Source organism: Streptomyces sp. cg36 (assembly GCF_041080675.1).
Taxonomy (GTDB): domain Bacteria; phylum Actinomycetota; class Actinomycetes; order Streptomycetales; family Streptomycetaceae; genus Streptomyces.
This window is the reverse complement of sequence record NZ_CP163520.1, coordinates 7,179,179-7,640,551: the sequence shown is the minus strand read 5'-3', so window position 1 is coordinate 7,640,551 and position 461,373 is coordinate 7,179,179. Positions and strand designations below refer to the sequence as shown.

Genomic DNA, 461,373 nt, shown 5'->3' with positions numbered 1-461,373 from the left:
GTCCGCTTGGCGAGGCCGGCCGCGGTGCTGGAGGAGGTGGCCGCGAAGTCGATGGCCGCGGGCGACAGGTTCGCCTTCGGCAGGGCGATGCCGGGAACTCCCCAGGTGCCGTAGTAGGGGTTCCAGGCGTAGTTGAACTTCGAGGAGATGTTCACGCCGCCGTAGGACAGCCTCGACGCCGACGGGCCGATGTTGTACAGCGAGATCAGCTTGTTGGGCATGTTGTCGCGCAGCGCCGAGACCAGGTACACGAACGAGCTGCTGTTGGGCTGGCCGGTGCCGTTGCGGCCGTACTCGGCGTACTCGTCGTCGAAGTCGATGCCGTCCAGGCCGTACGTGCTCACGGCGTCCGAGAGCTGTTTGGCGAACGCCGAAGCGGCGGCCTTGGAGGGGAAGTTGGCGAACCCGGCGCCCTCGTGGTTGCCGAGCACCGACAGCATCACCTTGATGCCCTTCGCCTGGAGCGGGCGGATCTGCGTGGCAACGTTGTCGAGGACGCGCTGCACGTTGGGGTTGAAGTACAGGTACGCCGACTTCTTGGCGGTGTCGTAGTTGATGTTGGCGGCGAACACCACGGCGATGTCGAAGACGTTGCCGCCGCCGTTGGCGAGGGTGTACTTGCCGACGTTGAGCATGCTGTTGCTGTTCACCTCGATGTAGGCCACCGAGGTCGGCCCCTGCTTCTTCACCGTGGGCGCCCCCTCGGCCGAGGTGGCCGCCGTGGCGCCGACCGCGAGTGCCGCGGCGGCCAGGAGTGCGAGTGCCGTCGTCCGTGCTGTGCTCCGGCGTGATGTGCGCATTGCGGATCAGCCTCCCGTCGCATGGCTCGTGCAGTTCGTCCACCAGCGGCAGCCCGCTCCGCCTGTGCCCCGCGGGAGCGGACGGCTGATGCCGTACCCGGCCGCCCACTCCGGCCGAACCGGAGCCTGCCATACCGTGGGCCGGACTGAACAGAGGGCCGACAGCCCCGGTCGGCGCCAACCCGAACCGCACGGCTGGTACTTGACGGTCGATCAGCACGATCCACCCGGCCCGGGCCGGGGGCCGCCCGGCGGAGATCCGCCGGGCGGCCCCCGCCCCGGAGACGGGGTCAGCGCTTGAGCGTGAAGGTGAAGTCGTCCGAGAGCCTGCCGCTCAGCCGGACCGCCGAGACGGCCTTGCCCTCCACGACCAGCCTCTCGACCTCGGACCGCGACAGGCCGCAGCCCTCGGCGATCAGCCGCACCGGGCGGACGGGGATCCGCGCCGCGAAGCGGACGCGGACGTCGATCACCTCTTGGCCCAGGTGATCCGATCCGCCGGTGTCCAGGCGCCAGGCGCCGTCCCAGTCGACGGCGACGCGGTTGCGACGGCGCACCAGGGGATCCTGGAGCAGCTCGGCCGCCAGAGCGGCGTCGTTGTCGTGCATCCGGTCCAGCGTCTCGGCAGGTACGGACCGGACGTTGGTCCGCTCCAGGACCGTGAGCTTCGCCGTGTCCCCGCACCCCGTGCAGAGCACCAGGAGCCAGGCGTCGAGCAGCCTGTGGTTGGCGTTGACGCGGAACTTGCCGTTCGCCCGGAAACGCTCGGAGCCGCACACATGGCAGCGCCGGACGACTCGCGGAAGGCAGGTGGGCATGACCACCCAGGTGTTGAGCACAGAAGTACACCGATTTCAGTGAGAAGACCGCAGCAAGAAGCAGCGCGGCGCAACTGCGCGACGCGCGACCAAACAGCGCTCGGGGTGTCTCACACGGTGTACAACGGCACGTCCTTGCCCAGACGACTCGGTTCGGCAGCACGGTAGCGGCACGCGGCGGCGCCGCTCCACTGGTTTTTCCCGCGCCCGGCGGCCGGGTCCCTGGGCCCCTCGGTGGGTCGTCAGCCCTGCGCGGTGGGCCGCACCACGATCTCGCTCACGTCCACGTACGCGGGCTGCTCGATCGCGTACGCGATGGCATGGGCGATCGCGGAGGGCGGGATGGCGATCCGGTCCCGCATGTCGGTGATGCGCGCCCGCACCTCCGGGTTGGTGGACGCCTCGGCGAATCCGGTGCCGATGGCGCCCGGCGACACGGTCGTCACCCGCAGGCCGTCCCCGGCCTCCTGGCGCAGCCCCTCGCAGATCGCGCGGACCGCGACCTTCGTTCCGGCGTAGACCGCCATCGCGGGCAGGACGCGGAAGGCGGCCGTGGAGGCGACGGTGACGAAGTGGCCCGAGCCCTGGGCGCGGAAGACGGGCAGGGCGGCGCCGATGCCGTGCAGCACCCCCTTGACGTTGACGTCGACCATCTCGTCCCACTCCTCGACCCGCAGGTCGTCCAGGGGCGAGATGGCGCCGGAGCCCGCGTTGGCGACCAGCACGTCCAGCCGCCCGAACCGCTCGCGGGCCAGCGCGACCAGCGCGTGCAGATCGTCGCGGCGGGTCACGTCGGTGCGCACGTACGCGGCCGTACCGCCCGCGGCCTCGATCCGCGCCGCCAGATCCGCGAGCCGCCCGGTGCGCCGCGCGCCCAGGACGAGCCGCGCGCCGCGCTCGGCGAGCAGCAGCGCGGTCGCCTCGCCGATGCCGCTGCCCGCTCCGGTGACGGCGACGACCTTGCCCGCCAGGCCCGCAGGGGCATCCGTCGTCGTTCCCGCCGTGGTTCCCGCCGCACTGTCCGCCATGGTGTGTTCCTCGTTCTTTCCCGGTACCGGTTGGTGTCGGCCCGAGTCTGCAAGGCTCTTAACCTGGTATCCAGAACGCGTTTATCGTGGAACCAGAGGTGCCATCCTGATGCAGACACCCCCGGCCCAGCGCCGTGAGCTGGGCGCCTTCCTGCGCGCCCGCCGGGAGCGGACCACCCCCGCCCAGGTGGGGCTGCCGCCGACGGGCCGACGGCGGACGCCGGGCCTGCGCCGCGAGGAACTGGCCGTGCTCGCCGGGATCAGCGCCACCTGGTACACGTATCTGGAGCAGGGCCGCGACATCCGCACCTCGGACCAGGTGCTGGATGCCCTGGCCTCGGCGCTGCTGCTCGACGGGCCCGAGCGCGCGCACCTCTTCCGGCTGGCCGGGCACGCCCCGGCCGGGCCCGCGCAGCCGGAGCCGCTGTCCGCCGAGGCGGCGGCGGTCCCGCTGCTGCTCCAGCCGAACCCGGCGTTCATCATCGGCGGCACCTACGACGTGCTGAGCCACAACCGGGCGGCCGAGGAGCTGTTCCCGCGGCTGGCCTCGATGGACGGCGGGCCGAACTTCGCCCGCTGGGTGTTCCTCGAACCCGCCGCCCGGCAGGTCGTGGTCGACTGGGAGGAGGAGGCGCGGGGGCTGCTGGCGCGGCTGCGCACGCTGGCCGGGCGCCACCCCGGCGACCTCCGGTACGCGCGGCTCATCGAGGAGTTGGGCGCGGCCAGCGCACAGGTGCGCGCGTGGTGGCCGCAGTACGACGTGCAGGCCCGTCGGGGCGGGCGCAAACGGCTGCGGCGCCCCGACGGCGCGGTGGCCGAGTTCGCGTACACCGCGTTCCATCTCGCCGGGGCGCCGGATCAGACGCTGGTGGTCTACTCCGGGACCGGCCCGGAGGCGGGCCGGTCCCGGGGCGGCGGTCAGTAGGCCGTGGTGACCGTGACGCCGCTGAACGCCGTCTGCGCGTACAGGCTGATGTAGCGGTAGCCGGCGGTGGTGTTGGTGACGGTGATGCTCTCGGTGTTGCCGGTGTTGGTCGAGCGGGCGGTGTACGCCGACGGCGTCGCCCAGTTGCCGGGGTTGTAGTAGAGGTCGGCGTTCCCGGTGCCTCCGGCGGTCGTGATGTGCAGGGTCACGGTGCCGGCGGGCAGATACAGGTACAGGTAGTCCAGGTCGCCCGCCCTGGCCGAGCGGCCGGAGCGCGAGCAGTTCTGGCCCATCACGCGGGTGTCGCCGGCGGTGCAGGCCGGCAGCGCGCCGCTGAGGGTCACGGACTTGGTGGCGGTGCTGGTCAGGCCCTTGGCGTCGGTCACGGTCAGGGTGATCGTGTACGTGCCGGGGGCGGTGTACGCCTTGGCCGGGTTGGTGGCCGTGGAGGTCGTGCCGTCGCCGAAGTTCCAGGCGTGGGCGGTGATGGTGCTCCCGGTGTCGGTGGACCTGTCGGTGAGGTTCACCGTGAGCCCGGAGACGGCCGCGTCGAAGGCGGCGGTGGGACCGTTGCCCGTGGTTCCGCAGGCTCCGGCCGCGCAGGCGTCGAGCCAGGTGTTGAAGTCGGCGTCGTAGCGGGTGCCGATCCCGGTGTTGTAGACCGCGTAGGCCCCGGTGTAGTCGCCGGAGCGGAACTTGGCCAGCATGTTCTGCACGTCGGCGGGGTGCTTCTCGACCATGTAGCGGGTGGCCAGATAGCCCCAGGGATAGGTGCGGGTGACGTCCGAGTTGGCGTAGCTGCTCTGCCACAGGGTGCTCAGCGCGTAGGTGTGCCGCGCGGCGTCGGCGATGGCCTCGGTGTCGGGCAGCCCCCGGTAGCTGTAGGAGACGTACTCGGCGAAGCCCTCGATCCACCAGATGTCCGGGACGACCTGTCCGGCGTCGAAGTCACCGGCCATGTCGTAGCGGCCGTCGAGGTAGTGGGTGTACTCGTGGTTGAGGTTCCAGATGTCGCCGGGGAAGCCGTCGCCCACGCTCTTGACGTAGGAGAGGAAGCGGGCCTGGTTGGCCGGGTCGGAGGGGTTGCCCTCCAGGTACTCCCCGCCGTTGTCGGTGCTGTTGCCGAAGATCCAGCCGGAGTAGGTCTGGTAGTCCTTGGGGCTGGCGAACGTGACGATCTCGATGTTGGTGTTGTGGTCGTCCGCGACCGGCCCGTTGTCCTTGACGATGTCGTGGAAGTACGCGTCCTGGCCCTGGAGGCTGGTGCAGGCCGCGGTGAGCGCCGCGTTGGTCAGCGACTGGGCGCGGAAGGTGTGCGCGGCGTCGCAGTGGTAGGTGATCGGCAGGGCGGCGGCGGTGAGCTGGCCGGTGAAGTCACAGGTGCCGTAGTACGAGCACTGCGCCTTGTCGTAGGTGTCGGTCATCGCCGCGACCCCGACCCACAGCGGGGCGGTCGCGCCGGTGATCGCCGAGTCGCCGAGCAGCCCCTTGGCGAGCGGGCGCACCTTGGCCTGCAGCGCGGGGGTGTCGAGGAAGCGCGCGGTCTCGGTGCCCGCGTTGGAGGCGAGGTAGAACCAGCTGTCGTTGAGCTTGTCGCGGTGGTTGTGCGCGAACGAGCTCAGCGTGTCGATGATGCCGGGGTCGGCGGTCACGGCCGAGAGGAAGGCCGGGTTCCAGTGGCCGCGGAAGATCGGGGTGAACACGTCGTTGACGGCGGTGTCCATGCTCCAGTACGCGTCGTAGGAGCTGTTGTAGCCGTTGAGCACCTTCTGATACGTCGTCAGATAGCGGGCCTGCTCATTGGCGCTGTCGGTGAGGATGACGACCTCGCCCATGACGTCGCCGCTGGCGGAGCTGACGTCCATGAAGTGCGGGGACGCGAAGAAGGTGTCCAGCGCCGCCTCGGTGGCCGAGGCGAGGGCCGTGCCGTACGGGCCGACGTCGGAGGCGTGGTTGTACTGGACGTAGTACCCGGCGCGCAGGAACAGCACGAGCTGCAGCACCTGGGTGGAGTTGTCGCCCGGGTAGGTGCGTGCCGTGTTCTGGAACGCGTTGGCCACGGTGACCATCTGCGCCTCGCGGAAGGCGTTGCGGGCGTCGGTGCCGGTCAGGGCGAAGAGCGTGTTGACGCAGTCCGTGGTCGACGCCTGGACGAAGGCGACCAGGGCCGCGCCGCTGCGGCTGCCGAAGTCGCCCGGGGTGCAGGAGGCCGCGGTCAGGCCCTGCGGACGGCTCGGCTTGGACGGGGTGGTGCGGGAGGGCACCGGGTTCTGCGGCGGCCGTTGGGTGGCGGCGACCGGGGTGCGGCGCTCGTCCGCGCGGTCGGACACGGCCGAGGCCGAACCGAGCGGCGGCGGGGCGGCGTGCGCCTGGGCGGCCCCGGACTTCGCGGGCTGCGGCGCGGGGCCCTGGCGCTGGGCGGCGGCGGCGCGGCCCGGCTGGGCGAGCATGGCTATCGACAGGCACAGGGCGAGCGCGAGGACGAGCAGGCCGCCCAGACTTCGTCTCGCCCTTGTGGGTGGGGTGTTCACGTACCGCCTCCCAGCGGAGTGGGGGCCGCGCGGCGGTGCGCGGCCCGTTGGGGGGATCCCGCGGGCCGCCGGGCCCGTCCGCGCCGCGCCTGTGCGGTGCGGGCGGCTCCGGACGGGCTCGGGCGGACCGCGGGCCGTACTGATCCGTTGGCCGGAACACGACTGGGTGTCGCAGCCAGAAAAATTGCACATGTCACATGGCTTGTGAAGGGAGCGCGGGCAAACCCCAGGCAATTCCTGGCAGTCGGGGGTCCCGCGAGCCCCCTCGGGGCGGCCGTGGCGAACGGGACGGGATGGGATGAAAAGGTGACGCACCATCAGATCGGGCAGCGCGTGCCATCGGCCCCCGAACCGCCCGCCCGGCAGTGACCGCCGGGGCACCGAAGAAACCGGATGGAAGGCCCGCGGCCTGCTCTGTTACGGTCTCCTGGCCGGCCGCGGGACTCCGGTGCGACTTCCGGAACCTGCCTCTGAAGCAATGATTCGCAGCTCGCGCCCCCATTCCCCGGCCGGCATCCGACTCACGGGGAAAGAACGTCATGGATTCGTACGGGGACCTCGTCGCGGCCGACGACGTACTGCTCTTCGTCAACGCGGCCATCACCTCCACCGCGCAGCGCGAGTTCCACGGCGACGCGGACGAACAACGGCTGTCCCTGGACTTCCTCCACGCCTACATGCTGGGGAACTACCGCGAGCTGTACGCCGGGGTCCTCGCGCTCGACATCAACGACCACAACGCGGCCCTCATCGTGCGGCGGCTGCTGGAGACCGCCCGCGAGGCCACCCCCGACCAGCGCCGCCGCGAGGGACGGCTGATCGCGGCCCGGCTGGCGAAGCTGCCGCCGCAGCGCGTGTACGGCCTGTTCGGCGCGCTGCGCCGGGCCGGCGTCAACAACCGCCGCAGCCGGGCGATCATGCGCGACTGGCTCGCCGCCCGCCCGGACCCTGCGTTCGACGCCGTGAAGTACCGGGGCGGCCTCAAGCAGGCGATGCGCCACGCGCATCTGACCCCCGCCACCGAGGAGCTGGGGGCGTTCGTCTTCGCGCCGCTCACGCGCCCCCGCTACGACACCCCCATCCTGGAGACCTGGCGCCGCGCGCACTACGAGCAGGCCGCCCTCTACGAACTCCCCTACACGGTCGCCGAGGGCTTCGCCGCCAAGCACGGCATCCGCCGGGACGCCTTCCTGGAACGCATCGCTCCGCGGATGACCCGGCTGGAGGCCCTGCGGCTGCAGGAGTCCGCGCACAAGCGCGGGAGCACCGGGGTGCTCGCGGACCTCACCACCATGCCGCTGACCCGGCTGGCGACCTACGTCCTTTCGCTGCCCGTCGAGGAGCGGCTGCGCCGCCGCGCCGAGCTGACCGGTGCCCTGGAGTCCGCCGCGGGCCGGGTGGCCGGTCCGCACCGGGGAAGCTGGGGCAAGGTCACCGCCGTGCTCGACGACAGCTTCTCCGCCTCCGGCTCGGCCCACAAGCGCCGTCGCCCCCTGGCCGTGGCCCTGGCCTGCCACCATCTGCTCGCCGCCCTGGCCGACGAGTACACCGGGCTGTGGACGTCCGGGCGGACCGACGCGCTGCTGGCCCGCCCGTACGGGCCGACGCCCGTGGGCCGGCGGATCCTCGACGCGCTGGACACCGACCCGGCCCGGCTCGTGATCGTCTCCGACGGCTGGGACAACGCGCCCCCGGGACTGGCCGCCGAGGTGCTGCGCGTCTGGCGGACCCGCCTCGACCCGGAGCGCCGCACCAGCGTCGTGCACCTCAACCCGGTGTACGACGCGGCCGACTTCGACGTACGACGGCTGTCCCCGTCGGTGCCCACCGCGGGCATCCGGGACGCCGAGGACCTTCCCGCGCTGGTCGAACTCGCCCAGTTCGCCGAGGGCCGCACCGGCCTGGGCGAACTGACCGCCCACATGGACACCATGGCGGCCCGGCTGACCGGCGACCACCCCCAGGAGCGGGCGCGATGACCACACTGGACCTGACCGGCCTGGCCACCCGCCCCTCCCAGGTCTGGGGCGCCGTGCGCCTGGTACCGCTCGTGCGCGAGGAGCCCTTCGAGGACCTGCGGCTCAGCGCGCGGCTGTACGGCGACGGGGAGGGCGAGGTCGAGGTCGGCCCGCGCCGCACCTACGTCTCCTACATCCCGCACGGTTTCGTCGCCACCTGGACGGGCGACGGCACTCCGGCCGCCGCCTACGGCACCCAGCTCGGCGCCGACGGCGCCCCGGCCACGATGGGCCTGCGCTTCCACCGCAGGACGGCCCGCCGCGAGGCCAAGGACCGGCTGCGCTTCCTCCCCCTGCACCTGGCGCTCGAAGGCTATCTCGCGCTGCACTTCGGCGGCCCCTCCCTCGCCTGGGAGGAGTGGTCGCAGCGCGCCCTGCGCCAGGGGCTCTCCCCGCGCGTCGAGGAGGCGTACGCGGGCGCCGAGGTGCGCGGACTGGCCGACGCGCTGCGGGTCTTCGAGATCCACCCCGGCCAGTGCGGTGCCATGGTCTACGTCGCCGACGCGCTCGCCGGCGCGTTCGTCGTCCCGCACCCCGACGACTACCGCGCCCTGCACCCCACCCTCCTCCAGGACCTGTACGGGGAGCTGATTCACCACTACGCGACGCTGATGCGGCCGGTGCCGGACTTCCGGGCCGCGATCGCCGACACCCGGATCCGCTCGCTCGCCGACCTGCGCGCGGCGGCCGACGAGCAGGAGCGCGCCTGGGCGGGCTTCCACGACACGACCATGGCGTCCGGCCTGCTGGACATCGACTGCACCTGGCGGTCGGTCCACCGGATGGGCCGCTTCACGCTCTCCCGTTTCCTGCCGCCGTTCCGCCCCAAGCAGGAGAACCACATCGGTGAGGCCATCACCGACGACAGCGGCCGGGTCGCCTACCTCAAGACGTTCCGGCTGACGGAGAGCCAGGTCCGCCGCGGCCATCTGCTCAGCACCCTCGCCGCCCACGACTGGCACCTGGCGAGCGCCGCGCCCGCCCTCGGGATCGACGAGGCGCAGCTCGGGCTGCGGCTGGAGGCCGCGGGCTTCGGCTTCCTGCTCCGCCAGGACGTCCTGGACCGCTACCGCAAGCAGCACCGCGACCGCACCGGATGAGGGTGGCGCGTTCGTCCGTTGCGGTTTGACGCTCCGTCAACTTTACTGCGGCACAAGCCCGTCGGGCCGCGGACACCGCTCGTTCCACCAGCGTTCCACGGGGCGACCCTGCCCGCGTCGTGCCGCCGCTCTACGGTCCTGTGGGGGTTCTCTCGGAAGAAGGGACTCATGGACACACCGCCGGCACTCCGGGCACGCGGGATCACCAAGTACTTCGGCGAAGTCGTCGCGCTCGACTCCGTCGATCTGGAGGTGGCGCAGGGCCGGATCCACGGTCTCGCCGGGCCCAACGGCGCGGGCAAGACCACGCTGCTCGGACTGCTGCTCGGGCTGGCCGTCGCCGACCGGGGCCGCCTGGAGGTCCTGGGAACGCCGGTCGGGCGCACGGCCGCCGCCCCCGACGGCGTCGCGGGGTTCGTGGACGAGCCCGGGCTCTACCCCTCCCTCACCGCCCGGCAGAACCTCTCCGCGCTCGCCGCCCTCCACGGGCGCGGCGCGCGCACGGCGGACGTCGCCGCCGTACTCGACGAGGTCGGGCTCACCGATGTCGCCGACGACCGGGCCCGCGGCTTCTCCCTCGGCATGCGCCAGCGCCTCGGGCTCGCCGCCGCCCTGCTGACCCGCCCCCGGCTGCTGGTCCTGGACGAGCCGGCCAACGGCCTGGACCCGGCGGGCAAGCGGCACGTCCACGACGTCCTGGCCCGCCTCGCGGCGAACGGGACCGCCGTCGTGCTCTCCAGCCACCGCATGGACGACCTCACCGCCCTGTGTTCGCACGTCACCATCCTCGCCACCGGGCGCGTCGCCCTCTCCGGCCCGCTGGAGGAACTGACCGCCGAGGACCGCGCGCTCGACTACCGGCTGCGGACCTCCGACCCGTCGCTCGCGCTGCGCCTGGCGGCCGAGACGGCCGGGATCCACCTCATCGAGGGCGAGGGCCGGCGGCACGGCTCCGGCGAACTCGTGGTGCGGGCCCGGGAGCCCGCCCTGGACGAGCTGGTGCGGCGCCTCGTGCACGCGGGCGCGGCGCTGCGCGGCCTCGCCCCCGTGGTCTCACCTCTCGAAGCGGCCTTCCTCGCCCTGACCGGTCAACCCGGCGAAGCGGGCGCCGAGTTGGCCGCCGGGGAACCCGGCCCATCCCGGTTCGCGCGCACTGGAGGCACGGGAAGCCCGCGCGCGGGATGGCGGCGGCGCGAGCGGCAGGGGGCCGGGCGATGACCGTGGCCGCCACCCGCGCGGCGCCCGTGGCAACCCCGGTCCCGGTGTCGCGCGCCTACCGCTTCGAACTGGTCAAGATCGTCTCCCAGTGGCGGGTGCGCCTGCTGGTCCTCGCCTGCTGGATCGCGCCCGCCGTCTTCGTCGCCGCGGTGGGCGAGCAGAGCACCCTGCCCACGGACACCCTCTTCGGACGCTGGATGCACGCCACGGGGTGGGCGGGCCCCCTGGTGATACTCGGCTTCTCGGGAACCTGGGCCCTGCCCCTGCTGACCTCGGTGATCGCCGGTGACGTGTTCGCGAGCGAGGACCGGCTCGGCACCTGGCGCCATCTCCTGGTGGCGGTGCGGTCGCCCCGGCGGATCTTCGCGGCCAAGGCGCTGGCCAGCCTCACCGTCATCGTGCTGATGGTGGCCGGACTGGCCCTCTCCAGCACCCTCGGCGGTCTCGCGGCGGTCGGCGGCCACCCGCTGACCGGCCTCGACGGGCACACGCTCACCCCGTCGGACGCCGCCGGGAAGGTCCTGCTCGCCTGGGTCTGCGTACTCGCGCCGACCCTGGCCCTCGCCGCGATCGGGCTGCTCGGCTCCGTCGCCCTCGGCCGCTCCCCGATGGGGCTGCTGCTGCCCGTACTCGCCGCGCTGACGATGCAGCTGGCGCAGTTGCTGACCCTGCCGGTCGCCGTACGCCTGGCCCTGCCCGGCTACGCCTTCATCGCCTGGAACGGGCTCTTCACCGACCCCGCCCAGCTCTCCCCGCTCCTGATCGGCATCGCCGTCAGCCTGGTGTGGGCCGTGAGCGCCACCGCGCTGGCCCACCACCTTTTCGTACGCCGCGACTTCACCAATCCGCGCTACGACGGCATCGGACGCCGCGCGCTCACCCGCGCGGCCCTCCCGCTGGCCGGACTGCTCACCGCGACCGCTGTGGTGGTCGGCGCGACGACCACGGCGAGCGGCTCGGGCATCGAGCAGGAGAAGGTGCAGCGCTCGGTCGCCACCGCCTTCGCCCACCTCTACCGCGTCCAGACCGCCCGGCTGCACCGCCCCGACGTCACCGAAGCGCGGCTCGGGGCCACGGCGGCGTGCACCAAGGGCGACGTGAGGGCGGGCGCCACCGGCCCGGGCAACGACTGGCGCTGTGTGGTGTCCTGGCGGCTCCCCGGGGTGGCGACCACCGGGCAGGCCGTGTACCAGCTCGACGTCCACGCCGACGGGCGCTATGTGGCCGACGGCGACGGACCCAAGGAAGTGAACGGCTACTTCCTGGTGCGGACTTCGACGGGGGACGCGCCGAACCCGCTCTGGCAGTTCGACGCGAACGTCGACCTGCTCTCCGCCACCCCGAAGGGATGAGCCCATGCAGGTAACACGCCGCCGTCGGCGTGTCGAGGAGGAGCGGGCGGGCTCGCTCGCCAGACGCCTCGGCCGCCGGGGCCCCCTCGCCACGGCCGGTGTCGCCGTTCTCGGCCTCGCCCTCGCCGGCACCGCCCTGGCCCAGACCCAGCAGTTCGGCACCGACCAGGTCGGCCAGGTCACCCCGCACGGCCGGGTGGTCTCCAGCGACCAGTACCTGGGCCCGTACGGCGAACGCCTCGTGATCGACAACGGCAAGCTCATGTCGTCCTCGGTCAGCCCGGACGGCACCCATCTCGCGGCCACGCTCACCGACGGCGGGATGGCGCTCGCCGTCGTCGACCTCAAGGCGTGGAAGGTCCAGCAGCGCGTCGGCGACAACGCGGCGGCGGACCTGCGCATCACCGGCAACGACGTCGGCCAGGAGGGCCCGGTCTACTCCCCCGACGGCAGACAGCTGTGGCTCGGCCGGACCGACGGCTACACCAGGTTCACCGTGCAGGCCGACGGTTCGCTCGCCCGGCCGACCTCCGTCACCATCCCCGCCGACGGGCCCCGGCACGCCCTGGTGGGCCAGGCCGTGTTCTCGCCCGACGGCACGACCGTGTACGCGGCGGTCAACGGCCAGAACCGGGTGGTCGCCCTCGACGCGGCCAGCGGAGCCGTCCAGCACAGCTGGGCCGTGGGCAACGCCCCACGCGGCCTGGTCGCGGTCGGCTCCAAGCTGTACGTCAGCAACGAGGGCGGGCGGCCGGCCAGGCCCGGCGACACCACCCTCAACTCGTACAACACCCAGGTGCCCGCCGACCCGGTGACCGCCGCCACCACCACGGGCACGGTCAGCGTCATCGACCTGGCCGCCCCGTCCGCGCCCGTCACCGCCATCGACGTCGGACTCCACCCGACCGCCCTGTACGCCAGGGGCCAGGCGCTGTTCGTCACCAACACCGCCAGCAACGACGTGTCGGTGATCGACACCACGAAGGACAAGGTCGTCCAGACCGTCTCGACCAAGCCGTGGCCCGAGGCGTCGGTGGGCTACGAGCCCGACGCGGTGACGCTCACCCAGGACGGCCGTCTGCTGGTGACGCTGGGCCGCGCCAACGCCGTCGCCGTCTACCGCTACACCGGCCCGCAGGACCCGGTCGGCTACATCGGGCTGCTGCCCACCGACTACTTCCCCGCGGAGGTCGCCACCGTCGGCAAGACCGTGGTGGTCTCCAACACCCGCGGCATCGACGCCCGTCGCCCCACCGTCCGCACCGGCCACGGCACCCACGACACGACGTCGAGCCTGCAGCGGTTCACCCTGCCGCGCGACCTGATCATCAGGGCCGCGACCGGCAAGGTCTTCCAGCAGAACGGCTGGACGCCCGGGTCGACCGCACGCGCCGACGGCCGGGGCAGCGTCGCACCGGTGCCCGTGCCGGCGCGGATCGGCGACCCGTCGACGATCAAGCACGTGTTCCTGATCGTCAAGGAGAACCGCACCTACGACCAGCTCTACGGCGACATGCCGCAGGGCAACGGCACCCCGGCGCTCGCCGAGTTCGGGGAGAACGTCACCCCGAACCAGCACGCGCTGGCCAGGCAGTTCGGGCTGTACGACAACACGTACGACATCGGCACCAACTCCGCCGAGGGGCACAACTGGCTGATGCAGGCCGACGACCCGGAGTACACCGAGTCCTCGGCGGGTGAGTACGCGCGCAGCTACGACACCGAGGACGACGCGCTCGGCCACCAGAAGTCCGGGTTCCTGTGGACCGGCGCGCAGGCGGCCGGCCAGTCCGTGCGGGACTTCGGGGAGTTCCACCAGTTCCTGGCCAAGCCGTCGGCCGCGAGCTGGCAGAACCTGTACTGCGACGCCAAGAACATGGCGTCGACCGGCCAGGACACCGCGTACCCGCTGGTCTCCTCCTCGCCCATCCCCTCGCTCAACGACGTGTCGGCCGCGGGCTTCCCGAAGTTCGACACCAGTGTTCCCGACGTCTACCGCAACCAGATCTGGCAGCGCGACTTCCAGCGCAACGGGCCCGCCGCCCTCAACATGCTCTGGCTCTCCAGCGACCACACCGGCGGCCCGCCCAGCGCCCCGGCCCAGGTCGCGGACAACGACCTCGCCACCGGCCGGATCGTCGACACGATCTCGCACAGCCCGTACTGGAAGGACTCCGCGATCTTCGTGGTCGAGGACGACTCCCAGGCCGGTCTCGACCACGTCGACGGCCACCGCGCCCCCATCCAGATCATCAGCCCCTGGGCCCGGCACGGCGTCGTCGACAGCCACTACTACTCGCAGATCACGATGATCCGCACCATCGAGCAGATCCTCGGGATCCACCCGATGAACCAGAAGGACAGCGCGGCCAGCCCGATGACGGCGGCGTTCACCGCCAAGGCCGACCCCACCCCCTTCACCGCGCTGCCCAACCGCACCTCGCTCACCGACGGCCTCGCGACCCCGCCCAGCTGCGGCACGGACACCCCGGCGGCGCAGAACCCGCGCGCGGCGGCCGTCCCGCCGGTGAAGGTCCCGCAGGCCGAACGGGCCGTCGCGGCGCAGTGGGACAAGTGGAAGGCGCAGCAGCGGCTCACCGGCGCCGACGCGAGGCCCGACTTCGCCAACCCCGAGCAGATGAACCACTTCACCTGGTACCAGACGCACGGCTGGACGAAGCCGTACCCCGGTGAGAACAGGATCTACCCGCCCGGCGGCGTACCCGGCGCCTACATCCCGTCCGCCGAGAACGACGGCTGAGCGGCGTCCCGGAGGCGGCCGGTCACCACCAGGTCGCCTTCCGGGGTGCGCCGCGCGCGGTGCGCGGTACGGAAGTAGCCGTCGGCGGTGAAGGACCGCTCGTGCGCGCGGTAGTGGCCGCGCGGGGTGTACGGGCCACGGGCGAGGAGCTCGCCGTGTTCCCCGTCGGCCACGTCCGCGCCGTCGGCGTCGACGACGCGGATCTCGTCGTCGGGCGAGAGCGGGCGGCCCTGGGTGGCGAGCACGGCCGCGTCCGGATCGGCGGGCCGGGTCGCCGTGAACACTCCCTCGGCCATCCCGAAGGCGTGCTGCACCCGGCAGCCGTACGCGGCACCGATCCGTTCGGCGCTCCCCCGGTCCGGGGGAGCGCCGATGATCTGCACGAGGCGCAGACCGCTCAAGTCGCCCTGGAATGCGGGTCGTACGTCGAGCCAGCGCCGGGCCGCGGCTTGGTCGACGGCGGTGACGGTGACCCGCTCCGCCTCGTTGGCCGCGAGGCACTGGGCGGGGTCCGTGCCCTCGGCCAGGACGACGGTTCCCCCGACGGACAGGGTGCCGACGATGCCCGGGCCGCCGAGCGCGAAGGGCGACTCGGCGGGCAGTGCGGCGAGGTACACGTCGTCCTGGGTGAGCGCCACCGACTCGGCGGCGGCCCTGGCCTGGTAGACGTAGTCGTTGTGGGTGCGCGGAACGAGCCCGGGCGCCCCGGCGGCATCGTCGCGGGGCAGGAGGAGGGCCACCTGCCCGGCGCTCTGCGCCGACACCGGCTCCGGCGGGGCGTCGACGGAGCCGAGCGGGAAGTGGTGGCACCCCGACGGGTCGGTGCGCAGCCCGCCGTACGGGGACGAGGTGCCGGGCGCCTCATAGGTGAACACCCGCCGCAGGAAGGGGCCTTGGGCCGCGATGTCCGCGGCCATCGCGCAGTGGTCGAAGCCGTCGTGCACCGAGGGGCCGACGTATCCGGTGGCCTCGGCGACCTCGACGAGCCGGGCCACCTGGCGGGCGCGGTGCGGGAGCGGGCACAGCACGGGGATCGCGCCGACGCGGATCAGCGCGAAGACGGTGACGACGAACTCGGGGACGTTGGGCAGCTGGACGACGACCCGCTGGCCGGGCCGCAGGCCCCGTAGCCGGAATCCGGCGGCGGTACGGTCCACCCGCCGGTTCAGGGCCGCGTAGGTGAGGCGGGTGCCGCCGTGCACGAGCGCGGTCCGGGGCCCGTGCTCCAGGGCCCCGCCGCGCAGCAGGGTGTCCAGGGTGCTGCCGCGCCAGTGACCGGCCAGCCAGTAGCGGTCGGCGAACTCCTCGGGCCATGGCGTACAGCCGTCGAGCATGGGTCTCCCCGCCTTCCCTTCGCGCCGATGCGTCCGCCGGACGCCGTGCCGGACGCCGTACGGGCCGTGCCGGGCCCGGCCGGGCGACCCCGGGGCGGCGCCTCCTGGCGATCCAATCCGGCGCCGGCCCACCACGCAATGCGAGGTCCCCACCACACGGGCCCCGCCCTGTCGGCGAATCGTCCAATGAGTCCCGCGGACCGCCGCCGTACACCCGGCGCCGGCCGACGCTCCCCACACTTGCAGGATGTTGAAAACCACACGATTCCTGGCGACTTGCTCTTACCCTTGCCAGGGTTTGCAAGATCATCTGGCCTGCACGCGACGGTCGACGGCACCACCCGCGCCGCCACCGTCCGTCCACGAGGGGGTAGACCAATGTTCGTCCTGAGAAAGCGCGCGAGACACGGCAGATCCGGCGCGGCGATCGCCATGGGGGTGCTCGCGCTCGCTTCCAGCGCGGTTCTGACCGCACCGACCGCCGCCCGCGCGGCCGACCCCGCCGGGGTGCTGATACCCGCGCCCGACGCCTACGCCGACCGCGCCGACACACTGCTCTCCACCAGCAACAACGGGGTGCTGCACCAGGAGGAGGGGGCCGCCGGCTACCTGTGGACCAACACGTACAACCGCAGGACCGTCCCGGTCACCGCCCTCGACGGCGTGCCCCGCGAGGCCGTCTTCACCCAGCACGACGAGTACGACCGGGCGGCGTACGCCACCACGGTGGACGGCACCACCACCATCACCCTGGTCAACGTCGAGCAGAACACCACGACGCGGCTGACCCTCCCGCAGGGCTACACCCACCCCCAGGTCTCCGTGGGCTTCGTCCTCGCCACCCGCGAGACGGCCGACGGCGGACACGAGCTGCGCGCGCTGCGGCCCAGCGGCAGCGGCACACCGTACGACGTCGCCGTGCGACTGCCCTCGGGAGCCACCGCCGAGGCCGAACCGGTGGTGTACGGCGGCGAGTCCACCTCCCTGGTCATCCGCTACCGACTCGGCTCCTCCTACGGATACGGCACCCTCAACGGCATCTCCGGCGCGGTCGCCGCGCTCCCGGTCACCGGGGACGCCACCGGCTTCCGCATCACGCGCGAGGTGATCACCTGGTTCACCCGCCAGGGCGGGCAGGGCGTGCGCGTACTCGCCCGCGCCACGCCCAACGCCGCGCCGAAGGTCCTCCCGCTGTCCCTCAAGTCCGCCGACAGCGAGGTCACCCCGTACGTCGTGGGCCGCAACGTGCTGTGGACCGAGGGGCGCGGGGGCGCCCTCAACCTGACGCCGATCGACGGGGCGGAGACCCCCCGGGTGCTCCTCACCGAGTTCGAACAGGGCCTGGAGCGCTCCGACAGCATGCTCACCGCGCTCGGCCGGACCTCCGACGGCACCCGCGCGATCCACCTGTTCACGGTGGACGGCAGCGGACTCGTCTTCGACCTGCCGCTGCGCGAGCTGAAGCCGGTCAAGAAGGCCGACGGCTCGGTGCGGGCGCTCGGCCTGGACCGGGGCACCGTCCGCTTCGCCGACGCGCTGCCCGGCTCGGTGCGCCTGCACGGCAAGGACGTCGGCACCGGCCTCGACCCGGTCGCCGGAGCGGATCTGCCGGTGTTCGACGCCGCCGCGCCGGGGCGGTTCGCCGACGGCGCCGACCAGGGCCTGGCCCGGCTGGTCGCGGACCCGGACTCCGGCAACGACGTCCTGCTCACCGGCGACGACCCCGCCGCGCCCGCCCACCGGCTGCCGCTGCCCGCCGCGGGCGGCCGGATCGTGGACGCCTCCCCCTCCCATGTGCTCTACCGGACGCCGGGCGCCGACGGCAGGAACTACGTCGTCGACACCGCCCGCGACACGATCGTCCAGGACCAGCCCGCATCGGCCGCGTCCCTGGACCACTCCACGCTGTGGACCGCCCAGCCGGACGGCTCCGGCACGCTGATCGCCACCGACCTGCGCACCGGCCGCCAGAGCGGCGCCGTCGCCCTCCGGGCGGGCTGCGTCCCCGACGACCTGCAGACCAACGGCAGGCTCATCTACTGGAGTTGCACGGGCCAGGACCGGGCCGGGGTGTACGACGCGACGGCCGACGTCGCCTACCCGGCCCCGGCCCACGACGTGCTGCTCGGCGACGGCTTCCTCGCCCAGCGCGTAACGGGCGACGACGGCGTCCGCCTGACCGGGCTCAACGAGGACGGCACCACCGCCGACCTGGGCTCCGTCAGCGGCGTCAAGGACTCGGCGGGCGACGGCCGCGGAGTGACCTGGGCGGTCGACCGGCACGCGGGCAAGATCGCCTTCGTCGACCGGGACGACACCGTCCACGTCACCGCGGTCCGCCGCACGCTCTCGCCGCTCGCGCTCGCCGACAGCTCCGTCCCGGGCGCCTTCCGGCCCGGCGGCGCCGCCTGGGACGCGCGGTGGTGGCTGTCCAAGCCCGCCGCGTCCTGGAAGCTGACCCTGCGCAGCCGCGACACCGGCGCCGTGGTGCGCACCTGGACCGGCTCCGCCACCCGCGGCACCGTTCCCGTGTCCTGGGACGGCACCGCCACGGACGGCACCACCGCTTCCGTCGGCGGCTACACCTGGGCCCTGACCGCCGCCCCGGCCGACGGCCAGGGCCCGTCCCTGCGCGCCTCCGGCACGCTCGACGTCACCGGCTCCTAGGGCGGGGCCGGCGGAGGGCGGCGGGGCAACCACCGCCGCCCTCCACGGTCTCCGCTGCCGCGCCGTGCCGACGGCACTGGTGTGGTGCCCGCCCGGCCGCGGCCCGGGCCGGCAGGATGGCGGCATGGAACGTGTACGGGGAATCGGTGGATACTTCCTGCGCGCCCAGGACCCGGCGGCCCTGGGCGCGTGGTACCGCGACTGCCTGGGCCTGGACACCGATCAGAACGGCCTGTGGCGCCAGGAGGCCGGTCCGACCGTCTTCGCGGCCTTCGAGTCCACGACGGACTACTTCGGCCCGCCCACCCAGCAGGCGATGCTCAACTTCCGGGTCCGCGACCTGGACGCCATGCTCGCCCAACTGCGGGCCAAGGGCGCGGACGTGGCCGAGGAGACACAGGCCATGGACGGCGTCGGCCGGTTCGGGTGGGTCACCGACCCGGAGGGCAACCGGATCGAACTCTGGCAGCCGGCCTGACCGGCAGCGCGAGGGTGACGCTCGGCGCGGCCCCAGAGCGGCGGGCGGCGGGCGGCGGGCGGCAGGCGGCAGGCGGCGGGCGGCGGGCGGCGGGGCACCATGCCTTGGCGCTCCCCATCCCGCAGCCCTCCGCCTCACGTCAAGGAGCCGTAGTAGGGCGTGAGCGCCGCTCGCGCGCCGTCTCCGATGGCCACCGCGATGCGCTGCATCCGGGCGCCCTTGAGGTCACCGGCCACCAGCACGCGCGGGTGCTGCATCTCCTGCGGGCAGTAGCCGTCGGCGTCGGCCGCCAGTCCCTTCGGCGCCGCCGGGCGGCTGCCCAGGTTGGTGAGGACGACGTCGGCGTCGAGCCGGCAACCGGTGCCGTCCCGGTGGAACGCGGTGACCCGGTGGGCGCCGCCGGGGAGTCGGGCGATCGCGGCCCGCTCCACGGGGTGGAGGCGGACCCGGTCGTCGTCCGCCACCTCCTCCGTCTTGTAGCCGTCGGACGCGGGGTGGAGCACATGGAACCGGGCCGTCGTGCTCGGGTGCGACCGCAGCCAGGTGCCCAGGGGCCGGTCGGCGCCCAGGACGGCCACCTCGCGGCCCGCCACCCGTTCGGGTGCGGCGCGCCACAGCGGCGCCGTGCGCGAGCCCTCCGCCGCCTCGACCCAGCTGACGTCGTCCGTGGTCAGCATCGTCACCCCGGTCGCCACCACGACGGCGGCGCCGACCAGCAACCGGCCGTCGGCGAGGGTGACTTCGGCGCGGTCGCCGTGGGCGGTCACCCCGGTCGCCCGGCCGTGGACCAGCGCGAGACGGCCGGAGCCGCGGTGCCGGTCGAGGTCCCCGGCGAGGGCCGCGGCGAGTTCGGGTCCCGTGGTCCAGCCGCCCGGCACGTTCTCCAGGGCTCCGATCGCCGCCACTTTCGAGCCGATCGCGTCCGCCTCCACCACCGTGACCCGCATGCGCAGTCCGGCCGCCATCATCGCGGCGGCCACACCCGCCGGGCCCGCGCCCACCACCAACAGATCGACCGGCCGCCCGGCGCCGCTCCCCGGGGTGCTCGTCATACGCGTCCACGCTTCCGCTCGCCGCATACGTTCCATAACTGACGGAATAGACGGTTCCGTAACAGGCTGTGGGTGAGTGGTCGTTTTCAGTCAGGATCCGGACCGTCACTCCATGTGCAGGGTACCCGCCGCCCTCCACACGTTCGTCCGGCGCTCACCGGGGTGCGGTCGTCCGGTGCCGCACACCGAGTGGCAGGCATTCATGCGGACTTACCGCGAGTTGGGCGAAAATTCTTATGCTCGTCCGACAACTAAAGACAAGAGTCGACCGAAACTGACCGCGATTCTTTGACGTTCGATCGGCCACTCGGTGAAGGTCGTTCACATGTCCGTCACATCCGGAGCCACGGCTGGCCCGATGCGCCGACGCGACTTCCGGATGCTGCTCGCGGGAGCGGCAGCCGGACAACTCGGCGCTCAGGTCACGCTCGTGGCCCTTCCCCTGGTGGCCGTCCTCGAACTCGACGCCTCCGCGTTCCAGGTCGGCCTGCTCACGGCCGCCGAGACCGCCGCCTTCCTGCTCGTCGGGCTGCCCGCGGGCGCCCTCACCGACCGCATGCGCAAACGTCCCCTGATGATCCGGGCGGACCTGGTGCGTGCCGTGGCGATGGGCAGCATTCCCGCCGCCGCGCTCGCCGACGCCCTGACCATGGCCCAGCTCTACGCCGTCGCGCTGATCACCGGTGTGGCGACCGTGTTCTTCGACGTCGCCCACCAGAGCTTCCTGCCGCAGATCCTGCCGCGCGAGGAGCTGATGGCGGGCAACGGCGGCCTGGAGACGGTGCGTTCGACCGCCCAGGTGGCCGGACCGGGCGCGGGCGGCGGGCTCGTCCAGCTCGTCGGCGCGCACCTCGCCATCGTCGCCGACGCCTGCGGCTATCTGCTCTCCGCCCTGTTCCTGCTCCGCATCAAGCAGCCCGAACAGCCGCCCCAGGTGCCCGCCGACGCCTCCTTGCGGAAGGACATCGCCGAAGGCGTCCGCTTCGTCACCGGCCATCCGCTGCTGCGCGTCATCGCCCTCACCACCGGCCTGGGCAACCTCTGCATGGCCGTCCTGATGGCGACGCAGACCGTCCACCTCGTACGCGTCGTCGGACTCGCGCCGGGCGCCCTGGGGCTCGTGCTGTCCGCCTCCGCCGTCGGCGGGCTCCTCGGCGCCCTCTGCTCCGGCCGGCTCGCCGCCCGCTGGGGCCAGGCGCGGCTCATCCTCTGGTCCGTCCTGCTCAGCGGGCCGTTCGCGGTGCTGTGGCCGCTGTCGGGACACGGCACCCTCGGCGCGGTCCTGTTCGCCGCCGGATCGGCGGGCATCTCCTTCGGCGCCGTCGTCTACAACATCGCGCAGGTCAGCTTCCGCCAGGGCCTGTGCCCGCCGCACCTGCTCGGCAGGATGAACGCCACCCTGCGCTTCCTCATGTGGGGCACCCTGCCGCTGGGCGCGCTCCTGGGCGGCACCCTCGCCGAGACCTTCGGGCCGCGCACCGCACTCGCGTGCTGCGCCGCCGGATTCCTCGCCGTACCGCTGCCGCTGCTCCTCTCCCCGCTGCGCCGCATGCGCGACCTGCCCGCACCCGAGCACGCCGCCGGGGCAACCCCGGGCGTGTCCCGGGACACCGCCCCGGACGACGACGAGCAGCCAGCGCCGAGCGCCTCCCGCTGAACCGGCTCCGGAACGCCCCCCGCCCGCGCCACCCCTCCAACACACCACGACAGAACGAGGATTCCGTGCCCAGCATCACGAGCCAGTACCTGGCCCGCTACCGGCGCGTCAGCGCGGGCGAAGGGTCCGGCGACCTGCTGCCCGTCACCGGGGCGCAGCGCCGCTTCGCACTGGTGCGTTCGCTGGACCCGGCCGGGCGCCCCGACGTGGTGCCGATGTTCTTCGCCTTCCCGCACGGCACGGTCGACCCCGAGCGCCTGCGCAAGGCGGCCCGCCGGCTGGCCGGGCGCCACACCGCGCTGCGCTCGCGGCCCGCCGTCGTACGCGGCACTCCCGTCCTGCGGGACGGGGAGCCGGACGTCCGGGTGGCCCGCCCCGCCCCCGCGCCCGGCGAGCACCCCGCCGACACACTGCGCCGCGCGCTCGCCGCCTGGGAGCCGCAGGGCCCGCCACTCAGGCTGTTCCTCGTCCGCGACGACGCGGGCCGCACCGAGGACCTCCTCGCCGTCGCCCTCGACCACGCCGTGTGCGACGGCCGTTCGCTGTCCCGGATCGCCGACGAACTCGGCGCCGCCTACGGCGAGGACCCCGCCGCGGGCGATGCGGCACCGGAGGAGACGGCGGCCGAACGCGCCGCCTACCACGAGGCGGTGCTGCTCCAACTGGCCGCCGAGGAACGGGCGGACACCCCCGAGGCGGCGGCCTACTGGGCGGACCGGCTGCGCACCGTGCGCGCGCACGCCCCGCTGCCCCGCCCGCAGCGCGTGGCCCCGGGCACCCTGCCCAGCGGCTCGGCCGAGGCGCAGCTGCCCGCGCACGACGGTGGAGTCCCCTTCCCCGGACTGCTGGACGCCTGCCGAGCGGCGGCGGGCGCGTTGTACGGCCCGGACCTCGCCGTCCCGCTCGGCTACCCGTGGGGCGGGCGCCCCGCGGGCGCCCAGGCGGTCGTCGGCTGCTTCCTCAACACCGTCGTCTTCCCGGCCGCCACCGGTCACGGGCCCGCGCCGGAGGCGACGGCCGACGCCTGGTGGGACGACCTCGACCGGGCCGACATGCCCTTCGACGCGGTCGTGGCCGCCGCGCGCTCCGCCGGTACGGGCTGGAGCGGCGCCCTGGACGGACTGCTGACCGTCGACGACGACAGCCGCCGTCCGCCGCTGCGGCTGGGCGGTGTCGAGGGCCGCGAGGTCCACGTCGACGGCAGACCCGTGCGCGGCCCCTTCGCCGTCTCCGTCACCCAGGGGGCCGCGATCCGCCTGCGGATGGTGTGGGACCGGGCGGTCCTCGACGACGCCGCCGCACACCGCGCCTTCGCGGCGCTCACCGAGTCGCTGCGCCCGACGGCACGCACCGCGCGCTGACCCGGCACGCCGCACGCGCCTGCCCACGGGACCGCCGCCGCCCGCCCCACAGACCCCACACGCGTTTCGACGCGGTCCCGCGCGACCCGCGGGGCCGCCCGCACGACCACGCCCGGCACGACCGTGACCGGGCCCGGAATCCGTCCGACAACCCCCAGGGACCGATCATGCTTCCGCTCTCCGCGTCGCAGGAGATCGTCTGGCTGCACGAACAGATGCAGCCCGGCAGCCGTGCCTACAACTTCACCGCCGCCCTCGACCTGTGGGGCACCCTCGACACCGAGGCCCTGCGCGAGGGCCTGGGGGCCACCCTGGCACGCCACGCCGGCCTGCGGCTCGAACTCGTGGACCGGCCCGGGTCCGTACCCGGGCAGCGGGTCGCACCGCGGTGCGCGCCGCGGCTGCACACCGTCGACCTCGGCGGCGAGACGGATCCGGAGGCGGCCTTCCAGGAGCTGCTGCGCCGCGAGGCCGAGACGCCGCTCGACACCTTCGAGGCGCCGCTGATCCGCTGGACGCTCGTACGGCTGGGCGAACGGCACCACCGGCTGGTGCACGTCGAGCACCATCTGATCCATGACGGGCACTCGTTCGCGATCCTGCTCGACGACGTCTTCCGCACCTACCGCGCCCGCGTCACCGGTGAGGCCCTGACGCTGCCGCCCGCCTCCTCGTACGCGGACCACGTCGAGGCCCAGGCCGGTGCCGCGTACGCGCCGGAGTCCCTGGAGTTCTGGCAGGCCGAACTGCGCGACCAGCCGCACGACCTGCCGCTGCCGGGCCTGACCCGCCCCGGCGCCCGGCGCCGCCACCACGGCGGCCAGCTGCGCCAGACGATCGGCGCCGATCTCGCCGAGCGGCTGCGCGCCCACGCCCGTGAGCGCGGCCTCACCCCCTTCGCCACCCTCCTCGGGCTCTTCGCCGAGCTCCTGCGCCGCCACAGCGGTCGCTCCCGGATGGTCATCGGCACCGCCGTCGGCAACCGGCCGCTGGGGTACGAGGACGCCGTCGGGATGTTCGTCAACACCATCCCGCTGCCGCTCGCCCTGGACCCCACCGTCCCGGCGCAGGACACCATGGACGAGGTCACCGACACCCTCATCCGCGCCCTGCCGCACCAGGACGTGCCCGTCCAGGAGCTCACCCGGGCGCTGGGACTGCACACCTCCGGCGCCGACAACCCGCTCTTCTCGGTCATGTTCAGCGCCCATGACGCCCCGCTCCCCGAACTCGACCTGCCGGGCCTGGACATCACCCTGTTCGAGGGGTTCAACACCGGCACCACCCGCTTCGACCTGGACGTGGTGCTGCTCCCCGACGACCGGCGCGGCGTCACCACGCGCCACGGCGCGCCCGGCATGACGCTGGTGTGGGACTACGACGCCGACCTGTTCGGCGAGGACGTGGCCCGGCTGCTCTCCGGCCGCTTCCTGGACCTGCTGCGCGCCTATCTCGACGCCCCCGGGGCCGCGTTGGCCGACCTGGCCCCGGCCGCGGTGGAGGCGGTCACCGAGGCCGCGCCGCTGCCCGCCGGACGCGATCCGCTGGACCCGGTGGCCGCACAGCACCCCTCGCTGCCCGCCCTGCTGTGCGGGGCGCGCCGGGTGACGTACGGCGAGCTCGACGAGCGGGTCGCCGCGCTCGCCGAGCGGCTGCGCACGGCCGGGGTGGCGCCGGGTCAGCCGGTGGCCGTCGTCCTGCCCCGGGGCGCCGACTCGGTCACCGCCCTGCTGGCCTGTCTGCGCACCGGCGCCGTCTACTGCCCGCTCTCCCCCAGCGACCCGCCCGCCCGGATCGCCCTGCTGCTCCAGCGCCTCGCCCCGGCGCTCGTCCTGACCGGCGAGGGCGGCCCGGACCTGCCGCGGGAGCTGCCCACCGCCCGGATCGACGCGCCCGTGCTGCCCCGCGCCCACCCGGCCGCCGTCCTGGAGCGCACCACGTACGTCATCCACACCTCCGGCTCCACCGGCACGCCCAAGCCGGTCGCGGTCGGGCGCGCGGCGCTCGCACACCATCTGACCGCGACCGCCGACCGGTTCGCCCTGACCACCTCCGACCGGGTCCTGATGTTCGCGCAGCCGTCCTTCGACGTGGCGCTGGAAGAGGTGCTGCCCACCCTGCACGCGGGTGCCTGCCTGGTGATCCCGGAGTACGAGGTGCCCACCGGGGCCGAGCTCGCCGGGCTGCTCGCCGCCGCCCGGGTCACCGTCGCCAACCTCCCCACCAGCTACTTCCTCGCCACCCGCGAGGAGCTGCGGCCCGCCCTGCGCGAGGAGAGCTGGGCGCCCCGGCTGCTGGTCCTGGGCGGTGAGCGGCTGCCCGCCGAGACCTTGCGCGGCGTTCTCGCCGACACCGACGCCACCGTCATGAACGCGTACGGCGTCACCGAGGCGGCCATCAGCTCGACCGTCCACGAGATCTCCCGCGAGGCCCTGGCCGAGGGCGCCGAGATCCCGCTGGGCACCGAGCTCCCGGGCGAGCGCGTCCACGTCCTGGACGACCACCACCGGCCGCTGCCCAGTGGCGCGGTCGGCGAACTGGCCATCGCCGGACCGGGGCTCGCCGAGGGCTACCCCGGCAACGCGGAGGTGACGGCCGCCCGCTTCATCACCGTGGACGCGCTCGGCGGCGAACGGGTCTACCTCACCGGCGACCTCGGCTTCCGCGGCCTGGACGGCCTGCTCTACTTCCTGGGCCGCCGCGACAACCAGGTCAAGCTGCGCGGGCACCGCATCGAGCTGGAGGAGATCGAGGCGGCGGCGTCCGCGGCGCTCGGCGGACGCTCCTGCGCCGTCGTCCTGGACCGCGAGAGCCCGGCCGCACCCCGGCTCGTCGGCTTCTTCGAGGACGGCGCCGACCTCGCCGACGTCGACGAGAAGGCCCTGCACGGCGAGTTGGCCCGCCGGCTGCCCGGCCCGCTGGTGCCCGCCCGCTGGGCCCGGCTGGAGACGATGCCCACCCTCGCGGGCGGCAAGCCGGACCGCACGGCCCTGACCCGTCGCGCGGTCGCGCTCGACCCGGTGGCCCCGGCCGCGCCCGAGGCCGTCTCCGAGGAGGCGCGGGACACCGCCGTACCGGACGACCCGATGACGGCCCTGCTGGTCACCGGCTGGCGCGAAGTCCTCGGCCACAGCCGCTTCGACGCCGGCTCCCACTTCTTCCGCATCGGGGGCCACTCGCTGCTGGCCGCCGAGCTCGCCGCCTGGCTGGAGCCCCACCTGGGCACGCGCCCGCCGCTCAAGGTGCTCTTCCGCAACCCCGTCCTCGCCGACCAGGCCGACGCCCTCGCCGCCACCGCCCCCCTCTCCACGGAGTCGTGATGATCCAGTCCCCCTCCCTTCCCGAGACCACCGTCGCGGCCGGCGCCGTCGACGCCCCGGCGAGCATCGCCCACGGCCCCGCCGCCGAACCGACCGCCGTCGTCGCCCGCTTCGAGGAGTGGGTCCGCACCGCCCCGCAGGCCCCCGCCGTCGTCGACGGCGAGCGGATCTGGACGTACGGGGAACTCGACGCCGCCGCCGAGCGGGTCGCCACCGCCCTGCGCGACCGCGTACGCCCCGGTGACCTGGTCGGCGTCTGCCTGGACCGGTCCACCGCGCTGGTGGTGAGCGCCGTCGCGCTCGCCCGGCTCGGCGCCGTGTACCTGCCGCTGGGGCCGCGCCCCGGCGAGCGCCGCATCCAGGCCGTCACCGAGGACCTCGACGTGGCCTGCCTGATCGGCGACCCCGGTGTGCTGCCCGGGGCCCACCAGGACGGCGAGCACCTGGCCCTGGGCCTGCCCGCCGACGGCGTGAACGCGCCGGCCGCGCCGGTGGCCGCGTTCGCCGCCCGCCGCGCGGACGCCCGGCGCGCACCCGAGGGCACGCTGTACGCGGTCCTCACCTCCGGGTCCACCGGCCGCCCCAAGGCCGTCGCGGTCGCCGAGGCGTCGCTGTCCGTCGCCCTGGACTGGTACCGCGCGGCCACCGGCCTGGCGCCCGGCGACCGGCAGTCCCTGCTGATCGGCGTGGCCTTCGACCCGCACCTGCTGGAGCTGTGGGCCGCACTGACCTCGGGCGCCGCCCTCGTCCCGGCCCCCGACGACACCCGCTGGGACGCGGCGCTGCTCACCGACTGGTGGCGCGATGCGGCCGTGACCGTGTGCGTGGCGGCGACACCGACCGTCGAGCCGCTCCTGGACCGGCCCTGGCCCCAGGATCTGACACTGCGTCACCTCGTCGTCGGCGGCGACCGCATGCGCCGCCGCCCCGGCCCGGACGTCACCGCCACCGTGCACAACGCCTACGGCCCGGCCGAGGCCACCGTCGTCACCACCACGTACGCGATGCGCGCCACGGACGCGCGGGCGGGCGAGGTGGCGCCGCCGCCGATCGGCACGCCGCTGCCGGGCACCACCGTCGTCGTCACCGACGCCGAGGGCCACCCCGTCGACCGGGGCCAGGACGGTGAACTGCGCGTCGGCGGCCACTGCCTGGCCCTCGGCTACCTCGATCCGGAGCTCACCGCGCGGCGCTTCACCGCCCCGGCCGACCACCCGGGACTCAAGGAGCTCGACCGGCTGTACCGCACGGGCGACCGGGTCCGCATGGACGCCGACGGCGGCCTGGAGTTCCTCGGCCGCCTCGACGACCAGGTCAAGATCAGCGGCGTGCGGATCGAACTCGCCGAGGTGGAGGCCGCGTTCGAGCAGGACCCCCGGGTGCGCACGGCGGTCGTCACCGTCGAGCGCGACGGCTCCGGCCTCGCCCGTCTCGTCGCCCACCTCAAGCCCGCGCTCGGCGCCCCCGCGGCGGCCGACCTGCTGGACGCGGTCCGCGCCTGGCTCCCCGAGCAGGCCGTCCCCGCCGCCGTGCGGCTCGTCGACGGCTTCCCGCTGGACGCCAACGGCAAGGTGGACCGGACCGCGCTGGCCGCCGCCGACACCTCGCCCGCGCCCGCCGCCCCGGCGGACGACCTGGCCGCCGCCACCCCCGGCGAGCGGCTGGTCCTGACCGCCGTACGGGAACTCCTGGGCCGTCCCGCGACCGTACTCGCCGACAACTTCACCGACATCGGCGGCACTTCCGTCGTCGCGGCGCGGCTGCTGGCGGTCGTCGAGCGGGAGAGCGGCATCCGACCGCGCGCCCACGAACTGCTGCGCAGCACCGACCTGGGCGCCTTCGCCGCCCTCCTCGACCAGCGCTGGACCCCGCGACCGGCAGGAGCCTGACATGACACCGACCGCTCAGCCCATGGCCACCGCGCCCGCCGTGCTCCCCACGCACGCCACGGCGCTGCCGGAGCTCGTGGCCCGGCACGCCGCCCGCACCCCGAACGCCCTGGCCGTCGTCGACGGCGACACCACCTTCACCTACGGGCAGCTCGACCGGGCCGGCCGCGCCCTCGCCGCGCATCTGCGCGAGCACGGGGTGGCGACCGGCGACCGGGTGGCGCTGCTGACCGCCCGCTCCGCGCGCACCGTCGTCGCCCAGCTCGCCCTGTGGGGGGCCGGAGCCGTGTGCGTGCCGCTGGACCCCGCGCAGCCCCGGCCGCGCACCGAGGCGATGATCGAGGACGCGGGGGTCACCCTCACCGTCGGCGACGCGAAGCTGCTGGACGCGTCCGGGCTCACCGGCCCCGTACTGGCCCTGCCGGAAGCGCCCCTGGGCGGCGGCGCCCCGGCGGCCGGGGCCGCGCCCGACAGCCCGGCCTTCATCATGTTCACCTCCGGCTCCACCGGCCGCCCCAAGGGCGTCACCGTCAGCCACCGGGCCATCGCCGAACTGGTCACCGCACCGCGCTATGTGACGGTCAACGCCCGTGACCGCGTGCTGTTCCACTCGCCCATGACCTTCGACGGCTCCACGTTCGAGGTGTGGGCCGCGCTCGCCAACGGCGCCGCCGTCGTGGTGTGCACCGTGCCCCGGCCCTCCCTGGAGGACCTGGCCCGGCACGTGGAGCGGCACGGCGTGACCGTCGCGTTCTTCACCACCGCGCTCTTCCACCAGCTCGCCGCCCGCCGCTCGCGCGTCTTCGCCCAGCTGCGCTCGGTCGTGGTGGGCGGCGAGGCCATGGCCGCCAGCCACGCCCGGGACGTGCTGACCGCCTTCCCCTGGCTGGAGCTGGTCAACGGCTACGGGCCGACCGAGACCACCACGTTCGCCACCGCCCACACCGTCACCGAGCGGGACTGCGACGCGCCGGTGCCGATCGGCCGCCCCATCGCGGGAGCCACGGTCCACGTCCTGGACGCCGACGGCGATCCGGTGCCCGAGGGCGACCGGGGCGAACTGTGGGTCGGCGGCACCCGGCTCGCCGACGGCTACGCGGGCCGGCCCGACCTCACGGCCGAGCGCTTCGTCGACCACCCCACCGCCGGGCGCCTCTACCGTACGGGCGACATCGTCTCCGTCCGCCACGACGGCGTCCTGGACTTCCACGGCCGCAACGACGACCAGGTCAAGGTGCGCGGCTTCCGCATCGAACCCGCCGAGGTCGAGCACGCCCTGCGCCGCAGGCCGGACGTGGACGACGCCGCCGTCGCGGTCGACGGCGCCGGTACGCCCGAGGCGCGCCTGGTGGCGTTCGTCGTCGCGGCGCCCGGCCCGGTGCCCGTCCCCTCGGCACTGCGCGAGCAGCTGACCACCGTCCTGCCCGCCCACCTGGTGCCGGACGCCCTCACCCTGGTGGAGCGCCTTCCGCTCACCCCGTCGGGCAAGGTCGACCGACGGGCGCTGGCCGACCGGGCCCAGGCCGGTTCCCCGGCCGCAGACGGGGCGCCCGCCCCGGCGATGGGCCCGCTGGAGCAGGCCGTCGCCGAGGTGTGGAGCCGGTCCCTGGGCAGCGAAGTCACCCGTGGCGACGCCGACTTCCTCGCCCTGGGCGGCCACTCGCTGCTCGCGCTCGCCGTCACCGACGACCTGCGCGAGGAGCTCGGCGTCGAGCTGTCGCTGGCCGACTTCTTCGCCGCGCCGACCGTCGCCGCCCAGGCCGCCCTGGTCGAACGCGCCCTGCTGGCCGCCCACAGCGACCTCCACCCCGAGAACCCGGAGCACCGCGATGCCCACTGACGCCGACTCCACGGCGCGCGCCGAACAGCGGCGGCTCCAGCTCGAACTGCTGCGCAGGGCCCGCGCCGGCGCCGCCGGGCGGGCCACCGCCGCCGCTCCGGACGACGGCGCACCGCACTCCGGCCGGCTGCCGCTTTCCCGCGCCCAGCGCCGCATGTGGCTGATGGAACGCCTCGGCGGCGCGGGCGACTCGTACCACGTTCCCTTCGTGACCCGGGTGCGCGGCCCGTTCGACCCGGCGGCCCTGGCCACCGCCCTGACCGCGCTGGTGGCCCGGCACACCGTCCTGCGCACCGGATACGGGGAGCGGGACGGCGAGCCCTTCCAGGAGGTGCTCCCGGCCCCGCGCGCGGTCGCCGTGCCCGTCGTCGACGCCTCCGTGCGCGGCGCCGGGGCGCTGCTGCGGGAAGAGGCGGCCCGGCCGTTCGACCTCGCGGCGGGCGATGCGGTACGCGCCCGTGTCCTGCGCCACGGGGAGCGGGACCACACCGTGTCGCTGACGTTCCATCACATCGCCATCGACGGCGGATCGCTGGAGGTCGTGGCCGGCGAACTGGCCGCGCTGTACACGGCCGCCGCCGGGGGATCCGGCCCCGCTCCCCTGGCCGAGGCCCCGCAGTACGGCGACTACGCGCGCCGCGAGCACGACGGGATACCCGGCCTCCAGGGGGACTTGGCGCGCTGGAGCGGGCAGCTCGCCGACGCAGCCCCGCCCCGGCTGCCCGCGCCGGACGCGTCCGGCGCCTCCGGGGCGGCCGTGCACACCGTGCCGCTGGCCCCCGCGCTGCCCGAGGCGCTGCGGGCGCTGGGCGCCGAGCAGCGGGCCACGCTCTTCGCGGTGTCGCTGACCGCGGCGTTCGCGGCACTGCGCCGCCTCACCGGTGAGGACGACCTCGTCATCGGTGTCGCGGGCACCCACCGCACCGGCATCGCCATGCGCGGCCTGGTCGGGCTGTGCGTCAACACCCTGCCTGTCCGCGTGGACGCCTCCGGCGACCCGTCGTTCGCCGAGCTGCTGCACCGCGTGCGCGACGGGCTCCTGGAGGCCCAGCGCCACCGGCACCTGCCGTTCGACCTCGTCCTGGAGCGCCTGGGCGCCGCCGCGCGCGGCGCCGACGGCACGGCCCTGCTGCGCGTCACCTCCGACGTGCTGGGCGAGCCCACGGTGCTCCGACTGCCCGGCACCACGGCCGAGTACGTGGACGTGCCCACCGGCGGCGCCAAGTTCACCCTCTCCTACGGCCTGTCGCTCGACGACGCCGAACGGCCCTCGGCGCTGGTCCAGTTCGACCGCGCCGCGCTGGACGACGACGCGGCCAGGGCGACCGTACGGGACTTCGCCGCCCTGCTGGACTCGGCGGCCACCCGTCCGGAGCTCGCCCTGAGCGAGGTGCCCGGCCTCGGCCCGCGCGGCCGGGCACGGCCGGAGGACGGCGACGACCGACCGGCCGCGCCGTCCCCGGACCATCCCCGGGAGGGCGGGGCCCACCCGGCGGTCCTGGCGCTGCGCGCCCATCCGCAGGTCGCCGACGCCATGGTCGTCCAGACCGGGCAGGGGCCGTCCGTGGCCTACGCCGTGCTGCGCGAGAGCGTCGGCCCCTCCAGCAACGAGCTCCTCGGGCTGCTGCGCCGCTCGCTGGCGCCCGAGTCCGTACCCGCCGCGGTCACGCTGCTCGACACGCTGCCCGCGACGGACGCCGGGGCCCCCGTCTCCGGCCGGCCTTCCGCCCCGGACGGCCTCTCCGGCGCCCGGGCCTCGGCCGTCGTGGACGCCTTCGCGTCGCTGCTCGGCGGCACGCCGCCGCCCGACGGCGACTTCTTCGCCCTGGGCGGCCACTCCCTGATCGCGGTGCAGCTCGCCGAACGCCTGCGCACCGGGCTCGGCCTGCCGGTCACCGGTCTCGACGTGCTCCAGGCCCGTACGCCCCGGGCGCTCGCCGCGCTCCTGGACGAGCGCGCGGCCCAGCAGGCCGCCGCCAAGCCCGTCGCCAGGCCCGCCCGGTCGCGCGCGGTGCGGCCGGGCACGGTGCTGGTCACCGGTGCGACGGGGGGCGTCGGCGCGTTCCTCCTGCGTGAACTGGCCGCACAGGGCCGCCCCGTACTGGCCCTGGCCCGGCCCGAGTCGGCTCATCTGGTCGCCGCCGACGGCGTCGACGTCGTCGCGGGCGACCTCACCGACCTGGACGGGCTGCGCCACGCCGTCGCGGGCGCCGACGCGGTCATCCACGCCGCGTCCACCTTCACCCGGCCCGAGGTGGACCTGGCGGCGACGCAGGCCATGGTCGACGCCTGGCGCGGCGGGCCGTTCGTCTTCGTCAGCAGCGTCGACGCCTACGGCCACCCCCACGGGGAGCGGGTCCTGGAGGAGTCGCCCTCCCACGCGCCCATCAGCCCGTACGGCCGGGCCAAGCTCGACTGCGAGGCCATGGTGCTGCGCGCGGCCGGTACCGGCGGGCGCGGCGGAGCGAGCGCGGTGCGGTCCCCGATCGTCTGGGGCGCGCACGAGCGGCTGCGCGAACAGCTGCGCTGGGGCGCCCTCGGCACGCTGTACCAGGCCGCCGACCGGGGCGAGCCGATCGAGCTGCCCCGGCCCGGCACCGCCGGTCACCCCTGGTACGGCGCCGCCTGGGTGCACGCGGCGGCCCTGGCCCGCGCGGTCACCGAGTGCCTGGAGCGCCCGGTGCACGGCGTCGCCAACGCCGTGAGCGGCCACGTCTCCTGGCACGACCTCGCCCGGGACCTCACGGAACTGCTCGGCACCCGCGCCGAGATCCGCGAGACGGACGGGGTCCCCCAGGACCTCGACCACCGCTGGCACTACGACAGCCACCGTCTGGCCCGGACGCTGCGCGCCAGGCCGGGCGAGGACCGGCGGAGCGTACTGGCGGAGATGATCGGCGGGACGCGGGAAGACAATTCCTGACGGTCCATCAATTGCCTGGCGCCAAGGGGTGTTTCCTCACCCCTTGGCGCCGGGACGGGCGGCGGGCGGGGCGGACAGGAGCGCGGGCCAGTCCTGGGCGGCGGCCCAGTCGGCGAAGGACTGCCAGCCGACCTCGGGGAACTCCCGGCGCAGCGCGGCCACGTCGACGTCGAGGCCCGCCGAGGCGAAGTACGCGAACATCGCGGCCAGGTCCTCGGAGTACCCGCGGACGACCTCCAGCGGCACCTCGTGGTGCGCGATGGGGCGCCCGGCCGCGTGCGTGAGGGCCGCCGCGATGGCGGCGGGGTCGAGCGCGTCGGCGGCGATGTCGACGCGGCGCCCGGCGAACGCGGCGCGCCGCCGCAGCGCGAGGGCCGCGAAGACGCCGATGTCGCGGGCACAGACCAGGGCCAGCGGCTGCCCGCCGGGCATGGGCCAGGCGAAGGAGCCCTCGCGGAGCCCTTCGAGGGTCCAGCCGCTCGCGTAGTTGTCCATGAAGGCGGCGGGGCCGATCACGGTCCAGGTCAGACCGGACGCGTACAGGTGCCGCTCGACGAGGAACTTGCTCTCGTAGTGCGGGATGCCCGTACCGCGGTCGGCGTGCGCGGCGGAGGTGAGCACGACGTGCCCGAGGCGCGCGGCCACGGCCGCGTCGACCAGGGCCCGGCCCTGGCGGACCTCTGCGTCGACGTCGGTGCCGAACGGCGTGGTGACGGCGAAGAGGGCGTCCGCTCCGGCGAGCGCGGCGTCGAGGGAGGCGCGGTCGTCGAAGTCGGCGCGGCGGACGTCGGCGCCGAGGGCGCGCAGCGCCTCGGCGGCGGGACCGGCGGGGTCCCGGGTGAGGGCCCGGACGCGGTGGCCGGAGGCGATCAGGGCGCGGGCGGCGGCCCCGCCCTGGGCGCCGGTGGCACCGGTGACGGCGATGGTGGACGTGGACACGGGAACTCCTGGAGCATGAGGTCATTCTTCTGCGTGACGCAGTAATTGCGATGAGAAGAAGAGTAGGCCAGACGTCTGCGCCGCGCAACCATCTGTGTCACGCAGGCATCTTCACCTCTCGCACCCGCCCCGTCGTTGGGCGAGAACGCCCAGCCCCGGGGGTGTGCGCGTACGGGCGTTCTGGACCGAGGACACCGACCCGGACGGGGTCGCCCTCGCCCGGGCGGAGAGCGCCGGGGCCGTGGACGCGTTCGGCGAGCGCTTCGGCCGCTATCCGTACGGGGAGCTGGACATCGTCCTCAGCCCGGACTTCGCGGTGTTCGGCAGCATGGAGTACCCGGGCTTCGTGCTGCTGTGGACGGACCGGGACGGCAGCGGCGCGGCCCATGAGATCGCCCACCAGTGGTGGTACGGGATCGTGGGCGACGACGAGTACGCCGACCCGTGGCTGGACGAGGCGTTCGCGACGTACGCGCAGGACCTCTTCCACGGCGAGAGCGGGCAGGGCTGCTGGTCCCAGGTGTACTGGCCGCGGCCCGACGCCGCGATCACCGACTCCATGGGGTACTGGGCCGAGCCGCCCGGCCCGGCGGGCTGGACCTCGGTCGTCTACCGGGCGGGCTCGTGCGCGCTGCACGACCTGGAGCGGGAGCTGGGCACGCCGGTGATGGAGCGGATGCTGCGGACCTATGCCGCCGACCACTGGTACGGCGTCTCGACCGACGCGGACTTCCTGCGGGCCGCGCGGACGGCGGCCGGCCGGGACCTCACCGCGTTCTGGGCGGCACACCGGATCGAGGCCGGCCCGGCCGGATCGAGGCGGTGAACCATGCGATCGGGGCGCCGGTCCGGCACCTGCGCCCGGCGGCGGGAGTGGTGCAGAACGACCGAGGTGTGCCGTTGTCTTCCGGGGGTCCTGCGGCGAAGCTGCCAGTGCCGCACAACTCACCAGCGGAGGAAGCCTCATGACCAATCGCGTGGACCAACCCCGCCCGCTCGACCTGGTGGGCGACCCGATCCAGGTCGGGGGTGTCGCGACCGGGTTCGAAGCGACCCTGGAGTACCGCGTCGGCGACGGCCACCACGAGGTGACCGGCACGTTCACCGCGGGCGGCGGCACAGGTGAGCACGGGCAGTTCCACCTCACCGTGGATGTGGGCGAGGTGGCGTTCCAGTCCGACCGGCTGCTGGTCCAGGTCTTCGAGGCCGGTGCCAGAGACGGCGGCGCGGTCAACGCCGTCACCGTTCCGGTCATCTACGGGCCGCGCATAGTCCCCGGCTACTACGGATACCGCGAGCACACCGTGGTGAAGGGCGACACCCTGTCGGCGCTGGCCAAGGCGTACTACGGCAACGCCGCACTCTATCCGCGCATCGTGCGCGCCAACCCGGCGCAGATCACCGACCCCGACAAGATCGCGCCGGGCCAGGTCCTGCGCGTACCGATCGGGACGTAGGCCGGGCGGGGCCCCGGTTGTACGGGGTCGACACCGGGGATCGTCAGGCGCTGACCACCTCCCGTACCGCCGCGAGGAACTCCTCCGTGCGCGGGTGCGTGGCGTGGGCGGGGCGGGCGAGGTAGACCGTGGTGGCGGGCGCGTCCTCGACGGTGACGAACCGCACCCCCGGGTGCCCGTGGCTCTCCGCCGTGCCCGCGGCGCCCACGCCGAACGCGCCGCCGGTGGCGATGAGGTTCAGCCACTCGTCGACGTTGCGGACGTCCACCGTGCGGTGCGGGCGCTGCTCCGGGGGCCACAGGTCGACCGACGCGGTGCCGGTGTCCGGCCACAGCGCCAGCGGCAGGGACGCGCCGGCGGTCAGCTCCGCCAGGCGCACCCGGTCGCGGTCCGCGAGCGGGTGGTCGTCGGGCAGGGCGGCCACCCGGTCCTCGGTGTAGAGGGCCTCGGTGCGGATGCGCGGGTCGGCCGGGACGGTGCGCAGGACGGCCACATCGGTGTCTCCGGTGGCCAGGCCCGCGGTGCTGTTGTCCTGGCGGACCACTTCGAGCGGCGCGTGCGGGTGCTCCTGGCGCCAGGTGCGCAGCAGCGGTACCGTCTGCTGCCCCAGCACCGCGCAGGTGTAGCCAAGACGCAGCGGCCGGTCCACGGCCCGGGTGTCGGCCAGCGCCGCGTCGAGGTGCGCGAGGATGGCCCGGCCGTGTCCCAGGAGGGTCTCCCCGGCCGGGGTGAGCCCCAGGTGGCGGGAGGAGCGGTCGACCAGGCCGACCCCCACCCGGGTCTCCAGCTGGGCGAGGGTGCGCGAGAGGGCCGGTTGCGTCATGTGCAGCCGAGTGGCCGCGGCGGTGACGGTGCCCGCTTCGGCGATGGCGGCCAGGGCCTTGAGATGGCGCAGTTCCACATCCATGCCTCACAAGCATAGTCGCTGCCCAGAAGGCATTTCCGGACGCGCTGCGGGGTGCGTAGGTTCAACGGTGTCGGGCCGCTGGCCCGGCCTCCCCGGGACAACGGCCCGGGGCCGCCCGGCGCACATGGCTCCGGGCGGTCGTGTGCGAGACATCGGACGGTGTGTTGTGAGGATTCTTCTGGTCGGCGCGGCCGGCACCCTGGGTTCCGCGGTGCGCGAGGCGCTCACCGCGCGCGGCCACGAGGTGGTCGGCGTGGGCCGCACGAGCGGGGACCTGGTCGCCGACGTCACCGACCCGCAGGCCGTGGCCCGGCTCTACGAGCAGGCCGGTCCGCTGGACGCGGTGGCCGTCGCGGCGGGCGACGCGGTCTTCAAGCCGCTGGCCGACCTGGCGGCGGACGACTTCGCGGCGACGTTCCGCGGCAAGGCCCTCAGCCAGCTGGAGCTGGTCCGCCAGGGCACCCGGCACGTGGCCCCGACCGGTTCGTTCACCCTGATCAGCGGGATCCTCACGGAGCAGCCGATCGTGGCGGGGTCCGCCGCGTCGGCGGCCAACGGCGCGGTCGAGGCGTTCGCGCGGGCCGCCGCGATAGAGATCGCGCCGCAGCGGATCAACACGGTGAGCCCGACGGTGGTCGAGGAGTCGATGCCCGCCTACGGTCCGTTCTTCGTGGGCATGGAGCCGGTCCCCGCCGCACGCGTCGCGACCGCGTACGTCCGGTCGATCGAAGGGGCGCAGACGGGCCAGACCTACCGCGTGCACTAGGCACAAGGCCGGACGGGACCCTGCCCCGTACAGCCGGACTGACTACGGGCGGTCGCCACAGGTGGCCGCCCGCAGCCATGTCCGGATGAACTCGGCGCGGGTCAGAGGTGGTTGGAGTTGGACCGGCCGAAGAACTCGATCTCCGCGATGGACACCTGCTTCTTGTCGGAGGCCCCGTACGACGACTCGACGGTGAAGCGGACCTTGACCACCTCACCGACCCGGAACGAGCGGCGCTGGCCGCCCGAGCCCTGGTCGAGGGTGATCTCGCGGGTCGAGGTCTTGCCGTCCTTCTTGGTGATCGTCGCCAGCAGGCGGTGCGGCAGGGCCGACTCGCCCGCCCGCTCGGGGCGGGCGGAGACACCCGGGGTGAGGATCACGTCGAGCAGCCGCGTCGGCTCGTCGAAGCTCGCCTCGATCCACTGGCCCTGGCCGGGCCCCGCGACGCCCGGCCCCCACCAGGTGTTGCTCTTCTTGTCGAAGGCGAGCTGGGGCGGGTGGTCGGGGAAGGAGCGGGACGCCCGCATCGAGTCCGGGGCGACCGGGGCGCGCTTGGCGAAGTGGTCGCGCCCGGCGTTGACGGCGTCCGGGATGTAGAGGATGCCCAGGACGATCAGCGTCACGGCGACCACCGCGCCGACCCAGGTGCCGATCCGGTCGAACACCCGGCGCAGCGGCGGCCGTTCACCCGCCCACGGCACCTCCCGGTCGCGCCGGAACAGCCGCCGCCACCAGGGCAGGCGCCCCGGCGGAAGCGGCGCGGCCTCGTCGGCCAGCGGCATCGCGCACCGGCCGCAGAAGTGCCGGTCGGGCCGGTTGGGCGTGGCGCACCACCGGCACGGCGGGCCGGTCACGGCCTCTGTGTACGGGCCCGGGCCACGGACCTGCGGCCGTTCGGCGTCGGGGCGGCCCGGCAGCACGGGGGCGACCGCCGGGGGCGGGGTGGCCGCCGGGGGCTCGGGGTCGGCGACGGGCACCAGGAGCTGACGCGCCCGGTCGCTGTCGCTCTCCGGCGGGGCGCCGGCGCCGTCCCGCGACGGCACGGGCTCCACCGGAACGGTGGGCGCGGTGTCGTCCGCCGCGCGCGGGGCGGGGACCGCCGGCGGGGCCTCGGCGGGGCGCCGCGGCGGGTCCGGGACCGCCGGGGGCCGGCCGGTCCCCGGCGCGGGGTCGCGCTCGGGCGCGCCCGTCGCGTCCGCCGGGCGCGGCGCGGGGGCCGCGGGCCCCGGGCGCTCCAGGGTGTCCCGCGCGGTGGCGCTGTCCGCGGCCGGACGGGCGGTGTGGGCCGCGGCCCGGTCCCAGCCGAGCACGGCACCGCAGGAGTCGCAGAAGGACTGTCCCGGCTCCGCGCGGGTGCCGCATTCGGCGCAGTGTGGGGTGGTCATCGCTGCGAGATCCTCTCGGCCGTGGTCACTTCGACGGTGTAGGGCATGTGGGCGGGGCGGGCCGCGGCGACGAGCGCGTCCAGGCGGTGGGTGTCGGCGGGCGTGGGGTCGGGCAGGGGCAGGGTCACGTGCAGATGGGGGCGCTTCGCCCCGGGGAACGCGCCCAGGGGGCGCGCGCTCCAGGCGGCGCCGCCGCTCTCGTCGATGTGGGGCGTCACGCCGAACGCGAGCCGCACGGACTCGGCCAGGCCCTGCCGGGTGCCGCGCACCCGGTGCAGCCGGGCGGCGGCGGCGACGGCGGCCCGCAGCCGGTCCTCGGGTTCGGTGCCGTCGGTCTCCGCGCCGACCCAGGTGCCCAGCCACCGCGCGAAGTCGACGGGGGTCAGGGCGGGGTCGAAGTAGGTGTCGAGGCAGTCCAGGACGTTGAGGATGGGGGCGATCACGTCGTCGAGGCCGCCGACGAACCGCTGGGCGAGGTCGTCGTCGGCGAACACGGCCGGGAGCATGGTGCCGATGGGCACGGACGAGCCCAGCCCGTCGACGGAGCCCCTGCCGCCGCTCACGCCGAATCCCCGATGACGCGGACCCGGTGGTCGTAGGAGAAGACGAGCGACGGCGCGTCGAGGTCGATGCGGTCGGTGGGATCGCCGCGTTTGCCGGTGAGCGGGTCGGCGGGGTGCAGGACGACCTGGTCGACCAGTTCGACGCCGGGGACGCGCTGGAGCACCGCGAAGACCTCGCCGGACTGCACCGGACGGCCGAACGGCCAGCCCCGCCCGTCGGCGCCGCCGGTGAGCGGGTCGAGATGGCGGTAGAGGGCGTCGTGGGCCTGGCGGCGCACCCGGTCGGTGTCGACGCCGCGGAAGGCGTGCACGGTGGCGACGACGGTGACGCCCTGGTAGTAGGGCGGGCCCACGGCGAGACGGGTGCCGATCAGGCGGCGCTCGTCGAGATGGCGGGTGATCCGGCCCAGCAGGTCGTCGCCGGGGACCAGTTGCTCGAAGCGGAGCCGGCCGCCGGGGTCGGGCACGGCCTGCGGGACGACCACGACCCGGACCGCGTAGGCGCCGTGTTCGCCCTCCTCGCCCTCCAGACAGGTGATCCGGGCGGTCTCGGGGGCGGCGCGGCGGGCGAGCTCCTCGTAGTCGCGCAGGGTGACGGCGCGCTCCTGGGCGCGCAGGGTGATCGGCGCCCTCAGCTTGGCCTCCTCGACCGTCTCGCCGTCGACACCGCCGCGCGCGGCCTCGCGGTTGACGACTTCGGAGACGTACGGGATGGAGGTGCGCAGCACCTGGACGGCGCCACGGGCCACGTTGCCGGCGCGTCCGCCGCCGGTGCGGTAGCGGCGGGCGCGGATCACGGCCCCCTTGGGGGCGACGGCGCCGTACTGGCGCAGGGTGCCGTCGGGTTCGCGGACGGCGGGGCCGAACGCGATCTCGCCGGTCGCCGCGTCCAGGGTCACATGGCGGTCGCCGGGGCCGGAGGCGGCGAAGTGGGAGACGACCTGCCAGTCCTGCCAGCCCTCGTGCGCGGCGGTCTGGAGCAGCAGCGGCGGGTCGTCCGCGACGACGGGGACGTTGACCAGGCGCAGCCGCTGGCCCGGCAGTCCGGTGGACTCGCCGAGCGCCTCGTCGTGGACGGTCTCGGCGTGCACCGCGCGGGTGGTGCCGCCGATGGTGAACGCCTCGGCGGAGCGGATGGTGGGGGTGGTGGTGTAGAAGGGCTGGCCGGTCAGGGGTTCGCTGACGCGGCAGCGCACCCAGCCCGCCTCGTGGCCGCCGTTGCGGGACAGGACGTGGCCGCCCGGGATGTGCAGCACGACGTCGCCGGGGCGGTTGAGGCCGCCGGTTCCGTCGCGGTCGACCTCGCAGGGCTGCCAGCCGTCCTCGGTCCACGCCTCCCACACCAGCGGCGGCTGGCGGGGGTCGACGCCGACGCCGTCGACCCGGCTGTCGAGTTCGAGCGCGAGCGCGCAGTGCGGGACGGCGGCGGTCAGGCCCAGCAGCATGCAGTCGCCGGGGCAGGGGGCCTCGGCGAAGCACGCCACGTCCCGGCCCTCGACGAGGTCGATGGTGCGGTCGGCGACCGGCCGGCCCTGGTGCTGGACCACCAGGTGCCCGAGCGAGCAGGGGACGACGGCCAGTTCGCGCTCGGTGGCGAAGACGACCGCCTCGTCTCCTTCGGTGCGCAGGGTGGAGACCTCGGTGCCCACCGGCACGGCGATGGCCTCCTCCTGCGGCGCGGACAGCCAGAACGTCACCTCGCTGCGGGCCGCCGCCGGCGGGAAGAGGGTGATGCCCACCAGGTCGAGGAAGGCGAGGTGGTTCTTCTCCGGAACCCGGTTGAGGCGGTAGACGATCTGGTCCGCCATGTGCGCGACCGTTTCGATCAGGGTGACGCCGGGATCGGAGACGTTGTGGTCGGTCCATTCCGGGGCGCGCTGCTGGATGTAGCGCTTGGCGTCGTCGACGAACTGCTGGAAGCGGCGGTCGTCGAGGTTGGGAGAGGGCAGGGACATCAGCGGTCGCTTTCGGGGTGGTTACCGGGGCCGGGCGGTCCGCCGGGACCGTCCGATGAGCCCGGCGGACCGGGCTCGTCGTGGGAGGGGATGACGTAGAAGGGGAAGACGAGGCTGCGCGGGTTGTTGGTGCCCCGGATCGAATAGCGGACGTCGATGTACAGCACGCTCTGGTCGCCGCCGGTGGTGACCTCGACGTCCTGGACCTCGATGCGCGGCTCCCAGCGGTCGAGGCTCATGTACACCTCGTGCTGGATGCGGCCCGCCGTCTGCTCGTTGACCGGAGCGAAGACCAGGTCGTGGATGGCGCAGCCGAACTCGGGGCGCATGGGCCGCTCCCCGGGCGCGGTGGCCAGTACGAGCCGGATCGCCTCCTCCACCTCCCGCTCGCCGCTCACCAGCGCGATCCCGCCGGTGGGCCCGATGCGCAGCGGGAACGCCCAGCCGGAACCGACGAACTGTTCGGCCATCAGCCGTACACCTGCCTTCCAGAACTCCTCGCCCGACGGCCGCTCACGGGGGCGGCACCACGACCGGGAAAGTGGTCACTTCGAACGTCGGGGAGACGATCATGGTGTTCATGGCCTTGATCGTCGTGTTGAGGGCGGCGCCGACCTGCACACTGGCGCCGCCCATGAGGTTCAGCAGGCCCCCGGCGTCCACGACCACGGCACCCGTCGCGTTCAGGGCCATCGCGCCCCCGGCACGCATGTTGACCGTGCTGCCGCCCTGGATGTTGAGCGGCCCGCCGCTCTTGATGGTCAGGCTGCGGGCGGCGCTGAGCGTCAGGTCGGTGCCCGCCCTGACCGACACCGAGCGCCCGCCCTTGATGCTGACGGCGCCCGCGCTGTCCACGGTGATCTCGGTCTTGGTGCGGTCGAGGTTGATGGTCAGCCGGTCGTTTCCGGTGGCGATCCGCACACCCTGTCTGCGCATGCCGGTCTGCTGGCTGAGCAGGTCCACGCGGTTGCCCTTGCGGTCGGACACGGTGTGCCTGCTGGCCTGCTTCTTCAGCCCGTAGTGCAAGGGGGCGTCGTTGGGGGTGGGTTCGTCGCGCCCGTTGTAGAGCCCGCCCAGTACGAAGGGGTGGTCCAGGGCTCCCCGGTCGAAGCCGACGAGCACCTCGTCGCCCACGTCCATGGGGAAGATGCCGCCGCCGCCCTTGCCGCCCCACTGCACCACGCGCGCCCAGTCGCTGACGTAGTTGTCGTCCAGCCAGGGGAACGTGAGCTTGACCCTGCCCTGCTCCAGGGGGTCCTGGACGTCGGTGACGAGGGCGTTGACCACACCGGGCAGCCGGGCGGCCTCCCCTCCCCCGCCGCCGGAGGCCAGTCCGTACATCGAGCGCCACTGGCGGCCGGTGACGGTCACCAGGGACTCGTAGTGCTTGTTGTCGCCGAAGATGTGCTGCACGGAGGTGACGGTGTACTTGCCCTCGAAGGGTTCGCCCACCTTGGCCAGCGCCACCGGCACTCCCGGGCGCAGCTTGGGGTTGCCGCGCACGACGACCTCCACCTCGGCGAAGGACGAGGTCACGTCGGCGGCCAGGGCCTTGGCGGCGTGCCGCACCTCGCTGACCGTGTCGTAGGGCGCTTCGGTCTGGACGAGCTTGGCGGACGCGAACTTCCGCGCGATCTTGCCGGGTTCGATGCCGATCCCGATGCTCGCGTCCGTACTGATCCGCTGGGTCTCCTTGATCTTCCTCTTGGTGGTGACGTTCCAGCCGCGCGACTCGACCTGGTTGACCTGGTCGGCGGCGGTGACGGCGGCGCGCAGCCGCAGGATGTCCCGGCGCGCCCGCAGCACGAACGGGTTCTGGTCGCTGTCGGCGTTGGGCGAGGGCGCCCCGGACGACGGCTTCGGCTTGACGAAGTTCAGCCGCCCCTTGGAGTCGAGCGACATCACCATCTGGTTCTCGTCGGCGAGCCGCGCCAGGAAGTCCCAGTCGCTGACGTTGGGCTGGCTGAGGAACTCGTACAGCGTCTGCGTCGTCTCGATGCGGCCGATGCGCACGCCGTTCTGGCCGGCGATCGTGCGGGCGATGTCGGAGGCGAGCTGGTTGCGGTACGCCATGACCCGGCGCTGGCGCATCAGCCGGTGCCCGTAGTCGTAGCCGCGGATCACGGTGAAGGTGCCGCCGCCGTCGTAGTCGGCCTCCATGGCGGTGACCTCGCCGGTCAGCAGGGGAACGCCGTTGCCCTGGCCGTCGGCGATCGGCGTGATGACCACTTCGGTGCCGAACTGCACGTTCATCTTGGCCAGGACCAGCCGGCCGGGGTCGCGGAAGGTGAGCCGGAAGGCGGCGGGCACGCCGGCGCCCTGGTCGACCGTGCCGCCCACCAGGAGCGGGGCGATGTCGGGCAGCAGCTGCTTGCCCCGGAAGGTGACGTCGAGGACGGTGGAGAAGGCGGTGGGCGACATCAGCGACGCACCTCCTCGGCCGCGGGCAGGATGAGTTCGGCCCCGGACCCCAGCCGCGACGGGTCGTCGATGCCGTTCGCCTCGGCGATCGCCCGCCAGGCGTTGGCGTCCCCGTACTGGCGCCACGCCAGCGACTGGAGCGTGTCACCGGCGACGACCCGGTGCACGCGCTGCACGGTGAGCGCGCCCGACGTCGGGTTCTGCCGCTTCACCTTCGAGGGGATCTCGTGCAGACGCATCTGGCACATGGCGCGGATGGGCACACCGGTGGTGCTGAACAGGGAGTACGCCGCCTCCACCGAGGAGACGTACGCGGTGAACCGGGCCGTCGAGAACGACCCCCACTCGAAGACCACCCAGGGCGGCGACGGCTGGTCCGCGTCGATGCTCAGGTCGGTGGTCTCGCAGCAGCTCAGCAGCGTGTCGACCTTCTTCAGGACCGTCTTCTCGGTCGGTTCCTCGGAGGTGTCGAGGAAGATCTCGACGGTCATCTCCCGGGGTTCGGGACCCATGAACTCCGGCTTGGAGCCGTCCCGCACGGCCGCCGTGGGCGTCACCTTCCACTGGGCGCGGCGGCTGATCGAGAGCTGCGCGGGGTTGAACTCGAAGCTGAACGTCTCGATCAGTCCACCGGGTGTGGTGCTGGTGCCGAGCGGGGGTTCGTGGATGGCCAGGGTGGCGCGTACCAGGCTCTTGCCCGCGCCCTTGCTCTTCGGCATGTGGTCTTCCTCTGCGGTCCTTCGTCCTGTGGGCCTGCGGGCCGCCGTCAGTCGGTGAAGCCGTGGTGGGCTATCTCCAGCACCTCCGTGGCGACGGCCGGGCTCGCCGGGTCGAGGGTCGGCCCCGTCCAGCTGACGGGCAGGACGTCGATCAGCCCCCAGCGGGCGACCTGCGAACCGTCCGCCCGCAGGGCCGCGATCTGAGCGGTGGGCCGTTTGACCCCGGTCTGCACGGACGAGATCCACTTGGCGACCTTGGTGGTGTCCGGGGTGAGCGGACGGGTCAGCCGGATGGTGGAGAAGGTGACGCGGGTGGGCAGCGCCCAGACGAACCCGTTGTTGCCGCCCTCCTGCCGGTGCTCGATCTCCACCTGGGAGGACAGCCCGTCACACCCGTTGAAGTAGCCCAGGCTCTCGCCGTCGATGGAGAGGCTGAACCAGATGGTGGAACCCGGGTCCTGACGGGACATCGGATGCGCCTTTCTGTCTTGTGGTGGTGCGTCGCCGCCGGTCAGCGGCGGGTGTCGCGGAGTCGGCCGATCCGCTCGCGGTCCAGGCGCAGCTCTGTACGGATGTGACGGGTGATGCGTCCGCTGATCCGGTGCACCAGCTCGTCGAGTTGGAATTCGGTGAGTTCACGGGGGTTGAACGCCCCCTTGGGCACTTCGGTGTATCCGGGCGGCGGTTCCGGCGTCCCCGACGCTTCTACGGGACGCGCCGGGTACCCCGGCGGGGCGCCGCCGGGCGGCAGCGGGCTGTAGGCCGGGAGCTGCTCGGCGGTGTCGTGCCTCGACCGCCCGCTCGCGGACTGGCCGTTCGACGGCCGGTGCAGATGCGCGAACGTGCTGCCGACGGTCGACGAAACGGCCGAGGCCAGAGCGCCGATGGTCTGTCCGAGCTGGCGCTGGACGGCGGGCGCGCCCGGGTTGCCGGGTGCCCTCGTCGGAGCCGTCGCAGGCGCGGCCGGGCCGGACGGGAGCAGCGCGGGCGTGCGCTGCGTCGGCGGAGTGAGAGCGGTGACGGCAAGAGGGGCCCGGCCGCCCGCGCCACTGCCGGAGGCGGCGGGGCGCAGGAGGGGCGCCGCCTTGGGCGGCACGGAAGGGGTGTGCGGGGCGCGCTGGACGGGACCCACGGGGGGAGCGGGAGGCATGGCCGGGGGCGGCGGGGGCGGGAACGAGCGCGCCGCACCGGGCGCGAAGGCGGGAGCCTGCGGCGACGGAGACCCACCCGGTCCTGTGGTGGCGGAGCCGAAGGACGGGGGCGCCGCGGACGTCGTGGAGGCGGCCCGCTGTACCGGCGCCGAGCCACGGCTGACGGGGGACGGCGCGCTCCGGGCACCGAGCGGGAGGCTGTCGGCGGGCGCGGCGGTGAGAGGCGCACCGAGCGGAGAGCGCCGGGCCTGGGCGGGAGCCGGAGCAGCGGGACCGGCCGGGGCCGGGGCGGCCGAAGTGCGGGCGGCCGGGGCCGGGTTGGCGTGCGGAACGGTCCGGGCGGGGCTCGCGCCGGTCGGCGCCGACGCGAGGGGAGCGCCCAGGCCCACCCGGGGCGCCGAGACGCTGCGCTGGACCGGGCGGGTGGCCACCGCGTCGCCGGCCGGGCGCGCAGCACCGGACCGCTCCCCCGCCGGAGCGGAAGGTGAGGCGGAGGCCGCCTGCGGGAGCGAGCTCTGGACCGGCGGTGCCACGGAGGCGACAAGAAGTTCCCTGCTCTCTGCGGCAGTCGGGGCACGGCCCATGCGCCCGGGGCTCATCGGCTCGGACACGGGGGCGACCGGCACGGCGGCCGGGCTCGCGGTGGAGCGCTGCACCGGCGCCGCGGTCGGACGGGGAGCCGTCGGCCGCGGTGCGGAGTGCTCCTGGTTCGCCGCAGCCGGGGAGGGCGGGGCGGCCGAGGTCCGCGCCGCCTGCGGTCGGCCGGGCGACGCGGTCTGCCGCTGGACGGCCTCCGCTGCCCTCGGCGCGTCGGCCGAGCGGCCGGGGGTGGGCGGGCGCGGCGCCGCGAGGGGTTTCCGCGGGGCGAGTTGACCGTCCCCGGTCTGCACAACGGGGGCGGGAGTGGTCGGGGGCGTGGCAGGGGTGGCCGACTCCGGGGCCGCGCCAGGGGCCCGGTCGGCACCGGACGTACGGGAGCCGCCGGACGTGCGCGGGGCAGCGGGCGACCGGGGGGCCTCGGGCGTACGGATGCTGCCGGACGGCCGGGGGGCGTCGGGATTCCGGGGCGCGCCGGGGGCACCACCACTGCTGGATGCGGCGGTGGACTTCCGCGGGGACACGGACCGCTGGACCGTCGCGGACGGCCTGGGCGTGCCGACTGCGGTACCGCCGTCACCGGCCCCACCGCTGACGGCCGCGCCACCAGCCTGGCCAACAGGACTGTCCAGAGCAGGAGTTGAACGCTCCACAGCCCGGGAAACAGTGGTGCTCGCGGGCTCGGGGCGGCTGCCGCTCGGAGTCGCGGTCCCCCTGCGGGAAGCGGGCGACGGGCGCTCGCCACCGACGCCGGGCGCGGGCACGCTCGCCGACGCGCTGTGCGGCGTCGGCGCAGACCGGGTGCCGGGCACAGCACCCGTGGACCCGACACCCTCCGTGGCCCCGGAACGTCCGGCGGGCCGGACGGCTTCGGTGGCACCGGCCCGTTCCACGGATCGGGGCTGCTCGGTGTGGCTCGGCCGCTCGACGGGCGCGGGCCGCTCGGGCCCGTGCGTCCGGGCCGCTCGACGCACCGGGGCGTCAGCGGGCCTCGCACCGGTCGGCGTGGCGGGCGCCGCAGTGGCGCCGGGCTGGGCCGAAGGGCCGGATCCACGCGTGGCGGGTGCCGAAGCGGGCGGCGGGGTCGTCGCCCGCTGCACCGGGGCGGCCGTACCGGGCGCGGGAGCTGGCGCGTTGGCGGGCGAGTCGGCGGCACCAGTCGCCGTCTGGGGCCGCGTCCGCGCCGGGGCGGCCGTACCGGGCGCGGGAGTTGACCCCGCGCCGCGCGAGTCGGCGGCGTCGGCGCTCGCCTGCGGGCGCACCGGGGTCGTTCCCGGCGCGGGGGTCGGCGCGGCACCGGCCGTCGTTTCGGGGCGCACCTGCGGGGGCTGCGGGGCGCGCGAAGACTGGGGGGCCGACGCAGGCTGTGGGGCCTGCGGGGGCCGGGGTGACGCGGAACGCTGCACCGGGTGCCCGGCAGCCGCGCCACGGTCCGGGGCAGCCGGGGAGACAGCAGTGGCAGGGACCGGCCGCTCGGCGGCGGAGGCCCGTGCGGCCGGAACGGACGCGGGCCCCCGGTCGCCGGACGGACCGGCCGAGGGCGCGTCGCCGGAGCCGGTCCGGCTCTCGCCGGACGACGGCGCGGCCACCGGGGAGGCCGGTGGCGCGTCCGTCGTCCGACGGGTGGCGGGCAGGGCGCGTCGCTGCACGGCCGTCGCCCCGGTCGGCGCCTGCGTCAGCGAGGGCCGGGGCCGGGACGGGGCGGACGACACGGGGGTCACCCGAACACCCCGGTCACCCCGGACCGGCGCGTTCACCTGCGCCCCTGACGGCTTCGCTCCCACCGCCGACGCGGCCGGTCGCGCGGCCCGCTGGACCGGTGCGGACGACGCCCTGGCCGGGGTTACGGGCGCGGCGCCCGCCCCGGCGGCCGTGGGCACGCCGGGGGGCGGCGGCGCCGGGGTCCCGGTCGCCGCCGGTATCGCGCGCAGCGGCGCGACCGGCATGCGCTGGGCCACGGGTGCCGCCTTGGAGCCCAACGACCCGGTACGGACGGGCTGTTCACCCGCCGCGCCGGGCTGCCGCTCGGGCGCGGTGAATCCGGCCGCGAGCAGACCGCCGCTCGCGGCCGGGTCCAGTACGGCCGGGGACGGCGCCCCCATGAACGACGGGTTCTGCCACGTCGGCAGACGGCCGCCGAACCCGGCGTCCGCGACCCCGGCGCGCGTCCCGCCCGTCACCCGCTGGATCGGCGGGAGCTGCGGCCAGGCGGCGACGGTGGCGGGCGCGGCCGTCACGGCGTCCGCCGCGCGCGGGCCGGGGCCCGTGGGCACGGCGGCGACCGGGCCGGCACCGGCCGTGCCGGTGCCCTCCCCCCGCTCGTCCCGACGGCCTCGCAGCCGGTCCAGGATTCCCACTGCTCAGCCCTCCCCCGCGCCGCGCGCCACCAGGGACGCGATCTGGTCCGTGTAGCGGCGGCGGTCGTGGTGCTCCATGTCCAGGATCGTTTCCAGGCTCCAGTGGAAGTGGTAGGCGACGTACGCGATTTCCTCGTGCAGCCGGTCGGTCGCGTACGTCACGATTCCCCCAGGCGGCTCCCGCCGAGTTCCACCTCGAAGGGCTCCGAGCAGTGCGGGCATCTGACGGCCGCGCGGGTGTGGCCCTCCGCGTTGATCTGCCGGTAGAAGTCCTGGAGGAACGCCAGGTCGGAGGCGAACATGTTCTCCACGATCCCGTCGTGCACCATCGACAGGGTGCCCAGCCGGGTGATGACCCGGCCGAGCAGCACCACCGACAGGTACGCCGGGTTCTCCTGGACGCGCACGTCGCGCAGCGGGACGAGTTCGTCCCGGGCGGTGGAGAGGCGCATCACGCCTTCCCGGTGCACCGTGCCGGAGTCGTCCACGTAGCCGCGCGGCAGCTCGAAGGGGAACTCGGTGCGCAACTCCTCCCGGACGGCGACCGGTTCCGGCGCGGGGGGTGCGACGACGGGAGTCGGCTGGGGGTCGCCGACTCCCGCCGCCGCGGCTCGGGGAGCGGCGCCCGACTGCGAGGCGGTGGAACGCCGCATTATTCGATGACCAGTTCTTCGAACACGATGGTGACGGTCTCGGTCAGTGCGGCGGCCTCGCCGGCCTTCACGGCGCTCGCGTCGATCTTGCTGCACCAGGCATTGCGCAGGTTGTAGCGCTTGACCGGGTTGTCCTCGTAGTCCATCAGGATGATCGAGGCGTTCTTGCGCGCCGTCGCCATCCGGCCGTTGATGGAGTCGTTGATCCACTGGGTGAAAGAGGAGGACTGGGTCATGCCGCGCACGACCGTGCACTGGCCGTCCTTCTGCGTACCCGGCAGCAGCGCGATCTCGTTCTTGCCGGTCGCGCCGTTGTTCTGCGGGTACTTGATGACGTCCTGTTCGAGGCTGAGGCCGCTGACCTCGGCGAGGTACTCGACCATCACCCCGTCGATCTGGAGCCCGAAATTGTGTGAGGTGAGGGAGTCACCCGGCTGGAGAGACATCTGTTCGCTGTCCTTCTACGGAAGAAGTGGGAGGGGTCGCTGCGGGAGGAGCACCGGAGCCGGTGCCGGGGCTACTCCTCCAGCTCGCCGCTGCCACTGGAGAACTGCGCCAGCCGGAAGATCACGAACTCGGCGGGCTTGACCGGCGCGATGCCGATCTCGCACACGACCCGGCCGACGTCGACCGACTCCGGCGGGTTCGTCTCCTCGTCGCACTTGACGTAGTACGCCTCGCTCGGGCTCTGGCCGAAGAGCGCGCCGCTGCGCCACTCGTTGACCAGGAACGCCGAGACGTTGCGCCGGATCCGGGCCCACAGGTTGTGGTCGTTCGGCTCGAACACCACCCACTGGGTGCCGATCAGGATCGACTCCTCCAGGTAGTTGAAGTACCGGCGGATGTTCAGGTAACGCCAGGCCGGGTCGGAGGAGAGGGTGCGGGCACCCCAGACGCGGATGCCGCGGCCGGGGAAGGCCCGGATGCAGTTGACGCCGATGGGGTTGAGGAGGTCCTGCTCGCCGCGGGTGATCTGGAGTTCGAGGTCGACGGCACCGCGCACGACCTCGTTGGCGGGAGCCTTGTGCACCCCGCGCTCCGAGTCGTTGCGGGCCCAGATGCCGGCGACGTGACCGCTCGGCGGAATCAGCCGGGACCGGCCCGACGCCGGGTCGAACGTCTTGATCCAGGGGTAGTACAGGGCCGCGTACTTGGAGTCGTAACCGGCCGTCTCCTGGCGCCACACGCGGATCTGGCGGGCGTTGAGCGAGGGCGGCGGGTCGATGATGGCGACCCGGTCGCCCATCAGCTCGCAGTGGGCGATGAGTCCGAGCTGGACGGCCTTGACGGCCTCCAGGTCGATCGCGCCGCGCTCGTAGGCCGCCATCAGGTCGGGGACCGCGACCATGGAGATCTCGTCGATGGCCTCCAGCCCGCCGAAGCCCGTACGGTCGGCGGAGTCGCCGAGGTAGTGGGCCGGGCCGGGGTGGGCGGCCTCGTCCGGGACGTTCTCCACGGGCGCGACGGGCTCGGGAGCGGGCGGCGCGGCCAGCGCCACGGTCTGGTTGTCCGGCCGGACCAGCTGCGCCGCGGGCGCCGCCTCCGTCACCGTGATCAGCTTGGACTGCTCCTTGACCTGCGTGACGACGTAGGCCCGGTTGCCCTTCTTGGCGCTGACGTCGAAGGTCTCGACGGGCTTGCCGCCGTCCTTGACGATCAGCTTGAACCGCTCGGCGGGGCCCTCGCCCTCGGGATCGGCGACCTCGACGCTCAGCGGACCGTTGGTGCCCGTGGCGGTGGCCGTCACGGCGAACGTGCCGAGCTGCGCGGGCTCGGCGGCGGGCAGCGCGGCCGGGGCGGCGGCGCCCCGCACGGCGGCCGGGCCGGACGCCTCGGCGCGGCTGTCGGCGGCGCCGTCGGCCGAGCCGCCGACACGGACCACGTAGGCGGCGGAACCGCCGTTGTTGAAGAACCCGTACACCGAGTGCGCGAGGTAGTAACCGTCGGCGAAGTCGCCGAAGGACGCCACGTACTGACTCCAGTTGGTCACCAGTGTCGGCTCGTTGAGCGGTCCGGTCGGGGCGAGCCCGACGAAGGCGGCGACCGACGTGCCCACACCCTCGATCGGGCGCGAACCGCTGGCCACCTCCTCGACGTAGACGCCGGGCGACAGATAGGACGGCATGCTCTGCTCTCCTCGGGGTACGAGACAGGACTCTCTTCACTCTGATGCGAGTGGTGCCCGTGTCGAAACGGCCCCAGGTGCCGGGACGGGGGCAGGGCCGTTGCCCCTTGCGGTGCCCATAAGGACACGTTCGGGCGGCGGCGTACGGGCGCGGGGCCGCGCGAGCGCACGGCCGCCGGGGATTCTGCCCCCGCCGCTGCCCCCGATGCCCTTACGGTGCCCGAGCTCCCGCGGCAGGGTGGACGGTCCACACGTCCACCCGGGAGGGAGCGCCGTGCACGCGTACGGAAGCCGCAGCCAGCAGGGCGACGAGCGGGCGCCGGGCCGCCCCGCGCGCCTGCCGCAGACACCGGGACGGTCGGCGCCGGAGATCCAGCGGCTGGCCGGGAACGCCGCGTTCGCCAAGGCCGTCGAGGCGCAGCGGCACGCGCACGGACCGGGCTGCGGCCACACCGACGCGGCGCAGGCGCCGGTCCAGCGGCGCATGGCGGTGCCCGAGAGCGCCCACGACCACGGCCATGATCACGACCACGACCACAAAGCCGAGGTGGAGCCCGGTATGGACTCGATAGCGGAGGCGACCTCCACCCCCGGCAAGCGGCTGCCTTCGCGGATCATCGAGACGGCCGAGGCGCACTACCCGATGAAGTTCGGCCATGTCCTGATGCACAACGAGCCCGTGGCGCAGCGGTCGGCCGAGGCGTTCGGCGCCCGGGCCTACACCACCGGCTCCCACATCGTCTCCAGCGAGACGCAGCTCGACGACGAGACCATGCTGCACGAGGTCGACCACGTCTACCAGCAGGCCATGGGGCAGGTGGCGGGCACCGCCAACAAGGCGGGGGCGAAGGTCTCCGACCCCAGGGACTCCTTCGAGCGCAGTGCCGCGGCGAACGGCAAGCGCATGGCCAACGGCCAGGCCCCCGATCTGAGTCTGCCCGGCGGTGGCGGCGCGTGAGACGGCCCCGGCCCCGCGCGTGCGCCGGGCCGCGAGGGCAGGCCGGCGGGTCGGACCGGGCAATTCACCGTGTCCGAACGGCTCCTGACAGCACGGCGGGTTCGGCCTAGCTTCGCCGTGTGAGCCTTTGGACTTCCCTGGAACCCGCGTCCGCGACCGTCGACCCCGGCAGCACCACCCGCGTGCGCCTGCGTGTCCGCAACACCGGTGACGTGGTGGACGAGTACCACTTCGAACCCGTCGGCGGACCCGCGCCCTGGACCACGGTGGAGCCACGTTCCCTGCGGCTCTACCCCGGCACGACGGGGACGGTGGAGCTGACGTTCGCGCCGCCGCGCACCCCGGACGCGACGGCCGGACCCACCCCGTACGCGGTACGGATCACTCCCACCGAGCATCCGCACGCGGTGACCGTTCCCGAGGGGAACCTCACCGTCACGCCGTTCAGCGAAGTGCGCGCGGAGCTGGTGCCGGTGACGGTCAAGGGGCGGTGGCGGGGACGGCCGCGCCTGGCCGTGGACAACCTCGGCAACACCAAGCTGACCGCGTCGGTCGGCGGCAGCGACACCGGGGAGCACCTGACGTACGAGGTCCGCCCCGCCTCGCTGCAGATCGAGCCGGGCCGGGCGGCGTTCGTGGACGCGGTGCTCAGGCCGCGGCGGATCATCTGGTTCGGCTCCAAGGAGGAGCGGCCGTTCACCCTGGCCGTCCGCCGCTCGGGCGCCGAGCCCACCCCGGTGAACGGCACCTATGTGCAGCGCGGTGTCCTGCCGCGCTGGCTGGCGACCTGCGTCGGCCTCTTCATGGCCCTGGCGATCACCTTCGTCATGCTGTGGATCGCCTACAAGCCGCAGGTGCGCAGCAGCGCCCTGGAGCAGACCCAGCAGGCGGGCAACACCCTCGCGCCCAGCCCCCCGCCCTCGGCGCCGCCCGCCCCCGCCAACCCGGCGCCGACCCCCGACAAGCCCCGCGAGAACGGGAGCGGAGGCGGGAACGGAGGTGGTGGAGGGGCACCGGCCAAGCCCAAGAAGCCCGCCCCAAAACCCATCGTGCCTGCCACCGACATCATGCTGCGCAACACCACCACCAAGATGTGCGCGGAGCTCCCCGGGCACGGCAAGGGCGAACTCAACGGTCCTGTCCAGCAGTCCACCTGCAATGAGACGGGCGACAACCAGATCTGGAACCTCGAAGTGTCGGACCCCAAGGGCGGTCCGGGCGGGGTGCCGCTCTTCGTGATCCGCAACGTCACGGACCAGCTGTGCATGGACCTGCCCTACAACGGCGCCGCACCGGTCACGACGCCCATCACCGAGTTCACCTGCAACACCACGACGGGCGACAACCAGCTGTGGTGGATCCAGAAGCAGGACAGCGGCGCCTACTGGATCCGCAACTTCGCCAGTGACAACAAGTGCCTGGACGTGGCGGGCATGAGCGACGGCGGGGTCGACGCCAAGCTGACGCTCTTCGACTGCACCAACACCGACGACCAGGAGTGGCAGGTCGTCCACCCCTCGAAGACGGGCTGAGTCCGCCCGGCCGAGGTCACCAGCCGCCTTCGCCCGGCACGAGTCGACCCGCCTTGCGGTACTCGCGCCGGGCGCCCTCCAGCAGATCGGCGGCGCTCACCCGGCCGTCACGGCCGGCGGCCAGATAGGCGGCGGTGACCACGGCGCTGCGGATCGCGCCGCCCGACATCTCGAAGTCGCGCGCCAGCGGGGCCGTGTCGATCCCCTCCTCGCGGGGGACGCGCACCAGCCCGTGCCGCCACAGCGCCGCCCGCTGCCCGGGGTCCGGGAAGGGGAAGTCGACCACCAGGTCCAGCCGCCGGGTGAACGCCTCGTCGATGTTGGCGCGCAGGTTGGTGGTGAGCAGCGCGATGCCGTCGAAGGACTCCAGGCGCTGGAGCAGATAGGCGCTCTCCATGTTGGCGTACCGGTCGTGCGCGTCCTTCACCTCCGAGCGCTTGCCGAAGACGGCGTCGGCCTCGTCGAAGAGGAGCACGGCATCGGTGCGGTCGGCCTCGGTGAAGATCCGCTCCAGGTTCTTCTCGGTCTCGCCGACGTACTTGTCGACGACCGACGACAGCTGGACGACATAGAGGTCCAGGCCCAGGTCGGCGGCGACGACCTCCGCCGACAGGGTCTTGCCGGTGCCCGACTCGCCCGCGAACAGGCCGAGGACGCCCCGGCCCCGCCCGCCGCCCGCGCTCAGCCGCCACTCGCCCAGTACGCGGTCGCGGTGGCGGGCGCGCAGCGCGAGTTCCCGCAGCTGGGTGAGGGGCCCGTCGGGCAGCACGAGGTCGCCCCAGTCCACGGCGGGCCGGATCCGGCGGGCGTGCTGCTCCAGGCCGGAGGCCGACTGGCGGCGGGCGGCGAGGCGGATGTGGGCCGCCGTGAGCTCGGTGCCGTCGAAGTGCGCGAGGTCGCGGGCGGCCCGCGCCGCACGCCGTACGCGGTCGCCGCCGAGGCGGTACGGGGCGACGGTGGCGGCCAGGTCGAAGCCCGCGCTCTCGTCGCCGAGCACGGCCTGCCAGGCGGCCGTGCCCCCGGCGGCGCGGCCCGGCGCGTCCAGGACGAGCGGGTCGTGCGGGGACCAGTGCGGGTCGTAGGGGCGGCGGTCGCTGAGCAGGACGGTGACGTCGGACGCCTCGGTGAGCGCCCGTACCAGCGGGCCGGGGCGCTCGGGCAGGGCCGAGACCACGACGGCCCGGCCGCTCAGGCGGGCCTCGCGCAGCAGCTCGGGGACGCGGTCGGTGGGGTCCGGGCAGTGCAGGGGTTCCACTCCCGCGGCGTGCAGTGCGGCGGCGAGGACGGCCGGTCCGTCGCCCTCCCTCGCCTCGCGCAGATAGGCGAGGAGCGGGCCGGTGCGCAGACGGGTGGCGAGCCGTTCGGTGAACTCCTCGGTGCCGGGGGCGGGCCGTGCGGTCTCCGGCATCGGCTGAAGGCGGCCGAGGAGCGCGGCGTCGGGGGTGTCGTCGCCGAGGAGGTGGCCGATCAGCCGGTCGGGCACGCGCAACGAGCGGCTGAGGAAGGGGCGTTCGGGCTCCTCGTCCTCCAGGAGCCCCAGGGCGCGCAGCGGCGCGGAGGCGTGCAGCCGGGCGCGGGCCCCGGTGGCGGTGGCGGGCAGCCCGCACAGCTCCAGGGCCAGCCCCGCGGTGGCGCGCCGCCGGCTGACGTCGTCGTTGAGATAGCCGTAGAGCGGCTCGAAGCCCCGGTCGACGTCCGGGGCGAGCGCGATGAGCAGGACGGCGGTGTCCCACTCGGTCAGCCCGGTCCGCCGGGCCAGCCGCGCCAGCCGGTCCCCCGGCTCGTGGTCCGCGCCCGCGAAGCCGCCGGGGGCGGTGTCCGCCGGGCCGGACGGACCGTCCGCTGCGGCCGTGGCGGGCGGCCAGGTGTGCACCAGGTGGTGCACCGCCTCGTCGGACAGGTAGAGGCCGCGCAGCGGGTCCTCGGCGGTCGGGTCGTGGGCGGAGCGGTGCTCGACCAGCGCGGTGACCCGCTTCTGCAGGTCCGTCAGGCGGGCGAGGAGCGCGCGGGCGGGGTCGCCGGCGACCGGGGCGCCGGGGGCGGCGGCCGGCGCCTGGGCGTACGGGGCGTTCACCGCGGGTCCGGGCGCTGCTGCGGGACCTTGGCCTCGCGGGCGGCCCGGGCGGCTCCCACCTGCCGCGGCCGGTGGGAGCGCTCGGACGTCTGCGGCGCCGCCTCTTCGGGGCCGCGCAGCCGGACCGTGGCGCCTTCGGTGACCGGCGGGCCCGCGTCGTACTCGGGATGGGCCGGGAAGGGCACGGTCACCACCAGGTCCAGGGACGGCTTGAGTTCGCCGCCCAGGGCGGACCAGATCTCGGCGAGGGAGCGGGACTCCGTCTGGGTGCCGGCCACCGACACCGGGATCGAGAGGCCCAGCGCCGCCAGCGGGCCGGGGAGTTCGGCGGACGGCACGAGCTCGCGCGACAGCAGGGTGGCCAGGGCGGCGGAGAGCAGCCGGTGTTCGTCCTGCGGGGTCTTGGTCCACGCCGTCACCAGGTACGACAGCCGGAACCAGCGCGGCGGCCGACGGCGCCGCACCACGACGTTCCGCTCGTCGTGCACCGGCATGCGACCGCGCTGGCGCCGCTCCACGTCCTCGCGGATGTCGTACAGATAGGTGTTGATCACCGGGGCGTTGCGGCGGGCCGCCCAGTCGCGGGTGGGCGCCTCGAAGGAGATGTCGATGCCGGAGCCCGCCAGCACTCCGCCCCCGAGGAGGCCCTTGAGTACCTCGTCCACCTCGTGGATCACGTTCGCGCTCCCCAGCTGTCGCCTGCTCCCTCCGATCGTGCCCCGCGCACGGCGCCGCCCGAAGGTCCGGCCGGACCGGCGGACGGGCAGAGGTCCTTGCCCGTACGGCCCGATCGGGCCACCGCTGACTGCCCGTTCGGTCAGATGTAGCCCTCGCGCAGGGCGTAGGCCACGGCGTGGGCGCGGTTGCGCAGGTGCAGCCGGGTGGTGAGGGCGTGGATCACGTTCTTGACGGTGCGTTCGGAGTAGGACAGCTTGCTGGCGACCTCGGCGGTGTCGAGGCCCTCGGCGATCAGCCGGAGCACGTCCACCTCGCGGGGCGTGAGGCCGAGGGAGGGGACGCCGGGCCGGCCCGAGGCGCCCCGGTGCAGGGTGCCGACCTGGCTGATGAGCCTGCCGAGCAGGTCCGCGGGCATGTCCCCCTCGCCGCGCGAGGCGGCCAGGACGGCCTGGACGAGCCGCTCGGCGGTGGCTTCGTGCCGCCACACGATGGCCCCGACGCCGCATCCCACGACATCGAGCAGCTCCACCTCGCGGATCGCGTCGACCACGACCACGGCCCGGGAGCCCTCGCTGCGTACGACCCGCCGTAACCGGGTGAGCGCGGCCTCGTCGAGCGCGTTCTCGATGAGCAGCGCGACCGCGCCGGGGCCGGCCTCCTCGCGCAGTTCGACTTCGGGGTGGCGGCGCAGCTGGCTTATCGCGCCCTCCCGGCTGATCGGGTCCGACGCGGTGACGGCCACCGGGATGCGCCGGGCGACGGCGTGGCCGCCTCCGACGTCGGCCGCGATGGCGGTCCTTGGTGAGTTGAGCAACCGTCTCCCCTGTTCACGAGCGGCCGTACGAGTCCGTCCGGCCGTGTGGATGGCTCCTTTTACCCTTCGTCGGCGACGGCACGATGCGCAATCGTGGAGCACCACGAGGCACACCACGAGACTGCTTCCAAGTCACCGGCGAGTAGCCACGTCCACCGACGTCCCCGCAGGTCGCCGCGGGCCCGTCCACGCCCGTGAACCCGGGGGTGCGGCCCTGTGGAGCCGGTCACCTCCACGAGCCCCCGCCGCCCCCCGCCACCGGCCTCGGAGTGATCGATCTCACCTTGACCATCACTGGTGTTCGAGCGTCTTAACCAAGGGGGAGCACCATCCACGTCAGGAGACACCGATGAGCGGAGCGCTCCGCGAACGCGACGACGGCCACGCGCTGATCGCGGCGGCCACCGAGCGGGCCCGGGCGGGCACGGGCGGGCTCCTCGTGCTGCGCGGCGCGACGGGCACCGGTCGCACCGCCCTGCTGGAGGCCGCCGCCGAGCACGCGGCGGCCCGCGGTCTGCGGGTGCTGCGCGTGCGCTGCTCCGCCGACGACGCTTCGGTTCCCCTGGCCTCGGTGGAGCATCTGCTGTCCGTGACACCGGAGTTCACGCACCTGGCGCCCGGCCGGGACCACTGCGCACGGGCGGCCGGACTGTGGCAGCTGCTGCGTTCGTACGCGGCCGAAAACCCTCTGTTCCTCGCGGTGGACGATCTGCACCTGGCCGACGACGCCACCCACCGCTGGCTGCGCGAGGCGGCCCGGCGCATCGACCGGCTGCCCGTCCTGGTGGTGGCCACCGAGCGCGGCCAGTACGACATCGACCCCCGGCCCGCCGGGCTGGCGCAGCCGCTGCCCCCGCCCCTGGTGCGCACCCACGCGCTGGCCCCGCTGGGCGAGGCGGCGGCGGCCGAGCTGGTCCAGGAAGCCTTTCCCTCGGCCGGGCCGGAGTGGGCCTCGGCCTGTGTGCGCGCCGCCGCCGGCAACCCGCTGCTGCTCCATGCCCTCCTGGACGACCTGGTAGGTGCCCCGCGGCCCGCTCCCGGTGCCCCGGACGGCTCCCCGCCCCTGCCCGAATCCTGCGCCGCCCTGTACCCCGGCTCGTATCCGGCGGCCGTGTCCTGGTGGCTGGAGAGCGCCGGTCCGGCCACCGCCGAGGTGGCCCGCTGCCTGGCGGCGCTGGAACAGGCGTGGCCGCCGGAGTCCGACGCCCCGGCCGCGCGGGCGGGCGGCTCCCGGCCGCACCCGGGCGCGCCGGTGGAAGGGGCCGGGAGCGACCCGGCGCTCCTGCTCGCCGAGGCGACCGGCGCCGACCCGGTGCGCGTCGACGGCTGGCTCGCCGCGATGACCCGGCTCGGCCTGCTGCGCCCCGACGCCGGCGGCCGGGCCCGGTACGCGCATCCGCTGCTGCGCGACGCGGTGCTCACCGGCTGGCCCGAGACGCGCCGCCGGGCGGCGCACCGCGCGGCGGCGCGGGCGATGCTGCGCCGGGGCGTGCGGGCCGAGCCGATCGCCCGGCACCTGCTGCTGGCGCCGGGCGACACCCCGTCCTGGGCGCTGCGGGTGCTGCGCGACGCGTCGGCGGTCGCCGTGCACGACGCCCGCCCCGACGACGCCGTCGCCTATCTGTGCCGCGCCCTGGACGAGCCGCTCCCCGACGGCCTGCGGCAGCGGCTGCTGACCGAACTGGGCTCCCTGCACTACACCGTGGGCGACGCCCCGGCGGCCATCGCCCGGCTGGCCGAGGCGCACCACCTGCCCGCCGAGCCCCGGTACCGGGTGCGGACCGTGGTCGCCCTGGGCACCGCGCTGGCGGGCCACGGGGAGATCCGTACGGCGATGGAGGTGCTGCACCGTACGCAGGGGCAGCTCTCCGACGATCCCGGCCTGGCCCGGACCGTGCAGACCGCCGCCGCGCTGCTGGCCCACGAGGACCCGGCGACCGGCAGGCGGATCCACCAGTGGCTGTACGAGGCGGCGCAGTACTCACCGGAGCTGGTGGGCACCGCCGGACAGGCCCTGCTCGTGCGGTACGCCGCGACCGGCGCGCTGATCTCGGCGCAGGAGGCGATGGCCCGGATCCGGGACCTGCTGGCCCGGCCCACCGACCCGCTGGCCGAGCCGTTCCTGGTGGGGACGGCCGCCGCGGTCGCCCAGTGGGCGGACGAACTCGACGAGGCGGACCGGCTCGTGGAGCACGGGCTGGCCAGGCAGCACCCGGCGCAGCTGCACCCGATGCACCAGGCGCTGCTCAACACCCGCGCCGACATCGCCGCTTCCCGCGGTGACGCCGCCGGACTGCTCGACGCGCACTTCGGCACCGACGCGCCGGACGCCCTCGCGGGCGGGCGCCCGGGGCCGTCCAACCGGGACGCCACCGCGTTGCTGGCGCTCGTGCACACCGGCCGCATCGACGAGGCCCAGAGCTTCGCCGCCGCCTTCGACCTGCGCGAGGCCACCGAGAACCTGGAGCTGAACCGCTTCCTGTACGCGCGCGGCGCCCTACGGGCCACGGCGGGCGACCCGACGGGCGCGCTCCACGACTTCCTGGAGTGCGGGCGCCGCCAGTCCGCCCGCGACGTGCTCAGCCCGATCGTCACGCCGTGGCGCACCGCGGCGGCGCAGTGCCGGCTGGCGCTGGGCGGCGGGCGGGACGCGCTCACCCTGGCCACGGAGGAGCTCCGGCTGGCCCGGGTGTGGAACACCCCGCGCACGGTGGGCCGCGCGCTGCGCGTACTGGCGACGGTCACCGGCGGCAGGCGCGGCCTCGAACTGGCCGAGGAAGCCGTGGTGACGCTGCGGCCCGCGCCCGCCGACACCGGTATGGAGCTGGTCCGGGCCCTGGTCGCCCAGGGCCGCCTCCTGCACGCCACCGGCGAACGCAGCCACGCCCGCGACTGCCTGCGCGAGGCGGTCGAGCTGGCCGAGGGCAAGGGCGCCGTGAGCATGGCCGCCATGGCCGGGCAGGCCCTGCGCCAGAGCGGGGCCCGCAGCCCCGTCGCCGAGCGCACCGGCCCCGGGGCGCTGACGGGCAGCGAGCGCCGCATCGCCGATCTGGCGGCCGACGGGCTCACCAACCCGGAGATCGCCGATCTGCTGCACCTGGCGCGCCGCACCGTGGAGACCCATCTCACCAGCGCCTACCGGAAGTTGCGGATCCGGCGCAGGGCGGAGCTGGCCGACGCCCTGGCGAAGTAGGCCCGGCCCGCCGCCGCCCGGCCCGTTACGCGCGGGCGGCGGCCAGTCGCCCTTCGAGCCTGCGCAGGGCGAGCCGGCCCCATTCGACGTTCTCGCGCTCGAAGGACATGCCGCGCAGCAGGGTGAGGTAGGGCCCGACCCGTTCGGCCCGCGCGAAGTACTCGTCCTCGGTGCGGCCGTCCAGCAGGCGTTCGCGGAGCCGTTCGTAGCGGGCGAGTTTGGCGGTGGCCCACTCCACCCGCTCGGTCACCGCCGCCATGACGGCCGCCATGTCACCGGCGTCGGCGCACTGCACTTTCACCAGGAGTTCGTCGCGGATCGCGGTGGGCTTGCCGGACGGCTCGGCCACGTACGCGCGCACCGCTTCGTGCCCCGCCGGGGTGAGCGAGAACAGGCGTTTGTTGGGGCGGCGTTCCTGCTCGACGACCCGCGCGGCGATGAGGCCCTCGCCCTGCATGCGCTCCAGCTCCTTGTAGAGCTGCTGGGGGGTGACCGTCCAGAAGTTCGCGACGGACGCGTCGAACGCCTTGGCCAGGTCGTAGCCGGACGCCTCGCCTTCGAGGAGAGCGGCCATCACCGCGTTGCGCAACGCCATGGTTCGACCCTATCTCCTCGGTGATCGGCCGCCTTCGGGCCCGCCCCTCGCCCGCACCGCGCGGGCGGCGCGCAGGAGGCGGGGTGGACAACCCCGGAACACCTGCCTAGTCTCCCACACACCTATTCAATTAATTGACTAGAGGTGGTTCCGTGCACCCGTTCCGCAAGGCCGTCGAGAACCGCGACGAGGCAGCCATCGAGGCACTCCTCGCCGACACCGTCCTCTTCACCAGTCCGGTCGCCTTCAAGCCCTACCCCGGCAAGGCGATCACCGCGGCGATCCTGCGCGGGGTGATGCGCGTCTTCGAGGACTTCACCTACGTACGCGAGATCGCCGACCCGGACGGCCGCGACCACGCGCTCGTCTTCACGGCCACCGTCGACGACAAGCAGATCCAGGGCTGCGACTTCCTCCACTTCGACGAGGAGGGCAAGATCGACGACTTCACCGTGATGGTCCGCCCGCTCTCCGCGGCGCAGGCGCTGTCCGAGGCGATGGGCGCCCAGTTCGACCGCATCGCCCGCGAGGCCCAGGAGGCGTCCGGGGCGTAGCCGCACCGGCGATCAGCCGCGTCCGCCCCCTCCGGCGATGCCCGCGAAGGCGCGGGAGAGCGCGGCCAGTTGGGACGCCTCCGCGTCCGTGCCCACCTCTCCCCCGCTCCCGTCGCCCTCCGGCGGCAGGGCGCGGCGGGCCCGATCCCCTGCCGGGGCGGGCCCGCCGGGCCCGGGCTCGTCCAGGGCCGCCCACACCGCCGCCGCCCACGCCTGGGCCGACGGCTGCCCCGGCGGACCGCCCGGCCCCATGCGCGGGCGCAGCAGGAGCAGCCCGTCGTGGATCTCGATGACCCGCCGGTACAGGGCGAAGCGCAGGGCGCGCGGGGTGCACCGGCGCAGGCCGCGCCGGTGCGTCAGCAGGGCGGTCTCCGGGAACGCGCGGTGCAGCGCGGACCAGAGCGGGGCCAGCGCCCGGTACGTGCGGTACGACCACCACCAGTGGCGCAGCGGGGTCCAGGCGGAGGTGCTGCCTCCGGCGATGACCAGGGTCGCGCAGACCAGGCCCAGGGCGGTGGACACGGCGTCGTCGCCGTCGCTCTGGTGGCCGGTGAGCAGGGCGAGCCGGATGTCGTCGAGGCCCCAGGCCGTCCACACCACCCCCACGGCCACCCCGCCGCAGAACAGCTGGAGCCCGATGCGCCGGACCCCGGGAGCGGCCCGCCGGGCCCTGCGCAGCGTCACCCGGACCAGGGCGGACAGATGCCAGGCCGGGAAGAGGGTGAGGACCGTGTCGTACGCGGCCAGGACGGGCCGCCGCGCGCCGTCGACGTAGAGCTCTCCCGAGGCGTGCTGGAGGTCGGCCGCGAAGAACAGCACCACCAGGAACAGCAGGATCGCGGCCGTCGTCACGGCTTGGCGGGGAACCGAGCGGGCGGCCAGCAGGCCGAGGCAGGAGACGGCCACCATCCGCAGCAGATCGCTCGTCAGCATCGGCAGCCCCGGCAGGGCCACGGTGTGTTCGACGGTCCGGGCGGTGGCGGGGGCGAGGACGACCAGGGCGATGCCCAGGCAGAAGACGGAACGGTGGACGTATCGCTGGGCGGCGGCCTGGTCCGCGCCGCGTACGGTGCTCCACCGGTAGAGCCCGAACACGCACAGGGCCACCCCGCCGAGGCACTGCAGGACGTCCCTCATGGCCGCCCCCGCCCCGGCGCGGGTCCGAGGAAGGGGTCCGGGGGCTGCTCGGGGCCGGTCCACACCGCGCGCTGGATGATCAGCGACGCCAGTAACTCGGCCTCCTGCTCCTGCGGTTCCGCGTACACCGTACGCCCGAGGACCCGGTGGACGAGGTCGCTCGCCAGATGGGGCGTCAGCTCGGCGGAGAGCGTGCCCTCGTGGCCGCACAGCAGGTGGGAGAGCTCGTGCACCAGGATGTGCTGGCGGTGGAGCACGGAGGTGTCGGCGGCGTAGGCGATGTAGTCGGCCTGGCCCGCCGACACCAGCAGGCCGCAGGGCACACCGGGCGCCCAGGGCATCGGCATGAGCTCGATCGGCCTGCCGCGCTGCTCGGCCGCGGCGGCGATCAGCTCGAACGCGTCGAAGGGCACGGGGAGTTCGAGCGAGGCGGCGATGGCCCGGCAGCGCCGCAGCCGGGCCCTGGCCCCGGTGGAGGGGCGCTCCGCCCGCTCACCGCCCCGGAGTCGGCGTCTCACCGCTCGGTCGACGGCCGGCGTTCGGTCTCCCGGCGGGCGATGGACTCGATCAGGTCGCGGACGATGCCCAGCCCGTCGGGCGAGAGGTTGACCGCGCGCAGGGCGACATCGCGCACGCCCGCGTCCCGCATGGCCGACAGGAGTGCGACCTCCTCGGCGACCTGGGTGCCTTCGGGGTCGTCGAAGAAGTAGGTGACCGGCACCTGGAAGAAGGCGGCCAGCGACTCCAGATGGCGCTTGGTGGGGTTGTCGCGGCGGCCCGTGCGCAGCTGCCACAGATAGGTGGCCGAGAACGACTCCCCGCTGGAGTCGCGACAGGCCCGCGCCACGTCCTCGTTGCTGTACGGAGTGCGGTCCGGGCGGCGTACCGCCTGGAAGAGGGCTTCGATCCGCTCCGCCAATGACTGGGCCCCGGCCTCCGGCACTGCCCCACCTCCGTTCCGTGACGGCACATCGTATCCGACCCCGACCAGGCGCGGTCCGACGGAGACCGTCGCAGCTGAGATGAATGAAACGCCCAATCGATTCACATCAGTTGACATGCCCGGGCTCCGTCGGCCAGGCTTCGAATCGCTTCGGGGCACGCATCGGATCAAGCACGGCCGAGTCCGACCAAACCCGGCCGTGCCCGGTCATGCCCGGCCGAAGTGCTCGTCCCACGCACTCCCGCGATCCAAGGAGCACCACATGAGACGCACCGCCGCCGCGTTAATCACGGCTCTGCTGGCAGTCTTCGCCACCGTCCTGCTGCCCGCCAACGCACAGGCGTCCAGCCCCGGTTCCTGTACCACCCGATACGAAGGCCCGTACGGCAGCGCCACGTGCTCGGGCGTCGACCCGAGCATCCAGTGGCGGGCCGTGGTCGGCTGCTTCTACCTCAGCGGCGGCCAGCCCGTGCCGTTCACGGTGCTCGGCAACGTGATCACCGGCAGCGGCACCTCGGTCGGCGGCTGCACCGGCGCCTCCTGGGCGACGAAGCACATCTCGGCCGAGGTCGTCGGCGTGGCCGGGCGCCAGGGCCGCCTGGTGGGCTACGGCGGCAAGTGCATGGACATCGCCAGCGGCAAGACGACGGTCGCCACCCCGGTGCAGATCTACGACTGCAACGGCACCAACGCGCAGTGGTGGACCCTGGGCAACGACCACAGCGTGCGCGGTCTCGGCATGTGCCTGAACGTCGTGTGGGGAACCGCCGACAGCCCGAACGGCACCAAGGTGGAGATCTACGACTGCGTGGGCTCCCCGGGCGAGCAGTGGATCCCCCAGCCGGACGGCTCGCTGAAGAACGTCCTCACCGGCAAGTGCCTCGACGACCTCGGCTTCGCCACCGCCAACCGTACGCAGCTGGGCATCTGGGACTGCAACGGCCTGGCCAACCAGAAGTGGACGCTCACCCCCTGAGCCCACGGTCTCCATGAACCCCTGAACAGTCGTCCGGCGACGGGCCGCCCCGATGGGCGGCCCGTCCGTCGTGTCCGCGCGCGCCGCTCCCCGTAGACGTACACGTACGCGTGCACGCACACCTACACGACCGCGCCACGGTCCTCGTCGCCCTCGTTCGGCACGAAGTGGCTGAGGCGGTGGGTGGTGGGGTTCACCAGACGTCCGCAGAGGACGTCCACCCGCGTCGCCGACCAGTCCAGGTCCGGCCGCGTCGCCCGCAGCCGCGCGACATACGCGAGCCACGCCGCCTCGTCCTGGGTCTCGAAGAGCACCTCCCAGTGCCCCGCCCCGGGGGCGAAGCGGTCGACGGCCCGCTCCCGTTCCCGTTCACGCTGTCGTTTCCTCTTCCGCTGCCCCGGCACCGGGCCAGCATCGCCGCACCGGGCCACCGGGGCAACCGAGTTGACGGGGTCGTCCCGCCGGGCCCGGCAACGCCACTCGCGCGAGCGCCCGTTGCCCGGGCCGTCCCAGCGGTCCCAGGGACGTGGAAGGGACGCCCGGGACGCCCGAAACCGCCGGTCACAGCGTTAGCGTGCGATGACCTCCGGTCCCGGCGGCGACCCACCGCCCACTCCCCGGACCGTCACGGCGGCCTACCGCGCCCCTCCCCCACACGTCCCCGGACACGCGTCCTCGGACGTCACGTCCCACCCCCATGCGCCGCACCGCGCCGCGTGGACCTACGGAAACACGAAACGGGAGCTCTCCTTGAGACCTCGCACAACCGCCCGCAGAGCACGGATACCCGTGCTCGCGTCGGCAGGACTGGCCGTGGTCGCCGGGCTGCTGCCCAGCAGCCTGGCGTGGGCCGGCCAGTCGGCCGCCGCCGCGGCGCCGCCGCCGGCCCCGGCCGCGCCCAACACGGTGGCGCCCGAGCAGCGCGGCGACGCCCTCGGCAAGGACTGGAAGAAGTCGACCGACCGCGCGTGGACGACGGCGGGCGACGCCACCGGCTTCCACGTGCTGGTCGCCGACGCCGGTACGGGCTACACCTGGCGCACCGTCGCCACGCTCTCCGAGCCCGGCCTGGAGACCGACCAGTGGATCGGCAACGCCTGTGTCACCGGCTCGGGCAAACGCGCCGTGGTGGTCTACGCGCCGCGCTCGTTCACCAACCGCGGCGACCTCTTCGACCGGGGCGCCTTCACCGCCGTCGTGGACCTGGGCTCCGGCAAGGTGACCAAGCTGCCGCTCAACGCCAGCCTGGCCTACTTCGACCCCGGCTGCGGCGCGGGCGAGACCGCCGTCGTCACCCAGGCCAGCGCCGACAGCACCGGCGAGCAGACCCAGTTGCAGACCGTCGACGCCGCCACCGGCAAGGTCGTCTCCACGGGATCGGTGGACGGCCAGGCGACCTCCGCGGTCCCGGTCGGCAAGGACGTGATGGCCGCGGCCGGGCCGCACCTCATCAAGGTGGACCCGGCGGGCAAGGCCGATGTGGTGGCCACCACGCACGGCACCGCGACCCGTCTGCACCCGGACGCCGACGGCAACGTCACCTTCCTGGAGCCCGCCAAGGGCGGCAAGGTCGACGTCCAGCACCTGCGCGGCCGTACGGTCAGGACGCTGGCGGTCGGCGCCCTCGGGCAGGTCGGCCTGGCCCAGGGCGCGGCCGGCAAGGTCTTCCTGACGGGCAGGTCCACGGCGGCCACCGCGCTGCCCGCCACCGTGCGCCGGGTCGCCGAGGCCCCCGCCCAGGCGGAGCTGTCGACCGACGGTGAACTCGCCGTCGTCCAGGCCACCGCGCAGCACCTCGCGGACAAGGTGGCCGCGCCCCTGCGGCGCGCCGCCCCGGTCGCCGAGGCCGTCGAGATCAAGGCGACGGCGACCGGCACCGCGAAGCCGCTGGCCTTCACCGTCCCCACCCAGCAGACCCCGGCCCAGGCCGAGACCGGAGCCAGGCCCTCGCCGCTGCTCCCGTTCATCGCGGGTGGCCGTCAGAGCGTGAAGAAGGCGCTCGCGGCGTCCGGCGCCAAGGCCGCTGCCTCCGGCGACCCGGCGAGCGACCCGGTGGACGCCGACCGCTACTGCTCGGTGCCGCGCAACGACGTGAACACCCAGGTCTACCAGCCCACCCCCAACCAGGTGGAGTGGGCGGCCGACATGGCGATCCGGGGCCAGCTGACCTCCGCCTACGTCAACCGGCCCGCGAACTGGCACAACTCGGGGCTGCCGGCCTGGACGCCGCAGGGCATGTTCCCGCCGCGCACCCTGAACACCGGCGGCCGGATCCCGTCCCAGGTCATGCTGGGCATCCTGACGCAGGAGTCCAACCTGTGGCAGGCGAGCAACCACGCCGAGCCCGGTGAGTACGGCAACCCGCTGATCGGCAACTTCTACGGCACCAACATCTACGCCGGGACCACGGGGTACGACCCCAGGCGGGTCTGGAAGATCGACTGGGACAAGGCGGACTGCGGCTACGGCATCGGGCAGGCCACCGACGGCATGCGCATCGCCGGGCACCCCAAGGACAAGGAAGTGCTCCTTCCGCCGGACCAGCAGCGCGCCGTCGCCGTGGACTACGCCACCGGCATCGCCTACTCGGTGCGCATCCTCCAGGACAAGTGGAACGAGCTGCACACCGCCGGGACGCAGATCAAGCTGAACGACGACGACCCGGCGCGCCCGGAGAACTGGTTCGCCGCCGTCTGGGACTACAACGCGGGCCTCAACACCCGGGGCAGCAACCCGGACCTGCCGTCGGCCTGGGGCCTGGGCTGGGCCAACAACCCCTCCAACCCCAAGTACCCGATCGACCGCGGCGCGTTCCTCGACAACAACCACTACGCGGACGCCGCGAAGCCGCAGAACTGGTCGTACGAGGAGAAGGTGATGGGCTGGGGCGCGTTCCCCATCGACACCGGCCACTCCTACGACGACAACGGCAACCTGAACAAGGGCAACACGCACGGCTTCTCCGCGGCCTGGTGGTCCAACACCACCGAACGCTCCTTCGCCATCAAGCCGCCGCCGACCACCTTCTGCGACACCACCAACGGCTGCGACCCGGTCAACCCGCCGGTCTGCCACACCGTGGCCTGCTACAACCAGCACTGGTTCAGCCACGACGTCACCTGGAAGAACTGCACCAGCAAGGCGGTGCCGCCCAGCCCGCTGATCAACGAGTGCGGCAACGAGTACCTCACGTACAAGACGCTGCGCGGCGAGCCCGGTGACGCCCATCCCAAGCTCGGGCCCTGTGACGCGGCGGCGCTGCCCAGCGGCACGGTGCTGGTCGACGACCTGCCCGACGGCGCGCCGCAGAACCGCTGCGGCACGCGCGCGTCCAGCAACGGCTCCTTCTCCTGGGAGTTCCGCACGGACGACGAGGGCAAGTACGAGGCCAAGGAGGACCTGCACCAGATCGGCGGCGGCTTCGGCGGCCACTACTGGTTCTCGCACGCCCGCCAGCCCAACAACTGGGACAACTACCTGACCACCAACGGCACGTGGAAGCCCAACCTGGCCGACCACGTCTACAAGGTGCAGGCGTTCGTCCCCTACCCCTCGCACACCACCAAGAGCGCGCACTACGAGATCACGACCAAGGACGGCCGGACCCGCGAGCGGATCGTCGACCAGTCCAAGGCCAACAACGACTGGGTGACCGTCGGCTACTTCCAGCTGGGCTCCAACGCCAAGGTCTCCCTGTCCAACGTCACCGGCGACTCCACCTCGGGCGACCTGGACGTGGCGTACGACGCCCTGGCGTTCGTCCCGGTGGACGGCTCCTACGAGCACCACACCTTCGACGCGGCGGCCATCTTCGAGAGCAACCAGAACCTGGACACCGACACCCCCTGGCTGATGAAGACGCCGATGCGGACGCGTCAGACCATCTACGACTGGGCGCACTCGCGCACGGCCGGCGGCCCCACCTTCGACAACAGCTCGCGGCTGGTCGGCCTGTCGAACTTCCAGGTCTGCAACGACGGCGCCTACAACGACCTGTGCCTGGGCGGCAGCACCTCCGCCGCGATCAAGTCCTGGCAGAAGGACGTGGACGCGGCCGGCACCGACCCGAACGCGCACCCCTCCGAGGCCGACTGGCTGGGCTTCGCGATCGCCGCCCCGCCGGCGACGATCAACGAGCACACCTTCGACGAGGACCGCTCGTACAAGATCCGCACGCACATCGACACCTCGTACATCGTCGGCCCGGACGGAAAGATCATTCCGGGGACCGAGGAGATGGTGGACTCGGGCCGCACCGGCAACACCGAGATCGCCCCGTTCGCCCGCAACTTCATCCAGGCGACGGTCAAGGACTACGGCTCGCTCGGCGTCACGCTGCCCGACCTGTCCTTCGACGCCAAGGACGGCAACGTCACCGGCCGCACCACCCATGTGGCCAACCCGCTGGAGACCGGCGTCACGCCCGGACAGGCATACCGTTCGGGCCAGCAGCCGACCACCATCGACTCCACCGGCAAGTGCGTGACGACCAAGTTCGTCAGCGGCGGCAGCATCGGCTACCGTCCGCTCGACGAGGCGCCCAGCACGGACGCCAACATCAGCGCCTGGGTGAGCAAGCTCAAGAGCCTCGCCGACCAGCAGAAGGTGCCGGCCGAGGTCGCGGACACGGCGGGCGACATCTACAGCCTGTTCTTCCGCGCGCCCACGCTCGACGGCGGCGGCAACCCGCAGGGCTCCCTGTTCAACATGGCGCCCCCGATCTGGCAGAACGTCAGCATGGCCTTCTGCGCGGGCGGTTCCGTCAAGTCGACGGCCGCGGCGAACATCGACGACAACCCGACGACGGGTCTCGTCTACCAGAGCTACATGCCCAACCTGTACCTCTACCTGGACGGCCACATGGTCGACCAGACCGGACAGCCGACCAACGGACCCGTGCAGCGCGGCGACTTCAAGTCGTTCTCCAACGTGCCGCCCGGCGACGACTACCACACCGGCTACGGCTCCTGCGGCACCGAGATCCGGGGCAACGGCGGAAACCCCTGGAGCCTGAAGGCCGTGCCTTCCGGGTTCCCCGGGGGCACCCCCACCATCCCGATGTTCTGTGACGACGGCAGCCACGCCGCCAGCTGATGCCCCGGCCCCGGCCGGGTCCGCACCCGCGGACCCGGCCGGGGCCTTCCCCCATGACCGCGAGGAGGTGCCCGCCGGTGGTACGACGGCTCAACGCGCCGCAGTCGCTGATGGCGCTGCCGCCCCTGCTCCTGCCGCCCGCCGTGACGCTGGCGTCCGGCCTCCCCGCCGGTCAAAGCGCCCTCGCCGCGACGATCGGCGTCTTCCCCGCCGTGCTCTCCCACTGGCTGACGGGCCGGATCCGCAGCGGGTCCGGCCGACTGCGTCCCGCGGCCCTCGTCGGCGCCCTGTCGACGTCCCTGTTCGCGTGTCTGGTCGTCGGCTCCGCCTACTACGGATTCGTCTTCGCCCCCTTCCTCGTGCTGCTCTTCGGGCTCCTCGGCCTGCTCAGCCTCCGGGGCACCTGGACGCTGGCCCGGGGCGGACGGCGGGGCGCGCTCGCCGTCTGCCTGCCGCTGTGCCTCGTCGCCGCCGTCGCCCTGCGCGTCTCCCCGGGCGGTCCGGCGGCGGCCCTGCTGCACCTGGTGGGGTGGGCGTGCGTGGCCCTGGCCGCGCTGAACTGCGCCCTCACCCTGTGCGCACCCGGCCGGCGGGACGGCTGAGACACCAGCCGCCCCGGCCCGGCGGCCGTCCCTACGGCTCGACCTTCGCGCTGGGCGAGCACTCCAGCTGCTTCTGGCTCGGTATCTCCCCGCACACCGCCACCGAGGCGGCCGGCGCTTCGTCGGTGACCGCGAGCATCCGGGTGTAGGTGTCCCGGTCGGTACGGATGGTGGCCTCCTGTTCCATGCCCGTACGGTCCCTGATCTTGACGACGTCCCCGACGGCGCCGTTCTCGATCCGCCCCCACACCGCGTGGCAGGCCGGGCTGTAGCGCAGCTCGATGTGCATGCCCCGCAGCCAGGTGTCGTGCGCGGTGCTCGCGTCCCACTGGCAGTCCATGGCCTGCGGATCCCGGCGCAGACAGGTGTCCCCGGAACACCGCACGTCGACCTTTCCGGCCGCGTGCACCACCTGGGCACCGCCCACACCCGACGCCTGGCCTCCGCCGTCACTGGCGGACACACCGTGCGCGGCGGACCCGGCGCCGGTGCCCATCGTCAGCACCGTCGCCACCGCGCCCATGGCAGCGCCGGACGCGAGGTAGCCGACGACCCCGAACCGGCGCCGCCACGACGACGCCCGCTCAACGGCCGGGCGCCGGCCGGGCGGCCCCGGTATCCACCGCGCCGCGCGCCGCAGCACACCGGGCGGCCCGGCCACCGGGTCCACCCCGGCCGCCACCGGCGCGGGAGTGGTCGCGGGAGCCGGACCGCCAAAGTGGCCCGGCTCCGGCTCCGGCTCCGGCACCGGCACCGGCACCTGCGCCTCGGCCGTGGCCGCCGTTTCTCCGGCCGGCGGGCGTTCCACCGCCGCCAGCAGGGCCAGCAGGGGGTCCGGGTCAGCCCCGGTGGCGGACGCGAACTGCTCGACGGCCACCTTCGAAGGGAGTTGCTTCCCGTTCAGGAACCGCTCCCAGGAGGAGCGGCTGTAGTGGGTCCGGTCGGCCAGCTGTCCATAGCTGAACCCGGACTCCTGTTTGATGCGGCGCAGTTCCGTGAAGAGCTGCTCCTTGGTACCCATCGCGGCATTGGTCTGGTCGGACACGTGCCTCCCCCGTCATCACTCTCGGCACTCTCGGCGGCGGCAACTCCTGGCCGTCGCGCGGACCACAGACTAACCGGACCACCGTCCGGTTTCCGGGCACCCACGGGGCTCTGCGGAGCGCGGCCCGGTGTGGGGATGACCACACCCGTACGAGCGCTCCGGGACGCGCGCCGCCGCGCGTCCCCCGCATCGGGGGACGTCCCCGGTCTTCCCGGCCCGGCGTCCCACTTCGCAGGTCAGCGCCTCGGGGACGGCCGGGACGGTCCGGGACGGCCACCGCGCCCACACCGGCCGTGCGAATCTCGCCCTACGGCGCCGGGGCGACCCCGTGGACCCGCGCCGCCACCCCACCCGCCATCGAGAATGTGAACTGGTGACCACCATGGCCCTCAACCACACCACCCGCCGGGCCGCGACCCTGGCCGCCGTCCTGGCCGGTCTGGCGGCCTCGGCCGTCCCCGCCCACGCCGCCACGGCCGCTCCCGCGTGCGCGCACCTCTGCGTCCTGGACGCGCGTACCGGAGCGCACCCGGACTACGACCGTCTGGTGCTGGACCTGACCGGCAACGGTGCGCCTCCCACCGTGCACGCGCGAGTCTCGTCCGACGGCGCCTACCACGTCGCCGCCCGCGACGAGGACAAGAAGCTCCAGATCACCGGCAAGTCGTACCTGTTCGTCGACGTCGACCCGGCCGACACCGCGGACAGCGGCCCCGACGCCTTCACCGGCCCGACCGTGCAGTCCGTCGCGCTGCCCTCCCTCAAGGGGTTCCAGATGACGGCGGGCGGAGGGTTCGAGATGGACCACACCACGACGTTCGGTCTGTCCCTCGGCGACTACTCCGGCTACAAGGTCTTCACCCTGACCGCGCCGAACCGGGTCGTCGTCGACCTCTACCACTGACCCCGTCCGCCGGGCCGCGTCCGGCACGATCCACCCGGATCACCCCGGACGCGGCCCGGGGCCGGGCACCGCCGCGGGGAAACCCCGGGCAAAGGGCGCCCCGAACCCTCCCGCACCGAACACCCGTTCAGTACCATGGGCTCGCCTCCCACCATGGCCCCGAGGGGACGAGTGACCGCCGTGATCACCCTGACCACCGCCGACCGACAGCCCACCGACGTCGTGGACGTCGACGTGGACTTCGACCTCGCCCTGGACGGCGACGAACCGTCGGCCCCGGCCGGTCCGCCACCGCAGATCTCCCAGATGGACTTCCGTCTCGACGCGAGCACGGTGGACCCCGCGCCGGTGAGCGAGCAGGGACACGTCCAGCTCGTCGCGCCCATCCTGATCGACCCGCTGCCGCCCCAGGTCACCCAACTGGTCATCGACTACGCCGACACCGCGGAAACCGTCTGAGGCCGAGGCCGGAACCGCCGCATGCGCACCGACCGCACCCCCGCACACCGCTACACACGGCCCTTCGACCGCTTTCCCACCCGGAGCGAGCACGAGGCCCGCTGGACCGCGCTGTCCCGCGCCATCGCCGCCGCGGCTCCGCCCACCGGTGACCCCGCCCACAAGGGCGAGTTGACCGTCCTCGGCTCCGGCATCGAGGCGGCCGGTTTCACCCGCGCCGACGAGCGGCTGATCCGCGAGGCCGACCACGTCTTCCACTGTGTGGCCGACCCCGCCACGGCCGTCCGCATCAACGCCTGGCGCCCGGACGCCTACGACCTCAGCGTGCTCTACGACGACGCCAAGGACCGCTATCTGACGTATGTTCAGATGTCGGAGGCGGTCCTGCACTTCGTCCGCGCCGGGCACCGCGTCGCGGCCGTCTTCTACGGCCACCCGGGCATCTTCGTCCTCTCCAGCCACCGCGCCGTCCGCATCGCCCGGCGCGAGGGGCACACCGCGGTGATGCGCCCCGGCATCAGCGCGCTGGACGTGCTCTGCGCGGACCTCGGGGTGGATCCGAGCAGCCCCGGCATGCAGACCTTCGAGGCGTCCGACCTGCTCATCCGGGACCGGCGCATCGACCCGGGCCTGCACCTGGTGCTGTGGCAGGTCGGCATCGTCGGTGAACTCGACTACCAGCGCGCCGGGTTCACCAACCGCCACATGCCGGTGCTCCTCGACCGCCTGGAGGAGGTGTACGGTCCCGACCACACCGTGGTCAACTACATCGGCGCTCGCTACCGCGGACTCGACCCCGTCACCGCCCACCACACCGTCGCGGCCCTGCGCGACCCTGCCGTACAGCGCACGGTCACCAGCGCCTCCACCTGGTACCTGCCGCCCGCCGTCGCCGCCCCGGCCGACCCCCGGGCGCTCGAACTCCTCGGGCTGCTCCGCCCCGGCCAGAGCGTGGTGCCGCCCGAGGGCCCCCTGCGCGTCATAGACGCGTACGGTCCGCGCGAGCGCGCCGCCCTCGACGGGTTCGCCGCGTTCCGCGTCCCGGCCGGATTCCACTGGCAGGAGGACACTCCGGGTGCCCGCTTCGTCCTCGCCCTGGGCGAGGACAGCGCCCTGCGCGAGCACTACGCGCGCGAGCCGGCGGCGGCCGTGGCCGACTGGGCCCCGCCCGAGCTCGGCACCGCCGAACGCGCCCTGCTGGCCCGGCGCGAGGACCTGGCCGTGCAGGCCGCCGCCAAGGGCGTCCACCAGCCCGCACCCGAGTCGGCCCGCCGCCTGCGCACCCTGCTCACCCGCAAGTCGCGGGCGCGCGAGCTGCTGCGGGACGGGGCCGCGGACTGGCCGACGCTCAGGCGCGACCTGGACGCCGTGCTCGCCGGCGCGCTCCACCCGTGGACCGGCCTGTACGGCACACCGGACGACGGCCTCTCGCTCTACGTCCTGGGCCGCGCGACCACCCCGCCCCGGCACCGGGTGTACGTCGACGGCTGGCGGATCACCGCCCCGCGCTACGAACACGGCGTGCTGCACTGGCGGGCGGCCGACGGCGGCGGCGAGCTGAGAACGGAGTTCGGCCGCGACGGCCGACGCCGGCTCATCGGCACGGTGGGGCGGCGCGAAGTGCGGCTGGCCGAGTACCTCCTGCCGGAACTGCCGCCCCTGGCCGACCTGGTCGGCGGCTACCGGTCCGGCGGCGTACGGGTGGACGTCGAGCCCGGCGCCCTCGGCTCGGCCCCGCGTGTGCGCGTCACGGTCGACGGCGAACCGGCCACCGCGGCGGTGGTGATCGGGCCGAGCGGATTCGACGTGGACGGCGTGACGGTCCCGTTCGCGCGGGCGGTGGAGGACGTGCCCGCGTGCCTGTACGGGGAGTACCGGCTGCGGCTGCCGTCGCGGCCGGGCGGCGGCGCGGAGCTGCGGGTGGCGAAGGACGGCGTCACCGTCGACGGAAAGCCCGTGGAACACGTCGAGTTGACGGGACGTCATCTCCGCTGGCAGCGCGGCCCGGACCTCCTCGCCCGCGCCGATCTGTCGCTGCTGCTCGACCCGATCACCCTGCACCCCATGCTCCACGGGACCGGGCGGGCGGCGGACGGCTCGGCGTTCCCGCTGCTCGGCATGGTTCCCGTGAGCGACGAGGCGGCCCAACACCTGGCCGAGCGACCCCGGTTCGGCATCCCCGCCGCTCCATGGGCCCAGTTGACCGCACTGGCGGCCGGGGCGAGCCACGACGGCGGCCTGTTCTGGTGGCACGGCTGGGAACAGTCCGCCGACGCCCTGCGCACGGTTCAGCGCGCCCTGTGGGAGGACGGCCGCTAGACCAGGGGCCCGCCGGGTCCTCGCGGTGCAGCGCTCAGGGCGACCGGGGCGTACGGAAGTACGCGCCGGGGGTCGTGCCCGTCTCGCGCCGGAAGGCGGCCACGAAGGCACTGGCCGTCTCGTAACCCACCTCCCGGGCCACGCGGTTGAGCGGCTGCCCCGCCGACAGCGCGGGCAGCGCCACATGGAGGCGGACCAGGGTGCGCCAACGGCCGAACGGCATCCCCGTCTCACTGAGGAACAGCCGGGCCAGGGTGCGGCCCGAGGTGCCGACCCGGCGGCCCCAGGCATCGATCGAGAGGTTGGCGGCCGGATCGGCCCAGAGCGCCTGGGCGACCTCGCGGGCCCGCGGGTCGACCGGCTGCGGCGCGTCGAGCGAGGTGACGGCCACGGGCCGCAGCAGGTCGAGGAGCAGCGCCTCGCCCCGCGCCCGGGGCCCGGCCGCCAGTCGCGGGTCGTCGAGGTAGCCGATGAGCTCGGCGAGCAGCGCGGGCACCTCGACGGGCTGTACGCGCGTCCAGGGATCCGGACCCGCCGGTGGTGCCGCGGGCAGATAGAGCGACGTCATGGTGGAGTTGCTCGCCGAGACCACCTCGTGCGGCACCTCGCGCGGGATCCACAGCGCCCGGGTGGTGGGCAGCACCCACCTCCTGGACTCCGCGTCGACGGTGAGCGTGCCCCGGGACGCCCAGGCGAGCTGGTGGATCTGGTGGGTGTGCCGGGTGAACCGGGTGCCCGCGGGCATCGGGAAGGTTCCGATGAGCACGAACCCCGTGCCGTGTCCGTTTCTCGACATGACGTGGAAGGTTACGCCCTGTGCGACACGGGCGCCGGTCCCTAGCGTTGACGTCATGAACAAGAACCACGCCGCGGTGTGCACGAGCCCGGAATGGGCCGCGCACCTCCACGAAGACGTCCTGCCGATCGCCGTCGCCCGTGCCGACCTGGGGAGGGAGCTGCTGGAGATCGGCCCCGGGCCCGGTGCGGCGACCGAGTGGCTGCGCACCAGGGTCGACCGGCTGGTGGCCGTGGAGATCGAGGCCGAGGCCGCCGCGCTCCTGGCCGAGCGCTATGCCGGGACCAACGTCGAGATCCACCACGGCAACGGCGGTGCGCTGGAGTTCGGCGACGACTCCTTCGACTCCGCCGCGTCGTTCACGATGCTCCACCACGTGCCGACGGCCGCCCTGCAGAACCGGCTGCTGGCGGAGGTCCTGCGGGTGCTGCGGCCGGGTGGTGTGCTGGTGGGCTCCGACAGTCTTGCCAGCCACACGCTGCACGAGTTCCACGAAGGCGACGTCTACAACCCGGTGGAGCCCGCCGCCTTCCTCGTACGGCTGCAGACGCTGGGGTACGTCGACATCACCCTCGGCGTCGGCGACCGCCTCACCTTCTCGGCCCACAAGCCGGTGGCGAGGGAGACGGGCGCGTGAGCGCGGGCCGCCCCGCCCGACCGGGGCACGCCGAGGCGCCACTGCGGGGTGCCTCGGCGCGGCAGAGTGGAGGACCAGCGCGCTCGCGCGGCCCCGTCGGCCCCGCGCGGCAGGACGGTCCCGGGCCCGCCCCTGCCGCCGCCTCACGGCCGGGCGGCACCTCGGCACGTCACCCCGGCCGCGCCCCTCAAGACGGGAGCCCGCGCACGAACTCCACGAGAATCCGGGTGAACTCCCCGGGCCGCTCCATCGTCGTGTAGTGGCCGACGCCGTCCAGCTCGACGACACGGCCATGGGGGACGGCGTCCATCAAGGCGGTGACGGTGTCGAGGCAACCGGGCATGTCCAGCGCGCCGTTGACGGCCAGGACCGGGACCGTGATGCCCTTGGCGCGGGCGGCGAGGTGCTCGACCGGTACGCGGTGGTCCGGCTCGCCCGGGGTGTGCTTCATCAGGGTGGTCAGCGCCATCCGGCGGACGTCCGCCACGATCGCGGGGTCGACCTCGTCGAGCCGACGGGACGGCCCCGCGATCCATTCGAGGAAGCCGTCGAGGTATCCGTCGAAGTCACCTGCGGCCAGCGCCGCCCCCTGGCGCCCGGCGACCGCCGCGGACCAGGGGTCGCTCAGGTCCGGCTCCCCCAGACCCCGGCCGCTGACGACGAGGGCACGCACCAGGTCGGGGTGTTCGACCACCGTCTCGACCCCGATCATCCCGCCCATCGACACGCCCGCGAGGACGACCTGACGCAAATTCAGGTGCCACAGCAGGTCCGCGAGGTCGTCCGCCTGACGGAACGGCCGGCTCGCGTTGGCGGATCGGCCGTGGCCGCGGGCGTCGGGGGCGATCACCCGGTGGCCGAGGGAGGCGAGGCCGGGGATCAGGTTGTCGAACTGGGTGCTGTCGGTGAACACGCTGTGCAGGAGCACGAGCACCTCACCGTCCCGGGGCCCCTCGTCGCGGTAGGAGAGCGGGCCGTCGGCCGAGTGGAACGTTGCGAACGCGGTCTCAGTCATGACAACCAAGGTGTCATGACTGTCGAGATATGGCAACCCAGTTGTCATGTGGTGTGAGAAAGTGGATCCATGACCCCGCCCGCATCCGAGCCCCTGTCCCCCGACGAGCTGCCGGGACGCCTCATGGACGTGTTCGCGCTCGTCGGCCCCCTCTACCGCCGCGTCCAGCGCCGCATCGAACTCGACGCGGACCGGGGGATCTCCGTGGGCGTGCGCGCCGTACTGGACCTGCTGCGCGAGAACGGCCCCATGACCGTGCCGCAGATGGGCCGGGCGCAGTCGCTGAGCCGCCAGTTCGTCCAGCGCATGGTCAACGACGGCGCGGAGCGCGGCCTCGTCGAGAGCATCCCCAACCCGGCGCACCAGCGCTCCTCGCTGATCCGCCTCACCGACGAGGGCCGCGCCGCGATCGGCGCCGTCACGGCCCGCGAACACGCGCTGCTGCGCCGGACCGGCGGCGACCTCACCGACGCGGACGTCGCCGCCTGCGTACGGGTACTGGGCCGGATGCTGGAACTCTTCGACGACGTCGACGTGCAGCACACCGATCCGCCCCGCTGACGACGGCTGCCGCGCGCCGCGCCCGATGGCACGCCCCCACCCGCCTGCCGCCAGGAATTCCGAAAGGACCGCGACACATCATCGCGTACGCGCATTGCCCGCTGTTAGCGTCCGGAACGGCCGAACCGAATACGACGGAGTTCGGCCCGCCCCCATGACACCCCGACGAAAGGGAGTGCAATGCGAAAGTCCGGAAAGATTGCCGCGCTCGTGATGGCGACCGCCGCGGCGGCGGGAGTGCAGGCCGTGTGCGGTCCGATGGCGCAGGCGGCTCCGACCGAGCACTCCGCACAGGTCAGCCGCCTGGGCGGCACGGACTGGTCGGCGACCGTGGGCTTCAGCGGGAAGATCATCTCGGTGACGGACGTGTCCCTCGTCCTGGCCACCGCCGAGGGAAACGTGACGCTGGACCTCTCCCGGCATCCCTATGGATCCGGCGCTCTGAATGCCGGTCGCAGCGCCTACGTTTCGGCTTACGACCAGAACGGCACATGGGTGGCGACCGCGATATTCACCTACCCGTAGACCGTGCGCCTCTTTTCGCGGGACGAGCTCCGCGAAAAGAGGCGTGCACGGCGCGGTTCAATGCCCGGACTTCACCAGCGCGATGAGCGCGACGACCAGCGCGAGGACACCGGCGACCTCCGCGGCCACCGTCAGGGCCGGACGGCGCGGGGGAACGGCCGGACCCGGCGGCGGAACGGGACCGGCGCCCGCGCCGTAGCCCTGGCCGTAGGACGAGTAGGGCGGTGCCTGCGGCCTCTGCGCGGCGCGGCGGCGGCGCGCCACCAGTGCGGCGACCGAGCGGATCAGGGTCAGGAGGAGCACCGCGAGCAATACGACGACCAGCAACGCCACCACGCTCATCGGCCCCCCGAACGTCACGCGCTCCCGCCCCCCGAGGCGGGCCTCCGGCACCGACTATCCCACGCCGGGCCGGTCGTCACGCCCCGATCGGTCTCTCCGCCGCCGAACCTCAACTCCCCTGTGCCACAAGGTCGTTCAGCTCGGCCTCGAAGAACAGCGCGGGGTCGAACCCCATGCCGGTGAAGTGCCCGGCGAGTTCCAGTGACAGGACTCCGTGCACGCGCGCCCAGAAGGCCAGCGCGCGATGGAGGGCCGCCGGCCCGGCGGGGTGGCCGTCCGCCCAGTCCCGGTGGTCGGCGAGGTGGGCGTCGAACGGTACGGGGCGGTCCACGGCGCCCGGGGCGTCGGCGCCGGTGAGCGCCGCGCTGGCGTCGAGCAGGCACGCCATGATCTCGCCCGCGACGACGGTCACGTCGTCGGGCGCATGGTAGCCGGGTACGGGAGTGCCGTAGATGAGGAAGTACCGCTGAGGGTCCGTCAGGGCCCAGCCGCGCACGGCATGCGCCAGGCCCACCAGGTCGGCCCCCTCGGCCGCTGCCGCGCGGACGGTGTCGGCGAGGCCGCGGTAGGCGTCCCTGATGAGGTCGGTGATCAGCTCGTCGCGGCCGGCGAAGTAGCGGTAGAGGGCGGGGCCGCTCATGCTCATCCGCTTGGCGATCGCGTTGAGGGAGAGTCCGGGCGCCCCGGCGGCGGCGATCTGCTCCCACGCGCGCTCCTTGATCTCCGCGCGCACCTGGGCGCGATAGCGCTCGCGCGGGCTCTCCGTACTGTTCTCCGCCATGACTGTCCGCCGTCCCCGTCCGTGGACTAGAGCATCAATCTTTCGTTACAAGCTATCACGCCCCCTGTTGACACCATCGCGAAGCATAGTTAGAACTTGTAACTATCGCTGGAGCCTCAAACCCAGCCGACCGCGCTCGCCGCACGGCGACCGACCGACAAGGGGAACGCCATGCCCGACGTCCACACCACCAGGGCCCGTACCGCGACCCTGCTCGCCGTCCCGCTGCTGCTGGCCGCGTCCGGCACCGTCGCCGCTCCCGCCGGGGCCGCCACCCGCCCCACCGGCGCCGTCACCTGCCAGGGGGCGGGCGTCGACCCCGGCGCCGCCGTCCGATACAGGAGCGAGAGGGTCATCCACGCGCCGCTGAGCACCATCTGGAAGCTGCAGACCGACGTGGAGCGCTACCCGTCCTGGCAGGCCGGGATCGAGACCATCGAGCGGCTCGACCACGGCCCCTTCGCCGCCGGTTCGGCGTTCCGGTGGACGACCCGGGCGCCCGCCACCCCCACGACCCCCGCCACCACCTTGACCATCACCTCGACCGTCCAGCAGCTCAAGCGCCACTCCTGCATCCGCTGGACCGGCCCCGCCACCGGCGGCGGGCTGCTCATCAACGGCACCCACGTCTGGGACTTCACCGCCGTCAAGGGCGGTGTCCGCGTACGCACCGAGGAGACCCACACCGGCCCCCAGGTCGACGCCGACGTTCCCGCCGCCACCAAGATCCTCGGCGAGGGCCTCGAAGCCTGGCTCAGCGCACTCAAGAGCACGGCCGACGCCCGCTCCGCCCGGGCCGGGCACCCCGGGACGAGCCGTATCTGATGGCCCCTCATCCAGCTTCCTGGAACGGGCAGTCGGCGATGCCGGAGCCGCCTCGGGCGCCGACCGTACGACGGTGGCCGAATATGCCAAAGCGACATGTTCGGGAGCCGGTCGGGGCGGGCATGGACACAGGGAGCACCGGCTGCACCGGATCCTCGGCCGACGCTCCCACACCAGCCCGGCACGTCTTCGAAGGTGATCCCCGATGGTCGCCCCTCCGCAGGTCTCCGCCCCGCCCCCGCGCGTCTACCGGACGCTCCGGCACACCGTCGTCGAGCTACGGGGCGAGATCGACATCGCCGTCCTCCCGCAATCGCTGCCGGTGGTGGACGAAGTAACGTCTCCGCAGGCCGCCCAGGTCGTGATCGACCTGACGCCCGTCACCTTCCTCGACTGCTCCGGACTGCGCCTGCTCAACAGGGCGCGCCTGCGCCTGGCGGCCCGGGGCGGGAGCCTCACCGTCGTGTGCCCGCACCCGTTCACCCTGCGGGTCATCGCCCTCTCCGGGCTCGGCCGGACCCTGCACGTGGTGCGCGGTCTGCGGGAGGCCATCGACCTCGACCAGTGCGCGTGAGCCGGAGCGACGGGCGGCGCGGCGCGGACGGCGGCAGGGGCCCGTGGCACGCCTTCGCGTGTCACGGGCCCCTGGGGTCCCGGGGTGGTCCGGCCCGCTCAGATCATGGATTGATCATCGGCAGGGCCGGCGTCTGCAGACCCGGGACCGAGAACCGCTGGGCCGGTGTGCCGTTGCAGTCGAAGAGCTCCGGACGGGCGCCGATCGAGGCGTCGCCCCAGGTGATGTCGAGGCAGCGGCCCGAGACGGGGTTGTAGACGCTGCCGTCGGCGCGGGGCAGCCACTGCTGGTTGCCGCCGTTGTTGCAGTACCACATCCCGACGGCGGTCCCGTTGGCCGTGCCCTGCCCGGAGGCGTCCAGGCAGCGCCCGCCCGCCGTGATGGTGCCGTCGGCGTTGACCGAGAACGCCTGGGCCGGGCTGCGGTTGCAGGTCCACAGCTGGACGCCCGCCGCCGCGTCGCCGTTCGGCAGGTCCAGACAGCGGTCCGCGTTCGTGGCGAAGCGGATCTCGCCCGCCGCGGTGGGGGCCACCGCGCCCTCGTAGATCGCCAGGTTGCTCACCCGGCCGGTCAGGGGAGCCCCGGCCTGGCCCTTGTTCTGGTAGCGGCCGATCACCACCCCTCCCTGGACGGGCGGGGTGCTGGCGGCGACGTGGTGACCGCTGCCCGCCAGCGTGCCGTTGACGTACAGGCTCATCTGGCCGGTGGCCGCGTTGTAGCTGGCGGTCAGCTGGGTCCACACGCCGGGCTGGAAGGTGACGGCCTGCCCCAGGGCGTACGTGTAGTCGTAGGGCCAGGCGTCGTTGTCGGCGTTGGCGATGGCGAACCGCCAGGCGCCGGGCTCGGCGTAGAGCATCCACGCGCTGGTGCGGCCGTTGTCCTGGCTGGCCACGACTCCGCCCTTGCCGGGGTTGGCCCAGACGCTGACGGTGAAGCTGCGGTGGGGGTCGGCCGCCGGCCTGCCCGTGGCGATCGCGCCCGAGCCGTCGAAGACCGCCACCTGGGTGCCCGCGTGCCCGTCGACGGTGTCGGCGGTGTAGCTGACCCCGGCCGCCGTCGCCGTGCCGTTCTGGTCGGCGGGAACGGCCGTGGCGTCGCCCGCGAGCGGCCAGTGGGCCGCGGGCGCCCGGGTGCTGCCGCGGTAGTGGTCCCCGGCGAAACCGTCGACTGCTCCACCGCTCGCCGTGGCGGGCCACACGTGGATCTTGCCGTCGTCGGTGACGGCCCAGAAGTCGGGCACGCCGTCGTCGGTGAGGTCGCCGTCGGCGCCGATGGGCCGGGTGGTGGTGATCCCGTAACCGATCTTCGTGGCGGGGCTCGCGGTCACCGCGCTGACCGTGGTGTACGAGTCGGCGCGTACGGCGGTGGTCAGCCGGTACTGGTAGATGTCTCCGGCCGTCCGGCCACCCGCGGTGGTGCGGGCGCGGATCCACAGGGCGGGCGCGGTGGCACCGGAGGCGCCGATGGCGAGGGTGTTGCCCGGCACCATCAGGTCCACGTCGCTCCAGCCGCCCGCGGCGACCAGGTTGGGCGCCGCCAGGGTGCCGTTGGTCTTGACCGGGTAGTACCAGAGGTTGTCGGACTCGACGGCGAGCACACCGGTGGCGCCGACGACGTCACGGCTGGGGGTGCGGGCGTCGACCGGCGAACCGATCGGGGTGATCTGGGTGGTGTACTGCCAGTTGTCACCGGTGCCCGGGTGGAATCCGGGGCACGCGGTGGCGCCGCCGGCGCAGTTGACGCGGGCCACGTTGGTCTTGGTGCCGAGCGTGAAGCGGCCGGGGTCGGAGAGGGTGTTGGCGTAGTAGTAGAGGGCCTTGCCGCCCTGGGCGCCGGCCTGGCCGTCGCGGTGGACGAACAGGTCGTCGGTGTTGAGGCCGGGGTCGACCGCGCCCCGGTGGCTGACCCGGTAGTCCTTCCAGGTGCGCTGGGTGGCGTCGTACTCGGGTGCCTGTGCGGCGCGGGCGGCCACGCCGCTGGCCGGGACGTTCGGGTTGCCGGGGTCGGTGGCCCGGCCGTGGGTGACGAGGTTGCCCGCGTCGTCCGGGACCAGCAGGTCGGGGCGGGCGTCGCCGGTGGTGTCGCCGAAGGCGACCGGACCGGGCGCCCACGGCACGTAGAACGCGTAGGAGGCGGTCTGCGAGCTGTTCCCGGCTTCGTCGTACGCCTTGGCGTAGAGGATGTTGGTGCCCCAGTGCCGCGGTGTGGTCCTGATCTCGCTCATGGTCAGCGGGGTGCCGCAGGTCTGGTCGTACGTGGCGAACTGGGCGTCGTAGCTCCAGCGCACGCAGGCCAGGCCCGAGGCCAGCTTGCCCGAGGGGTTGGGGTCGGCGGCCACGATCGGGATGCGGCCCTCCTGGCCGAGGCGCAGCTTGGTGGTCTGGCCGTCGCCGGAGGGCGGGAACTGGGTGGCGGGGTCGGTGAAGTCGCCGAACTTCAGGACGGGCGGGGTGAGGTCCACCGCGAAGTGGCACACGTCGCTGCCCGGCCCGCGCAGCAGCCCGTCGTCGCCCTGCGCCTGCCAGCCGTAGTAGTGGCCGTCCTGGAGGGTGCCGTACGGGAGGGTGTAGGAGGCGTCGTTGCCGTTGCCGACGAAGCCGGACCAGTTCTGGTGGACGGTGTTTCCGCCGGTCGCGTTGTCCCAGACGCTGACGAACTCGGTGAGCTGGCCCTGGTTGGGGCTGGTCACCTTGGAGGTGAGGGTGGTGCGGGTGTCGGTCACCCAGCCGTAGGAGCTCAGCGGGGCGTCCCAGCAGGCGTCGGTGTCGGCCGCGCTGACCCGGTGGGGGGCGGGGGTGGCGTGGGGGTTGCCGGGCTTGCCGGGGGTGAAGTCGTACTCGGTGGAGAGGGTGGCGTCGTAGGAGAAGCGCTTGAAGCCCATCTTGTCGCCGGTGCCTTCGGCGCCCACCAGCGCGAAGGCCAGCGGGGTGTTGGTGTCGCCGAGGGCGTTGCGCATGGGTGCGGTGATGTTGAAGTCGATCGGGATGTCCCCGTAGCACTCCTTCTGGGTGCCGTTGCCAGGGACGTACTTCCCGTCGACCCACTCGTAGGTGCGGTGGTTGCCCCAGTTGATGCCGCCGTCGAAGGCACCGGCGTGGTAGAGGTTCACCGGGTACGTGGCGGTGCAGGACCAGTCGGACGAGATGTACTGGGCGACGCGCAGATTGGCGTAGTTGACGGTGGCGCCCGCGTACCCGTTGAGGTTGAACTCGAACAGGGTGCGCTCGATGCCGGTCTTGGTCTCCCAGCCCTGGTAGCCCATGCCGGGGTGGTCGCGGTCGCCGCCGCCGGTGCGGTCGTAGTTGCCGGTGGTCGGCCACGCCTGCATCACCCAGGCGTGGTGGCTCTTGCCGCGCGAGTCGTTGGACCAGGACGGGTCGACGTAGACCGGGTAGACCGTCTTCTTGTCGTCGAGCAGGCCGCGGTCCGGGGTGAGGGTGACCGCGCCGCTCCGCCGTGCGGTGGCACCGCCCGCCGCGAGGGCGCGGGTGACGTCACCGGTGGTGCGTACGGCGATGTCGGCGGCCGGGGCGTTCCCGGCCGGTCCCTCGGTGCTGCTGCGCCCCACGGGGGCCGCCGAGGCGGACTTGGGGCGGGCGGCGGGCGCGGCGGGCGCGCTCGCGGCTGCCTTGCCCGAGGTGAGGGCGGCGCCGGCCGGGGCGCGGCGCTCGCCGGTGAACTGCTTGGCCGCGGCGGGGGCCGCGGCCGACCACATCCGGGGAGCCGGCGCGGCGAACACGGTCTCGCTGCCGTGGGTGGCGCGCAGGGTCCCGGTGCGGTCGGCGCTCAGACGTACGCCCTTGGTGCTGGTCGGGAACGTCAGCCGGCGCACGGCCGGATTGGCCGCCGCTAGGGGCGAGTTCAGGACGACGACGGTGGTGAAGCCGCCCTCCTTGGTGGCGGTCACCTTCAGGTCGGTGTCCTTGGCGACGGAGCGGAACAGCGCGCTGCCGCCTTCGATCACGGGCTTGGGCAGGGCGCCGGGGAACGGCGATCCCAGGGAGAGCTGCTTGCCGTCCTTGGCGGTCATCACCGCCAGGGGGCCGGTGCCGCCGCCGGAGATGACGAGGCTGTCCAGGGCCGCCACGGGGGCGAGGGTGCCGTCCGGGCGCGCGGCCAGCCGGTCGTCCGGGGCGCGCCAGCCGCCGTCGCGCCGTACCCGCTGGACGTCGGTGTGCTGCTCGGTCCGCAGCTTTCCGGCGGGGGTGGCGTACGTGGTGCTGAACTCGTCTGTCAGCGCGGCGACTTGCACGTCGTGGCGGGTGCGGCGGGCCTCGGCGACCGCCTTGGCCGCCGCGCTCCGCGGTCGCTTCGCCTCGTCGCCCGCGGTGCGGGCGGCCTCGGCGTTGCGGGCGTCGTTGGCCCGGATGGCCGCGGCCACGTCGGCCGGGCCGGTGCGGTCGACGGCCGCCGCGCCGGGCGCCGAGCCGAGTCCGGCGGTCAGGGCGAGCAGCGCGACCAGCGCGCCCGTCCGTGCGGTGCCGGTGCGACGCGATCCGGACCTTCGTCTTCCGATTCCGGGCAGCCCGGATGGAACAACAGACAACTGAACACCCCCGTGCGCACACGCCAGTTGGCGTGATGGTCTGTGTGAGAACTGTGGCCGATCTGTGTCGACGGGGGGCACAGTTCCAGCCATCTTCACGATCGGTCAATGCCCGGCACACCGCACCTGTCCGACTGGTCCTCAAAGATCCACACTTACCGGGGCAGTGAGGTGGATCACAGTCGTTCGTTCAGCGTAAAACGAATCGTGGTGTCCGGGCCGGGTGCTACGTTCCGGCGGACTTTCCCATGGCACACGGCAGTTGGCCGGGTGCCCCGCCCGTCTCTGACCCAACGGGGGTTACGTGTCTGTCAGACATGGGCCTGGTTCCGTGCGCCCGCGTGCGCCCAGAATCGGCTCTCTCCTGGTGCTGTCGCTGGCCGCGGCACTGCTGTCACCAGCGATTCCCCAGGCCGCCGCCGCGAGCGGCCCCGACTTCGACCGCGTGTGGTCGCCACCGGGCACCACCCTGCCCAAGACCCCGTCCACCGGCGCCACTTCCCCCACCAGACCCACCGCGCCGCGCCCGCACTACCCGGTTCCGGAACGCTCGGCCGCCCAACCCGCGCCCCGGTTGTCCGCCGCGGCGCTCAAGGCGAGCGCGGGCGGCCGTGCGGTGACCGTCACGCGCGCCGACGACAAGGCCGCCACCGCCGCCGGGGTGCACGGCACGCTGTTCGCCCTGCGCACGGCTCCGGCGCCGCACGGCACGGCGGCCGACGGCTCCACCGGACTGCGCCTCACCCTCGACCAGGCCGCGCTCAACGCCGCGACCGGCGGCGACTTCGCCTCCCGGGGCAGGCTCGTCGCCCTGCCCGGCTGCGCCCTCACCACCCCGCAGGTGGCCGCCTGCCGGGTGCGCACCCCCGTGGCGACCGGCCGTGACAGCGCCACCGGAGCGCTGACCGCGCGGCTCGACACGGCGAGGACCGCCGCCACCGGCGCCGGCCTCGCCGCCTCCGCGCCGGCCACCGTGGCACTGGCCGCCGAGACCACCCCCTCGGGCGGCGGCGGCAGCTACACCGCCACCTCCCTAGCCCCCTCCTCGGCCTGGGCGGCCGGAGGCGCCTCGGGCGCGTTCACCTACGCGTACAACCTCGCGGTGCCGCCCGCGCTCGGCGGGCCCGCGCCGCAGGTGTCCCTCGCCTACGACTCCGCCACCGTGGACGGACGGACCTCGGCGACCAACGCCCAGGCGTCCTGGATCGGGGACGGCTGGGACTTCAACCCCGGCTTCATCGAGCGCTCCTACCAGCCCTGCGACAAGGCGGGCATCAAGAACGCGGGCGACCTGTGCTGGGGCGGCTTCAACGCCGTGCTCTCGCTGGGCTCGCACGGCGGCCAGCTGGTGCGCGCCGACTCCGCCCCGGTCACCTCGGACGACGCCACCGGGGTGTGGCGCCTGAAGAACGACGACGGCACCAGGGTCGAGTTCGCCTCCGGCGCCCGCAACGGCACGGACAGCGGCAGCTACGCCAAGGTCACCGACAGCGGCGGCACCGTCTACTACTTCGGCCTCGGCCATCTGCCCGGCGGCGACCGCACCGACCCGGCCACCAACTCCGCCTCCACCGTGCCGGTCTACGCCCCCCACAGCGGCGCCCCCTGCTACGACGCCGCCAAGGGCAACCGCTCCTGGTGCCGGATGTGGCAGCGGCTCTCGCTCGACTACGTGGTGGACGCGCACGGCAACCTCACCACGTTCACCTGGGCTCCGGAGACCGGCTACTACGCGCGCGGGGCCGTGCAGGACAACGGGGCGGGCACCCCGACCGCGTACACCCGCGCCAACAACGTCGCCCAGATCGCCTACGGGCAGCGCCTGGACGACCAGATCGCCGCCAAGGGCGCCCTCCAGCCCGCCGCGCGGGTGACGTTCACCCCGCTGGAGCGCTGCGAGACACCGGCGACGGGCTGCGACCCGGCCACCCGTACGGTCGCCAACAAGGCGAACTGGCCGGACGTGCCGGTGGACCAGGAGTGCAAGGAGAGCGGCACCTGCACCACGTACTCCCCCACCTACTTCACCACCAAGCGCCTGTCCTCCGTCACCACCCAGGTGCGGGTGGGCAACGTCTGGCAGGACGTGGACGCGTACGCCTTCTCCCACTCCTTCCCCAACCCCTCGGACTCCACCAGCCAAAAGGCCCTGTGGCTGGACTCCGTGAAGCACACCGGGCGGACCGGCGCCGAACTGAGCACCCCCGCCGTCACGTTCACTCCGGTGATGCTGCCCAACCGGGTGGACGGCACCGACCTGGTCCCCGCGCCGCCCAGGATCAACCGGCCGCGCATCCAGCAGATCCGCAACGAGACCGGCGCGGTCGTCAACGTCGACTACAACCTCCCGGGCTGCTCACGGATCAACCACGTGATGCCGGCGGCCGAGGACGACGACGCCATGGCCTGCTATCCGGTCCGCTGGAACGTCCCCGGCCAGGTGGCGGGCGCCGATCCGGTGCTCGACTGGTTCAACCACTACAGCGTCAAGTCGCTCACCGAGAACGACCCGGTCACCGGCGCCCCGCAGAAGACCACCTCGTACGAGTACGGTCCGGCGGCCTGGCACCGCGACGACAGCGAGCTCACCGACGCCAAGGCGCGCACCTGGGGCGAGTTCCGCGGCTTCGCCTCCGTGACCGCCCGGACCGGCAGCGGCTCCGACGGGCCCCGGTCCCAGACCCGCACCACCTACCGGCAGGGCATGCACGGCGACGTCCGGGGAAACGGCACCGCCCGGGACGTGCGCTCCACCGATCCGCTCGGCCACGAGGTCGTGGACGTGGACTGGCTCTCCGGGCAGGTCCTCGCGACCGAGACGTACGACCGGGCGGACGGCACGGTCACCGCACGCACCGTCACCACCCCCAGCGACGACCACCCCACCGCCACCCATGTGCGCGGCGGCTCCCTGCCCGACCTGGTCGCGCGCTACCCGGCGACCACCGTCGTGGTCACCGGCCAGGAGAAGAAGGCCGACGACAGCTGGCGGACCACCTCCACCACCACCGTCACCGACCCGGCGCACAACAACCGGGTCAAGACCGCCCTGAGCCGGGCCGACGGCCTGCCCGACCTGTGCACCCGCTCCGCGTACGCGAGCGGACCGGACGCCCAGCGCACCGATCTGCCCACCGAGAAGCTGGTGGTCTCGGCCACCTCCTCCGACGCCTGCACCGACACCGCGGGCACGGCCAACACGGTGGAGCGCACCCGGACGTTCTACGACGGCAAGCCCTACGGCCAGAGCGGCGCCCCCGGCGACGTCACCCGCACCGAGACCGTCGACGGCTATGCCCCCGACGGCACCGCCGCCTTCGTCCCCACGGCCGTGAGCGGCTACGACGCCTACGGGCGGACCGTCTCGGCGACCGACCCCAACGCCAAGGACGCCCAGCACCCGGACGGCTCCACCACGACCACCGCCTACACCGCGGCGGCCACCGGCGAGCTGCCGAACAAGGTGACCGTCTCCAACCCCGTCCCGGGCGCCGCCGCGAGCGAGCACTGGGACGCCGTCACCGTCACCGACCCGCGCCGGGGCCTGCCGCTGAAGTCCACGGACGTCAACCTCAAGACGACGACCGAGACCTATGACGCGCTCGGCCGGCTCACCGGCGTATGGCTGCCCGGCCGCGCCCCGGACAGCGACCCCACCCCCAACGTCGGCTTCGACTACCAGGTCTCCAACCAGACGGGCGTGCCCTCGACGGTCACCACGTCCCGTCTCACCAAGGACGGCGACACCCCCGTCCTCACCCGCCAGATCCAGCTCCTGGACGGCTTCGGACGGGTCCGCCAGACCCAGGAGTCGCCCAAGAACCCGGCGTACAAGGGCCGTCTGGTCTCCGACACCGTCTACGACTCACAGGGCCGCGTCGCCCTGACCAACCCGCCCTGGTACAACAACACCACCGGCCCCGCGCAGAGCCTGGTCACCGCCGCCGACAGCACCCTGGCGGCCCAGACGCGCACCACCTACGACGGCCGGGGCCGCACCCTCACCACCGCCTCGTGGTCGCTGGGTGTGGAGCAGACCCGCACCACGACCAGCTACCGGGGCGCCGACCGCACCGACGTGGTGCCGCCCACCGGCGGCGCGCCCACCACCACGCTGTCCGACGCGCGCGGCCACACCACCGAGCTGTGGCAGTACACGACGCCGACGGCCACCGGATCGGCGCTGGACGCCACCATCAGCCGCTACACCTACTCCGCCGACGGCAAGCCGCTGACCCGCCAGGACGCGGCCGGCAACACCTGGTCCATCCGCTACGACCTGCACGGCCGCCAGACCGGCTACCAGGAGCCGGACAAGGGCGCCACCAGCCAGACCTGGGACGCGGCGGGCCACCTCGCCAGCGGCACCGACGCCCGGGGCAAGACCCTCAAGTACACCTACGACCTGCTCGGGCGGCGGACCGGGCTGTACGAGGAGAGCGCCGACCCGGCGCACCGGCTGGCGGCCTGGTCCTACGACACCGTCCCCGACGGCCGCGGCAAGCCCGCCGGCTCCACCCGCTACACGGGCGGTGAGGGCGGCAGCGCCTACACCACCACCGTCGACGGCTACGACGACGCCTACCGGCCCACCGGCAGCACCCTGACACTGCCCGGCGGCGACGTCGGCCAGGAGCCCGGCACCACCTTCAGCTACTCCACCACCACCTCCTACGACCCGCTCACCGGCACGGCCTCCGGCATGGTCCTGCCGGCCGTCGGCGGACTGCCGATGGACGACATCGCGTACGCGCTCAACGACTACGGCCAGATGTTCCGCTACATGGGCGCCACCACGTACGACGTGCAGAGCGAGTACGACGCGTTCGGGCGGACCGTCCGCTCGACCGTCAACCCGTGGGGCAAGCAGGTCGTCTCCACCACCGACTACGACCAGGCCACCGGGCGCGTCCGGGCACAGTACGTCGACCAGCAGACCTCGGGGACCGGAGCCCTCCAGCAGACCGGATACACCTACGACCCGTCCGGCCGGATCACCTCGATCACCAACGTGCCCGACAACAAACCGGCGCTGACGGACCGTCAGTGCTTCGCGTACGACGCGTTCAGCCGGCTCACCTCAGCCTGGACGGACACCAAGGGGCTGACCCTGCCCGCCGACAGCGAGCACCGGACGCCGGACCAGGGGCGCTGCACCACCGCCCAGCCCTCGGCGGCCACCGTGGGCGGCCCGGCCGCCTACTGGCAGGAGTACGGCTACGACGTCACCGGCAACCGCACCAAGCTGGTCAAGCACGACCCGGCGGGCGACACCGCCAAGGACGTGACGGTGACCCAGGCGTTCGGCACCCCCGGCACGCGCAACGCGCCCACCGCCGCGCCCGGCACCGGCGGCGGCACCGGCGGCCCGCACGCCCTGCTCTCGGCGGCGGCGAAGACCGGCCCGGCCACCACGACCGACCTCTACCAGTACGACGCGGGCGGCAACACCACCTCCTACCAGGACGGCCGCGCCGGGACCAGCGTCCTGACCTGGAACAGCGAGGGCAAACCGGCCTCGACGACCACCTCCGCCCCCATCCGCAGCGGCCTCGGCAAGTGCCTGGGCACGGACGGCGCGGCCACCGCCGACGACACCGCCCTGACCCTCGCCACGTGCGACGACTCGGCCGCCACCCAGAAGTACAGCGCCACCGGCGACCGGCTCACCACCGCCGGCAAGTGCGTCACCGCGATCGGCACCCTGCCGGGCGCGCCCGTGCGGCTGCGGCCCTGCGACGGGACGGCCGCGCAGACCTGGACGCGCCGCACCGACGGCACGCTCTACAACACGGTCGCCGCGCGCTGTCTGACGGTGCCCGGCGGCGCCACCGCCGACGGGACCAAGCTGGCCCTCGGCGACTGCCTCCTGGCGGTGCCCGCCGGCCAGAAGTGGACCGTCCCGGACACCACCACCACGTATCTCTACGACACGGAGGGCAAACTGCTCCTGCGGCGCGGCCCCGCCACCACCACCCTCAACCTGGGCGCCGACGAGCTCAACGTCGACCGGGCGACGGGTGCCAGGACCGGGGTGCGGTCCTACCCGGTGCCCGGCGGGATGACGGTGGTGCGGACCGGGGCGGGCACGGCGGCCGGCGCGTTCGCCGTGCAGATCGCCGACCACCACGGCAGCGCCAACCTCACCGTCGACCTGGCCGGTGGCGGGGTCACCCGGCAGGCGCTGGACCCGTTCGGCAACCCGCGCGGCGCGGCGCCCGCCTCCTGGCCCGGCGACAAGGGCTTCGTGGGCGGCCAGAAGGACACGGCGACCGGGCTCACGCTGCTCGGCGCCCGCCAGTACCAGCCGTCCACCGGCCGCTTCATCAGCGCCGACCCGCTGCTCGACCCCAACGCCCCGCAGCAGTGGAACGGGTACGCCTACAGCGACAACAACCCCGTCAACGGCAGCGACCCCGACGGCACCTTCTGCGACGGCTGCTCGGTCGACAACCCCGACTCGGTGTGGACGCACAGCGGCCCCGGCTGCACCAACAGCGCCTGCTACAGCGACGACGGCAAGACCGTCCTGTACAGCACGGTCCCGGTGAAGAAGGTGTTCGGGCCGTACAACCCGTGCCCGTACTGCAAGCCGAAGCCCAAACCCGACCCGTGCCCGTTCTGCGTCAAGAAGCCGTCCTCGGGGCCGCACGACCGGGGGCCGGGGCCGTGGGCGCCGGATCCCAGGCCCGCCACGGACGACGACCCGCCGCTGCCCAAGAGCAACAAGATCCTGCCGATCAAGCACGCCTACACCCATGTCGAGGAGGTCGGTTCGAGCAAGTGGGGCAGTCCCGAGAAGCTGATGTCGACCTTCCAGCAGAGTCCGCAGACGTTCTTCCCGTTCCCGGTCGAGGGCTGTTCCAGCTTCACCGAGGGCGCGGTCTGCCGGCTCTTCCCGGGTAAGGACACCCCCGGCGGGGTGGGCATGATCCTGGGCGGCAACGGGCTGGTCCGGGTGCACGTCGACAAGACGTCCACCAGCTTCACCGTCATCTCCGAGAACTACTTCGACGACCCGGGCTCGGTGATCACCTTCACGACGTCCGAGAAGAACGGCAAGCTCTACATGACCCAGCGCGGTGTCTCCGAGGGCTCCAACCTCGGCACGGTGTTCGCCGTGAAGGTGCTGGGACAGGCCGACAACACCTGGTGGCAGATGGGGCAGAACTTCCGCAACTACATCAGTCCGCCCATGACCCAGTCACGCCTGTACTGGCTCAACTTCCACATCCCCGGGCTGTTCTAGCCAACGGCACGAGGACGACCGGAACGCCGATGCCCGCCCCCATACGACTCGGGGGCGGGCATCGCGCGCGTGCGCCGGGCAGCCGCTCAGGAAGTCGGCGGGGTGGCCGGGGCTCCCACGAGCGCGGTGTCGGACTGGCCGGCGCCATCGGCACCGGACGTCCGCTGAGTCGGCAGAACCTTCGGTTCCGGATCCCGCACGGCCGCGGCTTCCGCGTCCCACCGCTTGGTGGTCCGTACGTATGCGTGGATCACCGAACCCATGGCGAGCAGGAGGAGCGGGCCGAACACCCACGGGTGGTCGGCCATTTCCACCGACAGATAGCGGTAGGCCAGCAGGAGCGCCGTGAAAACCGTGGCGCCGTGAAGGACGAGCCGCGTTCCCTGCCGGTTCCAGCCCCGGTCGAAGGAGCGCATGGCCGCCTCGATCGTGAGCACGAACACGACACCGGCGATGAGGTCCGCGCCGTAGTGGTAGCCGAATCCCAGCGTCGCGCTGAGCGTGGCGACCAGCCAGAACGTGCCCGCGTACCGCATGACCCGCGATCCCTTGCGGGAGTGGATGAACAGCGCGGTGGCCCACGCGGTGTGCAGGCTGGGCATGCAGTTGCGCGGGGTGATGTCGTCGTAGAGCATCGCGTGCGGGGTGCCGAGCGAGGGCACCGTGTCCGGCCAGATGTGGGCCAGCGCCCAGTGGCCGCCGCCGGTGCCGAAGGCGCCGTCACCGAAGGTGAAGATCGGGCCGACCACCGGGAAGATCATGTACACGGCGGGGCCGAGGAGGCCGATGACCAGGAAGGTGCGCACCAGGTGGTGGCCGGGGAAGCGCCGCTCGGCCGCCACGTTGCGCAGCTGGTACAGCGCGACGAGGGCCGCCGCCAGCGGCAGCTGACCGTAGACGACGTGCAGGATCTGGGCGCCGACCGGGCCGGTGGCCTCGACGGCCCGGCCCATCAGCCACGAGGGGTTGCCGAGCGCGTGGTCGGCGGTCGCCACGTACTGGTCGAGCACCTCCGGGCGGGTCTTCGAGGTGATCAGCAGCCAGGTGTCACCGGTCTTGTGCCCGGCCACCAGCAGCAGCCCGAGCGCCACGCCCTTCAGCAGCAGGGCGCGCTCCGAGCCGGTACGGCGTGTGACCGCGAGGACCGCGCAGCCAAGGATCACCCACAGGGCGCCGTTGCCGAGGTTCGGCCCGGCCCCGATGATCAGCCGCACCAGCAGGAACACGAGATCGATTCCGACCGCGGCCCCCAGGGCGATGAACCGTTCCCGCCAGGTGAGCACCACCATCATCAACGCCAGGCCGGCATAGAGCAGCGGTCCCGAACGCGGGGTGAGGACGATTTCCTGCGCCTGACTGGTGATCGGCCCCGGCATGTCGTAATGCCGTGCGGTGATTTCCAGAGCGATGAGAAATCCCAGGACGGCGACGCCCGCGGCGGTCCACAACAACGCCCGCGGCTGACGCCACGCGGCGAAAAGATTCCTCCAGCGCATTCGTGAAAATATTCTCGTCGATATGAAAGTCAATTTTGGGCCGATTTGTTAGGATTCAGTTGAATGGCTCACCTTTCACGCGAGTTGGCATGGCTTTCCAGTGAAGAACGGCCGACCACGTCTGCCACGGTGAGTCTGATGATGTTATCGGAGTGGCGCGAAGAGGGCCCTGGTACGGGTGGTACGGGGACCGGCCTGTCATGCACTCGACTCACACTCAAGGACTCCTGTACTCGGCGCCGGTGAGCTCCCGGACGCGCGACGACGGCGCCGCTCCCCGCCCGTTGGCGACGAGTTCCGTGGACGTAACGAATCCCGGCAACGGTAGGCACCCCACTCAGCGGACTGAGTATCCGGACTCAGGCCCCGGCCCGCGGCCCCCGCCCATCATGAGGACGGCCCCGCCCACCGCGGGCCCGCCGCCGAACCGCTCCTCCGAGAGGCCGTCATGCTGAGCCGTACCGCCGCGTCGCTCATCCCCCTGTTCGGACGTCTGACGATCACGACCGAACCCGACGCGGTCCCCGGCGGCAGCATCATCGCCGCCAACCACGACTCCCTGGCCGACCCCGCCGTGGTGCTCGCCGCCCTGCACCGCGTGGGCATCCGGCCCGTCGTGATGGCGACCGCCGGTCTGTGGCGCGTCCCCCTGCTGGCCCGCGCGCTGACGGCGGAGGAGTACATCCCCGTACACCGGGGCACGGCACGCGCGGCCGACGCGCTCACGCGGGCGGCCGAGGCCCTGGGCCGGGGCCGACACGTACTGATCTACGCGGAGGGCGGGCTCCCCCGCCGCAGGGACGCCGCACCGGCCGGCCCGCGCCCCTTCCGTACGGGTCTGGCGCGGCTCGCGGCGGCGGCCGACGCCCCGGTCGTCCCACTGGGCCAGGCCGGTGCCCGCAGGATCACCTCCGGCGGACGCGCCAAGCAGCTCGCCGGACTCATGAGCGCCCCGCTGCGCCGCCCCCGTCTCCATGTCCACATCGGGGCCCCGCTGCGGCTCCCGCTCGACGTTCCCGCCGCCACCGACCGGGCCCACCGGGCCGTCAGCGCCGCGTGGCGGACCGCGGCCCACGCCGTCACGGAACCGGCCCTCCCCCGGGCGGCCTGAACCCCTCGCCCCCGTCGCGGGGCACGCGCTCCGGGCCGGGCACGGCCGGAATCCGGCCCCGGGAGTCACGCCGTGCCGGACTCCGAGGCCAGCGGGACCTCCCCGGCGGTCTTGCGCCGAGATGCTGCGCCGCAGCACCGCCGAGGACGCGGAGCAGTACCGCGCGACCATGGCAGCGGCGGGCACCGATCCGCGCGCCCGGCTGCTCGCGGTGGTCGACCGGCTCGGCCGCACCGCGTCCGAGCCGGAGTTCCACGGCTGCCGCTACCTCGCCGCCGACCTCGCGCTCGCCGACCCGGACCACCCGGGACACGCGGTCACCCGGGACTACCGGCGCGTGGTCCACGGCCTGTTCGCCGACGAGTTCGGCGCGCTCGGGCACGCACGGCCGGAGTTCGCCGCCGATCAGCTGCTGATGGTCGTGGACGGGCTGCTCGCCGCCGGTGCGACCCGTCCCGACAGCCGGGCCGCCGCCGCGTCCCGCGAGCTCGCCGAGCACATCATCGACTCCGGACGCGGCGCCTGAGCGGTGCGGCGCACGGCTGTCCCCCCGACCGGCCGTCGGGCTGGTGGACCGGTGAGCCGTCCGGTCGTCCGGCGAAAAAGCGCATGCGGTCCCGCCCGCCCGCCCGTTAGCCTGGCGAACATGTCAACGCCCCGAATTTCCTAGCCGAGGACCCGCTTCCACGCCAGAAGTGTGTCCTTTTGCTTTTTCGGAGCGTCACCCCATGATCACTGTTCGCGATGTCGAGCTGCGCGCGGGCGCCCGCCTGCTGCTCTCCGGCATTTCCTTCACCGTCTCCCCCGGCGACCGCATCGGCCTGGTCGGCCGCAACGGCGCGGGCAAGACCACCCTGCTGTCCGCCCTCGCCGGACTGGACCGCCCGGCCGCCGGGACCATCACCCGTACCGGACCGGCGCACCTGCTCGCGCAGGACTCGCGCCCGGCCGATCCGGCGACGACCGTCACCGACCGGATCCTGTCGGCCCGCGCCCTCGACCGGGCGCTGCACCGGCTGCGCACCGCCGAAGCCGCCCTGGAGGGGGCCGATACGCCCGCCGCCCTGGAGCGGGCGCTCGACGCGTACGCACGCGCGGAGGCCGCGTTCCAGGCGGGCGGCGGCTATGCGGCCGAGGCCGAGGCGGCCCGGGTGGCGGCCGGGCTCGGCCTGCCCGACCGCGTCCTCGCGCAGCCGGTCGGCGCCCTGTCCGGCGGCCAGCGGCGCCGCGTCGAGCTGGCCCGCATCCTGTTCGCCGGGCACGGCGGAACGCTGCTGCTCGACGAGCCGACCAACCACCTCGACGCCGACTCGGTGACCTGGCTGCGGACCTTCCTCCGCGGCCACCGGGGCGGGCTCGTGCTGATCAGCCATGACACCGGGCTGCTCGCCGACGTGGTCAACCGGGTCTTCCACGTCGATCCGCAGCGCACCGCCCTCGATCAGCACAACACCGGCTGGAGCGCCTATCTGGACCGGCTCGGCTCGGACGAACGGCGCCGGGCCCGGGAGCGTGCCAACGCCGAGCGCAAGGCCGCGTCGCTGCACGCGCAGGCGGACCGGATGAAGTCTCGTTCGGCCACCGCCGTGACGGCCCGGAGCATGGCGCGGCGCGCCGACCGCATGCTCGCCGCGCTGGAACCGGCCCGCCGGGCGGAGAGGACCGCCAAGATCCGGCTGCCCGAGCCCGCCCCCTGCGGCCGGGTGCCGCTCGGCGCGGTCAGCCTGTCCAAGTCGTACGGCGGACGCCAGGTGCTCGCGGGCGTGGACCTGGCGGTGGACCGGGCGAGCCGGCTGGTGGTCCTGGGCCACAACGGCGCGGGCAAGACCACCCTGCTGCGGATGCTGGCGGGGCACGAGCGGCCGGACGGCGGACGGGTGGTGCGCGGACACGGGCTGCGGCTCGGCTACTTCGCCCAGGAGCACGACACCCTGGCCGGGGACCGTACGGTCCGGCAGAACCTGGCGGACGTGGCGCCGCACCTGACGGACGGCGAGGTCCGGCACGTACTCGGCGCCTTCCTGTTCGCCGGTGACGACGCCGACAAGCCGGCGGGGGTGCTCTCCGGCGGGGAGAAGACCCGGCTCGCGCTGGCCGGGCTGGTGCACTCCGGCGCCAACGTGCTGCTGCTCGACGAGCCGACCAACCACCTCGATCCCGCCTCCCGCGGCGAGGTCCTGACGGCGGTCGGCTCCTACCCCGGGGCGATCGTGATGGTCACCCACGACGTGGGGGCCATCGACGCCCTGCGTCCGGATCGCGTCCTGCTCCTGCCGGACGCGGACGAGGACCTGTGGCACGAGGACTACCGGGAGCTGGTCGCCCTCGACTGACGCCGTGGCGTGGGGCGGGCGTGCGGCCACCGGGTTCGGGCAGGTGGCCGCACGGCGGGCCGGGTGTTCAGACCGGGGACGGCAGCCACTGCTGGCTGGGGTCCCCGGTGTCGGTCTGCTCGACGAGCCGCGCGCCGTCGGCGGTGGAGTTGCCGCTCACGCCCAGCACCTTGCCGGTGCTGACGCTGACGAGCTTCACATAACCGGCGCCCGCGGGCACTTGGCGCCACTGCTGGTTGGCGCCGCCGTGGGCGGGCCACTGGATGACGGGGGTGCCGTCGGCGGAGGCGTTGCCCTGGATGTCGATCAGCTGGCCGGAGTTCACATTGGCGAGGATGCGGATCCCGTCCGCGACCGGCGTCGTGCGCCACTGCTGGTTGGCGCCGCCGTTGCGGGTCCACTGGACGAGTTGCGCACCGGCCGTGGTGGACCAGTCGGGCACGTCGGCCGCCTTTCCGCTGCGGCGGTTGAGCAGCAGACGGGCGGGTTCGGTGGGCGCCGCCTCCAACGGGACGGGCTGCGGCCGGAGTTGGTGCAGATCGAGTACGAGGATCTCGTTGCGCCCGACGGTGAGCCAAGGGGCCGGGCAGTACAGGCGCTGCTGCGGGCCGATGGACCAGTACCGGCCGAGGTTGTGGCCGTTGACCCAGACCACGCCCTTGGTCCAGCCGGACATGTCGAGGTAGGTGTCTCCGGTCCCGGCCAGGTCCACCGTCGCCCGGAAGAAGATCCCGGCCCGGCCCGGGTCGCTGATCACCGGGCGCAGCGAGGTGACGTACGCCTCGTCGACGGGCAGGGCGTAGGTCTGCCACTCGGTGAGCACTCCGGTCAGCGGGCCCGCGTCGGCGAGGGACACCTGCCCGGTGAGGCCCTTGCGGTCGACGAGTCCATGGCCGTAGTTGATGCGCCCCATGCCCTCGACCAGGATGTCCAGGGTGGGACGGCCGCCCGCCGCGCCGAGTGGCAGCCGGGTGCCGGTGGTCGCCTTGAGCGGCGTCGCGTAGGGCGCGGGAAGGGCCGGGCGGGACAGGGCGCCCCGGTAGGTCCCGTCGAGGAAGACCGTGGCGTAGTCGTGGACCGGCCCGGTGTCGAGGGTCGCCCCCGTGTATCCCGCGAGGGTCTTGCGGTGGAGCAGGAATCCGGAGTTCTGCCCGTGGTCCTCCATCGGCTGCGGGGTGACGGTCCGCGCGGCCGGGAGCGGGTCGGGCAGGTTGTCCCAGAGCGAGGCGTACGCGACGGGGGTCGGGGCGTCGCCTCCGGTGCGGGTCAGGGTGGGGACCGGATCGGGCACCGGGGGCAGCGTCACCCCCGGGTAGGAGCCGATGAGCGAGCGGTAGGCGGGATAGCGCGGGGCGGGCCGCCCCTGTTCGGTGATGGGCGCGCCGTAGTCGTACGAGGTGATGTGCGGGGTGTAGCCGGTGCCGTCGTCGTTGGCGTTCGCCCCGGCCCAGTAGCCGAAGTTGGTGCCGCCGTGCACCACGTACAGGTTGAACGACTGCCGGGCGTTCATCAACTCCCGCAGAGAGGTGGTGAGATCGGTGCCGAGCCCGGCGAAGGTGGCTTCGCCCCAGTGGGTGAGCCAGCCGGGGTAGAGCTCGCCCGACAGGGCCGGGACGCGCGGGAACGCGGTGCGGCAGCGCTTGATGTCCGCCGAGGTGCCGCCGCTGAGCCCGATGGCGCCGCCGGTGACGTTGGTGTGGTTGGCCGTGACCTGGCCGAGCCCGTCCTGGGTGTAGAACGGCCCCTCGATCCCCGCCGCCAGCCACAGTTGCCGCAGCGCCTCGAGATAGGCGCTGTCGCTCCCGTACGAGCCGTACTCGTTCTCGATCTGCACCATCAGGACGGGGCCGCCGTTGGCTGCCATCAGCGGGCGCACGACCGGCGCGATCGCGGCGATGTAGCGCGAGACGGCCGCCATGTAGTCCGGGTCCTGGGCCGCGTTGACGCGCAGCCTGGCGGACGGCTTGGCCAGCAGGTAGGACGGCAGACCGCCGAGGTCCCACTCGGCGCAGACGTACGGGCCGGGCCGCAGCAGTACGTACATGCCCTCCTGCCCGCACAGCCGGATGAAGGCGGCGAAGTCGCGCCGGTCGGTGGTCAGGTCGAAGGCGCCCGGGCGTTCCTCCAGGTAGTTCCACATGAGATAGAGCGCGATGGTGTTGAGGCCCAGCGCCTTCGCCATGCGGATGCGGTGCGTCCAGTACGGAACGGGGATACGGGCGGGGTGGAGCTCTCCGGCGCGGATCTGGAAGGCGGCGCCGTCGAGGACGAAGTCGGCGCCGTCCGGGCTGAAGCCGAAGGTGTGCCCGGCGGCGAACGCCCGTCCCCCGGAGACGGCGAACGCGGCGAGCGGGCTGAGCGCGGCGGCCCTCAGCAGTGTGCGTCGGTGCATGCGTACTCCCTGGGAAACGGCAGGCGGAGTGTGCGGTCATGCGGCGCTCGGCGGCGCATGAGGCGCACGGCATGTCACGCGTCGCTGCTGCGCAAGGTATTGACGGCTTCGATAAGCGTCAAGAGTCCACGTAATCAAACACAACACACCAGTGCGCGGCGCCGATCACCCGTCGCCCCTCACCCGGACGCCCCAACTCCCTTTTACCGTACGGTGATTGAAGGTGCTCGAAAGAGAGCGCTACAGTGCATCACCCATCATGGCCACCCGGCGCGCACCTTCCCCGGAGGTCATCGCGCACTCCGCTCCGCTCCACCTCGCACGTCCCCTTCTCACCACCGAGGAGACCACCGTGCCCCGCCCCCGACGCACCGCGCTCGCCGCACTCGCCGCCGCGCTGCTCTGTCTGCCGCTCACCGGCGCCGCGACCGCGCACGCCGCCCCCTCCCCCGCCCCGCCACCGGTCCGGCAGTCCGCCGCCACGCCCCCGATGGGCTGGAACGACTGGGCCCACTACCAGTGCGGCGTCACCGAGCAGACCGTCACGGCCAACGCCGACGCCCTCATCTCCAGCGGCCTCGCCGCCAAGGGCTACACCACGCTGACCGTGGACGACTGCTGGATGACCAAGTCCCGTGACAGTGGCGGGAAACTCGCCGCCGACCCCGTGAAGTTCCCGCACGGCATGGCCTGGCTCGGCACCTACCTCCACGACCGAGGACTGCGCTTCGGGATCTACGAGGACGCCGGGTCGACGACCTGCGGCGGCTACCCCGGCAGCGGCCGGCCCCAGGGCGGGGGCGCCGACCACTTCACCCAGGACGCGACCACGTTCGCCGCCTGGGGCGTGGACTACCTCAAACTGGACGGCTGCAACCTCTACACCGCTCCCGGCCAGACCAAGGAACAGGCGTACCGGCAGGCGTACGACGCCCAGGCCGCGGCCCTGCGGGCGAGCGGGCGCGACATCGTCTTCTCCGAATCCGCGCCCGCCTACTTCCAGACCGGCGAATGGGGCAACCCCACCTGGTTCGACGTGCTGTCCTGGGTCGGCCCGGACGGCCAGCTCTGGCGGGAGGGCTGGGACATCGCCACCTACGACCCCGCCCACCCCACCACCAGCCGCTGGGCCAGCGTGCTCTCCAACTACGGCTACAACCGGTGGATCGGCCGCTACGCCAGACCCGGCAACTGGAACGACCCGGACTTCCTCATCGCGGGCGCGGGCGGACTCACCGACGACGAGTCCCGCAGCCAGATGGCCCTGTGGTCGATGATGGCCGCGCCCCTCATCCTCTCCTCCGACGTCGCCCACCTCGCCCCGGCGGCCCGGTCCGCGCTCGGCAACACCGACCTGATCGCCGTCGACCAGGACAGCCTCGGACGGCAGGCGGGCGTGGCGTCGTCCAACAGCACCACCGACGTCCTCGTCCGGCCCCTGGCCGGAGCGGACCGGGCGGTCGCGGTACTCAACCGCGGCTCGGCGGCCCGCACCGTCACCACCGCGCTCGCCGACATCGGCCTGCCGGGCTGCGCGGTGACCGCCAAGGACCTCTGGACCGGCGCCACTTCGACGGTGAACGGCTCGCTCACGGCGACCGTGCCCGCGCACGGCACGGCGGTCTGGCGGCTGACGCCGGGCACCGGCTGCGCTCCCGCCGTACCCACCGGCCAGCTCACGGGCAACGGCGCCAAGTGCGTGGACGTCACCGGCAGTGGCATCGCCGACGGCACCCCCACCATCCTCTACACCTGCACCGGCAACCCCAACCAGCGCTGGACCATGAACGCCGACACCACCGTACGGTCGCTCGGCAAGTGCCTCACGGCGGCCGGGACGACCGCCGGAAGCCCCGCGACCCTGTCCACCTGCACGGGCGCGGCCACCCAGCACTGGACCGCGAAGCCCGACGGCACCCTGGTCAACGGCGCCTCGGCCCTGTGCCTCGACGTGTACGGCGGCGGCACCGCCGACAGCACCAAGCTGGACGTCTGGGCCTGCGGCCACCTCCAGGCCAACCAGGTGTGGGCGCTGCCCGCTTGACGCGGGCGAGCGGCACGAGGGGGCGGGCGGCGGGCGTCAGCAAGGCGTCAGGGTCCCGCCCCCGCGCGTCAGGAGGCCGCCAACACCCGGCGGTGGCGCGCATTTCGGCCCTACGGCCGGGCGAGAGTGGGGGAAACGCTCGGGCGAGGCGAGGAGTGGGGCCGGTATGACGGAGCAGGGTCGTGAGCGGCGCGTCGTGGTGGGGGTCAGCGGCAGCCTCGGCAGCCTGACCGCGCTGCACCGGGCAGCCGCCGAGGCGCGGCGCACCGGGGCGGTCCTGCGGGCCGTGCTCGCCTGGGCGCCGCCCGGCGGTGAACTCGGCCACCGCGCCCGGCCCGAGCCGTCCGTGGTCGAGGAGTGCCGCCGGGTGGCGGGCGAGCGTCTGCTGCAGGCGCTCGACGACGCGTTCGGGCCCGGCGGGCCGGACGTGGCGACCAAGGGGCTCATCATCTGGGGCACCCCGGGAGTGGCGCTGGTACGGGCCGCCGACGGTCCCGACGACCTCCTCGTCGTCGGCGCCGGGGCGCGCGGACGGCTGCACCGGCTGCTGCACCCCTCGGTCGCCCGCTACTGCCTGGCCCACGCCACCTGCCCGGTGCTCGCCGTGCCGCCGTCCCCGCTCCAGGACGAACTGGAGTCGGTGCGCCGCCGGATCACCTGGCGGGTGCCGGTGGACCTCGCGGAACTGGCCGAATAGGGCGGCGCCGCAGGGCTGGGAGGCCGAGTCCCGGGGCAGGTCCGAAGCCACCGGGCCGTACGGGGCACCGCCGCAGGGCGGGAAGGCGGGTCCCGGAGCACGGTCCGAGGCCGCCGCGGCCCGCGCAGAGCGATGCTCAGCGCGTCTTCGTCCGCACCGCTTCCACCAGCCCCGCGATGAGGTTCGCCCGCTCGGTCATGGCGTCGACCACCACGTACTCGTGGTCGGCGTGGGCGCCCGCGCCGACGGCCCCGAGACCGTCGAGGGTCGCCACCCCCAGCGCGGCCGTGAAGTTGCCGTCGCTGCCGCCGCCGACCGCGACGCCCTCCAGGTCCGGCAGCAGCCGCCGGGCCGCCGCGAAGAGTTCGGTCGACGCCGACTCGGGCATCGGCGGGCGGCCGATGCCTCCCCGTACCGCGATCCGCGCACCGTCGAGCCGCGGTGTCAGCGCCGCGAACGCCGCCTCGACCCGGTCCTCCTCCTCGCCCGACTCCACCCGGACGTCGACGGTGACGGTCGCCCGCGCCGGTACGACGTTGTCCAGGGTGCCCGCGGCAGCGACCGTGGGGGTGACCGTGGTGCCGCTGCCCGGCCGGGCGAGCCCGGCGATGGCCAGTACCTGGTGCGCGGCTTCCACCAGCGCGTTGATCCCGGCCTCGGGCTCGAGGCCGGCGTGCGCGGCCCGCCCGGTCACCGTCACCTCGAAAGTGCCGCAGCCCTTGCGGCCGGTCTTGAGGCCCCCGCCGTCGGCCGCGCCCTCGACCACGAGCACGGCGCCGCAGGCCAGGGCCCGCTCTTCGAGCAGGGCCCGGGAGGAGGCGGAGCCGACCTCTTCATCGGCCGTGATCAGGATCTCGACACCCGACCGGTCGTCGAGCGCGGCCACGCCGTGGATGGCCTGCACCACACCGCCCAGCATGTCGAAGACGCCGGGGCCGGTCGCGTGCCCGTCCTTGACCAGGAACGGGCGGCGCTCCAGCGTGCCCAGCGGGAACACGGTGTCGTGGTGGCCGAGGATCAGCACCCGGGGGTCGCCGCCGCCCGACCAGTGGACGTGCGGCAGCTGCTCGCGCTCGACGACGGCGGCCCGCCCGCCCAGGCGGTTCTCGATGACCGCCGCGACGGTTCGGGCCGAGGTCCGCAGGGCGTCCAGGTCGCGCGAGGGGGACTCGACTTCGACGAGCGTGCGGAGGTCGTCGATCATCGCGTCCACGTTCACGGGAACCGCCTGGTGCGTCGTCATGCGGCCAGGTTAGTGGGCGCGGCCCGGCGGCGGACGGCCGCTCCCGGTCACGGAAGGTAGCTGCGTCCAGCGAGATCGGGGTCTATGTCGAGGAACTGGTGCCGCTGCTCGGCCAGCGCGGGAAGGTGCTGCTGGCGGGCGCGCAATTCGTCGATCAGCAGCTCCAGCCTCCGGCCGTCCAGCTTCTCGGCCTGCGCCTGGTCGACGGCGGCCGGTGCGGGACCCCGGCCCCCCGAGTTCTCCGATGTCACGGAAGGACACATCTCGATCTCCGTTCTCCTGGGAGTTCCGTACACCCTCCCCTGCTGAACGTGCGTCTGGGGGAACGTCCCAAGTGAAACTCCCGCTCACCCGGGACGCAATACACCGCCGCCAGGAACTTCCAGGTGTTTCCGTCCCACGAAATACCATCCCGCAGTTCTGACCTGGAGTGATGACGCACATCCGGACCGTTCCGGGTGATTACGCGGACCATGCCGCCGCACACATTCCGTAATCACCGCGCACAGCCGGGCACGTTATGGTGATGGCGAAGTTTCGTTTCGGATGTACGTGCGCGGTGTGCGGGGAAGAAGAAGGTTCTGGCGGTGTCCGATCTGGGGCGGCTCATAGCCGGCCGTTACCGGCTGGTCGAGCGGGTGGGCCGTGGCGGCATGGGCACCGTGTGGCGGGCCGAGGACGTGACGCTGGGGCGCTACGTCGCCCTCAAGAAACTGCACGTCCCGCCGCATCTGCCCGACGACGAGGTCCGGCGCCTCCATGAGCGGACCCGGCGCGAGGCCCGCAGCGCGGCCCGGATCACCCACCCCAATGTGATCGTGGTGCACGACGTCCTCGACGACGAGGGGCTGCCGTGCATCGTCATGGAGTACATCCCTTCCGTCACGCTCGGCGACGTACTGAAGGAGCGGGGCACCCTGCCCGTCGGCGAGGCCGCCCGGATCGGTCTGATCATGGTCGCCGCGCTGCGCGCCGCGCACGCGGCGGGGGTCCTGCACCGGGACGTGAAGCCCGCCAACGTCCTGCTCGGGCACGACGGCCGCATCGTCCTGACCGACTTCGGGATCGCCGTCGAGTCGGGTGACACGTCACTGACGCGGACGGGCGAGCTGGTCGGATCCGTCCACTACCTCGCGCCCGAGCGGCTGCGCAGCGCGGACAGCGAGCCCGGACCCGCGTGCGACCTGTGGTCCCTCGGCGCGACGCTCTACCAGGCGGTCGAGGGACGCCCTCCCTACGACCGGGACACCGCCATCGAGACGGCGTACGCCATCGCCGCCGAGCCGCACCAACCCCCGCGCCAGGCCGGTCCGTTGACCTCCGTGATCGAGGGGCTGCTGGCCAAGGACCCGCAGCTGCGCATGGACGCCCACGAGGCCGAACGGCTCCTCGCCCGTGCGGCCTCGGCCGACACCGCACCGCTGCCCCGTCCCGCCGGTCCGGAGCCGGTGTCGGAGCCCGCCCCGGCACCGGCGCCGCGACGCCGGGGCGTTCGCCGCACCCTGCTGTGGGCGGTCTCGGCGGCGCTGGTCGCGGCGCTCGCCACGGGCGGCGCACTGCTGTGGCCCGAGGGGAGCGGCACCTCCGCCGCCGACCGTGGCGGCGGCGCCAGCTCCTCCCCCGCCCCGCCGCCGGTGCCCGCCGGCTACCGCCTCGAAGCCGCCGGACAGGGCTTCGCCGTGCCCGTACCGAACGGGTGGAAGGCGGCGAAGGTGCCCAGCGGTGAGCTCGCCTTCATCGACCCGACCGGCCTCGCCGGGCTGCGCGTGGACGTGGTCCAGTTCGCGGGCTCCGACCCGCTGCGGCACTGGCGCGACACCGGGGAGAGCCAGACGCGCCGCGACAGTCCCGGTTACGAGCGGGTCCGCATGGCCCCCACCACGTTCCGGGGACGGCCCGCGGGCTACTGGGAGTTCACGTTCCAGGGCAAGGTGCGCGAGTTCCGCGCGGTGGAGGTGGCGTTCACCGGCACGGACGGCACGCAGTACGTGGTCTACCTCTCCGCGCCGAACGCCCAGTGGGACCGGTACCGGCCGGTCTTCGACTCCGCCCTCAAGGGGATCCGCCTTCCCGGGTAGACGGGGAGAACCGCCGGGAAGCGCACGCCACTTGGCGGGCCCGCCGGTCCCGCTCCACAGGGAGATGCGGACAATCCCCTTGCCCCGAGGGCCGATTAATTTCGGAAGGAATGGCCGAATCGGTGCGGCTGATTCACCCGCCGCATACCCATCCGGAACATTTCATTCAGATCTCCCCATGTGAGTGACCGTGAGGTACGCTCGCCCAGAGCCCACCGCCGGGCCGGAGGGGGCTGCCTTGAGCGCGCACGAGAGCGTCGCGAACTTGGCTGGTTCTCCCCTTCGCGCATAGCGGGGATCCAGCGCCCCGCCCGACGGGAAATCAGCACGCAGATTGCCATTGGTGAAGGTCGCGAGCCGGAGAACCCGGCGCGAACCCTCCTTGCATTTCCTCGAATCCACTGTCCGCCGGTTCGGGATCGCATCGCACCGCCTCATGCCGCGAAGAAATGCGCCAGCCCGACGGCCCGCAATACCGATCCCGATCGCCGCATCCCCGATCGACCATCGGCGGACCCGGCACCGGGGCGGGCCGGCACCCGCTGACCTAATTCGATCTTGCGGTCGCATCCGGCGCCCGGCCTCCACAGAGGTCCCGGACGGCCGCACGGGGGAAGAGGACGCCGCTCATGCATCGGATACAGCTGCTGATCGCCGACGACCAGGTGGTGACCCGGTCCGGTCTGGTGGCCATGAGCAGGGAGGCACCGGAACTCGACGTGGTCGGCGTGGCCCAGGACGTGCCCGGTCTCCTCAACGCCATCGCCTGCGCGGGACCCGATGTCGTCCTGCTCAATCTGCGCCGACTGACCGGCGAGAGCCTGCGCCGGCTCGTCCAGCTCATCGGCACGCGCGCCTCGGTCATCGTGCTGTGGTGCCACGACTCCCTGGTCACGCTCCAGGACGCGTTACGGGCCAGGGTCGCCGGGTTCATGGCCCTGGACATCCTCCAGGAGGAGTTCGCCAGCGTGATCGCCCTGGTGGCGCGGGGCTGCGCGGCCTACCTCCTGCCCCGCGAACGCCTCTCCGACATCGACGGCTGCCCCGCACCGTCGGCCCCGGGAGCCATCTCCAGCCTCACCTCCCGCGAGAGCGACGTACTGCGGCTGCTGGCCGACGGCATGACGAACAAGCAGATCGGCTCCGTGCTGCACATCGCCGAGAACACGGTGAAGAAGCACGTCCACCGCGTCATGATCAAACTGTCGGCCTCCAGCCGGGTGGAGGCCGCGCTCCTCGTCTCCCGGCTCGGCTCCATGAAGCCGGCGGCGCCCGACCGGGAGCGGCACGCCCAGGGGCATCACGCCCAGTGGAGGAGCGAGGTGGGCAGCACCTCCTAGGTGCCTCAGCCGCATCTGCCGGGCACCTCGTCCGCATCCCCCGGGTGCCGCATCCGCTCCCAACTCCCCTCCGGGGCGCAGCAGTCGGCGGTCCGAACGGTGCTATGTTCCTGCGATGATGAATGTCGACGCCGCCCAGGCCGTCCTCGACAACAGCCCCTTCGGCCCCTGGTGGGGATTCCGCGTGGAAGCCGTGGGCAAGGGGCACGCCAAGGTCTCGCTGCCCCAGCGGCCCGAGCTCTTCCGTCCCGGTGGCGTCCTCCAGGGCGGGTGCGCCATGACGCTCGCCGACGTCACCTGCTGGATCGCCATCATGTCGCTGTTCGGCGAGGACGACCCCTCCGTCACCCAGCAGATGACGACGAGCTTCCTCGGCCCGGCCCGCACCGACCTGTTCTGCGAGTCCACGATCGTCCGGCCCGGCCGGCTCATCGTCTACGGCACCGCCGAGACGACCGACACCGCGGGCAAGATCGTCTCCCACCACACCCTCACCTACATCCGCCCGCCCGCGCGCACCGACGTCTGAGGGCCCCGGCCGCGGGGCCCTCGAAGTGCCATCGGAGTACTCCCAAAGAGCCATTCGGATACTCCCAAGGTGCCCCGCCCGTATGGGTCCATCGTGGCCTACCGACCCCGCGAACAGCCCGGTTAGTCTCGCCTTCTCGGCTACCCGGAGGAGATTCGTATGGCGGACGTCTTTTCGGAGAGCGTAAACCTGGAGAACGTCAGTGAACTCCCGGAGGAATACCGCGAGGTACTGACCCACCAAATGCTCGCCAACGGCGAGGGCGAGCTCAGCGCGGGCGACACCTATGTCGACTCGTTCTATCCGCTCGCCCCGAATGCCGACGAGCGCTACATGTGCCTCAAGTTCGGCATGGAAGAAGTGGACCACTTCCGGCGGTTCGCCAAATTGCTCACGCCGCTGGGCATCGAGACCGCGCACATGGTGAACCAGGCCGTGGCGGACCGGCGTTACTTCCCGGCCGAGAGCATGACCACCCGGTTCACCCAGTGGGAGGAGCGCGCCGCGTTCAGCTTCCTGTGCGAACTCGAAGGCCACTTCCAGATCAAGGAAATGACCACCAGCACCTATGCGCCACTGCGCGTGGAGGCCGACGCGATCCTCAAGGAAGAGGCCCGGCACTTCGGTTACGGCAAGCGGCTGATGCAGGAGTCGTACGACGCCGGAGGCGAGTCCCGCGACCGGGCGCAGAAGGCGCTGGACCGGTTCTACCCGATGGCGCTGGACATGTTCGGACGGCCCGACTCCCGACGCGGCAGGCTCGCCGTCCAATGGGGTCTGCGCAAGCACGACAACGGCGAGCTGCGCGAACTCTACAAGGAGGCGATCGCCGGCCACATCGAGAAGATCGGCTTCTCCGTGCCCAAGATCGACCCCTCCCAGCTCCAGTTCGCCTGAGCGGCCCGGCCGCTCCCGCCCCGCGCGATCCGCTTCCCCGGCACCATCAACCCCACCCTCACCGGAGTAGGAATCGATGACGACGACCGACACGCTGATCGACCGCATCAAGACGCACCGCGTCTTCGACCACCCGCTCTACGACCACTGGGCCGCGGGGCCCCCGTCCGCGGTGGTCTCGGGCGCACTCTTCCACCAGGTGCAGTCGTTCTGCGCCTCCACCCGTCCCGGCGGTGAGTTCCCGACGGCGCTGCGCCGCATCGGCTGGGACGAGCAGGCGGTCCTCATCGAGGAGATCGTCGACAGCGAGGCCGGGCACGGCCCCGAACTGGCCACGATGGCGGGCCACATCGTCAACCGCACCGGCGAGCAGGTCTTCGACGACGTGTACGACACGGAGCGGGTCGAGGCGTGGCTCAAGGACTGCTCGGACCGGCTGCTGGCCCAACTGCCCGGCTACGACCGCGAGACGGGGCTGACGGCCCAGGCGACGGCGGCCATCGAGGTGTTCCGGCGCCGGTTCTCCACCGACTCCGCGACCACCGTGCGCAACCTCGGCACCGCGCTCGCGCTGGAGATCATCTCCAACCAGTCCCTGATCCCCGCCGAGAAGCGCGCGCTCGTCGACTCCGGCCACTACAAGTCGGACCTCGACGAACCGGAGATGCACTACCTGGCGGAGCACTGGGGTGACGCCGGTGCCGAGCAGCAGCACGAGGCGAACGTGATCAGGGCGGTCTCGACCGTCATGGACTCCTCGAACAGCGACGACATAGCGCGGGGCGTGGAGGACTTCCTCGAATCACTGTGCGCGCTGTGGGACATCCTGGACGCGGCGCTGCTCACGTCCGGACTGCAGCGGGCCTGATCGACTTCTGCCCGATTTCCGCAGAATCGATTTCCGCCGGACGGACCGGCGGTTCGCGCCGCGTGGGCCTGTCTTCGCACCGCCGCTCGGGCGGGGGTCCGGAGGCGGGCTCCGGGGCGGAGCCGCCGGTCCGTCCGGCCCGGACGGGATGTTGAGGTGGGACATGAGTGTGTTCGACGAGATGGACGGGCACGAGCAGGTGCTGTTCAGCTCGGGCCCCGGTGGGCTCAAATGCGTCATCGCCATTCATTCGACCCTGCTGGGCCCGGCGCTCGGCGGCGTCCGCTTCCTTCCGTACCGCAGCGACGACCAGGCCGTCGGCGACGCGCTGCGCCTGTCCCGGGCCATGACGTACAAGGCGGCCTGCGCCGGTCTCGACATCGGCGGCGGCAAGGCCGTCATCTTCGGCGGCCCGGGCGTGGAGAAGTCGGAGACGCTGCTGCGCGCGTTCGGGCAGGCCGTCGAGAGTCTCTCCGGCCGGTTCATCGCCGCCTGCGACATGGGCATCACCACCGCCGACCTGCGGGTCATGCGCAAGGAGTCGCAGTGGATCCGGGGGCTCGACGTCGAGGAGGGCGGATCCGGTGAATCGGGCGCCATGACCGGGTACGGGGTGAGCCTCGGGATCCGGGCGTGTCTGCGCCATCTCGACGGCACCACGGACTTGACGGACCGTCATATCGCGATCGACGGCGTCGGAAAGGTCGGCTCCGGCCTGGCGGCCCTGCTGGCGGAGGGCGGGGCACGGCTGACCGTCGCCGACATCGACCAGGAGAAGGCGGAACGCGTGGCCGACGCCTGCGGGGCGGAGGTCGTGAGCCGCGAGAAGCTGTACCTGCTGGACGTGGACGTCCTGAGCCCCAACGCGATCGGCAACGTCATCGACACCGACCTCGTCGACAAGCTCCGCTGCCGCGTGATCGCGGGCGGGGCCAACAACCAGCTCGCCGCGCCCGCCGTCGCCGAACGGCTCGCCGCCCGCGGCATCCTGTACGCACCGGACTTCGTGATCAACGCGCTCGGCCTGATCCAGGTCGTCGACGAACTCCACCCGGCCGGGCACGACATGGACCGGGTCCGCAAGCGCGCCGAGCTGATCCCCGACCGGCTCGTGGAGATCTTCACCCGGGCCAAGCACCTCAACATCAGCACCGCGGCGGCGGCGACCGGCATGGCCCGCGACCGGCTCGCGGCGGTGCGCGGCGTGCGGTCGTTCTGGCTGCCGCCGCGGTGAGGGGCCACCGCTGATGGAACTGGAAGCCGCCATCCGCACCCGCCGCAGCGAGCACCGGCTGATCGAACCCGCCCCGAGCGACGAGGAGTTCGTCGACCTCCTCGCCTGGGCGGCGACCGCGCCCGACCACGGCCGGCTGCGCCCCTGGCGGTGGATCCTGGTGCGCGGGGACGGCCGTACGGCGCTGGGCGCGGCCTTCGCGTCCGACGCCACCGACGCCGAGTCCGTCCGGCGCGCGGCGCGCAAACCGCTGCGCGCCCCGCTGCTCGCCACCCTGGTCTTCGTCCCGCAGCGCAACCATCGCGTACCGGCCTGGGAACAGCTCGCCGCGAGCAGCACCATGGTCAACTCGCTGACGCTGCTCCTGCACGACCGGGGCTTCGGCAGCATCTGGCGCACCGGCACCGCCGTCGAATCGGCCGCCACCCGGCTGCTCCTCGGGCTGGCCCCGGGCGAGCGGCTCATCGGCTGGCTCTACATCGGCAGCCCGGACCCCACCCGGCGCGCCGTCGTGCGCGCCCCGGCCCCGGTCGGCCACCGGGTCTCGGCGTTCACACCCCCGGCCGCCGCACCCGCTGCCCCGCACACCGGTCCCGTCGCCGGGGCCCTGGCCCCGGCGCACAGCTGACCGGGCGGACCGCGACGGGTTCACGGGGCCAGGAGCCCGGTGAACCCGTCGGTCAGCGGCACAGGACGGCGGTCATGGCCCCCGCCGCCGCCCCGCTCTTGGGGACGGGAGGCTGGTGCTTCAGATCCGCCGCGAGGTCGAACAGGTTGGCCGCGAGCACCAGTTGGCGCCCGCCATCGGCGGTGATGAGGGACATGCTCGTATATCCCGGCCCGCCGCCGTCGGTCTGCCACACCACCGTGGGCGCGCCGCCCGGTGTGCCGCACGGCAGCTCCGCGCGCCGCACCCCGAGCGCGTACCCCGACGCCGCCGGGAGGTCCACCGTCCGCTGGAGTTCGCGCTGCTGCGCGGGGAGCAGCAGACGGCCGGTGAACAGCGCGCGGGCGAAGCGGGCCAGGTCGTCGACGGTGGAGATCATGGCGCCCGCCGTCCAGTCGTAGGAGGGGCTGAACCGCGTCACATCGCGCCGCTCGAAGTCGTATCCGTGCAGGTGCGGGCCGGGTACCCCGCTGTCCGTCACGGGGAACGAGGTGTGCGTCAGACCGAGCGGGGCGATGATGCGGCGGTGGATCTCCTCGGGTGCGCTCCGGTGGGTGACCGCCTCGATGACCAGCCCGGCGAGCAGGTAGTTGGTGTTGGAGTACGCCCACCCCCGGCCGGGCCGGAACAGGGGTGCGTGCCGCACGGCCATCCCGATCACCTGGCGCGGGGTGTACACGTGGTCCCAGTCGTGGTCCTCCAGATAGGGGGCGAAGAAGCCGGGCTCGGTGGTGGGGTCGTAGATCCCGGAGGTGTGGTTGAGCAGTTGGCGTACGGTCACGGCCGTGCCGTCGTTGCCGTGTCCGCGCACCACGCCCGGCAGCCACCGCTCGACGGGGTCGTCGAGCGAGAGCCGTCCCTCTCCCTCCAGCTGGAGCAGCACCGTGGACACGAACGCCTTCGTGTTGCTGGCGATGCGGAACCGCTGGCCGGGCCGGGCCGGCTCACCGGTCGCGAGGTCCGCGGACCCGGCCGCCGCCCTGGACTCCCCGCGCCCGTCGCGCGCGTACGCCACCACGCCCGGGAATCCGTCGGTGACCATCTGCCGGACGGCCGACCGCAGACCGTCGGACGGCGGCACCGGAGCGGCGGCGCCCGCCTCCGCCACGGGAACGGCCACCAGCAGCACGGCGGCGGACAGCAGGGTCCGCACCGCGGCCCTGCCCCCTCGCCTCTTCCTCGGCTCTCGCATCGCACTCATACGGCCATGACACCATCGCCGCACCGGCCCCGTCGCTCCGGCCGTCCCCCCGGTCCTGCGGGGGAAAACCCCAGGTGGCCCCGCTCGTCAGGGCGCGTCCGGCAAGGGCGGCAGTCGCCGCTCGTACAGCCATGAGTGGAAGAAGGCGGTCAGGTCCCGGCCGCCCGCGTGCCGCTGCGCCAGGGCGATGAACTCGGCCGTCCCGGCGCTGGCATGGCGGTAGGTGGTGGCCCACGCCCGCAGCGCCGCGAAGAACCGGTCGTCGCCGATGGTGGTGCGCAGCGCGTGCAGCGTGCACGCTCCCCTGGAGTAGACGCGCTCGTCGAAGAGCTTGGCCGGGCCCGGATCGCCGATCCGCACCCGCCCGGCGTCGTCGTCGAGGTCGGACCAGCTGTCCGCGGCGAGGGCGGCTGCGGTGGGCCCGCCGCCGTGTTCCGACCACAGCCACTCGCAGTAGGTGGCGAACCCCTCGTTCAGCCAGATGTGCCGCCAGTCCGCCAGGCCGACGCTGTTGCCGAACCAGTGGTGTGCCAGCTCGTGGGCGACCAGGTGTTCACTGCCGCGCCGCCCGTCCACGTGGTTGACGCCGAAGAGGGAGAACGTCTGGTTCTCCACCGGCTGGTCCAGCACCGCGTCCACCACGACCGCCCCGTACACCTCGAAGGGATACGGTCCGAAGAGCCGCTCGAACAGGCGCATCATCTGCGGCTGGCGCCCGAAGTCGTGCGCGAACGCCTCGGTCAGCCGGGCCGGATGGGCGTTGCGGATCGCCACCGGCCCGCCGCCCTGGGTGGTGAAGGCGAACCGGCCGATGTTGAGCGTCGCCAGATAGCTGGCCATCGGCCCGCGGTGGTCGTACGTCCAGGTGGTGGCGCCGCCCGGGGCCGGGGAGCGGTCGGCGAGGACCCCGTTGGCGACCACCTGGTGGCTCTCGGGGACCGTGACCGCGATGCGGTGGGCCGCCTTGCTGCCGGGGCGGTCGTTGCAGGGGAACCAGGAGGGCGCCCCCAGCGGCTGGCTCGCCACCAGCACCCCGCCCGGCGAGCCCTGCACGTAGTCCCAGCCGATGTCCCCGAAGGGGGTGCGCAGGGGCCGGGGCCGCCCCGCGTACCGCACCTCGGCGGTGAACGCCCGCCCCGGTGGCAGGCCGCGCGCCGCCTCGATCCACAGTTTGCCGCGCCGGTGCGTGAACCGGGCATCGGCGCCGTCCAGGCGCACGGCGCCGACGTCCAGGTCGGACGAGAGGTCGAGGCCGACGCGGCCGACGGCATCGCGGCCCGTCACCCCGCTCACCCGCGCCCGGGCGTCCAGCGCCTTCGCCTCCGGCCGGTAGGTCAGCCGCAGGTCGTAGGCGGTGGCGCGGAACGCGGGGTCGCCGTGGTCGGGGAAGTAGGGACCGGCCGCCGGGCCGCGGTTGCCGTCAGCCATGTCCCCGCCGTCCCCGTCGCTGTCCTGGTCCTTGTCGTCGGGGTCCGTCCGCGCCGCCCCCGTCGCCGCGCCGTACACGGGAAGTGCCAGCGCACCGGCGACGAACGCCCGCCGAGTCCAGCCACACACGCTCGGGTCTCCTTGTGGGGGTGGGGGTGTGGGGGCCCACGCCGTGCGCGCGGGCCCCCGGTCGCGGCCTCATGCCGGTACGGCCGCGGGTTCGGCGTGCGGTACCGGGTCCGGGGCGGTGCGCGCCGTCCAGGCGGACACCGGGTTGCCCAGCCAGCGCGTGTGCGCGGGCACTTGCTCACCCCGCATGACCAGCGACGACGGGCCGACCACCGAGGTCTCGCCGACGGCCGAGCCGGGCAGCACGATGGAGTGCGGCCCCAGGGTGGCGCCCTTTTCCAGCCGTACGCCGTCCACGCGCATGATCCGGTCGTGGAACAGGTGCGTCTGGAGCACACAGCCCCGGTTGACGCTCACCCCGTCGTCCAGGCGCACCAGATCCGTCTCGGGCAGCCAGTGGCTCTCGCACCACACCCCGCGCCCGATGCGCGCGCCCAGCGTCCGCAGCCAGGCGTTCAGGAACGGCGTGCCGGTCAGGGAGTTGCCGAGCCAGGGCATGGCCAGCTCCTCGACGAAGGTGTCGAACAGCTCGTTGCGCCAGACGAAGGAGCTCCACAGCGGGTGCTCCCCCTGGGCGAACCGGCCCACCAGCAGCCATTTGGCGAGCGTCGTGGTCAGACACGCCACCACTCCGGCCGTCGCGAGGAGCGCGCCCGCCACCGCCCCGGCCAGCGTCCAGCCGTCCAGGTCGACGACTTCCTGGAGGACGACGAACAGCACGTCCGCGAGGACGGCCGTGCACAACAGCGGTACGACACGGCACAGTTCGACGGCCGCCCGGGCGAGCACCACGCGCCGGGGCGGTGCGAACGTACGGCTGACATCGGCCCGTTGAGCCGCGCGGGCCACCGTGAAGCCGGGCCTGCCGAGCCAGGAGGAACCGGGTTCGGCGTGGCCGGGCGCGTCCGACAGCACGCCGACCAGGGCGCCGTCGGGCAGCTCGCGGCCGGGGCCGACGATGCCCGAGTTCCCCACGAACGCCCGGCGTCCGACCGCCGCCGTGCCCAGCCGCACCCAGCCGCCGCGCGTCTCGTACGGCGCCGCGAGGGCGTCGTCCGCGAGGAAGGCGCCCTCCCCGACCGTCAGCAGCGAGGGCAGGGTGAGCACGGTCGACAGTTCGGCGCCGCGTCCCACGCGCGCGCCCAGCAGCCGCAGCCAGACGGGGGTGAACAGGCTGGCGTAGAACGGGAAGAGGGAGCCCCGGGCCTGGTCCATCAGCCGGGCGGTCAGCCAGGCGCACCAAGCGGCCCGGCCGTACGCCGGATGGAAGCCGGGGCGCAGGGCGCGCCCGGCCAGCCGCACCGCCACCACCACGAGCGAGGCGTAGCAGGTGGCCGTCAGCACGGTCAGCGGCGCGGCCATCCACAGCAGATCGGCGAGCAGCACACCGAGGGACCTGTCCTGCCCGGCGAACTCGTACAGCAGGGCGAGGGCCGGGGCGAGCGCCAGCAGGGGCAGCAGGTTGAAGCCCAGCAGGGCGGCGCCGTACGCCCAGCGCCAGGTCCGCGCCCGGTGGTGTTCCGGGGCCGGCCAACCCTCACCGACGGGGGCGGCGTCGCGGCGGGCCGGCACGCCGGTCCAGCGCTCGTACGGCGGAACCGTCCCGTCCAGGGCGGCGCCGGGCGCGAGCTCGGCGCCCTCGCCCACCTCGGCGCCCGGGAACAGCATCGAACGGGCCGCCACCCGGGCACCGGCGCCGACGCGCACCTCACCCAGGTGCAGCACGTCGCCGTCCAGCCACCAGCCGGCGAGATCGGCCTCCGGCTCGATCGCGCACCCGTCACCGAGCCGGGCCAGTCCGGTGACGGGCGGCATGGTGTGCAGCACGACGTCACGGCCCACCCGGCAGCCGAGCGCGCGGGCGTAGAGCGCCGCCCACGGGGTGCCGAGGAGCGCGGGGACGCCGAACGCGGACACGGCCCGCTCGGCCGCCCACAGCCGCAGGTGCACGGCGCCGCCCCGGGGGTGGGTGCCCGGCCGCATGCCCCGGGTCAGCAGCCGGGCCAGTCCCGCGCCGACACCGAGGCGCGCGGGGGCGCTGTACAGCGCGGCCCACCCGGCGAGCACCACCCACCAGGAGGTGTGCGGCGCCCAGGGCAGCGGGCCCAGCAGGTTGTCGAGCGCCGCGAGCGCCACCAGCCAGCGCAGGCCCGTCACGGTGAACAGCGCGGCCAGCACGAGGCCCTGCACGGCGCCGGCCCGGCGGGGCGTCGGCCGCACCACTCGGCGGGTCCCGGCCGACCGGCCGAAGGAGTCCAGCCGTTCGGCGAGCGCGCGCAGCCCTGAGCAGTGGTAGACGTCCGCGACGGAGACCTCGGGGTGGCGCGCGCGCAGCGCGGAGACCAGTCGCGCGGCGGACAGGCTGGTGCCGCCGAGCACGAAGAAGTCCGCCCCGCCCGTCACCGGGACGCCGAGCAGGTCCTGCCAGAGCTCCGCCAGCCAGGCCGCCGTCCCGGTCAGGGGCTCCTCCCGCGCGGCGTCCTCCCCCGTGGGGCGGGCCCGGGGCAGCGGCCAGGGAAGGGCGTCGCGGTCGACCTTGCCGGAGGTGCGGGTGGGCAGGTCTTCGACGACCGCCAGGACCGGCACGAGTGCGGGCGGCAGCCGGTCGAGGAGCCGGGCCCGGGCGGCGTTCGGGTCCAGGCCGCCCCCGGCCGAGGTGTCGTCGGGGACGAGGTAGCCCGCCAGGACCTGGGCGCCGCTGGTGGTGGTGCGCACCGCCGCGGCAGCCGCCCGTACGCCGGGCAGCGCCCGCAGCGCGGCGTCGATCTCGCCGAGTTCGATGCGCCGGCCGCCGATCTTGACCTGTTCGTCGGCGCGGCCGAGGTAGACGAGCCCCTCGGGTTCGGCGCGGACCAGGTCGCCGCTGCGGTAGGCGCGCCGGTACGGCAGGGCGGGGTGGGCCGCGAACCGTTCGGCGTCCTTGGCCGGGTCGAGGTAGCGGGCGGTGCCGACGCCCGCGATGACGAGTTCACCGCTCTCGCCCCAGGACACGGGGTCCCCCTGGGCGTCCACGACGGCGATCCGCCAGCCGTCCAGCGGGGTGCCGATGCGCACCGGTTCGCCGGGCGCGCAGCGCGTCGCACAGGCGACCACGGTCGTCTCGGTCGGGCCGTAGGTGTTCCACATCTCGCGGTCCGCGCCGAGCCGGTCCACCAGCTCGGCCGGGCACGCCTCGCCGCCGACGATCAGCAGCCGCACCCGGTCCAGGGCGGCGGGCGGCCAGAGCGCGACGAGGGTGGGGACGGTCGACACCACGGTGATGCCCCGCTCGACCAGCCACGGGCCGAGGTCGACACCCGCCCTGACCAGCGAACGGGGTGCCGGAACCAGGCAGGCGCCGTGCCGCCACGCCAGCCACATCTCCTCGCAGGAGGCGTCGAAGGCGACGGAGAGTCCGGCGAGCACCCGGTCTCCGGGGCCCAGCGGCTCCTTCTGGAGGAACAGCCGGGCCTCGGCGTCGACGAAGGCGGCGGCGGAGCGGTGGGTGACCGCGACGCCCTTGGGCGTGCCGGTGGTGCCGGAGGTGAAGATGATCCAGGCGTCGTCGTCGAGCGAGGGCCCGCGCCGCTCCGCGCGGGGCGGCACCCCGGGCCGGGCGGCCACCGCGCGTCCGGCGCCGATCACCGCGCACACCTCGGCCTCGGCCCAGATCACCTCGGTGCGTGCGGCGCCGTCGTCGGCGTCGACCGGTACGTACGCCGCTCCGGTGTGCAGCACCGCGAGGATCGCCACGTACAGGTCCGCCGTTCCGGAGGGTACGCATATGCCGACCCGGTCCCCCGCGCCGATCCCCATGGCTCTCAACTCACCTGCCACCGAACGGACTTCGGCCATCAGCGTGCGGTAGTCGAGCACTCCGGTCCCGGCGTCCAGGGCGGGCGCGGTGGGGTGGGTCCGCTCGGTCGCCTCCAGGATGTCGAGGAGCGTTCTGGCGGACGGCGGCGGCACGGGACGCCAGAGCGTCGCGTCGTTCGGCCGACGGGTCGGCGGCTCCTGCGGTGGTGAGGTCATCCGGGGCGCCGAGGGTGCGTATCGCGGTTGCGGACTCAAGAAACTTCCTTCGGACGTGCGCTCCGCGCGTGACTGGGCGCGGATTGAACGTATAGACAGATGCGCGCGGAGTTGCGGCGGTTCGTACCGAAAGGACAAACACCGCACCAAGAGTCGGCCGACTGTTCGCCAAATCCGTTCGAATGCGGGAGCGGGGAACACCGCCTGCGCGCGGGTAGTTGACGGGCCGTCCGGCGCCGGGGAGTCCGGTCGGGCGGCCGGAATCAGGGCCGCGCGCCGACGCGCGTGACCGCGGATCCGGCGCGGCTCAGCCCCGTACGGCCGCGCCGGCCTTGTCCCAGTTGTCGCGCAGCTTTTCGAGGTACGACTGGGCCTGGGGTCCGGGCCTGACGCCCCGGGCGAAGGCCAGCATGTTGCCGCCGCCCGTGTTGTACCCGAGCGCGAGGAGCTCGTCCTTGGTGTAAGCGGCGGACTTCCGCGAGGGCAGCTGCGCCGCCAGGTCGTGCAGGTGCCAGGCCGCCGCCTCGATCGCCAGGTTCCGGTCGTCGGGCAGTTCGTCCCAGCGCCGGTCGGCGAAGTCCCGGCCCTTCTTGGTGTCGTCGAAGGCGGCCCGGTGCATGTTGGCGATGCCGAAGGCCGCGTCGGGCTTGTAGCGCTGCCAGGAGCGTTCGAGAGCGGGGTCGTGCGGCTTGTACGCCTCGTTGTAGAGGATCGCCATGAGCAGCTGCGCGCCGACACCGGCCTTCTTGGCGTACGTGCGGACCGGCGCCGCGTAGTCGGCCGGGTCGTAGGCGCCGCCGCGGCCGGGCTTGGCCGTCGGGCGGCTCGGTGAGGCGGCGGAGGCCGAGGGGTGCTTCTCGGGTCCGGCCGCGTTCCGCGCCTCCGGTCCGTCACCGCCGCGCGTCCAGGCCCAGAAGGCCAGCGCGACGACCGGGAGCACCAGCCACCACTTGCGTCCGCGCCGTACCGCCATCGCCGCCCTCTTCCCCGGAACCGACGGGCTCCAGTCTAGGCACGGCCGGCCGGAGTCCCGCCCCGCCCCATGCGCCCACCGCACGGGACCGGCCGCGTCGACGATTTTGCGTCACCTATTTGACCGGTGATGCGCTCTGTGCCACAGTCGATTCCATCGCGCACCGCCGGTACACGTGGATGGACGAACGAGGGGGCTTCACATGATCAACAGGCGTGGGTTCGGCAAGGCCCTGGGGCTGGGCACCGGGGCGGCGGCCGTGTCCCTGACCGGGCTCCCCACCGCGCGGGCCGCGTCCCCCGCCCCGGTGCGCACGGCCACGGCGCCGGGCATCTCGACGTCAGGTCCGGCACCGTCCAGCGCCGCGGCTGCCACCCCCGGCACCCGCCCGACATTTCCGCGGATCAAGCAGGTCAGGGCCGGTCTGCTGAACGTGGGCTACGCCGAACTCGGCCCCGCCCGCGGCCCGGCCGTCATCTGCCTGCACGGCTGGCCCTACGACATCCACAGCTACATCGACGTGGCGCCACTGCTGGCCGATGCGGGATACCGGGTGATCGTGCCGTACCTGCGCGGCCACGGCACGACGCGCTTCCTCTCCGGCCGGACGTTCCGCAACGGCCAGCAGGCCGCCGTGGCGCTCGACGTGATCGCCCTGATGGACGCCTTGAAGATCGAGAAGGCCGTGCTGGCCGGCTTCGACTGGGGTTCGCGCACCGCCGACATCATCGCGGCGCTCCGGCCCGACCGCTGCAAGGCCCTGGTGTCGGTGAGCGGTTACCTCGTCACCAACGTCGAGGCCAACCAGAAGCCGCTGTCACCGCGGGCCGAGCACACCTGGTGGTACCAGTACTACTTCGCCACCGAGCGCGGTCGCCTCGCCATGGAGGACGCGAAGCTGCGGCACGACCTGACCAGGTTCGTCTGGGAGACCGTCTCACCGACCTGGGACTTCGACGACGCCACCTTCGAGCGCACGGCGGCGGCCTTCGCCAACCCCGACTACGCGGCCGTCGTCATCCACAACTACCGGTGGCGGCTGGGTCTCGCGGACGGGGAGCGCCGCTACGACGCCCTGGAGAAGCGGCTGGCCGCGCGGCCTGTCATCGGGGTCCCCACCATCACCCTCGACCCCGAACGCGACCCGTTCACGGCCCCGGGCAACGGCGCCGCGTACCGCGACCGGTTCACCGGCGCGTACGAGCACCGCACCCTGACGGGGATCGGCCACAACCTGCCGCAGGAGGCGCCCGGCGCCTTCGCCCGGGCGGTCATCGACGTGGACGGTTTCTGACGGCATCGCACCTGCGCCACCCACCCAACAGGTGGTGCACGCACCGCATCACCACCCACCGCCCGAACGGAGTCCAGCCATGGAAAGCACCCACGTCACGGACGGCGCGGCGGCGGTACGCCGAGCACGGTTCGGCAATCTGCCCGCGCGCATCCGCCAGGAGGACATGGTCGAGGAGAAGGCGGCCACCCCGAGCGACCCGGCACGGCACGACTACAACCCCGAGGGCTCCTGGCGGTCCTTCTCGTGCCTGGCCGTCGACCTGGGACTGTGACCCGCGGGACCGTACGGGCGGGCCCGCTCCACCGCCCCGCCCGTCCACCGCTCCAGCCGGTGACGCGCACTTGCCGAGCCCATCGTCACCTGCCAAAATGGTGATGTGAACCTCGACCATGTCTTCGTCTGCGGAAGCCCGGCGCTCGACTTCGCCGCCACGCTCCGCGCGCGCCGCTCCCTGCGCTTCGAGATGTTCGCGACGCCCGACAGGCTGAACGCATGGTACGTGGAGTCCGGCATCGTGGACGCGGTGTCCCCCTGCGAGGAGGCCGACGTCGACCGGGCGGCGACCGTCCGGGAGGCCATGTACCGGCTGATCACCGCACGGCGTCTGGACGAGCCGTACGACGGTACGGACCTGACCGTCCTCAACAACGCGGCGCGCGAGCCCTCGGCCGTACCGCAGCTCACCCCGTCGGGCCGATGGACGCAGGCGACACCGGAGGAGGCCCTCTCGATGGTGGCCCGCCTCGCCATCGAGCTCCTGAGCGGACCGGACGTGCCCCTGCTCAAGGAGTGCGGCAACCCGGAGTGCACCCGCACCTACATCGACCGCTCACGCGGCATGCGCCGCCAGTGGTGCGGCATGGAGTCGTGCGGCAACAAGATCAAGGCAGCGGCATACCGCGCCCGCAAGAAGACGGAACCGACGCCGGCCCACTGACACCGCCGACCGGTTGGCGGCCCCGAGCCGATCCGGCGGGGCGAGGGCGGGGAACGGCAACTCAGGCTCGCCCCCTGCCCCCACCCGCACCCGCTACGCCAGCGTCGCCGGGGTGTCCCGCACCGTCACGTTGGCGTGGCTCTCCTGGAAGCTCTGGTCCGAGACCAGGGTCAGTCGGGCCGTGGACTGGAACTGCGGCAGCGTGGTGGAGCCGCAGGAGACCATCGTGGTCCTCAGTTTCGCCACCGTCAGGGCGAGCCCCTCGTTCAGGTCGCCCGCGTACGGGACGTAGCCGTCCACGCCCTCTTCGAAGAGCAGCCCCTGGCCGCCCTGGCCGTAACGCTGCCAGTTGCGGGCCCGGCTCGAGCCCTCGCCCCAGTACTCCTTCACGAACCCGTCGCGGGTGGGCACCTTCGCGCCCGCCGCCTGGTCGAAGCGGGCGAAGTAGCGGCCCATCATCACGAAGTCCGCGCCCATCGCCAGCGCGAGCGCCACGTGGTAGTCGTGCACCAGCCCGCCGTCGGAGCAGATCGGCACGTACTCACCGGTGCGCTCCAGGAACGCGTCCCGGGCCGCCGCGACGTCCAGCACCGCGCTGGCCTGACCGCGCCCGATGCCCTTCTGGTCCCGGGTGATGCAGATGGAGCCGCCGCCGACCCCGACCTTGACGAAGTCCGCCCCGGCCTCGGCGAGGAAGGTGAACGCCTCACCGTCGACCACGTTGCCGCCACCGACCGGGATCTCCGGGTAGTGCTTCTTCACCCAGGTCAGCGCCTGTGCCTGCCAGTCGCTGTAGCCGTCCGACGAGTCGAAGCACAGCGCGTCCGCGCCCGCCTCCAGCAGGGCCGGCACGCGCTCCTGGTAGTCGTGGGTGTTGATGCCCGCGCCCACGCGCAGCCGCTTGGCGCCGTCGACGAGCTGGTGCGGGAAACGCTTGTTGTCCGCGTAGTCGGACCGGAACACCAGGTGCTGCAACCGCCCCTCGCCGTCCAGCACCGGCAGGCAGTCGAGGCGTTCGTCCCACAGGCGCGCGTTGGCCTCGGAGAGCGTGATGTCGGGCCCGGCGTGCGGCAGATCGGCGATCGCGGTCATCCGGCCACCGACCGGGCCCGCCAGATCGTGCCGCTGGGGGTGGAAGTCCCGGGAGGTGACCAGGCCGAGCAACCGGCCCCCGGCGCTGCCGTCGTGGGTGACGGCGGCGGTGCTGTGCCCGGTGCGGCGCATCACGTCGACGAGGACGCCCAGGCTGTCGTCGGGGCGGACGTTGGTGTCGCTGGTGACGAATCCGGCCTTGAAGTTCTTCACCTGGCGGACCGCGGCGGCCTGGTCCTGGATCGACTGGTTGTGGTGCAGGAAGCTCAGTCCGCCGTTGCGCGCCAGCGCGATCGCGAGCTCCGGCGTGCTGACGGCCTGCATGATCGCGGAGGTGAAGGGCGACCGCAGCTCGATCGCCGCTGCCTCGCCCGCGATGTGCCGCACCAGGGGCGTACGCAGGTCGACGGTCGCGGCCGAGCAGTCGGTCCGGGTCCTGTTCGGCAAGAGCAGGAACTCGTTGAACGTCCGTGAGACCTCGGCGATGATCTGAGCCACTCGTTCCTCCTGACCGGTCGGCCGGGGCCGACTGCCCCGCCGTGCGGAACGCCCCCCGCATCCAGGGCCCGGGCAGGCAGAGTCCGGCACGGCAGCCGTGGAGGTGCCACCGACTGCGGCAGAGCCCTGACCGGCCCGTGATCGAACGGGGGGCGGTCGTGACCAGGCACCTTAGCGGTTGGACGGCCGTTGCACGAATCGTGATCTTGAGCGTGCCGGGAGTGCCGGGACCCGCCACCGACCGGCGGCCACAGGGCACTTGACGCGCTGCGGCGCATTCCGGACAGCGGTCGACCGCTCGACCCCGGACATGTCCGTTTCGGGAAGAGAGCCGGACTGATCTACGCTTGCGCGAAACGTCGCGAGACCAGGCCCGTGTCGTACCGGGAAGCGGTCGGCGCGCGGTACGGACACGGCGGCGTCCACCAGCACTGGCACGGACCGACCGGGAGCCCTCTTGATAGCCATCGCTGCGGTGATCGCCCAGATCGCGGTGATCCTGATCCACCGCAAGCGCGCGGGCGGACCCCTCCGGCTCAGCGGCCGGTGGCGGTACGTCCCCGCGGCCCTGGCCGCCGGCGCGGTGGGATGGCTGATCATCGGCCGGCCGGCCGTTCACAGCGGTGATGTGGGCCTCGCGCTGGTCTACGGAGTGGTTCTCGGCGCCATCGCGGCCACGGCGACGGTCTCGCTCACCCGTCGCGCCTGGTCCGGGTGGGCGGTCGCGGGCGCGGCGGGCGCCGCCGCGTCCACCTGGCTGCTCGACACCCCGGTGCCCTTCAGCTGACGGAGCATCACACCCGACGGGCCGGGGCCCCGGAATATCGCGTGCCGTCCCCCCGGTGAACGTGCAGACTCGCCCCCATGGCAGACATACGGGCGTTCCGGGACGAGGTCGAGCGCTGGGCGGCCGGGGGCGGGGGCGAGGCGGCCCGGGAACTGGCCGGACGGTCGGGCGTGCGTACGGCCCTGCTGCTGGAGGGGCTGAGCGATCTCGCGGCCGTGGAGGCACTGGCCGCCGGACAGGGGCGCGACCTGGCCGCCCAGGGGGTGTGCGCCCTGTCGATGGGCGGGGCGATGAGCGTGGCCCGTTACGCCGCCCTGCTCGGACCCCCCGGCCTCGGCCTGCGCCTCGTGGGCCTGTGCGACGTGGGCGAGGAGGGCTTCTACGCGCGCGGCCTGCGCCGGGCGGGGGTGGCGGACCCCAGCGTCTTCGTGTGCGCGGCCGACCTGGAGGACGAACTCATCCGGGCGCTCGGCACGGAAGGCGTCGAGGAGGCCGTACGGGCCGAGGGCGACCTCCGCGCCTGGCAGACCTTCCTGCACCAGCCCGCGCAGCACGCCCGCCCCCGGCAGCAGCAGCTGCGGCGCTTCCTCGGGACCAAGAAGGGCCGCAAGATCCGCTACGGCCGTCTCCTCACCGAGGCCCTGACGCCCGAGCGGGTACCCGCTCCCCTCAAGGACCTGCTCGCCGCGGTGTGAGCCCGGCGGCGGGGCCCGGCCCAGGACCGTGTGCCGCCGTGCCGGGGCCGCGTGCCGGCGAGCCCGGACCGTGTGCTGCCGAGCGGGGCCCGTGCCTTCCCGGCCCGGGGCCGGGTGTTCCGGCCCGGCTCAGGGCCGGGTGTTCCCGGCCAGGACCGGACCCGTACGCCGGTCCTTCCCGGACCCGTACGCCCACCACCCGCACCCGCCTCAGCGCGGCAGCCGGAGCGTGGCGACGGCGCCCTGCGGGGAGTCGGCGTTCGTCAGGGTGAGGTCGGCGCCGATCACCCCGGCCTGGCCGAGCGCGATGGTCAGACCGAGGCCGTGGCCGTGGCCCCGCTCGGCGGCCCCGGTGCGGAACCGCTGGGGGCCGTGGGCGAGGATCTCCGGCGGGAAGCCGGGCCCGTGGTCGCGTACGACGACGCTCGTGCCCTCGACCGTCACCTCCACCGGACCGGCGCCGTGGCGGTGGGCGTTGAGGACGAGGTTGGTCAGGATGCGGTCCAGGCGGCGCGGGTCGGTCTCGACGACCGGGTCGCCCCGCACCACCAGCTTCGTCGTCAGCCCCGTGCGCCGCACCGAATCCGCCACCAGCTCGCCGAGCGGCACCGGCTGGGTGTCGGCCTCCTCGACGCCCGCGTCGAGCCGGGAGATCTCCAGGAGGTCGTCGACGAGGGCGCGCAGCACCTGTACGCGGTCGCGGACCAGATCGGTCGCCTCGCTCTCCGGCAGGAGGGAGGCGGAGGTGACGAGCCCCGCGAGCGGGGTGCGCAGTTCATGGGCGACGTCGCCGGTGAAGCGCTGCTCGGTGTGGAGCCGGTCCCGCAGGGCGTCCGCCATGAGGTCGACGGCGGCGGAGATCTCGGTGATCTCGTCGTGACCGCCGCTGCGGGTCCGCGCGTCGAGGTCGCCGCGTCGGATGCGGCGGGCGGTGGCGGCGACGCGGCGCAGCCGCCGCAGGAGCAGCTCCGCCGCGAGCACGGTGAGGGGCACCACGACCGCGAGCGTGGCGAGGGCGGCGTAGCGGATGTGCCGGTCCAGGGCCTGGAGGCTGCGCTGTTCGCTGCCCATGTCCGCGGCGGCGGCCAGCGCGGTCCCGTCCACCCGTGCCGCCGCCCACATGCGCGGCCCTTGTGCGGGTCTGCTGGTGTCGTACCAGGTGATCGGCCAGTGGTCGGCGCGGGGTTCGGCGTCGAGGCGGCGCAGCAGGTCGTCGGGGATCTCCGCGTCGACCTTGTAGAAGCGCGGCTGCGAGGGGGCCGGGAGTCCGGCGCGCTCGTCCCTGAACTCCTTCTCGGCGGTGGCCAGTTCGCGGATCGCGTTGCCCCGGCCGATGTTCATGGAGCGCGCCTCGGTGGTGCGGTGGACGAGGACGCCGATGCCCAGGGCCATGGCGCAGGCCGCCGCCGCGACCCCGGCGGCGATCTTCCAGCGCAGGGACCGGGGGTCGGCGAGCCGCCCCAGCGCACGCAGCAGCCGCCCGGGCGAAACGGCGTGGGCGGCGGCGGGTCCGGGCCCGTCGCTCTCCGTCTTCGTCTCCGTCGCCGCCTTCCTCTTCTTCATCCGGTTCGCCTTCGTCTCCGTCATCCCGTACGCCCCTCAGCGCCGGAACTTGTAGCCGAAGCCGCGCACGGTCTCGATGTGGTCGGCGCCGATCTTCTTGCGCAGCCGCTGCACCGCCAGGTCGACGACCCGGATGTCGCCGTCCCAGCCGTAGTCCCACACCTTGCGCAGCAGCGACTGCCGCTGCTGGGCGATGCCGGGCGCGCCCACGAACTCCAGCAGGAGCCGCAGCTCGGTCGGGGTGAGCGCGAGCGGCCGGCCGTCCAGGCGGACCTCCAGTCCCCGGGTGTCCACGCTCAGATCGCGGAAGGTGAGCAGCCCGTCGGTGTCGGCGGGTGCGCCGCCCTCCGCGGTGGGGGCGGTGTAGGTGGCCCGGCGCAGCAGGGTGCGGATCCGCGCCACCAGTACGTTGGTGTCGACGGGCTTGACCACGTAGTCGTCGGCGCCCGCCTCCAGACCGGCCACCACGTCCAGGGCGTCGCCGCGCGCCGACATCATGAGGATGGGCGCCTGGCTCGTCTCGCGGATGCGGCGGCAGAGTCCGATGCCGTCGAGGTGGGGCAGCATCACATCGAGCAGCAGCAGGTCTTGGCGGCCCTCGCGGAACATCTCCAGGCCGGTCAGCCCGTCGGGCGCCGCCGACACCCGGTAGCCGTAGCGGCCCAGGGCCATCCCGACGGACTTGCGGATCGTTTCGTCGTCCTCGACCAGCAGGATGTGCACGTCGGCGGTCGGATCGCCGCCGTGCTGTCCCGCCGAGCCGTTGTCGTGCTGCTGCATCACGTCACCTGAAGGTCGAACTGGCATGTCCACCCATGATCGCGGGTCCGGCCCGTGCCGTGGCACGACACGCGTCCCGCGCGGGCCACCCGGGCGGCGTTCACAGCCGCAGCGCCGCCGCGACCGGCAGATGGTCGCTCCCGGTGCGCGGCAGCGTCCAGGCGGAGACCGGGGCGACCCCCTTGACGAGGATCTGGTCGATGCGGGCCAGCGGGAACGAGGCGGGCCAGCTGAAGCCGAACCCGTCGCCCGCCGCGTCCTGGGCCGAGCGGAGCCCGGAGGTGACCGGCCGCAGCGCGCGGTCGTCGGAGGTCCCGTTGAAGTCGCCCACCACCACGACCCGGGGCAGCTTCTCGGCCCGTACGGCGTCGGCGAGCTTCAGGGCCGCTTCGTTGCGCCCGCGCGTCGCGAAACCCGTGCTGGGGAGCACCCGTACGGAGGCGAGGTGGGCCACGTACACGGCGACGGGCCCCTTGGGGGTGTCGAGGGTGGCGCGCAGGGCGCGGGTCCACGGCATGATGTCGACCGGTGCCGCGTCCCTGAGCGGGTGGGTGCTCCACAGCCCGACGGTGCCCCGCACGAAGTGGTACGGATAGGTGCCGGCCAGCGCGCGCTCGTACACCGGCGCCGTCTTGTCGCTCAGCTCCTCCAGGGCCAGCAACTCCGGCTTGGAGGCGGCCAGTTGGCGGGCGGTGCGGAGCGGGTCCGGGTTGTGGTCGTTGACGTTGTGGCTCACCACGGTGAGATCGCCGCGCCCGGGCGCGCGCTTGTCCAGGAGGGTGCCGCCGAACAGGGAGCACCACACGACGGCCGGGAGCAGCACGGCGACCGCGGCGGTGGCCGACCGGCGCACGGCCGCCAGCACCGCCAGTACGGGCACGCTCAGCCCCAGCCAGGGCAGGAACGTCTCCAGCAGACTGCCCGGATTGCCGGTCACATTGGGCACCGCGCGGTGTGCGGCCATGACCAGCGCGAGGAGCACGGCGGTCGCCGCGACGAGCCGGCCGCGCCGCCATCTGCCCCTGCCGCTTCCGGCGTTCTCGGGCGGGGTCGTGGCGGGGTGGCCGGTGCCGTCGACGAGGGCGGTCATGACGCCGCCCGTCCGCCGACGGCGCCGGTGAGGGCCGCGGGCAGGTCGCGCTGTACGGCCTCGATGAGCCGGCCGCTGCTGTCCAGCGCGGCCCGCATGCCCTCCGTGGGACTGGTGTTGGCCCGCTGCCCCAGCACGACACCGAGCACCAGGTGCCGGGCCGGTCCGGACCCGGCCTCGGCGGCCCACATGAGGTTGCCGCCCGCCGGGGTGCTCGACCCCGTCTTCAGCCCGATCACACCGGGCCGGTCGAGGAGCCGGTTGGTGTTGGTGACGGTCCCCGCCACCCCGGGCACGGTGGTCTCGCGCATCGCGACCACCGCCCGCAGCACCGGCTCGCGCATCGCCCGCCGGGCCAGTTTGAGCTGGTCCTCGGCGGTGCTGCGGGTGGATTCCTCCACGCCGCTGGCACCGGTGTAGGTGGTGCGGCCCATGCCCAGGTCTTGGGCTGCGCGGTTCATCTTCTGGACGAACGCCTCCTGGCTCCCCGCGTCCCAGCGGGCCAGCAGCCGGGCGATGTTGTTGCCGGACGGGAGCAGCAGCAGTTCCAGTGCCTGGCGCTGGGTGAGCCGCCCGCCCTCGCGGACCTGCGCGGTGGACTCGCTCAACGAGTGGGACTCCTGGGCTGCGGTCTCGTCGACGGTTATCTCCGGCCCGGCCTCGCCGTCCTTGAGGGGGTGCTCGCGCAGGATCACGTACGCGGTCATCACCTTGGTGACGCTCGCGATCGGCAGCGGACTGCTCCCGCCCCGGCTGCCGAGGCTCCCGACGCCCTCGACCTCGACGCTCGTCTGGCCCTCCACCGGCCAGGGAAGGTCGACGCGGGCCGCGACGTCCGCCGCCCGCCCGGTGGTGGTCGCCGCCCCGGAGCCCCCGTCACCGGCGGCCAGTCCCAGCCAGCCGCCGCCCCCGACCGCGACGATCACCGCGGCCGAGGCGCACACCGTCCCGCGCCGGGTCCACCGTTCCCCGCGCACGTGCCGAACACCCACCGGCGATCACCCCTCATGACTTGCGTGTACGCGGCGATCGCGTACACCTCGAAGCCTGGGAGACGATCTCGTCCGGACGGTCAGGGCCGTGCGTCCGGCGCCGCGCGGTTCTGTGTCAGCCGTGTATCGGTGTCAGCCGTACATCGGTCCGGGCGGCGGCGCGGGCCGCCCGGGGAGGGCCGGGCCGGAGGGTCAGGCGTTGGCGAGGGCCACCAGCTCGAAGGCGGTCTTGCCGTCCAGGGACTCGCGGACGATGTCCGCGTGCCCGGCGTGGCGGCCGATCTCCTCGATCAGGTGCAGCAGCATCCAGCGCATCGAGACCCGGCCGTCCTTGGGGAACCACGGCGCGTCCGGCAGCGGGAAGGTGTCGTCGAGCGAGGGCACGGAGCGGACGAACCGCTCGGTCTCCTCGGCGACCGAGTCCCAGAACGCCAGTGTGTCCGGCACGGTCTCGTCGCCGACCAGCTTGAAGCTCTCGTGCCAGGTCGACTCGGAGCGCTGCTTCTCGTTGGGCCGCTGCTGGGCCAGGCGCAGCCAGTTCAGCTCGCACTCGGCGACGTGCTTGAGCAGCCCGGACAGGGAGAGCTCGCTGGCGCTGGGGCGGCTGGCGGCCTGCTCCTCGGTGAGGCCGAGCAGGGTGCGCCGCAGCCCGCCGCGCTGGGCCTCGATGAACGCCAGGAGCGCGCCGCGCTCGTCGCCGTGAGCCTCCGCGGGAACGTGAGTGACCATGATGTCCGCCCTTGATCCGGGCCGGGAGACCGTGCGCCTCCCCGCCGTGTGACCACCACGCTACGCGCGATCGAGGTCAGATCCTGTCCTCAATCGCGTGCGGGAGGCGGCGAGTTGCCCTACGGGGGATCCGCGCTCCGGAACCGCACGCGGGATCCGCACTCCGGTTCCGCACGCGCCACCGCGGCCACGCGCTTCTCCCCCGGATCCGCGTCGACCAGATCGTGGAAGTCCCGGGCGCGGCCCCACGTCCGACGCCCGTCCGGCGGGCGGGCGTGAGCGGGCCGGATCGGGGCACACCAACAGCGAGAAAGCCGGGCCAGAAGGAGGCCAGCGTGGAGATTTCGGGGCTTGTCAGCGCGATCTTGATCGGTATCGTCATCGGTGTCCTGGGACGGCTCGTCGTCCCCGGCCGACAGCACATCGGCGTCCTGTGGACCATCCTGGTCGGCATCGTCGCGGCGCTGGTGGGAACGGCGATCGCCGTGGGGCTCGACGTCGCCGACACCAAGGGCGTCGACTGGATCGAACTCGGCCTCCAGGTCGCGCTGGCCGCCGTGGGCGTGGCCGCGCTCGACCGCATGAAGGCGCGCCGCTGACGGTCGGCGGGACCGCCCCGGCCGTCGGCGGCGGCGCGCCGGACGCCGGCCCCTCCCGTACGGGTCACGGGAGGGGCCGGGTGGTCCGGCCCCGTTCGACGGGACCCACGATGTGGCACCGTCAGGGCATTGTGCAGACTTTGCGTGTTGTACTCCCGAACAAGAGGATGCCCACGCATGATCACGCTCACCAAGGAATCCGGCCCGGCAGACCTGGACGGGGTGACCCATCTGTCGATCGGCGTGTCCTGGGACCCCACGGGTGGCAGCAGCGGCGGGGTCGTCGGGCTGCTCCGGCGCAAGGCCGGCACCGACCTCGACCTGATCGCCATCGCCATGCAGGGCGCGGACCCGGTGCGGCTGGCGGGCCTCGACTCGCTGGATCCGATGGGCAACGGCTCCCTGGTGCACAGCGGTGACAACCAGACCGGGCGCGGCGACGGCGACGACGAGACCGTCACGGTCGAGTTCGCGCGCGTCCCCGCCCACATCACGTCCATCGTGTTCGTGGCCGCCGCGTTCAAGAAGAGCAGCTCGTTCCAGAAGGCCCGCAACATCAGCTTCAAGGTGTACGACGCGACCGGCGGAAGCGTCCAGCAGGTCGCCGACATCTGGCCGAGCCTGCTCACCCAGGACAACGGCTGCGCCGTCGCCAAGGCCGTGCGCTCCGGCGACACCTGGAAGCTCGAAGTCATCAACGTGACGGGGAAGATAAAGCAGGGCGACGAGCACGCCCTGATGCGTTTCGCCATGAGCAAGTAGCCCTGGCGCCGGGGCGGGCCCGCGCGGGGCACCCACGCCCGCCCCGGCGCCGCACACGGCGGCGGCCGGGGCACGGGGACGCCGGACGCCCGGCCCGTCGGCGGCTCCCCGGCCCCGGCCGCCCGCTCAGTCGAGCCCGAGCGTGTCCATGGCCTGTTCGGCCATGCGCCGCTCGCCGAGGGCGTTGGGGTGGACGGGGACGATGTTCTGCCCGAACAGGAGCGGTTCGATCCAGCGGGTCCCGGCGGGCGCGCACGCGTCATGGCCTTCGGACGCCCCGGAGAGGTCCACGAAGGTGGCGCCGGTCTCGTCGGCCGCCCGCCGCACGACGGCGTTGAGGTGCGCCTCGATGCCGCGTACGTACGGGATGTCGCCGGAGGCGATGGGCAGTTTCACGAAGCAGGACGGGTCGGCGGCGGCCGGGGTGATCCAGGGGTATCCGAGCACCGCCACACGGGCGTGGGGCGCCTTGGCGCGGACGGCGTTCAGGGCCGTCTTGAGCGCGGGATACGTCTTCGCGTCGATCTGGTCGTCGAAGGCGGTGCCGTTCTGGTCCTTGCAGGGGCTGCCCTGGCCGCCGCTTAGGACGCCGGCCGTGCCGCAGGCGAGGACGGCGCCGATGAAGGTGTTGTTGTCGTTTCCGCCGATGGTCAGCGTCACCAGGTCGGTGTCGGCGGCGACGGCGTCCAGCTGGGGTGCGGTGCCGGGGTACTGGGACTGGGCGAAGTCCTTGGTCTGGGCGCCCCCGCAGGTCACGTCCTTGAGGTCGGCGCCGGTGCGGGCGGCGATGACATGGGGGTAGTTGGCGGTGGACCGCAGACAGAGCGGATTGCCGAGGTCCACGGGCAGGACACCGGAGCCCGCGCTGTAACTGTCGCCGAGGGCCGCGTACTTCACGGCCGCGGCCGGGGCCGCCGCCGTGTCCGGCGACGGGGCGGCCTGCGCGGCGGTGACGCCCGCGAGGCCGAGCATCACCACACTCGCCAATATTGACGTAGACATGACATATCGCGCGGACTTGGGCATGGCGGCTCTCTCTTCCCGGTGAACGGCGCGCGCCGGACCGGCGCGACGGAGACGAAGGGGCGGCTCGGACGACGAAAGGGCGGCGGACGGCGTGCGCGCGCCGACGGCCGGGGTGGCACCGGCGCGGGGACTACCGACCGGTTCTACCCCTAGGTAATGTGGAGCGCCGCCGGAGCCGCGTCAATATCGACGACCGCACTTGTGCGAAAGGCTCACCCACGTGACAGGTCGGCCGGCGAAGCCGCGCTCCCCCGTCCGCCTTCAGGCCCGCAACGGCGTGTCCACGTACGGGAAGCGAGAGAGGGAGCGGGAACGGCTCGCGGCCTGGCGTCAGGACCGGAGACGCCAGACCGCGAGGTCAGGGGCGGACCTAGAAGGCGGTCCAGGTGAACGCGACCTTGTCGCCCGCCTTCAGCGCGAACTGGCAGCCGCCGACCGGGGTGGGGGTGCCGTTGACGGAGATGTTCCAGTACGCCGACGCGCCGCCGCTCACGTTCTTCACGGTGTCCACGGAGTAGTCGTCGAAGGACGCGTACCAAGTACCGTCCCAGGTGAAACCGTGTCGGTGGGCCGCGTCGTCCAGGGCGGCGGTGGGAGTGGGCACGGGGGCCGGGTTCTTGCCGCCGTTGGTGCCGTCGCACTTGTGGGTGCCGCCGGTCGCGGTGGTCACGTCATGCCCCTTGGTTCTCACGGCCCCCTTGAACAGGGTGCCGTCCGGGCCCTGGACCGTCACCGAGACGACGACGGGCGCGTTCGGGCCGGGCGCAGGGCAGGCCAGGGCGGGGGTCGCCGTCAGGGCGAGGCCCACGGCGGTGACGGTCAGGGTGGCGCGGCGCAGGAGTGTCTGGCGCATGGCGGAGCCTTTCTGGAAGGAGACGGGGGCGCGGGCGCGCCCGGCGCCGGATGAGGCGCTGTCGGTCGTCAGTTGTCGGCGGGGACGGCGGACGCGCACCGGACCGGGATCCGCGAGCGGAGCTCGCGCGCGGCGCGCAGGAGCACGGTCAGCACCGGCGGGCCCGGGGGCGTGATGCGGAAAGGGCGCCGGTGAGCGGGCGGGACGCCCTGGTTGCGGCTGTCTTCCGGCCGTGGCCGCACGCGTCCGTGACGGCGGTCGGCCGGGGCGGGCGCGCCCGGACGGACACGGCGAGACCGGGCAGCGCCGGAGGCGATGTGGCTGGTGTGCGCGCGGTGCCGCCGCGGCACGGCAGGCGGCCCGACCGCGTGCGTGGACCCCGGCCCGGTCTGTTCGTCTCCCCCACGGCGACCCCCTGCGTCACCCGAAGCGGAGCACTGCATGACCGGAGGCCCCCGGGACCGGGCCCAGGAGAAACGACCGTCCGAACCACGCCGTAGTCCGCGACGGCGTCTGTCGTTTACCGCTCAGCCCAGGTAATCCGGCTCGCCCGGCGGCACTTGCGGTGCCCACCGGACCTACGGTTGCGGGTCAGCGCCGGATTTCGACCGGCTTCCCCTGGAACTGAACGTAGAATCGGGCGAATTGGAACACGGGCGCGCACGCGCGGTCAAGAGTGCGCGGGCCGACGGGCGTTCGGCGCTGCGGCAGGGGGTGCTGCCCGCGCCGAGCCGACGCACCGCGCAGTGACCCGGCGCCGCCGGCCGGACCCGGGCCCGGTCGGGACCGCTCAGCCGCGTCGCGGCCCCGGGGCCGTGAAGCGGGACGGCGGCATCCCGAACGCCCGGCTGAACGCGGCGGTGAACGCCGCCGGAGAGGCATAGCCGATCCGGGCGCCGACCTCGCTGACCGACGCGGTCCGCAGCAGCGGAACGGCCGCGAGCAGCCGGGCCCGGCCCCGCCAGACGGCGGGACTCTCCCCGGTCTCGGCGCGGAAGCGGCGGGTGAAGGCCCGTTCGCTCATCGCCGTCCGCGCGGCCCACACCGCGTTGCTGACCCCGGCGTCCGGGTCGGCCAGATAGGCGCGGCACAGCGCGGCGAGGTCCTCGGAGGCGGGGAGGGCCACGTGGAACGGGAGCGGGGCGCGCTCGGCGATCTCGTACAGGAGCAGGGCCGCGACGGCCCCCTCACGGCCGGACAGGGCGTAGTCGGCCTCGAAGTCGGCTGCGGCGAGCAGCAGTTCGCGCAGCAGCGGCGGAACGTCCACGACCGTGCAGAGGGCGGGCCACCAGGGGACGGCCCTCGGCTCGATGTACAGGCTCCGGGTGCTGACCTCCAGCATGCGCACCCGGTGGCGGGTGGTGGGCGGGATCAGGACGGCCCGCTCGGGCGGTACGGTCCAGGTGCCCTCGGCTGTGTCGACCACCATGACCCCGGTGGCGCCGTACAGGAACTGCGCGCGCCGGTGCTCGTGCCAGTCCAGTACGTGGCCGGGCGGGTAGTCGGTGCCGATCGGCAGGACGGCCCGGTCGACGTGGTCGACCTCGGCCAGCGGGACGTTCTTCACCCGCTCACTCTAGTGGCCGGGACGCGAAAGCATCGTGCCGACCATCGCATGCGGGAAGGCCGTCGCGGCTGGTGGGGTGGGGGCCATGAACGTTGTCGTGATGTTGACCGGGATCGGGCTCCTCACCGGGGTGACGACCGTGCTGTTCGGCTTCGGCGGCGGTTTCGTCGCGGTCCCGGTCGTGGTGTGGGCGGACGCCGTGCTCGGCCCGGACGCGCTGCGCGTGGCCACCGCCACCTCCGCGCTCGTGATGGTGGTGAACGCGGGGTTCGCCACGGCCGTCACGCCCAGGCGGGTCCTTCTCGCGCTGCGCGGCAGCGGCCCGCTGCTGCTCCTGCTGGCGGCCGGAGCGGGTGCCGGTGCGCTCGCCACCCGTCTCGCCCCCGCAGGTCCCACCCGCTGGGCGTTCGTCGCGTACGTGACCGTGACCCTCGCCGACCTGGTGCTGCGCCCCGGATTCCTGCGTGCGCACCGCCGCGCCGGGGAAGCGGCCGTCGCCCCGCGCCCGCTGCCCGCCGCGCTGGGCGCGCCGGTGGGCGCCGTCGCGGCCTTCCTCGGGGTGGGCGGCAGCGTCATGACCGTGCCCGCGCTGCGCCGGGCCGGGCACCCGATGCGGGTGGCGACCGCCCTGGCCAACCCGCTCACCTTCGCCATCGCGCTCCCCGCCACGGCGGTGTCCCTGCTCGCCGCCGGGCTCCCCGCCGCCCCGCACGCCGGGGCGCACCTCGTGGGGCTCGTCGACGTGCGCGCGGCCTCGGCGCTGCTCCTGGGCGCGCTGCCGGTCATCGCCCTGCTGCGGCGCCGCCCGCCGCGCATACCCGAGCGCGCCCACGCCTGGGCGTATGTGGGGCTGCTCGCGCTGGTGGGCGGCGCGATGGCGCTGTAGTGACCGCCGTCGAGCGGTGGTTGACTACCCCTCATGGATCACGGGCGAGCGGCTGCCGACGGCGGGGACGGGCCGACGGACGCCGACGTCGCCGGGGCGCCCGCTCTCGACCCCGAACTGGCCGCGGCGCTGGCCGCGGCGGGGCCCGCGGCGACCGAGCCGTACACCCCCGGGAACCTGGCGGCCCGGCAGGCGCGGGACGCAGCCGTCCGGCCCAGGCCGAGTCTGCGGGACCTGCGGGCCGACGGCCGCTTCCAGGTGGAGGAGGTGCGGGTACCGGGCGCGGCGGGCGATCCGGACGTCACGGTCGTGAGCGCCCGGCCCGCCGGCGCTGCCGGGCCGCTGCCCCTGCTGTACTACCTGCACGGCGGCGGCATGATTTCGGGCAACGCGCACTCCGTGCTTCCACGGCTGCTGCGCGAGTGGTCCGAGCCCCTGGGCCTGGCGGTCGTCTCCGTCGAGTACCGGCTGGCGCCCGGGACGCGCTACCCCGGTCCGCTGGAGGACTGTTACGCCGCACTGGTGTGGGCGGCCGAGCACGCGCCCGCGCTGGGCGTCGACCCGCGGCGCATCGTCGTCGGCGGAAAGAGCGCGGGCGGCGGGCTCGCCGCCGCGCTCGCCCTGCTCACCCGCGACCGGGGCGGCCCGGAGCCCCTCGCGCAACTCCTGCTGTGCCCGATGCTCGACGACCGGGGCGACACCGTCTCCAGCCGTCAGATGGCGGGCCGGGACACCTGGGACCGCACCTCCAACGCGACGGCCTGGCAGGCGCTGCTGGGCGACCGATACGGCGCCCCGGACCTGCCCGCCCACGCGGCCCCCGCCCGCGCCACCGATCTGGCCGGGCTGCCGCCCGCCTATCTCGACGTCGGTTCCGCCGAGACCTTCCGCGACGAGACCGTCGCCTACGCCCACGCCCTGTGGCGGTCCGGCGGACAGGCCGAACTCCATGTGTGGCCCGGCGCGTTCCACGGCTTCGACACCCTCGCGCCCCGGGCCCGGCTCAGCCGGGAGGCCCGCGAGACCCGGACCCGCTGGCTCCGGCGCGTCCTCGCCGACGGACGGCTCCCGTCCCGGGGGTCGCGCCGGATCTGGGCGGCCGGGAACGGCCGGTGAACGGCGGCGCGGGCGGAGCCGGGCCACGATGGCCGACCCCTTATGGCTCTCACACAGCCTCGTTCGACATACTTCGCGCCGTGGACCAGCGAAAAAATGACGAGCACACTCCCTTGAACACCGCCGCGCTGAACCCGGCGTACATCCCGGGGCTGATGCCCTCTCCGGCGGCGCCCGCGGCCGAGGCCGTTCCGGTCGAGCCGGAACCCGAGGTGGTGGTGGAGGCGGCGGCCGACGAGCCCGGCCCGGCCCCGGCGGACGCCGAGGCCGCCGACGCCGCCGAGCCCGCCGACGAGCGCCCCGCGCCCGAGGGAGGGCCCACCTTCGAGGCGGCCGACCGGCGGGGCTCCATCACCGCCGACCACAAGGGCATCCGGCTCCGGCTGGACGGCGAGGAGGCCGACTTCGCGTGGGAGGAGCTCAGCGCCGTCGAGTACGCGACCTCGCGCTGGGCCAAGCGGTTCACCATCACCGTGCACCTGCCCCGGCCCCGCTGGTTCCGCACCGATGTGCAGGCCCAGGACCGGGCGGGCCTGGACCAGTGGTCCGAGCAGCTCGAAGAGGTGCTCAACGCCTACTTCGAGGAGGAGTAGGCCCGTCGGCCACGGCCGCCGGGGTCGACACGCGCCGCGGGCGCCGTGTCCGCTCCCCCGGCGGCCGTGGGCCCGGCCGCTCACGGGCGGGCGGTCGCCGTGAACTCGGGGAAGTAGCCCTTGCCCTGGCCGGTGGCGTCGGGGTGGTAGGACTCGTCCACCGGGAAGGTGATCGAGCGGATCCACGGCGCGGAGCCGCAGATGCCGTGGCCGGCGAAGCGGTTCCGCACGTCCGCGAACACGAACCCGTGGCGCGCGGCGCGCTCGGCCGTGACCTTGTCCACGGCGTCGACGGCCGCGTTGACCGCTGCCCGCTTGGTGTCGCTCAGGCCCCCCGCGCAGCCGCCCGGCACGGTGAACAGATGGGGGTAGCCCAGCACCACCACCCGGGCGGCGGGCGCGTGCCCGCGGATCGCGTCGTACATCCGGTCCAGGTCCTTCGCCAGCGGGCCCTCGATGTACTTGCGTGCCGTGTCGATGCGCCGCGCGCACCCCTGGTCGCCGCTGAGCACACAGGTCGTCATCACCTCGGCGAATCCGGCGTCGTTGGCCCCGGCGGTGACGCTGACCAGTGCCGTCCGGCCGTCGAGGGGCGCCAGCTGGCCTTCGGCCACGTCCTTGGTGGTCGCGCCCGAGCAGGCGGTGAAGGCGAACGTACGGTCCCGGTGGGCGTCCGCCCACAGCGCCGGGTACGCGCGGGCGCTGCGCCGGCACTCCCCGCTGCCGGAGTCGTAGGAGCGGGCGCCGAGGCCGGAGGAGTAGGAGTCGCCCAGCGCGACGTACCCGCCGGGCCGGACGGGCGCCGCGTGTGCGGCGGTCCCGGCCGTGGTACTCGCGGCGAGGAGGAGGGCGGACAGCAGGAAGGCGGCGCGGCGGCGCGGACGGGTGCTCATGCCCGGGCCAACGGCGGCGCGGCGGCCCGGACACGGGCCGTCACCGGTTCGAAGGACGCCGTCCGGGCAGGCGGGCGGCACCGGGACGCGGCGCGCCCCGCCCCGGCCCGTTCCCCGACCGCGCAGAATGGTCATCACACACCGAGACTCGGAGGTTGTCATGGCAGGATTCCTCGACCGGGCCAAGGAACAGGCCCAGTCCGCCCTCAACCAGGGCAAGCAGAAGGTCGACGAGGTCCAGGCGCAGCGGGCGGGGAACGATCTGCTGAAGAAGCTCGGGGCGGCCTACTACGCGGAGCGGCGCGGAGCCGGCGGCCCGGATGCCACGCAGCAGGCGCTCACCGCCCTCGAAGCGCACATCGCGACGCACGGGGACGGCTTCCTGCGCGCCTAGCGCGGCCGGGACGCGCGCGGGGGTCCGCACGCCGGGCCCCCGCACCCGGCCCGTCCGGGGTCAGGCGGGCGCGTGCCGGACGTGGAGGTGCCCGTCGAGCGGGAACCGCGGCGGCGATGCGGGCAGCACGCGTTCGAAGGCGTAGCCGCTCTTGTGCGCGACGCGGCAGGACGCGTGGTTGTCCTCCTGGTGGAGGAGTTCGAGCCGTTCCAGTCCGCCTGCCCGGAAGGTGGCGAACGCCCAGTCGGTGAGCGCTCCCAGCGCGCGGGGCGCGACCGCCCGTCCACGGGCCGCCGCGTGCGTCCAGTAGCCGACCTCGGCCGCCGCCCGGCCGGGGGCGACTTCCCGGAGCGACACATTGCCGACCAGCCGGAGCGGCCCGCTCGGGTCCGTGCCGTCGCCGGATTCGAGGACGGCGAAGCCGAACCGGTCGCCCGCCGCCCATCCCCGCTCCTGGAACCGCAGCCACCGGCGCACGTCGTCCTCGCTCTCCAGCGGGCCGCTCGCCCCGCGCCGCAGCGCGGGATCCCGGTACGCCTCGATGAGTTCGGGGATGTCGTCGGCGCGCCAGGGGCGCAGTACGAGCGCGGGCGCGGCCACGGTGGCGGGGGCCGCGAGTACGGCGGTGGCGTTCATCGGCCGATCATAGGCAGCGACGATCCACTCCGAAGGGGGCCTCAGTCTGGGCCCCCGTCAGGGCCACAGGTCGACGCGCCCCCTCAGCCGCCACTTCGACAGCTTGGCCAGCAGGAGCACCAGCGCTGCCGTACAGGCCACCGCGCCCCAGGCGGGCAGCAGCAGAGCGGCGGGCAGCAGCATGCCGGGGGTGAGGACCAGACAGGGGACGTACCAGCCCAGCACATTGCGTACGCCGTCGCCGTAGCGCGTGGAGATGGCGGCGTTCGCGCTGTAGAACGCGAGGACACCGCCGCACAGCGCCCAGCGCGCCCCGGCCGGAAGGACGTGGTGGGGCTCGGCGACCGCGGTGCCGAAGGCCGCCGCGACGACGGTGATGCCGCAGACGAGGACGAACGGCAGGTACATCACGGTGTCCCGCATGACCCGGGTCGCCCGGCCGCTCTGGGCGCGGCTCAGACCGCGTTCGGCGCTGCCGGTGCCCCAGGTGAAGAAGATCAGGGCGAGTTCGGCGGCGGCCACGAAGGCGAACAGCGCGGCCACGCCGGAGGCGGCCGTGAAGTGCGCCTCCAGGGTGACGACCACCGTGAAGACGCTCTCACCGAGCACGATGACCACGAACAGGCCGATCCGCTCGACCAGGTGCTCCACCGACATCCGGTCGTAGGGAGCGGTGCCGAGTCCGGCGCGGACGGCCAGCAGCACCACCTCCAGCACGATCGCCACCCCCCACACCACGAACCGCCCGGCCCCCGGCACCGCGGCCGACACCGCCCAGAGCGCCGCGGGCAGCAGGCAGTACAGGAGCGGTCGCCACAGCGGCAGCGGGCTGCCGGGGCGGCGGGCGTGGCGGAACCAGATGAAGAAGAGCATCAGCCGCACCCACCCCGCCCCGAGCGCGTACGCCCAGGCCCGGTCCCCCAGGCCCGCCGGGGAGGCCGCCGCCATCAGCCCGAGCGCGGGCATCGCGGCGAGCAGCATGGCCTGGACGCGGGGCGTGGCCGAGCCGAAGAGGTTGACGGTGACCGTCAGGTTGGCCCACGCCCACCAGGCGGGGAAGAACAGCACGAGGAACTTCCCGAACTCGCCCGGCCCCGGGTCCCCGTGCAGCCCGTGCGCGAGCACGCTGACCGTGACCACGAAGACCAGGTCGAAGAAGAGCTCGAACCAGCCCGCGCGGTGCTCCTCCACCTCGTCGCCCGTGCCCGCACCCGCCGCGCCGCCGTCCGTCATGTCGCTCACCGCTCCACTGTGGAAGCAACCGGGGCGCCGGGGAGCCGGGCGCGCCGGAGCCCTGCGGGTCATTGCGCCCGTGGTGCGGGGCCGGACGCGGTGGAACGTCCGGCGGCGGGCGCGCTCTTCGACCGGCGCTTCAGAGGTGGGGACGGGCGCTCAGCCCCGCCAGATAGTCGTCGAGGAGCCCGGTCTGGTGGGCGGGCGGGAACCGGCCCGGGTCGAACAGGGCCTGCACCACCAGGCCGAGCACGAAGGAGTGGGCGCCCGCGGCGGCGCGTGCCGGGTCTCCGGGCGGCAGTTCGCCCAGCTCCTGGGCCGCGGCGACCAGATCGCGCAGCTTGTCGCGGCCACGCCCGTACTTGACGGCGTACTCGGCGCTGAGCGCGGGTTCGGCGAGGGCGGCGTCCCAGGAGGACACCCAGATCCGGCTGCTGACGGTGGCCTCGGCGGTCAGCGGCAGGACGTTGAGCAGGGCGGTCCGCACGGCGGACAGGCCGGATCCCAAGGCGTGCCGGGGGCGGGCGGCGGTGCGCTCGTCGAGGAGTTCGAGGGCGTGTGCGACGAGGTCGCGCTTGGCCGGGAAGTAGTGGGTGAGCAGGCCGGTGGTCGCGCCCAGTTCGGCGGCGACGGCGCGCAGGGTCAGCCCGCCGAAGCCGTGCGCGGCGAGCACCCGCCAGACCGCCTCGGAGACGTCGCGGCGACGGGCTTCGTGGTCGCCCTTGGTACGTGGCATGCTGCTACCGTACATAACCGTAACGCTTGTTATGTGAATGAGGTCACCATGTTCTCCCTCCCGCTGCGCGACGACGCCCGGCTCCGGCCGCTGGAGATCTGGCACGCCGAGGAGTTCGCCGCCCATCTGGACCGGGCCCGCGAGCACATCCGGCCCTGGGTCGGGCCCGCGTTCGTCACCGACGACGTCGCCGGGGCGCGCGCCACCCTGGGCCGGTACGCCGAGCGCCAGGCCGCCGACGGCGCCCGCCTCTACGGCATATGGCTGGGCGCGACCCTGGTCGGCGGCGTGATGTTCACGGAGTTCAGTACCGCCGCGGGCTCGTGCGAGGTCGGCTGCTGGCTGGAGCCCGCCGCCGAGGGCCACGGCCTGGTCACCGACGCCTGCCGCACCCTGCTGGAGTGGGCGTTCACCACTCGCGGGATCCACCGCGCCGAGTGGCACTGCCGGGCCGACAACGACCGCAGCGCGGCCGTCGCCAAGCGGCTCGGCATGACCCTCGAAGGCGTCCGGCGCGCCTGCTGGCCCTACGAGGGCGTCCGCCACGACGAGCAGACGTGGGCGGTCCTGGCCCCCGAGTGGCACGCCCACCGCCCGTGACGGTGAAGACCGCCGGGCCCGCCACGACGGTCCTCACCCAGGGAGCACCCACGATCGACTCTCTTCGCCGAAACCGGTACCGGACGTCCGCCCGGCTCACCGGACCGCGGCCGGACACCGCCTAAAGGGTGTCGTCGCCGAGGTGCTGGCGGAGCCAGTCGTAGGCGCGGCGGTCGTACGGGTCGCGGAGGTCGATGTAGAGCGTGTGCAGTTCACCGTCGTGGGTGTAGATGTCCAGATGGCCGCTGGAGTAGGCGGGCCTGCGCCCGGTGGCCCACTCGGCGGACTCGATGTCGGTGAGGGCGAACCGGCGCCCGCGCAGGCTGATGGTGGGCGGCGGGACGCTGTGGCCGGGGTCGAGGTCGTAGAGGAGGTCGCGGGCCTGGGCGGCCGTGTCCTCGTCCTCGCCCCTGATGGCCCGCAGATACACCTCGCGGGCGTCGGCGAGCCGGCTGGGATCGACCTCCACCAGCCGCCGGTGCGCCCGCACGGCGGTGTCCCCGAGGAACGGCGGCTCCATGGCCCGCAGGAACAGCGCGGTCGCCTCGCCGAGGCGACCCTGGCGGGCGGCCAGGTTGGCCAGGTTGAGCAGCGCCTTGCGGGCGTGTTCGGGGTGGCCGGTGTCGATGGCCCGCTGGTAGAACTCACGGGCGTGCGTCAGATCGCCGTCGCGCTCATGGAACAGCGCGTAGTTGAAGAGGGACTTGGGCGCGTGCTCGGGGTGCGCGGTGGCGATCGCCCTCTCGAACGCGGCACGGGCCTGCGCCGCCCGGCCCGCCGCCGCCTCCAGCACGGCCAGGTTGGCGAGGGCCATCGGGCCGATGTCGGGGTGGCCCGAGGCGACGGCGCGCAGGAACGACTCACGGGCGGCGTCGGTGTCCCCCGCCTCGCGCTCGGCCGCCGCCCGGTCGAAGTCGGCCCGGGCCGCCGCGTCCGCTTCCGGCGTGAGGGGCTCGCGCGGCTCGCCGGTCGACTCTCGCTCATTCATCCGCATGTTCCCAACTTCGCAGCCGGGCGGCGGCCGTTCAAGGTCGGCCGCGTTCACGTCTGGTCAAGACCGGTCGCCCGAGGGCCGGTTCCGGCCCCGCCGGACGAGACCGGCGGGGCGGAAGCGGACGCGTCCGGTCGTACTCAGCCGGCGAAGCGCGCCAGCCACGCCTCGACCTCGTCGGCCGAACGCGGCAGGCCAGCCGACAGGTTCTCGTGGCCGTCGGCCGTCACGACCAGGTCGTCCTCGATGCGGACGCCGATGCCGCGCCACTCCTCGGGCACGGTCAGGTCGTCCGGCTGGAAGTAGAGGCCGGGCTCGACCGTGAGGACCATGCCCGGCTCCAGCACGCCGTCGACGTACTCCTCGTTCCGGGCGTGCGCGCAGTCGTGGACGTCCAGGCCGAGCATGTGGCCGGTGCCCGCCATGGTGAAGCGGCGCTGCAGGCCCAGCTCGTAGGCGCGCTCGGCAGGGCCCTCGATGAACCCCCACCCGACCAGCCGGGCCGCCAGATGGCGCTGGGACGCCTCGTGGAAGTCCCGGTAGGCGGCGCCCGGCTTCACCGCCGCCATGCCCGCCTCCTGGGCCTCGTACACCGCGTCGTACACCTCGCGCTGCACGGGCGTGAAGGTGCCGTTGATCGGCAGCGTGCGGGTGACGTCGGCGGTGTAGAGGCTGTTGGTCTCCACGCCCGCGTCGAGCAGCAGCAGCTCACCCGGGCGCACCGGGCCGTCGTTGGCCGTCCAGTGCATGATCGTGGCGTGCTCGCCCGCCGCGCAGATCGTGCCGTAGCCGACGGCGTTGCCCTCCAGCCGGGCCCGGCGCCAGAACGTGCCCTCGATCCACCGCTCGGAGGAGGCGACGGCCCGCGACAGCTCGCCGACGACGTCGGTGAAGCCGCGCACCGTGGAGTCCACGGCCTTGCGCACCTCGCCGACCTCCCACTCGTCCTTGACCAGGCGCAGCTCGCTCAGCGCCTCCTCCAGCTCGTCGTCGCGGTCCTCGTCGGTGACGACGGCGGCTTCGAGCGCCGGGTCGACCCCGCGCACGATCCGGGTCGGCGCACCGGACCCGGCGGCGAGGTCGGCGGCGATCGTACGGACGTCACGGCAGGGCAGTCCGAGCACCAGCTCCGACTCGGCGAGGGAGCGGCGGCGCCCCATCCACAGTTCGGCCGTGTACCCGGTCCAGAACTCGTCGCTGTCCCGGCTGTCGCGCGGCAGCTGGTAGCAGTAGGCGTCGTGGCCGCCGTCCGCGCGCGGTTCGAGGACCAGCGCGCCGTCCCGGGCCTGGTCGCCGGTCATGTGCACATAGGCCGAGTGCGGCCGGAACGGGTAGGTGTCGTCGTTCGAGCGGACCTTGAGGTTGCCGGACGGGACCACCAGGCGCTCGCCCGGGAAGCGCGCGGAGAGCGCGGCGCGGCGGGCGGCGGCGTACGGGGCCTGCTCGTCGAGCGCCAGGTCGTGCCGCTCGGTATCCGCCCACCCCGTCCGCATCAGCGCGGACAGTTCCTCGGAGATCCCTGAGTAGAGACCATTCTTTCGGCCTTTCGCCACGGTGTGCGCCTTCCTCTGAGCGGGTTCCTGGGCGACGGGGACGGCGGGCGCCGTCCGGGCGGGCCTTCCCTCCCCGTACGGTTCGCTCGTCCTCGCGGCCACCGGTTTCCCGGCGGCACCCGGACGGTATCCCCGGGCGCGGGCGCGTGGGGCCGAACAGTGCCACTGACACCGATCGGCCATGACAGGCCGTCCGCGCGCGGCGATAATGCGCCCATGACGGGAAGACGCCCATGACGCAAGGGGAGCGGCGCCCATGACGCACGCGAAGCTCGGCGAGGCGCTGCGGCTGCTCGGCATCGCTCCCCCGGCCGCCCGCGCCTATCTCGCGCTGCTCGACCTGGCGCCCGCCCCGCTCAGCGCGATCGCCGACGCGGCCGGGCTGAGCGGCGCGGAGCTCACCGAGGCGTACGGCGTGCTGGTGGACGCCGGTCTGGCCGCCGCGGCGGCCGGCGCCGACGTGGTGGCTCCGGTGCCGCCCGCCGCCGGGCTGGAGATCCTCGCCCGGCACCGGGCGGCCGAGGTCGAGGAGTCGCGCATCGCGGTCGGGGGCGCGTTCGAGTCGTTCCGGCGCCGTCGGCTCGCCGCGTACAACGACGATCTCGTGGAGGTCGTCACCGGCGACGCGGTCGGCCCCCGGATGCGGCACGCCTGGACGAGCGCCCGCGAGCAGATCCGCCAGTTCGAGTCGCCGCCGTACTTCCCGCTGCCCGGCGCCACCCAGGACGCGCTGGCCACGCTGGCGCGCGGGGTGCGGCAGCGGGTCGTCTACTCGCGCGAGTCGCTGGAGTACCCGGGCCATCTGGAGGAGGCCATCGAGCCGTGCGTCAACGCGGGCGAGCAGGCCCGCGTCCTGCCGTCGGTGCCGGTCAAGCTGGTGATCATCGACGAGGCGTACGCCCTGGTGTCGCTGTCGATCAAAGAGGCCGACGTGCACAACGCCATGCTGGTGGTGCAGCCCTGCGGGCTGCTGTCCGCGCTGGTGGCGCTCTTCGAGCAGTCCTGGCAGAACGCGCTCCCCTTCCACGGCACCACCACCCGCCCGGGCGGTCTCGCGCCCGCCGACCGCCGGCTGCTGTGGCTGCTCGCGGGCGGGGCGAGCGACGAGGTCATCGCCCGCGAACTGGGCGTCAGCCGCCGCACCTTCTTCCGCCGCCTCCAGATACTGATGGCCCAGCTCGGCGCCGCGAACCGGTTCCAGATGGCGTTGCAGGCGCAGCGCAACGGATGGCTGTGAGGCGCCGTCGGCCCGAGCCGCGGAAACCAGCCGCACCCGCTGAAAGGGGAAATGCCATGGCCGCGCAGCTGCGCGTCGCCGTCTCCGCCGACTCGGACGACGGGGTGGCCCGTCAACTCGTCGAGGAGCTGGACCGGCGCGGATACGAGGTGGTCCCGCACGGCGTGCTGGCCGCCGGGGAGAAGGCCGACTGGGCGTTCTGCGCGGAGGCCGCCGCGCGGGACGTGGCCGAGGGGCGGGCGGACCAGGCGGTGGTGTGCTGCTGGACGGGCACCGGCGCGAGCATCGCCGCCAACAAGGTGCCGGGCGCGCGCGCGGCGCTGTGCGCGGACGCCGCGACGGCTGCGGGCGCCCGCCGCTGGAACGACGCCAACGTGCTGGCCCTGAGCCTGCGGCTGACCTCGGCCGCCGCCCTCGGGGAGATCCTGGACGCGTGGTTCGCCACCGGCCCGAGCCAGGACCCGGCCGACCAGGAGGGCATCGCGCACGTGAAGCGCCTCGACCGCGGGCGGCGGGGCTGACCGGCCGCCAACTGGCCGCGCCGGGCGCCCACTTCCCGCGTGCGGGGCCGCGCACCGGGGGCGCGCGGGGCAGGATGGGGTCATGACCTCTGCCTCCCGCGCGCGCTCCTTCGACCTCGCCGCCGCCCAGTACGCGGCGAACCGCCCCTCCTACCCGCCCGGTGTCCTCCTCGCCGTCGAGGAGGTGCTCGGGCGGCACCTCAAGGGGGCCCGGGTGGCCGACGTGGGCGCGGGAACGGGCATCGGCACCGCGCTGCTGCGCGAGCGCGGCGCCGACGTCGTCGCCGTGGAGCCCGGAGACGGCATGATCGCCGAGTTCCGGCGGGCCCTGCCCGACGTACCGGTCGTCCGGGGCGACGGCAACGCGCTGCCCCTCGCCGATCTGTCCTGCGACCTGATCACCTACGCGCAGGCGTGGCACTGGACCGACACCAGCCGTTCCGTGCCGGAGGCGCTGCGGGTGCTGCGGCCCGGGGGCGCGCTCGCGCTGTGGTGGAACACCACCGCCGCCGATGTGGCCTGGCTCGACGAGCAGGACGCGCGCGTCGCGCACTGGTGCGGCGTCGGGCCCAAGGACCGCCGGAGGCCCGAGACCGTCCGGGCGGGGCGCCTCGCGGGCCTGGCCGAGCTGCCCTTCACCCGGCGTCTGCTGCGCTGGAGCCGGACGGTCCCGCTCGACACGCATCTGGCGAACCTCACCAGCCACTCGGCGTTTCTGGTCCTTGGCGAGGCCAGGACGCGGGAGTTCCTGGCGGCCGAGCGCGAGCTGCTGAGCGGGCTCTTCCCGGACGGAACGGTCGAAGAGACGTATGTGGTGGACCTGTTGGTGGTGCCGAAGCCCTGATGCGGGGCAGGCAGGGGCGGGTGCGGCCCGGCCCCTGCCGCACGCCCCTCCGGCCGGGTCACTCGGAGTCATATGCCGGTGAAAGAACTATGATGGCCGGATGACCGATCGCGCCATGCAGGAACCCACCCTGCTCCTTCTGACCGCCCTGGCGGACGAACCCCGGCACGGCTACGCCATCGCGCGCGAAGTGGAGAAGATCTCCGACGGGCGGGTCAAGATGCGCACCGGCACGCTCTACGGCGCCCTCGACCGGCTGCTCCAGCAGGGCCTGATCGAGGTGCACCAGGAAGAGATCGTGGACAGCCGGCTGCGCCGCAGCTACACGCTGACCGCCGCCGGACGGCAGAGCCTGGCGGCCGAGGCGCGGCGGATCGCCGCCACCGCGCGCGAGGCCACCCGCCGCCTGGGCGCGCACGGCGGGACGGCCCCCGCGTGACCTCCTGGCTGCTGCGGCTGTATCCGGCGGACTTCCGCCACGAGTTCGGCGCGGAGATGACCGAGGCGTACCGCGAGGCGACCGAGGGCGCGGGCCCGTACACGCGGCTGCGCGAGGCGGCGGACATCGCGGCCCACGCTTCGCGGCTGCGGCTGCGCCTCGGCTCGGCGCACCGGGGCGGGCGCCTGTTCGCGGCCACGGCGCCGTTCGCCCTCGCCGCCACCGCCGCGTACGCGTCGTTCAACGTCGTCGGCACCCTCGCCGACTGGTACGGCAGCCAGAACCCCGACTTCATGGTGCCGCTGAGCTACCTCACCACCGGCTGCTATCTGCTGGCCCTGATGGGGGCGGTGGCCGCGCTCTGCGGGCGGTTCGCCTCCGGGGCGCGGTGTGCGCTGCTGGGCATGGCGGGGGCCACGACCGCCTTCCTCGGGGTGATGCTGTCGGGCCCGCGGCCCCTGCCCGCGATCGCCTGGCCCTATCTGCTGGTCCCGGTCGCGATCGCCGCCCTGCCACTGGCCTGCCCGCCGGACCTGCGCCCGCCGCCCCGCGTCCGCACCGCCACCGGAACCGTGGCGCTGATGCTCTGGGTGCCGCTGTGCGCCGGCATCCTGGCGCTGCTCGACCCGGGCGCGCCGGGCCTGCTGCTGCCCTGGCGCTTCGGCACGCCGCTGCTCACGCTCGCCCTGGTCCACCGCTCGGCGTGGTCGGGCATCCGCACGCCCGGCCGGCTCGTTCTCGCCGCCCTGTCGTTCCTGGGGATGGGCCTGTGCGCCGGGACCGTGGACCAGGACACCCTGCTCCCCCTGACCGCCACCCTCGCCGTCGCCGCCGTGGCGCTGCGGCTGCGCCGCCGCGGCGACTCGGGCACGGCGAGCTCCGCCTGAGCGCCCGCCGCCGCGCACCGGCCGCTCCTCCCCGTACGGAAGTCGTACGGGGAGGAGCGGCCGGTGCGCCGACGCGCGGACCGTGGCGCTCGAAGCGCGGGCCCTTCAGCCCGCGCTGACGCGGATCTTCGACTGGCCGTGGCCGAGCTTCTCCCAGTCGTCCATGAAGCGCGCGGTCAGCCCGTGCCGCGCGGCCAGGGCGATCAGGGTCTCCGTGCGGTAGTAGAAGTCCTCGCGCAGCACCTGGTGTTCGGTGCCGGTGGTGCGGTCGAAGGTGAAGTCGAAGAAGCCTCCGGGGGCGAGCACCCGGCCCACGTGGGCGAGGCACTCGTCGATCACGTGCAGCGGCGAGTGCGAGAAGACGCTGTGGGCGTGCACGACGTCGAAGTGTCCGTCGGGCAGGAAGTCCAGGGTCAGGTTCCGCGTGATGGTCAGGTGCGGCACCTTGCTCTGCAGCCCCTGGGAGGTGAGCGTCTCCTTGGCGGCGATCAGGATGTCGGGCGATATGTCGATGCCGTAGTAGTGGCCCTCGTCGAGGTAGTCGATGAAGCGCCAGCCCGCCCGCAGGTTGCCGCAGCCGATGTCGAGCATGCGGGCGCCGGGCCCCAGGCCGTGGCCGAGCAGGTAGTCGAACTGCATCTGCCCGAGCGCCAGCCAGCGGTCGTGCGTCTGGCTGCCGACGGCGGCCTCCGGGTTGCGGCGGGTGTCGGAGGCCATGACGGCCCGGTAGTAGGCCACGTGGTCGGGGTGCTTGAACGACAGCCAGCGGTCGCGTGCGGCCCGCTTCAGATACGGCGCGATGCGGTGCGGACTGGCCGCCGCGTAACGGACCTTGTGCACGAGGCTCGCGCGGTTGGCTACGAGGTTCTTCTTACTGGCCAAGGCAGACTCCAGCCGCTCGGGTGGCTCCGGTTGCGTGACGGGGCGGCGCCCTCGCGCGCGCGGGGGGACGCGGACGCGGCGGGAGCCGCCCCTCACGGCACCACTATATGACGGTCGCCGACCTATACCGACGAGCGGCCCATCAAAGGGCCCGGTACCAGCGGCTCAGGGCCCCTCGGGGACCGACCGGCTCGCCCCGAAGCCCGCGGCCAGGAGCGGGCCCTGGGAGGTGGGGCGGGCCACGGTGGCCCAGAACGGGCACTGGTGGCCGCTGTCGTAGTCCGTACGGGGTGCGACCGCGTCGGGGGCCAGGGAGAGCGGAACGTACGGGTCCGCCTGCGTGGGCGGCCAGTCGGCGGGGTCCCCGGTCGCCGCGAACCGCGACCACAGGCCGGTCATGGTCTGCGACAGCCGCGTCTGGGCGGGGTCGAGCCGGACCTCGCCCGCGGCCAGGTAGTCGAAGAGGTAGGGGATCTCCGAGCCGTGGTAGGCGCCCAGCGGGAAGCCGCTCGGCGCGGGGTAGAGGACGGGCGCGGAGCGGTCGGCGAACTCGTACGCGAAGACGCGGCCCGGTGTGGCGGCGGCCAGTTGGCGCGCCGCCTCCTGGGTCGGGCAGGAGACGAGGTAGTCGCCGAAGGCGGTGGCGAAGGCCCGGCGGTGGTCGTTGCCGAACCGGGAGGCCGGATACTGCGCGGCGACCCGCAGGCCGTCCCGCTTGAAGAGGGTGGAGAGGAGGATCGGATAGGTGACGGCGTTCAGCCGCACCCCGGCCGACTCGACGATCAGCGTGCCGATCGTGCCCTCGTCCAGCGCGCTGCCGACCAGGACCGGGACCCGGGCGTGCGCCCCCGCCGCGATGGCCTGTCCGGGCGGCACCGGCAGCACCGGCGTACCCGAGACCGGCCACCACGGGGACGCGCCGCTGACCTTGACCTTGAGCAGCTCCGCGGCCGGCTTGCCGCGCAGACACGCCACGACCTCGGCCGCGTCGCCCCGGCAGCCCGCGCCCCGCGCGAAGGACGTGCCGGTGGAGGCGGCCTCCGCGGCCGGCCGGGCGGCCACCCCGCACGGGGCGCTCTGGATGACGGCCCGGGCGAACAGACCGCGCGAGCCGGGCGCGGCCAGATGGCCGCAGACGCTGAGACCGCCCGCGGACTGACCGGCCGCGGTGACGTTCGCGGGGTCGCCGCCGAACGCCGCCGCGTTGGCCCGGATCCAGCGGAGCACGGCCTGCTGGTCCAGCAGGCCGTAGTCCCCCGACCCGGAGCCCGGGGCCTCGGCGGTGAGCCCGGGGTGGGCGAGGAAGCCGAAGGCGCCCAGCCGGTAGTTGGCGGTGATCACGACCAGGCCGCCCGCGCGGGCCAGCCGGGACGCGTCGTAGTGGGCGGCGGTGCCGGAGACGAAGGAGCCGCCGTGGAACCACACCAGGACCGGTTTGCCGGCGCTGTCGCCGGGCGGGGTGAAGACGTTCAGGTAGAGGCAGTCCTCGTTGGTGACCTCGGCCGTGCCGAGCACCGGCCGGGCCTGCTGGGCACACGCGCCGGCGAAGTGCCCGGCGTCGCGCACGGCGGTCCACGGGGTCACCGGGCCGGGTGGCCGCCAGCGCAGCTGCCCCACCGGCGGCGCGGCGAACGGGATCCCGAGGAAGGAGCGTCCGCGGTCGGTGAGCACACCGCGCACCGGCCCCGCGTCCGTGGTGACGACGGCCGGGTCCCCGCTCCCGCGCGCACCCGCCCGGGCCGGGAGGGCGGCGGAGGCGAGCAGGGTGACGAGTGCGAGGAGCACGGGGGCGAGCAGGCGGCGTGTGATGGCCATGAGGAGCATCTACCCGGGCGCCGCGGCCCCGACGGTCCACATCACCCGAACGGGCCAGCGCCCGGCGGCCGTTCGCGCCTCACCCCGGGAACGGGCCCGCCACCGGCGGGAACACCGCCCGCACCACCGTGCCGCCGTCGGGGCCGCACTCCAGGGTGAACCGGCCGCCGAGTTCGGCCGCCCGCTCCCGCATGGAGCGGATGCCCACCCCCTCGCCGGTGGTGTGCTCCGGCGCGCCGAGCCCGTCGTCGCTGATCTCGACCGCCACCTCGTCGGGCGCCACCCGCACGCTCAGCACGGCCGCGCCGGCCCCGGAGTGCCGCACCACGTTGTTCAGCGCCTCGCCGCCGATGAGGTACACCGCCACCTCCACGGCCGCCGGGAGTCCCGGCAGGGGGTCGGGGGCGAAGCGCACGTCGACCGCGAGGCGCTGGCCGAACCGGTCCGCGAGCTGGCGCAGCGCACCGCCGAGGCCGTTGCGGTCGAGGGCGGCCGGGGCGAGTCCGGCGGCGATGCGGCGCAGTTCCGCGATGGCCTCCCCGATGCCCTCGGAGGCGGTCTCCAGCGGCCGGGCGGCCCGGGAGCCGTCCGGTACGGCGTAGCGGGCGGTGTCGATCTGGAGGCGGGCGCCCGACAGCGCGGGGCCCAGGCTGTCGTGCAGGTCGTGGCGGAGCGTGCGGCGGGCCTCCTCCCGGCTCACCACCAGGCGTTCGCGGGCCGCCCGCAGGTCCTCGTAGAGGCGCGCGGAGGCGAGCGCGGGGGACGCCTGGTCGGCGAGGGAGCGCAGCACCTCCTGGTCCTGGCGGTCCAGCGCCCGCTGCCCCGCCCTCGGCGTGACCCGCAGCCGGCCCACCGCATGGCCCTCGTAGGTGAGCGGGAAGGCATAGGCGTCCAAGACCGGCTCCCCGGCGGCGGCCAGGGTGCGCGGGCCGCCGCGGGTGTCGACGACGACCTCGGCCCCGGGCAGGTTCAGGGTGGTCACCACCGTGTCGCACAGCAGCCGGGGGGCCTGGGCGGGCGCGGCGGCCCGGCTGAGCCGTTTCGAGAGCGCGCGCACCACGTGGTACGGGCGGGCGCGGTCGCCGTAGTAGACGCGGTCCACCACGCGTGCGGCCAGCCGGGCGGCGGGGTAGAGCAGCGCCCCGAAGGCGAGGCCCACGGCGCCCGACACCAGGGCCTGGGTGCTCAGCCCGCCGGGCAGGGAGCGCAGGGCCAGCAGCGAGACGAGGGTGTACACGGCGATCAGCGCGGCGGTGAGCAGCAGCGAGGCGAGCAACTTGCGGGTGGCGCGGTCCAGTTGGGCGGAGCGGTCGCGGCTGATGGCGTAGATCGCGCAGAACGGCCACAGGAACGCCACGGCGTACGCGTACGACCACAGGGCGCCCGAGGGCGGGGCGAGCCGGTCGACGTAGAGGAACACCAGCCACAGCACGTACGGCAGCACCGGGATGATCTGCCGCCGGTCGGGGGCCCGCCACCAGCGCACGGCCAGCACCGTGAGCCCGGTCACCAGGAAGGCGGTGGTGAGGGCCACGACGGGGAGGTGGCCGAGCAGGGCCGTCCGCACCCGCTGCCAGGCGCCGCCGCCCAGCGGGTCGGGCAGGGTGTAGGTGCGCGCGGGGTCGGTGTACGCCTGCAGCAGGCTCCAGACGGCGACGAGCACCAGATAGGGCCGCCACACCCGGTGGCGCGGGAGTTCCCCGCCGGGCAGGTACAGCGGCAGTACGTAGAAGGTGAAGGCGCCCAGTGCGTACGAGAGCCTGGCGAGGACGGTCAGGGTGGCGCCCGCGCCGTGCGGCGCGTCGAGGACCACGGCGGCGATGAGGCCCGCCTCCGCCAGCACGTTGACCGCCCCGGTCGCGACCAGGAGGGGGCCCAGCACGCTCCGGGGGCGATGGGCCGTCATGAAGGCGCCCAGCAGGACGACTCCGGTGGCGGCCACGACCGGGACGCCGCGCGGCACGATGAACGGCGTCAGACGGGTGTCGTCCAGATGGGCCAGCGCCAGGACGGCCCAGGTCACGGCGGAGGCGAGGGTCAGCCCGTACGCGGCGAAGGCCAGGGCGGAGCGCCCGCCCCGTACGGATCCCGCCTCGTCCATCGGAGCGCGCTCCTTCAGTCCTCGTCCCCCAGGCCCGCGTCCCGCGCCCTGGCCACGGCCTCGGCGCGGGTGGTCACCTGGAGCTTGTCGAAGATGTGCGTGACGTGGTTGCGGACCGTCTTCTCGGACAGCACCAGTTGCCGGGCGACGCGCCGGTTGTCCAGCCCGCGCGCGATGAGCTCCAGCACCTCCGCCTCGCGGGAGGTGAGCGCCGGGAACAGCTGCTCGGCGTCGTGGCGGCGCCCCTCGGTCAGCAGGGCGGTGAGCCGCTCCGCGGTCCCGGGGCCGAAGACCGCGCCCCCGGCGGCCACCGTGCGGACCGCGTGCAGCACCTCTCCCGCGCCCGCGCCCTTGACCAGATAGCCGCGGGCACCGGCCTGGAGCGCGGCCAGCAGGCTCCCGTCGTCGTCGGACATGGTCAGCATCAGGACCGGCAGGCCGGGGTGGAGCGAGGCGAGCTGCCGGGTCACGTCGATGCCGGAGGCGTCGGGGAGGGCCAGGTCCATGACGACGACGTCGGGGACGCGGTGGGCCACGGCCTCCAGCGCCTCGGCGGCGGTGGCGGCCTCGGCGACGACGTCGGTCGCGCCGGTGCTCTCCAGCGCGGCCTTGAGACCGCTGCGGAAGAGCGGGTGGTCGTCGACGATCAGGACACGGGGCACGGCGGCGTCCTCGTCTTCTTGGCTCACAGGGCGACGTTAACGGCCGCCCGGGACGATCTCGCGTTTTGTTGCTCGCTCCGGCGCCGTCGGCACGGCGCCGGGGCGGGGCGGCCGTCAGGCCCGGTGGGTGCCGGTCATCAGCGCCGCCATGTCCTCCGGCGCGATCCACGAGGGCGGGGGCGGCTGCCCCCAGCTGAAGAAGCTCTCGTTGACGTCGAAGACCTCCGGGTCCCACAGCTGGTCGTCGACGATGCAGTCCATGTCGGAGTAGTACTCCGTGAAGTTGCCCGCCGGGTCCTTGAGGTACCAGAAGAAGTTCGAGCCGATGAAGTGGCGGCCGAAGCCCCAGATGTGGCGCTCGGGATGGTCCTCCAGCATGGCCATCGCGCCGCGCCCGATGTCGTCCACGTCGTCGACCTGCCAGGACGTGTGGTGCAGGAACGGGACGGGGGCCCGCAGGACCAGGATGTTGTGGTGGTCGGTGGTGCAGCGCAGGAACGAGCCCGCCTCGCCCAGTGAGTCGCTCACCTTGAAGCCGAGGCCGTCGGCGAAGAAGGCCGCGGTCCGGTGCGGGTCGGGGGTGCCGAGGACGGCGTGCCCCAGTTTGCTGGGCCGGACGCGTTCGCCGCGCGTGACTCCGGGCGCCCGGCCGCCGGTGCGCTCGGTGCGGCCGGGTCCGTTGTACGGGGTCGGGGGCGTCGGCGGGGGCGTGGGGCGCGGTTCGAGCTGGAGCACGGCGCGGGCCCCGGTGACGGGGTCGGCCGCGCTCAGGCTCGGACCCGGCCCGGGCAGCGCGGGGATGCCCATGCGGGCCAGGCGCGCGGCGGCGGCGGCCAGGTCGTCGGGGTCGTCGACGCCGACGCGCATCTCGACCAGCCGCCGGGTCGGCGCCCGCACGATGCGGAGCTGGCGGCCCCCGTCGCGGGTGGCGAACCAGCCGTCGCCGTCCGCCCGCAGGCCGAGTTCGCTGTAGTACGGGGCCGTCGCGGCGGGGTCGGGCACGCCGATGGTGACGGAGGACAGGCGGTGCAGTGACATGGTTTCTCTTCCTCGCTGTTTCGTGGGGTCGGCGGGGGTTTCGGGTCAGGGCAGGAGGGCGCCCCGCCGGGCCGTGCGCAGGGCCTGCGCGGCGATGGTGAGGGTCGGGTTGACGGCGGCCGAGGAGGGGAAGAAACCGCCGTCGACGACGAACAGGTTGGCCACCTCGTGGCTGCGGCAGTACGGGTCGAGGACCGAGCGGGCGGGGTCGTGGCCGGCGACGGTCGTCCCGCACTGGTGGCCGGTGTGCTCGACGCCCATGCGGTGGGTCAGGACCAGCGGGTAGCCGGCCCGGCGCATCATGCGGGCCCCTTGCCGCACCAACTGCCGGTGGGCGCGGGCGTTGACCGGGTGCCAGTCGAGGGTGACTCCGCCGCCGGGGCCGAGCAGCACCCGGTTCTCCGGGCGGGGCAGGTCCTCCGAGATGAGCCACCAGTCGACGCTGTGCGCCGCGAGCGCGCCCAGGATCCGGCCCGGCACGCGCGGATGGGCGCCCGCCATGGCCGCCGGGTACACCTTGCCCATCAGCTGGAGGTTGCCCAGCGGGTGGGGGGTGTGCGCGCCCGCCCGGTAGAAGTCGTTGACGGCGAGGGTCTTCTGGAAGACGGCGGGGTTGCGCCGCCTCGGGTCGACGGCCATCAGCACGCTGTTGTGGTGCAGCATCAGGTTGCGTCCCACCTGGCCGCTGCCGTTGGCCAGCCCGTCGGGGTGGCTGCCGCAGGCCGAACGGAGCAGCAGGGCCGCGGAGTTGACGGCCCCGCAGGACACCACGACCGTACCGGCGGTGAGGGTGACGCGGTGGCCGTTGCGGACGGCCTCGACGGCCGTGACGCGGCGCCCGGACCGGTCGGTGCGCAGCCGCGAGACGTAGGTGTGGGTGAGCAGCCGCACCGAGGGGGTGCGCAGGGCGGGGCGCAGGGCGCGGGTCTCCGCGTCGCTCTTGGCGCCGAGGCGGCACGGGAAGCCGTCGCAGGTGCCGCAGCGCACACAGGATCCGTCCTCGGCGAGGTCGACGCCCAGCTCCAGCGGATGGGGGTGGAGCCCCTGGTCGCGCAGGCGCTGGTCGAGTTCGGCGATGCGGGCGGAGTGGGCGACGGGCGGATGGGGGTAGGGGCCCGAGCGGGCTGGCTCGGTCGGGTCGTGCCCGTCCTGGCCGTGCACCCGGTACAGCCGCTCGGCCTCGGCGTAGTACGGCTCCAGTTCGGCGTAGTCGAAGGGCCAGGACGGGGAGGTGCCGTCCAGGTGGTCGACGGCGTCGAAGTCGCTCTCGCGCAGCCGGGGCAGGCTCGCCCCGTACACCTTGGTGGTGCCGCCGACGTAGTAGTGGGCGGCGGGGGTGAAGGGGGTGCCGTCGGTGGTGTGCCAGGTCTCGGCGTTGCGGTAGCGGCCGTCGCCGAAGACGGCCTGCGGCGACCAGTTGGCGCCCTCGCGCGGCAGGAAGCCGCCTCGTTCGACGACCAGGACGCGTGCGCCGGTGTCCGCGAGCGCCCACGCGGTGGTCGCTCCCCCGGCGCCGGAGCCGATCACGAGGACGTCGGCGTCGTAGTGGGCGGCGTCGGCGCGGACGACGGGCGGGGTGCCCGGTCCCCAGATGCCGGTCATCTCCCTCTCCCTTCCCGCGGGTTGGGCGGCTGGTAGAGGCGTACGTCGGTGTGGTCCTGGTAGGGCAGGTGGTCCGGGGCGTGGACGAGTTCGATGTGCAGGCCCCAGGGAGTGGTGAAGTACACCCACCGGGTGCCGCGGATGGGCCCCTCCCCGACCCGCTGCGGCTCACCGAGCATCCGTACGCCGGGGGTCGCGGTGAGATGGCGGACGCTCGCGTCGAAGTCGTCGGTCCACAGGGCGAGGTGGTGTCCGCCCCAGTCGCTGTTGCCGGGCATCCGCCGCCGCCGGCCGGGGCCGGTGTACGCGAAGAGTTCGAGGTTGAGGGTGGGGCCCAGGCGCAGCATGGCGATGTGCGCGGTGGCCCGCGGGTGGACGCCGAGCTGGCGGTGCATCCAGTCGCTGCCGGGGGTGGCGATCGGCCCGGTGCGGTACGCGGTTTCGGCGCCCAGCACCTCGGTGAAGAAGTCGACCGCCTCGTCGAGGTCGGGCACGGTGAAGGCGATGTGGTGCACGGCGCTCACGCCCGGCGGGCGCGGCCGTCCGGTGGCGGGGGTGGCGGCGGGGCTGGTCATGGCCGTTCCTTGGTGGTGTCGGGGGTGCGGGGCGGGAGGTGGCGGGTGACGGCGGGCGGTGTGACGGTGAGACAGAGCAGTTCGGCGCCGTCCGGTCCGGCCCGCAGCAGCACGTCCTGCCCCGTGCGGGCCAGGACCAGGTCGCCGGTGGCCAGCGCGGTGGCCCGCGCACCGGTGCGGTGCAGGGCGAGGGGGCCGCGCAGGACGTACCAGGCCGCTTCGGTGCCTCCGCGGCCGACCAGGTCGTAGTGGGTGTGGGGCGCCAGGCCGACCACGTCGACGGCTTCGCACTCGCTGTGCAGCATGCCGCGCCGGGCCAGCGTGCGGATGCGGATGGACTCCTGGCCGCCGTGGTGCAGCGTGGTGGGACGGCGGCTCGCGTTGACGATCACGGGTGCTCCTCTCCGGGCACGTCCAGGACGGCGTGGAAGTATTCGAGGCCGTCGCCGCCGGCCCGCAGCCGGACGTCGGTGCCCAGGGGCAGGGTCAGCGAGACCCCGGCGCGCAGCGGCACGCTCGTCGTTCCGCTGCGGGCGGTCCCGGCGCCGCCGGTGACGTACACGGTGTGCTCGACGTCGCGGGCGCTGAGCTCCTCGGTCGCGGCGGGGAGCAGCCGGCTCACCCGTACGGTGCGCAGGGGCCCGCCGAGCACGGTGGCGGCGTCCACCGGCCCGTTCTCGTACAGGTCGGGGATGACGGCGTCGGCGCCGCGGGCGGTGCCGGGCGGGGGTCGCATGGCGGTCTCCTTCGTTGGGGTCGACCTGGCCGGAACTTCGACGACCAGCCAGGACAGCGGCTGTGCACCGGTGTTGCGCAGACCGTGGCGGCGGCCCAGCGCGGTGAGGACCGCCGTGCGGGGGCGGACGGGGTACGGGCGGCCGTCGAGGGTGATCTCGCCCTGCCCCTGGAGCACGAAGTACAGCTCCTGGGTGCGGGAGTGCCGGTGCTCCCCGCTGACGCCGCCCGGGGGCAGCCACGCCCACTCGACCGCTTCCCACCGGCCGTGCAGCCCGGTGCGCCGGGCCAGGCACGTCCAGCGGGAGTGGCCGTGGGCGGCGTGCACGCCGTAGACGTCGGCGGGCTCGTCGACGGTGGCGACGACGACTGCCTCACGCATGGCCGCCCTCCTCCGTCTCCGTGTCGTATCCCTTCAACTTCTCGGCCGCGTACACGAGTTCGTCCGGGGTCACGTCGTCGACGAAGACGGCGTCGCCGATGCCGAAGGGCAGCGGCAGCCGCTGGCTTCCGTCGCGGTGGCGGACGGTGTCGGCCAGTGCCTCGCCGAGGACGCCGGGTTCGCACAGGCGGTGCCACAGCGGCAGCGCGAGGCCGCGCATCACGTCGAGGATCCGCCGGCGCTCGACCGGCAGGACCAGGCCGCGCCGTTCGGCGATCACCGTGGTCAGCGCCATGTCCAGGCAGACCGCCTCGCCGTGCAGCAGCTCCGGCAGGGCCCGCATCTCCAGGGTGGGGCTGAACGAGTGGCCGTAGTCGACGACGCGCTCCAGCTCGCTCTCCCACAGGTTGGCGTGCAGTTCCTCCAGCATTCCGTGGACGGCCCGGCCCAGGACCTCCTGCACGAGGAGGCCGAGGCCGCGTCCGCCCTGGAAGCGCCGGTCCACCAGCCGGCCGCCTTCCTTCTCCAGCAGCGCGAACAGTTCGCGGTCCTTGATCAGGGCGATCTTGAGGATCTCGGCCATGCCGTTGCGCAGGTGGCGCGGGCCGAGGGTGGCCAGGAACCTCGGGTCAAGCAGCGTCTGGGCGGCGGGGTGGTAGGTGCCGAGCCGGTTCTTGTGGGGTCCGAAGTTCACCCCGGTCTTGGCGCCGACCCCGGCGTCGACGAGCCCGATCAACGTGGTGGGCACGCGGACGTAGGGGGTGCTGCGGCGGTAGAGGCTGCACGCCAGGCCGACGACGTCCATGAGCACGCCGCCGCCGAGGGCGACGACCGGCTCGCTGCGCCGGGCGATGCCGAACCGGTCCATCGCCTCCGCCACCGAGAAGACCGCGTCCATCGTCTTCAGCTGTTCGTGCGCGGTGAGCACGTGGATCTCGAAGTCCAGTCCGCGCGCGGCGCCGTAGGCGCGCAGCCGGTCGCCGTACAGCCCGTCGACCGTGGTCTCCACGACGAGGAGGCGGCGGGGCGGCGCGGGGCCGTCGTCGGGGACCCCGGCGCCCGCGAGGGCGGGGTTGGCGGGGTCCAGTACGTCGGGGGTGAAGCCCACCTCGTAGCGGACGGGTTTGGCGGTGGTCACGGTCCAGGAGCGGACCGGTTCGCCGGAGGTGGACAGGCGGTGGGCGGAACGGGGGGCCAGGGCGGTCACGGAAGGCTCCTCACGGAAGGTGCGGCCCCGGGCGGGGCCGGTTCGGTGTCTTGGCTCACCACGCTCGGCGTCCCGGCGCCCCGGACGCATGAGGCGCCGGTCCCGACCGGCTCCCGGTCCGGTCCCGGCCGCCCGGGACGGGGCACGGCGGAGCCCGTCGCCCCGCTCGCCGCCAGCCCGGACCGCAGCACGTCCGCGCTGATGGCGGTGAGGGTGCGGCCACCGCGGACGTGGGGGCGGCCCAGGCCGTCCAGGAGCACCATGGCGACGGTGTCCCCGGCCGGGCCGGGGCCGTGCGCGGGGTGCCGCAGGGCCGTCAGGACGTCGTGCGCGGCGACGGGCGGCAGGAGCACGTCGGGAACGCCCCAGCGCCGCACCAGCTCCCGGTGCGCCGCCTCGTCCGCGGCGTCCAGCAGACCCGCGCGGCGCGCGCAGCGGGCGGCTACCAGCAGGCCCTGGGCGACGGCCTCGCCGTAGCGGGGGACGCCGAGCACGCTCAACGCGTCGGCCACCTCGTGCCCGTACCGCAGTGCGCCGCCCGGGCCCTGCTCCAGCGGGTCGTAGTAGGTGAGGGCGGCGCGTACGTCGGCGCACAGCGCGATGAAGGAGGCCAGCGTCTCCGGGGTGTACCGGCCGTCCGGGCGCAGCCGGGCGCACACCTGGTCGTACGCGCCGGGGCACACCGCGAGCACGTTCCCGACCAGCGCGTACAGCCCGGCCCTGACGGCCTCGGGGGTCAGGGTGGCCAGGAGCTCCAGCTGTGCGCGGACCAGGACCGGCCGGCGGCGCGGCCCGGCGGGGCCCACCAGCGACAGGGCGCCGTCCAGGACGGCGGGCAGGGTGGTCGGCAGCAGCAGCGGGCCCCGGCGGGTGTGCGCGGCCGGACCGGCGGCGGCGTCGATCACCCCGGTGCCGCCGAGGGCCACCACCACGTCGTCGGCCGCCGCGACCGCGCCGGGGCCGCACGCCCCCACCACGCGGGTGGGGGCGACCGCGCCGAAGTGGCGCAGCACGCGCTCGACGTGGACCCTCGGGACGCCGCTCCCGCACACGAGCAGGAAGCGGTCGGCCGCGAGGGAGCGCGCGAGACGGGTCAGCTCGGCCCAGGCGCCGGGACCGGCGCGCACCTGGAGCGGGAAGCGGGCGAGACCGGAGCCGATGCTCCGGTCCAGCGCCACGCGGGAACGGGAGGCGTACATGAGGCACCTCGCAGACCGGGCGGGGCCCGGGCGGCGGACGGGCGGGCGCGGGCCCGAGGACGGGCCGACGCCCCTTCACCGTCGGCGCGCCCGGGCCCCGGACGCATGAGGCCCCGGCCCCGTCCCGGCCCCACCACCCGGTCCCGGACCCGCTGCCCGGTCCCGGCCGGGGTGCGCGACGGTGCGCGGGCGGGGATTCACAGACGAGGGTTCGCGGGCGGGGGGGGTACGGACCGGGGCTCGCGGGCGGAGGTTCACGGGCGGGCGCTTGGGCCGTCGTGACCAGCGCCGCGCGGGGCATCCGGACCCGGCCGGGCGTTCCTGGTAGGCAGTCACCGTGAGCAACCACTCCGCCGCGCACCGCGCGGACGACGCCGACCCCCGCGAGCGCCCCGACGGGCGGGCCTGGCCGTACGCCGTGGCCGCCTACGCGTTCGCCGTCGCCATGTGCGGCACGACCCTGCCCACCCCTCTCTACGGCCTGTACCAGCGGGAGTTGGGCTTCTCGTCGCTCACGGTGACCGTGGTCTTCGCCGTGTACGCGGTCGGTGTCATCGTGGCGCTGCTCCTGCTGGGGCAGCTGTCGGACGTCGTGGGCAGGCGCCCGGTGCTGCTGGCCGGGCTGGTGCTGTCGGCGCTCAGCGCGCTGTGCTTCCTCTTCGAGCACGGGCTGCCGTGGCTCTTCGCGGGCCGGGTGCTGTCGGGGCTGTCGGCGGGGCTGTTCACGGGGACGGCGACCGCGGCCGTGGTGGAGCTGGCGCCCCGGCAGCGGGCGGGGTCGGCCACGCTGGTGGCCACCGCCGCCAACATGGGCGGACTCGGCGGCGGCCCGCTGCTCGCCGGACTGATCGCCCGGTTCGCGCCGGACCCCCTCCAGCAGGTGTTCCTGGTGGACCTGGCGCTCGTGGCCCCGGCCGTCGTCGGCGTCCTGCTGATCCCGGAGACGGTGCGGGAGCGCGGCGGCGGCACGCGGCGCCCCCGGCGGCTGCGCGTGCCGCCGTCGGTGAGCCCGGTGTTCGTACCGGCGGCCATGGCGGGCTTCGCCGGGTTCGCGACCCTCGGCCTGTTCACCTCGGTGACGCCGACCTTCCTGCACGAGGTGGTGGGGGTGAGCGACCCGGCGGTGGCGGGCGCCGTGGTCTCCTCGGCCTTCGCCGCGTCGCTCGCCGGTCAGCTGCTGATGAACCGCGTCGGGGTCCACCGGTCCCTGCCGGGCGGGTGCGTGGCGCTGGTGGCGGGCATGGCGCTGATCGCCGCCGCGCTGCTCGCCGCCTCCCTGCCCCTGCTGGTGGCGGGGTCGGTCGCGGCGGGCGGCGGGCAGGGCCTGGCGTTCCGGGCCGGGCTCACCCTGGTGGGCCGGCGCAGCCCGGCCGACCGGCGGGCGGAGATCACCTCGGCGCTCTTCGTGGTGCTGTACGTGGCGATCTCGATCCCCGTGGTCGGCGTGGGCGTCATGGCCGTCACGCTCGGACTGCGCGCGGCGGGGCTGGTCTTCACCGGCTTCGTCGCCCTGCTGGCCGCCGCCACGGCGCTGCTGCTGCGGCTGCGGCCCGTACAGGACGACGGCTGAGCGCCTTCGTACGCCTCACGGCGACTGGAGCGCCACCGTGGGCGGCAGCCGGGCCGCGCGCTGGGCCGGGTAGAGGCCCGCGGCCATCCCGATGACGAGGGTGGCGGCGAGTCCTCCGGCCAGCGACCGGACGGGGACGACGGCGGTCCAGCCCTGGACGGCGGCGAACGCGTGGGTGGCCAGCGCCCCGAGGACCGCCCCGGCCACCCCGCCCAGCGCGGAGAGCAGCAGCGACTCGGTGAGGAACTGCAGCCGCACGGCGTTGCGGGTGGCGCCGATCGCCCGGCGCAGCCCGATCTCCTGACGGCGTTCGAGCACCGAGACGACCATCGTGTTGGCGATGCCGACGCCCCCCACCAGCAGGGCGATGGCCCCGAGCCCCAGCATCAGGGTGGTCAGGCCCTTGTCGGTGGCGGCCTTCGCGGCCAGCGCGTCGGAGGGGCGGGAGACCTTGACCGTGCCCTCGTTGCCGGGGTTGACGGTACGGGCGAGGACGGCGCGCACCTCCTCCACCGAGGCGTCCGTCGAGCGCTCGAAGACGGTGGTGGGGCGCCCGTCGGCGCCGAAGTAGCGCTCCGCCGCCGGGAATCCGACGAGCGCGACCCGGTCGAGGTTGGGCGCGAGTTCGATGGGTGCCAGGATGCCGATGACGACCACGTACCGGTCGTTCATCATGATCTTGGCGCCGGGGGCGGTGATGCCGAGGCGTTCGGCGGCGAGCGCGCCCAGCACGGTGACGGGCAGCCGCTCGCTCGCCGCGTCGAACCATCTGCCCTCCCCCACCCGGGCGTTGAGCGCGCGCAGCAGGTCCGTGCGGACCGCCTGCGCGGTGACGCCCGCGGTGCGCTCCTCGGGGACGACGTCGCTGCGCCGGATGCGGGCGTCGACGTCGGCGGTGGCGGTGGCGTGCCGCACCGGTGCGAGCCGCTCCACCATGGCCACGGTGTTCCTGGGGAACCTGACCTCGTGGCCGAGGCCGTCCTTGCCCGCCTCGGCGGTGAGCAGATTGGTGCCGAGCCGGTCGAGGCGGGCCATCAGGTCGGCCCGGCTGGACGTCGACAGGCCGACGACGGCCACCAGGGTGGCGATGCCGATCGCCACTCCCAGCGAGGAGAGCACCACCCTGGCCCGGCGGGCGCGCAGCCCGACCGCGCCGACGCGGACGACGTCCCCCGCGCGGAGCCGGGCGGGCCGCAGGCGCTCAGCGGGGGCGGGCGGCGGCGGGGCGGCGGTCATGACGCACCCCGCAGGGCCGGGGCGCCGCCGTCGTGGCCTGGGCCGGAGGCGGGCCGGGCGGAGACGTCGGAGACGACCAGGCCGTCGCGGAAGCGGACCCGGCGCGGCAGGGAGGCCGCGATCTCGTTGTCATGGGTGATCACGCAGATGGTCGTGCCGTTCTCGTTGAGCCGGTGGAGCAGTTCCATGACGGTCTGTCCGGAGGCGGTGTCCAGGGCGCCGGTCGGCTCGTCGGCGAGCAGCAGGTCGGGCGCCCCGACCAGGGCGCGGGCGATGGCCACCCGCTGCTTCTCGCCGCCGGACAGCTCGTGCGGACGGTGGTCGAGCCGGTGGCCGAGGCCCACGTCCTCCAGCGCGGTACGGGCCCGGCGCCGCCGCTCCTTGACCGCGACGCCCCCGTACAGCAGGCCGTCGGCGACGCACTCCACGGCGGCGCGTCCGGCGGGCAGGTGGAAGTTCTGGAAGACGAAGCCGATGTGGCGGGCGCGCAGCGCGGAGAGCTGGGCGTCGCCGAGCTCCGCGACGTCGTGCCCGGCGACCCGGACGGTGCCGGAGGTGGGCCGGTCGAGGGTGCCCATGAGGTTGAGCATCGTGGACTTGCCCGATCCGGACGGGCCGACGACGGCGAGCAGTTCGCCCGCCTCCACGGTCAGGTCGACGCCGCGCAGCGCGAACACCCCGCCCGGGTAGGACTTGGTGGCGCCGGTCAGCCGGACGAGGGGGCCGGGGCGGCTCACTGGGCGGCCACCCCGACCTTCATGCCCTGGCGCAGCCCGTCGGCGCTGACCTCGATCCTGCCGTCGGCCGTCATGCCGGTGGTGACCGGCACGACGGTGCTGGTGTCGCCGCTGACGACCTGGAGGCCGTAGCCGCCGTTCGCGCCGCGCAGCGGGACGACCGCCTCGACCGGCACCGCGAGGACGCCCTTGCGGCTCTCGCTGACGAACCTGACGCTCACCGTCGCCCTGCTCTCCTCGTCCCGCACCGCCCGCGCGCCGCTGTCGAGGGTGACCTCGACGGTGATCCCGGCGTTGCCCGGGCCGGAGCCCGCCTCGGAGCCCTGTTCGGCGACGGTCCCGGTGACCTTGCCCGGCTCGGTGCGCCCGTCCGGCAGGGTGATCTCGACCCGGCCGCCCTGGACGGCCAGCGCGGTGTCCCCCTGGTCGAGCCGGGCGCGTACGACGGGCTTGGTGGAGGCGACGGTCAGCACCGGCTTGTCGGGGCCGACCTGGTCGGCGAGGGCCGCGTCGGCGGCGACGACCTTGACCTCGCGGGGCTGGAAGACGACGTCCCCCTTCTCGACCCTGCCGGTCGGTTCGCGCTTGAGGAACTTCTGCCAGCGCTTGACGGCCGCCTCGGTCGCCGAGTCGTAGCGCACGTCCACGTAGAGACCGCCGCCGAAGCCCATGTCCCGCAGATTGCGCTCCAGTTGGAGGACGTCGGTGCCCCGGTCGCCGGGCTTCATCGCGCGGAAGGCGGGCACCTGCCCGTACAGCAGGGTCACGGGCTTGTCGTTGAGTTCGTACAGCGCCTGCCCGCGCCGTACCGTGTGGCCGGGCCGGGCGGCGACGGTGACCGTGCCCTCCACGGCCGCCTTGACGGGACGGCGCTGGGCGAAGTCGAAGCGGCCGTCGACGGTCTTGCTCTGCGCCAGGTCGGTGCGGACGACCTCGGCGGTGGCGGGCGGCTTGGCCATGGGGCCGCGGCCCCCGTCGTCCGCTCCGCCGCCGACGGCCACCGCCGCCGCCCCGGCCGCGCCCGCCGTGACGACGGCCGTGGAGGCCAGCCACCGGGCGCGCCTCACTGCATACCGTCCAGGCCGTCGAGCAGCTCGTCCTTGCACGCCTCCCGGGCCTGCTTGTACAGCGGCGACCTGGTGTCGATGCGGGGCGAGGCGGGGTCGGGCTCGCCGCCGGGCATCACGTTGCCGTCGGAGACGACGGGGTTCTTGAAGGACGAGACGCCCTTCTCGCGCATGCACTTGGCGTGCGCCAGCATCGACTCGTAGTCGCGCTGGACGTCGTGCGGCGGCTCCAGCTTCAAGGCGTCGGTCAGCTCGGAGGCACAGGCCCCGTTCTTGCCGCCCTTCTGCTCCTCGCCCTTGCCGTTGGGGTCCGTGACGGCGTCGATCTTCGCCCAGTCGAGGTAGCCGCTGAGCTTGGGGTCGGGGAAGTCCTTGACCCCGCCCTTGGTCCGCATGCAGCGCACGTACTTCATCTGGGCGTCGTAGAAGGCGCCCTTGCCGGCCGCCGCCGGGGACTCCTGCCCGGCGCCGCCCTTGGTGCCCGCGGCCGGGGTGCCGGGAGCCGCGGGAAGTTCGTCGGCCCGGTCGTCGGAGCCGCCGCAGGCCACGGCGAAGGCCAGCAGCGGCGCGAGGACGGCGGCGCGGCGGCTCGGCCGGGCGGCCCGGGTCGTGCGCCGGGCGGCGCGTTCGGTCGTACGGTTCGTCATGGCGGCCACGCTCGGCGGCCGACATGATGAGCTCTCCATGGCCGCATGATGAGCACGTAACAATGCGCCCCGATCCCGGCCGTGCGGCCCTGACCAGCGTGAACGGCCGTCCGTCTGCACCCATAATCGGGGCGTGGCCCACATACTGCTGATCGAGGACGACGCTTCCGTACGGGACGGGATGGAGCTGGTGCTGCGCCGCCACGGATACGAGGTGTCGGCCGCCGCGACCGGCGAGGCGGCGCTCGCCCTGCTCGACTCCCCCGAGGGGCGGGCCGTCGAACTGGCCGTCCTCGACCTGATGCTCCCCGGGCTCGACGGCTTCCAGGTGTGCCGCCGCGTCCGCGAGCGCTCGGCCACCCTGCCGGTGATCATGCTGACCGCGCGCGGCGACGACAGCGACATCGTGCGCGGTCTGGAGGCGGGCGCCGACGACTACGTGGTCAAACCGGTCACCGCCCCGGTCCTGGAAGCCCGCATCCGGGCCGCCCTGCGCCGGGCCGACCCCCGCCCGCGCGGCACGGCCGAGCAGTACGCGGGGCTGTGCGTCGACCGGGCCGCGCTGACCGTCACCAAGGACGGCTCGCCCGTTGCCCTGCCGCCGACCGAACTGCGGCTGCTGCTGGAGCTGTCCGCCTCCCCGGGGCAGGTCTTCAGCCGCGAGCAACTGCTGCGCAGCGTGTGGGACCACGGCTTCCTGGGGGACTCGCGGATCGTGGACGCGGCCGTGGGACGGCTGCGCGCGAAGATCGAGACCGTCGCCGCCCGCCCCCGCTACATCCAGACGGTACGCGGCTTCGGCTACCGCTTCGGGCCGCTGTGACCGGGGCGGCGCGGGCCGGGGCCGGTACGGAGACCGCGTCCCGCGCGGCGAAGGGCCCGAAGGGCTCCCGGTGGCGCTGGGGCGGGCTGCGCCGACGGCTGGTGGTGACCTGCGTCCTGGTGGCGCTGCTCAGCACCGTCACCGCCACCGCGCTCGCCTACCGCGAGGCCCGCGACGCCGTGCTCCACCGCAGCCAGGCCACTTTCGAGCACGACCTGCGCACCCGCGTCGACGCGCTCGCCCCGGACGTCGACCTGCCGCCCGACCAGCGCGCGCTGACCGCGTTCGCCCGTACGCTCGCCGCCGGGCTCGCCGGCACTCCCCTGGTCGTCGCCCGGTACGAGAACGTGTCCGGCGCCTCCGACCCGGCGGCCGACCAGTCGCGCGTCACGGCGGAGCTGCGCGCCGCCGTGCGCGGGGGCTCCCGCGCCGCCCTGCAACGCGTGACGTTCCACGGCGAGCCGTACCTGGCGGCGGGCCTTCCCGTCACCTACGAGAACGGGGGCGCCTCCCGGCTGGAGGTCTTCGCCGTCACCCCGCTCAGGGACGAGGCCGACGACACCGCCGCGCTGCTCGACGCCGTGCGCGACGGGCTGCTCCCGGTGCTGGCGCTGACCGCGCTGCTCGCCCTGCTCGCCGCCCGGACCGTGCTCAGGCCGGTCCGTGATCTGGGGCGGGCCACCCACCGGCTCGCCGACGGCGATCTGAGCGTGCGGGTCGAGCCGCGCGGCAGCGACGAACTCGCCCAGCTGGCGGCGGACTTCAACACCACGGCCGACGCGCTGCAGGCCAGCGTGGGCGAGCTGCGCGACCAGGAGGCGAAGGCCAAGCGCTTCGTCGCGGACGTCTCGCACGAGCTGCGCACCCCGCTGGCGGCGATGACGATGGTGGCCACGGTCCTGGACGAGGACGCCGACCAGCTGCCGCCGGACGCCGCCCACGCGGCCCGGACCGTCAGCGCCGAGACCGCACGGCTGTCGCGGCTGGTCGACGACCTGATGGAGATGTCCCGCTTCGACTCGGGCGCGGCCCGGCTGCACCGCGCCGACACCGATCTGGGCGACGTCGTACGGTCGGCCCTCGCCCTGCGCGGCTGGACCGGCCGGGTGCGCACCCAACTCGCCCCGGACGTCCGGGCGGCGGCCGACCGGCGCCGCGTGGACGTGGCCGTCGCCAACCTCGTCGGCAACGCGCTCCGGCACGGGGCACCGCCGGTGGAGGTGACGCTGACCGTGGACGCGTCGCCGGAGCCGGGCGACGGCGACGCGCCCGCCGGGACCACCGCATCCACCACGTCCGCCGGGGCCACCCCCGCCACCGGTACCGCCACGATCACCGTCGCGGACCGGGGTCCGGGGCTGCCGCCCGAGGCCCTGGCCCATGTCTTCGACCGGTTCTACAAGGCCGAGGCGGCCCGCACCCGTTCCGAGGGAAGCGGGCTGGGCACCGCCATCGCCCTGGAGAACGTACGGCTGCACGGCGGGACCATCACCGCCGCCAACCGGACCGACGGCCCGGGGGCCGTCTTCACCCTGCGGCTGCCGCTGCACACGGGCGCCGACGACGGCACCGGCGACACGGCGGCCCCGTCACCGCTCCCCTCCCCGTCCTCGGAGGATCCCTCCCCGTGACCCGTACCCGTGCCGCGCTGGCGGCGCTCGTCCTCACCGTGCTGCCCGGTGCCCTGACCTCGGGGTGCGGCATCCCGTCGAGCGGGGTGATGAGCGGCGGTGAGCCCGCCACCGGGCTCACCCAGGCCCTGCGGATCTACTACGTGCGCGACTCCGCCCTCCAGGCCGTCTCCCGTCCCGGCTTCACCATCACCAACCCCGAGGGCTCGCTCAAGCTCCTGGCCTCGGGGCCCACCCGCGACGAACAGGAGCGCGGGCTGACCAACCTGGTGGAACTGCGGAGCTACAGCGTCACCGGCAGCGGCACCCGCATCACCCTCCACGCGCCCGGCACCTACTTCGGAACCGGCCCCGACCATCTCGCCGACGGCCAGCTCATCTGCACGCTCGCCCGCGCCCAGGCGTTCCTCCACAAGGCCGAGAAGGTGCGCCCCGACGACGTCCAGGTCACCCTCGCCAACGACGAGTCCTCCCTGGGCCCGTACCGCTGCGCCCAGTTCCTGGCCCGGTGAGGCCGACTCACGTCTCAGGAAAGGGGGTTGCCCAGGGTTCGGGTTCCAGCAGGAGCCCGTTGGCCAGATAGCCGATGGTCCGGTACCACCCGGCGAGGACGAGGAACTCCAGTACCCGCTCCTCGTCGTAGTGCGCGCGCAGCGCCTCCCACGCCGCGTCCGAGAGGTGGGCGGTGTCGTGCAGTTCGTCGACCGCCCGGAGCAGCGCGGTGTGCGGCGGCGACCAGGTGGCGCGCGAGAAGGGGTCGGCTTCGGTGGTGGCCTCCAACTGCGCCTGAGTGAGGCCGACTTGGCGCGAGAGGGTCGCCGCGTGCACTCCCCACTCGTATCCGCAGCCGGCCCGGGCGGTGACACGGGCGATCACGAGCTCCCGGTCGGCGGCGGGCAGCAGGCCATGCCCGAGCAGCCCCGCGCCGAGCGCGAACATGCGGGACGCCAGCTCAGGGTTGCGGTGCAGCACCCGGAACAGCGTGAGCGGCTCGTGCGCCGCGCCCGGCGGCATCCATCTGCGCAGAGCCCGGCCGATCGGTGCGGGGTAGGGCGGATCGAGCGGATCGATGCGCGGCATGCGGCATCCCTCCAAGCCTGACGGGTGCTTCTTTTTTCGAATCACTATCCCGCTTCGAGAAGAGAAGCGCAAGGAGCGGCACGGAGAACGCCCCTCCCCGGCGAACCCCTCACCCCCACCCCGTACAGGGCCGATCGGGTGGATCGGCGTCAAGTTCACCCCGTCCGCGCCCCCGGCGGGCGTGACGCGGACTCCTCGTCGCGGACGATCTGCTCGGCAGACGAACCGAGACGAGAGGCCCAGAACATGACAAGACGCCCCCTTTCCCACCGCTCGGCGGCGGCCCGCGCCCTGGCCGCCGCCGCACTGGCCGTCGTGGGCCTGCTGCCGCTGGCCGGCGCCCCGGCGCAGGCGGCGCCGCCCGTGTCCGCCACCCCCGCCAGGGGCGACGACGACCACGACTTCCCGCGGCACGAGCTGAGCCCACAGCTGAGCGCCAAGCTCGACAAGGCCGTGCGGGAGGCCATGAAGCAGCTGAACCTCCCCGGTCTGCAGGTCGGTGTCTGGCTGCCCGGCAAGGGCAGCTACGTGCGCGCGTTCGGCGTCGCCGACAAGAAGACCGGCGAGCGCATGACCGACGACATGAAGATCCGCATCGGCAGCGTGACCAAGACGTTCACCGCCACGGCGCTGCTGGAGCTCGTCGACGGCGGCCGGGCACACCTGGACGACCCGGTCGCGAAGTACGTCAAGGGCGTGCCCAACGGCCGGAACATCACGCTGCGCCACCTCCTGGAGATGCGCAGCGGCCTGTTCCCGTACAGCGAGGACGCCGACTTCGTGAAGGCGCTCCTCAGCAACCCCCAGCGCGCCTTCACGCCGCAGGAGCTGCTGGCCTACGGCTACAAGCACTCCAACACGTCCGCCCCGGGCACCAAGTTCCAGTACTCGAACTCCAACTACGTCCTGCTCGGCCTGGTGGTCGAGAAGATGACCGGCAAGAGCCTGCGGGACGTCGTCGAGCACCGGATCCTGCGGCCGAGCCACCTCGACGGCACGCTCTTCCCCAAGGGCGCCGAGTTCCCCCGCCCGCACGCCCACGGCTACACCAACCAGACGCTCAGCGGGAAGGTCGCCGACAGCACCCACTGGAACCCCAGCTGGGCCTGGGCGGCCGGGGCCATGATCTCCGACCTGCACGACCTCAAGCACTGGGCCAAGGACCTCGCCACGGGCACCCTGCTCTCGCCCGCCACCCAGAAGCAGCGCCTCAAGGTCCTGCCCACCGGCATCACCGGCGCGAGCTACGGCCTCGGCATCTTCGATGTGAACGGCTGGATCGGCCACAACGGCTCACTGCCGGGCTACGAGAACCTCACCCTGTACCTGCCGGAGCAGAAGGCGACGGTCATCGCGCTGCTCAACACGGACATCCTCTACAAGGGCGGCGAGCCGAGCACCGTCGTCGGCCGGGCGATCACGAGCGTCGTCACGCCGAAGCACGTCTACACGCTGTCACCGGCCAAGTAGTACGGACACGCCTCGACCACGGCTCCCGGCGGGGCGGCGACCAGCCGCCGCACTCCCGGGAGCCGTCGCGCGACCGGCGCGTCAGTTGTGGCCGAACTTCCGCGGCTGCTTGTGGGAGACCTCCTGCGGGACCGGACGCACCACGTCCTGCACCGGGGGTGCCTGCATCGGCGCCTTCGTCTCGGACGTCGTACTGCGGTCGTGGCCGCCGGTGCGGGCGCCGCGGTTCTGCCGGGTCTGTTTCTTGCCCACGACATGGCCTCCATCGGGGATCTCGGAGGGATGAACGACTTCCAGGCTCGCACTCACGTACGAAGATCGCATGTCGCCGCCCCTCCGCCCCCGCTTGCGGGCCCGTCCGCGCGGGCCGTAGAAGTGGCCCCATGGCACTGCACTGGAAGCTGGTCGTCGACAGCGCGAACGCACCCGTCCTGGCGGACTTCTGGGCCGCGGCCCTGGAGTACGAGGTGGAGGACCCCGCCCCCCTGATCGAACGGCTGCTGGCCGCCGGGCAGCTCGGCGCGGAGGCGGTGGCCGAGCACCGCGGCCGCAAGGTCTTCCGGGGCTATGCCGCGGTGCGCCACCCCGACGACCCGTACGACGAGGCCAGCGGCACCGGCCGCGGCCGTCGGATCCTCTTCCAGGACGTGCCCGAGGCCAAGACCGTCAAGAACCGGCTCCACCTGGACGTCCACGGCGCGCCGGGCGGCCTCGACGAGCTGGTGGCCCGGCTGGAGGAGCTGGGGGCGACCCGGGTGCGCGAGGTGGACCGGGGGCCCGGCGGCCACTGGTGGATCATGCGGGATCCCGAGGGCAACGAGTTCTGCGCCGCGTAGCCGGCCGGGGACGCCCGGCCGGACCCCCCTCACTTGTCGACGAAGGTCAGGCTCGTCGCGTCGTAACGCGTGCCCGCGACCCGCTCCGCCGGGGCGGCGGCCTCGACGGCGGCCAGGTCGTCGGCGGACAGCTCGATCTCCAGGGCCGCCAGGTCCTCCTCCAGCCGGCGCGTGCGCCGGGTGCCGGGGATCGGCACCACGTCGTCGCCCCGGTTCTGCACCCGGGCCAGGGCGAGCCGGCCGGTGGTCACGCCCCCGCCCGAGCGGTCGAGGGACTGCCTGTCGTCCGACTCCCCGTGGCCGTGGCGCATGCCCATGCGTCCGAGCCCCTGCGCGGAGACCGCCAGGCCGCCGAGATTCCGGGTGGGGACGGCGTCCATGCCGCTGCCTCCTCAACGCGAGATCATCTGTTCAGGACGCCAGTTGCTGGAGTGCGCTCCGACGCAAGCCGAGTCGGGGAGCGCCCCGCCGACCGCGCGGTTCCCGCGCCGGAACCTCTTTCCCGCCACCAACTCGCCTTTCGGACAAAGGGCCTTCCGCACCCGTCGCGGCGGCCCCTCCGCGTTCGACTGCGGACGCCCGCCCGCAGACGAACGGGCCCCCGATGCGGTAGATCAGAACTTGAGTGGTTATCAAGCGGAAAGAGAGTGCCTCCATGACCTACATCGTCCAGCCAGGCGAACGACCCGAGGGCCGCCGCGGTTTTGAGATCGTGCTCTCCAGCAAGATGACGGGCCGCGCCGCCTCCTGGGTCGAGACCCGCCAGGGCCCGGCCTGGTCGGGGCCGCCGCTGCACACCCACGCCGAGTCCACCGAGACGTACTTCGTCGTCTCCGGCAGGCTCCTGGTGCAGGTGGACGACGAGGTCGTGGAGCTGCCGCCGCGCGGCCTGGCCCACATCACCAGCGGGACCCGGCACACCTGGGCGACGCCGCCCGGCGAGGGCGCGCACTTCCTCACCCTGCACATGCCCGGCGGCTACGAGGACTACCACCCCACCGCCCTCCAGGCCGAGAAGGACAACGGCGGCCCGCTGACGCAGGAGGACCTCTTCAAGATCGCCGCCCGCTTCGACTGGCGCCCGTGCGGCGACAGCCCGCAGCGCCTCACCCCGGACGGCCGCCTCGTCCCCGCCTCCCAGGCCGACGACGAAGCGGCCCGGCTGCGCGAGGAGTGGCTGGTCGCCCAGGGCGAGACGGTCCACGTGGAGCCCATCCACGACGCCGGCTTCTACGAGAAGAGCAACCAGCCCGCGTAACCGGCGGCGCGCCGAGCTGGACCTCCCCGTCCCGCACGTGACTGACGGGGAGTCAACTTCCTTGCCGTGAGGGCGTACGCGCGAGGCCCGTCAGATGCGGTGGACGGTGTGCAGCTTCGTGGCGTACGTGCCCGTGCCGTCCAGCAGCGAGGCGCCGCCGATGTCGGCCATGGTGGGGCCGTTGTTCGTCTTGCGGCTGGAGAGGAAGCGGCGCTTGCCGGCCGCGTCCTTGCCCAGGTAGATGCCGACGTGGTCGACCGTGACGGTCGGGTTGTCGTCACCGGAGTCCGCGTTGAACAGCAGCAGGTCACCGGGCTGGAGCTGGGCCGCGGCGGGCGGGTTGGTGCCGTCCGTCCGGTCGATGCGCGCGCCGGGCGCGTAGTCGACGATGTGCCGCGACTTGCGCGGCAGCCGGGTGTGCGAGGTGTCCTCGCCCGCGGCCATCGGAACGCCCATGTGGTAGCCGTACACCATGCGCGTGTAGCCGGAGCAGTCGAGGTTGCCCACCTGCTTGCTCGACGGGCCGGTGTAGGTGCCGTCGGGGAAGGTCCAGCCGGTGTTCATGTACTCGTGGAAGTCGGCGCCCTCGTACCGGTAGCCCTGGGGGTCCAGGTAGCCGTAGCCCGCCTCGCCCAGGACCTGCTTGTCCTTGGCCGGTCCGGCGCCGCTGACCACCGCGGGGCCGTCGGCGAGGAACATCGCCGCGTACGCCAGGACGTCCGGCGCCGTGGACCCGGCCCAGCCGCGCACGGTCTGCTCCAGCGCCGGGGTCCAGGTGCCGTCGAAGGGCTCGGGCAGCACCCGCACCCAGTCGCCGTGCGTGACGCTCGGCGGCGCGGCCCACGTCGACTCGTCCAGCTGGTAGCGGCTGACGAGGAGCTTGACCGGCAGGTTGGTGCAGCCGTCGTTGGCCAGCGCGCGCAGGCCGACCCGGCCCTTGCCGAAGGTGGCGTCGCTGGTCTCGACCGTCCACGCCGCCGGTTCGGCCGAGGCGGAACGCCATGCCTTGACCTGGACGCGGGAGCCCTCGCGGCGCACCCGGATCGTCCAGTCGGTGCCCGCGGGCACGCCGGTGGCCAGCGTCAGGGCGGTCGTGCCGGGCAGCGGGTCGACCTTGTCGGCGACCTCCTTCTCCACCCGCAGCTCGACCGCGCCGGTGGTCAGGAAGGAGAGCCGGGCCCGGTAGTTGTTGCTGGTGTCCTGGTAGCCGAAGGACAGGGCGTAGGAGCACGCCTGGCCGGTGGGGACCTTGTCGAAGCGGGCGACCGAGCGCACGTCGAAGTCGGTGATCTCGCCGTCCCGGAGGGTGGCGTGCCGGCTGGCGAAGTCGGTGGTGAGGCTGATGACACCGGTGCCGGGCACGACCGAGTAGTCGGTGTCGGCGGGACCGAGCGTGGACCAGCTGCCGCCGCCCGGGGAGGTGCCCCAGTACGAGCGGTCGGCCACGGGCAGCGAGGTGTCGGGCAGGGTGCGCTTGAAGTCGTCCACGAACGGCTTCTTGTTCTCGGTGAACGTACGCTCCGGGCCTGACAGGACGACGGTGCGGGCCCCGTGCGTCAGCAGGGCGACGCGCCGGCCGCCCGAGGTGACCTCGGTGCGGGTGGGGGCCCCGGCCACCACCGTGGCGGTGAGGGGCGCGTTCAGCGTCAGCTGGCTGAAGTACGCGGCGTTCAGCGGCGGCAGCGTCACCGAGGAGCGGGCCGAGGCCAGGCCGGTCGGGGCCGCGAGGGGCTCGACGGCGGGGGCGGTTCCGGCGGCACGCGCCGGGGCGGCGGCCAGACCGCTGAGGGGGACGGAGGCGGCCGAGGCCGCGAAGGCGGCGAGCAGGCCACGCCGGGAAGTGTTGAACATGGCGCACATCATCATGCAGTCCAGGTGAGGGGTGACAGCGGGGCCCGTCGAAGCGCGTTCGGTGGGGGTTCGGGGGCGACGGCGGCGATCGCCCCGTGTGCGCGGTTGGTCCCGCCGGGCGGCGGCGGGGGCGCGGGAGGCTGTCACGGTTGGGCAAAGACTCCCGCCACCTTGGCGCTGTGACATTGCACATGTCACATGATTCCTCTGACTCTGTTGCGCCCACAGCCGCGCAACCACGAAGGAGGGCACATGCGAAGACCACTGGCACTGCTGGCCATGGCCGTCTCCACCGTCGTCATCGGCGGCGCGATACCGGCCGCCGCCACCTCCGATTCCACGACCGCCGACTCCCCCGGCACCGGCCTGTCCCGGCCGGCCTGGACGCCCTGCGGCGACACCACCACTCCCGCCCTCCAGTGCGCCATGCTCGACGTCCCGCTGGACTACGCCAAGCCGGACGGCCGGAAGATCAAGGTCAAGCTCAACCGGCTCCCCGCCACCGCGCCCAAGTCCCGCCAGCAGGGCCCGATCCTGCTCAACCCGGGCGGCCCCGGCGACAGCGGACTGTGGATGCCCGCGTACGTCTCCGGCCAGATCCCGGCCGACGTCGCCGCCACCTACGACTGGATCGGCTTCGACCCGCGCGGCACCAACGGCAGCGAACCCCATGTCGTGTGCGACGCGCACTACTTCGACGGCGAGCGGCCCGACTACCAGGTCGGACACGGCACCGAGAAGGCGTGGCTGGCCAAGGCGGCGACCTACGCCGCCGACTGCGCGGCGGACTGGAGCTGGATGCTGCCGCACATGACCACGGTGGACAGCGCGCGCGACATGGAGAGCATCCGCCGCGCGCTCGGCGCCGAGAAGATCAGCTTCTACGGCGGCTCGTGGGGCACCTCACTGGGCTCCGCCTACGGCCAGCTCTACCCCTCGCACGTGCGCCGGATGGTCCTGGACAGCATCGTCGGGCCGACCATCTCCTGGTACGACCACAACGTCCTCCAGGACAAGGAGCACCAGCGGCGCTTCCGCGCCTTCGCGGAGTGGACCGCCAAGGCCGACTCGGTCTACCACCTGGGCACCGACGCCGACACCGTCATCAAGAAGTACGACGCGGTGGAGGACGCGCTGCGCACCGACCCGGTCTCCGCCGCGCCCGCCCCGGGCAAGATCGGCCCGGCCGAGTTCGAGGACACCTTCTACGGCGGCGGCTACAACTTCCTGCGCTGGCCCCGGATGGCCACCGTCCTCTCGGGCTACCTCACCCGCCACGACACCCGGCCGCTGAACATCGCCTACAACCGGTACGCCGCACCCGGCGCCGACGACGGCGCCTTCCCCAACTACAACGCCCTCCAGTGCACCGAGAGCGCCTGGCCCCGGGACTGGGACTTCTGGAAGAAGGACCAGGCCAAGGTCAACGCGGTCGCACCCTTCTACACGTACAACAACATGTGGTACAACGCCGCTTGCATGTTCTGGCCCGGCCAGGGCGGCCAGGGACGGCTGAAGATCACCGGCAAGGGCCTCCCGCCGGTGCTGCTCTTCCAGGCCACCGAGGACGCGGCCACCCCGTACGCCGGCGGGGTCGCGATGCACAAGGCGCTGCCGGGCTCCAAGCTCGTCGTCCAGAACGGCGGCAGCTTCCACGAGATCCTCTTCCACGGCAACGCCTGCCTCGACGACACCTTCGTCGACTACCTCCGCGACGGCACCCTGCCCACCGGCAAGGGCCTCGCCGCCAAGACCTGCGCCCCCGAGGACGACCCCGCACCCGCCTACGTCGAACCCGTGCCGAGCGCCAGGGCGGGCATCGCCAAGGTGGCGGCGGGCGACCCGGAGGCCGTGCACGGCAGGCTGTGACCGGAGCCCGCCACCACCACGACAGGGCAGGTCATGACCAACACCCCGGCGCCACCGGCCGGTTGTGACCGGCACACCCACCGGTGACCCGTGCGTGCGCTCCCGGGGAGACCCCCCGGGAGCCACCCGCGTTCCTTGGCCCGTCCCGGCGGCGCCCTCACTTCCCGAAGGACAGGAGCGTACGGTCCTTGTGCTGGGCCGTGGGGCTCTGGACGCTGCCGTTGAGAAGGAAGAAACGGCCGCCGGACCAGAGCGGGCGGGGGCTCAGGAAGAAGGCGCGTTCCGTCGCCGCGGAGGCCGCCGGGCTCTGCAGCACGATCCGCGGCGCGCCTCCGGTGGGGGCGATGGTGGCGACCGCGGCCGAGTCGTCGGGGCCGCGCCCGGGCTGGACGTACACCACCGCCTTGCCGCCCTCGACGGCCAGCGGCCTCATCGCCCGGCCGTCGGCGGCCTTGGTGCGCCACTTCTCCTTGCCGGTGGCCAGGTCGAGGGCGACGACCTCGTTGCTCTCGGGTTGGCCCAGCACCGCTCCGCCCGTGCCCTCGGTGCCGAGGTAGAGGGTGGCGCTGTCGGCCGCCGCGAAGGTGCAGCCCAGGAGGTCGCCACTGCCGTCGCCCGTCCCGTCGCACGCACCGGCGGTCCTGAACTTCGGCTCGACCTGCCAGCGGACCTTCCCGTCCGGTGCGAACGACGTGATGTTCCACGCCTTCGTCTCCTTGTTGCGGGCGGCCACCACCAGCGGCTCGGTGGAGAACACCCGGCCGACGTCCCACCCCTGCGGGTACTTGTAGTTCCACTTGGACCTGCCGGTGGCCGGGTCGAGCTCCTCGACCAGCTGCCGCGTCTTGAAGACGTCACCGGGGACGGGGCACAGGGCCACGTCGATCAGCCGCGTACCACCGCCCACGGTGTACGGGCTGCAGCCGTCGGTCTTCCAGGTGCCGAAGAGCTTCTTGCCGTCGGCGACCGAGAAGCCCGACGCGTAGGCGCTGTGGCCGACGGCGACGGTGTTCCCGGTGACCGCCAGCCGGAACTCGTTGGTGGAGTCGTACGCGGACTCCTGCGGCACCTCGATCTTCCACCCCGCCTTGCCGGTGGCCAGATCGATCTGCTGGAGGTACTTGCAGTGGGCGCGCGCGGTGTTGTTCTCCAGGGTCGCGACGATCACCTTGCCGTCGGCGGTCGGCGCGTGCGCGGCGGCGCACACCGGAGTGTCCAGCGCCACCTTCCACTTCGGCGCCCCGTCCGCCACCGCGTGCCCGGTGACCTCCTTGTACATGGCCCGGGCGACGATCCCGCCGCTCAGCCAGGGGCCGAACTGCCGCCCGCCGCCGGAGGTCAGCGGGGTCTCGTTCTCGCGCACCCACACGCGCGCCTCGCCGGGCCTGATCCCGTCGTTGAACCCGTCGCCGCCGCTCGCCCCGCCGTCACCGCTGCCCGAGCCGTCACCGAGGTCGACGGAAGGGGACGCGGAGGGGGCGGCGGGCGCGCTCGCCCGCGCCGCGGGCTTGCCGGAACCGCCGCCGCCGTCGACGGCGAAGTACACGCCGGCGCCGACGACGAGGAGACCCGCGACGGCGGCGGCCACGATCGCGGGCGGCTTGCGCCGGGACGGCGGTCCGCCGCCGTTCCCCGGCTGCGTGGGCGGAGCCTGCGGATACAGCGCCGGGCCGGCCGGACCGTACCCGCCCGGGTACGGAGCCCGCGCCGGGTAACCCGGAGCCGGCGGGGCGGGATACGCGCCGGGCCCCGGCCCCGCCGGGCCGAAGGCACCTGGCTGGGCGTACGGATTCCCCGGAACCGGCTGGTGCGGCGACTGCTGACCGGACGGCTGCGGCGGCTGCTGTCCGGACAGGTGCTGACCGGGCGGCTGCTGACCGGGGGGTTGCTCACCGGACGGCTGCCGGCTGGGCGGCTGTTGACTGGGCGGTTGGGTCACAGCGAGATCCCCCGAATTCGCTACAGGTCACTATTCCTCGACCACTCAAGGCTCTTTCTATCACTCTGGTGTACAAGTCCCCTGGCCGGTCCGGTCCTTCGCCACCGTCCGCAACGAGGCCGCCCCCACACCCCCACCACGGTCGCGCGAGCGGCCTACCACACACCCGTCGGGCTCGCACGCCGGAACGCGATGCACCACGGCGGACGTGCCCCATCCGGTACGTTGCCGCCGTCAGCGTTCAGCCCCGGACGACCAGGAGACACCGTTGCGAGCCGCCGAGACCTCCCGAGTGCTGGCCGCCCTCCACGAGACGCTCGACGCGGCCGACCAGGCGCAGGGGGGCGCGCTGTGGAGACTGGCCGAAGAAGGCCGACAGCTCGACGCCAACCTGGTCCGGCTGCCCGCCGGTACGGGCGTGCCCGAGCACGTCGAGAACGCCCTGGACGTCCTGCTGATCGTCGTCGAGGGCGAGGGACACCTCGGTGACGGCACGGAACGGCAGCCGCTGGCGCCGGGGTCGGTCGCCTGGCTGCCGAAGGCTGCGCGGCGGGCGCTGCACGCGGGCCCGCACGGACTCGCGTACCTCTCCGTCCACCAGCGCCGCCCCGGCCTGCGGATCGGCCCCGCGCCCGTCGAGGAGGGCGGCGAGGCCCCCTGCGCCCTGGACCGCGTCTGCCCCGACTGCGGACGTCTGGCGACGGAGCGGGACGCCCGCTACTGCTCCCGCTGCGGCGAGGAACTCGCCACCGCATAGGGCCCGTCCAGCGACGCATCCGAAGACGAACGCGCGGTCAGGCGGTCAGGCAGCCAGGCCCACTCCGCGCACACCGTACACACCACGCCCACCTCCGACCGTCTCGCGGTCGTATCAGTGGTGGTCGACCGTGACGACGATCTTCCCGACCTGACCGCCCGCCTCCATGTACCGGTGGGCCTCCACGATCTCGTCCAGGCCGAACACCCGGTCCACGGTGGGCGTGAAGGCCCCGCCGCGCAGCCCGGAGTTGATGAACGCCTCGGCCCGGCGCAGCCGTTCGGGGTCCATGGTGGTCTCCAGGGCGGTGTAGGTACGCATGTTCAGCGCGGGCATCCCGAGCACGAACCCGGGGTACGGGGTCTCCTGCCCGCTGAGCGCCCCGTACTCGATGAGCGTTCCGCCCGGGGCCACCACCTTGGCGAGGTCGAGGACGCCCGGCCCGGCGACGGCGTCGAAGACGAACTCGGCGCCCCGGCCCTCCGTCAGGCCGAGCACCCGCTCGACGACGTCCTCCTCGTCGGTGACGATCACGTCGGCCGCCCCCGCCTTGAGGAGCGCGTCCCTCTTGGCCCGGCTGCGGGTGGTGGCGAGCGGCACCGCGCCCACGCGGTGGGCGGTCTGGATGGCGGCCAGGCCGACGCTGCTGGACGCGGCGGTGAGCACGACCGTGTCCCCCGCCGTCATCCCGCCGACCTCCACCAGCGCCCCGTACGCCGTCAGATACGGCATCCACACCGCCGCGCCGCCGATGGCGTCCAGGAAGGCGGGGCGGTGCACGACCGCGCTCGCGGGGACGACGGCGCGCTCGGCGTAGACCCCGTAGGAGTTCATCGAGAACGCGGGCACGACGCTCACCGCCGCGCCGACCTCGAACCCGGTCACCTCCGGGCCGACCGCCTCGACCACCCCGGCCGCCTCGGCGCCGAGGCGCGCGGGGAACTCCGTCGCCGCCTGGATGTAGTTGCCGCTGCGGAAGAGCGCCTCGGCGCGGTTGACGCCGATCGCGTCGACCCGGATCAGCAGCTCGCCCGGCCCGGGCGCGCCGACCTCGACCTCTTCCAGCCGCAGCACCTCGGGTCCGCCGTACTCGTGGAACCGCACTGTCCTGGCCATCTCGCCGCCCCCTCTTGGCAGTTGACGTCGGCGCGGAGTTCCGTGCCGGCACGCCTCAGCCAAACACGAAGTACGACACACGTCAAACTTCGACGCCTGTCAAACTTCGATGGGTGTCGTACGATGGACGCGGGAGGTACGCGGACGATGACAGCGGCGCGGCAGAACGACCGGGGGCGCGTCCCGCCCCATCCGGAGGTCCGGACGATCGGGATCCAGCAGGCCCTGGAGGCCCTGGTCGATCCCGTGCGCCGTCTGATCGTCAGCGAGCTCCACGCCCGCGGCCAGGACCTCAGCTGCGGCACGATCGACCTGCCGGTGGCCAGGTCCACGGCCACGCACCACTTCCACGTACTGCGCGAGGCCGGGCTGATCCGCCAGTATTACGTCGGCACCTCCCGGATGAACGCCCTGCGCCGCGACGAGTTCGACGCGGTCTTCCCCGGCCTGCTGGACGCGGTCGTCGCCGGGCACACCAGGGGACCCGCCGCCGAGCACTGACACCCACGAGCCCAACGCCCCACGTCCTGCCAGCACTTGGAGTCGTCGATGACCGTTCGCCGCGTGGTACCCAACATCACCTCCGAGGCGATGAGGGAGAGCCGGGAGTTCTACGGCCTGCTGGGTTTCGAGGAGGTCATGGACCACGGCTGGATCATGACGCTCGCCTCCCCCACCGCGCCCGGAGCCCAGGTCAGCATCATGACCGCCGACCAGACCGCACCCGTCGCACCGGACCTGAGCATCGAGGTGGACGACGTGGACGCGGCCTACGCACTGGTGCGGGCCGGCGGCGCGGAAATCGTGCACCCGCTCCAGGACGAGGAGTGGGGAGTACGCCGCTTCTTCGTCCGCGACCCCAACGGCCGGGTGGTCAACGTACTGGGGCATCGCTGACGGCGGCGGAGGCGGGACCGGGGCGTGGGTGTTCTCACGGTTCGCGGACGTCCGGTCCCGTCCTCGGTGGCGTGCGGCGGAAGGCCGCGCGGTAGTCCCTCGGGCGCTGGCCCGTGTGCCGGGCGAAGAGGGCGGCGAACGTTCCCGCGTCGCGGTAGCCGACGGTGGCGGCGATGGCCGCGACCGTGCGGTCCGTGGTCTCCAGGAGGTGGCGGGCCCGGCGCACCCGCGAGGAGTGGAGGTGGTCGAGCGGGCTGCGGCCCGTCTCGCGCGCGAAGCGGCGCAGCAGGGTGCGGGCGCTGACGTGGAAGGCGTCGGAGAGCGCGGCGAGGTCGTACCGCTCGGCCAGCCGCTGGTCGAGCCAGCGCATCACCCGCTGGGAGAAGGCGTTTCCGGGCCGGGGAAGGAGGTCGGTGTCGACGTAGGGCGCCTGGGAGGTGCGGGCGTCGTCGAGGAGCGCCACCCGTGCCGTCGTCCGTGCCACACCGGTGCCGCTGTGCCCGCGTATCAGCTCCAGCGCGAAGTCGTACATGGCGCTGAAGGCGGCCGTCGTCGTCACTCCGCTGTCGGTGACGACGAGGTGTTCCGGCCGCACCCGCGCCGTCGGGCAGCGCCGGGCCAGTTCGTCGGCGTGCAGCCAGGAGGTCGTGGCCCGGCGGCCGTCGAGCAGACCGGCCTCGCCGAGGAGGAAGGCGCCGACGCAGATCGAGACGACCGCGCCGCCCGCCGCCGCGTGGGCGCGGATCGCGGCGGCCTCGGGGGCGAGGGCCGCGAGCGCGGCGTCCACGTCGAGGGCGGGCGCGAGCTCGAAGCCGGGCACGACCAGGACGTCGGTCCCGCGCGGCGGCGTGACCGCCAGCGCCGCGCCGCCCGACGCGGTGACGCGCCGGCGGGGCGAGACGATCGACACCTCGTATCCCGCCCGGTCCGGTCCCGCCACATGCGTGGCCATGGTCAACAGGTCGGGCACACCGAACACTTCGGAGGCGAAGCAGCCCGGATAGGCCAGGACCGCGACCCGTAGTGCGCTCACGCTCATCTCCTCCACCCTGGACCGGCCGGGGCCTTCCCGGCGCACCCACTATGGCGGGATCGCCCCCGGACCTGGCGATCGCGCCCGTCGTCGCCGCCCCCGTCCGCCGACCACTCTGTCACCATGTGCGCTGCCGAAGAACGCCTCGACGATCCGATCACCGACTTCTCCCGCCGCCGCGTGTCCGTGGACGGGGTGGTGAAGACGGTGTACGTGGCGGGCTCCGGGCCGGCCGTGGTGCTGATGCCGGAGATGCCGGGCATCAGCCCCGACGTACTGCGCTTCGCGCGGTGGGTGCGGGACGCGGGGTTCACCGTGCACGTCCCCTCCCTCTTCGGGGCCGACGGCGCGGTGCCCACCGCCGAGGCCGGGGTGGAGGTGGTCCGGCGGGCGTGTGTGAGCGCGGAGTTCCGCGCGTTCGCAGGGGGCGGCACCAGTCCCGTCACCGCCTGGCTGCGCGGTCTCGCACGGCTGGCCCACACCGCGTGCGGCGGCCCGGGCGTCGGTGCGGTGGGGCTCTGCTTCACCGGCAACTTCGCCCTCGCCATGGCGCTGGAACCGGCCGTCGTCGCCCCCGTCGTCAACCACCCGTCGCTGCCCCTGGACGACCCGGGGGGACTCGAACTCGGCGACGAGGACGCGCGGGCCGTACGGGAACGCGTCGAACGCGACGGCCTGAAGGTCCTCGCCTACCGCTTCGACAACGACCGCTGGTGCACGGGAGCGCGGTTCGCCGCCTACCGGGCACTGCTCGGCGACGCCTTCGACGGCCGTGTCCTGCCCGGCGGTTGCGCGCGCACCGACCCGCCCCCGTTCTTCCGCGAGGCGGTCGGAACACCCCACAGCGTGGTCACCGCCCACCTGGTCGACGAGGCCGGACACCCCACCCTGCGGGCGAGGGACGAGATCCTCGCCTTTCTGACCGAGCGCCTGCACGGGCGGTAGTGGTGAAGGACAGCGACGGTCCGCCGTGGCGGTCAGCAGAGGAAACCCTCCGCCAGGTCGTCGTGCGGATCCCGTACGAACCGGTGCTCGCCGGTGCGGTAGGCGGTGCCGGTGATGTCGGTGACCGTGCCCTCGGGCGTGTGCGACACCGTACGGCCGAGGAAGACCGTGCCCACGACCGACTCGTGGCGCAGGGTCCGGCCGGGTGCGATGCGGCCTTCCTCGGCGAGCAGGGCGAGCCGGGCGGAGGTGCCCGAGCCGCACGGGGAGCGGTCGAACTGCCCGTCGGCGAAGACCGTGATGTTGCGCTGCGCCGGGCCGTCGGCGGTGTGCGGCAGCTCCTCGTGGAAGATCACTCCGTATACGCCGGAGAGCAGCGGGTTGTCCGGATGCGCGGTCCCGGGGTGTCCGGCCAGCGCGGAGCGGATCTCCCGTCCGGCCGCGACGAGCTCGGGCAACTCGGCCGGTTCCACGGTGAGTTTGAGCCGGTCGGCCGGGACGGAGGCGTAGCAGGCTCCGGCGTGGACGAGGTCGACCTCGACGGGGCCGAGGACGGTGGCCACGGAGACGGCGCGGGCGGTGACCCGGGCGGGCACGTTGCGGAAGGTCACGGCGGTGGTACGGCCGCCCTCGCGGTGCACCGTGGCGGTGACGCGCCCGGAGGGGACGTCGATCCGCACCTGGGCGGCGCCGTCCGCCGGGGCGGCGACGAGCCCCTGGTCGACGGCCCAGGCGCCAAGGGCCATGGTGCCGTGTCCGCAGGCGGTGGAGTAGCCGTCCTTGTGCCAGAACAGGACGCCGAAGTGGGCGCCGTCGTCGTCGGGCGGAACCACGAAGCCGCCGTACATCCCGGCGTGCCCGCGCGGCTCGCGCACCAGGAGCCGGCGGATGTCGTCGAGCGGGCCGCGCCGGGGCGCGGTGGGGGTGCCGCCCGCGCCGACCACATTGGCAAACCGCTCGGCGACGGTGTCACCGGGGACCGGAGGCAGCCCCTCGTGGACGATCCGGAAGGGCTCTCCGGCGGTGTGGTAGTCGACGGTGCGGACTTCGGCTTCGGTCACAGCAGCTACCTCGTCGGGCGGAGGGCGGGCAGGGGGAGGGCGGGCAACACGTAATATGTCACATGGCAGTTGCTGACCCAAGGGGGTACGACAGGATGGACCGGCTGCGACCGGACGACTTGCGCGTCGGCGGCTCCGCCTTCGCACTGCGGCACGACAGGGCCCACCGCTCGGCCCTACCCTCCACCTCGGGCACCACCCCCTGGACCTGGGAAGCCCGCTTCCCCGGAGCACACACCGCGCTTACTGTGGACGGCGTGCGCCGCCCGGCGCGGACCAAGGTGGTGGACGGTGTGACCTACACATGCATACGCACCCGGGTGGCCCCCGGCCGGACCGTCACCGTGGAGGTGCGGTGAGCGCGCCCACCCCCTTCCCCGGCGGCCCCGAGCTGTTCCGGCTCGGCACGGAGGTGGCCCACCTCAACCACGGGTCGTTCGGCGCCGTACCGGTCCCGGTCGTCGAGGCCCACCGCCGTCTGCTGGCCGAGTCGCACGCCGACCCCGACGCCTTCTTCCTGGGCGTCCCCGACCGGATCGCCGAGGCCCGCCACCGCGTCGCCGCGCACCTGGGCGCGGACCCCGAGGGGATCGCCTTCACGGCCAACGCCACCGAGGGCGCCAACCTCGCGCTTGACGCCCTGCGTCTGGAGCCGGACGACGAGGTCCTGGTCACCGACCACGGCTACGGCACCGTCGTCGCGGCGGCGGCCCGCCGGGCCCGGGTGACCACCGCCGTGCTCGACCCGGCCCTGGCCGACGAGGACGCGGTGCGCAAGGCGGTGCTCGCCGCCGTCACCTCGCGCACGAAGGTGGCCCTGCTCGACCAGATCAGCTCGCCCACCGCCCGGCCGATCGCCGGTCCCCAGCTGCTCGCCGAGCTGGCGGAGCGGGGCGTGACCACGGTGGTCGACGGAGCGCACGCGCCCGGCATGCTCGCCGACCCGCTGGCCGGACGGCCCGACTTCTGGTTCGGCAACCTGCACAAGTGGGGTTACGCGCCGCCGGGCAGCGCCGTCCTCGCGGTGGCCGCACCGCACCGCGACCGGGTGCGCCCGCCCGTACCGTCGTGGGAGGACCACCGGGGTTTCCCACGCGCGGTGGAGTACCGGGCCACCGCCGACTACACGGGCTGGCTCGCCGCGCCCGAGGGCCTCGATCTGCTGGCGGACCTGGGCGCCGAGCGCGTACGGGCCCACAACAGCGCCCTGGCCGCCCACGGCGCCGAGCTCCTCGCCCGCCTCCCGGGTCTGACGCCCCTGCCCGCCGACGAGGCCCTGGCCATGCGGGCCCTGCGCCTGCCGTCCGGCCTGGCCCGCACCCAGGAGGAGGCCGCGGCGCTGCGCGAGGAGATCGCGGCCCGGCTGGGCTGCCGGATCCTGGTCTGGGCGTGGCCGGGCGGGGGCGGGATCCGCGTCTGCGGCCAGATCTACAACCGGCCGGAGGAGTACGAGCGTCTGGTGGCCGGATTGGGCCCCCTGCTGGACGGACGCTGAGCGGCCCGGCGCGCTGTTGGGTGATACGAGGCAGCGCCCCCAACTTCTCTGTGCCATCGGCCAATACGGGGTCCGCGACCGGGCGGAGCAGACTTTCCGCCACGGCCGCGACCCCGGGCACCGCTGATCGAGCGGGCCCGGCGTCCGCGCGCACCGGAGAGCGCACAGAAGGGGGACGCACATGGGTGTGCAGCAGTACGACGAGATCGGTGAGGCTTTCGAGGGGTTCAAGTCCCTGCCGCTGATGCGGTACGGCGAGGTGCCGAGTTTCCTGGGCATGGTCGGGGACGTGCGCGGCAAGTCCGTACTGGACCTGGCGTGCGGCACCGGCTTCTACAGCAGGGAGCTCAAGCGGCGCGGCGCCGCCGACGTCTTCGGCGTCGACATCTCCGTGGAGATGATCGCCGCCGCACGGGACATCGACCGGCGCGACCCGCTCGGGGTGCGCTACGAGGTCGGCGATGTCACCGAACTGCCTTCGCTGGAGCGGCACTTCGACGTCGCGCTGGGGGTGCAGTGCCTCAACTACGCCGAGGACGTGGCGGTGATGGAGCGGATGTGCCGCAACATCCACCGGAACCTGGTGCCGGGCGGGGAGTTCTTCGTCCTCGCCCAGAAGCCCGACTACCGGTTCGACTGTCCGTCCCTGGAGAAGTACGGGTTCCGGTGCGAGCCCACCGGCGAGGAGGCCGGGACCGGGCCGCGGGTGCGCGTCACGGCCCTCCTCGAACCGCAGCCCATCAGCATCGTGGCCACGGCCCCGCGCCGCGAGGTGTACGAGGAGTGTCTGCGCGCCGCCGGGTTCAGCGACGTGGAGTGGGTGCCCGTCCAGGTGTCCGACGCGGGCATCCGTGAGTTCGGCGCGGACTTCTGGGCGGACGCCCTGGCGAAGCCTCCACTGGAGATGCTGCGCTGCCGCGCCTGAGAAACCCTGCTCAAACGCCCGCCGGCCACGCGGCGGGCGGGCGGGGCCCGGCCGGACTCCGGCATGTCGGCCCCGCCCGCCCGCGCCGCTCCCTATGCTCGACCCCAGCCAACCGAGGGAGCCCGAGTCCATGGCCACGGGAACGGACAAACAGTCACCCGCGCCCCACCCCGCCGACAGCCACGGTCTGATCCGTGTGCACGGCGCGCGCGAGAACAACCTCAAGGACGTCAGCATCGAGATCCCCAAGCGCCGTCTGACGGTGTTCACGGGTGTCTCCGGTTCGGGCAAGAGCTCGCTGGTCTTCAACACGATCGCCGCGGAGTCGCAGCGCCTGATCAACGAGACGTACAGCGCCTTCGTCCAGGGTTTCATGCCCACGCTCGCCCGGCCCGAGGTCGACGTGCTGGACGGGCTGACCACCGCGATCGTCGTCGACCAGCAGCGGCTCGGCACCGACCCCCGCTCCACCGTGGGCACCGCCACCGACGCCAACGCCATGCTGCGCATCCTCTTCAGCCGCCTCGGCAAGCCCCACATCGGCCCGCCCAGCGCGTACGCCTTCAACGTCCCCTCGGTACGGGCCAGCGGATCCATCACCGTCGAACGCGGCAGCCAGAAGACGGAGACGGCCACCTACCAGCGCACCGGCGGCATGTGTCCGCACTGCGAGGGCCGCGGCGCGGTCTCCGACATCGACCTCACCCAGCTGTACGACGACTCCAAGTCGCTCGCCGAGGGCGCGTTCACCATCCCCGGCTGGAAGTCCGACAGCTTCTTCACGGTACGGGTGTACGCCGAGTCGGGGATCCTCGATCCGCACAAGCCGATCCGCAAGTACACCAAGAAGGAGATGCAGCACTTCCTCCACAAGGAGCCGACCAAGGTGAAGGTCGACGGGGTCAACCTCACCTACGAGGGGCTGATCCCCAAGATCCAGAAGGCGTTCCTCTCCAAGGACCGCGAGGCGCTGCAGCCGCACGTACGGGCGTTCGTCGACCGGGCGGTCACCTTCACCACCTGCCCCGAGTGCGACGGCACCCGGCTCAGCGAGGGCGCCCGCTCCTCGAAGATCGAGCAGGTGAGCATCGCCGACGCCTGCGCGATGCAGATCAGCGACCTGGCCGAGTGGGTGCGCGGCCTCGCGGAGCCCTCGGTCGCACCGCTGCTGACCGCGCTCGGGCACACCCTCGACTCGTTCGTGGAGATCGGCCTCGGCTACCTCTCGCTCGACCGCGCCTCGGGCACGCTCTCGGGCGGGGAGGCCCAACGGGTCAAGATGATCCGCCACCTCGGCTCCTCGCTCACCGACACCACCTATGTCTTCGACGAGCCCACCACGGGCCTGCACCCCCATGACATCCAGCGGATGAACAACCTGCTGCTGAGGCTGCGGGACAAGGGCAACACCGTGCTCGTCGTGGAGCACAAGCCCGAGGTGATCGCGATCGCCGACCACGTCGTCGACCTCGGGCCGGGCGCGGGCCAGGCGGGCGGCACCGTCTGCTTCGAGGGGTCGGTGGAGGGGCTGCGCTCGGGCGGTACCGTCACCGGCCGCCACTTCGACGACCGGGCCGCCCTGAAGAAGGCGGTGCGCGAGCCCACCGGCGCGCTGGAGATCCGCGGCGCGAGCAAGCACAACCTGCGGGGCGTCGACGTCGATGTCCCGCTCGGGGTGCTCGCGGTGGTCACCGGTGTCGCGGGCTCCGGCAAGAGCTCGCTGATCCACGGCTCGATCCCGGCCTCGGCGGGCGTGGTGTCGGTGGACCAGACGCCCATCCGCGGCTCGCGGCGCAGCAACCCGGCGACGTACACCGGGCTCCTGGACCCGATCCGCAAGGCGTTCGCCAAGGCCAACGACGTGAAGCCCGCACTGTTCAGCGCCAACTCCGAGGGCGCCTGCCCCACGTGCAACGGCGTCGGCGTCGTCTACACCGACCTGGCGATGATGGCCGGAGTCGCCACCGTCTGCGAGGAGTGCGAGGGCAGGCGGTTCCAGGCGTCGGTCCTCGAACTCCGCTTCGGCGGACGGGACATCAGCGAGGTGCTGGCGATGTCGGTGACGGAGGCGAAGGAGTTCTTCGGCGACGGCGAGGCGCGCACCCCGGCGGCGCACCGGATCCTGGAGCGCCTCGCCGACGTCGGGCTCGGCTACCTCAGCCTCGGCCAGCCGCTGACCACGCTCTCCGGCGGCGAGCGCCAGCGGCTCAAGCTGGCCACGCACATGGCCGACAAGGGCGGTGTGTACGTCCTCGACGAGCCGACCACCGGCCTGCACCTGGCCGATGTGGAGCAGTTGCTGGGGCTGCTCGACCGGATCGTGGACTCCGGCAAGTCGGTCATCGTCATCGAGCACCACCAGGCGGTGATGGCCCACGCCGACTGGATCATCGACCTCGGCCCCGGCGCCGGTCACGACGGCGGCCGGCTCGTCTTCGAGGGCACCCCCGCCGACCTGGTCGCCGCCCGTTCCACCCTCACCGGCGAGCATTTGGCCGCGTACGTCGGCGCCTGAGAGCACGGCCCCCGTCCGCTCCCTCGGGCGGACGGGGGCCCGGCGGGTGCGGATCAGGCGCGGCCCGCGGCCAGGTCCATGAGACGGGCGAGGACCCGGTCGCCGGAGGCGGTGAGCCCGTCGTGCTCCCATTCGTTGGTCACCCAGACCCGGGTGGCCCCGACCTCGCGGGCGGTGCGCAGGGAGAGTCCGGCGTCCACGTACATGTCGTCGTGGTAGACGACCGCGGCCAGCGGCACCCGGTTGGCGGCCAGGCGCTCCAGGTCGTACAGCGGCGGCCAGTCGGTGCGCCGGGCGAGCAGGTCGGCTGCCCGGGCGAACGGCCGCAGGCCGCGGATCTCCTCGAACATCCAGGGGTACATCATCTCGCCGGTGAACAGGAACGGACCACCGCCGTCCCCCTTCTCCCCGGCCGCGCTCCCCCGGGTCTCGGCGTTGAACTCGGGGAAGTCGGCCAGCGCGCGGGCGGCGGCCCAGCCGGTGGGGGCGCCGCCCTGGCCGTACAGGCTCTCCTGGAGGACGGCGAAGAGCGGGTTGTCGGTGAACCCGGTCAGGCCGCCCATCTGGTGCAGGAAGGTGTCGGTCAACTCGCCCTCCGCGTCGAGTGCTTCGTCCAGCAGCCAGTGGACGCGTTCGAAGCCGTCGCCCATGCCGAGGGCGAGACCGAGGGTGCGCAGGCGGTGCGGGGTGAGCCGGTCGCCGTCGGGCAGCCGGACGTTGTCGGTGGCGAGCCGGTCGGCGATCGCGCGCAGACGTTCCGCGTCGCCGGGGTAGCGGGCGTGGAAGGCGTGGACGCGGTCGCGCACCCGGGGGTAGGTGCGGGCGTACACGTCGTCGGCGGTGGCCGTGAGTCCGGGCAGGCCACCGGCCACGTAGCAGGCCCGCAGGCCCTCGGGCGCCCGGGACAGATAGGTGAGGGTGAGGAATCCGCCGTAGCTCTGGCCGAGCGTCTCCCAGGGCTCGTCGCCGCACAGGTCGCGGCGGATCAGTTCGGCGTCCGCGACGATGGCGTCCGCGCGGAAGTGGGAGAGGTGTTCGGCGAGGGCGGTGGGCGAGGCGAAGCGTGCGGCGGCCCGCGCCGTCACGGGCGTGGAGCGGCCGGTGCCGCGCTGGTCGAGCAGGAGCACCCGGTGCGTCTTGAGGGCGTGCGACAGCCAGCCCGGTGAACTCGCGGTCGGGCGGGGCGACTTGCCGCCGGGGCCGCCCTGGAGGTAGAGGAGCCAGGGCAGCCGTTCATGGGCGCGGCCGGGGTCGGCCACCTCCCGGGCGAAGACCTGGAGGGTGCGGCCGTCCGGGGCGCGGTGGTCCAAGGGGACGGTGAAGACGTGGTCGACGGTGGCGTGGGCCGGGTTCATGGCTGCCTTCGCTCCGGAGGGGTCGGCGCCGGCGGACGGTCAGGCCGGGCGCGCGGGCGACAGGGTGTAGGTGCGGCTGGAGGTGTAGAACTCCAGGGCCGCCCGGCCCTGTTCGCGCGGGCCGTGGCTGGACGCCTTGGTGCCGCCGAACGGCAGGTGGAAGTCGACGCCGGTGGAGGGCGCGTTGACCCGGATCATCCCGGTGTCGAGGCCGTCGAGCCCGCCGAGGGCGGTGTCCAGGTCGGCGGTGTGGACCGAGGTGACCAGGCCGTACGGCACCGCGTTGGTGATCCGTACCGCCTCGGCGAGGTCGGCGGCGGGCAGCAGGGCGGCGACCGGGCCGAACACCTCCTGGCGCAGCAGCGCGTGGTCCGCGGGGACCTTCTCGACCAGGGTCGGGGCCGCGTACCAGCCCGGCCCCTCGGGGGCGGTGGCCTCGGCCAGCACCGGCAGTCCGCGGGACGCGGCGCGCACCGTCTCGCGGGCGCGTTCGCCGATGAGCGGGCCGCAGACGGTGTGCGCCGCGGCCGGATCGCCCACCGGCACGGCCCGCAGCGCCTCCGCGAGCGCCTCGCGCAGCGGGTCCAGGGCCGCGCCGACGGCGATCACCCGGCTGGTGGCGGTGCACTTCTGGCCCGCGTATCCGGCGACCGCGGCGGCGATGTGGGCCGCGGCCCCGGCGATGTCGGCGTCCGGCAGCACGATCGCGGCGTTGAGGCCGCCCATCTCGGCCTGAACGGGAACGCCCCGCTCGGCGGCGGCCCGTGCGACGGCCCGGCCCACGGCGGTCGACCCGGTGAACGAGACGACGTCGGCGGTGGCCACCAGCGCGTCGCCCTCGACGGCGCCGCCGGGCGTCACGGTGAACACCCCTTCGGGCAGGGCCAGTTGAATGATCTCGGCCAGCCGCTGGGCGCAGGCCGTCGCCTCCGGGGCGGGCTTGAGGACGACGGCGTTGCCCACGGCGAGCGCCGGTGCGGCCTTCCAGCTCGGAATGGCGAAGGGGAAGTTCCAGGGGGTGATGAGCCCGGCCACACCGTGCGGCCTGCGGCGGGTGAGCAGCAGGCCGGTCCCGGCGGCCGGTTCGTGGACGGCGCCCGCGGCCTCGTAGGGGGCCTGGGCGTAGTAGCGCCAGATCGCCGCCGTCCGCGCCACCTCCGCGCGGGCCTCCCCGACCGGTTTGCCCACCTCGCGCACGGCGAGCGCGGCCAGTTCGTCGGCGGCGGCCCCGACGGCGTCCGCGACCGCGCCGAGCGCGGCGGCCCGGGCGGCGGCCCCGCCGCCCAGCCAGCCGGGCTGGGCGGCGCGCGCGTCGGCCACGGTCCGGGCGGTGACGTCGGCCCCGGGGGCCGGAAGGTGGACCAGGACGTCGGCGGGGTCGGCGGGGTTGCGGGAGATGACGGTGGTGGTGTCAGCGGCCATGGCGGGTGCCTCCGGAAGGCGCGTAGGGGTCGAGAGGGGGCGGCCCGGGCGGGACCGCCCCGGCGGTGGGCCGGTGGCTCGGGTGCGGGCGGGAGTCAGCGGTGGCCGTCGGCGGCGGCCTTCTCCGTGGCCAGACGCACCCCCGCCTCGGTCGCGCCCGTCAGCGGCAGGCGCGGCGGACGGACCGGGCCGCCGCGCCTGCCGACGATGTCCATCGACGCCTTGATGGCCTGCACGAACTCGGTCTTGGAGTCCCAGCGCAGCAGCGAGTGCAGGGATTTGTAGAGCGGGCGGGCGGTGGCCAGGTCGCCCGCGACGGCGGCGTGGTAGAGCTCGGCGCACGAGGCGGGGAAGGCGTTGGGGTACCCCGCGACCCACCCGACCGCGCCGGCCAGGGCGAGTTCGAGGAGTACGTCGTCGGCGCCGATCAACAGGTCGAGTTCCGGGGCGAGTTCGGCGATCTCGTAGGCCCGGCGCACATCGCCGCTGAACTCCTTCACCGCGACGACGCCGCTCTCCTGGTGCAGCACGGCGAGCAGGCGCGGGGTGAGGTCCACCTTGGTGTCGATGGGGTTGTTGTACGCGACGACGGGGACACCGGCGCGGGCGACCTCGGCGTAGTGGGCGCGCACGGCCGCCTCGTCGGCGCGGTAGGCGTTGGGCGGCAGCAGCAGGACCGAGCCCGCGCCCGCCTCGGCGGCCTGCTCGGCCCAGCGGCGCGCCTCGCCGCTGCCGTACGCGGCGACGCCGGGCATCACCCGGGCGCCGTCACCGGCGGCCTCGACGGCCACTTGGACGACGCGGGCGCGCTCCTCGTCGCTGAGCGTCTGGTACTCGCCGAGGGAGCCGTTGGGCACGACGCCGTCGCACCCGCTCTCGATCAGCCAGCGGACGTGCTCGGCGTAGCCGTCGTAGTCGACGGACAGGTCGTCGCGCAGGGGGAGCGTGGTGGCGACCATGATGCCGCGCCAGGGCCGGGCGGGATTCCAGGTGGTGGTCATCTCGATGAACCTCTCGTCGTGGTGTGACATCGCATCGGTGGTCGCGGGGCGCCCCGCACCCTTTCCGGCGGCAGTAATATTTCACATTGCACTTACGCCGCCAAGGGTTCCCCGCGGAGATTCGGAGGATCCGGTTCGGACGCGGGGCCCGGGAGGCCGACGGCCGCCGGGCGCGGGCGACTCGGACACGAGTAGGTAAAGGTGCAGCCGATGGGTTGTCAGTGCAATTTCACATTACTATGTTACCGGTCACATTCCAGCCGCATCCGGCTGCCGGACTGCTCTCGCGCTCTCGGAGTGACCACTGATGAACAACCGCACCCTCACCGCCCTCGCCACCGCCCTGGTGACCTCACTCGCCCTCGGGGCGGTCGGCTGCTCCGACACCAAGCACTCCGCCGACGGCCGGGGCGCGGGCGGCAAGAACCCGGCGACCGCCAACGCGGGCACCGTCGTCGGCGGCACGCCCGAGCGGGGCGGCACCCTGACCGTCCTGTCCAACCAGGACTTCACCCACCTCGACCCCGCCCGCAACTGGGTCATGAACGACATGGACTTCGGCACCCGGCTGCTCTACCGCACCCTGGTCACCTACAAGGCGGCCCCCGGCACCGGCGGCAGCACGCTCGTCCCGGACCTCGCCACCGACCTCGGCACCTCCTCCAACGGCGCGAAGACCTGGACCTTCCGCCTCAAGCAGGGCGTCAAATACGAGGACGGCACCCCGGTGACCTCGGGGGACGTCAAGTACAACGTGGAGCGGTCCTTCTCCCCCGACCTGCCCGGCGGCGCCGACTACGCGGCCCGCTACCTGGCGGGCGCCGAGGGCTACCAGGGCCCGGCCCAGGGCAAGCACCTCGACTCGATCAAGACCCCCGACGACCACACGATCGTCTTCGAACTGCGCAAACCCTTCGCGGAGTTCCCCAACGCGACCGTGATGCCGACCTTCGCCCCGGTCCCGCAGAAGCGGGACAACGGGCCGCAGTACGACAACCGGCCGTTCTCCTCCGGCCCGTACAAGATCGACTCGTACCAGCGCGGCAAGAAGCTGGTGCTCGTGCGCAACGCGCACTGGGACGCCGCCACCGACCCGGTGCGCAAGGCGTACCCGGACAGGCTCGTGGTCACCATGGGGCTCAAGGCCAACCAGATCGACGACCGGCTGATCGCCTCCCAGGGCGCCGACGCCTCCGCCGTCTCCTGGGGTGCGCTGCGCCCGGAGAGCGCGGCCAAGGTCCTGCCGAGCGCCGAGATCCGCAAGCGGCTGATCGCCGAGTCCACCAACTGCACGGACATGGTCCAGATGCACACCGGGCGGGCCCCGTTCAACGACGTGAAGGTCCGTCAGGCCGTGGAGTACGCCCTCGACAAGGACTCGGTGCTCACCGCCTCCGGCGGCCCCGCCTTCAACGACCTCTCCACCGCGTACATGCCCGCCACCCTCTTCGACGGCAAGCAGCCCGACACCCTCGAGATCCCGGCCTCCGGCGACCCGGACAAGGCCCGCCAACTCCTCAAGGAGGCCGGCAAGAAGGACGGGTTCAGCACCCGGATGACCGTCTCCACCGGCGACAAGGGCCGCGCCGAGGCGATCCAGCAGGCGCTCGGCAAGGCCGGGATCAAGGTCACCATCGAGACCGTCGACCCGTCCGCGTTCTACGCGACGATCGGCGACACCAAGAACCGCACCGACCTCGTCTACACGGGCTGGTGCCCCGACTACCCCTCCGGCTCCACCTTCCTGCCGTTCGTCTTCGACGGCCGTTACATCAAGGAGAAGGGCAACTCCGGCAACCACTCGCTCTTCCGCGACGACGCGACCATGAAGCGGATGGACGAGATCTCCGCGCTGACCGACGCCAAGCAGGCCAACACCGCCTGGCAGCAGCTGGACGGCGAGATCCTCGCCAAGGCCCCGGCCGTGCCGGTCCTGGTGCGCCGCTGGCCGCTGGTGCTCGGCGACAACATCGCGGGCGCCTACGGCCAGACCTCGTTCGGCGGTCAGCTCGACTACGCGACCGTCGGCCTCAAGGACCCGTCGAAGAGCCAGGGCTGAGGGACCGTCCGACCATGACCACCACCCTCGCCGCCGCCCCGGCCCCGGCGCCCGCCGCGGGCCGCGGCCCCTGGCAGCTGGCCCGCGCGGAGCTGCGCCGCCGCCTCTCCGTCAAGATCTCCCTCGCCGTCGTCGTGCTCTTCGTCGTGATGGCCGCCGGCGCTCCCCTGCTCAGCAGGCTCGGCGGCTGGTCGCCCGACGAGTTCGACAAGACGGCCGTCGACCCCTATCTCGGCGGGAAGCCGCTGGGCGCCCTCGGCGGTGTCTCCGCCGACCACTGGCTGGGCGTCGAACCCGTCACCGGACGCGATCTGTTCGCCCGGACGGTGCACGGCGCCCAGGTCTCGCTCCTGATCGCCTTCACCGCGACCGCGATCGTGGTGGTCGCGGGCACCGCGGCCGGAGTCGCGGCCGGCTACTTCGGCGGGCGCACCGACGCCGTGCTCAGCAGGCTGATGGACCTCACCATGTCCTTCCCCTCCCTCATCTTCATGATCGCGATGATGTCGGTGGCCAAGGACGTCAACCGGATCCTGCTCATGACCGCCGTGATCGGCCTGTTCGGCTGGCCCGGCATCGCCCGGATCGTGCGCGGCCAGACGCTCTCGCTCAAGCACCGCGAATACGTGGACGCGGCCCGCGTCAACGGCGCGGGCCCCTGGCGGATCCTCACCCGGGACATCCTGCCGGGCGTCGCCGGGCCCGTCATCGCGTACACCACCCTGATCGTCCCCGGCATGATCGCCACCGAGGCGGCCCTGAGCTACCTCGGGGTGGGAGTGCGTCCGCCCACGCCGTCCTGGGGCCAGATGATCGCCGAGAGCGTCGCCTTCTACGACACCGACCCCATGTACTTCATCGTCCCGAGCACCTGCCTCTTCCTCACCGTCCTCGCCTTCACCCTGCTCGGCGACGCGCTGCGGGACATCCTCGACCCGAGGGGAAGCCGCTGATGACCCTCTACATCGGGCGCAGACTGCTCGGCGTGACCGGCGTCCTGATCGCGATCGCCGCCGTCACCTTCACCATCTTCTACGTACTGCCCTCCGACCCGGCCGCCGCGGCCTGCGGCAAGTCGTGCAGCGTCGAACGACTGGCGGCGATCCGCGCCCACATGGGCCTGGACCAGCCGGTCTGGAAGCAGTTCTGGGACTTCGTCTGCGGCATCTTCACCGGCCGCACCATGGGCACCGGCCAGTACGCGCTGCACTGCGACTTCCCCTGCCTCGGCTACTCGTACGAGAACAGCGAGTCGGTGTGGGGCCTGCTGATGGACCGCCTCCCCGTCTCCGCCTCGCTCGCGCTCGGCTCGGCGGTGCTGTGGCTGGTGCTCGGGCTGTCCGCCGGGGTCACGGCCGCACTGCGCAAGGACACCCTCACCGACCGGGTCCTGATGGTCGGCGCGGTCGCCGCCGCCTCCCTGCCCGTCTATTTCACCTCGATGATGCTGATCTACGGTCTGATCCGCACGGCCGGGCTGCTGCCCTATCCGCAGTACGTGCCGTTCGGCTCGGACCCGGTCCACTGGGCCTCCAACCTGCTGCTGCCCTGGCTCGCGCTGGCGATCCTGTACGCGGCCATGTACGCCCGCCAGAGCCGCAGTTCGATGATCGAGACCATGGCGGAGCCGTACATCCGCACCGCCCGCGCCAAGGGGCTGCCCCGCCGTACGGTCGTCGTCAAGCACGGGCTGCGGGCGGGCATGACCCCCATCCTGACCCTTTTCGGCATGGACCTCGGCGGGCTGCTCGCGGGCGCCGTGATCACCGAGTCCATCTTCGGACTGCCGGGCATCGGGCGGCTCTTCTACGGGGCGCTGTCCACCGGCGACCAGCCGGTCATCCTCGGCGTCACCCTCCTCGCCGCCACCTTCATCGTCGTCGCCAACCTGGCGGTCGACCTGCTCTACGCCGTCGTCGATCCGCGAGTGAGGTACTGATGGACGCGCCCCACCCCGCCACCCCGGCCCGGCAGCGCCCGGTCGCGGCGACCGGCGTACACGAGGACCCGCTGGTGGAACCCCTGCTCTCGGTGCGGGACCTCAGCGTCACCTTCCCGACCAAGCACGGGCCCGTACGGGCCGTCGACTCGCTCGACTTCGACGTCCACCGGGGCCGCACGCTGGGCATCGTCGGCGAGTCCGGCTCCGGCAAGTCCGTCACCTCGCTCGCCGTCCTGGGTCTGCACACCAGCGCCGAGGTCACCGGCTCGATCGCCCTCGACGGCCACGAGCTGATCGGGCTGGGCGAACGCGAGCTCAACCGGCTGCGCGGGCGCCGGATGGCCATGATCTTCCAGGATCCGCTCTCCAGCCTCCACCCCTACTACACGGTGGGCGAGCAGATCGCCGAACACCACCGGGTCCACTTCCGCTCCCGGCGCTCGGCGGCCCGCCGGCGCGCCGTGGAGATGCTCGCCGAGGTGGGCATCTCGGAGCCGCGGCGGCGGGCGGGCGAATACCCGCACCAGTTCTCCGGCGGCATGCGCCAGCGCGTGATGATCGCGATGGCGCTGGCCTGCGAGCCCGAACTGCTCGTCGCCGACGAGCCGACCACCGCGCTCGACGTCACCGTCCAGGCGCAGATCCTGGACCTCGTCGCCCGGCTGCAACAGGAACGGGGACTGGCGGTCGTCATGATCACCCATGACCTCGGGGTGGTGGCCCGGGTCGCCCACGACGTCCTGGTGATGTACGGCGGCCGGGCCGTCGAACAGGCCCAGGTGGACACCCTGTTCGCGACCCCGGCCCACCCCTACACGCGCGGCCTGCTCGACTCGCTGCCCCGGCTCGACGACGCCGACGACGAGCCGCTGCGGGCCATCCCCGGCAGCCCGCCGTCCCTGCTCACCCCGGCTCCCGGGTGTGCGTTCGCCCCCCGCTGCGCCCGCTCCGGCGCGGCTCCGGCGGGCGACCGCATGCGCTGCGAGACCCAACTGCCCCTGCTCACCGGCCCCGTCGGCCGCGCGGTCGCCTGCCACTTCCCCACCGTCGAAGGCACTCCCTCATGAACCGGACGACCACACCGCCCCAACCACTGCTGTCCGTAAGGCACATGACCAAGGTGTATCCGGCCCGGCGCCGGGGCGCCGCACCCGTCCGCGCGGTCGACGGCGTCAGCTTCGACGTCGCACCCGGTGAGACGCTCGGCCTCGTCGGGGAGTCCGGCTGCGGCAAGTCCACCACGGGCCGCACCATCGTGCGCCTCCTGGAACCCTCCGGCGGAACCGTCTCCTACGACGGCCGGGACATCAGCCACCTCCCGCAGCGCGAACTCAAACCCCTGCGCCGCGAGATACAGATGGTCTTCCAGGACCCGCACTCCTCGCTCAACCCCCGCCAGACCGTCGCCCGGATCATCTCCGACCCCCTGCTGGTGCAGGGCACGTCGGCGGCCGACGCGCGGCGCCGGGCCGCCGAGCTGATGGAGCTGGTCGGGCTCATCCCCGAACACATAGACCGCTACCCGCACGAGTTCTCCGGCGGGCAGGCGCAGCGCATCGGCATCGCCCGCGCCCTGGCCACCGGCCCCCGCCTGGTCATCGCCGACGAACCGGTATCCGCGCTCGACGTCTCCGTCCAGGCCCAGATCGTCAACCTCATGGAACGCCTCCAGCGCGAACTGGGCCTCGCCTACCTCTTCATCGCCCACGACCTGTCGGTGGTCAAACGCGTCTGCGACCGCGTCGCCGTCATGTACCTGGGCCGGATCGTCGAGATCGGCCCGAAGGAACGGGTGTACGCGGCCCCCGCCCACCCCTACACCCGCGCCCTGCTCTCCGCGGTCCCCCTGCCCGACCCGACGGCCGAGCGGGCCCGCGAACGCATCACGCTCCTGGGCGACCCCCCGAGCCCCGCCGCACCCCCACCGGGCTGCACCTTCCACCCCCGCTGCCCCAAGGCCCAGCCGATCTGCCGCACGGAACAACCACTGCTGCGCATCACCACCCCACGCGAACCCCACGAGACGGCCTGCCACTTCCCGGAGGCGGCGTAACTCGTCCGGCGCGTCAACCTGCCCGTGTGCGGGACGGGAGCACCCACGTGCCCCGCCCCGCGCACGGGCACTGGCGGTCCTCCGGCTCCTCGCCGCGGCTCACGCCCGGCCTTCCCCAGTCCCCGGTCCCGCCGTCCCCTCGCCCTCCGCGTCCACGTGCGGCAGCAGGCGGTCCAGCCAGCCCGGGGTCCGCCAGGCCGATGTGCCCAGCAGGGTCATCACCGCGGGGACCAGGAGGAGGCGGACCACGGTGGCGTCGATCAGCACGCTCACAGCCAGGCCCACCGCCAGCATCTTCACCACGATGTTGTCGCTGACGATGAACGCCGCGAAGACGCTGACCATGATGAGCGCGGCGCACGTGATGACGCGTGCGGTGATCTCCAGGGCGTGGGCGACGCTCTGGCGCGCGTCCGAGGTGCGCAGCCACGCCTCGTGGATGCGGGAGAGCAGGAAGATCTCGTAGTCCATGCTCAGGCCGAAGACGATGGCGAACATCATCATCGGCACATAGCTCTCGATGGGCACCTTTCCCGCCACGCCCAGCGCGGGGCCGCCCCAGCCCCACTGGAACACGGCGACGACCACACCGTAGGAAGCGCCGATGGACAGGACGTTGAGGGCCGCCGCCTTCAGGGCCACCACCACGCCCCGGAACACCACCAGGATGATGAGGAAGGCCAGCGCCACCACGGTCGCGATGATCAGCGGCAGGCGTGCGGAGAGGATGTCGACGAAGTCGACCTGCGCGGCGGTCGTGCCGGTGACGTAGCCGTGGGCCGCCGTGCCGGCGACGACGGCGGGCAGGGTGTCGTTCTTGAGTCGGTTGACCAGCGACGTCGTCGAGGCGTCCTGGGGCGCGCCCGCCGGGACGACGGTGGCGACGAGTACGTCGCCGTCGGACGTCGGCCGCAGCGGCGTCGCGCTCGCCGCGCCGGGCGGATCCGACAGGGCCTGCGCGGCCTTCGTGGCGAGCGCGGACCGGTCGGCGGCCGGGACGTGGCTCTGGTCGATGACGACGGTGAGCGGGCCGTTGGCCCCGGCCCCGAAGGCCCGCGCGGTGAGGTCGTAGGCGCGGCGGTCGGTGAAGCTCTCGGGGTCGGCGCCGTCGCCGATGTGGCCGAGGCGGATGAAGAGCAGCGGAACGGCGAGGACGGCCACCGCGACGACACCGGCGGTCAGGAACCACCACGGCCGGTGCTCGACCCGTCGCGCGTACCGGTGCCAGAACCCGGGCTCGCGGCCTCCGCCACGGACCTCCTCGCCCTGCCCGGCCGCCGCCCCGTCGTCCCCTTCCGCCACCGGGGTCCGCACCCGCAGCGCGTCGATCCGCGTACCGATGAGCCCGAGCAGCGCCGGGACGAGCGTGAGCGCGCCCAGCACCGCGGAGACCACCGTGACCGCCGCCGCCACACCCAGCTTGCCGATGAACGACACACCGCACACCCACAGTCCGAGCAGCGCGACGATGACCGTGCAGCCGGACACGACGACCGCCCGGCCGCTGGTGGCCACGGCGCGGGCCGCGCTGTCGGCCGGGTGCATGCCGTCCATGATCTGCTGCCGGTGGCGGGTGATGAGGAACAGGGCGTAGTCGATGCCCACGCCGAGGCCGATCATCGTGGCCAGCGTCGGCGAGACGGTGGCGAAGGTGAACGCGGCGGCCAGCAGCGCCAGCGCGCCGAGGCCGAGGACCACCCCGATCAGCGCCGTCACGAGCGGCAGCAGGGCGCCCAGGAGGCTGCCGAAGCCGATCAGCAGGACCACGACGGCCACCCCGAAGCCGATCAGCTCGCTCGTGCGGTCGTTCGGCGCGGGCCGGGCGAGTTCGCCCAGCGGCCCGCCGTACTCCACCTGCGCCCCGGCCGCCCGCACCGGTGCCACGGCCCGGTCGACGCCGTCGAGGTAGGAGTCGCCGAGGGTGGCGGGCGGGACGTCGAACCGTACGGTGATGTAGGCCGTCCTGCCGTCACTGGAGAGCGGTCCGGTGTTCGGCCCGCTCGACGGGGGCGGCGGTGTGCCCGGCGCCGGCAGCGGGTTCTGCACGGCCAGGACGTGCGGGAGCGCCTTGAGCGCGCCGACCGCCTGGCCCACCTGGTCGCCCAGTTCCGTCAGGGGCCGGGAGGCGTCGTACAGCACCACTTGGCCGCTGTAGCCGCCCGCCGCCGGGTCATGGGCCCGCAGCACGTCGACGCCGTCCTGGGACTGGCTGGACGGGATGGAGAAGTCGTCGGAGTACTCGCCGCCGAAGGCCCGCTCCAAACCCAGCACACCGCCGAGGCCGAGCAGCCACACCACGATGACCACGACGAAGTGCCGGGCACACCAGTGGCCCAGGCGCCCGAGCCACCCTTTGGGGGGTGGGGCGGAGCGGTGCGGTTCGCCGTTCGACGGCGGGCTGGTCTGCGAGGGAGGCACCCGTCCATCCCAAACCGGGGCTTCGGCGACGGCATCCGCTGTGGGCGGAAAGGGTGAATTCCCCCGGGTGGGGGTTGGGGCGGCGTGCGGCTCTCCACCGCCGTCGGCGCGGCCTGACCCGCGCCGCCGATCGCCTCCTCCCCGCCGTCCGGTTGGTGGCGGGGAGGCTGGGCGGCCTTGCACGGCGGGTCAGGCCGGGACGAGCGGGCGCGGGTGGGCGCTCCTCGCGTGCGGCCGGGCCGCCGTCCGCTGTTCCAGGAGGTCCCGCACCCGGGGCCACTCCTCGTCGAGGATCGAGTAGAACGCGGTCCCCCGGACCATGCCGTCCAGGCCGCGCGAGTGGGCGCGGTGGACGCCGTCGAGGGTGGCGCCGAGACGCTCGATCGCCGCGCGCGAGCGCAGGTTGCGGGCGTCGGCGCGCAGCGACACCCGGCGCACGCCCCAGGTCTCGAAGGCGTGCCGCAGCATCAGCAGTTTCGCCTCGGTGTTGATGCCGGTGCCCTGGGCGCGGGCGGACAGCCAGGTGCCGCCGATCTCCGCCGCGTCGGGAACGGCGGTGAGCACCGGGCCGAGGGGGCCGCGGGGGGCCGGGGGCCAGGGCACCGGCCCCTCCCAGTAGTCCAGTTCGCAGAAGCGGGTGGAGCCGACGACCGTGCCGTCCGCACTCCGCACCGTGGCGAACGGCACCGCGCGTCCGGCCGCGCGGGCCGCCAGCGCGTCGGCGACATACCGCTCGGTCGCCGCGAGCCCGCTGGGAACGGGCGTGAAACCATAGCTGTCGCGGTCCTCGGCGGCAGCCGCGGCCAGGCCCTCGACGTGGTGTTCGCCGAGCGGCTCCAGCCGCAGGGTGCGGCCGCGCAGGGTGACGGGTTCGGGCACGGTGCCTTGCATCCTTGAGCGAAGGGGTGGGGGGTGTGACGGCCCCGGCGGCCCACGATCAGCCTGATCGTCTGCGCGACGGGTGTGCGCCAGTGTGCGCCCCGGAGGTCGGCGCGCGGGCGGCCGGTGTATGAAGGTAAGCCGACGCCGAGGTGAAAGCAAGGGTCCGGAACAACCTTGATCATCCGTGTCCCGGAGCCCCGGAACACCGCTGCGCGCACACCCCGCCCGGCCCCCTCCTACGCGCCGGAGTGCAGGTGGGCCGCCCATACGTCGGGGCGGTCGGGCACCAGGTCGCGCAGCTGCCGGACTGCGTGGTGCAGGGCCCGTGCCGCCCGGTCCGGGTCCGGTCCCGCCGGGCCGTCGAGGGCCGCGTAGAAGAGCTGGGCGAGATCCGCCGCGGAGCGGTCGTAGACGGGCCAGAGCGTCGCGATGACGCTGCGGAACCCGGCGAGGTGGAAGGCCGTCGCCAGGTTGACGAACTCGTCGCCGAGGACGGGTGCTCCGGTGGTCGCCGTGCTGCACGCCGACAGATAGGCCAACCGGGCGCCGTCCAGGTCGAGTTCGGCCAGGCTCGCCACGGTGAGGGGCGCGTCCTCCAGCAGCAGGGCGCTGCGGGAGGGGTCGGCCGGGTCGCTCACGGCGTGGCAGGCGAAGTGCGCCAGGGAGCAGTCGGCGAGCGCGCCAAGCACGGCCTCGCGTACGGCCGCCGCCGGTTCCTCGGCCCGCCCCTCCACCGGTCCCGCCGCCGTGAGGACCCGGGCGCGCGGCAGGTGCGCGCGCACGCTCGACTCCTCCTCCGCGGTGTACGGCAGCGGGCTCGCGCCGGGCGTCAGCGGCATCGCCACGACCAGCCCGCGCCCGGACGGGTCCGGCGGCAGGGGCCGCCGTGCGTGGCGCAGGGCGCGCAGGGTGGGGGTGTACGAGGAGACCACCCGGTCCATGACCGTCCGCCCGGCGCCGGGGCCCGGGTGCCGGTGGTGTCCGGCGGCGTGCAGCGGGAGCAGCCCCAGCAGTCCGCCGGGGCTCCACCACACCCGGGGCGGGGCTTGCCCGGGCGGTGGGGGCGCGGTCAGACCGAGCTCGTTCAGGACCGGTTCGCCAGCCGCGTCCCACAGCCACTCCAAGGTGGCGTTGAGGAAGCCCACCCCGCGTTCGCGCCGGTCGGGCGAGGTGCTGGTCGCGGCCCGGCGGGCCGCCGCGAACCCGGCCGCCCTGCGCCGCACCGCGTCCCGGTCCAGGGCGGGCAGCGGCAGCGCGCCCACGCCGTCGGGGCGGACCAGGAGGGCGTGGCTGCCGTGGCCGCTCACCGCGATCACCACGACCGGGCCGTGTTCCGCCTGGGCGAGGAGCTCGGGCAGGAGCGGCGGCAACAGGAAGCGGCCGAAGCCGGATCGGGCACGGATCCGCTCCAGCACGGCGGTGAACTCGGCGGCCAGGTCGCGCCGCGCCTCGGTGGCGGGCTGCCACGGTTCGGCCGGGGCCCAGCCGCCGGGCGCGTCCCCGGACGCGGAGTTGAGCCGCCGCCGCACGGTGAGGAAGTCGGCCGCCAGGTCGGGGTGTTGGTGGCGCAGTTCGGTGATGTCGCCGCGGGTGTCCAGGGCCTGACCGAGCATCAGGCCACGCCCCGACTCCAGCAGCCGCAGGGCGCGCGCCGCCGCTTGCTCGGGCGGACCGGGCTCCGCTCGCGCGGGACCGACGTCGGGACCGCCCTCGGATACGAGCGCGAGTGCGGCGGCGTCGGCCGCCAGCTCGAAGCACGTCCCCAGCAGGCTCTGCTGATCGCCCCGGGCCAGCATGCGCGGGGTCAGCGCGGGCAGCAGGTCCACGGCGGCGGCGAGAAGCCCTGCGGCCTCGTACGGCCTTTCCCCGGCCAGCAGTTGGGCGGCGGCCCGTGCTGCCGTGATCCGTCGGCGGGGCGGCGCCCCGGTCAGCGCGAACGCCTCGGCGAACGCGTCGGACGCCCCCTGCCGTGACCGCCGTGCCGCCGGGTCCCGCTCCTCCTCACGGGATCCGGCCGCGACTGGGCCCGCCGCCAAGCTCCTGGCGGCCAGGATCTGCCCCAGGTTCATCAGGGGGTAGGTGCGCGCGGCGGCGCCGGGCGGCACCAGCTCCAGGACCTCCTGGAAGACCTGTGCGGCTTCGTCGAGCGCGGCGCCTCCGTCCGCCGCCTCCTCCTCGCCAAAGTCGCGCCCCGCGGCTTCGTCGGCCGGGGCGTCCGGCGCCGACCGCGCCATCAGCGCGTAGCCGAGGTTGTTGAGGTGCTGGGCGCGGGCGGGAGAACCGGCGGCCGTCGCCTCCACCGCGCGACGGCCGACGGCGATCGCCTCGGCGAGATCGGCCGGGTCGGCCCCGAGGGCGAAGCGGGTGCGCAGCGCGAGCGCGAGGTTGGAGAGCGTGCCCGGCAGCCGCACGGCACCGGCCGAGGTGAGGGCCACCGCACGGCGACCGCAGGCGACGGCCTCGTCCAGCTCGTCCGCCGATCGGGTGCGGTAGTGGCGGGTGAGCAGCGCGTACCCCTCGTTGTTGAGCAGATCGGCCAGCCCCGGATGGCCGGGGTCCAGCCGTCGGCTCGCGCCCCGGATGGCCGCGAGGCACGCGTCGATGTCTTCGAGCGCGCCGGTGTGCTCGTACCGGGTGAGGAGGGCCAGGGAATGGTTGGCGAGGAGCGTGACCCAGTCGGGCCGGTCCCGCGGCATTCCGGCGAGGGCCTCACGGCCCAGTTCGACGGCCGCGTCCAGGTCGGCCGGTGATCCCCCGGCGGCGAAGCGCCGGACCAGGCAGAGCGCGAGCTGCTCCTGGGACCGGGCCCGCAGACGCCGGTCCCGCGCGGAGTCCAGCGCCGCCCGGGCCGCCTCGACGGCCTGCGCGATGTCCGCCGCGTCGCCGGTGCGCACGAACCGCGTACGCAGCAGAGTGCTGAGGTTGCACAGGCCCATGGTGGCGGGCCGGGCTCCGGGGGCGCGCGTCAGCTCACGGCCGAGGGCGATCGCCCGGTCGAGGTCCGCGAGGTCGCTGTCGCGCCGGTAGCGCTGGGCGAGCCCGCCGCTGACGGCGTTCAGGGCGGCGTCCCGGTCACGGTGGCCCGGGGGCGCGCAGGCCAGTGCTTCCTCGCCGAGCGCGAGGGCCTCGTCCAGGTCGGCCGGGACGCCGGAGTTCTCGTGGGCGAGGATCAGGGTCAGCGCGTTGTTGCTCAAGTGGCGTGCCCGGTCCGCGTGTTCGGGCGCGAGCGCGCGGGCACTGGACACACCGAGCGCCCGTGAACGGTCCAGGGCCGCGCGGTCGGCGGTTCTGCCGAAGACGGTGTGCCAGATGCCGGCCGCGGCGAGCCGGGCTTCCAGATCGTCGTCGGCCGCCACGGTGACGGTGCGGCGGGCCAGCTCGGCGGCCTCGTCCAACGCGTGTGTGTCACCGGCGAGTTCGGCGTATTCGCTCAGCCGCTCGCCGAGCACGCCCAGGTCCCGGGCGAACGAGGGATCGTACACCTCGGAGGGCGGATCCGGGTCGATGGCGTCGGCCGCGTCAGCCGCGTCGGTCACTTCGGTCACCGGAGCACCTTCAGCCGCGCCCTTCGCCGGAGCTCCTTCAGTCACGTGGTCCGCCCGTGCGGCATCGGACAGGTGGTCCGCCCGTACGGCATCGGTCGCGGCGCTCGCCCGTGCGGCACCAACCACATCAGCCGTCCGAGCAGCATCAGCCAGGTCGCTCGCCCGTGCCGCACCCGTCACGTCGCCCGCGCGCGCCACATCAGTCGTTTCGATCAGCCGTCGTGACCAACTGATCGACTCTTCGAGATCGGAGACAGCGCCCGCACTGCGGAAACGCCGGTACAGGACGGTCGACGCGAGGCGCACCCGGTCCGGGTGCGCGCCGATGCCGGGCCCGCCGGCCCGTGCGCCGTCCACCGCCGCCCGCACCGCTTCGTCCAGGTGCTCGGCCTTGCCCGAGTCCTCGTACCAGGACCACCAGGAGCTCGCCACGATGCCCAGGGCGTCCGGGAGCCGGGGGTCGTCGGCCGCCAGGCGCGTCGCGGCCTCGCGGGACACCACCACGGCCTTCTCCAGATAGTGCGCACCGGCGCCCCGCTCACCCAACAGCCGCATGGCCACGCTGAGATTGGCGAGCGCGCCGATGCCCGCGGCGTCCTGCGGCCCGATGCACGAGACGATCCGCATCCAGGCCCACAGGGCGCGCCCGGCGCTCTCCACCGTCCCGTCCTCGCCCGCCTCACGCAGCATCCTCATCGCCGGAGTGACGGCCACGCCCGCCAGCTCCGGGAGGAGTTCGGCGGGCATCGCCTCGGCCGGTACCGCCCCCTCCCCCACCAGGAACGGCGGAAGCAGGAACCACAGCGCCCTCATCCGGTGGGCGGTGGCCGCCTCGCCGTGCGCGGCGCGCGAGCGATGCAGGGCGACCCACCCGAGGGCGAGCGAACGGTCGAGCGTGAGTCGTTCGCTCAACTCCCTTTCGAGACGCTCGACATCGGCGGCCACCTCGGGCGCGAACAGTCGCGCCGGATCACCGCTCGCGTCGACCGCCGCCAGATGCCGACGCACTACGGCGAGCGCCCGCGACTCACCCCGCTCATGCTCCCCCACGCAGCCGCCCCTCCGCTGCCCGACCCCCGCTCACCCAGCCCTCATTGTCCGTGCGCGGGCGGTCCGCACACGGCGGCGGGCGGGAAATGGTCCTTTGTGCGTAGGCCGGGGGCCGGGCCGTCGGAGCGCGTCCGGTCCGGGCGCGCGCCCGGCGCTCACCCCACGGCCGCGAACCGGTCGAGGGCCGCGAGCAGGTGCCCCTGGGTCTCCGTCCCGCCCAGATGCCCCGCTCCCTCCACGACGATCAGCTCCGCGTCGGGCCAGGCGCGCGCGAGTTCCCAGGCGGTGTCGAGGGGGCCGCTCATGTCGAGCCGCCCGTGGACGAGGACGCCCGGGATGCCCGCGAGCCGGTGGGCGTCGCGCAGCAGCGCGCCTTCCTCCAGCCAGGCCCCGTGGGAGAAGTAGTGGGCGCAGATGCGCACCAGGGCGAGCCGGGCGGCCGGGGGCCGACCGCCGAACGGCCGTGGGGCGACTTCCGTCTCGCCGGACAGCACCGCGTCCTCCCAGGCGCACCAGTCCGCCGTGGCCTGCTCCCGGACGGCGGCGTCGGGGTGCTCCGTCAACCGCGCGTACGCTCCCACGACATCGCCGTCGCGGGGTGTGCCTGGGGCACCGGCGAGGAAGCGTTCCCACTCCCGCGGGAAGAAGCGGCCCACTCCCCGGTAGAGCCAGTCGATCTCCGAGCGCCGGGTGGTAGTGACACTGGCGACGACGATCTCCGTCACCCGCTCCGGGTGCTGTTCGGCGTAGGCCAGCAGCAGTGTGGAGCCCCACGAGCCGCCGTACAGCAGCCACCGCTCGATCCCCAGGTGCTCGCGCAGGCGTTCCATGTCGGCGATCAGATGGCCGGTGGTGTTGTGCCGCATGTCGGTCGCGGGGTCGCTCGCGTGCGGGGTGCTCCGGCCGCAGCCGCGCTGGTCGAAGAGGACCACGCGGTACCGCGTCGGATCGAAGTGCTCCCGCGCCCGGGGGCCGCACCCCGACCCGGGGCCGCCGTGCACGACCAGCGCGGGTTTCCCCCGCGGGTTGCCGCACACCTCCCAGTGCACGAGGTTGCCGTCGCCGACGTCGAGCATGCCGTGGTCGTAGGGCTCGATCGGGGGATGGAGCTCGCTCAAGGCCGAAGTCTCCTCACGGGGATGGCCGGGTCCGGGACCCAGGGAATGAGATCTAACAGCACTGTCACAGTGCTGTTAGATTAATCCATGTGACTCGCAAGCACAGCAACCCCGCCGCCGACTCCCCCACGGGACCCGGTCCCGAGCTGCTCGGGACGCGGCTGCGCCTCCTCCTGGAGCTCCTGGACGGAGACGTCGCCGCCGTCTACCGGGATCTCGGCCTGACCGGCTTCCGCCCCCGCTTCGCGCCGGTCGTACGCGCCCTCGTGGCGGACGGCCCGAGCTCCATCCGCGAGCTGGCCGCCGTCACCGGGGTCACCCACTCGGCGGCGAGCCAGACCGTCGCCCAGATGGCCAAGGAGGGCCTCGTCGCGCTCGGCGGCGGGCAGGACCAACGCCGGCGGATCGTCCGTCTCACGATGAAGGCCGAGGCACTCGTGCCGACGCTGGACGCGGAGTGGGCCGCGACCACGGCCGCGTCCACGGAGTTCGAGGCGGAGCTGTCGTTCCCGCTGAGCCGGCTGCTCGACGAGGCGTTCGCCGCCCTGCGGCAGCGGCCGATGCGGCAGCGGATCGCCGAGGCCGCGCCCGGCCTGGTGGATCCCGACCGCGCCGCCTCCGCCGCGCGCCGGCCCGGCGGACGGACGTGACATCGCCCGCCGTCACGCTTTCACCCCCCTGCGGGCGTGGCACGCCACGGCCGCAGGGGCGATGTGCGACCGTCGTCGCTGTCGATCACCGGACGGTGGACCAGCGAGCTTCGAGGTGACGCGGATGCCGAATCCCCAGGACCGCAGCGACGCGTACGGCGCGTGGTTCTACGAGAGCCAGCAGGACGGCTCGGCGAGGTCCGCCGAGCGGGTGCTTCCACTGGTGTTCGACCTGATCCGGCCGTCGAGCGTGGTCGACCTGGGCTGCGGTACGGGGTCGTGGCTGGCCGCCGCCGGCAGGCTCGGCGCCGAGACGGTCCTCGGGGTCGACGGCGACTGGGTCGCACAGGACGCCCTGCGCATTCCCGCCGAGTGCTTCCACCGGCACGACCTCGGCCGCCCGCTGCGGTTGGACGGCCGCCGCTTCGACCTCGCCATGTCGCTGGAGGCGGCCGAGCACCTGGACCCGGAGCGCGCGGGCTCCCTGGTGGCCGACCTGTGCGCCCTGTCCGACGTGGTGCTCTTCTCGGCCGCGGTCCCCGGCCAGACGGGCAGCGACCACCGCAACGAACAGTGGCCGAACTACTGGCGCGACCACTTCGCCCGCTGGGGGTACGAGCTCGTCGACTGTCTGCGCGCCCGGCTGTGGGACGACCCGGAGATCGAGCCGTGGTACGCGCAGAACGCGTATCTGTACGTCGGCGCCGACCGCCTGGCGGCGGACGAGCGGCTGCGCGCGGCCGCGGCGGAGACGGGCCGCATGCCCTTGTGCGTGGTCCATCCGGGCCTGCTGGCCCTCTTCTCCAAACCCTTCACCCCGGCGTCCCCCGCCCCTCGCGTACAACGCCCGGCGCCCCTGCGCTTCACCGCGCCTCCCCGGTAGGAGGGGCGATCCGGAGCGCGGGGGCGCCGGAGCCGGGGTGCCCGGCCGCTGTCGACCAGGCACCCCGTCCGATCCGGTCCGCGCGGCGGCGTCAGCCGTCGATGCGGTGCTGGGTCCAGAACGACGTCAGGTCCGTGGTCGTGGCCGCCTGGGCCGCGGCCTTGAACTCGGCCGTGGTGGACACCCCGTACCAGTGCGAAGTGGCGTAGTCCTTGAGGACCTTGGCCATCACGGTGTCGCCGAGGACGCGCCGCAGGTCGTGCAGGGCGCACTTGCCGTAGCCGTAGACGACGGTGGAGTAGCGCGAGGAGTGGGCGTCCCAGTAGGCCATGGAGTTGGTGATCTTCTCGGCCGAGGAGGCCCAGGAGACGCTGTTCCAGCAGCCGGTGCCGGTCTTGTTCTGTGCCAGGTCGGTGGCGTAGTCGGTGAACGCCTCGTCCAGCCACGGGCTGTTGTACTCGTCGTCGCCGACGATCCCGTAGAACCACTGGTGGCCGATCTCATGGGTGAGCGCGGTGGTGCTGACCAGGTCGAGGACGAAACCGGGGTACTCCATGCCGCCGAACCAGTAGTTGTTGTCGATCACCGCGTCCAGCTCGCCGTACGGGTAGGCCCCGAAGCGCGCCGCATGGGTGTCGACCGCGCTCTTGGCGGTGGCCAGCATCGACTGGGCGTCGGAGGAGCTGATGCCCGAGACCGAGTAGATGTTGATCGCGGTGCCGGCCGGTGAGGTGCCGGAGATCTTGCTGAACGGCCCGGCCGCCCAGGCGAAGTCGCGGACCTTGGACGCGGTGGCGGTGGTGACGGTACGGCCGCTGGATCCGGGGGTGTCCACCGAGGTGCCGGTGGCGGGCACCAGCAGCGAGGTCGGATGGTCCAGGGTCACCTTGAAGTCGGCGGCCAGGGAGTAGAACGACTCGCCATTGTTGGTGTAAGGGTCGAGGTGCCAGCCGGAACCGTCCTTGACGGCCAGGACGGGCAGGGCGTTGCCGATGTTGTTGAACGCCCCGTCGTGGCCGAAGCGGTCGGCGCCGCTGGGCACGGTGATGCCGAGGTCGAAGCCGATCGTGGCGCTCTGGCCCTGGGCGAGCGGGGCCGGCAGCGAGACCTGCAGCGCGGTGCAGCCCACCGAGAGGGCGCCCGCGGTGCCGCCGGTGACGTTGGTGACGGTGATCGGCATGGCCGAGCAGGTGCCGTGGTAGTTGTCCCACAGCCGCAGGTACACCTCGCTGAGCGGGGTGGCCGAGGCGTTGGTGAAGGTGGCGCTCTCGTGGCCGTTCCAGACCGAACCGCTCGTGTCACTGGTGAGGTTGACGGTGTACGAGGGCGCGGCGGGCGTACGGGTGGAGTCGCCGGGCGGGGTCGTGCCGCCCGAGGTGTTGAGGGCGATGTCGTCCAGCACGAAGCTGGTCTGCAGGCTGGAGTCCTCGGTGCCGGTGAAGGCGAGGTTCACGGTCTGGCCCGCGTACGCGGACACGTCGAGCGACTTCTGGACGTATCCGGTGTTCTTGTCGAGGTTGGAGTACGTGGCCAGCGTGGTGCTGCCGATCTTCGCCGTGAGTTTGTCGTACTGCGTGGACGACGTCGTCTCGGCGGTGTCGATGTGCAGCCAGTAGGTGAGGGTGGCGCTGCTGCATCCGGAGGGGATCGTCACGCTCTGGGAGAGGGTGTCGGTGTGCGTCCGGCCCGTGCCGTCCAGCCAGGCGTACGAGCTGCCGCCGTGGGCGGACTGTCCGGCCCGGCTGGTGATCACGCTCGTCTGGGACTGGCTCCAGGGCGAAGTCCCGCTCTCGAAGTCGCCGTTGGCGACGACCTGGGCCGGGGTGCAGGCGTCGGCCTTCGCCGACGGGTGCGGGGCGGCTGCCGCCGCGGTGCCCGGGAGCGAGAGGGCGGCCACCGCAGCGATGGCGAACACGCCCGCTGCGACGGCCTTGTGAGCCTGGTGGGGGGTGGGTCTCACACGGAACTCCTTTGACGCGGCCGGGATTCCGGCCTCCTCGGTGACCACCCGGACGGCTGGGTGCGCCGGGGGCGGCCGTGGACCAAACGCTCGGTGTGCCGCCGCCGCACCCTTGCGGCCGGGCTGCGGCGGCTGCCGGAAAGCCTGGCAGATTTGACCAGGGCATGCCATCAGGGCCGAGTAAAGTATCCGGACGGCGAAAGGCCCCGGATCCGTCCGTACGGATCCGGGGCCATCGGCGCCTCGCGAGAAGGCGGAGCAACTGGCGGCGGACTAGCGCCAGATGGTCTGGACCGAGTCGAACTGCACCCAGGTGATGGCGTTGCCGGTGTTGGCGCCGTAGATGGTCACCGAGCCGGAGGAATTCACCTCGAAACGGCAGGAGTTGATGCCCTGGCTGTTGTTGCGCGGGGCGGTCGCCCGGACGTACCAGGTCGGCCGGGCCATCGCGGCGGGCAGCGCGGCGATCTTGGTGTCGGCCGTCATGTTGCACGTGATGGCGCCACGGGCCTGGAGGAACGCGGTGCCCGCGATGGTGACCAGACGGACCTGCGGGGTCGCGCCCGCCTGGGCGGTGATCCCGGGTTCGAGGACCAGGTCGGCCCAGTCCCCCGCGTCCACGCCGCCGGGGGCGGCGGCTGCGGGCGCGGCGGCGGCGAGGTTGCCGAGGGCGACGACGGCGGGCAGACCGAGCGCGGCGCCGAGGATGCTGCGGCGGTTGTGGGACATGGTCGTGGATCTCCTTGCTGGAACAGCACGCGCGGTGTGCGCGGTACGGGGTGGGACTGGCGGACGGGCGGCAGCGGCGCGGGGGTCAGCGCCAGACGGCACTGAAGCTGTCGAGCTGCGCCCAGGTGACGGCATTGCCGGTGCGTCCGCCGTACAGCCGCAGCTCGCGGTCGGTGTCGGCCTCGACGCGGGCGACGCAGACCCCGCTGTTGTTGTTCCTGGGGACGTTGGCGCGGGCCACCATCGTGGGGGTGAGTGCGTCGGGCAGCGTCCCGATGACGGTGTCACCGTCGAACGAACCCTTGATACCGCCGCTGAGCTGCAGCGTCGTCGTGCCGCCCAGGCTGATGAGCCGACCCCGGGGGGCGTTCTGGTCGGCCGTGACGCCGGAGGCGAGGCTGATGGGCAGCCAGTCCGTGAGGACCTTGACGCCGTCGGTCTCGGGCGCGCCGGAGAGCGTCATCAAGGTGCAGGTGCGCGGCCCCGGGTCCTCGCAGGCGAAGCCGAAGTGCAGATACGTCACCCCACCGCGCACGTCCACCGTCATGCCCTCGGGTTCGCGGTACTCCAGTCCCGGCGCGGCCGTGATGTGCTGGTGGTCCAGGACCGTGCCGGTGGACCACTGGAGCGCGGTGATGTACGTGTTGCCCGGCGCCGGGTTGGTGGCGCTCAGGTACTCGCCGTTGAGCAGGTACAGCACGCCGTTGTGGGACGCGTACCCCTGGAAGACGCCCAGGCCGGCGGGCTGCTCCACCCGCTGGAGCGGCTCGAAGACACCCGCCGCCGCCTTGGTCAGGTCGTACCGCTCGAAGTGCGTGGCGCCGCCCGAGTAGAAGCGGATCACCAGCTCGTTGGCGCTGCGGTCGATGGTGGGGGTGGCGAACAGCGCGTCCGGGGTGGGCCGGTAGGGCGGGGTGTGCAGCGAGGACCCGTGGTCCAGGACCGTGCCGGAGCGGAACTCGAAGTTGGTGATCGCGGTCCCGAAGCCCTCGTTCTTGGAGTTGGGCTGGGAGGCCGTCTCGGTCCACAGGCGGATGACACCGCCGCGGTTCTCGACGCCGATGTTCACACCGTGGCCGAAGCCGCGCAGATACATGTATCCGGTGACGGCCCCGGACCGGTTGAGCCGGGTGACGCACATGTCGCCGTGGGCGTTGCGGTCGGCGTAGGCGACCGGGCCGGACTCCCCGCTGAGGGTGATGCCCCCCTCCATCAGCTGGAGCACGTAGATGTCGCCGGAGACCGGCTCGATGCCGAACGACTGCATCACGGTGCCGTTCTTGAGCGGACGCCGGTGGAGGAGCTTGCCCACCGGCCCCGCGATGTCTATCTGTCCTTCAATGGTGACGCTCAACGACGCCGCTCCCTCTGCACGATTCGGTGCTTCCACGATCGGAACAGCGCTAGTTTGGCATGACCATTTCTCGTCGAAACCTGTGGTGGTTTGCTGCTGTTTCTTGGTGTTTACGGCACTTCCAACGGCCAATAAACGCCGTCCGCGCCCCGGAGCCGGGCTCGGGGTGAGACGCGGTCGGCGCGGGCAGGGGCCGGGCCGGGACCCGGGCCCGCTGGTGAGCGAACGTTCAGAGTTCGCGCAGGGTGGGCAGCGGTTCCTCCTCGGCCCACGCGAGGAACGGCCACTGCTGCTCTCCGGATCCTCCCGCTGTGAGCAGGTGCGCCCCGGGGCCTGTCGGGAGGCTGCCGCCCACCACCCCCTCACACCCCGCCGAACGGCCCGCCGGATCCGAAGGCCAGCGCCGCGAACCGCCCGCCCATGCGGGCGTGCGTGGCCGCGTCGGGGTGCAGCTCGTCGGGGAGCGGCAGTTCGGCGTAGTCCGCCTCCCCGTACAGTTCGCGGCCGTCGAGGTAGTGCAGGTTCGGGTCGTCGGCGGCGCGCTGCTCGACGATGCGGGAGAGGGCGTCGCGGATCACGGTGAGGGTGAGTTGCCCCTCGGCGGTCCGCGCGGGGTCGCCGGTGGCGGTGAAGCTCAGCCGACCGGTCGCCATCCCGCTCGGGTCCACCGCGGAGGGGCCGGGCGTGTGCTCGTGGATGGCGCAGTAGATCGGGGAGACCACGAGCAGCGGCGCGGTGGGGTGGCCGTCGCGGATGGTGTCCAGGAACCCGTGGACGGCCGGGCCGAACGCGCGCAGCCGCATCAGATCGGTGTTGACGAGGTTGAGCCCGACCTTGACGCTGAGCAGGTCCGCCGGGGTGTCCCGCATCGTCCGCGCGGTGAACGGATCGAGCAGCGCGCTCCCGCCGAACCCGAGGTTGACCAGCTCCACCCCGCCCCGCGCCGAGGCCAGGGCGGGCCAGATGGCCGTCGGGTGGGCCGCGTTGGAGCCGTGGCTGATGGAGCTGCCGTGGTGCAGCCACACCCGCTTGCCGTCCTGCGGCGCGGCGGCCACGGGGGCGTCGGTGCGCAGGGCGACCAGCCGGGTCGTCTCGTTGTGCGGCAGCCAGATCTCGACCCGCTTGTCCTGGCCGGCCAGCCCCGTGAACCGCAGGGTCCGCACCGGACCGGGGTTCATCCGTACGGAACCGGCGGCCATGTCGATGGTCACCACATCGCCGTCGGTCACCCCGGCCCGCGCCGCGAAACGGCCGTCGACCACCAGGTCGTACATGCCGTCCGGCCGCGCCGGCGCACCCTCGTAGACCCGCTTGGTGGCGACGACGTCGAGCTCCACGGCGGTGGCGGCGGTACGGAAGACCAGCCGGACCCCGGAGGGCTGGGACTCCGCCATCGCCAGCTGGCCGTCGGCGCACTGCGCCCGCGCCCACGCGGGCAGCCGGTGCGGCAGCAGACCGCGCTCGGTCCGCTCCAGATCGAGGGCGCCGCGTACGAGCTCCTCGGTGAGGGGGGTGGTGATCCAGTGCTGCTCGGTGCTCATGGCTTCGCGGGGCTTTCGTTCGCTCGGACTTGTGGTGTTCGGGTTTCGACCGGTCGGGCTATGCACATACGCGCATGGGGCCGGGCGGCACGGGGTGCGGGTGCGCTCAGGACGCGCCGGGCCAGCTGCTGAGCAGCGCGTGCAGGCCGTCGAGGATCTCCTCCCAGCTCTCCTGCGAGGGGGGCGCGCTGTGGCTGAACCCACCTGCCTCCTCCAGCACCACGAACCCGCTGAAGACGCTGCCCAGCAGCCGTACCGCATGGGTCTGGTACGGCTCCGCCAGGTCGTACCCGCGCAGGACCGCCCGGGTCATCCCCGCGTGCCGGGCCCCCGCGCCGGCCGCGGCGGCCTCCGGGTCGAGGCGGAAGCGGGACGCGGTGAAACGGCCGGGGTGCGCGTGGGCGTAGTCGCGGTAGACGTTCGCGAAGGCGATCAGCGCGTCCTTGCCTGCCCTGCCCGCCAGCGCCGCGGCGGCCTGGTCGGCCATCTCCTCCAGGGCGAGCAGCGCGATCCTCGTCTTGAGGTCGTGCGAGTTCTTCACGTGCGAGTAGAGGCTCGCGACCTTGACGTCGAAGCGCCTCGCGAGCGCCGACACGGTCACCTGCTCGAAGCCGACCTCGTCGGCCATCTCCGCTCCGGCCCTGGTCAGCCGTTCCGCACTCAGCCCTGCTCGCGCCATGCCCTGCCTCCCTGTTTCCTGAAATCATTATGCATTTGCCTAAAGCTTTTAGGCAACTTACTGTGTGACTCATGAAGCCACTGACTGAGCAAGAGATCCGCGCCGCTTTCGTGAACTGCACCAAGGGTGAGGCCAAGCGCCTCTCCGTCCCGCGCGACCTGGCCGACCGGCCATGGGACGACCTGGACTTCTTCGGCTGGCGAGATCCAGGGGCCCCCGACCGGGCCTACCTGGTGATCGAGCTGGACGGCCGCCCGAAGGGCCTCGCGCTCCGCTCGTCCAGCGGCGGCTCCGGCAGCCTGCGTCGCAGCATGTGCTCGATGTGCCTGACCACGCACACCGGCGGAGTCTCCCTGATGGTCGCCCCGAAGGCGGGCAAGGCGGGGCAGCAGGGGAACTCCGTGGGCGCCTACATCTGCACCGACCTCGCCTGTTCGCTCTACGTACGCGGCAAGCGCGACGCGGGCATGGGCGGGCGGCTCCAGGAGTCGCTGACCCTGGAGGAGAAGGTGGAGCGAACGGTCACGAACGTCGCCGCGTTCTTCTCCAAGGTGACCGAATGACCAAACGCAAGGGTGGTGGCACCGGGGCCGGTGCCACCACCCTTGTCGGTTCGCGCCCGCGACCGATCAGCGGGGCACGTAGTTGACCTTCTCGAAGGGCCACTCCGCGCCGAGCCAGTCACTGACGGCCCGGTAGAGGGGTACGCCGAGGTCGGCGCGGTCGGCACGGACCCAGGAGCTCACATCGGTGACCGCCGTGTCCGTGCGGGACGGGTAGATGTACACGCACCCGATCACCTCGGCGCTCACGGCGTCCAGCACCGAGTAGGGCCATGGGCCGGGGGCCGGGGTGCCTTCGCCGTCAGGGCTCGTCGTACCAGGAGAACGCGGTGATGCGCCAACCTTCCGAGGTGCGGACGAACTGGATGGTCTTGGTCCCACCGCCCTCGAACGGCTCGCCGTCGAGGATCCCCGACTTGCGGTACTCACCGAACCTGGACGCGATGTCACCCACGATCTCGGTCCGTTCGGACGTCTCCCACTCCGAGAACTCCACCAGCCGCCCGTCGGCCAGCCACCGCTCCCGGGGCTCGATGAACTCCTCCACGGTGTAGGCCGCGAAGGACGGACCGGTCGACACGATCACCCCGCCCGGCAGCATCAGCCGACGGATCCGGCCCACGTCGGCGACCTTGCCGCCCCGGTTGTCGAACGCACCGAAGAACTCGGCGGTCACCTTGTCGATCTCGGCCTTGGACATGGCTGGACAGTAACATCGCGGCGCCCCGCGCCGACAGGCTCAGTGGGGCCGGTCCACCGCCACCGCGTCGTACTCCGTGTCCGGGGTCGGCGTGATATCCATGCGGGCGTTGGGCAGGTAGAGCCGGTCGCCCCACACCGCCACGGTGGTCGGGATCCGGAACCGGGGATCGGTGATGCGCCCGGTCGCGGTGCCGCGCGTGCCCGTCGCGTCCAGCCGGATCACCTCGATGGCGTTGTGCTGGTTCTGGACGGCGTAGAGCGTGGTTCCGAGGAGCAACAGGCCGTCACCACTGGGGAGTTCGAGCCCGCCGAGGTCGACCCGGCGGGCGACGCCGGTGCGCGGGTCGACCCGCATCACTCCCCCGCCGTCGATCACGTTGTTGGCGACGAGCAGCGCGCTGCCGTCGGGCGTGCGGACGATGCCGTTGGCCGTCCAGGAGGCGCCCTGCACCCACTCTCCCGTCAGGGGCACCTTCTCCATGCCCAGCGGCTCACCGGTCCGGCCGAGCGGCACCTTGTAGAGCTGGGCGTTGAAGGAGTCGGTGAACCACGCGGCGGTCGGGGTGAGCACGACGTCGTTGACCATGGCGGTCGGCATGTCCACCGGAAACGTGTGGGTGATGGCGCCGGTGCGGATGTCGATCACGCGGATCTCCGTGCCGCCGCTGACGAACAGCCGTCCCCGGCCGTCCGGCTTGAGCCCGCCGCTGCCGTGCTCCGGCCCGAGCCCCTTGCTGATCACCCGCCCCCGCCCCGTGGCCAGGGAGATGCGGAGGATGTCCCCCGTGGCGAGCGAGCCGAGGTACGCGTACGGCTCGTGCCCGATGGCGATCCCTTCGGGGCGAAAGCCGTTCGGGAGCGCGAACCGGGTCGGCCAGGTGCGTCCGGCGGCGTGCGCGACACCGGACGCGCCCCCGGGCAGCGGGGAGACGAACGCGGCGGCGCCCACCGCCGCGCCCGCCGCGAGCAGATTCCTGCGAGTGGGGGATCCGGGCATGGGACAACCTCCGTGGTGCGCTGGTCCGTACGGGTCCGCGGGGCTCGCCCGCGCCTGCCGGGACGCCCTGGACCAGGCTTATCCGGCCGCCCCGGAGCGCCGGTCCACTCGCGCTGGACCGCGGCGGAACGCGGTCGGCCGGGCGTTGTCAGTGGTCGCCAGTAAGTTCGTTGATGTCCCCGCCGCTCTGGCGTGGGTCTCCCTTTTCGTTGCTTAGGAGATGGTGCGTTGTCCGACTGGGAGAGGTCGAGCACGGCGCGGGTGACGACGCCCGCGCGACCGCGCAAGCTGGCCAAGGTCCCCTTCGTGGAACTGGCCGACGGACGCCTCCAGGGCGTGGTGTCCAGCGGCTCCGACATCGAGCGCGTCTACGTCTCGTCGGTCGCGGCCGGCAGCTACGCGTTCACCTGCAGCACCAACAACAACCGTCCCTGCGGCGGTGCTCGGGGCGGTTTCTGCAACCACATCCGCGCACTCATCACCGAGGCCGTCCTCCAGTACGGCGCCGAACGCGTCGCCCGCTATCTGCGCGTCGAGACCGCACCCGAGGCGGCGGACGCCCAGGGCATCGCACAGACGATGGCCGCCGCCTGGCCGGAGCAGGGCGACACCACCGCCGCCGCACCGGTCTTCAGCCGGTTCCTGCGCCATCTCTCGTATCTCGAACTGCCTCCGACCACCTCGCCGTTGCCCGAGATGCACTGGTTCCCGCCGACCAGGGCGGTGACCGCACCGGCGCCTTCGGGCGAACCGGATGCGAGTGAGCCGGGTTCAAGCGACCCGGGTCCGGGTGCGAGCGCCGATGCGTTCCGCGACCCCGTCGACGGACTCACCGAAGCGCTGGCGGCGGTCAACGCCTTCGACCGGGCGCTCGTGTCGGGGCTGCTGCGCCCCCAACCCGCCCAGGCCGCCGACCTGTCGGAGTTCGCCCGGGCCGTCGCGGGCACGCCGCTGGCGTCCCGGGTCGCCGAGGCGGCCGAGAAGGCGGCGGCGGGCGCCGCGGTCGAGGACCACTTCGTGCTGCTCGCCGCCGCCCGCACCGCGCTGCTCGGCTCCATCCACGACGCCGTGGTCGGCCGCCTCGACGAGTTCACCGGCCGCACACGCGGTACGGACACGCCGCCGACGACCGCCGACGACCGGTCCGCCAACCTCCTCGCCGCCGCCCGCGCCTGGCTCTGCGACCTCGCACGGGCGGGCTGGCAGGGCATCGACCACGACGTGGTCTCCGGCGCCGCGCAGATCGTCTCCGCGATGCTCCCGGACCCGGCCCTGCGCCGCCTCTCCACCCTGCTCGACGGGTTCTCCAACGAGCTCGCCGCCTCCTGCCCGGGTGCGGCCCTGGAGCGGGTGCCGGCCCGCCGCTGGGGCGATCTGTGGGCGCGGGCCGTGATCCTGACACTGCCCGGCGCTCTGGGCGCGGGCGCGCACACCACCGCCACCGGGCGCCTCCTCCCGCTCGCCGTCGATCTCCAGGAGCACGCCACCGCCGCGCAGGCCCAGGTGCACGCGGTGTTCGAGCCCGCCGACGGGTCCGCGCCGCGTCTGGTGCGCGCGAGCGTCTCCGTCCCCAAACCCGACACGGCGGTGGGGGCCGGTGTCTGGCAGCTGCTGCGCCCCCACATGTCGCTGCTCTCGGCCGTCGCCGAAGGCCGCTCGATGCACCTCCTCGGCATGCCCCTCACCGACGGGGGCGACCTGCTCTGGAGCGACGAACTGGCCCGCCCCGGCGAGCCCGCCGACGCCTTCGCCACCGCGCGCGTCGCCCTGCCGGCCGCCACGGACGCGGCCACCGCGCCGCTGGACCGGCACCCGGCACGCATCGCGGTACCGGTCTTCCTGGAGGGGTACGCGGTCGAGGTGGCGGAGGGACACACCGACGGTGCCGCCCCGGGCGAGGAGACCCTGCGCTTCACCGTCACCGGCCGTCCCCTCCTGGTCGACACCGACCGGATCCCGACGGCGGGCCCGCTCACGCCGAAGACGGTCGCGGCGTCCGGCGCGTGCATCGGCCTGCTCCGCTGGGACGCGGGCACGTACTGCCTCCAGCCCCTGGCCGTCGAGACGACCGTACGGAAGAAGCCCGTCGCCGTGCACGCGGCGGCCTGGGCCGGGGGCACCACCGACAAGGCGGGAGTCAAGGCCGAGAAGGCGGCCACCGACGCCGTGGCCGTCCTGCGGGAGCGAGCGGGAAGGCTGCTGCGGAAATGACCGACACCACCACCGGACGGACGGCCGTGCCGGAGCCGTCGATCGACGGCGGCCCCAGCGTCCGTGTCCCCGAGGCCGATCCCCACGCCAACCGCCGACAGGCCCTGTACTGGCGGCTGTTGGCCCGCCTCTTCGACCAAGAGGAGCAGCCCGCCCTCGAAGCGGCCGGCCTCGCCGTCGTCGAGGACATGGGCCTGCCCACCGCGCTGCTCGACCCGCAGGCGTCCATCGACTCGATCGTGCAGCGCCATCCGGAGCTGGCCGCCGAGTTCGACGGTCTGATGACACCGGCTTCCCCGGCGGAGGGGGACGGCGAGGAGGGCGGACGCGACCGGGCCGAGGAGGTGCGGCGCGCGGCCCTGGTGTCGAAGGTACTGCTCAATGTCTTCGCCTCCGGCAGCGGCAATGTCAGCGCCGGACAGCTCGCCCGCTGGCAGTCGGACGCGGGCTGGCTGGAGCGCGCGCTGGGCTGCCGGCCCGGCGAGCTGCGCGGCGGCCGGGGAGCGGGTACGGGCGCGGGGGCGAGCGGCGGGGGCGTCAGCCCGACCGGAACCGGCGGGCGCGGCCCGGCGCCGGACCTGAGCCGGCTCATCCCGTCGATCGGCCCGGAGCTGGGCTCCATCGAGGCGGACCTGATCAAGCGGATGCATCTGCGCGAGGTGCTCGCCGACCCCCAGCTCGCCGCCCGGCTCACCCCGAGCATGTCGCTGATCGAGCAGTTGCTGCGGGACAAGAACAACCTCTCGGGCGTGGCCCTGGCCAACGCCAAGGCCCTGATCCGCCGATTCGTGGACGAGGTCGCCGAGGTGCTGCGCACCCAGGTGGAGAAGGCCACCGTAGGCGCGCTGGACCGGTCGGTGCCGCCCAAGCGGGTGTACCGCAACCTCGATCTCGACCGCACGATCTGGAAGAACCTCACCAACTGGAGCCCGGAGGAGGAGCGTCTGTACGTCGACCGCCTCTACTACCGGCACACGGCGCGCAAGACGACGCCCCAGCGGCTGATCGTCGTCGTGGACCAGTCGGGTTCGATGGTCGACTCGATGGTCAACTGCACGATCCTGGCTTCGATCTTCGCGGGACTGCCCAAGGTGGACGTCCATCTGATCGCCTACGACACCCAGGCGCTCGACCTGACACCATGGGTGCACGACCCCTTCGAAACCCTGCTCCGCACCAATCTGGGCGGCGGCACGGACGGCACGGTGGCCATGGCGCTGGCCCAACCGAAGATCGCCGAGCCCCGCAACACCGTCGTGGTGTGGATCTCCGACTTCTACGAGTGGCAGACCGAACCGCTCTTCGCGAGCATGGCCGCCATCCACCGCTCCGGCGCCAAGTTCATACCGGTCGGCTCGGTGACCAGCTCCGGGCGCGGCAGCGTCAACCCGTGGTTCCGCGAGCGCTTCAAGGACCTCGGCACACCGGTCCTCTCCGGGCACATCCGCAAGCTCGTCACCGAGCTCAAGACGTTCCTGGCCTAGCGGGACACAGCGGGCGGGGCATCGCGGCCCCGCGAGCCCGGCCACGTACGCCATCGGAGCGGTGCGCCCGCCCGGCGGCACGTCTGCTCCGGCTCACCGCCAGACCTCATCCGCGCCTCTCGCTCCTCCTTTTTCGCTCCTCGTTCACTCCTCCCTCCCTTTGTCACGCCCAGAAAGGCTTCGCCATGTCCGACCTGCTGCGCGCCCCCGCCGAACTGAAGTACGCCGAAGAGCTGGACTGGCTGGAGTCCATCGACGACGGCCCCAAGCCGTTCTCCTGGCGTCTGTCGCCCAAGATGGTCCGGCTGTTCATCCTCGGCTCCGAGCGGGCCGACGGCCTGGACCGGGAGGTCTCACAGAAGTGGTTCGGCGACCGGAGCTTCGTCGAGCGCTCCATCGTCACCCTGGCCTCCGACCGCGGTCTGCTGCTGATCGGTGACCCCGGCACCGGCAAGAGCTGGCTCGCCGAGCTGCTCTCCGCCGCGATCTCCCGCAACTCCACCCTGGTGGTGCAGGGCACGGCGGGCACCACCGAGGACCACATCAAGTACTCCTGGAACGTGTCCATGGTCATCGCCAAGGGCCAGTCGCGGGAGTCGATGATCCCCTCCCCCATCATGACCGCGATGGAGACCGGCGCCATCGGCCGCTTCGAGGAACTCACCCGTTCCACCAGCGACGTCCAGGACGCGCTGATCTCGATCCTGTCCGAGAAGTACATCTCGGTCCCCGAGCTGAACAGCGACGGCAACGACAACATCGTCTTCGCCCAGCCCGGTTTCTCCATCATCGCGACCGCCAACAGCCGCGACCGGGGCGTCAACGACCTGTCCTCGGCGCTCAAGCGCCGCTTCAACTTCGTCCGCATCCCGGTGGTGACGAACAAGAAGAGCGAGGCCGAGATCGTCCGCTTCCGCACCGAGGAGCTCCTGCGCCGCCACCAGATCGAGCTGGACGTGCCGCCGACGCTCCTCGACGTGCTGCTCCAGAGCTTCGCCGATCTGCGTGCCTCGGCGGCAGCGGCGGGCAGCGACGACGAGAAGCTGGAGTCCGCGCTGTCCACCGCCGAGCAGATCGGCGTACTCGAAGACGCCATCCTGCACAGCAACTTCTTCGGCGAGCGCGCCCTCACCGCCCACACCCTGGCCACCTCGCTCGTCGGCTCGCTGGCCCGCCGCGAGCCCGAGGACCTGGCGATCCTCAACAAGTATCTGCACGGGGTCGTCGAGCCGCGCGGCAAGGAAGAGGGCGGCGCCTGGCCGGAGTTCCTGGAGGCCGGACGCGACGCGATCGCCACCCTGTCATGAGCGGCGCGGACCATCCGGCCGCGCTGCGGGACGGCGGCGGAACACACGAGAGGAGCACCATGCGGGACGAGACCTTCGACGCGCTGCGCGGCCAGTTGCAGCAGGCCGCGACGGCGTTCGCGGACGGGCCCGACGCCCTGGAGGGCATCCTCCTGGGCATCGTCGAGGACGTCGACCGGGCGGTGCGCGAGCCGCTGGAGATCTTCCCCGTCTGCCACCACTCGCCCGCCTCGGCGCTAGCGATGGCGCGCAGGCTGCGCGAGAAGCGGCCCAAGGTGGTCTATCTGGAGCTGTGCGAGGACATGGCGCCGCTCCTGACCGAACTGCGCAACTGCCGACTGCCGGTGGCGGTCCAGGCGTTCGCGACCGAGGTCGACGGCTTCCCGGCCGACTGGTCGCCGCTCTCCGTGGTCGCGCCGATCACCGAGGCGTCGGCGGAGTACCAGGCGATCGCGTACGCCCTGGACACCCCGGGGGTCGAACTGGTCCTGGTCGACCGTTCCTCCGACCACGTCTTCCAGTGGGACGAGCGCGCCGCGCACTCCCCCGAGCCGGCCGGTCCGGACGCGCCGCCCGCCGAGGAGGAGGCCGCGCTGCACGGTGACGCGGTCGGTGTGGAGATCGGCGACCTGCGCCCGCGCTTCGCCGAACTGGAGGAGCACCTGCTGCGGCACGGCAAGGTGCGGCACTGGTCGGAGTGGTGGCACCAGTACGTCGAACTGCCCCTGGGCGACAGCGACCACGACACCTACCGCCAGGTCATGCTCCTGATCGGCAGCCTCTTCCGGCATCTCGCACCCGGCGACAGCCACCGGGTACGGGTGGACGAGGACCGCGAGCGCTACATGTGGACCAGGATGCGCGAGCATCTCGCGGCGAGCGGCGCGGACCCCGCCGACTGCCTCTACGTGTGCGGCGCCTTCCACGCGGCCAGCCGGGTCGCGGAGTTCGGGGTCGGGGGCAGCGACACGTACGAGATCGGCCCGCGCACCGCCACCAAGTGGCAGCACGGTCTGATCCCCTCCAGCCATGCGGCGATCGAGGCCCAGTTCGGACTGGCCGGGGGTTCGGTGTCGATCGCCGCGACGCTCTGGGCGAAGAACCTGCGGCGCACCCGGGTCGAGCCGTACCGGCTGGCGGGGCAGGCGGGCGCGAAGAAGCCGAGCGCCAAGAAGGGCGCGGCCAGGGCGATGCCCCCGGCAGCGCCACCGGCGGCCCCCTCGGACAGGCTGACGGGCTTCCTGCACCGGCCGCCCGTGCTGGACCCGCTCGACGAGGCCGAACTGCTCGGCTGGTCGGTGGAGATCGTGCGGGCCGCACGGCGCAACGGTTATCTGGCCTCCACCGCCGACGCCATCGCCGTGTTCGAGACGTCGATCCTGCTGGCCGGGATGCGCGACCGGGCCAGGCCCACGCCGTACGACTTCCAGGACGCGGCCGTCACCTGCATCGAGAAGGACTCCGTGCCGGGCCGGCGCGATGTGCGCCGCCTGGTGGAGATCATGATGGGCGGCGACCGGATCGGCCAGGTCGGCTACGACGCCCTGCCGCCCCTGGCCCGGGACGTCCACGACCGGCTCGCCCCGCTCGGCCTCAAGCTCCAGCAGCGCGGTGTGCAGCGCGCGCTGCTGGATGTGGCGGGGCGGCCGGAGCTGGGGCGCTGCTCCGACGTCCTGTGGATGCTGCGCCATCTGATGCCGCAGGGCGCCGCGCGCCCGATCATGGGCGAGCGGAAGCTGGGCGAGCAGCCGATCCAGGAGTCCTGGGACCTGGCGCTCGGCACCCATCAACGGGCGCTCATCGAGCTGGGGTACGAGGGGGTGAGCATCGAGCAGGTCCTGGAGCAGCGCCTGCGCCGCACGGCGTACGCACCACAGGCCACGGCGGCGACCGTCCTCGAAGCCGTCGAGGACGCGACCCTGTATCTGCGCAGCCGCCGTCTCTCCGACGAACTCGGCACGCGCGCGCTGGAGGTCCTCTCGGCCGAACGCGGTGTGGACGGCGCCCCCGAGGTGCTGCGCCGGGTGCGCCGACTGCTGGCGTACTACCGCACCAGTGAGCCGTTGCTGCCGCCGTGGATCGAGTCCTTCGTCAAGACCGGTTACGCGCACTACTGCACGCTGCTGCCGACGGCGTTCACCGACGAGGACGCCACGGTCCGCCAGGTGGCGGCGATGCTGGGCTTCCTGTTCAGCATGGAGGGCCTGGCGCTGTCGCTCGGCTGCGACCGCACCCAGCTGGAGCTGGCGGTCGCCCAGTCGCATCCGGACGACCCGTCGAAGACGGCGCTGCTCTGGGCCGCCCAGACCCAGCTCGGCCGGGTCTCCCGCGCCGAGCTGCGCGAGCGGTGCGACGAGCTGCTGGCCAATCCGATGGTGCTGCCCGCCTATCCGCGCTATCTCAGCGGTTTCGTGCAGGCCCTGGAGCCGGTGCCGGGCCTCACGGACTTCGTGGTCGAGGCGGTGTCGAACGCCTTCGGCCGACTGCCGGACCCGGTCCTCCTGCCCTGGCTGCCGACCCTGATCACCACGCTGCGCGCGGGCGGCGCGGAGCTGGCTCCGCTCCTGATCCGGGAGGCCGGGCGGATCTATCCCGGCCGACTGGCGGCACTGGACGCGTGGGTGCCGCCGTGGCGGGCCCAGCCGCTCACGGCGGGCACCTCCACCGCGCGGCCCGCCTCCGACGCCCCGGGGCTCGCACTGCTCGCCGCGCATCCCACGGCGTGCGACGCGCTGGCGGACCTGCTGGGATGCGGGGACGCGTGGGAGGCGCCGGCACCCGGGGGCGTACCGCTGCTCGGCCGTCACCCGGAGACGGCGAACGCGCTGGAGGTGCTGTTGGCGACCGTCTGAGCCCTGGGGTGCGTCTTTCGGATCCTGCCTGGGGCGTGTCCTTCGGATCCTGCCTGGGGCGCGGGATTCGGTCCCACCGCGACGGCGCGGCGGGACGGAAGCCGACAGGATCCGAAGGACGCGCCCCGGCTCGGCTCCGGTTCAGCGCGCGGACCGCTCTTCTTCCTCCCGGCCCGCCGAGGTGAGGGACATGTCCGCGTAACGGTCGCCCGCCACCTGGCCGCCGATCGGCTCCAGGAGCGCCAGCTCCTCGGGGGTGAGCGTGATCCGGGTGGCCGCGGCGTTCTCAAGGAGGCGTGCGCGCTTGCGGGTTCCGGGGATCGGCACGACGGCCAGGCCGTGCTCCTCGGCCCGCCGGTGGACCCAGGCCAGGGCGACCTGGGCCGCGGTGACGCCGTGGTCGGACGCGATCTTGTGCAGGGGGGCGAGGAGAGCCGCGTTCGTCCTGGCGTTGTCGCCGGAGAAGCGCGGCTGGGACTGCCGGAAGTCACCGCCGGAGAGTTCCTTGGCCGCGTCCGTGAAGGAACCTGCCAGGAAGCCCCGTCCGAGCGGCGAGTACGGGACGAACGCGACCCCGAGCTCGGCGGCCGTGCCGACCACGTCGCGCTCCACGTCCCGGCTGAACAGGGACCACTCCGACTGGATGGCCGTGATGGGGTGCACGGCGTGCGCCTCGCGCAGTTCGGCGCCGGTCACCTCGCTGAGGCCGAGGTGCCTGACCTTGCCCTCCCGTACCAGTTCGGCCATGGCGCCGACGGATTCGGCGAGCGGGACGGCGGGGTCGCGGCGGTGCATGTAGTAGAGGTCGATGACCTCGACGCCGAGACGGCGCAGGCTGTCCTCGGCGGCCCGCCTGATGTAGGCCGGGTCGTTGTTGATGGCCCGGTGGGTCGGGTCGTCGGCGCGGAATTCGAAGGCGAACTTGGTGGCCAGGGTGATCTCGTCGCGGTGCGCGGCGACGAACGGGGCGAGGAATTCCTCGTTGGCACCGGCGCCGTACATGTCGGCGGTGTCGATGAGGGTCACGCCCGCCTCGACGGTGGCCGCCAGGGTGTCGCGGGCCGCGGCGTCGTCGGTCCGGCCGTAGGCGGTGCTGATGCCCATGGCCCCGAAGCCCTGCACTCCGACGAGGGGGCCACCGGTGCCGAGCTCGACCTTGCGGATCTCTTGGATGTCGATGGAGTTGCTCATGATGGCGTTCAGCGCCCTTCCGGCGCCCGGTGGGCACCCACGAGAGAGTCGTTCCCGGCGTCCGGCGGTGCGGACGCGCGGGGATCTGCCGACGGATTCCGTACGGGCGAGCCGCCGGTCACCGTCGTGGCGACCACGCTAGAGGGTTCAAGTGCACTCCAGGCAAGCCGACTCGGGGAGCCGACACCCGCACCGAGGGGCGGCGCGACGGCTCCGCGCAGGCGCATCGCGGAGCGGGCGACGCACCCACCGACACGCCCCGTTGCGCCCCTCGCGGGCCGCTGTGCGCCGTTTCCGTGCCGGGGGCACCGAGGAAGGATGGTCGGGAGGCTGTCGCACGCGGGGGCGACGCGTGCGCGACCGATTTCCGCACGACGGCCGGATCGTGGACGAGCCGGCCGGGCAACGCGCAATCACACGAAGTGCCCGGGTGCCGGGAACACACGGCCCGGCACGATTCCCCCGGAGGCAATGACGTCATGACCACGACCCCGTCGCCGCGCACCGCACGTGCCGCAGTGGCCCCCGGCGGGCTGCCGGTCCTCGGTCACGCCTGGCAGCTCCACGCCCGGCCACTGGAGTTCCTCTCCTCGCTCCCGGCCCACGGCGACCTCGTACGGATCGGGATGGGCCCGGCCCAGGCGTATGTCGTCTGCCATCCGGACGCGGCCCACCAGATGCTCACGGACTCGCGGACGTTCGACAAGGGCGGGCCGTTCTTCGACAAGGCGCGTGTTCTGTTCGGCAGCAGTCTGCCGATGGCCGGATGGCGCGAACACCGCTGGCAGCGCCGCCAGATGCAGCCCGCGTTCCAGGCGGACCGGATCCAGGGGTACGCGCGGGTGATGGGCGAGGAGATCGACCGGATGACCGCCCGCTGGCGGCCGGGGACGCGGCTGGACGTCAGCGAGTCGCTGACCAATCTGACCCTGCGGATCGTCACCCGCAGCGTGCTCGCGGCGGAGGCGGAGGACTCGGCGGTGGCCGAGGTGCAGGAGAGCCTGCACCTCGTCATCGACGGCATCTACCAGCGGGTGATGCTGCCGCTCGGACCGCTGTACCGGCTGCCCACCGCCGGCAACCGCCGCTACCGGCGCGCCTGCACCCGGCTGCACCGCGCCATCGACGGCATCATCGCCGAGCGCCGCGCCCGGCCCGAGGGCGACGACCTGGTCTCCATGCTGCTCGCGGCCCACGACGACGACACCGGCGAGCCGATGTCCGACAAGGACGTACGCGATCAGCTCATGGTGATGATCGGCGCCGGATTCGAAACCACCGCCAACACACTGTCGTTCGCGTTCTGGCTGCTCAGCCAGCACCCCGAGGCCGAGAAGCGGGTCCAGGCCGAGGTGGACGGGACCCTGGCGGGCCGCACCGCCACCCCCGCCGATCTCGATCAACTCCCTTACACCCAGCGCGTGATCAGCGAAGTGCTGCGGATGTATCCGCCGGGATGGTTCTTCACCCGGGTCACCACGACCGACACCACGCTCGCCGGTCACCCGCTGCCCGCCGGCACCGCGCTCCTCTACAGCGCCTACCTCCTCCAGCACCGCCCCGACCTGTTCCCCGACCCGGAACGCTTCGACCCCGACCGCTGGCTCCCGCCGTCCGACGACAACGTCCCGCGCGGCGCCCATGTCCCGTTCGGCGGCGGCAACCGCAAGTGCATCGGCGACCAGTTCGCCCTGATCGAGATGGCGATGGCCCTGGCCACGGTCTCGTCCCGCTGGAGCCTGCGCCCCGACCCCGACGCCACCCTCCGCATCCAGGCACGCGGCACCCTGGGCCCGGGCCGACTGATGATGACGTGCCGTCCACGCGCGACGCCACCGAAGTGAGGCAGGGGCCCGCGACCCGAGGGGTTTATCAACCTCCGCACCGGCTACCCGCCCCCTGCGTTCGGCAGGCCTGCGGGGCGAAGGCGTCGGTGAGTTGTCACTCCAGCTGCCGACGCCGCTGCGGCGGCGGGTGCGGGGTGCCGGTGAGGCGGCCCGTGGCGTGGAGGTGTTCCAGGGCGTCCAGGACGACGGTCCGCTCGTGCCAGGTCAGCCAGCGGCCCACCTGCTGACCCGTCGCGCCCAGCGCCTTGAGCTGGGCGGGGTGGAGGTCGGGGGTGGGGCGTTCCAGGTGCGCGGAGACGATGCCCTTGCAGGCGCCCTCTTCGTCCACCAGCGGCACGCTGTGGCAGGCGCGACTGCCCGCCGCGAGGATGGCGTGCCGCGCCGACGGGGTGAACACCGGGTCGGTGGCGACGTCGTGCACGGTCGTCTGCTCCAGGTCTCGCGCCGCTCGGGCACAGGACGTACCGCTCTCCCCCACGAAGGCGAAGAAGCTGACGAAGTCCTCGCTGAGTCCGACGTGCCGCTCGATGCGCAGACCGTGTGCGTCGCGGTCCGCCGTCTGTACGTTGCCCATGCCGGTCCCCGTGATGACGAGGGCCTGCGAGAGCACCGCGGCCAGCACCTCGCTCCGGTTGACGTGGTCGGCGTCCGCCAGCCCGAGCACGTCCAGCGACGGCGGCGCCTGCCGTACGCGCCCCGGGAACCACAGTCCCTTGGGGCTCTCCGGGCGGGGCGCCCGGACGACCGCCTCGGCCAGCACCCGCAGTTTGATGTTGAACCGCTGCGAGGACTGCCGCAGCAGGGTGAACGCGGTCTCCGCGTCGGCCAGCCCGTACCGTTCCTGCAGCAGCCCCTGGGCGTACGAGATGACGGGCTTGCTCCGCAGCTGCGCCCGCAGATGTCCGACTTCCTCGCGCAGCCGCGCCGCATCGGAGCGGACGTCGTCGCTCCGCGGCACCTCGTCGGGTCTGTGGCCCGCCTCGCCCGTCATGCGAAGGCTCCCGCCCGTCTCCCGGGCGCACGGCGGGTTCCCTCCTCGCGCGTCGCCCGGTGGAGGACGCGCGGAGCATCCTCCGCCGGATCACCCATCGCCATGTGTGCGACACCTCCCCTGGTCACGGTCCCGACGCTCTCATCTGTTGCCCAGGACGCCGTGGGGGTACACGTGCGGCCGTGCACCGGGGCCGTGCCGTACCGGGGAGGGGCGCTGGCGGGTGGGCCGCGCGCCGCCGGTCCGGGGCGCGAGCCGCGCGGCTCGGGCCCCGGACCGTGAGGGGTGGAGCGCGCCGTCAGCCGGTCTTGACCAGCTTCCAGCACTGATTGGCGCCGCCGTTGGCCGGCCACTGGATCACCTGGGCGCCCATGGTGGGCGACGCCCCGCTGACGTCCATGAGGTGGCCGTCGAGACGGGATTCCAGGGTGTAGCAGCCGTGGTCGCCGGGGGTGACGCGCCACTGCTGGTTGGTGCCGCCGTCGGCGCTCTTGAGGGCGAGCTGGACGCCGGGGACGACACTGCGGTCGGGCACGTTCACGTTCCGCCCGCTGCCGACGCCGGTGACGGTGTAGTAGCCGTCGCCGGTGGCGGCGAGGCGCCACCGCTGGTTGGCGCCGCCGTTGCCCGGCCACTGGATGAGCGGTGTGCCGTCGGACGTGCCCTGCTGGGAGGCGTCGAGGAGCTGGCCGCTGTGTGCGTTGACCAGCTGGTACGTACCGTCGAGCGGCGCCGTCGGCCCGGGGGTGACGCTCAGGTTGGCGAACTGCGCCCCGTAGTGGCCCGCCGTGCCGAGACCGACCTGGCCCGCGCCGTAGCTGTCGTCGGTGACGGTGGCGAGGGTGGTGCCGTCGAGCGCGGCGGTGATGGTGGCGCCGTCGAAGGCGAGGGCCAGGTTGTGCCAGGTGTTCACCCCGGGCGCGGCCACCGTGCCCCCGGCGAGGGTGGTGTACGACCAGGCGGTGTCGGTGCGCAGCAGTGACCAGGTGCCCGTGTCCGCGACGCGCAGGTGGTAGGCGTTGAGCCCGTTGTTGTTGCGCCCTTGCGTACCGACCCGGCCGAGCAGTTCGACCGCGCCGGACCGCTCCAGCAGGGCGTCCGAACTGACCGTGTAGTTGCCCCAGTTCACGTCTCCCAGCAGGGTGTACGGCTGCGGCGACGACTCGTCGGTCCAGCGGATGGGGATGGTGGGTGCCTGCTGGCGCAGGCAGCGGCCGGTGCGTCCGCCCGCGCACGGCGCGGTTTCGAAGGCGCCGTTCATGGTGGCGGCGTAGCGCGCCTCCCGCCCGGTGCCCGTGCCGGCCAGCGTGTCCCGGTAGGGCAGGGCGAGCGGGGCGCGCTGCGGGGAGGTGACGGTGCCCGCGCCCTGGCCAGTCGTGGTGGTGACGGTGTAGATGCGGCCGGGCCGCAGGGTGAGCTGGTACGTGCCCGAGGTCGCGGTGAGGTCGGGTCCCGGCACCAGGTGGGCGGTGGCGCTGTCGCTGGAGAAGTCGGTGGACCAGACGTGCGGGGTGCCCGCCGGCAGACCGCCCGCGACCTTGAGGGTGACGGTCTGGGCGGCGGTCGCGTCCATGGTCTCGAAGACGGTGGACCAGGCGGCCTTGCCGGGCGCGGCGTAGCTCACGTAACTGCCGTTGGCCCGGTTGCCCGCGAGGTAGCCGGAGGCGGTGTCCAGGTACTTCCAGCCGGGGGCCGTGAACTGGGTGGTCTGCGCGGTCGCCCAGGCGCTGCGGTCCACGCTGTACGCGCCCGACCAGGGCTGGTTGGCCGTCACCAGACCCATGCTGTTGAACGACAGGTTGGGGTAGAGCGCGGCGGCCACGGGCCAGTTGATGTACGCCGTCATCCTGGCGTCGAGGTAGCCGCGGTTGATGGCCCGGGCCATCGGCACGGCGCCGGTGGCCGCGTCCTCGGAGCCGTTCTCGCTCGCCCACAGCTGCTTTCCGGTGGCGAGGGCGTCCGGGGTGGTCGAGCAGCTGGTCATGGCGGACATGTACCCGCACGGGTAGTGCGCGCCGACGATGTCCACGGCCGAGTCGAGCGCGCTGTCGGCGCGCATGGCGGTCGCGATCTGCCAGCCGTCGTCGGCGCCGACGACCTTGGTGGCGTACCCCTTGGCGGCGAGGGTGGCGTGGAGGTTCTTGTACCAGTCCGCGTTGTATCCGCGCTCGTTCCAGCCGCCGAGGTAGTCGATGGTGAGGTGGTGCCGCTGGGCGCAACCCAGCCAGGTCATGAGGTAGTCGATGGTGTCCTGGGACCAGAAGTTGCCGTTGCCGATCCAGCCGGGCGCTCCCCAGGACAGCGCGGCCAGCTTGATGCCGGGGTTGCGGGCCTTGGCCTGCTCCATCAGCCACCACTCGTAGCCGCTGTCGCAGTCGACGGTGCCGCGGGTGTGCTCGATCGAGGACTCCGCGCCGTCCGTGGAGTTGGTGTCGCCGCCGATCTCCACCTTGAGGATCTGGAGGGCCGCGCCGTATCCGGGCGTGAACAGGTAGTCGAGGATCTGGCCGCGCTGTGGCTCGGGGTAGTCCGCCAGCAGCCGGGTGTTGCCGCCGCCTCCGCTGATCGCGCCCACGCCGTCGAAGGTGCGGCCGGGGGACGTGCCGTCCACGGTGATCGCGGTGGTGGCGGCCGGGGCGGCGGACGGTACGGAGGCGGACGCCTGCGGCACGGCGGTCAGCGAGAGGCAGAGGAGCAGAACCGCGAGCAGGGCGCGGGGAATTGATCTCATCGTGGTGCGGCCCTCCCTGGACGGAAATGATGACATGCACGCACATTTTCGATCACAAACAAACTCAACTGAGCAGCAGCAAACACTAGGAAGGCCGTGACGAACCGTCAAGGCCGAGGGCATCGGGTCCCGGCGCGGGGTCACCGCGCCGCCCCGCGCCGCCCCGCGCCGTCAGGCCGGGCTGCCGGACCGTTCGGGGCGGGGCGTGCGTACCGGGGTGAAGAGGGCCACCAGCGCCGTGAGCAGGCAGCAGACTCCGGCGACCAGGCAGACCGCGGCGGTGCCGTACCTCTGCGCGGCCCAGGTGAGGACGGCCGCGCCCACGGGGGCCGCCGAGTAGTGGATGGTCCAGAACACGGAGGTGACCCGGCCGAGGAGATGGTCCGGAGTGACTTCCTGGCGCAGGGACATCGAGCAGGTCCCGGAGACGCTGCCACAGCCGAGGAAGGCGGCCGCCAGCGCGGCGACACCCACCACCGACCCGGCGGAGCCGACGGCCGCCAGGGCGAGGCCGCAGACCGCCACGCCGCCGATCCATGTCGTGCCGAAGCCCAGCCGATGGCGGATGGGGGCCACCAGCAGGGCTCCGGCGACGGTGCCCAGCGCCCCGACGGCGAAGACCGTGCCGACGGCGCCGTCTCCCTGCCCGAGGTCGTGCTTGAGGTGGTAGATGATCAGGTCGTTGAGCCCGAGGGTGAGGAAGCAGAAGACCGACAACAGGGCGGTCAGGCCGCGCAGTACGGGGTGGCGCCACAGGAACGTCGCCCCGGCGCCCATCTCCCGGCGCATGGCCCGCCAGCCGCCGACGGCCGCGGCCGACCCGCCCGCCGGCGCGTCCGGCGCCTGGCCGCGGACCCGGAACCGCACGAAGGCGAGACACACGGCCGAGACGCCGAAACTCACCGCGTCCACGCCCACGGCCGCCGCCGGGCCGAACCAGGCGGCGACCAGCCCCGCCAGCATCGGGCCCACGACTCCGGCGGCCGCGGCCGTCGCGTTCAGCCTGCCGTTGGCCTCGGTGAGGCGGTCCACGGGGACCAGTCCCTTGACGACGGTGACGTAGGCGACCGAGAAGAGCATGCCGACCGCCTCGGCCAGGGGCAGCACGACGTACAGGAGCCAGATCTGCGGGCCGAAGGCCCAGACGAGCGGGATGAGCGCGTACAGACCGAGGCGGGCCAGGTCGCAGCCGATCAGCAGCCGCCGCCGGTCCGTCCGGTCGACCACCACTCCGGCGAACACGCCCGCGCCGACCGCCGCCGCACCGGCCACGGCGGTCAGCAGGCCCATCTGCGCGACGGAGCCGGTCGCGTGCAGCACCAACAGTGGCAGCGCGATCAGGGCGAAGGAGTCGCCGACCACCGAGAGGGTCTGGGCGGTCCAGAAGACACCGAAGTCACGGTCCCTCCAGAGGGATCGGGGGCGTCCGGATATCGGTTCCTCGGTGCGGGGTTCGGCCATGCGGGGAGGGTAGTGGGGAGACAGGTGTACGGGCCCGCGAATTAACCGCGTACGGGGCACGGGCGCGGGCTCAGTCCTCGGGCGCGCCGGGGGCGAACAGGGGAAGCGTGCGGCTGAGTTCGAGGACCCGTGCCACCGCGTCGCTGGCGGCGCACAGCACGATCGCCTTGCCGTCCCCCAGGGCCTGCTGACGGGCACTCAGCAGGACGTTGAGGCCCGAGCAGTCGCAGAACCCGACCTCGCTCAGATCGAGGTCGACGCCGCCGGGGCCGCGTTCGAGCGCGGTCGCCAGGGTGCGCCGCAGCGCCTGTTCCGTGTCCAGGTCGAGGTCACCGAAGACGGTCACGAGGACCCGGTCACCGTCGATCACCGTCCGGGTCCGCAGCCTCGCGGGCGGGAAGAAGGTGACGGTACGAGCCGGTCCGGTCCGCGGGAACCCCGCGCCGGCGCTGTACCGAGCGTGATCGGCACGTTCCGTCATGGCATCCGCTCCCGAGAGGCATGACCCTGTTCCGCCTCCTACAGATTCGAGCGCCTGATGTCACCCGTCAAGAGTTACACGAAATCCTATTCACCCTTTTGAATGCGCGAAAGGCGCGTCATACTCTGTTCCCATGGCTGGAGTTGGAGTACCCGAACCGCACGCCGGATGGACGTTCCTGACCAATTACGCACGCGTGCTCGCCGCCATCGCGGACGACGCCAACGCGCGCATCCGCGATCTCGCGGCGCACTGCCGGCTCACCGAGCGCGCGGTCCAGAAGATCATTTCCGATCTGGAGCAGGGCGGCTACCTCTCCCACACCCGCCAGGGCCGCTCCAACACCTACCGCATCGCACCGGGGACTCCCCTGCGCCATCCGGCCGAGGCCGAGGCCGGACTCACGGTGGCGACGCTCCTCTCCGTCCTCGCCCACCACGACCAGGAGCGCGGCGTCCCGCTCAGCGAGCCCTCCCGTCCGGCGCGGGCGGCGGAGAGGGCGGACGCGGACCAGTAGGCCGTGACGATCCCGAGGGCGTCGCGGGGGCGTCAGACCAGCGCCTCGTGGACGAAGCACCACCGCCACTCCTCGCCCGGCTCGAAGGAGCGGACGACGGGATGGCCGGCGTCGGCCGCGTGCGCGCGGGCGTGCCGCCGCGGAGAAGAGTCGCAGCAGCCGACGTGTCCGCAGGTGAGGCAGAGCCGCAGATGCACCCACGGCGTGCCCTCGCGCAGACAGTCCGCGCAGCCCTGCGGCGTCCCGGGGGTGACGTCGCGGACCAGGGACAGGTGCGGGTCGGACGGCTCGGTCATCGCGGGCCTCCACAAGACGGTCTGGGCCGGAGGACCGCTCCCGGGCCGCCCTCCACGGCGTCCACCAGGATGCCCACATCCGCGCGCACCGCGCCACTTGGCCTCTCGTCGACACCCCGGCAGCCGCTCTGCCAAGGTGTCGCCATGCGCATACCCAGAGCAGCGGCCCGCGTCGCGGTGCTGGACCCGGCGGGTTCGGTCTTCATGTTCCGGTACGACAACGAGGAGGTCGGCGTCCACTGGGCGTTGCCGGGCGGCGGTCTGAACTGCTACGAGACGCCCCGGCGGGGAGCCGAGCGCGAGCTGTGCGAGGAGACCGGCTGGAAGGACGTGGAGGCCGGGCCGACGCTGTGCCTGTGGGTGCACGACTTCACCCGGGCCGGGGTGCGCGTACGCCAGCGCGAGCACGTCTTCCTGGCCTCCGGCCCGCGCCGGGACCCCTTCGGCGACCTCGCCGACGCCCACGCGCGGGACGGGATCCAGCGCGGGCGCTGGTGGTCGCCCGGCGAACTGTCCGGCGCCACCGAGCCGCTGTGGCCGCCGCAGCTGCCGGAACTGCTCGCGGACGTGCGCCGGTCGGGCCCGCCCGCGGAGCCGGTGGATCTCGGGTTCGTCCCGAACACCACGGTCCGCCGGCGCTGAGGCGTCCCGCACGCGTGACGGCGCCCCCTCCCCGGCAGGAGGGGGCGCCGTCGCACATCGGGCGCGCGGGGACGCTACGGCTTCGCGTAGTCGCCGTAGCCCAGCCAGTCGATGATCACGCACGGCTCGTCGCCGACGACCCAGGCGTCGTGGCCGGGGGCGGCGTTCATGTAGTCGCCGGGGCCGAACTCCTCGTCCTGGCCGTCGTCCATGACGACCTTCAGCCGACCGGAGACGACGTACCCGGCGTGCGCGGCCTGGCAGCTGTCGGTCTTGGCGATCGGCTTCACGTGCTCGGACCAGCGCCAGCCCGGTTCGAACGTGGCACGGCCGACCTGCCCCGCGCCCGCGTCCAGCAGTTCCAGGCGCCCCTTGCCGTCCTCGAAGGGGCGGACCTCCTCCGGCGCATCGAAGCTCTTCCGTACGAGACCGGTCATGAGCGCACCTTGGGCGACCCGTGGCGGCGAAATCCACCGGTTCGACGGTAGCCACGAGGACCGGGGGCTGCGAACGGCGCGAGCCGTTCGAGTGACAGCCCGCCCCGGCCCGCCGGACGCGCCCCCGGCACACGGCGCCGACCGGGCGCCGTCCCGCACCCCCTCGCGCACACCGGACGCCCGTGAACGCGTACGGAATTGGTCCAGTGCGGGCCGTGGCCGGTGAACAACGGCATGGCGGCCCGGGCCCTTAAATTGGTCTAGTCCTGCTTTGGTCCAGTCCATTGACATGTCTCTGATCACGGAGATATCCCAGTACCCAACACCGCTGTGCCCCACGGGAATTGCCGGACACTCCCCTCACCACTTGGACGGACATGAGACGCATGCGTTCCCTCCGCGCGGTCCTCACCGCGACCGTCACCGCCGTGACCGCGGCGGGCCTGGCCGTGATCGGCGGCGGCACCGCCCAGGCCGCCACGCCGCTGCCGGCCCACGTCTTCGCCCCCTACTTCGAGGCATGGACCGGCGAGAGCCCCGCCGCCCTGGCCGCCCAGTCCGGCGCGAAGCACCTGACCATGGCCTTCATCCAGACCGCCAGCAAGGGGTCGTGCACGCCGTACTGGAACGGCGACAGCGGCATGCCCATCGCGTCGGGCACCTTCGGCAGCGACATCAAGGCGATCCAGGCCAACGGCGGAGACGTCATCCCGTCGTTCGGCGGATACACCGCGGACACCACCGGCACCGAGATCGCCGACAGCTGCACCGACGTCAGCCAGATCGCCGCCGCGTACGAGAAGGTCATCACGACCTACGACGTCAGCCGGCTGGACATGGACATCGAGGTCGACTCGCTGGACAACAGCGCGGGCATCGACCGGCGCAACAAAGCGATCAAGCAGGTCCAGGACTGGGCCGCCGCCAACGGCCGCAAGGTCGAGATCTCGTACACCCTGCCCACCACGACCTCCGGCCTCGCCTCCAGCGGCCTGGCGGTGCTCCAGAACGCGGTGAGCAACGGCGCGCGCATCGACGTCGCGAACATCATGACGTTCGACTACTACGACAACGCCACCCACAACATGGCCAACGACACCCAGACCGCGGCCCAGGGGCTGTACAACCAGCTGGCGCGGCTCTACCCGGCCAAGACCTCCGCGCAGCTGTGGGGAATGATCGGCGTCACCGAGATGCCGGGCGTCGACGACTTCGGCCCGGCCGAGACGTTCTCGCTGGCCAACGCCACCCAGGTGTACAACTGGGCGGTCTCCAAGGGCATCAACACCCTCTCCTTCTGGGCGCTCCAGCGCGACAACGGCAGCTGCCCCGGCGGCGCCGCGGCCGACAACTGCTCCGGCATCCAGCAGAACACCTGGGACTTCAGCCACATCTTCGAGCCCTTCACCTCGGGCACCACGGCTCCCACCAATGACTTCTCGGTGACGGCCACCCCCGCCTCCGGCTCGGTCACCGCGGGCGGCTCCGCCACCAGCACGGTCAAGACGGCGGTCACCGCCGGCCAGGCGCAGACCGTGAACCTCAGCGTCACCGGGGCACCGGCGGGCGTCACCGCCACGCTCAGCCCGTCCTCGGTCACCGCGGGCGGCTCCGCCACCCTCACCGTGGCCACCACCTCGGCCACCGTGTCGGGCACCTACACCCTGACCATCACCGGTACGGGCAGCTCCGCCAGCCACGCGGCGACCTACGCCCTCACCGTCACCGGTGGCAGCGGCCACCAGTGCACGGCCCCGGCGTGGGCCTCCGGCACCGTCTACACCGGCGGCCAGCAGGTCTCGCACAAGGGTCACACCTGGAAGGCGAAGTGGTGGACGCTGGGCGAGGAGCCCGGCACCACCGGCGAGTGGGGCGTGTGGCAGGACCTCGGCGCCTGCTGAGTCCGCGCACACCCCGCCACCGGGCGACTGGTCCGGTGAGCGACTGAGCGGCCGGCTCACCCCGGTCGAAGGCGCTGCCGGGCACGGCAACTCGTGCCCGGCAGCGGCCGTTTACCTCCCGGACACCTTCTCGTACGGCCCGACGCCCCACCCGGACACCGCGTTCTGGCCGAAAAACGTCTCCCACCAACTGCCGTACAGGCAAGCTTCTTTCGTGATCGTCCGCCCCGGACGATCCGCCCGCACGTGCGTGCCGAATGGAGACCCGAGCATGGCCAACCTGCCCGATGACCTGCAGTACACCCTGTTCCACGAGTGGGTCCGCGACGAGGGCGACGGCGTGATGGCGGTGGGCCTCACCGACTACGCCCGCCAGGCCCTGGGCGACATCGAGATCCTCGACCTGCCCGAGCAGGGGAGAACCGTCGCCGCCAAGGAGGCGGTCGGCGTCGTGGAGTCGGTGAAGGCCGCCAACGACATCTACTCGCCCTTCAGCGGTGAGATCGTCGCGACCAACGAGGAGGCCGTCGCGGCACCCGGCACGGTCAACACCGACCCGTACGGCACCTGGCTGTTCAAGGTCGCCGCGTCGGCGGGCGGGCCCACCGAGGAGCTGCTCAGCGCCGAGGAGTACCGGGCGGCGACGGGCGCCTGATCCGGCCGCCGCCGAGGACACCCCTCGTCCCGGGGCCCGGCAGGGGCCGGGTCCCGGGACGCGGCGGGGTGTCACATGCGCGGGCTGTCCTGGCCCGGGTCCCCTCCCAGTTGCTCCTTGAGCTTCTCCTGGGCGGTGTCCACCTGGCTGCTGTACTTGCCCTGCGTCTTCTCGTCGACGAAGTCGCCGGCCTTGTCGATGCCCTTGCCCGCCTGCTCTTCATGGCCCTTGAGCATTTGCTTGAGTTTGTCCATAACGGACATGTCGTGTCCTCCTAGAACAGCCCCCGGCCTCCAGGATCACCCCATCCGCGTCCACTCCGCATCCGGGCGGGAGGGGCGGGGCCACCGGCGATAGGGTCGGGAAGATCCCGAAGGAGTCGTCCCATGCCCGTCGTCATCGCCCGTGTCCACCCCAAGCCCGGCCATCTCCAGGAGGTCCTGGAGATCTACGCCGAGGCCGTCCCGCTCGTCCACCAGGAGCCGGGCTGCGAACTCTTCGCCCTGCACACCGACCAGACGTCGATCTTCGTCGTGGAGCGCTGGACCACCGACGAGGACCTCAAGGTCCACTCGGCGACCGAGAACTTCGCGCGCACCCGGGCACGTGTGCAGGGGCTCCTCGGCGCCCCCGCCGACGTGTGGGTGCTCGACGCCGTGCCGGCCGGCGACCCCCTCAAGGGTGTGCTTCCCTAGCTCCGGCTACGCCCGGGCCGCCTCGATGAACGCACGGATCAGCTCGGGTGACTTCACTCCGCGTTCGGCCTCGACACCGCTGGAGACGTCGACGCCCCAGGCGCCGGTGGCGCTGACGGCCCGCTGGACGTTGCCGGGGTGCAGTCCGCCCGCGAGGAGCCAGCGGCCGGTGGGGGCGGTGAAGTCGGGCGAGGCCCAGTTCCACGGCTTGCCCGAGCCGGGGTCGGGCGCGTCGAGCAGCAGCAGGTCCTCGCCGAGCTCGCCGCAGCGGGGCGCCTGCCCGGCTGCGGTGGCGGTGGCGCGGATCAGGGTACGGCCGGGGGCCCGCAGGGTCTCGTAGTACTCCGGTCCCTCGTCCCCGTGCAGCTGTACGGCGCGGATGCCGCTCTCCCCCGTCAGGCGCTCCACCTCCGCCAGGTGCTGGCCTCGGAAGACACCGACGGTCAGGACGTGCTCGGGCACGCGCAGCGCCAGACGCCGGGCGGTGTCGGTGTCGACCGTGCGCGGGCTGACCGCGAAGACGAAGCCCACGGCGTCGGCCCCGGCCGCCACGGCCACGTCGACGTCCCGCTCGGTCCGCAGACCGCAGATCTTGACGAAGAGATCGCTCATGGCGCCAGTCAATCAAACCGCCCCGCGTCTGCGGAATCGCCTGCTCCTGCGGAATCGGCGGACCGCCCGGCCGGACCCTGCGCGAGGTGGGTACGGGCGGTGGGCGCGCGGCGGCCCGTGATGAAGTAGAGGACCAGGGCCGCGCTGACGGTCAGCGAACCGACCGGGCTCACGGCGGCGATGGCCGCGGCCACCGTGTATCCCACCGGGCCGAGCAGGGAGCGCCGCCGGGCCGAGCGGGCCTGGTCGCGCGCCTCGGGGCGCAGCAGCTCGGGGTGGCGGCACAGGTGGTGCCAGAAGAGGGTGAACCACACGGACGCCGCCAGCATCGACAGCGCGTAGAAGACGGCCGCCGGGCCCGCGTCGTCGCCGCGCAGGTGGTTGCCGAGGGTGGCGGTCGGCAGCGGCAGGAACGAGACGGTGGCCAGCATGCCGATGTTGAGGAACAGCAGGCTCCGGTCCACCCGGCGCACCTGGTGGAAGAGGTTGTGGTGGTGGATCCAGGCGATCCCGATGATCAGGAACGTCACCCCGTAGGCCGCCAGGGAGGGCCACTCGTGCCACAGTCCCGACCACACCGCTTCGTCGGCGGCGGGCGGTTTCACTTCGAGGATCAGCAGCGTGGCGGCGATCGCGATGATGCCGTCGCTGAGGGCTTGCAGGCGGGCCGGGCTGATCGGCTCCATCGGCACCTGGCTGGACATGGTGGGTACTCCCGCGGATCGGCTCCGGGCGGGAAGCGTCCCTGCCCGGCGGGTCGGTCCCGCGAGCGGCGCAAACCCCCCGCGGGAACCGGTGACTTGGCCGATCATGACCGCCCGCGCGGTCGAATTCCAGCCGTGCCGACGAGCGGCCCGGTGAGGGGCGAGCGGCCCGCGCCCCGGCCGGGACCGCGGGCCGCCGCCACCCGTGTGTCAGAGCGCGCGGTTGAGCAGGTCCAGGAGCGCGTCCCAGTGGCGGGCGTCCCCGGCCGCGTCGTACGCGGCGGTGTCGGCCTGCGTGTAACCGTGCGGCGCGCCCTCGTAGACCTCGGTGCGGTGGCGCACCCCGGCCTCGGTGAGGGCCTTGTCCAGACGGTCGATCTCGGCCGCGGGCATGTCGTTGTCGGCGTGGCCGAAATACAGCTCCGCCTTGATGTCCCCGGCGAGCAGGTGCGGGCTGTCCGGGGCGTCGGTCGCCAGTCGGCCGCCGTGGAAACCGGCCGCCGCCGCGACCCGGTCGGGGAAGGTGCCCGCGGTGCGCAGGGACAGGCCCGCCCCCATGCAGTAGCCGGTGACGCCGACGGGCCCGTCGGCGACCAGCGGGGACTCGGCGAGCCAGGTGAGGTAGGACTCGGCGTCCCGCACCACGAGCTCGGAGGTGTGGGCGAAGATGAGCGGGCCGAGCGTCTCGAAGATGTCCGGGCGCTGGGACGGGTCGATGAACTCGGGCAGCTCCATGATCGGCGCCCGCCCGGTGCGGTAGAAGACGTTCGGGACGAGGACGGTGTAACCGGCTGCCGCTATCCGATCGGCCATCGCCCGCAGGTGGGGGCGGAGCCCGAAGGCGTCCATGTAGAAGAGGACGCCGGGGTGCGGCCGGTTGTCGTCGGGGTGCACCAGATAGGCGTCGGCGGTGCCGTCCTGCGTGGGGATGTCCAGGGAAGTTCCGAGCACAGTGGTCATGACCGTCTCTCCATGTCGTTCACTTGTGGTGGGGCAACCTCGGCAACCCTGCCACAGTCCCCCGGGATCGAAGATCGCATCGGCTCGTTCCCGCCGCACTTGGTCAGGTGCCGGGTGGGGCGGAGAGGTGGATCGGGACGTCCTGGATCAGGAAGGGGCGATCGGGGGTCGGGTGGCGAGGGGTCAGGAAGCCTTTGGGCGGGCTTCGTTGCCCAGGGCGCGGTCGACCAGCGCCGCCGCCGCGCCGGTGTAGCGCGCCGGATCGCACAGTTCCGCCAGCTCCCCGGCTTCGAAGTGGTCGCGCAGCTCGGCCGAGTCGGCCAGGACCTCGCCCAGGGTGCGGCCGGTGTGCTGGGCCGTGTGGGAGGCGCGGGTGAGGGCCTGCTTGGCCTCGGCCTTGCCGAGCCGGGGCGCGAGGACGGCGGCGATCCGCTCGGAGACGATCTGACCGCCGGTGAGCGCCAGGTTGGCGGTCATGCGCTCGGGCCGCACTTCGAGTCCTTCGGCGAGTTCGACGAGGGTGTGGGTGGCGCCGCCGGTCAGCCGCAGGCACTCGCGCAGCAGCTGCCACTCCGCGTGCCAGGCGCCCGCCGAACGCTCGTCCTCGGTGAGCATGCACTGGGTGACGCCCGCGGCCAGGACCGGGACTTGGAGGGCGGCGCTGCGCAGCAGGGTCGCCAGGACCGGGTTGCGCTTGTGCGGCATGGCCGAGGAGCTGCCGCGTCCGCTCACCGCGGGCTCGGCCACCTCGCCGACCTCCGTACGGGTCAGCGACTGCACGTCCACCGCGATCTTCCCGAGGGCGGCGGCCGTGAAGGCGAGGGCCCCGGCCAGGTCCGCGACGGGGGTGCGCAGGGTGTGCCAGGGCAGGTCGGCGGCGGCGAGCCCGGTCTCCTCGGCGAAGGTCTCGACGAGCCGTACGGTGTAGGCGGCCGGGTCCAGGGGGCCTTCGGCGTCGAGGCGCGCGTACTCCAGGTATCCCGCGAGCGTGCCGGCGGCCCCGCCGAGCGAGACCGGCAGCCCGCCGTCCAGGATCCGCTCCAGGCGCGCGTCGGCGTCGAGGAGGAGCTTGCGCCAGCCCGCCGCCTTCAGCCCGAAGGTGGTGGGTACGGCGTGCAGGGCCAGGGTGCGGCCCGCCATCGCGGTGTCGCGGTGCTGCTCGGCGAGGGTGGCGAGCGCGGCGGCGGCCCGGCCGAGGTCGGCGCGCATCAGCCGCAGGGCGCGCCCGGCGACCAGCATCGCGCCGGTGTCGAAGATGTCCTGGCTGGTGGATCCGCGGTGCACGTAGTGGGCGGCGGCCGGGTCCACCGAGGCCACCCGGCGGCCGAACGCCTGCACGAGACCGACGACCGGATTGGCGGTCTCCCGCGCGGCCAGCGCCAGTTCGCGCAGGTCCAGATGGTCGGCGCGGGCCTCGGCGGTGATGACCTCGGCCGCCGCGCCCGGCAGCGTGCCGAGCCGGGCCTGCGCCCTGGCCAGCGCGGCCTCGGCGTCGAGCATGGCCTGGAGCCAGGCGAGATCGCCCACGGCCTCTTCCACCGGGGTGCCCGCGCGGACCGGGGAGAGGAGCCCGGAGTCGAGCAGGCTGTCGGGGCGGCGGGTCATACGAGCGCTCCTTGCGGTCGGTCCGGGGCGGCGGCCGGGGTGGCGGGCCGGGGCGCGAGCGCCAGTACGGCACGGGCGATGGCGTCCGAGTCGGCCAGCGTCACCGAGTCCACGCCGGGCCGGATGCCGGCCGCGGTGACCCAGTGGACGGCCTCCGTCGGCACACCGTAGGCGAACCGGCGGGGGTGCGCCCGGCCCCGGGCGTCCCGCACCCGGTAGGGGCGCTCGGCGACGGCGAGCCCACCGGTCTCGTACGCGGGTCCGTCCGCGTTGGGCACCCGGTGGTTGACGGCCTGCCCGGTGGCGAGCAGGTGCTGGAGCAGCGGATCGGCGGCGCGCCGCAGGTCCGCCTCCGGCAGCCGGGCCTCGATGAGGATGTGGGCCCGCACCGGCTCGCCCGGTACGGACGTGGACCGGGCGACGAAGGCGTGGCCGACCGTGTCGATGCGGATCTCGGTGTCGGGGCCGGTGAGTTCGAGGACGCCCGCCTCGATCAGCGCGATCATCTCCTCGATGCGGGAGGCGGGCGGGCCGATGGAGAGGAAGGCGTTCAACGGGGTGTACCAGCGGTCGAGTTCGTCGCGGTGGGAGTCGCCGTACAGGCCGCTGTGGTCGACCGCGAGCCGTATCTCGTTGCGCAGGTCGCGCAGCACGTCCAGGGCGGATTTGAGGGGTCCGCTGAGGTTGCCGAGCCGCGCCTCGCGCACATCGGCGCGCAGATGGTCCAGGAGCCAGCCGCGGAACGCGTCCCGGTCGGGGAAGTCGTGTCCGTCGTACGGGCGCTGGAGCCGGCGCCAGCTCCAGCGCTCGGCCTCGGGGACACCGGCGGCGTCCACGAGCGCGTCCCGCTCGGCGGTGTCCGCGCGGGCGAGGAAGCGGTCGACGAAGTCGGCGCGCTCGGCGTCGCGGCCGTGGGCGGTGAGCCAGGTGCCGTAGTAGACGCTCTCCACCTCGCGGGTGATCAGCGGCCACAATTCGTCGCGCAGACCGATCCGTTCGCCGCCGTCGGCCCGCTTGCGCAGGGCGTCGATGTGCTCGGGGGTGAGCAACCGCGGGTAGTAGCGCTCCGAGGCGCCCTTCTCGTTCTCGCCCCGCGCGTGGTACGGGATGCCCCGGCGGGAGGTGGCGTAGAGCTTCGGCTCCTGGCCCGAGGGCCGGTACACCAGGGCGCCGTCGACGCGCTCGAAGGAGCCGCCGCGGCCCTGGGTGAGGAGCGTCATGTGGTCGAAGAAGTTGAGGCCGAGTCCGCGCAGCAGTACCGGCTCCCCGGCCCTGACGACGCTCAGGTCCAGGTCGGCGGGGTTGGCGGGCTGCAGATGGCGTAATCCGTGGACCCGGGCGAGGCTGGCGGTGCGCTCCTCGTGGGCGGTGGGCCGCACCGGCACGTGGCCCTGGGCGAGGACGACGGCGTCGAGACCGCCGATCCAGGTTCCGTCGGAGAGGCCGACGGCCTGCTCGCAGTCGGCCTCGCCGTGGCTGTCGGTGAGGGCGACGGCGCGCGAGCGGTGCACCTCGACGGTGACGTGGGCGGGGGCGTTCCGCACGACGCGCTGGAACATCGCGTTCAGATAGCTGCCGTAGAAGGCGCGGGTGGGATAGGTGTTGGGCCCCAGGTCGCGGGCCTCGGCGAGGGTCTGCTCGCCGTGAGCGGTCAGGTCGCCCGTGGCGATCAGCTCTCTCGCCCACTCCTCCAGGGTGGGGCCGGGTTCGACGGGCCCCTCGATGCACGAGCTGTCGTCGGTGTGCACGGTGATCTGGGACGCGACCGTGTTCATCAGGAGGAGACGGGACTGGTCGGTGCGCCACACGGCGCCGGCGCCCGGCTCGCACGGTTCCACGATGTGCACGGTCACCGCCGAATGGCTGGGCCGCGCACGCTCGTTGGCGCACAGCCGCTCCAGCACGGAGAGTCCGCGCGGTCCGGCGCCGATCACGCAGAGCGTCCTGGTAACGCCACTCCTCATTCCAGCATCTCCTGTCTTCCTGCCCGGGCGCGGCCGTGAAGGACCGCTGGGGCGTCCGTGCGCCGGGCGGGGACCGGCGCGCATGTCGGCGGGGCGGCGGCCGGTCCGATCGCGAGCGCTTGATACGGAGTTCTGGTGGACCGGGTGTTTCCTGTTCGGTCGCCGCTCCTCACAACAGGAAGATAGCCACTGTGAGGTCGATTGCTTCAAGAGCTCCGGTCAACTGCGGCACAGCGCACCGGCGTTGTTCGAGCCGTACGCGACCGGGCCGCCAGGAGGGGGTTGGCGGGAAACGACTGTGTGCCGCCCATCGGGGCGGCACACAGCGAGAGGATCACGGGGTCAGGGGCGGCTGTGCACCGCGGACCCGGCCGGGCGGTGGCCCGGAACGAGCAGGATCACTCGGCGACGCGCAGCACGATCTTGCCCCGGGTGCGGCCGGAGGCGACCTGGCGGTGGGCCTCGGCGACCCGCTCCAGCGGCAGCACCCCGGCCACCTCCACCTTGACCGCGCCGGCGTCGATCAGTCCGGCCAGCGTCGCCAGGGCGGTGCCGTCCGGCTCGACGAGGTAGGGCACGGCCCGCACGCCCGCACCGGCGGCCCGCTCGGCGAGCTCCGGTGACACCCCGGAGGGGACGGCGACCAGCAGCCCGCCCGGGCGCAGCACGGCGAGCGAGCGGGTGCTGGTGTCGTCGATGCCGTCACCGACGAGGTCGACGACGACGTCCACCCCGGACAGCTTCTCCTCGAAGCGGGCGGTGGTGTAGTCGATCACCTCGTCGGCGCCGAGCTCGCGCAGCCAGTCGTGCTTGCCCGCGCTGGCGGTGGCGATGACATGGGCGCCGAGGTGCTTGGCGAACTGCACCGCGAAGTGGCCGACGCCACCGGCCGCGGCGTGGACGAGGACGCGCTGCCCGGGGCGCACGTCGGCGGTGTCCACCAGGATCTGCCAGGCGGTGAGCGCCGCCAGCGGGACGGCCGCGGCGGCGTCGTGGCCCAGCGACCCGGGCTTGCGGGCGAACTGGCGCGCGGGGGCGGTGACGTACTCGGCGTAGCCGCCCGCCTCGCGCGGGAACCACGGCATGCCGTACACCTCGTCACCGACGGACAGGGTGTGGACGCCGAAGCCGACCTCCTCGACCACACCGGACACGTCCCAGCCGAGGACGAACGGCGGCTCACCGAGGACGCCCGCCATCCCGCCGCCCTCGCGGGTCTTCACGTCCACCGGGTTCACTCCGGCGGACACGACCCGCACCAGGACCTCGGTGGGCAGTGGCACGGGGCGCGGCACCTGTGTGAGGTGCAGCACCTCGGGGCCGCCGAAGGCGGTCTGGGTGACGGCGCGCATGGTGGGGGTGGCCTCGGACATGAAGGGCTCCTCGGTTGCGGGGCGGGGTGCGCCCCGCACGGCTGGTCGATGCCGTCACGCTACGGGAAAGGTAGTAGTAACCTGCAAGGACAGCTACTATCTTTTGGATAGCATCGCAGCTGAATCCATGGATGGCGTGCGATTCAGCGATGACACGGAGGGTCCGGGGAATGAGCAGGGACTGCGGCGACGGCCGTCACGACAAGCATGACGTCTACGCGGCCCTGTGCCCCTGCCGCGATGTGCTGGACATGCTCGCCAACAAGTGGAGTGCCCTGGCGATCGGCGCGCTGGAGGACGGCCCGGTGCGCTTCGGGGCGCTCCAGCGCGAACTCCAGGGCATCAGCCCCAAGGTGCTCACCCAGACGCTGCGGCGCCTCCAGGAAGCCGGCCTGGTGTCGCGGACGGTCTACCCGGCCGTGCCGCCGCACGTCGAGTACGCCCTCACCGACCTCGGCCGCAGCGCCGCCGAGCCGCTCGCCCGTATGCGCGAGTGGGCGGAACGGAACATGGACCTGTTGTACGCCGGAGGGTGAACGGGGTCGCGCACGGGGCAGTGGACCGGCCGTCCCGCCAGGTCGGCGGCCCTGTTTTCGGGTGACTCGTGTAAGGATTGCATACCTGTTTCACCCATGACACCGCGTGGTCACTTTTCCGGTCAAAGAGTGATACCAAACCCGTCACCGGCACGCGGAGGAGGACCCTCCGGTGTCACCTCGGTGCGACAGTCCGAGGGCGGTGCCCAATCGGGGCACCGATGGCTGAACTACCTGACCCAAGGAGTTTCCCGTGGGGAAGAGAGTCACCACCCTTGTCGCCACCGCGACCCTCGCCACCATGGCCTTCGTCGGCCAGGCCGCGGCGGCGCCCGTGCACCACACGCCCTCGGCCGCCGCCAAGTCCGCGGCGGCGCGGGTGGATTCCAACCAGACGCGGTACGCGCCGTTCACCCTGAGCCACAACCAGTCGGTGAGCTCCGACACGGCCCGGCTGATCATGCAGTCCGACGGCAACCTGGTCATCTACGACGAGTTCAACCGGGCCCGCTGGGCCTCCAACACCGTCGGCCAGGGCTGGGAGGCCCGGCTGCAGACGGACGGCAACTTCGTCGTCTACACCCGTTCCAACCGCCCGGTGTGGGCCTCCAACACCGCCGGACGCCCCGGCTCGCGGCTGGTCGTGCAGGACGACGGCAACGTGGTCGTCTACGACGGCAGCCGCGCCGTGTGGGCGTCCGGCACCAACCACTGATCACGCATCTCCAGCCACCCGCTCCTGGCGGGGCCGGGCCCGCGCGGGCCCGGCCCCGCCGGTACGACAACCCGCTTGCCGTGAGCGGCCCGGTGGCCCGAGGATCCCGGCATGCAAACGTTTGACGCGCCCGACGGAACCCGACTCGCCTACCACGTACGCGGTGGGGGCGAACCGCTGATCTGCCTGCCCGGCGGCCCCATGCGCGCCTCCGCCTACCTCGGCGACCTCGGCGGGCTGGCCGAGCACCGCCGGCTGATCCTGCTGGACCTGCGCGGCACCGGCGATTCCGCGCTCCCCGCCGACCCGGCCACCTACCGCTGCGACCGGCAGATCGCCGACGTCGAGGCCCTGCGCGAGCACCTCGGCCTGGCGCGCTGCGACATACTCGCGCACTCGGCCGCCGGTGATCTCGCCCTGCTCCACGCGGCCCGGCACCCGCACCGCGTCAACAGCCTCACCCTGGTCACCGCCCGCGCCCGCGCCCTCGGCGTCGACTTCACCGAGGAGCACCGCAGGGAGGCCGCCGCGCTGCGCGCGGGCGAGCCGTGGTTCGCCTCCGCGTACAGCGCCTACGAGCGGATCTGGTCGGGCTCCGACGCCGACGCCGACTGGGACGCAGTCGCCCCGTTCTTCTACGGGCGGTGGGACGCGACGGCCCGGGCCCACGCCGCGGCGGACCTCGACCAGACCAACCTGGAGGCCGCCGACCTGTATCCGTCGCCCGGCGCCTTCGATCCGGCCAGGACCCGCGCCGCCCTGGCCGAACTCGACCTGCCCGTCCTGCTGTTGGCGGGCGAACGGGACAGCGGGCCGCGGCCCCGGGTGGCGGCCGACGTGGTGAAGTACTTCCGGCATGCCCGACTGCACGTCCAGCCGGACGCGGGCCACTTCCCCTGGCTCGACGACCCCGCCGCCTTCAGCGAAACCGTCGCGGCGTTCCTGCGGGGCGCGGCCTGCCGGGCGTCGGAACCGGGGTAGCCGACACCGGGACCCGCGTGCCCGACGCCCGAGCCCGGGCGGCCTTTCCGGAGGCGGGAGTTCACTCCCCGTCCGGCTTCCCCTCCTCCTCCGCCTCCGCGTCCGGCCACTCCACCGCGAAGTACTTCACCCGCTCGTCCTCCCCCACCGGCAGCATGCCCGCGGCGGTCATCACCCGCTGGGAGGCGATGTTCTGGTGGTCCGCGTCCCCATTGACGCGGGTGATGCCCTGGGCGCGGGCGAACCGCAGCAGGGCGCGCAGCGCCTCGGTGGCGTACCCCCGGCCCTGGGCCGCCGGGACCAGGCCGTAGCCGATGGTGACCGCGCCCTCCTGGTCCGGTTCGCCGTGGAAGCCGAGGCCGCCGATGATCCGGCCGTCCTCGCGGCGGCGGATCTCGTACGGTCCGAACGGCTGCGGATCGCCCGCCCGCTCACACGTTTCGAGGTAGCGCCGGGCCACGCCGAGGTCGGCCTCGGCGGGGTAGCCCGCCGCCCAGAGCACGCCCTCGGCCGGAGTGCCCGACGCGAGGGACTTGGCCCCGCGCACGTCCATGGGGTGGAGAACGAGCCGGGGTGTCACCAGAGATTCCATAACCGGTGGAATACCACCGGGCGACACCGACCACAAAATCATTTCTTCGACCGGGATTTCACCGATTGGGCGGACCCGCGTCGACCGGTCCCGCTACCGCCCGGGACGGTCCCGCTCAGGGCAACTCGCCCTGCGACGCCGGGAATCGGATCACGAAGGAGAGGCCCCCGACGGCCTCGCGCGCCAGGGCGACGGCCTCCTCGGCGGTGGCCGCGTGGGCCCGCGCCCAGGCCAGCCGGGCGAACCCGTCCCGCGAGCCCGCCAGATCGGTTCCCGGCACGCCCACGACGCGCAACGTCACCGCGTCCGGGCGCTCCCCTTCGGCGCCCGCCACCTCGACGAGCGTGCCCCGGGCGCGCGCGCCCGCGAACCAGAGGGCCTCGCCGCGCGCGGGACTTCCGGGGGCGTCGAGCACCGCACGGATGCCGGGCAGCACCTTCTCGCCGAGGACCTGGCGGAACTGCGACTCGACGAGGTCCACTCCCGTCGCGCCGGTGACCATCGCCCCGAGTTCGTCCCCGTGGGCGCCCAGCCGCACCGCGAGCACCCGGGGCCCGTCCCCGGTGAGGACGACCTCGGTACGGGTGGGCCCGCACTCGACGCCCAGCGCCTCCAGCGCCGCCACCACCCGCCGCTCCACCGAGGCCCTCGCGGTGGACCCGAGGGGTGCGGGCACGGCATGGCCCAGTTCTCCGCGGCCGACGGGGTCGAGGTACGTCCGTACCACGGCGACCACTTGGTGCTCGCCCTGCTCCGACAAGGCCGCGACGCGATACCGGTCGCCCGCGGGGAGGCCCCCGACGGACTCCGCCTCCCCGGCCGCCGCGTCCTCGACGCCCGCCCGGATCAGCCGCTCCCGCGTCGCGTGCTCGTCCCCGAGCAGTTCGACCAGCTCGGGGGTGCAGGCGTCGAGCCCGAGCACCTGGGCCACCACCGCCGCCTGCGGCCGGCAGTCGTCGTGGAAGGAGCCGATGCCGGTGACCGGATCGACCGTGTGGACGGACCGGGCGAGCGCGATCCACTCCTCGTCCGAGGCGTCGCGGCCCACCACGACGATCCGCTCGTACGCACCGATGTCCACGATCCCGGCGAGGTGCTCCGGCCGGCACATGAGGGACGCGGTGACCCGCTGCCCGGTCCGCTCGCCGAACGCGCGCATCCGGGCCGGTGTGTCGGACCCGACGCCGAACACCAGCACATGCTCAGTCACGGCAACTACCTCCGTCGAGATCCTTTCCGCAGGCATATCAACTGTCAAGGTTTCCCCGCCACTTCCGGCGCGCCCGGGCACGGGGTGGGGCACCGGTGCGAACCGCCGTCCCCGTCCCGGCCGGGCTTCGGGGTCCGCGGCGCGGCGCGGTGTAAGCAGGACCCATGGATCTTCGGGCACTGAGCCTGCCGCACCGCCCGCGCCGACCGAGCCACGCCCTGCTGGCGGCACCGTTCGCGCTGATCACGCTCGTCACGGTGGTGGACGTGCTCGCTCCGCCCGATGTGCACCTCGGCCCGTCCCTGGTCGCGGCGCCCGCCCTCACCGCGTCCTTCGCCGGGCCCCGGACCACGGGGGCGGTGGGCGCGGTGGCCGTGCTGGCCCAAGTGGTGGTGGCGATGATCCGCGGCAGCGTCACCGACCTGAACCACTCCGTGCAGATCGTCTCGCTCATCCTGATCTGCGTCTTCGTCACGTTCTTCGCGCGTCTGCGCGAGGTCCACGAGGCCCAGTTGGTGCAGTTGCGCTCGGTCGCCGAGACCGCCCAGCAGGTGGTGCTGCGGCCCCTGCCCGAGCGTCTGGGCCCGCTGCGGATGGCGTCGGTCTACCTCGCGGCCGAGGCCGAGGCGCGGATCGGCGGCGATCTGTACGCCGCCGCGCGCACCGCCGACAGCACCCGGCTGCTGATCGGCGACGTACGCGGCAAGGGGCTGGAGGCGGTGGGGGACGCGGCCGTCGTCCTGGGCGCCTTCCGGGCTTCGGCCCATCAGGAGGCCGAGCTGTCCGGGCTCGTCGGCTATCTGGAGGGCGCCGTCGCCCCGGACCCGGACGGAACGGCCGGGCCGGAGTCGGCCGAGGCGTTCATCACGGCGGCCGTGCTCGACGTACCCGACCACCGGCAGGCGCTGCACCTGATCAACTGCGGTCACCCGCCGCCGCTCCTGCTGCGCGGTGGCCGGGTGATCGCCCTGGACGTCCTCCGTCCGGCGCCGCCGCTGGGGCTGGCCTCGCTCGTGGAGACCGCGTTCACCGCCGAGTCGTTCGCCTTCGAGCGCGGGGACATCATGCTGCTGTACACGGACGGGGTGATCGAGGCGCGCGACGCGGCGGGCACGTTCTATCCGCTGACGGCCCGGGTGGCCGCCTGGCGGGGCACCGGGCCGCAGGCGCTGCTGCGCCACCTCCGCGACGACCTGCTGGCCCATGCCGAGGGCGGGCGGCTGGGGGACGACGCGGCGATGGTGGCGATCGAGCGGCTGGAGTGACGGGGCGGGGGACGCACGGGACCGGGCGGGGCGACGGCCGGTGGGCGTGCGTCACGCCACGGAGGCGGGCGTCCCTCCGCGGGTGGTCGGCGTCACACCACGGGGGCGGGCACCGATCCCAGCCTGCGGGCCGCGAAGCGCCGGTTGGCCTCGGTCTGGCGCCGGTAGGACTCGGGCAGGTCCGCCATCGCGAGCAGGCGGTCGCACGCCTGGAGCGAGGCGGTGAAGTCACCGGTCCAGTACGTGGTGATGGAGTACTCGAACAGCAGCCCCCACCGGTACACCCAGGGCTGGGTGAAGAGCAGGTCCGCCTCCGGCACCGGACGGTCGAGCCCCGCGCGCACGAACGCGTGTGCCGCGTGGTGGCGCCCCATCGTGCGCAGCCGCGCCGCCAGCTCGTAGCACGCCTCCAGCCGCTCCGGACGCGCCTCCCAGGCTCGTACGAGCGCGTCCATGCCACCGGGCCAGTCGCCGGACTCCGCGCGCAGCACACCCACCTGGAGCAGCGAGTAGTAGACCTCCTCCGCCCACCCGCCCATGTCCGCGCGGCGCTGGTAGAGGGGGACGGCCTCCTCGGTGCGGCCCATGTCGCGCATGGTCTGCGCCAGGTAGAAGACCGTGCGCGCGTTGTCCGGGTCGCGCTCCAGCTCGGCGCCGAGCAGCCGGGCGTCGCGTTCGAACTTGTCGTGGCGCGAGCCGCCGTCGGCGAAGTCCCGGATGGCCAGGGCGTCGAGGTTCTCCTGGCCGGTCGCCCGGTCGCAGGTGAGGTATTCGTGGGTGACGCCTTCGTAGCGCCAGGCGATGTCCCCGCGCACCAGGCGCTTGATGCGGTACGAGGTGGTGCCCTCGTGGCGCAGCATGTACGCGTCCGCGGTGAGCTCGGGCAGCGGGCCGTCGCGGCGGACGACCAGGTCCGCGTCGAGGAGCAGCAGGTAGTCGGCCCTGCCCCGGGCGTGGGCGATGTTCAGGGAGCGGTTGTGGCCGAAGTTCACCCAGGGCTCTTCGCGCAGTTCGCCGGGGATGCCGTCCAGGGCCGCGCGGATCAGCTTCTGCGTCCCGTCGGTGGAGCCCGTGTCGGAGATGACCCAGGTGTCCACCAGATCGCGCACGGAGGCGAGGCACCGCTCGATGACCCGCGACTCGTTCTTGACGATCATGCAGAGACAGAGGGACGGCTTCACGACATCACCCACCCGGTCCAGTGCGCCCGCTCGGACGGCGGCCCACTTCTACATCGGCACCGGACCGATCCGGACCGGCCACGCCGGAGCGGTGCCGCATCGCACTCGTTCGGCGTATCCGCGAGGCCGGTGCGACGGCCGTTCGTTGCGCCGTCCGGGCGGTATGACTAGTCCGATCCGCTGACCACTGGCCGCGTTGTACGGGTCACCGGCGAACGCTTCCCCCACGAGCGGGGATGTTCCTTTGGCATTCACGGAAACGCTCACAACTCGTTGAGGCAGGGAGCGCGTAAATGAGCTCTGAGTACAGGTCCCCGTCACGGTCGCGGCTCGGCCCGCTGCCGCGCCGCGGCACATGGCTCGCCGGCGGCGCCCTCGCGTCGCTGGCTCTCGTACTGACAGGCGCGGCCGGCCAGGCGGCGGCTGCACCACAGGCGGCCGGCACACGTCTCGTCTCGCCCACGGGCGGCGGGGGCGGCGGCGACGGCCACTGCTATCCGCCGCCCAAGCCCTTGAAGAAGGCCGCGAATGCCGCGGATACCGTCGCCGGAGGCGGCGACCACGAGTGCAAACCGGGTCCGCCCGGCCCCACGGGCCCCACCGGCCCCAAGGGACCACCGGGACCGACCGGACCGGCGGGCCACACCGGAGCGACCGGTCCGACCGGCGCGACCGGCCCGACAGGGGCCACGGGCGCGACCGGAGCCACCGGGCCCATCGGCCCGACCGGCGACACCGGACCCGCGGGGATGACCGGTGACACCGGCCCCACGGGCGCCACCGGTCCGACCGGAGACCCGGGCCCCACCGGGCCGACCGGCCCCACCGGGGCTACGGGCGCCACGGGCGCGACAGGCGCCACAGGGGACACCGGAGCCACGGGAGCCACCGGCCCGACCGGGCCCACCGGCCCGACGGGGGCCACTGGAGCAACCGGCGCCACAGGAGCCACTGGTGCTACCGGAGCCACCGGCCCCACGGGTGCGACCGGTGCCACGGGAGCCACAGGCGCCACCGGCCCGACAGGGGCCACGGGCGCGACCGGCCCCACGGGTGCCACCGGCCCGACCGGCCCCTGCTACGACATCAGCGGGCACGCCCCCTCGAACACCGAGGACTTCACCGCCGTCCTCATCAACGGCAAGGCGTACGCGGGCCGGCAGGCCGCCCCCGGCGGACCGATCGTCTGGACCGACCTCACCAACGCCGACAACCCCAACTACCCGGCCAATGTCTGCGGGATCGCGATCTCCTCGCAGGGCAATGACACCTGGATCAAGGTGGTGACCACCGACGGGACGGTCTTCCAGACGCACGGCGACACGAACGGCATGACGTTCGTCTGGGACGAGGGCTGGACCCAGCTGGCGACACCCGTGCCCGGCACCCTGCGGCACGCGGCCCTGATCAAACAGGGCAGGCCGCCGGCCTGACACAGGCGTGCGGTGTGCCCCGCGACCGCTGCTCGACGTCCCCTGGTCGCGGGACACACCGCCGTACCGGACGGTGGCCGGGCCCCGTGCCTCGGGGCCCGGCCACCTCCACCGTCAGTGGTGCGGGTGACCGCCCCGGCGGCCGCCCTGGCGCTCGTGGCCCCACATCGCCGTGTCGAGGACCCGGCCGCGGTCGGTGCGCAGGGTGGCCGTGTCGCGGTGGTTGTCCCACACGTAGTTGTGACGGTCCTGGTAGACGTCGTGCATGCTGTCGCGGCCCATGCCCGAGTGGACCTTGACGGCGGAGTGGCCCTCCAGACGCAGGTGGTGGAAGCGGTAGCGGGTGCCGTCACCGGCCGTGAGGGTGAAGCCGTTCAGGTCGACCGCCTTGCGGCCGTTGTTCCTGACCTCGACCCACTCCGCGTTCAGGCTGCGGTTGGAGCGGTCGTCTCGGCCCGGGCTGTTGTACTGCACCTTGCCGATCACCACGTCGGAGTGGGGCGCGCGCCCGTGGTGGCCGTCCGCAGCGGCGGCGGGCAGGGCCGCGGCCCCGAGGAGGGTGCCGGCGGCGAGGACGGAGGCGAAGATACGGCGGCTGGTGCGCGAAGCAGACATGTGCGTGCTCTCTCAAGGACAAGCCCCGTCACGGGCCCGGTGCGGGCCGCGGAAGGAGCGGGCCAGGTTCCCGGCTGGTGCCGAGGACCCACACTCTGGCCCGCCGGCACCGCACTCGGCCGCGGGACCGGCGCACTTTACGAAGTCCGGACATATCCGTAACCGTTGTCCGCCTCAAAAACCCGGCGCCGACGTCCAGTTCAGCCACTTCCGTGTTGCACACACCGACCCGCGCGAAGGGGAAACAGAAACGGTTTGGCGTCCGCCTCCCGCCACCCGTACGGCCCAGCCCCGCGTCCACCGCGCCGCCCGCGCCCTTTGTAACGGTGCCCGCCACTCGCCTCACCCGCACGGCTCAGCAACACGCTCCCGGTGCGAGTCGGCCCGCTTCACCGCCGTCGTCACCACCAGCGGCGGGCGCGCCCGCTCCGCCGTCCACGCACGGCCGCGCACATGGTCCGGATCTGCGACGCCCGCCGCCTCGTCCGGTGTCGGACGGTGCTGCGCGACCCCGGTGAAGCCCGCCCGCTCCAGCAGCGGCGGCAGCACACCGACCGGCCAGGCGTGGTTCCGCACCGTCTGCCAGGTGCCGTCCGTGCGGCGCAGGCGCACGGACAGCGGGTCGCTCGGGCCGTAGTCGGCACCCGGCTCCCCCACGCGCAGCGAGGCGTACTCGATGCCCGCGCAGGACGGGTCGGTGGTCAGCAGCGCGAACGGCGCCCCGGGCCGCAGCAGCCGGTGGATCTCGGTGAACACCTCCAGGATCGTCCGCTCGTCGGACAGCGACGCCAGGACGTGGTTGCACATCGCCGCGTCCGCGCAGGCGTCCGCCAGCCCGCTCACCCGCCCCTGCGCCACCAGGTGGTACTCCGCGCCCGGTGTGCCGCGCTCCCGCGCCAGTGCCAGCATCTCCGGCGACGCGTCCACCCCGATGATCCGCATCTCCAGGGCCCGGGCCGCATGCTCGGCGACCCGGCCCGGGCCGCAGCCGAAGTCCAGCAGCACACCGCCCGGCCCGCTCCCCCGCCCGCTCCCCCGCGCGATCGCCCGGAACACGAACGGGTAGCCGAGCAGCCAGTCCGTCGCCGCCTCCACCGCCGCGAACGCCTCCGCGCCCGCCTGCCCGGACCAGGCCCGGTCCGCCTCCGGCGACCACCGCTCGTCCGCTGGTTCCTGCGGCATCATCACTGCGTCCCGTCCCTCGTGTACGTACCCGGCACCGGTGTCCCATCATCGGCTCGCCGGTCACCCCGCGCACGCCGTCGCCCGCCGGTCCGCACCGGGGCCCCTGGACCGACGCTCAGCCCACCGGCGCCATCCGCCGCTCCAGCCGGGCCACATGGCCGCGCAGCGCCAGCGAGAACACCCAGGCCGCCGCGAACAGGGCCGTGGCGATGCCCAGGGTCCACCAGCGCAGGTCCTTGGAGACCAGGAACCCGGGGCCGAAGCCGGGGTGCGCGGAGTGCAGCAGGACGTGGAAGAACAGGGTGAGGGCCACCAGATACAGGCCGTACCAGGCCGGTTTGCTCCAGCTCTTCAGCTCGTGCCCGTCCATCCCCGTCAGCGGGAGCATGCCGAACACCACGACCTCGATCCCGCCCACGACTATGAGACCCACCGTGTACGCGGCCACATGGGCGAGGCCGTGCGGATCCGCCGTGCGGCCCGACTCGATCAGGGGCGCGCCCACGGCCCACACCAGCAGCGAGGCGCTGAGGGCGCAGATGCCGCCGATCATCACGGCCTGCCCCTTCGGCATGGAGAACCGGGGATCGCGGCGGCCCGGCGGCTCGGTGCCGAGCACCACGTAGACCGCCACCAGGCCGTACACGTACGGCACCGGGAAGGCCAGGAAGCGGGACAGCGCCGCCATCAGGACCGCCAGGACCAGTCCCGCGGGCACCACCCGCAACTCCGCCCGCGCACCGCCGCGGCCGGGCCGCAGCAGCGAGTCCTTGGTCTTCTCGTACACCACCAGGATCAGCAGGGTGCCGACCGCCGCACCGAGGGCCTTGGTCACCGTCGACGCGGTCCAGCGCGTCGTGGCGTCCGCCCACACCACCAGCGCGCCGCCGAGCAGGGCGAACGCGCCCATCCTGAGCCAGCCCGGCAGCCGCGCGGCGCGGGTGCGGACGCCGCGCTCCCGGCGCCGCCCGCGCCACCAGCGGCCCAGGGCGTTCTCCACGAGCTGGGACGGGAACGCCTTCTCCAGCAGCAGGACGAGCAGCAGGAACCAGGCCGCCATCCCCACCGACCCGGCCAGGTCCTTGAGGGCCCAGGAGACTTCGGCGGGGGTGCGCATGCTGTCGGCCAGGCCCAGCACCCGGCCGTGGTGCCCGCCGCCGTCCGCCTGCCCCGTCACCCGCCCGTCCTCGGACGGGTCGGGGTCCGGCGAAGACGTCGCGCCGCCGGGCCCGCCCGCACCGGAACCACCGCTCGACGAGGCCGTGGGGGTGGCGCCGGGTGAGGCGGGACCGGACGGGGTGGGATCCGGTGGAGGGGGAGACATCGACGGGTCAAGTCCGGGGATCCACGGCCTCGGCAGGACCCCCGCCCTGTCCCCGGGGCCCTCCTCGTGGTCGTCGTGCGGGGTGCCCCGCGGCAGGAAGAACGCGGTGAACGGACCCGCCGGGAGATCGATCGTCCCCGCGCGCTCCACGGCGCGGCCGGGGCAGTCGAGGTCGACCGGCTCGGTGCCCTTCAACTCGGGCGGAATGAAGCCGTGGAGGTCGATGAAGCTCCAACGGCCGGGCGCGGCATCGCCCTTGGCGGAGTCGCCGTCCAACCAGGGGGCGAGCACGGCCTTCCCGCCGACGAGGATCCGGCCCCAGGTGCACTCGGCCGGGTAGTCACTCATGTGGATGGTGATCTCGTACCGGCCGGTGGGGGGCGGTGTGACGGGCGGCCGGGTGACGGTGAACGTCCGCGAGGCCGCGAGGGAGCCGCCCGCCGCCTCCACCGCAGTGGCCCCCGTCCCGTTCACCGAACGGGTGGCCGTGGGTGCTCCTTCGCAGGTCACCGTCACCTTGTACGTCCCCGCTCCGGCGCCGGCGGGCACGGTGAAGGAGCTGTCCAACCCACCGTCGGTGCCCGGGGTGGCCCGGATCCCCGGGAGCTCTCCGCCGTCCCACAGCACACGGGCCGCTCCTCGGCACACGAAGCCCTTGCCGTGCACGTCCACCTTCGTGCCCGGCGCACCCGATGCGGGGTCCAGGGTGAGGGCGGGTGGGGGTGCGGTGACGGGAGGTGAAGTGGCCGCGACCACCTCGTACGTCGTCTCCTGCGTCACGGTGGGCCGGTCGTCGCAGCTCGCGACGACGGTGTAGGTGCCCAGGGGGGTGTTCTTGGCCAAAGTGATCCGGTAGGTGAATCCGCCCTCGGCGTCGGTCCGCAGGTGGCCCGTCGGCACGTCGCCGCTCACCGTGAGCGGGCCCGCCGCTGCCGGTCCCTCGGTCGCGCAGTCGAAGCGGCTGCCCTTCAGGGCGACGAACGCGCCGTCGGCCCGCGCTACTTCGGGCGGGTCCGCCACCAGTACGGGCGGGACCGGTGGCCGCGGCGACACGTGTGGTTCCGATGGTGTGGGACTGGGGTCCGGCCCCGCGACGACGGGACGCGAGGGCGAGAGTGAGGGGGAGGGCCGGGAGCGGGTGGGGCTGGGGTCCGGCGACGGGTCGACGGAACGCGAGGGTGAGGACCGGGAGGTCGTGGGGCCGGGGCCCGGCGCCGGCTTCGAGGGGGTGAGCAGGGCCGAGGGGGTGGGTTCCGCGCGTCCCACCGCCGCCGTCGGTGCCCCGCCGCCGTCCGTCGCCGCGTGCGCCGCCCCCGGGGCGGACACACCGACGAGCACGGCCACCGGCAGCACCGTGAACCGTAATGCGCGCAACCGCCACTTCAGACCCACAGCCGCCCCCTGACACCGTCACGGTCTCCCCCGACCGTCCTCCTTCGGGTGTACTCGTTCTGACGTCCGGGCACGTTGCGTCGTTTCCGTCCCCCACGGCGCACGGAAGCGCGCCCCGACAGTCAACGCGCCCCGCGCGCCCCCCTGACCAGGACGATCTCCGGTCCGACACCGCGTATACGTCGTTCCGTAGGTGTGCCGCCAACTCCCTTCCAGACACCCACCGACCAACCTCGGACCCACTGATTCGCGCCTTCCCGCATCTCCAACGTGTGAATCTTGTGCGCACTCACCTGTGCTGTTGCCACTTTGATGGGTAGCATCCGGCGGCAACATCCAGCACGAGGAAAGTGAACTCTCATGGCGGACGAGCCGGACACCACCACACTCAAGGACCAGTACGCGGCGAAGGTCACCGCGGATCTGGAAGCCAACCAACAGGACCAGGCACGCATCCGCGAGGAACTCGACACACTGCAGACCCAACTGACCGACCTGGAGCGGGACCACGGTCTGCTCCAGAGCATGCGGCACACCCTCGGCGGCAACACCGCCGCACCGGCCGCGCCCGCCACCCGCAAGCGGGCGACCGCGAAGCCCCCGGCCAAGTCGGCACCGGCAGCGGCGGCGGCCCCCGCCCCCGCGGTGCCGAAGCCGCGGGCCGCCAAGGCCCCCGCCAAGGCGGCCAAGGCGGTCAAGAGCGTCAAGAAGACCGCCGCGCAGCCCAAGACGGCCCCCGCCAAGAAGAGCACCCGCGCCACCGCCGACAGCAGTGGTCCCACCCTGCGCGAGCTGGTGCTCGGCCTCTTCGACGGCCACCAGGAGCCGCGTACCGTCGCGGACATCGTGGGTGAGCTCACCACCGCGCACCCGGACCGCAAGACCAGCCCGCAGGTCGTGCGCAACACGCTCGAAGCGCTCGTCGCCAAGGGTGAGTTGGAGCGGGAGCGCAAGCAGGGCTCGGTGTTCTACACCGCCCTGCGCACCAAGGCGGGCGCGGAGACGGCCACGGCGACCGCACCCGCTGCCGAGGCGGTCCCGGCTCCCGCCGAGGGCTGAGGCACGCTGTGGCCACCCTCCCGGGGGTGGCCACGCACCAACGGGCCGTCGGAAACGGTTCCTTGCGGCACGGGCCGCGAGGGGGTTTCCCGGAGACGGCGCAACGCGGCGGGTGGGGCGACCGCTGTCGCTCCACCCGCCGCTCCGGGGCGGTGCGCCGATCAGGGGCGCGCGTTCACCTCCTGTCCCGGACCGCGGCCCTGCCTCTGGCCCTGGTCCTGCCCCTGGTTCCGGCCCGGATCCTGCCCCTGGCCCTGGTCCTCGCCCTGGCTCTGGCCTTGGCCTTGGCCTTGGCCTTGGCCGCCGTCGCCGATCGTGGCGCCCGTGGCCGCCAGCGCCGTGGTGACGGGCTGGAAGAACGTCTCGCCACCGGCCTCGCAGTCACCGCTGCCGCCCGAGGTGAGCCCCACCGCGCCGCCGTCCGGGGTGAACAGCGAGCCGCCGCTGTCGCCGGGTTCGGCGCACACATCGGTCTGGATGAGCCCGCTCACCGTGCCCTCCGGGTAGTTGACGGTGGCGTCGAGGCCGGTGACCGTGCCCTCCTTGAGGCCGGTGGTACTGCCCATGCGCTGGACGCGCAGCCCGACCGACGCGTCGACGGCCCGCGCTATCGGCACCAGCCGCCCCGATCCCGTGTCGACGGCACTGGGCGCCTCGGTGGCGGCGTCGTCGTAGGTGAGCAGCGAGAAGTCGCCGCTGCCGGGGAAGGTCGCCTGCTGGACCGTCGCGGCGGGCCCGCCGCCCGCGCTCAGGGACCACTGCCGGGCCGCCACACCGCAGTGGCCCGCCGTGAGGAAACCCGGGCGCCCGTCCCCGGTGGTGACGTTGAACCCGAGCGAACACCGGGCCCCACCGCCGAAGATGGCGTCACCGCCCGCGCTGAACGGGGTGAAGCGGCCGGCCGACTGGTTGATCCGGGCCATGTCCGCGCCGAGGGAGCCGACGGCCTTCTCCAGTCTGGTGAGATTCGCTCCCCGTACGGTGCGGTCCGCCGAGACCACGATCCGGTTGGTGCGCGGGTCCATGGCCCACGCGGTGCCCGGGATCGTCGCCGTACGGGCCAGGGTGTGCGCGGCGGAGCGCAGTTGGGCCGCGCTGTGGGCGACCGCGCGCGGCACCGCCCCGGCCTCGCGCACCTGCGCGGCGGCGGCGCGGTCACCACCGGCGACGTTGACCACCAACTGCCGCTTGGCCGGGTCGTAGTACGAGCCCGCGAACGCGTCCCCCAGCCTGCCGGGCAGGGCGAGCACCGCCGCCGCTCCGGCCTTGTCCGCGGGGGTCGCTCCGGGTGCGGGGTCCTCCGTCTGCGAGGCGTTCGCGTGGGGGATCAGGACCGCCGCCGCGATGACGCCCGCCGCTCCCGCACCTGCCAGCACGGCCCGCCTCTTGGGTATCCGCCTGTGAGTCAACTCGCCGCCTCCTGCGCTCTGTTGCACGGACGGTTCACCACCGTCCGAGGGTGTGCGCCCCTCAGTACGGATGTGACGGGTGGGGTGTTCACTGGCGTTGCAGATGAATATTCCTGACAGGTGGTCAGCGACTGTGCGGGGGCTCGGGCAGGGCCGCGCGGGACCGCATCAGCCGCTGTCGGCGAACCGTCGGCTGACGTCGGCCAGTACGCGCTGCGCGTCCGCGCCGAGGTGCGGTCCGGCGAGCCAGGCGGCGGGGCGCGAGCCCAGTGAGGTGTTCGAGACCAGGACGAGTCCGCCGTCGGCGCGGCGCACCAGCCAGCCGCCGCCGGACGAACCTTCGGTCATGGTGCAGCCCATCCGGTACATGTTCGGCTGGTCGGCGGCCACGGAGAACGAGCCCGGCCGGCCGGTGCACTCGAACAGCGACGACCCGTCGAAGGGGCGGCCGGCCGGGTACCCCACGATGTCGACCCGGCTCCCGGGCCCGACGCCCGCCGTGCCGCCCGCACCGGTGTCGAACGCGACGTCCACCGCCGCGCCCACCGTCTCCTCCAGCGACCGGGTGGCCCCGGCGGCGCGCCGTACGTGCACGACCGCGAAGTCGAAGGCGGCGCCGGGCCCGGCGCCGGCCGTGCCCCGGTCGATCCACTGCTGGGCGGTCTGCGCCCAGTCCGCCCACCATATGCCGAGCGGTGCCACCCGCCGCGCGGCGCCCGCCGCCTCCCGGCCGCCCTTGTCGAAGCCGGGCACGAAGACGATGTCGCGCAGCCAGCCGCCGTCCTTGCCCGCGTGGACGCAGTGCCCGGCCGTCCACACCAGGTCGGAGCGGCCGGGGTGGGCCGGGTCGCGGACGACCGTGCCGGAGCAGGCGGCGGGCCCCTTGGGCGTGTCGAAGAAGAGCCGTCCGGCGGCCGGTGCGTGCTCGGCGTAGGGACGGCCCACCGGCTGGGCGGCCACCGGGGCCGGCTCCGGATCGGAGACCCCGCGCGGCATGCTGCTGCCGTCGTACGACCGTTCACCGCCGGTGGCTCCGGCCATCCGCGCCGGGCCCCACAGTCCGTCGATCACCGGGTTGACGAAGTCCGCCGCGTCCCGCAGCCACCGGTCCACGCTCCAATCCCGCCGCCCGCCCGGGGCGCCGGACGGGACGTCGCGCCGGGCTCCCACCGGATCGGCGGCGCCGACGGCCCGGGAGTCCTGGCGCTCCAGCGAGTGTCTGGTCGCCGTGAAGGCCGCCAGGCCCGCCACCACGGCGACGAGCAACCATGCGGCCATCCTGCGGACTTGACGGCGAACGAGCATGGGCCCCTCCTCGTACACGACTCCTTGCGTCGCTTGATACGGGGCCGCGCGGCGCCGCGTTCAGCGGCTCCCGGAGTCGCTCAGGCGACTTCGAGCCCGGGGATGCTCCTGCGCAGCCGCCGCAGCTCGTTCTCGCTGAGCCCGCCCCACACCCCGCGCTTCTCGTTGTGCGACAGGGCCCACTGGAGGCAGGCACTGGCCACCGGGCAGCGGCGGCAGACGGCCTTGGCGTCCGCCAGCTGCTGGTCCGCGAACCGCCTGCGGTACGTGGGGAAGAACAGCTCCGGATCCTCCGTGCGGCAGGCCGCGCGCTCTCGCCAGTTCACCAGAAGACTCCCTCTCGTCACGGGCCGACCGCGACCGGCTCGCCCAGGTCTCTCCCGCGTTCTTACGCGGGGAACTGACGAACCGTTCAATGCCGGGGAAGTCGCGCCCCGCGCGACGGCCCCGGCATCGGTGGGAGACGGCGGACACCGGCCTCGACCGCGACCCCCACCACGGCCTCAGCCGCGGGCGAAGATCCCGATGCCGTTGGCCACGGCGCGCTCGAAGCTGCCGGGCGGGCGGTTGCGGACCACAGCGTGGCGGTCGCCGCGCGCCCGGGTCGCCAGGGTGGACGACCCGCCGCCGTCCAGGTTGACGGCGTCGTCCGCGCCCAACACCCGCATCAGGCGCGCGAGTTCGGCCAGCGTGAGGCCGGAGTTCTGCTCTGCGGAGCCGTCCAGCGCCACCAGGTAGAGGCGGTGGCCGTGGCCGCCGATGCCCGCGCCGGTGCGGGTGGCGGCCGTGCGGTCGTCGAGTCCGCCGAGCGGGGCGCGCCCCTTCAGCACCGGCATGCCGCCGACCGCGAACTCCAGTGGGCCGCCGCGTCCGCCGAGCCGGTAGCGCAGGCTCGCCCGGTCCCCCGTGCGCAGCGCGCGCAGGGCGCGGGCCCCTTTCTCGCGGCCCACCAGGACGAACGTCCCGGCCGGCACCGGTCCGTGGCCCAGGGTCGCGGAGGTGGCGACGACCTTGCCGCGCCGCACCGTCACCTCATAGGCGGCCGGGGTGCAGGGCGCGCCGCGCGAGGTGTCCGTGCCGCAGGCGGCGCGCGCCCAGGAGGTGGCTCCCCACCGCGAGGTGAAGGCACCGATCCCGCCCACCGGCAGCGCGTACTGGTTGAGCCCGTTCAGCCGCAGCTCGCCCCGGGAGGTGTCGGCGGTGCCCTGGAGCGTGAGCCGGTCCAGCCGGGCGGTGCGGGAGGAGTTGACGCCGAGCACGTCCCGGTCGGTCGCGCCGGGCGGCAGCGCGGGGCCGAACCGCTGTCCGTCGGGCACCGCGCCCTTCAGCGGGCGCCCGGACTCGATGGCCGGGCCCACCGAGGCACCGGTGGTCTCGACGCCGGGGTGCTGGGTCTCGCTTATGTCGAAGAAGTCACCGTTGACGGCGGCGACCGCGCGCCGCGCGTCGGCCATCGCGGTGACCCTGGCCCGCGCGCCCACCGCGCCGGGGGTGAGCAGGTCCACCTTCACCCGGGGGTTGGCCAGGTCCGCCACCACCAGGTGACCGTGTGTCAGGCCGTGGGAGGCGGTGACGGTGAACGTCCGGTAGGACACCCCGGGGGCGACCGCCACGGCGCGTCCGTACGTCACGGCCGGGGCGCCGCGTGCCGCGCCGGGTGCCAGCGCGCCCTCTCCGACGACCAGTCCGACCGCGGCGACCGCGCACATCGCCACGCGTCCCCAGCACCGGGACCATCCCATCGCGCCTCATCTCGTGGGACCACACCGCATCGGCAGCCGCAGCGTAGCGAGCGGGGCGGCCGTCGACCGGTAGGCGCGGCACATTTGGCCGGGAGCGGTCGCGGCATCCACGGGCGGCCGTCGTCGGCCCTCGCCCCGGCCGCGCCTCCACACGCCCGCGCACCGGTGGATGGAACCACGGTGAACGGGTACGGGACGGGCACACCGAGGGCCCGTCACCTCCGTGAGGTGGCGGGCCCTGGGCCGATGATCCGTCAGGTGCGGTGCGGGGTGCGGGTGGAGTGCTCGCCGGTCGGTGACGGCCGGGTGCGCCAGACCGGATCTCCCGGCCCCCGGTCAGTGCTTGACGAGGCAGAACGGATGTCCGGCGGGGTCCGCGTACACCCGCCAGCCCCGCCCGTCCGAGGCCCCGTCGAGCAGGGTCGCGCCCAGCGCCAGCACCGCCGCTTCCGCGCTGTCCAGATCCGGGACGCCCAGGTCGAGGTGGAACTGCTGGGGCCGCGAGGGGTCGGGCCAGCGCGGCGGCCGGTGGTCCGCGACGCGCTGGAAGGCGAGCACGGCGCCGGACGGGGTGTGCAGGGTCGCCCAGTCGTCGTCGACCGACCAGCGCCGATCCGGCCGGTTCACCTCGCCGCCGAGCAACTCCCCGTAGAACAGGGCGAGTTGGCGGACGTCAGAGCAGTCGAGCACCACGCACTGGAGTTCTCCGATCATGGCCGGATCCTACGCCCGGCCTCCCGGGCACCCGGCCTGCGGAGGCGGGTCAGCCCGCGCGGGTGAACGTGCCGAGCCCGTGCGCGTCCAGGTATTCGACGCGCACGGTGTTGTCCTTGAAGGTCACACCCGTACGGCCGACCGCGTTCTCCCCGGCCGTCTCGAAGCTGAAGACGTCACCGCTGTAGTGGGTGAGCGGGAACCTCAAGGGTTTCGGACCCAGCTCCAGGGTCAGGGCCGAGGAGGTGGCGGTGACGGTGAGACGGCCGTAGTAGGGGTTCTCGTACGAGCCGGTGTACGCGCTGTCGGCGCGGGCGGGGCGGGCGTCGGCCGGTGGGTGGGCGTAGTCGGTGGGCGAGCGGCCCTCGTTGAGCTGCTTGTCCAGGACGCCGGCGATCAGCGGCAGCCAGTCCCGGCCGGGCTTGCCGGACTGCGCGGTCTCGAAGAAGTCCTGCGCCAGGGTCTCCGGCACGCCCACGGGGCTGCCGTTGGTGAGCACCACGATGCCGAGCCGCTCCTGCGGCAGCAGGGTCACGGCGGTGGCGGCGCCGAGCGCGAACGCGCCCGAGTGGCTGAGCCGCAGCCTGCCGCGCTCGTCGTAGCCGACGTTCCAGCCCAGTCCGTAGAACCCGGCGCGGTCGGCGGGCCCGGCGGGCGGCTGCGAGACGATCTCGGGCAGGTGGGTGCGGGCGAGTGCGGCGGAGTCGACGATCTGCCGTCCGTCGAGCCTGCCGTCCGCGAGTTGCAGCCGCAGCCACCGGGTCATGTCCCGCGCGCTGGAGCTCACGCCCCCGGCCGGTGCCTGGGCGTCGGCGTCGCGCACGTACCTGGCGCTCCAGGTGCCGTCGGCGTTCTTGACGTGGGTGGACGCCTTGTCGGTGGCCTTGTCGAAGTCGGCGAAGCGGGAGCTGGTGGAGTCCATGCCCGCGGGCTTGTAGAGGGTGTCCTCGCTGAGCTTCTCCCAGCTGACGCCCCTGGCCCGCGCGACGGCCTCGGCGGCGGCGGTGAGACCGAAGTTGGTGTAGGCGTAACTGGCGCGGAACGCGGAGAGCGGCTCGTACCGCAGGTGGGACAGGACGTACGCCCGGTCGTAGCCGAGGTCCTCCAGGAGGTCCCCGGCGTGGTCGGGCAGACCACTGCGGTGCGAGAACAGGTCCGCGGGTGTCACGTGCGCGCTCACCCACGGATCCTTCAGCGCGAAGTCGGGCAGTTGTCCGGCGACGGGGGTGTCCCAGCCCAGGTCCTTCTCGCCGCCCTGGCCCAGCACCCCCGCGACGACGGTGGAGGCGACCGGCTTGGACAGGGAGGCGATCTGGAAGACGGTGTCGGGGTCGACCTTCGCGCTGTCGCCGACGCGGCGCACCCCGAAGCCCTTCAGGTACACCACCTTGTCCTTGTAGACCACGCCCACCGAGACGCCCGGCACCCCGGTGCGCTTCATCAGGGCGCGTACGTCGTCGTCGAGGGCCGCGACCGCCTTGTCCACCTGGGCCCCGGTCAGCTGCGGCTCGGGCGCGGGCGGCCCGGCGCCCGGCAGGGCCGCCGCGGCCCCCGCTCCCGCCCCGCTCGCCCCGGTCAGCAGGACCGCCAGGAACGGGGCCGCGAAGGCGCGGGCCCGGCCCGCTCGCCTGCCCGGTATGGCACGCATGCTCCCCATTCAACACCCGCGCCGAGGCGCTGTCGCGCGGGGGCCGTACCGGCCAAGGAGCGCCGCACACCGCGCCCGCACGGCCCGCCGTGCGCTTGAATGGCCCCCACGACCTGGGAAGGAACACAACTGCCGTGCGGGTACTACAGGGCATCGCGGGTGCCGTCATCGTCCTCGGGATCTTCTCCTCGGTCCTGCGGACGCTGGTGATCCCCCGGCCGACGCGGTCCGGCTTCACCCAGATCGTGCAGCGGCTGGTGCACCGCCCCTTCCAGCTGGTCGCCGACCGGCTGGAGGCCGCCGAGGCGAAGGACCGGGTGCTCGCCCCGGTGGCGCCGCTGGCGGTCGTGGTGACGCTGGTCAGCTGGCTGGCCTGCTTCATGGTGGGGTACGCCCTGCTGGAGGCGGCGGTGAGCCGGCTGGAGCTCAAGGACGCGCTGGTCGAGTCCGGCTCCTCGCTCTTCACCCTCGGCTTCGCCAGCGGCACCCGCGTCACGCTCAACGTCATCGACTTCTGCGCCGCCGCCACCGGACCGGTCGTCATCGGCCTCCAGATCGGCTATCTGCCCACCCTCTACGGTGCCTACCAGCGGCGCGAGACCGAGGTGACCCTCCTCCAGGCCCGGGCGGGCAGCCCTCCCTGGGGGCCGGAGATCCTCGCCCGGTACGCCCAGGTGGAGCTGTTGCAGAGCCTCAACGAGCTGTTCCGCAACTGGGAGCGGTGGAGCGCCGAGGTGAGCGAGAGCCACACCACCTACCCGGTCCTCATCCACTTCCGCTCCCCCAAGGCCCACCGCAACTGGCTGATCGCCCTGCTGTCCGTGATGGACGCGGCGGCCCTGCGCCTGGCCTTCAACCCGTCCCAGCCGCAGGCGGAGGTGCGGATGGCGCTGCGGGCCGGTTTCGTGTGCCTGCGCGACATCGCCGATCTGCGGGGCATCCCGTACGACCGCGACCCGCACCCCGACGACCCGGTCCAGCTCACCTACGAGGAGTTCCTGGCCGGTGTGGCGCGGATGGCCGACCAGGGCCATCCCATGGAGCGGGATCCGGCGGCGGCCTGGCCGCACTTCAAGGGCTGGCGCGTCAACTACGAGCAGCTGGCCTACCGGATGGCCCGGGACATCGACGCGGTGCCCGCGCCCTGGTCCGGGCCGCGCCGCACCTCGGTGGCCGTCCGCACCCCCGTGACCCCGCTCGACCGACGCCCGGTGAGGTGATCCGCATGACCGTGCAGCACGCCCCGGTGACCGCCCTGCTGCGGCGCGCCGGCGCCCGGCTGTTCCCCGGTGACGGGGAGCGGCACGGGGTGCTGCCGCCGCTGCTCGTCGTCCTCACCGTCGTGACGGGGATGGTGGACGCGGTGAGCTTCCTGGGGCTGCACCACGTGTTCGTGGCCAACATGACCGGCAACGTGGTCTTCCTGGGCTTCGCGCTCGCGGGCGGCACGGGGCTCTCGGCCCTCGCCTCGGCGGCGGCCGGAACCGCCTTCCTGGCGGGCGCGTTCACCGGTGGGCGCATCGCCCTGCGGATCGCCGCGCCGGTGCGGCTGTTCGCCCTGCTGGTGGCGGCGCACGCGGTACTGGTCGCGGTGGCGCTGGCGGTCGGCGCCTTCGACCGGATCACCTACGTACTGATCGTGCTGCTCGCCTTCGGCATGGGGATGCAGAACGCGGTGGTGCGCAAGGTCGCGGTGCCGGACCTGACGACCACCGTGCTCACCCTCACCCTGACCGGCATGGCCGCGGACCCGCCGGGCCCGGCGACCGTACGGCGGCTGCTCTCCGTGCTCGCCATGTTCACCGGGGCCCTGACGGGCGGACTGCTGCAGGTGCGGCACGGCACTTCGGCCGCGCTGGCCCCGGCGCTGGTGCTGCTGGCGGCCGTCGCCCTGGCGGCGGCGGACGCGGCCCGCACCGGACCGGCCACCGCGGCCTGAACGGGCGCGCGCCGGCCGGTGTGCCCGGACGGCGGCGCGCACCGGCGGTCAGGCGCTCTGCTGGTGCCAGGCGTTCTGGAAGTTGCGGCGGGCGCGGTGCAGCCGCGAGCGGACGGTGCCCACGGGCAGGGCGAGGGTGGCGGCCATCTCCTCCTCGTTCATGCCGTACACGGCCCGCAGCACCAGGACCTGGCGGTGCTGGTCGGGCAGCCGCTCCATCGCGTCGGAGATGTGCACGGTGTCCAGGGGGTTGCCGTCCAGCGCCCGGTCGGTCAGGTCGTCGGTCGGGCCCTGGCTCAGCCGCTTGGAGGTGCGCACCGCCTCCCGTACGGTCACCGCGCGCACCCACCCGTAGAACGCCTCGGGTTCGCGCAGCCCCCGGATGCCGCGGAAGATGGCGAGCATCGCCTCCTGCGCGGCGTCCGAGCTGTGGCCCTGGGCGATCGGCAGACAGAGCCGGCCGACGAAGGGCTCTATGTGCAGCAGGATGTCGTTCATGGCCCGGTCGTCGCCGGCCTGCGCCCGCGGCAGCAGGGCCGTGGCGACCGGGGCCTGCGTCTCGTTCGTCGTCGTCACCGCAGAGTGCTCCTGGACTCGAATGCGCTCCCGGAGGCGCGCTGCTGTCTCACGCGGGGACCGCCACCGGGCCCTCGGCGTCGTCGCGGCCGGCGGCGAAGCCGAGCAGGGCGGTGTGCAGGGCGCCGCGGACGGCCTCGACCTGTTCGTCGGTGAAACAGGCGGTGCTGTAGGGCAGTTCGATGCCGAGCCGGTCGCCGAAGGAGACCACGCACACCATCACCGGGCCGCGCCCCGCCTGGGGGAAGTAGTTCTCGCGGGCCGGGGCGAGCCGTACGTCGGTGACCTCCAGGCCGTCGGGGACCACCGGGGTGGCCACCCGCCCCATGTTGGTCACGATGACGCTGGTGGCGAGGATCGCCGGGTGCTGCGGGACCTTGGGCAGCAGGTGCAGCTCATGGAGGTACTCGCCGCTGTCGATGGCCGTGTGCAGGCTCTCGGTGACCTCGCGGGCCAGCGCCAGCGGGTCGGTGCCGGGCGCCACGTCGAACACGTCGAGACAGGTCGTCACGGCGGGCACCATCACCTCGCGCGCCAGCGGCGTGGCGAGCCGCGAGCGCAGGTCCACCGGCGAGAGGCAGCCCAGGGTGCGCGGGTCCGGGTCGTCGCCGAGCAGACCGCGCACGGCGGTCAGGGCGGCGGCGGCCACCAGTCCGTGCACGGGCACCCGCTGGGACTTGGCGTACTGGAGCAGTCCGGACGTCTCGTGCGGCTCCAGCACCAGCCGCCGTACGTCGAGTTCGGGCCTGCCGGGGGTGCGCTCGGCGCCCACGGCCGCGTAGGGGAGGCTGACGACGGGGCGCTCCACCGTGCGCCGCACGCGCCGCGCCAGGTACTCCTCCAGCTCGGGCTCCGACGTTTCGGGCAGCTGGACGGAGACGGGCTCCGGGTACTCCTCGCGGTCCTCCGCGGTGACCGGGCGGCGGCCCGCCACGAGGTCCGTGTAGGTGTCCCACAGCGCGTTCTGCAGGGCGATGCCGCTGTGGCCGTCGGTGATGGTGTGGTCGACGCTGAGGACCAGGCTGTGCTCGTCGGTGCCGCGCAGCAGCACCGCGCGCACCAGCGGGCCGCCCACCGGCAGCGGGGTGTTGAACTCCTCCGTGAAGGCCGTGGGCCCGCCCTCGCGCACCAGCAGCCTCGGCCGGTCCTCCGGCGGCAGCGGCTGGAGCACGGCGGCCCCGTCCTCGACGGCGATCCGGCAGCGCAGCGAGGGATGCTCGGCGACCTTGGCGGCGAACGCCGCGGCGAGCAGCTCCTTGTCGAGCGCGCCGCGCACGGTGCACACGAGCACGGCACGGCTCCGCTGCGCCACGTAGATCGTCTCGACCGGGCATAACATGCGCTGCATTTAACTACCCTTCAGCTTTCTTTCCCGCCGGTGGGCCGGTATGTGTCGAGCCGCGTGGGTGCTGCCCGCAAACCACTGCCCGCGCGGATCTCTTCGTGGGTGCACAAAAGCTCGGGAAACCCTGCGCATTGGCCGCGATCACATGCGCCGATGCCGAATCCCGAATCGGCTTCAGTGAAGCCTCAATTCCGCCGACCCGCAAGTGCGGAGCGGCGGTTCACCGAGTGACCTATCCCTCAGCTCCCCCTCGTGACACGCTCCCGCACCGCAGGTCGGGGAATACCCACGGATCCCCGAACGCTAACCGGGCTCACGCCGTCTGCTCACACGTGCAAGTGATTTTGGCTCAACATCGGCCCTCGCCGACCGCCTTGATCGGCTCGTATACAGCGGTGACGACCGGCGGGCACTTGCCAGGAGCACGATTTTTTAACCTGTCATGGCTGGTTCATTGACGCAAACCAAACATCTCAAGCTGGCCAGATTCGTACGGCCGCGTCCAAGGCGTCCGGCACACTGAACCGCGTAATGGAAGGGGTTTTGACGGTCCGTGGGGTGACACGCCCGGGCGGATCATCCCCTTGACCGCCCGACTTCCCCTCATGCAGGGTTGTTGAGCCGGGGAAGGCAGCACTCCACCGAGCACTGCCGGTTCTCCGAAGCACCGCACCCGCAGCGGTATTTCGGCGACGCCATTCCCCGCCCCTGTTTCCGTGCCGCAATTCCGTTCATCCAGTGAGTGGATCACACGCGCCCGCCCGACGGCCTCCGCCCAGAGGCCCGCGGGCCCTTTCCGTGTGCGGAGAATTTCACAAACGCCTAATGAGGGTTGGTGCCATGTCTGTCCAGGAGGACACCAGTAGCCCGCTGACCGGGGCCCAGCAGGGTCTCTGGTTCGCCCAGCGGCTCGACCCCGCGAACGCCGCCTACAACACCGCCGAGTACGTGGAGATCCACGGGCCCGTGGACCCCGCGCTGTTCGAGACCGCGCTGCGGCGGACCGTGGGCGAGGCGCAGACGTTCGCCCTGCGCTTCGCCGACACCCCCGACGGCCCGCGCAGCGCGCCGGCCGCGGCCGACGACTGGCCGCTGCGGCTGGTGGACGTGAGCGCGGAGGCGGACCCCGGTGCGGCGGCCGAGGCATGGATACGCGCCGACATGGCCCGGGCGGCCGACCTCACCGAGGGCCCGCTGTTCACCCAGGCGTTGTTCACCCTGGCACCCGACCGCCACTTCTGGTTCCTGCGGGCCCACCACATCCTGCTCGACGGCTACAGCTACAAGCTCGTCGCCCGGCGCCTCTCCGAGGTGTACGCGGCGCTCGCCGACGGGCGCGAGGTGCCCGCGAGCCCGTTCCTGCCGGTGGACCGGCTGCTGGAGGAGGAGAACGCCTACCGCGCCTCGGACCGCTTCACCCGCGACCGCGACCACTGGACGGCCCGCCTCGCGGACGCGCCCGGCGCCGTCGGTCTGACCGAGGGCACCGCGGCGCCCTCCCCGTCCTTCCTGCGCCGCACCACCCTCCTCTCCCCCGCCGAGACCGAGCGGCTGACCGCGGCGGCGGCCCGCTTCGGGGCCGCCCGCAACGATCTGATCGTGGCGGCCGTCGCCGCCTATCTGCACCGCGTCACCGGGCAGCAGGACATCGTGCTCGGCCTGCCCACCATGAGCCGGCTCGGCTCGACCGCCCTGCGCACGCCCGGCACCGCCTCCAACATCCTGCCGCTGCGCCTGGCCGTAACCCCCGCCACCACCGCCGGAGAGCTGGTGGCGGCGGTCGCCGCCGCATTACGCGATGTGCGCAAGCACCAGCAGTACCGGGCCGAGGACCTGCGCCGCGACCTCAAACTCCTGGGCGGCGACCGGCGGCTGTACGGGCCGGTGGTCAACCTGGTCCCGTTCGACGAGGAGCCGCCCTTCGGCGGCCACCGCACCACCTCCCACCACCTCTCCGGCGGCGCCGTCGAGGACCTCCAGATCAACGTGCGGCCCGGCGCGGGCGGCGAGGGCGTGTGGATCGCCTTCGACGCCAACCCCGCCCTCTACTCCGAAGAGGCGCTCACCGACCACCAGCAGCGCCTGCTGCGCCTGCTGGACCAGCTCGCCGAGGCGGACGCCGGTCTGCCGCTGGCCCGCACCACCCTGCTGCACCCCGAGGAGCTTCCCGGGTACGCCGCCGCCGAGAGCACGCCCACCGCGCCCGACGCCGTGCTGTCCACCCGGTTCGAGGCCCAGGCCGCCCGCACCCCCGACGCGGTCGCCGTCACCCACGAGGACACCCGGCTCACCTACGCGGAGCTCAACGCCCGCGCCAACCGGCTGGCCCGGCTCCTCGTCGAGCGCGGCGCCGGACCCGGCGGGGTGGTGGCGCTGGCGCTGCCCCGCTCGGCCGAGCTGGTCGTCGCCCTGCTCGCGGTCGTCAAGTCCGGTGCCGCGTACCTGCCGTTGGACCCCGGCTACCCGGCCGAGCGGATCCGCGCGGTCGCCGAGGACGCCTCCCCCGCGCTGGTGGTGACCGACGCGGCCACCGCCGCCACGCTGCCCGCCACCGGCGCCTCCCCCCTCGTCATCGGCGACCCGGACGTGGAGCGCGAGCTGGCCGCCCGCCCCGGCGCGGACCTCACCGACGCCGACCGGCAGGCCCCGCTCACCCCCGCCGACCCGGCGTACATCATCCACACCTCGGGCTCCACCGGGCGCCCCAAGGGCGTGGTGATCCCGCACTCCAACGTGGTGCGGCTCTTCGAGACCTCCGCCGCCCACTTCGACTTCGGCCCGGACGACGTGTGGACGCTCTTCCACTCGTACGCCTTCGACTTCTCCGTCTGGGAGCTGTGGGGACCGCTGCTGCACGGCGGCCGGCTCGTCGTCGTCCCGTACGCCACCAGCCGCTCGCCGCACGACTTCCTGCGGCTGCTGCGCGAGGAGCGCGTCACCGTCCTCAACCAGACGCCCTCCGCCTTCCAGCAGCTCGTCCAGGCCGAGGCGGAGACGGACGACGGCGGTGAACTCGCCCTGCGCTACGTCGTCTTCGGCGGCGAGGCGCTGGAGCCCGCGCAGCTGCGCCCCTGGGTGGACCGGCACGGCGACGCCTCGCCCGTCCTGGTCAACATGTACGGGATCACCGAGACCACCGTGCACGTCACCCACCAGCGGATGACCCGGGAGACGATCGAGGACCCGGCCGCCCGCAGCGTCATCGGCACCGCCCTGCCCGACCTGCGCGTCCACGTCCTCGACCACTGCCTCCAGCCGGTGCCGCCCGGCTGGGTCGGCGAGATGTACGTGGCGGGCCCCGGGCTCGCCCAGGGCTATCTGGACCGCCCGGAGCTGACGGCCGAGCGGTTCGTGGCCGACCCGTTCGGCCCGGCGGGCGAGCGGATGTACCGCACCGGCGACCTGGCCCGGCGCTCGGCCGACGGCACCCTGGAGTACGCGGGCCGCTGCGACCAGCAGGTCAAGATCCGCGGCTTCCGCATCGAGCCCGGTGAGATCGAGGCCGCGCTCCTGGGCCACCCCCGTGTGGCACGGGCCGCCGTGGTGACCCGCGAGAGCGAGGGCTCGGCCGACCGCATCCTGGTCGCCTACGCCGTCCCCGCGCCCGGCGAGCACCCCTCGCCCGCCGAGCTGCGCACCCATCTGGCCGCCCTGCTGCCCGAGCACATGGTGCCCAGCGCCTGCGTCCTGCTGGACGCGCTGCCGCTGACCGCCAACGGGAAACTGGACGCCAAGGCGCTGCCCGCGCCCGACTTCGCCGCCGCGGCCACCGGCCGCGCCCCCGCCACCGAGTCCCAGGCGCTGGTCTGCGGCCTGTACGAGGAGCTGCTGCGGCTGCCCGAGGGCACGGTCGGCCCCGACGACAACTTCTTCGACCTCGGCGGGCACTCCCTGCTCGCCACCCGCCTGATGACCCGGCTGCGCGCCGCCACCGGCGCCGAGGTGTCCATGGCCGTCTTCTTCGCGCTGCCCACCCCGGCGGCCGTCGCCGGCCACCTCACGGCCGCCGCCGGACCCGCCCGCCCGCCGCTGGTCCGAGCCGAGCGGCCCGACCCGGTGCCGCTCTCCTTCACCCAGCAGAGCATGTGGTTCCTCAACCAGCTGGACGGGGCCGCCGCCACCTACAACATCCCGCTGGTCGTACCGCTGGCGCACGAGGTGGACGAGGCAGCGCTGCGCGCGGCGCTGGCGGACGTGGCCGACCGGCACGAGACCCTGCGCACCCTGCTGCCGGAGAGCGGCGGCGTGCCGCGCCAGGACATCCGCCCGCGCGGCGCCCTGCGGCCCGAACTGCACGTGGTCGACTGCCCCGCCTCCGAGGTCGGCGCACATGTCGACGCGGCCCGGCGCCACCGCTTCGACCTGACCCGCGACCAGCCGCTGTGGGCCGGTCTGTACGGGACCGGCGCGGCCCGCACCCTGGTGCTGGTGCTGCACCACAGCGCCGCCGACGGCTGGTCGCTGCGTCCGCTCGCGGAGGACCTCTCCACCGCGTACGCCGCCCGCTGCGAGGGCCGCGACCCGGGCTGGGAGGAACTGCCCGTCCAGTACGCCGACTACGCGCTGTGGCAGCGCGCGCTCCTCGATGACACCGACGCCGAGGACGGCTTGATGCAGCGTCAGCTCGGCTTCTGGAAGGAGCGGCTGGCGGGCCTCCCGGTGGAGCTCGCCCTGCCCGCCGACCGGCCGCGCCCCGAGGCCCCGGGCCGCCGCGGCGGCCACCTCACCCTCGACGTGGACGCCGCCCTGCACCGCGCGCTGCTGCGGCTCGGCGAGGAGAGCGGCGCGAGCCTGTTCATGGTGGTGCAGAGCGCACTCGCCGCCCTGCTCACCCGCTGGGGCGCGGGCACCGACGTCCCCATCGGCACTCCGGTGGCCGGACGCGCCGACGCCGCCCTGGACGATCTCGTCGGTCTGATGGCCAACTCGCTGGTGCTGCGCACCGACACCTCGGGCGACCCGGAGTTCCGTGAACTCCTCGGCCGGGTCAAGGACTTCGACCTGGCCGCCTACGACCACCAGGACCTGCCCTTCGACCGGCTGGTCGAGGAGCTCAACCCGGCCCGCACCCCGGCCCGGCACCCGCTCTTCCAGGTCATGCTGGCCCTGCAGAACAACACCGAGGCCACCGTCCGCCTCGGCGCCGACGAGGCGCCGCTGCGGCCGAGCGCCACCGGCACCGCCAAGTTCGACCTCTTCGTCGACGTGGTGGAGAACCAGGGCCCCGACGGCGCCCCGGCCGGGCTCGTGTGCCACGTCGAGTACGCCGCCGACCTGTTCGACCACACCACCGTGGAGCGCGCGGCGAGCGCCCTGCACGCGCTGCTGGCGGCCGTCGCCGAGGAGCCCGCGCTGCGCCTGGGCGAGCTGCCCGCGCCGGAGCCGGGCGACCGTACCGGGACCGGGGCCGTCGCCGGGTCCGACGCGGCCGGGCCGGAGCGCGCGCTGCTGGCCCAGAGCGACGTCCGGGACGCCGTGGCCGTGACGGCGGACGGGCGGACGACGCTGTTCGCGGTGCCCACCCGCGCCGCGGCGGCCGAGCAGGCCGCGCGCGCCGTGCGCCGCGCCGCGGACGACCGGGCCGCCGCGTTCCGCGTAGCCGCCGTCACCGATCTGCCCCGCCACCCCGACGGCGCCCTGGACACCGAGGCGCTCGGCGCGCTGCCGGTGATCGACACCGAGGCCGCCGAGGCGTGGCGGGGGGAGCTGTCCCGGCTCCCCGGCGTCCGCTCGGCGACCGTGTCGCTGGAGGAGGTGTCCGACCCGATCGGGCGGCTCTACATCGGCTCGTCCGGCGGCCGTGCGACCGAGACGGCCCGCACCCTGGACGCCGGCGCCGCCGCGGCCGTACCCGCGCTCAGCGAGGGCGCCCCGCTGCCCGAACCGACCGTGGCCGGCTGGGCCGAGGCGCTGCGCCGGGCCGCCGCCGGCGGACCGCACGCCGAGGTCGTCCACGTCCGCGCCGACGGCAGCGAGACCCGCCGCGACTACGCCTCGCTGATCGAGGAGGCGTCCCGGGTGCTCGGCGGGCTGCGGGCGCTCGGGCTGCGCCCCGGCGACCAGGTGATCCTCCAGTGCGAGGACACCGAGGACTTCCTCGCCACGCTGTGGGGCTGTGTGCTCGGCGGCTTCGTGACGGTGCCGCTGACCGTGCCCCCCACCTACGCGACCGCCTCCGCGCCGGTGGCCAAGCTGGAGGGGGTGTGGCAGATGCTGCACCGCCCGTGGATGATCACCTCCGCCTCCGGCGAGGCCGGGCTGCGCGACCTGGCCGAGCGGCGCGGCTGGGAGGGCCTGCGGCTCACCACCACGGACGAGCTGCGCGCCGGACCGCTCGACGAGGACTGGCACGCCGCCCGGCCCGACGACGTGGTGCTGATGCTGCTGACCTCGGGGAGCACCGGCCTGCCCAAGGCGGTCCGGCTCACCCACCGCAACGTGCTGACCCGCGCGGCGGCCACCGCGTCCCTCAACTCCCTGACCGAGCACGACGTCTCGGTCAACTGGATCCCGCTCGACCACGTCACCGGTGTGGTCATGTTCCATCTGCGGGACGTCTATCTGGGCTGCCGCCAGGTGCACGCGCCGACCTCCTGGATCCTGGAGGACCCGCTGCGCTGGATGGAGCTCGCGCACCGCCACCGCGCCACCGTCACCTGGGCGCCCAACTTCGCCTTCGGCCTGGTCAGCGAGCAGGCGCACCGGATGTCCGGGCGCGCCTGGGACCTGTCCCCGATGCGTCTGGTGATGAACGCGGGCGAGGTCGTCGTCGCGGCCACCGCCCGGCGCTGGCTGGAGGTGATGAAGCCGTTCGGCCTGCCGCAGGACGTCATGCACCCGTGCTGGGGCATGTCGGAGACCTCCTCGGTGGTCACCGACACCATCCTCGCGGCCCAGCCGCAGCCCGGCGAGGACACCTTCGTCAGCTGCGGTCTGCCCTACCCCGGCTTCGCCATGCGGATCGTCGACGACCAGGAGCGGATCGTCGCCGAGGGCACCGCGGGCCGCCTCCAGGTGCGCGGCACCACGGTGACCCACGGCTACCACGACAACGCGAAGGCGAACGCCGAGTCGTTCACGCCCGAGGGCTGGTTCGAGACCGGCGACCTGGCCTTCCTGCGCGCCGGGGAGCTCTACATCACGGGCCGCGCCAAGGACGTCATCATCGTCAACGGCGTCAACCACTACAGCCACGAGATCGAGTCCTGCGTCGAGGAACTGCCCTTCGTCGTAAGGAGCTTCACCGCGGCCTGCGCGGTGCGCACCGACCCGACGGCGGGCACCGACGAACTCGCCCTCTTCTTCCATCTGGAGGAGGGCACCGACGTCACCCGGGCGCTGCGGTCGATCCGCGGCAAGGTCACCCGGGAGATCGGGATCAGCCCGGCGCACCTGATGCCCGTCGAGGCGGCCCTGATCCCCAAGACGGAGATCGGCAAGATCCAGCGCACCCAGCTGCGCAAGCGGTTCGAGGCGGGCGAGTTCGACCGGATCGCCCAGTCCTCCGAGATCCTGCTGGCCAGCACCGCCACGGTGCCGGACTGGTTCCTGCGCCCGGTGTGGCAGCGGGCCGAGCGCGTCCACGCCCCGGCCCAGTCCGGCGGCCACACCCTGGTGCTGGCCGGGCGGCACGCCCCGGGCGCCGCCCTGGCCGAGACCGTCGCGGCGCGGCTGCGCGCCGAGGGCGGCCGGTGCACGGTCGTCACGGACGGCGAGGAGTTCGCCCGGCGGGACGCCGCCGCGTACCGCGTCCGCCCCGACTCGGCGGCCGACCTCGGCACGCTCCTGGACCGTCTGGCGGCCGACGACCGGCCGGTGGACGCCGTGCTGCACCTGGGCACCCTCGACGGGCGGACCGGCGAGCCGGAGACGGCCGCCGAGCTGCTCGCCGCCCAGCGCGACGGCGCCGACTCCCTGCTCTGCCTCGCCCAGGCACTGACGGCTCGTCACACCGCGTCCCAGCAGGTGAGGTTGCTGGTGGTGAGCGCGGCGGCCCAGGCCGTACGGGACGGCGACCTCCCCTCGTACGCGCACGGCGCCGTCGGCGGGCTCCTGAAGAGCCTGCGCGAGGAGCTGCCCTGGCTGCGCACCGCGCAGGTGGACCTGGCGGACGCCGGGGACGACGCCGGGCCGCTGCTCGCGGAGCTCGCCGCGCCGGTGACCGACGCCGAGGTGGCCTTCCGCGACGGCGGGCGCTGGATCCGCCGGCTCGCCCCGCTCCCCGACCCGCTGCCGCGCACCGCGCCGCCCGCCACCGAGGGCTTCCACCTGGTCAGCGGCGGCCTCGGCGGAGTGGCCGGACGGCTGGCCGAGCACCTGCTCAAGACCCCCGGCACCCGGCTGCTGCTGGTGGGCCGCACCCAGCTGCCCGACGAGGACAGCTGGGACAAGCACATCGCCGAGGGCGGCCCGCTGGCCCGCCGCATCGAGACCTACCGCTCCCTGCGCGAGCTGGGCGAGGTGCGGTACGTGGGCGCCGACATCACCGACGCCGAGCGGCTGCGCGCCGCCGTGGCCGAGGCGGCCGACGTCTGGTCCGCCCCGCTCGCCGCGGTGGTGCACCTCGCGGGCCGCTTCGAGCAGCGCGCGGTGGCCGACCTCGGCCTGGAGGAGTGGCGCGCGGCACTGGCCGCCAAGGTCACCGGCGGCTGGGTGCTGCACCGCCTCGCCCAGGAGCACGGGGCCCGCACGTACCTCTCGTTCTCCTCGGTCAACGGCTACTTCGGCGGCTCGATGAGCAGCTCCTACGCCGCCGCCAACGCGTTCCTCGACGCGCTCGCCGCCCATCAGCGCGGCAGCGGCCTGGACGCGCAGAGCCTGGCCTGGAGCATGTGGGACGAGCTGGGCATGAGCGAGGGGTACGGGCTCAAGTCGCTGACCGAGGCGCGCGGTTACCGGGTCCTGGACTCCGCCTCGGCCCTGCGCTCCTTCGACCTGGCCCGCACCCTGGCCGAGCCGCACCTGCTGATCGGCACCGACCGCGCCCTGCCCTGGGTGCGCGGCCACGTCCAGGCGCCGGCCCGGCCGGTGCACCGGCTCGCGGGCAAGGTGGCGCTCGACGAGGGCGCCGACCTCGGGGCCCTGTACACCGCGGCCCGGACCGGGGCGCGGGCGGCCGGGGCCGACGGCCACTGGGTGCTGCGCGCTGCCGGTTCGTCGGCGGCGGACGCGCCCGGCGCCGCCGGGGACGACTCCGCCGAGGGCACGCGCCGGCTGGAGAAGGTCCTCAGCACCATCTGGTGCCGGGTCCTGGGCCGTGACCAGGTCGGTGTCGAGGAGAACTTCTTCGACCTCGGCGGCCACTCGCTGCTCCTGGTCCGCGCCCAGGGCGCGGTCAACGAGGAGCTCGGCTGCGAGCTGAGCGTGGTGGACCTGTTCAGCCACCCGAGCGTGCGGGCCCTGGCCCGCCATCTCACCGAGACCGGCTTCGCCGCCGGCTCCCCCGCGCCCGCCGACGCACCCGACAGCACACCCCCGTCCGGGCTCGACCTCGCCCGGCAGCGGGCCGAACGCCAGCGCGCCGCGCGCGCCGGGCGCCGACCCGCCCCGAACACCCCCCGCACCGAGCACGAAGGACCCCGCAACGATGGATGAGACAGCCCGCCCCGACGAGGGGATGGAGACCGCCGTCGCCGTCGTCGGCATGGCCGCGCGCTTCCCCGGCGCCGACACGGTGGAGGAGTTCTGGCAGAACCTCGCCGCCGGACACGAGTCGATCCGGCCGATCACCGACGAGGAGTTCCTGGCGGCCGGGGGCGACCCGGCGGGCCTGGACGACCCCGACCTGGTGCGGATGGCCTCGGTGATCGAGGGCGCCGACCGCTTCGACTCGGCGTTCTTCGGCTACAACCCGGCCGAGGCCGAGGTCGTCGACCCGCAGCAGCGCCTGCTGCTCGAATGCGCCTACCACGCCCTGGAGGAGGCCGGTTACGCCGACGGCCACGGCGACCTCCAGGTCGGGGTGTACGCGGGAGCGGGCGACAGCCGCTACTACCCCGCGCACGTCTACCCGCGCTTCGCCGGGCAGAGCGCCTCGGTCGCCCTGGTCCACGCGGCCACCAGCAACTCGCTGGGCACCCTGGCCACCCGCATCTCGTACGAGCTGGGCCTGACCGGGCCCAGCCTCTCCCTGCAGACGGCGTGCTCCACCGCGCTCGTCGGCATCCACACCGCCTGCCAGGACCTGATCGACTACCGCTGTGACGTGGCCCTGGCCGGGGCCGCCTCGATCAACCCGTCGGCGCTGCTCGGCTACCGGCACGTGCCGGACGGGCCGTTCTCGCCCGACGGGCGCTGCCGGGCCTTCGCGGCCGACGCGGCGGGCACCTCCTCGGGCGACGGCGTCGGCGTGGTGGCGCTCAAGCGCCTCTCGGACGCGCTGGCCGACGGCGACCGCATCCGGGCCGTGATCCGCGGCTCGGCCATCAACAACGACGGGCGCCGCAAGGTCGGTTTCACCGCGCCCAGCACCGAGGGCCAGACCGAGGCGATCCTGGCCGCGCAGGTGGCGGCGGGCATCGGCGCGGACTCCATCGGATACGTGGAGGCGCACGGCACCGCCACCCGCATCGGCGACCCGATCGAAGTGGCGGCGCTGACCGCGGCGTTCCGCGAGAGCACCGACCGCACCGGCTACTGCGCGCTGGGCTCGGTGAAGACCAACGTCGGGCATCTGGGCGCCGCCGCCGGGATCGCCGGATTCATCAAGGCCGTCCTCGCCCTGGAGCACCGCCAGATACCCCCGACGCTCCACTTCGACCGGCCCAACCCGCTCATCGACTTCGCCGCGAGCCCCTTCCGGGTGCCGACCGCGCTGGAGGAGTGGCGGGCGGGCGAGGGCCCGCGCCGGGCCGCGATCAGCGCGTTCGGGGTCGGCGGGACCAACGCGCACGTCATCGTGGAGGAGGCACCGCCCGCGCCGGACCCGGCCCCCCGGCCGGCCCGGCCCGCCCGCTGGCAGGTGCTGCCGCTGTCCGCCCGCACCTCGGGCGCCCTGCGCGGGCAGGCCGAGAACCTGGGCCGCCACCTCACCGAGCACCCCGCGACCGACCTCGCCGACGTCGCCCACTCCCTGCGCGCCCGCACCCCGATGGCGCACCGGGCGGCCGTCGCCGCGCTCGACACCGGGCAGGCCGCGCGGATCCTGCTGCACCCGCTCCAGTCGAGCGGGCTGGTGCGCGGCGAGGAGGCCCCGCCGGTCGCGTTCCTGCTGCCCGGCGGCGGCACCCAGTACATCGGCATGGGCGCCGAACTCCACCGCGAGCTGCCGGTCTACCGGGACGCCGTCGACCGCTGCACCCGCATCCTGCTCTCCGCCACCGGCCGCGATCTGCGCACGGCGCTCTTCGAGGACACCGAACCCGGCAGCGTCGACGCCTTCCTGGCCCTGGTGGTCACCGAGTACGCCCTGGCGACCGCGCTGATGGAGCACGGCGTGCGGCCCGCCTCGTTCATCGGGCACTCGCTGGGCGAGTACACCGCGGCCACCCTCGCCGGGGTGATGTCCCTGGAGGAGATGCTGCCGCTGGTCGGCGAGCGCATCCGGCTGATCGCCTCGGCGGGCGGCGCCACCACCGGTGTGGCCGTCGGCGAGGAGGTGCTGCGCCGCTATCTCACCGACGACCTGTCGCTGGCGGCGGTCAACGGCCCGGCGGCCTGCACCGTCGCGGGGCGCCAGGAGGCGGTGGCGGCCCTGGAGGCGCGGCTGGCCGCCGACGACATCGCCTTCCGCAGGCTGCGGCTGCCCGCCGCCGCCCACTCGCACGTGCTGGACCCGATCCTGCCCGAGTTCGCGGACGTCCTGCGGGGCGTGACCCTGCGACCGCCGACGATCCCGTACATCACCAACGTCACCGGCGACTGGGTCACCGACGAGCAGGCGACGAGCATCGAGCACTGGCTCGACCACACCCGGCGCACCGTGCGGTTCGCCGACGGCATCGCCGCGCTCTGGCGGGACGGCCGTCCGCTGTTCGTCGAGATCGGCCCCGGTGACGCGCTGGCCAAGCTGGCGGGCGCCCGCCTCGCGGACCAGCCGGTGACCACCGTGCCCACCATGCGGCACGCCAAGGCCGCCACCCCCGACGGGCAGATGTTCGCGGAGGCGCTCGGCCGGCTGTGGAGCGCGGGCGTGCCCGTCGACCTCACCGGCCCGCACGGCGCCGGGGCGGCGGACGAGGCCCGTCCGGTGCCGCTGCCGCCGTACGCCTTCGACCGGCGCCGCCACTGGATCGACGCCCCCGGGGCCCGGCCGCTCGCCGGTCCGCAGGACGGCGACGAGCAGGCGGCCACCGGCCGCTCCCCCCGGCCCTACCTCACCACGGAGTACGCCGCGCCCCGCACCGAGCGGGAGCGGTCCGTGGCCGCGTACTGGGAGGAGGCGCTGGGCATCGAGGGCATCGGGATCCACGACAACTACTTCGACCTCGGCGGCGACTCGATGCGCGCGGTGCTCCTGGCGGGCCGGATGCGCACCGACGCGGTCCTGGACGTACCGGCCGCCGCGTTCCTCTCGGCGCCCACCATCGCCGGGCTCGTCTCGCTGGCGGGACGCGGCGGCGCGGCCGGCCAGGACGCGTTCGCGCCGCTGCTGCCGCTGCGCGCCGACGGCGACCAGCGCCCGCTGTTCTGCGTCCACCCCGGCGCGGGCATCGCCTGGCGCTACACCGGTCTGCTGCCGCACCTCGGCGCCCGCCAGCCGGTGTACGGCATCCAGGCGCACGGCCTGGACGGGACGCGCGAACCGGCCGCCGACGCCAAGGAGATGGTCGACTCCTATGTGGCGCACCTGCGCGAGGTGCAGCCCGAGGGCCCGTACCGGCTGCTGGGCTGGTCCTACGGCGGGTTCGTCGCCCACGCCATGGCCACCACCCTGCAACGCCAGGGCGAGGAGGTCGAGTTGCTGGCCATGCTGGACGCGCCCGTCACCGAGGACGCGCCCGCCGACCCCCGGGCCACCGAGCGCCAGGTGGCGTCGCTGCTGGTCCGCGTCGCGGGCCTGGAGATGCCCGAGGGCGGGGCCACGGACGTCGACGAGGTGATCCGGCGGCTCGGCGAGGAGGAGGGCGCGGAGCGCGGCCCCTCACCGGTGACCCGTGACGAGGCGCTGGCGATCGCCCGTGTGATGCGCAACAACCTCACCATCGCCCGGGAGTTCGCCCCCGAGGTGTTCGGCGGCGACGCGCTGTTCTTCAGCGCCACCACCGACGCCCCCGTACCGGCCGACTCCGGCGACCTGTCGCTGGTGCCCGGCAAGGCCGACAGCTGGCGCCCGTACGTCGGCGGCGTGTTCACCGAGCACGCCGTGGACTGCGGCCACTACGACATGACCGAGCCGGAGCACATCGCCCGCATCGGCGCGGTCCTCGCCGCCGCCCTGCGGCCCGCCCAGGAAGGGGAATGACCGTGCCCGGTCCGTTCGAGTCCCACGGCGAGGGCGTCCCCTCGCACCTGGTGCTCACCAACGCGGCGGGCGAGCGCTCGCTGTGGCCCGCCTTCGCCCCCGTACCCGCCGGCTGGGACGCGCTCGGTCCCGCCGCCGACTTCAGCGCCTGCCGCACCCGGTCGGCCGCTTCCGCACCCGCACCCGCACCGTCAGGAGCCAGAACGTGACCCAGGACCTCTACGAGCTCGGTGACGCGCCCCCGCTGGGCCAGGCGCCCAAGCGCATGTACGCCTCCCTGATCCGGCCCGAGCGGTACGGGCCGCCCATCGGTGCCTTCCGCACCGAGGTCGTGGACGTGCCGCCCGTCGGGCCCGGCCAGGTCCTCATCAAGGTGATGGCCGCGGGCGTCAACTACAACAACGTGTGGGCCTCGCTCGGCGACCCGGTGGACGTCATAGCCGCCCGCCAGAAGCGCGGCGCCGTCGAGGACTTCCACATCGGCGGCTCCGACGCCTCCGGCATCGTGTGGGCGGTCGGCGAGGGCGTGCGGCTCAAGCCCGGCGACGAGATCGTGCTCCTCGCCAGCATCTGGGACGAGAGCGCCGAGGACATCCGGCTCGGCGCCGACCCGTCCACCTCCTCCACCCAGAGCGTGTGGGGGTACGAGGAGAACTACGGCTCCTTCGCCCAGTTCGCGGTGGTCGACGAGTACCAGTGCCACCCCAAGCCGAAGCGGCTGTCCTGGGCCGCGGCGGCCTGCTACATGGCCACCGCGGCCACCGCCTACCGCCAGCTGTTCGGCTGGGAGCCGCACACCGTGCGCCCCGGTGACGCGGTGCTGATCTGGGGCGGTGCGGGCGGTCTGGGCTGCATGGCGATCCAGATGGTCAAGCAGCGCGGCGGCATCCCCATCGCGGTGGTCTCCAGCGACGAGCGCGGCGAGTACTGCGTCGAGCTGGGCGCCAAGGGGTACATCAACCGCCGCGACTTCGACCACTGGGGCCGGCTGCCCGACACCGGCGACGACGAGGCGATGGGCCGCTGGCTCCAGGGCGCCCGCGCCTTCGGCCGCCGGTTCTGGGAGGTGCTCGGCGAGCGCAGGGCACCCCGGATCGTGCTGGAGCACTCCGGCGCCGACACCATCCCGACCTCGATGTACATGTGCGACAACGCGGGCATGGTCGTCATCTGCGGCGGCACCACCGGCTACAACGGCGATGTGGACCTGCGCTTCCTGTGGATGCGGCAGAAGCGTCTGCAGGGCTCGCACGTCTCCAACTCCCGCGAGGCCCGCGAGGTGACCACCATGATCGACCAGGGGCTGCTCGACCCGTGCCTGTCGCTCACCCTCGGCTTCGAGGAGATCGGCAAGGCCCACCAGCTGATCCACGACAACCAGCACCCGGCGGGCAACATGGCCGTGCTGGTCAACGCCAAGGAGTAGCCGGCGCCTTGGCCGCCGCACCCGGTCAGCTCCGCGGTGCGGCGGCCCAGCTGAAGACGCCCGGGCCCGCCGGGCGCACCCGTACCTCCACCTCCGGGCCCGGCGCCGTGCGCGGCCGGGCCCGGAAGCCGCCCGGCACCGGCCGGGCCACGAGGGCGAGCAGGGTCGCGGGCGCCCCCTCGCCGAGCAGCGCGCCGAACGCCTTGTACGCGGCCTCCTTGGCCGAGAAGGCGCACAGCAGGCGGTGTTCGGCCGTCGCCGCGTCGCCTTCCAGGCAGCCCCGTTCGTCGGGGCCGAGCACGATGTGGGCGCTCGCCAGGGGCAGGCCGCGCAGTTCGAGGTCGCAGCCGAGGGCGGCGAAGCGCCCGGCGGGGGCCGCGAGGGCGACGGCCAGGCCGCCGGAGTGGCTGATCGAGCCGGTGAACCCGGCCGGGAACAGTGGGCGCCGGCCCGCGCGCGCGATCTCCTCGACGGGTCCGCCCGCCGCGGCCAGTGCCCGGCGGGCCGCATGGCGTCCGGCGAGGAACTCACGGCTTCGACGGGGTGTCATCGCCCCGGTCAGCGCCCGCTCCACGGGCCCTGGCGCCGGTGCCCCCGGCTCGTCGGCGCGGGCCGTGCCCAGCGCCAGGCCCTGGGCGCGCAGGGCCGCAGCCAGCAGGCGCAGCGCCTCTTCGGCGGCCGTCCGGCCCTCCGCCGCCTCCGGCCGGGGGCCGGGGCGGGCGGGTGTCCGGTCCGCCGCCCGGTCGTGCCCGGGCGGCGGTACCGGATCAGGCACGCAGCAGCTTCTTGATGATCTTCCCGGCCGGGTTGCGGGGCACCTGGTCGATGAACTCGATGCGCCGGGGCCGCTTGTAGGCGGCGAGGCGCTGGGCCAGGTAGGTCTGCAACTCCTGGGTGCCGGTGCCCTCTTCGGCCACCACGTATGCCAGCGGGACCTCGCCGAAGTCCTCGTCCGGGACCCCGACGACGGCCGCGTCGCGGACCGCCGGATGCGCCTGGAGCGCCCGCTCGATCTCCGAGGGGTAGACGTTCTGCCCGGCCCGGATGATCAGGTCCTTGCTGCGGTCGATCAGCCGGATGAGCCCGGCGCGGTCGATGTACCCGAGGTCGCCGGTGCGGATCCAGCCGTCGGCCGTGGTGATCTCGGCGGTGGCGGCCTCGTTCTCCCAGTAGCCGTGCATCAGGCCCGGGCCGCGGACGCAGATCTCCCCGATGGCGCCCGGCTCGACCTCCTCGCCCTGCTCGTCCAGGGCGCGCGCCGACATGCCGGGGATCACCCGGCCCGCCGGGATGACCTCGCCCGCCGCCTCCGGCGCCGGGTGCTCCTCGGGGCCGAGGGTGACGAACGGGCCGCCGACCTCGGTCATCCCGTACACCTGCCGGAACCCGCAGCCGAGCCGCTCCACGGCCTCGGCGTAGATGTCCATGGGCATCGGCGCGGCCCCGTACAGGATCTCGCGCAGGGTCGACAGGTCCGTGCTGTCGGCCGACTTGGCCCGCAGCAGGAACCGCAGCATCTGCGGGACCAGCCAGATGTGGGTGGCGCGGTGGGTCTCGATCGCGGCCAGCGCGGTCTGCGGCTTGAAGCCGGGCATCAGGACCACGGTGGCGCCCGCGGCCATGTACGTCAGCGAGACGACCATGCTGCCGTGGTAGAGCGGGCAGCAGTTGACCAGCACCATCTCGTCGGCGGGGCGGGCCACGGCCAGCCAGCCGAGCGCGATGGCCCGGAACGAGGCGTGGTCGACGGTGACGCCCTTGGCCTGGCCGGTGGTGGCCGAGGTGTGCAGGATCGCGGCCGGCGCATCGTCCGGGATGTCGTCGAGCTCCGGGCCGCCCGCCTCGCCGAGCGCCGCGAACGCGTCGTCGTCGAGCGGGATCCGGGTGCGTACGGCCAGGTCCGGATGGCGCGCGAGCAGCGCGGACTCGCCGATCACCGCGACCGCGCCGGTCCGCTCGACGATCCCGCCCACCTCCTCCGGGGTGAGGCTGTGGTTCAGCGGGACGAACAGCGCCCCGACGCGGGCGAGCGCGAAGTACGTCTCCAGGACCTCGATCCGGTCCAGCGAGAGCACCGCGACCCGGTCGCCGCGCCGGATGCCGAGCCCGGCCAGGCCCCTGGCCAGGCGCACGCCCCGGTCGTGGAACTCGGCCCAGGTGACGGAGCGCCGCTCGTCCACCAGGGCCGTCCGGTCCGGGAAGCACTGGCGGTTGCGCTCCGCCAGCTGGGTCAGCCACATCAGGCTGCGCCCGGCTGCGGGGTGGCGGAGTCGCGCTCGGCGATGAAGCGCTCGTAGTCGGCGATGGTGATCAGGCCCTCCATGTCCTCGGCCGTCACCTCGATGCCGGTGCGCTGCTCGATGAGCAGGATCAGCCGGACCAGGTCCCCGGAGTCGATGCCGCTGGCGCTGAGGTCCTCGTCGTCGCCGATGCCCTCGGCGAACTCCGGCGTCCCGGTCAGCTCGACCAGCATCGTCCTGATGGTGCTCATGGCGTACCCCTTCTCGTTTCACTGACTACCGAAGAGAGAGTCGCGCGCGGGCGCGCACACTCCCCCGCCCCCGCGTGACCTTCGTCACGGCAACTCCCGCCCCCGGCAGGGATTGAACGCCCCAGGTCAGACCTCTTCATCAGTAGAGGGCACTGCCACCGGGGACAGTGCATGACGAAGGGGTGGTCAGGTGCTTCCAGGGCTCCAGGAGAGCGCGGTGTCCGACGGCGCCCCGCCGGACACCCAGGCGCTCACCGAGCACTTCGAGGCGCTGCTGGCGGCCGGGGAGCAGATCGAGCCCCGCGACTGGATGCCCGACGGCTACCGGCGGATGCTGCTGCGGCAGATCTCCCAGCACGCGCACTCCGAGATCATCGGCATGCAGCCGGAGGGTGCCTGGCTGACCCGGGCCCCCTCGCTGCACCGCAAGGCCAGTCTGCTGGCGAAGGTGCAGGACGAGGCGGGCCACGGGCTGTATCTGTACGCGGCGGCGCAGACGCTGGGGGTGGACCGCGCCGAGCTCCTCGACGCCCTGCACAGCGGTACCCAGCGCTATGCGGCCACCTTCAACCACCCGGCGCTGACCTGGGCCGACACCGGCGCCATCGCCTGGCTCACGGACGGCGCCGCGGTCACCAACCAGGCGCCGCTGTGCCACACCTCCTACGGGCCCTACGCCCGGGCCATGCGCCGGGTGTGCCAGGAGGAGGCGTTCCACGTCCGGCAGGGCTACGACGTGCTGTGGTCGCTGTGCCGGGGCACCCCGGAGCAGCGGGAGATGGCCCAGGACGCGGTGAACCGCTGGTGGCTGCCGGCCGTGGCGCTGATGTTCGGCCCGCCCGACACGGTGGAGGGCGGCGCGGACAAGCGCACCGCGGCGATGGGCGCCGCGGTCTCCCAGCGCTCGCTGGCCTGGGGCATCAAGCGGCACACCAACGACGAGCTGCGCCAGCGGTTCGTGGACAACGTGGTCCCGCAGGCCGAGCGGCTGGGGGTGACCCTGCCCGACCCGGCGATCCGCTGGAACGAGGAGCGCGGGCACTACGACTTCAGCCCCATCGACTGGCAGCTGTTCCGGGGCGCGCTCGGCGACGGCTCGCACTGCAGCCGGCAGCGCCTGGCCCACCGGGTGGCGGCGCACGAGGAGGGCGCCTGGGTGCGGGACGCGGTCGACGCGTACGCGGCCCGGGTGGACGACGAGGAAGGGCAGACGTCATGAGCGAGCGGTCCGCGCGGGTGCAGACGCCGTGGGAGGTGTTCATCCGGCCGCGCCGGGGCCTGGCCCATCAGCACGTGGGCTCGGTCCACGGGGCCGACGCCGACATGGCGCTCGCCAACGCCCGGGACCTGTACACCCGTCGGGGCGACACCGTCTCGCTGTGGGTGGTGCGCTCGGACGCGGTCCACGCGGCCTCGCCGAGCGAGAAGGACCCGTTCTTCGCCAACGCCTCCCACAAGCCGTACCGGTACCCCGAGCACTACGTCCCGTTGAACGAGGAAAGCGGCCATGACGGCTAGCACGACCACCCCGGACCACGACCGCGCGGCCTACGCCCTGCGGCTCGGCGACGACGCGCTGGTCCTCTGCCAGCGGCTGTGCGCCCTGGTCACCCGGGCGCCCACCATCGAGGAGGACCTGGCGCTCGCCAACATCGCCCTCGACCTGCTCGGCCACGCCCGCACGCTGCTCACCTACAGCGGCAGCCTGGACGGCACCGGCCGCAGCGACGACGAGCTGGCCTACCACCGCACCGAGCGGGAGTTCCGCAACGCGCTCGTACTGGAGCTGGCGCCCGGCGACTTCGCCGACACCATCGCCCGCCAGCTGGTGTACGCGCACTACAGCAGGCTGCTGTGGAACGCCCTGGAGAAGACCTCCGACGAGACGCTCGCGGCCTTCGGCGCGCGGGCGGCCCGCGAGGTCGAGTACCACCAGATGCACGCCTCCCAGTGGACGGTCCGCCTGGGCCGGGGGACGGCCGAGAGCCGCCGCCGGATGCAGGACGCGCTGGACCGGATCTGGCCGTACGCGGCCGAACTCTTCGAGCCGGACGAGCTGGTGGACCGGCTGGACGCGGCCGGGGTCGCGGTGGCCCCGGCCCGGCTGCTGCCCGAGTGGCGGCGGGAGGTGGCCGCCGTCCTCGACGAGGCCCGCCTCACGCTGCCCAAGGACTCGTGGCGGGCGACCGGTGGCCGGGCCGGGCTGCACACCGAGGCGTTCGGCCCGCTGCTCGCCGAGTTCCGCTCGGTCCGCCTCCAGTATCCGGGGGGCAGCTGGTGAACACCGTACCGAGGCTCCCGGCGGACGAGGTCAGGGCGCGCGTCGACGCGGTGCCCGACCCCGAGCTGCCCATGATCTCGCTGGCCGAGCTGGGGGTGATCCGCTCCCTGGAGCGGGCGGCCGACGGCGCGCTGGAAGTCGTCATCACCCCGACGTTCCTGGGCTGTCCGGCGATGCCCGCGATCGAGGCGGGCATCCGGGAGGCGCTCGCCGACAGCGGCCACCCCGACGGCCGGGTCCGGCAGGTGCTCTCGCCCGCCTGGACCACCGACTGGATCACCGACGAGGGCCGCCGCAAGCTCTCCGAGCACGGCATCGTGCCCCCGGGCCCCGCCCGGGCCCCGCTGTCGGTGCGGGTCGGCCTGGGGGTGCCCTGCCCGCACTGCGGCTCGGTGGCCACCCGGCCGCAGAGCCCGTTCGGCGCGACCCGCTGCCAAGCCGTCCTGGTGTGCACCTCGTGCCAGGAGACCTTCGCGCATCTGAAGGCGATGTGACGCACCATCATGACGACAGCGACTACAGCGCAGACCGCTGACTCCGACGCCACCGCGCCCGCGCGCCGCGCGACCGGCTGGTACCGGCTGCCCGTCACCGGGGTGGAGCGGGTCGGCGAGCAGACCGTGGCCATCAGCCTGGCCGTGCCGGACGAGCACGCCGGTGTCTTCGCCCACCGGGCGGGCCAGCACGTGGTGGTCCGCCACCGCCCCGACGGCCGCGAGCTGCGCCGCAGCTACTCGGTGTGTCTGACCCCCGGGGCCGACGCGGGGCTGCGGATCGTGGTCAAGCGGCTCGGCCCGGACGGCTTCGCCGAGTACGCCACCACCGAACTGGCCGTCGGCGACACCCTCGAACTCGGCCCGCCCACCGGTGACTTCCGGCTGGCCGAGCGGCCCGGCGCACACCACGTCCTGGTGGCGGGGGGCAGCGGGATCACCCCGCTGCTGAGCATGGCGGCGGCGGCGCTGCGGGAGGATCCCGAGTGCCGGGTCTCCCTGGTGTACGCCAACCGCTCGGCGCAGTCGGTGCTGCTCGCGGACGAGCTGACCGACCTCAAGGACGCCCATGTCGGCCGGTTCTTCGTGCTGCACGTGCTCTCCCGCGAGACCCGGGAGAGCGAGCTGCTCTCGGGCCGGATCGACGCGGACCGGCTGCCCCGGCTGCTCGCGCTGCTGGGCGCCGAGCCGGACGAGTCGGCGCACTTCTACCTCTGCGGGCCGTGGGGCCTGGTGGAGACCGTGCGCGAGGCGCTGACCCGGTGGGGCGCGGACCCCGACCGGGTGCGCTTCGAGCTCTTCTCCACCGGCGGCGGCCTGCCGCCCGCCCCGCCCCCGGAGCCGCTCGGCCGCACCGGGCTCATCTCGGCGCACCTGGACGGCCGCACCAGCCAGGCGGTGATGCAGCCGGAGGACCGGGTGGTCCTCGACGCGGTGCTGCGCGCCCGGCCCGAGACGCCCTACTCCTGCCGCGACGGCCTGTGCGGCAGCTGTCGCGCCAAAGTGGTCCGCGGCAGTGCGGTGATGGACCGTCAGTACGCCCTGGGCGCGGCCGAGTTGGCAGCGGGTTACACCCTGCCCTGCCGGGCCCGCCCGGAGTCGGACGAGCTCGCGCTCGACTTCGACGCCTGATCCACCCCCCTCGCGCGCGCCGTACCCGTACGGGCGCCGCCCCCGCGACCGCCGGAGCACCGCGGTCACCCATCCGACACCACAGGAGCGTTGAGAATGACCAGTACGGGCAGGCTGAGCGGGCGCACGGCCCTGGTGACCGGCGGCAGCCGCGGAATCGGCCGGGGGATCTCGCTCCGGCTCGCCGCCGAGGGCGCGCTGGTGGCCGTGCACTACGGCCACCGCACCGAGGCGGCCGAGGAGACCGTCGCCGAGATCGAGGCCGCGGGCGGCCGGGCCTTCGCGATCCGCGCCGAGCTCGGGGTGCCGGGCGACGCGCAGTCGCTGTGGACCGCGTTCGACAAGGGCCTGTCGGAGTACGGCGCCGGGCCGGGCCTGGACATCCTGGTCAACAACGCCGGGGTGACGCTGCCCAAGCGGATCTCGGACGTGACCGAGGAGGAGTACGACCGGCTCTTCGCGATCAACGTCAAGGCCCCCTTCTTCGTGATCAAGGAGGGTCTCGGCCGGCTGCGGGACAACGGCCGCATCATCAACATCTCCTCCGCCGTCACCCGGATCGCCATGCCCAACATCTCGGCGTACTCGATGACCAAGGGCGCCCTGGACAGCCTCACCCTGGCCCTCGCGCCCGAGCTGGGCAAGCGCGGCATCACGGTGAACGCGGTCGCGCCCGGCTTCACCTACACCGAGATCAACCCGACGCTCAAGATGCCCGAGGTGCTGAACGCGTACGCGGCCACCTCCGTCTTCAACCGGATCGGCCGGCCCGACGACATCGCCGACGTGGTCGCGTTCGTGGCGAGCGACGACGCCCGCTGGATGACCGGCCAGTGGCTGGACGCGACCGGGGGCGCGCACATCGGCCTGCCGGTCTGACCACCCGGCCCGAACCACGACCTACGGAGACCCATGACCGAGCCCGTCGGTACCCTCGCCGCGTCCGCCGAACACGACGCGCCCCACAAGCAGTTCGAGGGGACGACTCCGTACGAGGAGTACGTCCACGCCTCGCTGCTCTCCTCCCTCCAGCAGCCGCTCTCCAACGACCCCGGCGAGATGGCCTTCATCGTCACCACCCAGGTGATGGAGCTGTGGTTCACCCTGATCGTCTACGAGTGGCGCACCGCACGGGACGCGTTACTCAAGGACGACCTCGAACAGGCCATGGACGCGCTGCGCCGCAGCCGCCGCTCGCACCAGGCGCTCAACGACTCCTGGGCGCCGCTGGCGGCGCTGACCCCGGCGCAGTTCAACGGCTTCCGCGCGGCCTTCGGCGAGGCGTCCGGCTTCCAGTCCGCGCAGTACCGGCACATGGAGTTCCTGCTCGCCGACAAGTCCCGCTCGATGGTCCAGGCCCACCGGGGCCACCCGGCCGTCTACGCCGAGCTGGAGGCGGCGCTGGCCGAGCCGTCGCTCTACGACGAGGTGCTGCGCTTCCTGCACCGGCGCGGTCTGCCCGTGCCCGAGCACGTGCTGGAGCGCGACCTCACCGAGCCGTACCAGCCGGACTCCTGGGTCGAGGAGGTCTGGCGGCAGATCTACGCCGGGCCGCAGCACGATCCGCTGGTGCGGCTGGGCGAGGAGCTGACCGAGGTCGCCGAGCTGGTGCTGCGGTGGCGCAGCGACCATCTGCTGGCCACCCGCCGCGCCATGGGCTCCAAGGCCGGCAGCGGTGGCTCCCCCGGTGTGGCGTGGCTGGAGAAGCGCGCCCACCGGTCCGTGTTCCCCGAGCTCTGGACGGCCCGCAGTCATGTCTAGGACCCCTTCCGCGTTCGCCGCCGAGGAGGAGCGCCGGGTGCTGAGCATCCGTCCGGTGCTCGCTCCCGTCCACCGCAAGTACGGCTCCCATCCGCACCAGGTGTACGACCTGTGGCCGGCCGAGGACCCGGACGCGCCGGTCGTGATCCTGCTGCACGGCGGCTACTGGCGCTACGACCGCATGCACCTGACCCCGTTCGCGGCCCATCTCGCCCAGCAGGGCTTCACCACGATCCTGCCGGGTTTCCGCAGATCGGGTGGTGCGGGCGGCTATCCGGAGACCTTCGACGACATCGCGCTGGCGGTGGACACCCTGCCGGAGGGGCGGCCCTACGTGCTGGCGGGCCACTGCTCCGGCGGGCACCTGGCGCTGTGGGCCGGGGCGCGCGGGCTGCTGCCCGAGAGCTCGCCCTGGTACACCACCCGGCTGCCCACGGCGATCCTGGGCCTGGCGCCGCTGACGGATCTGGCCGCCACCATCCGCGAGGACCTCAGCGACGGCGCGGGGCTGCAGCTGCTGGGCGGCGCCGACCTGGTGGCCGAGCGGCTGCCGCTGGTCGACCCGGTGACGCTGCTGCGCGGGGCGGGCACCACCGGGGTGCGGACCGTGGTGCTGCACGGGGAGGTGGACGAGGAGGTGCCGCTGGAGCAGTTCGCCGACTACCTCGCCGTCCACACCGACGCGGAGCTGGTGAAGCTGCCGGGCATCGGCCACTACACCCTGATCGAGCCGGGCTCCGAGGGGTCCCGTGCGGTGATCGACACCCTGCGGCGGCTCTCGGTCCCGCAGGAGTAGCACCAGGGGCGGGACACCGGGGTGCACAAGCGTTTACCCTGAAGAGGGGTGAACGCTTGTGCACCCCCGTCCCCACCGCCTCCCGTCCCCTGGAGCAGCATGTCCCCGGCGAGCGCCGCCCCCGCCTCCGCCCCTGTGTCCCGGTCCCGGTTCATCGTCCCGGTCCTGGCGTTCTGCGGCGTGGTCGTCGCCGTCATGCAGACCCTCGTCGTCCCGCTGCTCCCCCATGTGCCGGCGCTCACCGGCAGCAGCCCCGGCGCCGCCGGCTGGCTGGTCACCATCACCCTGCTGACCGGCGCCGTCTTCACCCCCGTCCTCGGCCGGGTCGGCGACATGTACGGCAAGCGGCGCGTCCTGCTCGCCGCGCTCGCGGTGCTCACCGCCGGGTCCGTGCTCTGCGCGGCCAGCTCCGACATCGGCGTACTCATAGCGGGCCGGGCCCTCCAGGGCGCCGCGCTCGCCGTCATCCCGCTCGGGATCAGCATCATCCGCGACGAGCTCCCCGCCGCCCGGGTGCTGCCCTCCATCGCCCTGATGAGCTCCACGCTCGGCATCGGCGCGGCCGTCGGCCTGCCGGTGGCGGCCGTGGTGGTGGAGAACTTCGACTGGCACACCATGTTCTGGGCCTCGGCGGCCCTCGGGCTGCTGGACTTCCTGCTGGTGGTCTGGATCGTGCCGGAGTCGCCGGTGCGCACCCCGGGCCGCTTCGACGTCGTGGGCACCCTCGGGCTGATCGCCGCGCTGGTCGGCCTGCTCCTGGCGATCACCCAGGGCGCCGACTGGGGCTGGACCTCGGCCCGCACCCTGGGTCTGGCCGGCGGCTCGCTGGTGGTGGCGCTGGCCTGGGGCCGCTACGAGCTGCGCGTCCCCTCCCCCATGGTCGACCTGCGCGTCTCGGCGCGGCCCGCCGTCCTGCTCACCAATGTCGCCGCCCTGCTCATCGGCTTCGCCTTCTACGCCAACTCCCTGGTCACCGCGCAGATGGTGCAGGAGCCCAAGGAGACCGGATACGGGCTCGGCGCCTCCATCGTGGTCAGCGGTCTGTGCCTGCTGCCCGGCGGCCTCTCGATGGTCGCGCTGTCGCCGGTGTCGGCCCGGATATCGGCCAAGTACGGCCCGAAGACCGCCCTGGCGCTCGCCTCCTGCGTCATGGCGGTCGGCTACGTCGTACGGTTCTTCACCAGCCACAGCCTCTGGCTGATCGTGGCCGGCGCCACCGTCGTCTCGGCCGGCACCGCCATCGCGTACTCCGCGCTCCCGGCGCTCGTCATGCAGGGCGTCCCGGTCAGCGAGACCGGCGCCGCCAACGGCATCAACACCCTGATGCGCTCGGTGGGCCAGGCGTGCTGCAGCGCGGTGGTCACGGCGGTGCTGGCCAACGTCACCTTCGAGGCGGCGGGCCGTACCGCGCCCACCCTGCACGCGTATCTGCTGATCTTCCTCATCGCGGCGGGCGCCGCGCTCGCGGCCCTGGTGGCGACGGCGTTCCTGCCCACGCGGCGGCCCGAGCGCGCCAAGGCGGCCGGGCCCGGTACGGTCGGAGGGCCGACTTCGGTGCCCGCGGCCCAGGAGGGCAGATGACCACCGCCGAGCAGACCGTCACCCCGGAGCACGGGACGGGGCGCGACGCCATCCTGCGCGCCGCCCGCCGCGCCTTCGCCCTGCGCGCCTACGCCGAGGTGACCCTGCGCGGCATCGCGGCCGACGCCGGGGTCAGCCCGTCCCTCATCGTGAAGCGGTTCGGCAGCAAGGAGCAGCTGTTCCACACCGTCGCCGACTTCCAGCCCGTGGCCGACGAACTGTTCGCCGCGCCGCCCGCCGGTCTCGGCCGGCACCTGGTGCTCACGATGCTGCGGCTGCGCGACGAGTTCCGGGGCGATCCGCTGCTGCGCGTCGTCTTCTCGCTCGGCCGGGACGACGAGCGCACCCTGCTGCGCGACCGTTTCCGCGAGCAGATCACCACGCGGCTCTCCGGTCTGCTGCCCGGGCCCGACGCGGAGTTGCGGGCCGAGCTGATCGCGGGGCAGCTGCTGGGGCTGGGGGCGACGCTGAGCCTGCACCGCCCCGGCGCGGGCAACCGCACGGCACCCGAGCGCCTCGCGGACCTCTACGCGCCGGGCCTGCAGCGGCTGATAGACGGCGGCTAGGGCGCGCCCGGGGCGGCCGACAGCGCGTTCGGCCGCACCCCTCGACGATCACGGGCCGCCGGGGAACATCACCCGTACCGTCAGTCCCCCTCCCTCCCCGTTCGCGTACGCCGCCGTCGTCGCGCCGTGAGCGCGTGCGATCGCCGCGACGATGGACATGCCCAGGCCCGCGCCCTCGCCCGGGGCGTGGCGGTGGCGCTGGGCGAGGCGGCGGAACGGTTCGAAGAGCAGCTGGACCGTGTCCGGCGGGATCTCGGGGCCGGTGTTGGACACCGTGATGCCGTCGGGGCCGGTGCGGACCTCGACGCGGCCGTGCGGCACGTTGTGGCGGATGCCGTTGGCGATCAGGTTGTGCAGCAGGCGGTCCAGCAGGACCGCGTCCCCGGGCACGGTGAGCGGGGCGGCCCGGAGCGCGACCGTGACGCCCCGCTCACCCGCCTCCGGGGCCAGTGCCTCCACCGCCGCCCGGGCGACCTCGTGCACCGCGACCGGCTCCCGGCGCTCCAGCCCCTGTTCGGAGGCCGCGAGCAGCAGCAGCCCCTCGATGATCCGCTCGCTGTCGTCGGCGACCGCGATGAGCTTGGCCCGGATCCGCGCCACCTTGGGCGCGTCCGGCTCCCCGGCCAGCCCGATCTCGGCGGCGGCCCGCTGCACGGCCACCGGGGTGCGCAGCTCGTGGGCGGCGTTGGCGGCGAACCGCTGCTGCGCCGAGACCAGTTGCTCCATCCGCCCCAGCATCCCGTCGAAGGTGTCCGCCAGCTCCTTGAGCTCGCCGGGCGGGGCCTGGAGGGCGATCCGCTCGTGCAGGTTCTCCCCGGACAGCCGCCGCGCGGTCTCGGTGATCACGGCGACCGGGCGCAGCACCCGGCCCGCCATCCACCACGCGAGCGCGATGGAGAGCACCGCGTACGCGCAGAACACGATCACCGAGACCGCCAGCAGCCGGTTGAGCACCGCGTCCTCGGCGGCGCCGCTGACCGTACGGGTGACCGCGAGCCCCGGCACCACGCCCGGCGGGAAGGGGGCCGGGCTGGCGGGTGCGGCGCTCTGCCGGGGCACGGCGGTGGGCAGGTCCTTCAGCTCCTTGGCCGGTACGGCGGTGGTCACGGCGGTACTGATCGAGGAGTAGAGCCCCTGCTGGACCAGCAGGTACACCACGGCCGTGAGCAGGGCGCCCGCGAGGACGAGGAGCCCGCCGTACAGGGCGGTCAGCCGCGCCCGTTCCGACTTCACGCCGGGATCCGGTAGCCCGCGCCCGGCACGGTGTGCACGACGGGCGGCTCGCCGAGCTTGGCGCGCAGCTTGCTGAGGGTGACCCGGACGGCGTTGGTGCGGTAGCTGGTGTGCTCCTCCCACACCTGCTCGATCAGGTCCTCGCTGCTGAGCACCGCCCCCTCGGCCCGCAGCAGCGCTTCGAGCACCGCGAACTCCTTGCGCGACAGCTGGAGGTGGCGGCCGTCGCGGCTGGCCTGGCGGCGGGCGGTGTCCAGGACGATCCCGGCGCGTTCGAGCACGGGCGGCAGCGCGGGCCGGGCCCGGCGGCCGAGCGCCAGCACCCGGGCGAGCAGTTCGTCGTACGCGAACGGTTTGGCGAGGTAGTCGTCGGCGCCCAGGCCCAGGCCCTCGACCCGGTCGCGCACGGTCCCGGCCGCCGTCAGCATCAGCACCCGGGTGAGCAGCCGCTGCTCGACGACCCGGCGGCACACCTCGTCGCCGTGCACCCCGGGCAGATCGCGGTCGAGGACCAGCACGTCGTAGGCGCCGAAGCGGAGCTTGCGCAGCGCCTCGGTGCCGTCCGGCGCCACGTCGACCGCGAGCGCGTCCCGGCGCAGCCCCTCGGCGATCATCTCCGCCAGGAATTCCTCGTCCTCCACCACCAGTACGCGCATGGTCCCTGTGTATACGAAAGGGACCTTTCGGCGTTGTTAACGCATCCGCTGAGGGAAACGAAACACCGGCTCGCGGCAGGCTCCGGGCCCATGACGACTTCGCAGCGACACCTCGGCAGGATCATGGCGGCCACCACCCTGTCCGCCCTCGCCCTCATCGCCACCGCCTGCTCGGGCGGCGAGGGGGCGGACGGCGGCAAGGACGGCACCGGCGACGCCGGGAAGCAGGCGGACCAGGCGCTCGCGCACCGCAAGTGCCTGCGCGAACAGGGCCTGAAGGTGCCCGAGCCCGAGCCCGGGCAGGACGAGCGGGCGCTGAGCGTCTCCGGCGAGGGCATGTCCAAGGAGAAGATGGAGAAGGCGCTCAGGGCGTGCGCGGGCAAGGGCGGCGCGGGCAGCGGCAAGGGGCCGACCCAGGCCGACAAGGACAAGATGCTCAAATACGCGCGGTGCATGCGCGAGAACGGCTTCAACATGCCCGACCCGAAGTTCGACGGCGGGATGACGTCCGCGCAGCGCATACCCGAGGGCACCGAGAAGGCGAAGTTCGACAAGGCGAACAAGGCGTGCGAGAGCGTCGGCCGATGAGCCGCCGCAGGCTGGCCGTGGCACTGGCCACGATCGTGCTGGTCGCGGGCGGCGGTGTCGCCGTGACCGCCCTGAACACCCCGGACCGGCCCGGCGGCGCCGACCGCTCGGCGCTGCCGCCCGCCACCGCCGACGTCACCCGCGGCGACCTGAGCGACAGCTCCCAGCAGGACGGCACGCTCGGCTTCCTCGGTGAGCGCCGGATCAACGCGGGCGCCACCGGCACCCTGAACTGGATAGCCGCGACCGGCTCGACCGTGCGCCGCGACCAGCGGCTGTACGAGGTCGACGGCACCCCGGTGCGGCTGATGTACGGCTCCGAGCCGATGTACCGAACGCTGAAGAGCGGCGACAAGGGCAAGGACGTGCGCCAGCTGGAGGAGAACCTGGCCGCCCTCGGATACACCGGCTTCACGGCCGACGACACGTACACGTCCGCCACCGCGTCCGCCGTCACGCGCTGGCAGAAGTCCCACGGCCTCAAGCAGACCGGGACGGTCGGCCCGGAGCTGGTCGCCTTCGCGGGCAGCGCCGTGCGGATCAAGGAGGCGGGGGCGGCGACCGGCGATCCGGTGGCCCCCGGCAAGCCGGTGCTCACGGTCACCGGCTCGGAGCGGGTCGTACGGTTCAAAGTGCCGGTCGCGGACGCCGGTTCGGCCAAGAGCGGCACCCGGGTCTCGGTACAGCTGCCGGACGGCACCCGGGCGCCGGGCCGGGTGACGGGGGTCGGGCGGACCGCGAAGCCCGGTGACGACGCCCAGGACAAGACGCCGAAGATCGAGATCACGGTCTCCTTCGACCGGCCGGACGCGGTGAACGGCTTCGACCAGGCGCCGGTCACCGTCGAGCTGACCGGCGAGACCCGGCACGACGTCCTGTCCGTGCCGGTCAACGCCCTGCTCGCGCTCTCCGGCGGCGGGTTCGGCGTCCAGGTGGTGGAGAACGGCGCCACCCGCGAGGTCGCCGTCGAGCTCGGCATGTTCGGGAAGGGCCGGGTGGAGGTCGGCGGCGGCGGGCTGCGCGCGGGGATGAAGGTCGGGGTGCCGTCGGTATGAACACGCTCGCGCGGGACGCGGTCGTCCGCCTCACCGGTGTCACCAAGGAGTACGCGGGCGGGGTGCGGGCCCTGGACGGGGTCGATCTCACCGTCGCCCGGGGCGAGTTGCTCGCCATCGCCGGACCGTCCGGCTCCGGGAAGTCCACCCTGCTCCACGTCGTCGGGACCCTCGACCGGCCCACCGCGGGCCGGGTGGAGATCGCGGGCCACGAGGTCGCCTCGCTCACCGACCGCCGGCTGTCGGCGCTGCGCGCCCAGCACATCGGCTTCGTCTTCCAGGCGTTCCACCTGGTGCCCGGGGTCAGCGCCCGCGACAACGTGGCCGAGGGGCTGCTGTACTCGGGGCTGCCGCGGGCCCGGCGCCGGGCGCTGGCCGCCGACGCGCTGGCCCGGGTGGGCCTCGCCGACCGGATGCGGCACCGGCCGCACGAGCTGTCCGGCGGGCAGAAGCAGCGGGTCGCCATCGCGCGGGCCGTGGTCGGCGAGCCCGCCCTGCTGCTGGCCGACGAACCGACCGGCGCGCTGGACTCGGCGTCCGGGGAGGCGGTGATGGCGCTGCTGCACGAGCTGAACCGGGAGGGCGCCACCATCGCCGTCATCACCCACGACACGGAGATCGCGGCCGGGCTCCCCCGCCAGGTGCGCATCCGCGACGGCCGGGTCGTCGCGGACACGGCCCGGGGAAAGGTGGCCGCGTGATGCCGCTCGACTCCTCGCGTACGGACGCCACGGGGCGGGACCCCTCGCCCACGGATTCCACGGGTGCGGGCTCCACGGACGGCCCGGCGGGCGCGTCCGGCACCGCTCCCGCCCGTGCGCTGCGGGCCGCCCGGCTCGGCCCCAGGGACGTGCTGCACGTCGGCTCGGCCGGGCTGCGCAGCCGTCCGGTCAGGGTGGTGCTCTCGGCCCTGGGGATCGCCATCGGCATCGCCACGATGATCGCGGTGGTCGGCATCTCCTCCTCCAGCCAGGCCCAACTGCTGCGGCAGCTGGACGCGCTCGGCACCAACATGCTGGTGGTGAAGCCGGGCGAGGGCGTGTTCAGCGGGCAGGAGGTGAAGCTGCCCAAGGACGCGCCCGGCATGGTGGGCCGCATCGACGGGGTCGAGGAGGTGGGGGCGACGGGCGACGTCAAACGGTCCGTGCGCCGCACCGAGAAGATCCCGAAGGACGAGACCGGCGGGATCGCGGTGAAGGCGAGCAGCGAACGCCTCCTGGAGGTGCTGCGCGGCAAGGTAGCCACCGGGACCTGGCTGAACGCCGCCAACGGGCGCTACCCGTCGGTGGTCCTCGGCCATGTCGCCGCCGAGCGGCTCGGCATCACCGGCCCGGGGCAGCAGGTGTGGCTCGGCGACCGGTACTTCACGGTCGTCGGTGTGCTCGCCCCGATGCCGCTGGCACCGGAGATCGAGCGGTCGGCGCTGGTCGGCTGGGCCGCGGCGCAGCGGCTGCTGGGCTTCGACGGACACCCCACGGCGGTGTACGAGCGGTCCACCGACGCGTCGGTGCGGCAGGTGCAGAAGCTGCTCGCCCCGACGGTCGACCCGCAGAACCCGCAGAACGTGGCGGTCGGTGACCCCTCGGCGGCGCTGAAGGCGAAGGCGGCGACCGAGGGCGCGCTCTCCACGCTGCTGCTGGGTCTGGGCGGGATCGCGCTCCTGGTGGGCGGGGTCGGCGTGGCCAACACCATGATCATCTCGGTGCTCGAACGGCGCCACGAGATCGGGCTGCGCCGCTCGCTCGGGGCGACCCGGGGCCAGATCAGGATCCAGTTCGTCGCCGAGTCCCTGATGCTGTCGGGGCTCGGTGGGGTGGTGGGCGTCGCCCTGGGCGCGGCGGCCACGGGGGCGTACGCCTCCTCGGGCGGACTGCCCTGGGTGGTACCGCCGTGGGCGGTCGGCGGGGGACTCGGCGCGACCCTGGTGATCGGTACGCTCGCGGGCCTGTACCCGGCCGTGCGCGCCGCGCGGCTGTCGCCGACGCTGGCGCTGCACGCGGCGTGAGGGCGGGGGCGGCCGGACCGTGGCGCACCACGGTCCGGCCGCCCCCGTCCGTCATCAGAACGGCTTGGTCGGCAGGTACTTGCCGTCCAGGGTGATCACCGCGCGCTCGCCGCCCTCGGGGTCGGCGACCTTGCGGACGTCGAGCTTGAAGTTGATCGCGCTGATGATGCCGTCCCCGAACTCCTCGTGGACCAGGGCCTTCAGCGTGGTGCCGTACACCTGGAGCATCTCGTAGAAGCGGTAGATGGTCGGGTCGGTCGGGATCCCGCCGGGGATGGAGCCGCGCGTGGGGACGGTGGTGAGCAGCAGGGCGGCGTCCTCGTCCAGGCCGAGCAGCTCGGTGACCGCGCGGGCCGCGTCGGCCGGCAGGGCGTGCTGGCCGAGTACGGCGGCGGTGACGAAGGCGACCGACAGGCCGGTGACGTCGGCGATCTGCTGCCAGCTGAGGTCCTTGCGGGTCTTGGCCTCGACGGCGGTGGCGGCGAGCAGCTGGCGGGCGGTGGGGTCGAACTGGGCGTGCAGCATGGGAAGGTGGGTCCTTTCGGTAGCGGTGTCCGGACTCCGTCGCCGGTTCCGGTGGGTGCGGGGCCGTGCCCGCCTCGTGGCGGGCCGGGTGGTGTCAGGCCGCGGCGGGCGCCGGGTGCCCCGCGTGGCGGAGCTCCTCGACCGTGCCGGAGGGGATGTCGTAGACCCAGCCGTGCAGGGTGAGCGCCTCACGGGCCAGGGCGCGGGCCACCGAGGGGTGGGTGGCGAGGGCGGCCAGCTGGGCGCGGACGTTCTCGCGGACCAGGGCGTCGACGTCCACGGTGCCGGTGGCGGCGGTACGGGCCAGCGAGGCGTCGGCGTGGCGCAGCCAGCCGCGGACGGCCGCGAGGCCGGTCAGGTCGTGGCCGTCGGCCAGGGCGGTCATGGCCCCGCAGGCGGAGTGCCCGCACACCACGACGTCACTGACGCCGAGGACGGCGACCGCGTACTCGATGCTCGCCGCCACCCCGTCGGCGCCGGCGCCGTACGCGGGGACCAGATTGCCCGCGGTGCGGATCACGAACAGATCGCCCGGCTCGCTCTGGGTGATCAGTTCGGGCACCACCCGGGCGTCGGAGCAGCCGATGAACAGCGTGCCGGGGCGGTGGGTGCCCGCCAGGTGGGCGAAGAGCTCCGCCTTCGCGGGGAAGACGTCCCGCCGGAACCGCGCGACACCCTCGGTGAGGTCTTGCATGTCACTCCCTTCGGTGGTTGCCGACCCTGGGGGCCGACGGGTTCCACCATGCATGACCTGTGTCTATAGCGTCCAAGACGCACTATCCATGTCTTCCATTGGTCTCATCTATAGATGCCTCTATAGTCGGTCCCATGGCCCTGGAACTCCGTCATCTGCGCTATCTGCTCGCCGTGGCCGAGCACGGCAGCTTCACCCGCGCCGCCGAGGAGCTGCACATCTCGCAGCCCACGCTCTCCCAGCAGATCAAACAGCTGGAACACACCCTCGGCGCCCAGCTCCTCGACCGCACGGGTCGGGCCGTACGGCTCACCGACGCGGGCGACGTCTACACCGCCCACGCCCGGCGCGCCCTGCGGGACCTGGCCGCCGCGGAGCGGGCCGTGCACGACGTGGCGGACCTCTCGCACGGCGGCCTGCGCCTCGCGGTGACGCCCACCTTCACCGCGTACCTCACCGGCCCGCTGCTCGCCCGCTTCCACACCCGCCACCCGGGCATCACCCTGGAGGTCGGCGAGCTGGCCCAGGACCGCATCGAATCCGCCCTGCTCGCCGACGAGATCGACCTCGGCATCGCCTTCCTCGGACCGCACCTGCCCGGGGTGGCGGGCACCCCGCTGTACACGGAGACGCTGAGCCTGGTCGTGGCCGCGGACGCGGAGCCCGGGGACCGGCCGCTGCCGGTACGGGAGCTCGGGAGCCGTCAACTCGCGCTGCTCAGAACCGACTTCGCCACCCGGGGCCATGTCGACGCCTATCTCGCCGCCCACCGGGTGCGCCCGCGCATCGCGGTGGAGGCCGACTCCGTGCAGGCCCTCACCGAGATCGTCCGGCACACCTCGCTGGCCACGGTGCTGCCCGACGCGGTCACCGACGACCACCCGGCCCTGCGGCCGGTGGCGCTCGATCCCGCGCTGCCCGCCCGTACGGTGACCCTGCTGCGGCGCGAGGGCGCCTACACCAGCGCCGCCGCCCGCGCGTTCGCCCGCCTCGCCCGGGACGTCGTACGCGAACGCGGCTACCAACCCGCCTGACGGACCCTCACAGCCCCGGCGCACCCCACACCGGGAACCAGCGGGCCAGGTCGGGCTCCACGGCCAGGTCGTCCGCCAGCACGGCCTTGACCCGCAGCTCCAGCGCGCTGTCCCGCTTCTCCCCGGGCAGCGGCGCGAAGGGGTAGAACGTGCCGCGCTTGTAGAGGTAGACGAGCGCCAGCGCATGCCCCTCGGCGTCCTCGAAACCGACCAGTGAGCACAGCAGTTGGGGGCCGAAGCCGCTCTCTTGGAGCGAGGTGTTCACGGCGTGCAGATCGCCGACGAGCGCGGGCAGGTCGGTGGGGGTGCGGCGGGAGAGCAGCCAGGTGTAGCCGAACCCGTCGCGGCTGAACTCCACCGGCTCGCCGCCGCGGTCGGCGTCCGCGTCCAACAGCGCCTCGATGTCGTCGCGGATCCGGCCGAAGGCCCCGCCCTCCACCGAGGTGAAGCACACCGAACCCCGGCCGGTCGCGGTGAACCCGGCCGCCGCCTCCAGGGTGAGGGCGGCGGACGGCACCGCGAAGAGCCGGTCCAGGTCGGGGGCGACGGGCTTGGTGCGCCCGAGCAGGATGTCCAGGAAGCCCATGCGATCAGGCGCTCCGTCCCAGCTCGGCGGAGATCCTGGCCAGCCCGGCCAGGCGCTGCTCCAGGCTCGGGTGGGTGGAGAAAAGCCGGGAGAGCGCGGCGCCCGCGCCCAGGGCGGGGGCGAAGTAGAACGCGTTGAACGCGCTCGCCGTGCGCAGGTCCTTGCTGGGGATGCGGGCGATGTCGCCGTCCAGCTTGGTCAGCGCCGAGGCGAGCGCGGAGGGGCGGCCGGTGAGCAGGGCGGCGGCGCGGTCGGCGGCCAGTTCCCGGTAGCGCGACAGGGCCCGGATGAGCAGGAAGCTCACCGCGTACACCACCGCGGAGACGGCCATCACGGCCATCAGGATCGCGAAGGTGTTCTGATCGCCCCGGCGGCGCCCGCCGAACATCTGGGAGTAGAAGGCGAACCGGACGATGAGCCCGGCGATGACGCCGAGGAACGAGGCCACGGTGATCACCGCGACATCGCGGTGCGCCACGTGCGACAGCTCATGGGCCACCACGCCCTCCAGCTCCTCCGGCTCCAGGCGGCGCAGCAGTCCGGTGGTGACGCAGACGACCGCGTGGTCGGCGTTGCGTCCGGTGGCGAAGGCGTTGGGCAGATCGGTGTCGGCGACCGCGATCCGGGGCACCGGCATGTCGGCCGTCGCGCACAACCGGTCGACCAGACCGTGGAGTTGGGGCTGCTCCTCACGGGTGACGACCCGCCCGCGCATCGCGTACAGCGCGATCCGGTCGGAGAACCAGTACTGCCCCAGGAGCAGGGCCGCGGCGATCACCACGACCAGGACCGTCGACTTCAGCAGGACCAGCAGCGCGGCGACGAACGCCACGTACAGCAGGCCCAGCAGGAACACCGTGACCAGCATGCGGACGGTCAACTGCCGGTCGGGCTGGAAGCGGCTGCGCATGATGTCTCCCGGGGGACCGATGCTCTGCTCCTTCACTGTCCACCATGCCACTTACGGAGCCCGTAAAGGGGCGTTGCGGCGGACGCCCCGCGCGTCGAGGATGTGGGCCACCGGCGGAGCGGCCGGGCCGCCGGGCGCGGCACGACGGGAGGGAACTCGATGACCCAGCCATTCGGCTCCTACCAGAACGAGATCTACTTGGCGGGGCTCGGCGGTGTGGTGCCGTCGCTGCCGTTCGCGCACGAGGAGCTGGAGTCCCGGGCCAGGGCCGCGCTGGCGCCCCCGGTGTGGTCGTACGTGGCGGGCGGCGCGGGCGACGAGCGCACCCAGCGCGCCAATGTGGCGGCCTTCGAGCGGTGGGGCCTGTACCCGAGGATGTTCGTGGGGGCCGCCGAGCGCGACCTGTCGACCGAACTGTTCGGCATGACCCTGCCCTCTCCCCTGTTCATGGCGCCGATCGGGGTGATCGGGCTGTGCGCCCAGGACGGACACGGCGATCTGGCCACCGCGCGGGCGGCGGCCCGCACCGGCGTCCCGATGGTGGCCTCGACGCTGAGCGCCGACCCCATGGAGGAGGTCGCCGCCGAGTTCGGCGCGACCCCCGGGTTCTTCCAGCTGTACACCCCCACCGACCGGGAGCTGGCCGAGAGCCTGGTGGGGCGGGCCGAGAAGGCCGGGTTCAAGGCGATCGTGGTCACCCTCGACACCTGGGTCACCGGCTGGCGCCCGCGCGATCTGAGCACCGCCAACTTCCCCCAGCTGCGCGGCCACTGCCTGGCCAACTACACCGGCGACCCGGTCTTCCGGGCGTCCCTGGACCGTACGCCCGAGGAGGACCCCGGGGCGGCGGTGCTGCGCTGGACCCAGGTCTTCGGTGCCCCGCTGACCTGGGACGATCTGCCCTGGCTGCGGTCGCTCACCGCGCTGCCGCTGATCGTGAAGGGGCTCTGCCACCCCGAGGACGTCCGGCGGGCCCGGGACAGGGGCGCGGACGGGATCTACTGCTCCAACCACGGCGGCCGGCAGGCCAACGGCGGGCTGCCCGCGCTGGACGTGCTGCCCGAAGTCGTCGCGGCGGCCCAGGGCCTGCCGGTGCTGTTCGACTCGGGGGTGCGCAGCGGGGCGGACGTGGTCAAGGCGATCGCCCTGGGGGCGACGGCGGTGGGAATCGGCCGCCCGTACGCCTACGGCCTCGCGGTGGGAGGGGCGGACGGCATCGTCCATGTGCTGCGCTCGATGCTGGCGGAGGCGGATCTGCTGATGGCGGTGGACGGCTATCCGCGGCTCGCGGACCTCACTCCGGATGCGCTGCGCCGCGTCGGCTGAGCCGTACGGGTCCGGGCGTCCGCGCGTCCGGTCCCCGGTGCCCCGGGATCGCCGGGGCTCGCCGGGACCGGCGGGCGGGCCGCCGCGTCAGCGTGCCGCGGCCGTCACGCCCACCGCCTCCAGCCGGGCCGGGTCGGCCCGCAGGATGGCTTCCTGGGTGAGCTGGAGCGGGGTGCCGGGTTCGACACCCAGCTCGTCGCGGATGACCCGGCGCGCGCTGCGGTAGACGCCCAGCGCGTCTCCCTGGCGGCCCACCCGGTACAGGGCGGCCATCAGCTGCCGGTAGAACGGTTCGCGCAGGGGGTGCTGCACGACCAGGCCCTTGAGCTCCTCGATGACCGCGTGATGACGGCCGAGGGCCAGGGCGGATTCAATATTCAGCTCGATGCAATTCAGCCGTTTTTCTTCCTCGACCGCGGCGAACGAGCTGATCTCCGAAGATCCCGACATGCCGTCGAGAACCGGCCCCCGCCATATCGCGAGGGCATTTCTCAGACACTCGGCCGCCGCCGGGTAGTCGGCCGCCGCGTAACGGGACCGGCCGCTTTCATAGAGCCGTTCGAACAACCGGACGTCCAGTTGGTTCTGGCTGACGTCGAGAATGTATCCGGGTGACGCGGTCACGATCGGCGACGCCCGGCCGGGTGTGCCCAGCAGCTTGCGCAGCTGCGAGACATAGACCCGCAGGCTCGCCGCCGCACAGCGGGGCGGATGCTGTTCCCACAGCTCCGCCACGAGTTTGTCCCCCGGTACGGTCTCCCCCGCCCGGACGGTCAGCAGGGCGAGCAGTTTGGCGATCTTCGGTGGCGCCGGTGTCAGATCGGCGTCTCCGCAGGTCACCCGGAGCCGTCCGAGCACTTCGTAGCGCAGCGGACGACTGGATTGTGCATAGGACAGGGACACGTGACGCAACCCCCTTGAATGCATACCGGGCATTCAACTAGTACGGATCTCCCCGATCACCCCAGGGCATCGCGTTCCCAGGGCCCACGATTGCCGATAAACATCGTAGTCGAGCAATCGTTACGTAACCATTAAAAGGGTGCTAACACCTGGAACGCAGCACCCGGAGCCCCTTTCGGCCACCAATCAGCGGGAATTCGCTTACTAATTCCGGGAGCCGTATACAGAGCGCCCGGGGCGGCCGGCCGGGAGGGTGGTCCCCTCCGGGCCGGCCGCCCCGGGCGCCGGTGCGGTGGTTCAGCGCGCACCCGCCGGTTCGGGCGCCAGGGTCTCGGCCAGCCAGGAGAAGACCCGGTCGTGGAAGAGCGTCATCGAGCCGGAGTGGCAGTGCGCGCCGCCGCCCTCGTCGGCGGTGAACACATGCAGGGTCTTGGGCCCGTTCAGCCCGGTGTACACCTTCTTCGCGTGCTCCAGCCCGGCGAAGAACATGTCCTCCTCGGCGTCGAGCACCAGGACCGGGCAGCGCACCTGCCCCACCACGTCCGCCAGGCCGAACGCGGGCATCCGGCGCAGCAGTTCGGCGGGGGTGCTCGCGCCGAAGGTCCACAGCGCCTGCCGAAGCAGCCAGCGGGTGAAGGTCTGCTGGACGGCGATCCCGTACATCACGGGGTTGGCGAAGTCGTCGCAGCCCCGCTCGACCCACTCGTGGACGAACGGCGGCAGCGCCACCACGTCACCGAGCTGCCAGACCGCGTCATGGGCGACGCACCCCGCCAGCCGGTGCTCGAAGGCCGCGGCCCGTACCGCCAGGAGCCCGCCCAGGCTGGTGCCCATCAGCACGACGCGCTCGGGGTCCACCCCGGGCCGGGCGAGGGCGAAGTCGACCGCGGGCGTGACCACGTTCTCCCAGTCGGGCCGGAAGGTGAGCCCCTGCTCGCGCAGTACCGAGCCCTGGCCGGGGCCCTCGACGCACAGACAGTGGTAGCCGCGCGCCTGGGCCGCCGCGGCGATGAAGAAGTACCCCTCTTCGAGCGTGGAGTCGATGCCGCCGTGGTGGACGAGGGTGGGCCGGGGCCCCGCCGAGTCGTCGGCCCGGTAGAAGTGGCCGGGCAGGAAGCCGTCCTCGTACGGGACGCGCACGGGCTCGGGCGGGCGCTCCATCAGCCGGGCGGCCTCGGCGAAGGTCTCCTTGGAGAGCCGCATCAGCCGGGCCGCCTCGGGGTCGTGGACCGGGTCGTCGCGCAGGAAGAACTCGGCGGTGCGGTAGTAGGTGTGCGCCCGCAGCAGCGCGGAGCGCGCGTCGAGGGCGCGGTGCTCGGCGAGCGCCCCGGCGGCCAGCCGGTGGACCCGTTCGGCCAGCGCCGTCCACTCGCGCCGCCAGGCGTCGGTGTCACCGTCGGGGACGCGCGAGGCGACTGCGATGACCTCGCCGAGCTGCGCCCCGCCGTGGTCGGCGTAGCCCGCGGCGCGCAGTGCCTGGTAGTCGAAGGCTGGGTCGTCGAAGAGGAACTTCATGGCTGCGGCTCCTGGGTGGAAGGGGACAGCGGATCCCGCCGGTCCGGCGGGTGGGGGGCGCGCTCGCGCGCGTACGGCCGGTGCGGTCGGCGCCTCGGCGCCGAAGCGCTCCGCCACGGCGCGTTCGCGCGCGTGCGGCCGGTGCGTGCCGACGGTGTGCCGGTGGCCGCCCTACCGGGGCGCCGGGCGGGACCGGGTGCCGTCGAGGAAGGTGTCGACGATCGCCTCCGCGAAGGCGGCCGACTCCACCGGACGCTGACGGAGGATCAGCCGGGCCAGCATCGGTCCGGTGAGCAGCTCGATGGCCTGGTCCACGTCCAGGCCGGGACGCAGCTCGCCGCTGTCCAGACCGTCGCGCAGCACCTGCCGCATGGCGTCCCGCCGCGCGGCGACCGCGGTGTCCTCGTACCGCTCCACCAGCTGCGGGCGGTGCACCGCCTCCCCGAGGAGACCGGCCAGGAGGCGGTGCAGATTGGTGTCCTGGCCGCGGTGGCGGATCTGGTCGACCAGGTCGACGAGCCGGTCCCGCAGCGGCAGCCCCTGCGACGGCGTGACGGGCACGTCGAGGCTGCTCAGGGCCGCGAGGACCAGCTCCTCCTTGTTGCGCCAGCGCCGGTAGACGGTGGCGCGGGCGACCCCGGCCCGCTGGGCCACCAGGTCCATCGACAGCGCGCCGTAGCTGCACCCGTCGCCGAGCAGGCCGAGGGCGCTCTCCAGGATCGCGCGATCGGCGGCGGGATCGCGCGGGCGCCCGCCCCGCGCGGTGCGCGGGGCGGGCGGGGCCGGGCCGGTGGACCCGGCGGGCGGGGCGTTCTCGGTCCCCGTGCCGGTCCCGGGCGGGAGGGGTGGGACGGGTGGGGGCATGCTCAGACCTCCGTGGAGTGGTGGACCCGGGCGGCCGGCGCCGGGCCGGCGGACGCGTCCCGGGCGCGGGACGGCAGCAGGAACAGGCTGACGAGGGTGCCCGCGAAGGTGACCGCGGCGGCGACCGGCGCGGTGGTGTGCATGGCGGACACGAACGAGCCGACGGCCCGGTCCGCGAGCGCCGCGCCGCGCGGGACCAGCGCGCCGCCGACGCCGAGCCCGGTGCGGGCGGCGATCAGTTCGCCGGAGCCGCCCGTGTGGGCGAACCAGAGCGAGCAGAGCCCCAAGACGGCGAGACAGGCCACCAGGGTGCGTCTGCGCCCCCCGCGGTCGGCGAGCACGCCGGTGCCGAGGAGCAGGGCGGCGAAGGCCAGGGGGTGGGCGTCCACCGCCCACTGGAGGGCGCCGGAGGAGGCGCCGAGGCCCTGGGGCGCGGGCTCGGCGAGCGTGTTGAGCGCCACGTTCAGGATCGAGGGGTCGAGGACGGCGAGCAGGAGGCTCACCACGAGTACGCCCAGGACCCACCAGCGGTGGGTGGCGGCCGGTTCCTGCCCGGTGTCGCGGGTGTGGAGCTGAGTGGTCACGGGTGCCGCTCCTCGGAAGGAAGAGGGTGCTGCGTGAACTGGCCCGTGCGGCGGTGCGGTTGACGACGCTAGACCCGCCCGGCAACCGAGTCAATGGCGTATCGAAACAGGAGCGACTCGGATCCGGACATGCGGCACTGGGTGCCAACTGGACCTCGGCAAAGGTCAGTTCAACCACCCTCACGTGCGGGTCTGACGTGCACCTCAAGCCTTCCTTTACAGCGCCTTTGCACTTCCCGCCAACGATGGTGCAGCAGCTGGCACTTGGTGCCGCATCGCCCGCACCACCGCCGCGCCACGAGGGAAGGGACGAGATGCACAGGACGTTGACGGAGGCCGTACGCGCCGGAGTGGAGCAGCACCCCGACCGGCTCGCGTTCGTCTACCTGCACGAGGACGGCCGGACCACGCGGCCCGAAGAGCTCACCTACGCCGAACTCGACCGCCGCGCCCGGCTCGTGGCCGCCCGGCTGCGCCAGGAGTCCCGGGGCGACCCGGCCCGCCCGGTGCTGCTGCTCCACCCGCCGACACTGGAGTTCGTAACCGCCTTCCTCGGCTGCTTCTACGCCGGGCGCACCGCCATCCCCGCCCCGCTGCCCGACGAGCCCGGCGAGCGGCTCGCCCGGGTCGGCGGCATCCTCAAGGACGCCCGCGTGGGCGCGGTCCTCACACAGCCCGCCCACCGCCAGGCGCTCGCCGCGTGGCTGGCCGCCGCCGGCGAGCACGACGTGGTGTGCCTGGCGCCCGAGGACGACGGCTCCGACCCCGGCCCCTGGCGCGCCCCGGACACCCGCCCCGACGACATCGCCTTCCTCCAGTACAGCTCGGGCTCCACCAGCGACCCCAAGGGGGTGATGGTCACCCACGCCAACCTGGCCGCCAACGAGGAGGCCATCCACCGCTCCATGCTCACCGGCCCCGGCGTGGTCACCGGCAGCTGGCTGCCGCTCTACCACGACATGGGCCTGATCGGGATGACGCTGCACCCGCTGTGGATGGGCGGCACCAGCGTCCAGATGTCCCCCGTCTCCTTCATCAAGCAGCCGCACCGCTGGCTGCGGATGATCCACGACTACCGGGTGGAGGGCACCGCCTCGCCCGACTTCGGCTACGAGCTGTGCGCCCGGCGCACCACCGAGGAGCAGGCCGAGGGGCTCGACCTGTCGTGCCTGCGGGTGGCGCTCAACGGGGCCGAGCCGGTGCGCGCCACCACCCTGCGCACCTTCGCCGACCGCTTCGCCGCCCACGGACTGCGCCGCGAGGCCCTGTTCCCCTGCTACGGGCTGGCCGAGAACACCCTGCTCGCCTCGGCCGGGGACACCACCTCCGTCCACGTCGAACTGGACGTGGACGTCCACCACTTGGAGCAGCACGAGCTGCGGCCCGCCGTGGCCGGGCGGCCCTCGCGCACCCTGGTCGGCTGCGGCCGGCCCGCCGGGAGCGAGGTGCTGATCGCCGATCCGACGACCCGGGAGGCGCTGGCCGGCGGCCGGGTCGGCGAGATCTGGCTGCGCGGCCCCTCGGTCGCGCGCGGCTACTGGAACCGGCCGCGCGCCACCGACGCGTGCTTCCGCGCCGAGACCGCCGACGGACGCCCCGGCTATCTGCGCACCGGGGACCTGGGCGCGCTGGTCGACGGGGAGCTCTATGTCACCGGCCGCATCAAGGAGATGCTCATCCACCACGGCCGCAACCTGTACCCGCAGGACATCGAACAGGCCGTGCAGGAGTCCGGGCCCGCCCTGCGGCGCGGCGGCGGCGCGGTGTTCACCGTCGGTGACGACCAGCGGGAGCGCTCGTACGTGGTGGTGGTCCAGGAGGTCCGCCCCGGTCCGGGCGGCGACCTCGATCTGCCGGGCCTGGCCGCCTCGGTCCAGTCCGTGCTGAGCCGGCGCTTCCAGCTCCCCGCCGCCGGTGTGGTCCTGGTGCGTCCCGGGGCGGTCCGCAAGACCACCAGCGGCAAGACCCGGCGCACCCTGATGCGCCGGCTGTTCCTGGACGGCGCCCTGCCCGTGCTCCACCAGCGCCTGGAGCAGCCGCTGGCCGCGCTCGTCACCGCCCCCGACGCTCCCGCCCCGCACCCCGCCCCGCTGGCCGCCCCCGGCCGCTGACGCCCGGTCCACCGCGCCCCGGCCCCACAGGAAGAGGTACGCCATGCCCATCGCCCCGGACACCCGCACCGCGCCCCGCCCGTACGCCCCCGCCCGCCGCCCCGCCGCCCGCGCGGGCGCGGAGCTGGAGGAGTGGCTGCTCGACCGGGTGGCCTTCCATCTGCACCGGCCCGCCCGGGAGATCGACCCGGGCACCCCGCTCGCCGACTACGGCATCGACTCGATCGCCGCGATCGGCATCTGCGGCGAGATCGAGGAGCGGCACCGCGTCTTTGTCGCCCCGACCCTCGCCTACGACTTCCCGACCGTACGGGCCATCGCCGCGCACCTGACCGAGCTGCTCGCCGCCGGGGCCGCGTCATGAGCACACCCGAACCGGTGGCGGTCGTCGGGCTCGACTGCCGCTTCCCCGGCGCCCGTGACGCCCAGGAGTTCTGGCAGCTCCTGATGGCGGGCGGGGACGGCACCCGGCGGGTGCCCGAGCAGCGCTGGGAGGCCGAGCGCTACCGTACGGACGAACCGGCCGCCCCCGGCGAGCCGCGCCCGCCGGGCCGCTCCAACACCGTGCGCGGCGGCTTCATCGACGACCCGGACGCCTTCGACCCCGCGTTCTTCGGCATCGCGCCGCGCGAGGCCGCCGCCATGGACCCCCAGCAGCGGCTGCTGCTCCAGTGCGCCTGGCGGGCCGTGGAGGACGCGGCGGTGGCCCCCGAGGACCTGGCGGGCACCGACACCGGTGTGTTCGTCGGGGTGATGGCCAACGAGTGGGCCCACCTCCAGCTCTCCGACTACGACGGGATCACCGCCCGCCACGGTTCCGGCAACGGCTACTTCATGGGCGCCAACCGGGTCTCGTACCACCTCGACCTCAAGGGCCCGAGCCTCGCGGTGGACACCGCCTGCTCCTCGTCGCTGGTCGCCGTGCACCTGGCGGCCGGCGCGCTGCGCGCGGGAGACTGCGGCTACGCGCTGGCCGGGGGCACCAACCTGATCATGACGCCGGTCCTCAACATCTTCTACACCCAGGCGGGCCTCTCCGCGCCCGACGGCCGCTGCAAACCCTTCAGCGCCTCGGCCGACGGCATCGGCCGCGCCGAGGGCGTCGCCGTCCTGGTGCTGCGCAGGCTCGCCGACGCGCTCGCCGACCGCCAGCCCGTCTACGCGGTGCTGCGCGGCACCGGGGTCAACCAGGACGGCCGCAGCAACGGCATCACCGCGCCCAACCGCTGGGCCCAGCAGCAGCTCATCGAGCGGGTCTGGCGGGCCGCCGAGGTGGGCGCCGACGACATCGGGTTCATCGAGGCGCACGGCACCGGCACCCTCCTCGGCGACATGATGGAGGCCCAGGCGCTCGGCGGGCTCACCGCCGACCGCGCCGCCGGGTCCGTCGCGCTCGGCTCGGTCAAGAGCAACTTCGGGCACGCGGAGGGCGCCGCCGGGGTCGCCGGGCTGGTCAAGACGGTCCTCGCGCTGCACCACCGCACCGTGCCGCCCAGCCGGTTCGCCGAGGACGAGAACCCGGGGCTGCGGCTGGCCGAGCGGCGCCTGGCCCTGCTCAGGTCGCCGCTGCGGCTGCCCCGGGGCACCGTGCACGCGGCCGTCAGCAGTTTCGGGATCGGCGGCACCAACGCCCACGCGGTGCTCTCCTCGCCGCCCCGGGCCGTGCACCGCCCGGCCGGACGCGCCCCCGGGGTGTTCACCGTCTCGGCCCGCTCCGCCCACCAGCTGCGCCCCAATCTGCTCGCGCAGGCGGACGCCCTGGCGAGCCAGCCCGAGGACCGGCTGGCGCAGCTGTGCTGGACCAGCAACCGCGTCAAGTCCCGCCTGCCGCACCGCGTGGCGGTCGCGGCCCCCGATCTGCCGGGCCTGGTGGCGCGGCTGCGCGAGAGCGCCGAGCGGATCCCCGACGAGGACGGCGGGGTGCGCCGCACCGCGCCCTCGGTGGCGTTCGCCTTCACCGGCCAGGGCGCCCAGCACCCGCGCATGGCCGCCTCCTGGTACACCACCTCCCCCGGCTACGCCCGGCTCCTGGACGAGATCGACCGCGAGCTCGCCCCGCACCTAGGGCTCTCCGTGCGCGACGCGATCCTCGACGGCGACCCCGCAGTGCACCGCACGGGCCTGGCCCAACCCGCCCTGTTCGCCGTGGAGTACGCGATGGCGGGCGCCCTGCTCGACGCCGGGATCCAGCCGTCGGCGGTGCTCGGGCACAGCATCGGCGAGTTCGCCGCCGCCTGCGTGGCCGGGGTGCTCGACCCCGCCGACGCGGCCCGTCTGGTGGCCCGCCGGGGCGCCCTGATGGAGGCGCTGCCGGACGGCGGCGGCATGCTCTCGCTGCCCCTGCCCGAAACCGAGGCGCAGGCGCTGCTCACCGGCCGTACGGGCGTGTGCGTGGCGGCCGTCAACGGCCCGCGCGCCACCGTGCTCGCCGGTGACATCGACGAACTGACGTCCCTCGGCGCCCTGTTGGCCGACCACGGCGTCAGGGCCCGGCCGCTCACCGTCTCGCACGCCTTCCACTCCCCGCTGATGCGCCCCGCCGCCGAGGCGTTCCGCGCCGAGGGTGCCGGGACGGCGGTGCACGCGCCCTCGGTGCCGGTCTTCTCGACCGTGTACGGCCGCGCCCTGGCGGACGGCGAGCGGATGGACGCGGAGTACTGGGCCGGGCAGATCACCGCGCCGGTGCGGTTCGCCGACGCCGCCGCCGGACTCTTCGCGGCCGGGGTCACCCATGTCGTGGAGATCGGCCCGGGCGCCGTCCTCACCCCGCTGCTGGCCCGGCTGCGGCCCGCCGGCGGGGAGCCGGTGCGCTGCCTCGCCGCCCACCCCGGCGACCGCGCGCCCCGCCATCCGCTGCACCACCTGCTCGGCGAGCTGTGGAGCTCGGGGGTCGACCCCCGGTGGGACGCCCTGTACCCGGACGACGCGGACCGGGTGCCGCGCCGGCTTCCGCCGTACGTCTTCGACGACACCTTCCGCGCCTGGCGTTCCGCGGGCTCGCCCCGCCCGCCCGCGCCCCTCCTGCCCGGTACGGACGCGGCGCCGCCCACGGGGGAGGCCGCGGAACCGTGCCCGCCGTCCCCGGACAGCACCCGCCTGCCCGCGGTCTTCGCGGTGGCGCGCCGTCTGGTGTGCCGGGTCGGCGGGCACGACCCCGCGGCGGTCCGGGACCGCTCCCGGCTCGCCGAGGACCTCGGCTTCGACTCGATCCAGGTCATGGAGCTCAAGACCCGGCTGGAGAACGAGCTCCCGCGCCTGGGCACCCTGCCGGTCGAGGAGCTGCTGGCCAGCCTGGAGACGGTGGGCGACCTCGCCCGCTATCTGGGCGAGCGCCTGCTCGACGCACCCGATCCCGCACCCCGTCCCGGACCCGACGCACCCGATCCCGTACCCGACCCCGTACCGGACGCACCCGCCCTCGCCTCCGTACCCGACGACCCGGCCGTCCCGGAAGGACCGCGCGCATGAGCCCGTCCCCCGCCCCCGTCGCCCATCTGGTCTCGGTCGGCACCTGCCTGCCGGGCGACCCGGTGGACAACGCCGCCCTGGCCAAGCTCGTCGGCGTCGACGAGCAGTGGGCCGAGATGTTCATCGGCAACACCAGCCGCCACTTCGCCGTGGACCTCGCCACCGGCCAGGTCCGCCAGAGCCTCGCCGACATCGCGGCCACCGCGGCCGACCGGGCCCTGGCCGGGGCGGGCCTGGAGGCCGTCGACATCGACTGCGTGGTCATGGGCACCGCCACCCCGGACCAGCTGATGCCCGCCACCGTCAACCTGGTCGCGGACCGCCTCGGCATCGACAACGTCCCCACCTACCAGCTCCAGTCCGGCTGTGCGGGCGCCGTACAGGCCCTGGACGTGGCGCGCGCCCTGCTGCTGGCCGGGCGCTGCTCCACGGTGCTGGTCATCGGCGGCGACGTGTGCGCCAAACACCTGGAGACCGACTTCGACCCCGGTTCGCGCACCCCGGCCGAGCTGGTCAACTACGTCCTGTTCGGCGACGGGGCCGGGGCCGCCGTCCTGAGCGCCGAGGCGTTCGGGCACCGGGTGGAGCTCCGCCAGGTCCTCAACCGTCTGGTGGGTCTGGGCAAGCCGCCCGGCCAGGTCGTCGACTGGTTCGGCCTGGGCGACCGGCACAGCACGCGCACCGCGGTCTCCGAGGACTACAAGGCGATCGAGGCCGCCGTGCCGGTGCTCGCCACCCAGATGTTCTGGGAGCTGACCGGCGACGTCGGCTGGCCGGCCGACACGGTGGACTATCTGCTGCCGCCGCAGCTGTCGGGCCGGATGAGCGACCGCATCGGCGACGCGATGCCCGCCCCCGGCGCCGAGCGCGTCAACGTGGTGCGCACGGTGGGCAACAACGGCAACGCCCTGCCCTTCCTCCAGCTCGCCGCGCTCCTGGACCGCTGGCGGGGCCCCGGCCGTGCCGTCACGGTCGCCGTGGAGTCCAGCAAGTGGATCAAGTCCGGCATCGCCTGGGAGCGCGCATGACCACGACCGGCCCCGCCCCCGCCGACCCGGCCGCGCCGACCGGCGGCGGCTGGCAGGACCCGGGCGCCCTGCGCACCCTGCGCGAGCTGTACGCGGCCGGGCGCCTCGAGGCCGAATACCCTTGCGTGCAGGCCCTGTTGGCGCGGCTGCCGCAGGACCGGCGCACCGCCGCGGGCCAGCTGCTCGCCCGGGTGGACCGCGCCGAGGCCGTCCTGCGCCACCCCGACGTCCCGGTGGTGACCGTCGCGGTGACCGGCCAGTCCACGGTCGCCCCGCTGGTCGCCCCGCTCACCGCCGAACTGGCCCGCCACGGCCTGCTGCTCGACCCGCGGGTCTCGCCGTACGGCTCCTACCTCTCGGACCTGCTCGAACCCGCCGTCGCCCCGGACCCGGACCACCGGCCCCGGCTCACCCTGTGCCTGCTGGACGCGCAGACCGTGTTCGAGGAGGTGCCGCTGCCCTGGCGGGTCGAGGACGTCGAAGGCGCCGCCCGCGACCGGCTCGCCCTGCTCGCCGGAGCGGTCCGCGCCCATCAGGACGCCGGACGCGGCCCGTTGGCGCTCAACACGGTCCCGCTGCTGCACCGGCACGCCCGCCAGCTGGTCGACCTGCGCTCGCGGGCCCGGCTCGGCGCGGTGTGGCGGGAGTTCAACAGCGGGCTGCTCGCCCTGGCCGAGGAGCATCCGGGCGTCTTCGTCGTCGACCTCGACCCGCTGGTGGGGCAGGGCGTGCCCGCGTACGAGCCGCGCACCGGGCTGTACGCCAAGGCCCGGCTCGCCGAACCACTGCTCGCCGGGTACGCCCGCGACATCGGCCACCTCGTGCTCGGGCTGCTCGGCCGGACCCGCAAGTGCCTGGTCCTGGACCTGGACGGCACGCTGTGGGGCGGTGTCCTCGGCGAGGACGGGGTGGACGGCATCGAACTCGGCGGCGGGCTGCGGGGCGAGGCGTTCGTGGAGTTCCAGCGGGTCCTGGCCCAGCTCGGCTCGCAGGGCGTGCTGCTCGCCGTCAGCAGCAAGAACGACGCCGACCGGGTGCGCGAGGTGCTGCGCGAGCACCCCTCGATGGTGCTGCGCGAGGACGCGTTCGTCCGGATCAACGCCAACTGGGAGGCCAAACACGGCAATCTGCTCGACATCGCCGAGCGCGTCGGCATCGGCCCGGACAGCTTCGTCTTCGTCGACGACAGCACCTTCGAGTGCGGTCTGGTGCGCGAGCGGCTGCCCGGGGTCGCCGTGGTCCGGGTCGACGAGGAGCCCGCCCTGCACGTCCCGGCGCTGCTCGCCGACGGCTGGTTCGACCTGCCCGCGCTCACCGACGAGGACCGCGAACGGGCCGGCCGCTACCGCACGGAGGCCAGGCGGCGGGAGTTCCGCGAGGACGCGGGCTCCTACCAGGACTATCTGAACGGGCTCGGCATCGAGGTCACGGTGCGCCCGCCCGGCCCGGCCGAGCTCTCCCGGGTCTCCCAACTGACCCTGCGCACCAACCAGTTCCACCTCGCTCCGCAGCGCCTGCAGGTGCCGCAGGTGCACGCCTGGACGCGGAGCCCGGACCGGCAGGTGCTGGTCGTCGGGGCGGCGGACCGGTTCGGCGACCACGGGCTGGTCGGCGCGGTCTTCCTGCGCCGCTCGGGCGACGAACTGCACATCGACAACTACGTGCTGAGCTGCCGGGTGTTCTCGCGCGGCGTCGAGAGCGCCTGCCTGGCCGCGGTGCTGCGGCACGCCGTCGCCCGCGGCGCCCGCGCGGTGCTCGCCCACCACCGGCCCACCCCGCGCAACGCCGCGTTCGCCTCCTTCTACCTCGACCACGGCTTCCTGCCGACGGGCACCGCCCCCGACGACCCGGCCACCGTGGTCTTCCGGCACTCCCTGCGCGACCTCGCCCCCGCCCCCGCCCATCTGCGGCTGCACACCGCGTTCGAGGAGAACTGACATGAGCACCATCGCCATCGCCGACACCGCCGAGTTCTGCGCACTCCTGGAGGACGAACTCGGGGTGCGTCTGGCGCCCGAGGACCTCGACCGCCCGCTGGACGACGTCGCGGAGTGGGACTCGGTGCACCTGCTGCGCCTGGTCACCGTCGTGGAGAGCGTCACGGGCCGCCGCGTCCCGGTCGCCGAACTGCTGGAAGCGGCCACGTTCCGCGAGATGTACGAGGTGGTGCGCGCATGACCGGGCCCACCACCGGCGCCCGCGCGGGCTGTCTGCTGCGGGCGCCGCGCGAGGACGCCGCACTGCGGCTGCTCTGCTTCCACCACGCGGGCGGCGGGGCGTCGTTCTTCGCCCCCTGGCCCGCCCGGGTGCCGCCCGGGGTCGAGGTCGTCCCGGTGCAGCTGCCCGGCCGCGAGTCCCGCTTCCGAGAGCCGCGCTGCCACGACGCGGGCGCGCTCGCCGAGACGCTCGCGGCCGAACTCGGCCCCCATCTGGACCGTCCGTACGCGGTGTACGGGCACAGCATGGGCGCCCTGGTGGGCTTCGCCACGGTGGCGGCCCTGCTGCGGGCCGGGGGCCCCGCACCGCTCGCGCTGTACGTCGGCGCGTACGCGGCCCCCCACCTCACGCCGCCGCTGCCCCCGGCCGATCTGTGCGGGGACGCGGAGCTCGCCCGGCTCCTGGTGGACATCGGCGGGCTGCACCCGCGCTTCCTCGGCCGGGCGGACTGGCTGCGGGCGCTGCTGCCGGTGCTCCGGGACGACCTGCGGATCTGCGCCGGCCACCGGGACGCGGGGCTGCCGGAGCCGGGGGACGCCGAACGGCGGGCCCCGTTCGGCATCACGGCCTTCGCGGGCGCCGACGACCGGCTGGTGGACCCCGGGGCGGTGGCCGCCTGGCGGCTGTACGCCGACGAGTTCCGGCTGGTCACGGTGGAGGGCGGGCACTTCTTTCCGCGCGAGGCCCCCGAGCCGTTCTTCGCGGAGCTGGGCGCTTCGCTGGCCGCGCTGCTCCCGGCCGCCCGTCCGTGAACCGCCGCCCGGGGCACGGCCGTTCCGGCCCGCCCCGGCCGCTCAGACCGGGCCCACCACCCGGGGAACGCGGGCGACGCGCCGCCGCGACTCGTCCGCGTTCTTCTCGTACAGCGTGCGCTGGTCGGCCACCCCGGGCATCACCCACACCGGCCGCGCGGAGCCGTCGGCGAAGGCCAGGCCCTCGGTGTCCGGCCGCAGTCCGGTGACGGTGAGCGCGAACGGCGCCAGATAGTCGACGGAGTTGTCGGAGGTGAGGCGGAAGGGCCGGTCGTGGCCCGGGTAGATGAGGTCGGACTCGGCCACCACCCGGTCGATGCTGCGGGCGGCCAGCTCGGCGTCCCAGAAGACCAGCGGGTTGCGCCGGGTCTGGGCCACATAGGCGAAGTGCAGGGCGTCCCCGGTGATCGCGGCCACCCCGTCGGCGGTCTCCACCAGCAGCCCGATGCTGCCGGGCGAGTGGCCGGGCAGGGCGATCACCCGGACGCCCGGCACGATCGACTCCCCGTCCACGACCTCGCGGACCGGCAGCTGCTCCAGGAGCAGCCCGGTCCAGGCCGGGGTCGCCCAGTCGTTGGCGTGCGGGGCGTGCGCGTAGCGGCGCTCGTCGGCGTGGACCAGGAGCTCGGCGCCCGGGAACAGGTCGATGTTCTGCACGTGGTCCCAGTGGGCGTGGGTGAGCACCAGGGTGTCGACGTCGGCCGCGGAGAGGCCGTGGGCCGCCAGCGCCGCCCACAGATGGGGGCGGCGGCCGACGTGGGCGGCGTCGACGACGATGGTGCGGCGGCGGCCGGTCGCGTCGGCGCCCCGGACGAGGAACACCCCGCAGAACGCGGGGTAGCCCTGGTCGGTGTCGATGGCGAATCCGGGCAGGAGGATGTCGATCGTCGGCATGGAACTCCCTTGTGTCCGGCCGCCGTTCACGCGGCCGTGATCCGGTGGATCAGCCGCCGTCCGTCCGGCGGACGGCGGTGCGCAGTGCTTCCAGGCAGTCCGGGTTGGCCAGGGCGGACAGGTCGCCGGGCGGGTCGCCGGTGACGCAGTCGCGGATCAGCCGCCGCATCACCTTGCCGGTGCGCGTGCGGGGCAGTTCGGGCAGGGCGAGGACCCGGCTGGGGCGGAAGGCGGGCCCGAGGGCGTCGGCGACGCGCGCGCGGACCCGCTCGGCGTCCGCCGGGGCGAGCGGGCCCCGCGCGGGCACCACGAAGCACCACAGCGCCTCGCCCTTCACGGGATGCGGCACACCCACCGCCGCCGCCTCGGCGACGGCCGGGTCCGCCAGGGCGGCGTCCTCCACCTCGGCCGGTCCCAGCCGTTTGCCCGCCACCTTCATCACGTCGTCCAGGCGCCCGTGGACGAACCACTCCCCGCCGGTGCGCGAGGCGAGGTCGCCGTGGGACCAGCGGCCGGGCCGTCGGCCGAAGTAGGTGTGGGCGAACCGTTCGGGCGAGCGCCACAGCCCCCGGGTCATGCCGGGCCAGGACTGGCGGACGACGAGTTCGCCCATCTCCCCCTCGGCGACCTCGACCCCGTCCGCGTCCTCGATGGCCGCGTCGATGCCGAGGCAGGGGCCCGCGAAAGCGCCCGGGCTCTGCGGCAGGGTGGGCGCCGAGGCCAGCAGCGAGCCGCCGACCTCGGTGCCGCCGCTGATGTTGATGACCGGGCACCGTCCGCCGCCCGCCTCGCCGAAGTACCAGCGCCAGGCGTCCTCGGTCCAGGGCTCCCCGGTGGAGCCGAGGATGCGCAGCCCGGCACCGGCGCCGGGCGGCGGGGTCGTGGTCATCAGGGCCCGGGCGAGACTGGGCGAGCTGCCGAAGACCGTGACCCGGTGCTCGTCGAGCAGCCGCCAGAGCCGGTCGGGGTCGGGGTGGTCGACGGCTCCCTCGTACGCGAGGACGCCCGCGCCCGCGAGCGTGCAGCCGATCACGACCAGCGCGAACATGATCCAGCCGGGGTCGGTGACCCAGAACGCCACGTCCTCCGGCCGTACGTCGAGGTTGTAGCGCACCTCGGAGCCGACCTGCGCGGGGAAGCCGCCGTGGGTGTGGACCGCGCCCTTGGGGCGGCCGGTGGTGCCGGAGGTGTAGAGCAGCAGGAAGGGCGCGTTCGCGGGCAGTGGCACGGTGTCGGCGGGCGGCGCCCCGGCCAGCGCCCGCCAGGAGGAACGGCCGGGCCGGGCAATGGGATCGGGTTCCGCCGACTCATCGTCCACCACCACGAGTTGAGCCACCTCGGACGCCTTCTCCGCCGCTGCCCGGGCGACGGCGAGCATGTCGTAGCCCTTGCCCCGCCGGCTGGTCTGCGCCGCCGTCACCAGCACCCGCGCCCCGGCGTCGGCCAGCCGCACCGCGAGGGCCTCGGCGCCGAAGCCGGAGAACATCGGGACGAACACCGCCCCGATGCGGGCGCAGGCGAAGAGCAGCGCGAACGCCTCGGGACCGGGCGGCAGGTACCCCGCCACCCGGTCCCCCTCCCCCACCCCCAGCCCGCGCAGCCCCCCGGCCACCCGGGCGCTCAGCCGCGCCGCCTCGCGGTAGCCGAGCCGTCCGCGCGTCCCGTCCTCGCGCTCCCACACCAGTGCCGGGGTATCGCCGCGCCCGCGGCGCACCTGGCGCTCCAGGCAGGAGTCGACGAGGTTGGTGCGCCCGCCGGGGAACCAGCGCGTGGCGGCGATCCCGGCGCGCGCGTCGCGGGCGCACAGCGGTGGCTCGTGCCAGACGATGCCGATGTCCTCGACGGCGTGCGTCCAGTACCACTCGGGGTCGGTCACCGACCGGCGCTGCAACTCCCGGTAGCCGTCGAGGCCGTGGGCCCGGCAGAACCGGGCGACGTTGCTGTGCTCGGTCAGCTCCCGGCCGGGGTACCAGGCGTACTCGCCCATCAGTTGCCCTCCGGGTTCTCGATGAGGGCGGCGATGCCCTGGCCGCCGCCGATGCAGAGCGCCACCACGCCGAACCGCCCGCCGGTGCGCCGCAGTTCGTGGGCCGCCTTCAGCAGCAGGACCGTGCCGGTGGCGCCGATGGGATGGCCGAGCGCGATGGCCCCGCCGTTGGGGTTCACCCGCTCGGGGTCGAGCCCCAGGTCGTCCACGACGGCCAGGACCTGTGCGGCGAACGCCTCGTTGAGCTCGACCACCGCGAGGTCGTCGACGGTGAGTCCGGCGCGGCGCAGCAGCCTGGCGACGGCTCCGGCGGGCGCGAACCCCATGATCTCGGGGTCCAGCGCGTGCGCCACCACGTCCCGCAGCAGGCACAGCGGTACGGCCCCGGACGGCAGGTCGGCCCCGCGCATCATCAGTACGGCGGCGGCCCCGTCGTTGAGGCCGGCGGAGTTGCCGGCGGTCACCGTGCCGCCGGGCACGAACGCCGGGTCGAGCCCGGCGAGCCGCTCCACGGTGGTGCGCGGGCGCGGGTGTTCGTCGTGCTCGGCGGTGCCGTCCGGGGTGGCCACGGGGACGATCTGCTCGGTGAACCGCCCGCGCGCCACGGCCTGCGCCGCCCGCTGCTGGCTGCGGGCGGCCCAGTTGTCCTGGCGGGCCCGGGGGATGGCGAACCGCTCGGCCACCCGCTCGCCCGTCAACCCCATGGGGCCGCCCGAGAAGGGGTCGGTGACCAGCGAGAACGTGCCGTCGATACGAGACTGCCCGGCCAGTTCGCCCGGTGCGCGCTCGCTGTAGTCGAGCAGCGGCTGACGGGTCATCGACTCGGCGCCCCCGGCCACCACGGCCCGCGCCTCGCCGAGGGCGAGCATCTGCGCGGCGGACCACACGGCCTGGAGCCCCGAGCCGCAGAGCCGGTTGACGTTGTACGCGGGCACCTCGACCGGCAGCCCGGCGGCCAGCGCGGCCCGCCGCGCGTGGAAGGCGTCCGGCCCGACCTGTCCCACGCACCCCAGCACGACCTCGTCCACCAGGTGCGGGGCGGTCTCCGCGCGGCGCAGCGCCTCCCCGATCACCAGCGCGGCGAGCCGGTGCGCGGGCACCGAGCGCAGGGCGCCCCTGAACCGTCCGATCGGGGTGCGGGCCCCGTCCACCACGGCGATGTCGGGCAGCATCAGATCCCCCGTCCGTCGAGCCGGTCGAAGGAGAACGCCTTGTCGTCGCAGAGGAGTTGCACCGCGGACCTCCCGAGAAGCGGGACCCGACCCTGAAACGGAACGGCACCGTTCCGGCTCGTTCGCGGCGAACGTACACCCGCCGATTCACGGAACGCAACCGTTCCGTTCCGTGTTAATCTCCGATCATGGCCGCCCTTCCCGAGAGTGCCCTGCGGCGCCCGCCCACCGGAGCGGGCGTGCTGCGCGAATCCGTCACCGAGACCATCCGGCGGGCGGTCTTCGAGGAGCTGGCCGAGTCGGGGTACGCGCGTACGTCCATGGAGGCGGTCACCCGCCGCGCGGGCGTCGGCAAGGCCGCCCTCTACCGGCGCTGGCCGTCCAAGGAGGCCATGGTCGTCGAGCTGGTGTCCGGGGCCGCCGCCGCACACATCCCCACCACGGCCGACTCCGGCTCGCTCCACGACGACGTGGAGCGGTTCCTGCGGGAGACCCTGGCGGCGCTGCGCCATCCGCTGGTGGGCCGGATCATCCCCGACCTGGTCGCGGAGTCGGCCCGCAGCGCCTCTTTGCGCGCCGCGCTGCACGAGAGCGTCCTCGCCCCGCGCCGCACGGCCGTCGCCACCCTGCTGGAGCGCGCGGCGGCCCGGGGCGAGCTGCCGCCGGACATCGACACCGGCCTGGCCACCGACCTGTTCGGCGCCCCGCTGTACTTCCGCATGCTGGCGGTGGGCGGGCCGACCGACGACGCCTATGTCGCCCGGCTCGCCCGTGCCGTCGTGGCGGCGGTCTCCGCCAGCCGCTGACGGTCCGTCATCAGCCGGGCAGCAGCGCCTCCTCCGCGTCGCAGCAGCCGCCCCGGCGCATCAGCCGTCCCGCCGCCAGCCACTCCTCGTGGTCCGCCCGGCCCGGCTCCGGGTGGCCGAAGGAGGCCACCAGCTCGTCGGTGGCGTACGGCGTCCCGCCCCGCAGCACGGCCACCGTCCGCACCAGCTCGTCGAAGTCCGTGAACGGATCGCCGTCCACCACGGTCAGATCCGCCAGCAGCCCCTCCCGTACGGTCCCCAGGTGCTCCTCGACCCCGAACAGGCGGGCGGGCAGCACCGTCGCGGTGCGCAGGGCCGCCGCCGGGGAGAGCCCGCCGCGGTGCAGCGCGCGCAGCCCCATGTGCAGGGAGAGGCCGACCGGCACGAGCGGCGCGTCGGTGCCGAGGGCGACCAGGCCGCCCGCCTCCAGCACCCGGCGGTAGACGTCGGTCTCGGTGCGCAGGGTGGCCAGTTGGGCCGGGGTGGGCGCCGCCGCGGCCGACTGGCGCACGAGTGCGACGTCCCAGGGCGGCATCACCGCCGTCACCCGCGGATCGTCGGCGAGGTCGGGCTGCGCCCCGATCAGCGGGACCGAGGTGAACGGGGTGGCGATGAGCGCGAAGTTCACCCCGTGCCGGGTGTAGATCTCCACCACGTCCTGGGAGGCGTGGCCGGTGGCGGTGACGGCGTGCCCGAACTCGGCCCGCTGGGTGGCCTGCAGATGGGTCGTCAGATCCTGGCCCAGCTGGACGCCGGGCGAGAGCAGATGGCTGCCGCACCGGGCGCCGAGCCGCTCGTGGGCGAAGCGGGCCGCCTCCTCCATCACCCAGCCCGGCGCCCGCACATAGGTCTTGACGAAGTCCCAGTCGAGCGCGGCGCCCCGCTCCAGCGAGCGCCGCAGCCCCTGCCGGGTGCGGTGGGCGCGGCCCATGCTGTACGCCACCCGGGACCCGTCGAGCAGTTCGCCTGTGGTCAGCAGCCGGGGCCCGGCGAGCTCCCCCGCCGCCACCGCCTCGCGCACCCGCGCCTGTTCGTACGCGAAGCCGCCCAGGGAGACGGCCGTGGTGATCCCGTAGGTCAGCTGGCCGACCGTCTGGCGACCGCCGTAGGTGCTCTGCCAGGGGTGGGTGTGGGTGTCCCACAGGCCGGGCACGACCGTGCGCCGCGAGGCGTCGATCCGCCGCACCGCCCGGCGCGTGCGGTGCGGCTCGACGGCGGCGATCCGCCCGCCGCGCACCACGATGTCCACGTCGTCCCGCACCCGCTCGCCGGTGCCGTCCCAGAGCCGCCCGGCGTGCACCACGGCGTCGGCGGGCTCGGGGCGGTGCGCGTCCAGCGGCACCCGGACGGTGCGGGCCGGGCCGCCCGCGGCCGGGATCAGCCGCAGCCGGCCGCCGGAGAGGTAGAGCAGGGTGCGCGAGTCCCCGGACCAGGAGGGGTGGTCGGCCGGTTCGTCGGTCAGGGTGCGCGGCGGGCCCTGCGGGGTGCCGTCGGGGGCGACGGGCAGCAGGCAGAGCGCCGATTCGACGATCACCGCCAGCTGGCGGCCGTCGGGCGACCAGACGGGCCCCGAGTCGTAGCGGTCGGAGATCGAGACGTGGGGCGCGACGGCGTGCAGCCGGGCGGCGCCGGAGGCCGTGTCGACGACCCGGATGAGGTTGTAGCCCTCCCGGAAGCGGGAGTTGAGGCGGTTGCGGTCGCAGAACGCGAGGTGGCGGCCGTCCGGCGACCAGCTGGGGCGGCCGGGCAGCCCGCCCGCGCCGAGGGCGCTCACCAGGACGCGTTCGGCGCCCGTGCCGAGGTCCCGTACGAGCAGCCGGCCCGTCAGGTCGAGGCAGGCGAGCCGCTTTCCGTCGGGCGAGAGCGCCGGGTGCACCCGCCCGCCCGTGGCCAGCGCGCTCTCGTCTCCGGTGGCGAGGTCGCGCCGGTAGACGCCGAGCAGCCCGTCGCGGTCGTCCGCGTACACCAGCGAGCGCCCGTCGCGCGCCCAGGACGGCCCGAGCAGATAGCGGGTGGGCGCCGACGCACGCAGCCGCTCGGGCGGCCGGGCGCCCGTGGTGTCCGCCAGCCACAGGGTGTTGAGGGCGGCGAAGGCGACGCGGCGCCCGTCCGGCGAGAGCGCGGGCAGATGGACGGACCGCACCGGCTTGGCGCGCCCTTCGCCGAGGTCGTACTCCTTGACGCGGTAGCGCGGGCGCGCGATCGGCAGCGCTCCCTGGAAGGGGATGGTCTCGGTGTGGTCCGGCCGGTCGGGGCGCACGAGGGTGAAGCGGCCGTCGACGGTCAGCAGCACTTCGCCCGCCGCCGTCCAGCGCGGGGGCACCGGCGCGACGTCCCCGGCGACCGGGACCGGGGCGCCGTCGACGACCAGCGCGCAACTGGCGGCGGGGGCCGCGGTGGTGCGCAGGTACGCCAGGCGGCGGCCGTCCGGGGCCAGGGCCGGGGTCATCACCTGCACGGCCCCGGTCTCGGTGCGCACGACGGTGACCGGGCCCGCGCCGTCGGCGGGTACGGCGGCGACGGTGCGGGCGTCCATGACGGAGCCGAGCGGGGTGGTGACGGGCCCGCCCCGGACGAACAGCACCCGCCGCCCGTCCGGCGACCAGGTGGGGTCGAAGTCCTCCCAGGGGCCGTCCTGCGACGGCCCGTCCTGGCCGGGCAGTCCGGTGAGCGCGGTGACGGCACCGGTGCGCAGGTCGAGGACGTGGATGCGGTAGGGGCCGCCGGTCACCGGGTCGCCCGCCCGCTCGGAGGCGAACGCGATCCGGGTGCCGTCCGGCGACCAGGCCGGTCCCCGGTCGTCCCACGGGCCGTCGGTGCGCCGCCGCAGACCGGTGCCGTCCGCGCGCATGGTCCACACGTGGTAGCCGCCGCCCTGGTACGCGCAGAACGCGATCAGCGAGCCGTCCGGGGAGTGGCAGGGCCGGTTGGGTTCGAGCCCGGCCGGGGTGAGCGGCACGGCCGGGCCCCCGCCTCTGGGCAGCGACCACAGCACGTCCTGGACCTCGGCGATCAGCCGGTCGCCGGCGGGGGCGAGGGTGGCCGAGCCGTTGGTGGCCGCGGTGAAGGAGAGCGTGGCACCGGCGCGCCGGCGGGCGAGTGCCGGGACCGGCGCGAGGGTGGTGACGGCCGAGGCGGCGCCCGCGGCGGCCAGGAGCTGGCGGCGGGAGAGGGAAGGGACGGAGAGGGGGGCGGCGGCGCCGCTGGGGTCACGGTCCATGACACCTCACGCTGACGCACCGCGCGCCACGCGGGCAACCGCGCCATTCGCGCCAAATGGGTTGCGTATGCGTGGAGTTGACCCGTGCGGCGGCTTCAGATGCGCCAGGAGCGGATGCGGTCGGCGGCGTCGTAGGCGTCGGTGTGGCCCGCGTCTATGTCCTTGGCCAGGTCGATCAGCGCGCCGTAGGGCGCGTCCAGGCCCTCGCCCGCGGCGTTCATGTACGCCACGACGACGGCGGCCCCGAACAGCGCGTTGCGGGCGGGCAGGGGGCGCAGGCGGATGATCGCGTGCATCAGCGCGCCCGCCCGCCAGGAGTTGTCGACGGTGGCTTCGACGCGCGGGGTGTTGACGCGGTGGCGGCCGACGGCGGCCACCAGGGTGGAGAAGTCGTGCACGCTCGGATGCTTGGGCAGCACTTCCGTCTGGCGCTCCAGGAGCCAGCGGATGTCGATGTGGAACTCCACGGTCAGGCGGCCCGTCCCGAGGCGTCCAGCTGGTCGGGCGCGTCGTCGGGGAACGCCGCGTCGAACGCGTCGCCCTGTTCGGCGATGAAGGAGCGGAAGACCTCGGCGGCCCCTTCGAGGCGCGGGTCGCGCACCGCGTCGTAGGCGGCCTGGGTCACTAGCGCGGTCACCGTCGACCCCTCCGCCTCCGCGCGCTCCTTCAGCAGCGCGTGGAGTTGGTCGTCGACCCGGATCGTCACTGACTTGGACATGTCCCGACCGTACAGCAGGGCGTACAGCGCGGACATGGCTTCGACCGGAACCACCACGTCCGACGCCGGCGTCGGGTACGGCATGCCGGACATGTCGGCCCGGGCTCCGCCGCGCGCGCCCGTTCGTGCGGGCGCGGCCGGAACCGGCGGCGCGGCGCGCGTCCATGGGTGACCATGGCCCCATGGACGCCACCCCCACGGCCACGGCCCGCTCCGCCGACGGAACGCCCATCGCCTACGACCGGCTGGGCGCGGGGCCGCCGCTGGTCCTCGTCGGCGGCGCGTTCAGCACCCGGGAGACGCACACCGCGCTCGCCCGCCTGCTGGCCGCGGACTTCACCGTGTTCACCTACGACCGGCGCGGTCGCGGGGCCAGCGGGGACACCCTCCCCTACGAAGTCGCGCGCGAGGTCGAGGACCTGGCGGCGGTGGCCGCCGAGGCGGGCGGCCCGGTGCGGCTGTACGGGCTCTCCTCCGGCGGTGTGCTGGCGCTGCGGGCGGCGGCGGGCGGGGTGCCGGTGACGGCGGTCGCGGTGTACGAGCCGCCGTTCGCCCTGGAGGCGGAGCGGCGTGCCGGGAACGCGCGCTACGGCACCGAACTCGCCGCGCTCCTCGCGGCCGGGCGGCGCTCGGACGCGGTCGAGCTGTTCGTCTCCCGGCTCGGCATGTCCCCGGAGCAGCTCGACCGGGTCCGGCACTCCCCCATGTGGCCGGGCATGGCGGCGCTGGCGCACACCCTGGCGTACGAGCACGCCGTGCTCGGGGACGCCTCGCTGCCCGTGGACCGGCTCGCGACGCTCGACGTGCCGGTGCTGGCGATCGCGGGCGGGGCGAGTCCCGACTGGCTGCGGGCCCCGGCCGCGGCCATCGCCGAGGCCGTGCCGGACGGGCGCGCGCTGACGCTCCCCGGGCAGGACCACGTCTTCTCGGCGCAGGCGCTCGCACCCGTTCTGAGCGGGTTCTTCGCGGCCTGACGGCGCTCCCCGGACACCGGACCGTACGCCCGCGTTCTCCTTCGCCGCCCGGTCCACCTGCGCAAACGTCTAGGATCAGGGGGTTTTCGCAGGAACGGGGAAGGAACACGGGCTGTGCGGTTCATGGGGAAGGGCCTCGTGCTGAGCGCCGTCGGCGCGGCGCTCGCGGTGGCGCTCGCGGGGTGCGGAAGCGGTGACTCCGCCGCGGATCCGGACGGCGGCCGGGGCACGGCCGACCGGGAGCGGGGCGACGAGGGCGGCGGGGGCGAGGACGCCCCGGGCGCCCGGGCGCGGGCCGCGGTGCTCGCCGCCGCGCGCAAGACCGGCGCGCAGTCCTCGTACCGGACCGTGCAGCGCGGCGCCAAGGGCGAGGGCCACTCCGAGATGCTCTTCCAGAAGTCGCCCTCGGCGAGCGTCGTCAAGTCGTGGAGCAGCCCGTCCCGGGCCAACCCCAGCGGGTTCAGCCACATGGTCTCCAGCGGCGGCGCGGTCTATGTGTACACGGACGAGCTGCCCGGCAAGAGCTGGTACCGGATGGACGGCGGCCCGGCCGACGGCGCCGCGTCCGGCGGGGCGCGGGCCGCGGGGTACGTCCGCGAGTTCGCGGGGGCGCTCGCCGCGTCGCCGTCGACCCGGCGCGTCGGCGAGGAGCAGGTCGGCGGCCGTCCGGCCGACCACTACTACGGCAGGGTCGTCATGGACGAACTCGCCGGGTACCGGGGCCCGGCCCTCGACGACCGCGTCCGCGACGGCTATGTGGCCACCAGCCGCAGGGCGGGCCTGAACACGGTGTTCATCGAGATGTGGGTGGGCAAGGACGGGCTCGTCCTCAAGTCGCAGGAGCGGGGCTACGGCACCAAGGGGCCCGAGCTGGTGGTCGAGGAGTACTCGGACTTCGGCGCCGTCCCCGCGATCGCGCCGCCACCGGCGAACACGGTCGCCACGTGGAAGGAGTTCATCGACTCCCTGGCGCAGCGCTCGTAGCCGCGACGGGCGTTCGGGAGAGCGGTGACGGCAGGGACGTACGGGAGGGGCGCCGCCCCATGCGGCGGCGCCCCTCGGCGGACACGGACGATCAGCGGTTGAACACGCTCGTGCGGCCCCCTTCGACGGCGGCGGTGCCGTCCAGCGCGGCATGGCTGGCGAGCCCGCACAGCTGCGCCGGGGTCAGTCCGGCCAGCGCCTTGAAGTCGCGGTTCAGATGCGCCTGGTCGTAGTAGCCGCAGGCGGCGGCGAGTTCGGCCAGCGAGGCGTGCGAGCCGTGCGGCAGCGTCAGCGCCCGCTGGAACCGCAGGATCCGGGCCACGGACTGGATCGGCAGCCCGATCTGCTCCCGGAAGAGCACCTGGAGCCTGCGCCCGCCCCGGCCGGTGGCACCGGCCAGTTCGCCCAGGCTCATCCCGCCGTGGCGCTCGCTCAGCACCTGCCACGCCTCGGCCACCACGGGCGAGACGTGCGGCCCGTCGAGCAGGCGGCTCGCCAGGGCCTCGTCGACCATCGCCCAGCGGGCCTCCCAGTCGGGCGCCGCCGCCAGCCGTTCGGTCAGCCGCGCCGTCCACCTCTTTCCGAGCAGTTCGTCCGGGTGCACCGTCTCGTTGGCCAGTTCGTGCATCGATATGCCCAGGAACATATAGGCGCCCAGCGGCGTGAAATCGACCTCGACGGCCTGCCCGGAGCCCTGGTAGCCGCCGAGCACGGGCGAGGTGCGCAGCCCTCCGACGAGCGAGTACCAGGTACCGCCCCCCGAGCCGCCCCCGTCCGGGCCGAACAGGTGCAGGGGGTCGCCCCAGCCGACGATGAGCGTCACCGTGGTGGCGGGCAGGGTGAGCCGCGCGGGCATCCCTCCCGGTGTGCGCCTCCCCCGGTACTTCACCACCCGGCCCCGCAGCCAGTCCGGTGCCGGACGTTCCACGCTCTCCCCCCGGTCCTCCTCCCTTCGGTCCGCCTCCTCTCGGTCTTCGGCAATCAAGGATGCTTTGGCCTCCACCTGCAACCCTCTCCTCACCATGCGCGTGTTCCGCCGACCGGAATCCGGCGAGGCAGTGCGCCTTCGTACAAGACCAGCGGTCGGCCTCGGGGCAGTCTGTGTCGGCAGAGGTGGTCAAGGCCAGGACCGGACAGGGCGGCTGGCTGAATATCAGCCATCGAACCTTGCCATGTGCATATGCGTATGGCCCGCGGTCCCGCGCACGGTGACCCGGCCCACCCCTCCGGACCAGCGCGTTCCGGTCCGATTCCCTGTTGCCACCCGCCCACGGGGGTGGCGGGTGGCAACAGGAAACCGGACCGAAACCGCTGTTATGCCTGCCCGGTTCCGGTCCGCTGAGCGGACCGGCGGCGCGGTGCGCAGCCGGTCCGCCGGGGCATCGGCCGGTCTCCCGCACCCGCAAGCGGAACCGCGCGCCCGGCGTCCGCGTCCCTCCGGACACCAGCACGCGCAAGATCGCACCGCGCACCACGGCACATTCCCGGAGGACCGCACCCATGGCCGCGACGGCAACCCGCCACCTCTACCTCGCCCGGCACGGCGAGGCGCTGCCCGACGAGAGCGGACTGTCCGAGAACGGCCGCCGCCAGGCCGTGCTGCTCGGCCGGCGGCTGCGCACCGCCCCGCTGTCGGCGGTGATCCACAGCCCGCTGGCGCGCGCGGCGGAGACCGCGCGGCTCCTCCACGGCGAGCTCGACGGGGTCCCGCTGGAGTCCTCGGAGCTCGCCGGGGACTACATCCCCTACGTACCGCGCAAGGAGGAACTGCCGCCGCAGTGGGCCGACTCGATGCTCGACCGGCTGGCGCGGTTCCCGCCGGAGATGAGCGAGCGCGGCCGTGAGCTGGCACCGGCCGCGCTGGCCCGCTTCGCCCGGCCCGTCGATGGCGACCAGCCCCGTCACGAGCTGGTCGTCACCCACAACTTCCTCATCGGCCATCTGGTGCGGGCCGCGCTCGACGGGCCGCAGTGGCGCTGGCAGGGGCTGAACCACGCCAACGCCGCGCTGACCGTGATCCGTTACGCCCCGGACCGGCCGGCCTCGGTGGTGTTCTTCAACGACATGGGGCACCTGCCCGACGAGCTGCGCTGGACCGGTTTCCCGCCGGAATTCCGCGTCTGAGGGCGCGGATCAGCCGGTGTAGGTCGCGAAGATCTTGGAGAACTCGTAGGGCTGCTGGCTGATGTTGGTGCATTTGTAGAGCGGGCCGGTGCAGGCGTTGGCGTCCCGGGTCTGCTCCCAGAAGGCCAGTTCGCCCAGGTGGTGGCTCTGCGCGAAGGAGACCAGCTGCCGGGCGGCGGCCTGGTTGTAGATCCGGCCGTCGTCGTTCTGCCCGAGCATCGGCGTCACGCCCACCATCGCCCACAGCTGGGCGTCGGTCTTCGCCGGGTAGAGCGTCTTCAGCTGCGCCTGGGTGCTCTGCGCGGCCTGCACGGCGGCGGCGCCGTAGTCCGTGTCGCGGTAGTAGTCCATCGCCATCACATTGACCACGTCGAGGTCGACGCCCGCGTCCCGGGCCGACTTCACCACGTTGAGCCCGTCGGAGGTCAGCCCCTCCGGCAGGACCGGCAGGGTCAGCGAGATCCGCAGGCCCGGGTGGGTCTGCTGGAGCCGGGCGAGCGCCTGGGAGCGGCGGGCGACGGAGGCGGGCTCCGCCACCGCCGAGCCCTCGATGTCGAAGTCCGCGTAGGTGAGGTGGTACGCGTCGACGACCGCCGCGTACTCGGTGTACAGCGCGTTGACGTCCGTGCACGCCTGGGCCAGCTCCACGCCGCTGGCGCCGCCGAACGACACCTTCACGTCGCCGCCCGCCGCCCGCACCGCGTCGATCTGGTCCTTGGCCCAGCCGGTGCGCGGGTCATAGGCGTTGAACCACATCGCCTTGCAGTTGGAGGCGGTGATGAACGCCAGGGTGAAGCTGTTCAGCCCGCTCGCCGAGGAGGCCGCCGCCAGGCTCGGGGTGGGCCAGGCGCCCATGTCGACGTAGGGCGCGGTGCGCACGGCGCCGGGCGCCGGACCGCCGGAGCCGGAGGTGGTGCCGCTGACCGCGTCGCCGTACGCGGAGGTGTTGCCCGCCGCGTCCTTGGCCCGCACCCGGAAGCTGTAGGTGGTGTCGGGCTGGAGACCGGTCGCGGTGTACGAGGTGCCGCTCGCGGCGACCGGGGCCGCGCCGCCCTGCGAGACCTCGTACGACACCGCCCCGGAGCCGCCGGTGGAGGCGGTCCAGCGGACGGTGAGGGAGGAGCCGGTGGGCGAGCCGACGGTGACGCCGGCCGGCACCGAGGGGGCCGGGCCGCCGCTGCCGGAGTCGCAGGAGGCGCCGTTGAGGGTGCAGTTGGCGGGGAGGCCGCCGCCCGAGACCAGGAAGCCGAAGCCCGCGCTGGCGCCCGGGGCCACGGATCCGTTGTAGTCGCGGCTGCTGAAGGAGTAGTGGTCGCCGTCGCGCTTGAGCAGTGCGTCCCAGTAGCTGCCGACGGTGGAACCGGACGGCAGGTCGAAGCCCACGGTCCAGCCGTTGACGCCCGCGCTGGAGTTGTTGGTGACGGTGTACCCCGCCTGATAGCCGGTGCCCCAGTCCGACGTCTTGGCGAACACGGCCAAGACGCCACCCGCCGCGCCCGCCGGGGGTGCGGTGACGAACAGCGCGAGGGTGGCGAACAGGGCGAGGAGGAGCGTGAGGGATCTTCGCATACCGGGCTCCCGAAAAGGTCTGGACCAAAGCGGCTCGGTATGTGAGTAGGCGACTCGCGGCGCCGCGTCAAGACTCCTCGTCACCATCCACAGCAACGGCCGCCACTCGTGGAGCCGTTGCCCGTTGCGGCCTATGATCGAATCGGGGCCCGGTCCGGGGTCCGCACACGGCTTCGGAGGCTGAACGGGTATGGCTGAGCGGCGGGTTGTCATCGTCACCGGTGGCGGTACGGGCATCGGCGCGGCCACCGCGCGGCTGCTGAGCGCCGCCGGTCACGCGGTGGTGGTCTCCGGCCGCCGCCCCGAGCCGCTGGAGCGCGTCGCCGAGGAGACGGGCGCCCTGGCCCACCCGGCCGACATCGGCGACCCGGCCGCGGTCCAGGGGCTGGTGGACGCGGCGGTGACGGCGTACGGACGGATCGACGGCCTGGTGCTCAACGCCGGGACCGGGCGCAGCGGAGCCGTCGGCGACACCTCGCCGGAGGACTGGGAGCTGGTCATGCGGACCAATCTGACCGGTCCGTTCCTGCTGCTGCGCAGTGCGCTGCCGCATCTGCTGAAAGCGCGCGGCGCGGTCGTCGCGGTCGCCTCGGTCTCGGCGTTGCTGAGCGGCGTGGGCAACGCCGCCTACGCCACGTCCAAGGCGGCCCTGCTCCAGCTGTGCCGTTCGCTCGCCGTCGACTACGGGCCGCGCGGGCTGCGCGCCAACACGGTCTGCCCCAGCTGGGTGCGTACGGAAATGGCCGACCGGCGGATGGCCCGCTTCGCTGAGGAGGCGGGACTGGGGGACGGCGGCGTGGACGCGGCCTACGAGACGGCCACCCGGCTGCTGCCCGCGGGCCGGCCGGGCGAGCCGGGCGAGGTCGCGGAGGCCATCGCCTGGCTGCTGTCCCCGGCGGCGTCCTTCGTCAACGGGTCGGTGCTCACGGTCGACGGCGGGGTGACGGCCCTGGATCCCGGGACCGTGCCGTTCGGGTTCCACGTCGAGCGCCGCGCGGCCGACGGCTGAGGGGCCGCAACGGAACGGTAGTCGGGCAGGCCGTGGGCCGGGCCCGGCGGGTCTCGGGCCCGGGAGGACCCGTCAGGCCAGCCCGGTGAGGAGTTCTTCCCTGCTGTTCACACCGGTCTTGCGGTAGATCGCCTTGAGGTGGTCGTTGACCGTGTGCGGGGAGAGCGCGAGGCGGCGGGCGATGTGCTTGGTCGGCAGCCCCTGGAGCACCTCCTGCATCACGGTCCGCTCCCGGCTGGTGATCCCGTACCAGACGGAGACGGCCGGCAGGAGCAGACGGCCCGGGGCCGGCTGGATCGTGACGGCCACCGCGCCCGCCTCGGGGCCTTCGAGCAGCTGGCCGTCGAGCGCGACCCAGCCGTCCCGGGTGGGCACCCGGCTCAGCGCCTGCCCGCCCGAGCGCCGGGCCAGATGGGCGATGTTCCAGACGGCGGCGGTCAGGTCCCGCTCGTCGGCCGAGGTGCCCAGGGGCGCCAGCAGCCGCATCCACTCGTGTGCCGAGGGCGTGGCCGCCGTCACCCTGTCGTCGGCCCCGACGAGGGCGACCCCGGGCGTCGGGCTGTGCCGCGAGGGCCGCAGCGGCGTCCCGGCGACGAACCGTCTCAGCGCGGCGGCGAGCGGCTGCGCCAGGGACTCGGCGTGCGCCGCCTCGGCGGCCGAGAACGGGCCCCGGTCCGGGTCGCGGACCAGGATCAGGCCGCCCCACGAGGTGCGGCCGTCGGTGAGCGCGATCCGCAGCTCGCCGCCGGACCCCTCGGGGACCGTCACGTTGGGCAGCCGTACGCGGTGGCGGTGGCGGGCGGCGCCGAGGCCGACCACGTCGACCTGGGCGGGCCCGGTGCGGCGGCGGCCGAACGGGCGCGGTTCGGCGCCCCGTACGTCCTCGGCCGGTCTCCGGCGCGCGGACGCCTCGCCGTACCCCTGCTCCTTGGTGAACAGACAGCTGGCCCGGCCCAGCGGATCGAGACCGGCCAGCAAGTACCCGTCGTGCGGGACGATCCGGCGCACTTCGTCGGAGAGCGCCCGGCCGAAATCGGGCACGGTCACCGTGTCGGACGCCTCGGCCAGCAGGGTACGGACGATCGTTTCAACTCCCCCGGTCACTCGACGAGCGTAGCCCGTGCCCACCAGGGGGCGACGGGAATTCCCCGCCGCCCCGCACCGCCCGGCCGTTCGCGCACGCCACCCGCCGCACGTCACACGGCGGTTCGGGAGGTTTCGGCCAAGTGCTGGCCGGAGCGCGGTGGTTGACGTGTCGTACGGCGGTGCGCCGGGCTGCGGCCGGGCCCGGGCGCACCGCCGTCCGCCGTCCGCCGTCCGCCTAGGGACCGGAGACCAGGTCCACCACGTTGGTGGCGGGACCCGCGGTGCCGCCGCGGCCGTTGATGACGTGGTTGATCGTGCCCTTGCCGCCCAGCGAGACCGTGACCATGTCGTGGAAGCGCACGCCGGGTGCGGCCGGTGCCTCGAAGGCGTGCTCGGCGACCACCGACGGGTTGGCGCTGAAGTAGCAGTAGCTGCCGAGCCCCCACGCCTCGTGGCGGGTCACCGGGTCCGCGACCTTGTACGCGTCGTAGCCCCGGGTCGGACCGTTCTGCCAGGCGCCCTGGTCCGGCGGGTCGTACGGCATCTCGTTCTGGAAGAAGTAGGTGCGCCCGCCGTCGCCGTTCCAGATCACCTGGTGCTGCTGGTAGTGCTCGACGAACAGCCCGTACACCGTCACGTCGGCGCCGTTGACGACCAGCCCGTTGGCGGCCGTGTTGCTGTTCCAGCCGACTCCGCTGCCGTGGTCGGCGCGCCACAGCCACATGTGGTCGCCGATGACGTCCGAGCTGTTGATCACCAGGCTCTGGGTGGCCCGGCCGACGCCCGCGCCGCCGACGCGGAAGAAGACGTCGTGCAGCGAGATCGGGTCGGCGGTGTGCCGGGCGCCCGCTCCGGGGGCCCCGACCCGCATCAGGAGCGCGGAGTTGACCGGTCCCGCGTCGATGAGCAGCCCGGCGACCTTCACTCCGTCGACGTCGGCGACGTCCAGTGCGGTGATCCCGTTGTCCGGGACCAGCGTGGCCAGGCCCAGGCCGAGCACCACGGTGTCCGGGCGGGTGACCTGGAGGGTCTGGTTCAGGTGGTAGACGCCGGGCGTGAACAGCAGGTCCTTGCCCTGGGCCAGCGCCGCGTTGATGTCGGCCGCCGTGGCGCCGGGCTTGACGACGAAGAAGCGGCCGATCGGCAGCGAGGTTCCGGCGGGCGTCCCGTTCGCCCACGTCGTGCCGGTCCCCGCGGTGCGCAGCGCGGGGACGAACACCTGGTACGCGCCCGCCCCGTCCACGTACAGGAACGGCTTCTCGCGCGTCACCGGGCTCTGCGCGACCGTGGTGTAGGGCGGGTCGGGGAAGGTGTTGGCCGGGGCGTTGGTGTCGCCGACGAAGACCATGTTCCAGTTCGCGCCGCTCCAGCTGCCCCACTGGCTGTCGCGGGAGAGCCACTGCTGCTGGGAGCCGGAGCGCACCTGACCGTCGATCTTGGAGTCGGCCATGAAGCCGCCGCTGGACCAGCCGCCGTCGTCGAGCTGGAGGTCGCCGCGCACGTGCATGCGGCGGTAAGGGGCGGCCTGCGAGACGGCCCAGCGGTCGGCGCCGCCGTTCGGGGTGACGGAGAGGTTCTCAGCGGAACGCCAGAAGTTCTGGGTGGCGTTGCCCTGGAACCAGTCGGCCTCGGCGTGCACGGCGCCGTTGATGGTCACCGCGTCCGGCGACAGACCCAGCCCGGCGACCTGGGTGTAAAAGCCGACGTTGGCGTCGACGCGGTAGCTGCCCGGCTTGAAGAGCAGGGCGTGGCGCTGGGGGCCGAACTGGTTGGTCTCCTGCTGGCCGAAGACCTGGTCGAGCCGGCTCTGGATGGCGGCCGAGGACATCGACGGGTCGAAGACCGACACGTTCGGGCCGAGGTCGGGGGCGTCCCCGCTCGGCGGCGGACCGTCCGCCGGGTCGACGCGGAAGGACTGGGCGGCGCTGCCGTTGCAGGCGTACTGCTGGACGCGCGCCCCGTCGGCGGTGGAGGCGCCGGGCACGTCGAGGCACTTGCCGCTGTTGCGGTTGACGAAGTGATAGGTGCCGCCCGGCTCCTCGACGGGCTTCCACTGCTGGTTGGCGCCGCCGCCGTAGGACCAGAGCTGGACGGGCGCGCCGTCGGCGGCCGAGACGTCGGTGACGTCCCACACCCGGTCGGCGGCGTTGCGGTTGCCGATCTGCGCGTAGCCGTCGGAGGTTGTCTGGAACCGCCACTGCTGGGCGGCGGTCCCGTTGCATCCGTACTGCTGGACGGCGGTGCCGTCGGCGGTGCCCGCGGCTGCCGCGTCCACGCACTTGCCGCTGTGCAGGGCCGTCACGGTGGCCCATCCGGCGGGCAGGGGGGCCGCCTGGGCGCGGGGGGCGGCGCCCAGCAGGGTGGTCAGGGAGGCGGCCAGGGCGCCGACGGCCGCCAGGGAGACGGCTCTTCGGCGGGGGCGGCGGGGGCCGGGCGGGGTGGGGAACGGCGGAATCGTCATGGGCTCACCCTTTCTTCAAGCCGTGAAGCTAGAACTCGTCCATGGACACGTCAAGAGTTCAGACCTCGAACATCCGGTCTGGACCAATCTCTTGACACCGACGCCGCCCGGCCCCTTCGGTCACGTGGTGAATTAAGGGGCGGTACGGGGCGAACCGTTGAGGTATAGGCCACTGGGAAGCAATCGAGCAGCCTTGCGTTCAATAAGTGAACGAATAAATGGGCATTTTGCGATCGCATTGCAAGGTGCCGAGAACAGGCCCGAATCGACCAGACCACATGATCACCAAGAGACACGCCAACCCGTTCTGAGCTGCATAGCCACTGGCCAACCGTCCGTCAAATTGACGAACCATCAGCAAACTTCACAGGGATCGAATCGCAACCCTACGACCGATTCACCCCGAATTGGCAGGCAGATTAAGCCCGTCCGACTCGTATCCGAAAATTCCGTTGTCATCTCGTTAAGGGCTAACTTCTTGACGCAACCTCTGGGGCGCGATTGGCTTCCAGCCACCTCGGCCGGAAAGTGTTCGGCCATGTCAGGGAGGTAGTTTTTCAGTGAGCACGCGTACCGGCCGTGGAGCGATGACCGTGGGTGTCGTCGCGATGGCCGTCACCCTCGCCGCATGCGGCGGTGGGAGCAAGTCCGACAGCGCCGACGCGGCGGGCAAGAAGCGGGACCTCAAGATCGGACTGCTGCTTCCGGAGAAGCAGGCCGCTCGCTACGAGAAGTCGGACAAGCCGCTCATCGAGAAGATGGTCAGCGAGCTGACCAGCGGCAAGGGGCAGGTCGTCTACGCCAACGCGGAGCAGGACGCGGCCCGCCAGAGCCGGCAGATCGACGAGATGATCACCAAGAAGGTCGACTCGCTGATCGTCGACGCGGTGGACTCCAAGGCCATCGGCCCGGCCGTGCAGCGGGCCAAGGACGCGGGCATTCCCGTCGTCGCCTTCGACCGGCTCGCCGAGGGCCCGGTCGACGCCTACGTCTCGTTCGACAACGAGGACGTCGGCCACGTACAGGCCAGGGCGCTGCTCGACGTGCTCGGCGACAAGGCGCAGGACGGCCAGATCGTCATGATGAACGGCGCCCGCACCGACCCGAACGCGGCCCAGTTCAAGAAGGGCGCGCACGCCGAGCTCGACAACAAGGTGCACATCGGCAAGGAGTACGACACCAAGGAGTGGAAGCCCGAGAACGCCGAGGCGAACATGAAGAGCGCGATCGCCGCGCTCGGCAAGAACAAGATCGTCGGCGTCTACTCCGCCAATGACGGCATGGCGGGCGGCATCATCGACGCCCTCAAGGCCGCCGGTGTCACCAAGCTGCCGCCGATCACCGGCCAGGACACCGAACTCGCCGGGGTCCAGCGGATCGTCGCGGGCGAGCAGTACATGAGCGTCTACAAGTCGTACGCGGAGGAGAGCCCGATCGCCGCCCAGATGGCGGTCGCGCTGGCCCGGAAGCAGAGCCTGGTCTCGATCGCCAACTCCAAGACCAACAGCCCGACCACCAGTGACATCCCGACCGCGCTCGTCCCGGTCGTCGCCGTGATCAAGGCGAACATCCGCAACACCGTCATCAGCGACGGCCTCTACACGATCGACGAGATCTGCACGCCGAAGTACAAGGCCGACTGCAAGGCCGCCGGGCTCCAGTAACCGACGCCCGGTCGCCACCCGGCCGAGACGACCGCTGCCCGGCCCCGCAGGACGCGGGGCCGGGCAGCGGTCGTCGGGCGCGGTCAGCCGCCGCCGAACGCCCCCTTGGGCGGGCGGCGCAGCCGGGGCTCGGGGCGGGTCCGCCCCGAGGTGCACGGCGCGAATCCGAACGGGGCGAGCAGCTCCGCCCGGAAGGAGGCGGGGGCCGTCGCGTACGCGGGCAGGCCCGCCGCGTCCACGGTGCTCAGGACCGGGTCGAGCACCGCTTCCAGCGCCCCCGGATGGGCCGTGGGGGCGATGCCGACGGCCGCCAGCAGCCAGTGGTCCTCCTCGCCCGGGATGCGCTCCTCGTGGTCACGGGCGGGCATCAGGGCCGGTCGCAGTCCGTGCAGGCGGAGCAGCGCTCTGTGCTCCTCCTCGTCGATGGCGACGCCGGGCGGAATCCACACGGCCGCCGCCTCGGGGGCTCCGGGGCCCGTCTCGGCCACCCACACCTTGCCCGTTTCCAGACCGAAGTGCGCGAGGATGAGCCGGAGTTGGGCCTGTGAGGCCGAGACGAGGGCGGCGGTCTCGGGCGGCAGCCCGTGATCGCCGGAGAGCAGGCGGACTATCGCGTTCACATCCTGCAGGGACGCGCGTCGAGCGGTGACCCTGTGCGCAAAGGTGAGGGCCATAAGCCGTGCCTTTCGCTGTGGTGCGTGAGGACGACAGTGGCCTCACGCACCTCTTTGGCTTCTCTTTACCGAGGCTACCCGCCCAAGGGTAAGGGCATCGTATGAATCCGGAACCCCTCGGCCTGCCTGGATTTACGTACGGACGGCGCAGGGCGTTCAGAGGCCGTGGGCGACCGGGTGGCGGGGCTGGTAGAAGGCGAGCTCGGCGCCGCTGGGCAGCCGGACCGCCGCGAGCCGGCCCCACGGCTGGTCACCGACCGGCCGGGTGATCTCGACGCCCTTGGCGGCGAACTCGGCGACCTGGGCCTCGATGTCGTCGCACATCAGATACAGCTCGTGCTTGGGCTCGTCGGTGGTGGGGTGGACGGCCAGCTCGGCGGGCGGCAGGCGGAAGATCAGCCAGCCCTGGCCCGCGTCCACGCCCGGAAAGCCCAGGACGTCCCGGATGAAGGCCCGGTCGGCGTCGGCGTCCGTGCTGTAGAAGATGGCGTGCGCGCCACTGAACATGCTGCCCTCGCTTCGTCGTTCCGCCGCGGTACGGGCCGCGGACCCGTCACCGCCACCCGGGGCCCGGCCCCCCGCGGGGCGGGCCCGCGACCACACCGGCCGCACTTTAGCGGCACCGGGCGCGCGCCGAGTCGAGCCGCGCTGGAGCGGACACGCCGACAGGACGCGGGCGTCACTCAGCGTCACAATGGGGGCGTGGAGTGGTTCGTCTCGCCCGACTACTGGATCGCCCGGCTGGTCTTCCAGCGCGCGCTCGCCGCGGTCTACCTCGTCGCGTTCCTGGGCGCGGCCCGCCAGTTCCGGGCCCTCATCGGCGCGCGCGGGATGCTCCCGGTCCCCGACCACGTCGGGCGGACGCCGTTTCGGCGGGCGCCCAGCGTCTTCCACCTCCACTACTCGGACCGCTTCTTCGCGCTCTGGTCCTGGACGGGGGTGCTGGTGTCGGCGGCGCTGCTGGCGGGGGCCGACGGCCTGGTGCCGCTGTGGGCGGCGATGCTGCTGTGGCTGCTGCCGTGGGTGCTGTACCTGTCCATCGTGAACGTGGGGCAGACCTGGTACGCCTTCGGCTGGGAGTCGCTGCTCCTGGAGACGGGGTTCCTCGCGGTGTTCCTCGGCAACGACGAGGTGGGGCCGCCGGTCGTGGTGCTGTTCCTGCTGCGCTGGGTGCTGTTCCGGGTGGAGTTCGGCGCCGGGCTGATCAAGATGCGCGGCGACGCCTGCTGGCGCGAGCTCACCTGCCTCTACTACCACCACGAGACCCAGCCGATGCCCGGCCCGCTGAGCTGGTTCTTCCACCGTCTGCCCCGGCCGCTGCACCGGGTGGAGGCCGCCGCCAACCACGTCACCCAACTCGTGGTGCCCGTGCTGCTGTTCACCCCGCAGCCGGTCGCCACGGCCGCCGCCTCGCTGATGGCGCTCACCCAGCTGTGGCTGATCCTGTCGGGCAACTTCTCCTGGCTGAACTGGACGACGGTGGCGCTGGCCCTGTCCGCCGTGGACTTCTCCCCGCTCGGCGGCGCCCACGACGTCCCGGCCGCCCCGCTCTGGTACGAGGTGGTGGTGCTCGCCGTCGCCGCGTTCCTGGTGCTCCTGAGCGTGCGCCCGGCGCGCAACATGCTCTCGCGGCGCCAGGTCATGAACTCGTCCTTCGACCCGCTGCACCTGGTCAACAGCTACGGCGCGTTCGGCAGCGTCAGCCGGCTGCGGCTCGAAGTGGTGATCGAGGGCACGGCGGACCCGCTGCCGCGCGCGGACGCCCACTGGCGGGAGTACGAGTTCCGGGGCAAGCCAGGCGACCCGCGGCACTGGCCGCGCCAGTTCGCCCCGTACCATCTGCGGCTCGACTGGCTGATGTGGTTCGCCGGGCTCTCCCCGGGCCATGCGCGGCCCTGGTTCGGGCCGCTGGTGGAACGGCTGCTCGACAACGACCGCGACACCCTGCGGCTGCTGCGGCGCTCGCCGTTCCCGCCGGACTGCCCGCCCCGCTACGTCCGGGCCCGCCTCTTCCGCTACCGCTACACGACATGGCGCGAGCTGCGGGAGACCGGGGCGTGCTGGAAGCGCACCTACGTGCGCGACTTCCTGCCGCCGACCCGTCTGGAGGAGACGGGCCGGCGCCGGGGGTAGGGGGCGGGCCGGTGGGGCGGGCCGGGATCAGCCCTGGCAGACCCCGCGCTCGTAGTCGAACGTGGCGGTCGCCTGCGAGTACTGCCACTGCGGGGCGAGGAGCTTCGCCTTCAGCTGGGCGGCGGCCTCCGGGCTCTCCACCACATAGCCGAAGTCCTGCAGCCACGACGGGTACAGGTTCTTCGAGCCGATGTAGAAGGCCGAGTCGTCGACCGAGACCAGCTTGTGGTGCTGGGCGTAGGGGTGGCCGTCGGCCCAGGTCCGGCCGGCCGAGCTGCGGAAGGTGGCCAGCTGGAGGCCCGAGCACATCTTGGCGCGGGCGGCGCCCTTGTCGCCGGTGAGCAGGGCCAAGCGGTCGCGCAGGGTGTCGCTGATCTCGGAGAGCGACTTGATCTGCGAGTAGCCGCCGCTGCCGACCGCGCCGCGGTTGGCCGGGTCGCTGACGACGATGCGCACCTTCACCCCGGCGTTGAGCTTCGCGGCCAGCGTGTCGTACAGCCGGATGTCGTAGCGCGGCAGCGGCGGGCAGGTCGCGTTGAGGTCCTGCTGGGAGATCTCGACGTGGCTCTTGGCGCTGCCGACGAGCGCGCGCAGGGCGCTCTCCTCCGGGTTGACCGTGTCGTAGTCGCGGTCGGCGTTGGTGTTGTCGTGCAGCCCGACGACGCACTTGGTGTCGGCGGCGGTGGGCAGCGTGGGGCGGAAGGCCGAGGCCGGGTCGCTGCTCCTGATGCCGACGCCGAGGCCGCCGACGGCGATCACGGGCACGTCGCCGGTGGCGGCGGCCGTGGCGGGCGCGTCCTGGGCCAGCGACGGCAGACAGCCGGCGCCGTTGGAGGAGGCGAACCAGACGCTGGCGATGTTCGACTTGTTCTGGCAGGTCCAGGACCACAGCGTGTCCAGGTACTTGCCCGCGGAGGAGGCGGCGGGGCCGCTCAGCGCCAGGTCGACGTCGGACACCGGGTGGGCGGTGTCCAGGTAGTCGTCCTTCCAGCCGTTGATGCCACCGGTGACCACCGTCTTGTTGTCGACGACCAGCAACTTGGAGTGGTTCCAGGAGAACGCGGTCTTGGAGGTGGTCATCGACGCCACGTTGAGCGTGACGTTCCGGGCCGCCGCGCCGAGCCGGCCGACCAGCTCGTCGCGGTACTTCGAGGGCACCACGTTCAGGTGGTAGATCGGCGCGGCGCCGACGAGGACGCGCACCTTGAGCTGGTGACCCGCGGCGGCCGACGCCTTCAGGCCGTCGACGACGGCGTCCTCGAACGCGCCGTTGGGGAACGGCGCCAGGGTCGATATGTCGACGGTGTGCTCGGCCTTGGAGATGTTCTCGGTCATCTTGGCCAGCAGCCGCTTGGTGCCGGGCCGCTCGGCGCACTTGTCGTCGCCCCAGCAGCCGGGGGTCTGGAGCAGCCAGTCCGAGGGGTCCGCGCCGGAGGCGTCGAGCCGGTTGCCCGCGGTGCGCTCCCAGACGCTTCCCTCCAGACCGGGCGAGACCTGGCGCAGGGCCTGCTCGACCGCGTCGAGGTGGTCGGTGGCGGGCGCGGAGCCGGTGGCGGCGAGCGCCGGGGCGGCGGGCAGGACCGCGAGGACGACGGAGCCGGCCACCAGGTGGCCTGCGAGACGGGTGCGGCGGCGAAGCTGACGGTGTGCCAATTCTTTTCGCATTCTGGTCGGGGCGGGTCGAACCGCCCAAGATCAACCCCGTGAGGTTACCAACCAGTAGAGGTCAGGTGGCCACACCATTGCCCCGGGGTGGCCGAGAACCGACGCCACCCCGGACGGCGGCCACCGGGACGGCCACGACGGGGAGTTCCCCCGGACACGGGCGCCGGGCGCCGACGCCCTCCGGAACGCCCGCGCGGTACGGGTCAGGGGCGGCGCGGCCCGTCCCACTCGGGCCGCTGCGGCCCGGCGGGCGGGGCCGGGTGCGGTTCCAGTTCGTGCAGTTGGGCGCGGAGCAGCAGATCGGCGAGGTCCGCACCCGGGCGGCGCGCCTCCGCGCGCAGGTCGTCGCAGCCTGGACAGCCGTCCTGCATCGCACTCCCCTCACGTCCCGGCCCCGCGCCGGACCCGGCAACTCCATCACGCCGCCCCGTCGTGCGTGCGCACCGCAACGGACCGTCACTCCGATGGCCCGGCCCCGCCGCCCGCCCGGTCCGGCGCATGCCCTCGGCACGGGTCTGGCCGGTTCACCGACCCGTCGGTAACTTGTCCCTGCCTCCGCGGGCGGTGAACCCGCCGCGGGGCCGCGCGCCGGGTCACTGCCCGGCGTGCGCCGCCCACGACCAGGCAGGGTGACGTGAAGAGGTACCTCCGCGCGGTGTGCCGCGCGCTCACGGCGGGCCTCGCCCTGACGGCCCTGGCCGTCCCGGCGAACGCGGCGCCCGCGCCCGCACCGGCCGCGCCCGGATCCGTACGGGAGCCGCGACCGGCCCCCGCCGCCGAGCCGTGGACCGCCCCGCTCTCGACCCGGGGCCGCTACATCGTCGACGCCGACGGCGACCGCTTCCGCCTCAAGGCCGCCAACTGGGACGGGGCGCAGGGCTCCTGGAGCGGCTCGGGCGACATCGGCGACCCGGCGACCCACCACGGCGGCCAGGACTCGTACGGCATCCCGCTGGGCCTCGACCGGGTCCCGCTCGCCGCGCTCGTCTCGGACTTCCGCGCGCTCGGCCTCAACAGCGTCCGGCTGCCGTTCTCCAACGAGATGATCCACACCACCGCCCCGGTGCCGGACGCGGCCCTCGCCGCCAACCCCTCGCTGCGGGGCCGCACCCCGCTCCAGGTGTACGACGCGGTGGTGGCGGCGCTGACCGGCGAGGGCCTCGCCGTAATCCTCAACAACCACACCAACACCACTCGTTGGTGCTGCGGCGTGGACGGCAACGAGCGGTGGAACAGCCGCCAGAGCACCCGCCAGTGGGCCGACGACTGGGTCTTCATGGCCCGCCGCTACCGGGACGACGCCCGGGTCGTCGGCGCGGACCTCTACAACGAGGTGCGCCGCGACATCCTGGACGACCCCAACTGGGGCCTGGGCGACGCCCACGACTGGTACGCCGCCGCCCAGGAGGCGGGCGACCGCATCCTCACCGAGGCCAACCCGAACCTCCTGATCGTCGTCGAGGGCATCAACTGGACCGGCATCCCGGCCGACGGACTCCCCCACGGCCGCCCGGTGCTCACCCCCGCCCGTACGCTCTCGCACACCCTGCTCGTCTCCGGGAAGCTCGTCTACTCGGCCCACTTCTACGGCTACACCGGCCCCCACCACAGCGGCGCCACCGGCATCGGCGAGACCCATGACCCGCGCTACCAGGACCTGACCCGCGACCAGCTGTACGCGGCCCTCGACGACGAGGCGTTCTTCGTCTCCGCCGAGAGCGGCCGGCACTTCACCGCGCCGCTGTGGGTCAGCGAGTTCGGCACCGGCGCCGACGAGACCGCCCCGGCCGCCCGCACCTGGTTCACGGACTTCACCGGCCGGCTCGCGGCCACCGACACGGACTTCGCGTACTGGCCGCTGGTCGGCTGGAGCACCGACGCCCACGGCGCGCCCGGCGGCGACAGCTGGGCGCTGCTCCGCTACGACGCCGCCGGGCACCGCACCGGCCTCCTGGACGGCGCCGACTGGCGGGCACCGGCCTGGCGCGCCCTGCTGGCCGCCCCGCAGCGGACCGGCCCGGTGCCGTCGACGCCCGCCTGGCACATGCTCGCCCCCGACCACCAGGACGCGGTCCGCTCGCTGCGGACGCTGGCCTCGGGCGACTGGGACTCCGGGGCGCGCAAGGCGGTCTGCCCGGACGGGGAACGGCTCGTCGGCGTCGGCCACGGACAGGGCCGGGGGCTGTGCACGGACACGTCCACCGGCGGCGATCTGCGCGCACCCGGCGGCGTCCAGACGGTCGTGCGGGACGAGCCTGACGTACCGCCCGGCGGCGACTGGGCCTCCGGGTACACCAAACTCCAGTGCCCGGCGGGCCAGTTCATGATCGGATACAGTCGGCGCGGCGAGACCGTGTCGGCGGCGCTCTGCGTACCCGCCCGGGAGCCGCTGGGCACCGCCGCCCGCACGCTGTGGTTCGACCGCGGCGACAACCGCCCGCCCGGTGGCCCCGGCGGCGACTTCGCCTACGGGCAGTACAAGGGCCAGTGCGCGGACGGCGAGTACGCGGCGGGCCTCGCCTTCACCACCCGGGTCGGCCACCTGGGCCGTCCCGACGCGCTGCTCTGCCGGGCGCTGCGCTGAGAGCCCGGCGAACCCCCGGCCACCGCCGGACGGGCTCAGTCGCGGCGCCCGCGCGGTACCGCGAAGTCGGTGAGCAGGGCGGTGCCGGGGGCGACGTCGGACCAGGAGCCGCGCCGGGTGAGCACGGCGATCGCCGACGTGGGGAACTTGGTCCCGGCCCGCTCCAGGGTGTCGCCGAGCGCCTCGCCGGTGAGCAGCAGGGTCAGGTCCTGGACGCCGGGGTTGTGCCCGACCAGGAGCAGGGTGCCGATGTCGGCGGGCACTTCCCGTACGGCGTCGAGCAGTTCGGGTCCGCCCGCCCCGTACAGCCGGGCCTCGTGGCGCACCGGCGGCGGGCTGCCCAGCTCGGCCGCGGCCAGCTCCCAGGTCTCGCGGGCGCGGCGGGCGGTGGAGCACAGGACGAGGTCGGGCAGGCAGTCGGCGGCGCTGAGCCAGCGCCCTGCGGCCGGGGCGTCGCGCAGCCCGCGCGGCCCCAGCGGCCGGGCGTGGTCGGACACGCCGTCGGGCCAGGCCGACTTGGCGTGCCGCAGGACGACCAGCCGCCGCAGCGGGCTCACGGCCGGGTCCGGGTGGCGGGCGAGCGGCCGATCTCGCGGGTCAGCTCCAGGGCGAGGACCCGGTCGAGCCGGGCGAACGTCTCGAACCTGGCGCCCGCCGGTACGTCGCCGTCGGCCTCCAGCTCCTCCAGGAGGCGCAGCGCCGTACGGGTGTCGAGGCCGTCCTCCAGGGCGGCGCGGGCGGTGTTCACCAGGTCCGCGCGGAGCGGTTTGGAGGGCTCCTCGGCCCAGGCCGCGACGGCGGCCCGCCACCGCGCCAGCGCCGTCCGAGCGCCGTCGAGCGCCTGCCGGGTGAGCTCGGCCGGCTCGTGGTGGGGCCGGTCGAGGAGCAGCAGGCGCAGCGCGAGCGCGTCCTCGTCGTCGCTGTCACCGGCCCCGGCCCCGGTCAGGCGCGCCGGGGCGACCGCTGCGAAGGCGGCGCCCCCGCCGCCGTAGGGGCCGCTGCCCAGAGTCAGGACCGGCGGGCCGCCGAGGGCGTCGGAGATCTCCCGCGCGGTGCCCGCGGCGTCGGCGGGCCGGATGCCCGCGGCGCCCGCGCCCGGGACGTCCGGCCCGGTCCGGCCCGTCAGCACGGCCCGGCCGCGCAGCTCCACCACCCGGGCGAGGACATCGGCCGCCAGCAGCACCCGCAGACCGGTCAGATCGCCCGGACCGTCGGCCTCCGGCACCTGGGCGCAGATCCGCAGGGGTCCCCGGCCGGTCAGATGATCCACGATGCGCAGCACACCCCGAGCCTAGGCGCTGCGCCCGCCGGTGGCACGGGATGGCACCGGCACATCCGGCGTGTGCCCGAAAACGCCCCCCGGTCGGCCGGGGAGCGCCCGGTGCGGCCACCGGCCGCCGCCACGTGGTGACCCGGACGGCCGAGGGGCGCGGTGGCCGCTCCCGTGCGGGAGCGGCCACCGGCCCAGTCGGTCGGTGGCTCGGTCAGTCGTCGCTGCTCACGGTCGGGGGCGGATAGCTCATGCTGGTTCACCTCCTCTGGACGGGACGGCACCGCACTCGAAGCTAGCCGCAGACGTCCGCCCGGGGGCCCGCAATCGCGTACGGGGGTGCGGTTCAGGTCACCGTGAAGCCGTGGCGGGCGCCGAGCCTGGTGAGGGAGTCACGGCCGGGGATGCCGTCGGCGTCCGGGCCCGAGTAGCCGCAGCGCACCTGCCAGGCGGAGTACGCCGTCTTGGTCTTGGTGCCGAACGAGCCGTCCACCCAGGTCCCCGCCAGCAGCCCCTCGGCCTGGAGGGCGCGCTCCACCACCAGCACCTCGGCGCGGTAGGTGGTGCCGCCCTGCGGAAGGCCCGGGTCGCGCTGCGCGGCGGCGACGACATGGGCGAGGGAGACCTTCGGCGCCGGGGGCGCACCGGCGAAGCCGGGCCAGGAGCCGGGGTCCTGATGGGTGTTCTCGGGCACCTGCTGGTGTCCGTACCAGCCGCCGTGCGTCTCCCACACCCGCTCGTCGCGGTGCGAGGTGAAGTCCACGGGCCGTCCCATGGGCCAGGTGTCGGGCACGCCCCAGGACCGCACCCAGGCGTTGAGCGCCGCCCAGCCGGCGCAGGGGGTGTCCACCAGCCGGGCGTAGACCTCGCCGCCGACCCGGCAGTACGGGAAGAAGTGCGACTCGATCTGGATGACCACCTTGCCCGCTCTGTTGGTGCGGGTGCCCCCGGCTAAGTCGACCAGGGACTTCGAGCGCGAGTCCGCCGGGAAGAACTGGGTGAACGCGCCGGTGAACGGCGACCACAGCACGTGCGGGGCGGACCCCTTGCCGTCGGGGTTGCGGCCGAACCAGTCCTGGAGGTTGCCGTAGGGCACCTGGTCCTGGGGGTGGGCGGCGGTGGCGTTCTTGTCCCAGGTGATGTGGGCGATCGCCTTGGCGGGGTAGGCGGCGTCGGTGGGAGCGTGGTCGCCCACGTCGATTCGTTCGGCTCCGGGCAGCCAGAGATCGGGCATCGGCGGTACCTCCAGGGCGGGCCCCGGTGCGACGGGACCCGTGAGGGATCGGTGGGGGGAGCCGGCTGGGGACGGCGAAGCCGAAGGCCCCCGCGGACGCGCCCCGTCCGAGGTCTTCCGTCACTCCCGTCGACCAGCCGGTGAGGTCGAGGCGGGGTTGGCCTGTCATGAACAGTGTTGCGCGCCCCGGCCCCGCCGAAACGGACGATCAGCCGCCTTGGTAAGGGCTTGCCCTTCCCGGCCGTGCGGGCCCCGCCGCCGCCCCCCGGCCACCTGCGCCGTTCGTCACCGGCGCCCGCCCGCGTCCGGCGGGCAGCCGTGGGCCGCCCGGTGTCCGGGCGCCCGGTACGGTTCGCAACACCGCCCCCACCAGCCCCTTCCGTGCCGCTGTGCACAATCCGGCAAGGCCCGCGCACGCATCGTCAAGGACATCTCTAGTCGCGCCTCGTTGAATGAGGCACAAGTCGACCAGGAGGGGGCAGGCAGTTGAACACGCCAGCGCGAGCGGACCACCGATCGGCCCATGCCGACACCTTCGTACGGGACCATCTTCCAGCCGCGCCACTCCAGCCCGACCTGCTCCTCGGCATGCCCTCCCTGCGCTTCCCCGCCCGGCTGAACTGCGCCTGGGAACTCCTTGAGGGATCCGGCACGTTGGACCGTTCACCCCGTACGGCGCTGCTCTCACCGCACGGAGTGCGCTGGACCTATCGCGAGCTGACCGTGAAGGTCGCCCGGATCTTCCACGTCCTGACCGAGGACATGGGCCTGGTGCCGGGAAACCGGGTGCTGCTGCACGGCGCCAACACCCCGATGCTGGCGGCGATCTGGCTCGCGGTGGTCCGGGCGGGCGGGGTCGTGGTGGCGGCGGCGCCCACCGTGCGGGCCGACCGGCTCGGCGAGGTGATCGACAAGGCGCGGGTCACGCACGCCCTGTGCGAGTGGGGGCTGCGCCCGGAGCTGGAGTCGAGCGGGCGCACCCCGCGGACACTGAGCTACGGCGATCCGCACGCGGACGCCAGTCTGGAACGGGCGATGCTGGGCAAGCCCGACTGGTCCCTGCCGGTCGACACCGCCGCCACCGACCCCTGTCTGATCGCCTTCACCGCGGGCACGATGGACACGCCGAAGGCCACGGTGCACTCGCACCGCGATGTGATGGCCGCCTGCCGCTCCTTCCCCGAGCACGTCCTCAAGGCCACCGCCGACGACCGCTTCATCGGCTCCCCGTCGCTGGCCGACACCTACGGCCTGGGCGGCCTGCTGCTCTTCCCGCTGCACCTCGGCGCCTCGACGGTCCTGCTCGACACCTCCTCGCCACGCCAACTCGCGCGGTCCATCGGCGAGTTCGGCGCCACCGTGTGCTTCAGCGGGCCCGCCCGCTACCAGGCGATCTGCGCCGACACCACCCCGTACGACCTGTCCACGCTGCGCGAGTGCGTCTCGTCCGGCGAGCCGCTGGAGCACGAGACGCGGCGCAGATGGAAGCAGCGCACCGGCAACAGCCTGATCGACGGGCTGAGCTCCACCGAACTGCTCCACGTCTTCGTCTCCATGCGCGGCGAGGAAGCCTGGCGCCGCCCCGGGGCGATCGGGCGGCCCGTGCCCGGCTATCTCGTCGCCGTCATCGACGGGTCCGGGCGCCCCCTGCCGCACGGCGAGGTCGGCGCGCTCGCCGTGAAGGGCCCCACGGGCTGCCGCTATCTCGACGACGAGCGCCAGCGCGACGCGGTGCGCAGCGGCTGGACGTTCACCGGGGACGCCTGCTGGGCCGACGAGGAGGGGTATCTCTACCACCACTCCCGCACCGCCGCCCCGCTCAGCGGTCCAGGGCTGCCTCGCGATAGTCACGCGGGCTGATCCCGTACGCCGCCCGGAAGGCCCGGCTGAAGTGGGACGGTTCGACGAATCCCCAGCGGGCGCCTGTCGCGTGGACCGGGCGGCGGCGCAGCCCCGGGTCGGCCAGGTCCCGGCGGCAGCGCTCCAGGCGCCGGGCCCGGATCCAGGCGGCGACCGTGGTGCCGCGCGAGTCGAAGATCTGGTGGAGGTGGCGCACCGAGATCCGGTGCGCGGCGGCCACGGTCGCCGGGGACAGGGAGGGGTCGGCCAGATGCCGGTTGATGTAGTCGCAGACCTCCACCCGGAGCGCCTGTCTGCGCGACTCCGGAGTCATCCGGTCCTGTCCGGCCAGGCGCCGTCCGAGCACGGCGGCGAGCAGGTCGACGGTGACCGCCGCCAGCGCCGGGACGTCCTCGCGGGTGCACTCCTCGGCGCGGACGTCGAGGTCGGCGAGCCAGCGCCCGAAGACCCCGCCGAGGCCCCGGTCGGCGGCGATCGGCACGGCCGCGACGCGCTGGACCGCGTCGGAGGGCAACGGCAGCCGGGTCCGGGGCAGTTGGACCACGGTCATCGACGACAGCTCGCCGGAGAACCGGCCCGTGAACGGCCGGCTGCTGTCCACCAGGACCAGCTCCCCCGGCCGCACGGACCGCTCCCGGCCGCCGTGCGCGACCTGGGCGGCTCCTCGCAGCAGCACGTTGACCTGGTAGACCTCGGGGTCGTCCTGCCGAATCAGCTTGGGGGTGCGGGCTATCTCCACATGCGGATAGGTGAGCGTGGACACCCGCACCTCTCCGAGGTCCAGGACCCTGAGCCGGGCGCGGAAGTCGTCCGGGCACTCGGTGCGCAGCCAGTTGCGCACATGGGACTGCCCGGCCAGTTCCGTCCACAGCGCGAAGCGCTCCCCCGCCGGAACGACCGTGGTGCTGAACTCGCTCCTCAGACCCATCTCACACCCCCGCTGTGCCAGACGTCCGACGCGGCGCGAGCCTGGCACAGGCGTTCGCCCGGCGTCGAGCGGGTGATCAGCCATCAACGGCTGTTTTCCACCCAACTTTTCCCCCACGGCCCCCTGCCGCCCCAGCCAAAATGCGTTGCTCCGGCCCCCGGTCGTCCACGAGGCTTCGGTCCATGTCCGAGACCAGCAGCAGCGCCTCCGGTGTGTCCGCCCTCTTCTCCCACGGCCGTCTCACGGCCATCCCGCGCAAGGCGGCCCGCCGCGAGCAACTGCTAGTCCACCTCAAGGACACCCTGTTCGAGCCCGGCCGGTCCTACAGCGAGCCCGAGGTGAACGAGGCGCTCCGCACCGTCCACGACGACTACCCGGCGCTGCGCCGCTATCTCGTCACGGCGGGTCTGCTGACCCGGACCCGGGACGGAGGCAGCTACCGGCGGGCCGCCTGACCGGCCGTCCGGCGCCCGTGGAGGGCGCCGGACGGCGGGGCGTCACGCCTTCGGGTCCTCGAAGGTCACCTCCGGGTTCCCGGCGGTCGGGCCGTCCAGCACGGGCCGCGCGATCCCCCGCAGGTGCTGGTCGAAGAACGCGGCGACATAGGTGCGGGTGATGTCGAGGGCCCGTGCCTCGGGCAGCGGCGGCTGCGGCAGGCCGAAGTGCGCCTGCGTCAGCGGGGCGTCGGTGAAGGTGTAGTGCTCCGAGCCCGCCACGGTGATCCAGCGCTTCCAGCCGTCGAGCCGCGGCCAGGTCCGGTCCCAGGTGCCGTCCGGGCCGCCGGGGCGGTGGTCCCCGGTGCCGAGCATCATGAAGGGGCGCCCGCCGAGCCCGCGGGGCAGCTCGTCCCAGAACGCGCCGTCCATGTTGACGCCCGCCCGCACACGGGAGTCGCCCGCCATCGTCGACGCCGCACTGGCGCCGCCTATGGAGTGGCCGGCCATGCCGATGCGGCGCTGGTCGATCATGCTCGCGTACCGCCAGAACGAGTGGCGGCCGGTGAGCCGGTCCAGGACGAAGGAGACGTCCCCGGCGCGGGTCGCCGTCACGACGCTGCCCGACACCCCTCCTTCACCGACCGCCGTGCAGGCCAGACAGGTCAGCGTCCGGCCGCCGGGGACGGAGATCCCGTACGACTCGTACGCGTGGTCCACGGAGGCGACCACATAGCCCCGGGAGGCGAGGTCCTCGGCGAGGGCGGTCATCGTGTAGCGGGATCCGCCGAAGCCGGGCGAGAGCACGATCAGCGGATGGCTGCCGCCCGCCGGGCGGGCGTCGGGGCGGCTGTTGGTGCGGGTGGCGCTCAACACCTCCGCCGGGACGGCCTTCTCCATGCCCATCCCCTTGACCAGGAGCGCGGTCTCGGCGGTGGTGGCGTACGGCGCGACGGGGCCGGGGCCGCCGGAGCGGGCCGCCGGGTAGTGCAGGGTGAGCATCAGCTCGCGGGACTTCGCCGCCGGGTTCCAGGGGTCCTTGCGGGAGTGGTCGACGAGGTGGAAGACGGAACTGCCCACCCCGTACTCCCCGGTGGGGCGCGGCAGGGTCATCGGTGCGGCGACGGGGGCGGGTGACGGCGCGGGCGCGGCCGGCTGTCCGGACGAGGCGGTCGCGCCCGGCGCCGCCGACGCGCCGCTCGCGGCTGCGAGCGGCAGCGCGAGGGCGAGCGAGAGCGTGACGGCCGTGGCCGCCCTGGTGACGGTGATCATGAGGTGACTGTAGAGCGGGCACGCCGGTCGGCGCGTCCGCCGCCGGTCGTCATTCGCCGGCCGCCGCGTCCACCCCAGGGTGGTGCGCGCGTCCACCCCGGGTCTGGCGCCGGTGCGCCGACCGGCGCGTTCGCGGCGCCAGTTGCGACCACCGGTGCGCGGGCGGAGGGTGGAGGAGCGAGCGGGCGCCGGGCACGCATGCCCCGGGGCCGCTCCCGCCACCTCGACAAGGCCGGGCTCCAGCGGGCGCTCGGCGGGAAGTGATCGCCACGGCGCCCGACCCGGCGAGCCGATATACTCAGTGTAGCCACGAGGGCACGCACAGCCATGCCGCGCTTGCCGGGATGGATGCGGGGTACCCGGCATTCCGGGAAAATGGTGATGCAGGCAGCCGCCAAGCGCTAGTGATCGGCATCAGCGATGGACAGGACAACCACGGTCCCGGCCTCCAGGGCCTCCTCCAGTGCCTCGGTGTTCGGGGCACCGTGCTGGGTGAGCCTGATGGCCCGGGACCTGGCACCCGCGCTCGACTTCTACGGCGCGGTCTTCGGCTGGACCTTCCGGCACGGACGGCTCGGCGAGCAGTTCCGGGCCGCCCTCGACCACGGCGAGCCGGTGGCCGGGATCGGGGCCCTCGCGCCGGAGCTCCAGGTGGCGGTGGCCTGGACGCCGTACTTCGCGGTCGAGGACGCCGACGTGACCGCCGCGCGGATACGCGAGCGCAGCGCCACCGTGGCGGTGGGGCCCGTCGCGTTCCAGACCGGGCGCGGCGCGCTGGCCGCCGACCGCGACGGCGCCGTCTTCGGCGTCTGGCAGGGCGAGCTCGTCGAGGACTGGGAGTCCTGGCGCGACCGCGAACCGGCCTGGCTGCGCCTGCGCACGCGCAGCGCCTTCGAGTCGGCGATCTTCTACGGCGAGGTCCTGGACTGGGCCAACGAGCGCGAGGGCTGCTGCGACGTCCGGTACGAGGCCGAGGAGGTCGTCCTGCGGCACGGCGGCCACATCGTGGCCCGGCTCAGCTCGGGCGCCCTGGAGGCCGCCCCGGACCCGACCCTGCGCCCGCACTGGGAGGTCCACTTCCGCACCACGGACGTCCCCGCCAAGACCGCGACCGCCCGCGCCCACGGCGGCCTGGTCGTCGCCCAGGGCGCCGCCGAGGGCGGCCCCTGGGCCACCATCCGCGACCCCGACGGCGCCATCTTCACCATCGACACGCGCGCGTAGGCAGCGGCACACGTCCGCCGAACGTCGGCGCCCGAGGGTTCTTTTGCCTGGTCAGGGCGGTGACTAGACTGGAACCGTGCCATGCGTGTGAAGGTCGGACGGCGGATGGGGGGTGAGCGCCTTGCGCATCGGAGAGCTGTCAGAGCGCACCGGCATCCCCCGTCGGCTGCTGCGCTACTACGAGGAGCAGGGCCTGATCTCAGCGGCCCGCACGCCGAACGGCTACCGCGACTACGACGAGTCCTATGTGGACCGGGTGACCCAGATCCGGGGGCTGCTGGACGCGGGGCTGCCCACCCGGATCATCCAGCAGATCCTGCCGTGTCTGGACGGCCCCCGGGCGATCCACGTCCAGGACGCCACCCCGGAGATGATCGCCGCGCTGGAGCTCCAGCGCGACCGGATGACGGCCCGCATCGACTGCCTGGCCCGCAACCGGGACGCGGTGGCCCGCTACCTCGACGAGGTGCGCGGGCTCAGATCGGTGTCCGGCCGCCGTCCAGGGGCAGAAACGTCCCCGTGACCTTGCGCGAGAGGTCGCTGACCAGCACCACGACGGCGTCGGCCACGTCCTCGGCCAGGATCGGCACCGGCAGCGGAGTGCCCGCGGCGACGTGCTGGATCAGGGCCGCCTGGTGCGGGCCCGCGTTGGCGTCGGTGGGGACGAAGCCCGGCGCGACGGTGTTCACCCGGATGTTGTCCGGGGCCAACTCCCGTGCCAGCGCCCGGCCCACGGCGTCCTGGGCGGCCTTCGCCACCGAGATCTCGACCGGCACCGGATAGGGGTTGTGGGTGGTCGAGGCGCCGATGAGGACGATCGAGCCGCCCGCGCCGCGCCGCATCCCGGGGACGACGGCGTGGCAGCACAGGAGGGTGGCGTCCAGCTGGGCGGCGACCGCGTCCCGCACCGAGGCGACCCGCTCCAGCGTGTCGACGAACGAGCCGGACGTGTCGGCGCCCGCCCGCGCGCCGACGCGTTCGCTGCCGATCATGACGTTGCAGACCAGCACGTCGGGCGCGCCGAGTTCGGCCGTGGTGCGCTCCACCATGGCCAGGACCTGCGCCGGGTCGCTCACGTCGGCCTGGACCGCCACCGCACGGCCGCCGCTCTTGTCGATGCGGGCGACCACCTCCGCCGCCGCCCCGGCGCTGCGGAGGTAGTTCACCGCGACCGAGGCGCCGTGCGCGCCCAGCGCGCGGGCGACGGCGGCGCCTATGCCGCGGCTCGCGCCGGTCACCAGAGCGACCCGGCCCGCCAGTAATGACGACGACATCCCCATCTCCTCTTCGTCCGCACGGCGGTCGCGCTCCCGCTCCGGGCACCACCCGGCCGTCCCCGCCTGCCCGGCGGCGTCAGCTGCGCCAGCCGGATGACACTTTTGTGTACTTTCGGATATATCTGGGCGGTATTTCGTTATAGAGCTGGAATGATCTCCTCCGGCCTGTCCGACAGTCCGCCCGTCCCCTCCCACCCGGCCGGCCGGGCTCCGTCTACCTCACCGGGATGTTCCGCCCATGGCCGTCTTGTGCCGACCCGCCGTCGCCGTGCCCGAGCATGTGATCACCTCCGAGCAGACGCTGGACCTGGTCCGCACCGTCCACGCCGACCATCCCCAGCTCGCCCTGGCACTACGCCTGATCGAGAACACCGGAGTGGCCAAGCGCCACCTCGTACAGCCCCTGGAGGACACCCTCAAGCACCCCGGCTTCGAGGCGCGCAACAAGGTGTACGAGGCGGAGGCCAAGGCCCGCGTGCCCCAGGTGGTGCGGCAGGCGCTGGAGAGCGCGGAACTGACGGCGCGGGACATCGATCTGATCGTCTATGTGTCGTGCACGGGGTTCATGATGCCCTCCCTGACGGCCTGGCTGATCAACACCATGGGTTTCCGGCCAGAGACGCGCCAGGTCCCGATCGCCCAGCTCGGCTGCGCCGCGGGCGGCAGCGCGATCAACCGCGCCCATGACTTCTGCACCGCCTACCCCGGCTCCCATGTCCTCATCGTGGCCTGCGAGTTCTGCTCGCTCAGCTACCAGCCCGCCGACCTGGGCGTCGGCACCCTGCTCTCCAACGGGCTCTTCGGCGACGCGGTGGCCGCCGCCGTGGTGCGCGGCTCGGGCGGCCACGGCATCCGGCTGGAGCGCAACGGCTCCTATCTGGTCCCCGACACCGAGGACTGGATCGCCTACGCGGTACGGGAGACGGGTTTCCACTTCCTGCTGGACAAGCGGGTGCCCGGCACCATGGAGGCGCTGGCGCCGGTGCTCGGACGGCTCGCCGACCAGCACGGCTGGAACGCCTCGGACCTGGACTTCTACATCGTGCACGCCGGCGGCCCCCGCATCCTCGACGACCTGTGCCGCTATCTGAAGGTCCCCCAGGAGGCGTTCCGCTTCAGCCGGGCCACCCTCACCGAGTACGGGAACATCGCCAGCGCCGTCGTCCTCGACGCGCTCGGGCGGCTCTTCGACGAGGGCGGCGCCGAGCACCGGGCCAAGGGCCTCATCGCCGGGTTCGGCCCGGGCATCACCGCCGAAGTGGCGCTCGGACACTGGACCGCCGCCCCGGCCCCGGCACCGCGGACGGCGGTCCTCGCCGACGCGGCCGGGGCCCGTCCGCGTACGACCGAGAACCGTCCCCCCGCCGGCGGGACCGGAAGCGAAAGGATCGACATGGCAGAGCCGAAGACCCACTTCTGGTCCCCGCCGGACCTGCCCGGCCTGGAATTCGACCCGATGCTCGCCAAGCTGCTGCACGAGGAGCCGGTCGCCAAGGTCAGACTCCCCAACGGGGAGGGCCACGCCTGGCTCGCCACCCGCTACGACGACGTGCGGTTCGTCTCCGTCGACCCGCGCTTCAGCCGCCAGGCCGTGGTCGGACGCCAGGTCACCAGGCTCGCCCCGCACTTCATCCCGATGGACGGGGCCGTCGGCTTCGCCGACCCGCCGGACCACACCCGGATGCGCCGGGTGGTCGCCAGCGCCTTCACCGCCCGCTCGATGCGCCGGCTGCGCGAGCGCGCCCAGCACGTGATGGACGACCTGCTGGACCGCATGGAGCGCCAAGGCGGTCCGCTCGACCTGATGGCCCACCTCAACCGGCCGTTCCCGCTGGCCATGGTGTGCGCGCTGATGGGGGTGCCCGACGAGGACCAGTCCCGGATGGCGCACTGGTCGGACACCATCATCTCGGCCGCGCGCGGCCGGGAGGCGAGCGAGCGGGCCAAGGCCGAGATGGCCGCGTACTTCCACGAGCTGCTCGACCTGCGGCGCACCGAGCCGCGCGAGGACCTCGCGGGTGTGCTGGCCGAGGCGGTGGACGGCGGCGTCCTGGAGCTGGACGAGGCCGTCGGGCTCGCCGTGCTGATCCAGATCGGCGGCGCGCACGCGGTCCGCAACAACAGCGCGAACATGGTGTACGCGCTGCTCACCAAGCCCGGCCACCTGGCCCGGCTGCGCGCCGAGCCGGGGCTGGTGCCGCAGGCCGTCGAGGAGCTGCTGCGCTACATCCCGCACCGCAACGCGGTGGGCCTGTCACGGATCGCCCTGGAGGACGTCGAGGTGGGCGGGGTGCTGATCCCGCGCGGCGACCCGGTGTACGTCTCGTACCTGACCGCCAACCGCGACCCGCGGGTCTTCGCCGACCCGGAGCAGCTCGACTTCGACCGCGGCCACAACCCGCACGTCGCCTTCGGCCACGGACCGCACTACTGCCCCGGCGCCACCCTGGCCCGGATGGAGTCGGAGATCCTGCTGCGCTCGCTGTGGGACCGCTTCCCGGACCTGCGGCTCGCCGTGCCCGAGCGGGAGCTGGTGTGGGAGCGCGGGGCGCTGATCCGCGGCCCCAAGGAACTGCCGGTCACCTGGTGACGGGCGGCGGGCGGCCGGGCGGCACGGCGCCCCGGCCGTCCCTGGCCACTCGTACCGACCCCCCACCCCCGTACCGAGAGGAGACAGCCGTGGACGATCTCGACCCCCGCCCCCGCCCGGCCGACGGTCTGGTGATCCCGCCGGGCGGCGGGCGGACCATCCGGACCGCCGCCCAGCAGGTGACGTTCAAGGTCACCGGCGCGCACTCGACCGTGGCCTCCACCTTCGAGGTGGTGGTGCCGCCCGGCTTCGACGTGGGCGCCCACGCCCACAGCCGCAGCGAGGAGCTCTTCTACCTCCTGGAGGGCGAACTCGACGTGATGGCCTTCGAGCCGAAGGTCCGCACCCTCGACGACTGGCGGGAGTGGGAGTCGCCGTCCGGGCAGCGCCACATCCGGGCGACGGCCGGGACGATGATCCTGGTCCCGCCCGGCTGCCCGCACGCGTTCGCCAACCCGACCGGCAGCCCCGCCCGCATGCTGTTCCAGGCCGCCCCTCCCCCGGACCACGAGCGCTACTTCGAGGAGCTCCTCGACATCCTCAACAGCGGCGGCGCGATCGACCCGGCCGCCATCGCCGAGCTGCGCGTCCGGTACGACATCGAGCAGCTCACCCCCCTGCGCCACGCACCGCCCGCCGAGGCGCCGCTGACGGGGGCGCGGGTGACGTCATGAGCGAGGACGTACGCACCGGTCCCGCGCCGGGCGCCGACGCGGCCGGGGCGCACTTCTGGCCGGTGGAGCACCTGGACGCGCTGGAGTTCGACCCGCTGCTGCACCGGCTGCTGCGCGAGGAGCCGGTGGCCCGGGTGCGGATGCGCTTCGGCGAGGGGACCGCCTGGCTGGTGACCCGCTACCAGGACGTCAAGGAGGTCACCTCGGACGCCCGGTTCAGCCGGGCGCTGACCGTCGACCGGCCGGTGACCGGCATGACCCCGCACACGGTGGCACCGGCCGGCGGCATCGGCCGCACCGATCCGCCCGACCACACCCGGCTGCGGCGGCTGCTCGCCCGGACCTTCAACCGCAAGCGGGTGGCGACCCTGCGGGTGGCGGCCGAGGCGATCGCCGAGGAGCTGGTCGGCGGGATGCTGGCGCAGGGGCCGCCGGCCGATCTCGCGGGCCGGGTGACCGGCCCGATGCCGGAGCGGGTGATCGGCGCGCTCCTCGGGGTGCCCGCCGCCGACCTCGGGCGGCTCCAGGAGTGGCGGGCCGTGATCCTCTCCAGCGACCACACCCTGGAGGAGGGCAACGCGGTCAAGGGCGAGATCGCCGGGTACTTCCGGCAGTTGGCCGGACACCGCCTGGAGCATCCGGGCGACGACCTGTTCAGCGAGCTGGTCGCGGCCCGCGCCGAGGGCGCCCTCAGCGGCCCCGAGCTGATCTCGCTCGCCGTGATGATCGTCCTCAACGCCCTGGACCAGGTCCGCAACCAGTGCTCCACCATGGTGTACGCCCTGCTGACCCACCCCGAGCAGCTGGCCCGGCTGCGGGAGGAACCGGAGCTGCTGCCCACCGCCATCGAGGAGTTGCTGCGGTTCATCCCGCAGCGCAACGGCGTGGGACTGCCCCGGATCGCCACCGAGGACGTGCCGGTGGGCGACGTCGTGGTCCGGGCGGGCGACGCGGTGTACGTGTCGTACCTGGCCGCCAACCGCGACCCGCAGGTGTACAGCGCGCCGGACCGGCTCGACCTCGCCCGCGACGAGTCCCCCAACCTCGCCTTCGGCCACGGCGCCCACTACTGCCTGGGGGCGTCGCTGACCCGGATGCAGTGCGAGGTCATCCTCGCCACGCTGCTGCGCCGGGCGCCCGGACTGCGTCTCGCGGTGGCGCCGGAGGAGGTGCGCTGGCGGCGCGGCTCGATCAACCGGGGCCCGGAGACGCTGCCCCTTGCCTGGTGAGGGCGGGGGCGCGAGGGTGGCCCGATGACCTCTTCCGAGTTCGGCCCTCCGCTGTCCCCGTCCGTCCGGCACGACTTCCTGGTCCTGGCCCGCTCGGTCCCGGCGCTGCTGCGCGACCCGGCGGTCGAGGCGGCCTGGGCCGGGCCGAGCGCGCTGGCGGAGTTCGGCGTCGGCGCGCTGGCGGGCCATCTGGCGTACCAGATCCTGTCCGTCCCCGAGGCGCTGGCCGCGCCCGTGCCCGAGGAGCCGGTGGTGTCGCTGCTGGGGCACTACGAGCGGGTGGAGTGGATCGGGGCGGGGCTCGACGACGAGATCAGCGTACGGATCAGGAGCGGTGGCGAGCAGGACGCCGCCGTCGGCCCGCACGCCCTGGCGGACCGGGTCGACTCGGCGGTGGCCGAGTCGGCGGTCGCCCTGGCGGCGGCCGGGAACCGTCCGGTGCGCATCGGGCTGTGGGGCCCGTGGTCGCTGCGGCTCGACGACTTCCTCACCACCCGCATGATGGAGATCGCCGTGCACAGCGACGACCTGGCGGTCAGCACGGGCATCGCCGCCCCGGTCCTGCCGCCGTCCGCCACGGACACCGTGATCGATCTGCTCGCCCGGCTCGCGGCGCGCCGCCACGGTCCGACGGCGGTGCTGCGCGCGCTCAGCCGCGCGGAGCGCGCCCCCGGGACGATCGCCGCGTTCTGACGAACCGTCACATCTACCGTGCCGTCATATCGCCCATGAATCAGGGCACTTCCCGGTGACCGAGGTATATGCATACCGCAAAGGTTTACCCCCTTTCACCACGGTGGTTTGACGCCCCGGGCGGGGTGCCGGACCCACCATGGGTGCGCGTGGCGACGACCTGCCACGGCCGAAGAAGGGGGAACGACATGTTCGACCTGCGCAGGGGCACGCTCGCGGGCCTGCTGGTGGCGGTGTGCGCGGTGACGGGAACCGGTGTCGTGCAGGCGACCGCGGCCGAACGGCCCGCGGTGCGGGGCACGTACGGCGTCGACGCCAACAGCAATGTGCGCACCACGCCGCACGTGCGCAAGGGCACCGTCGTGTACACCACGACGCGCAGCCGCCCGATGGACGTGGACTGCTGGACGCGCGGCGACGACGTCAACTCCGGCGGACACCACACCAACGTCTGGTACAGCGGGGCGGTGTGGACCGGCAGCCGCTACCTCGACGACGTGTACGTGTGGGGCGGCAACGTCAACACCCCGCACGACCCGCCGCAGGGGCTGCCGCACTGCTGAGCGGACGGGCGGCGGTCGGCCGGATCACGGGGCCGGCCGACCGCCGCCGCAATCCCCCCCCTCAGCCCCCCGGACACCACCGGCCGACGTCGATTGCCGTCGGCCGGTGCGCATTTCACCGCTCCGGTCCGCTGTTCGTCCCGGTTCGGTGACCGCGCCCCACGCTCCCGCTGTGTGGCGGTACGGTCACCGTGCGTACCAGACCTCCGGGGGGACACCATGCGCAAGAGCCTGCTCGCCGCCGCCCTGACCGCCACCGCCTGCCTCGCCCTGGCCGCGTGCCAGAACGACACGGGCGCCAAGTCGCCGTCCGCCACCACGCCCACGACCACCGCCCCGTCGCCCACCGCCCCGCCCGCGGCCGACCCCGGCGGCGGCTCCGGCACCGACCCCTCGCCCGGCACCGTCGCCCAGGCCCTGGGCGAGCCGTCGCGGACGGTGGGAGCCAACACCGTGGGCATCCTGGAGATCACCCCGATGACCGTCGTCTACGTCAAGGAGGGCGGCGGCCGGACGTCGAAGTACGGCACGTTCGCCGTGGTGACGATGGACGAGAAGTCCCTGAGCGCCAACCCGGCCGCCGAGACCACCCTCGCCAAGGGCGGCGGCTGGCACTGGATCGCCCCCGACGGACGGCTCGTCGCCGCGGACGCGGGCAACGCCGCCCGGGTCGCGCTCGGCAAGTACGGCCACTACGGCCCCATCCAGCCGGGCGCCCACGAGGTGCGCGCCAAGGTCTTCGACCTCACGCCCGCACAGGCGGCGGGCGGCAGGATCAGCTACACGGACGGCACTGACTCCGCCGACCGCTGGTCGCTCCCGGCCAAGGACACCGGCCCCCAAGTGGCGGACGTGAAAGCCGAGTTGAATCACTGACCGTCTGACATGCTCCCGCCGCCCGGATACGGTGTTGCCGACGGGGCGGCACGGCGTACGGGGGGCGGGGCGCGATGACGGATTCAAGGGTGGGCGCACGGGCCTGGCTGATCGGCGGCGCGGCAGCGGCGGCGGCCGGCGCGGCCCTGGTGTGGGCGCCGGGCGGGGCGCTGTCCTGGTCCGGCGGGGTGGCCGCCGCGGCTGCCGCCGCCTATCTGAGCCAGGACCTCCCCCGCCGGGTCAGCGACCGGCTGGCGCGGCGCCGCGGCGCGTCCGCCGCCGTGACCCCGCCCCTGGTCTCGCTGCGGATCCGCAACCAGGACTACGTGGTGCTCGCCGACGGCGACCGGGTGGTGGAGGTCCCCGCCAGCGGGCACACCGTCCGCCTGGTCGTCACCGGGACGGGAGAGCTGCCCGTGGTGCTCACCGATCTGCGCGCCGAGGTGATCTCCCGCGCGGACCGCTCCGGGGACCTCTCACGGCACGCGGCCGAGGTTCCGGTACGGCGCTTCGAGGTGCTGCTCGACACGGACCCGCCCCGGGTGCGGGCCCTCGGGTCGAGCGACTTCCCGTACCAGGTGGCGCGCGACGAGGTGGAGGTGCTGGACCTGGAGGTGACCACGGACTCCGGTGACGTGCGGTGGGTGCTGTGGCTGGACTGGTCCTGCGCGGGCCGGGGCGGCAGCCTCCGGGTCGACCTCGGCGGACGCCCGCTGCGGACCGCCGCCCGCCACGCGCGACCGGCGCCGTGATGGCGTCGGCACGCGCCCTGCGCGCCGCGGCCCTGACCGCGACGGTTCCGCTGGTGGTGGGCGCGGCGGTGCTGCTCGCTGCCTCGGTGACGGCCTGGCAGCCATGGGCGGCCGTCGTCGTGGTCGGCGCGGTGTCCGCGGCCGTGGCCCTGCGCCGCGCCGCGTCCCCCGCGCCCCGCCCGGCCCCGGCGCCGAGGCCCGCGCCCGAGCCCGAGCCCGACAGCGGCGGCGGACTGATGTACGCGATGCAGCGGCCCGTGCGCGAGGTGGCGGCGTCCGGGCTGCCCGAGGACGTGCCGTACACCCTGCGGGTCACGACGCTCACCCATGTCGCGCTGCTCGGGCCGCCCGGCAGCGGGGCGGGCTCGGAAGCCGTGCACATTCCGCTGACCGGCCACAACCTGGTGCTCACCCTGACCGCCGAGGGCCCCGACGACGTCACCCTCGTACGGCTGGACGCGCGCGCCACCGAGCAGGTACCGCTCGTCGTGGACGGCATCAGCTTGGCGCACCGGAAGGTGCCCGAGATGGTGCTCAGCCCCGACCTGCTGGAGTCCCTGCAGCGCTCGGTGGCCGCGTACCGGCCGCTCGCCCGGCCCGACTTCGTGGTGCCGCTCGACGAGGGCCCGGTGGCGCCCCGTCCGCTGTCGCCCGCCGCGCCCGCGCTGCCGCTGACCGTGCGCGCGGGCGAGAGCGCCACCCTGGTGCTCGCCCCGGTGACCGCCGCCCCGCAGTGGCTGCGCTGGCGGCTGGAGGCCGAGGTCGTCTGCGCCGGGCGCACCGAGAGGCCGCACTGGCGGCTCGACCTGACCGGGCAGACCGGCACCACCACCTACCACCCCGGCGGCGGGCGCACCCCGGCCCCGGTGCACGAGCTGTTCCCGGACCACTTCGACCCGGCCAGGCCCGACCGGGTGCCGGGTACGGACGACGGGGAGCGCACCTTCGGGAGCGCCGCGCACACCTCGGCGGACGGCACGGCCGTGCTGCGGGGCCCGGCACGCTCCGGCCCCGACCCGGAGCCCCCGGATGCGGCGCGCCACCGCGAGCGGGGCGACCGGGAGCTGGCGGCGGGCCGTCACCGGGAGGCCGCGGCGGCCTACCGGGCCGCCGCCGACGCGGGCAGCGGACCAGCCGCCTTCGCCCTGGGCAAGCTGCTGCACGACCAGCGCGATCTGGCGGGCGCCGAGCGCTGGTACGCCCTCGCGGGCGAGCGCCGGGTGGCCGCCGCCTTCAACAACCTCGGCATGGTGGCGCTCCAGCGCGAGGACACGGCGGCGGCCGAGCGCTGGTACCGGCGCGCGATGGACCAGGGCGACTGGGCGGGCGCGGTCGGGCTCGGCGCCCTGGTGGCCCGGCGGGGCGACCACGCCCAGGCCGAGACGCTGTGGCGGCTCGCCGCCGCCAACGGGTATCCGAACGCGGCACAGAACCTCGCCGTGCTCCTCAACGGGCAGGGCCGCACCGCCGAGGCCGAGGAGCTGTGGACCCGCGCGGCCGGGGACGGCGACACCGAGTCGGCGGTGCACCTGGGGTTCCTGCGGCACGAGGCGGGCGACCCGGCGGGCGCCGAGCGCTGGTGGCGCGGGTCGGCCGAGCGCGGCAACAGCCGCGCCGCGTTCTATCTGGGCGCGCTCCTCGCCCGCGACGGCCGGGCGGAGGAGGCCGAGCGCTGGTGGCGGACGGCCGCCGAACGGCTCGGCGAGCCGGACGGCTTCACCGGCTCGCGCACCCCCCGCGGCTCCGGGTTCGTCCACTCCCTGCGACCGGCCGCCGACTCGGGCGAGGCGCTCTGCGCGGACCGGCTGGCGGAGCTGCTGTACGAGCGCGGTGAGCGGGCCGAGGCCGAGCGCTGGTGGACGGCGGCGGCCTCGGCCGGACACGTCGAGGCGGTGCTGCGGGTCGCCCAGATCGCCATGAACGACCACGACGACGTCGCCGGATGCCTGCGCTGGCTGCGGGTGGCCGTCGCCAGCGAGCGGACCCCGGCGGACCGGCTGGCCACCGCCGCCCAGGCGCTCCACTCCCTGGCGGGCGGGCTGTACGACCCGGTCCTGCCCGACAACTCCGAGGCGGTCGCCGCCTGCGCCCTGGCGGTCGAGGCGTACGAACGGCTGTACGGCCAGGACCCGGGCGCGCACGCGGAGGCGTACCGGAACGTGCTGAGCGACTTCGCCCGCGTCAATCTGGCGGTGGGCGACGCGACGGCGGCCAACGAGGCGTTCCGCAGGCTGGCCGCGGTGGCCGGAGGCACCGCCCCGCCGGCCCCCTGAGCCGGACACGGGGTGCCCGGGGAGCGGGTTCGACGGGCGGGGTGTCAGGATGGGGGCATGACGACCAAGGTCTACTTCGACATCACCATCAATGACGAGCCCGCCGGGCGGATCACGTTCAACCTGTTCGACGACGTGGTTCCCAAGACGGCGGAGAACTTCCGCGCGCTGGCCACGGGCGAGAAGGGCTTCGGCTACGCCGGGTCCTCGTTCCACCGTGTCATCCCCGCCTTCATGCTCCAGGGCGGTGACTTCACCCGGGGCAACGGCACCGGCGGCAAGAGCATCTACGGCGAGAAGTTCGCCGACGAGAACTTCAAGCTGAAGCACGACAAGCCGGGCCTGCTCTCCATGGCCAACGCCGGCCCGAACACCAACGGCTCGCAGTTCTTCGTCACGACCATCGTGACGGACTGGCTGGACGGCAAGCACGTCGTGTTCGGCGAGGTCGCCGACGAGACGAGCATGGCGCTCGTCAAGAAGATCGAGGGCCTCGGCTCCTCCAGCGGCGCCACCAAGGCGAAGATCACCATCTCCGCCTCCGGTCAGCTCTGACCGTTCCCCCTCGCCGGTACGCCGGGGGGCGCCGCGTTCGACGCGCGCCCCTCGGCGCCACCCGGCGGCGCGCCGGGGCACGGGGTTTCACCGCCCGCCCCGGCGGGGAGAGTCCGGCATGACCTCAAGGCCCCGGTCCGGGTCCCGGCTCCCCCGGTGGACGGCCACACTGCCCGTGCTGCCGCTCGCCGCCGCCCTGCTCACCGCGACCGTCGCGCTCTACATGGCGCTGGTCGCGTTCGGGAACATCACCGACTTCTCCACCAACCGCGCCTTCGTGCGGCACGTGCTGGCCATGGACACCACGTTCAAGGACCCGGACCTGATGTGGCGGGCGATCGACTCGACCGCGCTCCAGGACACCGCGTACGTACTGGTCATCGCCTGGGAAACGGTCGCCGCGCTGGTGCTCGTCGCGGCCTGCGTGGCCTGGGCGCGGGCGCTGCGCCGCCGCGAGGGCCTCGCACCGGCCCGGCGGCTGAGCACGGCCGGGCTGCTGATGGTGCTGCTGCTGTTCGGCGCCGGGTTCATCGCCGTCGGCGGCGAGTGGTTCGCCATGTGGCAGTCCAAGTCCTGGAACGGGCTGGACGCCGCGACGCGGGACTTCATGCTGGCGGCCTTCACCCTGCTGGTGGTCCACCTTCCCGGTGTCGAACGCCGCGAGGGCTGAGCGCCCCCGCGGCCCGGTCCGCCCGCTCCGCCGCCCGCGTGATGTTGCGGGCCATGCCGCCGAAGACCACCGCGTGGAACGGCGAGACGCTCCACCAGTAGACGTGCCCGAGGAACCCGCGGGGATGGAACAGCGCGCGCTGGCGGTAGCGGGTCCGGCCGTCGGGCGTCTCCTCCGCGTACATCTCCAGCCAGGCGAGGCCGGGCAGCCGCATCTCGGCGCGCAGCCGCAGCAGGTGCGGCGGGTCCAGCTCCTCCACCCGCCAGAAGTCCAGCGAGTCGCCGGCCCTCAGCCGGGCGGCGTCGCGGCGCCCCCGGCCCAGGCCCACCCCGCCCACGATCCGGTCGAGCCAGCCGCGCACGGCCCAGGCCAGCGGGAACGAGTACCAGCCGTTCTCGCCGCCGATCCCCTCGATGACCTGCCACAGCGCGGCCCGTGAGCTGTCCGTGAGCCGTTCGCGGCGATCGGTGTAGAGGCTGCCGCCCGCCCAGCCGGGGTCCGTGGGCAGCGGGTCGCTGGGGGCGCCGGGCAGGGCGGCCGAGGACCAGCGGGTGGTGACGTTGGCCTCCTTGATCCGGCGCAGTGCGAGCTCGATGGCCGCGTCGAAGCCGATCGGGGTGCCGGGCGGGTCCGGCACGTACTCCGCGATGTCGTGCTCGTGGCAGACCACCTCGTGGCGCAGCGACTCGGCGAGCGGGCGCGCCAGCGACCTGGGCACCGGGGTGATCAGCCCGATCCAGTGGCTGGAGAGCCCCGGCGGCAGCATCGGCAGGCGCAGGATCAGCCGGTGCGGCAGGCCCGCGACGGCCGCGTACCGGTGCATCATCTGCTCGTAGGTGAAGACCTCGGGCCCGCCGATGTCGAAGGTCCGGTTCACCTCGGCGGGCATCCGGGCGCTGCCGACGAGATAGCGCAGCACGTCCCGGACGGCGATGGGCTGGATCCGGTTGCCGAGCCAGCTCGGGGTCGCCATCACCGGCAGCCGCTCGGTGAGGTGGCGCAGCATCTCGAACGACGCCGAGCCGGAGCCGATGATCACTGCGGCGCGCAGTACGGTCGTCGGGACCGGCGAGTCGAGCAGGATCCGGCCGACCTCGGCGCGGGAGCGCAGATGCGGCGACAGCGCCCGCTCGGGCACCCCGGCGGGGGTCAGACCGCCGAGGTAGACGATCCGGCGGACCCCGGCCGCGGCGGCCCGCTCGGCGAAGACGCGGGCGGCGGTGCGGTCGGTCCGCTCGAAGCCCGGGCCGGAGCCGAGCGAGTGCACCAGGTAGTACGCCACGTCCACGCCCCGCAGCGCCGCGCCCACCGCGTCCGCGTCGGTGGCGTCCCCCGCGGCCACCTCCACGTCGCCCGCCCACGGCAGGTCGCGCAGTTTGCCGGGCGTACGGGCCAGACAGCGCACCCGGTGGCCCGCGGCCAGGAGTTCGGGGACCAGCCGGCCGCCGATGTAGCCGGTCGCTCCGGTCACGAGGACGAGCCCCGGGGTGCCGTCGCTCCGCATCTGCCGCCTCCACCGCTCGCCGTGCCCTGTCTCCACGATCCCCCGCCGGGGGTGCCCGGGGACGGCACGACACCCGTCGCGGGCCGCCCCGCTCGCGCGCGGGCGCCGGAAGTCCGCCGCCCGGTTTGCCGTGGACGTCCAGGGGGAGCAGGCTCGAAGCACAGGCCCTTCGCGGCCCACCAGGCGCGGGCCGCGACCTTCCCCAGGAGGTCACCATGGGCATCGCCGCAGACCCCGCCTTCGACACCGAGTCGCTGCGCAGGGGCATCGAGGGAAAGAACCCGAAGACGCTGCTCGCGCTCTACGCCGACGACGCGGAGCTCAAGGTCGTCGACCGCAACACCCAGCCCAGCCATCCGATGGTCATGCACGGCCAGGGCGAGATCTCCAGGATGCTGGAGGACGTCTACGGCCGCGACATGACCCACAAGCTGGAGCACTGCGTGGTCCAGGGCGACCACGTCGCCTTCACCGAGTCCTGCGAGTACCCCGACGGCGTACGCGTCCTGGCCAGCTCGATGGTCTCGCTCAAGGACGGCAAGATCGTCGAACACACCGTCGTGCAGGCTTGGGACGAGTAGCGCCGAGGAGCCGACGGGCGCTCACCCCGGGGCGCCCCGGTCCGCCCCGGGCGGCAGCGCCAGCCGTTCCTGGAGACGGGCGTGGCGGAACTGGTGGACCGCGCCCGCCTGCCTCAGCACGCCCCGGCGGTGCGCCTCGGCCAGGAACGCCATCAGCCGCCAGGGCAGCGCGCCCCGCGGACAGAGCCACAGCCGGGCCACCCCGAGCCGCCCCCACGCGGACAGCGCCACCGTGACCGCACCGGTCGGGATCAGGGCGTACGCGCCGATGCCGACGGCGTCCGGCAGACCGAGCAGCCCGGGAAGCGCGGCGCCCGCCGGTACGGCGGCCAGGCAGATCACCAGGGCGCGGGCGAGCGCGGTGCGCCGGTCGGTGGCCAGGCTCGCCGAGGGGCTGGTGGCGCGGGCGACGTCGAGCGGCGCCGCGGGCCGGCGGTGCAGCCCGGCGGCGACCCCGCCGACCAGGCCGACGCCGAGCCCGCCCGCGAGGCCGAAGACGACCGAGGTGCGCAGCAGCGCGCCGGGGCCCTGCCGGGTGACCCATTCCGTCTGCCGCCGGTCCAGCAGCGGCGACAGGTCGTACGCGTCGATCCACCGCCCGTCGCCGAGCCGGACGGTGAAGACGTCGCCGCCGGTGCGGTACGCGTGCGCGGAGATCGCCGGCCGTTCGTCCACGGCGGTGCAGTGCGCGGGCGGCGCGCACAGGTCCAGGTCGCGCACGTCGGCGGGGAGCGCGAAGGTCCGCGTGCCGGAGCGGTCGGCCACCACGCTGGCGCGGACCGGGTCGCGCGGGACGAGATAGGTCGCGCCGTGCGGGCCCAGTCCGTACGTGGCGCCGTCCGGTCCCACCGCGTAGCGCGACCCGTCGGGCGCCCGCAGCACGGGCCCGGGCACCGGGAACTCCTCGCGCAGTGCCGCCCGTACCGCCGCCGCGCCGCCCTCGGCCGCGGTGAACACGGCCCCCAGCGCGAGGCCCGCGAGCAGCCCGACGGCCAGCCCGTGCGTCATCGCCCGGCCCAGCCGTCGCGCCCGGCCGGCCGGATCGCGCCGTCCTCCGCCCTTGGCCGCCGCACCCCGTCCGCGCCGCTTCGCCAGCGGCATGGCCGAGGGCACCGGGGTGGTCGGGATGCCGATGGCGGCCAGGCCGGTCGCGACGACCAGGCCGTAGAGCCCGCCCACCACCAGCCAGCCCAGCGCCCGCGGCAGGCCCGCGAACGGCACGGCGAGGTACGGGTCCTGGCCGAGCGGCCGGGTCAGTCCGACGGCCAGGCTGAGCGGCACCGCGCACAGCAGCGGGAGCAGCAGGCGCCGCCGTCCGGTGCCGGCCGCGTGGCCCGCGCACGCCCCGGCCACCGCCGCCGCGGCCCCGGCGGGCAGCGCGGGGTCCCGGCCGAGCGCCCACAGCGGCAGGCACACCGCCTCGGCGAGCAGGCCGAGCAGGAGCAGCGGGCCCAGCCGGGGCAGTGGCCGGGGCAGTGCGGTGTGCAGCTCCCACCAGGCCAGGTCGTGGGTGTGGCGGCGCTCCAGGTGGCGGGCGAGGAACCGCAGCCAGCGCTCGGCCCGTTCGGGGTCCCAGCGGGTGGATCCGGCGAAGGCGGCGGGCACGAACGCGTCGAGCAGGTACTCCTCGAGGACCACCGGGTCGGCGAACTCGGGCCGCCGCAGCAGCTCCACGGGGTCGTTGCCGGGCTCGTCGTAGACGGCCCGCGCGAGCGCCACCATCAGCGGGGACGCGAGGACCTGGCGCACCGGGTCGCCGGGGCGCGAGTGCCGCAGCACCGGGTCCCAGGCGGTGACCCGCTCCCCCGCCGGGCCGCGCACCGGCCGTGCGGTGCGCCGCAGGAATCCGGCGGCCTCCTCGAAGGCGAGCGGCTGGAGTTCGACGACGGCGGCGGCCGTGACCACGTCGGCCTGCGCGACGACTTCGGCGTACACCCGGCTGCGGCAGGTCAGCAGGACCGGACTCCCCTCGTCCAGACCCGAGTTGAGCAGCTGGACGGCCGTCGCGCGCAGCGGCGCGGGCAGTTCGTCGAGCCCGTCCAGTACGGGCAGCACCCGCCCCGAGTCCAGCAGTTCGGCCGCCAGCGAGGAGCCGGAGGACTGGACGGAGCCGAGCGCCGGGTGGCCCGCGACGAGCCGGGCCGCCAGCCAGTCGCGCAGGCCGGTGGTGTCGGGCTGCCAGGTGGACAGGGGGAGGATGACCGGCACCGGGCCGCCCGGGGCCCGGCGCTCCAGGAGGTCGAGCACGAAGCCGACCGCGAGGACGGTCTTGCCTGCGCCGGGCGCGCCGAGCACCACCAGGCGCCGGGACGGGATCCGCGCGAACACCGCGGTGATGTCGTCGAACGCGCCGTCGAGCGCGGCCGGACCGCCGGGCACCGCGCCGATGTTCTCGGCCGCGTCCGCGAGCCACGGGTCGGCCGCCGTCCAACGCACCTGGAGCGGCTGGGGGTCCTGGAGGCGGCGCAGCCGCCACTCGGCCTGCCAGTGCAGCCGCACCGCCTCGGCGAGGGCGTCGGCGGCGTGCTCCAGCTGCCCGTCGGGCGGGCGCTCGCCGGGGGCGTCGCGCACGGTGCTGCCGACCAGACCGGCCAGGGCGACCAGGAAGCCGAGGACGGACACCAGCGGTCCGGTGCCGCCCAGTCCGTCGCCCCGCACCCCGACGGCGACCACCGCTCCGGTGGCCGCCACCGCGCCCACCCAGATCCCGCGCCGCCAGTACCGCATCACGCGCGCCCCCCGTCAGGGTGCCCCCGTTGGTACCCGCCATTGTCGCAGCCGACCCGACGCCGGGAACCGGGCCGTCGGCGACGAACCCGGTTCCCGCCAGGGCCTGTTGGCCGGTCAGTGGGAGGTGTACTGGTCCTCGTACTCGTAGGGGCGGGGGGCCGGGGCCGGGCTGTGGTGGCGGCCCTGGGCGCGGCCGGGCCGGACCGGCCACCAGGTGGCGCGGCCGAGCAGCGCGGCGAGCGCGGGCACGAGCACGATGGACAGGACGAAGGCGGAGAGCAGGATGCCGAGCGCCGTGGCGAAGCCGATCTGCTGGGTGGAGGGGTTGGCGTTGACGGCGAGGCTGCCGAAGGAGGCGGCCAGGACGACGCCCGCCGTGGCGATCGCGGGTGCGGTGTGCCGCACCGCGCGGGCGACGGCCGCGCGGGCCGGTCCGGGGCGCTCCATCTCCTCGCGGATGCGGTCGCTGATCAGGATGTTGTAGTCGGTGCCGAGGGCGACGACGAAGAGGAACAGCACCAGCGGCAGGACGAAGTTGACGCCGGGCTTGTCCAGTTGGTGCTGGAAGACCAGCGCGGAGGCGCCGAGGGTGGCGGCGAAGCCGAGGCCGACCGCGACCATGAGGACGACCGGGGCGAGCAGGCTGCGCAGCAGGACGAGCAGGATCAGGGCGATCAGTACGGCGGCGACCGGGAACACGATCTTCAGATCATGGTCGACGGCGGTGGAGATGTCGGCGAAGATCGCGGCGGTGCCGCCGACGTGCGCCTCCATCCCGGCGGGCACGCTGCGCACCACGGTGTCGCGGACGGGTCCGGAGACCAGGTCACGGGCCCGCTGGGTCTGCGGGTCGGCGGTCAGATAGAGGTCGATGCGGGCCGCGGTGCGGTCCCCGTTGAGGGTGGTCGCGCCGACCTTGCCGACGCCGTCGACCTTGGCGAGCGCCCGGGGCAGCGCGGCCACCGAGTCGCTGGTGAGGGTGCGGCCGTCCTTGGCGGTGACGTACACGGTGGTGGGGTCGGAGACGCCGGCGGGCAGGGCCCGGGAGATCTCGACGGCGGTGGCGGCGGCCTTGGTCCCCTCGTCCCGGCCGCCCTGGCCGAAGTCCATCCTGATGCCGACGAGGCCGGCGGCGAGGCTGCCCAGCAGGGCGACGGAGGCGAGGACCAGGGTCAGGGGGCGGCGGGCGATCAGGGCGCCGATGCGGCCCGCGGCGCCCTCGCGCGGCTCCCGCTTGAGGGCGCGGGAGGGCCAGAACATCCTGCGGCCGGTGACCGCGAGCAGCGCGGGCATCAGGGTGAGGCTGGCCAGCAGCATGACCAGGACGGCGACGGCGATGGCCGGGCCGAGCACCCGGAACTGCCCGAAGGTGGCGACGGCCAGGGTGGCGAAGGCGGCCACGATGGTGAGGGCCGCCGAGGTGATGGCGGTGCCGACGCGCGCGCTGACCTCCGCGGCGACCGCCCGTGCGGGCCGCTCGGGGTGGGCGCGCAGCGCTTCGCGGAAGCGGAAGAGCAGGAAGAGGAAGTAGTCCACGCCGATGCCGATGAGGACCACGCTGATCATGCTCGGGGTGGAGGCGTCGAGGTCGATCCCGGTGAGCATGGCGCTGCCGACGACCGCGCCCGCCGCCGCGCCGCTGACGACGACCACCGCGAGCAGCGGGACGAAGGCGGCCAGGACACTGCGGAACACCAGGACGTTGACGAGCACGATCAGGCCGACCATCAGGATGCCGACGAGCTTCTGGGTGCCCTCCTCGGCGTCGGCGTTGTCGACGAGGTCGGCGAGCCCGCCGGTGAACCCGGTCCGCATCCCGGCGTCGGCGAAGTCCTTCTGAGCCCCGTCGCGGAAGGCGCGGTAGACCCGCTGGAGACCGGGGTCGGTGGAGTTGCCGCTCAGCTGGACGGAGAGCAGCTCGAAGCTCTTGTCGGGCGCGGTCATCGCGGGGCTGACCTTCGGCGTCTGCGAGTGGTCCTCGGCCAGGAACGAGGGGGTGTCCTTGTCCTCGGGCATCTCCACGCGGCTGCTGCCCAGCTTCGCGGCCAGCTCGCCGACCCGGCGCTGGTCGGCGGCGGCGAGCGGCTTGCCGTCGGTGCGGGCGACCAGGACGGTCACGGCGTTGGCGTCGGGCTTCACCCCGAACCGGTCCTCGGCGACGCGCAGCGCGGCGGCCGAGTCGTACTCCTTGGGCAGGAAGTCGCCGCTCTGGCTCTGGGTGACGCGGAACACCAGCGCCTGGCTCAGGATGGTCAGGAAGACCCCGACCAACGCCCACAGGGCGATGACCTTCCAGGGGTTCCGGGTGGAGAACCCGGTCAAGGCGCGGATCACTTCGTCCTCCGGCAGTGGGTGGTTCACCGGGGTCTTCCCGGCTGTCTCCACCTCATCAGCGGACCTGGGCCGGTTCGTCCGAGCGCGGAACGAGATGCGGGCTGGGAGCGGGGGCCGGTCCAGCGGTGCGACCAGGACCCTGGTCCTGGTCGGGGATCGGCTCCGGGCCCGGCGGAGGGGCGCGTTCCCGATGTGAGAATGGATCACGATTGACCGTCGACCCCCGGGAGGAACCCCACGATGTCCAGGACGCACGCCGCACCGGCGCCGCCGGGGCCGGCCCCCCCGGCGGCGCCGAACCGGCCGACGCGCTGCCCTGGTCGCGCCATGACGCGCTCGTCGCGGTCGGGGCGACCGTGCTGGACCTCCTCGGGTTCGTCCTGAGCAGCCGGATCGACCACGGGAGCGTCCCGGCCGTCGGGTGCGTGCTGGTGGTGGTGTGCGCGCTGCCCCTGGTGTTCCGGCGGCGCGCCCCGCTCACGGTGTTCGTGGCCGTGCTGCTGGCGGGGCTGGCGCTGAACCTGTCGGTGCCGGTGAACCAGCACATGGGCGCCACGACGGCCGTCGCGCTCTTCACCGTCGTACGGTCGGTGCGCCCGGTGGTGTGGTCGGTCGCCTCGTTGGTGACAGTCGTGGCCGCGCTGGTGGGGCCGGAGCCGGGGCCGAAGGGGCTCGCCCTGGACGCGGCGAGCAGTGTGGCAGCGGTGGCGCTGGTCTCCGGCGCCGCGGTCCTGACGACCCGCTGGCAGCGCAACCTGGAAGCCAACCGCAAGCTGCTGGCCGACCGCGCGGTGGCCGACGAGCGCCGCCGCATCGCCCGCGAGCTGCACGACATCGTCGCCCACCACATCACCACGATGCAGCTGATGGCCGGTGGCGCCCGGGCCAATCTGGCCCGCGACCCGGAGGTGGCCCGGGAGGCGCTGATCACCCTGGAGGGGTCGGGGCGGATGGCGCTGCGCGAGATGCGCCAACTGCTGGACGTGCTGCGGGCGGGCGACGAGACGGAGGAGGCGCCGACCAGCCCCCAGCCGGGCATCGGGGACCTGGAGCGGATCGTCGCCGAGTCGTCCCGGGCCGGTCTGCCGGCCGAGCTCGATGTGCGCGGCGAGGAGCGGGCGCTGCCGCCGAGCGTGGGTCTGACGGTCTTCCGGCTCGTCCAGGAGGCGCTGACCAACGCGCGCAAGTACGCGGGTGAGGCGCGGGCCTCGGTCCGGCTGACCTACGCGGTGGACGGCCTCGCGGTCGAGGTGTCGGACGACGGCTCCGGCGCCTCCCCGGGCCCTGGCGGCGGGCCGGGCCAGGGGTCCGGTTACGGTCTGCTCGGCATGCGGGAGCGGGTGGCGCTGCACGGCGGGACGCTGGAGGCGGGCCCGCGCGACGGCGGCGGGTTCCGGGTGGCAGCCCGGCTCCCCCTCAAGGCGGAGGAAGGGGCACTGCGGTGAGCGGGCCGATGGCGGAGCGGCGGGAGCCGGGGGCGACGCGGGTGATCAAGGTGCTGATCGCGGACGACCAGCCGCTGGTGCGGCGCGGCCTCGCCCTGATCCTGATGCCCGACCCGGCGTTCGAGGTGGTCGGGGAGGCGTGCGACGGCGAGGAGGCGGTGGCCCTGGCGCACCGGCTGCGGCCCGATGTGGTGGTGATGGACATCCGGATGCCGGTGCTGGACGGGGTCGGCGCGACCGAGCGGATCGCGCGGGCGCTGCCGGAGTGCCGGGTGCTGGCGCTGAGCACGTTCGACATGGACGAGTACGTGGTGGCGGCGCTGCGCGCGGGCGCGTACGGCTTCCTGCCCAAGGACATCTCCCCGGAGGAACTGGTCGCGGCGGTACGGGTGGTGCACACCGGGGAGGCGGCGGTCGCGCCCCGGCTGCTGACCCGGCTCATCTCCACCTATGTCCGGGCCCCGCGCCGCCCGGAGCCGCCGGTGGTGCGCGTGGACGACCTCACGCCGCGCGAGCGGGAGGTGTGGCGGCTGATGGCGACGGGCCTGGACAACGCGGAGATCGCGGACGAGATGGAGATCAGCGTCTCCACCGTGAAGAACCACATCACCAGCGTCTTCAACAAGCTCGGCGTCCGGGACCGGGCGCAGGCCGTCATCGCCGCGTACGAGACGGGGCTGGTCGAGGTGGGCGGCGCCTGAAAGGGCCCTCGTCCGATCCCCGTCCGCCCTCGGACACCCCGCACGCGCCCTCGAAGGACGTGGGCAGGATTCCCGTGTGCGCGGGTCCCCTGCCCACGCGTGGATCAGCCGGTTCCGACGATCGTCCAGGCGTCCGGGTCGAAGCTGGGGGTGACCGCGTAGCGGCAGGCGCTGTTGCAGTACGTCCTGGTGGTGGTCCAGCCCGCGGGCGGCCAGGTGGAGGCGCAGACGTTGACCTGGGTGCCCACCGGGTGGCGATGACTACCGGCACGTTCGCCCCTCCGGACCGTTGCGTTTGAGTCCGGAGGGGCGAACGGATCCGGCCATCGCCCGATGTCCCCATCGGAGCGCCGCCGACTACCCCACGGCGGGCACCGCGCCCATGAGGGGCGCCGCGAGGTCGGTCAGCTGGTGGAGCTGGTTGAGGTCGTTCAACCTGTTGAGCTGGGCGAGCTGCGCCTTGGCCGTGGGCATCTCGGCGCGGTGCTCGGCCGGGATGGCGCTCGTCGCGACCGTGTCGAGCACGGACATCGGGGAGAGGTCGACCGGCTTGATACCGGCCGGACCGGCCGCGCTCGCGGCGGACACCCCGAGACCCGAGGCTCCGGCGGCGAGGGCGAGGACAGTGGCGATACGTCGAGTTGAGATCACGCCCTGACAACCGCCCGGCACCGCCGTTGGACACGGCCGCCATCGAGCCTCACCCGACAAGCGCACCCGGCCCCCGCGTCCAGGCCAGCAGCCGCTCCACCGGCCAGGTCGTCACCACGCGCCCGGCCGGCACCCCGCACTCCTCGGCCCTGGCACAGCCGTAGACCTGCCAGTCGAGCTGGCCGGGCGCGTGCGCGTCGGTGTCGACGGAGAACAGCACCTCCGCGGCCACCGCGCGGCGCAGCAGGTCGCGGGGCGGGTCGAGCCGCTCGGGGCGGCTGTTGATCTCGACGGCGGTGCCGGACTCGGCACAGGCCGCGAAGACCGCGTCGGCGTCGAACGCGGACTGGGGCCGCTTGCCCCGGCCGCCCGCGATCAGCCGTCCGGTGCAGTGCCCGAGCACGTCCGCGTGCGGGTTGCGGACGGCGGCCACCATGCGGCGGGTCATCGCGGCGGCGTCCATGCGCAGCTTGGAGTGGACGGAGACGACCACCACGTCCAGCTGGGCGAGGAGCTCCTCCTCCTGGTCGAGGGAGCCGTCGTCGAGGATGTCGCACTCGATGCCGGTGAGCAGCCGGAACGGCGCCCAGCGCCGGTTGAGCCGGGCCACCAGCGCCAGTTGCTCGCGCAGCCGCGCCGGGGAGAGGCCATGGGCGACGGTGAGCCGGGGCGAGTGGTCGGTGAGCACGGCCCACTCGTGGCCGAGCCCGGCGGCCGTCAGGCCCATCTCCTCGATCGGGCTGCCGCCGTCGGACCAGTCGGAGTGCAGATGGCAGTCCCCGCGCAGGGCCGCGCGCAGGCTCTCGCCGCCCGCCACGAGGGGTCCGTCGGCGCCCTCGTCCTCCAGCCGCCGCAGATACGCGGGCCGTTCGCCCGCCAGTGCCTCGCGCACCACCTGCGCGGTCTTGGGCCCGATCCCCTTCACCGACTCCAGCGACCCGGCGCCGGCCCGCCGCTCGGCCTCGCCGTCCGCCATGTCCGCCACCAGCGCGGCGGCCGTGCGGAACGCCTGGACGCGATAGGTGGGTGCCTGGGTGCGCTCCAGCAGGAACGCGATCCGCCGCAGCGCCGTCACGGGATCCATCGCCACCTCCGACCGGCCACCATTGTCCGCCGCCGCCGCCGCGCCCGCATGCCGCGCCCGTGGGCACGGAGGCGGGGCACCCCTTCTCGGGTGCCCCGCCTCCGGGTCGAACGGCCGTGTGCGGGCGGCCGGGTCCGCTCGTCGGTCAGAAGTCGAACACGACGCCCTGGCCCGCCAGCTTCATGCACGGGTTGCCGAAGGTGTAGCGGTACGAGACGCGCTTGCCGTCCCAGACCCCGTCGGCCGTCACGGTCGTCGGCCTCCACTCCTTGGTACAGACCCCCGTCGGCTGGGCGGCGGTGATCGCCGCCAGGTCGCCACCCTTGTGCTTGAGTTCGGCGCACGCCTGGACGGCGGCCGGGTGCGTGCCGGAGGGGGTCGGGGCGCAGTTGAGCGTCACCGCGCGCAGGACGGACTGGCCGTCGTCGCCCGTGCCGGGTGCGACGGTGAGTACGAGCGCGGAGGGCGCGTACAGGCTCATGGCGGCACCCCGGGTGTCGTGCTGATCGGCGCCGGCCGCACCCGGAACGGCGACCGCTGCGCCGACGAGGGCCAGCGCGGCCACCAGAGTCGTACGCCCAAGCGTCTTACGCATATCGAACACTCCTGTCAGTCAGGGACCGAAGAACGAACATGAGTGTTGTCCACGCCCAGGGGTGCCGGGGGCCACTGGAGCCGGATCCGGTCACGCTCCGCCACAGAGCGATCGCTCGAAGTTGCAGGTCAAGCGCGGGCAAAGGGCTGTCCACCAGTTGGACACTCATGAAGAAGAAGGCGCAAAGGTGCCTCTGGTTGGGTTTCTAAAGCCACGAGAACATTGAATCTTTAATATTGAGGTTTAGGCGCGATTTCATCCAGAGGACAGGATCGGTCCCCCCGACCGTGCCTCCGGACGTGCGCACACCGCCGAGCGGCGTCAGAGTGGGGGTGGCCCTGCCACACGAAGGAGCAGCCCACGATGGAACACCACATCGTCGCCGAGATGATCGAGCCGGGGGGCAGCACGCTCAAGGAATGGCACATGGTGCGGGGCGACGCGGCCGTCTCCATGTGCGGCCGCGAGCTGGACCTGAAGGAGAAGAACCTGCCCGCCGACGCCTGGGGCACCGAACAGGCCCGGCCGTTCTGCCACACCTGCGGCGCCCTGTTCCTGCGCGAAGTGCCGTGACACCAGGCGCCGGTCCCGTACGCGCGCCCGGGACCGGCGCCGGACGGACCGTCACACGAAGACGCGGGGCGCCGGCCGCGGCTCCGCCGGAACCAGCACCCGCCGGGACTCCGGGGCGGGCGGGCGCAGCCCCGCGGAGTGCGCCCGCAGCGGCCGGACCCGGACCAGGGCCTGCGGATCGGGCGTCTCCACCCGGAGCGTGAACCACACCACCTTGCCGTCCGCCACGGCGTGCGTCCCCCAGGTGTCACTGATGGACGCCACCATCGTCAGACCCCGGCCGCTGGACGCCAGCGGCCGGTCGCCGCCCAGGACCGGGAGGCGGGGGTCGCGGTCGCGCACGGCCGCGGTCAGGCGCCGTCCCGTCCAGCGCAGTTCGAGGGTGCAGCGCTTGTCGCCCTCGGCGTGGCGGCAGACGTTGGCGAGCAGCTCGCACACGCCGAGTCCGACCGGCTGGATCACGGCTTCGAGGCGCCAGTGGCGCAGATGTGCGGCGACGATCCGGCGAATCTGCGGCACCCGTTCGGGCGCGGCTTCGAGATCCAGCGTGTACTGACGGTTCACATCTGCGACGACACCCACGACCGCGCTCCTCATCAGGGCGGCCGACGGGGCCGCCTCCCTGGACGGCTACCGATCCGGGCAAGCGGAAAGTAGTCGATCGAACACGAAGGGAACACGACCAGCGTGACCCCGTCCGGGTGAACGCGCAACACGGACGGCGGGCAGCGGTGGCGCGGCCGGGTTCGCCGGGGCAAAGAGAAGCCCCGGCTGGACGGGGGAGGCCAGCCGGGGCGGTTCAGGGGCGGGGACGCCTTCGGCGTTACCCGCTTATAGATGAATAGTAAATCATTTCTAGGCGATTACCAGCCATTCCGGCGTCGATGCCCATGACCCCGGTCACACCGTCAGGCTGTCCATGAAGGAGCTCACCGAGAAGACCGCCTTGCCCGGGCCCGCCTCGCCGTATCCGGGCGGGGACGTCAGCCCGTACTCCTCCATCGTCGACCGGTACGCCTCGAGGAGCCGGATGTGGTACTCCAGCGGCGCGCCCTGCGGGTTGGCCTTGCCGAGCGGGGTGGTGGGCTCCGGGCACCAGGTGGTGAAGCGGGGCGTGATGCCGTGCGACATGAAGAAGCGCAGGCCCTCGGTGGTGGAGGCGATGGCCTCGTCGACCGTCTTGAACCCGAAGGGCTCGGCCATCTCCACGCCCGCCACGAAGTTGGGGATGACGTTGCGGGCGCCGAAGATCTCCGCCGAGTCGAGGATCCGCTTGTGCCACTCGTCGCGGCCGACGTAGCGCTCCTTGCCCGGGCAGTACATCTTGAAGAGGTACTCGTCCCACACCTCGTAGTTGGGGTGGTAGATCTGCACCCCGTAGTCCTTGAAGCGCTGGACGTCGTCGCGCGGCAGCGCCTGGGCCACGACCTTGCCGATCCACCGCCCGGGGAAGTGCTCCTCGATGGCCTTGGCGTAGCGGCCGTAGAAGTCGGCCTCGTCGCGCCCGCCGACCGTCTTGGTGATCGCGCCACCGGTCAGCGTGTACGCGGTGGACGCCTTCGCGGTGTCGTACCGGTCGATGATCTCCAGCGCTTCGAGGACCTCGTCGACGTCCTTCACCCCGGTGTACGGACGGCCCGCCGCCTTGTGCTGGCGCCAGTTGTGGTTGATGTCGCAGTACTGGCACTCCTCCTTGGCGCCGAAGTACTGGCAGACCCGGAAGACGGTGAGGTAGATCAGATAGCCCCACTGGATGGTGGGGGCGACCTCCATCACGGACTTCCCGTTGGAGAGCTTGTGCCGGTAGTACTCGGGCATCGGCGGCACACCGACGTCGGAGATCCGCTTGCCGTCGAGGTAGAGGCCGAGCAGACCGTCCTCGTCGGCGGCCACCCGGTAGGGCGAGGACGGGTTGACCCGCACCGAGACGACGGTCCGGCGCAGGTCGTACGGACCGCCGGTGAGGATGATCTCCTCGGGCGGCCGGCGCAGCGCGGCCTCGCCGAGCTCGGGCAGCGTGCCGTGGTCGAACGAGAAGATGAAGTACGACTTCGGCTTGACCTCGCCGGACTCGTTGTCACTGAGGGCCGACGCGTCGAAGGCCATCCCCCCGCGCAGCAGGTCCTCCTTGATCACGGCTTCCCGGGGCACTCCCGGGAACCGCTCCATCAGTCCTTCGACCTCATCGGTACGGGTGCGCATGTGCTGACGTCCTCCGGTCCAGTCGCTTTGTCCGTCCCCACTGAACCTACGCTCTCGCCGGCTTCGCCGATGGACTGGGCATCGACGACGAAGCCGGCGAGCGAGCGCTATGCTAATCGGCTGGCACTTTCCGGCGGATCGGTCCGCGGTCGGGCTTCGCCTCCGACTTAAGACTTAGGCGGCTCAGGACTCGGGCGGCCGGGGCGGGGCCGGCCCGGATCAGTGGGCGATGGAGTCGATCAGCTCCCGGGCGCCCTGGCGCAGCAGGGTGACGGCGACCGAGGTGCCCAGGGTGGCCGGGTCGAGGGGTCCCGCCCACTCGTGGGCGTTGAGGACGGTCTTGCCGTCGGGGGTGAACACACAGGCCCGCAGCGACAGGTCACCGCCCACCGCGGCCCTCGCGTATCCGGCGATCGGGCTGTTGCAGTGGCCCTGCAGGACGTGCAGGAACATCCGCTCGGCGGTCGCCTCGCGATGGGCGTCGGGGTCGCCGAGATCGCTCACCAGGTCGATCAGCTCCCGGTCGCCCTCGCGGCACTGGAGGGCCAGGATCCCGGCGCCGATCGGCGGGCACATCACCTCGGGCGAGAGGATCTCGGTGATCACGTCCGTACGGCCGATGCGTTCCAGGCCGGAGGCGGCGAGGAGCAGGGCGTCGGCCTCGCCCGCGGCCAGCTTCTCCAGTCGGCGGTTGGCGTTGCCGCGCATGGGGACGCAGCGGAGTTCGGGGTGGGAGGCGGCGAGTTGGGCGATGCGGCGGACGGAGGAGGTGCCGATGCGGGTGCCCGGGGGCAGTTGGTCGAGGGTGCTGCCGCCGGGGTGGACGAGGGCGTCGCGGATGTCGTCGCGCTTGAGGAAGGCGGCGAAGACGGTACCGGCGGGCAGCGGCCGGTCGGCGGGGACGTCCTTGACGCAGTGCACTGCCAGATCGGCCTCGCCCGCGAGCAGCGCGGCGTCCACCTCCTTGGTGAACGCGCCCTTCCCCTCGACCAGCGAGAGGTCTCCCATCCACTTGTCGCCGGTCGTCTTGACCGGGACGACCTCGGTGGCCACGCCGGGATGGAGAGCCGCGAGTTCCGCACGTACACGTTCCACTTGCGCGAGCGCCATGGGCGAGTCGCGCGAGACGATCCGGATCAGTTCGATCGGTGACATGCCCCCACGATATGGGGCGCGCCCGATTCCCGCTCACATCGCCCCGTGACCTCAGTGTTCTTGTGCGGCACGGGAGTTGACACCCATACCGTACGACCAACGGCGGGCCTCCGGCCGCGCGGGGGAGGCGCGGGCGGAGGCCCTGGGAAGGACGGCCGAGCGGTCGGCCCGGCCGCCCTGGCTCAGGTCGCCCTCCTGTTCCGGCTCATCAGCATGCCGCCCGCGACGAGTGCGCACAGACACACGACGGCGCCGGTGATGATGTTGCTGAGGGCGGCTCCGGTGCCGGGGTGGCGGGCGACCACCCAGGGAGCGACGATCAGCCAGGCGCCCATCAGGAGCGCCACGAAGTTGAGGTCCTGCGAGCGCTCCGGGGCGATGGACATGCACAGGCCCACGACCGCGAGCGCGATGCCGACGATCAGGTTCGTCAGGGCCAGCGTCGGCAGCGCACCGGAGAAGTGCACGGTCCAGCCCGAGATCGCCGCGTAGATGCCGCCCAGGATGATGAGCTCTTCGACGGCCGCGACCCCTCGGGTCTCCAGCATCGCCGCGTACCGCTCGCGCATCTCCGAAACGTCGGGGTGCCCGGATATGTCACCTGGGCGGTGAGAGACGTCGGCCATGTGACTCGCCTCCTTCTGGTCCATGCAAGTCGGTTGGCCCTGCGACTTCCGGTCGCGGTTCCAGTGTGCTCTTATCCCTCCTTTATATGTAGATTTAACGGTTATCCAATATCTACAAAAGTTATTTCCGGAATGTGTAGATGGGCGATGTTTTCCAGCGGTGTGACGAAGGGGCCGGGACTACGCCGTCGTCGTCGCCACCGCGGCCATCGCACGGCGGTTGCGCAGCCGCTGCCATCTGCGCCGCAGCGCCGCGGGGCGCAGGTCGACCCGGCCGTGCAGCAGCCCGAGGACGACCGCCATGCCGATCGCTATCAAGTGCTCGCGACCGGCCAGATTGGGCCGCACCACCGCCTCGAAGAGCATCGAGCCACCGGTCAGCGCGAAGACGATGGGCGCCCGGCGCACCACCGAGATGTAGGTGAACAGACCCACCACCGCGGCCGAGGGGCCGGTGTCGAGGATCTGCCCGACCTCCGGCGGCAGTCCGAGCCCGCCCCAGGCGCCCGGCCCGAGCGCGATCATCACCCGGGCGCTGAGCGTCCCGGCCAGGGTGGTGGCGTAGGCGATGACCAGCGTGCGGGTGCGGCCCAGGGTGAGCTCGGCCAGCGCGAAGCCCAGGAAGAGCTGGGTGAGCCCGGCCCAGACGGGCAGGTCGAGTGCGGGGACGAAGAGCGAGATGGGGGTGCGCAGCAGCGCCAGCCACAGCGGCAGGTCGGCCTTGACCTCGCCGGTCAGGCGGACCACCACGGCGCCGGCCTGGGTGACGTGGATGGCGTGGAAGACGGTGACCGCGACACAGGCGAGCACCCCGAGGAAGAGCCCCCGCACTCCCCGGTTGACCAGCTGGCGCACCGGGTCGACGACGATGCCGTGGAACTCGCCGCGCAGGGTGCGCGTGATGAACCGGACGAGCCCGGCCAGCGGCTCCGCCCACTGCCGACGGCCCTTGCCGCCGCCCGCGGGCGGCACGGTGCCCGCGCCGTTCCCCGCCGCCCCGTCGGCGCCGCCGCCGCGGACCCCGTCGCGACGGTCGTCGGCAACTCGAAACACTGCTTGATCAACCCCTCACAGCGCCAGGCAGTCATGACAATCGGCGCGAAGCTCCCCACGCACCCCCAGATTGCACCAGGCTGAACACGCGCCGCACATGGGGGTCCCGCCCACGGTAATCGGGGCCCGGCGGGCGTTCAAGGATTCGGTTCGGTCACCGAACCGTTCTGGGCTAGGGTCGCGGCGTGACACTGCCGCGCGACTACACCGGCCAGTCCTGCTCCCTCGCCCGCTCCCTGGAGATCGTCGGCGAGCGGTGGACCCTGCTGATCGTGCGCGACGCCTTCTACGGGGTGCGCCGCTTCGGGGACTTCGCCTCCCACCTGGGAGCGCCGCGCGCCGTCCTCGCCGACCGGCTCGCCACCCTCGTGGCGGCGGACGTCCTGGCCCGGGTGCCCGGCACCGGCAGGCGCGAAGTGTACGAACTCACACCCAAGGGCGTGTCCCTGTGGCCCGTGGTGCGGGCCCTCACCGCCTGGGGCGACGAGCACTGCGCGCCGGGCGGCCCGCGCCGGATCTTCCGGCACGCGGCGGACGACGCGCCGATCGCCCCGGACGGCCGCTGCACCCGCTGCGAGGCGGCCGTGGAGGTGCGGGACATCCTCGTCACCCCCGGCCCGGGGCTGGCGGGCGGCGCGGAGGACGACCCCGTCTCGGTCGCCCTCGGCCGCCCGCACCGCCTGCTGCACCCCCTGCGCGGCTGAGCGCCGGTCCGGGGGGTGGCGGACCCCCGGCTCACTCCTGGGGCAGCGCCTCGCGGAGCCTGCGCAGGGAGGCCGCGTTGTTGCCGAACTGGTTGATCGCGGGCGCTCCCCGGTGGGCCGGGCCGTAGCCGTGCTTGAGGAAGTTGGCGAAGGAACCGCTTGCGCTCAGGTCGACGAAGAAGTGGCGCTCGGGCTCCGGGAACGCCGCCGCCATCAGCGCGTCGAAGCGGATGGGCTCGCGGATCACGTCCCACAGATAGCGCTCCAGGTACCCCGGCGCACCCGGGTCCACGACCGTCGCGTGCGTGGCGGAGTACAGCGGCAGCCGTGCGGCGCGCAGCGGCACCGCGCGGGCCGCGTCCATGACGTCGGGGCGGATGACGTCCAGGTGCGGGGAGTGGAACGCCTGGCGGACCGGGAGGCGCACCGCGATCACGCCCTCCCCGTCGAGTGCGGCGCGCAGCTCCGCGAGCCGGTCGGCCGAGCCGCTGACCAGGAAGTTGCCGTCGTAGTTGACCCCGGCCAGGGTCACCGCGCCGAACAGGTCGGGCCTCGCGGCGAAGAGCGCCGGTGCCGCGAGCACGCTCAGCATGCCGCCGTCACCCCGCTCGGCCAGCAGCCGGGCCTGGCGCATCACCAGCCGCAGCCCGTCCTCGAAGTCCATCGACCCGGCGACGGTGGCCGCGACGTACTCCCCCAGGCTGTGGCCCAGGACCGCGTCCGGCCGCACGCCCTCCTCGCGCAGGACCTCGGTGAGGCTGTGGCCGATGCTGTACAGCGCCGCGTGCGTGGTGAGGACGGAGTCGTACTCCTTGCCCTTGCGCGCGTCGTCGTAGATCGCGTCCACCAGGGAGGCGCCGCCCGCCGCCCGGTGGGCCGCGCTGCACCGGTCGAGGGCGCGGCGGAACGCCGGGTGGGTGTCGTACAGCTCGCGGCCCATCTGGTGGTACTGGGTGCCCTGGCCGCCGTACATGAACACCAGCTCGGTGCGCGGCCGGGCGCTCACCGCGGGTGCCGGGGGCTCCTCGGCGAGCGGCAGCGGGTCCTTGAGGATCTGGTCGCTCAGCTTGGCCAGGACCCGGCCGGGGCCGATCTCGTGGAAGGTGCGGTACCCCTGGCCGATCAGCCAGGACATCGACTCGTACCACTTCACCGGGCTGGATATCTGGCGCGTCAGATACTCGGCGTACCCCTGTTCCGGATAGGGGCGGGCCGTGTAGTTCGCCACGACCGGAATCGTCAGCTTCCGCAGCTCGAAACCGGCCAGATAGCGGGCGAACTCCTCCTCCACCTCCGTCATGCAGCGCGAGTGGAAGGCCGCGCTCACGTTCAGCGGGATGAAGGCCGCCCCCGCGTCGGTGAAGGCGGTGCGCAGCGCGGGGTCGAAGACCTCGTCGTACTCGCCGGAGACGATGCACTGCTCACGGGAGTTGATGTTGGCGATGTCGAGGTTGCGAAATGGCAGCCCCTTGAGGATCCCGTCGACCCGCCGCTGGTCGAGGCGGACGACGGCCGCCATCGCGCCCTTGGGCGCCCGGCTCATCAACTCGCCGCGTCTGCGCACCAGTTGGAGGCCGGTCAGGAAGTCGAAGGCGCCCGCCGCGAACAGCGCGCAGTACTCCCCCAGGCTGTGCCCGGCCACCACGTCGGGCAGTTCGCCGCCCGCCGTACGGTCCAGATACGTCAGGGCGTTGACCACGTACAGCGCGGGCTGGGTGTACTCGGTCCTGGCCAGCACCTTGTCCGGGTCCCGCAGACAGAGCTCCTCGATGGAGTAGCCGAGGCAGGCATCGGCCTGGGCCACCAGGTCGGGGAACTTCTCGAAGAGGCCGGCCCCCATTCCCTTGTGCTGCGAGCCCTGGCCGGGGAAGACGTAGACCGATTTCATGAGTGACTCCCATACGTTCCAAGCCGTTGGCCCAGCAGGGCCGATGTCTCCCGCAGCAGGTGCTCCGCGACGGCGGCCACCCGGCGCTCGCGCCACTTCTCCAACGGGGTGTCCCGCACCCAGGCGTTGAAGGCGCCCATGGCCGGACCGCAGTGGATCTGGTAGTCGACCCGCTGCTCGGTGCTGCCCGCCATGGCCAGGCGGGTGGAGTGGACGAAGTACCAGCGGAAGACGAGCGCCATCTTCTGCTTGGGGCTGCGCTCGATCTCCGCGAGCCGCTCCGGGAAGCGCCGCGCGACATGGGCCCGGGTCTCCGCCCACACCTCGTCGATCGGGCGCCGGAAGAACTTCCGCTCCAGCGTGTCGCGGGTGCGCGCGTCCAGGTCGTCGAGGGAGTCGTGGCGCAGGTACAGCTCGTACAGCTTCTGGGCGCGCGCCGGGAAGAACAGCCCCTTGCGCACCGCCTGGACCTTCGCGCCGACCTCGAACATGTCCCCGGCGGGCGCGTACTCCGTGTCGTGGACGCCGAGTTCCCCAAGGATGTCCTTGACGGCGTCGCTGGTGCCCGCCTCGACCGTGCACTGGTTGATGGAGCCGGTCATCACGAAGTCGGCGCCCAGGGTGAAGGCGGCGAGCGCCGCCTCCGGGGTGCCGATGCCCCCGGCCGCCCCCAGGCGCACCGGCTCCGCGTACCCCTCCTGTGCGCAGACGCGGTCGCGCAGCGCGCGCACGGCGGGCATCAGCACATAGGCGTTGCCGCCGTCGGTGTGGCCCGCCGAGTCGGCCTCGACGCACAGGTCCTGGGCGAGCGGCAGCCGCGCGCCGAGCTCGGCCTGCTCGGCGGTGACCAGTCCCCGCGCCAGCAGCTCCCGTACAACCTCGGGCGGCGCGGGCCGCAGGAACCGCTCGGCGACCTCGGTGCGGGAGACCTTGGCCAGGACGTGGTGGGCCTGGGTCACGTTTCCGGCCGCGTCGCGCGAGAGCCCGGCGAGCCGGTAGCGCACCAGGGCCGGGGTGGGGGTGATGTAGGCGGACGCCTCCACCGTACGGACGCCGTGGCGCAGATACAGCTCCACGGTGCGCATCTCCTGCTCCGGCTCCTGCGGGCTGCTCAGCAGGTTCACGCCGAACGGCTGCCCCTGGTCGAGCGCCCGGCGGATCCGGGTGAGGGCGTCGTCGATCGCGTCCGTGCCGAGGCCGCCGGTGCCGAAGAAGGAGAGCAGCCCGGCCCGGCCCATCGCGGTGACCAGCTCGACCGAGGCGATGCCCTTGTACATCGAGCCCGCCGCGTAGGCGTACCGGACGCCGTGCGCGGCACGGAAGCGGGCGCTCCCGAGCGCCTCGGGCCCCACGGCGAAGGACGCGGGGGCGCCGGCGGGGCGGGGAGCCGCTTCGGGGCGGGGAGCCGCTTCTTCGTCGGGTCCGGCCGGGGACGCCTCCCACGGGAAGACGCCCTCCCGCGCGTACCGCTGGATGGCCCGGACGTTCTCCGGGTCCTCGAAGACCAGCCGGTTGGTGGCCAGCGCCGCGCTCTTGGCGTGCTCGGTCACCGGCGACAGCTCGCGCAGATACGCCTTGTACCGCCGCACCGCCTTCTTCGACAGCCGCCCCAGCCGCTGGAGGTGGGTGCGCAGCAGCGCCTCGCTGTCCGGCCCGTACGCGTCGACCAACCCCCACTCGCAGGCCCGCGCCGCGTCCGCGGTGCGGGTGGTGGCGGCCAGGTAGTGGGCGTGCTGGAAGCCGGTGCGGCGGATCAGGAACGGGAGCACCACGGCCGGTATCAGCCCGAAGAGCAGCTCCGAGAGGCTGAACACCGCGCTCTCGTCGGCGATCACCACATCGCTCGCGGCGACCAGCCCGACCCCGCCCGCGTTGGCCTTGCCGCGCACGTGCGCGACCGACAGGAAGTCGCCGTACGCGAGGAGGCGGAACAGGTCGAAGAGCGGCTCGGGGTCGGCCGCCGTGCGCCCGCCCTCGCGCGCGGCCTCGCCGATCGCCCCGAAGTCGGCGCCGAAGCAGAACACTTCGGGCAGCCCTTCGAGCACCACGACGGTGGCGGACGAGCGCGAGGCACGGGTCAGGACCTCGGTGAGCTCGCGCACCAGGGTCTCGTTGAGCGCGTTGTCCGCCTCGGGCCGGTGGATCCGCACGTACCAGGTGGTGCCCTGTTCGCGCAGCCGGAGCGTGGTGGGGACCGGTCCGTCCGTCAGCCCACCCATGCGTACTCCCGGTGGTAGTCCTTGATCTCCCGCAGGACGAGCCGGGGCGCGCCGCCGTTGCCGGTGGCCGCGACGAGGTCCTGGCCGACGGTCGTGTCGCGGGTGCCGAAGCGGATGAAGTCGCGGGCGCTCAGCAGCCGGTCGTACTCGTCCAGGGAGAGCCGGTAGCGGCCGTCCAGATGGGCCGCGATGCCCATCTCCTTCAGCCGGGCGGCCCCGTCCGGGGTGACCACGCCGCTGTAGAACTCCGAGCAGCAGCCCGACCCGTAGGAGAAGCAGCCCAGGCGCCGGGGCGCGTCGAAGCCGCCGTTGCAGACGGTGCTGGCCAGCGAGAGGAAGACGGTCGCGCCCATGATGTTGCCGACCCGGCCGCAGTACTCCAGGCCCGGCAGCACCCGGCGCTCGAAGTCCTCGGCGATCTCGGCGCCCTTCGCCCCGGCGACCTTGCGCATCATCGTGCGGTGGGCGCCCTTGACCATGCCGCCGAAGGGGGTGTGGAAGGCGAGGTACTGGAAGGTGTCGCGGTAGTCGGCGCCCGTCACCTTCTTCTCGTACGCCCGGTAGGACTGCTCGCAGCAGTCCAGGTACGACATCAGGGACAGGTCGACGTCACCGGCCTCGCTGTCGGGGGCCGGGCGGCAGGTGTCCATGACCTCGTAGCCGTAGTAGCCGCTGGCTCCCACGTCGAGCTGGAAGACGTGCGGGGTGTCGCTGATCAGCATCGCGACCGCGCCCGCGCCGCCGCTGGGCTCCGCGTACGCCCACTCCTGGGCCGCCGCCTCGTCGCCGTCCTCCAGCAGATAGCGGGAGATGTCGGTGGCGATGACCAGCGCCTTCGCGCCCGGTGACGTCCGGGACAGGATGAAGTTGCAGGCCATCTGGAAGCCGGCGGTACCGGCGTAGCACGCCTGCTTGAGTTCGAACATCCGGCAGTTGCGGCTCAGGCCCAGCTGGTCGTGGAGGTAGGTGCTGGTCGACTTGGAGAAGTCGATGCCCGACTCGGTGCAGGTGATCAGCAGCTCGATGCTGTCCTTCTCCTCGGCGCTCAGCCGGTCGAGGAGCGGCCGGGCGGCGTTGGCGCCGAAGGTCACCGGGTCCTCGAAGGGGAGCGCCACGGTCTTCTCCCTCATCAGGAGGTTCTCCAGGCGCGGGAGGTCGAGCCCCCGGTGCTGCGCCAGTGCCTTGACGTCCAGCACTGCCGAGCCGCCAAACACGTTCATCGCTTCGATACCGACGCGGGACATGACCTTACGCTCTCCGTGATTCGCACTTGCTCATGCAAAGTGCCGTGTTGATGCCGCCGAATCCCATGCTCAGGCTCAGACAGTGCTCGATCTCGGCCTCGACGGCCTCGCCGCGCACCCAGCGCAGCCGGTCCTCGATCGGCTCCACCAGATTGCGGGTGGGGTGCAGCCTGCCGTGCCGCATCTGGAGCAGCACGGCGACCGCCTCCACCGCCCCGGCCGCGGTGAGTCCGTGTCCGGTGATCGACTTGGTGGCGTTGACCCGGGCCCGGGTGAGCCCGGCGGCCAGCAGGGCGTCGGCCTCGGTGCGGTCGCCGACCGGTGAGGCCGTGCCGTGCGGGTTGACGTAGTCGATGTCGTCCGCCGCGAGTCCGGCCCGCTCCAGGGCCTGGCCGATGGCCCGCACCTCGCCCTCCAGCGACGGGTTGGGGTTGCGGTTGCCGTCCAGCTGGACCGACCAGCCGCTCAGCTGCGCGTACGGCCGCACGGGCGCCGGGCGGGCGCCCACGCGCTCGACGACCAGCGCGCCGCACGCCTCCCCGAAGACGAAGCCGCCCCGGCCCGCGTCGAACGGACGGCAGGCCAGCTCCGGCGCGTCCGCGCCGCTCTCCGGCGCCATCGCGCCCATGGCGTGCAGGCCGAGGTGCTCCCAGTACGAGAGGTCCATCAGCGCGCCCACCGCCACACACGCGTCGACCCGGCCGGACGCCACCGCCTCGGCCGCCTCGATCACCGCCAGCTGGCCGCTGGCCGAGGCCCCGCCCACGGTGTGGGCGAGGCCGCGGATGCCGAACGCCGCCGTGGCGAGCCCGCACAGATCGGTGTCCAGGAAGGACATCCCGTAACTGGGCCGCAGGAAGCGGGGCCGGTCGCGGTGGCGGTCCTGGGCGAGGGTGAGTTCGCGCTGCTGGAGGTTGCTGCCGCCGACGACCAGGCCGACGCGCTCGGCGGGGACCTCGTCGAGGCGCGCCTCGGTCCACGCCTCCTCCAGGGTGGCCAGGAGGACCTGGCCGGTGAGGGAGACGGTCCGCAGCTCGCGCGCGGCCAGCCGGCCCGTCGGCGCGAAGGAGGGTATCTCCGCGCCGACGAACCGGGTGCCGGCCTGGCGGCCGGGCCGCTCCATGACGGCGAACCGGTGCGCCCCGGCCAAGAGCGCCTCGGCGAAGGCGGCCTTGCCCTGGCCGACGGCGGTGGTCACCCCCAGCCCGGTGACGGCGATCTCGGGCACGTTACCGGGCCGCCGAGGTCTTGTCGGCGAGGTGGCGGGCGAGCTCGCCCAGGTTCTGCGGGCCGAACGTGTCGACCAGCGGAATCTCCAGGTTCATCGCCTCAAGCACGATCATCACGATCTCGGCGCGGTCCATCGAGTTGGCGCCGAGGCCGTCCAGGGAGTCGGTCTCCCGGAAGTCGTGCCCGTCGAGCTCCGGCAGGACCTCGACGATCGCCTCGTGGATCAGGGGCAGGATTTCTTCGCTCTTCATAGTCACACCATCACTAGGGGGAACAGGGGGAACAGAAGGGGCAGGGGGACAAGGGAAGCAGGAAACGGGCGGGGCCGGTCGGGCGGGAGGGGACGGGAGCCGTCACCCCTCCGCGCCGGCCGTCACAGCTCCGCGTCGGCCGCGGCGGCCCGCAGCTCGGCCGCGCTCGCGCCCGGATTCGCGACGATCTTGAGCAGCAGCCGTTCGTACAGCGCGGCCATCCGCTCGGCCGTGCGCCGCGCGAACAGATCGGTGCTGTACTCCAGATAGCCGCTCAGACCGGCCGCGCTCTCCCGGACCACGAGGTTGAGGTCGAACTTCGCCACCCCCGCGTCCGAGGAGACCGGCAGCGTGGCGAACTCCGGTACCGGGGCCGCCTCGCCCGGCGGGACCGGCGCGGGCGCCGGGATCAGGTTGAACATCGCCTGGAAGAGCGGCGAGTGCCCCGGATCGGGCTCGGCGACCAGCTGCTCGGCGAGCCGCGCGAACGGCACGTCCTTGTGCTCGTGCGCCTCGGCCGTGACCCGCTTGGCCCGCTCCAGGAGCTCGTCGAAGCTCTCGTCGCCGCCCGTGTCGAGCCGCAGCACCAGCACGTTGATGAAGTAGCCGATCAGCTGCTCCAGCGCCGGGTCCGGGCGGTTGGTCACCGGCGAGCCGATGGCCGCCTCCCGGTCCTCGCCGTACGCGCCGAGCAGCACCGCGAACGCCGACAGGAGCGTCATGTAGAGCGTGACGCCCCGCTCCTGGCCGTACCGGCGCAGCTGGACGAGGAGCTCGCCGGGGACGTTCACCGCGACCGTGGAGCCCCGGTGGGACTTGACGGCGGGGCGGCGGTAGTCGGTGCGCAGCGAGAGGCGGGCGGGGAGCCCGGCGAGCTTGCCGCGCCAGTACGCCTCCTGCCGTTCGAGCTCCGCCGCGTCGACCGCGCGGTGCTGCCAGTGGGTGAAGTCGGCGTACTGGAGCGGCAGTTCGGGCAGCTCCGGTTCGGCGCCCCGGCGCAGCGCCGCGTACACCGCGTTCAGCTCGGTCAGGAAGACGCCGGTGGACCAGCCGTCGAAGATCCCCCAGGGGCGGGTGACGACGGCGATGTGCTCGTGCGGCGACAGCGTCAGCAGGTGCACGCGCAGCATGTGGCGGTCCCGCGGCGCGAACGGCCGGGCGCGTTCGGCGCGCAGCCATTCCGCGACCGCCGTCTCCCCCGCCATCTCCTCGAAGGCGACGGCGAAGCCGGTGGCGTCGTTGACCTGCTGTACGTGGACGCCGTCGCTCAGCACATAGCTGGTGCGCAGCACCGCGTGCCGGGCCACCAGCGCCTCGAAGGCACGGGCGTAGGCGGCGCGGTCCAGGGTGCCGACGATCCGGTAGGCCATCTGCACGTTGTCATAAGCGCTGCCCAGGTGCTCGCGGTGGTTCAGGAACCACAGCTCGCTCTGCTGGAGGGAGAGCGGCGCGCTCAGGGCGCTGCGGCCGGGCTCCACCAGCTCCAGCGCCGTCGCCGCGCCCGCCGGGGACTCCAGGGCCGCCGCCATCTCCCGCACGGTGGCGCCGCCCAGGATCACCTGGAGCGGCAGGTCCTTGCCGGTCTCCTGCTTGACCCGGATGGTGAGCCGGGTGGCGAGCAGCGAGTGGCCGCCCAGGTCGAAGAAGCCGTCCTCCAGACCGACGCGGTTCAGTCCCAGCACGTCCTCGACGAGACGGCACAGCGTCCGCTCGGCCCCGGTGCGCGGGGCGACGTACACCTCCTTGTGGAGGTCGCTCTCGTCCGGGGCGGGCAGCGCCTTCTTGTCGACCTTGCCGTTGGTGGTGATCGGCAGCTCTTCGAGCGCCACGAAGACGCTGGGCACCATGTACTCGGGGACCCTGGCCGCCAGGTGCTCGCGCAGGACCCGGGTCATGCTCTGGCCCATCCGGGCCACCTGGGGGGCGTTGGCGAGCCGCGCCCGGCGGTAGGCGCCGCGCGCCCGCACCCGGGGCAACTCCCCCTTGCCGAGGACCAGGTCGAGGCCGTCGGGGCGGTCCTGCGACCAGGTCACGGCGACCCGGTGGCCGAGCTCCTCCGCGTACCGCAGGGCCTCCTCCAGTTCGCGCACCCGCCCGGTGGCGTCGGCCGTCAGGCGGACGCCGCCCGGCAGCGGGTCCACCTGGCGGTTGGCGGGCCAGCGCGTCAGGCCCTCGGCGACCAGGACGTCGTCCTCGACGCGCGGGTTGGTCAGACCGGTGACGCCGAACCGCTCCGGCACCTCGCCCGCCAGGAGCGCGCGCAGCGCCCCCGGCGAGTCGGCCTCCAGCCACGGCAGCGGCTCGGCGGGCTCGCGCGCGCCCTTGGTGAGCACCACGTCGTAGCGGTAGCTGAGCATCTCGTTGTCGCCCAGGCCCCGCTTGACCATCAGGTCGACGGCGCCGAGCTCTTCGAAGCGCTCCTGAAGGCCCGCGAAGAAGGCCGGGCTGACCAGCAGTTCGCCCTCCTGCCTGCGGCGGCGCTGGACCTGGGCGGCGAGCGCCCCGGCCGAGGCGCGCACCTGGGTCCGGCTGCGCTCCATGGCGCCGAGGTGCGCGGAGAACAGGTCGAGGTTGCGCACGTCGCCGATGAGGATCCGGCCGCCGTCCTCGACGAGCGGCAGGATCCGGGCGACGACCTCTTCCAGGTAGACCCGGTTGGGGAAGTACTGGACCACGGAGTTGAGCACGACCGTGTCGAAGGTGGTGCCCTGCGGCACCGTCACCGACAGGGCGTCTCCCTGGCTGAGGGTGAGGTGCGACCAGCCGCGCCGCTCGGCGCCGCGCCGCACCCCGGCGAGGGCCGAGGCGGAGATGTCGACGGCGTGCACCGACTCGCAGGCGCCCGCGTAGCGGTACAGGAGCAGTCCGGTGCCGCAGCCGATCTCCAGGAGGCGGCGGGGCCGCAGCTCCTCGATCCGCGCCACCGTGCCGTCGATCCACTCGCGCATCTCGTGCTCGGGGATGAGCTCACCGGTGTAACTGCTGTTCCAGCCGACCAGGTTGAGCTCGGCCTCGGCGGCGTCGGCGCCCGCGTCGTCGGCCGCCGCGTACTGGTCCTCGAAGAGCTTGCGCCACTGGCCGAGGTGTTCGGCGTTCTGCTCCTCGGCGGCCTCGTCCAGCCAGGCGTCCGTGGGCCGGACGTGGGCGACGAGCTTCTTGGTGTCGCCGCTGTCGCGGGTGGTGACGACGGCGCTGTGCACCGAGGGGTGGGTGTGCAGCGCGCTCTCGATCTCGCCGAGCTCGACGCGGAAGCCGCGCACCTTCACCTGGTCGTCGATCCGGCCGACGAACTCCAGGGCGCCGTCCGGCAGTCGGCGCACCAGGTCGCCGGTGCGGTACAGCCGTGCGCCGGGGACGTCCGAGAACGGGTCCGCGACGAACTTCTCCCCGGTCAGCCCCGGGTTGCCGAGGTAACCGCGCGCCACGCCCTCGCCGCCCACGCACAGTTCACCGACCACACCGCACGGCACCAGCCGCAGCCCGGGGTCCGTGACGTGGGCGGTGGCCCGGCCGATGGGGCGGCCGATCGGGATCGGCGCGTCCTCGGCGAGGTCGCGCGGGATCTCGTGGCAGGTGGAGGCGATGCTGTTCTCGGTGGGGCCGTAGGCGTTGACGACGGTCAGGTCCGGGTGCGCCGCGTACAGCGTGCGCACGTCGCGGGCGGCGAACGCCTCGCCGCCGACGCCGAGATAGGTCAGCGGCAGCGTGCGGTGGCGCGACGCCTCGGCGAAGGCGGGCAGGAACGCTGCCGACAGCGCCATCATGGTGACCCCGGAGCGCTCCGCGCGGTCCAGGAGCTGTCCGACGTCCTTGGAGTCGCCGTCGTGCAGCACCAGCCGGCCGCCGTTGAGCAGCGGGCCGAGCACCTCCTGCGAGCCGACGTCGAACGAGATCGACGAGTGCTGGAGCACCACGGTCCGCTCGTCGGTCGGGAAGTACGTCCGGTTGCGCACCAGCCGCACCACACCGCGCTGCTCGACGAGCACGCCCTTGGGGACGCCGGTGGAGCCCGAGGTGAAGATCACGTACGCCAAGTGGTCCGGGGTGAGGCCGAGTTCGGCGCGCGAGAGGTTGTGCTCGGGGCGGTCCGCGAGGACCTGGACGCCGTCCGCCGCCCGCTCCCCCGTGTCCAGGTGCAGCACCTCGGTGCCGTCGAGCACGGCGCCCGGCAGGTGGGACTGGCTGAGGACCAGGGTGACGCCCGAGCTCTCGACGAGCGTACGGATGCGGGCCTCGGGGTAGCCGGGGTCGATCGGTACGTAGGCGCCGCCCGCCTTGAGGATGCCGAGCAGTCCGGCGACGAGCTCCGGCGAGCGCTCGGCGCACAGGCCCACCAGGGTGTCCGGGCCGACGCCCCGCTCGCGCAGCTCGTGGGCGACGCGGTTGGCGCGGGCGTTGAGCTCGGCGTAGCTGAGCGCGGTGTCGCCGTGTTCGACGGCGATGGCGTCGGGCCGCCGCTCGACCTGCTCCTCGAACAGCTCGAAGAGACAGCTGTCCTGCGGATACGGCTGTGCGGTGGCGTTCCAGTCGGTGAGCAGCTGGCGGCGCTCGGGCGCGGGCAGGATGTCGACGGCGAGCGCCTCGGTGCTCGCGCCGCCGTCGGTGGCCAGCGCGGCCACGATGCCGGTCAGGGCCGCTTCGAGGTAGCCGATCAGCGCGTCGGGCGACAGCGAGGCGTCGACCTGGGCGTTGAGCGACAGCTCGGTGCCGGTGTCGTCGATGGAGAGGCCGACCGGGTAGTTGGTGCGGTCGGCCGAGCCGAGCCAGCGCACGCCCTGGGCGTCGGTGCCGACCGGGCCGTCGTCGTCGCGGCCGGGCTCGAAGTGGCGGAAGTTGATCATCGAGCTGAAGAGCGGTACGTCGCCCTCGACCCCGCTGCACCGCTGGGCGGCGATCAGTGAGCTCTGCTCGTAGGTGATCAGCTCCTTGAGCGCCGAGTCGACCTCGGCGACCAGCTCGCCCACGGTGCGCCCGGCCAGGCGCACCCGCAGCGGCAGGGTGTTGATGAAGTTGCCCAGCATCCGCTCCACGCCCGGCACGCCCTGGAGGCGGCCCGACAGGACGGTGCCGAACACCACGTCGTCGCGCCCGCTGCACGCCGCGACCACCACGGACCAGGCCGCGTGGCACAGCGCGGCCGGGCTGGTGCGCAGCCGCTGGGCCTCCGCGCGCAGATCGCGGGTGAGGCCCGGCGCCAGCGAGCGGCGCAGATCGCGCACCCCGCGCCCGTCGCCGCGCACATCGGCCAGGCCGAACGGCGTGGTCGGCTCGGTGACGTCGCCGAGCCGGTCCCGGAAGAACGCCTCGGCGTCGTCCGAGGCCAGCCGGTGCAGGGTGTGGGCGACGAAGTCGCGGTAGGGCGCGGGCGGCGCGAGCCGGTCCACGCGTCCCGACATGTGGGTGACGAGCTCGTCGAGGATGAGCCGCAGCGAGGTCGCGTCCTCGATGAGGTGGTGTGCGCTCAGCAGCAGGAACCGGCGCGCGGAGTGCGGGTCCTGGGCGACGGCCAGCTTCAGCAGCGGGGCGCGGCCCAGCGTCATCCTTCCGGGCCGCTCCAGCAGGGCGAGCGCCTGCTCCTCGGCGTCCCGGTCGGGGTCCAGCGCGAGGTGCTCGACGGGCAGTCGGGCGGTGCGGTGGACGACCTGGACGGGTTCGGGCAGGCCCGCCGTGAGCACGGCGGTGCGCATCACGTCGTGCCGGTCGATCAGCGACTGGAGGGCCGCGGCGAACGCGTCCCCGGCCGCCGCGTCCTCGGCCGCCAGCAGGATCGGGATGACATAGGGGTCGTTGTCCGGATCCATCAGGTGGTGGAAGAGGATGCCCTCCTGCGAGGGGACCAGCGGGTAGACGTCCTGCACGTTGGCCGCGCCGCCGGGCACGGTCGCCACGACCGCGTCGATCTGCGCCTGGGTGAGCTCCACCAGTGGCAGCAGCTGGGGGGTGATCCGCTCGCAGTGCGCCGGTATGGCGTTCGGCGGGACGGTGAAGTCGGCGCGCGCCTCGGCGCCGTCGATCCCGGCGGCGAGCAGCGCCAGCGTCGGGGCGTTGAAGACCGTCCGCACGGTGACGGCGAGACCGTGTTCCTTGAGGCGGGCGATGAGGACGGTGATGAGCAGCGAGTGGCCGCCCAGCGCGAAGAAGTTGTCCTCGGCGCCGATCTTCTCCCCGTCGAAGCCGAGGAGTTCGGCCCAGAGGTCGGCCAGCAGCCGCTCGGTGCCGGGGCGCGGGGCGACGTAGGCGTGCTGGGCGTAGGCGTCGATCCCGGGGGCGGGCAGGGCCTTGCGGTCGAGCTTGCCGTTGGCGGTGACGGGCAGCGCGTCCAGGACCACGAAGGCGCTGGGCACCATGTAGTCGGGCAGGGCGCGCTCCAGGTGCGCGGCGAACTCGGCGCGCCGGTCGGCCGGTTCGCCCTCCGGGACCGTGTACGCCACCAGCCGCGGGCTGCCGGGCCGGTCCTCGCGGACGACCACGACACAGGCGCGCACGCCCGGGTGCTGGGCCAGGCGGTGCTCGATCTCGCCGAGCTCGATGCGGTGGCCGCGCAGCTTGACCTGGTCGTCGATGCGGCCGAGGAACTCCAGGTTGCCGTCGGCGATCCGCCGTACCAGGTCGCCGGTCTGGTACATCCGGGCGCCCGGGGCGCCGTCGAACGGGTTGGGCACGAACCGCTCGCCGGTCAGCTCCGGGTTGTTGAGGTAGCCGCGCGCGAGTCCGGCGCCCGCGATGTACAGCTGGCCGACGCATCCGATGCCCTGCGGCTCCAGCGCCTCGTTCAGGACGTGCAGCTGGATGTTGTGGATGGGGCTGCCGATGGGGACCGTGCGCAGCGGGCGGTCGGCCGGGCAGGTCCAGTGGCTGACGTCGACGGCCGCCTCGGTGGGCCCGTACAGGTTGTGCAGCGGGGCGGGGTGCAGGGCGTAGTGCCTGGCGCAGAGGTCGCCGGGCAGGGCCTCGCCGCTGCAGAACACCTGGCGCACCGAGGAGCAGTCGGCCCAGCCGGCCTCCTCCACGACCGAGCGCAGCATCGACGGCACGAAGTGCAGGGTGGTGACGCCGGTGCGGCGGATGAGGGAGACGAGGTGGGCGGGGTCCTTGTGGGCCTCGGGCTCGGCGACGACGAGGCGTGCGCCCGCCATCAGCGGCCAGAAGAACTCCCACACCGACACGTCGAAGCTGAACGGCGTCTTCTGCAGGACGACGTCGTCGGCGCCCAGCTCGTAGGTGTGCTGCATCCACTCGATGCGGTTCACCGCCGCCCGGTGCTCGACCATCACGCCCTTGGGGCGGCCGGTGGAGCCGGAGGTGTAGATGACGTACGCCAAGTGGCCTGAGCCCAGGCCCAGTTCGGCCGCGTCGGGGTTGTCCTCGCCGAGGCCGGTGAGCTCCTCCCCCGCGTGCGCGACGCGCCCCTCGGCGTCCACGGTGAGCAGGTGCTCCGCCGCGGCGACCGCCTCGGTGCCCAGGTGCGGCTGGGTGAGGACGACCTGGACGCCGGAGCTGTCGACCACATACGCGGTGCGCTCGGCGGGGTGGCCGGGCTCGATGGGCAGATAGGCGCCGCCCGCCTTCTGGATGCCGAGGATCGCGGCCACCATCTCGGCCGAGCGCTCCATGCGCAGGCCGACCACGGTGTCGGGACCCACGCCGTGGCGCCGCAGGGCGTGCGCGACGCGGTTGGCGCGGGCGTTGAGCTCGGCGTAGCTGAGCTCGGTGGCGCCGAAGACGACGGCGGTGCGCTCGGGGTGGCGCGCCACGGCCGCCTCGAACAGCTGGTGCAGACAGCTCTCGTCGGAGAAGGGGCGGGCGGTGTCGTTCCACCCGGTGAGCACCTGGTGGCGCTCGGCGCCGTCGAGCGCGGAGAGCCGCGATATGGACGCCCCGGGCCGCTCGGTGACGGCGGCGAGCAGCCGGGTGTAGTGGGCGATGAAGCGCCGCACCGTCGCGCTCTCGTACAGGGCGGTGGTGTACTCCACCGCGCCCACCAGCCCGTCCGGTGTCTCGCGCAGATCGAGGGTGAGGTCGAACTTGGTGATGTCGAAGTCGAACTCGATCAGCGAGACGTCCAGGGCGCCGAGCCGGACTTCGCGCTCGGACTGGGCCTCCTGGAGCACGAACATGGTCTGGAAGACCGGTGAGTGGCTGAGGCTGCGCTCCAGGTCGAGCGCGTCCACCACGGCCTCGAACGGCACGTCCTGGTGGTCGTACGCCTGGAGCGCGCTCTCCTTGACCCGGGCCAGCAGCTCGGGGAAGGACGGGTCGCCCGACAGGTCGGTGCGCATGACCAGGGTGTTGGCGAAGAAACCGATCAGGCCCTCGGTCTCCAGCCGGTTGCGGCCCGCCACCGGGGTGCCCACCGCGATGTCGCTCTGCCCGGTGTACTGGTGCAGGGCCAGCGCGTACACCGCGAGCAGCGTCATGTAGAGCGTGACGCCGTGCCGCTCGCTGACCTCGCGCAGCCCGGCCAGCAGCTCGGGCGGGCAGGTGAACCGCTCGTGCCGGCCCTGGTACGTCCTGGCCTCGGGGCGCGGCAGGTCGGCGGGGAGGGTGAGCCGGGCGTCGACCCCGGCGAGCCGCTCCTTCCAGTAGCCGACCTGGCGCTCCTGCACCTCGTCGACCAGCCACTGGCGCTGCCAGTGCGCGTAGTCGGCGTACTGGATCGGCAGCTCCTCCAGCGGCGCCTCGCCGCCCGCGCAGTACGCCTCGTACAGCGCGACCAGCTCGCGGAAGAAGACTCCGAGCGACCAGCCGTCCGAGACGCTGTGGTGCATGGTGACCAGCAGGACGTGCGACCGCTCGGACTCGCGCAACAGCCGGACCCGGATCAGGGACTCCCGCGCCAGGTCGAAGGGGGCGACCGCCTCGCGCTCGCAGACGCCCGCCAGCTCGGCCGGATCGGCGAGCTCCTCGTAGGAGACGGCGAAGTCGGAGCCGTCGACCGTCTCCTGGTACGGGATGCCGTCGCGCTCCACGAACCGGGTGCGCAGCACCTCGTGGCGGCGTACGATCCCGGCCAGCGCCCGCTGGAGCGCGGGGCGGTCGAGCGGACCGCTGAGCCGCAGCGCCATCGGGATGTTGTAGTACGCGCTGGTCCCGTCCAGCTGGGCCAGGAACCACAGCCGCTGCTGGGCGAAGGAGAGCCGCACCGGCTCGGTCGCGGACCGGGGGCGCGGGGGGATGGTGTCGAGCGCGGAGAGGTCCACGCCCTGCTTGCGCAGCAGCGCGATCAGGGCGCGCTGCCGCTTGGCGGGCAGCGACCTGATCTTCTTGATCAGGTCGGCGCTGTCGTGGTTCACAGTGGTCATCGTGCGGCCCCGGGTTCCTGGTTCTGGCTTTCCAGAGCGTCCAGCTCTTCGTCGCTCATGCTCTCGATCAGACCGAGGCTCTCGCGGATCCTCTCCACGTCGACCAGGCCCTCCTGTGCGCCCGCGGGCGCGCGTCGTTCCAGCTCGGCGGCCATGCCGGCGAGCGTCGGGGCGTCGAAGACGGCCTGGATGGGCAGGTCCGCGCCGCTCTGCTGCTTCAGGCGGTTCACCAGCCGGGTGACCAGCAGCGAGTTGCCGCCCAGTGCGAAGAAGTCGCTGTCCACGCCCAGGTGCGCCACCTCGGTGTGCAGCAGCTCGGCCCAGACGTCCGCGACGGCGCGCTCGGTGGCGGTGCGCGGCGCGACCAGGCGCTCGCCCGGGCCGCGGGTGCTCTCGGGGTCGGGCAGGGCCCGGTGGTCCAGCTTGCCGTTCTGGGTGAGCGGCAGGGCTTCGAGCAACACCTGGGCGGCCGGGACCATGTAGTCGGGCAGGGACCCGGCCAGCGAGGCGCGCACGTCGTCGAGGAGGGCGGCGCGCGACGCCCAGCGCGGCGCGGCGGCGCCGTGCTCGTCGGGCCCGGGCGGCCGGGCGCCCTCCTCGCGGACCGCGTACACGTTGTAGAGCGGGGTGCCCTGGAGCAGCCGGTTGTCCTGCTCGCTGACCACCCGGTAGCCGAGGGCCCGCAGCAGCGTCTCCACCTTCTCCAACTGGCCGTCCACGTCGTGGAGTTCCACCACCAGCTGGCGGATCTTCGGCCAGTCGCGCCAGTGGATGCCCTTGAGCACCTCGTACTCGGCGTTCTCCACGTCGATCTTCAGCAGGTCGACGCGGTCCAGGCCGTGCTCGGCGACGATCTGTGAGAAGGTGCGCAGCCGGCAGGTGAACCGCTCGCTGTCCAGCCGGGCGTCGACCAGCTCCGCCACCAGCGCGTCACCGGCGACGGTGCCGTCCTCGGTCAGCTCCTCCTGGTTGCGCAGATAGGAGCGGACCATCTCGTGCGCCTGCTCGGCGGTGGTGACGCTGCTGGAGATGACGGTGTTGTGGCGGTAGAAGGTGAACGTCTCCTCCTTCGCCTCGGCCGCCAGGCCGCACTGGAACACCTGGGCGTTCAGCCCGTGCAGCTCCACGTTGCGGCGCAGGGTGTCGAAGACCGGCGGGATCGGCTCGAAGGCGAGGATGCGCGCACCGGGGGCGCGCACCCCCGCGAAGAGCGTGAACATGCCGATGTTGGCGCCGACGTCGACGATGGTGTCGCCGTCGCGGATGGTGATGCCGTTGCGCAGGTATTCGAGGTTGGTGAAGATCTCCTCGTAGACGAAGTCCGTCTCGCTGCGGTTCTGCTGGAACACCGTCGTGCCGTCCGGCAGTTCGTAGGTGCGCTCCAGCGCCTCGGGCTCGGTGCGCTCGATCCGCAGCAGCTCGCGCACGGCGTGCGCGCGCCCGGCCGACGGCACCACGTAGGACACCAGCCGACGGTCGCCCTCGCCGTACTCGCGCACGACCACGCGCGCGTCCTCGACGCCCGGGTGGGCGAGCAGCTTCGCCTCGATCTCGCCGAGCTCGATGCGGAAGCCGCGCACCTTCACCTGGTCGTCGTTGCGGCCCAGGTACTCCAGCGTGCCGTCGGGCAGCACCCGGGCCAGGTCGCCGGTGCGGTACATCCGCGCGTCCGGCTCGGGGCAGAACGGATCGGCCAGGAAGCGCTCGGCGGTCAGCCCGGGCCGGTTGAGGTAGCCGCGGGCCACCCCGGCGCCGCCGACGTACAGCTCACCGACCGCGCCGACGGGGGCGGGCCGCCCGTGCCGGTCCAGGACGTAGGTGCGCAGGTCGGGGATGCGCTCGCCGATCGGGCTGACGGCGAGGTCCGCGTCGGCCCCGGTGAGCGGGCGGTAGGTGACGTGCACGGTGGTCTCGGTGATCCCGTACATGTTGACCAGCCGGGTGTCCCGGTTGGCCGGGCGGGCCAGCCACGGCTTGAGGGCGGCCACGTCCAGCGCCTCGCCGCCGAAGACGACCGTGCGCAGCCGGTGCGCGGCCGGGCTCTCGCCCTGGGCCGCGATCAGCTGCCGGAAGGCACTGGGCGTCTGGTTGAGGACGGTCACCCCCTCCGCGCACAGCAGGGCGTAGAAGTCCTTGGGGCTGCGGGTGGTGGCCTGCTCCACGATGACCAGCCGGCCGCCGTGCAGCAGCGCGCCCCAGATCTCCCACACGGAGAAGTCGAAGGCGAAGGAGTGGAACAGCGTCCACACGTCGTCGCGGCCGAACCCGAACCACGGCTCGGTGGCGGTGAACAGGCGGGTGGCGTTGCGGTGTTCGACCATCACGCCCTTGGGCGTGCCGGTGGAGCCCGAGGTGTAGATCACGTACGCCAGGTGAGCGGGCGTCAGACCCGTGGTGGCGACCGGCAGATCGGTGTCCGGGCGGTCGGCCCACAGGTGCGCGTCGGCCCGTACGTCCACGACCGGCACCTCGGGGGCGCGCAGGCCCTCGGGCAGCGGGCCGTCCACCAGCAGGGCGCGCGGCGCGCTGTCGGTGAGCAGATGGCCGAGCCGGTCCACCGGGGAGGCGGGGTCCAGCGGCACATAGGCGCCGCCCGCCTTCAGCACGGCGAGCAGGCCGATGACGATGTGCTCGCTGCGCGGCAGGCAGAGCGCGACCAGGACGTCCGGGCCGACGCCCAGTTCGCGCAGATGGCGGGCGAGCCGGTTGGCGCGGGCGTTGAGCTCGCGGTAGGTGAGGCTCCCGGCGCCGTACGAGAGGGCGACGGCGTCGGGGGTGGCGGCGACGGCCTCCTCGAACCGCTCGTGCAGCGCGCGGCCGTCCGCGTACGGGCGCGGGGCGCGGTTGTCGTCGACGAGCAGCCGGTGGCGCATCTCCCCGGGCAGCACCGAGATGTCCAGGGCGGCCACCGGCTCCTCGGTGTCGAGCGCGTCGAGCAGCCCGGTCATGGCGGTCTCCAGGTACGCGATGACCAGGGCGGCGTCCTGCGCCTGGTCGATCTGCGCGTCCAGGGAGAAGGAGTGGCCCAGGTCGTCGACCGAGAGCGCGACCGGGTAGTTGCTGCGCTCGATCACCCCGGCCAGCGACTTGACGCCCGCGCGCGCCAGCTCGTCCTCGTCGATGCGGTCGTCCGACTCCAGATGGCGGAAGTTGAAGATCGCGTTGAAGAGCGGGGTGTCGCGCGGTACGTCGCTGTGGCGGTGGGCGACTGCGAGCGGGGTCTGCTCGTGCCGCACCAGCTCGCGCAGCGCGCGGTCGGTCTCGGCCACCAGCTCGCGCACGTCGCGCCCGGTGAGGTCGAGCCGGACCGGCAGGGTGTTGATGAAGTTGCCGAGCATCCGCTCGATGCCCCGGGGGCCCTGCAGCCGGCCGGACATCACCGTGCCGAACACCACGTCGTCGCGTCCGGCGCAGGCCGCGACGACCAGCGCCCAGCCCGCGTGGAAGAGCGTCGCCGGGCTGACCCGCAGCTCCTTGGCGCGGGTGCGCACCCGCTCGCCGAGCTCCGCGTCCAACGGCTTGCGCAGGTCCGCGACCCGCCGCCCGTCGCCGTGCACGTCGTGCATGCCGAACAGGACGGTGGGCTCGGTGACGTCACCGAGCCGCTCGGCGAAGTGGGCGGCCGGGTCCAGGGTCCTGGCGCGGTGGGCGGCGTGCGCGATGAAGTCGCGGTACGGCTCGGGCGGGGCGAGTTCGGCCGCCCGAGCCGTCAGGTGCGCCACGAGCTCCTTGAAGAGGAGGCCGAGCGAGGTGGCGTCGTCGATGACGTGGTGCAGATTGAGCACCGCCGACCACTGGCCGTCGCGCGGGTCCCGCGCCGCGCGCAGCCGGATCAGCGGGGCCCGGTCCAGGCGCATCGCCTGCGAACCGGCCAGCACCTCCTCGATCGCCCGCGCGGCGGTGCCGCCGGGCGCGACCGCGAGCTCGTCCACGGTGAGTTCGGCGCGGCGCACCACCACCTGCACGGGGTGCGGCAGGCCCTCGGTGAGGATCGCGGTGCGCAGCGCGTCGTGGCGGGCGATCACCGCGCGCAGGGCGTCGGCGAAGCGGTCCAGGTGGTCGCGGCTGTCGAAGGAGAACACCCCGGACAGCACGTACGGGTCGCGACCGCTCTCCTTGAGGTGGTGGAAGAGCATGCCCTCCTGGAGGGCGGCCAGCGGGTACACGTCCTGGAGGTTGGCGGCGCCGCCGGGCACGGCCGCGACGATCGCCGCCAGCTCGTCCTCGGTCAGCTCCACCAGCGGCAGCATGTCGGGCGTGACCTCGGTGCAGCCCTCGGGCACCCGCGCGGCCGGGACCGCGAAGGTGTCCGCCGCGCCGCCGTCCACGGCCGCCGCGAGCTCCGCCAGCGTGGCCGCCGCGAAGACCGCGGGCAGCTCGCAGTGGAGTCCGGCGGCCGTCAGCCGTGCGGTGAGCTTGGGGATGAGCAGCGAATGGCCGCCCAGCGCGAAGAAGTTGTCCTCGACGCCGACGCGGTCCGCCGTGAACCCGAGCAGTTCGGCGCAGATGCCGACCAGGGCCTCCTCGGCCGGGGTGCGCGGGGCGACGTGGGCGCGCGCCGCGTACGCTCCGGCGTCCGGCGCGGGCAGGGCCTTGCGGTCCAGCTTGCCGTTGGCGGTGACGGGCAGCGCGTCCAGGACCACGAGGGCGCCGGGCACCATGTGGTCGGGCAGCGTCTCCTTGAGGTGGGCGAGCAGCTCGGCGTGGTGGTCGCGGCCGGGCTCCGCGCCGAAGGACGGATCGAGCACCGCATAGCCGACCAGGCGGGTGTCGCCGGGGCTGTCCTCGCGGGCCAGCACGGCGCAGGCGCGCACCTCGGGGTGGGCGCCCAGGCGGGCCTCGATCTCGTCGAGCTCGATGCGGAAGCCGCGCACCTTGACCTGGTTGTCGATGCGGCCGAGGAACTCCAGGGTGCCGTCCGCGAGGCGCCGCACCAGGTCGCCGGTGCGGTACATCCGGGCGCCGGGCGCCGTGGCGAACGGGTTCGGCACGAACCGCTCCCGCGTCAGGTCCGGGTTGTTGAGGTAGCCCCGGGCCAGCCCGTCACCGGCGATGTGCAGCTCGCCGGCGCAGCCGACCGCCGCCAACTGGCCGAAGTCGTCGAGCACATGGAGCTGGATGTTCTGGATGGGGCGGCCGATCGGGACCGGGCGCGCCTCCTCGCCCGGCGGGCAGGTCCAGTGGCTCACGTCGATGGCGGCCTCGGTCGGGCCGTACAGGTTGTGCAGCGGCGCGCGGTGCACCGCGTAGTGGCGCGGCGGCAGCTCGGGCGGCAGCGCCTCGCCGCTGCAGAACACCCGGCGCACCGAGTCGCAGCGCGCCCAGCCGTCGTTCTCCACCATCAGGCGCAGCATCGACGGCACGAAGTGCAGGGTGGTCACACCCGTGCGGCGGATCAGCGAGACCAGGTAGTCGGGGTCCTTGTGGCCCTCGGGCTCGGCGACGACCAGCCGGGCCCCGTTGAGGAGCGGCCAGACGAACTCCCACACCGACACGTCGAAGCTGAACGGCGTCTTCTGCAGCACCGCGTCGTCGACGTCCAGGGGGTACGTGTTCTGCATCCACTCGATGCGGTTCACCGCCGCCCGGTGCTCGACCATCACGCCCTTGGGGCGGCCGGTGGAGCCGGAGGTGTAGATGACGTACGCGAGGCTGCGCGCGGTGGCCGCGCAGGCGCCCGCGACGGCCCGCCCCGAGCCGCCGCCCTCGATGCGGCCCGCCCGGTCCAGGTACAGCACCTCATGGGCGCCGGAGAGCCCGGCGCCGGTCAAGTGCCGCTGGCCGAGCACCAGTCGGGCGCCCGAGTCCTCGATCATGTACGCGAGGCGGTCGGCCGGGTAGCCGGGCTCCAGCGGAAGGTAGGCGCCGCCCGCCTTCATGACCGCCCACAGGGCGACGACCATCTCGACGGACCGCTCCATGCACACGCCGACGACGGTGTCCGCGGTGACCCCGCGTCCGCGCAGTTCGGCTGCGAGCTCGTCGGTCCGCGCGCCGAGCTCGGCATAGGTCAGGGAGCGCTCGCCGAACACCACTGCGGTGCGGTCGCCGTGGCGCGCCACGGCGGCGTCGAACAGCTCGGGCAGGGAGCCGGCGTCGGCGTAGGGGCGCCGGGTGTCGTTCCACTCCACCAGGAGCCGGTGGCGCTCCTCGTCCGAGAGGTGCGAGGCGGCGGAGAGGGGCCGCTCGGGCGCGTCGAGCAGGGCGTCCAGGAGGCGTCGGTAGTGGTCGAGGAAGCGTTCGACGTCGGCGGCCCCGAACCGCTGGGCGTCGTACTTCAGATGCAGCGCGTAGTCGTCGGCGTTCTCGAAGACCTCCAGGTGGAGCTTGAACTCCCCCTCCTGCGAGATCCCCTCGACGAACCGCATCGAGCGGGCCGGCTCCAGGCCGAGCACCTCGTCCGCGACGTGCATCATGCGCTGGTTCTGGAAGACGTAGGAGACCTGGAAGACCGGCGAGGAGTCCGGGTCGGACTGGAGGTTGAGGTCCCGCACCATGCGCGGGAAGGGGTATCCGGCGTGGTCGAGCCCGTCGGCCAGGACCAGCGACAGCTCGCGCGCGTAGGCGCGGAACGACACGTCCTCGCGCGGCCCGAACCGCACCGGCACCATGTTCACGAAGTAGCCCACGGAGTCGGCGTACGCGAGGTCCGGGCGGCCCATCGAGGGCACGCCGACGATCAGGTCCCGCTCGCCGCTGTAGCGGTGCAGCAGCAGCTCGTACACCGCGAGGAACAGGACGGCGGGCCGCACTCCGCTCGTCGAGCACCAGGTGCGCACCCGGTCGCCGGACGCACCGGACAGGGCGAGCGAGGCGGTCCGGCCGAGCACCGGGGCGCCCGGGGCGGCGGCGCGCTCGATGCCGAGCCGGAGCACGGGCAGGTCGCCCGCCAGGGTCCGCTCCCAGAAGGCGCGGTGGCGCGCGCCCTCGGGGCCGTCCAGGAACGCCTGCTCGCGGCGGACGAACTCGTCGTACGCGTCCGGCGCGGCCGGGCTCCAGTCGGTGCCGCGCCCCAGCGCGTCGTAGGCGGACACCAGGTCCCGCAGGAAGAGCGGGGTGGAGGCGCCGTCGAAGACGAGGTGGTGGAAGACGAGCAGGACGACCGCGCCGGGCGCGTCCGTCTCGTAGACATGTGCCCGCGCCAACGGGTCCGACGCCAGGTCGAACGGCGCCTTGGCCGCGCGGCGCACCTCGGCGAGGAGCGCGTCCCCGGCGAGGTGCGGCATCCGCTCGTGGACGAAGTGGACGGGCCGGTCGGGGCGGGCGGCGAGGTACGGCACGCCGTCCTCCTCGGTCACCGCGCCCGACAGCTGGGGGTGGGCCGCCACCACCAGGGCGAAGGCCCGCCGCAGCCGGTCGGCGTCGAGGGGCGCGTCCACCCGGAAGCAGACGGGGACGTTGTAGACGTCCGCGTCGGGCCGCAGCCGGTGCAGCAGCCACAGGCCCTTCTGCCCCTCGGAGAGGGGGCGCCGGGCGGTGGGCCGCTGGAGCTCTTCGTAGAAGGCGAGAACGTCGTCGGCGGAGAGGGTGCCCGCCTTGAAGCCCGCCAGTATCTGATCCTCGTTCACGCGCTCGGTGCTTCCTTCATGAGTGCCTTCAGATCTTCGAGGCTGACGTGCCCCTGCCGGAACTGCTCCAGCGCCCGGGCCTTGGCGGCACGGGGGTCTTCGGTGTCCGGCCCCGTCCCGACGAGCGGGTCGGTGGCCGGGTCGGTGGCGGGCGGCGCGGTCTCGGCTCGGAGCCCGGTGAGCCGGGCCGCGATGCGTGCGAGGGTGGCGCCCTCCAGGATGTCGCGGGTGGACAGGCGCAGACCGAGGTCGGCCTCGACCCGGCGCTGGAGCCGCGACCAGAGGATGGAGTCGACGCCGAAGCCGTGCAGGTCCTTGTCGGCGGGCAGCTCGCCCGCGTCCAGGCCCAGGGCGTCGGCGAAGAAGCCCGCGAGGTAGGCGGTCGGATCGTCCGCCGCCCGGTGCCCGGCGTCCGGGGCCGGGCGCTGGGTGTCCGGGGCCTGCGCGGCACCGGGGCGGCGCGGACCCCCCTGGGCCGGGCGGGCCGCGGGCTCGGGCCGCTGCCAGGTGCGGCCGATCCAGTACCGCTCGCGCCGGAACGGCGTGGTCGGCAGGGCGATCCGCCTGCGGGGGCGGCCCTGGTGCAGCGCCGCCCAGTCCACGCCGGCGCCCGCGGTCCAGAGCCCGGCGAGCCGGTCCAGGTCGCCGTCGGCGACCAGCGCGGCGACGAACGCCTCGCCGTGCGCGCCGGAGAGCAGCGCGGTGAGCGGGTGGGCGCCGTCCTCGGTGTTGCCCGTGTGGACCTCGATCCCGAACGCGCCGGTGGCGCCGTCCGCCTCGCCCAGGTGGCGGGCGAGCGCGGCCCGCAGCTCGGCCCGCGAGCCGACGACGGCCGCGAACCGCTCCGGCAGCGCCTCGCGCCCGGTCTGCAGGGTGTACGCGAGGTCCGCGAGGGCGGTGGTGGTGTCGTCCTCGACGAAGTCGAGCAGCTGACGGACTGCGTCACGCAGTCGCCCGGCGTCCTTGGCGGAGACCACGACGAGCTGCGGCCCGCCGTCGTCCGCCACCGCTTCCACGGCCGCCGCCGGGGCCTCCTCGACCACCAGACTGACGTAACTGCCGCCCGCGCCCACCGAGTTGATCAGACCGCGCCGCACGCCCCGCCCCTCGGCGGTGCGCGGCTGCCACGGCGTGAGCCGCTCGGCCAGGGTGAGGGGTCCGCCCTCGAAGTCGAGGTTCGGGTTGGCGGCGCCGCCCTCGACCAGCGGGGCGAGCTCGCGGTGGCGCAGCTGGAGCACCACCTTGGTCAGCTGGGCGATGCCGGAGGCCGCCTCGGGGTGGCCGAGGTTGGACTTCACCGAGCCGAGCGCGACCGGCTCGGACACGGCGCCGAAGACCTCGCGCAGCGCGGCGAACTCGACGGCGTCGCCCAGCGCCGACCCGTTGGCCGCCGCCTCCACGTAGCCGATCGACTCGGGCGAGGCACCCGACCGCTCCAACGCCCTCCGCATCACGGCGACTTGGGTGCGATGGCTGGGCGTCATGAAGCCGTTGGCCCGGCCGCCGTGGAGCGAGGCGCTGCCCTTGATGACCGCGTGCACGGTGTCGCCGTCGCGGAGTGCGGCGGCCAGCGGCTTCAGGAGCACCGCGCCGACGGCCTCGGCGGGCAGGTATCCGTCGCCGTCGCGGAAGCTGCGGCTGCCGGGGTGGCTGCCCAGGAGCTGCGCCTGGGAGAGCGCGAGGTACTTGTCAGGGTGGACGGTGAGGTTGACCCCGCCCGCGATGGCCAGTTCGCTCTCGCCGCGCAGCAGGTCCGCGCAGGCGAGGTGGACGGCCTGGGCGGAGGACGAGCACATGCTGTCCACGGCCAGGCTGGGGCCTTCGAGCCCGAAGAAGTACGAGACCCGGTTGGCGATCATGTTGTACGAGGTCGCCGAGGTCAGCGCCGCGCGGGGCACGTCGGCCTCGTCGGCCCGGTACATCTGGTACATGGAGCCGACGTACACGCCGACCCGGCGGCCGTAGCGCCGCTCGATGGCGTCCTGGGTGACCCCGGCGCCCTCCAGGAGCTCCCACACCGTCTCCAGGAAGAGCCGCTGCTGCGGGTCCATCGCCTCGGCCTCGCGGGGCGAGATGCCGAAGAACAGCGGGTCGAAGCGGTCGATCCCGTCGAGGAAGCCGCCCCAGCGGCAGTAGGTGCGGCCGTGCGCGTCCCGGTCGGCGTCGAACAGCGCGCCGTGGTCCCAGCGCTCGGCCGGCACCTCGGTGACGCTGTCCCGGCCGGAGCGCAGGTTGCCCCAGAACGCGTCCAGGCCGTCGGCCTGCGGGTAGCGTCCGCCGATCCCGATGATCGCGACGTCCTGGTCGACGGGCGCGGGGCGCGGGGCGCGCCCGGCCACGGAGGCGACGGCCGCCGGACGCACCGGCCCGGCGGACGGGGCAGCGGCCGGAGCCGAAGCCGGGGCAAGGGCCGAGGCCGGGGCCGGGGCAAGGGCCGGGGCCGGGGCAAGGGCCGGGGCCGGGGCCGGGCGCGCCGGGGCGGGCCGGCCGAACATCGTCCGCAGCTCGTCCTCGTACTCGGCCACGAAGTGCTCGGCCAGCGCCCGGACCGTCTGGATCTCGAAGAACAGGGTCTTCGACAGCGGCCCGAAGTGCTCCTCCAGGCGGGCGATCAGATCGGTCGCGACGACCGAGTCCATGCCGTACCGCTCCAGCGCCGTGTCGGCGTCCAGCCGCTCGACGCCGAGCTTGAGGGCCCCGGCGAGCAGCTGCCGCAGATGGCGGACGGTCCGGTCCGTCAGCGCGCGGTCGATGACCCGTGCGGACTGCTCCTCCTGCACCACTTCCCCTTCCTCGATTGTCCTGTGACGGTTCGTCAGTCGCGGCAGCAGCGCCGCCCGGTCGCCCGCGACGACCAGCAGGCGGCCCTCGTCGAGACCGTTGTCGCGCCCGGCCGCGCCGACGCGCAGCGCGTGCAGCGCGCTGTCGGTGGCCAGCGGCACGAGGTCCATCCGGCGCAGCCGTTCCTCGGCCGCGGCGTCGACCCGCATGCCGCCGTCCGCCCAGAGCGGCCAGTTCACGCAGAGCGTCGTGCCGTGGCGCAGCCCGGCGCCCGCGAGACGCTCGCGGTGGGCCGCGTAGGCGTCCATGAAGGCGTTGGCCGCCGCGTAGTCGGCCTGCCCGGGGTTGCCGAACGCGCCGCTGGTGGAGGAGAAGCAGCAGAAGAGCTCCAGCGGCTGCCCCTTGCTCGCCTCGTCCAGGTTGACCAGGCCGGACACCTTGGGGGCGAGCACGCGGCCCAGCTCCTCGGGCGTCTTGTTGGCGAGGAAGCCGTCGCTCAGCACACCGGCGCTGTGCACGATGCCGGTGAGCGGCCCGTGGGTGTCGGCCACGTACGCGATCAGCGCCTCCACGTCCGCGCGGTCGGTGACGTCCGCCCGCCGGTGGTCGACGCGCAGCCCGGCCGCCCGCAGGGCGTCGAGCGCCCGCGACCGCTCCGCGTCCAGCGGGGAGCGGCCGGTGAGGACGACCGTGGCGTGCTCGACGCCGTCGGCGATCTCGCGCGCCGCGACGAGGCCGAGGGCCCCGGCGCCGCCGGTGATCAGATAGACGCCGCCGGTGCGCCACGGCGCCGCCGCCGGGCGCGCGGGCGCCACCTCGGCCAGCCGTCGCACCTGGCGCAGCCCGTCCCGGTACCGCACCTCGGGCTCTGCCGTACGGCCCGCGTCGGCGAGGAGCCGGGCGGCGACGGCCGGGGCAGCGGCCCCGTCGAGGCAGTCGAGGTACTGGGTGCGCAGCCGGGGGTTCTCCAGCTGGGCCGTCTTCAGCAGCCCGGTGAGGCCGCCGAAGCACTCCGCGTCGCCGCCGTCACCCACCAGGACCACCTGGAGCAGCGCGGGGCGGCGCGGGGCGCCCGCCAGGAGTTCCCGGGTGCGGTCGAAGACCCGCCGGGTCACGTCCAGGAAGCGGGCGTCCAGCGGCCCCTCGCCCGGGTCCACCACGTCGAAGGAGGCGGCTCCGGCCAGCGCGGAGGCGTACGCGTCCCGCCCGGCGGCGTCCAGCGAGCCGATCAGGAGGACGTGGTGCTCGGCGTGCTCCTCGGCCGCGGCCGGGGCCGCACCGGGGTCCGTCTCCCACACCGGCCGCAGGAGCAGCAGGTCGCCGCGGGACGGCGGGGGCGTCGGCCCGCTCGCGTCCTCGGTGTCGAGCCAGTGGCGCTCGCGGGCGAACGGGTAGCCCGGCAGGCCGATGCGCCGCACGGGTGCGTCCGCACCGCGCAGCCGCGCCCAGTCCACCGCGAGGCCGCGCACCCAGTCGGCCAGGACCTCGTCGTACCGGCCCCGCTCCCACCGGTCGAGGACCGCCTCGGCCGGCTCGCGCGGCACTTCGCCGTCGGGCCGTACGGTGCCGCGCAGCACGGCGGTGGACGCGGTCGGGTCGCTGACGAAGGCGGCCAGCTGCCGCTTCAGGGACTCCATCGAGGTGGCGGTGAGGGCGAGGCGCTCGTCGAGCGCGACGCGGCCGGTCTGGAGCGTGAAGGCGACGGCCGCGAGGTCCGCGTCGGTCAACTCCTCGGCGCGGGCCAGCAGTCGCCGCGCCTGCTGGACGAGCTGCGGCTCGCTCATGGCGGACAGCACCACGGCCTCCGGCCGGGCCGCCTCGCCGGGCGCCCGGTGGTACGCGGCCTCCGGCTCGTACTCGGCGAGGATCACATGGGCGTTGGAGCCGCCCGCGCCGAAGCTCGACACCCCTGCCACGCGCGGCAGTTCACGCTCCTCGCCGTCGGTGACGAGCGTCGGGCGGTGCCACGGCTCCAGGTGCTGCTGGACCCGGAACGGCGTCCGCTCGAAGTCGATGTGCGGGTTGGGCACGGCCGAGTGCAGGCTCGGCACCAGCTCGCGGTGCTTGAGCTGGAGCAGCACCTTGGTGACCGCGGCGATCCCGGCCGCGCTCTCGCAGTGGCCGATGTTGGACTTGACCGAGCCGATCGCCAGGCGCTGCGGCTGGGTGCCGTCACCGGCCGTTCGGAACGCCTTGACCAGGCCCGCGATCTCGATCGGGTCGCCGAGCGCGGTGCCGGTGCCATGGGCTTCGAGGTAGCTCAGCTCGGCCGGGGAGACCGCGGCCTCGGCCAGTGCCGCCGCGATGACCTCGCCCTGCGCCACCGGGCTCGGCACGGAGAAGCCGTGGGTGCGGCCCCCGTGGTTGAGCGCGGTGCCCTTGATGACGGCGTGGATGTGGTCGCCGTCGGCGATCGCCCGGTCCAGCGGCTTCAGCAGGACCGCGCCGACGCCCTCGCCGGGCACATAGCCGTCGCCGCCCTCGCCGAAGCTGCGGCAGCGGCCGTCGCTCGCCGTGAACTTGCCCTGGCTGAGCATCAGATACTTGTTGGGGTGGACGCTGACGTTCACCCCGCCCGCCACCGCCGAGGCGCACTGGCCGCTGCGGATCGCCTCGCAGGCGAGGTGGATCGCGGTCAGCGACGACGAGCACATGGTGTCCACGGCCATGCTCGGCCCGTGGAAGTCGTAGAAGTACGAGACGCGGTTGGCGATGGACGACGGGCTGCCCGAGAGCGCGACCTGGTGCCCGCGCGCCTGCGCCTGGGCGCCGTGCAGCTGGTACTCCTCGTACATCACCCCGACGAACACACCGACCTTCCCGGCCGCGGCCAGGCTCTCGCCGGTGTGCCCGGCGTCCTCCAGGGTGTGGTGGACGCACTCCAGGAACAGGCGCTCCTGCGGGTCGAGGTACTCGGCCTCGCGCGGCGAGATGTGGAAGAACAGCGGGTCGAACCGGTCGACGCCGTCGAGGAAGCCGCCCCACTTGCCGCCCGGGTGCTCCCGGTGGTCCCAGCGGTCCCCGGGCACCTCCCGGACGCAGTCGCGGCCGGAGCGCAGGTTCCGCCAGAAGGCGTCGAGGTCCTCGGCCTCGGGGTAGCGCCCGCCCACGCCGACGACGGCGATGTCGGTGTGCGCCCCCGGGCCGCGCCGCTCGGCGACGGCCGTGCCGGCGGACGCGCCGGCGGGCTCCGCCGCCGCGGCGGCGGGCGCGGTCACCGGCTGGGCGCCGGACGCGCCCAGCGCCGCCCGCACCTGCTCCGGGTACTCGGCCAGGAAGTGCTCGCTCAGCGCCCTGATGGTGCGCACCTCGAAGAACAGCGTCTTGGAGAGCGGCCCGAACGGCCCCTCCAGATGGCGGGTGAGCTCCATCGCCATCATGGAGTCCATGCCGTAGTGCTCCAGCGGGGTGTCCACGTCCAGCCGCTCGGGGGCGACTTCGAGCGCGCCCGCCAGCTGCTCGCGGATGTACTCCAGGGCGCGGTCGCCGTCGGGCAGGGGCGCCGGAGCCGGCTGCGGCGCGGCCACGGGCACGGGCCGCTCGCCGGGGCCGCCCGGCAGCACCCGGGCGCTCAGCCCGGTGAGCTCCACGCACACCCGGCCGCGCTCGTCGAGGACCGTCACGTCGAGCTTGGCGGACGGGGCGTCGGGCCGGCTGCCGTCCTGGTGGCGGATCCAGGCGTACGCCGTCGCCGGGGTCGGGCCCGCCGCGAGGAGCCCCTGCAGGGCGAAGGGCAGCGCGGGCCGCCCGGCCTGCCCGGCGCGCGCGGCGGCGCTCAGGCCGAGGCCGATCGTGGCCTGGAGGGCGCCGTCGACGATGCTCGGGTGCAGCCGGTAGCGGTCCACGGGCTCGGCCGCCGCCGGAAGGCGCAGCTCGGCCAGGACCTGCGGCCGTCCTTCGGCGTCGGCGCCCACGCCGAGCCCCGCGAGGGAGCGGTGGGCCGGGCCGTACTCCATGCCGACGTTCGCGTACAGGCCGTACAGCTCGTCGGCCGTGTACGCCTGCGAGCAGGTGGCGCGCAGTTCGGCCAGGAGCGGCGGGCGGCCCGGGGCGCCGTCCGTCACGTTCGCCCGGCCCTGGCTGCACAGGGTGCGCTCGCCGTCGCGGCCGACGCTGTGGATGGCGTACTCGTACGTTCCCGCGCCCTCGACGGGCTCGCGGACCGTGACGCGCAGGTCGAGGCCGTCCGGCCCGCACAGCGCGGGGCGCAGCCACACGACGTCGCAGAGCCGCAGGCGGTCGGCGCGCTCCGGGCCGGTCACCCGGGCGAGCGCGGCGCGCGCCATCTCCAGGTGCGCGGCGCCGGGCAGCACCCGGCCGCCCTGGACGCGGTGGTCGCGCAGGAACGGCTCGCTGCCGTCGAAGCGCGACTCGTACGAGAGCGCCCCGTCGGCGGCGTCGGACGCGGCCCGGTGCAGCAGCGGGTGGGAGTGGGCCGGTGCGGCCGGGCGGCGGGTGCGGCCCGCCCAGTAGCGCTCGTCGGCGAACGGGTACGCGGGCAGGCCAAGCCGCTCCGGGCGGGCGCCCGGGGCGTACAGCCGCTGCCAGTCGGCCGGGTGCCCGGCGACCCACTCGGCCAGGACGCGCGCGTCGTCCCCGGTGTTCGGCCGGGCGGGCGCGGCGGCCGGGCGGGCGGTGTCGCGCCCGGCGGCCTTCGGGGCGCGGCGGGGCGCGGACCCCCGGTGCCAGCCGTCCGGGTCACCGGCCAGGAGGCGGGCGAGCCGGTCGCGCAGCTCGGCCACCGAGGTGACGGCCACGGCGAGGCGCTCCTCCATGGCGTCGCGGCCGGTCTGCAACGTGTGTGCCAGAGCGGGAAGTTGAGCGTCCGTCACCTGGTGGTGCGTCAGATGGCCGAGCAGGTCCCGGGCCCGGCCGGTGAGCTGCTCGTCCGTACGGGCCGACAGGACGACCAGGGCCGCCCGGTTCCCGGCCGCCTCGGGCCGGGCCTCGCCGCCCCGGTACTCCTCCAGCACGACATGGGCGTTCACCCCGCCGAACCCGAACGAGCTGACACCGGCGCGGCGCGGCACCTCGGCGCCGTCGGCGTCGCGCAGCCGCCGCCAGGGCGTCCGCTCGCGCACCACGTGGAAGGGGCCCTCCGCGAGGTCGAGATAGGGGTTGAGCTCCGCGCAGTGCAGGCTCTCGACCAGCTCGCCGTGCTTCATCTGCAACAGCGTCTTGACCACCCCGGCCACGCCCGCGGCCAGTTCGAGGTGCCCGATGTTGCTCTTGACCGAGCCGATGCCGCACCGGGCGGGCTCGCCCAGCGGGTCCGGCGCCTCCTCGGCGAGCGCGGCGAAGGCGCTCTTGAGGCCGCCGATCTCGACCGGGTCGCCCAGCTCGGTGCCGGTGCCGTGCGCCTCGACGTAGGTCACGGTGCGCGGGTCGATCCCGGCCTGGCGGTAGGCGGACTTGAGGAGTTCGGCCTGCGCCCGCGGGTTGGGGGCGGTCAGCGAGTGCGCCCGGCCGCCGTGGTTCTCGGCGGTGGCGCGGATGACGCCGTGGACGCGGTCGCCGTCGCGCTCGGCCGCGGCCAGCGGCTTCAGGACGAGGACGCCCACGCCCTCGCCGCGCACATAGCCGTCGGCGCCCGCCGCGAACGTCTTGCAGCGGCCGTCCTCGCTGAGCATGCCGGCCCGGCTGTAGCTGATGTGCAGATCGGGGCTGACGATGGTGTTCACCCCGCCCACGAGGGCGAGCCCGCTCGCCCCCGAGCGCAGCAGCTCCACCGCGCGGTGCAGGGCGACCAGCGAGCTGGAGCACGCGGTCTCGACCGGCTCGCTGGGACCGTGCAGATCCAGCAGATAGCTGACCCGGTTGGGGCCGACGGAGCCGGAGACCCCGGTGGCCGCGTACCCGTCCTCGCCCTGCTGCTCCTTCAGGACCAGGCTGCCGTAACCGCTGGGCGCGGTGCCCACGAGCACGGCGGTGTCGCTGCCGGCCAGGCTGGACGGCGCGATCCCGGCGTCCTCCAGGGCGTTCCACACATGGGTGAGCAGCAGCCGCTGCTGCGGGTCCATGGCGGTGGCCTCGCGGGGCGAGATGCCGAAGAAGAGCGGGTCGAAGCGGTCGACGGCGTCGAGGAAACCGCCCCAGCCGACGTGCCGCCGGTTCGCGGGCGTGGCCGGGTCCTCGTGCATGGCCCGCCAGTCCCAGCGGTCCTCGGGGATCTCCGTGACGCAGTCCTTGCCGTCGCGCAGGTTCTCCCAGAAGGCCGCGAGATCGGGCGCCTGGGGGAAGCTGCCGCTCATGCCGACGACGGCGATGGGCTCGGCGGCGCCGACGGGGGCGGTCTCGCGGGAGCCGGTGCGCCCGTCGAGGGCGAGGCCCTCGGAAGGGGCGGGCGCGGGCGTCGGCGCGGAGGCGGTGGGCGTCGGCGCCGGTGCGGAGTCCGTCCGCCCGGCGTGGACGCGCGCCAGCTCCGGCGCGTACGCGTCGACGAGATGCGCGGCGAGGCTGCCGACGGTCCGGTACTCGAAGAAGACGGTCGGGGCCAGCGACAGACCGTGCCGCTCGTTCAACCGGTTCGCCAACTCCGTCAAACTGATCGAATCGAACCCGTACTCCCCCAACTCACCGTCCTCGTCCATCTCCTCGACGGGCACGTGGAGCTGGCCGGAGATCTCGGCGACCAGGATGTCCCGGGCCACGGCGGGGAGCGCGTCGGCGGCCGGAGCGGCGGGCGCGGCCGGAGCCTGGCCCGGGGCCACGCGGCCCTGTCCGGCCAGGTGTTCCGCGAGGCGCCGCGGCGTCGGGTGCTCGAAGAAGACGGTCGGGGCCAGCGACAGACCGTGCCGCTCGTTCAACCGGTTCGCCAACTCCGTCAAACTGATCGAATCGAACCCGTACTCCCCCAACTCACCGTCCTCGTCCATCTCCTCGACGGGGACCTTGAGCTGGGCCGACATCTCTGCGACGAGCAGTTCGCGCCACTCGGCCGACGTCGGGCCGCCCGGCGTCGACGGCTGCGACGGCTCCACCGCCGCTGGCGCCGGTGCCGTGGTGATCAGCGCCGACAGCCGCGCGAGGAGCCGCTCGCGGTCGCCGCAGAGGACCAGCGTGCGCTCCCGGCCCGAGGCGACGGCCGCGGCCAGTACGCCCAGACCGTCACGGGTGGCCAGCGGGGCGACGCCCAGCCGGGCCAGCCGGTCGAGCCCGGCCGCGTCGAGACGCATCCCGCCGTCCGCCCACAGCGGCCAGCCGACGCTGACGGCCCGGCCGGAACGGCGTCCCCGCGCGGCCAGTTCGTTGCGGTGGGCGGTGTAGGCGTCGAGGAAGCCGTTGGCCGCGGCGTAGTCCGCCTGCCCCGCGTTGCCGAGCGCGGCCACCGTGGAGGAGAAGGAGAGCAGCAGGTCGAGCGGCTGGTCCCGGGTGGCCTCGTCGAGGTGGACGAGACCGGAGACCTTGGGCGCGAGGACGGCCCGTACGTCGTCGTCGGTCTTCCCGGCGACGAGCCCGTCCCGCAGCACGCCCGCGCAGTGCAGGACGCCGTGGAGGGCTCCGTGGCGTGCGACGACCGCGGCGACGAGCGCGTCCACCGCGGCGCGGTCCGCGACGTCGGCCCGCTCGTAGGTGACGGTCACGCCCGGCTTGGCCAGGGCGGCGAGGGTGCGGCGGGCCGCCGCGTCCGGCGCGGAGCGGCCGACGAGGACGAGCGTTCCCTCGTCGAGGCTTGCGGCGATCTCACGGGCGAGGACGAGACCGAGACCACCGAGACCGCCGGTGATCAGATACACACCACCGGAACGCCATGACGTGCCCAACACGCCTTCCGCATACGGGAGTTCGGCCAGACGCCGCACCAGCCGCACTCCGCCGGCCTGGCGGACCTCCGGCTCGTGCGCGTCGCCCGCGCACTCGCGCACCAGCCGCGCCAGGGCGTCGGCGGACAGCGCGTCGGCGTACTCCACGCACTGCGTGCGCAGCCGGGGGTGCTCCGAAGCCACCGTGCGCAGCAGCCCCGAGACGCCCGCGAGCACCCGGGACTCCCCCGATCCCACCACGACCACCTGGAGCAGCCCCTGGCGCGCCCCGCCACGGCTGCGCACATCGGCCAGGAGCGAGCGGGTCAGCCGCAGGTAGTCCGCGTCGAGGCGGTCGGCGCCGGTCACGAGCGTCCGTACGGTGGCGCCACCGGGCAGCCGGTCGCGCACCGCGTCCGCGAGCACGCCGTCGACGGCGGCACCGACGAGCCAGACGGTGTGCTCGCCGGGAACGGCGGCCGTGGCGCCGGAGACCGGAGCGGGCTCCCAGCTCGGCTCCAGCCACAGCGGCTCGCCGGTCGCGGGCGCGGTGGCACGGGCCGGTTCGCCGGTCGTGATGGTGCTCCGGACCGGTTCGGCGGCGGGGGCCGCGAGCCAGTACGAGTCGGTGGCGAACGGGTACGTCGGCAGCGAGGTCCGGGCCGGGCGGCCCGCCTCGAAGAGCGCGTCGAACGACGGGGTGCGGCCCTGGACGTACTCCTCGGCCAGCGTCTCCAGGTGGCGCCGGTCCAGCTGGTCGGCGCCGCCCGTGGGCGCGGCCGGCCGGCCGCCGGTCGCGCGCTCCGGCTTGCGGTCGCCGGTGCGGACCGACGGGTCGGCGCCGGTCTCCAGCCAGCCGCGCAGGGCGCGCGCCACGTCGGCGGGCGCGGCGGCGACCAGGGCGAGACGGTGCCGGAAGTGCTTGCGGCCGAGCAGCAGCGTGTGGCTCAGCGCGCGCAGGCTCTGCGCCGGGTCGGCGTCCAGGTGCGCGAGGAGCTGCCGCGCCTGCCGGTCGAGCTGGTCGGCGGTGCGCGCGGACAGCACCACCAGCCGGGCGCCCGGCTCGTCGGCCGGCACGGCGACCGGCGGGGCCTCGGCGACCACGAGATGGGCGTTGGTGCCGCTGTAGCCGAACGAACTCACCGCCGCCATACGGGGGTTGGCCGCCCGCTCCGGCCAGTCGCGCACCTCGGTGTTGACGTAGAACGGGGTGTCGCCCAGGTCGATGTGCTCGTTGAGCCGGTCGTACTGGATCGTCGGCGGCAGGGTCCGGTGCTTGAGGGCGAGCACCGCCTTGAGGGTGCTGGCGACCCCGGCGGCGCAGGCGCTGTGGCCGATGTTGCTCTTGACCGAGCCGATCGCGCAGTAACCGCGCTCCTCGGTGTGCGCGCCGAAGCTGCCGACCAGACCGTCGATCTCCACCGGGTCGCCGAGCGCGGTGCCCGTGCCGTGCGCCTCGACGAGCCGGATGTCCGCCGGGTCGATGCCGAACCGCTCGTACACCCGCCGCTGGAGCTGGGTCTGCGCCTCGGCGTTGGGGGCGGTGATGCCGTTGGACCTGCCGTCCTGGTTGACGCCCCAGCCCTTGATCACGGCGTGGACGCGGTCGCCGTCGGCCTGCGCGTCGGCCAGGCGCTTCAGCAGCAGGACGCCGACGCCCTCGGCCGGGACGAATCCGTTGGCACCCTCGTCGAAGGCGTGGCAGCGGCCGTCCGGGGAGAGCGCGCGCAGCTGGCTCATCGCCACGTGGACGCCCGGGCCGGGGATGACCCATACACCGCCCGCGAGCGCGGTGTCGCTGTCGCCGAGCACCAGGCTGTCGCAGGCGGCGGCGATGGCCACCAGCGACGACGAGCAGGAGGTGTCGATCGAGAGGCAGGGGCCCTTGAGGTTCAGGGTGTACGAGATCCGGCTGGCCAGGATCGCGCTGTTGCTGCCGAGGTTCTGGTGGGCGCTCAGCTCGGTCTCGTCGAGCCGTCCGCCGTAGCCGTTGACCGAGCAGCCGACGAAGACTCCGCACTGGGTGCCGGAGAGGGCCTCCGGGCTGTACCCGGCCTCCTCCACGCACCGCCAGCTCTCCTGGAGCAGGACGCGCTGCTGCGGGTCCATGTACTCCGCCTCGCCGGGCGAGATGCCGAAGAACAGCGGGTCGAAGCGGTCGGCGTGCTCCAGCACGCCCATCCACTTGCTGTACGACTTGCCGGGCGTGCCGGGCCGCTCGTCGTAGAAGGTCTCCACGGACCACCGCGACCCGGGCACCTCGGAGACGCAGTCGCGCCCCTCGACGATGTTCCGCCAGAACTCGTCCAGGTTCTCCGCCTTGGGGAAGGCGCCGGACATCCCGATGACGGCGATGTCGACGAGGTCGACGGCCGGGCGGGGGGTGGGAACGGGAACGGATGTACGTATGGGCTCCGGGTGCGGGTACGGGTCCGCCACCGGCGTGGGGTCCGGCTCCGCGAGCGGCTCCGGCTGGTTGGTTGCCTCGGCCACCGGTGCCTCGGCCGTCGCCCGCTCCTCGGGGAGTACGGCGCTCTGCTCGGCGGCGAGGTACGCGGCCAGCGCGGCGACGGTCGGGTGGCCGTAGACCGTGGTCGCCGAGAGCGACAGCTGGAGGCGGGTGTTGATGGACCGCGTCCAGGTGACGCCGGTGATGGAGTCCAGGCCCAGCTCGACGAACGGCGTGTCGTCGTCGAGTTCGGCCTCGTCCAGCTCCAGCTCCTTGGCGAGGCTCGCGCGCAGCCAGGAGGCGAGCGCGGCACGCTCCTCGGTGCCGGTGCCGGTGCCGCCGTCGTGCGCGGCCCCGGACTCCACGGCGGAGGCGGGAGCGGGCTCCTCGGCCCGCTCCGGCGCGTCCGTACCGGCCAGGCGTTCCGCCAGGTGCGCGGCGAGTTCGGTGATGGACGGGTGGCTGTACACCTGTGTCGCGGAGAGCGACAGCTGGAAGTGCGTGTTCAGCTTGCGGGTCCAGGTGACACCGGTGATGGAGTCCAGGCCCAGCTCGGCGAAGGGCGCGTCGTCGTCGATGTCCGGCTCCGCGAGCTCCAGCTCGTCGGCCAGGCTCCGCCGCAGGTAGGAGGCCACCTGGGCAGCCGAAGACCGAGGGCTCGTGACACTCATCTGATCTCCCATGGCCCCCTGGATGAGGGCGGCCAGCTCGCCGAACGTGGGGTGACCGCATACCTCGGCCACCGTGAGGGAAAGCCCGAAGGTCCGGTTGACCTCGCGCAGCCACACGACGCAGCTGATCGAGTCGAGCCCCAGCTCCACGAGGGCAGCACCGTCGGAGCTGGTGGCCAGATCGGTTCCCAGGACGCCGCTCAGCGTCTCTCGCAAGAACCGTTGCAGGTCACGCTTCATCGGGATCTTAGTACGTGTTCCTGGGTTCATCGCTCAGTGACCTCGCTCACCACGGGACCGTCCAGGAACCCCTTGACCAGCCGTTCCAGCGACGCGTTCAGCACCTCGGGCGCCTCCAGCATCACGAAGTGGCCGACGCCGTCGACGAACTCGACGTCCACGCCGTACTTGGCGGCCGAGGCGGTGTCCGTGGGCATCCACGACGTGGAGTTCACCAGCGTCACGGGCGCCCCGAACCGCTTGGGCAGCCGCTGGAGGTACCTCAGCATCTCGCGGAAGGACGCCGAGACGATCGCCTCGCCGACCTGTGCGCGGGTGCGCTCGACCAGCGCGACCAGGTCCGCGCCGCCCGTGTCCAGGAAGAGCTCCTCGGCCCGTACGGGCGCGTCCGCGAAGCTCCGCACGAACCGGTCCAGCTGCCTGGCGCTGAGCGGCTGCGGGTCGAAGGTGTGCAGCGTGTCCACGCCGACCATGCCCCGCACCCGGCCCCCGAGCAGCGGTTCGGCCGCCAGCATGACCGGCCCGCCGAGGGAGTGGCCGACGAGGACCACGTCCTCGGCGCCGACCCGGGCGACGACGTCGGCCACGTCCCGCGCGTACGCCTCGACGGTCCAGTGCCGCCGCTCGCGCCCGGAGCCGCCGTGGCCCGCGAGGTCGGGGGTGACGACGGTGTAGCGGTCCGCGAAGTACTCGGCCTGCCGCTCCCAGTACGTCATGTCGCAGCCCAGGCCGTGGATGAGGACCAGGGCGGTGGTGCCGGTGCCGCGCACCCGGTACTGGACGTCGCCGACGCGGCCGGTCTCGTCGCGCGGCCCGGCGGCAGCGGCGGGCGCCGGGGCCGCACCCCGCCGCCGGATCCCGGCGCCGGCCGTGTCCCCGCTCCCGGCCGCGCCCGCCGCCTCCGGCTTGCGCGCGATGATGCCGACGTGCTCCATGTCGGGGCCGGGCGCCCCGTACGAGCCCCGGTCGACGCCGACAGCGCCGAAGTACCCGGCCCGCTCGACGACGAACCCGGCCGCCTCGCACTCCCGTCGGAAGACCTCGGGGTCGAGGGCGTTGATCAGGCTCGGTCCGCCGACGACGTGGGCCGCCTCGAAGTGGGCCGCCACGTCCGCGATGTAGCCGGGCCAGGGGTCGCCCGCCAGCCTGCGCGCCTCGTAGTCGGCGGCCTTGGACGCCCAGTAGCCGAAGTACGGCGAGTCGGTGCTCAGGAAGACCTTTCCGCCCGGCTCCAGCCAGCGGAACATCTTGCGCAGGGTCACCCCGACGCCCTCGGGCGTCAGGAAGTGCATGACCCGGCTGGCGTGCACGGCGGTGAACCGCCCGTCCTCGAAGTCGACCTCGGGCAACACGCCTTGACGGAGCGTCAGACGGGTGCGGGCGTCGTCGTTGACGCGCTGCTCCAGGATTTCGAGGTGCTTCTTCTCCATGTCGAGCGCGACCACGCGGGCGCCGCGCTCCAGCGCCGCGATGCTGGCGATGCCGTAGGCGCAGCCGAGGTCGAGGACTTCGCCGCCGCACTCCCCCGCGTACTCGGCGAACTCCGAGGAGTACGGAATGAGGTGCTCGACCATCACACCGGTCCGGTTGAGGGTCGCCACCATGCCGCCGAAGTCGAGGTTGGCCGCCGACTTCAGGTCCTCCAGGATGTCGTGCTCGCGCGTGACGGGACGCGCGGGCGCGGGCAGCGGGGTGAGCGCCACGGTCCGCTCCCGGGTCCGCCCCCGCGCGGGGGCGGGCTCCGCGAGCCGGTGCGGGAAGGCGGCCGGGTCGGCCAGCACGACGGGCTTCACGGGGGCGGCGGATTCGGCGGGTGCCGGGGCGGCGGCGCGGGCGACGGGCGCGGCCGGGGCGCGGCCGGCGGGCCGTACCTCCGCCGCCGGCTTCCCTCCCGCCGCCGACTTCTCCGTCGCGGCCGACTCCTCCGGCGCCACCTGCGTCTGCGCCCGCACCCAGTAACGGTTCCGTGCGAACGGGTACGTGGGCAGCCGCAGACGGGCCGGACGCCGACCCCCCGACTCCGCGTCCGCAGACGTGGACGGGAGGTCATGGCCGCGCACATAGCGCTCGGCGAGGGCGAACAGGGCCCGGCGGCGCCCGGCGGTGTCCAGGTCGGCGCCCGGCGCGGTCATCTCGTCGGTGTCCGCGCCGTCCGCCGACCGCGCCGAGAAGCCGCGCGCGACCGTCCCGGCGAAGCATCCCGTCCCGGCGGAGCCGTCGCGCCAGCCGCGCCAGAGCACGGCCGCCTCGTCGAGGGTGCCGGCCACGACGGCGCAGCGGTGCCGGAAGTGGTGGCGGCCCGCGCCGAGGGTACGGGCCAGGGCGGGCAGGTCGGCGTCGCTGAGCCAGCCGTCCGCGATGCGGTCGAGCAGCTGGTCCACGAGCTGGGCGAGCGCCGCTTCGGTCTTGGCGGAGAGCGGCAGCAGCCAGCCCGCCGCGCCGGACGGGGCGGCGGACGCCCCGGCGGCGGGCACGTACTCGCGCACCACGACGTGCGCGTTGGTCCCGCTCATGCCGAAGGCGCTCACCGCGCCCGTCCTGGGCGCGCCCGTCGGGGTCGTCCATGCCTTCGTCGTCCTGTTGACGTAGAAGGGGCTGTCGTTCCAGTCGATGTACTCGTTGTCCCGCTCGCAGTGCAGGCTCGCCGGGATGACGCCCCGGCGCACCGACTCGGACAGGCTCATCAGACCGACCAGGCCGGACGCCGCGAAGGTGTGGCCGAAGTTGGTCTTGGTGGAGGTCAGCGCGCAGAAGCCGCGCCCGGTGACGCCCGCGTCCGTACGGAAGGCGGTGCGCAGGGCGTTGACCTCGACCGGGTCGCCGAGCTTGGTGCCGGTGCCGTGGGTGACGATGTGGCCGAGGTCGCTCGGGTCGATGCCGCCGCGCTCGTACACCGAGGACAACAGCTCGCGCTGGGACTCTCCGGCGGGCGCGGTGATGCCGTTGGTGCGGCCGTCGTAGTTGAGGCCGCTCGCGGCGATGACGCTGTGCACCGGGTCGCCGTTGGCCTCGGCCGCGGCGAGCGGACGCAGCACCAGGGCGGTGACGGCCTCGCCGGGCACCATCCCGTCGGCGCGCTGGTCGAAGGTGCGGCACCGGCCGGTCTCCGACAGCATGCCCGCCCGGCTCATCGCCTCCAGGGACCGCGGGGTGAGCACGAAGTTGGCGGCGGCCACCACCGCGATGTCGCACTCCCCCTGCCGCAGGCTCAGACACGCCTGGTGCAGGGCCACCAGGCCCGAGGAGCAGGAGGTGTTGACGGCGAGGACCGGGCCCTTGAGGTCGAGGAAGTAGGAGAGCCGGGCGGCCAGTACGCCGTCGTGGTTGGAGGTGACGTTGCCGCCGTCCTGCACCAGGAACTGGTAGTCGCCCTGTTCCACGCCGACGAAGACGCCGACGCGCCTGCCCTTGAGCTCCTCGGCGCCGAGCGCCGCGTCCTCCAGCGCCCGCCAGGACTCCTGGAGGAGGTGGCGCTGGCGCGGGTCGATCGTCCGGGCCTCCTTGGGGGCGATCTCGAAGAAGGCGGCGTCGAACTCGTCCGCCCAGTCGACGCTGCCCATCCACCGGTAGCGCTCGCCGTCCGGCTCGACGGCCGTCGGCTCGCCGAACCGGACGGGCGGGAGCTCGCGGACCATGTCCTTGCCCTCGGCGAGCGCGTCCCAGAACTCGGCGACCGAGCGGCAGCCGGGGAAGATCCCGCTCATGCCGATGATCGCGACGGGCTCGTCCCCGACGGCGGGTTCGGCCACGGCGAGGCGCTCGACGGCAGCGGCGGGTTCGGCCACCACAGCGGATTCGGCGGGCACGGCGGGCTCGGACACCGTTACGGGCACGCCCGTCTCAGCCGCACCGGCGGCGTCGGCCATCCGTACGTCCTCCCCCGCCAGGTGTTCCACCAGCCGTTCGATCGACGGGTGGTCGTAGAGGACGGTCGGCAGCAGCCGGACGCCGACGCGGTCGGAGAGCCGGTGGGCGAGCTGGGTGAGGCGGATGGAGTCGAAGCCGAGGTCGACGAAGTTGCTGCGGTCGTCGATCCGGTGCGCCTCCGCCTTGAGCACGTGCTGGACCACTTCCCGCACCGCGTACGCGAGTTCACCGGTCTTGGGCGCCTTCGCGGGCGCGGCGGGCTCGGGCCGCGCGGCCGGTCGGGCCGGGGCCCCGGGGGTGGCCGTGGCGGCCCGCAGCACCATCGGTGCGGCGGGGCCGGCCGCCAGCAGGCGCTCGAACGCGTCGAGGCCCGCCGCCGTCTCCAGCGCCGGTCGGCCGGCGGCACGCAGATGCGCGTCCATGAACCGGGGGTCGGCGGCGCGCTGCGCGGACGCGCCCATGCCGCCTTCCCGCCACAGCGGCCACTGGACGGCGAGCGTGCGGTGTCCGTGCGGCGGGCGCTCGCCGAGGGCGCGCGCGTAGGCCGCCTGGAAGCGGTTGGCCACCGCGTAGTCGCCGCTGCCGAAGTCACCGAGGACGGCGGCGACGGAGGAGAAGTGGCAGACAAAGTCGAGGTGTTGGGATCCGAGTACGCGTTCCAGGGCGAGCGTGCCGTGCGCCTTCGCGCCGAGGACGGCGTCGATGGAGGCGACGCTCTTGTCGGGCAGGGCGACCGGCTCGGCCGCGCCCGCGAGGTGGAGGACGCCGTCGAGGGCGCGCAGCTCCTCGGGCAGCTCCGAGCGGAGTGCGGCCAGCGCGTGCGGGTCGCTGACATCGGCGCGGCGGCAGACGACCCGGCCGCCGGTGCGCCGCAGGGTGTCGGCCCATGCCTCGTCGGCCGCGCCGATCTCCGAACGGCCGAGCAGGATCAGGTGGGCGCGGTACTCACGGGCCAGGTACTCGGCCAGACGGCGTCCGAGGCCGCCGAAGGCACCGGTCAGCAGATAGCTGCCGCCCTGGCGCAGCACGCTGCGGGCGGGGCGGGCCGGGTCCTCGACACGCTCGACCCGGCAGGTGTGGCGCACGCCGTCCGCCCGGTACAGCGCGCTCGCCCGGTCGTCCTGGCCCTGCTCGACGCGGAGCAGGGCGGCCCACTGGGCGGCACCGATCGGTCCCTCGTGCAGGACCACCCGCAGGGCGGTGCCGGGCAGCACCTGGGTGAGCGAGCGCTCGTACCCGATCAGGGCGTCGAGGGCCGCCCGTTCCACGGCGTCGCGGAAGTGCCCGGCGACCAGCAGGTGCGGCACCTCCAGACGGGCGGCGGCCACGGCCCGGATCAGGAGCGCGACGTCGCGCAGCTCGCGCAGCAGCGGCGGCTGTCCGTCCGGCCCGGCCCCGGGGTGTCCGGTCGGCCACAGGTAGTGGATCGCGTCGAGGCGCCCGTACTCGGCGGCGACCGCACCGAGCGCGCGCTTCCAGCCGCGCTCGTCGTCGCGGTCCACCGGGTACGGGGTCCCGGCGCCGACGAAGACCACCTCGGCGCCGGGCGCGCGCTCGCGCAGGGACCGCTCGTACGCGGCCCGCTCCGCCGACCCGTCGAGGAAGCACAGCACGACCCGCGCCTCGGACGCGGGGGCGTCGGGGACGGGCTGGGCGGCGGTCGCCACCCAGCGCTCCTCGAAGAACTCCAGGTCCGACGGGTCGTCACGACGCGGGTGCGGGGTCTCGGCCCGCACTGCCGCAGCACCTGCGGAACCGGCGGCCTCCTCGCCGCGCAGCCAGAAGTACTCCTCGGTGAACGGGTACGTGGGCAGGCTGATCCGGCGGGCGGGATGCGCCCCGCCGGCGCGCGGCCACTCCACCTCACCGCCCCGCACCCACTGCTCGGCGGTGCGGGCCAGGGCGTCGCCGCCGTCGCCGAACACGCGCCGGTCCGCGCCCGCGGCGAACTCGCGCAGGGCGCCGATGAGTTCGGGCACGTCACGCACGACGAACGCCACCCGCTCGGGCTGCTGGGTGCGGCCCACCTGGAGGGTGAAGGCGACATCCGCGAGCCGGCGGGCGCTGCGGCCGGTCTCCTCCAGTTCGGTGAGCCGGTGGGCGAGGTCGTCGGCGTACCGGCGCAGGTTCCGCGGGGCGCGCGCCGACAGCGGCACCAGGTGCGGACCGGCGAGGACCGCGTCCTCGGCGCCCCGCGCGGGCGGCTCCTCCAGGACGGCGTGGACGTTGGTGCCGCCGATGCCGAACGAGCTCACGGCCGCGCGCATCGGCTCGGCCGAGGGTGCGTGCTCGACGAGCCGGTCCACCACGTAGAACGGTGATCCGGCGAAGTCGATCTGCGGGTTGGGGACGCGGTGGTTGACGGTGGGCGGGATCCGGCGTTCGCCGACGACCAGGGCGGTCTTGACGAGCCCGGCGAGCCCGGCCGCCGCGTCCAGGTGGCCGAGGTTGGACTTCACCGAGCCGATGCCGCAGAAGCCGGTGCGGTCGGTGTGGCGGCGGTACGCCTCCGAGACGGCCATGACCTCGATGGGGTCGCCCAGCCGGGTGCCGGTGCCGTGCGCCTCCAGATAGCCGATGGTCTCGGGGTGCACTCCGGCGCGGTCCAGGACCGTGGAGACCAGCTCGGCCTGGCCGGAGACGCTGGGCGCGTGGTAACCGGCCTTGCGGTCGCCGTCGTTGTTCATCCCGGCGCCGCGCAGCAGCGCGTAGACGTGGTCGCCGTCGCGGACGGCGGACTCGGCGTCCTTGAGCAGGACCACGACGACGCCCTCGCCGCCGATCATTCCGCTGGCCTCGGCGTCGAACGGCTTGCAGTGGCCGTCGGAGGAGAGCGTCATGCCCTCTTCGAAGAGGTGGCCGACGGTGTTCTCGGCGTACATTCCGGCGCCGCCGACCAGCGCGTGGCGGGTCTGGCCGGACTGGATGGCCTGCACGGCCAGGGTCAGACCGGCCAGCGAGGAGGAGCAGTTGCTGTGGACGTACAGGCTCGGGCCGGTCAGGCCCAGCTTGTGCGAGACGGTGGTGGGGATGGTGCCGGGCTGGGCCTGGAGGAAGCTCACCAGCGACTCGGAGTCGCGCCGGGCGTTCGCGGACGCCAGCGGCGCCTGGTACAGGGCGTTGCTGGTCGACACGTAGACCGCGCTGTCGGTGATGTCGCCGGGCAGCCGACCGGCGTCCTCGACGGCCTTCCAGGAGTGCTGGAGCAGCAGCCGCAGCTGAGGGTCCATCAGTTCGGCGTCACGCGGGGAGACGTGGAAGAAGTCGGCGTCGAACAGGCCCTTGCCGCGCATGCTCGCGCGGACCGGAACGTAGTCGGGGTGGCCGATCAGCTGCTCGTCGACGCCCAGCTCGCGCAGTTCGTCGGCGGAGCAGAGCTCGACGCTCTCCTCGCCCGCCAGCAGGTTGCGCCAGAAGGCGTGGTGGTCCTCGGCGCCGGGCAGCCGGCAGGAGATGCCGATGACGGCGACGCTTCCGGTGAGGTCCGCGGCGGCCGGTACGGGCCGCTCGGCCGGTGCCTGCGGCCGGGCGGGGGCGGCGCCCGCCCGCAGGTGGGCGCTCATTCCGCGCGCGTTGACGCACTTGAAGGTCTCGGCCGCCGTGAACGCCACTCCGTACCGCTTGGCGGCCCGGTCGGCGAGCACGGCCGCCAGGACCGAGCTGCCGCCCGCGTCCAGGAACGCGTCGGTCGCGGCGAGGCCGTCGACGCCGAGCACCTCGCGCCACAGGGCGAGCACATCGGCCTCGTCCGGCAGCGGGGCGCCGGTCTCCGGCGCCTCGGCGGGCCGGGGCGTACGGGTGCGGTCGAGCACCACGGGACGCTCCTCCAGGTTCTTGCGGTCGATCTTGCCGTTGGGGGTGCGCGGCAGCGTCTCGACGGGCAGGACGAACGACGGGACCATGTACGCCGGGACCTTCCGGGCCAGGTGCCCGGTCAGCTCCCCGGTCGCCACCGGGTCCGCCGCCGGGACGTAGTACGCCACCAGCTGCCTGTTGTCCGCGTGCGTACGGGCCACCACCACGCACTCGCGCACGCCCGGGTGGGCGGACAGGACGTGCTCGATCTCGCCCAGCTCGACGCGGAAGCCGCGGATCTTCACCTGGGAGTCGATGCGGCCCAGGCACTCGATCCGGCCGTCGCTGAGCCAACGGGCCAGGTCGCCGGTGCGGTAGAGCCGGGTGCCGGGGGTGAACGGGTTCTCGGGGAAGCGCTCGGCCGTCAGCTCCGGCTTGTTCAGATAGCCCTTGGCCAGCCCGGCACCCGCGATGCACAGCTCACCGGGGACGCCGGCGGGCGCGGGGCGGCCGGCGCCGTCCAGGATGTAGACCTGGGTGTTGTCGATGGGCGTGCCGATGGTGATGCGGCCGTCCGCCTCGATCCGTCCGGCCGTGGACCAGATCGTCGTCTCGGTCGGCCCGAACAGGTTCCACGCCTCGCAGCCGAGCGCGGTCAGGCGCTCGCGCAGGGTCTCGGGCAGCGCCTCGCCGCCGCACAGCACGCGGACGCCCTCCGCGTTGGTCCACCCCGCGTGCAGCAGCATCGTCCAGGTGGACGGGGTGGCCTGCATGACGGTGGGGCGCACCGCGCCGAGCAGTTCCTTGAGGCGGCCCGGGTCGCGCGCGGTGTCGGCGTCGCAGAGGTGCACGCACGCGCCGACGACGAGCGGAAGGTAGAGCTCCAGGGCGGCGATGTCGAAGCTGTGGGTGGTCACCGCGAGCAGCCGGTCCGCGGCGCGCAGACCGGGCCGGTCGGCCATCGAGCAGAGGAAGTTGGTGAGCGCGCCGTGCGGCACCATCACCCCCTTGGGGTCGCCGGTGCTGCCCGAGGTGTAGATGACGTACGCGAGGTCGTCGGCGGTGGCGCGGGCGCGCGGCGGAGCACCGCCGGGCCACGGCCGGTCCATCAGGACCGTGCTGGGCACCTGGGCGAGCTCGGGCAGCCGGGCCTGGAGCGTGCTGTGGGTGAGGACCACCTGGGGGCGGGCGTCGCGCAGGATGTGGGCGAGCCGGTCCTGGGGGTAGTCGGGGTCGAGCGGGATGTAGGCGCCGCCGGCCTTCGCCGTGGCGAGCAGGGCTGTCAGCAGTTCGGGCGAGCGTTCCAGATGGACGGCGACCATGCTGCCGGGGCCGACGCCGAGGTCCGCGAGGTGGGCGGCGAGGCGGCCGGAGCGCTCGTCGAGCTCCGCGTAGGTGAGCGTGCGCGGCCCGGCGACGACCGCCGGTGCGTCCGGGGTGCGGGCCGCCCGCTCGGCGAACAGCTCGTGCACGGGCCGGTCGGGGTGGGCTGTGCCGGTGGCGTTCCACTCGACGGTGAGGGTGTGGCGCTCCTCGGGCGAGAGCAGCGAGCACGCGTCGACCAGCTGCTCCGGTTCGGCGGGGACGGTCTCCAGGAGGTGCGCGTACTGGCGCAGCAGCTGCTCGGCCGTCGCGGCGTCGAACAGGGCCGTGTCGTACTTGCAGTTGACCGTCCAGGCGCCGTCGGGCCCGGCGGGCTCGACGACCTCGAGGACGAGCTCGTACTCGCCCTCCTGGTGGATGCCCTCGACGTACGAGAAGGCGGGGGCGTCGGCGGTGACGTCCTCGTACCAGTCCTGGTACATGAACGCGTACCGGAAGACCGGTGCGCCGCCCTCGCCCGCGGACAGGCCGAGCTCGCGCACCAGGGCCGGGAACGGGTGGTGGTGGGCGAGGCCGTCGGCGAGGTTCTTCTGGACGTCCTTGCAGAGGTCGGCGAAGCGCGCCCCGCCGGTGACCCGGGTGCGGACCGGCAGCATGTCGACGAAGTGGCCGACCGTGCGCTCGAAGCCGCGCGCGGGCCGGGTGCTCACCGGCATGCCCACGATCACGTCGTCCTGCTGGGTGTACTGGCGCAGCAGCACCGTGAACGCGGCCAGGTGGACGGCGGAGGCGTAGACCCGCCGGCCGCGCGCGAACTCCGCCAGGCGCGCGCCGAGTTCGGGCGTCAGGCGACGGGTGGCGGTGGCGCCGACGCCGGAGCCGGTGGGGCGCGGCCGGTCGGCGGGCAGCGCCACCGCGGGCAGCGGCCGCGCCAGCCGCTCCCGCCAGTACGCGAGCCGGCCGTCGGCCCCGGTGTCGCCGAGCGCCCGGGCCTCGGCGGCCACGAACTCCCCGTAGGGGGCGCTCGGGCGCGCCGGGTCGGGGTTCCGGCCCCCGGTGAGCGCGGTGTACCGCGCGAGGAGCTCCTTGACCAGCAGTACGGCGGAGGCCCCGTCGAGCACCAGGTGGTGGGCGTTCAGGAGCACCCAGGACGTGCCGTCCGGGCCGTGGAAGACGTCGAGGCGGCAGAGCGGGCCGTGGTCCAGGTCGAACGGCCGCTTGGCGTGCGCGCGGATCAGCGCGACCGCCCCGCTGTCGTCGGCCGCCGAGAGCTGATGCTCCGTCACCAGCTGGCGCGGGGGCTGCCGCTGGGCCAGCAGCAGGCTGCCGCCCGCCACCTCCACGGCCGCGCCGAGCACCTGGTGCCGGGCGCGGACCCCGGCGAACGCGGCCCGCAGGGCGTCGATGTCCAGACCGGTGGTGCGGAAGCAGAGCGGCACGTTGTACGCGGCCGACTCCGGGGCCGCCTTCTGCAGGGTCCACAGCCCCTGCTGGCCCTCGGAGAGCGGATGGCCCGGGGCGTGCCTCTCCGGGGCCGCGCCGAGGTGCGCCGCCAGCTCGTCGACCGTCGCGTACTCGAAGAGCAGCGAGGACTCGAAGGCCGGGTCCAGCTCGCGCTGGATCTCCTTGGCAAGCCGCACCAGCCCCATCGAGGTGAGGCCGAGGGCGAGGAAGTCCGCATCGGTGCGGACGTCGTCGGGGTCCACGGCCAGCTGCGCGGCGACGGCGTCCCGCAGCAGCGCACGCACCCCGCCGCCACCGTTGACGGCGGCGGGTGCCGGGGCGGGGGCGGTCGCCGTGCGGACGGCTTCGGCCGGCGTCCGCCCGTACCAGTGCGTCTTCTTGGCGAACGGGTACGTGGGCAGGCTCATGCGCCGGGGCATCCGCGCACCGCCGTACAGCGCCTCCCACACCAGGGCCGCACCGGTCAGCCACCGCCGGGCCGCCCCGCCGGGGTCGGTGACCGGCTCGGGCGCGGCCCGGCCGGTGTCGCGGCCGGTCAGGTCGGCGTACTCGGCGGCCGGCGCCCGGCCCTCGTCGAGGAACGCGGCGAGCCGCGCGGCGAGCTCCGGCACCGACCGCACCACGAGGGCCAGCCGCACCGGCAGTTCGTCGCGGCCCACCTGGAGGGTGTACGCGAGGTCGCTCAGCGGCACCGGCCGCCCGGCGCGTGCGGCGTCGGCGACGAAGTCCGCCAGCCGTCCGGCCGTCTCGCGCAGCTGCTCCGGGGTCCGTGCGGAGAGCGGCACCAGGCGCGGCTCGTCGGTCAGTCGCGCAGGCTCGGGGGCCACGTCGCCGCCTCCAGGGTGTTCTTCGACGATCAGATGTGCGTTGGAGCCGCCCGCGCCGAAGCAGGAGATCCCGGCGCGCCTGGGCAGCGGTCGCCCGTCGGCGTCCACGGGCGCCCACGGCGCGAGTTCGCGCTGCACCGCGAACGGCGTGCGCTGGAAGACGATCCCGGCGTTCAGCTCCTCGGCGTGGATCGACGGCGCGAGCTGCCGGTGCCTGAGCTGCATCAGGACCTTGGTGAGCCCGGCGACGCCGGAGGCGCTCTCGGCGTGGCCGAGGTTGGACTTGAGCGAGCCGACGGCGCAGTACTGGCCCGCGCGCCCGGTGCCGAACGCGCGGCTGAGCGCGGAGATCTCGATGGAGTCGCCGAGCGCGGTCGCCGTGCCGTGCGCCTCCACGTAGCTGACCGTGGCGGGCTCCACCCCGGACTTCTCCAGGGCGCGGGCGACGACGTCGCGCTGGGCCGTGAGGCTGGGCATGCTGTAACGGCTGGTGCGCCCCCCTGCGTTCACCGCGCTGCCCTTGATGACCGCGTAGACGTGGTCGCCGCTCGCCAGCGCGTCCTCCAGCGGACGCAGCACGACCGCGCCGACGCCCTCGGCGGCGAGGAAGCCGTCCGCGTGCTCGGCGAACGGACGGCAGCGGTCGCCCGCGGAGAGCAGCCCGTGCTCGGCCAGCACCTCGAAGTGGTCGGCGTCCAGGAGCAGGTTGACGCCTCCGGCGACCGCGCAGTCGTTGTCGCCGCTGTACAGGCTCTCCAGGGCGAGGTGGATCGCGGTGAGCGACGACGAGCACGCCGTGTCGAGGGCGATGCTCGGACCCTGGAAGTCGAAGAGGAACGAGGTGCGGTTGGCGATGGAGGAGTGGGCGGTGCGCCCGTTGTACGTGGCGTTCATGGCACCCGCGAACACCCCCACCCTGCCCTGCCGGTTGAGCGCGTCGGCCGTGTACCCGGCGTCCTGGAGGGCGCTGTGCACGGTCTCGACGAACAGCCGCTCCTGCGGGTCCATCGCGGCGGCCTCGGCGTCCGTGATGCCGAAGTACTCGGCGTCGAAGGAGGCGACGTCGGCGAGGAACCCGCCCTTCGGGCGCTCCTTGCCGTCCTCCTCCCACCGCAGCCACCAGCGGTCCTCGGGGTACGCGGTGGTGCAGTCGCGTCCCTGCCGCACGTTCTCCCACAGCGCGGCGGGGTCGGCGGCCCCGGGGTAGCGCCCGGCCAGGCCGACGACGGCGATGTCGCGGAGGCGGGGCGCGGGGGTGCCGACGCCGACCGGGGCGGGTGCATGCAGAGGTGCCTCGGCGGGTGCCTCGGCGGTGTCAGAGCCCGCCGCAGGGACCGCGGTCGGGACCGCCGCCGGGGCCGCGTCGGGGACGGGCACCGGGGCCGCGACCGGCTCGGCCGTGCGCGGCGGCTGCTCGGCGCCCAGCACCTGGGCCAGCCGCGCGGGCTGCGCCGCCGTGAAGTGCCCGGCCACCTCCCGGACCGTCGGACAGTCGAAGAACAGCGTGCTGCTGAGCTCGTCGAAGTCGCGACCGAGCGCGTTGTTGAGCTGGATGACGAGGATCGAGTCGAGCCCGAGGTCGAAGAGGTCGGCGTCGGGGGCGAGGTCCCCGGGCGCCATCCGCAGGGTCGCGGCGACCAGTTCGGTGACGTACGCGACGGCCCGCTCCAGCAGCGCGGTGGGCGCCTCCAGCAGCGGGGAGGGCGCCTCCAGGGGCGGAGTGGGCGCGGCGGCGGCCTCCGTCCCGAAGAGCCGCAGCAGCTCCGGGCGGCGCGTCTCCACGAAGTGGTCGGTCAGCTCGTCGAGGGTGCGCAGCTCGAAGAAGAGCGTGCTGGGGACGTCCTCGAAGTCGCGGGCGACGGTGTTGTTCATGCCGGAGACCAGGATCGAGTCGAGACCGTAGTCGTGCAGGTTCCGGCCCGAATCGAGCTGATCGTCCGTCAGGCGCAGGGCGTCGCGCAGGAGTTGCTCGAAGTACGCGAGGGTGCGCGCCCGCAGATCGGCGTCCGGGACGGTGGCGGTGACGGCCGGCCGGGGCGCCGCGAGGGCGTGCGCACGGGGCGCCGCGGGGGCCTGGGCGCTCGGCCCGTCCGTACGGGCCGCCGGGCCCCCGGCGTTCGCGGCGACGGTCAGCTGCTGGCCCAGGGCGTGCGCCCCGGTGTCCGGCTGGCCGACCTCCGCGAAGCCAGCCGCCCGCAGCACCCGCACCCAGCTCTCGGGCGTGAGCACCGGGCTGCCCGGGATGCGCAGGTCGGCGTCCCGGTACAGCCACCAGCCGTCGACCAGGCCGAACGTCAGATGCGCCAGGAGCGTGTTGCGGCTCATCTCGTTCATGAAGAGCAGCCCGCCCGGCCGCATGGCCGCCCGTACGTTGCGCAGGGTCGCCGCGATGTCCGCGGTGGCGTGCAGCACGTTGGTGGCCACCACGAGGTCGAACCCGCCGGGCTCGATGCCCTGCTCCAGGGGCGGCTTCTCCGCGTTGAAGATACGGGTCGTCAGATACGGGTGGCGCGGCAGCAGTTGCTCCTCGGCGCGGAAGAGGAACGCCTTGGAGAGGTCGGTGTAGCAGTACTCCGCGATCGCGTCGCCGAGCGGCTCCAGCGCCGCCAGCACCTTGGCGCTGGTCGCGCCGGTCCCGGCCCCGACCTCCAGGATCCGGAGCGGGCGGCCGGGTTCGGCGGCGCGGCGCCGGCGCACCGCGTCCACCAGCAGTTCGCCGAGCCGGTCGTTGAAGTAGTCCGCGATGGGGTCGCCCCGGTAGATGCCCTCCACGCGGGACATCGAGGAGCCCGGGAAGAGGATCTCGGTGGCGGGCCGCTCACCGGTCAGGACCTCGCGCAGGGCGAGCAGACAGGACTCGACGAGGTCGACCTGGGCGCGCTGGTTCGCGTTGGGCGTCCAGGCGGCGCGCTCCGCGTGCCACTGGCGCCACAGCTCGGCCGGGTCCAGGCCGTGCGCGGCGGGCAGCGCGCGGCGTCCGCCGCGCACCTCGACGAGACCCGCGGCGGACAGCACGCGGTCGCTCTCGGCGAGCCAGCGGCCGTACTTGGCGGGGATTCGCTCCTCCAGGCCGTCGAGGCCGAGGTCGCGCAGGGTGGTGAAGAGCAGCCGTTCGGCCAGCTCGCACAGGCGCCGGTGGGGCAGGAACCGGCCGAGCCGGGCGACCTCGCCGTGCGGGGCGCGGTGCGCCGCGACGACCTCACCGAGCACGGACACCGCTCCGGCCGCCGCCACGTGCTCGTCGGGCACCAGAGCGCGCAGCGCGGCCTCGTCGAAGGTGCGCATCAGCGCGACCTGGCCGTGTGCGCCGCCGAGGAAGTCACCGAGGGTGCGCAGGGCCTCCTCGGGTTCGAGGGAGTCGATGCCCGCAGCCGCCATGCGGGTGCGGTAGAAGTCGTCGCTGACGACACCCGCCACGCCCCAGTAGCCCCAGTTGACGGACTTCACCACGGGGCGCGCGGCGCCGGGGGCGGTGGGCCAGCGGTCCGCGAGGTCCAGGGCCAGCGCGTCCTTGAAGGTGCATCCGGCCGCGTAGTTGGCCTGGCCCGCGTCCCGCACGAAGCTCTCGACCGAGGAGAAGAAGAGCACGAAGTCCAGCGGCTCGGCGCCGAAGACGCGGGCGAGGTGGACACCGACGTCGACCTTGGCGCTCAGCGCCGCGCGGAACCGGCCCTCGTCCATGTTGGCGAGGGTCTTGTCGGCCAGCACGATCGCGGAGTGGACCACGCCGTCGATCCGGTCGTGGCGCCGCTTGACCGTCCGGTACGCGGCGGCCAGCGCCGCCTCGTCGCTCGCGTCCGCCCGTACGTAGAGGGGCTCCTCGGCGCCGACGGCCCGCGCCCGGGCGGCCAGGTCGGCGAGGGCGGTGGCGACGGCGCCTTCGAGGGGGCGCCGGCCGATCCAGACGATCGCCGCCCGGTGGTGTTCCACCAGGTGGCGGCTCCACAGTGCGCCGATGCCGCCCGCGCCGCCCACGACGACATAGCGACCGCCGTCCCGGTAGGGCGCGGTGGCGGGGGCGAGCGGGGCGACCGGCCGCAGCTCCTGGGCGAGCCAGCGGCCCTCGCGCAGGGCGAGCGTGGTCCCGGCGGGGACCGCGGGCAGCGCGAGTCCGGCCGCGCGCAACGCCTCGCCCGGGGCCGTGGCGGGCAGGTCGAGGAGGCGGACGGTCCAGCGGCCGTGCTCCTTGGCGGCGCTGCCGAGCAGGCCGTGCACGCCGGCGTGGGCCGCCGCGACCGGGTCGCCGGGGACCGCGCGCTGGGTGGCGAAGGTGAGCGCCGTCCAGGTGAGCGGCTTGGTGCCGAGGCCGAGCGACAGCAGCGCCCGCAGCAGGCGGTACACCTCGACGGCGCCCCGCTCCTGGTCCGCGACCGGGTCGGGCCCCTCGTGCGGCGCCACCCACACCAGGTGGGCGGGCGTCCGCCCGGTGGCCCGGATCAGCTCGGCGATCTCGGCCACCGGGGCTCCGGCGGGCAGCTCCACCGTCCGGTGTCCGGGCGCCAGCGACCCGAGTTCGCCGCTCAGCCGCCGGTCGGCGTCGAAGACGAACACCTCGTCGGGCCGTACGCCCGTCAACTCGCCGACGGAGGCGGCGAGTTCGGTGCCCTTGGGCTGCCACACCGGCAGCAGGGTGCGCAGGGCCGAGACCCGGCCGTCGCCCGCCGCGCCGCCGGGCGCCCCGGCCGTCCGGCCGTCGAGCGCACGGTAGGCGAGGCCGCGCAGCGCGGCGCAGACCCGGCCGCGGGCGTCGGTGAGGTCGATGTCGAGCACCTGGCCCGCGCCCTCGGCCCGCTCCCCCGGAGCCGGACGCACCCAGGCGTACATCTCCCGCTCGCACGGGGCGAAGACGTCCAGCCGGTCCAGGGCGAACGGCACCGGTGTGGCCGACGCCTCCCGGGGCCGCGAAGCCGCGCCCGCCTCGGTGTCGAAGCGGGGGTCGAGGCCGAGCGAGGCGTGGATCGCCGCGTCCAGGAACCCCGGGTGCAGCGCGTACGGCTCCAGGGCGGCCCCGCCGGGGAGCCGCAGTTCGGCCAGCGTCTCGCGCCGCCCGTCGGGGGCGCCCCGGTGCAGGGTGCGCACCAGGCGGAAGCCGGGGCCGTAGACGACTCCGGCGCGGGCGATGTACGCGTAGCACTCCTCGCCCGACAGCGGGCGCAGCCGCAGGGCGGCGCGCAGCCGTGCCAGGTCGACCGCGGGCCGCTCGGCGCCGGGGGCGGCCGTCGCGCGGCCCTGGACGTGGAGCTGTCCGCCGTCCTCGGCCGAACCGGTCAGCTCGAAGCGCGGTGCGCCCGGCGCCCCGTCCTCGGTCAGGGTGAACTCGACCGTGCGGCCCCCGTCGCCGACGGCCACCGGCCGCACCCAGCTGACGTTCCTCAGCGTGACGCGCGGCCCGGCGGCGGGCAGCGCGCGGCGCACGGCCGTGTACGCCATCTCCAGGCTCGCCACGGCCGGGAGCAGCCGCTTCCCGTCGACCACGTGGTCGCGCAGCACGAACTCCTCGCCGGTGAAACGGGTGCGGTGGCGGACCGCGCCGAGCCCGGACACGTTCTCGTGGAGCAGGGGGTGGGCCGGGGCGGGTCCGGCGCTCCCGGCGGTACGCGTCGGCCACGGGTGGACGACCGGGCTGAACGGGTAGGTGGGCAGGCTGGTGCGGCGGCCCGCGACGGACTTGGCCAGCCGCCGCCACTCGACGTCGGCGCCGCGCGCCCACGCCTGGGCGAGCTTCTTCAGCTTGGACTTCTCCGCGCCGTTCGCCAGCCAGCGGTCGACCTTGGCCGCGCCGGGCCCGGTGGGGGCGCCGCCGCGGGGCACCTCGCCGCCGAAGCGGCGGGCCGAGTCCCGGCCGTCGAGGAACAGCGTGAGTTCCTGGGCGAGTTCGTCCAGGTCGCGGACGACGAACGCCACCCGGTGGGCCATCGCGACCCGGCCGACCTGGAACGTGTGGGCCACATCGCGCAGCCGCAGCGCGGGCCGCGGGCTTGCCACGGCGGCCCGCAGCTCGCGCGCGTAGGCGGCCAGGTTGTCGCGGGTGCGCGCCGACAGCGGGACCAGCTGCGGGGTGCGGTCGTCGGGGGCGGGCGCGTCGGCCGCGTACTCCTCGAAGACCGCGTGCGCGTTGCTGCCGCCCAGGCCGATGGAGCTCTGCGCGGCCCGGCGCGGCTCCTCGCCCCGGGGCCACGCGCGCAGCCGGTCGACGACGTGGAACGGCGTCCGCTCCAGCTTCAACTGGGGGTTGGGGCGGCTGTAGTTGAGGGTGGGGGCGAGCTCGCCGTGGTAGAGGCTGAGCAGCACCTTGACGGTTCCGGCGAGCCCGGCCGCCGAGTCGAGGTGGCCGAGGTTGGACTTCACCGAGCCGATGCCGCAGTAGCCGGTCGCGTCGGTGTGCTCGCGGTACGCCTCGGTCAGCGCGGCCAGCTCCACGGGGTCGCCGAGCTTGGTGCCGGTGCCGTGGGCCTCCACGTATCCGATGGAGCGCGCGTCCACGCCGGCGCTCTCCAGGGCCCGGCGGACCGCCCGGCTCTGGCCGTCGACGCTCGGGCTGTAGAAGCCGGTGGCCTGGGCGCCGTCGCTGCTGGTCGCCACGGAGCGCAGCAGGCCGTAGATGTGGTCGCCGTCGGCGACGGCGTCCTTGGCGCGCCGGATCAGCAGGGCCGCGACGCCCTCGCCGCCGACCATGCCGTCGGCGTCGGCGTCGAACGCCTTCACGCGGCCGTCGCCGGAGAAGTTCAGACCGGGCTTGTGGACATAGCCGAGTCCGTCCGCACGGGCCGCCGAGGCCGCCGCGACCAGGGCGAAGTCCGTCTCGCCGCCGCGCACCGCGCGGGCCGCGAGGGAGAGGGCGCTGAGCGAGGACGAGCAGTTGGAGTGGACGGCGAGGCTGGGGCCGCCGAAGCCGAGCTGGTACGAGATCATCGAGGCGACCGTGCCGCTCTGGGCCATCACCCACGACAGGTACTGCTGCGGGTCCTCGATCACCGGCGCCGCGCCCGGGTCGGGCGCGCCGTAGAAGTGGTTGCCGCTGGTGACGTAGACGCCGGTGGCGGGGATGTCGCGGTGGTCGTGGCCCGCGTCCTCCACGGCCTTCCAGGCGTGCAGCAGCAGCTGGCGGAACTGCGGGTCCATCAGGGCGACGTGGTTCGGGGAGAGCCGGAAGAACTCGCCGTCGAAGACGTTCTTGCCGGGCAGGGCCGAGCGCAGCGGCACGAAGCCGGGCTCGCGCAGCACCCGCTCGGGCACCCCGGCCGCGCGCAGCTCCTCCTCGGTCCAGAACCGGGTGGTGCCGTCGCCGCGCCGCAGGTCCTCCCAGAACCGCCAGTGGTCCTCGGCGTCCCCGAACCGGCAGGCGATGCCCACGATGGCCACGGCGTCGTCGGGCAGCTCAGCGGCGGCGGCCGGGACGACCGCGGTGCTCCCCTCCCCGGCCGCCGTGCTCTCCTCCCCGGCCGGCGCCGCCGGTGCGGTGTGCTCGCGCACATGGGCGGCGATGGCGCGGGCGGTGGCGTACTTGAACAGGTCGGCCGCCGCGAACGGCACGCCGAAGCGGGCGGCGACGCGCTCGGCGAGCACCACGGCCGCCAGCGAGTTCCCGCCCACCTCGAAGAAGGAGGCGGTGGGGCCGATGTCGCGGACCTGGAGGACGTCCTGCCAGCAGGCGAGGACCTGTGCCTCGATCTCGGCGAGCGCCGGCGGCTGCCCGGGGGCGGCGGGCGCGGCGGCCGGGGCGGGGGCCAGTGAGATCTCGCGCCGCGCCAGCGCGTTGCGGTCCACCTTGCCGCTGCCCGTCAGCGGGATGTCGTCGATCGGCACGTAGAAGTCCGGGACCATGTACGACGGCAGCCTCTCGCGCAGGTACTCCTTGAATCCGGCCGTGCCCGCCGCGCGCCCCGGAACCTGGCGGTAGTAGGCGACGAGCTGCTTGGCCGCGTCCTCGCCGCGCGCCACCACGACGCATTCCGCGACGGCCTCGTGGCGGCCGAAGTGGTATTCGATGTCGCCGAGTTCGACCCGGTTGCCCCGGATCTTGACCTGGAAGTCGAGCCGCCCGAGGTAGTCGATCTCGCCGTCCTCGTTCCAGCGCGCCAGGTCCCCGGTGCGGTAGAGCCGCGCGCCCGCGACCAGCGGATGCGCCACGAACTTCTCGGCGGTGAGCTCGGGGCGGTTGACGTACCCCTTGGCGAGCCCGGCCCCGGCGATGCACAGTTCGCCCGGCTCGCCCTCGGCGACCGGCCGCAACCGCTCGTCCAGGATGAGCACTTCGGTGTTGGCGAGCGGCCTGCCGATGGTGATGGGGGCGTCGGCGCGCACCAGGGTGCCGGTCGAGTAGACGGTGGTCTCGGTCGGCCCGTAGAGGTTCCACGCCTCGGTGCCGGTGCTCAGGAAGTGGTCCTTGAGCGTACGGGACAGGGCCTCGCCGCCGGTGAAGATCCGCAGGCCCTCGGTGTTGCGCCAGCCCGAGTGGAACAGCATGCTCCAGGTCGCCGGGGTGGCCTGCATGACCGTGGGGCGCACCTGGCCGATGCGCTCCTTCAGCCGGCCGACGTCCTTGAGGGTCGCGCTGTCGCACACATAGCAGCGCCCACCGGTGACCAGCGGCAGGAACAGCTCGACCTGCGCCATGTCGAAGCTGACGGTGGTGACCGCGAACAGCGTGTCGGTGCGGCCGAGTCCGGGTTCGGCGGCCATCGAGCGCAACAGGTTGGTGAAGCCCCGGTGCTGGATCATCACCCCCTTGGGCTTGCCGGTGCTGCCGGAGGTGTAGATGACGTACGCGAGTTCCGACTCGCCCACCCGCACCTCGGGCCGCTCGCCGCGCGCCGCCGCGGCGGCGAGTTCGTCGCGCTGCTCGTCGAGGACGACGAGGGCGCCGGGCGCCGCCGCCCGCGCCCCGGCGGGCCGCGCGTCGAGGAGCGCACGGGCCCGCTCCCCCAGCCGGGCCTGGGTGACGATCAGCGAGGTGCCGCTGTCCGCCACGATGTCGGCGAGGCGCGCGGCGGGCAGCTCCGGGTCCAGCGGCACGTAGGCGGCGCCCGCCTTGAGGATGCCGAGCAGGGCGACGACCATCGCGGCCGACCGGTCGAGGAAGACCGTCACCAGGTCGTTGGGGCGCACGCCCCGCGCCACCAGATGGGCGGCCAGCGCGTCGGAGCGGCGGCGCAGTTCGTCGTAGGTGAGGATCTCGTCGGTGCCGGTCACCGCGACCGCGTAGGGGGTGCGGGCCGCCGCCGCGTCGAACAGGTCGTGCACACAGGGCGCGTCGGCGTCGGCCGTGACGAGCGCGCGCAGGGCGTCGAGACGGATCCCGGGATCTGCGGTGACGGCTTCGAGGACGCGCCGGTAGCGCTCGCCCAGGGCCGCCACGAAGTCGGCGCCGAACAGCTCGGGGTGGTACTTCCAGTGCAGCGCGTACCCGTCGCCGTCGCCCCACACCTCCACTGACAGCTCGTACTCGCCCTCCTGGTGCAGCTCCCGCACCAGCTCGTAGGGGCGGTCCGGGCCGGTGAAGCCGTCGAGCACGTCCTGGAAGACGAACGCGGTCTGGAAGAGCGGCGAGCGGCCGGACGGCCCGGTGGGGCCCAGCTCGCGGGCGAGCGCGGCGAACGGGTAGCCGTGCAGCATCCCGTCGGCCACCTCGCGCTGCACCTGGGCCGCCAGCTGCCCGAAGGTCGCGCTCCCGGCGAGGTCCACCCGCACCGGCATCATGTTGATCATGAGCCCCATGGCGTCGGCGAGTGCGTCGCCGTCCCGCTCGTTCACCGGCATCCCGACGACGACCTCGCGCTCGTCGGAGTGACCGGCGAGCAGCACGGCGTACGCGGCGAGCATGACCGTGGAGACGAAGGTGCGCCGGGTGGCCGCCAACTCTCCGACAGTTCGCGCGAGTTCACCGGGGAGCGCGCTGAAGGCGGTCTCTCCCGCGAACCGGTCGACGACCTCGTCGTGCGGCCGGTCGGTGGGCAGGTTCAGCGCGGCGGTCGGGCCCGCCAGCCGCTCCCGCCAGTGGTCGAGCAGCCGCTCGCGCCGCCCCGGCAGCGTCGCCCGCTCCTCGCGCACGAACGCCTCGAAGTCCGCGCCCGCGCGGGCCGGTCGCGGCTCGCCGCCGGCCAGCAGCGTCTCGTAGGTGTCGAAGAGCTCCTGGGCCAGCAGCCGGGCCGAGCTGCCGTCGAAGACGATGTGGTGCACGCTGACCAGCACGAGCGAGGTGTCCGCCGGACGCGCGAAGACACGGATCCGCAGCAGCGGCTCCCCCTCCATCGCGAACGGCCGCTTGTGCTCGGCCTCCACCGCCGCCAGCGCCCCGGCCTCCGGCAGCGCGCCCAGGTCGACGCGGGCGAAGTCGAGCCCGCGCCCCGGGTCGACCGACTGCACGAGCCGGTCGCCGTCGCGGCCCAGGACCGTGGTGAGCACCGGGTGCCGCCGCACCACCGCGCGGCAGGCCCGCTCGAACACCGTCCCGTCGAGCCCCGAGACCCGGAAGCAGAGCGGAACGTTGTACGCGGCCATCCCCGGGTACGCCTTCTGGAGCGCCCACAGACCGCGCTGGCCCTCGGAGAGTTCGTACGTCCGCGCGCCCGCCTTGAGGCGCCGCAGCAGGTCACCGACCTCGCTGTCGGTGACCTTGCCCGCCCGGTAGTCGGCGATGAGGGCGCTGAGCTCGTGCTTCACTTCTGGGTTCTCTCTCCGTCGAGGAGCGCGATGGCGTCGTCGAGGTCCAGGGCGCCGTCACCGAGGCGCTCCAGCACCTCCAGGACCTCGGACTGCGGGGCGGTTTCCGGGGTGGTGCGCGGACGGCCCGAGGGCACCAGGCGGGCGATCCCCGCGGGGTGGGCCGCCGCCAGGTGCGCGGCGAGCTCGCCGACCGTGGGGTGCGCGAAGAGCGCGCTGGGCACGAAGCCGGGGGCGACGCTCCCGGCCAGCTCGCGGGTGAGCCGGACGATCCCGAGCGAGTCGAGGCCGAGCTCCAGGAACCCGGCGCCCGGGGCGATCTCCCGGGCGTCGCGGCCCGACCGCTCGGCGAGCAGCCCGCGCAGGAACCCCAGCGCCCGCTCTTCGAGGCCGCCCGCGGCGCCGTCGTGGTGCGGTACGGGCTCGCCCTCGGCCGGGAACCGCCACTGCGGACCGGCCGGCCGGGGCCGCAGCTCAGGCAGTGCCGGTGCGGCGACCGCGGGCCGCGGTACGGCCACGGGCGCGGTGTGCGCCTCGGCCGACACCCAGTGCCGCTCCTCGGCGAACGGGTAGGTGGGCAGGTGGAGGCGGGCCGGGCGGACCTCGTGGAGCGCGCTCCAGTCGACCGCGTACCCCTCCAGCCACAGCTCGGCGATCTTGCGCCAGTCGCCCCGGGCGGCCCACCGGCCGACCAGCTGCGCGCGCACCTCCTCCTCGTCCAGCAGCCGCGCGCCGGACGGGCGCGGGTCCACCCGGCCGCGCCAGAGGCCCGCGGCCGAGCCGCCGTCACCGGCGAGGAAGCGGGCCAGGCCGTCCCGCACCTCGGCGACGGTGCGCGCCCGCAGCACCAGCCGCTCCTCCAGGGCGACCCGGCCGCTCTGCAGCGTGTGGGCGAGGGCGGCCAGGTCGAGGCCGTCGTGCGCGTCGAGGAAGCCCAGCAGCTTGCGGGCGTACGCGCGCAGCCGGTCCGCGTCCTTGGCGGAGAGCGGGACCAGCACCCCGCCGGGGACCTCGGACGGCCCCGCCGGGTGCGGCGCGGGCGCCTCCTCCAGGACGACGTGCGCGTTGGCGCCGGTCGCGCCGAACGCGCTGACCCCGGCCCGGCGCGGTACGCCCTCCTCGCCCTCCCACCGCGCGAGCTCCGTCTGGAGCCGGAACGGAGAGTCCGCGAGGTCGAGGTAGGGGTTGGCGCGCCCGGCCGCCACCTGGGGGGTGAGCGTGCGGTGGTGGAGCTGGAGCACGGCCTTGGTCAGCGCGCTGATCCCGGCCGCCGACTCGGCGTGCCCGATGGCGGACTTGACCGAGCCGAGGGCGCAGAAGCCCGTGCGGTCGGTGCGCGCCCGGAAGGCCCGCTCCAGGGCCTCCACCTCCATCAGGTCACCGATCTCGGTGCCGGTGCCGTGCGCCTCCACGTAACCGAGCGACCCGGGATCCACCCCGGCCCGCTCCAGGCAGTCGGTGACGACGGCCTGCTGCGCGGCGGCCGACGGCACCCGGAAGCCGGGGGTGCGGCCGGAGTGGCCGACCGCGCTGCCCTTGATCACCGCGTACACCGCGTCGCCGTCCTCGACGGCCCGGCGCAGTGGCTTGAGCAGCACCGCGCCCACGCCCTCGGCCGACACATAGCCGTCTCCCCCGGCCCCGAACGACCGCGCGGGCGCCTCCTGGGCGAGCAGTCCGAGCAGCCCGTAGGTGCGGTACTTGGCGGGGTGCAGCGACAGGTTGACCCCACCGGCCAGCGCCGCGTCGCACTCGCCCCGGCGCAGCGCCTCCACCGCGAGGTGGACGGCGTTGAGCGAGGACGCGCAGACGGTGTCGACGGCGAGTGACGGCCCGTGGAAGTCGCAGAAGTGCGAGACGCGGTGGGCGATGGTGGCCGCGTTCAGGGCCTGCGGCACGCGCTGCCCCTGGCGTGCGGCCTCCTCCTGGAGCAGGGCGTAGTCCCGGTGCATGACCCCGACGTACACGCCCACCGCGCGCCGCCGCTCCCCGCCCCGGGCCGCGGCCAGCGAGTCCGGGGTGTACCCGGCGTCCTCGACGGCCTCCCAGCACACTTCGAGGAACTGCCGCTCCTGCGGGTCGAGTTGGGCGGCCTCGTCGGCCGGGACGCCGAAGAAGGAGGCGTCGAAGGAGTCGACGCCGTCGATGAACCCGCCCCAGCGGGACAGGTCCTCGTGCCCCTCGCGCGGCCACCGGTCGCCGGGCACCTCACCGACGCAGTCCCGGCCCGCCTTGAGGTTCTCCCAGAACTCACCGACGTCGGCGGCCTTCGGGTAGCGCCCGGCGATGCCGACGACCGCGATGTCCTCGCTGTCGGCGGTGCCTCGTACGGCGTGCGCGGCGCCCGGGTCCCGGGGCCGCTGGACGGCCGCCCGCTCCCGCGGGTCGGGCGCGGGCTCGTCCCGCCGGTCCGCGACGGCCGTGCCGCTCGCGCTCAGATGCTCCACCAGCGCCCCGACGGTCGCGTGCTCGAAGAGCAGCGTCGGCGAGAGCCGCGTGTCCAGGGCCTGCTCCAGACGCCCGGCCGCCTGGAGCAACTTGGCGGAGTCCAGGCCCATTTCGTAGTAGCCGGTGGTCGTGGAGACCTCGTCGGCGGGCACGCCCAGCTGCTCGCCGATGACGGCCGCGACCACGGCGCCGAGGGCGTCGGCGGAGGCGGGCCGGACCGTCTTCGTCCCGGCGGTCTCCGGCCGTACGGCGGGGGCGGCCGGCGCCTCCTCGCGGCGGGCCGGGTCGATCAGCCCGGCGTGCCGCACCAGCTTGCTGCTGAAGTCGGCCAGCTCACCGATCTGGTGGCCGTCCGCGTCGAAGAACTCCAGGGTGAAGCCGAGGAGTTCCCCGCCGTGGCGGACCGAGGACCGCCGCACCCGGGCGCGGCAGGCGTCGCCGAAGGCGGCGGACGCGCGGAACGAGCGGTAGTGGAGCGGCAGGAACAGCTGGGGGTCGCCGCCCTCCGCGTACGCCAGGGCGCCGCTCGCGCCGACGGCGGCGCCGTCGATGAGCGTGGGGTGGAAGAGCTCCTCGCCGGTGCCCCCGGCGACCGCGAGCCGCACCCACACGTCCTGCGCGCCGACGGACACCGTGCCGTCGGCCTTCATGGGCCCGGAGTGGGCCACTTCGCGGGCCCGGTAGGCGCCGTACACCTCGTCGAGGCCGGTGACCCGGGCGCCGGGCGCGGGTTCGGCGGGCACCCGCTCGGTGAAGGCGACCGTGCCGGTGGTGCGGTGCACCTCGGCCGTGACGTACCGCTCGCCGTCGGGGCCGGTGGCCTCGACGCGCCAGCCGCCTTCGGCCTGCGCGACGGCCTCGACGCGGAGGTCGAGCACACCGTCCGCGTCCACGCCCAGCGGGCGGTGGATGGACAGGTCGCGCAGCTCCAGCGTGTCGTACGCGAAGCCGGACTCGGCGAAGCACCGGTACAGCAGATCGATCCAGGCGAGCCCCGGCAGCAGCCGGCGGCCGTAGACGCGGTGGTGGTCCATGACCGGGTCCTGGGCCGTGACGCGCCGCGTCCACACGTGCGTACCGGCGTCGTCGGCGCGCGCGGCCCGCGCCGCCAGTGCCGTCCGCGCACCCGTGCGCACATCGGTCCGGGTCAGCTCGGGCAGCGCGACGGGGCCGCGCCCGGCGGCCGGGGCGGGGCGGTGTCCGAGGACGACGTGCCCGTTGGTGCCGCCGTCCGCGAAGCTGCTCAGCGCCGCGTACGGCAGGTCCGCGTCCGCCGCCCGCCGGGGCAGGACGAGGTTGGCCGCGTCCAGGGAGAAGTGCTCCATGGGCTCCTGGCCCGAGCGGAACGGCACCAGCCGCTGGTGGTGCACCATCAGCGCCACCTTGATGAACGCGGCGATGCCCTCCGCGCACAGCGGATGCCCGATGTTGGGCTTCATGGAGCCCAGGTACAGGGGTGCGGCGGCCGGTTCGTCGCGGTAGACCGCCTGGACGGCCTTGAGTTCCAGGAGGTCGGTCAGCTGCGAGCCCGAGCCGTTCACCTCCAGGTAGCGCACGTCCCCCGGCGCCCGGTCCGCCTGCCGCAGCGCGTCGCGCATGACCTGCTTCTGGGCCTGGAGGTTGGGGGTGGCGGGCCCGGCGGTGCGGCCGTCGTTGTTGACCGCGATGCCCTCGACCACGGCGTACACCGTGTCCCCGTCCCGCTCCGCCTGGTCCAGCGGCTTCAGTACGACGACGCCGCAGCCCTCGCCGAGGACGACACCGGCGGCCCGCCGGTCGAAGACGTGGAACTCGCCCCGGTCCTGCAACAGGCCGCGCCTGCGGAAGAGTTCGTGGTCCCCGGGCCCGTCGAGCAGGCTGACGCCCGCCACCACCGCGAGGTCCACCGACCCGGCCGCCAGCGCGTCGGTGGCGAGCTTCATCGCCACCAGCGAGGAGGAGCAGGCGGTGTCCAGGACCATGGCCGGGCCGCGCCAGTTGAAGAACTGGGAGATGTTGGCGGCCAGGTAGTTCTGCCCGACCGTCATGATCGGATTGCGCGCCCCGGCCACCAGGTCGGCCTCGGCGCGGCCACGCCCTCGGGCGCCGACGTACACGCCGGTGTTGCTCCCGTCGAGCTCGCCGAAGCGGTAGCCCGCGTGGTGGACCGCCTTGAGGGTCTCCTCCAGGAGCACCAGCGCCTGCGGGTCCATCGCCCGCACGTCCTCGGCGTGGAGCATGAAGTACCCGGCGTCGAAGCCGTGGACGTCGTCGACGAGTCCGGCGGTGAAGCCGGTCGCCCGCCCCCAGCGCTCCTCGGGGACGGCGCGGATGGCGGAGCGGCCCTCGCGGAGCAGGTCCCAGTAGCCGTCCAGGTCGGGCGCGCCGGGCAGGCGGCAGGCCATGCCGATGACGGCGACGGGACCGGCGGTGCGGGTGACGGGCTCCGCCGCCGCGGGCCGTACGGCCGGGGCGGCGATCGCGGGCCCGGTCACGACGGGGGCGGCGGGCGCCTCGTGAACGACAGGCGCTGCGGGCGCTGCGGGCGCTGCGGGCCCCGCCGGGGCGAACCCGGCCGCGACCTCGGCCCCGTGCGCGCCGAGCAGCCATGCCGCCAGCTCGTGCAGGGTGGGGTGCTCCAGCAGTGTGGACGGTTCGAGGGGAACGCCGAGGCGCTGCTTGATCCGCTGCAGGATCTGGGCCAGCAGGATCGAGTCGGCGCCGTAGTCCGCGTACGAGGTGCGCTCGTCCAGCACGCCGGGCTTCAGCTTGAGTTCGGCCTCGAAGGTCTCGCGGAGGAACGCCATCAGCGACGGACCGGCGTCGTGGCCGGGCTGCGGCGCGGGGGTCACGAGAGCGGGTGCGGGTGCGGGTGCCGGGGAGCTCAAGGGCGCGGGCGCCGGGGCCGTCGTGGGTCCGGGCCGCGCCGCCGTGCGCCGCTTCGGGCGCAGCAGCTCCGCCGGGTCGAAACGCGCCGCGTCCACGTGGACCGGCATGACCACCGGGGCGTAGCGCGAGGTGAGGACCTGGTCGAGGAGGTCGAGCCCCTCGCGGTCGCTGATGCTGAGCAGTCCGGTGTCGGTGTACGCCTGGTTCTTGACCTCGCCGAAGCCGCTCTCTCGCCAGCTGGGCCACTGGACACTGGTGATCGGCAGGGCGTGGGCGTGGGCCTGGGCGAAGTAGTCCAGGAAGGCGTTGCCCATGGCGTAGTCGCTCTGGCCCGCGCCGAGCGCGGGAAGGGCTGCGGAGACCGAGGAGAAGAGCACCACGAACCGCAGGGCCGCCGCGTCCAGGGCCGCCAGCAGATTGCGGGTGCCCTCGGTCTTCGGCGAGACGACGCGGGCGATGCCCGCGACGGGCTTGCGCACGAACGCCGGGTTCTCCGTGTCGACGAGACCCGCCGCGTGGATGACACCGGCGATCCGGCCCATCGTCGACTCGATCGCCCGGACGGCCGCCGCGACCTCCTCGGCGCGGTCGAGCGGCAGCGCCAGGACGCGCACCTCCACGCCCCGCGCCTCCAGGTCGAGCACGGCGCGGATCTTCGCGCGGACCGCCGGGGCGCACGCCTCGGGGTCGTCCCACAGATGGCGCGGGGGCAGCGGCTCCCGGCCGGTCAGCACCAGTCGGCGCACCCCGCGCCGCTCCACCAGGTGCCGGGCGCAGAGCAGCCCGAGACCCCGGGTGCCGCCGGTCACCAGGAGCACCTCGTCCCCGGCCAGGTCGGCGCGGCCGGTGCCCTCGCGCGGGGCGAGGTCGTCAAGGACGGGCGCGTGGCGGACGCCGTCGCGGTGGCAGATCTCCGACTCGGCGCCGGGACCGTCGAGTTCGCGCCGCACGACGGCGGCGAGGTCGGCGGCCGACCGGGCCGCCGGGTCCAGGTCGAGGTGGCGGGAGGTGAGGCCGCCGTACTCGCTCTGCAGCATCCGGTACAGCCCGGCGCCCGCCGCGCCCGCGAGGTCGGCCCGGGTCCGGGCGCGCCCGAACGCTTCGAGGCCCTGCGTCACGTACAGCAGGTCGACGTCCCGCGACGCCTTGGCCCCGAGGACGCTCTGGAGCAGGGCCAGGGTGTCGCCCGAGGGCTCCGCCCCGGTGATGCCGGTGAGGTCGACGAGGGCGGTGGCCCGCTCGATCCGTCCGGCGAGCCGCTGTGCGGCGTCCGGGCCCGGCTCCACCAGCGTCGCCTCGTCGCAGAGCCCGGCCAGGGCGGAGGCGAGCGGCGCGGTGGCGGCGTCGTGCAGCACGAGGGCGCTGACGCGGCGCGCGGCCACGCCGTCGAGCGGGGCCGGGAGCCACCGCTTGGCGAGGAAGCGCACATCGGCGCGCGCGGCGGCGGCCGGGGTCCGGTCGGCGCCGTCGGCGGGGCTCGCGGCCGACTCCGGCACCCAGTGGCGGTCCCGGGCGAAGGGGTAGGTCGGTGCACTCACCCTGCGCGGCGCGTCCGCGCCGCCGTACAGCTTCTGCCAGTCCAACGAAGCACCCCGTACCCAGAGTTCCGCGAGCCGGGGCAGATCTCCGCGCCCGGCCAGCCGGTCGGTGGTCAGCGCCAGCTCGTCCGCCGGGATCAGCGACAGGGCCTCGCGCCCCGCCCGCACACTGCCGTGGACCAGGCCGCTGACCTCGCCCTCGGCCGCCAGATACCGCTCCAGGCGGTCCGCGAGCGCGGCGAACGAGTCCGCGACGACGGCGAGGCGGGCGTCCATCGCCTCCCGGCCGGTCTGCAGGGTGTACGCCAGGTCGGCGGGCGCGACCGGATCGGGCCCGTGCGCCGACTCCCGGACGAAGCGCAGCAGCCGGGCCGCGTAGGCGCGCAGCCGCTCCTCGTCCTTGGCCGACAGCGGGAACAGCAGCGGCTGCCCCGGGGCGGCGGTGCCGGGCCGGCGCTCCACGTACTCCTCCACCAGCAGATGGGCGTTGGAGCCGCCCGCGCCGAAGGAGGAGATGCCGGCGAGCCGGGGGCGCACCTCTCCGTCCACCACCGGCCGCTCCCACGGGCGCAGTTCCTGGTTGACGACGAACGGCGTGCCGCTGAAGTCGATGTTGGGGTTGAGGGTGCGCGAGTGCAGGGACGGCGCGATCTGGCCGTGCCGCAGCTGGAGCAGCACCTTGGTGAGGCCCGCGATGCCGGCGGCGCTCTCGCAGTGGCCGATGTTCGACTTGGCCGAGCCGAGGTGGCAGTACTGGGTGTCGGCCGAGCCGCCCGCCGCGCGGAACGCCTGGCTGAGACCGGCGATCTCGATGGGGTCGCCGAGCTTGGTGCCGGTGCCGTGCGCCTCGACGTAGCTGATGGCGCGCGGGTCCGCCCCGGCCTCCTCCAGCGCGTCCCCGATCGCGGCTTCCTGCGCCCGGGGGTTGGGCACGGTGTAGCCGTTGGTGCGCCCGCCGTGCGAGACGCCGCTGCCCTTGATGACGCCGTAGATGTGGTCGCCGTCGCGCTCGGCGTCGCGCAGCGGCTTCAGCAGCACGACCCCGACGCCCTCGCCGGGGATGTAGCCGTCGCCCCCGATGCCGAAGCTCTCGCAGTGACCCTTGCTGGAGATGAACTGGCCCGCGCTCAGGCTCAGATACTTGTTGGGGTGGACGGTGACGTTGACGCCGCCCGCGAACGCGAGCTTGGTGCGGCCCTGCCGCAGGTCCCGGCAGGCCAGCTCGATCGCGGTGAGCGAGCTGGAGCACATGGTGTCCACGGTCATGCTCGGCCCGTGCAGGTTCATCACGAACGAGACGCGGTTGGCGACGCTGGCGTAACTGCTGCCAAGGGCGTTCGGATTGCCGCGCGGCCCGTTCCCTCCCGCGAAGAGCAGCTGGTACTGGCCCCACATCACGCCCGCGTACACGCCGACCCGGCCGCCGAGGCGGCGCAGTTGCTCGCGGGTGTGGCCGGCGTCCTCCAGCGCCGTCCAGGCGTGCTCCAGGAACAGCCGCTCCTGCGGGTCGAGGTAGTCGGCCTCGTGCGGGGAGATGTTGAAGAAGAGCGGGTCGAAGCGGTCGACCTCGGCGATGAAGCCGCCCCACTTGCTGTAGTGGCGCCCGGGTGCGGTGCGGTCCTCGCTGTAGTGGTCGCGCCACTCCCAGCGGTCCCGCGGCACCTCCACGACGCAGTCGCGCCCGTCGCGCAGATTGGCCCAGTACTCGTCGAGGTCGCGCGCCTCGGGGTAGCGGCCGGAGAGGCCGATGACGGCGATGTCGAGCGGGGTGGCAAGGGGCGCGGCGGGCCCGGCCGCCTCGGCGCGGGGCGCGGCCGTCACGTCGGCCGCTCCGGCTCGGGCCGTCACGTCGGCGTCCACCGTACGAGGCGCGCCGGACGCCACGGCGGTCTCGACCGCCTCAGCCGCCTCGACGACCCCAGCGGCCTCGGTCACCGCAGTCGCCGCAGTCGCCTCACCGAACAGCGTCTCCAGCGCCTCCCGGTGGCGCGCGGTGAAGTATCCGCCCAGCTCGGCGAGGGTGTGGTATTCGAAGAGAAGCGTCTTGGAGAGCGGGCCGAACGTGGTCTCCAGCCCGGCCGTCAGCTCGGTCGCCAGGATGGAGTCCATCCCGTACGCGCCGAGGAGTTCGTCCTCCTCGATCTCGCCGGCGGCCAGCCCGGTGAGCCGGCCGAGCGCCTCCTTGAGGAAGCCGACGGTTCGCGCGGTGAGCGCGCGGTCGTCGAGAACCGTCGCCCCGGGACGGGCTGCCACGGCGGGGGCGGGCTGCGGGGCGGCGGTGTCCGCCTCCAAGTACGCCTGAAGCCGGGCCCGTTCGCCCGCGCCCACCACGAGGTGCGGCTCCCCCGCCGCGAGCGCGCGGTGGAAGGCGTCGATGCCCGCGGCCGTCGTCATGGGGACCATCCCGGCCCGGGTGCGCAGCGCGTCGCGGGTGGCCGCGTCGGCGCCCATGCCGCCGTCGGCCCACAGCGGCCAGCCGATCGCGACGCTGCGCCCGGCACGCTCGCCCGTGCGCACCAGGCAGTCGCGGTGGCGGGCGAACCCGTCGAGGAAGGCGTTGGCCACCGCGTAGTCGGCCTGGCCGACATTGCCGGTGGCGCCCATGACCGAGGAGAGGAGGACGAAGAAGTCGAGGTCCTCGTCCTTGGTCGCCGCGTCGAGGGCGACCGCGCCCGCGAGCTTGGGGCGCAGCACCCGGGCGAACTCGGCCGCGGACTTCTTCACCAGGAAGTTGTCGTGCAGCACGCCCGCGCCGTGCACCACTCCGTGGAGGGCGCCGTGGCGGCGTACGAGGTCGGTGACGAGTGCGGCGGTGCCGTCCGCGTCCGCCGCGTCGAGCACGTGGTACTCGACGCGCGCGCCGGTCTCGCGCAGCGCGTCGAGCCGGGCCCGCCGCTCCGCGTCCGGCTCGGCGCGGCCGGTCAGGCACAGCACCGCGCCGGGGGCCCGGCGGGCGATCTCCTCGGCGAGGATCAGCCCGAGGCCGCCCGCGCCGCCGGTGATCAGATGGACCCCGCCCTCGCGCCACACCACCGGCCGGGCGCCCGGGAGTTCGCCCACCGGCTCCCAGCCGAGCACCTGGCGGTGTGCGCCGTCGCGACGGATCCGCTGGACCCCGGGGGTGCGCGCGCCTTCGGCGAGCGCCTCGGCGAGATCTTCGGCCGGGGCGCCCGGGGGAACGGCGACGACCTGCCCGAGGAGCGCCGGGTTCTCCAGGTGGGCGCTCTTGAGCAGTCCGGAGAGGGCTTCGTACGCGTACGGCTCACCGTCGGCGGGCACCAGCGCCTGCACCAGTACGGGTGCGGTCGGCCTGCCGAGGAGGATGCCCTTGACGGCGTGCAGCAGCTCCACGGCGTGGGCGGTGACGGCCGCCGGGGCGTCGTCGGTCTCCGCCGTCTCCGGCGGCTCCAGGAAGGTGGTCTGCGGGGCGAGTCGGCGCAATTCCGCGAGCCGCGCGCCGAATCCGCAGGCCAGCACCACCCGGGCGGCGGGGGCGTCACCCGCGGGGACGTCGCCCGCGGGGGCGGGCCGGTCGCGCCAGACCGGCCGGAACAGGGTCACCGGGGCGTCCGCCCGGGCCGTGGCGCTCTCGCGGGTGGAGTAGCCGCGCAGCGCCGCGAAGACCCCGCCGTGCTCGTCGCACAGGTCCAGGTCCCACCGTCGCACCTCGGCGGTGGTGCCGCGGGCCGCGCGGATCCAGGCGTACGCGGTCGCCGGGGTGGGGCCGTGCACCTCCAGCGCGTCGAGCGCGAACGGCAGCGCCGCGCTCCAGGCGGCGCCGGTGCGGGCGTCCTGGATCTGCGGGGCGTAGACGGCCTGGAGGGCGCCGTCGAGGACGGCGGGGTGGAGCACGAAGGCGTGGCGGTCCCCGGCCGGCGCCTCCGGCAGGGCGAGCGCGGCCAGCATCTCGCCGTCGCCCAGGCGGACTTCGCGCAGGGTGCGGTGTGCGTCGCCGTAGTCGAGCCCGGCGGAGCGCAGCGCGTCGTAGCACTCCTCGCGGCCCAGTTTGGCCGTGCCCATCCGGGCCTTGAGCGAGGCCAGGTCGAGCGCGGCGGGCTCGCGGACGCCGCCCAGCGAACCGGTGCCGCGCGAGTGCACGGCGCCGCCCGGCCCGCCGGTGCCGATCTCGTAGCCGAAGCGTCCTTCGCCTTCGTCGGTGAGGGCGGTGTACGCGGTGCGGGGGTGGTCAGCGACGACGAGCGGTCGCTGCCACACCACGTGGTCGAGCCGCACCGGCGCGGCGGCGTCGGCCGCGCGGGCGTGGACCAGCGCCGCGCGGGCCATCTCCAGGTACGCGACGGCGGGCAGCACCTTCTCGCCGCGCACCCGGTGGTCGCGCAGGAAGAAGTCGTCGCCGGACAGGGTCGTGCCGTAGCGGGGGGTGTCGCCCGGCTCCGGGGTGCCGAGCAGCGGGTGGGCGGGCAGGACCGGTTCGGCCGCCGGGGCCGTGCCCGGCTCGTCGTCGAGCCAGTACCGCTTCTTGGCGAAGACATGGGTGGGCAGCGGTACGCGCCGGGGCCGGGGGCCGTTCTCGTACAGCCGCTCCCAGTCGACGTCCGCGCCGCGCACCCAGGCGTCGGCCAGCGGCCCGTGCTCCCGCCCGGCCGCCGGGGCGCCGCTGCCGCGTCCGGCGCGGCCACGGTGAATGCCGTCGCCGCCACCACCAGCGAGGAAACGTTTCAGCAGAGCGCTCAGGGAGGCGGTGTCCGGCGCCACCAGGGCCAGCCGCTCGGTCAGGGCCGCGCGGCCGGTCTGCGAGGTGTACGCGAGATCGGCGAGCCCCGCCGCGTCCGGCCGCTCCCGGCGGACGTGGTCGAGGAGGAGTTCGGCCTGCCGTACGAGCTGCGCGTCGCTCTCGGCCGACAGGACGACCAGGAACGGGGCGTCGGCCACCGGCCGGGCCGCGTCCCCGGCGGGCGCCACGTGCTCGGCCACGACCACGTGCGCGTTGCTGCCGCCCGAGCCGAAGCTGCTGACTCCGGCGAGCCGCGCCCGACCGTCGCCCGGCGTCCAGTCGGTGAGCCGGCCGACCACCGAGAACGGCGAACCCGCCAGGTCGATCTGGGGGTTGAGCTCGCTCTGGTGGAGCGAGGCGGGCAGCGCGCGGTGGCGCATCGACAGCACGGTCTTGAGCAGACCGGTGATGCCCGCGGCGGCTTCCAGATGGCCGAGGTTGGTCTTCACCGAGCCGAGGCCGCACGGGGTGGTGCTCCCGGCGAACGCCCGGGTCAGGCCCTGGACCTCGATGGGGTCGCCGAGCGGGGTCCCGGTGCCGTGCGCCTCCACATAGGTGAGGTCACCGGCCTCGACGCCCGCGTCGGCCAGCGCCGCGCCGATGAGCCCGGCCTGCATGGCCGCGCTGGGCACGGTGAGACCGCCCGACTGGCCGCCGTGGTTGGTTGCGGTCCCCTTGATGACGGCGTGCACGTGGTCGCCGTCCGCGAGCGCCTTCGCCAGCGGCTTGAGCAGGACGACGGCGCCGCCCTCGGAGCGCACATAGCCGTTGGCCGAGGCGTCGAACGTCTTGCACAGGCCGTCCGGCGACAGCATGCCCGCCTGGTGGTAGGCGACGCTGTTGGCCGGGTGGCACAGCACGTTGACCCCGCCGACCAGCGCGGTCTCGCAGTCGCCCGCGCGCAGGGCGCGCACCGCCGAGTGGACGGCGACCAGGGAGCTGGAGCAGGCGGTGTCGACCTGGACGCTGGGGCCGCGCAGGTCGAAGAAGTAGGAGACGCGGTTGGCGATGATGGCCATGGAGGTGGTCAGGCCGCTGTGCGCGCGCACCGGCAGCCCGCGGGTGTCCATGACGCGCTGGTAGTCGGAGCCGCTGGCGCCGATGAAGACGCCCATGGAGGTGCCGCGCACGGCGCTCGCCGGGTATCCGGCGTCTTCCAGGGCCGCCCAGCCCAGCTCCAGCATCCAGCGCTGCTGGGGGTCCATGCGCCGGGCCTCGTTGGGCGAGATCCGGAACAGGCCGGGCTCGAAGCACGCCGCGTCCTGGACGAAGCCGCCCCGGTCGATGCCGGGATGGGTGTCGGGGCCGATCCCGTCGGGCCACTGCCAGCGGCCTTCGGGCAGGGTGGTGACGGCCGAGCGCCCGTCGGCGAGGAGCTCCCAGAGCGCGCCGTAGCCGTCGCCCGAGCCGGGCAGCCGGCAGGCCATGCCGATGATCGCGACGTCGCCGTCGGCGGTCTCGCGCGCGGTCGCCACCGCCCCCTCGGAAAGGGCCGCTGCCACCGGCTCCGGCTCGCTGCCGCCCGCTCCTTCGGGGAACTCGCCGCCGCGCACGCCTTCGAGGAAGGAGACGATCTTTTCACCGGTGTTGCACTCGAAGAAGAAGAGCGGTTCCAGCGAGACGCCGTAACGGCCTTCGATTCGGTCCTGGAGGTCCAGGAGACTGGCCGAGTCGAGGCCGAGTTCGAACAGCGGGCTCACCAGGGAGAGTTGTGCTTCAGCGGCGCCGGAAGCGTCGCCGACGAGCTCTTCCAGGAATGCCAGGATTTCGGCGGTCAATTCAGCGGTCGCCGGTACCGGGGAATTCTCCCGGGAGGGAACGGACGCATCACGTTCCAGTCGCCGCAAACGATCGAGCCGGGTGGTCAGATCGTATTCGACCAGAACACCGTTTCCGCCATTGACGACATCGCCCGGACGGTAGCCGGGCACGAGACAACGTATCTCAGCGCCATGCAGCTGGTGCATGCGCAAAACGGTATCCAGACAACGACCTTGCGAATTCTTTGCCTGGATGTACTCCGCGAGCCCGATCCCGGGGTGCCGCTTGAAGTCCTTGCAGCGGGTGACGCCGACGGCCTTGGCCACGCCCGCGGCCTCGCCGCTCCACTCCAGCAGGTGTTCGAGCAGGGCATCACCATACCCGAAGCTCTGCCTGCTCGGATCGATGTTGAGGGACAGCACATGGGCGACCGGCCCGTCCGCGCGGTGCAGCCGGTCGGCCGTGTCGAACCGCACGGTGCGCAGGGCGGCGGGGTCGGCGATGCGCTGGGAATAGATGACGCCCCAGACCGCGCCGTCGTCCTCGATGACGAATTGGCTCTGCGGGTTGGTCGTCAGACGCCGCCGGACCACCCGTGCGGAAACCCGCAATTCTGGTGCCCAGCACATCTCTTCCAGCTCCATGAGCCGGGTGAGATCGGACAGCCGGGCACGACGAATGGTTCCCTTGTGCTCGCGAAGCATAGATGCGGTGACCCGTCCCCCGAGTGCCGGGCACTTCACAGTGACCGAGCGACCGTATTTTCTTCCCGCGGCCGGTTGCGGAAGCCGCGGAACATCCACTCGATCCGGCGGTCGACAACAAACCGGTTGACCGCTCGGTTCCGTATCTCACATGACACCCCCGGATATCGTCAAGCGCCGCACGTCGAGACGGCGGGCGGGTGGTCGGGGCGCTCGGCGCGGGCCCTAGGCTGAAGGGCGGCTCCACCAAGAAACTTGAATGCTGGACTTTGCCCGAAGCGCGCACGAGGAGAAGGATCGACCGTGGCAGGATCGTCCCTGAGCAGCCCCTGGATCCGGCGGTTCCACCCCGCCCCGCAGGCCGCCACCCGGCTCGTCTGCTTCCCGCACGCGGGCGGCTCGGCCACGTACTACTTCCAGGCGTCCCAGGCGCTCGCGCCCGAGGTCGACGTGCTCGCGATCCAGTACCCCGGCCGCCAGGACCGGCTCGCCGAACCGTGCATCGAGGACATATCCACCCTCGCCGACCGCATCGTCGACGAG

Annotated in this window: 338 protein-coding genes, 3 pseudogenes and 1 riboswitch (2 of these 342 only partly in view); of the genes and pseudogenes, 163 read left to right on the top strand and 178 right to left on the bottom strand. The window is 73.8% G+C overall.

Features of this window, described 5'->3' with window-relative positions; translation table 11 throughout:
* The 3 genes from AB5J87_RS33685 to AB5J87_RS33675 form a co-directional block, all read right to left on the bottom strand.
* A protein-coding gene (locus AB5J87_RS33685; RefSeq protein ID WP_369382468.1) for an endo-beta-N-acetylglucosaminidase H crosses the window boundary here: on the bottom strand, positions 1 to 800 show its 5' portion. The gene continues 118 nt to the left of window position 1, outside the view; the window shows 800 of its 918 coding nt (coding positions 1-800); its start codon is at positions 798 to 800; its stop codon lies beyond the left edge, outside the window.
* A gap of 290 nt (positions 801 to 1,090) precedes the next feature.
* The gene (locus tag AB5J87_RS33680) at positions 1,091 to 1,639 is read right to left on the bottom strand and encodes a DUF1062 domain-containing protein (RefSeq protein ID WP_369382466.1); all 549 of its coding nucleotides are present in this window, start codon (positions 1,637 to 1,639) and stop codon (positions 1,091 to 1,093) included.
* 221 nt (positions 1,640 to 1,860) lie between these two features.
* Positions 1,861 to 2,646: an SDR family oxidoreductase gene (locus tag AB5J87_RS33675; protein WP_369382465.1), complete on the bottom strand. Its 786-nt coding sequence runs from the start codon at positions 2,644 to 2,646 to the stop codon at positions 1,861 to 1,863.
* A gap of 109 nt (positions 2,647 to 2,755) precedes the next feature.
* Here AB5J87_RS33675 and AB5J87_RS33670 point away from each other — a divergent pair, with 109 nt between their 5' ends.
* Positions 2,756 to 3,571 (top strand): helix-turn-helix transcriptional regulator, encoded by an 816-nt coding sequence (locus AB5J87_RS33670; protein ID WP_369382464.1) that lies wholly within the window; start codon positions 2,756 to 2,758, stop codon positions 3,569 to 3,571.
* Here AB5J87_RS33670 and AB5J87_RS33665 read toward each other — a convergent pair.
* Complete coding sequence (locus AB5J87_RS33665; protein WP_369382462.1) at positions 3,565 to 6,102, bottom strand: collagenase; 2,538 nt, start codon at positions 6,100 to 6,102, stop codon at positions 3,565 to 3,567. The genes AB5J87_RS33670 and AB5J87_RS33665 overlap by 7 nt on opposite strands.
* Before the next feature lie 539 nt (positions 6,103 to 6,641).
* On the opposite strand from AB5J87_RS33665, the gene AB5J87_RS33660 reads away from it, so the two are divergent.
* The 5 genes from AB5J87_RS33660 (at position 6,642) to AB5J87_RS33640 (ending at position 14,551) form a co-directional block, all read left to right on the top strand.
* Positions 6,642 to 8,081: a hypothetical protein gene (locus AB5J87_RS33660; RefSeq protein ID WP_369382461.1), complete on the top strand. Its 1,440-nt coding sequence runs from the start codon at positions 6,642 to 6,644 to the stop codon at positions 8,079 to 8,081.
* Positions 8,078 to 9,220 (top strand): hypothetical protein, encoded by a 1,143-nt coding sequence (locus AB5J87_RS33655; protein ID WP_369382459.1) that lies wholly within the window; start codon positions 8,078 to 8,080, stop codon positions 9,218 to 9,220. Before AB5J87_RS33660 ends, AB5J87_RS33655 begins: the two co-directional genes overlap by 4 nt.
* A 168-nt stretch (positions 9,221 to 9,388) precedes the next feature.
* Positions 9,389 to 10,438 carry an ABC transporter ATP-binding protein gene (locus AB5J87_RS33650; RefSeq protein ID WP_369382458.1) on the top strand — a complete coding sequence of 350 codons (1,050 nt, stop codon included), beginning with the start codon at positions 9,389 to 9,391 and terminating at the stop codon, positions 10,436 to 10,438.
* On the top strand, positions 10,435 to 11,790 hold the full coding sequence (locus AB5J87_RS33645; RefSeq protein WP_369382457.1) for an ABC transporter permease: 1,356 nt from the start codon (positions 10,435 to 10,437) through the stop codon (positions 11,788 to 11,790). The genes AB5J87_RS33650 and AB5J87_RS33645 overlap by 4 nt, the downstream gene beginning before the upstream one ends.
* Before the next feature lie 4 nt (positions 11,791 to 11,794).
* A complete protein-coding gene (locus AB5J87_RS33640; protein WP_369382456.1) occupies positions 11,795 to 14,551 on the top strand; it encodes an alkaline phosphatase family protein in 2,757 nt (918 codons plus the stop codon).
* On the opposite strand, the gene AB5J87_RS33635 is transcribed toward AB5J87_RS33640, so the two are convergent.
* Positions 14,521 to 15,885, bottom strand: a complete 1,365-nt coding sequence (locus tag AB5J87_RS33635) for an AMP-binding protein (protein WP_369382455.1) — start codon at positions 15,883 to 15,885, stop codon at positions 14,521 to 14,523. The genes AB5J87_RS33640 and AB5J87_RS33635 overlap by 31 nt on opposite strands.
* 378 nt (positions 15,886 to 16,263) lie before the next feature.
* Between AB5J87_RS33635 and AB5J87_RS33630 the strand changes: the two genes are divergently transcribed.
* Together AB5J87_RS33630 and AB5J87_RS33625 are read left to right on the top strand one after the other, a co-directional pair.
* Positions 16,264 to 18,552 carry a FlgD immunoglobulin-like domain containing protein gene (locus AB5J87_RS33630; RefSeq protein WP_369382454.1) on the top strand — a complete coding sequence of 763 codons (2,289 nt, stop codon included), beginning with the start codon at positions 16,264 to 16,266 and terminating at the stop codon, positions 18,550 to 18,552.
* Positions 18,553 to 18,676: 124 nt separating this feature from the next.
* The gene (locus tag AB5J87_RS33625; protein ID WP_369382452.1) at positions 18,677 to 19,030 is read left to right on the top strand and encodes a VOC family protein; all 354 of its coding nucleotides are present in this window, start codon (positions 18,677 to 18,679) and stop codon (positions 19,028 to 19,030) included.
* Between the two features lie 134 nt (positions 19,031 to 19,164).
* On the opposite strand, the gene AB5J87_RS33620 is transcribed toward AB5J87_RS33625, so the two are convergent.
* Complete coding sequence (locus tag AB5J87_RS33620; RefSeq protein ID WP_369382450.1) at positions 19,165 to 20,082, bottom strand: oxidoreductase; 918 nt, start codon at positions 20,080 to 20,082, stop codon at positions 19,165 to 19,167.
* 325 nt (positions 20,083 to 20,407) lie between these two features.
* Between AB5J87_RS33620 and AB5J87_RS33615 the strand changes: the two genes are divergently transcribed.
* The 6 genes from AB5J87_RS33615 (at position 20,408) to AB5J87_RS33590 (ending at position 33,072) form a co-directional block, all read left to right on the top strand.
* Positions 20,408 to 21,739: an MFS transporter gene (locus AB5J87_RS33615; RefSeq protein ID WP_369382449.1), complete on the top strand. Its 1,332-nt coding sequence runs from the start codon at positions 20,408 to 20,410 to the stop codon at positions 21,737 to 21,739.
* A 65-nt stretch (positions 21,740 to 21,804) separates the two neighbouring features.
* Entirely contained in the window at positions 21,805 to 23,100 is a 1,296-nt protein-coding gene (locus tag AB5J87_RS33610) for a non-ribosomal peptide synthetase (protein WP_369382447.1), read from the top strand.
* Positions 23,101 to 23,267: 167 nt separating this feature from the next.
* The gene (locus AB5J87_RS33605) at positions 23,268 to 26,420 is read left to right on the top strand and encodes an amino acid adenylation domain-containing protein (protein WP_369382446.1); all 3,153 of its coding nucleotides are present in this window, start codon (positions 23,268 to 23,270) and stop codon (positions 26,418 to 26,420) included.
* On the top strand, positions 26,420 to 28,309 hold the full coding sequence (locus AB5J87_RS33600) for a non-ribosomal peptide synthetase (protein WP_369382445.1): 1,890 nt from the start codon (positions 26,420 to 26,422) through the stop codon (positions 28,307 to 28,309). Before AB5J87_RS33605 ends, AB5J87_RS33600 begins: the two co-directional genes overlap by 1 nt.
* Position 28,310: 1 nt before the next feature.
* Positions 28,311 to 30,149, top strand: a complete 1,839-nt coding sequence (locus tag AB5J87_RS33595) for a non-ribosomal peptide synthetase (protein WP_369382442.1) — start codon at positions 28,311 to 28,313, stop codon at positions 30,147 to 30,149.
* On the top strand, positions 30,139 to 33,072 hold the full coding sequence (locus AB5J87_RS33590; protein ID WP_369382439.1) for a condensation domain-containing protein: 2,934 nt from the start codon (positions 30,139 to 30,141) through the stop codon (positions 33,070 to 33,072). The genes AB5J87_RS33595 and AB5J87_RS33590 overlap by 11 nt, the downstream gene beginning before the upstream one ends.
* 36 nt (positions 33,073 to 33,108) lie before the next feature.
* Here the strand turns inward: AB5J87_RS33590 and AB5J87_RS33585 are convergent, their stop codons facing one another.
* Positions 33,109 to 34,011: an NmrA family NAD(P)-binding protein gene (locus AB5J87_RS33585; RefSeq protein ID WP_369382436.1), complete on the bottom strand. Its 903-nt coding sequence runs from the start codon at positions 34,009 to 34,011 to the stop codon at positions 33,109 to 33,111.
* A gap of 163 nt (positions 34,012 to 34,174) precedes the next feature.
* Here AB5J87_RS33585 and AB5J87_RS33580 point away from each other — a divergent pair, with 163 nt between their 5' ends.
* Positions 34,175 to 34,837 carry a M1 family aminopeptidase gene (locus AB5J87_RS33580; protein ID WP_369382434.1) on the top strand — a complete coding sequence of 221 codons (663 nt, stop codon included), beginning with the start codon at positions 34,175 to 34,177 and terminating at the stop codon, positions 34,835 to 34,837.
* 139 nt (positions 34,838 to 34,976) lie between these two features.
* Positions 34,977 to 35,468 carry a Gmad2 immunoglobulin-like domain-containing protein gene (locus AB5J87_RS33575; RefSeq protein ID WP_369382433.1) on the top strand — a complete coding sequence of 164 codons (492 nt, stop codon included), beginning with the start codon at positions 34,977 to 34,979 and terminating at the stop codon, positions 35,466 to 35,468.
* Between the two features lie 43 nt (positions 35,469 to 35,511).
* Here the strand turns inward: AB5J87_RS33575 and AB5J87_RS33570 are convergent, their stop codons facing one another.
* Positions 35,512 to 36,375 (bottom strand): LysR substrate-binding domain-containing protein, encoded by an 864-nt coding sequence (locus tag AB5J87_RS33570; RefSeq protein WP_369382430.1) that lies wholly within the window; start codon positions 36,373 to 36,375, stop codon positions 35,512 to 35,514.
* Positions 36,376 to 36,541: 166 nt separating this feature from the next.
* On the opposite strand from AB5J87_RS33570, the gene AB5J87_RS33565 reads away from it, so the two are divergent.
* Positions 36,542 to 37,141: a short chain dehydrogenase gene (locus AB5J87_RS33565; RefSeq protein ID WP_369382428.1), complete on the top strand. Its 600-nt coding sequence runs from the start codon at positions 36,542 to 36,544 to the stop codon at positions 37,139 to 37,141.
* A gap of 101 nt (positions 37,142 to 37,242) precedes the next feature.
* Here AB5J87_RS33565 and AB5J87_RS33560 read toward each other — a convergent pair whose 3' ends face one another.
* The 8 genes from AB5J87_RS33560 to AB5J87_RS33525 are packed head-to-tail and all read right to left on the bottom strand — an operon-like array spanning position 37,243 to position 45,316.
* Positions 37,243 to 38,526 (bottom strand): zinc ribbon domain-containing protein, encoded by a 1,284-nt coding sequence (locus AB5J87_RS33560; RefSeq protein ID WP_369382425.1) that lies wholly within the window; start codon positions 38,524 to 38,526, stop codon positions 37,243 to 37,245.
* Positions 38,523 to 39,032, bottom strand: coding sequence for a phage tail protein (locus AB5J87_RS33555; protein WP_369383749.1), 510 nt, complete (start codon positions 39,030 to 39,032; stop codon positions 38,523 to 38,525). The genes AB5J87_RS33560 and AB5J87_RS33555 overlap by 4 nt, the downstream gene beginning before the upstream one ends.
* 53 nt (positions 39,033 to 39,085) lie before the next feature.
* Positions 39,086 to 41,044, bottom strand: a complete 1,959-nt coding sequence (locus tag AB5J87_RS33550) for a putative baseplate assembly protein (RefSeq protein WP_369382422.1) — start codon at positions 41,042 to 41,044, stop codon at positions 39,086 to 39,088.
* The gene (locus tag AB5J87_RS33545; protein ID WP_369382419.1) at positions 41,044 to 41,514 is read right to left on the bottom strand and encodes a GPW/gp25 family protein; all 471 of its coding nucleotides are present in this window, start codon (positions 41,512 to 41,514) and stop codon (positions 41,044 to 41,046) included. Before AB5J87_RS33545 ends, AB5J87_RS33550 begins: the two co-directional genes overlap by 1 nt.
* 43 nt (positions 41,515 to 41,557) lie before the next feature.
* The gene (locus AB5J87_RS33540) at positions 41,558 to 43,465 is read right to left on the bottom strand and encodes a VgrG-related protein (protein WP_369382417.1); all 1,908 of its coding nucleotides are present in this window, start codon (positions 43,463 to 43,465) and stop codon (positions 41,558 to 41,560) included.
* Complete coding sequence (locus AB5J87_RS33535) at positions 43,465 to 44,184, bottom strand: LysM peptidoglycan-binding domain-containing protein (RefSeq protein WP_369382415.1); 720 nt, start codon at positions 44,182 to 44,184, stop codon at positions 43,465 to 43,467. Before AB5J87_RS33535 ends, AB5J87_RS33540 begins: the two co-directional genes overlap by 1 nt.
* A 47-nt stretch (positions 44,185 to 44,231) precedes the next feature.
* Complete coding sequence (locus tag AB5J87_RS33530) at positions 44,232 to 44,654, bottom strand: phage tail protein (protein ID WP_369382412.1); 423 nt, start codon at positions 44,652 to 44,654, stop codon at positions 44,232 to 44,234.
* Positions 44,655 to 44,695: 41 nt separating this feature from the next.
* The gene (locus tag AB5J87_RS33525; RefSeq protein WP_369382409.1) at positions 44,696 to 45,316 is read right to left on the bottom strand and encodes a hypothetical protein; all 621 of its coding nucleotides are present in this window, start codon (positions 45,314 to 45,316) and stop codon (positions 44,696 to 44,698) included.
* A gap of 106 nt (positions 45,317 to 45,422) precedes the next feature.
* Between AB5J87_RS33525 and AB5J87_RS33520 the strand changes: the two genes are divergently transcribed.
* Both AB5J87_RS33520 and AB5J87_RS33515 read left to right on the top strand, forming a co-directional pair.
* The gene (locus AB5J87_RS33520; protein ID WP_369382406.1) at positions 45,423 to 46,208 is read left to right on the top strand and encodes a hypothetical protein; all 786 of its coding nucleotides are present in this window, start codon (positions 45,423 to 45,425) and stop codon (positions 46,206 to 46,208) included.
* Positions 46,209 to 47,387: 1,179 nt separating this feature from the next.
* On the top strand, positions 47,388 to 48,344 hold the full coding sequence (locus AB5J87_RS33515; RefSeq protein WP_369382403.1) for a hypothetical protein: 957 nt from the start codon (positions 47,388 to 47,390) through the stop codon (positions 48,342 to 48,344).
* Here AB5J87_RS33515 and AB5J87_RS33510 read toward each other — a convergent pair.
* The 4 genes from AB5J87_RS33510 to AB5J87_RS33495 form a co-directional block, all read right to left on the bottom strand.
* Entirely contained in the window at positions 48,293 to 48,451 is a 159-nt protein-coding gene (locus tag AB5J87_RS33510) for a DUF6760 family protein (RefSeq protein WP_369382401.1), read from the bottom strand. The two genes, AB5J87_RS33515 and AB5J87_RS33510, sit on opposite strands and share 52 nt — an antisense overlap.
* A complete protein-coding gene (locus AB5J87_RS33505) occupies positions 48,448 to 48,942 on the bottom strand; it encodes a hypothetical protein (RefSeq protein WP_369382399.1) in 495 nt (164 codons plus the stop codon). The genes AB5J87_RS33510 and AB5J87_RS33505 overlap by 4 nt, the downstream gene beginning before the upstream one ends.
* A complete protein-coding gene (locus AB5J87_RS33500; RefSeq protein ID WP_369382397.1) occupies positions 48,942 to 49,388 on the bottom strand; it encodes a phage tail protein in 447 nt (148 codons plus the stop codon). Before AB5J87_RS33500 ends, AB5J87_RS33505 begins: the two co-directional genes overlap by 1 nt.
* A gap of 71 nt (positions 49,389 to 49,459) precedes the next feature.
* On the bottom strand, positions 49,460 to 51,067 hold the full coding sequence (locus AB5J87_RS33495; protein WP_369382395.1) for a phage tail sheath subtilisin-like domain-containing protein: 1,608 nt from the start codon (positions 51,065 to 51,067) through the stop codon (positions 49,460 to 49,462).
* Positions 51,068 to 51,341: 274 nt separating this feature from the next.
* Here AB5J87_RS33495 and AB5J87_RS33490 point away from each other — a divergent pair, with 274 nt between their 5' ends.
* Together AB5J87_RS33490 and AB5J87_RS33485 are read left to right on the top strand one after the other, a co-directional pair.
* A complete protein-coding gene (locus AB5J87_RS33490) occupies positions 51,342 to 52,025 on the top strand; it encodes a DUF4157 domain-containing protein (RefSeq protein WP_369382392.1) in 684 nt (227 codons plus the stop codon).
* A gap of 119 nt (positions 52,026 to 52,144) precedes the next feature.
* Positions 52,145 to 53,557, top strand: a complete 1,413-nt coding sequence (locus tag AB5J87_RS33485; protein WP_369382390.1) for an RICIN domain-containing protein — start codon at positions 52,145 to 52,147, stop codon at positions 53,555 to 53,557.
* A gap of 16 nt (positions 53,558 to 53,573) precedes the next feature.
* Here the strand turns inward: AB5J87_RS33485 and AB5J87_RS33480 are convergent, their stop codons facing one another.
* From AB5J87_RS33480 to AB5J87_RS33470, 3 genes are all read right to left on the bottom strand, one after another.
* Complete coding sequence (locus tag AB5J87_RS33480; protein WP_369382388.1) at positions 53,574 to 55,631, bottom strand: ATP-binding protein; 2,058 nt, start codon at positions 55,629 to 55,631, stop codon at positions 53,574 to 53,576.
* Entirely contained in the window at positions 55,628 to 56,308 is a 681-nt protein-coding gene (locus AB5J87_RS33475) for a DUF4255 domain-containing protein (protein WP_369382385.1), read from the bottom strand. Before AB5J87_RS33475 ends, AB5J87_RS33480 begins: the two co-directional genes overlap by 4 nt.
* 140 nt (positions 56,309 to 56,448) lie before the next feature.
* Complete coding sequence (locus AB5J87_RS33470; protein WP_369383748.1) at positions 56,449 to 57,099, bottom strand: response regulator transcription factor; 651 nt, start codon at positions 57,097 to 57,099, stop codon at positions 56,449 to 56,451.
* 373 nt (positions 57,100 to 57,472) lie between these two features.
* Between AB5J87_RS33470 and AB5J87_RS33465 the strand changes: the two genes are divergently transcribed.
* The gene (locus AB5J87_RS33465) at positions 57,473 to 60,316 is read left to right on the top strand and encodes an AAA family ATPase (protein ID WP_369382383.1); all 2,844 of its coding nucleotides are present in this window, start codon (positions 57,473 to 57,475) and stop codon (positions 60,314 to 60,316) included.
* Positions 60,317 to 60,341: 25 nt separating this feature from the next.
* Here AB5J87_RS33465 and AB5J87_RS33460 read toward each other — a convergent pair whose 3' ends face one another.
* The gene (locus tag AB5J87_RS33460) at positions 60,342 to 60,911 is read right to left on the bottom strand and encodes a PadR family transcriptional regulator (RefSeq protein WP_369382381.1); all 570 of its coding nucleotides are present in this window, start codon (positions 60,909 to 60,911) and stop codon (positions 60,342 to 60,344) included.
* A gap of 152 nt (positions 60,912 to 61,063) precedes the next feature.
* On the opposite strand from AB5J87_RS33460, the gene AB5J87_RS33455 reads away from it, so the two are divergent.
* Entirely contained in the window at positions 61,064 to 61,465 is a 402-nt protein-coding gene (locus tag AB5J87_RS33455; RefSeq protein ID WP_369382379.1) for a nuclear transport factor 2 family protein, read from the top strand.
* 12 nt (positions 61,466 to 61,477) lie between these two features.
* Here AB5J87_RS33455 and AB5J87_RS33450 read toward each other — a convergent pair whose 3' ends face one another.
* From AB5J87_RS33450 to AB5J87_RS33440, 3 genes are read right to left on the bottom strand one after another with little or no spacing between them, the layout of a single operon-like run.
* Positions 61,478 to 62,602: an MAB_1171c family putative transporter gene (locus tag AB5J87_RS33450; protein WP_369382378.1), complete on the bottom strand. Its 1,125-nt coding sequence runs from the start codon at positions 62,600 to 62,602 to the stop codon at positions 61,478 to 61,480.
* Positions 62,599 to 63,120 (bottom strand): ParH-like protein, encoded by a 522-nt coding sequence (locus AB5J87_RS33445; RefSeq protein WP_369382375.1) that lies wholly within the window; start codon positions 63,118 to 63,120, stop codon positions 62,599 to 62,601. Before AB5J87_RS33445 ends, AB5J87_RS33450 begins: the two co-directional genes overlap by 4 nt.
* Positions 63,117 to 63,545, bottom strand: a complete 429-nt coding sequence (locus tag AB5J87_RS33440; RefSeq protein ID WP_369382373.1) for an XRE family transcriptional regulator — start codon at positions 63,543 to 63,545, stop codon at positions 63,117 to 63,119. Before AB5J87_RS33440 ends, AB5J87_RS33445 begins: the two co-directional genes overlap by 4 nt.
* Positions 63,546 to 63,807: 262 nt before the next feature.
* Here AB5J87_RS33440 and AB5J87_RS33435 point away from each other — a divergent pair, with 262 nt between their 5' ends.
* Complete coding sequence (locus AB5J87_RS33435; RefSeq protein WP_369382371.1) at positions 63,808 to 64,521, top strand: ricin-type beta-trefoil lectin domain protein; 714 nt, start codon at positions 63,808 to 63,810, stop codon at positions 64,519 to 64,521.
* Between the two features lie 122 nt (positions 64,522 to 64,643).
* On the opposite strand, the gene AB5J87_RS33430 is transcribed toward AB5J87_RS33435, so the two are convergent.
* Positions 64,644 to 64,925 (bottom strand): hypothetical protein, encoded by a 282-nt coding sequence (locus AB5J87_RS33430; RefSeq protein WP_369382368.1) that lies wholly within the window; start codon positions 64,923 to 64,925, stop codon positions 64,644 to 64,646.
* A 346-nt stretch (positions 64,926 to 65,271) separates the two neighbouring features.
* Between AB5J87_RS33430 and AB5J87_RS33425 the strand changes: the two genes are divergently transcribed.
* Complete coding sequence (locus AB5J87_RS33425; RefSeq protein WP_369382367.1) at positions 65,272 to 69,615, top strand: hypothetical protein; 4,344 nt, start codon at positions 65,272 to 65,274, stop codon at positions 69,613 to 69,615.
* A 77-nt stretch (positions 69,616 to 69,692) separates the two neighbouring features.
* Positions 69,693 to 70,217 (top strand): hypothetical protein, encoded by a 525-nt coding sequence (locus AB5J87_RS33420; RefSeq protein WP_369382365.1) that lies wholly within the window; start codon positions 69,693 to 69,695, stop codon positions 70,215 to 70,217.
* A 31-nt stretch (positions 70,218 to 70,248) separates the two neighbouring features.
* On the opposite strand, the gene AB5J87_RS33415 is transcribed toward AB5J87_RS33420, so the two are convergent.
* The gene (locus AB5J87_RS33415) at positions 70,249 to 71,262 is read right to left on the bottom strand and encodes a DUF2690 domain-containing protein (RefSeq protein ID WP_369382362.1); all 1,014 of its coding nucleotides are present in this window, start codon (positions 71,260 to 71,262) and stop codon (positions 70,249 to 70,251) included.
* A gap of 373 nt (positions 71,263 to 71,635) precedes the next feature.
* Between AB5J87_RS33415 and AB5J87_RS33410 the strand changes: the two genes are divergently transcribed.
* From AB5J87_RS33410 to AB5J87_RS33400, 3 genes are all read left to right on the top strand, one after another.
* Entirely contained in the window at positions 71,636 to 72,166 is a 531-nt protein-coding gene (locus tag AB5J87_RS33410; protein ID WP_369382360.1) for a hypothetical protein, read from the top strand.
* Positions 72,167 to 72,337: 171 nt separating this feature from the next.
* A complete protein-coding gene (locus AB5J87_RS33405; protein ID WP_369382357.1) occupies positions 72,338 to 72,625 on the top strand; it encodes a hypothetical protein in 288 nt (95 codons plus the stop codon).
* A 21-nt stretch (positions 72,626 to 72,646) separates the two neighbouring features.
* Positions 72,647 to 74,944, top strand: a complete 2,298-nt coding sequence (locus AB5J87_RS33400; protein WP_369382354.1) for an SAM-dependent methyltransferase — start codon at positions 72,647 to 72,649, stop codon at positions 74,942 to 74,944.
* Between the two features lie 34 nt (positions 74,945 to 74,978).
* Here AB5J87_RS33400 and AB5J87_RS33395 read toward each other — a convergent pair whose 3' ends face one another.
* Complete coding sequence (locus tag AB5J87_RS33395; RefSeq protein WP_369382352.1) at positions 74,979 to 75,740, bottom strand: helix-turn-helix domain-containing protein; 762 nt, start codon at positions 75,738 to 75,740, stop codon at positions 74,979 to 74,981.
* 55 nt (positions 75,741 to 75,795) lie between these two features.
* On the opposite strand from AB5J87_RS33395, the gene AB5J87_RS33390 reads away from it, so the two are divergent.
* The gene (locus AB5J87_RS33390; protein WP_369382351.1) at positions 75,796 to 76,377 is read left to right on the top strand and encodes a class I SAM-dependent methyltransferase; all 582 of its coding nucleotides are present in this window, start codon (positions 75,796 to 75,798) and stop codon (positions 76,375 to 76,377) included.
* A 187-nt stretch (positions 76,378 to 76,564) separates the two neighbouring features.
* On the opposite strand, the gene AB5J87_RS33385 is transcribed toward AB5J87_RS33390, so the two are convergent.
* Positions 76,565 to 77,392, bottom strand: a complete 828-nt coding sequence (locus AB5J87_RS33385; RefSeq protein ID WP_369382349.1) for an alpha/beta fold hydrolase — start codon at positions 77,390 to 77,392, stop codon at positions 76,565 to 76,567.
* Between the two features lie 69 nt (positions 77,393 to 77,461).
* On the opposite strand from AB5J87_RS33385, the gene AB5J87_RS33380 reads away from it, so the two are divergent.
* Together AB5J87_RS33380 and AB5J87_RS33375 are read left to right on the top strand one after the other, a co-directional pair.
* A complete protein-coding gene (locus AB5J87_RS33380) occupies positions 77,462 to 77,953 on the top strand; it encodes a MarR family winged helix-turn-helix transcriptional regulator (RefSeq protein ID WP_369382346.1) in 492 nt (163 codons plus the stop codon).
* 180 nt (positions 77,954 to 78,133) lie between these two features.
* Positions 78,134 to 78,478, top strand: a complete 345-nt coding sequence (locus AB5J87_RS33375) for a hypothetical protein (protein ID WP_369382344.1) — start codon at positions 78,134 to 78,136, stop codon at positions 78,476 to 78,478.
* A gap of 57 nt (positions 78,479 to 78,535) precedes the next feature.
* Here AB5J87_RS33375 and AB5J87_RS33370 read toward each other — a convergent pair whose 3' ends face one another.
* Both AB5J87_RS33370 and AB5J87_RS33365 read right to left on the bottom strand, forming a co-directional pair.
* A complete protein-coding gene (locus AB5J87_RS33370) occupies positions 78,536 to 78,838 on the bottom strand; it encodes a hypothetical protein (protein WP_369382342.1) in 303 nt (100 codons plus the stop codon).
* Between the two features lie 91 nt (positions 78,839 to 78,929).
* Positions 78,930 to 79,601, bottom strand: a complete 672-nt coding sequence (locus AB5J87_RS33365) for a TetR/AcrR family transcriptional regulator (protein ID WP_369382339.1) — start codon at positions 79,599 to 79,601, stop codon at positions 78,930 to 78,932.
* 171 nt (positions 79,602 to 79,772) lie between these two features.
* Between AB5J87_RS33365 and AB5J87_RS33360 the strand changes: the two genes are divergently transcribed.
* Together AB5J87_RS33360 and AB5J87_RS33355 are read left to right on the top strand one after the other, a co-directional pair.
* A complete protein-coding gene (locus AB5J87_RS33360) occupies positions 79,773 to 80,426 on the top strand; it encodes an SRPBCC family protein (protein WP_369382337.1) in 654 nt (217 codons plus the stop codon).
* Between the two features lie 205 nt (positions 80,427 to 80,631).
* On the top strand, positions 80,632 to 81,000 hold the full coding sequence (locus AB5J87_RS33355) for an anti-sigma factor antagonist (protein WP_369382336.1): 369 nt from the start codon (positions 80,632 to 80,634) through the stop codon (positions 80,998 to 81,000).
* 103 nt (positions 81,001 to 81,103) lie between these two features.
* Here AB5J87_RS33355 and AB5J87_RS33350 read toward each other — a convergent pair whose 3' ends face one another.
* Entirely contained in the window at positions 81,104 to 85,546 is a 4,443-nt protein-coding gene (locus AB5J87_RS33350; protein WP_369382334.1) for a ricin-type beta-trefoil lectin domain protein, read from the bottom strand.
* A gap of 367 nt (positions 85,547 to 85,913) precedes the next feature.
* Between AB5J87_RS33350 and AB5J87_RS33345 the strand changes: the two genes are divergently transcribed.
* Positions 85,914 to 92,795, top strand: coding sequence for an RHS repeat-associated core domain-containing protein (locus AB5J87_RS33345; protein WP_369382332.1), 6,882 nt, complete (start codon positions 85,914 to 85,916; stop codon positions 92,793 to 92,795).
* A gap of 86 nt (positions 92,796 to 92,881) precedes the next feature.
* Here AB5J87_RS33345 and AB5J87_RS33340 read toward each other — a convergent pair whose 3' ends face one another.
* Positions 92,882 to 94,291 (bottom strand): DUF5933 domain-containing protein, encoded by a 1,410-nt coding sequence (locus AB5J87_RS33340; protein WP_369382330.1) that lies wholly within the window; start codon positions 94,289 to 94,291, stop codon positions 92,882 to 92,884.
* Between the two features lie 448 nt (positions 94,292 to 94,739).
* On the opposite strand from AB5J87_RS33340, the gene AB5J87_RS33335 reads away from it, so the two are divergent.
* The 3 genes from AB5J87_RS33335 (at position 94,740) to AB5J87_RS33325 (ending at position 97,735) form a co-directional block, all read left to right on the top strand.
* Positions 94,740 to 95,402: a lysophospholipid acyltransferase family protein gene (locus tag AB5J87_RS33335; protein WP_369382327.1), complete on the top strand. Its 663-nt coding sequence runs from the start codon at positions 94,740 to 94,742 to the stop codon at positions 95,400 to 95,402.
* Between the two features lie 121 nt (positions 95,403 to 95,523).
* Positions 95,524 to 95,928, top strand: coding sequence for a hypothetical protein (locus tag AB5J87_RS33330; RefSeq protein ID WP_369382325.1), 405 nt, complete (start codon positions 95,524 to 95,526; stop codon positions 95,926 to 95,928).
* Positions 95,929 to 96,130: 202 nt separating this feature from the next.
* Positions 96,131 to 97,735, top strand: coding sequence for an ABC-F family ATP-binding cassette domain-containing protein (locus AB5J87_RS33325; RefSeq protein ID WP_369382323.1), 1,605 nt, complete (start codon positions 96,131 to 96,133; stop codon positions 97,733 to 97,735).
* Positions 97,736 to 97,802: 67 nt separating this feature from the next.
* Here AB5J87_RS33325 and AB5J87_RS33320 read toward each other — a convergent pair whose 3' ends face one another.
* On the bottom strand, positions 97,803 to 100,127 hold the full coding sequence (locus AB5J87_RS33320; protein ID WP_369382321.1) for a beta-galactosidase: 2,325 nt from the start codon (positions 100,125 to 100,127) through the stop codon (positions 97,803 to 97,805).
* 259 nt (positions 100,128 to 100,386) lie between these two features.
* Between AB5J87_RS33320 and AB5J87_RS33315 the strand changes: the two genes are divergently transcribed.
* Entirely contained in the window at positions 100,387 to 102,171 is a 1,785-nt protein-coding gene (locus AB5J87_RS33315; RefSeq protein WP_369382319.1) for a ricin-type beta-trefoil lectin domain protein, read from the top strand.
* A 166-nt stretch (positions 102,172 to 102,337) separates the two neighbouring features.
* Positions 102,338 to 102,868 (top strand): universal stress protein, encoded by a 531-nt coding sequence (locus AB5J87_RS33310; RefSeq protein WP_369382318.1) that lies wholly within the window; start codon positions 102,338 to 102,340, stop codon positions 102,866 to 102,868.
* A gap of 136 nt (positions 102,869 to 103,004) precedes the next feature.
* On the opposite strand, the gene AB5J87_RS33305 is transcribed toward AB5J87_RS33310, so the two are convergent.
* Positions 103,005 to 104,111: a M20 family metallopeptidase gene (locus AB5J87_RS33305; protein ID WP_369382316.1), complete on the bottom strand. Its 1,107-nt coding sequence runs from the start codon at positions 104,109 to 104,111 to the stop codon at positions 103,005 to 103,007.
* Positions 104,112 to 104,158: 47 nt separating this feature from the next.
* Entirely contained in the window at positions 104,159 to 104,362 is a 204-nt protein-coding gene (locus AB5J87_RS33300; RefSeq protein WP_369382314.1) for a hypothetical protein, read from the bottom strand.
* A gap of 336 nt (positions 104,363 to 104,698) precedes the next feature.
* Here AB5J87_RS33300 and AB5J87_RS33295 point away from each other — a divergent pair, with 336 nt between their 5' ends.
* The 7 genes from AB5J87_RS33295 to AB5J87_RS33265 all read left to right on the top strand — a co-directional run bounded on the left by AB5J87_RS33295 (position 104,699) and on the right by AB5J87_RS33265 (position 111,685).
* A complete protein-coding gene (locus AB5J87_RS33295; protein WP_369382312.1) occupies positions 104,699 to 106,189 on the top strand; it encodes a protein kinase in 1,491 nt (496 codons plus the stop codon).
* 629 nt (positions 106,190 to 106,818) lie between these two features.
* Positions 106,819 to 107,529, top strand: coding sequence for a LuxR C-terminal-related transcriptional regulator (locus AB5J87_RS33290; protein ID WP_369382310.1), 711 nt, complete (start codon positions 106,819 to 106,821; stop codon positions 107,527 to 107,529).
* 115 nt (positions 107,530 to 107,644) lie between these two features.
* Complete coding sequence (locus AB5J87_RS33285) at positions 107,645 to 108,058, top strand: PaaI family thioesterase (RefSeq protein ID WP_369382308.1); 414 nt, start codon at positions 107,645 to 107,647, stop codon at positions 108,056 to 108,058.
* A 159-nt stretch (positions 108,059 to 108,217) separates the two neighbouring features.
* Positions 108,218 to 108,955 (top strand): Phenylacetic acid catabolic protein, encoded by a 738-nt coding sequence (locus tag AB5J87_RS33280; RefSeq protein WP_369382305.1) that lies wholly within the window; start codon positions 108,218 to 108,220, stop codon positions 108,953 to 108,955.
* A gap of 76 nt (positions 108,956 to 109,031) precedes the next feature.
* Positions 109,032 to 109,823 (top strand): hypothetical protein, encoded by a 792-nt coding sequence (locus tag AB5J87_RS33275; RefSeq protein ID WP_369382303.1) that lies wholly within the window; start codon positions 109,032 to 109,034, stop codon positions 109,821 to 109,823.
* Between the two features lie 163 nt (positions 109,824 to 109,986).
* A complete protein-coding gene (locus tag AB5J87_RS33270; RefSeq protein WP_369382302.1) occupies positions 109,987 to 111,057 on the top strand; it encodes a Leu/Phe/Val dehydrogenase in 1,071 nt (356 codons plus the stop codon).
* Between the two features lie 13 nt (positions 111,058 to 111,070).
* On the top strand, positions 111,071 to 111,685 hold the full coding sequence (locus AB5J87_RS33265) for a nitroreductase (RefSeq protein WP_369382299.1): 615 nt from the start codon (positions 111,071 to 111,073) through the stop codon (positions 111,683 to 111,685).
* Between the two features lie 52 nt (positions 111,686 to 111,737).
* Here AB5J87_RS33265 and AB5J87_RS33260 read toward each other — a convergent pair whose 3' ends face one another.
* From AB5J87_RS33260 to AB5J87_RS33245, 4 genes are all read right to left on the bottom strand, one after another.
* Positions 111,738 to 112,877, bottom strand: coding sequence for a serine hydrolase domain-containing protein (locus tag AB5J87_RS33260; protein WP_369382297.1), 1,140 nt, complete (start codon positions 112,875 to 112,877; stop codon positions 111,738 to 111,740).
* A 135-nt stretch (positions 112,878 to 113,012) separates the two neighbouring features.
* Positions 113,013 to 114,482: a M1 family metallopeptidase gene (locus AB5J87_RS33255; RefSeq protein WP_369382295.1), complete on the bottom strand. Its 1,470-nt coding sequence runs from the start codon at positions 114,480 to 114,482 to the stop codon at positions 113,013 to 113,015.
* Positions 114,483 to 114,551: 69 nt separating this feature from the next.
* The gene (locus tag AB5J87_RS33250; protein ID WP_369382292.1) at positions 114,552 to 118,493 is read right to left on the bottom strand and encodes a Pls/PosA family non-ribosomal peptide synthetase; all 3,942 of its coding nucleotides are present in this window, start codon (positions 118,491 to 118,493) and stop codon (positions 114,552 to 114,554) included.
* 307 nt (positions 118,494 to 118,800) lie between these two features.
* Positions 118,801 to 119,466 (bottom strand): lytic transglycosylase domain-containing protein, encoded by a 666-nt coding sequence (locus AB5J87_RS33245; RefSeq protein WP_369382290.1) that lies wholly within the window; start codon positions 119,464 to 119,466, stop codon positions 118,801 to 118,803.
* A gap of 202 nt (positions 119,467 to 119,668) precedes the next feature.
* Between AB5J87_RS33245 and AB5J87_RS33240 the strand changes: the two genes are divergently transcribed.
* The 3 genes from AB5J87_RS33240 to AB5J87_RS33230 all read left to right on the top strand — a co-directional run bounded on the left by AB5J87_RS33240 (position 119,669) and on the right by AB5J87_RS33230 (position 121,700).
* Complete coding sequence (locus AB5J87_RS33240) at positions 119,669 to 120,760, top strand: alpha/beta fold hydrolase (protein WP_369382288.1); 1,092 nt, start codon at positions 119,669 to 119,671, stop codon at positions 120,758 to 120,760.
* Between the two features lie 79 nt (positions 120,761 to 120,839).
* Positions 120,840 to 121,034, top strand: coding sequence for a hypothetical protein (locus AB5J87_RS33235; protein WP_369382286.1), 195 nt, complete (start codon positions 120,840 to 120,842; stop codon positions 121,032 to 121,034).
* Between the two features lie 105 nt (positions 121,035 to 121,139).
* A complete protein-coding gene (locus tag AB5J87_RS33230; protein WP_369382284.1) occupies positions 121,140 to 121,700 on the top strand; it encodes an ABATE domain-containing protein in 561 nt (186 codons plus the stop codon).
* A gap of 93 nt (positions 121,701 to 121,793) precedes the next feature.
* Here the strand turns inward: AB5J87_RS33230 and AB5J87_RS33225 are convergent, their stop codons facing one another.
* Positions 121,794 to 123,290, bottom strand: a complete 1,497-nt coding sequence (locus tag AB5J87_RS33225) for an IMP dehydrogenase (RefSeq protein ID WP_369382282.1) — start codon at positions 123,288 to 123,290, stop codon at positions 121,794 to 121,796.
* A 457-nt stretch (positions 123,291 to 123,747) separates the two neighbouring features.
* Here AB5J87_RS33225 and AB5J87_RS33220 point away from each other — a divergent pair, with 457 nt between their 5' ends.
* Positions 123,748 to 124,077 (top strand): hypothetical protein, encoded by a 330-nt coding sequence (locus tag AB5J87_RS33220; RefSeq protein WP_369382279.1) that lies wholly within the window; start codon positions 123,748 to 123,750, stop codon positions 124,075 to 124,077.
* A gap of 77 nt (positions 124,078 to 124,154) precedes the next feature.
* Positions 124,155 to 124,772: a TOPRIM nucleotidyl transferase/hydrolase domain-containing protein gene (locus tag AB5J87_RS33215; protein WP_369382278.1), complete on the top strand. Its 618-nt coding sequence runs from the start codon at positions 124,155 to 124,157 to the stop codon at positions 124,770 to 124,772.
* A 210-nt stretch (positions 124,773 to 124,982) separates the two neighbouring features.
* On the opposite strand, the gene AB5J87_RS33210 is transcribed toward AB5J87_RS33215, so the two are convergent.
* From AB5J87_RS33210 to AB5J87_RS33190, 5 genes are all read right to left on the bottom strand, one after another.
* Positions 124,983 to 126,359 (bottom strand): sensor histidine kinase, encoded by a 1,377-nt coding sequence (locus tag AB5J87_RS33210; RefSeq protein ID WP_369382276.1) that lies wholly within the window; start codon positions 126,357 to 126,359, stop codon positions 124,983 to 124,985.
* Positions 126,360 to 126,371: 12 nt separating this feature from the next.
* On the bottom strand, positions 126,372 to 127,115 hold the full coding sequence (gene cseB, locus AB5J87_RS33205; RefSeq protein ID WP_369382274.1) for a two-component system response regulator CseB: 744 nt from the start codon (positions 127,113 to 127,115) through the stop codon (positions 126,372 to 126,374).
* A 100-nt stretch (positions 127,116 to 127,215) separates the two neighbouring features.
* Positions 127,216 to 128,205 (bottom strand): endonuclease/exonuclease/phosphatase family protein, encoded by a 990-nt coding sequence (locus AB5J87_RS33200; protein WP_369382271.1) that lies wholly within the window; start codon positions 128,203 to 128,205, stop codon positions 127,216 to 127,218.
* Positions 128,202 to 129,197 (bottom strand): D-alanyl-D-alanine carboxypeptidase family protein, encoded by a 996-nt coding sequence (locus AB5J87_RS33195; RefSeq protein ID WP_369382268.1) that lies wholly within the window; start codon positions 129,195 to 129,197, stop codon positions 128,202 to 128,204. The genes AB5J87_RS33200 and AB5J87_RS33195 overlap by 4 nt, the downstream gene beginning before the upstream one ends.
* A 192-nt stretch (positions 129,198 to 129,389) precedes the next feature.
* Positions 129,390 to 129,926 carry a DinB family protein gene (locus AB5J87_RS33190; protein ID WP_369382266.1) on the bottom strand — a complete coding sequence of 179 codons (537 nt, stop codon included), beginning with the start codon at positions 129,924 to 129,926 and terminating at the stop codon, positions 129,390 to 129,392.
* A gap of 335 nt (positions 129,927 to 130,261) precedes the next feature.
* On the opposite strand from AB5J87_RS33190, the gene AB5J87_RS33185 reads away from it, so the two are divergent.
* On the top strand, positions 130,262 to 130,525 hold the full coding sequence (locus AB5J87_RS33185) for a GlsB/YeaQ/YmgE family stress response membrane protein (RefSeq protein ID WP_369382264.1): 264 nt from the start codon (positions 130,262 to 130,264) through the stop codon (positions 130,523 to 130,525).
* 177 nt (positions 130,526 to 130,702) lie between these two features.
* Entirely contained in the window at positions 130,703 to 131,287 is a 585-nt protein-coding gene (locus AB5J87_RS33180; RefSeq protein ID WP_369382262.1) for a TerD family protein, read from the top strand.
* A 126-nt stretch (positions 131,288 to 131,413) separates the two neighbouring features.
* Here AB5J87_RS33180 and AB5J87_RS33175 read toward each other — a convergent pair whose 3' ends face one another.
* From AB5J87_RS33175 to AB5J87_RS33165, 3 genes are all read right to left on the bottom strand, one after another.
* Complete coding sequence (locus AB5J87_RS33175) at positions 131,414 to 132,313, bottom strand: SGNH/GDSL hydrolase family protein (protein WP_369382261.1); 900 nt, start codon at positions 132,311 to 132,313, stop codon at positions 131,414 to 131,416.
* A 370-nt stretch (positions 132,314 to 132,683) separates the two neighbouring features.
* Entirely contained in the window at positions 132,684 to 133,166 is a 483-nt protein-coding gene (locus tag AB5J87_RS33170) for a DUF4430 domain-containing protein (RefSeq protein ID WP_369382258.1), read from the bottom strand.
* A 513-nt stretch (positions 133,167 to 133,679) separates the two neighbouring features.
* Positions 133,680 to 133,825, bottom strand: a riboswitch (cobalamin riboswitch).
* Between the two features lie 131 nt (positions 133,826 to 133,956).
* A complete protein-coding gene (locus tag AB5J87_RS33165) occupies positions 133,957 to 134,733 on the bottom strand; it encodes a helix-turn-helix domain-containing protein (RefSeq protein WP_369382257.1) in 777 nt (258 codons plus the stop codon).
* An 85-nt stretch (positions 134,734 to 134,818) separates the two neighbouring features.
* Here AB5J87_RS33165 and AB5J87_RS33160 point away from each other — a divergent pair, with 85 nt between their 5' ends.
* The 3 genes from AB5J87_RS33160 (at position 134,819) to AB5J87_RS33150 (ending at position 137,328) form a co-directional block, all read left to right on the top strand.
* Entirely contained in the window at positions 134,819 to 135,619 is an 801-nt protein-coding gene (locus AB5J87_RS33160) for a TSUP family transporter (RefSeq protein ID WP_369382255.1), read from the top strand.
* A gap of 33 nt (positions 135,620 to 135,652) precedes the next feature.
* On the top strand, positions 135,653 to 136,735 hold the full coding sequence (locus tag AB5J87_RS33155; RefSeq protein WP_369382253.1) for an alpha/beta hydrolase: 1,083 nt from the start codon (positions 135,653 to 135,655) through the stop codon (positions 136,733 to 136,735).
* Positions 136,736 to 136,815: 80 nt separating this feature from the next.
* Entirely contained in the window at positions 136,816 to 137,328 is a 513-nt protein-coding gene (locus AB5J87_RS33150; RefSeq protein ID WP_369382250.1) for a hypothetical protein, read from the top strand.
* Between the two features lie 80 nt (positions 137,329 to 137,408).
* Here the strand turns inward: AB5J87_RS33150 and AB5J87_RS33145 are convergent, their stop codons facing one another.
* Positions 137,409 to 138,221, bottom strand: a complete 813-nt coding sequence (locus AB5J87_RS33145) for an SGNH/GDSL hydrolase family protein (protein ID WP_369382248.1) — start codon at positions 138,219 to 138,221, stop codon at positions 137,409 to 137,411.
* A 160-nt stretch (positions 138,222 to 138,381) separates the two neighbouring features.
* Between AB5J87_RS33145 and AB5J87_RS33140 the strand changes: the two genes are divergently transcribed.
* Entirely contained in the window at positions 138,382 to 138,615 is a 234-nt protein-coding gene (locus AB5J87_RS33140) for a hypothetical protein (protein ID WP_369382246.1), read from the top strand.
* Between the two features lie 60 nt (positions 138,616 to 138,675).
* On the opposite strand, the gene AB5J87_RS33135 is transcribed toward AB5J87_RS33140, so the two are convergent.
* The 3 genes from AB5J87_RS33135 to AB5J87_RS33125 all read right to left on the bottom strand — a co-directional run bounded on the left by AB5J87_RS33135 (position 138,676) and on the right by AB5J87_RS33125 (position 141,220).
* On the bottom strand, positions 138,676 to 139,251 hold the full coding sequence (locus AB5J87_RS33135) for a GNAT family N-acetyltransferase (RefSeq protein WP_369382243.1): 576 nt from the start codon (positions 139,249 to 139,251) through the stop codon (positions 138,676 to 138,678).
* A 57-nt stretch (positions 139,252 to 139,308) separates the two neighbouring features.
* Positions 139,309 to 140,484, bottom strand: coding sequence for a low temperature requirement protein A (locus tag AB5J87_RS33130; protein WP_369383747.1), 1,176 nt, complete (start codon positions 140,482 to 140,484; stop codon positions 139,309 to 139,311).
* 139 nt (positions 140,485 to 140,623) lie between these two features.
* Positions 140,624 to 141,220 (bottom strand): TetR/AcrR family transcriptional regulator, encoded by a 597-nt coding sequence (locus AB5J87_RS33125; protein WP_369382242.1) that lies wholly within the window; start codon positions 141,218 to 141,220, stop codon positions 140,624 to 140,626.
* Between the two features lie 48 nt (positions 141,221 to 141,268).
* Here AB5J87_RS33125 and AB5J87_RS33120 point away from each other — a divergent pair, with 48 nt between their 5' ends.
* Positions 141,269 to 141,820, top strand: coding sequence for a GNAT family N-acetyltransferase (locus AB5J87_RS33120; protein ID WP_369383746.1), 552 nt, complete (start codon positions 141,269 to 141,271; stop codon positions 141,818 to 141,820).
* Between the two features lie 121 nt (positions 141,821 to 141,941).
* On the opposite strand, the gene AB5J87_RS33115 is transcribed toward AB5J87_RS33120, so the two are convergent.
* Together AB5J87_RS33115 and AB5J87_RS33110 are read right to left on the bottom strand one after the other, a co-directional pair.
* The gene (locus AB5J87_RS33115; RefSeq protein ID WP_369382240.1) at positions 141,942 to 142,808 is read right to left on the bottom strand and encodes a tetratricopeptide repeat protein; all 867 of its coding nucleotides are present in this window, start codon (positions 142,806 to 142,808) and stop codon (positions 141,942 to 141,944) included.
* A gap of 143 nt (positions 142,809 to 142,951) precedes the next feature.
* Positions 142,952 to 144,364 carry an aminopeptidase P family protein gene (locus AB5J87_RS33110; RefSeq protein ID WP_369382237.1) on the bottom strand — a complete coding sequence of 471 codons (1,413 nt, stop codon included), beginning with the start codon at positions 144,362 to 144,364 and terminating at the stop codon, positions 142,952 to 142,954.
* 256 nt (positions 144,365 to 144,620) lie between these two features.
* Here AB5J87_RS33110 and AB5J87_RS33105 point away from each other — a divergent pair, with 256 nt between their 5' ends.
* From AB5J87_RS33105 to AB5J87_RS33085, 5 genes are all read left to right on the top strand, one after another.
* Complete coding sequence (locus AB5J87_RS33105) at positions 144,621 to 145,601, top strand: LuxR family transcriptional regulator (RefSeq protein ID WP_369382235.1); 981 nt, start codon at positions 144,621 to 144,623, stop codon at positions 145,599 to 145,601.
* A gap of 68 nt (positions 145,602 to 145,669) precedes the next feature.
* Positions 145,670 to 146,122, top strand: coding sequence for an RpiB/LacA/LacB family sugar-phosphate isomerase (locus AB5J87_RS33100; protein ID WP_369383745.1), 453 nt, complete (start codon positions 145,670 to 145,672; stop codon positions 146,120 to 146,122).
* Positions 146,123 to 146,204: 82 nt separating this feature from the next.
* Positions 146,205 to 146,966, top strand: coding sequence for a class I SAM-dependent methyltransferase (locus AB5J87_RS33095; RefSeq protein WP_369382233.1), 762 nt, complete (start codon positions 146,205 to 146,207; stop codon positions 146,964 to 146,966).
* Positions 146,967 to 147,066: 100 nt separating this feature from the next.
* Positions 147,067 to 147,405 carry a PadR family transcriptional regulator gene (locus AB5J87_RS33090; RefSeq protein WP_369382231.1) on the top strand — a complete coding sequence of 113 codons (339 nt, stop codon included), beginning with the start codon at positions 147,067 to 147,069 and terminating at the stop codon, positions 147,403 to 147,405.
* Positions 147,402 to 148,292, top strand: a complete 891-nt coding sequence (locus AB5J87_RS33085) for a hypothetical protein (RefSeq protein WP_369382228.1) — start codon at positions 147,402 to 147,404, stop codon at positions 148,290 to 148,292. The genes AB5J87_RS33090 and AB5J87_RS33085 overlap by 4 nt, the downstream gene beginning before the upstream one ends.
* 105 nt (positions 148,293 to 148,397) lie before the next feature.
* Here AB5J87_RS33085 and AB5J87_RS33080 read toward each other — a convergent pair whose 3' ends face one another.
* The 11 genes from AB5J87_RS33080 to AB5J87_RS33030 all read right to left on the bottom strand — a co-directional run bounded on the left by AB5J87_RS33080 (position 148,398) and on the right by AB5J87_RS33030 (position 160,490).
* On the bottom strand, positions 148,398 to 149,174 hold the full coding sequence (locus AB5J87_RS33080) for a class I SAM-dependent methyltransferase (protein WP_369382226.1): 777 nt from the start codon (positions 149,172 to 149,174) through the stop codon (positions 148,398 to 148,400).
* A 165-nt stretch (positions 149,175 to 149,339) separates the two neighbouring features.
* Positions 149,340 to 150,989, bottom strand: coding sequence for a carboxylesterase/lipase family protein (locus AB5J87_RS33075; protein ID WP_369382224.1), 1,650 nt, complete (start codon positions 150,987 to 150,989; stop codon positions 149,340 to 149,342).
* Between the two features lie 79 nt (positions 150,990 to 151,068).
* On the bottom strand, positions 151,069 to 153,090 hold the full coding sequence (locus AB5J87_RS33070) for an ATP-binding protein (protein ID WP_369382221.1): 2,022 nt from the start codon (positions 153,088 to 153,090) through the stop codon (positions 151,069 to 151,071).
* A gap of 14 nt (positions 153,091 to 153,104) precedes the next feature.
* Complete coding sequence (locus tag AB5J87_RS33065; RefSeq protein ID WP_369382219.1) at positions 153,105 to 153,779, bottom strand: response regulator; 675 nt, start codon at positions 153,777 to 153,779, stop codon at positions 153,105 to 153,107.
* Positions 153,780 to 153,866: 87 nt separating this feature from the next.
* Positions 153,867 to 154,790: a VOC family protein gene (locus AB5J87_RS33060; protein ID WP_369382216.1), complete on the bottom strand. Its 924-nt coding sequence runs from the start codon at positions 154,788 to 154,790 to the stop codon at positions 153,867 to 153,869.
* A 45-nt stretch (positions 154,791 to 154,835) separates the two neighbouring features.
* Positions 154,836 to 156,392 (bottom strand): FAD-dependent oxidoreductase, encoded by a 1,557-nt coding sequence (locus AB5J87_RS33055; RefSeq protein ID WP_369382214.1) that lies wholly within the window; start codon positions 156,390 to 156,392, stop codon positions 154,836 to 154,838.
* Positions 156,389 to 156,967, bottom strand: a complete 579-nt coding sequence (locus tag AB5J87_RS33050) for a VOC family protein (protein ID WP_369382212.1) — start codon at positions 156,965 to 156,967, stop codon at positions 156,389 to 156,391. The genes AB5J87_RS33055 and AB5J87_RS33050 overlap by 4 nt, the downstream gene beginning before the upstream one ends.
* Positions 156,964 to 157,359 carry a hypothetical protein gene (locus AB5J87_RS33045; RefSeq protein ID WP_369382211.1) on the bottom strand — a complete coding sequence of 132 codons (396 nt, stop codon included), beginning with the start codon at positions 157,357 to 157,359 and terminating at the stop codon, positions 156,964 to 156,966. The genes AB5J87_RS33050 and AB5J87_RS33045 overlap by 4 nt, the downstream gene beginning before the upstream one ends.
* Positions 157,356 to 158,084, bottom strand: a complete 729-nt coding sequence (locus AB5J87_RS33040) for a cupin domain-containing protein (protein WP_369382208.1) — start codon at positions 158,082 to 158,084, stop codon at positions 157,356 to 157,358. The genes AB5J87_RS33045 and AB5J87_RS33040 overlap by 4 nt, the downstream gene beginning before the upstream one ends.
* Positions 158,077 to 159,291, bottom strand: a complete 1,215-nt coding sequence (locus tag AB5J87_RS33035) for a sedoheptulose 7-phosphate cyclase (protein WP_369382205.1) — start codon at positions 159,289 to 159,291, stop codon at positions 158,077 to 158,079. The genes AB5J87_RS33040 and AB5J87_RS33035 overlap by 8 nt, the downstream gene beginning before the upstream one ends.
* Positions 159,288 to 160,490 carry a hypothetical protein gene (locus tag AB5J87_RS33030; RefSeq protein ID WP_369382202.1) on the bottom strand — a complete coding sequence of 401 codons (1,203 nt, stop codon included), beginning with the start codon at positions 160,488 to 160,490 and terminating at the stop codon, positions 159,288 to 159,290. Before AB5J87_RS33030 ends, AB5J87_RS33035 begins: the two co-directional genes overlap by 4 nt.
* A 337-nt stretch (positions 160,491 to 160,827) precedes the next feature.
* On the opposite strand from AB5J87_RS33030, the gene AB5J87_RS33025 reads away from it, so the two are divergent.
* Entirely contained in the window at positions 160,828 to 162,060 is a 1,233-nt protein-coding gene (locus AB5J87_RS33025; protein ID WP_369382200.1) for an MFS transporter, read from the top strand.
* 15 nt (positions 162,061 to 162,075) lie between these two features.
* Here AB5J87_RS33025 and AB5J87_RS33020 read toward each other — a convergent pair whose 3' ends face one another.
* The 4 genes from AB5J87_RS33020 to AB5J87_RS33005 all read right to left on the bottom strand — a co-directional run bounded on the left by AB5J87_RS33020 (position 162,076) and on the right by AB5J87_RS33005 (position 165,747).
* Positions 162,076 to 163,296 (bottom strand): ABC transporter permease, encoded by a 1,221-nt coding sequence (locus AB5J87_RS33020; protein ID WP_369382198.1) that lies wholly within the window; start codon positions 163,294 to 163,296, stop codon positions 162,076 to 162,078.
* Positions 163,293 to 164,033, bottom strand: a complete 741-nt coding sequence (locus AB5J87_RS33015) for an ABC transporter ATP-binding protein (protein WP_369382196.1) — start codon at positions 164,031 to 164,033, stop codon at positions 163,293 to 163,295. The genes AB5J87_RS33020 and AB5J87_RS33015 overlap by 4 nt, the downstream gene beginning before the upstream one ends.
* On the bottom strand, positions 164,030 to 164,992 hold the full coding sequence (locus AB5J87_RS33010) for a peptidoglycan-binding protein (RefSeq protein ID WP_369383744.1): 963 nt from the start codon (positions 164,990 to 164,992) through the stop codon (positions 164,030 to 164,032). The genes AB5J87_RS33015 and AB5J87_RS33010 overlap by 4 nt, the downstream gene beginning before the upstream one ends.
* Positions 164,993 to 165,096: 104 nt before the next feature.
* Positions 165,097 to 165,747, bottom strand: coding sequence for a hypothetical protein (locus tag AB5J87_RS33005; protein WP_369382195.1), 651 nt, complete (start codon positions 165,745 to 165,747; stop codon positions 165,097 to 165,099).
* A gap of 133 nt (positions 165,748 to 165,880) precedes the next feature.
* Here AB5J87_RS33005 and AB5J87_RS33000 point away from each other — a divergent pair, with 133 nt between their 5' ends.
* The 3 genes from AB5J87_RS33000 (at position 165,881) to AB5J87_RS32990 (ending at position 168,713) form a co-directional block, all read left to right on the top strand.
* On the top strand, positions 165,881 to 166,570 hold the full coding sequence (locus AB5J87_RS33000; protein ID WP_369382193.1) for a response regulator: 690 nt from the start codon (positions 165,881 to 165,883) through the stop codon (positions 166,568 to 166,570).
* An 86-nt stretch (positions 166,571 to 166,656) separates the two neighbouring features.
* Positions 166,657 to 168,201, top strand: a complete 1,545-nt coding sequence (locus tag AB5J87_RS32995) for an ATP-binding protein (protein ID WP_369383743.1) — start codon at positions 166,657 to 166,659, stop codon at positions 168,199 to 168,201.
* Positions 168,198 to 168,713: a hypothetical protein gene (locus AB5J87_RS32990; protein ID WP_369382192.1), complete on the top strand. Its 516-nt coding sequence runs from the start codon at positions 168,198 to 168,200 to the stop codon at positions 168,711 to 168,713. The genes AB5J87_RS32995 and AB5J87_RS32990 overlap by 4 nt, the downstream gene beginning before the upstream one ends.
* A 7-nt stretch (positions 168,714 to 168,720) precedes the next feature.
* On the opposite strand, the gene AB5J87_RS32985 is transcribed toward AB5J87_RS32990, so the two are convergent.
* Positions 168,721 to 169,281 (bottom strand): carboxymuconolactone decarboxylase family protein, encoded by a 561-nt coding sequence (locus tag AB5J87_RS32985; RefSeq protein ID WP_369382190.1) that lies wholly within the window; start codon positions 169,279 to 169,281, stop codon positions 168,721 to 168,723.
* A 246-nt stretch (positions 169,282 to 169,527) separates the two neighbouring features.
* On the opposite strand from AB5J87_RS32985, the gene AB5J87_RS32980 reads away from it, so the two are divergent.
* Positions 169,528 to 170,751, top strand: coding sequence for a serine hydrolase domain-containing protein (locus tag AB5J87_RS32980; RefSeq protein ID WP_369382188.1), 1,224 nt, complete (start codon positions 169,528 to 169,530; stop codon positions 170,749 to 170,751).
* Positions 170,752 to 170,832: 81 nt separating this feature from the next.
* Here AB5J87_RS32980 and AB5J87_RS32975 read toward each other — a convergent pair whose 3' ends face one another.
* The gene (locus AB5J87_RS32975) at positions 170,833 to 171,003 is read right to left on the bottom strand and encodes a hypothetical protein (protein ID WP_369382186.1); all 171 of its coding nucleotides are present in this window, start codon (positions 171,001 to 171,003) and stop codon (positions 170,833 to 170,835) included.
* Between the two features lie 131 nt (positions 171,004 to 171,134).
* Here AB5J87_RS32975 and AB5J87_RS32970 point away from each other — a divergent pair, with 131 nt between their 5' ends.
* Positions 171,135 to 171,587 carry a VOC family protein gene (locus AB5J87_RS32970; protein WP_369382184.1) on the top strand — a complete coding sequence of 151 codons (453 nt, stop codon included), beginning with the start codon at positions 171,135 to 171,137 and terminating at the stop codon, positions 171,585 to 171,587.
* A gap of 29 nt (positions 171,588 to 171,616) precedes the next feature.
* Here AB5J87_RS32970 and AB5J87_RS32965 read toward each other — a convergent pair.
* A pseudogene (locus AB5J87_RS32965) lies at positions 171,617 to 171,841 on the bottom strand (aldo/keto reductase); the annotation flags it as partial.
* A 401-nt stretch (positions 171,842 to 172,242) separates the two neighbouring features.
* Between AB5J87_RS32965 and AB5J87_RS32960 the strand changes: the two are divergent.
* Entirely contained in the window at positions 172,243 to 172,845 is a 603-nt protein-coding gene (locus AB5J87_RS32960; RefSeq protein ID WP_369382181.1) for a cupin domain-containing protein, read from the top strand.
* A 90-nt stretch (positions 172,846 to 172,935) separates the two neighbouring features.
* Here the strand turns inward: AB5J87_RS32960 and AB5J87_RS32955 are convergent, their stop codons facing one another.
* The gene (locus AB5J87_RS32955; protein WP_369382178.1) at positions 172,936 to 174,696 is read right to left on the bottom strand and encodes an NlpC/P60 family protein; all 1,761 of its coding nucleotides are present in this window, start codon (positions 174,694 to 174,696) and stop codon (positions 172,936 to 172,938) included.
* 252 nt (positions 174,697 to 174,948) lie between these two features.
* On the opposite strand from AB5J87_RS32955, the gene AB5J87_RS32950 reads away from it, so the two are divergent.
* Positions 174,949 to 176,565, top strand: coding sequence for an alpha/beta hydrolase (locus AB5J87_RS32950; protein WP_369382176.1), 1,617 nt, complete (start codon positions 174,949 to 174,951; stop codon positions 176,563 to 176,565).
* Between the two features lie 157 nt (positions 176,566 to 176,722).
* Here AB5J87_RS32950 and AB5J87_RS32945 read toward each other — a convergent pair whose 3' ends face one another.
* Complete coding sequence (locus AB5J87_RS32945; RefSeq protein ID WP_369382174.1) at positions 176,723 to 178,153, bottom strand: PQQ-binding-like beta-propeller repeat protein; 1,431 nt, start codon at positions 178,151 to 178,153, stop codon at positions 176,723 to 176,725.
* 643 nt (positions 178,154 to 178,796) lie between these two features.
* On the opposite strand from AB5J87_RS32945, the gene AB5J87_RS32940 reads away from it, so the two are divergent.
* Positions 178,797 to 179,261, top strand: a complete 465-nt coding sequence (locus AB5J87_RS32940; protein WP_369383742.1) for a hypothetical protein — start codon at positions 178,797 to 178,799, stop codon at positions 179,259 to 179,261.
* Between the two features lie 114 nt (positions 179,262 to 179,375).
* On the opposite strand, the gene AB5J87_RS32935 is transcribed toward AB5J87_RS32940, so the two are convergent.
* The gene (locus tag AB5J87_RS32935) at positions 179,376 to 180,377 is read right to left on the bottom strand and encodes a zinc-dependent alcohol dehydrogenase family protein (RefSeq protein WP_369382171.1); all 1,002 of its coding nucleotides are present in this window, start codon (positions 180,375 to 180,377) and stop codon (positions 179,376 to 179,378) included.
* A gap of 147 nt (positions 180,378 to 180,524) precedes the next feature.
* Here AB5J87_RS32935 and AB5J87_RS32930 point away from each other — a divergent pair, with 147 nt between their 5' ends.
* Together AB5J87_RS32930 and AB5J87_RS32925 are read left to right on the top strand one after the other, a co-directional pair.
* Positions 180,525 to 180,878, top strand: coding sequence for an ArsR/SmtB family transcription factor (locus tag AB5J87_RS32930; protein WP_369382169.1), 354 nt, complete (start codon positions 180,525 to 180,527; stop codon positions 180,876 to 180,878).
* A gap of 48 nt (positions 180,879 to 180,926) precedes the next feature.
* Positions 180,927 to 181,274, top strand: a complete 348-nt coding sequence (locus tag AB5J87_RS32925) for a VOC family protein (protein ID WP_369382167.1) — start codon at positions 180,927 to 180,929, stop codon at positions 181,272 to 181,274.
* Positions 181,275 to 181,308: 34 nt separating this feature from the next.
* On the opposite strand, the gene AB5J87_RS32920 is transcribed toward AB5J87_RS32925, so the two are convergent.
* Positions 181,309 to 182,307 (bottom strand): GlxA family transcriptional regulator, encoded by a 999-nt coding sequence (locus AB5J87_RS32920; protein ID WP_369382164.1) that lies wholly within the window; start codon positions 182,305 to 182,307, stop codon positions 181,309 to 181,311.
* 123 nt (positions 182,308 to 182,430) lie between these two features.
* Between AB5J87_RS32920 and AB5J87_RS32915 the strand changes: the two genes are divergently transcribed.
* Positions 182,431 to 183,252, top strand: a complete 822-nt coding sequence (locus AB5J87_RS32915; RefSeq protein ID WP_369382162.1) for a dienelactone hydrolase family protein — start codon at positions 182,431 to 182,433, stop codon at positions 183,250 to 183,252.
* Between the two features lie 32 nt (positions 183,253 to 183,284).
* On the opposite strand, the gene AB5J87_RS32910 is transcribed toward AB5J87_RS32915, so the two are convergent.
* Positions 183,285 to 184,313 (bottom strand): proline racemase family protein, encoded by a 1,029-nt coding sequence (locus AB5J87_RS32910; protein ID WP_369382159.1) that lies wholly within the window; start codon positions 184,311 to 184,313, stop codon positions 183,285 to 183,287.
* A gap of 95 nt (positions 184,314 to 184,408) precedes the next feature.
* Between AB5J87_RS32910 and AB5J87_RS32905 the strand changes: the two genes are divergently transcribed.
* The 4 genes from AB5J87_RS32905 (at position 184,409) to AB5J87_RS32890 (ending at position 189,248) form a co-directional block, all read left to right on the top strand.
* Positions 184,409 to 184,672, top strand: coding sequence for a hypothetical protein (locus tag AB5J87_RS32905; RefSeq protein WP_369382157.1), 264 nt, complete (start codon positions 184,409 to 184,411; stop codon positions 184,670 to 184,672).
* Positions 184,669 to 185,808, top strand: coding sequence for an aminotransferase class V-fold PLP-dependent enzyme (locus tag AB5J87_RS32900; RefSeq protein ID WP_369382155.1), 1,140 nt, complete (start codon positions 184,669 to 184,671; stop codon positions 185,806 to 185,808). The genes AB5J87_RS32905 and AB5J87_RS32900 overlap by 4 nt, the downstream gene beginning before the upstream one ends.
* A 181-nt stretch (positions 185,809 to 185,989) precedes the next feature.
* The gene (locus AB5J87_RS32895; protein ID WP_369382152.1) at positions 185,990 to 186,733 is read left to right on the top strand and encodes a class I SAM-dependent methyltransferase; all 744 of its coding nucleotides are present in this window, start codon (positions 185,990 to 185,992) and stop codon (positions 186,731 to 186,733) included.
* Between the two features lie 130 nt (positions 186,734 to 186,863).
* Entirely contained in the window at positions 186,864 to 189,248 is a 2,385-nt protein-coding gene (locus AB5J87_RS32890) for an ATP-binding cassette domain-containing protein (protein WP_369382149.1), read from the top strand.
* A gap of 53 nt (positions 189,249 to 189,301) precedes the next feature.
* Here AB5J87_RS32890 and AB5J87_RS32885 read toward each other — a convergent pair whose 3' ends face one another.
* The 3 genes from AB5J87_RS32885 to AB5J87_RS32875 all read right to left on the bottom strand — a co-directional run bounded on the left by AB5J87_RS32885 (position 189,302) and on the right by AB5J87_RS32875 (position 193,026).
* The gene (locus tag AB5J87_RS32885; protein ID WP_369382147.1) at positions 189,302 to 190,603 is read right to left on the bottom strand and encodes an alpha/beta fold hydrolase; all 1,302 of its coding nucleotides are present in this window, start codon (positions 190,601 to 190,603) and stop codon (positions 189,302 to 189,304) included.
* 39 nt (positions 190,604 to 190,642) lie between these two features.
* Entirely contained in the window at positions 190,643 to 192,025 is a 1,383-nt protein-coding gene (locus AB5J87_RS32880; protein ID WP_369382144.1) for an aldehyde dehydrogenase, read from the bottom strand.
* Between the two features lie 95 nt (positions 192,026 to 192,120).
* Positions 192,121 to 193,026, bottom strand: coding sequence for a dihydrodipicolinate synthase family protein (locus AB5J87_RS32875; RefSeq protein WP_369383741.1), 906 nt, complete (start codon positions 193,024 to 193,026; stop codon positions 192,121 to 192,123).
* Positions 193,027 to 193,333: 307 nt separating this feature from the next.
* On the opposite strand from AB5J87_RS32875, the gene AB5J87_RS32870 reads away from it, so the two are divergent.
* The 5 genes from AB5J87_RS32870 to AB5J87_RS32850 are packed head-to-tail and all read left to right on the top strand — an operon-like array spanning position 193,334 to position 199,080.
* Positions 193,334 to 195,085: an ABC transporter substrate-binding protein gene (locus AB5J87_RS32870; protein WP_369382142.1), complete on the top strand. Its 1,752-nt coding sequence runs from the start codon at positions 193,334 to 193,336 to the stop codon at positions 195,083 to 195,085.
* A 14-nt stretch (positions 195,086 to 195,099) separates the two neighbouring features.
* Positions 195,100 to 196,038 (top strand): ABC transporter permease, encoded by a 939-nt coding sequence (locus tag AB5J87_RS32865; RefSeq protein ID WP_369382141.1) that lies wholly within the window; start codon positions 195,100 to 195,102, stop codon positions 196,036 to 196,038.
* Positions 196,038 to 197,024, top strand: a complete 987-nt coding sequence (locus tag AB5J87_RS32860; RefSeq protein WP_369382138.1) for an ABC transporter permease — start codon at positions 196,038 to 196,040, stop codon at positions 197,022 to 197,024. The genes AB5J87_RS32865 and AB5J87_RS32860 overlap by 1 nt, the downstream gene beginning before the upstream one ends.
* Positions 197,024 to 198,094 carry an ABC transporter ATP-binding protein gene (locus AB5J87_RS32855; protein WP_369382135.1) on the top strand — a complete coding sequence of 357 codons (1,071 nt, stop codon included), beginning with the start codon at positions 197,024 to 197,026 and terminating at the stop codon, positions 198,092 to 198,094. The genes AB5J87_RS32860 and AB5J87_RS32855 overlap by 1 nt, the downstream gene beginning before the upstream one ends.
* Entirely contained in the window at positions 198,091 to 199,080 is a 990-nt protein-coding gene (locus AB5J87_RS32850; protein WP_369382133.1) for an ABC transporter ATP-binding protein, read from the top strand. Before AB5J87_RS32855 ends, AB5J87_RS32850 begins: the two co-directional genes overlap by 4 nt.
* A 99-nt stretch (positions 199,081 to 199,179) precedes the next feature.
* On the opposite strand, the gene AB5J87_RS32845 is transcribed toward AB5J87_RS32850, so the two are convergent.
* From AB5J87_RS32845 to pip, 4 genes are all read right to left on the bottom strand, one after another.
* Positions 199,180 to 201,498 carry an MMPL family transporter gene (locus tag AB5J87_RS32845; protein WP_369382130.1) on the bottom strand — a complete coding sequence of 773 codons (2,319 nt, stop codon included), beginning with the start codon at positions 201,496 to 201,498 and terminating at the stop codon, positions 199,180 to 199,182.
* Between the two features lie 189 nt (positions 201,499 to 201,687).
* Positions 201,688 to 202,377, bottom strand: coding sequence for a GNAT family N-acetyltransferase (locus AB5J87_RS32840; protein ID WP_369382127.1), 690 nt, complete (start codon positions 202,375 to 202,377; stop codon positions 201,688 to 201,690).
* A gap of 239 nt (positions 202,378 to 202,616) precedes the next feature.
* Positions 202,617 to 206,975, bottom strand: a complete 4,359-nt coding sequence (locus tag AB5J87_RS32835; RefSeq protein WP_369382124.1) for a CHAT domain-containing protein — start codon at positions 206,973 to 206,975, stop codon at positions 202,617 to 202,619.
* 155 nt (positions 206,976 to 207,130) lie between these two features.
* Positions 207,131 to 208,051, bottom strand: coding sequence for a prolyl aminopeptidase (gene pip / locus AB5J87_RS32830; RefSeq protein ID WP_369383740.1), 921 nt, complete (start codon positions 208,049 to 208,051; stop codon positions 207,131 to 207,133).
* A gap of 131 nt (positions 208,052 to 208,182) precedes the next feature.
* On the opposite strand from pip, the gene AB5J87_RS32825 reads away from it, so the two are divergent.
* Together AB5J87_RS32825 and AB5J87_RS32820 are read left to right on the top strand one after the other, a co-directional pair.
* Positions 208,183 to 208,743 carry a MarR family transcriptional regulator gene (locus AB5J87_RS32825; protein WP_369382121.1) on the top strand — a complete coding sequence of 187 codons (561 nt, stop codon included), beginning with the start codon at positions 208,183 to 208,185 and terminating at the stop codon, positions 208,741 to 208,743.
* Positions 208,744 to 208,867: 124 nt separating this feature from the next.
* A complete protein-coding gene (locus tag AB5J87_RS32820) occupies positions 208,868 to 209,626 on the top strand; it encodes a class I SAM-dependent methyltransferase (RefSeq protein ID WP_369382118.1) in 759 nt (252 codons plus the stop codon).
* A gap of 91 nt (positions 209,627 to 209,717) precedes the next feature.
* Here AB5J87_RS32820 and AB5J87_RS32815 read toward each other — a convergent pair whose 3' ends face one another.
* The 5 genes from AB5J87_RS32815 to AB5J87_RS32795 form a co-directional block, all read right to left on the bottom strand.
* Entirely contained in the window at positions 209,718 to 211,586 is a 1,869-nt protein-coding gene (locus AB5J87_RS32815; protein ID WP_369382116.1) for a M1 family aminopeptidase, read from the bottom strand.
* A 273-nt stretch (positions 211,587 to 211,859) separates the two neighbouring features.
* Complete coding sequence (locus tag AB5J87_RS32810; protein ID WP_369382114.1) at positions 211,860 to 212,315, bottom strand: hypothetical protein; 456 nt, start codon at positions 212,313 to 212,315, stop codon at positions 211,860 to 211,862.
* 85 nt (positions 212,316 to 212,400) lie between these two features.
* A complete protein-coding gene (locus AB5J87_RS32805) occupies positions 212,401 to 213,669 on the bottom strand; it encodes a hypothetical protein (RefSeq protein WP_369382112.1) in 1,269 nt (422 codons plus the stop codon).
* A gap of 362 nt (positions 213,670 to 214,031) precedes the next feature.
* Positions 214,032 to 215,210 carry an SGNH/GDSL hydrolase family protein gene (locus AB5J87_RS32800; protein ID WP_369382109.1) on the bottom strand — a complete coding sequence of 393 codons (1,179 nt, stop codon included), beginning with the start codon at positions 215,208 to 215,210 and terminating at the stop codon, positions 214,032 to 214,034.
* A 106-nt stretch (positions 215,211 to 215,316) separates the two neighbouring features.
* Entirely contained in the window at positions 215,317 to 215,889 is a 573-nt protein-coding gene (locus AB5J87_RS32795; protein WP_369382107.1) for a TetR/AcrR family transcriptional regulator, read from the bottom strand.
* Between the two features lie 71 nt (positions 215,890 to 215,960).
* Between AB5J87_RS32795 and AB5J87_RS32790 the strand changes: the two genes are divergently transcribed.
* A complete protein-coding gene (locus AB5J87_RS32790) occupies positions 215,961 to 216,452 on the top strand; it encodes an FBP domain-containing protein (protein WP_369382105.1) in 492 nt (163 codons plus the stop codon).
* 66 nt (positions 216,453 to 216,518) lie between these two features.
* Here AB5J87_RS32790 and AB5J87_RS32785 read toward each other — a convergent pair whose 3' ends face one another.
* From AB5J87_RS32785 to AB5J87_RS32775, 3 genes are read right to left on the bottom strand one after another with little or no spacing between them, the layout of a single operon-like run.
* Complete coding sequence (locus AB5J87_RS32785) at positions 216,519 to 216,701, bottom strand: hypothetical protein (protein ID WP_369382103.1); 183 nt, start codon at positions 216,699 to 216,701, stop codon at positions 216,519 to 216,521.
* 52 nt (positions 216,702 to 216,753) lie between these two features.
* Positions 216,754 to 217,152, bottom strand: a complete 399-nt coding sequence (locus AB5J87_RS32780) for a DUF4440 domain-containing protein (protein ID WP_369382100.1) — start codon at positions 217,150 to 217,152, stop codon at positions 216,754 to 216,756.
* Positions 217,153 to 217,191: 39 nt separating this feature from the next.
* Positions 217,192 to 218,151: an SMP-30/gluconolactonase/LRE family protein gene (locus tag AB5J87_RS32775; RefSeq protein WP_369382098.1), complete on the bottom strand. Its 960-nt coding sequence runs from the start codon at positions 218,149 to 218,151 to the stop codon at positions 217,192 to 217,194.
* Positions 218,152 to 218,379: 228 nt separating this feature from the next.
* On the opposite strand from AB5J87_RS32775, the pseudogene AB5J87_RS32770 reads away from it, so the two are divergent.
* The 5 genes and pseudogenes from AB5J87_RS32770 to AB5J87_RS32750 form a co-directional block, all read left to right on the top strand.
* A pseudogene (locus tag AB5J87_RS32770) lies at positions 218,380 to 218,877 on the top strand (hypothetical protein); the annotation flags it as partial.
* Positions 218,878 to 218,991: 114 nt separating this feature from the next.
* Positions 218,992 to 220,362 (top strand): hypothetical protein, encoded by a 1,371-nt coding sequence (locus AB5J87_RS32765; protein WP_369383738.1) that lies wholly within the window; start codon positions 218,992 to 218,994, stop codon positions 220,360 to 220,362.
* Positions 220,359 to 221,846, top strand: coding sequence for a VWA domain-containing protein (locus AB5J87_RS32760; RefSeq protein ID WP_369382096.1), 1,488 nt, complete (start codon positions 220,359 to 220,361; stop codon positions 221,844 to 221,846). The genes AB5J87_RS32765 and AB5J87_RS32760 overlap by 4 nt, the downstream gene beginning before the upstream one ends.
* Before the next feature lie 185 nt (positions 221,847 to 222,031).
* Positions 222,032 to 223,153, top strand: a complete 1,122-nt coding sequence (locus AB5J87_RS32755) for an AAA family ATPase (protein WP_369382095.1) — start codon at positions 222,032 to 222,034, stop codon at positions 223,151 to 223,153.
* A gap of 59 nt (positions 223,154 to 223,212) precedes the next feature.
* Complete coding sequence (locus AB5J87_RS32750; RefSeq protein ID WP_369382094.1) at positions 223,213 to 226,005, top strand: hypothetical protein; 2,793 nt, start codon at positions 223,213 to 223,215, stop codon at positions 226,003 to 226,005.
* Positions 226,006 to 226,146: 141 nt separating this feature from the next.
* Here AB5J87_RS32750 and AB5J87_RS32745 read toward each other — a convergent pair whose 3' ends face one another.
* The gene (locus AB5J87_RS32745) at positions 226,147 to 227,196 is read right to left on the bottom strand and encodes an aldo/keto reductase (RefSeq protein ID WP_369382092.1); all 1,050 of its coding nucleotides are present in this window, start codon (positions 227,194 to 227,196) and stop codon (positions 226,147 to 226,149) included.
* Between the two features lie 479 nt (positions 227,197 to 227,675).
* On the opposite strand from AB5J87_RS32745, the gene AB5J87_RS32740 reads away from it, so the two are divergent.
* Positions 227,676 to 229,040 carry a cytochrome P450 gene (locus AB5J87_RS32740; RefSeq protein ID WP_369382090.1) on the top strand — a complete coding sequence of 455 codons (1,365 nt, stop codon included), beginning with the start codon at positions 227,676 to 227,678 and terminating at the stop codon, positions 229,038 to 229,040.
* 97 nt (positions 229,041 to 229,137) lie between these two features.
* On the opposite strand, the gene AB5J87_RS32735 is transcribed toward AB5J87_RS32740, so the two are convergent.
* The 4 genes from AB5J87_RS32735 to AB5J87_RS32720 all read right to left on the bottom strand — a co-directional run bounded on the left by AB5J87_RS32735 (position 229,138) and on the right by AB5J87_RS32720 (position 234,707).
* Positions 229,138 to 230,034, bottom strand: coding sequence for an ANTAR domain-containing protein (locus tag AB5J87_RS32735; RefSeq protein WP_369382088.1), 897 nt, complete (start codon positions 230,032 to 230,034; stop codon positions 229,138 to 229,140).
* Positions 230,035 to 230,332: 298 nt separating this feature from the next.
* The gene (locus AB5J87_RS32730) at positions 230,333 to 232,765 is read right to left on the bottom strand and encodes an RICIN domain-containing protein (protein WP_369382086.1); all 2,433 of its coding nucleotides are present in this window, start codon (positions 232,763 to 232,765) and stop codon (positions 230,333 to 230,335) included.
* Positions 232,766 to 232,936: 171 nt separating this feature from the next.
* Complete coding sequence (locus AB5J87_RS32725) at positions 232,937 to 234,226, bottom strand: MFS transporter (RefSeq protein WP_369382083.1); 1,290 nt, start codon at positions 234,224 to 234,226, stop codon at positions 232,937 to 232,939.
* Between the two features lie 70 nt (positions 234,227 to 234,296).
* Positions 234,297 to 234,707 carry an STAS domain-containing protein gene (locus tag AB5J87_RS32720; RefSeq protein WP_369382082.1) on the bottom strand — a complete coding sequence of 137 codons (411 nt, stop codon included), beginning with the start codon at positions 234,705 to 234,707 and terminating at the stop codon, positions 234,297 to 234,299.
* Between the two features lie 133 nt (positions 234,708 to 234,840).
* Here AB5J87_RS32720 and AB5J87_RS32715 point away from each other — a divergent pair, with 133 nt between their 5' ends.
* Positions 234,841 to 235,224, top strand: a complete 384-nt coding sequence (locus tag AB5J87_RS32715) for a helix-turn-helix transcriptional regulator (protein ID WP_369382079.1) — start codon at positions 234,841 to 234,843, stop codon at positions 235,222 to 235,224.
* Positions 235,225 to 235,256: 32 nt separating this feature from the next.
* Here AB5J87_RS32715 and AB5J87_RS32710 read toward each other — a convergent pair whose 3' ends face one another.
* A complete protein-coding gene (locus AB5J87_RS32710) occupies positions 235,257 to 235,520 on the bottom strand; it encodes a UBP-type zinc finger domain-containing protein (protein ID WP_369382077.1) in 264 nt (87 codons plus the stop codon).
* Between the two features lie 144 nt (positions 235,521 to 235,664).
* Here AB5J87_RS32710 and AB5J87_RS32705 point away from each other — a divergent pair, with 144 nt between their 5' ends.
* Positions 235,665 to 236,162, top strand: coding sequence for an NUDIX domain-containing protein (locus AB5J87_RS32705; protein WP_369382074.1), 498 nt, complete (start codon positions 235,665 to 235,667; stop codon positions 236,160 to 236,162).
* A 74-nt stretch (positions 236,163 to 236,236) separates the two neighbouring features.
* Here AB5J87_RS32705 and AB5J87_RS32700 read toward each other — a convergent pair whose 3' ends face one another.
* Positions 236,237 to 236,599, bottom strand: coding sequence for a cupin domain-containing protein (locus AB5J87_RS32700; RefSeq protein WP_369382071.1), 363 nt, complete (start codon positions 236,597 to 236,599; stop codon positions 236,237 to 236,239).
* Positions 236,600 to 236,976: 377 nt separating this feature from the next.
* On the opposite strand from AB5J87_RS32700, the gene AB5J87_RS32695 reads away from it, so the two are divergent.
* Both AB5J87_RS32695 and gcvH read left to right on the top strand, forming a co-directional pair.
* Entirely contained in the window at positions 236,977 to 238,500 is a 1,524-nt protein-coding gene (locus AB5J87_RS32695; protein WP_369382068.1) for a glycosyl hydrolase family 18 protein, read from the top strand.
* Positions 238,501 to 238,771: 271 nt separating this feature from the next.
* Positions 238,772 to 239,155, top strand: a complete 384-nt coding sequence (gene gcvH / locus AB5J87_RS32690) for a glycine cleavage system protein GcvH (RefSeq protein WP_369382066.1) — start codon at positions 238,772 to 238,774, stop codon at positions 239,153 to 239,155.
* 71 nt (positions 239,156 to 239,226) lie between these two features.
* Here gcvH and AB5J87_RS32685 read toward each other — a convergent pair whose 3' ends face one another.
* Entirely contained in the window at positions 239,227 to 239,418 is a 192-nt protein-coding gene (locus AB5J87_RS32685; RefSeq protein ID WP_369382063.1) for an antitoxin, read from the bottom strand.
* A gap of 123 nt (positions 239,419 to 239,541) precedes the next feature.
* Here AB5J87_RS32685 and AB5J87_RS32680 point away from each other — a divergent pair, with 123 nt between their 5' ends.
* Positions 239,542 to 239,850 carry a putative quinol monooxygenase gene (locus tag AB5J87_RS32680; protein ID WP_369382061.1) on the top strand — a complete coding sequence of 103 codons (309 nt, stop codon included), beginning with the start codon at positions 239,542 to 239,544 and terminating at the stop codon, positions 239,848 to 239,850.
* Positions 239,851 to 239,856: 6 nt separating this feature from the next.
* Here AB5J87_RS32680 and AB5J87_RS32675 read toward each other — a convergent pair whose 3' ends face one another.
* From AB5J87_RS32675 to AB5J87_RS32650, 6 genes are all read right to left on the bottom strand, one after another.
* Entirely contained in the window at positions 239,857 to 240,462 is a 606-nt protein-coding gene (locus tag AB5J87_RS32675; protein ID WP_369382059.1) for a phosphoribosylanthranilate isomerase, read from the bottom strand.
* An 8-nt stretch (positions 240,463 to 240,470) separates the two neighbouring features.
* Positions 240,471 to 241,166, bottom strand: a complete 696-nt coding sequence (locus tag AB5J87_RS32670) for a TMEM175 family protein (protein ID WP_369382058.1) — start codon at positions 241,164 to 241,166, stop codon at positions 240,471 to 240,473.
* A gap of 210 nt (positions 241,167 to 241,376) precedes the next feature.
* Complete coding sequence (locus AB5J87_RS32665) at positions 241,377 to 242,126, bottom strand: dienelactone hydrolase family protein (RefSeq protein ID WP_369382055.1); 750 nt, start codon at positions 242,124 to 242,126, stop codon at positions 241,377 to 241,379.
* Positions 242,127 to 242,309: 183 nt separating this feature from the next.
* Positions 242,310 to 243,731 carry a lyase family protein gene (locus AB5J87_RS32660; protein ID WP_369382053.1) on the bottom strand — a complete coding sequence of 474 codons (1,422 nt, stop codon included), beginning with the start codon at positions 243,729 to 243,731 and terminating at the stop codon, positions 242,310 to 242,312.
* Positions 243,728 to 245,695: an FAD/NAD(P)-binding protein gene (locus AB5J87_RS32655; RefSeq protein ID WP_369382050.1), complete on the bottom strand. Its 1,968-nt coding sequence runs from the start codon at positions 245,693 to 245,695 to the stop codon at positions 243,728 to 243,730. The genes AB5J87_RS32660 and AB5J87_RS32655 overlap by 4 nt, the downstream gene beginning before the upstream one ends.
* 398 nt (positions 245,696 to 246,093) lie before the next feature.
* Complete coding sequence (locus tag AB5J87_RS32650; RefSeq protein ID WP_369382048.1) at positions 246,094 to 247,068, bottom strand: NADP-dependent oxidoreductase; 975 nt, start codon at positions 247,066 to 247,068, stop codon at positions 246,094 to 246,096.
* Positions 247,069 to 247,238: 170 nt separating this feature from the next.
* On the opposite strand from AB5J87_RS32650, the gene AB5J87_RS32645 reads away from it, so the two are divergent.
* The 3 genes from AB5J87_RS32645 (at position 247,239) to AB5J87_RS32635 (ending at position 249,300) form a co-directional block, all read left to right on the top strand.
* Entirely contained in the window at positions 247,239 to 247,604 is a 366-nt protein-coding gene (locus tag AB5J87_RS32645; RefSeq protein ID WP_369382045.1) for a winged helix-turn-helix transcriptional regulator, read from the top strand.
* A 253-nt stretch (positions 247,605 to 247,857) separates the two neighbouring features.
* Positions 247,858 to 248,319: a hypothetical protein gene (locus AB5J87_RS32640; protein WP_369382042.1), complete on the top strand. Its 462-nt coding sequence runs from the start codon at positions 247,858 to 247,860 to the stop codon at positions 248,317 to 248,319.
* A 111-nt stretch (positions 248,320 to 248,430) separates the two neighbouring features.
* Positions 248,431 to 249,300 (top strand): alpha/beta fold hydrolase, encoded by an 870-nt coding sequence (locus tag AB5J87_RS32635; protein ID WP_369382040.1) that lies wholly within the window; start codon positions 248,431 to 248,433, stop codon positions 249,298 to 249,300.
* Positions 249,301 to 249,361: 61 nt separating this feature from the next.
* Here the strand turns inward: AB5J87_RS32635 and AB5J87_RS32630 are convergent, their stop codons facing one another.
* Together AB5J87_RS32630 and AB5J87_RS32625 are read right to left on the bottom strand one after the other, a co-directional pair.
* Positions 249,362 to 249,892 (bottom strand): GNAT family N-acetyltransferase, encoded by a 531-nt coding sequence (locus AB5J87_RS32630; RefSeq protein WP_369382038.1) that lies wholly within the window; start codon positions 249,890 to 249,892, stop codon positions 249,362 to 249,364.
* Positions 249,893 to 250,007: 115 nt separating this feature from the next.
* On the bottom strand, positions 250,008 to 251,102 hold the full coding sequence (locus tag AB5J87_RS32625) for an acetyl-CoA carboxylase biotin carboxylase subunit family protein (protein ID WP_369382036.1): 1,095 nt from the start codon (positions 251,100 to 251,102) through the stop codon (positions 250,008 to 250,010).
* A gap of 164 nt (positions 251,103 to 251,266) precedes the next feature.
* Here AB5J87_RS32625 and AB5J87_RS32620 point away from each other — a divergent pair, with 164 nt between their 5' ends.
* Positions 251,267 to 252,367: a PP2C family protein-serine/threonine phosphatase gene (locus AB5J87_RS32620; RefSeq protein WP_369382033.1), complete on the top strand. Its 1,101-nt coding sequence runs from the start codon at positions 251,267 to 251,269 to the stop codon at positions 252,365 to 252,367.
* A gap of 92 nt (positions 252,368 to 252,459) precedes the next feature.
* On the opposite strand, the gene AB5J87_RS32615 is transcribed toward AB5J87_RS32620, so the two are convergent.
* Positions 252,460 to 253,548 carry a glycosyltransferase gene (locus AB5J87_RS32615; RefSeq protein WP_369382030.1) on the bottom strand — a complete coding sequence of 363 codons (1,089 nt, stop codon included), beginning with the start codon at positions 253,546 to 253,548 and terminating at the stop codon, positions 252,460 to 252,462.
* 293 nt (positions 253,549 to 253,841) lie between these two features.
* On the opposite strand from AB5J87_RS32615, the gene AB5J87_RS32610 reads away from it, so the two are divergent.
* Positions 253,842 to 254,981: a hypothetical protein gene (locus AB5J87_RS32610; RefSeq protein ID WP_369382028.1), complete on the top strand. Its 1,140-nt coding sequence runs from the start codon at positions 253,842 to 253,844 to the stop codon at positions 254,979 to 254,981.
* A gap of 114 nt (positions 254,982 to 255,095) precedes the next feature.
* On the opposite strand, the gene AB5J87_RS32605 is transcribed toward AB5J87_RS32610, so the two are convergent.
* From AB5J87_RS32605 to AB5J87_RS32595, 3 genes are all read right to left on the bottom strand, one after another.
* A complete protein-coding gene (locus tag AB5J87_RS32605) occupies positions 255,096 to 255,596 on the bottom strand; it encodes a lamin tail domain-containing protein (RefSeq protein WP_369382026.1) in 501 nt (166 codons plus the stop codon).
* A 342-nt stretch (positions 255,597 to 255,938) separates the two neighbouring features.
* Positions 255,939 to 256,778 carry a class I SAM-dependent methyltransferase gene (locus AB5J87_RS32600; protein ID WP_369382023.1) on the bottom strand — a complete coding sequence of 280 codons (840 nt, stop codon included), beginning with the start codon at positions 256,776 to 256,778 and terminating at the stop codon, positions 255,939 to 255,941.
* 118 nt (positions 256,779 to 256,896) lie between these two features.
* Entirely contained in the window at positions 256,897 to 259,158 is a 2,262-nt protein-coding gene (locus tag AB5J87_RS32595; RefSeq protein ID WP_369382021.1) for an FGLLP motif-containing membrane protein, read from the bottom strand.
* Between the two features lie 699 nt (positions 259,159 to 259,857).
* On the opposite strand from AB5J87_RS32595, the gene AB5J87_RS32590 reads away from it, so the two are divergent.
* On the top strand, positions 259,858 to 260,556 hold the full coding sequence (locus AB5J87_RS32590; protein WP_369382020.1) for a hypothetical protein: 699 nt from the start codon (positions 259,858 to 259,860) through the stop codon (positions 260,554 to 260,556).
* 161 nt (positions 260,557 to 260,717) lie between these two features.
* On the opposite strand, the gene AB5J87_RS32585 is transcribed toward AB5J87_RS32590, so the two are convergent.
* The 6 genes from AB5J87_RS32585 to AB5J87_RS32560 form a co-directional block, all read right to left on the bottom strand.
* The gene (locus AB5J87_RS32585) at positions 260,718 to 261,932 is read right to left on the bottom strand and encodes a S1 family peptidase (protein ID WP_369382019.1); all 1,215 of its coding nucleotides are present in this window, start codon (positions 261,930 to 261,932) and stop codon (positions 260,718 to 260,720) included.
* 201 nt (positions 261,933 to 262,133) lie between these two features.
* Positions 262,134 to 263,243 carry a serine protease gene (locus AB5J87_RS32580; protein WP_369382016.1) on the bottom strand — a complete coding sequence of 370 codons (1,110 nt, stop codon included), beginning with the start codon at positions 263,241 to 263,243 and terminating at the stop codon, positions 262,134 to 262,136.
* A gap of 107 nt (positions 263,244 to 263,350) precedes the next feature.
* The gene (locus AB5J87_RS32575) at positions 263,351 to 263,596 is read right to left on the bottom strand and encodes a WhiB family transcriptional regulator (RefSeq protein WP_369382013.1); all 246 of its coding nucleotides are present in this window, start codon (positions 263,594 to 263,596) and stop codon (positions 263,351 to 263,353) included.
* A 177-nt stretch (positions 263,597 to 263,773) separates the two neighbouring features.
* Complete coding sequence (locus AB5J87_RS32570) at positions 263,774 to 265,012, bottom strand: phosphodiester glycosidase family protein (RefSeq protein WP_369382010.1); 1,239 nt, start codon at positions 265,010 to 265,012, stop codon at positions 263,774 to 263,776.
* Between the two features lie 336 nt (positions 265,013 to 265,348).
* Positions 265,349 to 265,726, bottom strand: coding sequence for a VOC family protein (locus AB5J87_RS32565; RefSeq protein ID WP_369382007.1), 378 nt, complete (start codon positions 265,724 to 265,726; stop codon positions 265,349 to 265,351).
* A gap of 49 nt (positions 265,727 to 265,775) precedes the next feature.
* Positions 265,776 to 267,374 carry a serine hydrolase gene (locus AB5J87_RS32560; protein ID WP_369382006.1) on the bottom strand — a complete coding sequence of 533 codons (1,599 nt, stop codon included), beginning with the start codon at positions 267,372 to 267,374 and terminating at the stop codon, positions 265,776 to 265,778.
* A 134-nt stretch (positions 267,375 to 267,508) separates the two neighbouring features.
* Here AB5J87_RS32560 and AB5J87_RS32555 point away from each other — a divergent pair, with 134 nt between their 5' ends.
* Positions 267,509 to 268,594 (top strand): hypothetical protein, encoded by a 1,086-nt coding sequence (locus AB5J87_RS32555; RefSeq protein WP_369382004.1) that lies wholly within the window; start codon positions 267,509 to 267,511, stop codon positions 268,592 to 268,594.
* Between the two features lie 5 nt (positions 268,595 to 268,599).
* Positions 268,600 to 269,313, top strand: a complete 714-nt coding sequence (locus AB5J87_RS32550; protein WP_369382002.1) for a YoaK family protein — start codon at positions 268,600 to 268,602, stop codon at positions 269,311 to 269,313.
* A 48-nt stretch (positions 269,314 to 269,361) separates the two neighbouring features.
* Here AB5J87_RS32550 and AB5J87_RS32545 read toward each other — a convergent pair whose 3' ends face one another.
* Together AB5J87_RS32545 and AB5J87_RS32540 are read right to left on the bottom strand one after the other, a co-directional pair.
* Entirely contained in the window at positions 269,362 to 269,889 is a 528-nt protein-coding gene (locus AB5J87_RS32545) for an RNA polymerase sigma factor (RefSeq protein ID WP_369382000.1), read from the bottom strand.
* A gap of 49 nt (positions 269,890 to 269,938) precedes the next feature.
* A complete protein-coding gene (locus AB5J87_RS32540) occupies positions 269,939 to 271,237 on the bottom strand; it encodes a condensation domain-containing protein (RefSeq protein ID WP_369381997.1) in 1,299 nt (432 codons plus the stop codon).
* 837 nt (positions 271,238 to 272,074) lie between these two features.
* Between AB5J87_RS32540 and AB5J87_RS32535 the strand changes: the two genes are divergently transcribed.
* From AB5J87_RS32535 to ccrA, 4 genes are read left to right on the top strand one after another with little or no spacing between them, the layout of a single operon-like run.
* Positions 272,075 to 280,828, top strand: coding sequence for an amino acid adenylation domain-containing protein (locus AB5J87_RS32535; RefSeq protein ID WP_369381995.1), 8,754 nt, complete (start codon positions 272,075 to 272,077; stop codon positions 280,826 to 280,828).
* A complete protein-coding gene (locus AB5J87_RS32530) occupies positions 280,821 to 284,636 on the top strand; it encodes a type I polyketide synthase (protein ID WP_369381993.1) in 3,816 nt (1,271 codons plus the stop codon). The genes AB5J87_RS32535 and AB5J87_RS32530 overlap by 8 nt, the downstream gene beginning before the upstream one ends.
* A complete protein-coding gene (locus AB5J87_RS32525) occupies positions 284,633 to 284,845 on the top strand; it encodes an MbtH family NRPS accessory protein (protein WP_369381990.1) in 213 nt (70 codons plus the stop codon). Before AB5J87_RS32530 ends, AB5J87_RS32525 begins: the two co-directional genes overlap by 4 nt.
* A 56-nt stretch (positions 284,846 to 284,901) precedes the next feature.
* Positions 284,902 to 286,062 carry a crotonyl-CoA carboxylase/reductase gene (ccrA, locus tag AB5J87_RS32520; protein ID WP_369383737.1) on the top strand — a complete coding sequence of 387 codons (1,161 nt, stop codon included), beginning with the start codon at positions 284,902 to 284,904 and terminating at the stop codon, positions 286,060 to 286,062.
* A gap of 25 nt (positions 286,063 to 286,087) precedes the next feature.
* On the opposite strand, the gene AB5J87_RS32515 is transcribed toward ccrA, so the two are convergent.
* Genes AB5J87_RS32515 through AB5J87_RS32505 form a run of 3 tightly spaced genes read right to left on the bottom strand, consistent with a single transcriptional unit; the run spans position 286,088 to position 288,553 of the window.
* Positions 286,088 to 286,837 (bottom strand): 4'-phosphopantetheinyl transferase superfamily protein, encoded by a 750-nt coding sequence (locus tag AB5J87_RS32515; protein ID WP_369381987.1) that lies wholly within the window; start codon positions 286,835 to 286,837, stop codon positions 286,088 to 286,090.
* Positions 286,830 to 288,302: a class I adenylate-forming enzyme family protein gene (locus tag AB5J87_RS32510; RefSeq protein WP_369381986.1), complete on the bottom strand. Its 1,473-nt coding sequence runs from the start codon at positions 288,300 to 288,302 to the stop codon at positions 286,830 to 286,832. The genes AB5J87_RS32515 and AB5J87_RS32510 overlap by 8 nt, the downstream gene beginning before the upstream one ends.
* Complete coding sequence (locus AB5J87_RS32505; protein WP_369381984.1) at positions 288,302 to 288,553, bottom strand: acyl carrier protein; 252 nt, start codon at positions 288,551 to 288,553, stop codon at positions 288,302 to 288,304. The genes AB5J87_RS32510 and AB5J87_RS32505 overlap by 1 nt, the downstream gene beginning before the upstream one ends.
* 217 nt (positions 288,554 to 288,770) lie before the next feature.
* Between AB5J87_RS32505 and paaA the strand changes: the two genes are divergently transcribed.
* The 10 genes from paaA (at position 288,771) to AB5J87_RS32455 (ending at position 297,163) form a co-directional block, all read left to right on the top strand.
* Complete coding sequence (paaA, locus tag AB5J87_RS32500; protein ID WP_369383736.1) at positions 288,771 to 289,772, top strand: 1,2-phenylacetyl-CoA epoxidase subunit PaaA; 1,002 nt, start codon at positions 288,771 to 288,773, stop codon at positions 289,770 to 289,772.
* The gene (gene paaB, locus AB5J87_RS32495; RefSeq protein WP_369381982.1) at positions 289,769 to 290,071 is read left to right on the top strand and encodes a 1,2-phenylacetyl-CoA epoxidase subunit PaaB; all 303 of its coding nucleotides are present in this window, start codon (positions 289,769 to 289,771) and stop codon (positions 290,069 to 290,071) included. The genes paaA and paaB overlap by 4 nt, the downstream gene beginning before the upstream one ends.
* Positions 290,061 to 290,834, top strand: coding sequence for a 1,2-phenylacetyl-CoA epoxidase subunit PaaC (gene paaC, locus AB5J87_RS32490; RefSeq protein ID WP_369381980.1), 774 nt, complete (start codon positions 290,061 to 290,063; stop codon positions 290,832 to 290,834). The genes paaB and paaC overlap by 11 nt, the downstream gene beginning before the upstream one ends.
* Complete coding sequence (gene paaD / locus AB5J87_RS32485; RefSeq protein WP_369381978.1) at positions 290,831 to 291,328, top strand: 1,2-phenylacetyl-CoA epoxidase subunit PaaD; 498 nt, start codon at positions 290,831 to 290,833, stop codon at positions 291,326 to 291,328. Before paaC ends, paaD begins: the two co-directional genes overlap by 4 nt.
* A 9-nt stretch (positions 291,329 to 291,337) precedes the next feature.
* Positions 291,338 to 292,459 (top strand): 2Fe-2S iron-sulfur cluster-binding protein, encoded by a 1,122-nt coding sequence (locus tag AB5J87_RS32480; RefSeq protein ID WP_369381976.1) that lies wholly within the window; start codon positions 291,338 to 291,340, stop codon positions 292,457 to 292,459.
* 96 nt (positions 292,460 to 292,555) lie between these two features.
* Positions 292,556 to 293,338, top strand: coding sequence for an SDR family oxidoreductase (locus AB5J87_RS32475; RefSeq protein ID WP_369381974.1), 783 nt, complete (start codon positions 292,556 to 292,558; stop codon positions 293,336 to 293,338).
* 33 nt (positions 293,339 to 293,371) lie between these two features.
* Positions 293,372 to 294,220 (top strand): tryptophan 2,3-dioxygenase, encoded by an 849-nt coding sequence (locus AB5J87_RS32470; protein WP_369381972.1) that lies wholly within the window; start codon positions 293,372 to 293,374, stop codon positions 294,218 to 294,220.
* A complete protein-coding gene (locus AB5J87_RS32465; RefSeq protein WP_369381970.1) occupies positions 294,213 to 295,016 on the top strand; it encodes an alpha/beta hydrolase family protein in 804 nt (267 codons plus the stop codon). Before AB5J87_RS32470 ends, AB5J87_RS32465 begins: the two co-directional genes overlap by 8 nt.
* A gap of 99 nt (positions 295,017 to 295,115) precedes the next feature.
* Positions 295,116 to 296,597 (top strand): MFS transporter, encoded by a 1,482-nt coding sequence (locus AB5J87_RS32460; protein WP_369381969.1) that lies wholly within the window; start codon positions 295,116 to 295,118, stop codon positions 296,595 to 296,597.
* Complete coding sequence (locus AB5J87_RS32455; RefSeq protein ID WP_369381968.1) at positions 296,594 to 297,163, top strand: TetR family transcriptional regulator; 570 nt, start codon at positions 296,594 to 296,596, stop codon at positions 297,161 to 297,163. Before AB5J87_RS32460 ends, AB5J87_RS32455 begins: the two co-directional genes overlap by 4 nt.
* A 48-nt stretch (positions 297,164 to 297,211) precedes the next feature.
* On the opposite strand, the gene AB5J87_RS32450 is transcribed toward AB5J87_RS32455, so the two are convergent.
* Together AB5J87_RS32450 and AB5J87_RS32445 are read right to left on the bottom strand one after the other, a co-directional pair.
* The gene (locus tag AB5J87_RS32450; RefSeq protein ID WP_369381966.1) at positions 297,212 to 298,396 is read right to left on the bottom strand and encodes a sensor histidine kinase; all 1,185 of its coding nucleotides are present in this window, start codon (positions 298,394 to 298,396) and stop codon (positions 297,212 to 297,214) included.
* Complete coding sequence (locus AB5J87_RS32445; protein WP_369381965.1) at positions 298,393 to 299,052, bottom strand: response regulator transcription factor; 660 nt, start codon at positions 299,050 to 299,052, stop codon at positions 298,393 to 298,395. The genes AB5J87_RS32450 and AB5J87_RS32445 overlap by 4 nt, the downstream gene beginning before the upstream one ends.
* Before the next feature lie 90 nt (positions 299,053 to 299,142).
* On the opposite strand from AB5J87_RS32445, the gene AB5J87_RS32440 reads away from it, so the two are divergent.
* From AB5J87_RS32440 to AB5J87_RS32425, 4 genes are read left to right on the top strand one after another with little or no spacing between them, the layout of a single operon-like run.
* Positions 299,143 to 299,640: a hypothetical protein gene (locus AB5J87_RS32440; protein ID WP_369381964.1), complete on the top strand. Its 498-nt coding sequence runs from the start codon at positions 299,143 to 299,145 to the stop codon at positions 299,638 to 299,640.
* Complete coding sequence (locus AB5J87_RS32435; RefSeq protein WP_369381962.1) at positions 299,637 to 300,695, top strand: peptidoglycan-binding protein; 1,059 nt, start codon at positions 299,637 to 299,639, stop codon at positions 300,693 to 300,695. Before AB5J87_RS32440 ends, AB5J87_RS32435 begins: the two co-directional genes overlap by 4 nt.
* Positions 300,692 to 301,396, top strand: coding sequence for an ABC transporter ATP-binding protein (locus tag AB5J87_RS32430; protein ID WP_369381960.1), 705 nt, complete (start codon positions 300,692 to 300,694; stop codon positions 301,394 to 301,396). The genes AB5J87_RS32435 and AB5J87_RS32430 overlap by 4 nt, the downstream gene beginning before the upstream one ends.
* Positions 301,396 to 302,700, top strand: a complete 1,305-nt coding sequence (locus AB5J87_RS32425; RefSeq protein ID WP_369381958.1) for an ABC transporter permease — start codon at positions 301,396 to 301,398, stop codon at positions 302,698 to 302,700. The genes AB5J87_RS32430 and AB5J87_RS32425 overlap by 1 nt, the downstream gene beginning before the upstream one ends.
* A 54-nt stretch (positions 302,701 to 302,754) precedes the next feature.
* Here the strand turns inward: AB5J87_RS32425 and cynS are convergent, their stop codons facing one another.
* Positions 302,755 to 303,225, bottom strand: a complete 471-nt coding sequence (gene cynS / locus AB5J87_RS32420) for a cyanase (RefSeq protein ID WP_369381955.1) — start codon at positions 303,223 to 303,225, stop codon at positions 302,755 to 302,757.
* A 94-nt stretch (positions 303,226 to 303,319) separates the two neighbouring features.
* Positions 303,320 to 303,919 (bottom strand): carbonic anhydrase, encoded by a 600-nt coding sequence (locus tag AB5J87_RS32415; protein WP_369381953.1) that lies wholly within the window; start codon positions 303,917 to 303,919, stop codon positions 303,320 to 303,322.
* A gap of 134 nt (positions 303,920 to 304,053) precedes the next feature.
* Between AB5J87_RS32415 and cynR the strand changes: the two genes are divergently transcribed.
* Positions 304,054 to 304,953, top strand: a complete 900-nt coding sequence (gene cynR / locus AB5J87_RS32410; RefSeq protein ID WP_369381951.1) for a transcriptional regulator CynR — start codon at positions 304,054 to 304,056, stop codon at positions 304,951 to 304,953.
* 7 nt (positions 304,954 to 304,960) lie between these two features.
* Here cynR and AB5J87_RS32405 read toward each other — a convergent pair whose 3' ends face one another.
* Both AB5J87_RS32405 and htpX read right to left on the bottom strand, forming a co-directional pair.
* Positions 304,961 to 305,539, bottom strand: a complete 579-nt coding sequence (locus AB5J87_RS32405; protein WP_369381949.1) for a hypothetical protein — start codon at positions 305,537 to 305,539, stop codon at positions 304,961 to 304,963.
* Positions 305,540 to 305,543: 4 nt separating this feature from the next.
* Positions 305,544 to 306,449 carry a zinc metalloprotease HtpX gene (gene htpX / locus AB5J87_RS32400; protein WP_369381946.1) on the bottom strand — a complete coding sequence of 302 codons (906 nt, stop codon included), beginning with the start codon at positions 306,447 to 306,449 and terminating at the stop codon, positions 305,544 to 305,546.
* 159 nt (positions 306,450 to 306,608) lie between these two features.
* Between htpX and AB5J87_RS32395 the strand changes: the two genes are divergently transcribed.
* Positions 306,609 to 307,775 (top strand): alpha-hydroxy-acid oxidizing protein, encoded by a 1,167-nt coding sequence (locus AB5J87_RS32395; RefSeq protein WP_369381944.1) that lies wholly within the window; start codon positions 306,609 to 306,611, stop codon positions 307,773 to 307,775.
* Between the two features lie 87 nt (positions 307,776 to 307,862).
* On the opposite strand, the gene AB5J87_RS32390 is transcribed toward AB5J87_RS32395, so the two are convergent.
* The 4 genes from AB5J87_RS32390 to AB5J87_RS32375 form a co-directional block, all read right to left on the bottom strand.
* A complete protein-coding gene (locus AB5J87_RS32390) occupies positions 307,863 to 308,678 on the bottom strand; it encodes a BTAD domain-containing putative transcriptional regulator (RefSeq protein WP_369381941.1) in 816 nt (271 codons plus the stop codon).
* Between the two features lie 297 nt (positions 308,679 to 308,975).
* Entirely contained in the window at positions 308,976 to 310,193 is a 1,218-nt protein-coding gene (locus AB5J87_RS32385; protein WP_369381939.1) for an alpha/beta hydrolase family protein, read from the bottom strand.
* A gap of 171 nt (positions 310,194 to 310,364) precedes the next feature.
* Complete coding sequence (locus AB5J87_RS32380; protein ID WP_369381936.1) at positions 310,365 to 311,057, bottom strand: TetR/AcrR family transcriptional regulator; 693 nt, start codon at positions 311,055 to 311,057, stop codon at positions 310,365 to 310,367.
* A 2-nt stretch (positions 311,058 to 311,059) separates the two neighbouring features.
* Positions 311,060 to 311,641: an MFS transporter gene (locus tag AB5J87_RS32375; RefSeq protein ID WP_369381934.1), complete on the bottom strand. Its 582-nt coding sequence runs from the start codon at positions 311,639 to 311,641 to the stop codon at positions 311,060 to 311,062.
* Positions 311,642 to 311,955: 314 nt separating this feature from the next.
* On the opposite strand from AB5J87_RS32375, the gene AB5J87_RS32370 reads away from it, so the two are divergent.
* Genes AB5J87_RS32370 through AB5J87_RS32340 form a run of 7 tightly spaced genes read left to right on the top strand, consistent with a single transcriptional unit; the run spans position 311,956 to position 321,217 of the window.
* Positions 311,956 to 313,752: a fatty acyl-AMP ligase gene (locus AB5J87_RS32370; RefSeq protein WP_369381933.1), complete on the top strand. Its 1,797-nt coding sequence runs from the start codon at positions 311,956 to 311,958 to the stop codon at positions 313,750 to 313,752.
* Between the two features lie 43 nt (positions 313,753 to 313,795).
* Entirely contained in the window at positions 313,796 to 314,116 is a 321-nt protein-coding gene (locus tag AB5J87_RS32365; protein WP_369381930.1) for an acyl carrier protein, read from the top strand.
* On the top strand, positions 314,113 to 317,220 hold the full coding sequence (locus AB5J87_RS32360; RefSeq protein WP_369381928.1) for a type I polyketide synthase: 3,108 nt from the start codon (positions 314,113 to 314,115) through the stop codon (positions 317,218 to 317,220). The genes AB5J87_RS32365 and AB5J87_RS32360 overlap by 4 nt, the downstream gene beginning before the upstream one ends.
* Entirely contained in the window at positions 317,217 to 318,248 is a 1,032-nt protein-coding gene (locus AB5J87_RS32355) for a 3-oxoacyl-ACP synthase III family protein (RefSeq protein WP_369381926.1), read from the top strand. Before AB5J87_RS32360 ends, AB5J87_RS32355 begins: the two co-directional genes overlap by 4 nt.
* Positions 318,245 to 320,185 (top strand): HAD-IIIC family phosphatase, encoded by a 1,941-nt coding sequence (locus tag AB5J87_RS32350; RefSeq protein ID WP_369381924.1) that lies wholly within the window; start codon positions 318,245 to 318,247, stop codon positions 320,183 to 320,185. Before AB5J87_RS32355 ends, AB5J87_RS32350 begins: the two co-directional genes overlap by 4 nt.
* A 1-nt stretch (position 320,186) precedes the next feature.
* On the top strand, positions 320,187 to 320,426 hold the full coding sequence (locus AB5J87_RS32345; RefSeq protein ID WP_369381922.1) for an acyl carrier protein: 240 nt from the start codon (positions 320,187 to 320,189) through the stop codon (positions 320,424 to 320,426).
* Complete coding sequence (locus AB5J87_RS32340; protein ID WP_369381919.1) at positions 320,423 to 321,217, top strand: thioesterase II family protein; 795 nt, start codon at positions 320,423 to 320,425, stop codon at positions 321,215 to 321,217. The genes AB5J87_RS32345 and AB5J87_RS32340 overlap by 4 nt, the downstream gene beginning before the upstream one ends.
* Before the next feature lie 42 nt (positions 321,218 to 321,259).
* On the opposite strand, the gene AB5J87_RS32335 is transcribed toward AB5J87_RS32340, so the two are convergent.
* Genes AB5J87_RS32335 through AB5J87_RS32325 form a run of 3 tightly spaced genes read right to left on the bottom strand, consistent with a single transcriptional unit; the run spans position 321,260 to position 325,270 of the window.
* Complete coding sequence (locus AB5J87_RS32335) at positions 321,260 to 322,111, bottom strand: MBL fold metallo-hydrolase (protein WP_369381918.1); 852 nt, start codon at positions 322,109 to 322,111, stop codon at positions 321,260 to 321,262.
* A 49-nt stretch (positions 322,112 to 322,160) separates the two neighbouring features.
* Positions 322,161 to 324,098: an AMP-binding protein gene (locus AB5J87_RS32330; RefSeq protein WP_369381916.1), complete on the bottom strand. Its 1,938-nt coding sequence runs from the start codon at positions 324,096 to 324,098 to the stop codon at positions 322,161 to 322,163.
* A complete protein-coding gene (locus AB5J87_RS32325) occupies positions 324,098 to 325,270 on the bottom strand; it encodes an acetyl-CoA C-acyltransferase (protein ID WP_369381913.1) in 1,173 nt (390 codons plus the stop codon). The genes AB5J87_RS32330 and AB5J87_RS32325 overlap by 1 nt, the downstream gene beginning before the upstream one ends.
* Before the next feature lie 188 nt (positions 325,271 to 325,458).
* On the opposite strand from AB5J87_RS32325, the gene AB5J87_RS32320 reads away from it, so the two are divergent.
* Positions 325,459 to 326,076, top strand: coding sequence for a TetR/AcrR family transcriptional regulator (locus tag AB5J87_RS32320; protein ID WP_369381912.1), 618 nt, complete (start codon positions 325,459 to 325,461; stop codon positions 326,074 to 326,076).
* Positions 326,077 to 326,086: 10 nt separating this feature from the next.
* Here AB5J87_RS32320 and AB5J87_RS32315 read toward each other — a convergent pair whose 3' ends face one another.
* The 3 genes from AB5J87_RS32315 to AB5J87_RS32305 all read right to left on the bottom strand — a co-directional run bounded on the left by AB5J87_RS32315 (position 326,087) and on the right by AB5J87_RS32305 (position 330,014).
* Positions 326,087 to 329,296, bottom strand: a complete 3,210-nt coding sequence (locus tag AB5J87_RS32315) for an amidohydrolase family protein (RefSeq protein WP_369381910.1) — start codon at positions 329,294 to 329,296, stop codon at positions 326,087 to 326,089.
* A gap of 95 nt (positions 329,297 to 329,391) precedes the next feature.
* Positions 329,392 to 329,763, bottom strand: a complete 372-nt coding sequence (locus AB5J87_RS32310; RefSeq protein ID WP_369381908.1) for a toxin Doc — start codon at positions 329,761 to 329,763, stop codon at positions 329,392 to 329,394.
* Positions 329,764 to 329,765: 2 nt separating this feature from the next.
* On the bottom strand, positions 329,766 to 330,014 hold the full coding sequence (locus AB5J87_RS32305) for a hypothetical protein (protein ID WP_369381907.1): 249 nt from the start codon (positions 330,012 to 330,014) through the stop codon (positions 329,766 to 329,768).
* 182 nt (positions 330,015 to 330,196) lie between these two features.
* Here AB5J87_RS32305 and AB5J87_RS32300 point away from each other — a divergent pair, with 182 nt between their 5' ends.
* Together AB5J87_RS32300 and AB5J87_RS32295 are read left to right on the top strand one after the other, a co-directional pair.
* On the top strand, positions 330,197 to 330,988 hold the full coding sequence (locus AB5J87_RS32300; RefSeq protein WP_369381904.1) for an alpha/beta fold hydrolase: 792 nt from the start codon (positions 330,197 to 330,199) through the stop codon (positions 330,986 to 330,988).
* A gap of 114 nt (positions 330,989 to 331,102) precedes the next feature.
* Complete coding sequence (locus AB5J87_RS32295; RefSeq protein ID WP_369381901.1) at positions 331,103 to 331,972, top strand: hypothetical protein; 870 nt, start codon at positions 331,103 to 331,105, stop codon at positions 331,970 to 331,972.
* A gap of 91 nt (positions 331,973 to 332,063) precedes the next feature.
* Here the strand turns inward: AB5J87_RS32295 and AB5J87_RS32290 are convergent, their stop codons facing one another.
* Entirely contained in the window at positions 332,064 to 332,900 is an 837-nt protein-coding gene (locus AB5J87_RS32290) for a helix-turn-helix domain-containing protein (RefSeq protein ID WP_369381899.1), read from the bottom strand.
* 572 nt (positions 332,901 to 333,472) lie between these two features.
* Here AB5J87_RS32290 and AB5J87_RS32285 point away from each other — a divergent pair.
* A complete protein-coding gene (locus AB5J87_RS32285) occupies positions 333,473 to 334,096 on the top strand; it encodes a histidine phosphatase family protein (protein ID WP_369381898.1) in 624 nt (207 codons plus the stop codon).
* Positions 334,097 to 334,105: 9 nt separating this feature from the next.
* On the opposite strand, the gene AB5J87_RS32280 is transcribed toward AB5J87_RS32285, so the two are convergent.
* The gene (locus AB5J87_RS32280) at positions 334,106 to 335,665 is read right to left on the bottom strand and encodes a cellulose binding domain-containing protein (RefSeq protein WP_369381897.1); all 1,560 of its coding nucleotides are present in this window, start codon (positions 335,663 to 335,665) and stop codon (positions 334,106 to 334,108) included.
* 190 nt (positions 335,666 to 335,855) lie between these two features.
* Here AB5J87_RS32280 and AB5J87_RS32275 point away from each other — a divergent pair, with 190 nt between their 5' ends.
* Complete coding sequence (locus AB5J87_RS32275; protein ID WP_369381894.1) at positions 335,856 to 336,674, top strand: SDR family NAD(P)-dependent oxidoreductase; 819 nt, start codon at positions 335,856 to 335,858, stop codon at positions 336,672 to 336,674.
* A 72-nt stretch (positions 336,675 to 336,746) separates the two neighbouring features.
* Here AB5J87_RS32275 and AB5J87_RS32270 read toward each other — a convergent pair whose 3' ends face one another.
* Together AB5J87_RS32270 and AB5J87_RS32265 are read right to left on the bottom strand one after the other, a co-directional pair.
* The gene (locus tag AB5J87_RS32270; protein WP_369381892.1) at positions 336,747 to 337,778 is read right to left on the bottom strand and encodes a LuxR C-terminal-related transcriptional regulator; all 1,032 of its coding nucleotides are present in this window, start codon (positions 337,776 to 337,778) and stop codon (positions 336,747 to 336,749) included.
* Positions 337,779 to 337,995: 217 nt separating this feature from the next.
* Positions 337,996 to 340,221: an RICIN domain-containing protein gene (locus AB5J87_RS32265; RefSeq protein WP_369381889.1), complete on the bottom strand. Its 2,226-nt coding sequence runs from the start codon at positions 340,219 to 340,221 to the stop codon at positions 337,996 to 337,998.
* A 560-nt stretch (positions 340,222 to 340,781) separates the two neighbouring features.
* Here AB5J87_RS32265 and AB5J87_RS32260 point away from each other — a divergent pair.
* On the top strand, positions 340,782 to 341,885 hold the full coding sequence (locus tag AB5J87_RS32260) for a sugar ABC transporter substrate-binding protein (RefSeq protein WP_369381887.1): 1,104 nt from the start codon (positions 340,782 to 340,784) through the stop codon (positions 341,883 to 341,885).
* 83 nt (positions 341,886 to 341,968) lie between these two features.
* On the opposite strand, the gene AB5J87_RS32255 is transcribed toward AB5J87_RS32260, so the two are convergent.
* On the bottom strand, positions 341,969 to 342,505 hold the full coding sequence (locus AB5J87_RS32255; RefSeq protein ID WP_369381885.1) for a hypothetical protein: 537 nt from the start codon (positions 342,503 to 342,505) through the stop codon (positions 341,969 to 341,971).
* A 210-nt stretch (positions 342,506 to 342,715) separates the two neighbouring features.
* On the bottom strand, positions 342,716 to 343,066 hold the full coding sequence (locus AB5J87_RS32250) for a VOC family protein (protein WP_369381884.1): 351 nt from the start codon (positions 343,064 to 343,066) through the stop codon (positions 342,716 to 342,718).
* A 195-nt stretch (positions 343,067 to 343,261) separates the two neighbouring features.
* Here AB5J87_RS32250 and AB5J87_RS32245 point away from each other — a divergent pair, with 195 nt between their 5' ends.
* Positions 343,262 to 344,692 carry a lipase maturation factor family protein gene (locus tag AB5J87_RS32245; RefSeq protein WP_369381882.1) on the top strand — a complete coding sequence of 477 codons (1,431 nt, stop codon included), beginning with the start codon at positions 343,262 to 343,264 and terminating at the stop codon, positions 344,690 to 344,692.
* Positions 344,693 to 344,719: 27 nt separating this feature from the next.
* Here AB5J87_RS32245 and AB5J87_RS32240 read toward each other — a convergent pair whose 3' ends face one another.
* Together AB5J87_RS32240 and AB5J87_RS32235 are read right to left on the bottom strand one after the other, a co-directional pair.
* Positions 344,720 to 346,345: a phospholipase D-like domain-containing protein gene (locus AB5J87_RS32240; RefSeq protein WP_369381879.1), complete on the bottom strand. Its 1,626-nt coding sequence runs from the start codon at positions 346,343 to 346,345 to the stop codon at positions 344,720 to 344,722.
* A gap of 215 nt (positions 346,346 to 346,560) precedes the next feature.
* Positions 346,561 to 346,728: a hypothetical protein gene (locus AB5J87_RS32235; RefSeq protein WP_369381877.1), complete on the bottom strand. Its 168-nt coding sequence runs from the start codon at positions 346,726 to 346,728 to the stop codon at positions 346,561 to 346,563.
* A 263-nt stretch (positions 346,729 to 346,991) separates the two neighbouring features.
* On the opposite strand from AB5J87_RS32235, the gene AB5J87_RS32230 reads away from it, so the two are divergent.
* Positions 346,992 to 348,941, top strand: a complete 1,950-nt coding sequence (locus AB5J87_RS32230; protein WP_369381876.1) for a glycoside hydrolase family 5 protein — start codon at positions 346,992 to 346,994, stop codon at positions 348,939 to 348,941.
* 35 nt (positions 348,942 to 348,976) lie between these two features.
* Here the strand turns inward: AB5J87_RS32230 and AB5J87_RS32225 are convergent, their stop codons facing one another.
* From AB5J87_RS32225 to AB5J87_RS32215, 3 genes are all read right to left on the bottom strand, one after another.
* On the bottom strand, positions 348,977 to 349,498 hold the full coding sequence (locus tag AB5J87_RS32225) for a histidine phosphatase family protein (protein ID WP_369381874.1): 522 nt from the start codon (positions 349,496 to 349,498) through the stop codon (positions 348,977 to 348,979).
* Positions 349,495 to 350,223 (bottom strand): hypothetical protein, encoded by a 729-nt coding sequence (locus tag AB5J87_RS32220; RefSeq protein ID WP_369381872.1) that lies wholly within the window; start codon positions 350,221 to 350,223, stop codon positions 349,495 to 349,497. The genes AB5J87_RS32225 and AB5J87_RS32220 overlap by 4 nt, the downstream gene beginning before the upstream one ends.
* A 334-nt stretch (positions 350,224 to 350,557) precedes the next feature.
* Positions 350,558 to 351,445, bottom strand: a complete 888-nt coding sequence (locus AB5J87_RS32215) for a peptidoglycan-binding protein (protein ID WP_369381870.1) — start codon at positions 351,443 to 351,445, stop codon at positions 350,558 to 350,560.
* Positions 351,446 to 351,931: 486 nt separating this feature from the next.
* Here AB5J87_RS32215 and AB5J87_RS32210 point away from each other — a divergent pair, with 486 nt between their 5' ends.
* Positions 351,932 to 353,305 carry an AMP-binding protein gene (locus AB5J87_RS32210; RefSeq protein WP_369381869.1) on the top strand — a complete coding sequence of 458 codons (1,374 nt, stop codon included), beginning with the start codon at positions 351,932 to 351,934 and terminating at the stop codon, positions 353,303 to 353,305.
* On the opposite strand, the gene AB5J87_RS32205 is transcribed toward AB5J87_RS32210, so the two are convergent.
* Complete coding sequence (locus AB5J87_RS32205) at positions 353,265 to 354,233, bottom strand: helix-turn-helix domain-containing protein (protein WP_369381867.1); 969 nt, start codon at positions 354,231 to 354,233, stop codon at positions 353,265 to 353,267. The two genes, AB5J87_RS32210 and AB5J87_RS32205, sit on opposite strands and share 41 nt — an antisense overlap.
* Before the next feature lie 182 nt (positions 354,234 to 354,415).
* Here AB5J87_RS32205 and AB5J87_RS32200 point away from each other — a divergent pair, with 182 nt between their 5' ends.
* Complete coding sequence (locus tag AB5J87_RS32200) at positions 354,416 to 354,688, top strand: DUF2087 domain-containing protein (protein WP_369381865.1); 273 nt, start codon at positions 354,416 to 354,418, stop codon at positions 354,686 to 354,688.
* A gap of 42 nt (positions 354,689 to 354,730) precedes the next feature.
* On the opposite strand, the gene AB5J87_RS32195 is transcribed toward AB5J87_RS32200, so the two are convergent.
* Entirely contained in the window at positions 354,731 to 355,939 is a 1,209-nt protein-coding gene (locus AB5J87_RS32195) for an alpha/beta hydrolase family protein (RefSeq protein ID WP_369381863.1), read from the bottom strand.
* A 420-nt stretch (positions 355,940 to 356,359) separates the two neighbouring features.
* Here AB5J87_RS32195 and AB5J87_RS32190 point away from each other — a divergent pair, with 420 nt between their 5' ends.
* Complete coding sequence (locus AB5J87_RS32190) at positions 356,360 to 357,163, top strand: VOC family protein (RefSeq protein ID WP_369381862.1); 804 nt, start codon at positions 356,360 to 356,362, stop codon at positions 357,161 to 357,163.
* A 121-nt stretch (positions 357,164 to 357,284) separates the two neighbouring features.
* The gene (locus AB5J87_RS32185) at positions 357,285 to 357,686 is read left to right on the top strand and encodes a MerR family transcriptional regulator (protein WP_369381860.1); all 402 of its coding nucleotides are present in this window, start codon (positions 357,285 to 357,287) and stop codon (positions 357,684 to 357,686) included.
* On the opposite strand, the gene AB5J87_RS32180 is transcribed toward AB5J87_RS32185, so the two are convergent.
* On the bottom strand, positions 357,640 to 358,437 hold the full coding sequence (locus AB5J87_RS32180; protein WP_369381859.1) for an SDR family NAD(P)-dependent oxidoreductase: 798 nt from the start codon (positions 358,435 to 358,437) through the stop codon (positions 357,640 to 357,642). The genes AB5J87_RS32185 and AB5J87_RS32180 overlap by 47 nt on opposite strands.
* Before the next feature lie 241 nt (positions 358,438 to 358,678).
* Here AB5J87_RS32180 and AB5J87_RS32175 point away from each other — a divergent pair.
* The 11 genes and pseudogenes from AB5J87_RS32175 to AB5J87_RS32125 all read left to right on the top strand — a co-directional run.
* Positions 358,679 to 359,719: pseudogene (locus AB5J87_RS32175) on the top strand (type III polyketide synthase); the annotation flags it as partial.
* A 114-nt stretch (positions 359,720 to 359,833) separates the two neighbouring features.
* Positions 359,834 to 361,030: a cytochrome P450 gene (locus AB5J87_RS32170; RefSeq protein ID WP_369383735.1), complete on the top strand. Its 1,197-nt coding sequence runs from the start codon at positions 359,834 to 359,836 to the stop codon at positions 361,028 to 361,030.
* An 89-nt stretch (positions 361,031 to 361,119) separates the two neighbouring features.
* The gene (locus AB5J87_RS32165; RefSeq protein WP_369381857.1) at positions 361,120 to 361,704 is read left to right on the top strand and encodes a cupin domain-containing protein; all 585 of its coding nucleotides are present in this window, start codon (positions 361,120 to 361,122) and stop codon (positions 361,702 to 361,704) included.
* Positions 361,701 to 362,933: a cytochrome P450 gene (locus AB5J87_RS32160; RefSeq protein ID WP_369381855.1), complete on the top strand. Its 1,233-nt coding sequence runs from the start codon at positions 361,701 to 361,703 to the stop codon at positions 362,931 to 362,933. The genes AB5J87_RS32165 and AB5J87_RS32160 overlap by 4 nt, the downstream gene beginning before the upstream one ends.
* Before the next feature lie 24 nt (positions 362,934 to 362,957).
* On the top strand, positions 362,958 to 363,626 hold the full coding sequence (locus AB5J87_RS32155) for a maleylpyruvate isomerase N-terminal domain-containing protein (RefSeq protein ID WP_369381854.1): 669 nt from the start codon (positions 362,958 to 362,960) through the stop codon (positions 363,624 to 363,626).
* Between the two features lie 188 nt (positions 363,627 to 363,814).
* The gene (locus AB5J87_RS32150) at positions 363,815 to 364,189 is read left to right on the top strand and encodes a hypothetical protein (protein WP_369381853.1); all 375 of its coding nucleotides are present in this window, start codon (positions 363,815 to 363,817) and stop codon (positions 364,187 to 364,189) included.
* Positions 364,190 to 364,408: 219 nt separating this feature from the next.
* Positions 364,409 to 365,065, top strand: a complete 657-nt coding sequence (locus tag AB5J87_RS32145; RefSeq protein ID WP_369381851.1) for a hypothetical protein — start codon at positions 364,409 to 364,411, stop codon at positions 365,063 to 365,065.
* 74 nt (positions 365,066 to 365,139) lie between these two features.
* The gene (locus AB5J87_RS32140) at positions 365,140 to 365,817 is read left to right on the top strand and encodes a hypothetical protein (RefSeq protein WP_369381848.1); all 678 of its coding nucleotides are present in this window, start codon (positions 365,140 to 365,142) and stop codon (positions 365,815 to 365,817) included.
* Entirely contained in the window at positions 365,817 to 368,090 is a 2,274-nt protein-coding gene (locus tag AB5J87_RS32135) for a tetratricopeptide repeat protein (protein WP_369381846.1), read from the top strand. Before AB5J87_RS32140 ends, AB5J87_RS32135 begins: the two co-directional genes overlap by 1 nt.
* A gap of 57 nt (positions 368,091 to 368,147) precedes the next feature.
* Positions 368,148 to 368,645 carry a peptidylprolyl isomerase gene (locus tag AB5J87_RS32130; protein WP_369381845.1) on the top strand — a complete coding sequence of 166 codons (498 nt, stop codon included), beginning with the start codon at positions 368,148 to 368,150 and terminating at the stop codon, positions 368,643 to 368,645.
* A gap of 118 nt (positions 368,646 to 368,763) precedes the next feature.
* On the top strand, positions 368,764 to 369,315 hold the full coding sequence (locus tag AB5J87_RS32125) for a DUF2165 domain-containing protein (RefSeq protein ID WP_369381843.1): 552 nt from the start codon (positions 368,764 to 368,766) through the stop codon (positions 369,313 to 369,315).
* Here AB5J87_RS32125 and AB5J87_RS32120 read toward each other — a convergent pair.
* Positions 369,266 to 370,819, bottom strand: a complete 1,554-nt coding sequence (locus AB5J87_RS32120) for an SDR family oxidoreductase (RefSeq protein ID WP_369381841.1) — start codon at positions 370,817 to 370,819, stop codon at positions 369,266 to 369,268. The two genes, AB5J87_RS32125 and AB5J87_RS32120, sit on opposite strands and share 50 nt — an antisense overlap.
* Positions 370,820 to 371,034: 215 nt before the next feature.
* Between AB5J87_RS32120 and AB5J87_RS32115 the strand changes: the two genes are divergently transcribed.
* Complete coding sequence (locus AB5J87_RS32115) at positions 371,035 to 371,400, top strand: nuclear transport factor 2 family protein (protein ID WP_369381838.1); 366 nt, start codon at positions 371,035 to 371,037, stop codon at positions 371,398 to 371,400.
* A gap of 21 nt (positions 371,401 to 371,421) precedes the next feature.
* Here AB5J87_RS32115 and AB5J87_RS32110 read toward each other — a convergent pair whose 3' ends face one another.
* Positions 371,422 to 374,127, bottom strand: a complete 2,706-nt coding sequence (locus AB5J87_RS32110) for an NACHT domain-containing protein (protein WP_369383733.1) — start codon at positions 374,125 to 374,127, stop codon at positions 371,422 to 371,424.
* Positions 374,128 to 374,244: 117 nt separating this feature from the next.
* The gene (locus AB5J87_RS32105) at positions 374,245 to 376,491 is read right to left on the bottom strand and encodes an MMPL family transporter (protein ID WP_369381837.1); all 2,247 of its coding nucleotides are present in this window, start codon (positions 376,489 to 376,491) and stop codon (positions 374,245 to 374,247) included.
* A gap of 182 nt (positions 376,492 to 376,673) precedes the next feature.
* Between AB5J87_RS32105 and AB5J87_RS32100 the strand changes: the two genes are divergently transcribed.
* Positions 376,674 to 377,909: a sensor histidine kinase gene (locus AB5J87_RS32100; protein WP_369381835.1), complete on the top strand. Its 1,236-nt coding sequence runs from the start codon at positions 376,674 to 376,676 to the stop codon at positions 377,907 to 377,909.
* An 8-nt stretch (positions 377,910 to 377,917) separates the two neighbouring features.
* Positions 377,918 to 378,610, top strand: coding sequence for a response regulator (locus AB5J87_RS32095; protein ID WP_369383732.1), 693 nt, complete (start codon positions 377,918 to 377,920; stop codon positions 378,608 to 378,610).
* Positions 378,611 to 378,714: 104 nt separating this feature from the next.
* Here the strand turns inward: AB5J87_RS32095 and AB5J87_RS32090 are convergent, their stop codons facing one another.
* The 4 genes from AB5J87_RS32090 to AB5J87_RS32075 form a co-directional block, all read right to left on the bottom strand.
* Positions 378,715 to 378,858, bottom strand: a complete 144-nt coding sequence (locus AB5J87_RS32090; RefSeq protein WP_369381833.1) for a hypothetical protein — start codon at positions 378,856 to 378,858, stop codon at positions 378,715 to 378,717.
* Between the two features lie 109 nt (positions 378,859 to 378,967).
* Entirely contained in the window at positions 378,968 to 379,261 is a 294-nt protein-coding gene (locus AB5J87_RS32085; protein WP_369381832.1) for a hypothetical protein, read from the bottom strand.
* A gap of 49 nt (positions 379,262 to 379,310) precedes the next feature.
* Positions 379,311 to 380,345 carry a PHP domain-containing protein gene (locus AB5J87_RS32080; RefSeq protein ID WP_369381829.1) on the bottom strand — a complete coding sequence of 345 codons (1,035 nt, stop codon included), beginning with the start codon at positions 380,343 to 380,345 and terminating at the stop codon, positions 379,311 to 379,313.
* 145 nt (positions 380,346 to 380,490) lie between these two features.
* Positions 380,491 to 380,940, bottom strand: coding sequence for a subtilase-type protease inhibitor (locus AB5J87_RS32075; RefSeq protein WP_369381828.1), 450 nt, complete (start codon positions 380,938 to 380,940; stop codon positions 380,491 to 380,493).
* Positions 380,941 to 381,303: 363 nt separating this feature from the next.
* Here AB5J87_RS32075 and AB5J87_RS32070 point away from each other — a divergent pair, with 363 nt between their 5' ends.
* On the top strand, positions 381,304 to 381,513 hold the full coding sequence (locus tag AB5J87_RS32070; RefSeq protein WP_369381827.1) for a hypothetical protein: 210 nt from the start codon (positions 381,304 to 381,306) through the stop codon (positions 381,511 to 381,513).
* Positions 381,514 to 381,564: 51 nt separating this feature from the next.
* On the opposite strand, the gene AB5J87_RS32065 is transcribed toward AB5J87_RS32070, so the two are convergent.
* The 5 genes from AB5J87_RS32065 to AB5J87_RS32045 all read right to left on the bottom strand — a co-directional run bounded on the left by AB5J87_RS32065 (position 381,565) and on the right by AB5J87_RS32045 (position 386,549).
* On the bottom strand, positions 381,565 to 382,095 hold the full coding sequence (locus tag AB5J87_RS32065) for an ATP-binding protein (RefSeq protein WP_369381824.1): 531 nt from the start codon (positions 382,093 to 382,095) through the stop codon (positions 381,565 to 381,567).
* A 318-nt stretch (positions 382,096 to 382,413) separates the two neighbouring features.
* Positions 382,414 to 383,715 carry a radical SAM protein gene (locus AB5J87_RS32060; RefSeq protein ID WP_369381822.1) on the bottom strand — a complete coding sequence of 434 codons (1,302 nt, stop codon included), beginning with the start codon at positions 383,713 to 383,715 and terminating at the stop codon, positions 382,414 to 382,416.
* Between the two features lie 219 nt (positions 383,716 to 383,934).
* Positions 383,935 to 384,870 carry a hydroxymethylbilane synthase gene (gene hemC, locus AB5J87_RS32055; RefSeq protein ID WP_369381820.1) on the bottom strand — a complete coding sequence of 312 codons (936 nt, stop codon included), beginning with the start codon at positions 384,868 to 384,870 and terminating at the stop codon, positions 383,935 to 383,937.
* 182 nt (positions 384,871 to 385,052) lie between these two features.
* Positions 385,053 to 385,496, bottom strand: coding sequence for an SPW repeat protein (locus AB5J87_RS32050; RefSeq protein WP_369381818.1), 444 nt, complete (start codon positions 385,494 to 385,496; stop codon positions 385,053 to 385,055).
* Between the two features lie 180 nt (positions 385,497 to 385,676).
* Positions 385,677 to 386,549, bottom strand: coding sequence for a hypothetical protein (locus AB5J87_RS32045; RefSeq protein WP_369381817.1), 873 nt, complete (start codon positions 386,547 to 386,549; stop codon positions 385,677 to 385,679).
* A gap of 185 nt (positions 386,550 to 386,734) precedes the next feature.
* On the opposite strand from AB5J87_RS32045, the gene AB5J87_RS32040 reads away from it, so the two are divergent.
* Positions 386,735 to 387,253, top strand: a complete 519-nt coding sequence (locus AB5J87_RS32040) for a winged helix-turn-helix transcriptional regulator (RefSeq protein WP_369381816.1) — start codon at positions 386,735 to 386,737, stop codon at positions 387,251 to 387,253.
* Positions 387,254 to 387,284: 31 nt separating this feature from the next.
* Here the strand turns inward: AB5J87_RS32040 and fabD are convergent, their stop codons facing one another.
* From fabD to AB5J87_RS31990, 10 genes are all read right to left on the bottom strand, one after another.
* Positions 387,285 to 389,141, bottom strand: a complete 1,857-nt coding sequence (gene fabD / locus AB5J87_RS32035) for an ACP S-malonyltransferase (protein ID WP_369381814.1) — start codon at positions 389,139 to 389,141, stop codon at positions 387,285 to 387,287.
* Entirely contained in the window at positions 389,138 to 391,360 is a 2,223-nt protein-coding gene (locus tag AB5J87_RS32030; protein ID WP_369381812.1) for an enoyl-CoA hydratase/isomerase, read from the bottom strand. Before AB5J87_RS32030 ends, fabD begins: the two co-directional genes overlap by 4 nt.
* Positions 391,348 to 392,604 (bottom strand): hydroxymethylglutaryl-CoA synthase family protein, encoded by a 1,257-nt coding sequence (locus tag AB5J87_RS32025; protein WP_369381810.1) that lies wholly within the window; start codon positions 392,602 to 392,604, stop codon positions 391,348 to 391,350. Before AB5J87_RS32025 ends, AB5J87_RS32030 begins: the two co-directional genes overlap by 13 nt.
* Positions 392,605 to 392,608: 4 nt before the next feature.
* Positions 392,609 to 393,832: a beta-ketoacyl synthase N-terminal-like domain-containing protein gene (locus AB5J87_RS32020; RefSeq protein ID WP_369381808.1), complete on the bottom strand. Its 1,224-nt coding sequence runs from the start codon at positions 393,830 to 393,832 to the stop codon at positions 392,609 to 392,611.
* Between the two features lies 1 nt (position 393,833).
* Positions 393,834 to 394,085 (bottom strand): acyl carrier protein, encoded by a 252-nt coding sequence (locus tag AB5J87_RS32015; RefSeq protein ID WP_369381806.1) that lies wholly within the window; start codon positions 394,083 to 394,085, stop codon positions 393,834 to 393,836.
* 122 nt (positions 394,086 to 394,207) lie between these two features.
* Positions 394,208 to 403,387 (bottom strand): amino acid adenylation domain-containing protein, encoded by a 9,180-nt coding sequence (locus AB5J87_RS32010; RefSeq protein WP_369381805.1) that lies wholly within the window; start codon positions 403,385 to 403,387, stop codon positions 394,208 to 394,210.
* The gene (locus tag AB5J87_RS32005) at positions 403,384 to 410,955 is read right to left on the bottom strand and encodes an amino acid adenylation domain-containing protein (protein ID WP_369381804.1); all 7,572 of its coding nucleotides are present in this window, start codon (positions 410,953 to 410,955) and stop codon (positions 403,384 to 403,386) included. The genes AB5J87_RS32010 and AB5J87_RS32005 overlap by 4 nt, the downstream gene beginning before the upstream one ends.
* A complete protein-coding gene (locus tag AB5J87_RS32000) occupies positions 410,952 to 424,838 on the bottom strand; it encodes an SDR family NAD(P)-dependent oxidoreductase (protein WP_369381802.1) in 13,887 nt (4,628 codons plus the stop codon). Before AB5J87_RS32000 ends, AB5J87_RS32005 begins: the two co-directional genes overlap by 4 nt.
* Before the next feature lie 26 nt (positions 424,839 to 424,864).
* The gene (locus tag AB5J87_RS31995; RefSeq protein ID WP_369381800.1) at positions 424,865 to 446,776 is read right to left on the bottom strand and encodes an amino acid adenylation domain-containing protein; all 21,912 of its coding nucleotides are present in this window, start codon (positions 446,774 to 446,776) and stop codon (positions 424,865 to 424,867) included.
* A complete protein-coding gene (locus AB5J87_RS31990) occupies positions 446,773 to 460,770 on the bottom strand; it encodes an SDR family NAD(P)-dependent oxidoreductase (protein ID WP_369381797.1) in 13,998 nt (4,665 codons plus the stop codon). Before AB5J87_RS31990 ends, AB5J87_RS31995 begins: the two co-directional genes overlap by 4 nt.
* A gap of 363 nt (positions 460,771 to 461,133) precedes the next feature.
* On the opposite strand from AB5J87_RS31990, the gene AB5J87_RS31985 reads away from it, so the two are divergent.
* Positions 461,134 to 461,373 carry the 5' portion of a thioesterase II family protein gene (locus AB5J87_RS31985; RefSeq protein WP_369381795.1) on the top strand. 519 nt of this gene lie beyond the right edge of the window, so 240 of the gene's 759 nt are visible here — the first part of the coding sequence; it begins with the start codon at positions 461,134 to 461,136; its stop codon lies beyond the right edge, outside the window.

Coding starts and splice junctions, on each gene's coding strand:
- AB5J87_RS33660 (WP_369382461.1), top strand. CDS start 6,642: ATGGATTCGTACGGGGACCTCGTCGCGGCCGACGACGTACTGCTCTTC.
- AB5J87_RS32865 (WP_369382141.1), top strand. CDS start 195,100: ATGACCACCACCCTCGCCGCCGCCCCGGCCCCGGCGCCCGCCGCGGGC.
- AB5J87_RS32180 (WP_369381859.1), bottom strand. CDS start 358,437: ATGTCGTCGTCATTACTGGCGGGCCGGGTCGCTCTGGTGACCGGCGCG.
- AB5J87_RS32930 (WP_369382169.1), top strand. CDS start 180,525: ATGACAGCGGCGCGGCAGAACGACCGGGGGCGCGTCCCGCCCCATCCG.
- AB5J87_RS33170 (WP_369382258.1), bottom strand. CDS start 133,166: ATGCGCCAGACACTCCTGCGCCGCGCCACCCTGACCGTCACCGCCGTG.
- AB5J87_RS32905 (WP_369382157.1), top strand. CDS start 184,409: ATGGACCGGCTGCGACCGGACGACTTGCGCGTCGGCGGCTCCGCCTTC.
- AB5J87_RS32465 (WP_369381970.1), top strand. CDS start 294,213: ATGTCTAGGACCCCTTCCGCGTTCGCCGCCGAGGAGGAGCGCCGGGTG.
- AB5J87_RS32960 (WP_369382181.1), top strand. CDS start 172,243: ATGACCTACATCGTCCAGCCAGGCGAACGACCCGAGGGCCGCCGCGGT.
- AB5J87_RS32300 (WP_369381904.1), top strand. CDS start 330,197: ATGGACGCCACCCCCACGGCCACGGCCCGCTCCGCCGACGGAACGCCC.
- AB5J87_RS32235 (WP_369381877.1), bottom strand. CDS start 346,728: ATGCAGGACGGCTGTCCAGGCTGCGACGACCTGCGCGCGGAGGCGCGC.
- AB5J87_RS33285 (WP_369382308.1), top strand. CDS start 107,645: ATGATGAATGTCGACGCCGCCCAGGCCGTCCTCGACAACAGCCCCTTC.
- AB5J87_RS33365 (WP_369382339.1), bottom strand. CDS start 79,601: ATGGCGGAGAACAGTACGGAGAGCCCGCGCGAGCGCTATCGCGCCCAG.
- AB5J87_RS32985 (WP_369382190.1), bottom strand. CDS start 169,281: ATGCCGCGCATCGATCCGCTCGATCCGCCCTACCCCGCACCGATCGGC.
- AB5J87_RS33590 (WP_369382439.1), top strand. CDS start 30,139: ATGCCCACTGACGCCGACTCCACGGCGCGCGCCGAACAGCGGCGGCTC.
- AB5J87_RS33325 (WP_369382323.1), top strand. CDS start 96,131: ATGATCACTGTTCGCGATGTCGAGCTGCGCGCGGGCGCCCGCCTGCTG.
- AB5J87_RS32715 (WP_369382079.1), top strand. CDS start 234,841: ATGGCTGGAGTTGGAGTACCCGAACCGCACGCCGGATGGACGTTCCTG.
- AB5J87_RS32355 (WP_369381926.1), top strand. CDS start 317,217: ATGAGCCCGTCCCCCGCCCCCGTCGCCCATCTGGTCTCGGTCGGCACC.
- AB5J87_RS33630 (WP_369382454.1), top strand. CDS start 16,264: ATGTTCGTCCTGAGAAAGCGCGCGAGACACGGCAGATCCGGCGCGGCG.
- AB5J87_RS33005 (WP_369382195.1), bottom strand. CDS start 165,747: ATGACGAACCGTACGACCGAACGCGCCGCCCGGCGCACGACCCGGGCC.
- AB5J87_RS32015 (WP_369381806.1), bottom strand. CDS start 394,085: ATGAAGAGCGAAGAAATCCTGCCCCTGATCCACGAGGCGATCGTCGAG.
- AB5J87_RS32650 (WP_369382048.1), bottom strand. CDS start 247,068: ATGTCCGAGGCCACCCCCACCATGCGCGCCGTCACCCAGACCGCCTTC.
- AB5J87_RS33160 (WP_369382255.1), top strand. CDS start 134,819: ATGAACGTTGTCGTGATGTTGACCGGGATCGGGCTCCTCACCGGGGTG.
- AB5J87_RS32060 (WP_369381822.1), bottom strand. CDS start 383,715: ATGCGCACCCGTACCGATGAGGTCGAAGGACTGATGGAGCGGTTCCCG.
- AB5J87_RS32775 (WP_369382098.1), bottom strand. CDS start 218,151: ATGCCCGGATCCCCCACTCGCAGGAATCTGCTCGCGGCGGGCGCGGCG.
- AB5J87_RS33465 (WP_369382383.1), top strand. CDS start 57,473: ATGAGCGGAGCGCTCCGCGAACGCGACGACGGCCACGCGCTGATCGCG.
- AB5J87_RS32895 (WP_369382152.1), top strand. CDS start 185,990: ATGGGTGTGCAGCAGTACGACGAGATCGGTGAGGCTTTCGAGGGGTTC.
- AB5J87_RS33360 (WP_369382337.1), top strand. CDS start 79,773: ATGCCCGACGTCCACACCACCAGGGCCCGTACCGCGACCCTGCTCGCC.
- AB5J87_RS32115 (WP_369381838.1), top strand. CDS start 371,035: ATGGGCATCGCCGCAGACCCCGCCTTCGACACCGAGTCGCTGCGCAGG.
- AB5J87_RS32590 (WP_369382020.1), top strand. CDS start 259,858: ATGGCGGACGAGCCGGACACCACCACACTCAAGGACCAGTACGCGGCG.
- AB5J87_RS33655 (WP_369382459.1), top strand. CDS start 8,078: ATGACCACACTGGACCTGACCGGCCTGGCCACCCGCCCCTCCCAGGTC.
- AB5J87_RS33355 (WP_369382336.1), top strand. CDS start 80,632: ATGGTCGCCCCTCCGCAGGTCTCCGCCCCGCCCCCGCGCGTCTACCGG.
- AB5J87_RS32030 (WP_369381812.1), bottom strand. CDS start 391,360: ATGGGTGGGCTGACGGACGGACCGGTCCCCACCACGCTCCGGCTGCGC.
- AB5J87_RS33340 (WP_369382330.1), bottom strand. CDS start 94,291: ATGCGCTGGAGGAATCTTTTCGCCGCGTGGCGTCAGCCGCGGGCGTTG.
- AB5J87_RS33075 (WP_369382224.1), bottom strand. CDS start 150,989: ATGGCCATCACACGCCGCCTGCTCGCCCCCGTGCTCCTCGCACTCGTC.
- AB5J87_RS32570 (WP_369382010.1), bottom strand. CDS start 265,012: ATGGGATGGTCCCGGTGCTGGGGACGCGTGGCGATGTGCGCGGTCGCC.
- AB5J87_RS32025 (WP_369381810.1), bottom strand. CDS start 392,604: ATGTCCCGCGTCGGTATCGAAGCGATGAACGTGTTTGGCGGCTCGGCA.
- AB5J87_RS32580 (WP_369382016.1), bottom strand. CDS start 263,243: ATGGCCGCATGGTTGCTCGTCGCCGTGGTGGCGGGCCTGGCGGCCTTC.
- AB5J87_RS32000 (WP_369381802.1), bottom strand. CDS start 424,838: ATGAAGCGTGACCTGCAACGGTTCTTGCGAGAGACGCTGAGCGGCGTC.
- AB5J87_RS32550 (WP_369382002.1), top strand. CDS start 268,600: ATGACCGTGCAGCACGCCCCGGTGACCGCCCTGCTGCGGCGCGCCGGC.
- AB5J87_RS32075 (WP_369381828.1), bottom strand. CDS start 380,940: ATGCGTAAGACGCTTGGGCGTACGACTCTGGTGGCCGCGCTGGCCCTC.
- AB5J87_RS33625 (WP_369382452.1), top strand. CDS start 18,677: ATGGAACGTGTACGGGGAATCGGTGGATACTTCCTGCGCGCCCAGGAC.
- AB5J87_RS32340 (WP_369381919.1), top strand. CDS start 320,423: ATGACCGGGCCCACCACCGGCGCCCGCGCGGGCTGTCTGCTGCGGGCG.
- AB5J87_RS32705 (WP_369382074.1), top strand. CDS start 235,665: ATGCGCATACCCAGAGCAGCGGCCCGCGTCGCGGTGCTGGACCCGGCG.
- AB5J87_RS33155 (WP_369382253.1), top strand. CDS start 135,653: ATGGATCACGGGCGAGCGGCTGCCGACGGCGGGGACGGGCCGACGGAC.
- AB5J87_RS32760 (WP_369382096.1), top strand. CDS start 220,359: ATGACCGACACCACCACCGGACGGACGGCCGTGCCGGAGCCGTCGATC.
- AB5J87_RS32155 (WP_369381854.1), top strand. CDS start 362,958: ATGACCTCTTCCGAGTTCGGCCCTCCGCTGTCCCCGTCCGTCCGGCAC.
- AB5J87_RS33575 (WP_369382433.1), top strand. CDS start 34,977: ATGACCAATCGCGTGGACCAACCCCGCCCGCTCGACCTGGTGGGCGAC.
- AB5J87_RS32430 (WP_369381960.1), top strand. CDS start 300,692: ATGAACACGCTCGCGCGGGACGCGGTCGTCCGCCTCACCGGTGTCACC.
- AB5J87_RS33020 (WP_369382198.1), bottom strand. CDS start 163,296: ATGACCGCCGCCCCGCCGCCGCCCGCCCCCGCTGAGCGCCTGCGGCCC.
- AB5J87_RS32365 (WP_369381930.1), top strand. CDS start 313,796: ATGCCCATCGCCCCGGACACCCGCACCGCGCCCCGCCCGTACGCCCCC.
- AB5J87_RS33180 (WP_369382262.1), top strand. CDS start 130,703: ATGATCACGCTCACCAAGGAATCCGGCCCGGCAGACCTGGACGGGGTG.
- AB5J87_RS32360 (WP_369381928.1), top strand. CDS start 314,113: ATGAGCACACCCGAACCGGTGGCGGTCGTCGGGCTCGACTGCCGCTTC.
- AB5J87_RS33140 (WP_369382246.1), top strand. CDS start 138,382: ATGGCAGGATTCCTCGACCGGGCCAAGGAACAGGCCCAGTCCGCCCTC.
- AB5J87_RS32315 (WP_369381910.1), bottom strand. CDS start 329,296: ATGGACCGTGACCCCAGCGGCGCCGCCGCCCCCCTCTCCGTCCCTTCC.
- AB5J87_RS33450 (WP_369382378.1), bottom strand. CDS start 62,602: ATGAGGGACGTCCTGCAGTGCCTCGGCGGGGTGGCCCTGTGCGTGTTC.
- AB5J87_RS32630 (WP_369382038.1), bottom strand. CDS start 249,892: ATGGAATCTCTGGTGACACCCCGGCTCGTTCTCCACCCCATGGACGTG.
- AB5J87_RS32350 (WP_369381924.1), top strand. CDS start 318,245: ATGACCACGACCGGCCCCGCCCCCGCCGACCCGGCCGCGCCGACCGGC.
- AB5J87_RS32875 (WP_369383741.1), bottom strand. CDS start 193,026: ATGACCACCACCTGGAATCCCGCCCGGCCCTGGCGCGGCATCATGGTC.
- AB5J87_RS33290 (WP_369382310.1), top strand. CDS start 106,819: ATGCATCGGATACAGCTGCTGATCGCCGACGACCAGGTGGTGACCCGG.
- AB5J87_RS32870 (WP_369382142.1), top strand. CDS start 193,334: ATGAACAACCGCACCCTCACCGCCCTCGCCACCGCCCTGGTGACCTCA.
- AB5J87_RS32685 (WP_369382063.1), bottom strand. CDS start 239,418: ATGTCCGTTATGGACAAACTCAAGCAAATGCTCAAGGGCCATGAAGAG.
- AB5J87_RS32950 (WP_369382176.1), top strand. CDS start 174,949: ATGCGAAGACCACTGGCACTGCTGGCCATGGCCGTCTCCACCGTCGTC.
- AB5J87_RS33545 (WP_369382419.1), bottom strand. CDS start 41,514: ATGGCCGAACAGTTCGTCGGTTCCGGCTGGGCGTTCCCGCTGCGCATC.
- AB5J87_RS33210 (WP_369382276.1), bottom strand. CDS start 126,359: ATGACGGAGACGAAGGCGAACCGGATGAAGAAGAGGAAGGCGGCGACG.
- AB5J87_RS32795 (WP_369382107.1), bottom strand. CDS start 215,889: ATGGCGCGAGCAGGGCTGAGTGCGGAACGGCTGACCAGGGCCGGAGCG.
- AB5J87_RS32145 (WP_369381851.1), top strand. CDS start 364,409: ATGCGCAAGAGCCTGCTCGCCGCCGCCCTGACCGCCACCGCCTGCCTC.
- AB5J87_RS32745 (WP_369382092.1), bottom strand. CDS start 227,196: ATGAGCAACTCCATCGACATCCAAGAGATCCGCAAGGTCGAGCTCGGC.
- AB5J87_RS32605 (WP_369382026.1), bottom strand. CDS start 255,596: ATGTCTGCTTCGCGCACCAGCCGCCGTATCTTCGCCTCCGTCCTCGCC.
- AB5J87_RS33050 (WP_369382212.1), bottom strand. CDS start 156,967: ATGACCAGCCCCGCCGCCACCCCCGCCACCGGACGGCCGCGCCCGCCG.
- AB5J87_RS32675 (WP_369382059.1), bottom strand. CDS start 240,462: ATGAGCGATCTCTTCGTCAAGATCTGCGGTCTGCGGACCGAGCGGGAC.
- AB5J87_RS33240 (WP_369382288.1), top strand. CDS start 119,669: ATGATCAACAGGCGTGGGTTCGGCAAGGCCCTGGGGCTGGGCACCGGG.
- AB5J87_RS33495 (WP_369382395.1), bottom strand. CDS start 51,067: ATGCCGTCCTATCTGTCGCCCGGCGTCTACGTCGAGGAGGTGGCCAGC.
- AB5J87_RS32565 (WP_369382007.1), bottom strand. CDS start 265,726: ATGATCGGAGAACTCCAGTGCGTGGTGCTCGACTGCTCTGACGTCCGC.
- AB5J87_RS31990 (WP_369381797.1), bottom strand. CDS start 460,770: ATGGAGCTGGAAGAGATGTGCTGGGCACCAGAATTGCGGGTTTCCGCA.
- AB5J87_RS33395 (WP_369382352.1), bottom strand. CDS start 75,740: ATGTCGAGAAACGGACACGGCACGGGGTTCGTGCTCATCGGAACCTTC.
- AB5J87_RS32070 (WP_369381827.1), top strand. CDS start 381,304: ATGGAACACCACATCGTCGCCGAGATGATCGAGCCGGGGGGCAGCACG.
- AB5J87_RS32645 (WP_369382045.1), top strand. CDS start 247,239: ATGAGCAGGGACTGCGGCGACGGCCGTCACGACAAGCATGACGTCTAC.
- AB5J87_RS33600 (WP_369382445.1), top strand. CDS start 26,420: ATGATCCAGTCCCCCTCCCTTCCCGAGACCACCGTCGCGGCCGGCGCC.
- AB5J87_RS33380 (WP_369382346.1), top strand. CDS start 77,462: ATGACCCCGCCCGCATCCGAGCCCCTGTCCCCCGACGAGCTGCCGGGA.
- AB5J87_RS33095 (WP_369382233.1), top strand. CDS start 146,205: ATGACCTCTGCCTCCCGCGCGCGCTCCTTCGACCTCGCCGCCGCCCAG.
- AB5J87_RS32215 (WP_369381870.1), bottom strand. CDS start 351,445: ATGCCCGATCTCTGGCTGCCCGGAGCCGAACGAATCGACGTGGGCGAC.
- cynS (WP_369381955.1), bottom strand. CDS start 303,225: ATGCTGCACGCCCAGTTCGACCCCACCGCCCGCCAGCTGCTCGCCGCC.
- AB5J87_RS32665 (WP_369382055.1), bottom strand. CDS start 242,126: ATGACCACTGTGCTCGGAACTTCCCTGGACATCCCCACGCAGGACGGC.
- AB5J87_RS32160 (WP_369381855.1), top strand. CDS start 361,701: ATGAGCGAGGACGTACGCACCGGTCCCGCGCCGGGCGCCGACGCGGCC.
- AB5J87_RS32970 (WP_369382184.1), top strand. CDS start 171,135: ATGGCACTGCACTGGAAGCTGGTCGTCGACAGCGCGAACGCACCCGTC.
- AB5J87_RS32720 (WP_369382082.1), bottom strand. CDS start 234,707: ATGACGGAACGTGCCGATCACGCTCGGTACAGCGCCGGCGCGGGGTTC.
- AB5J87_RS32755 (WP_369382095.1), top strand. CDS start 222,032: ATGTCCGACCTGCTGCGCGCCCCCGCCGAACTGAAGTACGCCGAAGAG.
- AB5J87_RS32535 (WP_369381995.1), top strand. CDS start 272,075: ATGTCTGTCCAGGAGGACACCAGTAGCCCGCTGACCGGGGCCCAGCAG.
- AB5J87_RS32275 (WP_369381894.1), top strand. CDS start 335,856: ATGGCTGAGCGGCGGGTTGTCATCGTCACCGGTGGCGGTACGGGCATC.
- AB5J87_RS33675 (WP_369382465.1), bottom strand. CDS start 2,646: ATGGCGGACAGTGCGGCGGGAACCACGGCGGGAACGACGACGGATGCC.
- AB5J87_RS32320 (WP_369381912.1), top strand. CDS start 325,459: ATGGCCGCCCTTCCCGAGAGTGCCCTGCGGCGCCCGCCCACCGGAGCG.
- AB5J87_RS32080 (WP_369381829.1), bottom strand. CDS start 380,345: ATGGATCCCGTGACGGCGCTGCGGCGGATCGCGTTCCTGCTGGAGCGC.
- AB5J87_RS32385 (WP_369381939.1), bottom strand. CDS start 310,193: ATGAAGTTCCTCTTCGACGACCCAGCCTTCGACTACCAGGCACTGCGC.
- AB5J87_RS32200 (WP_369381865.1), top strand. CDS start 354,416: ATGTCCGAGACCAGCAGCAGCGCCTCCGGTGTGTCCGCCCTCTTCTCC.
- AB5J87_RS32415 (WP_369381953.1), bottom strand. CDS start 303,919: ATGCAAGACCTCACCGAGGGTGTCGCGCGGTTCCGGCGGGACGTCTTC.
- AB5J87_RS33130 (WP_369383747.1), bottom strand. CDS start 140,484: ATGACGGACGGCGGCGCGGCGGGTGCGGGCACGGGCGACGAGGTGGAG.
- AB5J87_RS32820 (WP_369382118.1), top strand. CDS start 208,868: ATGCCGAATCCCCAGGACCGCAGCGACGCGTACGGCGCGTGGTTCTAC.
- AB5J87_RS33570 (WP_369382430.1), bottom strand. CDS start 36,375: ATGGATGTGGAACTGCGCCATCTCAAGGCCCTGGCCGCCATCGCCGAA.
- AB5J87_RS33620 (WP_369382450.1), bottom strand. CDS start 20,082: ATGACGAGCACCCCGGGGAGCGGCGCCGGGCGGCCGGTCGATCTGTTG.
- AB5J87_RS33500 (WP_369382397.1), bottom strand. CDS start 49,388: ATGTCTCTCCAGCCGGGTGACTCCCTCACCTCACACAATTTCGGGCTC.
- AB5J87_RS32305 (WP_369381907.1), bottom strand. CDS start 330,014: ATGTCCAAGTCAGTGACGATCCGGGTCGACGACCAACTCCACGCGCTG.
- AB5J87_RS32330 (WP_369381916.1), bottom strand. CDS start 324,098: ATGGGCGAGTACGCCTGGTACCCCGGCCGGGAGCTGACCGAGCACAGC.
- AB5J87_RS33060 (WP_369382216.1), bottom strand. CDS start 154,790: ATGTCACTGCACCGCCTGTCCTCCGTCACCATCGGCGTGCCCGACCCC.
- AB5J87_RS33200 (WP_369382271.1), bottom strand. CDS start 128,205: ATGACCGCCCTCGTCGACGGCACCGGCCACCCCGCCACGACCCCGCCC.
- AB5J87_RS33505 (WP_369382399.1), bottom strand. CDS start 48,942: ATGCGGCGTTCCACCGCCTCGCAGTCGGGCGCCGCTCCCCGAGCCGCG.
- gcvH (WP_369382066.1), top strand. CDS start 238,772: ATGGCCAACCTGCCCGATGACCTGCAGTACACCCTGTTCCACGAGTGG.
- AB5J87_RS33375 (WP_369382344.1), top strand. CDS start 78,134: ATGCGAAAGTCCGGAAAGATTGCCGCGCTCGTGATGGCGACCGCCGCG.
- AB5J87_RS33250 (WP_369382292.1), bottom strand. CDS start 118,493: ATGACCTCACCACCGCAGGAGCCGCCGACCCGTCGGCCGAACGACGCG.
- AB5J87_RS32560 (WP_369382006.1), bottom strand. CDS start 267,374: ATGCGTGCCATACCGGGCAGGCGAGCGGGCCGGGCCCGCGCCTTCGCG.
- AB5J87_RS33530 (WP_369382412.1), bottom strand. CDS start 44,654: ATGTCCCGTCAGGACCCGGGTTCCACCATCTGGTTCAGCCTCTCCATC.
- AB5J87_RS32600 (WP_369382023.1), bottom strand. CDS start 256,778: ATGCCGCAGGAACCAGCGGACGAGCGGTGGTCGCCGGAGGCGGACCGG.
- AB5J87_RS32395 (WP_369381944.1), top strand. CDS start 306,609: ATGACCCAGCCATTCGGCTCCTACCAGAACGAGATCTACTTGGCGGGG.
- AB5J87_RS33390 (WP_369382351.1), top strand. CDS start 75,796: ATGAACAAGAACCACGCCGCGGTGTGCACGAGCCCGGAATGGGCCGCG.
- AB5J87_RS32725 (WP_369382083.1), bottom strand. CDS start 234,226: ATGGCCGAACCCCGCACCGAGGAACCGATATCCGGACGCCCCCGATCC.
- AB5J87_RS33175 (WP_369382261.1), bottom strand. CDS start 132,313: ATGCCCAAGTCCGCGCGATATGTCATGTCTACGTCAATATTGGCGAGT.
- AB5J87_RS32610 (WP_369382028.1), top strand. CDS start 253,842: ATGAGCTCTGAGTACAGGTCCCCGTCACGGTCGCGGCTCGGCCCGCTG.
- AB5J87_RS32620 (WP_369382033.1), top strand. CDS start 251,267: ATGGATCTTCGGGCACTGAGCCTGCCGCACCGCCCGCGCCGACCGAGC.
- AB5J87_RS32460 (WP_369381969.1), top strand. CDS start 295,116: ATGTCCCCGGCGAGCGCCGCCCCCGCCTCCGCCCCTGTGTCCCGGTCC.
- AB5J87_RS33650 (WP_369382458.1), top strand. CDS start 9,389: ATGGACACACCGCCGGCACTCCGGGCACGCGGGATCACCAAGTACTTC.
- AB5J87_RS33560 (WP_369382425.1), bottom strand. CDS start 38,526: ATGACCACCCCACACTGCGCCGAATGCGGCACCCGCGCGGAGCCGGGA.
- AB5J87_RS32680 (WP_369382061.1), top strand. CDS start 239,542: ATGCCCGTCGTCATCGCCCGTGTCCACCCCAAGCCCGGCCATCTCCAG.
- AB5J87_RS33265 (WP_369382299.1), top strand. CDS start 111,071: ATGGAACTGGAAGCCGCCATCCGCACCCGCCGCAGCGAGCACCGGCTG.
- AB5J87_RS32935 (WP_369382171.1), bottom strand. CDS start 180,377: ATGGCCAGGACAGTGCGGTTCCACGAGTACGGCGGACCCGAGGTGCTG.
- AB5J87_RS32170 (WP_369383735.1), top strand. CDS start 359,834: ATGGCAGAGCCGAAGACCCACTTCTGGTCCCCGCCGGACCTGCCCGGC.
- AB5J87_RS33640 (WP_369382456.1), top strand. CDS start 11,795: ATGCAGGTAACACGCCGCCGTCGGCGTGTCGAGGAGGAGCGGGCGGGC.
- AB5J87_RS32860 (WP_369382138.1), top strand. CDS start 196,038: ATGACCCTCTACATCGGGCGCAGACTGCTCGGCGTGACCGGCGTCCTG.
- AB5J87_RS32325 (WP_369381913.1), bottom strand. CDS start 325,270: ATGCTGCCCGACATCGCCGTGGTGGACGGGGCCCGCACCCCGATCGGA.
- AB5J87_RS32345 (WP_369381922.1), top strand. CDS start 320,187: ATGAGCACCATCGCCATCGCCGACACCGCCGAGTTCTGCGCACTCCTG.
- AB5J87_RS32370 (WP_369381933.1), top strand. CDS start 311,956: ATGCACAGGACGTTGACGGAGGCCGTACGCGCCGGAGTGGAGCAGCAC.
- AB5J87_RS32925 (WP_369382167.1), top strand. CDS start 180,927: ATGACCGTTCGCCGCGTGGTACCCAACATCACCTCCGAGGCGATGAGG.
- AB5J87_RS32135 (WP_369381846.1), top strand. CDS start 365,817: ATGGCGTCGGCACGCGCCCTGCGCGCCGCGGCCCTGACCGCGACGGTT.
- AB5J87_RS32510 (WP_369381986.1), bottom strand. CDS start 288,302: ATGTGGCTGACCCAGCTGGCGGAGCGCAACCGCCAGTGCTTCCCGGAC.
- AB5J87_RS32710 (WP_369382077.1), bottom strand. CDS start 235,520: ATGACCGAGCCGTCCGACCCGCACCTGTCCCTGGTCCGCGACGTCACC.
- AB5J87_RS32475 (WP_369381974.1), top strand. CDS start 292,556: ATGACCAGTACGGGCAGGCTGAGCGGGCGCACGGCCCTGGTGACCGGC.
- AB5J87_RS32425 (WP_369381958.1), top strand. CDS start 301,396: ATGCCGCTCGACTCCTCGCGTACGGACGCCACGGGGCGGGACCCCTCG.
- AB5J87_RS32790 (WP_369382105.1), top strand. CDS start 215,961: ATGAAGCCACTGACTGAGCAAGAGATCCGCGCCGCTTTCGTGAACTGC.
- AB5J87_RS33555 (WP_369383749.1), bottom strand. CDS start 39,032: ATGCTCCCGGCCGTGTTCGCCGACGACGACCTCGCCCAGCGGTTCGTC.
- AB5J87_RS32980 (WP_369382188.1), top strand. CDS start 169,528: ATGACAAGACGCCCCCTTTCCCACCGCTCGGCGGCGGCCCGCGCCCTG.
- AB5J87_RS32885 (WP_369382147.1), bottom strand. CDS start 190,603: ATGAACCCGGCCCACGCCACCGTCGACCACGTCTTCACCGTCCCCTTG.
- AB5J87_RS33105 (WP_369382235.1), top strand. CDS start 144,621: ATGACGCACGCGAAGCTCGGCGAGGCGCTGCGGCTGCTCGGCATCGCT.
- AB5J87_RS32955 (WP_369382178.1), bottom strand. CDS start 174,696: ATGTTCAACACTTCCCGGCGTGGCCTGCTCGCCGCCTTCGCGGCCTCG.
- AB5J87_RS32265 (WP_369381889.1), bottom strand. CDS start 340,221: ATGACGATTCCGCCGTTCCCCACCCCGCCCGGCCCCCGCCGCCCCCGC.
- AB5J87_RS32660 (WP_369382053.1), bottom strand. CDS start 243,731: ATGACCCGCCGCCCCGACAGCCTGCTCGACTCCGGGCTCCTCTCCCCG.
- AB5J87_RS33245 (WP_369382290.1), bottom strand. CDS start 119,466: ATGGCGGTACGGCGCGGACGCAAGTGGTGGCTGGTGCTCCCGGTCGTC.
- AB5J87_RS33125 (WP_369382242.1), bottom strand. CDS start 141,220: ATGCCACGTACCAAGGGCGACCACGAAGCCCGTCGCCGCGACGTCTCC.
- AB5J87_RS32050 (WP_369381818.1), bottom strand. CDS start 385,496: ATGGCCGACGTCTCTCACCGCCCAGGTGACATATCCGGGCACCCCGAC.
- AB5J87_RS32150 (WP_369381853.1), top strand. CDS start 363,815: ATGTTCGACCTGCGCAGGGGCACGCTCGCGGGCCTGCTGGTGGCGGTG.
- AB5J87_RS33235 (WP_369382286.1), top strand. CDS start 120,840: ATGGAAAGCACCCACGTCACGGACGGCGCGGCGGCGGTACGCCGAGCA.
- AB5J87_RS33190 (WP_369382266.1), bottom strand. CDS start 129,926: ATGGTCACTCACGTTCCCGCGGAGGCTCACGGCGACGAGCGCGGCGCG.
- AB5J87_RS32635 (WP_369382040.1), top strand. CDS start 248,431: ATGCAAACGTTTGACGCGCCCGACGGAACCCGACTCGCCTACCACGTA.
- pip (WP_369383740.1), bottom strand. CDS start 208,051: ATGCTCGACGTCGGCGACGGCAACCTCGTGCACTGGGAGGTGTGCGGC.
- AB5J87_RS32525 (WP_369381990.1), top strand. CDS start 284,633: ATGACCGTGCCCGGTCCGTTCGAGTCCCACGGCGAGGGCGTCCCCTCG.
- AB5J87_RS33535 (WP_369382415.1), bottom strand. CDS start 44,184: ATGCCGAAGAGCAAGGGCGCGGGCAAGAGCCTGGTACGCGCCACCCTG.
- AB5J87_RS32470 (WP_369381972.1), top strand. CDS start 293,372: ATGACCGAGCCCGTCGGTACCCTCGCCGCGTCCGCCGAACACGACGCG.
- AB5J87_RS32480 (WP_369381976.1), top strand. CDS start 291,338: ATGACGACAGCGACTACAGCGCAGACCGCTGACTCCGACGCCACCGCG.
- AB5J87_RS32540 (WP_369381997.1), bottom strand. CDS start 271,237: ATGCAGCGCATGTTATGCCCGGTCGAGACGATCTACGTGGCGCAGCGG.
- AB5J87_RS33595 (WP_369382442.1), top strand. CDS start 28,311: ATGACACCGACCGCTCAGCCCATGGCCACCGCGCCCGCCGTGCTCCCC.
- AB5J87_RS33635 (WP_369382455.1), bottom strand. CDS start 15,885: ATGCTCGACGGCTGTACGCCATGGCCCGAGGAGTTCGCCGACCGCTAC.
- AB5J87_RS33315 (WP_369382319.1), top strand. CDS start 100,387: ATGGCCACCCGGCGCGCACCTTCCCCGGAGGTCATCGCGCACTCCGCT.
- AB5J87_RS32335 (WP_369381918.1), bottom strand. CDS start 322,111: ATGCCGACGATCGACATCCTCCTGCCCGGATTCGCCATCGACACCGAC.
- cseB (WP_369382274.1), bottom strand. CDS start 127,115: ATGCAGCAGCACGACAACGGCTCGGCGGGACAGCACGGCGGCGATCCG.
- AB5J87_RS32530 (WP_369381993.1), top strand. CDS start 280,821: ATGGATGAGACAGCCCGCCCCGACGAGGGGATGGAGACCGCCGTCGCC.
- AB5J87_RS32095 (WP_369383732.1), top strand. CDS start 377,918: ATGGCGGAGCGGCGGGAGCCGGGGGCGACGCGGGTGATCAAGGTGCTG.
- cynR (WP_369381951.1), top strand. CDS start 304,054: ATGGCCCTGGAACTCCGTCATCTGCGCTATCTGCTCGCCGTGGCCGAG.
- AB5J87_RS33330 (WP_369382325.1), top strand. CDS start 95,524: ATGCTGCGCCGCAGCACCGCCGAGGACGCGGAGCAGTACCGCGCGACC.
- AB5J87_RS32700 (WP_369382071.1), bottom strand. CDS start 236,599: ATGACCGGTCTCGTACGGAAGAGCTTCGATGCGCCGGAGGAGGTCCGC.
- AB5J87_RS33385 (WP_369382349.1), bottom strand. CDS start 77,392: ATGACTGAGACCGCGTTCGCAACGTTCCACTCGGCCGACGGCCCGCTC.
- AB5J87_RS32780 (WP_369382100.1), bottom strand. CDS start 217,152: ATGTCCAAGGCCGAGATCGACAAGGTGACCGCCGAGTTCTTCGGTGCG.
- AB5J87_RS32190 (WP_369381862.1), top strand. CDS start 356,360: ATGGACAGGACAACCACGGTCCCGGCCTCCAGGGCCTCCTCCAGTGCC.
- AB5J87_RS33320 (WP_369382321.1), bottom strand. CDS start 100,127: ATGCACCGACGCACACTGCTGAGGGCCGCCGCGCTCAGCCCGCTCGCC.
- AB5J87_RS32125 (WP_369381843.1), top strand. CDS start 368,764: ATGACCTCAAGGCCCCGGTCCGGGTCCCGGCTCCCCCGGTGGACGGCC.
- htpX (WP_369381946.1), bottom strand. CDS start 306,449: ATGCGCAGCCGCTTCCAGCCCGACCGGCAGTTGACCGTCCGCATGCTG.
- AB5J87_RS32740 (WP_369382090.1), top strand. CDS start 227,676: ATGACCACGACCCCGTCGCCGCGCACCGCACGTGCCGCAGTGGCCCCC.
- AB5J87_RS32140 (WP_369381848.1), top strand. CDS start 365,140: ATGACGGATTCAAGGGTGGGCGCACGGGCCTGGCTGATCGGCGGCGCG.
- AB5J87_RS32455 (WP_369381968.1), top strand. CDS start 296,594: ATGACCACCGCCGAGCAGACCGTCACCCCGGAGCACGGGACGGGGCGC.
- AB5J87_RS33435 (WP_369382371.1), top strand. CDS start 63,808: ATGAGACGCACCGCCGCCGCGTTAATCACGGCTCTGCTGGCAGTCTTC.
- AB5J87_RS33090 (WP_369382231.1), top strand. CDS start 147,067: ATGACCGATCGCGCCATGCAGGAACCCACCCTGCTCCTTCTGACCGCC.
- AB5J87_RS33135 (WP_369382243.1), bottom strand. CDS start 139,251: ATGAACGCCACCGCCGTACTCGCGGCCCCCGCCACCGTGGCCGCGCCC.
- AB5J87_RS32855 (WP_369382135.1), top strand. CDS start 197,024: ATGGACGCGCCCCACCCCGCCACCCCGGCCCGGCAGCGCCCGGTCGCG.
- AB5J87_RS32120 (WP_369381841.1), bottom strand. CDS start 370,819: ATGCGGAGCGACGGCACCCCGGGGCTCGTCCTCGTGACCGGAGCGACC.
- AB5J87_RS33055 (WP_369382214.1), bottom strand. CDS start 156,392: ATGACCGGCATCTGGGGACCGGGCACCCCGCCCGTCGTCCGCGCCGAC.
- AB5J87_RS32915 (WP_369382162.1), top strand. CDS start 182,431: ATGTGCGCTGCCGAAGAACGCCTCGACGATCCGATCACCGACTTCTCC.
- AB5J87_RS32445 (WP_369381965.1), bottom strand. CDS start 299,052: ATGCGCGTACTGGTGGTGGAGGACGAGGAATTCCTGGCGGAGATGATC.
- AB5J87_RS32800 (WP_369382109.1), bottom strand. CDS start 215,210: ATGAGCACCGAGCAGCACTGGATCACCACCCCCCTCACCGAGGAGCTC.
- AB5J87_RS32850 (WP_369382133.1), top strand. CDS start 198,091: ATGAACCGGACGACCACACCGCCCCAACCACTGCTGTCCGTAAGGCAC.
- AB5J87_RS33070 (WP_369382221.1), bottom strand. CDS start 153,090: ATGGACGAGGCGGGATCCGTACGGGGCGGGCGCTCCGCCCTGGCCTTC.
- AB5J87_RS33040 (WP_369382208.1), bottom strand. CDS start 158,084: ATGCGTGAGGCAGTCGTCGTCGCCACCGTCGACGAGCCCGCCGACGTC.
- AB5J87_RS32880 (WP_369382144.1), bottom strand. CDS start 192,025: ATGGCCGCTGACACCACCACCGTCATCTCCCGCAACCCCGCCGACCCC.
- fabD (WP_369381814.1), bottom strand. CDS start 389,141: ATGAAATCGGTCTACGTCTTCCCCGGCCAGGGCTCGCAGCACAAGGGA.
- AB5J87_RS32280 (WP_369381897.1), bottom strand. CDS start 335,665: ATGCGAAGATCCCTCACGCTCCTCCTCGCCCTGTTCGCCACCCTCGCG.
- AB5J87_RS32890 (WP_369382149.1), top strand. CDS start 186,864: ATGGCCACGGGAACGGACAAACAGTCACCCGCGCCCCACCCCGCCGAC.
- AB5J87_RS33115 (WP_369382240.1), bottom strand. CDS start 142,808: ATGAATGAGCGAGAGTCGACCGGCGAGCCGCGCGAGCCCCTCACGCCG.
- AB5J87_RS32505 (WP_369381984.1), bottom strand. CDS start 288,553: ATGAGCACCATCAGGACGATGCTGGTCGAGCTGACCGGGACGCCGGAG.
- AB5J87_RS33605 (WP_369382446.1), top strand. CDS start 23,268: ATGCTTCCGCTCTCCGCGTCGCAGGAGATCGTCTGGCTGCACGAACAG.
- paaB (WP_369381982.1), top strand. CDS start 289,769: ATGAGCGAGCGGTCCGCGCGGGTGCAGACGCCGTGGGAGGTGTTCATC.
- AB5J87_RS32435 (WP_369381962.1), top strand. CDS start 299,637: ATGAGCCGCCGCAGGCTGGCCGTGGCACTGGCCACGATCGTGCTGGTC.
- AB5J87_RS32440 (WP_369381964.1), top strand. CDS start 299,143: ATGACGACTTCGCAGCGACACCTCGGCAGGATCATGGCGGCCACCACC.
- hemC (WP_369381820.1), bottom strand. CDS start 384,870: ATGTCACCGATCGAACTGATCCGGATCGTCTCGCGCGACTCGCCCATG.
- AB5J87_RS32730 (WP_369382086.1), bottom strand. CDS start 232,765: ATGAGATCAATTCCCCGCGCCCTGCTCGCGGTTCTGCTCCTCTGCCTC.
- AB5J87_RS32750 (WP_369382094.1), top strand. CDS start 223,213: ATGCGGGACGAGACCTTCGACGCGCTGCGCGGCCAGTTGCAGCAGGCC.
- AB5J87_RS33275 (WP_369382303.1), top strand. CDS start 109,032: ATGACGACGACCGACACGCTGATCGACCGCATCAAGACGCACCGCGTC.
- AB5J87_RS33280 (WP_369382305.1), top strand. CDS start 108,218: ATGGCGGACGTCTTTTCGGAGAGCGTAAACCTGGAGAACGTCAGTGAA.
- AB5J87_RS33550 (WP_369382422.1), bottom strand. CDS start 41,044: ATGTCCCTGCCCTCTCCCAACCTCGACGACCGCCGCTTCCAGCAGTTC.
- AB5J87_RS32405 (WP_369381949.1), bottom strand. CDS start 305,539: ATGGGCTTCCTGGACATCCTGCTCGGGCGCACCAAGCCCGTCGCCCCC.
- AB5J87_RS33645 (WP_369382457.1), top strand. CDS start 10,435: ATGACCGTGGCCGCCACCCGCGCGGCGCCCGTGGCAACCCCGGTCCCG.
- AB5J87_RS32670 (WP_369382058.1), bottom strand. CDS start 241,166: ATGTCCAGCCAGGTGCCGATGGAGCCGATCAGCCCGGCCCGCCTGCAA.
- AB5J87_RS33030 (WP_369382202.1), bottom strand. CDS start 160,490: ATGTACGCCTCCCGTTCCCGCGTGGCGCTGGACCGGAGCATCGGCTCC.
- ccrA (WP_369383737.1), top strand. CDS start 284,902: ATGTACGCCTCCCTGATCCGGCCCGAGCGGTACGGGCCGCCCATCGGT.
- AB5J87_RS32810 (WP_369382114.1), bottom strand. CDS start 212,315: ATGTCCCACAACCGCCGCAGCATCCTCGGCGCCGCGCTCGGTCTGCCC.
- AB5J87_RS33215 (WP_369382278.1), top strand. CDS start 124,155: ATGGCAGACATACGGGCGTTCCGGGACGAGGTCGAGCGCTGGGCGGCC.
- AB5J87_RS32285 (WP_369381898.1), top strand. CDS start 333,473: ATGGCCGCGACGGCAACCCGCCACCTCTACCTCGCCCGGCACGGCGAG.
- AB5J87_RS33460 (WP_369382381.1), bottom strand. CDS start 60,911: ATGGCGTTGCGCAACGCGGTGATGGCCGCTCTCCTCGAAGGCGAGGCG.
- AB5J87_RS33010 (WP_369383744.1), bottom strand. CDS start 164,992: ATGGCCAAGCCGCCCGCCACCGCCGAGGTCGTCCGCACCGACCTGGCG.
- paaC (WP_369381980.1), top strand. CDS start 290,061: ATGACGGCTAGCACGACCACCCCGGACCACGACCGCGCGGCCTACGCC.
- AB5J87_RS32195 (WP_369381863.1), bottom strand. CDS start 355,939: ATGATCACCGTCACCAGGGCGGCCACGGCCGTCACGCTCTCGCTCGCC.
- AB5J87_RS32205 (WP_369381867.1), bottom strand. CDS start 354,233: ATGGGTCTGAGGAGCGAGTTCAGCACCACGGTCGTTCCGGCGGGGGAG.
- AB5J87_RS33335 (WP_369382327.1), top strand. CDS start 94,740: ATGCTGAGCCGTACCGCCGCGTCGCTCATCCCCCTGTTCGGACGTCTG.
- AB5J87_RS32250 (WP_369381884.1), bottom strand. CDS start 343,066: ATGTTCAGTGGCGCGCACGCCATCTTCTACAGCACGGACGCCGACGCC.
- AB5J87_RS32110 (WP_369383733.1), bottom strand. CDS start 374,127: ATGCGGTACTGGCGGCGCGGGATCTGGGTGGGCGCGGTGGCGGCCACC.
- AB5J87_RS32735 (WP_369382088.1), bottom strand. CDS start 230,034: ATGACGGGCGAGGCGGGCCACAGACCCGACGAGGTGCCGCGGAGCGAC.
- AB5J87_RS33310 (WP_369382318.1), top strand. CDS start 102,338: ATGACGGAGCAGGGTCGTGAGCGGCGCGTCGTGGTGGGGGTCAGCGGC.
- AB5J87_RS33270 (WP_369382302.1), top strand. CDS start 109,987: ATGAGTGTGTTCGACGAGATGGACGGGCACGAGCAGGTGCTGTTCAGC.
- AB5J87_RS32380 (WP_369381936.1), bottom strand. CDS start 311,057: ATGCCCCCACCCGTCCCACCCCTCCCGCCCGGGACCGGCACGGGGACC.
- AB5J87_RS33145 (WP_369382248.1), bottom strand. CDS start 138,221: ATGAGCACCCGTCCGCGCCGCCGCGCCGCCTTCCTGCTGTCCGCCCTC.
- AB5J87_RS33305 (WP_369382316.1), bottom strand. CDS start 104,111: ATGACGACGCACCAGGCGGTTCCCGTGAACGTGGACGCGATGATCGAC.
- AB5J87_RS33540 (WP_369382417.1), bottom strand. CDS start 43,465: ATGTCGCCCACCGCCTTCTCCACCGTCCTCGACGTCACCTTCCGGGGC.
- AB5J87_RS32130 (WP_369381845.1), top strand. CDS start 368,148: ATGACGACCAAGGTCTACTTCGACATCACCATCAATGACGAGCCCGCC.
- AB5J87_RS32695 (WP_369382068.1), top strand. CDS start 236,977: ATGAGACGCATGCGTTCCCTCCGCGCGGTCCTCACCGCGACCGTCACC.
- AB5J87_RS33615 (WP_369382449.1), top strand. CDS start 20,408: ATGTCCGTCACATCCGGAGCCACGGCTGGCCCGATGCGCCGACGCGAC.
- AB5J87_RS32655 (WP_369382050.1), bottom strand. CDS start 245,695: ATGAGGAGTGGCGTTACCAGGACGCTCTGCGTGATCGGCGCCGGACCG.
- AB5J87_RS32010 (WP_369381805.1), bottom strand. CDS start 403,387: ATGACCACTGTGAACCACGACAGCGCCGACCTGATCAAGAAGATCAGG.
- AB5J87_RS33670 (WP_369382464.1), top strand. CDS start 2,756: ATGCAGACACCCCCGGCCCAGCGCCGTGAGCTGGGCGCCTTCCTGCGC.
- AB5J87_RS33120 (WP_369383746.1), top strand. CDS start 141,269: ATGTTCTCCCTCCCGCTGCGCGACGACGCCCGGCTCCGGCCGCTGGAG.
- AB5J87_RS33400 (WP_369382354.1), top strand. CDS start 72,647: ATGCGCACCGACCGCACCCCCGCACACCGCTACACACGGCCCTTCGAC.